Origin of the sequence: Yoonia maricola (assembly GCF_002797915.1) — a bacterium.
GTDB lineage: Bacteria > Pseudomonadota > Alphaproteobacteria > Rhodobacterales > Rhodobacteraceae > Yoonia > Yoonia maricola.
In genome coordinates this window covers 1-459136 of record NZ_PGTY01000001.1, presented here as the reverse complement: position 1 = coordinate 459136, position 459136 = coordinate 1, and the positions used below count along the sequence as shown (strand labels likewise).

General features: G+C 55.9%; 457 protein-coding genes and 9 tRNA genes (1 of these 466 cut by a window edge). 243 read left to right on the top strand and 223 right to left on the bottom strand.

Going from position 1 to position 459136, the window contains the following annotated elements:
* The 7 genes from BC777_RS02315 to BC777_RS02290 form a co-directional block, all read right to left on the bottom strand.
* Positions 1–223, bottom strand: the start of a protein-coding gene (locus BC777_RS02315; protein ID WP_100366550.1) for a squalene/phytoene synthase family protein. Its footprint begins 545 nt before the window's first position; only the first 223 of its 768 coding nucleotides appear in the window; the start codon lies at positions 221–223; the stop codon falls past the left edge of the window.
* The gene (cimA, locus tag BC777_RS02310; RefSeq protein ID WP_100366549.1) at positions 220–1845 is read right to left on the bottom strand and encodes a citramalate synthase; all 1626 of its coding nucleotides are present in this window, start codon (positions 1843–1845) and stop codon (positions 220–222) included. The genes BC777_RS02315 and cimA overlap by 4 nt, the downstream gene beginning before the upstream one ends.
* Positions 1842–2432 (bottom strand): DUF6680 family protein, encoded by a 591-nt coding sequence (locus BC777_RS02305; RefSeq protein WP_100366548.1) that lies wholly within the window; start codon positions 2430–2432, stop codon positions 1842–1844. Before BC777_RS02305 ends, cimA begins: the two co-directional genes overlap by 4 nt.
* Positions 2432–3865 (bottom strand): cysteine--tRNA ligase, encoded by a 1434-nt coding sequence (gene cysS, locus BC777_RS02300; protein ID WP_100366547.1) that lies wholly within the window; start codon positions 3863–3865, stop codon positions 2432–2434. Before cysS ends, BC777_RS02305 begins: the two co-directional genes overlap by 1 nt.
* Positions 3866–4159: 294 nt before the next feature.
* A complete protein-coding gene (locus tag BC777_RS19195; protein ID WP_133122503.1) occupies positions 4160–4366 on the bottom strand; it encodes a hypothetical protein in 207 nt (68 codons plus the stop codon).
* Between the two features lie 13 nt (positions 4367–4379).
* Positions 4380–5618 (bottom strand): OmpP1/FadL family transporter, encoded by a 1239-nt coding sequence (locus BC777_RS02295; protein WP_100366546.1) that lies wholly within the window; start codon positions 5616–5618, stop codon positions 4380–4382.
* 277 nt (positions 5619–5895) lie between these two features.
* A complete protein-coding gene (locus tag BC777_RS02290) occupies positions 5896–7488 on the bottom strand; it encodes a phosphate ABC transporter substrate-binding/OmpA family protein (RefSeq protein ID WP_100366545.1) in 1593 nt (530 codons plus the stop codon).
* A gap of 469 nt (positions 7489–7957) precedes the next feature.
* On the opposite strand from BC777_RS02290, the gene BC777_RS02285 reads away from it, so the two are divergent.
* The 4 genes from BC777_RS02285 (at position 7958) to BC777_RS02270 (ending at position 10990) form a co-directional block, all read left to right on the top strand.
* Positions 7958–8257 carry an ArsR/SmtB family transcription factor gene (locus BC777_RS02285; protein WP_245834244.1) on the top strand — a complete coding sequence of 100 codons (300 nt, stop codon included), beginning with the start codon at positions 7958–7960 and terminating at the stop codon, positions 8255–8257.
* A gap of 243 nt (positions 8258–8500) precedes the next feature.
* On the top strand, positions 8501–9286 hold the full coding sequence (locus tag BC777_RS02280) for a GGDEF domain-containing protein (RefSeq protein ID WP_100366543.1): 786 nt from the start codon (positions 8501–8503) through the stop codon (positions 9284–9286).
* 675 nt (positions 9287–9961) lie between these two features.
* Positions 9962–10522, top strand: coding sequence for a hypothetical protein (locus tag BC777_RS02275; protein WP_133122502.1), 561 nt, complete (start codon positions 9962–9964; stop codon positions 10520–10522).
* Between the two features lie 129 nt (positions 10523–10651).
* A complete protein-coding gene (locus BC777_RS02270; RefSeq protein WP_100366541.1) occupies positions 10652–10990 on the top strand; it encodes an MmcQ/YjbR family DNA-binding protein in 339 nt (112 codons plus the stop codon).
* On the opposite strand, the gene BC777_RS02265 is transcribed toward BC777_RS02270, so the two are convergent.
* Positions 10981–11367, bottom strand: a complete 387-nt coding sequence (locus tag BC777_RS02265; RefSeq protein WP_100366540.1) for a VOC family protein — start codon at positions 11365–11367, stop codon at positions 10981–10983. The genes BC777_RS02270 and BC777_RS02265 overlap by 10 nt on opposite strands.
* A gap of 2 nt (positions 11368–11369) precedes the next feature.
* Positions 11370–11546 (bottom strand): hypothetical protein, encoded by a 177-nt coding sequence (locus BC777_RS19300; RefSeq protein WP_168769054.1) that lies wholly within the window; start codon positions 11544–11546, stop codon positions 11370–11372.
* A 79-nt stretch (positions 11547–11625) separates the two neighbouring features.
* Here BC777_RS19300 and soxR point away from each other — a divergent pair, with 79 nt between their 5' ends.
* The 4 genes from soxR to BC777_RS02245 are packed head-to-tail and all read left to right on the top strand — an operon-like array spanning position 11626 to position 15196.
* Positions 11626–12069, top strand: coding sequence for a redox-sensitive transcriptional activator SoxR (soxR, locus tag BC777_RS02260; RefSeq protein WP_211095320.1), 444 nt, complete (start codon positions 11626–11628; stop codon positions 12067–12069).
* A gap of 33 nt (positions 12070–12102) precedes the next feature.
* Complete coding sequence (locus BC777_RS02255) at positions 12103–13275, top strand: pyridoxal phosphate-dependent aminotransferase (protein ID WP_100366538.1); 1173 nt, start codon at positions 12103–12105, stop codon at positions 13273–13275.
* Positions 13276–13328: 53 nt separating this feature from the next.
* Positions 13329–14390, top strand: coding sequence for a bifunctional transcriptional activator/DNA repair enzyme AdaA (locus tag BC777_RS02250; RefSeq protein ID WP_100366537.1), 1062 nt, complete (start codon positions 13329–13331; stop codon positions 14388–14390).
* The gene (locus tag BC777_RS02245; RefSeq protein WP_100366536.1) at positions 14387–15196 is read left to right on the top strand and encodes an isocitrate lyase/PEP mutase family protein; all 810 of its coding nucleotides are present in this window, start codon (positions 14387–14389) and stop codon (positions 15194–15196) included. The genes BC777_RS02250 and BC777_RS02245 overlap by 4 nt, the downstream gene beginning before the upstream one ends.
* A 101-nt stretch (positions 15197–15297) precedes the next feature.
* Here BC777_RS02245 and BC777_RS02240 read toward each other — a convergent pair whose 3' ends face one another.
* Together BC777_RS02240 and BC777_RS02235 are read right to left on the bottom strand one after the other, a co-directional pair.
* On the bottom strand, positions 15298–15927 hold the full coding sequence (locus BC777_RS02240; protein ID WP_211095319.1) for an outer membrane protein: 630 nt from the start codon (positions 15925–15927) through the stop codon (positions 15298–15300).
* 214 nt (positions 15928–16141) lie between these two features.
* Positions 16142–17248 carry an anhydro-N-acetylmuramic acid kinase gene (locus BC777_RS02235; protein ID WP_100366534.1) on the bottom strand — a complete coding sequence of 369 codons (1107 nt, stop codon included), beginning with the start codon at positions 17246–17248 and terminating at the stop codon, positions 16142–16144.
* A gap of 63 nt (positions 17249–17311) precedes the next feature.
* Here BC777_RS02235 and tyrS point away from each other — a divergent pair, with 63 nt between their 5' ends.
* Positions 17312–18562 carry a tyrosine--tRNA ligase gene (gene tyrS / locus BC777_RS02230; protein ID WP_100366533.1) on the top strand — a complete coding sequence of 417 codons (1251 nt, stop codon included), beginning with the start codon at positions 17312–17314 and terminating at the stop codon, positions 18560–18562.
* On the opposite strand, the gene BC777_RS19295 is transcribed toward tyrS, so the two are convergent.
* Positions 18559–18699 (bottom strand): hypothetical protein, encoded by a 141-nt coding sequence (locus tag BC777_RS19295; RefSeq protein WP_168769053.1) that lies wholly within the window; start codon positions 18697–18699, stop codon positions 18559–18561. The genes tyrS and BC777_RS19295 overlap by 4 nt on opposite strands.
* 45 nt (positions 18700–18744) lie before the next feature.
* Here BC777_RS19295 and BC777_RS02225 point away from each other — a divergent pair, with 45 nt between their 5' ends.
* The 7 genes from BC777_RS02225 to BC777_RS02195 all read left to right on the top strand — a co-directional run bounded on the left by BC777_RS02225 (position 18745) and on the right by BC777_RS02195 (position 24177).
* Positions 18745–19560 carry a GNAT family N-acetyltransferase gene (locus BC777_RS02225; RefSeq protein ID WP_100366532.1) on the top strand — a complete coding sequence of 272 codons (816 nt, stop codon included), beginning with the start codon at positions 18745–18747 and terminating at the stop codon, positions 19558–19560.
* A 65-nt stretch (positions 19561–19625) separates the two neighbouring features.
* Entirely contained in the window at positions 19626–20480 is an 855-nt protein-coding gene (locus tag BC777_RS02220; protein ID WP_100366531.1) for a PhzF family protein, read from the top strand.
* Positions 20481–20541: 61 nt separating this feature from the next.
* Positions 20542–20970 (top strand): Fur family transcriptional regulator, encoded by a 429-nt coding sequence (locus tag BC777_RS02215; protein WP_100366530.1) that lies wholly within the window; start codon positions 20542–20544, stop codon positions 20968–20970.
* Positions 20963–21853, top strand: coding sequence for a DMT family transporter (locus tag BC777_RS02210; RefSeq protein WP_100366529.1), 891 nt, complete (start codon positions 20963–20965; stop codon positions 21851–21853). The genes BC777_RS02215 and BC777_RS02210 overlap by 8 nt, the downstream gene beginning before the upstream one ends.
* 40 nt (positions 21854–21893) lie before the next feature.
* A complete protein-coding gene (gene eno / locus BC777_RS02205; RefSeq protein WP_100366528.1) occupies positions 21894–23171 on the top strand; it encodes a phosphopyruvate hydratase in 1278 nt (425 codons plus the stop codon).
* Positions 23168–23761 carry a GNAT family N-acetyltransferase gene (locus BC777_RS02200; RefSeq protein ID WP_100366527.1) on the top strand — a complete coding sequence of 198 codons (594 nt, stop codon included), beginning with the start codon at positions 23168–23170 and terminating at the stop codon, positions 23759–23761. The genes eno and BC777_RS02200 overlap by 4 nt, the downstream gene beginning before the upstream one ends.
* Positions 23749–24177, top strand: a complete 429-nt coding sequence (locus BC777_RS02195) for a cupin domain-containing protein (protein ID WP_100366526.1) — start codon at positions 23749–23751, stop codon at positions 24175–24177. Before BC777_RS02200 ends, BC777_RS02195 begins: the two co-directional genes overlap by 13 nt.
* On the opposite strand, the gene BC777_RS02190 is transcribed toward BC777_RS02195, so the two are convergent.
* Both BC777_RS02190 and BC777_RS02185 read right to left on the bottom strand, forming a co-directional pair.
* A complete protein-coding gene (locus tag BC777_RS02190; RefSeq protein WP_100366525.1) occupies positions 24174–26105 on the bottom strand; it encodes a cation:proton antiporter domain-containing protein in 1932 nt (643 codons plus the stop codon). The two genes, BC777_RS02195 and BC777_RS02190, sit on opposite strands and share 4 nt — an antisense overlap.
* Before the next feature lie 266 nt (positions 26106–26371).
* Entirely contained in the window at positions 26372–30019 is a 3648-nt protein-coding gene (locus BC777_RS02185) for a vitamin B12-dependent ribonucleotide reductase (RefSeq protein WP_100366524.1), read from the bottom strand.
* An 833-nt stretch (positions 30020–30852) separates the two neighbouring features.
* On the opposite strand from BC777_RS02185, the gene BC777_RS02180 reads away from it, so the two are divergent.
* Both BC777_RS02180 and BC777_RS02175 read left to right on the top strand, forming a co-directional pair.
* On the top strand, positions 30853–31074 hold the full coding sequence (locus tag BC777_RS02180; RefSeq protein WP_100366523.1) for a hypothetical protein: 222 nt from the start codon (positions 30853–30855) through the stop codon (positions 31072–31074).
* A gap of 56 nt (positions 31075–31130) precedes the next feature.
* Positions 31131–32129 (top strand): glycosyltransferase family 2 protein, encoded by a 999-nt coding sequence (locus tag BC777_RS02175; RefSeq protein ID WP_100366522.1) that lies wholly within the window; start codon positions 31131–31133, stop codon positions 32127–32129.
* A gap of 103 nt (positions 32130–32232) precedes the next feature.
* Here the strand turns inward: BC777_RS02175 and BC777_RS02170 are convergent.
* The 4 genes from BC777_RS02170 to pdxH all read right to left on the bottom strand — a co-directional run bounded on the left by BC777_RS02170 (position 32233) and on the right by pdxH (position 34073).
* Positions 32233–32309, bottom strand: a tRNA-Pro gene (locus BC777_RS02170).
* 44 nt (positions 32310–32353) lie between these two features.
* Positions 32354–32830, bottom strand: a complete 477-nt coding sequence (locus BC777_RS02165) for a DUF192 domain-containing protein (RefSeq protein WP_100366521.1) — start codon at positions 32828–32830, stop codon at positions 32354–32356.
* Positions 32827–33354, bottom strand: coding sequence for a cold-shock protein (locus BC777_RS02160; protein ID WP_100367961.1), 528 nt, complete (start codon positions 33352–33354; stop codon positions 32827–32829). The genes BC777_RS02165 and BC777_RS02160 overlap by 4 nt, the downstream gene beginning before the upstream one ends.
* Positions 33355–33467: 113 nt before the next feature.
* Entirely contained in the window at positions 33468–34073 is a 606-nt protein-coding gene (gene pdxH / locus BC777_RS02155; RefSeq protein ID WP_100366520.1) for a pyridoxamine 5'-phosphate oxidase, read from the bottom strand.
* Between the two features lie 153 nt (positions 34074–34226).
* Between pdxH and fabI the strand changes: the two genes are divergently transcribed.
* The 5 genes from fabI to trpE all read left to right on the top strand — a co-directional run bounded on the left by fabI (position 34227) and on the right by trpE (position 40228).
* Complete coding sequence (fabI, locus tag BC777_RS02150; protein ID WP_100366519.1) at positions 34227–35033, top strand: enoyl-ACP reductase FabI; 807 nt, start codon at positions 34227–34229, stop codon at positions 35031–35033.
* A gap of 9 nt (positions 35034–35042) precedes the next feature.
* Positions 35043–35546 carry a xanthine phosphoribosyltransferase gene (gene gpt, locus BC777_RS02145; RefSeq protein ID WP_100366518.1) on the top strand — a complete coding sequence of 168 codons (504 nt, stop codon included), beginning with the start codon at positions 35043–35045 and terminating at the stop codon, positions 35544–35546.
* Positions 35547–35633: 87 nt separating this feature from the next.
* Positions 35634–36809 (top strand): aminotransferase, encoded by a 1176-nt coding sequence (locus BC777_RS02140; protein WP_100366517.1) that lies wholly within the window; start codon positions 35634–35636, stop codon positions 36807–36809.
* A gap of 63 nt (positions 36810–36872) precedes the next feature.
* On the top strand, positions 36873–38711 hold the full coding sequence (locus tag BC777_RS02135; RefSeq protein WP_100366516.1) for a peptidylprolyl isomerase: 1839 nt from the start codon (positions 36873–36875) through the stop codon (positions 38709–38711).
* Positions 38712–38719: 8 nt separating this feature from the next.
* On the top strand, positions 38720–40228 hold the full coding sequence (trpE, locus tag BC777_RS02130; protein ID WP_100366515.1) for an anthranilate synthase component I: 1509 nt from the start codon (positions 38720–38722) through the stop codon (positions 40226–40228).
* 25 nt (positions 40229–40253) lie between these two features.
* Here trpE and BC777_RS02125 read toward each other — a convergent pair whose 3' ends face one another.
* The gene (locus BC777_RS02125; RefSeq protein ID WP_168769052.1) at positions 40254–41927 is read right to left on the bottom strand and encodes a divergent polysaccharide deacetylase family protein; all 1674 of its coding nucleotides are present in this window, start codon (positions 41925–41927) and stop codon (positions 40254–40256) included.
* A gap of 123 nt (positions 41928–42050) precedes the next feature.
* On the opposite strand from BC777_RS02125, the gene BC777_RS02120 reads away from it, so the two are divergent.
* From BC777_RS02120 to lexA, 7 genes are all read left to right on the top strand, one after another.
* Entirely contained in the window at positions 42051–42632 is a 582-nt protein-coding gene (locus BC777_RS02120; RefSeq protein ID WP_100367960.1) for an anthranilate synthase component II, read from the top strand.
* On the top strand, positions 42629–43645 hold the full coding sequence (gene trpD, locus BC777_RS02115; protein WP_100366513.1) for an anthranilate phosphoribosyltransferase: 1017 nt from the start codon (positions 42629–42631) through the stop codon (positions 43643–43645). The genes BC777_RS02120 and trpD overlap by 4 nt, the downstream gene beginning before the upstream one ends.
* The gene (locus BC777_RS02110) at positions 43645–44286 is read left to right on the top strand and encodes a uracil-DNA glycosylase (RefSeq protein ID WP_100366512.1); all 642 of its coding nucleotides are present in this window, start codon (positions 43645–43647) and stop codon (positions 44284–44286) included. Before trpD ends, BC777_RS02110 begins: the two co-directional genes overlap by 1 nt.
* Positions 44283–45089, top strand: a complete 807-nt coding sequence (trpC, locus tag BC777_RS02105; RefSeq protein WP_100366511.1) for an indole-3-glycerol phosphate synthase TrpC — start codon at positions 44283–44285, stop codon at positions 45087–45089. The genes BC777_RS02110 and trpC overlap by 4 nt, the downstream gene beginning before the upstream one ends.
* Complete coding sequence (gene moaC, locus BC777_RS02100) at positions 45089–45565, top strand: cyclic pyranopterin monophosphate synthase MoaC (RefSeq protein WP_100366510.1); 477 nt, start codon at positions 45089–45091, stop codon at positions 45563–45565. Before trpC ends, moaC begins: the two co-directional genes overlap by 1 nt.
* On the top strand, positions 45562–46734 hold the full coding sequence (locus BC777_RS02095) for a molybdopterin molybdotransferase MoeA (protein WP_100366509.1): 1173 nt from the start codon (positions 45562–45564) through the stop codon (positions 46732–46734). The genes moaC and BC777_RS02095 overlap by 4 nt, the downstream gene beginning before the upstream one ends.
* A gap of 124 nt (positions 46735–46858) precedes the next feature.
* A complete protein-coding gene (lexA, locus tag BC777_RS02090) occupies positions 46859–47545 on the top strand; it encodes a transcriptional repressor LexA (protein WP_100366508.1) in 687 nt (228 codons plus the stop codon).
* Here the strand turns inward: lexA and BC777_RS02085 are convergent.
* Entirely contained in the window at positions 47539–49704 is a 2166-nt protein-coding gene (locus tag BC777_RS02085; protein WP_100366507.1) for a ComEC/Rec2 family competence protein, read from the bottom strand. The genes lexA and BC777_RS02085 overlap by 7 nt on opposite strands.
* A 46-nt stretch (positions 49705–49750) precedes the next feature.
* Between BC777_RS02085 and gltX the strand changes: the two genes are divergently transcribed.
* From gltX to BC777_RS02065, 4 genes are all read left to right on the top strand, one after another.
* Complete coding sequence (gene gltX / locus BC777_RS02080; RefSeq protein WP_211095318.1) at positions 49751–51145, top strand: glutamate--tRNA ligase; 1395 nt, start codon at positions 49751–49753, stop codon at positions 51143–51145.
* A gap of 92 nt (positions 51146–51237) precedes the next feature.
* Positions 51238–52533: a citrate synthase gene (locus BC777_RS02075; RefSeq protein ID WP_100366505.1), complete on the top strand. Its 1296-nt coding sequence runs from the start codon at positions 51238–51240 to the stop codon at positions 52531–52533.
* Between the two features lie 36 nt (positions 52534–52569).
* On the top strand, positions 52570–53076 hold the full coding sequence (locus tag BC777_RS02070; RefSeq protein ID WP_100366504.1) for a GNAT family N-acetyltransferase: 507 nt from the start codon (positions 52570–52572) through the stop codon (positions 53074–53076).
* Between the two features lie 165 nt (positions 53077–53241).
* Complete coding sequence (locus tag BC777_RS02065; RefSeq protein WP_100366503.1) at positions 53242–53754, top strand: DUF2087 domain-containing protein; 513 nt, start codon at positions 53242–53244, stop codon at positions 53752–53754.
* On the opposite strand, the gene BC777_RS02060 is transcribed toward BC777_RS02065, so the two are convergent.
* The 11 genes from BC777_RS02060 to BC777_RS02010 all read right to left on the bottom strand — a co-directional run bounded on the left by BC777_RS02060 (position 53739) and on the right by BC777_RS02010 (position 65135).
* Positions 53739–54515: an enoyl-CoA hydratase-related protein gene (locus BC777_RS02060; RefSeq protein WP_100366502.1), complete on the bottom strand. Its 777-nt coding sequence runs from the start codon at positions 54513–54515 to the stop codon at positions 53739–53741. The genes BC777_RS02065 and BC777_RS02060 overlap by 16 nt on opposite strands.
* A gap of 70 nt (positions 54516–54585) precedes the next feature.
* Positions 54586–55026: a cytochrome c-type biogenesis protein gene (locus BC777_RS02055; protein ID WP_100366501.1), complete on the bottom strand. Its 441-nt coding sequence runs from the start codon at positions 55024–55026 to the stop codon at positions 54586–54588.
* Positions 55023–56999, bottom strand: coding sequence for a heme lyase CcmF/NrfE family subunit (locus BC777_RS02050; RefSeq protein ID WP_100366500.1), 1977 nt, complete (start codon positions 56997–56999; stop codon positions 55023–55025). The genes BC777_RS02055 and BC777_RS02050 overlap by 4 nt, the downstream gene beginning before the upstream one ends.
* 76 nt (positions 57000–57075) lie before the next feature.
* On the bottom strand, positions 57076–57282 hold the full coding sequence (locus BC777_RS02045; protein WP_311135464.1) for a hemolysin XhlA family protein: 207 nt from the start codon (positions 57280–57282) through the stop codon (positions 57076–57078).
* On the bottom strand, positions 57269–57769 hold the full coding sequence (locus BC777_RS02040; protein WP_100366499.1) for a holin family protein: 501 nt from the start codon (positions 57767–57769) through the stop codon (positions 57269–57271). Before BC777_RS02040 ends, BC777_RS02045 begins: the two co-directional genes overlap by 14 nt.
* Positions 57760–58371, bottom strand: coding sequence for a holin-associated N-acetylmuramidase (locus BC777_RS02035; RefSeq protein ID WP_100367958.1), 612 nt, complete (start codon positions 58369–58371; stop codon positions 57760–57762). The genes BC777_RS02040 and BC777_RS02035 overlap by 10 nt, the downstream gene beginning before the upstream one ends.
* A gap of 45 nt (positions 58372–58416) precedes the next feature.
* Positions 58417–58887: a cytochrome c maturation protein CcmE gene (gene ccmE, locus BC777_RS02030; protein ID WP_100366498.1), complete on the bottom strand. Its 471-nt coding sequence runs from the start codon at positions 58885–58887 to the stop codon at positions 58417–58419.
* Positions 58884–59912: an N-acetyl-gamma-glutamyl-phosphate reductase gene (gene argC, locus BC777_RS02025; protein WP_100366497.1), complete on the bottom strand. Its 1029-nt coding sequence runs from the start codon at positions 59910–59912 to the stop codon at positions 58884–58886. The genes ccmE and argC overlap by 4 nt, the downstream gene beginning before the upstream one ends.
* A 36-nt stretch (positions 59913–59948) precedes the next feature.
* A complete protein-coding gene (locus BC777_RS02020) occupies positions 59949–60761 on the bottom strand; it encodes a glutamate racemase (protein WP_100366496.1) in 813 nt (270 codons plus the stop codon).
* Positions 60739–61647, bottom strand: a complete 909-nt coding sequence (locus tag BC777_RS02015) for a lysophospholipid acyltransferase family protein (protein WP_100366495.1) — start codon at positions 61645–61647, stop codon at positions 60739–60741. Before BC777_RS02015 ends, BC777_RS02020 begins: the two co-directional genes overlap by 23 nt.
* A gap of 71 nt (positions 61648–61718) precedes the next feature.
* Positions 61719–65135 carry an indolepyruvate ferredoxin oxidoreductase family protein gene (locus BC777_RS02010; protein ID WP_100366494.1) on the bottom strand — a complete coding sequence of 1139 codons (3417 nt, stop codon included), beginning with the start codon at positions 65133–65135 and terminating at the stop codon, positions 61719–61721.
* 159 nt (positions 65136–65294) lie between these two features.
* Here BC777_RS02010 and BC777_RS02005 point away from each other — a divergent pair, with 159 nt between their 5' ends.
* From BC777_RS02005 to grxD, 4 genes are all read left to right on the top strand, one after another.
* Entirely contained in the window at positions 65295–66200 is a 906-nt protein-coding gene (locus BC777_RS02005; RefSeq protein ID WP_100366493.1) for a LysR family transcriptional regulator, read from the top strand.
* A gap of 335 nt (positions 66201–66535) precedes the next feature.
* Positions 66536–68695: a phosphoribosylformylglycinamidine synthase subunit PurL gene (gene purL, locus BC777_RS02000; RefSeq protein ID WP_100366492.1), complete on the top strand. Its 2160-nt coding sequence runs from the start codon at positions 66536–66538 to the stop codon at positions 68693–68695.
* Between the two features lie 117 nt (positions 68696–68812).
* Positions 68813–69049 (top strand): BolA/IbaG family iron-sulfur metabolism protein, encoded by a 237-nt coding sequence (locus tag BC777_RS01995; RefSeq protein WP_100366491.1) that lies wholly within the window; start codon positions 68813–68815, stop codon positions 69047–69049.
* A gap of 117 nt (positions 69050–69166) precedes the next feature.
* Entirely contained in the window at positions 69167–69526 is a 360-nt protein-coding gene (gene grxD / locus BC777_RS01990) for a Grx4 family monothiol glutaredoxin (protein WP_100366490.1), read from the top strand.
* A gap of 37 nt (positions 69527–69563) precedes the next feature.
* Here the strand turns inward: grxD and BC777_RS01985 are convergent, their stop codons facing one another.
* Together BC777_RS01985 and BC777_RS01980 are read right to left on the bottom strand one after the other, a co-directional pair.
* The gene (locus BC777_RS01985; protein ID WP_100366489.1) at positions 69564–69953 is read right to left on the bottom strand and encodes a cell division protein ZapA; all 390 of its coding nucleotides are present in this window, start codon (positions 69951–69953) and stop codon (positions 69564–69566) included.
* Positions 69940–70410, bottom strand: coding sequence for a hypothetical protein (locus BC777_RS01980; protein ID WP_100366488.1), 471 nt, complete (start codon positions 70408–70410; stop codon positions 69940–69942). The genes BC777_RS01985 and BC777_RS01980 overlap by 14 nt, the downstream gene beginning before the upstream one ends.
* A gap of 260 nt (positions 70411–70670) precedes the next feature.
* Here BC777_RS01980 and tkt point away from each other — a divergent pair, with 260 nt between their 5' ends.
* Both tkt and BC777_RS01970 read left to right on the top strand, forming a co-directional pair.
* Positions 70671–72689 carry a transketolase gene (gene tkt / locus BC777_RS01975; protein WP_100366487.1) on the top strand — a complete coding sequence of 673 codons (2019 nt, stop codon included), beginning with the start codon at positions 70671–70673 and terminating at the stop codon, positions 72687–72689.
* An 18-nt stretch (positions 72690–72707) separates the two neighbouring features.
* Positions 72708–73253 (top strand): DUF4329 domain-containing protein, encoded by a 546-nt coding sequence (locus BC777_RS01970; RefSeq protein WP_100366486.1) that lies wholly within the window; start codon positions 72708–72710, stop codon positions 73251–73253.
* A gap of 3 nt (positions 73254–73256) precedes the next feature.
* On the opposite strand, the gene BC777_RS01965 is transcribed toward BC777_RS01970, so the two are convergent.
* A complete protein-coding gene (locus BC777_RS01965) occupies positions 73257–74051 on the bottom strand; it encodes a phytanoyl-CoA dioxygenase family protein (RefSeq protein WP_100366485.1) in 795 nt (264 codons plus the stop codon).
* Between the two features lie 218 nt (positions 74052–74269).
* On the opposite strand from BC777_RS01965, the gene gap (BC777_RS01960) reads away from it, so the two are divergent.
* From gap (BC777_RS01960) to BC777_RS19285, 4 genes are all read left to right on the top strand, one after another.
* Positions 74270–75271 (top strand): type I glyceraldehyde-3-phosphate dehydrogenase, encoded by a 1002-nt coding sequence (gap, locus tag BC777_RS01960; protein WP_100366484.1) that lies wholly within the window; start codon positions 74270–74272, stop codon positions 75269–75271.
* 69 nt (positions 75272–75340) lie between these two features.
* Positions 75341–75484, top strand: a complete 144-nt coding sequence (locus BC777_RS19290) for a hypothetical protein (RefSeq protein ID WP_168769051.1) — start codon at positions 75341–75343, stop codon at positions 75482–75484.
* Between the two features lie 71 nt (positions 75485–75555).
* Positions 75556–76557 (top strand): type I glyceraldehyde-3-phosphate dehydrogenase, encoded by a 1002-nt coding sequence (gap, locus tag BC777_RS01955; protein WP_100366483.1) that lies wholly within the window; start codon positions 75556–75558, stop codon positions 76555–76557.
* A gap of 179 nt (positions 76558–76736) precedes the next feature.
* Positions 76737–76895 carry a hypothetical protein gene (locus BC777_RS19285; RefSeq protein ID WP_168769050.1) on the top strand — a complete coding sequence of 53 codons (159 nt, stop codon included), beginning with the start codon at positions 76737–76739 and terminating at the stop codon, positions 76893–76895.
* Positions 76896–76949: 54 nt separating this feature from the next.
* On the opposite strand, the gene BC777_RS01950 is transcribed toward BC777_RS19285, so the two are convergent.
* The 4 genes from BC777_RS01950 to BC777_RS01935 all read right to left on the bottom strand — a co-directional run bounded on the left by BC777_RS01950 (position 76950) and on the right by BC777_RS01935 (position 79652).
* Complete coding sequence (locus BC777_RS01950) at positions 76950–77717, bottom strand: alpha/beta hydrolase (RefSeq protein ID WP_168769049.1); 768 nt, start codon at positions 77715–77717, stop codon at positions 76950–76952.
* Positions 77714–78208, bottom strand: a complete 495-nt coding sequence (gene coaD / locus BC777_RS01945) for a pantetheine-phosphate adenylyltransferase (RefSeq protein WP_100366481.1) — start codon at positions 78206–78208, stop codon at positions 77714–77716. Before coaD ends, BC777_RS01950 begins: the two co-directional genes overlap by 4 nt.
* A 68-nt stretch (positions 78209–78276) precedes the next feature.
* On the bottom strand, positions 78277–78711 hold the full coding sequence (locus tag BC777_RS01940; protein ID WP_100366480.1) for a CBS domain-containing protein: 435 nt from the start codon (positions 78709–78711) through the stop codon (positions 78277–78279).
* A gap of 38 nt (positions 78712–78749) precedes the next feature.
* Positions 78750–79652 (bottom strand): LysR family transcriptional regulator, encoded by a 903-nt coding sequence (locus BC777_RS01935; RefSeq protein WP_100366479.1) that lies wholly within the window; start codon positions 79650–79652, stop codon positions 78750–78752.
* A gap of 98 nt (positions 79653–79750) precedes the next feature.
* Between BC777_RS01935 and BC777_RS01930 the strand changes: the two genes are divergently transcribed.
* Positions 79751–81250: a CoA-acylating methylmalonate-semialdehyde dehydrogenase gene (locus tag BC777_RS01930; RefSeq protein WP_100366478.1), complete on the top strand. Its 1500-nt coding sequence runs from the start codon at positions 79751–79753 to the stop codon at positions 81248–81250.
* 27 nt (positions 81251–81277) lie between these two features.
* Here the strand turns inward: BC777_RS01930 and BC777_RS01925 are convergent, their stop codons facing one another.
* Positions 81278–82240 carry a glycosyltransferase family A protein gene (locus BC777_RS01925; RefSeq protein ID WP_100366477.1) on the bottom strand — a complete coding sequence of 321 codons (963 nt, stop codon included), beginning with the start codon at positions 82238–82240 and terminating at the stop codon, positions 81278–81280.
* A gap of 105 nt (positions 82241–82345) precedes the next feature.
* Here BC777_RS01925 and BC777_RS01920 point away from each other — a divergent pair, with 105 nt between their 5' ends.
* The 3 genes from BC777_RS01920 to mmsB are packed head-to-tail and all read left to right on the top strand — an operon-like array spanning position 82346 to position 85440.
* Positions 82346–83482, top strand: a complete 1137-nt coding sequence (locus tag BC777_RS01920; protein WP_100366476.1) for an acyl-CoA dehydrogenase family protein — start codon at positions 82346–82348, stop codon at positions 83480–83482.
* Between the two features lie 51 nt (positions 83483–83533).
* On the top strand, positions 83534–84577 hold the full coding sequence (locus tag BC777_RS01915) for an enoyl-CoA hydratase/isomerase family protein (RefSeq protein WP_100366475.1): 1044 nt from the start codon (positions 83534–83536) through the stop codon (positions 84575–84577).
* Complete coding sequence (gene mmsB / locus BC777_RS01910) at positions 84574–85440, top strand: 3-hydroxyisobutyrate dehydrogenase (RefSeq protein ID WP_100366474.1); 867 nt, start codon at positions 84574–84576, stop codon at positions 85438–85440. Before BC777_RS01915 ends, mmsB begins: the two co-directional genes overlap by 4 nt.
* Before the next feature lie 61 nt (positions 85441–85501).
* Here mmsB and uvrA read toward each other — a convergent pair whose 3' ends face one another.
* A complete protein-coding gene (gene uvrA, locus BC777_RS01905) occupies positions 85502–88360 on the bottom strand; it encodes an excinuclease ABC subunit UvrA (protein WP_100366473.1) in 2859 nt (952 codons plus the stop codon).
* Positions 88361–88607: 247 nt separating this feature from the next.
* On the opposite strand from uvrA, the gene BC777_RS01900 reads away from it, so the two are divergent.
* Positions 88608–90836, top strand: coding sequence for a vWA domain-containing protein (locus tag BC777_RS01900; RefSeq protein ID WP_100366472.1), 2229 nt, complete (start codon positions 88608–88610; stop codon positions 90834–90836).
* A 65-nt stretch (positions 90837–90901) separates the two neighbouring features.
* Here the strand turns inward: BC777_RS01900 and lpdA are convergent, their stop codons facing one another.
* The 5 genes from lpdA to BC777_RS01875 all read right to left on the bottom strand — a co-directional run bounded on the left by lpdA (position 90902) and on the right by BC777_RS01875 (position 98809).
* Complete coding sequence (lpdA, locus tag BC777_RS01895) at positions 90902–92296, bottom strand: dihydrolipoyl dehydrogenase (RefSeq protein ID WP_100366471.1); 1395 nt, start codon at positions 92294–92296, stop codon at positions 90902–90904.
* Positions 92297–92399: 103 nt separating this feature from the next.
* Positions 92400–92981 carry a DUF924 family protein gene (locus BC777_RS01890; protein WP_100366470.1) on the bottom strand — a complete coding sequence of 194 codons (582 nt, stop codon included), beginning with the start codon at positions 92979–92981 and terminating at the stop codon, positions 92400–92402.
* 124 nt (positions 92982–93105) lie between these two features.
* Positions 93106–94377: an MFS transporter gene (locus BC777_RS01885; RefSeq protein WP_100366469.1), complete on the bottom strand. Its 1272-nt coding sequence runs from the start codon at positions 94375–94377 to the stop codon at positions 93106–93108.
* A gap of 95 nt (positions 94378–94472) precedes the next feature.
* Positions 94473–95525: a tRNA preQ1(34) S-adenosylmethionine ribosyltransferase-isomerase QueA gene (queA, locus tag BC777_RS01880; protein ID WP_100366468.1), complete on the bottom strand. Its 1053-nt coding sequence runs from the start codon at positions 95523–95525 to the stop codon at positions 94473–94475.
* Complete coding sequence (locus BC777_RS01875; RefSeq protein ID WP_100366467.1) at positions 95522–98809, bottom strand: YhdP family protein; 3288 nt, start codon at positions 98807–98809, stop codon at positions 95522–95524. The genes queA and BC777_RS01875 overlap by 4 nt, the downstream gene beginning before the upstream one ends.
* Before the next feature lie 89 nt (positions 98810–98898).
* Between BC777_RS01875 and bcp the strand changes: the two genes are divergently transcribed.
* The 4 genes from bcp (at position 98899) to BC777_RS01855 (ending at position 102145) form a co-directional block, all read left to right on the top strand.
* Positions 98899–99366 carry a thioredoxin-dependent thiol peroxidase gene (bcp, locus tag BC777_RS01870; protein WP_100366466.1) on the top strand — a complete coding sequence of 156 codons (468 nt, stop codon included), beginning with the start codon at positions 98899–98901 and terminating at the stop codon, positions 99364–99366.
* A gap of 11 nt (positions 99367–99377) precedes the next feature.
* The gene (locus BC777_RS01865) at positions 99378–100169 is read left to right on the top strand and encodes a ferritin-like domain-containing protein (RefSeq protein ID WP_100366465.1); all 792 of its coding nucleotides are present in this window, start codon (positions 99378–99380) and stop codon (positions 100167–100169) included.
* A 178-nt stretch (positions 100170–100347) separates the two neighbouring features.
* Entirely contained in the window at positions 100348–101655 is a 1308-nt protein-coding gene (locus BC777_RS01860) for a M23 family metallopeptidase (protein ID WP_100366464.1), read from the top strand.
* Positions 101645–102145 (top strand): bactofilin family protein, encoded by a 501-nt coding sequence (locus BC777_RS01855; protein ID WP_100366463.1) that lies wholly within the window; start codon positions 101645–101647, stop codon positions 102143–102145. The genes BC777_RS01860 and BC777_RS01855 overlap by 11 nt, the downstream gene beginning before the upstream one ends.
* A 53-nt stretch (positions 102146–102198) precedes the next feature.
* On the opposite strand, the gene BC777_RS01850 is transcribed toward BC777_RS01855, so the two are convergent.
* From BC777_RS01850 to BC777_RS01840, 3 genes are all read right to left on the bottom strand, one after another.
* Complete coding sequence (locus BC777_RS01850) at positions 102199–102972, bottom strand: DUF2189 domain-containing protein (protein ID WP_100366462.1); 774 nt, start codon at positions 102970–102972, stop codon at positions 102199–102201.
* Between the two features lie 45 nt (positions 102973–103017).
* The gene (gene prfB, locus BC777_RS01845; protein WP_100366461.1) at positions 103018–104142 is read right to left on the bottom strand and encodes a peptide chain release factor 2; all 1125 of its coding nucleotides are present in this window, start codon (positions 104140–104142) and stop codon (positions 103018–103020) included.
* Positions 104143–104220: 78 nt separating this feature from the next.
* On the bottom strand, positions 104221–106737 hold the full coding sequence (locus BC777_RS01840) for a penicillin-binding protein 1A (protein ID WP_100366460.1): 2517 nt from the start codon (positions 106735–106737) through the stop codon (positions 104221–104223).
* A 101-nt stretch (positions 106738–106838) separates the two neighbouring features.
* Here BC777_RS01840 and BC777_RS01835 point away from each other — a divergent pair, with 101 nt between their 5' ends.
* Positions 106839–107507 carry a class I SAM-dependent methyltransferase gene (locus BC777_RS01835; protein WP_245834119.1) on the top strand — a complete coding sequence of 223 codons (669 nt, stop codon included), beginning with the start codon at positions 106839–106841 and terminating at the stop codon, positions 107505–107507.
* On the opposite strand, the gene BC777_RS01830 is transcribed toward BC777_RS01835, so the two are convergent.
* The 6 genes from BC777_RS01830 to BC777_RS01805 all read right to left on the bottom strand — a co-directional run bounded on the left by BC777_RS01830 (position 107504) and on the right by BC777_RS01805 (position 114552).
* Positions 107504–108658 (bottom strand): N-acetylmuramoyl-L-alanine amidase, encoded by a 1155-nt coding sequence (locus BC777_RS01830; protein WP_100366459.1) that lies wholly within the window; start codon positions 108656–108658, stop codon positions 107504–107506. The genes BC777_RS01835 and BC777_RS01830 overlap by 4 nt on opposite strands.
* Complete coding sequence (locus BC777_RS01825) at positions 108655–109800, bottom strand: pyridoxal phosphate-dependent aminotransferase (RefSeq protein WP_100366458.1); 1146 nt, start codon at positions 109798–109800, stop codon at positions 108655–108657. The genes BC777_RS01830 and BC777_RS01825 overlap by 4 nt, the downstream gene beginning before the upstream one ends.
* Positions 109801–109853: 53 nt before the next feature.
* Positions 109854–110978: a flavodoxin-dependent (E)-4-hydroxy-3-methylbut-2-enyl-diphosphate synthase gene (ispG, locus tag BC777_RS01820; RefSeq protein ID WP_100366457.1), complete on the bottom strand. Its 1125-nt coding sequence runs from the start codon at positions 110976–110978 to the stop codon at positions 109854–109856.
* An 80-nt stretch (positions 110979–111058) separates the two neighbouring features.
* Positions 111059–112252, bottom strand: coding sequence for a helix-turn-helix domain-containing protein (locus BC777_RS01815; protein ID WP_100366456.1), 1194 nt, complete (start codon positions 112250–112252; stop codon positions 111059–111061).
* Positions 112253–112367: 115 nt separating this feature from the next.
* The gene (gene hemA, locus BC777_RS01810) at positions 112368–113591 is read right to left on the bottom strand and encodes a 5-aminolevulinate synthase (protein ID WP_100367956.1); all 1224 of its coding nucleotides are present in this window, start codon (positions 113589–113591) and stop codon (positions 112368–112370) included.
* A gap of 163 nt (positions 113592–113754) precedes the next feature.
* Complete coding sequence (locus BC777_RS01805) at positions 113755–114552, bottom strand: hypothetical protein (RefSeq protein WP_100366455.1); 798 nt, start codon at positions 114550–114552, stop codon at positions 113755–113757.
* Between the two features lie 161 nt (positions 114553–114713).
* Here BC777_RS01805 and BC777_RS01800 point away from each other — a divergent pair, with 161 nt between their 5' ends.
* Together BC777_RS01800 and BC777_RS01795 are read left to right on the top strand one after the other, a co-directional pair.
* Positions 114714–116087, top strand: a complete 1374-nt coding sequence (locus BC777_RS01800) for a M20/M25/M40 family metallo-hydrolase (protein ID WP_100366454.1) — start codon at positions 114714–114716, stop codon at positions 116085–116087.
* A 27-nt stretch (positions 116088–116114) separates the two neighbouring features.
* On the top strand, positions 116115–116948 hold the full coding sequence (locus BC777_RS01795) for a patatin-like phospholipase family protein (protein WP_100366453.1): 834 nt from the start codon (positions 116115–116117) through the stop codon (positions 116946–116948).
* A 113-nt stretch (positions 116949–117061) separates the two neighbouring features.
* Here BC777_RS01795 and BC777_RS01790 read toward each other — a convergent pair.
* The 9 genes from BC777_RS01790 to BC777_RS01750 form a co-directional block, all read right to left on the bottom strand.
* A tRNA-Asp gene (locus BC777_RS01790) sits at positions 117062–117138 on the bottom strand.
* Between the two features lie 297 nt (positions 117139–117435).
* A tRNA-Asp gene (locus BC777_RS01785) sits at positions 117436–117512 on the bottom strand.
* Between the two features lie 71 nt (positions 117513–117583).
* The gene (locus tag BC777_RS01780; RefSeq protein WP_100366452.1) at positions 117584–118522 is read right to left on the bottom strand and encodes a pirin family protein; all 939 of its coding nucleotides are present in this window, start codon (positions 118520–118522) and stop codon (positions 117584–117586) included.
* Between the two features lie 236 nt (positions 118523–118758).
* Positions 118759–119172 (bottom strand): BLUF domain-containing protein, encoded by a 414-nt coding sequence (locus tag BC777_RS01775; RefSeq protein ID WP_100366451.1) that lies wholly within the window; start codon positions 119170–119172, stop codon positions 118759–118761.
* A 49-nt stretch (positions 119173–119221) separates the two neighbouring features.
* The gene (locus BC777_RS01770; protein WP_100366450.1) at positions 119222–119593 is read right to left on the bottom strand and encodes a hypothetical protein; all 372 of its coding nucleotides are present in this window, start codon (positions 119591–119593) and stop codon (positions 119222–119224) included.
* Positions 119594–119608: 15 nt separating this feature from the next.
* Positions 119609–120298: a hypothetical protein gene (locus tag BC777_RS01765; protein ID WP_100366449.1), complete on the bottom strand. Its 690-nt coding sequence runs from the start codon at positions 120296–120298 to the stop codon at positions 119609–119611.
* A complete protein-coding gene (locus tag BC777_RS01760) occupies positions 120298–120510 on the bottom strand; it encodes a hypothetical protein (RefSeq protein WP_100366448.1) in 213 nt (70 codons plus the stop codon). The genes BC777_RS01765 and BC777_RS01760 overlap by 1 nt, the downstream gene beginning before the upstream one ends.
* 234 nt (positions 120511–120744) lie before the next feature.
* On the bottom strand, positions 120745–121728 hold the full coding sequence (locus tag BC777_RS01755; protein ID WP_168769048.1) for a PP2C family protein-serine/threonine phosphatase: 984 nt from the start codon (positions 121726–121728) through the stop codon (positions 120745–120747).
* 5 nt (positions 121729–121733) lie between these two features.
* Positions 121734–123596: a serine/threonine protein kinase gene (locus tag BC777_RS01750; protein WP_100366446.1), complete on the bottom strand. Its 1863-nt coding sequence runs from the start codon at positions 123594–123596 to the stop codon at positions 121734–121736.
* Positions 123597–123837: 241 nt separating this feature from the next.
* Between BC777_RS01750 and BC777_RS01745 the strand changes: the two genes are divergently transcribed.
* The 3 genes from BC777_RS01745 (at position 123838) to BC777_RS01735 (ending at position 126449) form a co-directional block, all read left to right on the top strand.
* Complete coding sequence (locus tag BC777_RS01745) at positions 123838–124254, top strand: helix-turn-helix domain-containing protein (RefSeq protein ID WP_100366445.1); 417 nt, start codon at positions 123838–123840, stop codon at positions 124252–124254.
* A 7-nt stretch (positions 124255–124261) separates the two neighbouring features.
* The gene (locus BC777_RS01740) at positions 124262–124657 is read left to right on the top strand and encodes a PAS domain-containing protein (RefSeq protein WP_168769047.1); all 396 of its coding nucleotides are present in this window, start codon (positions 124262–124264) and stop codon (positions 124655–124657) included.
* 217 nt (positions 124658–124874) lie between these two features.
* Entirely contained in the window at positions 124875–126449 is a 1575-nt protein-coding gene (locus BC777_RS01735) for a phosphate ABC transporter substrate-binding/OmpA family protein (RefSeq protein WP_168769046.1), read from the top strand.
* Between the two features lie 30 nt (positions 126450–126479).
* Here BC777_RS01735 and BC777_RS01730 read toward each other — a convergent pair.
* From BC777_RS01730 to tgt, 6 genes are all read right to left on the bottom strand, one after another.
* A tRNA-Val gene (locus BC777_RS01730) sits at positions 126480–126555 on the bottom strand.
* A gap of 42 nt (positions 126556–126597) precedes the next feature.
* Positions 126598–127158 (bottom strand): histidine phosphatase family protein, encoded by a 561-nt coding sequence (locus BC777_RS01725; protein ID WP_100366442.1) that lies wholly within the window; start codon positions 127156–127158, stop codon positions 126598–126600.
* 27 nt (positions 127159–127185) lie between these two features.
* The gene (locus BC777_RS01720) at positions 127186–127494 is read right to left on the bottom strand and encodes an HU family DNA-binding protein (RefSeq protein ID WP_100366441.1); all 309 of its coding nucleotides are present in this window, start codon (positions 127492–127494) and stop codon (positions 127186–127188) included.
* An 84-nt stretch (positions 127495–127578) separates the two neighbouring features.
* A complete protein-coding gene (locus tag BC777_RS01715) occupies positions 127579–128013 on the bottom strand; it encodes a universal stress protein (RefSeq protein ID WP_168769045.1) in 435 nt (144 codons plus the stop codon).
* 157 nt (positions 128014–128170) lie between these two features.
* Positions 128171–130576, bottom strand: a complete 2406-nt coding sequence (lon, locus tag BC777_RS01710; RefSeq protein ID WP_100366439.1) for an endopeptidase La — start codon at positions 130574–130576, stop codon at positions 128171–128173.
* A 265-nt stretch (positions 130577–130841) separates the two neighbouring features.
* Complete coding sequence (gene tgt, locus BC777_RS01705) at positions 130842–131975, bottom strand: tRNA guanosine(34) transglycosylase Tgt (RefSeq protein WP_100366438.1); 1134 nt, start codon at positions 131973–131975, stop codon at positions 130842–130844.
* 183 nt (positions 131976–132158) lie between these two features.
* Here tgt and BC777_RS01700 point away from each other — a divergent pair, with 183 nt between their 5' ends.
* The 7 genes from BC777_RS01700 to tpiA all read left to right on the top strand — a co-directional run bounded on the left by BC777_RS01700 (position 132159) and on the right by tpiA (position 136746).
* Positions 132159–132521, top strand: a complete 363-nt coding sequence (locus tag BC777_RS01700; RefSeq protein WP_100366437.1) for an SUF system Fe-S cluster assembly protein — start codon at positions 132159–132161, stop codon at positions 132519–132521.
* An 83-nt stretch (positions 132522–132604) separates the two neighbouring features.
* Positions 132605–133807: a glycerophosphodiester phosphodiesterase family protein gene (locus BC777_RS01695; protein ID WP_100366436.1), complete on the top strand. Its 1203-nt coding sequence runs from the start codon at positions 132605–132607 to the stop codon at positions 133805–133807.
* A 137-nt stretch (positions 133808–133944) separates the two neighbouring features.
* Positions 133945–134586, top strand: a complete 642-nt coding sequence (locus BC777_RS01690) for a hypothetical protein (RefSeq protein ID WP_100366435.1) — start codon at positions 133945–133947, stop codon at positions 134584–134586.
* 10 nt (positions 134587–134596) lie between these two features.
* Positions 134597–135298, top strand: coding sequence for a DUF3307 domain-containing protein (locus BC777_RS01685; protein ID WP_100366434.1), 702 nt, complete (start codon positions 134597–134599; stop codon positions 135296–135298).
* 45 nt (positions 135299–135343) lie between these two features.
* Positions 135344–135706 carry a HesB/IscA family protein gene (locus BC777_RS01680; RefSeq protein ID WP_100366433.1) on the top strand — a complete coding sequence of 121 codons (363 nt, stop codon included), beginning with the start codon at positions 135344–135346 and terminating at the stop codon, positions 135704–135706.
* Entirely contained in the window at positions 135706–136005 is a 300-nt protein-coding gene (locus tag BC777_RS01675) for a TfoX/Sxy family protein (RefSeq protein WP_100366432.1), read from the top strand. Before BC777_RS01680 ends, BC777_RS01675 begins: the two co-directional genes overlap by 1 nt.
* Before the next feature lie 9 nt (positions 136006–136014).
* Positions 136015–136746 carry a triose-phosphate isomerase gene (tpiA, locus tag BC777_RS01670; RefSeq protein WP_100366431.1) on the top strand — a complete coding sequence of 244 codons (732 nt, stop codon included), beginning with the start codon at positions 136015–136017 and terminating at the stop codon, positions 136744–136746.
* 9 nt (positions 136747–136755) lie between these two features.
* Here the strand turns inward: tpiA and BC777_RS01665 are convergent, their stop codons facing one another.
* Positions 136756–137580 carry a cobalamin B12-binding domain-containing protein gene (locus BC777_RS01665; protein ID WP_100366430.1) on the bottom strand — a complete coding sequence of 275 codons (825 nt, stop codon included), beginning with the start codon at positions 137578–137580 and terminating at the stop codon, positions 136756–136758.
* A 211-nt stretch (positions 137581–137791) separates the two neighbouring features.
* Between BC777_RS01665 and BC777_RS01660 the strand changes: the two genes are divergently transcribed.
* Entirely contained in the window at positions 137792–138955 is a 1164-nt protein-coding gene (locus tag BC777_RS01660; protein ID WP_100366429.1) for a cytochrome P450, read from the top strand.
* Here BC777_RS01660 and BC777_RS01655 read toward each other — a convergent pair.
* The 3 genes from BC777_RS01655 to BC777_RS01645 form a co-directional block, all read right to left on the bottom strand.
* Entirely contained in the window at positions 138952–139752 is an 801-nt protein-coding gene (locus tag BC777_RS01655; RefSeq protein WP_100366428.1) for a DUF2145 domain-containing protein, read from the bottom strand. The two genes, BC777_RS01660 and BC777_RS01655, sit on opposite strands and share 4 nt — an antisense overlap.
* A gap of 12 nt (positions 139753–139764) precedes the next feature.
* Positions 139765–140112 (bottom strand): hypothetical protein, encoded by a 348-nt coding sequence (locus BC777_RS19190; RefSeq protein WP_133122501.1) that lies wholly within the window; start codon positions 140110–140112, stop codon positions 139765–139767.
* 114 nt (positions 140113–140226) lie between these two features.
* Positions 140227–140688 (bottom strand): Lrp/AsnC family transcriptional regulator, encoded by a 462-nt coding sequence (locus BC777_RS01645; protein ID WP_100366426.1) that lies wholly within the window; start codon positions 140686–140688, stop codon positions 140227–140229.
* 137 nt (positions 140689–140825) lie between these two features.
* Here BC777_RS01645 and cysG point away from each other — a divergent pair, with 137 nt between their 5' ends.
* From cysG to BC777_RS01615, 6 genes are read left to right on the top strand one after another with little or no spacing between them, the layout of a single operon-like run.
* On the top strand, positions 140826–142217 hold the full coding sequence (cysG, locus tag BC777_RS01640; RefSeq protein WP_100367955.1) for a siroheme synthase CysG: 1392 nt from the start codon (positions 140826–140828) through the stop codon (positions 142215–142217).
* Positions 142217–142519, top strand: coding sequence for a DUF2849 domain-containing protein (locus BC777_RS01635; RefSeq protein WP_100366425.1), 303 nt, complete (start codon positions 142217–142219; stop codon positions 142517–142519). Before cysG ends, BC777_RS01635 begins: the two co-directional genes overlap by 1 nt.
* A complete protein-coding gene (locus BC777_RS01630) occupies positions 142519–144189 on the top strand; it encodes a nitrite/sulfite reductase (RefSeq protein WP_100366424.1) in 1671 nt (556 codons plus the stop codon). The genes BC777_RS01635 and BC777_RS01630 overlap by 1 nt, the downstream gene beginning before the upstream one ends.
* A complete protein-coding gene (locus BC777_RS01625; RefSeq protein WP_100366423.1) occupies positions 144179–144898 on the top strand; it encodes a phosphoadenylyl-sulfate reductase in 720 nt (239 codons plus the stop codon). Before BC777_RS01630 ends, BC777_RS01625 begins: the two co-directional genes overlap by 11 nt.
* On the top strand, positions 144895–145305 hold the full coding sequence (locus BC777_RS01620; protein ID WP_100366422.1) for a DUF934 domain-containing protein: 411 nt from the start codon (positions 144895–144897) through the stop codon (positions 145303–145305). Before BC777_RS01625 ends, BC777_RS01620 begins: the two co-directional genes overlap by 4 nt.
* Positions 145306–145364: 59 nt before the next feature.
* Complete coding sequence (locus tag BC777_RS01615; protein ID WP_100366421.1) at positions 145365–146222, top strand: ferredoxin--NADP reductase; 858 nt, start codon at positions 145365–145367, stop codon at positions 146220–146222.
* Positions 146223–146294: 72 nt separating this feature from the next.
* Here BC777_RS01615 and BC777_RS01610 read toward each other — a convergent pair whose 3' ends face one another.
* Entirely contained in the window at positions 146295–146915 is a 621-nt protein-coding gene (locus BC777_RS01610) for a hypothetical protein (protein WP_100366420.1), read from the bottom strand.
* 190 nt (positions 146916–147105) lie between these two features.
* Here BC777_RS01610 and infC point away from each other — a divergent pair, with 190 nt between their 5' ends.
* Entirely contained in the window at positions 147106–147660 is a 555-nt protein-coding gene (gene infC / locus BC777_RS01605; protein WP_311135471.1) for a translation initiation factor IF-3, read from the top strand.
* A 76-nt stretch (positions 147661–147736) separates the two neighbouring features.
* Here the strand turns inward: infC and BC777_RS01600 are convergent, their stop codons facing one another.
* The gene (locus tag BC777_RS01600; RefSeq protein WP_100366418.1) at positions 147737–148711 is read right to left on the bottom strand and encodes an XdhC family protein; all 975 of its coding nucleotides are present in this window, start codon (positions 148709–148711) and stop codon (positions 147737–147739) included.
* 148 nt (positions 148712–148859) lie between these two features.
* Between BC777_RS01600 and BC777_RS01595 the strand changes: the two genes are divergently transcribed.
* The gene (locus BC777_RS01595; RefSeq protein ID WP_245834117.1) at positions 148860–150083 is read left to right on the top strand and encodes an acyl-CoA dehydrogenase; all 1224 of its coding nucleotides are present in this window, start codon (positions 148860–148862) and stop codon (positions 150081–150083) included.
* Between the two features lie 106 nt (positions 150084–150189).
* Complete coding sequence (locus BC777_RS01590) at positions 150190–151128, top strand: phosphoadenosine phosphosulfate reductase (protein ID WP_100366416.1); 939 nt, start codon at positions 150190–150192, stop codon at positions 151126–151128.
* Here BC777_RS01590 and BC777_RS01585 read toward each other — a convergent pair.
* Both BC777_RS01585 and BC777_RS01580 read right to left on the bottom strand, forming a co-directional pair.
* Entirely contained in the window at positions 151119–151328 is a 210-nt protein-coding gene (locus tag BC777_RS01585) for a DUF1127 domain-containing protein (protein WP_100366415.1), read from the bottom strand. The genes BC777_RS01590 and BC777_RS01585 overlap by 10 nt on opposite strands.
* Positions 151329–151438: 110 nt before the next feature.
* Entirely contained in the window at positions 151439–151726 is a 288-nt protein-coding gene (locus BC777_RS01580; protein WP_100366414.1) for a hypothetical protein, read from the bottom strand.
* A gap of 120 nt (positions 151727–151846) precedes the next feature.
* On the opposite strand from BC777_RS01580, the gene pyrC reads away from it, so the two are divergent.
* From pyrC to BC777_RS01500, 16 genes are all read left to right on the top strand, one after another.
* A complete protein-coding gene (gene pyrC, locus BC777_RS01575; RefSeq protein ID WP_100366413.1) occupies positions 151847–152899 on the top strand; it encodes a dihydroorotase in 1053 nt (350 codons plus the stop codon).
* A gap of 49 nt (positions 152900–152948) precedes the next feature.
* Complete coding sequence (locus BC777_RS01570) at positions 152949–153617, top strand: orotate phosphoribosyltransferase (protein WP_100366412.1); 669 nt, start codon at positions 152949–152951, stop codon at positions 153615–153617.
* A 213-nt stretch (positions 153618–153830) separates the two neighbouring features.
* Positions 153831–155318 carry a replicative DNA helicase gene (locus BC777_RS01565; protein WP_100366411.1) on the top strand — a complete coding sequence of 496 codons (1488 nt, stop codon included), beginning with the start codon at positions 153831–153833 and terminating at the stop codon, positions 155316–155318.
* A gap of 63 nt (positions 155319–155381) precedes the next feature.
* Positions 155382–155759 carry a MerR family transcriptional regulator gene (locus BC777_RS01560; RefSeq protein ID WP_100366410.1) on the top strand — a complete coding sequence of 126 codons (378 nt, stop codon included), beginning with the start codon at positions 155382–155384 and terminating at the stop codon, positions 155757–155759.
* Positions 155752–156744, top strand: a complete 993-nt coding sequence (locus BC777_RS01555; RefSeq protein ID WP_100366409.1) for an aldo/keto reductase — start codon at positions 155752–155754, stop codon at positions 156742–156744. The genes BC777_RS01560 and BC777_RS01555 overlap by 8 nt, the downstream gene beginning before the upstream one ends.
* Before the next feature lie 118 nt (positions 156745–156862).
* Positions 156863–157900, top strand: coding sequence for an alanine racemase (alr, locus tag BC777_RS01550; protein ID WP_100366408.1), 1038 nt, complete (start codon positions 156863–156865; stop codon positions 157898–157900).
* A gap of 57 nt (positions 157901–157957) precedes the next feature.
* Positions 157958–158404 (top strand): paraquat-inducible protein A, encoded by a 447-nt coding sequence (locus BC777_RS01545; protein ID WP_100366407.1) that lies wholly within the window; start codon positions 157958–157960, stop codon positions 158402–158404.
* A gap of 42 nt (positions 158405–158446) precedes the next feature.
* Complete coding sequence (gene radA / locus BC777_RS01540; RefSeq protein ID WP_100366406.1) at positions 158447–159811, top strand: DNA repair protein RadA; 1365 nt, start codon at positions 158447–158449, stop codon at positions 159809–159811.
* A 22-nt stretch (positions 159812–159833) separates the two neighbouring features.
* Positions 159834–160397 (top strand): CvpA family protein, encoded by a 564-nt coding sequence (locus BC777_RS01535; RefSeq protein WP_100366405.1) that lies wholly within the window; start codon positions 159834–159836, stop codon positions 160395–160397.
* Positions 160398–160592: 195 nt separating this feature from the next.
* Complete coding sequence (purF, locus tag BC777_RS01530; RefSeq protein WP_100366404.1) at positions 160593–162050, top strand: amidophosphoribosyltransferase; 1458 nt, start codon at positions 160593–160595, stop codon at positions 162048–162050.
* Between the two features lie 5 nt (positions 162051–162055).
* Positions 162056–162460: an arsenate reductase (glutaredoxin) gene (gene arsC / locus BC777_RS01525; RefSeq protein ID WP_100366403.1), complete on the top strand. Its 405-nt coding sequence runs from the start codon at positions 162056–162058 to the stop codon at positions 162458–162460.
* 129 nt (positions 162461–162589) lie between these two features.
* A complete protein-coding gene (locus BC777_RS01520) occupies positions 162590–162856 on the top strand; it encodes a hypothetical protein (RefSeq protein WP_100366402.1) in 267 nt (88 codons plus the stop codon).
* A 39-nt stretch (positions 162857–162895) separates the two neighbouring features.
* Entirely contained in the window at positions 162896–163537 is a 642-nt protein-coding gene (locus tag BC777_RS01515) for an SDR family NAD(P)-dependent oxidoreductase (RefSeq protein WP_100366401.1), read from the top strand.
* An 86-nt stretch (positions 163538–163623) separates the two neighbouring features.
* A complete protein-coding gene (surE, locus tag BC777_RS01510) occupies positions 163624–164409 on the top strand; it encodes a 5'/3'-nucleotidase SurE (RefSeq protein WP_100366400.1) in 786 nt (261 codons plus the stop codon).
* The gene (locus BC777_RS01505; protein WP_100366399.1) at positions 164406–165047 is read left to right on the top strand and encodes a protein-L-isoaspartate(D-aspartate) O-methyltransferase; all 642 of its coding nucleotides are present in this window, start codon (positions 164406–164408) and stop codon (positions 165045–165047) included. Before surE ends, BC777_RS01505 begins: the two co-directional genes overlap by 4 nt.
* Positions 165048–165108: 61 nt before the next feature.
* Positions 165109–166314, top strand: coding sequence for a LysM peptidoglycan-binding domain-containing M23 family metallopeptidase (locus BC777_RS01500; protein ID WP_100366398.1), 1206 nt, complete (start codon positions 165109–165111; stop codon positions 166312–166314).
* Positions 166315–166348: 34 nt separating this feature from the next.
* Here BC777_RS01500 and BC777_RS01495 read toward each other — a convergent pair whose 3' ends face one another.
* From BC777_RS01495 to BC777_RS01480, 4 genes are read right to left on the bottom strand one after another with little or no spacing between them, the layout of a single operon-like run.
* Positions 166349–167191 (bottom strand): ATP-binding protein, encoded by an 843-nt coding sequence (locus BC777_RS01495; RefSeq protein WP_100366397.1) that lies wholly within the window; start codon positions 167189–167191, stop codon positions 166349–166351.
* Positions 167188–168180, bottom strand: coding sequence for a twin-arginine translocase subunit TatC (gene tatC / locus BC777_RS01490; RefSeq protein ID WP_100366396.1), 993 nt, complete (start codon positions 168178–168180; stop codon positions 167188–167190). The genes BC777_RS01495 and tatC overlap by 4 nt, the downstream gene beginning before the upstream one ends.
* A complete protein-coding gene (tatB, locus tag BC777_RS01485; RefSeq protein ID WP_100366395.1) occupies positions 168177–168593 on the bottom strand; it encodes a Sec-independent protein translocase protein TatB in 417 nt (138 codons plus the stop codon). The genes tatC and tatB overlap by 4 nt, the downstream gene beginning before the upstream one ends.
* 31 nt (positions 168594–168624) lie before the next feature.
* Entirely contained in the window at positions 168625–168837 is a 213-nt protein-coding gene (locus BC777_RS01480) for a twin-arginine translocase TatA/TatE family subunit (protein WP_100366394.1), read from the bottom strand.
* Positions 168838–169043: 206 nt separating this feature from the next.
* Between BC777_RS01480 and BC777_RS01475 the strand changes: the two genes are divergently transcribed.
* Positions 169044–169739: a helix-turn-helix transcriptional regulator gene (locus tag BC777_RS01475; RefSeq protein WP_100366393.1), complete on the top strand. Its 696-nt coding sequence runs from the start codon at positions 169044–169046 to the stop codon at positions 169737–169739.
* Here the strand turns inward: BC777_RS01475 and BC777_RS01470 are convergent.
* From BC777_RS01470 to BC777_RS01435, 8 genes are all read right to left on the bottom strand, one after another.
* Entirely contained in the window at positions 169700–170428 is a 729-nt protein-coding gene (locus tag BC777_RS01470; protein WP_100366392.1) for a hypothetical protein, read from the bottom strand. The genes BC777_RS01475 and BC777_RS01470 overlap by 40 nt on opposite strands.
* On the bottom strand, positions 170429–171415 hold the full coding sequence (gene dusA, locus BC777_RS01465; protein WP_100366391.1) for a tRNA dihydrouridine(20/20a) synthase DusA: 987 nt from the start codon (positions 171413–171415) through the stop codon (positions 170429–170431). It lies immediately after the preceding gene.
* A 150-nt stretch (positions 171416–171565) separates the two neighbouring features.
* The gene (locus tag BC777_RS01460; protein WP_100366390.1) at positions 171566–173080 is read right to left on the bottom strand and encodes an OpgD/OpgG family glucan biosynthesis protein; all 1515 of its coding nucleotides are present in this window, start codon (positions 173078–173080) and stop codon (positions 171566–171568) included.
* Positions 173081–173560: 480 nt separating this feature from the next.
* On the bottom strand, positions 173561–175171 hold the full coding sequence (locus tag BC777_RS01455) for a hypothetical protein (protein ID WP_100366389.1): 1611 nt from the start codon (positions 175169–175171) through the stop codon (positions 173561–173563).
* 10 nt (positions 175172–175181) lie between these two features.
* Positions 175182–175952 (bottom strand): SDR family oxidoreductase, encoded by a 771-nt coding sequence (locus BC777_RS01450; protein WP_245834113.1) that lies wholly within the window; start codon positions 175950–175952, stop codon positions 175182–175184.
* A complete protein-coding gene (locus BC777_RS01445) occupies positions 175949–177274 on the bottom strand; it encodes an FAD-binding oxidoreductase (RefSeq protein WP_168769044.1) in 1326 nt (441 codons plus the stop codon). The genes BC777_RS01450 and BC777_RS01445 overlap by 4 nt, the downstream gene beginning before the upstream one ends.
* Positions 177271–177690, bottom strand: coding sequence for a GtrA family protein (locus tag BC777_RS01440; protein ID WP_168769043.1), 420 nt, complete (start codon positions 177688–177690; stop codon positions 177271–177273). The genes BC777_RS01445 and BC777_RS01440 overlap by 4 nt, the downstream gene beginning before the upstream one ends.
* Positions 177691–177704: 14 nt before the next feature.
* On the bottom strand, positions 177705–179126 hold the full coding sequence (locus tag BC777_RS01435; protein WP_100367952.1) for a UbiA family prenyltransferase: 1422 nt from the start codon (positions 179124–179126) through the stop codon (positions 177705–177707).
* A gap of 560 nt (positions 179127–179686) precedes the next feature.
* Here BC777_RS01435 and BC777_RS01430 point away from each other — a divergent pair.
* From BC777_RS01430 to BC777_RS01395, 7 genes are all read left to right on the top strand, one after another.
* Complete coding sequence (locus BC777_RS01430) at positions 179687–181543, top strand: AsmA family protein (protein ID WP_100366387.1); 1857 nt, start codon at positions 179687–179689, stop codon at positions 181541–181543.
* Entirely contained in the window at positions 181527–183146 is a 1620-nt protein-coding gene (locus tag BC777_RS01425; protein ID WP_168769042.1) for a protein O-mannosyl-transferase family, read from the top strand. Before BC777_RS01430 ends, BC777_RS01425 begins: the two co-directional genes overlap by 17 nt.
* Positions 183147–183360: 214 nt before the next feature.
* Entirely contained in the window at positions 183361–184467 is a 1107-nt protein-coding gene (locus tag BC777_RS01420; protein ID WP_168769041.1) for a glycoside hydrolase family 183 protein, read from the top strand.
* Positions 184468–184980: 513 nt separating this feature from the next.
* Positions 184981–185220, top strand: coding sequence for a hypothetical protein (locus BC777_RS01410; protein ID WP_245834110.1), 240 nt, complete (start codon positions 184981–184983; stop codon positions 185218–185220).
* Positions 185217–186707 carry a sulfotransferase family protein gene (locus BC777_RS01405; protein WP_100366383.1) on the top strand — a complete coding sequence of 497 codons (1491 nt, stop codon included), beginning with the start codon at positions 185217–185219 and terminating at the stop codon, positions 186705–186707. Before BC777_RS01410 ends, BC777_RS01405 begins: the two co-directional genes overlap by 4 nt.
* Entirely contained in the window at positions 186704–187996 is a 1293-nt protein-coding gene (locus BC777_RS01400; protein WP_100366382.1) for an arylsulfotransferase family protein, read from the top strand. The genes BC777_RS01405 and BC777_RS01400 overlap by 4 nt, the downstream gene beginning before the upstream one ends.
* A 90-nt stretch (positions 187997–188086) precedes the next feature.
* Positions 188087–189220, top strand: coding sequence for a glycosyltransferase (locus BC777_RS01395; RefSeq protein ID WP_100366381.1), 1134 nt, complete (start codon positions 188087–188089; stop codon positions 189218–189220).
* Here the strand turns inward: BC777_RS01395 and BC777_RS01390 are convergent.
* Positions 189217–190068: a Stf0 family sulfotransferase gene (locus BC777_RS01390; RefSeq protein WP_100366380.1), complete on the bottom strand. Its 852-nt coding sequence runs from the start codon at positions 190066–190068 to the stop codon at positions 189217–189219. The genes BC777_RS01395 and BC777_RS01390 overlap by 4 nt on opposite strands.
* A 420-nt stretch (positions 190069–190488) precedes the next feature.
* On the opposite strand from BC777_RS01390, the gene BC777_RS01385 reads away from it, so the two are divergent.
* The 4 genes from BC777_RS01385 to BC777_RS01370 are packed head-to-tail and all read left to right on the top strand — an operon-like array spanning position 190489 to position 194855.
* Positions 190489–191196, top strand: coding sequence for a sugar transferase (locus BC777_RS01385; RefSeq protein ID WP_100366379.1), 708 nt, complete (start codon positions 190489–190491; stop codon positions 191194–191196).
* Positions 191197–191228: 32 nt separating this feature from the next.
* Positions 191229–192446 (top strand): polysaccharide biosynthesis/export family protein, encoded by a 1218-nt coding sequence (locus tag BC777_RS01380; protein ID WP_168769040.1) that lies wholly within the window; start codon positions 191229–191231, stop codon positions 192444–192446.
* A gap of 10 nt (positions 192447–192456) precedes the next feature.
* On the top strand, positions 192457–193956 hold the full coding sequence (locus tag BC777_RS01375) for a lipopolysaccharide biosynthesis protein (protein WP_100366377.1): 1500 nt from the start codon (positions 192457–192459) through the stop codon (positions 193954–193956).
* A complete protein-coding gene (locus BC777_RS01370) occupies positions 193953–194855 on the top strand; it encodes a polysaccharide pyruvyl transferase family protein (protein WP_100366376.1) in 903 nt (300 codons plus the stop codon). Before BC777_RS01375 ends, BC777_RS01370 begins: the two co-directional genes overlap by 4 nt.
* Here the strand turns inward: BC777_RS01370 and BC777_RS01365 are convergent.
* Both BC777_RS01365 and exoK read right to left on the bottom strand, forming a co-directional pair.
* Positions 194852–196072, bottom strand: a complete 1221-nt coding sequence (locus BC777_RS01365; RefSeq protein WP_100366375.1) for an O-antigen ligase family protein — start codon at positions 196070–196072, stop codon at positions 194852–194854. The genes BC777_RS01370 and BC777_RS01365 overlap by 4 nt on opposite strands.
* Complete coding sequence (gene exoK, locus BC777_RS01360; protein WP_100366374.1) at positions 196065–196874, bottom strand: endo-1,3-1,4-beta-glycanase ExoK; 810 nt, start codon at positions 196872–196874, stop codon at positions 196065–196067. Before exoK ends, BC777_RS01365 begins: the two co-directional genes overlap by 8 nt.
* 140 nt (positions 196875–197014) lie before the next feature.
* On the opposite strand from exoK, the gene BC777_RS01355 reads away from it, so the two are divergent.
* Together BC777_RS01355 and BC777_RS01350 are read left to right on the top strand one after the other, a co-directional pair.
* Positions 197015–198067, top strand: a complete 1053-nt coding sequence (locus BC777_RS01355; protein WP_168769039.1) for a glycosyltransferase family 2 protein — start codon at positions 197015–197017, stop codon at positions 198065–198067.
* Complete coding sequence (locus tag BC777_RS01350; RefSeq protein WP_245834108.1) at positions 198064–199047, top strand: glycosyltransferase family 2 protein; 984 nt, start codon at positions 198064–198066, stop codon at positions 199045–199047. The genes BC777_RS01355 and BC777_RS01350 overlap by 4 nt, the downstream gene beginning before the upstream one ends.
* On the opposite strand, the gene BC777_RS01345 is transcribed toward BC777_RS01350, so the two are convergent.
* The 6 genes from BC777_RS01345 to BC777_RS01320 all read right to left on the bottom strand — a co-directional run bounded on the left by BC777_RS01345 (position 199048) and on the right by BC777_RS01320 (position 205321).
* Positions 199048–199293, bottom strand: a complete 246-nt coding sequence (locus BC777_RS01345; protein ID WP_168769038.1) for a hypothetical protein — start codon at positions 199291–199293, stop codon at positions 199048–199050.
* A gap of 74 nt (positions 199294–199367) precedes the next feature.
* Positions 199368–201326, bottom strand: coding sequence for an AAA family ATPase (locus BC777_RS01340; RefSeq protein ID WP_100366370.1), 1959 nt, complete (start codon positions 201324–201326; stop codon positions 199368–199370).
* 18 nt (positions 201327–201344) lie between these two features.
* Complete coding sequence (locus BC777_RS01335; protein WP_100366369.1) at positions 201345–202262, bottom strand: glycosyltransferase; 918 nt, start codon at positions 202260–202262, stop codon at positions 201345–201347.
* A complete protein-coding gene (locus BC777_RS01330) occupies positions 202259–203275 on the bottom strand; it encodes a glycosyltransferase family 2 protein (protein ID WP_100366368.1) in 1017 nt (338 codons plus the stop codon). Before BC777_RS01330 ends, BC777_RS01335 begins: the two co-directional genes overlap by 4 nt.
* Before the next feature lie 631 nt (positions 203276–203906).
* On the bottom strand, positions 203907–204770 hold the full coding sequence (locus BC777_RS19485; RefSeq protein WP_245834106.1) for a hypothetical protein: 864 nt from the start codon (positions 204768–204770) through the stop codon (positions 203907–203909).
* An 86-nt stretch (positions 204771–204856) separates the two neighbouring features.
* A complete protein-coding gene (locus BC777_RS01320; RefSeq protein ID WP_100366367.1) occupies positions 204857–205321 on the bottom strand; it encodes a hypothetical protein in 465 nt (154 codons plus the stop codon).
* 224 nt (positions 205322–205545) lie between these two features.
* On the opposite strand from BC777_RS01320, the gene BC777_RS01315 reads away from it, so the two are divergent.
* The 19 genes from BC777_RS01315 to gvpA all read left to right on the top strand — a co-directional run bounded on the left by BC777_RS01315 (position 205546) and on the right by gvpA (position 217821).
* Positions 205546–205983: a hypothetical protein gene (locus BC777_RS01315; RefSeq protein WP_100366366.1), complete on the top strand. Its 438-nt coding sequence runs from the start codon at positions 205546–205548 to the stop codon at positions 205981–205983.
* Between the two features lie 15 nt (positions 205984–205998).
* On the top strand, positions 205999–206373 hold the full coding sequence (gene pyp / locus BC777_RS01310) for a photoactive yellow protein (RefSeq protein ID WP_100366365.1): 375 nt from the start codon (positions 205999–206001) through the stop codon (positions 206371–206373).
* 23 nt (positions 206374–206396) lie between these two features.
* A complete protein-coding gene (locus BC777_RS01305; RefSeq protein WP_100366364.1) occupies positions 206397–206960 on the top strand; it encodes a hypothetical protein in 564 nt (187 codons plus the stop codon).
* On the top strand, positions 206957–207442 hold the full coding sequence (locus BC777_RS01300; protein WP_100366363.1) for a hypothetical protein: 486 nt from the start codon (positions 206957–206959) through the stop codon (positions 207440–207442). The genes BC777_RS01305 and BC777_RS01300 overlap by 4 nt, the downstream gene beginning before the upstream one ends.
* Positions 207420–208748, top strand: a complete 1329-nt coding sequence (gene pcl, locus BC777_RS01295) for a 4-coumarate--CoA ligase (protein WP_100366362.1) — start codon at positions 207420–207422, stop codon at positions 208746–208748. The genes BC777_RS01300 and pcl overlap by 23 nt, the downstream gene beginning before the upstream one ends.
* A gap of 133 nt (positions 208749–208881) precedes the next feature.
* On the top strand, positions 208882–209835 hold the full coding sequence (locus BC777_RS01290) for an AAA family ATPase (RefSeq protein ID WP_100366361.1): 954 nt from the start codon (positions 208882–208884) through the stop codon (positions 209833–209835).
* Entirely contained in the window at positions 209832–210056 is a 225-nt protein-coding gene (locus BC777_RS01285) for a hypothetical protein (RefSeq protein WP_100366360.1), read from the top strand. Before BC777_RS01290 ends, BC777_RS01285 begins: the two co-directional genes overlap by 4 nt.
* Before the next feature lie 20 nt (positions 210057–210076).
* Entirely contained in the window at positions 210077–210385 is a 309-nt protein-coding gene (gvpO, locus tag BC777_RS01280) for a gas vesicle protein GvpO (protein ID WP_100366359.1), read from the top strand.
* Positions 210385–210705: a gas vesicle protein gene (locus BC777_RS19730; protein ID WP_100366358.1), complete on the top strand. Its 321-nt coding sequence runs from the start codon at positions 210385–210387 to the stop codon at positions 210703–210705. The genes gvpO and BC777_RS19730 overlap by 1 nt, the downstream gene beginning before the upstream one ends.
* Positions 210702–211241 carry an Hsp20/alpha crystallin family protein gene (locus BC777_RS01270; protein WP_100366357.1) on the top strand — a complete coding sequence of 180 codons (540 nt, stop codon included), beginning with the start codon at positions 210702–210704 and terminating at the stop codon, positions 211239–211241. The genes BC777_RS19730 and BC777_RS01270 overlap by 4 nt, the downstream gene beginning before the upstream one ends.
* Entirely contained in the window at positions 211238–212008 is a 771-nt protein-coding gene (locus BC777_RS01265) for a GvpL/GvpF family gas vesicle protein (protein ID WP_100366356.1), read from the top strand. Before BC777_RS01270 ends, BC777_RS01265 begins: the two co-directional genes overlap by 4 nt.
* Complete coding sequence (locus BC777_RS01260; RefSeq protein ID WP_100366355.1) at positions 212008–212238, top strand: gas vesicle protein GvpG; 231 nt, start codon at positions 212008–212010, stop codon at positions 212236–212238. The genes BC777_RS01265 and BC777_RS01260 overlap by 1 nt, the downstream gene beginning before the upstream one ends.
* A gap of 97 nt (positions 212239–212335) precedes the next feature.
* Positions 212336–213274: a GvpL/GvpF family gas vesicle protein gene (locus tag BC777_RS01255; protein ID WP_133122500.1), complete on the top strand. Its 939-nt coding sequence runs from the start codon at positions 212336–212338 to the stop codon at positions 213272–213274.
* Positions 213275–214000: a GvpL/GvpF family gas vesicle protein gene (locus BC777_RS01250; protein ID WP_100366353.1), complete on the top strand. Its 726-nt coding sequence runs from the start codon at positions 213275–213277 to the stop codon at positions 213998–214000.
* The gene (gvpJ, locus tag BC777_RS01245) at positions 213984–214196 is read left to right on the top strand and encodes a gas vesicle protein GvpJ (protein WP_100366352.1); all 213 of its coding nucleotides are present in this window, start codon (positions 213984–213986) and stop codon (positions 214194–214196) included. The genes BC777_RS01250 and gvpJ overlap by 17 nt, the downstream gene beginning before the upstream one ends.
* The gene (locus BC777_RS01240) at positions 214193–214810 is read left to right on the top strand and encodes a GvpL/GvpF family gas vesicle protein (protein WP_100366351.1); all 618 of its coding nucleotides are present in this window, start codon (positions 214193–214195) and stop codon (positions 214808–214810) included. The genes gvpJ and BC777_RS01240 overlap by 4 nt, the downstream gene beginning before the upstream one ends.
* Positions 214807–215136 carry a gas vesicle protein K gene (locus tag BC777_RS01235; RefSeq protein ID WP_100366350.1) on the top strand — a complete coding sequence of 110 codons (330 nt, stop codon included), beginning with the start codon at positions 214807–214809 and terminating at the stop codon, positions 215134–215136. Before BC777_RS01240 ends, BC777_RS01235 begins: the two co-directional genes overlap by 4 nt.
* A gap of 61 nt (positions 215137–215197) precedes the next feature.
* A complete protein-coding gene (locus BC777_RS01230; protein ID WP_100366349.1) occupies positions 215198–217486 on the top strand; it encodes a coiled-coil domain-containing protein in 2289 nt (762 codons plus the stop codon).
* Positions 217487–217608: 122 nt separating this feature from the next.
* On the top strand, positions 217609–217821 hold the full coding sequence (gene gvpA, locus BC777_RS01225; RefSeq protein WP_100366348.1) for a gas vesicle structural protein GvpA: 213 nt from the start codon (positions 217609–217611) through the stop codon (positions 217819–217821).
* An 11-nt stretch (positions 217822–217832) separates the two neighbouring features.
* Here gvpA and BC777_RS01220 read toward each other — a convergent pair whose 3' ends face one another.
* A complete protein-coding gene (locus tag BC777_RS01220; protein WP_100366347.1) occupies positions 217833–219419 on the bottom strand; it encodes an HAL/PAL/TAL family ammonia-lyase in 1587 nt (528 codons plus the stop codon).
* Between the two features lie 171 nt (positions 219420–219590).
* Between BC777_RS01220 and BC777_RS01215 the strand changes: the two genes are divergently transcribed.
* Positions 219591–222407 carry a PAS domain-containing methyl-accepting chemotaxis protein gene (locus tag BC777_RS01215; RefSeq protein WP_133122499.1) on the top strand — a complete coding sequence of 939 codons (2817 nt, stop codon included), beginning with the start codon at positions 219591–219593 and terminating at the stop codon, positions 222405–222407.
* A gap of 8 nt (positions 222408–222415) precedes the next feature.
* Entirely contained in the window at positions 222416–223840 is a 1425-nt protein-coding gene (locus tag BC777_RS01210; RefSeq protein WP_100366345.1) for a chemotaxis protein CheW, read from the top strand.
* On the opposite strand, the gene BC777_RS01205 is transcribed toward BC777_RS01210, so the two are convergent.
* Positions 223837–224934 carry a Gfo/Idh/MocA family protein gene (locus BC777_RS01205; RefSeq protein ID WP_100366344.1) on the bottom strand — a complete coding sequence of 366 codons (1098 nt, stop codon included), beginning with the start codon at positions 224932–224934 and terminating at the stop codon, positions 223837–223839. The genes BC777_RS01210 and BC777_RS01205 overlap by 4 nt on opposite strands.
* 6 nt (positions 224935–224940) lie before the next feature.
* Positions 224941–225660 (bottom strand): GntR family transcriptional regulator, encoded by a 720-nt coding sequence (locus BC777_RS01200; RefSeq protein WP_100367949.1) that lies wholly within the window; start codon positions 225658–225660, stop codon positions 224941–224943.
* A gap of 104 nt (positions 225661–225764) precedes the next feature.
* Here BC777_RS01200 and BC777_RS01195 point away from each other — a divergent pair, with 104 nt between their 5' ends.
* From BC777_RS01195 to BC777_RS01165, 7 genes are all read left to right on the top strand, one after another.
* Entirely contained in the window at positions 225765–226922 is a 1158-nt protein-coding gene (locus tag BC777_RS01195) for an LLM class flavin-dependent oxidoreductase (protein WP_100366343.1), read from the top strand.
* The gene (locus tag BC777_RS01190) at positions 226922–227812 is read left to right on the top strand and encodes an aldo/keto reductase (protein WP_100366342.1); all 891 of its coding nucleotides are present in this window, start codon (positions 226922–226924) and stop codon (positions 227810–227812) included. Before BC777_RS01195 ends, BC777_RS01190 begins: the two co-directional genes overlap by 1 nt.
* Positions 227812–228315: a flavin reductase family protein gene (locus BC777_RS01185; RefSeq protein WP_211095317.1), complete on the top strand. Its 504-nt coding sequence runs from the start codon at positions 227812–227814 to the stop codon at positions 228313–228315. Before BC777_RS01190 ends, BC777_RS01185 begins: the two co-directional genes overlap by 1 nt.
* Positions 228316–228425: 110 nt before the next feature.
* A complete protein-coding gene (locus BC777_RS01180) occupies positions 228426–229022 on the top strand; it encodes a TRAP transporter small permease (protein WP_100366341.1) in 597 nt (198 codons plus the stop codon).
* Positions 229022–230593, top strand: coding sequence for a TRAP transporter large permease (locus tag BC777_RS01175; protein ID WP_100366340.1), 1572 nt, complete (start codon positions 229022–229024; stop codon positions 230591–230593). The genes BC777_RS01180 and BC777_RS01175 overlap by 1 nt, the downstream gene beginning before the upstream one ends.
* Positions 230594–230616: 23 nt before the next feature.
* Positions 230617–231672, top strand: coding sequence for a TRAP transporter substrate-binding protein (locus BC777_RS01170; protein ID WP_100366339.1), 1056 nt, complete (start codon positions 230617–230619; stop codon positions 231670–231672).
* Between the two features lie 133 nt (positions 231673–231805).
* Positions 231806–232516, top strand: a complete 711-nt coding sequence (locus tag BC777_RS01165) for a hypothetical protein (protein ID WP_100366338.1) — start codon at positions 231806–231808, stop codon at positions 232514–232516.
* 86 nt (positions 232517–232602) lie between these two features.
* Here BC777_RS01165 and BC777_RS01160 read toward each other — a convergent pair whose 3' ends face one another.
* The gene (locus BC777_RS01160; protein WP_100366337.1) at positions 232603–233103 is read right to left on the bottom strand and encodes a tetratricopeptide repeat protein; all 501 of its coding nucleotides are present in this window, start codon (positions 233101–233103) and stop codon (positions 232603–232605) included.
* Between BC777_RS01160 and BC777_RS01155 the strand changes: the two genes are divergently transcribed.
* Positions 233098–234390: a cytochrome-c peroxidase gene (locus BC777_RS01155; protein WP_100366336.1), complete on the top strand. Its 1293-nt coding sequence runs from the start codon at positions 233098–233100 to the stop codon at positions 234388–234390. The two genes, BC777_RS01160 and BC777_RS01155, sit on opposite strands and share 6 nt — an antisense overlap.
* A 55-nt stretch (positions 234391–234445) precedes the next feature.
* On the opposite strand, the gene BC777_RS01150 is transcribed toward BC777_RS01155, so the two are convergent.
* The 7 genes from BC777_RS01150 to xylF all read right to left on the bottom strand — a co-directional run bounded on the left by BC777_RS01150 (position 234446) and on the right by xylF (position 242579).
* Entirely contained in the window at positions 234446–235633 is a 1188-nt protein-coding gene (locus BC777_RS01150) for a glycerate kinase type-2 family protein (protein ID WP_100366335.1), read from the bottom strand.
* Positions 235614–236834, bottom strand: coding sequence for a hypothetical protein (locus BC777_RS01145; protein WP_168769036.1), 1221 nt, complete (start codon positions 236832–236834; stop codon positions 235614–235616). The genes BC777_RS01150 and BC777_RS01145 overlap by 20 nt, the downstream gene beginning before the upstream one ends.
* The gene (locus BC777_RS01140; RefSeq protein WP_245834103.1) at positions 236831–237745 is read right to left on the bottom strand and encodes a hypothetical protein; all 915 of its coding nucleotides are present in this window, start codon (positions 237743–237745) and stop codon (positions 236831–236833) included. The genes BC777_RS01145 and BC777_RS01140 overlap by 4 nt, the downstream gene beginning before the upstream one ends.
* Positions 237746–238004: 259 nt before the next feature.
* Positions 238005–239444, bottom strand: a complete 1440-nt coding sequence (xylB, locus tag BC777_RS01135) for a xylulokinase (protein ID WP_100366333.1) — start codon at positions 239442–239444, stop codon at positions 238005–238007.
* The gene (locus BC777_RS01130; RefSeq protein WP_008234292.1) at positions 239444–240193 is read right to left on the bottom strand and encodes an ATP-binding cassette domain-containing protein; all 750 of its coding nucleotides are present in this window, start codon (positions 240191–240193) and stop codon (positions 239444–239446) included. The genes xylB and BC777_RS01130 overlap by 1 nt, the downstream gene beginning before the upstream one ends.
* The gene (locus tag BC777_RS01125) at positions 240193–241458 is read right to left on the bottom strand and encodes a sugar ABC transporter permease (protein WP_100366332.1); all 1266 of its coding nucleotides are present in this window, start codon (positions 241456–241458) and stop codon (positions 240193–240195) included. Before BC777_RS01125 ends, BC777_RS01130 begins: the two co-directional genes overlap by 1 nt.
* A 92-nt stretch (positions 241459–241550) precedes the next feature.
* Complete coding sequence (gene xylF / locus BC777_RS01120) at positions 241551–242579, bottom strand: D-xylose ABC transporter substrate-binding protein (RefSeq protein WP_211095316.1); 1029 nt, start codon at positions 242577–242579, stop codon at positions 241551–241553.
* A gap of 208 nt (positions 242580–242787) precedes the next feature.
* Here xylF and BC777_RS01115 point away from each other — a divergent pair, with 208 nt between their 5' ends.
* Both BC777_RS01115 and BC777_RS01110 read left to right on the top strand, forming a co-directional pair.
* Positions 242788–244053 carry an ROK family protein gene (locus BC777_RS01115; protein WP_100366331.1) on the top strand — a complete coding sequence of 422 codons (1266 nt, stop codon included), beginning with the start codon at positions 242788–242790 and terminating at the stop codon, positions 244051–244053.
* Complete coding sequence (locus BC777_RS01110; RefSeq protein ID WP_100366330.1) at positions 244050–245516, top strand: CRTAC1 family protein; 1467 nt, start codon at positions 244050–244052, stop codon at positions 245514–245516. The genes BC777_RS01115 and BC777_RS01110 overlap by 4 nt, the downstream gene beginning before the upstream one ends.
* Here BC777_RS01110 and BC777_RS01105 read toward each other — a convergent pair.
* Together BC777_RS01105 and BC777_RS01100 are read right to left on the bottom strand one after the other, a co-directional pair.
* Complete coding sequence (locus BC777_RS01105; RefSeq protein WP_245834101.1) at positions 245513–246814, bottom strand: cytochrome-c peroxidase; 1302 nt, start codon at positions 246812–246814, stop codon at positions 245513–245515. The two genes, BC777_RS01110 and BC777_RS01105, sit on opposite strands and share 4 nt — an antisense overlap.
* Positions 246815–246890: 76 nt before the next feature.
* A complete protein-coding gene (locus BC777_RS01100) occupies positions 246891–248171 on the bottom strand; it encodes a DUF3422 family protein (RefSeq protein ID WP_100366328.1) in 1281 nt (426 codons plus the stop codon).
* Positions 248172–248344: 173 nt separating this feature from the next.
* Here BC777_RS01100 and BC777_RS01095 point away from each other — a divergent pair, with 173 nt between their 5' ends.
* The 3 genes from BC777_RS01095 to BC777_RS01085 all read left to right on the top strand — a co-directional run bounded on the left by BC777_RS01095 (position 248345) and on the right by BC777_RS01085 (position 251789).
* Positions 248345–248887, top strand: a complete 543-nt coding sequence (locus BC777_RS01095; RefSeq protein ID WP_100367945.1) for a pseudouridine synthase — start codon at positions 248345–248347, stop codon at positions 248885–248887.
* Between the two features lie 292 nt (positions 248888–249179).
* Positions 249180–250055 carry a transferrin-binding protein-like solute binding protein gene (locus tag BC777_RS01090; RefSeq protein WP_133122498.1) on the top strand — a complete coding sequence of 292 codons (876 nt, stop codon included), beginning with the start codon at positions 249180–249182 and terminating at the stop codon, positions 250053–250055.
* 108 nt (positions 250056–250163) lie between these two features.
* Positions 250164–251789 (top strand): M10 family metallopeptidase C-terminal domain-containing protein, encoded by a 1626-nt coding sequence (locus tag BC777_RS01085; RefSeq protein ID WP_100366326.1) that lies wholly within the window; start codon positions 250164–250166, stop codon positions 251787–251789.
* Positions 251790–251888: 99 nt separating this feature from the next.
* On the opposite strand, the gene BC777_RS01080 is transcribed toward BC777_RS01085, so the two are convergent.
* Positions 251889–251975: transfer RNA gene (locus BC777_RS01080), tRNA-Leu, on the bottom strand.
* Positions 251976–252082: 107 nt separating this feature from the next.
* Between BC777_RS01080 and lipB the strand changes: the two genes are divergently transcribed.
* Positions 252083–252733 (top strand): lipoyl(octanoyl) transferase LipB, encoded by a 651-nt coding sequence (lipB, locus tag BC777_RS01075; RefSeq protein WP_100366325.1) that lies wholly within the window; start codon positions 252083–252085, stop codon positions 252731–252733.
* Positions 252734–252735: 2 nt separating this feature from the next.
* Here lipB and BC777_RS01070 read toward each other — a convergent pair whose 3' ends face one another.
* Positions 252736–253869 carry a carboxylate-amine ligase gene (locus BC777_RS01070; protein ID WP_100366324.1) on the bottom strand — a complete coding sequence of 378 codons (1134 nt, stop codon included), beginning with the start codon at positions 253867–253869 and terminating at the stop codon, positions 252736–252738.
* A 207-nt stretch (positions 253870–254076) separates the two neighbouring features.
* Between BC777_RS01070 and ctaD the strand changes: the two genes are divergently transcribed.
* Both ctaD and BC777_RS01060 read left to right on the top strand, forming a co-directional pair.
* Positions 254077–255750, top strand: a complete 1674-nt coding sequence (gene ctaD, locus BC777_RS01065; RefSeq protein ID WP_100366323.1) for a cytochrome c oxidase subunit I — start codon at positions 254077–254079, stop codon at positions 255748–255750.
* Between the two features lie 24 nt (positions 255751–255774).
* Positions 255775–256680 (top strand): glycosyltransferase family 25 protein, encoded by a 906-nt coding sequence (locus BC777_RS01060; protein WP_100366322.1) that lies wholly within the window; start codon positions 255775–255777, stop codon positions 256678–256680.
* 44 nt (positions 256681–256724) lie between these two features.
* Here the strand turns inward: BC777_RS01060 and BC777_RS01055 are convergent, their stop codons facing one another.
* Both BC777_RS01055 and BC777_RS01045 read right to left on the bottom strand, forming a co-directional pair.
* Complete coding sequence (locus tag BC777_RS01055) at positions 256725–257513, bottom strand: phosphodiesterase (RefSeq protein WP_100366321.1); 789 nt, start codon at positions 257511–257513, stop codon at positions 256725–256727.
* Between the two features lie 187 nt (positions 257514–257700).
* Complete coding sequence (locus BC777_RS01045) at positions 257701–259326, bottom strand: phosphate ABC transporter substrate-binding/OmpA family protein (RefSeq protein ID WP_100366319.1); 1626 nt, start codon at positions 259324–259326, stop codon at positions 257701–257703.
* Between the two features lie 334 nt (positions 259327–259660).
* Here BC777_RS01045 and BC777_RS01040 point away from each other — a divergent pair, with 334 nt between their 5' ends.
* Entirely contained in the window at positions 259661–260149 is a 489-nt protein-coding gene (locus BC777_RS01040; protein ID WP_100366318.1) for a DUF2244 domain-containing protein, read from the top strand.
* Between the two features lie 20 nt (positions 260150–260169).
* Here BC777_RS01040 and BC777_RS01035 read toward each other — a convergent pair whose 3' ends face one another.
* On the bottom strand, positions 260170–260631 hold the full coding sequence (locus tag BC777_RS01035) for a GatB/YqeY domain-containing protein (RefSeq protein WP_100367944.1): 462 nt from the start codon (positions 260629–260631) through the stop codon (positions 260170–260172).
* Positions 260632–260806: 175 nt separating this feature from the next.
* Here BC777_RS01035 and carA point away from each other — a divergent pair, with 175 nt between their 5' ends.
* Positions 260807–261943 carry a glutamine-hydrolyzing carbamoyl-phosphate synthase small subunit gene (carA, locus tag BC777_RS01030; protein WP_100366317.1) on the top strand — a complete coding sequence of 379 codons (1137 nt, stop codon included), beginning with the start codon at positions 260807–260809 and terminating at the stop codon, positions 261941–261943.
* Positions 261944–262049: 106 nt separating this feature from the next.
* Here the strand turns inward: carA and BC777_RS01025 are convergent, their stop codons facing one another.
* On the bottom strand, positions 262050–262703 hold the full coding sequence (locus BC777_RS01025; protein ID WP_100366316.1) for a GntR family transcriptional regulator: 654 nt from the start codon (positions 262701–262703) through the stop codon (positions 262050–262052).
* A gap of 101 nt (positions 262704–262804) precedes the next feature.
* On the opposite strand from BC777_RS01025, the gene BC777_RS01020 reads away from it, so the two are divergent.
* Positions 262805–263452 (top strand): pyrimidine 5'-nucleotidase, encoded by a 648-nt coding sequence (locus BC777_RS01020; RefSeq protein ID WP_100366315.1) that lies wholly within the window; start codon positions 262805–262807, stop codon positions 263450–263452.
* A 38-nt stretch (positions 263453–263490) separates the two neighbouring features.
* Positions 263491–264681: a UbiH/UbiF family hydroxylase gene (locus BC777_RS01015; protein WP_100366314.1), complete on the top strand. Its 1191-nt coding sequence runs from the start codon at positions 263491–263493 to the stop codon at positions 264679–264681.
* On the opposite strand, the gene BC777_RS01010 is transcribed toward BC777_RS01015, so the two are convergent.
* From BC777_RS01010 to BC777_RS01000, 3 genes are all read right to left on the bottom strand, one after another.
* Positions 264678–265805 (bottom strand): aminotransferase class V-fold PLP-dependent enzyme, encoded by a 1128-nt coding sequence (locus BC777_RS01010; protein WP_100366313.1) that lies wholly within the window; start codon positions 265803–265805, stop codon positions 264678–264680. The two genes, BC777_RS01015 and BC777_RS01010, sit on opposite strands and share 4 nt — an antisense overlap.
* A 135-nt stretch (positions 265806–265940) precedes the next feature.
* Positions 265941–266393 carry an Lrp/AsnC family transcriptional regulator gene (locus tag BC777_RS01005; RefSeq protein WP_100366312.1) on the bottom strand — a complete coding sequence of 151 codons (453 nt, stop codon included), beginning with the start codon at positions 266391–266393 and terminating at the stop codon, positions 265941–265943.
* A complete protein-coding gene (locus tag BC777_RS01000) occupies positions 266390–266845 on the bottom strand; it encodes an Lrp/AsnC family transcriptional regulator (protein WP_100366311.1) in 456 nt (151 codons plus the stop codon). The genes BC777_RS01005 and BC777_RS01000 overlap by 4 nt, the downstream gene beginning before the upstream one ends.
* A gap of 131 nt (positions 266846–266976) precedes the next feature.
* Between BC777_RS01000 and ilvC the strand changes: the two genes are divergently transcribed.
* Positions 266977–267999, top strand: coding sequence for a ketol-acid reductoisomerase (gene ilvC / locus BC777_RS00995; RefSeq protein ID WP_100366310.1), 1023 nt, complete (start codon positions 266977–266979; stop codon positions 267997–267999).
* 54 nt (positions 268000–268053) lie between these two features.
* Here ilvC and BC777_RS00990 read toward each other — a convergent pair whose 3' ends face one another.
* Complete coding sequence (locus tag BC777_RS00990; protein WP_100366309.1) at positions 268054–269463, bottom strand: aldehyde dehydrogenase family protein; 1410 nt, start codon at positions 269461–269463, stop codon at positions 268054–268056.
* A 115-nt stretch (positions 269464–269578) separates the two neighbouring features.
* On the opposite strand from BC777_RS00990, the gene BC777_RS00985 reads away from it, so the two are divergent.
* Positions 269579–270481 (top strand): DMT family transporter, encoded by a 903-nt coding sequence (locus BC777_RS00985; RefSeq protein ID WP_100366308.1) that lies wholly within the window; start codon positions 269579–269581, stop codon positions 270479–270481.
* On the opposite strand, the gene glmM is transcribed toward BC777_RS00985, so the two are convergent.
* From glmM to BC777_RS00945, 8 genes are all read right to left on the bottom strand, one after another.
* Positions 270478–271821, bottom strand: coding sequence for a phosphoglucosamine mutase (gene glmM, locus BC777_RS00980; RefSeq protein ID WP_100366307.1), 1344 nt, complete (start codon positions 271819–271821; stop codon positions 270478–270480). The two genes, BC777_RS00985 and glmM, sit on opposite strands and share 4 nt — an antisense overlap.
* A complete protein-coding gene (gene folP / locus BC777_RS00975; protein WP_100366306.1) occupies positions 271818–272831 on the bottom strand; it encodes a dihydropteroate synthase in 1014 nt (337 codons plus the stop codon). Before folP ends, glmM begins: the two co-directional genes overlap by 4 nt.
* The gene (locus tag BC777_RS00970) at positions 272828–273748 is read right to left on the bottom strand and encodes a dihydroneopterin aldolase (protein ID WP_100366305.1); all 921 of its coding nucleotides are present in this window, start codon (positions 273746–273748) and stop codon (positions 272828–272830) included. Before BC777_RS00970 ends, folP begins: the two co-directional genes overlap by 4 nt.
* A 96-nt stretch (positions 273749–273844) precedes the next feature.
* Positions 273845–274513: a cell wall hydrolase gene (locus tag BC777_RS00965; RefSeq protein ID WP_375342410.1), complete on the bottom strand. Its 669-nt coding sequence runs from the start codon at positions 274511–274513 to the stop codon at positions 273845–273847.
* 189 nt (positions 274514–274702) lie between these two features.
* Positions 274703–277273, bottom strand: coding sequence for a putative PEP-binding protein (locus tag BC777_RS00960; protein ID WP_168769035.1), 2571 nt, complete (start codon positions 277271–277273; stop codon positions 274703–274705).
* A 63-nt stretch (positions 277274–277336) separates the two neighbouring features.
* Positions 277337–279565, bottom strand: a complete 2229-nt coding sequence (gene glyS / locus BC777_RS00955) for a glycine--tRNA ligase subunit beta (RefSeq protein ID WP_100366303.1) — start codon at positions 279563–279565, stop codon at positions 277337–277339.
* Entirely contained in the window at positions 279565–280086 is a 522-nt protein-coding gene (locus tag BC777_RS00950; protein ID WP_100366302.1) for a DUF6446 family protein, read from the bottom strand. Before BC777_RS00950 ends, glyS begins: the two co-directional genes overlap by 1 nt.
* Positions 280086–281006 carry a glycine--tRNA ligase subunit alpha gene (locus BC777_RS00945; protein ID WP_100367942.1) on the bottom strand — a complete coding sequence of 307 codons (921 nt, stop codon included), beginning with the start codon at positions 281004–281006 and terminating at the stop codon, positions 280086–280088. Before BC777_RS00945 ends, BC777_RS00950 begins: the two co-directional genes overlap by 1 nt.
* Positions 281007–281157: 151 nt before the next feature.
* Between BC777_RS00945 and BC777_RS00940 the strand changes: the two genes are divergently transcribed.
* Positions 281158–282915: a serine protease gene (locus BC777_RS00940; RefSeq protein WP_245834097.1), complete on the top strand. Its 1758-nt coding sequence runs from the start codon at positions 281158–281160 to the stop codon at positions 282913–282915.
* Here the strand turns inward: BC777_RS00940 and BC777_RS00935 are convergent.
* Both BC777_RS00935 and BC777_RS00930 read right to left on the bottom strand, forming a co-directional pair.
* The gene (locus BC777_RS00935; protein WP_100366301.1) at positions 282902–284497 is read right to left on the bottom strand and encodes a 5-guanidino-2-oxopentanoate decarboxylase; all 1596 of its coding nucleotides are present in this window, start codon (positions 284495–284497) and stop codon (positions 282902–282904) included. The two genes, BC777_RS00940 and BC777_RS00935, sit on opposite strands and share 14 nt — an antisense overlap.
* A gap of 2 nt (positions 284498–284499) precedes the next feature.
* Entirely contained in the window at positions 284500–285948 is a 1449-nt protein-coding gene (locus BC777_RS00930) for a TrkH family potassium uptake protein (protein WP_100367940.1), read from the bottom strand.
* Between the two features lie 101 nt (positions 285949–286049).
* Between BC777_RS00930 and BC777_RS00925 the strand changes: the two genes are divergently transcribed.
* Together BC777_RS00925 and BC777_RS00920 are read left to right on the top strand one after the other, a co-directional pair.
* A complete protein-coding gene (locus BC777_RS00925) occupies positions 286050–286862 on the top strand; it encodes an alpha/beta hydrolase (protein ID WP_100366300.1) in 813 nt (270 codons plus the stop codon).
* A 36-nt stretch (positions 286863–286898) separates the two neighbouring features.
* Positions 286899–288059, top strand: coding sequence for an FAD-binding domain-containing protein (locus tag BC777_RS00920; RefSeq protein ID WP_100366299.1), 1161 nt, complete (start codon positions 286899–286901; stop codon positions 288057–288059).
* A gap of 18 nt (positions 288060–288077) precedes the next feature.
* Here the strand turns inward: BC777_RS00920 and BC777_RS00915 are convergent, their stop codons facing one another.
* From BC777_RS00915 to BC777_RS00895, 5 genes are all read right to left on the bottom strand, one after another.
* Positions 288078–288608, bottom strand: a complete 531-nt coding sequence (locus tag BC777_RS00915; RefSeq protein WP_100366298.1) for a flavodoxin domain-containing protein — start codon at positions 288606–288608, stop codon at positions 288078–288080.
* A gap of 79 nt (positions 288609–288687) precedes the next feature.
* Positions 288688–289455 carry a gamma-glutamyl-gamma-aminobutyrate hydrolase family protein gene (locus BC777_RS00910; protein ID WP_100366297.1) on the bottom strand — a complete coding sequence of 256 codons (768 nt, stop codon included), beginning with the start codon at positions 289453–289455 and terminating at the stop codon, positions 288688–288690.
* Positions 289456–289578: 123 nt separating this feature from the next.
* The gene (locus tag BC777_RS00905; RefSeq protein ID WP_100366296.1) at positions 289579–290007 is read right to left on the bottom strand and encodes a GlcG/HbpS family heme-binding protein; all 429 of its coding nucleotides are present in this window, start codon (positions 290005–290007) and stop codon (positions 289579–289581) included.
* Positions 290008–290028: 21 nt separating this feature from the next.
* On the bottom strand, positions 290029–292176 hold the full coding sequence (locus tag BC777_RS00900) for a malate synthase G (RefSeq protein WP_100366295.1): 2148 nt from the start codon (positions 292174–292176) through the stop codon (positions 290029–290031).
* Between the two features lie 99 nt (positions 292177–292275).
* On the bottom strand, positions 292276–292440 hold the full coding sequence (locus BC777_RS00895; RefSeq protein WP_311135463.1) for a DUF2256 domain-containing protein: 165 nt from the start codon (positions 292438–292440) through the stop codon (positions 292276–292278).
* A 150-nt stretch (positions 292441–292590) separates the two neighbouring features.
* Between BC777_RS00895 and pepN the strand changes: the two genes are divergently transcribed.
* From pepN to BC777_RS19480, 4 genes are all read left to right on the top strand, one after another.
* Positions 292591–295191, top strand: a complete 2601-nt coding sequence (gene pepN / locus BC777_RS00890) for an aminopeptidase N (protein ID WP_100366293.1) — start codon at positions 292591–292593, stop codon at positions 295189–295191.
* Positions 295192–295293: 102 nt separating this feature from the next.
* Positions 295294–296163, top strand: coding sequence for a lysophospholipid acyltransferase family protein (locus BC777_RS00885; protein ID WP_100366292.1), 870 nt, complete (start codon positions 295294–295296; stop codon positions 296161–296163).
* A 74-nt stretch (positions 296164–296237) separates the two neighbouring features.
* Complete coding sequence (gene gatB, locus BC777_RS00880; RefSeq protein ID WP_100366291.1) at positions 296238–297749, top strand: Asp-tRNA(Asn)/Glu-tRNA(Gln) amidotransferase subunit GatB; 1512 nt, start codon at positions 296238–296240, stop codon at positions 297747–297749.
* A gap of 74 nt (positions 297750–297823) precedes the next feature.
* Positions 297824–298237 (top strand): DUF4177 domain-containing protein, encoded by a 414-nt coding sequence (locus BC777_RS19480; protein ID WP_245834095.1) that lies wholly within the window; start codon positions 297824–297826, stop codon positions 298235–298237.
* On the opposite strand, the gene BC777_RS00870 is transcribed toward BC777_RS19480, so the two are convergent.
* The gene (locus BC777_RS00870; protein ID WP_100366290.1) at positions 298238–298489 is read right to left on the bottom strand and encodes a BolA family protein; all 252 of its coding nucleotides are present in this window, start codon (positions 298487–298489) and stop codon (positions 298238–298240) included. It abuts the gene before it with no gap.
* Positions 298490–298567: 78 nt separating this feature from the next.
* On the opposite strand from BC777_RS00870, the gene BC777_RS00865 reads away from it, so the two are divergent.
* Complete coding sequence (locus tag BC777_RS00865; RefSeq protein ID WP_100366289.1) at positions 298568–299203, top strand: DnaJ domain-containing protein; 636 nt, start codon at positions 298568–298570, stop codon at positions 299201–299203.
* Between the two features lie 47 nt (positions 299204–299250).
* Here the strand turns inward: BC777_RS00865 and BC777_RS00860 are convergent, their stop codons facing one another.
* The gene (locus BC777_RS00860) at positions 299251–299778 is read right to left on the bottom strand and encodes a hypothetical protein (protein ID WP_168769034.1); all 528 of its coding nucleotides are present in this window, start codon (positions 299776–299778) and stop codon (positions 299251–299253) included.
* Positions 299779–300248: 470 nt separating this feature from the next.
* Here BC777_RS00860 and cobS point away from each other — a divergent pair, with 470 nt between their 5' ends.
* From cobS to BC777_RS00825, 7 genes are all read left to right on the top strand, one after another.
* Positions 300249–301235 carry a cobaltochelatase subunit CobS gene (gene cobS, locus BC777_RS00855; protein ID WP_100366287.1) on the top strand — a complete coding sequence of 329 codons (987 nt, stop codon included), beginning with the start codon at positions 300249–300251 and terminating at the stop codon, positions 301233–301235.
* A gap of 98 nt (positions 301236–301333) precedes the next feature.
* On the top strand, positions 301334–301723 hold the full coding sequence (locus BC777_RS00850; RefSeq protein ID WP_100366286.1) for a hypothetical protein: 390 nt from the start codon (positions 301334–301336) through the stop codon (positions 301721–301723).
* Positions 301724–301814: 91 nt separating this feature from the next.
* Positions 301815–302180 carry a hypothetical protein gene (locus BC777_RS00845; protein WP_100366285.1) on the top strand — a complete coding sequence of 122 codons (366 nt, stop codon included), beginning with the start codon at positions 301815–301817 and terminating at the stop codon, positions 302178–302180.
* 67 nt (positions 302181–302247) lie between these two features.
* The gene (locus tag BC777_RS00840; protein WP_100366284.1) at positions 302248–302664 is read left to right on the top strand and encodes a hypothetical protein; all 417 of its coding nucleotides are present in this window, start codon (positions 302248–302250) and stop codon (positions 302662–302664) included.
* Positions 302661–304541: a cobaltochelatase subunit CobT gene (cobT, locus tag BC777_RS00835; RefSeq protein WP_100366283.1), complete on the top strand. Its 1881-nt coding sequence runs from the start codon at positions 302661–302663 to the stop codon at positions 304539–304541. The genes BC777_RS00840 and cobT (BC777_RS00835) overlap by 4 nt, the downstream gene beginning before the upstream one ends.
* A 75-nt stretch (positions 304542–304616) precedes the next feature.
* Positions 304617–306401: an aminopeptidase P family protein gene (locus tag BC777_RS00830; RefSeq protein ID WP_100366282.1), complete on the top strand. Its 1785-nt coding sequence runs from the start codon at positions 304617–304619 to the stop codon at positions 306399–306401.
* Between the two features lie 77 nt (positions 306402–306478).
* Complete coding sequence (locus BC777_RS00825) at positions 306479–306820, top strand: DUF427 domain-containing protein (RefSeq protein WP_100366281.1); 342 nt, start codon at positions 306479–306481, stop codon at positions 306818–306820.
* Here the strand turns inward: BC777_RS00825 and BC777_RS00820 are convergent.
* The 15 genes from BC777_RS00820 to ftsW all read right to left on the bottom strand — a co-directional run bounded on the left by BC777_RS00820 (position 306817) and on the right by ftsW (position 323951).
* A complete protein-coding gene (locus BC777_RS00820; protein ID WP_100366280.1) occupies positions 306817–308505 on the bottom strand; it encodes a chloride channel protein in 1689 nt (562 codons plus the stop codon). The two genes, BC777_RS00825 and BC777_RS00820, sit on opposite strands and share 4 nt — an antisense overlap.
* A gap of 640 nt (positions 308506–309145) precedes the next feature.
* Positions 309146–310798 (bottom strand): DNA repair protein RecN, encoded by a 1653-nt coding sequence (recN, locus tag BC777_RS00815; protein WP_100367939.1) that lies wholly within the window; start codon positions 310796–310798, stop codon positions 309146–309148.
* Positions 310799–310822: 24 nt separating this feature from the next.
* Complete coding sequence (locus tag BC777_RS00810; protein WP_100366279.1) at positions 310823–311674, bottom strand: outer membrane protein assembly factor BamD; 852 nt, start codon at positions 311672–311674, stop codon at positions 310823–310825.
* A gap of 135 nt (positions 311675–311809) precedes the next feature.
* Complete coding sequence (gene lpxC / locus BC777_RS00805) at positions 311810–312727, bottom strand: UDP-3-O-acyl-N-acetylglucosamine deacetylase (protein ID WP_100366278.1); 918 nt, start codon at positions 312725–312727, stop codon at positions 311810–311812.
* Positions 312728–312947: 220 nt separating this feature from the next.
* Complete coding sequence (gene ftsZ / locus BC777_RS00800; protein WP_100366277.1) at positions 312948–314558, bottom strand: cell division protein FtsZ; 1611 nt, start codon at positions 314556–314558, stop codon at positions 312948–312950.
* A 176-nt stretch (positions 314559–314734) separates the two neighbouring features.
* Positions 314735–316066 (bottom strand): cell division protein FtsA, encoded by a 1332-nt coding sequence (gene ftsA, locus BC777_RS00795; protein ID WP_100366276.1) that lies wholly within the window; start codon positions 316064–316066, stop codon positions 314735–314737.
* The gene (locus BC777_RS00790; RefSeq protein ID WP_100366275.1) at positions 316067–316963 is read right to left on the bottom strand and encodes a cell division protein FtsQ/DivIB; all 897 of its coding nucleotides are present in this window, start codon (positions 316961–316963) and stop codon (positions 316067–316069) included.
* Positions 316951–317829 (bottom strand): D-alanine--D-alanine ligase, encoded by an 879-nt coding sequence (locus BC777_RS00785; RefSeq protein WP_245834240.1) that lies wholly within the window; start codon positions 317827–317829, stop codon positions 316951–316953. Before BC777_RS00785 ends, BC777_RS00790 begins: the two co-directional genes overlap by 13 nt.
* Positions 317830–317947: 118 nt before the next feature.
* The gene (murB, locus tag BC777_RS00780; protein WP_100366273.1) at positions 317948–318883 is read right to left on the bottom strand and encodes a UDP-N-acetylmuramate dehydrogenase; all 936 of its coding nucleotides are present in this window, start codon (positions 318881–318883) and stop codon (positions 317948–317950) included.
* Positions 318876–319199, bottom strand: coding sequence for a hypothetical protein (locus BC777_RS00775; protein ID WP_100366272.1), 324 nt, complete (start codon positions 319197–319199; stop codon positions 318876–318878). Before BC777_RS00775 ends, murB begins: the two co-directional genes overlap by 8 nt.
* Positions 319200–319735: 536 nt before the next feature.
* Positions 319736–320023 (bottom strand): UDP-N-acetylmuramate--alanine ligase, encoded by a 288-nt coding sequence (locus tag BC777_RS00765; protein ID WP_100366270.1) that lies wholly within the window; start codon positions 320021–320023, stop codon positions 319736–319738.
* Position 320024: 1 nt separating this feature from the next.
* Complete coding sequence (locus tag BC777_RS00760; protein WP_168769033.1) at positions 320025–320309, bottom strand: DUF2484 family protein; 285 nt, start codon at positions 320307–320309, stop codon at positions 320025–320027.
* Positions 320273–321670 (bottom strand): UDP-N-acetylmuramate--L-alanine ligase, encoded by a 1398-nt coding sequence (gene murC, locus BC777_RS00755; protein WP_211095315.1) that lies wholly within the window; start codon positions 321668–321670, stop codon positions 320273–320275. Before murC ends, BC777_RS00760 begins: the two co-directional genes overlap by 37 nt.
* Before the next feature lie 17 nt (positions 321671–321687).
* Complete coding sequence (locus tag BC777_RS00750) at positions 321688–322785, bottom strand: UDP-N-acetylglucosamine--N-acetylmuramyl-(pentapeptide) pyrophosphoryl-undecaprenol N-acetylglucosamine transferase (RefSeq protein WP_100366267.1); 1098 nt, start codon at positions 322783–322785, stop codon at positions 321688–321690.
* Positions 322782–323951, bottom strand: coding sequence for a putative lipid II flippase FtsW (gene ftsW, locus BC777_RS00745; protein WP_100366266.1), 1170 nt, complete (start codon positions 323949–323951; stop codon positions 322782–322784). The genes BC777_RS00750 and ftsW overlap by 4 nt, the downstream gene beginning before the upstream one ends.
* Before the next feature lie 186 nt (positions 323952–324137).
* Here ftsW and BC777_RS00740 point away from each other — a divergent pair, with 186 nt between their 5' ends.
* Positions 324138–325316 (top strand): BaiN/RdsA family NAD(P)/FAD-dependent oxidoreductase, encoded by a 1179-nt coding sequence (locus BC777_RS00740; protein ID WP_100366265.1) that lies wholly within the window; start codon positions 324138–324140, stop codon positions 325314–325316.
* Positions 325317–325334: 18 nt separating this feature from the next.
* Here BC777_RS00740 and murD read toward each other — a convergent pair whose 3' ends face one another.
* From murD to BC777_RS00685, 11 genes are all read right to left on the bottom strand, one after another.
* Entirely contained in the window at positions 325335–326735 is a 1401-nt protein-coding gene (gene murD / locus BC777_RS00735; protein WP_100366264.1) for a UDP-N-acetylmuramoyl-L-alanine--D-glutamate ligase, read from the bottom strand.
* A gap of 39 nt (positions 326736–326774) precedes the next feature.
* Positions 326775–327515: an SDR family NAD(P)-dependent oxidoreductase gene (locus BC777_RS00730; RefSeq protein ID WP_211095314.1), complete on the bottom strand. Its 741-nt coding sequence runs from the start codon at positions 327513–327515 to the stop codon at positions 326775–326777.
* Positions 327428–328510 (bottom strand): phospho-N-acetylmuramoyl-pentapeptide-transferase, encoded by a 1083-nt coding sequence (mraY, locus tag BC777_RS00725; protein WP_100366262.1) that lies wholly within the window; start codon positions 328508–328510, stop codon positions 327428–327430. Before mraY ends, BC777_RS00730 begins: the two co-directional genes overlap by 88 nt.
* A gap of 10 nt (positions 328511–328520) precedes the next feature.
* A complete protein-coding gene (locus BC777_RS00720; RefSeq protein ID WP_100366261.1) occupies positions 328521–329954 on the bottom strand; it encodes a UDP-N-acetylmuramoyl-tripeptide--D-alanyl-D-alanine ligase in 1434 nt (477 codons plus the stop codon).
* On the bottom strand, positions 329951–331438 hold the full coding sequence (locus BC777_RS00715) for a UDP-N-acetylmuramoyl-L-alanyl-D-glutamate--2,6-diaminopimelate ligase (RefSeq protein ID WP_100366260.1): 1488 nt from the start codon (positions 331436–331438) through the stop codon (positions 329951–329953). The genes BC777_RS00720 and BC777_RS00715 overlap by 4 nt, the downstream gene beginning before the upstream one ends.
* A 13-nt stretch (positions 331439–331451) precedes the next feature.
* On the bottom strand, positions 331452–333236 hold the full coding sequence (locus BC777_RS00710) for a peptidoglycan D,D-transpeptidase FtsI family protein (protein ID WP_100366259.1): 1785 nt from the start codon (positions 333234–333236) through the stop codon (positions 331452–331454).
* Positions 333233–333592: a cell division protein FtsL gene (ftsL, locus tag BC777_RS00705; protein WP_168769032.1), complete on the bottom strand. Its 360-nt coding sequence runs from the start codon at positions 333590–333592 to the stop codon at positions 333233–333235. Before ftsL ends, BC777_RS00710 begins: the two co-directional genes overlap by 4 nt.
* A gap of 1 nt (position 333593) precedes the next feature.
* Positions 333594–334574 (bottom strand): 16S rRNA (cytosine(1402)-N(4))-methyltransferase RsmH, encoded by a 981-nt coding sequence (gene rsmH / locus BC777_RS00700; protein WP_100366258.1) that lies wholly within the window; start codon positions 334572–334574, stop codon positions 333594–333596.
* A gap of 3 nt (positions 334575–334577) precedes the next feature.
* Positions 334578–335072 (bottom strand): division/cell wall cluster transcriptional repressor MraZ, encoded by a 495-nt coding sequence (locus BC777_RS00695; RefSeq protein ID WP_100366257.1) that lies wholly within the window; start codon positions 335070–335072, stop codon positions 334578–334580.
* 580 nt (positions 335073–335652) lie between these two features.
* Entirely contained in the window at positions 335653–336138 is a 486-nt protein-coding gene (locus BC777_RS00690) for a GNAT family N-acetyltransferase (protein ID WP_100366256.1), read from the bottom strand.
* Entirely contained in the window at positions 336135–337208 is a 1074-nt protein-coding gene (locus tag BC777_RS00685; protein WP_100366255.1) for an Mrp/NBP35 family ATP-binding protein, read from the bottom strand. Before BC777_RS00685 ends, BC777_RS00690 begins: the two co-directional genes overlap by 4 nt.
* Positions 337209–337458: 250 nt before the next feature.
* Between BC777_RS00685 and BC777_RS00680 the strand changes: the two genes are divergently transcribed.
* Positions 337459–337674 (top strand): DUF1127 domain-containing protein, encoded by a 216-nt coding sequence (locus BC777_RS00680; protein ID WP_100366254.1) that lies wholly within the window; start codon positions 337459–337461, stop codon positions 337672–337674.
* A gap of 399 nt (positions 337675–338073) precedes the next feature.
* On the opposite strand, the gene BC777_RS19580 is transcribed toward BC777_RS00680, so the two are convergent.
* On the bottom strand, positions 338074–338208 hold the full coding sequence (locus tag BC777_RS19580) for a hypothetical protein (RefSeq protein ID WP_281251748.1): 135 nt from the start codon (positions 338206–338208) through the stop codon (positions 338074–338076).
* Between the two features lie 196 nt (positions 338209–338404).
* Here BC777_RS19580 and BC777_RS00675 point away from each other — a divergent pair, with 196 nt between their 5' ends.
* Positions 338405–338893 (top strand): GNAT family N-acetyltransferase, encoded by a 489-nt coding sequence (locus tag BC777_RS00675; protein WP_100366253.1) that lies wholly within the window; start codon positions 338405–338407, stop codon positions 338891–338893.
* Positions 338894–339109: 216 nt separating this feature from the next.
* Positions 339110–339481: an immunity 22 family protein gene (locus BC777_RS00670; protein ID WP_168769031.1), complete on the top strand. Its 372-nt coding sequence runs from the start codon at positions 339110–339112 to the stop codon at positions 339479–339481.
* Positions 339482–339867: 386 nt separating this feature from the next.
* Here the strand turns inward: BC777_RS00670 and BC777_RS00660 are convergent, their stop codons facing one another.
* The gene (locus BC777_RS00660; protein WP_100367937.1) at positions 339868–340320 is read right to left on the bottom strand and encodes an Lrp/AsnC family transcriptional regulator; all 453 of its coding nucleotides are present in this window, start codon (positions 340318–340320) and stop codon (positions 339868–339870) included.
* Positions 340321–340392: 72 nt separating this feature from the next.
* Between BC777_RS00660 and BC777_RS00655 the strand changes: the two genes are divergently transcribed.
* On the top strand, positions 340393–340992 hold the full coding sequence (locus BC777_RS00655) for a LysE family translocator (protein WP_100366250.1): 600 nt from the start codon (positions 340393–340395) through the stop codon (positions 340990–340992).
* Here BC777_RS00655 and BC777_RS00650 read toward each other — a convergent pair.
* Positions 340989–343382, bottom strand: a complete 2394-nt coding sequence (locus BC777_RS00650) for an ATP-dependent helicase (RefSeq protein WP_100366249.1) — start codon at positions 343380–343382, stop codon at positions 340989–340991. The genes BC777_RS00655 and BC777_RS00650 overlap by 4 nt on opposite strands.
* A 138-nt stretch (positions 343383–343520) precedes the next feature.
* Between BC777_RS00650 and BC777_RS00645 the strand changes: the two genes are divergently transcribed.
* The 6 genes from BC777_RS00645 (at position 343521) to BC777_RS00620 (ending at position 350045) form a co-directional block, all read left to right on the top strand.
* Positions 343521–344660: an alpha-hydroxy acid oxidase gene (locus BC777_RS00645; RefSeq protein WP_211095313.1), complete on the top strand. Its 1140-nt coding sequence runs from the start codon at positions 343521–343523 to the stop codon at positions 344658–344660.
* Positions 344661–344720: 60 nt separating this feature from the next.
* Positions 344721–348164: a pyruvate carboxylase gene (locus BC777_RS00640; protein ID WP_100366247.1), complete on the top strand. Its 3444-nt coding sequence runs from the start codon at positions 344721–344723 to the stop codon at positions 348162–348164.
* A gap of 32 nt (positions 348165–348196) precedes the next feature.
* Positions 348197–348676 carry a DUF2314 domain-containing protein gene (locus BC777_RS00635; RefSeq protein WP_168769030.1) on the top strand — a complete coding sequence of 160 codons (480 nt, stop codon included), beginning with the start codon at positions 348197–348199 and terminating at the stop codon, positions 348674–348676.
* Positions 348673–349056, top strand: a complete 384-nt coding sequence (locus BC777_RS00630; RefSeq protein ID WP_375342409.1) for a VOC family protein — start codon at positions 348673–348675, stop codon at positions 349054–349056. Before BC777_RS00635 ends, BC777_RS00630 begins: the two co-directional genes overlap by 4 nt.
* A gap of 4 nt (positions 349057–349060) precedes the next feature.
* On the top strand, positions 349061–349873 hold the full coding sequence (locus tag BC777_RS00625; protein WP_100366244.1) for a phosphodiesterase: 813 nt from the start codon (positions 349061–349063) through the stop codon (positions 349871–349873).
* A 97-nt stretch (positions 349874–349970) separates the two neighbouring features.
* Positions 349971–350045 (top strand) — tRNA-Gly (locus tag BC777_RS00620).
* Positions 350046–350133: 88 nt separating this feature from the next.
* Here the strand turns inward: BC777_RS00620 and BC777_RS00615 are convergent.
* On the bottom strand, positions 350134–350865 hold the full coding sequence (locus tag BC777_RS00615; RefSeq protein ID WP_133122495.1) for an imidazoleglycerol-phosphate dehydratase: 732 nt from the start codon (positions 350863–350865) through the stop codon (positions 350134–350136).
* Positions 350866–351013: 148 nt separating this feature from the next.
* Between BC777_RS00615 and hisB the strand changes: the two genes are divergently transcribed.
* The 3 genes from hisB (at position 351014) to BC777_RS00600 (ending at position 352890) form a co-directional block, all read left to right on the top strand.
* Entirely contained in the window at positions 351014–351601 is a 588-nt protein-coding gene (hisB, locus tag BC777_RS00610; RefSeq protein ID WP_100366242.1) for an imidazoleglycerol-phosphate dehydratase HisB, read from the top strand.
* Positions 351598–352236, top strand: a complete 639-nt coding sequence (hisH, locus tag BC777_RS00605) for an imidazole glycerol phosphate synthase subunit HisH (RefSeq protein ID WP_100366241.1) — start codon at positions 351598–351600, stop codon at positions 352234–352236. The genes hisB and hisH overlap by 4 nt, the downstream gene beginning before the upstream one ends.
* A gap of 180 nt (positions 352237–352416) precedes the next feature.
* Positions 352417–352890, top strand: a complete 474-nt coding sequence (locus BC777_RS00600) for a lytic transglycosylase domain-containing protein (protein ID WP_100366240.1) — start codon at positions 352417–352419, stop codon at positions 352888–352890.
* A 30-nt stretch (positions 352891–352920) separates the two neighbouring features.
* Here the strand turns inward: BC777_RS00600 and BC777_RS00595 are convergent, their stop codons facing one another.
* Together BC777_RS00595 and BC777_RS00590 are read right to left on the bottom strand one after the other, a co-directional pair.
* A complete protein-coding gene (locus tag BC777_RS00595) occupies positions 352921–353703 on the bottom strand; it encodes a hypothetical protein (RefSeq protein ID WP_100366239.1) in 783 nt (260 codons plus the stop codon).
* A 347-nt stretch (positions 353704–354050) separates the two neighbouring features.
* Positions 354051–354437: a DUF2147 domain-containing protein gene (locus BC777_RS00590; protein ID WP_100366238.1), complete on the bottom strand. Its 387-nt coding sequence runs from the start codon at positions 354435–354437 to the stop codon at positions 354051–354053.
* 142 nt (positions 354438–354579) lie between these two features.
* On the opposite strand from BC777_RS00590, the gene hisA reads away from it, so the two are divergent.
* Together hisA and BC777_RS00580 are read left to right on the top strand one after the other, a co-directional pair.
* Positions 354580–355299 carry a 1-(5-phosphoribosyl)-5-[(5-phosphoribosylamino)methylideneamino]imidazole-4-carboxamide isomerase gene (gene hisA, locus BC777_RS00585; RefSeq protein ID WP_100366237.1) on the top strand — a complete coding sequence of 240 codons (720 nt, stop codon included), beginning with the start codon at positions 354580–354582 and terminating at the stop codon, positions 355297–355299.
* A gap of 4 nt (positions 355300–355303) precedes the next feature.
* Complete coding sequence (locus tag BC777_RS00580) at positions 355304–355762, top strand: DUF2867 domain-containing protein (RefSeq protein WP_100366236.1); 459 nt, start codon at positions 355304–355306, stop codon at positions 355760–355762.
* On the opposite strand, the gene BC777_RS00575 is transcribed toward BC777_RS00580, so the two are convergent.
* Entirely contained in the window at positions 355759–356205 is a 447-nt protein-coding gene (locus BC777_RS00575) for a DUF302 domain-containing protein (RefSeq protein WP_100366235.1), read from the bottom strand. The two genes, BC777_RS00580 and BC777_RS00575, sit on opposite strands and share 4 nt — an antisense overlap.
* A gap of 104 nt (positions 356206–356309) precedes the next feature.
* Between BC777_RS00575 and hisF the strand changes: the two genes are divergently transcribed.
* Entirely contained in the window at positions 356310–357071 is a 762-nt protein-coding gene (hisF, locus tag BC777_RS00570) for an imidazole glycerol phosphate synthase subunit HisF (RefSeq protein ID WP_100366234.1), read from the top strand.
* The gene (locus BC777_RS00565) at positions 357068–357376 is read left to right on the top strand and encodes a phosphoribosyl-ATP diphosphatase (protein WP_100366233.1); all 309 of its coding nucleotides are present in this window, start codon (positions 357068–357070) and stop codon (positions 357374–357376) included. The genes hisF and BC777_RS00565 overlap by 4 nt, the downstream gene beginning before the upstream one ends.
* On the opposite strand, the gene BC777_RS00560 is transcribed toward BC777_RS00565, so the two are convergent.
* The 5 genes from BC777_RS00560 to rlmB all read right to left on the bottom strand — a co-directional run bounded on the left by BC777_RS00560 (position 357373) and on the right by rlmB (position 361245).
* On the bottom strand, positions 357373–358701 hold the full coding sequence (locus BC777_RS00560) for a serine/threonine protein kinase (protein WP_100366232.1): 1329 nt from the start codon (positions 358699–358701) through the stop codon (positions 357373–357375). The two genes, BC777_RS00565 and BC777_RS00560, sit on opposite strands and share 4 nt — an antisense overlap.
* A 206-nt stretch (positions 358702–358907) precedes the next feature.
* Positions 358908–359381: a CoA-binding protein gene (locus BC777_RS00555; RefSeq protein ID WP_211095312.1), complete on the bottom strand. Its 474-nt coding sequence runs from the start codon at positions 359379–359381 to the stop codon at positions 358908–358910.
* A 196-nt stretch (positions 359382–359577) separates the two neighbouring features.
* Positions 359578–360030 (bottom strand): YHS domain-containing (seleno)protein, encoded by a 453-nt coding sequence (locus tag BC777_RS00550; protein WP_100366231.1) that lies wholly within the window; start codon positions 360028–360030, stop codon positions 359578–359580.
* A gap of 99 nt (positions 360031–360129) precedes the next feature.
* Positions 360130–360453: a hypothetical protein gene (locus BC777_RS00545; protein WP_100366230.1), complete on the bottom strand. Its 324-nt coding sequence runs from the start codon at positions 360451–360453 to the stop codon at positions 360130–360132.
* 15 nt (positions 360454–360468) lie between these two features.
* Positions 360469–361245: a 23S rRNA (guanosine(2251)-2'-O)-methyltransferase RlmB gene (rlmB, locus tag BC777_RS00540; protein WP_100366229.1), complete on the bottom strand. Its 777-nt coding sequence runs from the start codon at positions 361243–361245 to the stop codon at positions 360469–360471.
* A gap of 125 nt (positions 361246–361370) precedes the next feature.
* On the opposite strand from rlmB, the gene BC777_RS19280 reads away from it, so the two are divergent.
* Positions 361371–361454: transfer RNA gene (locus BC777_RS19280), tRNA-Tyr, on the top strand.
* A gap of 91 nt (positions 361455–361545) precedes the next feature.
* A complete protein-coding gene (locus tag BC777_RS00535; RefSeq protein ID WP_100366228.1) occupies positions 361546–363000 on the top strand; it encodes a tyrosine-type recombinase/integrase in 1455 nt (484 codons plus the stop codon).
* Between the two features lie 848 nt (positions 363001–363848).
* Here BC777_RS00535 and BC777_RS00525 read toward each other — a convergent pair.
* Both BC777_RS00525 and BC777_RS00520 read right to left on the bottom strand, forming a co-directional pair.
* Positions 363849–364388: an ImmA/IrrE family metallo-endopeptidase gene (locus tag BC777_RS00525; RefSeq protein WP_100366226.1), complete on the bottom strand. Its 540-nt coding sequence runs from the start codon at positions 364386–364388 to the stop codon at positions 363849–363851.
* Positions 364385–364741, bottom strand: coding sequence for a helix-turn-helix domain-containing protein (locus BC777_RS00520; protein WP_100366225.1), 357 nt, complete (start codon positions 364739–364741; stop codon positions 364385–364387). Before BC777_RS00520 ends, BC777_RS00525 begins: the two co-directional genes overlap by 4 nt.
* Before the next feature lie 434 nt (positions 364742–365175).
* Between BC777_RS00520 and BC777_RS00515 the strand changes: the two genes are divergently transcribed.
* Positions 365176–365925 carry a hypothetical protein gene (locus BC777_RS00515; protein WP_100366224.1) on the top strand — a complete coding sequence of 250 codons (750 nt, stop codon included), beginning with the start codon at positions 365176–365178 and terminating at the stop codon, positions 365923–365925.
* Between the two features lie 526 nt (positions 365926–366451).
* Entirely contained in the window at positions 366452–367642 is a 1191-nt protein-coding gene (locus BC777_RS00510) for a DUF3644 domain-containing protein (protein WP_168769029.1), read from the top strand.
* Here BC777_RS00510 and BC777_RS00505 read toward each other — a convergent pair.
* From BC777_RS00505 to BC777_RS00495, 3 genes are all read right to left on the bottom strand, one after another.
* Positions 367622–368218, bottom strand: coding sequence for a recombinase family protein (locus tag BC777_RS00505; RefSeq protein WP_100366223.1), 597 nt, complete (start codon positions 368216–368218; stop codon positions 367622–367624). The genes BC777_RS00510 and BC777_RS00505 overlap by 21 nt on opposite strands.
* A gap of 287 nt (positions 368219–368505) precedes the next feature.
* Entirely contained in the window at positions 368506–368895 is a 390-nt protein-coding gene (locus tag BC777_RS00500) for a hypothetical protein (RefSeq protein ID WP_100366222.1), read from the bottom strand.
* 627 nt (positions 368896–369522) lie between these two features.
* A complete protein-coding gene (locus BC777_RS00495) occupies positions 369523–372165 on the bottom strand; it encodes a hypothetical protein (RefSeq protein ID WP_100366221.1) in 2643 nt (880 codons plus the stop codon).
* 190 nt (positions 372166–372355) lie between these two features.
* Between BC777_RS00495 and BC777_RS19275 the strand changes: the two genes are divergently transcribed.
* Positions 372356–372520: a hypothetical protein gene (locus BC777_RS19275; protein WP_168769028.1), complete on the top strand. Its 165-nt coding sequence runs from the start codon at positions 372356–372358 to the stop codon at positions 372518–372520.
* 643 nt (positions 372521–373163) lie between these two features.
* On the opposite strand, the gene BC777_RS00490 is transcribed toward BC777_RS19275, so the two are convergent.
* From BC777_RS00490 to BC777_RS00470, 5 genes are read right to left on the bottom strand one after another with little or no spacing between them, the layout of a single operon-like run.
* Positions 373164–373529 (bottom strand): hypothetical protein, encoded by a 366-nt coding sequence (locus BC777_RS00490; RefSeq protein WP_168769027.1) that lies wholly within the window; start codon positions 373527–373529, stop codon positions 373164–373166.
* Between the two features lie 48 nt (positions 373530–373577).
* Positions 373578–373781, bottom strand: coding sequence for a hypothetical protein (locus tag BC777_RS00485; protein ID WP_100366219.1), 204 nt, complete (start codon positions 373779–373781; stop codon positions 373578–373580).
* A 31-nt stretch (positions 373782–373812) separates the two neighbouring features.
* Positions 373813–374691: a heparin lyase I family protein gene (locus BC777_RS00480; RefSeq protein ID WP_100366218.1), complete on the bottom strand. Its 879-nt coding sequence runs from the start codon at positions 374689–374691 to the stop codon at positions 373813–373815.
* Positions 374691–375008: a hypothetical protein gene (locus tag BC777_RS00475; protein WP_100366217.1), complete on the bottom strand. Its 318-nt coding sequence runs from the start codon at positions 375006–375008 to the stop codon at positions 374691–374693. Before BC777_RS00475 ends, BC777_RS00480 begins: the two co-directional genes overlap by 1 nt.
* Positions 375005–375217, bottom strand: coding sequence for a helix-turn-helix domain-containing protein (locus tag BC777_RS00470; RefSeq protein WP_133122494.1), 213 nt, complete (start codon positions 375215–375217; stop codon positions 375005–375007). The genes BC777_RS00475 and BC777_RS00470 overlap by 4 nt, the downstream gene beginning before the upstream one ends.
* A 130-nt stretch (positions 375218–375347) precedes the next feature.
* Here BC777_RS00470 and BC777_RS00465 point away from each other — a divergent pair, with 130 nt between their 5' ends.
* Positions 375348–375773 carry a helix-turn-helix domain-containing protein gene (locus tag BC777_RS00465; RefSeq protein ID WP_100366215.1) on the top strand — a complete coding sequence of 142 codons (426 nt, stop codon included), beginning with the start codon at positions 375348–375350 and terminating at the stop codon, positions 375771–375773.
* A gap of 114 nt (positions 375774–375887) precedes the next feature.
* Here the strand turns inward: BC777_RS00465 and BC777_RS00460 are convergent, their stop codons facing one another.
* Positions 375888–377135, bottom strand: coding sequence for a hypothetical protein (locus BC777_RS00460; RefSeq protein WP_211095311.1), 1248 nt, complete (start codon positions 377133–377135; stop codon positions 375888–375890).
* Positions 377136–377471: 336 nt separating this feature from the next.
* On the opposite strand from BC777_RS00460, the gene BC777_RS00455 reads away from it, so the two are divergent.
* The 4 genes from BC777_RS00455 to BC777_RS00445 all read left to right on the top strand — a co-directional run bounded on the left by BC777_RS00455 (position 377472) and on the right by BC777_RS00445 (position 381112).
* Positions 377472–378284 (top strand): RNA ligase family protein, encoded by an 813-nt coding sequence (locus BC777_RS00455; protein WP_100366213.1) that lies wholly within the window; start codon positions 377472–377474, stop codon positions 378282–378284.
* Positions 378274–379422 carry an AAA family ATPase gene (locus BC777_RS00450; RefSeq protein ID WP_245834090.1) on the top strand — a complete coding sequence of 383 codons (1149 nt, stop codon included), beginning with the start codon at positions 378274–378276 and terminating at the stop codon, positions 379420–379422. The genes BC777_RS00455 and BC777_RS00450 overlap by 11 nt, the downstream gene beginning before the upstream one ends.
* A gap of 416 nt (positions 379423–379838) precedes the next feature.
* Positions 379839–380006, top strand: a complete 168-nt coding sequence (locus BC777_RS19270; protein ID WP_168769026.1) for a hypothetical protein — start codon at positions 379839–379841, stop codon at positions 380004–380006.
* A gap of 113 nt (positions 380007–380119) precedes the next feature.
* Positions 380120–381112, top strand: coding sequence for a GT-B fold glycosyltransferase domain-containing protein (locus BC777_RS00445; protein WP_100366211.1), 993 nt, complete (start codon positions 380120–380122; stop codon positions 381110–381112).
* Here the strand turns inward: BC777_RS00445 and BC777_RS00440 are convergent.
* On the bottom strand, positions 381109–381522 hold the full coding sequence (locus BC777_RS00440) for a VOC family protein (protein WP_100366210.1): 414 nt from the start codon (positions 381520–381522) through the stop codon (positions 381109–381111). The two genes, BC777_RS00445 and BC777_RS00440, sit on opposite strands and share 4 nt — an antisense overlap.
* 296 nt (positions 381523–381818) lie before the next feature.
* Between BC777_RS00440 and BC777_RS19265 the strand changes: the two genes are divergently transcribed.
* Positions 381819–381974, top strand: a complete 156-nt coding sequence (locus BC777_RS19265; protein ID WP_168769025.1) for a hypothetical protein — start codon at positions 381819–381821, stop codon at positions 381972–381974.
* Between the two features lie 197 nt (positions 381975–382171).
* Here the strand turns inward: BC777_RS19265 and BC777_RS00435 are convergent, their stop codons facing one another.
* Complete coding sequence (locus tag BC777_RS00435; protein ID WP_100366209.1) at positions 382172–383821, bottom strand: hypothetical protein; 1650 nt, start codon at positions 383819–383821, stop codon at positions 382172–382174.
* A 440-nt stretch (positions 383822–384261) separates the two neighbouring features.
* On the opposite strand from BC777_RS00435, the gene ggt reads away from it, so the two are divergent.
* From ggt to BC777_RS00395, 6 genes are all read left to right on the top strand, one after another.
* The gene (ggt, locus tag BC777_RS00430; protein WP_211095310.1) at positions 384262–386055 is read left to right on the top strand and encodes a gamma-glutamyltransferase; all 1794 of its coding nucleotides are present in this window, start codon (positions 384262–384264) and stop codon (positions 386053–386055) included.
* A gap of 296 nt (positions 386056–386351) precedes the next feature.
* Positions 386352–386807 (top strand): GNAT family N-acetyltransferase, encoded by a 456-nt coding sequence (locus BC777_RS19665; RefSeq protein ID WP_100366207.1) that lies wholly within the window; start codon positions 386352–386354, stop codon positions 386805–386807.
* 232 nt (positions 386808–387039) lie between these two features.
* Positions 387040–387594 carry an AAA family ATPase gene (locus BC777_RS19660; RefSeq protein ID WP_100366205.1) on the top strand — a complete coding sequence of 185 codons (555 nt, stop codon included), beginning with the start codon at positions 387040–387042 and terminating at the stop codon, positions 387592–387594.
* 400 nt (positions 387595–387994) lie between these two features.
* Entirely contained in the window at positions 387995–389287 is a 1293-nt protein-coding gene (locus BC777_RS00405) for an O-acetylhomoserine aminocarboxypropyltransferase/cysteine synthase family protein (RefSeq protein WP_100366203.1), read from the top strand.
* A gap of 113 nt (positions 389288–389400) precedes the next feature.
* Positions 389401–392178, top strand: coding sequence for a hypothetical protein (locus tag BC777_RS00400; protein WP_100366202.1), 2778 nt, complete (start codon positions 389401–389403; stop codon positions 392176–392178).
* 136 nt (positions 392179–392314) lie between these two features.
* The gene (locus BC777_RS00395; protein WP_100366201.1) at positions 392315–394195 is read left to right on the top strand and encodes a cation:proton antiporter domain-containing protein; all 1881 of its coding nucleotides are present in this window, start codon (positions 392315–392317) and stop codon (positions 394193–394195) included.
* Here the strand turns inward: BC777_RS00395 and cobT (BC777_RS00390) are convergent.
* Entirely contained in the window at positions 394192–395202 is a 1011-nt protein-coding gene (cobT, locus tag BC777_RS00390) for a nicotinate-nucleotide--dimethylbenzimidazole phosphoribosyltransferase (RefSeq protein ID WP_100366200.1), read from the bottom strand. The two genes, BC777_RS00395 and cobT (BC777_RS00390), sit on opposite strands and share 4 nt — an antisense overlap.
* Before the next feature lie 77 nt (positions 395203–395279).
* Here cobT (BC777_RS00390) and BC777_RS00385 point away from each other — a divergent pair, with 77 nt between their 5' ends.
* Positions 395280–396041 (top strand): adenosylcobinamide-GDP ribazoletransferase, encoded by a 762-nt coding sequence (locus BC777_RS00385; protein WP_245834088.1) that lies wholly within the window; start codon positions 395280–395282, stop codon positions 396039–396041.
* Here BC777_RS00385 and BC777_RS00380 read toward each other — a convergent pair.
* Positions 396038–396706, bottom strand: a complete 669-nt coding sequence (locus BC777_RS00380) for an FG-GAP repeat domain-containing protein (protein ID WP_100366199.1) — start codon at positions 396704–396706, stop codon at positions 396038–396040. The two genes, BC777_RS00385 and BC777_RS00380, sit on opposite strands and share 4 nt — an antisense overlap.
* 26 nt (positions 396707–396732) lie before the next feature.
* Entirely contained in the window at positions 396733–397056 is a 324-nt protein-coding gene (locus BC777_RS00375) for a 2Fe-2S iron-sulfur cluster-binding protein (protein WP_100366198.1), read from the bottom strand.
* A 183-nt stretch (positions 397057–397239) separates the two neighbouring features.
* Between BC777_RS00375 and BC777_RS00370 the strand changes: the two genes are divergently transcribed.
* Genes BC777_RS00370 through BC777_RS00360 form a run of 3 tightly spaced genes read left to right on the top strand, consistent with a single transcriptional unit; the run spans position 397240 to position 400791 of the window.
* Positions 397240–398247, top strand: coding sequence for a TAXI family TRAP transporter solute-binding subunit (locus BC777_RS00370; RefSeq protein WP_100366197.1), 1008 nt, complete (start codon positions 397240–397242; stop codon positions 398245–398247).
* A gap of 57 nt (positions 398248–398304) precedes the next feature.
* On the top strand, positions 398305–400398 hold the full coding sequence (locus BC777_RS00365) for a TRAP transporter permease (protein ID WP_100366196.1): 2094 nt from the start codon (positions 398305–398307) through the stop codon (positions 400396–400398).
* Positions 400399–400407: 9 nt separating this feature from the next.
* Positions 400408–400791: a GFA family protein gene (locus tag BC777_RS00360; RefSeq protein WP_211095309.1), complete on the top strand. Its 384-nt coding sequence runs from the start codon at positions 400408–400410 to the stop codon at positions 400789–400791.
* Positions 400792–400938: 147 nt separating this feature from the next.
* Here the strand turns inward: BC777_RS00360 and BC777_RS00355 are convergent, their stop codons facing one another.
* From BC777_RS00355 to rpiA, 6 genes are all read right to left on the bottom strand, one after another.
* Positions 400939–402324, bottom strand: a complete 1386-nt coding sequence (locus BC777_RS00355) for a Do family serine endopeptidase (RefSeq protein WP_245834239.1) — start codon at positions 402322–402324, stop codon at positions 400939–400941.
* A gap of 338 nt (positions 402325–402662) precedes the next feature.
* Positions 402663–403541, bottom strand: a complete 879-nt coding sequence (gene hflC / locus BC777_RS00350) for a protease modulator HflC (protein WP_100366194.1) — start codon at positions 403539–403541, stop codon at positions 402663–402665.
* Positions 403541–404683 (bottom strand): FtsH protease activity modulator HflK, encoded by a 1143-nt coding sequence (hflK, locus tag BC777_RS00345; protein ID WP_100366193.1) that lies wholly within the window; start codon positions 404681–404683, stop codon positions 403541–403543. The genes hflC and hflK overlap by 1 nt, the downstream gene beginning before the upstream one ends.
* 78 nt (positions 404684–404761) lie before the next feature.
* Positions 404762–406198, bottom strand: coding sequence for an FAD-dependent oxidoreductase (locus tag BC777_RS00340; RefSeq protein ID WP_100366192.1), 1437 nt, complete (start codon positions 406196–406198; stop codon positions 404762–404764).
* Positions 406195–406647: a PH domain-containing protein gene (locus tag BC777_RS00335; RefSeq protein ID WP_100366191.1), complete on the bottom strand. Its 453-nt coding sequence runs from the start codon at positions 406645–406647 to the stop codon at positions 406195–406197. The genes BC777_RS00340 and BC777_RS00335 overlap by 4 nt, the downstream gene beginning before the upstream one ends.
* 10 nt (positions 406648–406657) lie before the next feature.
* Positions 406658–407446, bottom strand: coding sequence for a ribose-5-phosphate isomerase RpiA (rpiA, locus tag BC777_RS00330; protein WP_100366190.1), 789 nt, complete (start codon positions 407444–407446; stop codon positions 406658–406660).
* Between the two features lie 280 nt (positions 407447–407726).
* Here rpiA and BC777_RS00325 point away from each other — a divergent pair, with 280 nt between their 5' ends.
* Positions 407727–409100 (top strand): L-serine ammonia-lyase, encoded by a 1374-nt coding sequence (locus BC777_RS00325; RefSeq protein ID WP_100366189.1) that lies wholly within the window; start codon positions 407727–407729, stop codon positions 409098–409100.
* Positions 409101–409214: 114 nt separating this feature from the next.
* On the top strand, positions 409215–410126 hold the full coding sequence (locus BC777_RS00320; protein ID WP_100366188.1) for a DMT family transporter: 912 nt from the start codon (positions 409215–409217) through the stop codon (positions 410124–410126).
* Here BC777_RS00320 and BC777_RS00315 read toward each other — a convergent pair.
* Positions 410068–410658 (bottom strand): thiamine diphosphokinase, encoded by a 591-nt coding sequence (locus tag BC777_RS00315; RefSeq protein ID WP_245834085.1) that lies wholly within the window; start codon positions 410656–410658, stop codon positions 410068–410070. The two genes, BC777_RS00320 and BC777_RS00315, sit on opposite strands and share 59 nt — an antisense overlap.
* A 213-nt stretch (positions 410659–410871) precedes the next feature.
* Between BC777_RS00315 and BC777_RS00310 the strand changes: the two genes are divergently transcribed.
* Positions 410872–412860: a hypothetical protein gene (locus BC777_RS00310; protein ID WP_100366186.1), complete on the top strand. Its 1989-nt coding sequence runs from the start codon at positions 410872–410874 to the stop codon at positions 412858–412860.
* 157 nt (positions 412861–413017) lie between these two features.
* On the opposite strand, the gene BC777_RS00305 is transcribed toward BC777_RS00310, so the two are convergent.
* A complete protein-coding gene (locus tag BC777_RS00305) occupies positions 413018–413254 on the bottom strand; it encodes a DUF2842 domain-containing protein (protein WP_100366185.1) in 237 nt (78 codons plus the stop codon).
* A 7-nt stretch (positions 413255–413261) separates the two neighbouring features.
* Positions 413262–414557 (bottom strand): adenylosuccinate synthase, encoded by a 1296-nt coding sequence (locus BC777_RS00300; RefSeq protein ID WP_100366184.1) that lies wholly within the window; start codon positions 414555–414557, stop codon positions 413262–413264.
* Positions 414558–414839: 282 nt separating this feature from the next.
* Here BC777_RS00300 and BC777_RS00295 point away from each other — a divergent pair, with 282 nt between their 5' ends.
* The 5 genes from BC777_RS00295 to pyrG all read left to right on the top strand — a co-directional run bounded on the left by BC777_RS00295 (position 414840) and on the right by pyrG (position 418048).
* On the top strand, positions 414840–415076 hold the full coding sequence (locus BC777_RS00295) for a hypothetical protein (protein ID WP_100366183.1): 237 nt from the start codon (positions 414840–414842) through the stop codon (positions 415074–415076).
* 69 nt (positions 415077–415145) lie between these two features.
* Positions 415146–415409, top strand: a complete 264-nt coding sequence (locus BC777_RS00290; protein WP_168769022.1) for a hypothetical protein — start codon at positions 415146–415148, stop codon at positions 415407–415409.
* Between the two features lie 8 nt (positions 415410–415417).
* A complete protein-coding gene (locus BC777_RS00285) occupies positions 415418–415813 on the top strand; it encodes a DUF6524 family protein (RefSeq protein WP_100366181.1) in 396 nt (131 codons plus the stop codon).
* 79 nt (positions 415814–415892) lie between these two features.
* Positions 415893–416246, top strand: coding sequence for a preprotein translocase subunit SecG (gene secG, locus BC777_RS00280; protein WP_100366180.1), 354 nt, complete (start codon positions 415893–415895; stop codon positions 416244–416246).
* A 158-nt stretch (positions 416247–416404) separates the two neighbouring features.
* Positions 416405–418048 carry a CTP synthase gene (pyrG, locus tag BC777_RS00275; RefSeq protein ID WP_100366179.1) on the top strand — a complete coding sequence of 548 codons (1644 nt, stop codon included), beginning with the start codon at positions 416405–416407 and terminating at the stop codon, positions 418046–418048.
* Between the two features lie 2 nt (positions 418049–418050).
* Here the strand turns inward: pyrG and BC777_RS00270 are convergent, their stop codons facing one another.
* Entirely contained in the window at positions 418051–418803 is a 753-nt protein-coding gene (locus tag BC777_RS00270; RefSeq protein ID WP_168769021.1) for a MipA/OmpV family protein, read from the bottom strand.
* Between the two features lie 121 nt (positions 418804–418924).
* On the opposite strand from BC777_RS00270, the gene rlmJ reads away from it, so the two are divergent.
* From rlmJ to BC777_RS00245, 5 genes are all read left to right on the top strand, one after another.
* On the top strand, positions 418925–419716 hold the full coding sequence (rlmJ, locus tag BC777_RS00265) for a 23S rRNA (adenine(2030)-N(6))-methyltransferase RlmJ (protein ID WP_100366177.1): 792 nt from the start codon (positions 418925–418927) through the stop codon (positions 419714–419716).
* A 5-nt stretch (positions 419717–419721) separates the two neighbouring features.
* A complete protein-coding gene (locus BC777_RS00260) occupies positions 419722–420159 on the top strand; it encodes a tellurite resistance TerB family protein (RefSeq protein WP_100366176.1) in 438 nt (145 codons plus the stop codon).
* Positions 420156–420914 (top strand): phosphate/phosphite/phosphonate ABC transporter substrate-binding protein, encoded by a 759-nt coding sequence (locus BC777_RS00255; RefSeq protein ID WP_100366175.1) that lies wholly within the window; start codon positions 420156–420158, stop codon positions 420912–420914. The genes BC777_RS00260 and BC777_RS00255 overlap by 4 nt, the downstream gene beginning before the upstream one ends.
* 85 nt (positions 420915–420999) lie before the next feature.
* Entirely contained in the window at positions 421000–421773 is a 774-nt protein-coding gene (locus BC777_RS00250) for an ABC transporter ATP-binding protein (protein WP_100366174.1), read from the top strand.
* A gap of 22 nt (positions 421774–421795) precedes the next feature.
* A complete protein-coding gene (locus tag BC777_RS00245; protein WP_100366173.1) occupies positions 421796–422518 on the top strand; it encodes a transporter substrate-binding domain-containing protein in 723 nt (240 codons plus the stop codon).
* Positions 422519–422569: 51 nt separating this feature from the next.
* On the opposite strand, the gene BC777_RS00240 is transcribed toward BC777_RS00245, so the two are convergent.
* Positions 422570–423652: an NAD(P)/FAD-dependent oxidoreductase gene (locus BC777_RS00240; RefSeq protein WP_211095308.1), complete on the bottom strand. Its 1083-nt coding sequence runs from the start codon at positions 423650–423652 to the stop codon at positions 422570–422572.
* A 116-nt stretch (positions 423653–423768) separates the two neighbouring features.
* On the opposite strand from BC777_RS00240, the gene BC777_RS00235 reads away from it, so the two are divergent.
* The 4 genes from BC777_RS00235 to BC777_RS00220 are packed head-to-tail and all read left to right on the top strand — an operon-like array spanning position 423769 to position 427498.
* Positions 423769–424653, top strand: coding sequence for an ABC transporter permease (locus BC777_RS00235; RefSeq protein ID WP_100366171.1), 885 nt, complete (start codon positions 423769–423771; stop codon positions 424651–424653).
* Positions 424650–425456, top strand: coding sequence for an ABC transporter permease (locus BC777_RS00230; protein ID WP_100366170.1), 807 nt, complete (start codon positions 424650–424652; stop codon positions 425454–425456). Before BC777_RS00235 ends, BC777_RS00230 begins: the two co-directional genes overlap by 4 nt.
* On the top strand, positions 425453–426784 hold the full coding sequence (locus BC777_RS00225) for a glutamine synthetase family protein (protein WP_100366169.1): 1332 nt from the start codon (positions 425453–425455) through the stop codon (positions 426782–426784). Before BC777_RS00230 ends, BC777_RS00225 begins: the two co-directional genes overlap by 4 nt.
* A gap of 30 nt (positions 426785–426814) precedes the next feature.
* Positions 426815–427498 (top strand): type 1 glutamine amidotransferase, encoded by a 684-nt coding sequence (locus BC777_RS00220; RefSeq protein WP_100366168.1) that lies wholly within the window; start codon positions 426815–426817, stop codon positions 427496–427498.
* Between the two features lie 18 nt (positions 427499–427516).
* On the opposite strand, the gene phaR is transcribed toward BC777_RS00220, so the two are convergent.
* The 4 genes from phaR to BC777_RS00200 form a co-directional block, all read right to left on the bottom strand.
* Positions 427517–428065 carry a polyhydroxyalkanoate synthesis repressor PhaR gene (gene phaR, locus BC777_RS00215; RefSeq protein WP_100366167.1) on the bottom strand — a complete coding sequence of 183 codons (549 nt, stop codon included), beginning with the start codon at positions 428063–428065 and terminating at the stop codon, positions 427517–427519.
* A 69-nt stretch (positions 428066–428134) separates the two neighbouring features.
* A complete protein-coding gene (locus tag BC777_RS00210) occupies positions 428135–428866 on the bottom strand; it encodes a class I SAM-dependent methyltransferase (RefSeq protein ID WP_100366166.1) in 732 nt (243 codons plus the stop codon).
* 106 nt (positions 428867–428972) lie between these two features.
* Positions 428973–429422 (bottom strand): phasin family protein, encoded by a 450-nt coding sequence (locus BC777_RS00205; RefSeq protein WP_100366165.1) that lies wholly within the window; start codon positions 429420–429422, stop codon positions 428973–428975.
* Between the two features lie 144 nt (positions 429423–429566).
* The gene (locus BC777_RS00200; protein WP_100366164.1) at positions 429567–431363 is read right to left on the bottom strand and encodes a PHA/PHB synthase family protein; all 1797 of its coding nucleotides are present in this window, start codon (positions 431361–431363) and stop codon (positions 429567–429569) included.
* A gap of 68 nt (positions 431364–431431) precedes the next feature.
* Here BC777_RS00200 and phaZ point away from each other — a divergent pair, with 68 nt between their 5' ends.
* Positions 431432–432703 carry a polyhydroxyalkanoate depolymerase gene (gene phaZ / locus BC777_RS00195; RefSeq protein WP_100366163.1) on the top strand — a complete coding sequence of 424 codons (1272 nt, stop codon included), beginning with the start codon at positions 431432–431434 and terminating at the stop codon, positions 432701–432703.
* A 23-nt stretch (positions 432704–432726) separates the two neighbouring features.
* Here the strand turns inward: phaZ and BC777_RS00190 are convergent, their stop codons facing one another.
* From BC777_RS00190 to BC777_RS00175, 4 genes are all read right to left on the bottom strand, one after another.
* Positions 432727–433443 carry an alpha/beta fold hydrolase gene (locus BC777_RS00190; RefSeq protein ID WP_100366162.1) on the bottom strand — a complete coding sequence of 239 codons (717 nt, stop codon included), beginning with the start codon at positions 433441–433443 and terminating at the stop codon, positions 432727–432729.
* Between the two features lie 82 nt (positions 433444–433525).
* Positions 433526–434392, bottom strand: a complete 867-nt coding sequence (locus BC777_RS00185) for an alpha/beta hydrolase (RefSeq protein WP_168769020.1) — start codon at positions 434390–434392, stop codon at positions 433526–433528.
* Positions 434385–435722 carry an MFS transporter gene (locus tag BC777_RS00180; protein ID WP_100367932.1) on the bottom strand — a complete coding sequence of 446 codons (1338 nt, stop codon included), beginning with the start codon at positions 435720–435722 and terminating at the stop codon, positions 434385–434387. The genes BC777_RS00185 and BC777_RS00180 overlap by 8 nt, the downstream gene beginning before the upstream one ends.
* 89 nt (positions 435723–435811) lie before the next feature.
* Positions 435812–436567 carry an alpha/beta hydrolase gene (locus tag BC777_RS00175; protein ID WP_100366160.1) on the bottom strand — a complete coding sequence of 252 codons (756 nt, stop codon included), beginning with the start codon at positions 436565–436567 and terminating at the stop codon, positions 435812–435814.
* Positions 436568–436658: 91 nt separating this feature from the next.
* Here BC777_RS00175 and BC777_RS00170 point away from each other — a divergent pair, with 91 nt between their 5' ends.
* Both BC777_RS00170 and BC777_RS00165 read left to right on the top strand, forming a co-directional pair.
* Positions 436659–437402 carry an ArsR/SmtB family transcription factor gene (locus BC777_RS00170; RefSeq protein WP_100366159.1) on the top strand — a complete coding sequence of 248 codons (744 nt, stop codon included), beginning with the start codon at positions 436659–436661 and terminating at the stop codon, positions 437400–437402.
* Positions 437403–437413: 11 nt separating this feature from the next.
* Positions 437414–437845, top strand: a complete 432-nt coding sequence (locus tag BC777_RS00165) for an MAPEG family protein (RefSeq protein WP_100366158.1) — start codon at positions 437414–437416, stop codon at positions 437843–437845.
* 60 nt (positions 437846–437905) lie between these two features.
* Here the strand turns inward: BC777_RS00165 and BC777_RS00160 are convergent, their stop codons facing one another.
* The gene (locus BC777_RS00160; RefSeq protein ID WP_100366157.1) at positions 437906–438151 is read right to left on the bottom strand and encodes a hypothetical protein; all 246 of its coding nucleotides are present in this window, start codon (positions 438149–438151) and stop codon (positions 437906–437908) included.
* Positions 438152–438360: 209 nt separating this feature from the next.
* On the opposite strand from BC777_RS00160, the gene thrS reads away from it, so the two are divergent.
* From thrS to BC777_RS00135, 5 genes are all read left to right on the top strand, one after another.
* Entirely contained in the window at positions 438361–440307 is a 1947-nt protein-coding gene (thrS, locus tag BC777_RS00155; protein ID WP_100366156.1) for a threonine--tRNA ligase, read from the top strand.
* 237 nt (positions 440308–440544) lie between these two features.
* Positions 440545–440850, top strand: a complete 306-nt coding sequence (locus BC777_RS00150; RefSeq protein ID WP_100366155.1) for a BufA1 family periplasmic bufferin-type metallophore — start codon at positions 440545–440547, stop codon at positions 440848–440850.
* 63 nt (positions 440851–440913) lie between these two features.
* On the top strand, positions 440914–441768 hold the full coding sequence (gene bufB, locus BC777_RS00145) for an MNIO family bufferin maturase (protein ID WP_100366154.1): 855 nt from the start codon (positions 440914–440916) through the stop codon (positions 441766–441768).
* The gene (locus BC777_RS00140; protein ID WP_100366153.1) at positions 441765–442502 is read left to right on the top strand and encodes an HvfC/BufC N-terminal domain-containing protein; all 738 of its coding nucleotides are present in this window, start codon (positions 441765–441767) and stop codon (positions 442500–442502) included. The genes bufB and BC777_RS00140 overlap by 4 nt, the downstream gene beginning before the upstream one ends.
* A gap of 12 nt (positions 442503–442514) precedes the next feature.
* Complete coding sequence (locus tag BC777_RS00135) at positions 442515–443063, top strand: DoxX family protein (RefSeq protein ID WP_100366152.1); 549 nt, start codon at positions 442515–442517, stop codon at positions 443061–443063.
* Here the strand turns inward: BC777_RS00135 and BC777_RS00130 are convergent.
* A complete protein-coding gene (locus tag BC777_RS00130) occupies positions 443047–443415 on the bottom strand; it encodes a hypothetical protein (RefSeq protein WP_100366151.1) in 369 nt (122 codons plus the stop codon). The two genes, BC777_RS00135 and BC777_RS00130, sit on opposite strands and share 17 nt — an antisense overlap.
* A gap of 45 nt (positions 443416–443460) precedes the next feature.
* A complete protein-coding gene (locus BC777_RS00125) occupies positions 443461–443790 on the bottom strand; it encodes an arsenate reductase family protein (protein ID WP_100366150.1) in 330 nt (109 codons plus the stop codon).
* A gap of 177 nt (positions 443791–443967) precedes the next feature.
* Here BC777_RS00125 and BC777_RS00120 point away from each other — a divergent pair, with 177 nt between their 5' ends.
* Positions 443968–444177 carry a cold-shock protein gene (locus tag BC777_RS00120; protein WP_100366149.1) on the top strand — a complete coding sequence of 70 codons (210 nt, stop codon included), beginning with the start codon at positions 443968–443970 and terminating at the stop codon, positions 444175–444177.
* A gap of 30 nt (positions 444178–444207) precedes the next feature.
* On the opposite strand, the gene BC777_RS00115 is transcribed toward BC777_RS00120, so the two are convergent.
* Together BC777_RS00115 and BC777_RS19185 are read right to left on the bottom strand one after the other, a co-directional pair.
* A complete protein-coding gene (locus BC777_RS00115) occupies positions 444208–445200 on the bottom strand; it encodes a hypothetical protein (protein WP_100366148.1) in 993 nt (330 codons plus the stop codon).
* 216 nt (positions 445201–445416) lie between these two features.
* A complete protein-coding gene (locus BC777_RS19185) occupies positions 445417–445620 on the bottom strand; it encodes a hypothetical protein (RefSeq protein WP_133122493.1) in 204 nt (67 codons plus the stop codon).
* Positions 445621–445720: 100 nt separating this feature from the next.
* On the opposite strand from BC777_RS19185, the gene BC777_RS19725 reads away from it, so the two are divergent.
* The gene (locus BC777_RS19725) at positions 445721–446365 is read left to right on the top strand and encodes an REP-associated tyrosine transposase (protein WP_446001709.1); all 645 of its coding nucleotides are present in this window, start codon (positions 445721–445723) and stop codon (positions 446363–446365) included.
* Here BC777_RS19725 and BC777_RS00100 read toward each other — a convergent pair.
* The 4 genes from BC777_RS00100 to thyX all read right to left on the bottom strand — a co-directional run bounded on the left by BC777_RS00100 (position 446323) and on the right by thyX (position 448498).
* Positions 446323–446757, bottom strand: coding sequence for a DUF6941 family protein (locus BC777_RS00100; RefSeq protein WP_100366146.1), 435 nt, complete (start codon positions 446755–446757; stop codon positions 446323–446325). The genes BC777_RS19725 and BC777_RS00100 overlap by 43 nt on opposite strands.
* Before the next feature lies 1 nt (position 446758).
* Positions 446759–447277 carry a type II toxin-antitoxin system HicB family antitoxin gene (locus tag BC777_RS00095; protein WP_100366145.1) on the bottom strand — a complete coding sequence of 173 codons (519 nt, stop codon included), beginning with the start codon at positions 447275–447277 and terminating at the stop codon, positions 446759–446761.
* A complete protein-coding gene (locus BC777_RS00090) occupies positions 447274–447525 on the bottom strand; it encodes a type II toxin-antitoxin system HicA family toxin (RefSeq protein WP_100366144.1) in 252 nt (83 codons plus the stop codon). Before BC777_RS00090 ends, BC777_RS00095 begins: the two co-directional genes overlap by 4 nt.
* 67 nt (positions 447526–447592) lie before the next feature.
* Complete coding sequence (thyX, locus tag BC777_RS00085) at positions 447593–448498, bottom strand: FAD-dependent thymidylate synthase (RefSeq protein WP_100366143.1); 906 nt, start codon at positions 448496–448498, stop codon at positions 447593–447595.
* Positions 448499–448676: 178 nt separating this feature from the next.
* Here thyX and BC777_RS00080 point away from each other — a divergent pair, with 178 nt between their 5' ends.
* On the top strand, positions 448677–450044 hold the full coding sequence (locus BC777_RS00080) for a surface lipoprotein assembly modifier (RefSeq protein ID WP_100366142.1): 1368 nt from the start codon (positions 448677–448679) through the stop codon (positions 450042–450044).
* A gap of 214 nt (positions 450045–450258) precedes the next feature.
* Here the strand turns inward: BC777_RS00080 and BC777_RS00075 are convergent.
* Positions 450259–450333, bottom strand: a tRNA-Thr gene (locus tag BC777_RS00075).
* Between the two features lie 88 nt (positions 450334–450421).
* Between BC777_RS00075 and BC777_RS19260 the strand changes: the two genes are divergently transcribed.
* The 12 genes from BC777_RS19260 to BC777_RS00020 all read left to right on the top strand — a co-directional run bounded on the left by BC777_RS19260 (position 450422) and on the right by BC777_RS00020 (position 457804).
* A complete protein-coding gene (locus tag BC777_RS19260; protein WP_168769019.1) occupies positions 450422–450571 on the top strand; it encodes a hypothetical protein in 150 nt (49 codons plus the stop codon).
* A 6-nt stretch (positions 450572–450577) separates the two neighbouring features.
* Positions 450578–451843: a UDP-N-acetylglucosamine 1-carboxyvinyltransferase gene (gene murA / locus BC777_RS00070; protein ID WP_100366141.1), complete on the top strand. Its 1266-nt coding sequence runs from the start codon at positions 450578–450580 to the stop codon at positions 451841–451843.
* Positions 451840–452319, top strand: coding sequence for a DUF2948 family protein (locus BC777_RS00065; protein ID WP_100366140.1), 480 nt, complete (start codon positions 451840–451842; stop codon positions 452317–452319). Before murA ends, BC777_RS00065 begins: the two co-directional genes overlap by 4 nt.
* A gap of 87 nt (positions 452320–452406) precedes the next feature.
* Positions 452407–452823 (top strand): VOC family protein, encoded by a 417-nt coding sequence (locus BC777_RS00060; RefSeq protein WP_100366139.1) that lies wholly within the window; start codon positions 452407–452409, stop codon positions 452821–452823.
* A gap of 98 nt (positions 452824–452921) precedes the next feature.
* Positions 452922–454232: a histidinol dehydrogenase gene (gene hisD, locus BC777_RS00055; protein WP_100366138.1), complete on the top strand. Its 1311-nt coding sequence runs from the start codon at positions 452922–452924 to the stop codon at positions 454230–454232.
* Positions 454229–454708 (top strand): UPF0262 family protein, encoded by a 480-nt coding sequence (locus tag BC777_RS00050; protein WP_100366137.1) that lies wholly within the window; start codon positions 454229–454231, stop codon positions 454706–454708. Before hisD ends, BC777_RS00050 begins: the two co-directional genes overlap by 4 nt.
* 4 nt (positions 454709–454712) lie before the next feature.
* Positions 454713–455195 carry an arsenate-mycothiol transferase ArsC gene (locus BC777_RS00045; RefSeq protein ID WP_100366136.1) on the top strand — a complete coding sequence of 161 codons (483 nt, stop codon included), beginning with the start codon at positions 454713–454715 and terminating at the stop codon, positions 455193–455195.
* Between the two features lie 381 nt (positions 455196–455576).
* Positions 455577–455795, top strand: a complete 219-nt coding sequence (gene infA / locus BC777_RS00040; protein ID WP_007205486.1) for a translation initiation factor IF-1 — start codon at positions 455577–455579, stop codon at positions 455793–455795.
* 18 nt (positions 455796–455813) lie between these two features.
* The gene (locus BC777_RS00035; protein WP_100366135.1) at positions 455814–456419 is read left to right on the top strand and encodes a Maf family protein; all 606 of its coding nucleotides are present in this window, start codon (positions 455814–455816) and stop codon (positions 456417–456419) included.
* Positions 456416–457450 (top strand): ribonuclease E/G, encoded by a 1035-nt coding sequence (locus tag BC777_RS00030; protein WP_100366134.1) that lies wholly within the window; start codon positions 456416–456418, stop codon positions 457448–457450. The genes BC777_RS00035 and BC777_RS00030 overlap by 4 nt, the downstream gene beginning before the upstream one ends.
* The gene (locus BC777_RS00025; RefSeq protein ID WP_100366133.1) at positions 457450–457635 is read left to right on the top strand and encodes a DNA gyrase inhibitor YacG; all 186 of its coding nucleotides are present in this window, start codon (positions 457450–457452) and stop codon (positions 457633–457635) included. The genes BC777_RS00030 and BC777_RS00025 overlap by 1 nt, the downstream gene beginning before the upstream one ends.
* Before the next feature lie 94 nt (positions 457636–457729).
* Positions 457730–457804: transfer RNA gene (locus BC777_RS00020), tRNA-Phe, on the top strand.
* A 332-nt stretch (positions 457805–458136) separates the two neighbouring features.
* Here the strand turns inward: BC777_RS00020 and BC777_RS19655 are convergent.
* Both BC777_RS19655 and BC777_RS00010 read right to left on the bottom strand, forming a co-directional pair.
* Positions 458137–458391: a PAAR domain-containing protein gene (locus BC777_RS19655; protein ID WP_100366132.1), complete on the bottom strand. Its 255-nt coding sequence runs from the start codon at positions 458389–458391 to the stop codon at positions 458137–458139.
* On the bottom strand, positions 458388–458867 hold the full coding sequence (locus tag BC777_RS00010; RefSeq protein ID WP_100366131.1) for a hypothetical protein: 480 nt from the start codon (positions 458865–458867) through the stop codon (positions 458388–458390). The genes BC777_RS19655 and BC777_RS00010 overlap by 4 nt, the downstream gene beginning before the upstream one ends.
* Between the last annotated feature and the right edge of the window lie 269 nt (positions 458868–459136).

The following is a 459136-nucleotide window of genomic DNA, read 5'->3' as shown; positions in this document are numbered from 1 at the left end:
CCGTCTTGCCGAGGGCAATCTCTTCCAATGCATCACGCCACCATTGCAAACGCATCTCGGCAATCATCGCCTCTTGCGTCACCCAGGGCGCGCGGGCGACTTCGACATTAAACGCATAGAGCGGAAACAAGATTTGGCGCGCCGCGACAGGCGCTGCCATTGCGACGCGAAAGCGCAAGGGGTCGGCCTTTTCAACCAGCGCAGCACAGGCCTCAAAGCTCATGCGTCTGCCTTCGCCCCGTCGCGGATCAATTTCCAATTGATCGCATCAATCAGCGCGTCAAAAGAGGCGTCGACGATGTTCGCACTCACTCCAACGGTGGACCAGCGGCGCCCCTTGCCGTCTTCGCTGTCGATGATGACGCGGGTCACAGCCTCGGTCCCGCCGTTGGTGATGCGGACTTTGAAGTCGACCAGCTGCATATCGTCAATGATATCCTGATATGGGCCAAGGTCCTTGGACAGCGCGCGGCTGAGCGCGTTCACCGGGCCTTGGTCCGACCCATCCGGGCCTTGGCTTTCGCTGACATTCAGCATCTTCTTGCCGTGCACCTTGGTGACAACAACCGCCTCAGAGATCGAGACCATCCGATTGCGCTTGTCCTTGCGGCGCTCGACCGTGACGCGATACCGCTTGACCTCAAAAAACCGAGGCAGCGTGCCAAGCTCTTCGCGCGCCAACAGTTCAAAACTGGCCTGTGCTGTATCATAGGAAAACCCCTGCGCCTCACGCTCCTTGATCCGCGCAACAATGCGCGGCAAGGCGGGGTCATCGGCGGCGACCTCAAGCCCTGCCTCCAGCAACCGGGCGCGCAGGTTTGATTGCCCGGCTTGGTTCGACATCGGCACGATGCGGCTGTTGCCGACCGCCGCCGGATCAACATGCTCATAGGTGGTCGGGTCTTTGGCAATCGCGCTTGCGTGCAGCCCGGATTTATGGGCAAAGGCAGAGGCGCCCACATATGGTGCTTGCTTTGCAGGCACCCGGTTGAGGATATCATCCAGCAACCGCGAGGCACGGCGCAAGCCTTTCAGACCATCATGCGTTACACCCGTTTCAAACATGCTCGCATAGGGTTCTTTCAGGAGCAAAGTGGGGATCAGCGTCGTCAGGTTGGCATTGCCACACCGCTCACCCAAGCCGTTCAACGTGCCTTGCACCTGCCGGGCACCCGCCAGCACTGCTGCCAGCGTATTGGCGACCGCGTTCTCGGTATCATTATGGGTATGGATCGCCAGATGATCGCCGGGAATGCCGCTGGCAATCACCGCTGTCACAATGTCCGTAACCTCATGCGGCAGCGTGCCGCCGTTGGTGTCACACAACACAATCCAGCGCGCCCCCACATCATAGGCCGCATGGATTGCCTGCAAGGCATAGTCCGGGTTGGCTTTATAACCATCAAAGAAATGTTCGGCATCAAACAGCCCCTCACGGCCCTGCGCTTTGATATGGGCAAAGCTGGCGGAAAGGTTTTCGATGTTGTCCTCAAGGCTGATCCCCAGCGCAGTCGTCACATGGAAATCATGCGCCTTCCCGACCAGACAGACGGCAGGCGTGCCCGCGTTCATCACAGCTGCAAGAACATCGTCATTCTCGGCCGATCGGCCGCTGCGCTTGGTCATGCCAAAGGCCGTAAAGGTGGCACGGGTCTTGGGTGGGCTTGCAAAAAACTCGGTATCGGTCGGGTTTGCGCCCGGCCAGCCCCCTTCGATATAATCAAGACCCAACGCATCAAGAACGGCAGCAATCTGTTGCTTTTCACCAGCCGAAAACTGGACACCTTGGGTCTGCGCGCCGTCACGCAGGGTCGTATCGAAAAGGTAAAGGCGCTCTTTGGTCATGACGCGTCCTGTTCTTTCTGAGCCGCTTCGAGGAGGACCTGAGCGTCGCGGGCCTGCTCCAGCAACTTTTCTGAGTGACGATAGTCAACAACGGCCACTGGAAGCAGACGATCCCCGCGGTTAAGCCCCGCCAGAAACTCTCTGATTTCTGCTTGTTGCTGCTCCAACAATCCGAAGGCTTCTGGAGCGTAACCACCGCGCAATAAGTCTAAGTCATTGAGCTTATATCCAAGGGTCTTTCCGATTTGTCCAAGCAACTCAGCGGTCTTGTCGTCTACGTCCTCCAGCACTTTCTTTCGAACGCTCTCGTCATCTGATTTCCAGCGAGCAACATCGTTATAAACTGCAAGTAATTCTCGGAACTTCCCCATGACTTTTGGGTAACTTGAGAATTCAACCTCGATCAGGTTCAAAGCTTGGACTCGATCAGGACTTAGAACCATCCTTCTCGTCGTCATAAGAGTTCTAAAAACGAAAAGGCGTTTCTGTTTCTCTTGCTCTGATTTTTGCAATTGCTGCGCCAAGAACACAGCGATTATGGGGCCAAGTACAATGGCTGCGATTGTAATCCAAAACTCGGGTGTCATCACAGACCCTCCAGCTTGGCCGCATCAAAGTCAGGCCCCGGTGCCCAGGTGGCTTGCCCGCCCACATCCGTCACCTGCACACCCGCAGCACTCAGGATATCGCGCACCTGATCCGCCCGCGCCCAATCCTTGGCCGCGCGTGCCGCCGCCCGATCTGCCAAGAGCGCATCAACACGCCCCGCAATGGCCGGGGCCACACCTGCACCCGCCTCACCCCCATCAAACTGCGGGATCGCGGACCAATCGTTCACCAAGCCCAGCATTTGCATGCCATAGGCAAATCCAGCCAGCGCGACCGGCGTTTTGCCTTTGGCCAACACATGCAGCCGGGCCAGCGCACCGGATGTATTCAGATCATTGGCCAGCACGCCAATGAACTCCGCATCCGGCACCCATTTGCCTTCGGCCTCTAGCGCCGTAATTAGTTCTGGCCCAAAGCCATGGCCATGCAGGATACCGTACCATTTTCGCAGCGTGCCTTCTGCTTCGGCCCGACGTGCCTCGGTCCAATCCATGGTCTTGCTGTAGTGCGTCCCCAGCATGACCAGACGGATCACTTCGCCCGGCACGCCCTGATCCAGCAGGTCGCGGATGGTAAAGAAATTGCCCAAGGACTTGGACATCTTCTTGCCCTCGACTTGCAACATCTCGTTATGCAGCCAATAGCGTGCGAATTCCCCTGTCGGATGGGCACATGCAGATTGTGCGATCTCATTTTCATGGTGCGGGAACTGCAAATCATTGCCACCGCCGTGAATATCAAACGTCTCGCCCAAAAGTTCATGCGCCATTGCTGAGCATTCGATGTGCCAACCGGGGCGGCCGTAGCCCCATGGGCTGGCCCAGCCCGGCACACCGTCATCTGAAGGCTTCCATAGCACGAAATCCATCGGATTGCGCTTGTAAGGGGCGACCTCAACCCGTGCACCAGCGATCATATCGTCAATAGATCGGCCTGACAGTGCACCGTAGTCAGCGTAGCTATCGACCGCAAAAAGCACATGGCCCTCTGCCGCATAAGCATGGCCTTTCTCAATCAGAACTTCGATCATCGCGATCATCTGACCGATATGATCAGTTGCACGCGGCTCATGCGTGGGACGCTGCAAGCCGACCTCATCCAGATCTTCATGATACCACCGGATCGTCTCTGCCGTGATATCCCCAATGGCGCGGCCCGTCTCAGCGGCGCGGGCGTTGATCTTATCATCCACATCCGTGAAGTTGCGCACGTAAGTCACGTGATCCGCACCATAGACCTCTTTGAGCAAGCGAAAAAGCACATCAAACACAAGTGAAGGGCGCAGATTGCCCATATGCGCGCGGTCATAAACCGTTGGCCCGCAGAGATACAAACGCACGTTTTGCGGATCAATCGGGACAAAGTCCTCGCGTTTGCGGGTCTTTGTGTTGTTCAGGCGGATGGTCGTCATGGATGCCTCGCGCAGGGTTGCGCCACGGGCTTATCAAGTTCAGTTTTGATTGGAAACGTGAAAGAGCAACCCGCGACAGATGTCAGCAGCTAATAATGCAGCAGGTGATGATGCAGATGCTTTTCATAAGAAGCGAATAACAGGTCATGAGAACTGCGTCCAGATTAACTTGGACCGAATGTCTCCTTTGAGTCCAAAGGAGAGATCGAGTTTCTCGTTGCGTGTGCTCGCAGCAAATAGAATGCCGCTGGAGCAAGATAAGACGCTTCGAGACATAGTTCTAGAACCAGTCATTCATGCTCTCTCTAGCAAAGCAAGCTCTTTCAACTGATCCAGCTTCAACAGCGTCAGTTCGATATGACAGCCAATTCTCTCGCGCAGCACCGGCGTATGATCTTCACATACATTTGCAATAGGACCGGAAACAAAGTCGCAGCACTTCAGAGCACCACCAGTCTGCTCAGGACGCTCGGAAGAAAACGTGAGTGCCTGCGCGCTCACCGATTAGCCTAGCCTACCAGTTATAAACAACACCAACCGTGAAGTCGTGCTGATCCATCCTCAGTTCGACCGGGGCATCAAAGCCAGGCGTCAGGTTGGCGCCCGATACGGTGCCTTCAAAAGCTCGTGTGTAAGAGCTTGTCACAGACCATCGATCATTGAACATGTAGTCGGCACCGACTGAGGCGTGCCACTGTGGCGTTGCAGGTGCCAGCGTGTTGAAGAGCACCTCATCGTCGTCAATGAAGCTCGTGGAATAACTCACGCCACTCCGCCACGTCCATTTTTCGTCCGCCTCGACTACAGCGCCCAAACGCACAACATCCATGTCCTTCCAACCAAAACCGGGGCCATCATCCGCGCCCAGAGCGGTTGCAAACAACGCTCCGCTATTGGCGATCGCCGGGATGTCGCCGTAGAAAATGCGTTGGTATTCGGCCGTAAGCGTTACGCTTGGGGCGTTAGGCAGTGTGACTGCGGCACCAATTGTCGCGACAGGTGGAATGTCAAAATCACCTTGTTCCGCAAAGAGCCCTGCGTACTCGTCGAACGCGCTCATGTTGATGCGGGATCTGTATGATGCACCAATTTTCCAGTTGGCATCTGGCTTCCAAAGCGCACCAACATTGATGCCAAACCCATTGGAGAAATCATCGCCGTTGTTGGTAAGCTTGGTCGGATCTGTTGAAAGGCCTGCAAATGGTTCCAGCCCGGTTGCGCTGAAACGTTGAAACGCCAAGACGGGGGCGATCCCCAGCGCCCATTCGCTGTTCATCTGATAGGCGAGGCTAGGTGAAATAAACAACTGCTCCAGATTCACGCCATAAGGTGAAGACCCGCCAAAGGGGTTTGCTTCATACTCGGTGTTCAATCCGCCATTGCCGTAAATCAGCACACCAAAGGTGGTATCCGGACTGATCTGAAAGTTTGCGCCAAGGCAGGGGATCAGAAACAGATCATTTTCGCTTTCAAATTCCGTGCCGCCAAATGTAAAACCGCGGTCCGGAGAAAAGAACGACAAGCAAGCAGTCGCTTCATTGCCGACCTCGTTGCCGAAAGCCGGGTTCTGCGCGAGCCCCATGACACCCGTCTCAACTGCAACACCTGCGCCTGACATCCCTTTGGATTGGCTGTCGTATCCATTTGAGTTGTAGCCATTGGTAGCAGCTAAGTCGGTGGGCAAAATTGCCGCTGAAAGCAGCGCGCCGATACCACTGGTTAGCGCCGGAACTCTCCACGTTAACGTCTTCATATGCTATACTCCTGAATACTCAGTTTGATGCTGGTTCGCCAAATCCGAAATTGCGGCCTGCCAAGCAATGCATGTATATATGTATATTCATATACATATGTATATTAATTCTGTTTGACGTTTGGTGCGTTACAATCTGTGATGAAATATCAACAGTTTGCATGCGTTTACTTACCCCGTAACAACTTGATCCAACGAATAGACAGTGGCAGGACTACTCGTTGGATCAGCCGTCCCGCCCTGAATAGGACCGGCGGGATTTTGACAGATATGCATGCTAGTTTTCGATCCACACCTCGACACGGCGGTTCAGACGGCGTCCGTTATCCGAGATATTGCAGCCCACAGGTGCGGCTTCACCATACCCGGTTGCGGTCAGTTCGATGCCCGACAACCGGTCCTCTGCAAAATCCTGCAGCGTTTCCAAAACCCGTTCGGCGCGTCCGCGTGACAGCACAGTGTTATTGGCAATGTTCCCAACGGAGTCGGCAAACCCCACAAGTTTCACTTTCGTACCCTCGGGTTGGTCTTCGAGATACTCCGTCAAAACTTCGATGTTCAGTAGGCCGCGCGGCGTTAACTGACGTGATCCGGTCTCAAATCGAAATGTGGCTGAAAGGCGATCGTAGTTTTCCAACTCGGACAGCATCGCCAGAGAATTCTCCGCGTCGTATTCTTCAATATCCCGATCGACTAGAATCTTCGCACGTTCGCTGTCCAAAGACTGCTGGCGCCGATCAATCCCAAGGTCAATGAAACCCGCCTTTGAAATCACCGCGCCCGCCTCGTCAGAAACAGCATAATCGATCAAGTCTGCTAGTGGTTGGGCGGTAACATCAGCACGCGTATAAAGATAAAGGAAGCGGTGTAGTGCATACTCCTCCGTTCTCACCGAGAATGCATCCGGTGTCTGACGCCGACCGCATTCATTAATGAGCGCAAGACCTTTATTTCCGCGAACAAAGAAGTTGCCGACGTAGCCAATTGCATTTGGATCATTGCTGACGATCTGCGAAATGGTGCCGTTGTTCGCACCGACGACCGCGCCGGGTTGAATAGGTGGAACTTGGTCAAGGATACGACCTGCCAAGGTGCTGGCTAGTTCAGTTCTGGTGCCGGCACCGGCATCACGTTCGACCAAGGTAATCGGCGCATCATTACCACCGACCTCAGCCCAGTTCTTGATAAAGCCACCATAGATGCCGCCAAGTTGCTGATAGCTGAGTTCAGACACCGGGTTATCCGGGTGAACGATCATGACCAGACTATCGAGTGCGACGATGTGTTCTTGCGCGGGGTCAAACATGTCGCCAGCGCCAGTCTGCCCAAGCTCCTCCGCTTCGGAAGGTGAGATGCGGCGTGTCGACATGCCAATGTCTATCGATTTACTGGCAAGCGACTGGAATGCTCCGCCTGACGACGTGGGGCTGACCAGATAGTTGGCCAACTCGGCCCCAAATCCGTCTTCGTCGACAACGGCAAAGACGGATTCGCCTGATCCGCTGACAACTGTGGCAGTTGCTTTTGCTTCACGCGCCCCTGCAAAACCCTCCAAGAGCAAAGGTGCAAGACCCTGCGCCAAAACGTCAGCGCCTGCCAGCCTTATGTCAACATCGGTCAGCGTGAACTCGGGACAACTCGCTCCCTCGCAGTTCACCTGTCTGCCTGTAACGCGCACCGGACCCGAGGGTGTTTCAATAATGTAGTTGTTGTCGGTAAACTCAATGAATTCGCCCGTAATGTTCACGGTGCCATCTGAGGACTTGAGCGTCACTTCACCTGCGGTCGCAAGTGCAGGAACGAAGGTAATGCCCAATAGGGCGATCATGGAGGTCGTGTTACTTTTGATTCTTCCAATTCGTAGTGTCATCGTTATTCTCTTTCACTCGTTTTTGGCGTTTGGCCATCTACTATATTTGATCGCCTCAGCGGTTGTTCTTGAAACAGATTGCTCCTCGTAATTTAAAGTATGAATATATAAGTATGCCGATATACATATATCTATATATTAATTTGGCAATAATGTGTCGAAATCTAGCTTACCGTTTCTTGACTTGCGGAAGGCCTTATGAAGGTTTTTTTATCTTCTACTTTGGGGCCGCAAAGCTGTGGTCAATGTCGACAATAGCCATAAAAAATGGGGGTTCTGACGTTCCTTAGTGCTGCAGCACACAGACGCGGGCGTTTAGCTGAATGCGCATCATCAAAGACTTAGCTGGTCAATCTTCCAGAGAACATGGTACTATTTTATGATTAGTTCTGGCATCTCCACAAAGGCTGTAGGCTCCGTGAATACCTCTGAATTCAATGATCAGATCCATAGCGAAGATCGACGCCAAATGGCTGCAAATGCGACCATTGCAGCCAACTATCTTAAGGCGATTGGCCACGGCGGAAGGCTGATGATTTTGTGTCATTTGACCGAGGGCGAAAGATCAGTCAGCGAGTTAGAAAGCATTCTTGATCTACCTCAGGCGACAGTTTCTCAACAGCTCGGACGGCTACGCATTGAGGGCATCGTTACCCCGCGCAGGGAAGGTCAAACAATCTACTACAGTTTGACTGACACCAAGTCTCGCCGCGTCATTGGCCTGCTTTATGAGTTGTTCTGTGCAGAAGATGACTCAAGCAGAGTTTAGATACGGTCGTCTGGACAGATAGCTGCCCGAGCCTGGGGTAGAATTAGCCTCGGCAAAACAAACTGACCATAACAAGCCAGCGCGCCATGACTTCGTCAGGCTGTTTCCGGAAATCAGCAACTTATTAACGAATTATAAAAGTTCCCGCGTGATAATTTCGGCTCTCGGACCACCCGTTGCCGGTGGGATGAGGTGCGTGCGCTGCGTCGATACAGTTTTCCTTGGCGCACAAAGGGGGGCCGAATGGAGAAAATTGTTGATGCCGTATCTCCATCGGGACGATGGGATTTCGTCATCAAGTCATTTCTTCTGGTTGCAACATTCACGCTGTTTGACGGCTGGATCAGTGAGGTAACCGTTGGGTTTACCTCCGAGAATTCAGTACACGAAAGCCTGATCACGTTTTTGGTCGGTGCGCCGTTTGGTCTCTTTGTGATGGGCATCATGGCATCACAACGCCGACTCCAGCAGCAACTCTCGTATCTTGCCAGCACTGATGCGCTGACTGGACTACCCAATCGTCAATCATTCCTGCAGGACGCAGGTGCTCTGATTGAAATGAAGGCAGGCGGTGCCATGTTCATGATCGACGTAGATCACTTCAAGGTCATCAACGACACTTATGGCCATTTGGTAGGTGACACCTGTCTCGTGCGGATTGGCCAGCATCTGCAACATCAGATACGTTCGTGCGATCTTGTTGGACGGATCGGTGGAGAAGAATTTGCAGTTTATCTGCCAGATGCAAGTATTGATGAAGCAAACAGCGTCGCTTCACGCATCTGCACAACTGTTTCTATCAAAACGGCTTCCCATTCGGGAGGCACGTCTGAAAAACTGACCCTCACGCTGTCCATCGGATGCGCAGCTGCACATCCAAGCCGCTCACTTAACGACCTCATCGCGAGCGCGGATATTGCGATGTATAACGCGAAATCTAAAGGGCGGGCACGCGTGGAATGGTCGAACAGTTGGGACGTTAAATTGGCTTGTGGGTCTCGTAAGGTAAGTCCAGACCAGTTTTTCTGAACGATGTCGTTTGAGACTTCGCCGCTTAATCAATCAAGCCCAATGAGCCAAAGTCTCCCCCAGCCCGGGCCAGCTTTGGTTCAAAAAACGACGACGGACACTGCGGTCGCGTTAATCTTCTGCATAACCATAACAGCGTTCGTGTAGGTGCGGTTCCCTCCATTTCAGGCATCAAGATGTGGATTTCCAAAACAGATTTGCGCTCTGTCGCCTGGTCCAATGGCCGCTTCGACGGCATCGGGGGCATCGCGGCGATGAGCTTGCCGCAATTGCGAATGAATGCTGCGTCAGTAACGTAACCGAACAGCAACGGCAACTTCGTGCGTGTCCGGTCGGATCACTGTGCGGCGAATGTTTGGTTTTGGTCAGGGCCAAATAGGCGCTCTTGAACGACTGCTTCGGTGAAAATCGCTGCGTCGCAACAGCGTACGTACTACGCGTGCAAGCGAATGCTGCATCAGCGAAGTTCAAAAATCGGACGACGGCTTTGTCCCGCACCTTACCAATTCGCGCAAGGCGCAACGAACGACGATTTTACCCGAACCGGCCCTTCGTGCCCGTCGCGGCGAAACAGGACAATCAGCCCAAAGTGTCGAATGCTGCGTTCCGCATAAACGTCTGCTAACAGAGTCTGGACGTTTATCTGGAAACACGAGTCGCGAGCGGAAGAACAGCATGGATAGTGAAATGAAGGATGCTTTGTTGTCGTCGTTGCACAATACCGACGCGGGAGTGGGTTTCGATCCATGGAGATTAACAGTCCAAGCAGCTGTAGGTGGCGCATGTGCGGTTGGCTTTGATAGGAAATCAGAAGAATTACTAGTGGTCTCCTCCAATGGTCAGAGCGTGTTTGAATGCACTTCCGGTGAACGCATCTATCGTAACCGCGAAGGTGATGGATATGATCCAATGCTGTTGGAGGGGCACAGATTGGATGAGCCTACAGCCTCACCTTTCGCAATGTCAGGGTCCGATGGTGGCGGACTATTGAAGGTTACGTCTGACGGGTGGACCGTTGATACCATTCAACTCAAATGGCCGCACACATTTTGTATTCTTCAACCACCAGGTACTTCGATCTACTTTCTTCATGACAAGCCAAACGCACCGAAGAAAGATGGGACCTACCATCTGGTACAGTCTCAATTGGGGGAGCCTGTAGCATTCGGTTTTTCTTGGTCGGGCAAAAGCTTGGTTTGGTGTGATAAGTCTGATCTGTATGTTTGGACAAGATAGGAAATTGAATGGGTCCCGACTCTAGCGGTTACTTTCTTCAAAGCAGTCGTTGATGCACTTTGAGCGAAAGCTGACAATGTCCCGCAAAGCACTCTTCCCAATCGTCCTCATCTCAGTGAGACTTGTTCTATGTCACGCAACCTCGTCAATCAAATCTGTGCAGCCTGCCCCGGTGCCTCCGCCACAGATCCCACGACCGAGCTGGACAGCTGGAAAGTCGGCGGCAAGATGTTTGCCTGTTTCGGCAACCGGACTGATGGCGTCTGCCTGAAAACCGATAGCGTGGAAACCGCCGCCATGCTGATTGATGCAGGGGCCGCCACCAAAGCCCCCTACTTCCACAAAAGCTGGGTTTTAGCCAGCTTTGACAGTGACGCAGATGAGATCCGCCACCGCATCGCTACTTCATACAATATCATCTTCAAAACGCTGCCAAAGAAGGTCAGGGATAGCATCGCTCAAGCGTAGCTGATCACCTCATATTCCACGCCATCCATGTCGTTGAAATAAAACCGCGTGCCTGGTTCATAATCGGCATGGCTATGTGTCTCAAACCCCAACGCTTTGACCTTGGCCTCCATAGCCTCCAGATCGTCCACCACGACGCCGACGTGATTAAAACCGCCACGCTGAAGATAGCTGTTATCTGCGGGTTTTTGATGCTGCGCGCCACCGGGGCCGGTATAAAGTGCGATATAGCTGTCATCGCTGCCGACATGCACTGTGAAGCCACCATTGATCGCCGCCCCTTGCCAACGGGTATGCCAGCCAAAAAGGTCGGACAGCATGGCCGCGGTCTTCTGTGGTTCCGCGACCGTGATATTGACGTGTTCCAGATGGGCCATGCTTAGGTTCTCCTTTTCAATGACGTCATGATGCGGGCCAGTGGACCGGGTTTTGCCGGGCGTGCTGTATCGCGAAAACAACCGCACTCCAAATCATGCCCCCACCCCAGACCGTCGCGTTTCATCGCCATCAATGCCTCTGGGTCGGCACAGTAGCGTGCTGAGCTGTGTTTTGACATGATCTCTTCTCCTTCTATGAAAGTTCGCTCGAATCTGTTTTCATTCCTCAAGTTAACTTGAGATCAAGGATTAATTTACATGTCCCAAGGATTGACCATCGGAGAGCTGGCCGCGCGGACCGGTCTGACCGTATCTGCCATCCGCTTTTATGAGACCCATGACATCGTCAAACCCTTGCGTAACAAGGGCGGGCATCGCCGCTATGGGCGGCCCGATATCCGGCGGCTGTCTTTTGTGATGGCCGCGCAAAAGCTGGGGTTCAGCCTGTCCGAGATCGCCCCGCATCTGCGCCGCTTGCCCGATCACAAGGCACCGTCCAAGGCCGACTGGACCCGCATCAGCAAGGATTTTCGTCAGACGATCGACGCCCGCATCGCCGCAATGGAGGATCTGCGCGACAAGCTGGACGGCTGCATTGGCTGCGGATGTCTGAGCCTGAAATCATGCGCGCTCTACAACCCGGCAGATGTAAAGGCAGCCGAAGGCACAGGCCCACGCAATCTGCGCATCACAACCACTTGACTTCCCCCTGCCGACACCGTTCCTCTGAGCCACATGAAACTCTCGCATCGCATTACACATATCACCGGCGGCGGCTCTGACGGGTGGGACGTCTTTTACAAAGCACGGCGCATGGTTGCTGATGGCGTTCCCGTCACGGAACTGACGATTGGTGAGCATGATATCCGTACCAGCCCCGCGATACTGGAGGCCATGCACACGGCGGCCACTGGCGGGCACACCGGCTATGCCATGGTCCCCGGCACGCATGATTTACGCAAAACCGTCGCCGCACGCATTGCCGCACGCACTGGCGTGCCCACGACGGCGGACAATATCCTGATCACCCCCGGCGGACAGGCCGCCCTTTTTGCCGCACATATGGCGGTTTGTGATCCGGGGGACATGGCTGTTTATATTGATCCGTATTACGCCACCTACCCCGGCACAATCCGCGGTGCAGGTGCAGTGCCCAAGGCGATTATCACCTCACCTGATACGGCGTTCCAGCCAACAAGCCCGGCGCTGGCAGAGGCCACGAAGGGTGCCACATCGCTATTGGTCAATACCCCCAACAATCCAACTGGCGTGGTTTATTCCCAAGACACGTTGCAAGCGATTGCAGACACATGTGACGCGCATGACCTCTGGCTGATCTCGGACGAGGTTTATGACACCCAAGTCTGGGAAGGTCGCCACATCAGCCCGCGCAGTTTGCCGGGGATGGCAGAGCGGACATTGGTCGTGGGCTCTATGTCGAAAAGCCATGCCATGACCGGCAGCCGTGTGGGTTGGATTTGCGGGCCAGCAGACACCATTGCGCAGATCATCAACCTTGCCACACATACGACTTATGGCGTGCCAGGTTTCATTCAGGACGCCGCCAATTTTGCGCTGCATCAAGGCGATGCGGTTGAAGAAGACGTCGCTGCCCCTTTCCGCCGCAGGCGGGCACTGACCATGCAGGCACTGGCCGGACAGAACGTGGTGCGTGCTGTCCCTGCCCAAGGGGCCATGTATGTTATGCTTGATCTGCGCGCGACCTGGATGAGCGGTGAGGCTTTCGCCAACGCCTTGCTGGACGCCGAACATATCGCCGTGATGCCGGGTGAGAGCTTTGGAAAAGCTGCGGCGGGCCATGTGCGCGTTGCGATGACCATTGCAGACAATCAATACGTTGATGCGATTGGCCGCCTGATCGCTTTTGCCAGCGCGCGGGCCGCATAATAAACGCCCGATTTTCGGCGGCGGATGGCATCAGAATCGGTTAGCACAGGGTCATGATGTTTGACCTGCCTAATGATGATACGCTCTATGACGCGCTATTGGCGCGTGATGCCACCTATGATGGGCGCGCCTATGTTGGCGTATCATCGACCGGTATCTTTTGCCGGTTGACCTGCCCAGCCCGCAAACCAAAACGCGAGAATTGCCGCTTTTATGCCGATGTTGCCAGCTGCATCAGTGCTGGGTTTCGCCCGTGCAAGCGCTGTCACCCGCTGGACCCTGCAGCGCAAAGTGACCCCACAATTGGCAAACTGCTCGCAGCCCTTGACGCGCGTCCGGCCTATCGTTGGTCAGAACCGGACGTGATGCGCATGGGGCTGGACTCCTCAACCGTGCGCCGCGCTTTCAAACGCCATTTTGGCAGGACCTTTCTTGAAATGGCGCGCAGCAGACGGCTGGCATCAGGGTTTACCGCGCTCAGTGCAGGGTCTGTGATTGATGCACAGTTGGATGCCGGTTTTGACAGCCCTTCGGCCTTTCGCGCCGCTTTTGCCAAACTGATGGGTGCCGCCCCCGGCACCCTAAGCCGGGATGCATTGCTCCGCGCAGATCACCTGAAGACACCCTTGGGCGATATGATCGCTGTATGTGACAAGCGTGCATTGCACTTGCTTGAATTTGCGGATCGCAAAGCACTGCCCACGGAAATGCAGAAGCTGCGCAAAGCCGCCAAAGGCTCTGTCGGGATCGGACGATTTGAGACGCATGATCAGATCGCCAGCGAGCTTGATGCTTTCTTTGCAAAGCGCTGCGACAGTTTCACAACCTCGCTGGCCTTGCACGGCACCGCCTTCACACGCGAGGTCTGGAAAACACTGCAAACCATTCCCGCTGGCGAAACCCGCAGCTATAGCGCGATTGCAGCAAGCATGGGTGCCCCACAGTCAATCCGCGCTGTCGCGCGTGCCAATGGCGCAAACCAGATCGCCATCGTTATTCCATGCCACCGTGTGATCGGTGCGGATGGATCGCTGACAGGGTATGGTGGTGGCTTGTGGCGCAAACAACAGATCATCGACCTTGAAAGACATCACGCCAAAAGGAGACTTCCATGACCCATATCGCAGACACCTTTCGCGCACTGCATGTCAAAGGTGACCCATGCTTAATGGTGAACGTCTGGGACAAAGGATCAGCCAAGATGATGGCTGCGATGGGGGCCAAGGCTTTGGCAACATCCTCGGCCGCCCACGCATTCACCCTTGGTCGCCCCGACGGCGGGACAGTGACGCGGGATGAGGCGCTGGCACATGCCGCAGACATTATCTCGGTCACAAATCTGCCCGTGCAGGGTGACTTTGAAAACGGGTTCGGCGATGACCCAGAAACCTGCGCCGAAACCGTGCGTTTGGCGGCGGAGGTTGGGCTGGCGGGGATCTGCATCGAAGACATCGCCCTGCCCGCCTCATCGGCCTATGACTATGACCACGCTGTCGCCCGCATTGCTGCCGCAGCTGCGGCAGCGCACGCCTTGCCGCATGATTTTGTTCTCACAGCACGTGCGGACGGGATCATGACAGGCGCCTATGATACGCAAGAAGGCATTCGGCGCTTGCGGGCGTTTGAGGCGGTCGGGGCAGACTGTCTTTATGCACCGCTGCCGCCTGACATGGACGCACTGGCGAAAATATGCGCGAGCGTCCAAGCCCCCGTCAACGCGTTGGTCGCCGGGCGCTTCACTGCGCAAACGCAAGCCGCATTTGCCAAAACCGGCGTTGCCCGGCTCTCGTTCGGGGCCGCTTTGGCGCGGGTCACACACCGCGCACTTTATGACGCGGCGGGTGCAATGTTGAATGCGGGCGATTTTTCCGCACTCAAAACCAGTATTGGCAGCGACGTCATTGACGCATTGCTGCAATAAAAATGGGGCCTGTCAGTGCGATGACAGGCCCCGGATAAGCATCCCCGAGCATTGGTTTGGGGAAGGGACAGTGCGGTAGGATGCTTATGTCTTGGACTGATTTAGAACTTGAAAGAAGCCCGCAATGACAGTGTTGTTGCGTCAACATCGGCGCCATCGTTGTCTGCGACATCTTCGAACTCGTGTTGCAGCACCTCACCGCCAAGGATGATGGCATCGCTCATCATGTATGACACACCCAGACCGGCAAAGGCGCCGTCTGTGTCGCCATCAAGATCATCAGTGGTTTCGACACGTGCCGCACCGGCCGTGATGTAAGGCATAAACGCGCCTGCATCATAACCCAGCTTCAATTTGGCACGCGCAACTGATTCAACATCAGCTTCAGGGGTATCGATTTCGATGTTGGTCAGATCATAATCGATCTCACCACCCAGCACGATGCTGCCGAAATCATAGTTGTACCCGGCGTGCACACCATAGAGCGCACCCTCTGGATCATCGTCATCCTCGATAGCGCCGGAATCAAGACGCCCAAACCCAAGCTGACCACCCGCATAAAAGCCGGTCCAGTCAGTGCCCAGATCGATAGGCGGGGGGGCCACAGGGACTGGCGCCGGTGCAGGGGCTGCGATGGGCTCTGAGATACCGCCAGCTGATGCCATGCCCGTGGCCAATGCCAAAGGTGCGGCCAACATGCTCGTGCGGGCAAATAGGGATATCGTTTTCATTTTATTCTCCGTTAATCCGGTTTGTCGTGTTCGCTACATCTGACAGTAAAGGGAGGGGGTGCAACGGGCCTCACGCTGCCGTGAATCCCATCGGCAACTTCGAGCGGATGAGCACAGAAAAAATCGGCCAATCGTTGCTCATGATTGACATAATTACATCAAATCGGCGTGATTGTGCACATGTTGGCAGGTTTTAGCCCGCAATTTCACGAATTTAGTCGGCGCTCTTGAACGCTGACGCGATACGCCCACCGGTCATCGGATGGGCGACTCCTGTGGTTTGAGGGCTGGATATGGGAAGGCCCCGCGCGGTGCGGACGGCAAGATAGGCAAAAGCCTGTGCCTCAATCATATCGCCATCCAGACCGACCGCTTCCACGGCGGCGACATCACACGGTAGCGCATCTGCCAAACCTGACATCAGCGTTTTGTTGCGCCGCCCCCCGCCAGTGACAAAAAGCTTTTGCGGCAACCTTGGACATTGCGCGCAGGCCGCCATGACGCTGCGCACGACAGCCTGCACCAATGTCGCAAGCGCGTCAGCATCGGACAACGCGGAAACGGCCTGCGTCAGCGTCTTGAACGCGTCGCGGTCTAACGACTTTGGCGCAGGCATGCTGAAGTAAGGGTGCGCCATGAAGGCCGCAATAATAGCGTCGTCGCATCGCCCCTGCGCCGCGATCGCCCCATCAGCGTCATAATCCTTGCCCAAGCGATTCCGCATCAGATCATTCATGGGGGCATTTGCCGGCCCGGTATCAAAGGCCAGCAGCGCCCCCGGATCTGTCGGATCGTCGCAAGCGGGATCAATCCATGTGATATTTCCAACGCCGCCCAGATTAAGGAACGCGACAGCTGCGTCAGCCTTGATCCATTTCGCCAGCGCAAAATGATAGAAGGGTGCCAATGGCGCGCCCTGCCCGCCTGCGGCCACATCCGCCGTACGGAAATTCCAAACCACCGGGTAGCCAAGCGTCTGCGCCAACCGTGTGCCATCACCGCATTGATGCGTCCCGCGACCACCAGGGTCATGCGCCAAAGTCTGACCGTGAAACCCCGCAATATCGACAACATCAAACAGTTGCATGACCGCGATATGCGTCTCCTCCACAATCTTGGACGCCTGCACACAATCATCCGTCTGCCAGCACCCCAAATGGGCCTTGAGTACGGCCTGTTCTTGCGCGGTATACGCACGATAGTCCGACGGCCCGAACCCAAAAATCTGCTGGCCGTCCGTGTCCAAGACGGCCGCATCAACCCCATCCAAGGAGGTGCCAGACATTGTGCCCAACGCCCGCACCACACCTGCCTGCAACATCCGCTTTCCCTATGCGTATCCTCTCATTATAGAGTGCACCGAGATAACGCCGGGAACAAGCCAATGACCTACCACCCCAAATCAGATTTCATGAACGTCATGATGACGCGCGGCTTTCTGGCGGACTGCACAGACTATCAAGGGCTGGATGAGGCGCTCAGCAAAGGGGTGACCCCGGCCTACATTGGCTTTGATGCGACGGCCAAATCGTTGCACGTCGGCTCGCTGATCCAGATCATGATGCTGCGCTGGCTGCAAAAAACCGGGCACAAGCCGATTACATTGATGGGCGGCGGCACAACCAAAGTGGGTGATCCGTCGTTTCGTGCCGATGAACGCCCGCTACTGGGGCCAGAGCAGATTGACGACAATATCGCGGGCATCCGCCGGGTGTTTTCAGCCTACCTGACCTATGGTGATGCACCAACCGATGCGATGATGATCAATAACGCGGAATGGCTGGACGGTCTGAACTACCTCGATTTTCTGCGCGACATCGGGCGGCATTTTTCAATCAACCGGATGCTGTCGTTTGAAAGCGTGAAATCGCGGCTCGACCGCGAACAGTCACTGTCGTTTCTCGAATTCAACTACATGATCCTGCAAGCTTATGACTTTCTTGAGCTGAACCGCCGTTACGGCTGTTTGTTGCAAATGGGTGGCTCGGATCAGTGGGGCAATATCGTCAATGGTATCGACCTGACGCGCCGGGTACTGGATCAGGAAATCTACGGTCTGACCTCGCCTTTGCTGACGACGAGCGATGGCAAAAAGATGGGCAAATCGCAGTCCGGTGCAGTGTGGCTGAACCCTGACATGTGCAGCCCCTACGCATTCTGGCAGTTCTGGCGCAATACGACCGATGCCGATACGGGCCGCTTCCTTAAGCTCTATACCGAGCTGCCGATCGAGGAATGCGACCGCCTTGGCGCGCTGGACGGGGCTGAGATCAATGCCGCCAAGATCATCCTTGCCAATGAGGTCACAATGCTCTTGCACGGGGCCGAAGCGGCGCAGGCGGCAGAGACAACAGCCCGCGAGGTTTTTGAAAAAGGTGGTGTCGGTGATGACCTGCCCACTTTGACGCTCACTGCTGACGACGTCGGGAGCGGTATTTCCATCGTGCAGTTGATCGTAAAATCAGGCCTTGCCAAAAGCGGGAAAGAGGCAAAACGCCTGATCGCAGAAAATGGTGCAAAGCTGAATGATGCCCCCCTGACCGAGGCCGGGATGATGATTGACGCCGCAGCCCTGTCAGCCCCGATCAAGCTGAGTGCCGGAAAAAAGCGACATGCCTTGGTCCAGCTGGGCTAAAGCAACAACAGATCCACAAACAGGATCGTCACCGCGACCGGAAAGGTGATGATAGCGGCGATCAACGCGGCCCCAAGAGGCGTGGGTTTGGGGGCTGGCGCGTTGACACCTGATACGGGCTTGCTGCGTTTTTTCATAGGCCCATTAACCCGCGTTTAGGTTTCAAATGGCTTAACGGGGCGATGAAATCTGATCTGCCATTACCGCTCCAGCAACACCCCATTTTCGCAGCAGCGCTGAAGCGTATGGGCCGTCAGGTCAGCTTTGTTGATGTGCCCGGTGCTGCACCTGTTCTGACGGTGCAACAGTTTGGGCAACGCATGACGTCACGCGGGCCGGTGTGGCATGAAGATAAGCAGCAAGGCGCGCTGCAACATGCAGGTTTGCGCATGATCAATGCTGATACGCCACAAGACGCAGCCCTGCAGGCTGCGGGGTTCCGCCGTTTGATGACGAACGCCTATGTGGCGGAACTTGATTTGACCACGACTGCCACGCAACGGTGTCAGGCCATGAAACCCAAATGGCGCAATGCATGGCGCGCGGCGCAATCAGCACCTTTATTTCTGGCCGAGCAGCGCTTTAACCTCAACACACATGCGTGGCTATTGCATGCTGACATCGCCCAACAACGCAGCAAGCAGTTTCGCGGGCTGCCGCATGATCTGATCATGGCCTATGCCGCCGAAAACCCGCGGGCGGTGCGTGTTCTGGTTGCTTATGATGGCGATACACCCGTCGCCGGTATGCTGTTCTTGTTACATGCACCGGTCGCCACCTATCACATCGGCTGGACCAATACGCAGGGACGCGCGCTATCCGCACATCACAAGATGATCATACAAGCGGCAGAGCAGTTTGCCGCGCGCGGATATCAAAGGCTTGATCTTGGTTTGGTTGATACAGATACAACGCCCGGTCTGGCACGGTTCAAGATCGGCACCGGGGCGCGGGTGCGCCCATTGGGGGGAACCTGGCTGAGATTTCCGGGATGTTAGGGTTGCGCCGCATTGATCCATGCCGCAACTGTATGCGGGCGCGCAACACTTGAAAGGGCTGCACTATGTCCAGCTACTCTGTCTATGACGTCTTTACCGATGCAGCCTTTGGCGGCAACCAATTGGCAGTCTTCCCCGACGCCACAAACATTGCAGAAGACAAATTGCAAAGCATCGCGCGCGAGTTCAACTTTTCCGAAGTGACCTTTGTTTATCCGCCAAAAGATTCTGCACATACAGCAAGGGTACGGATCTTTACGCCGACCATGGAAATACCCTTTGCGGGTCACCCCACCATTGGCACCGCAATTGCCTTGCGCGACGCAGGGCATGATGATGACGCCATGATCCTCGAGCTGGAGATCGGGCCCATTCCCTGCTTTTTTGAAAATGACAAAGCGGCCTTTAAGGTCGCAACACCGCTTACGCGCGTCGCGACACCCGCGATTGATGTGGTCGCCGCAGCTCTGGGTCTGACCGCTGACGCCATCAAGCGCGAGACACATGCCCCGGTGCAGGCCGGTGTCGGGCTTCCTTTCGTCGTGGTGGAATTGCGAGACAAAGGTGCGCTGAACGCCTGCGCCCCGTCGCTGGATCACATCCGTAAGGGGGCGGCGCAATACCCGGCCGGTCTGGATTTTGCGATCTTCGCCTATGTGCGCGACGGCATGCGTATTGATGCCCGTATGTTTGCCCCACTTGATAACATCCCCGAAGACCCCGCGACCGGCAGCGCCGCTGCCGCCTTGGCCGCTTTGCTGACCGAAGAGTTGGGCCAAAACCTGACCCTAAACATCCTACAAGGGGAGGCGATGGGACGACCATCCTATATCACCGCCGCCACCCAGCACGCAGACCCGGTCCCTGTGACCATCAGCGGGCAAGCCGTGCGGGTGATGCAGGGCACTCTTCTGATCTGACCCACTGGAAACCGGCGGCCTGCCCGGCTATCACGGGGCAACACGACACCATGAGGCCGGTATGACCACGACCATTCTACAACGCTGCGAGGCAAACGGGCTGCGGATGACCGACCAAAGGCGCGTGATTGCGGGTGTTTTGCAGGACGCATCCGATCACCCGGACGTGGAAGAGCTGTATAATCGGGCAGCTGCCGTGGACCCGAAGATTTCGCTGGCGACTGTCTATCGGACCGTCAAGCTGTTTGAAGAAACCGGCATTCTGGAAAAACACGAATTCGGCGATGGTCGCGCGCGGTATGAAGCCGCCGACCGGGATCATCATGATCATCTGATTGACCTCCATTCAGGCGCGGTCATTGAATTCGTTGACCCAGAGATTGAAGCACTGCAGGAACGCATCGCGGCCAAGCTGGGCTACCGGCTGATGGGACACAGGTTAGAGCTTTATGCCGTTCCCCTGTCTGACAAGGACGACACAGTTGGATAACATCCGCGGCGCGGCCTTTATGGTTCTTGCGATGCTTTGTTTCGCGGTCGAGGACGCACTGATCAAACAATTAGCAAGCGCTATCCCCACAGGACAATCATTAGGTATCATCTGCTTCGGCGCCTTTCTGGCGTTTCTGACATGGTCAGCGCTTAAAGGCGAAGCACTGTGGCAACCGGGCTATGCCGACCCAAGAGTGATCTTGCGCAGCCTGTGCGAGATGATTGGATCATGCCTGTTCGTCGCTGCCCTTGCGTTGATCCCTCTGACAACGGCGTCGGCTGTGATCCAAGCCACCCCTTTGGTCGTTGCAATGGGTGCCGCGCTTTTTCTGGGCCAAAGCATCGGCTGGCGCAGATGGCTGGCGATTGTCGTGGGTTTCATTGGGGTTTTGATCATCATCCGGCCCGGAATGGACGGGTTTGTGCCTGCAACCTTGCTGGCTGTCGGTGGTATGTTCGGACTGGCGACCCGCGATCTGATCACCCGCTCTCTGACCGTACACCTGACAGGGCCACAACTGGGCATTCACGCCTTCGGCATGGTCACACCGGCGGCTTTCATATTGGTACTGTTCCAAGGACAAAGCTTTGTAGTGCCGTCCATCGCAAACTGGATACTGCTTGCCATTGCCATTGCGGTTGTCCTGCTGGCCTACCTTGCCCTTATTGCGGCAACACGCAGCGGCCACGCAGGCATCATTTCATCATTCCGTTACAGCCGCATGATCTTTGCATTGATTGTGGCCTATATTGCATTTCGGGAAGTGCCTGATGCGCCAACGGTCATCGGAGCCACGATCATCATTGCCTCGGGCATCTTCACCCTATGGCGCGAAGCCGTTCTGCGCCGCGCTTCCCTAAACGAAAAACCCGCGCTATAGAGGCGCTGATACCGCTAACATATTGCTTAAGGAGCATCCCATGAGCACGATCATCGACATCCACGCCCGCGAAATTCTGGACAGCCGGGGCAACCCGACCGTCGAAGTCGACGTGATCTTGGAAGACGGTACCATGGGCCGCGCGGCGGTCCCATCGGGTGCATCTACCGGCGCGCATGAGGCCGTGGAAAAGCGCGACGGCGACAAGGACCGCTACATGGGCAAAGGCGTGTTGGAGGCTGTCGCCGCTGTAAACGGCGAGATTGCAGAAGCGATCCTTGGCTTTGACGCAACTGAACAGGTCGCCATCGACATGGCGATGATCGAACTGGACGGCACGCCCAACAAAGGCCGCCTTGGAGCCAATGCGATCTTAGGTGTCTCCATGGCCGTCGCCAAAGCAGCGGCTGATTTCACAGCACAGCCCCTGTTCCGCTATATCGGTGGCACCTCCGCCCGCACCCTGCCCGTCCCGATGATGAACATCATCAACGGCGGCGAACACGCCGATAATCCCATCGACATTCAGGAATTCATGATCATGCCAGTCAGCGCGGAAAACATCCGTGAGGCCGTACGCATGGGATCGGAAGTGTTCCACACGCTAAAGAAAGAACTCTCTGCGGCAGGCCATAACACCGGGATCGGCGACGAAGGCGGCTTTGCCCCCAACCTTGCTAGCACCCGCGTGGCACTTGATTTCATCATGACGTCGATTGAAAAAGCAGGGTACAAGCCGGGTGAAGATATTTACCTTGCACTCGATTGTGCCGCGACCGAATACTACAAAGACGGCAAGTACGAGATGGTTGGGGAAGGTGTTTCCCTGACCTCGGAAGAAAACGCAGCCTATCTTGCAAAACTGGCCGAAGACTACCCCATCATCAGCATCGAAGACGGCATGTCAGAGGATGACTGGGACGGCTGGAAGGCCCTGACAGATATGATTGGCGACAAAGTGCAATTGGTTGGCGATGACCTGTTTGTGACCAACCCAACGCGCCTCGCTGATGGGATCGCCAAAGGCTCTGCCAACTCCATGCTGGTGAAGGTCAACCAGATCGGGTCGCTGACCGAAACACTACAAGCGGTCGATATGGCGCATCGCGCGCAGTTCACCAACGTCATGTCCCATAGGTCAGGCGAGACTGAGGATGCGACCATTGCAGACCTTGCCGTGGCGACAAATTGTGGACAAATCAAAACAGGTTCCCTGTCACGCTCGGACCGTCTGGCCAAATATAACCAATTGATCCGTATTGAGGAATTGCTGGGTGAGACTGCTGTTTATGCAGGCCGGAGCATCTTGAAAGGATGACCCTTTCAACAGGCAAATATGATGTACCTGCGGACCATATCGCGACGGTTATCACCACGCTTGAAATGACGGCACCGACAATGGCAAATCGCCTGCTATTTCCTGACGGAGTAAGTGCACGCAAAGAGAGCCTTAGTCTTGATGCTTTTCGCACGATCTTTCGCAAGATCGGTGCACCTTGGCTCTGGACATCAGGCCTCTCCAACCCGGATGAGGAAATCATTGCTACCCTGACGGACCCGAATGTCGATTATTGGATAATCTATGAAGATCAAAACGCTATCGGTCTTGTCGAGCTCGATTTCCGCAAGACCGGCACCTGCGAGCTTGTGCTTTTCGGCATGGTGACAGAAGCGACAGGACAAGGACTTGGCGGCCCGATGATGGCGCTGGCGCAAAGCGAAGCTTTTGCGCGCGACATCACCCGCTTTCACGTTTGCACCTGTCATCTGGATTCACCACAGGCCTTGCCGTTCTACCTCAAGGCTGGCTTTACCCCCGTCAAACGCACAGTCGAGGTCTTTCCCGACCCGCGTCTCAGCGGCCACCACCCTCCCGATACAGCACCGCACGTTCCATGCCTGACTTGACCGCCAAAGACATTATCGCACAACTGGATCTGACGCCGCATCCTGAGGGCGGATACTACCGCCAGACATGGATCGCCGAGAATGAAGGACGACCTACCGGAACTTGCATCTATTTCTTGCTAAAAGCCGGTCAGGAAAGCCATTGGCATGCGGTCGATGCGGTTGAGATATGGCACTACTACGCTGGTGCGCCGCTGATGCTGTCACTGGCACCAACGCTCGAAGGGCCCGCGATTGACCATGTACTGGGGCCGGATCTGGCAGGCGGCGCATTGCCCCAAGCCATCGTGCCCGAAGGCCATTGGCAGAAAGCGACAACGACGGGCGATTGGACGCTTGTAGGCTGCACGGTCTCGCCCGGATTTCATTTCGCAGGCTTCACACTTGCCGATCCAGGCGTTGACATTCCGCGTTAGCCGGTCGGACCGTCGCCTACTTCGCTGTTCTCGGGCATCTCACCCGTCTCAAGGATTTGCATCATTTCTGCGTTCATCTCTGCCTCGCGCGGGCCCAATATTTCCTGCACACGCGCGATATAGGTCTCATTTTCCATTACCGGGATCTTGGGGTCATAAGCATCCGCCAAAGAAATCATCGAGGCACGATCCGTGCGATTGAAGACATCGACCATCATCTGCGCACGGTCCCTGGGAATATCCAGCGCCTCAAGCGATGACCGCCCCATGCGCAGCGCGCTATCATAGTTTTCGCGAATAATATCGCGGCAACCGACAGCCCAAAGCTCGTAAACATGATGCCGATCCACGGCCCGCGCAATGACATGCACGTCAGGCGCAGTGGCGACCACATAGCGTACCAGTTCGGTCAGCTTGTCACGATCATCGATGGCAGCCACAAAGACCTTGGCTCGCTGCAAACCCGCAGCCTGCAACAGATCAGGGCGCGTGGCATCACCGTAATAGATGCGCGCGCCAAAACGGCGCATGTTTTCAAGGTGTTGGGCGTTATAGTCGATGACAGTCAGGTTATAACCCGCCGCACTCAAGATACGCCGCACGATCCCACCGATCCGCCCGCCCCCTGCGATAATCACCTCACCTTGCTCTTCAATAGTATCGGCCTCGGGATCATCCGCCACCGTGTATCGCGGCACGATCACGCGGTCGTAGAAAATAAATAACAGCGGGGTCAGCATCATCGAGATGGCGACCACAAGCAAAAGCTGATCCGCAAGCACCTCAGGCAGAATGGCGTTGCTGACCGAAAACGACAGCAGCACAAACCCAAACTCGCCCGCCTGCGCAAGGCTCAGTGCCAAAAGCCAGCGATCTGCACCGCGCAGTTTGAAAGCAATCGCCAGAACGACAAGCAACCCCGCTTTGACAGCAATCAATATGGCGGTCAGACCAAGGGTCAGCAGCAGATTATCAGCCAGTAAGGCAAAGTTGATCCCCGCACCCACTGTCATAAAGAACAGCCCCAAGAGCAGCCCCTTGAACGGGTCAATGTCTGATTCCAATTCGTGCCGGTATTCGCTATTGGCCAGCACAACACCGGCAAGGAAAGTTCCCAACGCCGGTGACAGCCCAACCAGCGACATCAAAAGCGCAATGCCGATCACCATCATCAGGGCGGTGGCTGTAAACAACTCGCGCAGATTGGCACCCGCGATAAAACGAAACACCGGGCGGGTCAGGAAACTGCCCGCACCAACAACTGCGGCGATGGCCACGACGTTGACGAGAGCGGTTTGCCAGCTGTTCAGACCAGCTACAAGGCTCATTCCCGCCCCGTGATCGGCGTCCCCGTGATCATCACCGTGCGCAGCTTCGGAACCATGCGCCACGTCGCCTGCGACATCCAATAGTTCCGGCATTGCCAGCAGCGGCATTAAGGCCAGCATGGGGATGACTGCAATGTCCTGTGCCAGCAGAACTGAAAAGCTCGATTGCCCGCCATCGCTCTTCATTAAACCTTTTTCGTTTAGTGTTTGCAGAACGATAGCTGTCGAACTTAACGCTGCAATCAATCCCACGGCCAAGGCAACCGTCCAACCCAAACCAAAGAACATCCCAAGCGCCATGATAACCAAAGCCGTGAGGCCCACCTGCCCGCCACCCAGCCCGATAAGCTGTCCCCGCATCGCCCAAAGCCGCTTTGGTTCCAGCTCCAGTCCGACAAGAAACAGCATCATGACTACGCCAAATTCAGCGAAATGCTGAATCGAGATCACATCGACGTTCAACACTGCCAGCACAGGGCTGATCACGATACCTGCAATCAGATACCCCAGCACGGACCCAAGGCCCAGTCGTGTCGCGATTGGGACGGCCACAACACCAGCGATCAAAAAAATGAAGGCCAGCAACAGAAAATCGGTCATGAATTTGTCCCCTCGTTTGCAAAATCATGCACGGCGCGGGTCAGCTTTGAAAGGGCAAAGGCGCACCCTTTCCTTCACGCCATAAAAAAGGGAGGGCCTAAGCCCTCCCTGAGTTTCGCTGATTAGGCTCACTCATTATGTACCGCTCGGTTTATTTGCCTGCGGCCCAATCCGCGTCGGAGCGAGCGCACCCGCTCCGAAGCTCTGTTAAGGCCAAAGAATTTCTGGAAATTCTTTCTGACCATAAGATTTTTCATCGAAAAATCTTAGCTACACCCCGATGTCCCGCCGCAGGTGTTGCATTTCATACAGGTACCGTTGCGCACCAGCGTGTAGTTGCCGCATTCGCCGCAAGGATCACCTTCATACCCTTGCATCTTGGCCTTGTCGCGGGCCGAGATTGTCGTCGCTGTGCCAGTCGCCACAACGCTTTCGCTGACCTCAGGCACCAGCGTTTGCAACGCTGCCGCCGCATCAGTGCCTGTGGCCAAGGCTGTCGCACCTGCGCCGCCCTGCAACACAACCAGATCCTGTGGCATCCGCTTGCGCAGATAGCCAGTGGACGAGATTTGCTTGAGCACTTCCAAAGACCGGGTCGCTGCGTTTTCGGTTGGGGCCTGCACGTTCGACACGCCCTCTTCTTCGCCACGACCCACATCATCAAAGGATGCGCCTTCTGGCTTTACATGTGCCAGATCGGTGCGGTCGAGGTAGGACACGGCCAGTTCGCGGAAGATGTAGTCTAGGATCGACGTTGCATTCTTGATGCTATCGTTGCCCTGCACCATGCCTGCCGGTTCGAACTTGGTGAATGTGAAGGCATCCACGAATTCTTCCAGCGGCACACCGTATTGCAGGCCTACCGACACGGCGATGGCAAAGTTGTTCATCATGGCGCGGAAGCCAGCACCTTCCTTGTGCATGTCGATAAAGATTTCACCCAACTGGCCGTCTTCATATTCGCCAGTCCGCAGGTAGACCTTGTGGCCGCCAACGATGGCCTTCTGGGTGTACCCCTTCCGGCGCTGAGGCATCTTTTCGCGCTCACGGTTGCGGACTTCCTGCACGATGATCTTTTCGACGATCTTTTCGGCCAGAACCTGTGCTTTCTCGTGGTGGTTACCGCTTTCCAGCGTCTCCTGCGCGCCCTCATCATCCTCAACCAAGGCAGCAGCCAATGGCTGGGACAGTTTGGACCCATCACGGTACAGTGCGTTCGCTTTCACACCGAGGGACCATGACAATTCGTAAGCCTTCTGGCAGTCCTCGATGGTCGCATCGTTGGGCATGTTGATCGTCTTGGAGATCGCACCGGAGATGAAGGATTGCGCCGCAGCCATCATGTAAATGTGGCTGTCAACGCTCAGATACCGCTTGCCTTTCTTGCCGCATGGGTTGGCGCAATCGAACACAGTCAGATGCTCTTCCTTCAGGAAAGGCGCGCCTTCCAGTGTCATGGTCCCGCAGACGTGATCGTTGGCCGCGTCAATATCCTGCTTGGAATAGCCAAGGTGGCGCAGCAGATCGAAGGTTGGATCGTTCAGCTTTTCAGCAGGAATACCCAGCGTTTTGGTGCAGAACTCCTCGCCCAGTGTCCACTGGTTGAACACGAAACGGATGTCAAAGGCCGAGGCGAGTGCCGCTTCGATCTTGTCCAATTCCGCCTGACCAAAGCCGTGGCCAATTAGCGAAGTGTGATTGATCGCAGGCGCCTGCCCGATAGAACCGTGACCGACGGCATAGGCGATGATCTCTTCGATCTGCGCAGAGCCATAGCCCAGCTTCTCCAATGCCGCTGGCACCGACTGGTTAATGATCTTGAAGTAACCACCACCAGCAAGTTTCTTGAACTTCACCAGCGCAAAGTCAGGCTCGATCCCTGTGGTGTCGCAATCCATGACCAGACCAATGGTGCCGGTTGGCGCGATGACAGAAACCTGCGCGTTGCGATAGCCGTGCTTTTTGCCCAGTTTCAGCGCTTCATCCCAGCTGCCAACGGCCAGTTCGATCAGGCGTTGGTCAGGGCAGTTGGTGTGGTCCAGCGGCACGGGCTTCACGTCCAGCTTGTCATAGCCATCCGCCTTGCCCAAAGCCGCTTGTCGATGGTTCTTGATCACACGCAGCATGTGCTTGCTGTTTTTCTTATAGCCCGGGAATGGACCCAACCCGCCCGCCATTTCGGCAGAGGTCGCGTAGGATACACCTGACATGATGGCGGTCAAAGCGGCGCCCATCGCGCGACCTTCGTCGCTGTCATAGCCGAACCCCATGTTCATCAGCAGACCGCCGATGTTGGCATAGCCCAGACCCAGCGTGCGGAAGTCATAGGACCGCTGCGCGATTTCCTTGGACGGGAACTGCGCCATCATGACCGAGATTTCCAAGGTCACTGTCCACAGGCGTGTCGCGTGCATATAGTCCTCGGCCTGAAACTTGCCGTCCTTGTAGAAGGTCAGCAGGTTCATCGACGCGAGGTTACAGGCAGTGTCGTCCAGGAACATGTATTCAGAACAAGGGTTTGAACCACGAATCTCACCGTCTTCGGGGCATGTGTGCCAAGCGTTGACGGTATCGTGGTACTGGATGCCCGGATCAGCACAAGCCCATGCAGCGTGGCCGACTTGTTCCCAAAGCTCGCGTGCTTTGATGATTTTGGCGACTTCACCATTGCGACGGTTGATCAGTTTCCAGTCAGCGTCGTCTTCGACGGCTTTCAGGAACGCATCAGTGACACGGATCGAGTTGTTAGAGTTCTGACCAGAGACAGAGGAATACGCTTCAGAATCCCAGTCTGTGTCGTAGGTCGGGAATTCAATGCTGGAATAGCCCTGCTTTGCATAATCCAACACGCGTTTGATGTAAGTCTCTGGAATTGCCGATTTCTTCGCGTCTTTAACGGCAGCTGCCAGTGTCTCATTGGTCTTTGGATCATAGGCAGACACCTCTTCTCCGTCCCAAGATTTGATCGCCGCGAAGATCGCGTTCAGGTAACGCGCATGCATCTTGGAACCCGCAACGATAGATGCGACCTTCTGCTCTTCGATCACCTTCCAATTGATGAATTCTTCGATATCAGGGTGATCTGCATCCACGATCACCATCTTGGCTGCACGGCGCGTTGTGCCGCCTGATTTGATTGCTCCTGCCGCACGGTCACCGATTTTCAGGAACCCCATCAAACCGGACGACTTACCGCCACCAGACAGTGGTTCACCGTCGCCGCGTAAGGACGAAAAGTTCGTGCCGGTACCAGAGCCATATTTGAAAAGGCGGGCCTCACGCACCCACAGATCCATGATACCGCCTTCATTGACCAAATCGTCACCAACAGACTGGATGAAGCAAGCATGTGGCTGCGGATGCTCGTAGGACGAGGCAGATTTTGTCAGCTCTTTTGTCTTGTAGTCCACATAATAGTGACCCTGCGCAGGCCCATCGATACCGTAGGCCCAATGTAGGCCCGTGTTGAACCATTGTGGGCTGTTTGGCGCAGCGCGCTGCGTCGCCAGCATATAGCGCATCTCGTCAAAATAAGCGCGCGCATCATCTTCGGAAGAGAAGTATCCCCCCTTCCAGCCCCAATATGTCCATGCGCCTGCCAGACGGTCAAAAACCTGCTTGGCAGACGTCTCACCACCGAACGTTGCACCTTTCGCGGGCTCAGAGCGCCACAGGAATTCCGGCACGCCCTTTTCCTTCACGCGCTTCAGTTCAGACGGCACGCCGGCCTTGCGGAAATATTTTTGCGCAATGACGTCAGAGGCCACCTGGCTCCAGCCAGCCGGAATTTCGCAATCGTCGAGTTTGAAAACGATCGTACCATCAGGATTACGAATTTCCGATGTCGTTTTTTTGAATTCAAGTTCACCGTAAGCGCCTGTTTTGGCTTTTGTGAAATTGCGGTCAATCTTCATTGGTCTGCCCCATTTTTCTGCGCCGACGTTGCGGCTTAATTCTCAACTCTGCCGCGTTGGCGGCCAAAATTACGCAAAGACATTCATTGGCCTCAAAGTCACCACGAGCGCCCTGATCAACGATCAGAGAGCCGTAACTGAGCGCCACATTTTCGCACTCGCCTGCTGCACTGTCCCCGCACCGATACCACATCTTGTGTCGTGGCGCCCGGTTCGCACAACCTGACGCATCTAGCCCTCGTGGGTCAACGGATTTTTAACACAAAATGTGGATTAATTTAGTTGACGCGACGATGCTGTCATGGGCCGCAATCGGACGGAGTGATTCACGCACATAGTTGTCCACAATGGGCACGCAGACAGCTCACAAAAAGAAACCGTGCAACTTCGCAAGCTTAGCGTGAATGCTTCAGCCGACACCTCAAGAACGCTGGTGCGCTGCCAAGCATATCCATTTTTTCTGGCACTATTGAACAGATCTTCAAGCACCACGTTGCGGTGTTACTACAACCCGCAACGATGATGCCGCCGAAACAAATGATACAGAAATTCTTATTGGGCAATGACAGCGAGCCTCAGAAAGCAGCGCAAGGCCAGTCGTCCTATGTTCCGCCCTGTACTACTTAATATCGTGTATACGCTCACATGATACGCAATATTTGCTTCGTTTTTCCGCAATTTCGTTGTCCGATTGGCACAAAATTACCTTAGGTCACAATTTTTAGTGCAGTTCTTATTGACTGGGTGAGCAGAGTGTTGTTTTGAGACACTACAAAAGAGGCGGTTTTTTGCCGTCTTAATGAATACACCATCAATTGATTGGGAGAATATCAATGAAAAAGTTTTGGGTCATTCTTGGCGCACTTGTCGTCGCAGGCGTATCCGCATACGCGGGCGGCTTAGCAGACGCGATTACAGAGACTGTGCCAGTTATTGCAGAGCCAGTCGAAGCAGACTCAAGTGTGCCGGGGTGGGTTATCCCGGCAGCGATCATCGCTGTGCTGATCGGTGTGGCGGTTCTTGCTGACGATGATGACGATGAAGATGACTCTTAATTAACTGATCGAAGTTATTTTCTCAGCGCGAAGCATAGCATTGTGTCGGGGTAGATTTGTTATCGACGTCTATCAGACAACGCCTCGCGATTGGAATATGTACGCGGCAGCGCCATGCGCTGCTGCGTCGTCTTTTAGAAAGTATCTGGGAACAGCCTGCCCCAGAACATTATGATGTTGAAATCATAGTCGTAGACAATAACGACGCACCTTTGGTGGCCCCAGAGGATTTTGATCATCCTGCGAAATTCAAGTTAACAGTTTTGCACGAAGCCAAACCAGGCTTGGTGAATGCGCGCAATCGCGTGCTAGATGCCGCTATCGCAATGAATGCAGATTGGTTGATTGGCGTGGATGATGACGAATGGGTCTCAGCAGATTGGTTAGACCAGTTCATCATAGGCATCGAGACACTCGACACATCAATAATCGTCGCTGCAAAGCAAATCGTTTATCCGAAAACAACAAACCGGTTCATAAAGCGCCTGCGTCAAGAACAATTGCCTGCTGGCGCCGATACGACAATATTTTCCACTGCAAATTTTGCGATGCACAAACGTGTATTTGCGCCCGACCATGGCCCGGCGCTACGGTTTCATTTTGCCTTTAACGAAAGTGGAGGCGAAGATTTTGAATTTATGCTGCGGGCCAAACATCAGTATGGCTTCCGGGCTGCGAAATGGCCTTACGCAATCGTGACCGAGGAGTTTGATGGCAAACGTGAAACGTTTCGATACCACGTCAAACGTCAGTTACTTAATCAGGTCACACGATACCACGTTTTAGCACTACATCGGACGATGGGCGTGCGCGGTTCACATCTCGGCAATGCCAAGAAGATTTTTCTGATCACAAATAAATTCGCCATCTTTGGAACCGCTGAGTGCATGCGCGGTGCCGCTCTACTTATAATGGGTCAACCTACAGCATATGAAATTGTCGGCAGCGGGCTTTTCAAATGGGCGCGTGCGTTGGCCGTGTTTCCGTACCTGTTTGGTAAGACCGTCGTTGCTTACGGATCAACGGTAAATGCTGATCGGTCTGATTTGCGTTAAGCCAGAAGCTGATTTTGACATTTTCATGCTGGCTTAAAACAACATCAAGGACCCTGCCGCTACTTGTCGCGGGCCAATAAACCACCAGTGTGTGATGTTTATATGGTCGGGGCGGAGAGATTCGAACTCCCGACCCTCTGTTCCCAAAACAGATGCGCTACCAGGCTGCGCTACGCCCCGGACCATGCGCAGTCTTTAGCTCCGCCAAACTGATTTGAAAACCCCTAACTGTCAGTCTTTTCGCCACAAGGCAAAATAGCATCGGCGCCAAAGCTGGGATGCTGCATCACAGCCCCTTCAGATAGGCCCAAACGGGCAGATAGCCCACCATTAATCTCTAGCACCATCTGCACGCCTTCACCCCCAGGGATCGGGGTTAGATCGCCCGGCACAGCGTTCTCGTGGATATGCAGGATTTTTCCGTCTGGTGCTGCAAAGATCATATCAAGCGGGATCAGCGTGTTTTTCATCCAAAAGCTCACGCTTTGTGGACGCTCATAAACGAACAGCATTCCAGACAGCATCGGCATCTCTTCGACAAACATCAAGCCGCGCGCGCGTTCCTGCGCATCATCGGCCACGTCGATTGAAAAGGTTGCCTGACCAAAATCGCCTTGAATGGTCAGCCTGTCGTCAGCACAGACAGCCCAAAGTGGCTGTCCAAGACAAAGTAGAGCGCCCGCAAGTGGAACAAGCTTCACTTGGCCGCAACCTCCCAGCCGATCACCTCAATGGCCATGCGGCCGCGTTCACCATCCACCATTCGAATGCCAATCGCTTCGCCTGATTGCAGGTCGGACAGACCGGACCGGCGCAACACTTCAACGTGGACAAAAACATCGTCATTATTTCCAAAGACATTCGCAAAACCGAACCCCTTGGCCTTGTCGAACCATTTCACCCGTGCGGGTTCAATCGGCTTGCTGGCGATATCCTCTGGCGAAAACTCGACCATATCGCGCAGCGGCAGTGTGTCTTCGGTTTCAGGTGGCGTGATGGATAGCACTTCGGTGGCCTGCAGCCCGCGCTGGGTATCCTGTACCATGATTGAAATAACCGAGCCGTCCACAACAGACCCCTGCCCAAAATTGCGCAAAACATTCGCGTGCAGCAAAATATCAGGGCCACCCTCGTCAGAGATAACGAACCCAAATCCCTTCGTGGGATCAAACCATTTTACCTGTCCCAGTACCTTACGTTGCGTACCGGCGTCGTGCGTTTCCATCTTGTATTCCTTTTGAACAGCGGCGCCTGTCGCGTCGTCATTCATTGTTGTCCCATCGCAAGATCTTGATTGTTGGTCCATCTCTGTTTCTCCGTTGTCCTCGAAATGAGGTGCTAAGGTGAGAGACGGGTGACCTCCCAATCTTGATCAACTTCCTTACGCGACCACCGAAACCGGTCGTGCAATCGAAATGCGCCGTCAGACCAAAACTCAATTTCCAGAGGCACAATCCGGAAACCGCCCCAAAAAGGTGGCCGTTCCGGGTCCGCACCTTTTTGTACTGTTACTTTAGCTACATCAGCCATCAGGGTCGCGCGCGACTCCAAAGGCTGTGATTGCTTCGATGCCCACGCTCCAATCCGGCTCTTGAGAGACCGCGACTTGTAATAAGCGTCGGCGATTGGACCATCCTCTTTCGTGGCCAGTCCTCTTACACGTATCTGTCTGGTGAGTGATTTCCAATGCAGAACAAACGCAGCTTTTCCCGACTGAGCGATTTCTTGCCCCTTCCGACTGTCGTAATTTGTGTAAAACACGAATGCGTCCATTTCGATATCTTTAAGAAGGACCATTCGTACATTTGGCATGCCATCGGCATCAACAGATGAAAGCGCAATAGCATTGGGGTCATTGGGTTCGGTTTCACTCGCCTCATCAAGCCATTGCTGAGCAATAGTGAACGGGTCATGGCCCGCAAAAATGCCGCTCCGGTCAGACATGTCTGATCCCTACACAAAACCCCCATGCCCACGCTAAGTGGAAACGTAGACAGTGGCAAGCATTTTGCGCGATTGTTCAGATACTTGCCGCCTTGCAAGCAATCGCCTAAACGGACAGGATGCCAACGGCCAAAAGACAAAGGAAAATAAGCAATGACATCAGATCTGATGAAGGGCAAACGCGGCTTGATCATGGGCCTGGCAAACGACAAATCGATCGCATGGGGCATTGCAAAAGCCTGTGCTGATGCTGGTGCAGAACTTGCATTTTCCTATCAGGGCGAGGCCTTGAAAAAACGCGTTGATCCGCTGGCAGCTTCGGTTGGCTCAGATATCATCCTTCCCTGTGATGTGGGCGATGAGGCATCGATTGACGCCCTCTTTACTTCCCTTGAAGAGCGCTGGGGCAAGCTTGATTTCGTTGTCCATGCCATTGGTTTTTCTGACAAAGGCGAACTGCGTGGTCGTTACGTTGACACCTCCCGCGGCAATTTCCTGACCTCGATGGACATCTCGGTTTATTCCTTCACTGCTGTGGTTCAGCGGGCAGAGAAAATGATGACGGATGGGGGGTCTTGCCTGACGCTCACATATTACGGGGCAGAAAAGGTCATGCCGCACTATAACGTCATGGGGGTCGCAAAGGCCGCACTCGAAGCCTCGGTACGGTATCTGGCCGAAGACCTTGGCAAGGATAAGATTCGCGTCAATGCCATCAGCGCAGGTACGATCAAAACGCTTGCCGCCTCAGGCATTGGTGATTTCCGTCTGATCATGAAGTGGAATGAATATAACGCGCCCCTGCGCCGGACGGTCACACAAGAAGAGGTCGGCAACTCTGCCCTCTATCTTCTGTCGGATCTGGGAAGCGCTGTCACCGGCGAAGTATTGCACGTCGACGCTGGCTATCATGTCATTGGCATGAAAGCAGTTGACGCACCCGACATCACGAAAGAATAGGACGCCACCATGACAGATCGTCTTCCGCATGAAAAAGGATTCCATATCAGCTGGGACCAAATTCACCGTGACAGCCGTGCTTTGGCATGGCGTCTGGATGGACAAGGCCCCGACAACGGCGCATGGAAAGCCGTCGTCGCGATCACCCGCGGCGGCATGGCCCCTGCGATGATTGCGTCGCGTGAACTGGACATCCGCACCGTCGATACGATCAGCGTCAAAAGCTATGATCACCAAGACCAGTCAGAGGCCAAGGTGCTCAAGGCGCCCGACGCGGACCTGATGGGCGATGGCACCGGCATTCTGATCATTGATGATCTGGTCGATAGTGGCAAAACGCTGGAACTGGTCCGCGCACGCTACCCCAAAGCGCATTTCGCAACCGTTTATGCCAAGCCAAAAGGGCGCCCACAGGTCGATACCTTCATCACTGAAGTCAGTCAGGACACATGGATTTTCTTCCCATGGGACATGGCGCTACAATACGTCGAACCTTATCGCGGCAAGGACTGACCCATAGCACTTCATCTTGGCCGGGAAACTCCCGCCGGAGGCACCTGAAAATAGAATGCGGCGCAGCCGCTCCTTTTGGATAATGTCATGAACCAGTCACGCACCAGCGCCACCTTCGCCCCACCCGTAATGGAGGCACGTCGCTGGCTGGACGGTGTGACGCATCCCGAAAATCGGCCCTTGTTGAACGTAAGCCAAGCGGCCCCGGTCGATCCGCCCCCTGCCCCTTTGCGCGCAGCGATGGCGCAGATTGTTATGGATGACGCGGGCGCGCATCTTTACGGCCCGGTTCTTGGACTGCCCGAATTGCGTGCCGAAGTGGCCGCGCAGTGGTCTGCAAGCTATGGCGGCGATGTCAGGGCGGATCAGGTCGCTATCACGTCGGGATGTAACCAGGCCTTTGCTGCAGCCATTGCCACGCTCTGCACCGAAGGCGACGAGGTAATCCTTCCCGTACCCTATTATTTCAATCACCGCATGTGGCTGGACATGTCGGGTGTGAAAACCGTACCCCTATTGGTAGGCGAAGGCATGATCCCAAAGGCCGCCGATTGCGCCAAACTGATCACTTCCAAAACCCGCGCCATCGCCTTGGTCAGCCCCAACAACCCGTGCGGCGTCGAATACCCCGCTGCAACACTCAGCGCTTTCCGCGATCTGGCACGCACGCACGGTATCGCGCTGATCGTCGATGAAACCTACCGCGACTTTGACAGCCGGACAGGCGCGCCCCATCACCTCTTTGCCGACCCCTATTGGGATGATACGCTGATCCAGCTTTATTCCTTCTCAAAAGCCTACCGGCTGACAGGCCACCGCGTTGGCGCGATCATCGCTTCTACCGCCCGCTTGGCCGAGATCGAAAAATTCCTCGACACTGTTACGATCTGCCCCAACCAGCTGGGCCAACGCGCGGCCCTCTGGGGGATGCAGAATCTGGGCGACTGGCTTTCAGGTGAACGGCTTGAAATCCTGGATCGACGTTCCGCGATTGAAGACAGCTTTCATCTGCTGACGGACAAAGGCTGGGATCTCTTGGGGTGTGGCGCCTATTTTGCCTATGTCAAACATCCTTTCGCGATGTCTTCGGCCGATCTGGCCCCACTTTTGGTCAAAGAGGCAGGCGTGTTGCTGTTACCCGGCACCATGTTCATGCCTGCCGATTTGCCCGGCGGTGCCAGCCAATTGCGCATCGCTTTTGCGAACATTGACCGGGCGGGTGTCCAGACCCTTTTCAATAGGCTGTCACCCTTGGAACTCTAACCCTTGCACCCCCGCCTCTGCGCCCGTATTCAGGCGCAAACCAGCGGGTGGAGCAGGCATCAAATGGCAGAGAAAAAGAAACCTCGTTACGGCGCATGGGTGATCGTTGGCGTGATCCTTTTAGGTCTTGCCGGATTTGGCACTGGCGGGCTGAGTGGGAACATCCGCTCTATTGGCACCGTGGGCGATAAAGACGTCACCGTGACGGACTATCAGCGCGCACTGAACGAGCAAATCCGCGCGCTGTCGGCACAGTTCGGCACGCAGATTTCCTTTCAACAGGCGCAGGCGTTCGGGCTTGATCAAGTTGCCCTGAATCAGGTGGTCTTACTGCGGACGTTGGATAACGAAGCCGATAATCTGGGCATTTCCGTGGGCGACGCGCGTGTTTTCGAACGCTTGCAAGCCATTCCCTCTTTCCAGGGGGCCGGCGGCTTCAACCGTGAAACCTATCGGCTGTCGCTCCAGCAGTCGGGCCTTTCAGCCGCTGAATTTGAAGCTGGCATTCGCGAAGAGACAGCACGTACTTTGTTGCAAGGGTCAGTTGTCAGCGGCGTGCCCACCCCTGACGCCTATGCTGATGCGCTGGTGCAATATATCAGCGAAACCCGCAGCATCACCTGGGCCGTAGTTGACGAAGAGGCCCTGACAGCCCCAGTGCCTGGTGCGACACCGGCAGCACAGCAGGAATACTATGACGCTCACCCCGAAGAATTCACACTGCCTGAAAGCCGCGACATCACCTATGTCTGGCTGACACCCAATATGATCATTGACGATATGGTCGTCGCGGACGCCGCCGTCGAACAGCTTTACAATCAACGTATCGCTGAATTTGTACAACCCGAACGGCGGCTGGTCGAACGGTTGGTCTATCTTGACCAAGACCGCGCCGCAGACGCCGTCGCACGCGTCAACGCCGGTGAGACGACGTTTGAAGACCTTGTTGCCGAACGCGGGCTGAGCCTGACCGACATTGACCTTGGCGATGTGAGTGAAGAGGATCTGGGCAGCGCAGGTGAGGCCGTCTTTGAGGCTGAAGCCGGCCAAGTCGTTGGTCCTTTCAACTCTCCCTTGGGCCCTGCACTGTTTCGGATGAACGCCGTGCTGGCAGCACAGGAAACCCCGCTTGAAGAGGCCGCACCAAGTTTACGTGATGAACTGGCCGCGGATGCCGCGCGTGAGTATATCAATGACGCCGCTGATCCTATTACTGACCTGCTGGCGGGCGGTGCCACAATGGCCGATCTTGCAGAGCGTACCGATATGCAGCTGGGCACCATCAACTGGACGCCCGACACCACGGACGGAATCGCCGCCTATGACGCCTTCCGCAGGGAGGCAGCCGCCGTGCAGGAAGGCCAGTTTGCCGAAATCTTTGATCTTGCAGATGGCGGCATCTTTGCCCTGACACTTGAAGGTATCGTGCCACCAACCTTGCAGCCACTTGACGATGTCCGCGATGCTGTCTCTGCCGCGTGGCAGGCCAACGCCCGACAAGAAGCCATTATTGCCAAGGCAGAAGAGATTGCGGCAGATATCCAGCCCTTGACCGGCTTTGATACCTTGGGGCTGGAGCCACTGGTTGAAGAGAACCTGACCCGCCGTTCGTTTGTCGAAGGCACGCCACCCACATTCAACGATCAGCTGTTTGAGATGGCCGTTGGCGATGTCCGCGTGATTGATGCTGAAAATCGCGCGCTGATCGTGCGTCTTGATAGCATCACACCAGCCGATCTGTCAGACGAAGCCGTCATCGCACAACGTGATGCATTGGCTGAAAATGCGCGTGCAGGGATTGCCCAAGACATCTTTGATGCCTATGCGACATCAGTGCAGCAGCGCACAGAGCAACGCCTGAACCAGCAAACCATCAACGCGGTCAACGCACAGTTCCAATAGGCGGACCCATGGCCCTTTTGCCCGACTACGACGACTTTGCCCAAGGGTACGACGCGGGCGCCAATCAGGTTGTCTATACACGTATCGCAGCTGATCTGGACACGCCTGTGTCACTGATGCTCAAGCTATCGGGCGCGGGCAAGAATGCATTCATGCTTGAAAGCGTGACAGGCGGTGAAGTGCGCGGGCGCTATTCTATCGTGGGTATGAACCCTGATCTGATCTGGGAATGTCGCGGCACCTCGTCGCGCGTCAACCGCACAGCGCGTTTCGATGACGCTGCGTTTGAGGCGATGGCTGACGACCCGCTCACCGCCTTACGTGCCCTCTTGACCGAATCGCGGATTGATCTGCCCGTTGATCTACCTGCTGCCGCTGCCGGGCTTTTTGGTTATCTGGGCTATGACATGATCCGGCTTGTCGAACACCTGCCCGACATCAACCCCGACCCGCTGGGCTTGCCTGACGCAATGATGCTGCGCCCATCCGTCGTCGCCGTGCTTGACGGGGTGAAAGGTGATGTCATCCTTGTGGCACCCGCCTATGTCAATTCCGGCCTTTCGGCCCGTGCCGCCTATGCCCAAGCTGCTGAACGGGTGATGGACGCCCAACGCGCGTTGGAACGTCCCATGCCCAGCGAAGCCCGTGATCTGGCAGACCCTGCGCCGGTCGCCCCGCCTGTTTCAAACTTTGCTCATGACGCTTATTTAGACGCGGTTGAGAAGGCCAAGGATTACATCAAAGCCGGCGATATTTTTCAGGTCGTTCCCTCGCAGCGCTGGACACAGGATTTTCGGGAACCACCCTTCGCGCTTTATCGGTCATTGCGGCGGACCAACCCTTCACCCTTCATGTTTTTCTTCAACTTCGGCGGCTTTCAGGTGATCGGGGCAAGCCCCGAAATCCTCGTGCGGGTCTTCGGCAAAGAAGTAACAATCAGGCCGATTGCAGGCACCCGGCCCCGTGGGACCACGCCCGCCGAAGATAAGGCGAATGAGGCGGACCTGATGGCGGATCAAAAGGAACTGGCCGAACACCTCATGCTGCTTGATCTGGGCCGTAACGATACTGGCAAAGTCAGCAAGATCGGCACTGTGCGCCCGACGGAACAGTTCATCGTCGAGCGATATAGCCATGTCATGCACATCGTCTCGAACGTCGTGGGTGAACTGGCCGATGATCAGGACGCGCTAAGCGCGTTTTTTGCGGGCATGCCTGCGGGTACGGTATCCGGCGCGCCCAAGGTCCGCGCGATGGAGATCATCGATGAGCTGGAACCGGAAAAGCGCGGGGTTTATGGCGGCGGCTGCGGGTATTTCAGTGCAAATGGTGACATGGACATGTGTATTGCCCTGCGCACCGCCGTGTTACAGGATGAAAAGCTTTATATTCAGGCCGGTGGCGGTGTCGTTTACGACAGCGATCCAGAGGCCGAATATCAGGAAACGGTCCATAAATCGAACGCCATCCGCAAGGCAGCCGCGGATGCCACGATGTTCCGGGGCAACGGCAACTAGGCGCGTTGGGCAAAGACCGCGCTGACTACTCTGCGCGCAAAAGAACCGCTGATACGGGCGCAATCGCCAGTGTTTCGCGATCCACGTCCGCAGCCCAAGCTTGCAACGCTGCCAGCGTTTCAGGCATCACGCGGCCCAGCAAAACAGCCTCGCCGGTTTGGCGCGCGCGAAATGCGGCTTGATCCAACGCCCGCACAATCGCCGCTGTGTCTTCGCCCGCACCGTCAATGTCACGCAGCACGGTGGTTGAAACGACACCAGCCTGATCAGCGGCACGCGCAGCATTGCTTAGCCCACGCTGCACCGTCACAAACCCATATCCATCCGTTTCAAGGATCTGCATCACCTGTTCGGTGACGGCCCTGTTCTGCATCGCGCCGGTGCCATCTGAGAAAAGCATCGTCACCTCAGGCACCATTCCCAGCGCAGCCTCAAAAGCGACCTCGACATCGCTGGGCTGTGCACCATCCGGCAAATCTGCTTGCATCGCAACCTCAACCCCCGCAGCGCGGTATGCGGCAGCCAGATCGCCCGATGCAGAAGATAGCCCATTGATGGCAACGGTAGATACAAACCCAAGTGCTCCAACGGCCGCTGGCGCATCAGGCATCTGACCCTCATCAATCAAAATGATTGATATCAGCGCATCAGCCTCTCCTTGCGCGAACGGTACGGCATAGCGGCGCAGCGCGGGCGCATCATCAGGGATCGCATCTGCAACAGGAGGTTCAACAGCCGGAGTATCCGGTTCTTCCACCGCCTCAGTTGGTCGATTGATACGAACCGCCGCATTGGTTTGCGGCAAAGCTTCTGCCACCGCTGCTGGTTCATCCTGCGCTGCATCGCCCACGACTGTTGGCTCTGGTTCCACAATGACAGCCACGTCCGGCTCTGCTGGTGGTGTTTCAGGGATCTGCGCAGTGACGGGTGGCGTTGCGTCCTCTTGCTGGGTTGGTAATACATCAACAGGTGTACCCTGTGTTGGCTCTTCAACGGGATCAGCGATAGGCGTGGACGCCTCTGCAACTGTTTCTTCCTCGGTGACAACAGGCTCAGAAGTGGCCTGATCAACCGGCGCGTCCGGAATAACTGCCGCAACCGGTTCATCTGCCGTCACAACGGGATCAGTTGCATTATCCTCGACAGGCGCCTCCTGCTCGGTCACAAGCGCCGTCTCCTCCTCTGCCACCACGCTATCAGCCTCAGTAATGGTGGGCACATTTGACACGTCTTCTGTGGGCGCGATGGGCGCAATGACTGCCGGGGTGTTATCCACTATCGGGGGCACCGCCTCTTCGATCGCAGGCGCCACAAGCGCGGTATCGGTCCGCGGCACGGCAGGTGCTTCAATGTCGCTGGCAAGCCCGGACTCTGCAATGGCGTTTGGCACGACAATTGTCGCGTCCACTTCTGCGGTCTGCGGCAAGGCAGCCGGCTCTGTCGATACCTCTGGCGCGTTTTCTGCAACATCGGCCAATGCATCCAAAGGCGCAGTCGGCGTAAACTGCGGTGTCGCGTCGCTGCTGCTCTCAAACGCGACAGCCGGTCCCGGCGTTACATTCTCCAAAACAGGCACCGTCAGTTGGGGTGCCGCAGGCCCTTCGGCAAAACGAGGCTGCTCGCCCACAAGCGATGCAATGCCTAGGCCACTACCACCCAACACCAACGCCCAAAGACCGCCTGAAAAGTAGCCCTTCATCTGCCCACACCCTTTTGTTCCACCTTGACGCCACCTTGCGTCCCGGCCCATGTATAGCGGGCTTATACCGCTCTGACGATAGGATGCGGTAGCCCCTTTTTGCCATCTTCGTGGGATTTCGCCATGCTGCTACTGATCGATAACTATGACAGCTTTACGTATAACCTTGTCCATTATCTGGGGGAATTGGGTGCTGATGTCGTCGTCAAGCGCAACGACGCCTTGAATGTACAAGAGGCGATGGCGATGCGCCCCGAAGCGATCATGCTATCGCCGGGTCCTTGCGATCCATCTCAGGCAGGGATTTGTCTGGCGCTTGTTCATGCCGCAGCCGAGACAAAGATGCCTCTGATGGGTGTCTGCCTCGGCCATCAGGCCATTGGCGAAGCTTTTGGCGGCAAAGTGACACGCTGTCATGAGATCGTGCACGGCAAAACGGGTGTCATGAAACACAGCGGCAAAGGCCTGTTTGAAGGTCTGCCCAGCCCGTTTGACGCCACCCGCTATCATTCGCTGATTGTGGAGCGTGAAAGCCTGCCCGACAGCCTTGAGATTACCGCTGAGCTGGACGACGGCACCATCATGGGCCTGCAGCATCGCGAACTACCCATTCATGGTGTCCAGTTCCACCCTGAAAGCATCCGGTCAGAGCATGGCCATCAACTGCTGCAGAATTTCCTTAAAATGACAAGGGTGCCCGCATGAGCGATGCAATGAAGCCGCTGATCTTTGCGGCATCCGAGGGCCCGCTGTCGCGTGCGCAAGCGGAAGAGGCATTCGGCTACCTGTTCGAAGGGGCGGCAACACCTGCACAAATTGGTGGTTTCCTGATGGCTTTGCGCGCCCGTGGCGAATCCGTGGCCGAATATGCCGCCGCCGCTGCCGTCATGCGCGCCCACTGCGTGCCTGTGAAAGCACCGCCCGGCGCGATGGATATCGTCGGCACTGGCGGAGATGGTAAACATACGCTGAATATCTCAACCGCGACAGCTTTTGTTGTGGCAGGCGCCGGTGTGCCTGTGGCCAAACACGGCAACCGCAACCTGTCGTCCAAATCCGGGACCGCAGATGTGCAATCTGCACTTGGCATCAATGTGATGGTCGGGCCAGATGTGGTGGAACAGGCCATCGCAGAGGCCGGGATCGGGTTTATGATGGCCCCGATGCATCACCCAGCGATGAAACACGTTGGCCCCGTGCGGGTTGAACTGGGATCAAAAACGATCTTTAATATATTGGGACCATTGACCAATCCCGCTGGCGTAAAGCGACAACTGACCGGCGCCTTTGCCCCAGATCTGATTTTCCCGATGGCCGAAACCTTGCAACAACTCGGCACCGAAAAAGCATGGCTCGTCCACGGCAGCGATGGCACCGATGAAATCACCATCTGTGGGCCAACAGCCGTGGCCGCCCTCGAAGATGGCAAGATCACATCGCGTGAAATCCACCCCGAAGATGCTGGCCTACCGGTACATGATTTCCGCGATATCCTTGGTGGCACGCCAGTGGAAAACGCTGCGGCCTTGATGGCTCTGCTAGAGGGGGGCACAGGGGCTTACCGCGATGCCGTCCTGCTCAACGCAGCCGCCGCTCTGGTCGTCGCCGACAAGGCCGCCGATCTGAAAGCAGGGGTCGCATTGGCCCGCGACAGCATCGATAGCGGCAAGGCAAAACGGGCGGTCGAGACGCTGGCGCGCGTTACAGCGGCCGCCTGATGTTTGATCTGACGGGTCTGGGCGATTGGGGCACATTGCCGTTTTTTACCAATGATCTGCCGCAGATTACGTCCAAGATTGACGGTGATGTGCTCCCGCCACCGGCGCTGACCTTCGCCGCCCTCGCACGGACGCAGCCAGATGCCGTTCGCGTTGTGATCCTTGGCCAAGACCCTTACCACACGCCGGGCAAAGCTGATGGTCTGGCGTTCTCGATCCCGGCACAGTTTGGTGGCAGGCTCGACAGCCTTGGCAATATCTTTAAGGAAATTCAAAGTGATACCGGCAGATCCCGCAGCCAAACCGCGCTTCAGGATTGGGCCGACCAAGGTGTCCTTTTGCTGAATACCGCCCTTACGGTGCCACCCGGCCAACCGAAAGCCCACGCCAAACTGGGTTGGTCCACGCTGGTCCGGCAAGTTTTTGAACGTCTGGGCGACCGTCCCCGCGCGATCATCCTCTGGGGTGGTCCCGCGCAGGCTTACGCCAAATACCTCGCCCCTGATCATCTGATTTTGCAATCAGCGCATCCTTCGCCCCTTTCGGCCCATCGCGGGTTTTTCGGGTCGCGCCCATTTTCAAAGGTGAACCAGTGGCTTATTGATCAAGGCCAAGAGCCAATCAGCTGGGCGGACCCATGAGCGACATTCTCGAAAAGATCAAAACCTACAAGCTCGAAGAGGTGGCAAACCGGAAAGCCGCTGTCCCGCTGGATGAGGTAGAAGCGCGCGCCAAAGCAGCACCGCCAACGCGCGGGTTTGCCGCGAGGCTGTCCGATGCCGCGCGCGAAGGCTACGGCCTTATCGCAGAAATCAAGAAGGCCAGCCCTTCCAAGGGCCTCATCCGCGCCGATTTCGACCCACCGGTACTGGCTGAAGCCTACGCAGACGGCGGCGCAACCTGCCTATCCGTCCTGACCGATGGCCCCTCCTTCCAAGGCGACGACAGCTACCTGACCGCCGCCCGGTCTGCCGTAGATCTGCCCGCCCTGCGCAAGGATTTCATGTATGATACCTATCAGGTTGCCGAGGCGCGCGCGCTGCACGCCGATTGCATCTTGATCATCATGGCCAGCGTCAGCGATGCACAGGCGCAAGAGCTTGAGGATGCAGCGTTTTCCTGGGGCATGGATGCGCTGATCGAAGTCCATGACGCGGCAGAACTTGAGCGCGCAACCGCGCTAAAATCCCCGCTTATGGGGATCAACAACCGTAACCTCAAAACCTTCGAAACCACGCTGGACACAACCCGCACGCTTTCCAAGCTCGTGCCAACGGACCGCATGATCGTCTGCGAAAGCGGGCTGAACACCCCCGAAGAACTGGCTGATATGGCGCGCTACGGCGCGCGCACTTTCCTGATCGGCGAAAGCCTGATGCGGCAGGATGATGTGGCTGCCGCAACGCGCACCCTTCTGGCCAATCCTGCTACGGGGATGATGTGATGGCCGGCCTTTCGCACTTCGACAGGAACGGCAAGGCACATATGGTCGATGTTTCGGACAAGCCCGTGACCGCACGTACCGCGATTGCAGAAGGCCAGATCAAAATGACCACGGAAACACTCGCGCTCATCAACGACGGCCGCGCCAACAAAGGTGACGTCCTTGGGATTGCACGTATCGCAGGCATCATGGCGGCAAAAAAAACCGCTGAACTGATCCCTCTTTGCCACCCTTTACCGATCACCAAAGTGGCGCTTGATCTCTCGCCAGACACCACACTGCCCGGAATCCGCATCACCGCCACGGTCAAAACCGGCGGACAAACCGGGGTCGAAATGGAAGCGTTAACCGCGGTCAGCACCGCCGCCCTCACCATCTATGACATGGTGAAAGCCGTCCAAAAGGACATGGAAATCGGCGGGGTCCGCCTGACCTTCAAAGATGGCGGCAAATCAGGCCGGTTCGAGAATTCATGATCAGCGTCGCTGAGGCACTCGACCAGCTTTTCGCCCTTGTCACGCCGCTTCCGGCAGAAGACGTCCCTCTTACACAAGCAAACGGTCGCGTTCTTGCCAGTGACGTGACAGCGATGCGCAACCAGCCCCCCTTTGCGGCCTCTGCGATGGATGGCTATGCCGTCAGCCGCACATTGATCAAACCCGGCCAAACCTACGAGGTGATTGGCGAAGCCGCAGCAGGCCATCGTTGGGACGGCACTGTGGGGCCAGCCCAAGCGGTCCGCATTTTTACCGGCGCACCGCTTCCTGATGGCGCCGACCATGTCATCATTCAGGAGAATATCACGCGTGATGGCAATGCCATTACACTGGACGCTAGCGCCAATGACAAACCGCATGTCCGCCCCGCAGGGGCCGATTTTCACGCCGGGGACGTTATCAAAGCACCGCGCCTGCTGGCCCCTTCCGATATCGCCCTGCTGGCAGCAATGAACATCGCAACAGTGCCTGTGACACACCGTCCTATCGTTGCGATCATCGCGACAGGTGATGAATTGGTACAACCGGGCGAAACCCCAAATGACGACCAGATCATCGCATCAAACAGCTATGGTCTGGCAGCACTTCTTGCAAACCTTGGTGCGCATCCCCGGCTTTTGCCCATCGCGCGCGATACGACTGCCTCTTTGGAGCTGGCCTTTGACCTGGCCGCCGATGCTGACCTGATCGTCACGATCGGCGGTGCATCTGTAGGGGATCACGATCTGGTGGGCCAAGTTGCACAGGCTAAAGGGATGGACCGAAGCTTTTACAAAGTCGCCATGCGCCCCGGAAAACCGCTCATGGCAGGCCGGATGGGCAATGCCGCAATGGTCGGACTACCCGGTAACCCCGTTTCGGCGATGGTCTGCGGGCATATCTTTATCGCACCATTGATCCGCAAAATGCTGGGGCTTGGGCAAACCTCTGCCCCGCGCGAAACCCACCCGCTGGCGAAGGACGCGCCCAGAAACGGCCCGCGCGAACACTACATGCGTGCGCATATCAGCACCAATGGCGTCACAATCTTCGACCGCCAAGACAGCGCCCTGCTCTCTGTTCTCGCCGAGGCCAATTGCCTCGCCGTGCGCCCCATCAATGATCCGGCACGTAAAACAGGCGACGCAATCGATATCATCCGCCTTTAACTTGCGTCGTCCAATCAAACTACCGCCGGTGCTATCCTGCACTCACCATCAAAACCAGGTCCCAGTTGACACAAAACAAGAACATGCATAGAACATATGCAAAACGTGACAATGGAGCAGCGCAATGTTGACCAAAAAGCAACTCGACCTGTTGGAGTTTATCCACAAGCGCGTCCAGCGCGACGGGGTGCCACCCAGTTTCGATGAAATGAAAGAGGCGCTTGATCTGCGTTCCAAGTCCGGAATCCACCGGTTGATCACGGCACTGGAAGAACGCGGTTTTATCCGTCGCCTCGCCCACCGTGCGCGCGCATTGGAGATTGTGAAACTACCAGAGGCGATGCAAACCAAGACAGGGTTTACCCCTCGCGTCATTGATGGGGACAAGCCCGACAGCACCCCTGTCACCGCCTTGCCCGTCGATACGGGCGCGGTTGATCTGCCAATGATGGGCCGGATCGCCGCCGGTGTCCCGATTGAGGCGATCAGCGAAGCATCCCGAAATGTTTCCGTTCCGCAGTCCATGGTTGGGGCCGGTGATCACTATGCCCTTGAGGTAAAAGGGGATTCCATGATTGACGCCGGGATCAACGACGGTGATGTGGTTGTGATCCGCGAAACAACGGTGGCCGACAACGGCGATATTGTTGTGGCCTTGGTCGAAGGGCATGAGGCCACGCTGAAACGTTTTCGCCGCAATGGCAGCGCCATAGCGCTTGAGGCGGCAAACCCGGCTTATGAAACACGGGTTTTCCGCGATGATCAGGTCAAGGTGCAGGGCCGTTTGGTCGGGTTGATCCGTACCTACTGATCCGTTTGATTTTGGGTTAAAAGGGTGGCATCAGCGGCCCTTTTTCTTTGCGCCAATGATAGGCGGATGGGCGCAGGCAGATCGCCTTGACGCATGTTCCACGGGCGTTGCCCCGCCACCGCATGCGCCGTATCAATCAAAAGATCACCATTTGGCGCAACATTCAGCGACAGCGCGCCAGTGTTACGCAACCGCGCCAAATCATAGACCACGCAAGGCCGAATACCCGCATCAACCTGATTGCTGATCAATACATCCGCCCCCGCACATCCCGCCAGTTCGGCCAAAGCTGTTTTGCCTGCCACCTGCAGCACGCGCCAGCCGCCAAGCGTTGCCTCAGTCACGCGGCCTTCAATATGCAATCCGGTGCGGCCGGCCGCCTGCGCTTGTGGAACAGGGCCACCGTCGTTCTCCAACCAGATGCCTGCGACAAACCCATTGCCGCTCGCCTTGGACAGGATACGCCCATCAGCGCCCTGCAACCCAATCAAAGATCCGCTGTCGGCAACCAGTAAGTCGGCGCGCTCTGTCTGGTGCCAAAACACCCCGGCGGCGGCGACCAGAATAACGCCCCCCAACCTGCCTCGCCCCGTGACCAGAACGATCCACAGCAACCCCAACGACAAGAGGGGCAAAACATACCAATCAGGTGCCCAGACATGCCCAAGCGCACCGTCACGGGACGACACCGCCGCAGCCACAAACAGGATCCACCGCAGCCCGACTTCCATTAACCACAATCCAACACCCCAAAGCCCAAAAGGTGCCAAACACACGGCGAGGACGGCCGCCGGCATGACAAGCGCCCCCATCAACGGCACGCTCAACACATTGGCAATTAACCCATAGTGCGCAATCTGGTTGAAATGGGCGGCGGCAAAAGGTGCGGTCGCAAGCCCCGCCACGAAAGATGACAATACAACCGACAAGATAGGCCGGGTCCAACGCGGCAGTCCCGATAAATCAAAACGTCGCAACGCGCCAAAGACAACAACCAGCGCCGTGGTCGCCGCAAAAGACATCTGAAAACCCGGGCCGACCAAAGCCTCAGGTTGCCAAAGCAACACGATGATTGCCGCCATCGCCACCGCGCGCAACGTCAATGCGCGCCGCCCCAACAAGATGGCCACGAACATGACCGCCACCATGATATAAGCGCGTTCGGTCGAAACACTCCCACCGGACAACGCCAAATAGAACGCACCTACGCATAAAGCGCAAATGGCAGCGATTTTTTTCGTAGGCCACCGCAAGGCGACACCAGGGATCAGCGCAAGCCCATAGCGCACAACGGCAAAGATAAACCCGGTCAGCAACCCCATATGCAGCCCCGAAATCGCCAACAAATGCGCAAGGTTGGCCGTCCGCAAATCGGTCAGCGTCCCTTGCCCGATGCCAGAACGGTCCCCCGTCATGATCGCCGCCGCAAAGGCCCCCGGCTCACCCGGCATGGCTTCTTGCACGGCGCTGGAAATGGCCATCCGCATAGCAAATAGACGCATCCCCAAATCCAGCGCATCCGGAACATCTAGGCGCAAAACAGGAGTTCTGGTGTATCCTACAGCGCCCAATTGCAAGAACCAGGCATGGCGTTGAAAATCAAATCCGCCCGGCTCAGCAGGCCCTGCAGGTGGCGACAAATGCCCCGTTAAGATCAGCACATCACCCGGCGTAAAACCCGCCAAAGGTTGCGTGCCATGCAATGAAACACGCACCCGAGCCGGCGTACGCTCTGGTGCCATCCTTGCCAGCACCACACGATCAAGCGTCAGCCGCACTGCATCACTGGCTGATCGATCAATATTGATCACCCTGCCCTCAATCGGGCCGTAATAGCGGAAATTCAGGATCGGTGCCTCAACCGATGTGACCCGGTATTTTGCAGCGCAAACTCCCGCCAAAGCCAAGGCGACCGCAATCAGCAAAGGCGCAAAGGCAGTCGGCACCAGACGCGCAGAAACCATGGCAGCAAGACCCGCACAGCACAGGCTGACCATGACAAAGGTGTCAGGCTCTGATCCAAGCCCAAAATAAGTGCCGACGCCAACGCCCAGACATACCGGCACCCAGCCGATCAATGATCCGCGTTGCGCCAGTAGTGCTGCTTCAATCTGCGCGCGCACTTGTCCTTCACCCCGTAGTCTTTTATCCCCACCCAAGCCGGAACCCTACCGGAAAGCTGGTTAGCGAAAGGTTAATATCCCCATGTCCGTCGTCACACGTTTCGCCCCGTCGCCCACTGGTGCTTTGCACATTGGTAGCGCGCGCACCGCCTTGTTCAACTGGCTTTATGCTCGTGGGCGTGGCGGCAAGTTTCTGCTGCGGATCGAGGATACCGATAAGGCGCGGTCTACCGATGAAAACCGCCAAGCGATCTTGGATGGTATGACATGGCTGGGCCTTGATTGGGACGGGGAACCGTCCAGCCAGGCAGCCAACGCCACCCGTCACGCAGCTGTCGCGCATGAGCTGCTGGCCAAAGGTGCGGCTTATAAATGCTTCAGCACCCAGGATGAAATTGAGGCCTTTCGCGAAATGGCACGGGCCGCGAAAACATCGACCCTGTTCCGCTCACCATGGCGGGATGTGGCAGAAGCTGATCACCCTGATGCCCCTTACGTGATCCGCATCAAAGCACCCCGCGAAGGCCAGAAGACGCTGCAAGATCAGGTACAAGGCGATGTAACCTGGTCCAATGACCAGCTGGACGATATGATCCTGCTGCGCTCTGATGGCACACCGGTCTACATGCTGGCCGTTGTTGTGGACGACCATGATATGGGCGTTACCCATGTGATCCGTGGCGATGACCATCTGGCCAATGCTTTTCGTCAAAACCTGATTTACGAGGCGATGGGATGGGATAAACCGACACTTGCGCATATCCCGCTGATCTTTGGCCCCGATGGGAAAAAGCTGTCAAAGCGCCATGGCGCAACAGGTGCCGCTGAGTATCAGGCCTTGGGCTATCCGGCGGCGGGCATGCGCAACTATCTTACCCGGTTGGGATGGAGCCATGGGGATGATGAATTCTTCTCGGACGCACAGGCGCGAGAGTGGTTTGATTTAAACGGAATCGGTAAGTCACCTGCCCGTTTTGACTTCAAGAAGCTCGAAAATATCTGTGGTCAGCACATGGCCGTCGCTGCCGATGCTGCACTGCTGCAAGAATTGCAGGGTTTCCTTGCGGCAACCGGTGCTGATCCGCTGACTGAGGCGCAAAAGAGCGGATTATCGAAGGCGATGTATTGCCTCAAAGAAAGGGCAAAGACTTTTCCGGAACTTATTGATAAAGCACATTTTATCCTGACAGACCGCCCGATTGAACCGGAAGAGAAAGCCGCCAACCACCTGACCGATGTATCCCGTGGTATACTAGCGGAATTGACGCCGCAGTTGCAAAATGCTAGCTGGTCCCGAGACATCCTGGAGGGGATCGTCGCGTCCACTGCCGAAGCTCATGACATGAAACTAGGCAAGCTGGCCGGGCCTTTGCGCGCGGCACTCGCGGGACGCGCGGTTTCACCCAGTATGTTCGATATGATGTTGGTCCTGGGGCAAGATGAAACCATCGCCCGGCTACAGGATGCCGCCGACTGAAACCTATTCGTTACGAATAGCAGTTAACTGGATGCCAACGAGAATGATGCCGCTGCGCTGTCACTCAGCGCGGGACCGAGAGGGGAAAAAACATGGCCGAGAATACCGATACAGCAAAGCTTACGCTCAAGGGCAAAACATATGATTTGCCCGTTCACTCCCCCACGAGCGGACCTGACGTCATCGACATTCGCAAGCTTTACGGGCAAGCGGATGTTTTTACATATGACCCTGGGTTTACCTCCACTGCGGCCTGCGACAGCACGATTACATTTATCGACGGTGATAAGGGTGTTCTGCTACACCGTGGGTATCCGATTGATCAGCTTGCAGCCAATTCTCACTATCTGGAAGTGTGCTACCTGCTGCTTTATGGTGAACTTCCGTCTGCGGAAAAGCTCGAAAAATTCGAATCCCTCGTGACCAATCACACGATGATCCACGAACAGATGCACAACTTTTTCCGCGGGTTCCGCCGCGATGCGCACCCCATGGCTACGATGGTCGGTGTCGTCGGCGCGATGTCAGCGTTCTATCATGACAGCACCGATATCAACGACCCGCACCAGCGTGAGGTCGCAACGATCCGTCTGATCGCCAAGATGCCAACGGTTGCCGCCATGGCCTATAAATACTCTATCGGGCAACCGTTCGTGTATCCGCGCAATGACCTCGACTATGCAGCGAACTTCCTGCACATGTGCTTTGCTGTCCCTGCCGAAGAATACAACGTGAACCCGATCCTGAGCCGCGCGATGGACCGGATTTTCACGCTGCACGCAGATCACGAACAAAACGCTTCGACCTCGACCGTCCGTTTGGCGTCCTCTTCCGGGGCCAACCCATTTGCCTGTATCGCTGCGGGTATCGCGTGCCTTTGGGGCCCCGCCCACGGCGGTGCGAACCAGGCCTGTCTTGAGATGCTCAAGGAAATTGGCACTGTTGACCGCATCCCAGAGTTTATTGCTCGCGCCAAGGACAAGAACGACAGCTACCGCCTGATGGGCTTTGGCCACCGCGTTTACAAAAACTTCGACCCGCGCGCGACCGTGATGAAAGAAAGCGCGGATGAGGTGCTTGACTTGCTGGGTGTTGAAAACAACCCCATTTTGCAGGTCGCCAAAGAGCTTGAAAAACAAGCGCTGGCCGATCCGTATTTTGCCGAGAAGAAACTGTTCCCGAACGTGGACTTCTATTCCGGCATCATCCTAGAGGCGATGGGTTTCCCCACCTCAATGTTCACGCCGATCTTTGCGCTGGCCCGCACCGTAGGCTGGATTTCGCAATGGAAAGAACAGCTTGCTGATCCACAGCTCCGCATCGGTCGTCCGCGCCAGCTTTATCTGGGTGAATTGCAGCGCGACTATGTCGATATCGAAAAACGGTAAGATGACAGGGCTGCCTTCGGGCGGCCTTTTTCTTTCATGACCCTGACAACTGAACGCCTGATCCTGCGGGCTGCCACGCAGGATGACCTGATGGACCTGCACGCGATCTTCAGCGACCGGCGCGCCATGCGGTATTGGTCAACCGCACCGCATGAAACCCCTGAAAGGACACAGGAAAACCTTGACCGGCTGATAGCATCAGCCGCGCGACAACTGACCTATTTTGTGATTGAGAAGGACGGTCGCACGATCGGCACCGCGGGCATGCATAAAACCGATGAGGTCGGATTTCTGTTGCATCCGGCCTACTGGCGGCAAGGCATCGTGACCGAGGCCATGCATGCGATCATCCCCTACCTTTTTAAGGTGACAGATCACGCGCAACTCACGGCTGATGCAGACCCACGAAATGCCGCATCGGTCGGGTTGCTGAAATCACTTGGGTTTGAGGAAACACATCGCGCGAAAAATACATTCTGCATCAATGGAGAGTGGTCAGATAGCGTTTACTTTGCCTTGCCACGACCCGCTCAGGTGCGTTAGGACAAAGGTGGTCATCAGTTCACCAAGGCGTCGCCGACCCATTTGGGTCACGCTAGACCTGATATTGGCAAGACATTTCGCGCTGACCTTTTCACAAGGCTGGACGACAAGGGCGACCATCACCCCGCAATATCGGGGCCAGTTGATACGTTGAAAGGCCACCGTATGACACGCGAGATAATCTCGATCACCATTGACGATCTGTCGATGTTCACCAAATCCCTGCGGAACACATTGAAACAACACGATCAACTGCCGGGCCATGCGGCCATGCTGGGGCTTGTGGCCAAAGCCGCCGGGTACGAGAACTATCAACACCTCAAAGCAGCAAAGCCAACTGCGGCCATCCCCACCCCGATGCAGAACAAACGCTTGGCCCGCGCCATGCATATTTGGCAAGACGGCCTTATGACCCGGTGGCCCAAACAAACCTCTGTGCAAGGATTGTGTTTATGGGTGTTCTGGGCGGCCATACCAGCCAAACAGGACATCACCGAAAGCCAGGTGAACGATGTGCTGAACGCGCGGCACAGCTTCAACGATCACGCCATCCTGCGCCGCTCTATGGTCGAACATCGGTTGCTGCAACGCACCGTCGATGGCAGCGTCTATCGTCGGATCGAACAGTCGCCGCCTGAAGATGCGGCTTACTTGATTGCAGCTCAACGACCTTCGTAAACCGCCGTACGCTTCTCTAGGAATGCAACCACGCCCTCTTGGAAATCGCGCGTCTTTCCGCAGCGCCCTTGCAGTTTCGCCTCCAAGGCCAATTGGTCATCCAAGGAGTTCTCAAACGACCCGCGGATTGCTTTCTTCAACTGGCGATAGGCGACTGTTGGTCCCTGAGCCAAATGCGCGGCACGGCCCTGCACATGCTCAAGAAACGTCGCCGCAGGCGCGGTTTCGTAGATCATACCCCAATCGCAGGCCTGCTGCGCGCTGATCTTATCGGCAAAAAGTGCCGCCCCCATCGCTTTGGCTGCGCCCATCTGACGTGGCAGCCAATAGGTGCCGCCTGCGTCCGGGATCAGGCCGATGCGGGTGAAGGCTTGGATGAAATAGGCCGCGTCAGAGGCGATGACCACATCCGCAGCCAGCGCAAGGTTCGCCCCTGCCCCAGCCGCTGGCCCATTTACAGCAGAAATGGTCGGCACCCGGCAATCAAAGATCGCCTTCAGCATCGGCACATATTCGTCGCGCAACGTCCGCTCCAGATCAAGGGTTGCGGCACTGCCCCCATCGCCAAGATCCTGGCCGGAACAAAACGCCTTACCAGCCCCCGTCAGCACCACAACACGCGCATCCTTTTCCGCCACCTTCATCGCATGCGTAATTTCGGCCCGCATCTGCGTGTTAAGGGCGTTCATCATGTCGGGGCGGTTCAGTGTGATCACTGCAACCGAGTTGCGAATGACAAGTGTGATGGCCTGATAATCCATGCGCGAGCTTCCTTATACAAACTGACCTTAACCTAGTGAACTGATCAGTTTAGGAAAGCCCTACCGGGCGTCACGACCCCAATATTTTCTCTAATTCGGCTTTTTCAGCCTCTGACAGGTCCTTATCTACAGGACGTTTGGCGCGGATTGTCGACCAGCCAATGCCAAGAGCGATCAAAAGCAATGCCGGTGCAGCCAACCACAAAATCAGATTTGCCCCCCGCGCGTCGGGGCGCAGCAATACAAACTCTCCATAACGCGACACCATAAAGTCCAGCGCTTCCTGATCCGTATCCCCTGCTACCATCCGTTCCCGCAGCACGATACGCAGCTCTTGCGCTAGGGCCGCATTGCTTTCATCGATGCTTTCATTACGGCAAACCGGGCAACGCAGTTCTTGCGACAAGGCGCGCGCACGGTCTTCCAGCACCGGATCATCCAGCATCTCATTTGGGTCGACCGCCCAAAGCGGCGATGCCAAAAGCATCACGATGATGGCGAGCCGCTTCATTCCGCAGGCACCGCTTTGGCGGTAGTTCTTTTGGCCGAGGCTGCCCCAACGCGCAGACGCCGATCAGAGAGCGAGAAACAGCCCCCCAAGGCCATCAAGATTGCCCCACCCCAAATCCAATTTGCAAAGGGTTTGAGGTAGATCCGTACGGCCCACCCGCCATTATCCTGTGGATCGCCAACAACGACATAGATATCGCGGATCACCCCGTTGATGATTGCAGCCTCGGTTGTGGGCATATTCGCCACCGGATAGAAACGTTTTTCCGGATGCAGATCACCCACTTGGCTGTCGCCCCGCCAGACGGAAATATCAGCCATTGTCGTGATGTAATTCGGCCCATCCAGCTGATTCACCCCATCAAGGCGGAATTCAAACTGACCAACGTTCCAACTGTCACCAATTTGGGCAACGCGGATGTCTTCCTGTTCCCACGCGAGCATCGCTGCGATCCCAAAGATCGTCACACCCATCCCGATATGCGCTGTGGCCTTCCCCCAATCCGCGCGCGGCAGGCGTGTCATACGCCGCAAACGCTCCATCACGGTGTCTCGCCCGCTACGCATCCACAGATCGGCAATCGCGCCACCGACAACCCAAACACCCAAGGCCACACCAATCGGACCAAGTGCTGAGTTGCCGCTCTGGATCGCATAAGCGAGCCCGGCCAAAGCGACAGCCAACACCAGCCAGCCTACCAACGCATTGGAGGCACGGTTCAAAGTGCCGCGTTTCCACGCAAGGATTGACCCAAAGGGCAACGCAATCGCCAGTGCGACCATGAAGGGCGTAAAGGCCGCGTCAAAGAAAGGTGGTCCAACCGATAAGACCCGGCCAAAAAATAACTCTGCCGCCAAAGGCCACATCGTGCCGATGAACACAACAAAGCAGCTAACAGACAGCAGAATGTTGTTGAGGATCAGCGCGCTCTCACGGCTGACAGTCGAAAAGACGCCTTTTGATTCCATCTCTGCGGCGCGGGCCGCAAATAAAACCAACGCCCCGCCAACATAGAAGCACATAATGTAGAACAGCAGCATGCCCCGCTCGGGGTCATTGGCAAAGGCATGCACCGACGTCAGCACGCCAGAACGTACAATAAATGCGCCTAGCAGTGAAAACCCAAAGGCCATGATGGCCAAAAGGATTGTCCAGGCCTTCAGGGCCTCGCGCTTTTCCACGACGATGGCGGAATGCAGCAAGGCCGCCGAAATCAGCCAAGGCATAAAGGACGCGTTTTCAACCGGATCCCAGAACCAAAAACCGCCCCAACCCAGCTCATAATAGGCCCACCACGACCCAAGCGCGATGCCCACGGTCAGGAACATCCAGGCCGCCAAAGTCCAAGGGCGCACCCAACGGCCCCATGCGGCATCGACCCTGCCTTCGATCAAGGCGGCAATGGCGAAAGAGAATGACATGCTAAGACCGACATAGCCGAGGTACAGAAACGGCGGGTGGAAGGCCAAACCGGGGTCCTGCAAAAGCGGATTGAGATCGCGGCCATTCAGCGGCGGCACCTCCAGACGCAGAAACGGATTGGACGTGAACAGGACAAAAGCAAAGAAAGCCACTGCAATCGAGGCCTGCACCGACAACACCCGCGCTCGCAAACGTGCTGGCAACCCATCGCCAAACCATGCCGCGCAGGCGCCAAACAGCGTCAGGATGACCATCCAAAGCAGCATGGACCCCTCATGGTTCCCCCAGACGCCAGTGATCTTATAGATCATCGGTTTATCCGTGTGGGAATTCAGGTACACCAGTTGCACCGAAAAATCAGAGGTCACAAAGGCCCAGGTCAGCACCGCAAAGGCAAACGCGGTCAACAGGAATTGCACGGTCGCCGCAGGTTCCGCCACTGCCATCCAGCCGGCGTTGCCTTTGTGTGCGCCAACCATTGGCACGATCGTCTGGATGATGGCGATGCCAAAAGCCAGAATCAAAGCAAAGTGTCCAAGTTCTATCAACATGAGACAGATGATAGCGCATTGACAGCACAGGCAACATCCCCGACCGCTCACATCTGCGGTACATTTTGGCGCACCCTCAGATCGCCAAACCACCTTGGACGGCATAGGTGACACCTGCCATCAAAAGAGCGCCAATCACCAGGCGGACAAGCCACTTCAGCGTGTCTTCAATTGCGCTGAGCCGTCTTGCAACATTGGTGCGGTGCACGTCATCAACAGCGTTGCGCATCTCCAGTGCAACAATTCGACGTTCCAGATAACCTGTCGCCTCAGTCTGCATCATCAGCCTGCCAATCTTGAAGCGCGGGATTTGTGCTGGGTTTCCCAGTTTCTTCCGGTTGTAGTTGCGCGGCAGCAAAGCTCATCGCGACAGAGCGTTGAAATTCCTGCGTTTTCGCCTGATGGCGTGCGCCGAAATAAAAGCTGACAATCGCCCCCATCAGCCACCAAAGCGGTTCCGGCACAAAGGCTAGGCCTTCCATGCCCTGAACAAACCTTTCGGGCTGTATCATCGCCATCACAAAGAGCCAGATCGTGCCCAAGGCCAGCGCGGGGCGTGGCAGACGGTTCAGCCCATCCACCACCCGGTCAAATGCACCCCGGTTTGGGTGCACGAACTCTGCTGCAAACTGCGCGAGGCTCTCTGACCGGGACGAGGCCGCGCGGACCGCCCCGTTCTCGGCATTCTCGCGAAACACCTGTGCGGTTTCCACCACGACATTGCGCCCGTCCCCAAAAAGGAAGCTCATGATCCCTGACATCACACCCATTTTGAAACCCTTGCCTTATGCTGCGCATCGGTCAGACGATACTTGTCCGACACAAACTCCTCCGCCCGTTTGATCCACCCGCCCTTGCCGCCATCGCGCCTGCGCGCATATTTGCGGCTGGCCGGGCGGCGATCGGCGAGGTCGTAGTAATAATTGCGCCGCGCAATACCGTAAGCATCAGCCAGATGATCGGGGGCCGCCGCTATCGCCTGTTTTGCCGCAGCAATGGTTTGCGGGCCAATCACGCCATCGACGTTTACGGAAATTCGCATATCCCCCAGCAACCGCTGCAATATCTTCACCGCATTGGCCCCGGCATTCACATACATGTCGAAAACACTCGCCTGTAGCGGCGCAGGCAGCCGGTCAATCCGCGGCCGGCGAAAATAATGTTCGACAAAGATAGATACTGCATGGGCGCGTGTCAGGACGCGCACGTCATCTTCATCAATCTGCCCGTCCTTGGTCAGGTCAAGGCCCAACCGGCGCATTGTGTGGATTGTCACACCATAATTTGTCGCCCCGCCCGGATCGTCGGGATCATTCACATAGCCCCCTTCACGGGACACGATTTCTTGCGCGATTTCGGTAACAGTCTGCATCTTGATCCCTTCCACAAGGTCGGGGCAAAGACTGTTCCTTAAAGGTTAATTGGTGGCGACAGCACCGTCCGGCTCGACATAGGTGCCTTGCTCTTTCAAAGCATCAATCACTTCGGAAGGCATGTATGTTTCATCATGTTTGGCAAGAATTTCAACGGCTTCAAAGCGGCCATTGACGTAATTTCCTTGTGCAACCATCCCTTCACCTTCGGCGAAAAGATCAGGCAGGATGCCAGTATAGACAACAGGCACAACAGCACCCCCATCGGTGACAGAAAAGCTCACCTGCTCACCCTGACCACGCACGATGGACCCTTCTGCAACAAGTCCCCCAATACGGAAACGCTCGTTAGGCGGCGGCGGTGCTTCAGCAACTTCCGAAGGAGAACGGAAGAATTGAAAGCTGTCATCCGGCAAAAACCACAGCAGCACGAGGACCAGCGCAATGCTGACCCCCGCCATGGAAATCACCTGAATGCGGCGACGCTTTTTGAGGCTTTTGAGACCACCTGTCATGGAAACACCGGGGCCAGCATCAGGCCCTCTGTCTCTGGCAGGCCCAGCATCAGGTTGGCGTTTTGCAACGCTTGCCCCGAAGACCCTTTGGTCAGGTTATCCAAGGCCGCAATCAGTATCGCCCGCCCCGGCACACGGTCAGCGACCACGCCAATATGGCAAAAGTTCGATGCCCGGATATGTTTGATCGACGGATGTTGTCCCATCGGCAGTACCTCAATAAACGGCTCGTCCGCATAAGCGGCGTTCAGCGTGTCATATATAGTCGCTGGATCACCCTGCACATAGCAGGTTGCCAAAATGCCGCGGTTGGCGGGAATAAGGTGTGGCGTGAATTGCACATGAACAGGGCGGCCTGCGATGGCACTGAACTCCTGATCAAACTCACCCAAGTGCCGGTGCGTGCCGCCAGCGGCGTAAGCATGGGCCCCTTCTGACAGTTCCGCGTGCAACAGGTTCTCCTTCAGGCTGCGTCCTGCGCCTGATACTGCACATTTCAGGTCGATGATGATCTGATCTAAATCAATTGCTCCTGCTTCGATCAATGGCCGCAGCGCATATTGGCCCGTGGCCGCGTTGCAGCCGGTGCCAGCAACCAGCCGGGCATCCTTGATCTGATCACGGTAAAATTCGGTCAAACCGTAAACAGCCTCGCCCTGCATTTCGGTCGCAGCATGGCCTTTACCATACCATTTTTCATAATCAGCAGGATCACGCAGCCTAAAATCAGCCGAAAGATCAATGATCTTGAGGTTCTTTGGCAATTTGGAGATCACGGCCTGTGACGTGGCATGCGGCAGCGCGCAGAACACCAGATGGACGGCGCTGAGGTCCATTTCCTCAATCGTCGTCAGAACAGGCAGATCCAAGTGGCGCAAATGTGGGAACACATCCGCCATGGCCATGCCTGCTTTGGAGTTCCCGGACAGCCCTGTGATCTTGAGGCTGGGGTGTGTTGCGATCAGGCGCACGAGTTCGGCACCGGTGTAACCAGAAGCGCCAAGAATGGCGACGTTATAGGTCATAAGAGTATCCCTTGGGATGAATGTTCGAAAATTGGTTTACGCGGCGTCAAAGGTTATTTGTCGTCGCAAAAACTGCGTCGCGCGGTTGGACACCTGCACAGGGTCACCGGTTGTCAGGAAAGCTGGCGCAGTGCCGGGGCCAACCATCTCAGGCCGCCGTTCCAGATAATCGGCAAGGCTTTCGGCGACCAACTCAGCTTGACTAAAGACCTTCACATCCGGTCCAAGCGCCTTCTGAAATTCCTGCGCCATCAGCGGGTAGTGCGTACAGCCCAAAACAGCCGCATCCGGCTCTGGCATCTTCCGCTTGAGCGCATCCACATGGCTGTTGACCAAGGCCTCAGCCAAAATCATATCGCCATCCTCAATGGCATCCACGACACCGCCACATGCCTGCGCCTCGACATCCACACCGATTGCGCGGAACGCCAACTCACGCTGGAACGCGCGGCTCGACACGGTCGCAGGCGTCGCAAAAAGTGCGACATGTTTGGTATTCACCTCGCGTGGGGGTGAGTTATCGCCCCATTGCCGTTCGGTCAGCGCTTCGATCAGCGGAACAAATACACCCAACACGCGCTTGCCCTCAGGCACCCAGCCTTCCTGCATCCGGCGCAAAGCTGCGGCAGAAGCAGTATTGCAGGCCAGGATCACCAGATCGCAGCCCGCATCAAACAAGCGCTGCGTCGCCGCTGTAGTCAAATCATAGATATCATCTGGCGTGCGCACGCCGTAAGGCGCATGCGCGCTATCGCCCATGTAAACCAGCGGCACATCAGGCAAACGTTTCGCCACGGCGTCCAGCACCGTGAGCCCCCCTAGCCCGCTATCGAATATGCCCACTGCCATTGCGTGCCTTGTACTTCTGTTCAAACTCATGCCCCAGCGAACTGGGGTCCACCGGACTTGTGCTCAACTCATACGTGGCTTTGCGCAGGAAATCCATGCACCCTTTGGGGTCTTTTTTGTATTGGGCCAACGTGTCGGCAGGAATGGGTTCCCCGACCACAACGCGAACCGGTTTATTGATCTTGGCCTTGAATTCTCGAATGAACATGCCGGTGCGCAGCGTGCTGTGCAGGTGGCTAGCCAACTGAAATAGACGACTGTTGTGACCCTCAAAGAAGACGGGCACAACGGTCGCGCCGGATTTAGAAATCATCTTGGCTGTGAAGGTCCGCCAACTTGGGTCCATTGGCCTGGAAAATGGGGTTGCAGAGGTGGACACGGTGCCGCCCGGAAAAATCCCAATGGCACCGCCTGATTTAAGGTAATCTACCGCCTTGCTCCGCGTCTCAAGGTTCAGCTTGGCGGCCTCTTTCGTTTCATCAAAGGAAATCGGCAGGATGATCCGCTCAAGATCCGGCGCGCGGCGAAAAATGCGGTGCGCCAACACTCGAAAATCACCCTGACGGCGTTCGGACAGAATGCGGCCCATCATCAGCCCATCAAGAATGCCATAGGGATGGTTCGAAACCACGATCAATGGCCCGGTGGCCGGAATATTTTCAAGCGCACCACCCACCACGTTCAGGTTCACGCCATAGCGTTCTGACATCACCTGCCAGAAATCAGCGCCCGCTGCGACCTCGGCATCATAGCCCCGCGCCTTGCGGATCATGCGCAAACGGCCGGTGGTGTTTTCCATCACTCGGATCATCACGCGGCCGCTGCGTCCCTTGGCAGAGGAGGCGTAAGTAATATCACGGGCGACTTGGCGTTCGGTGTTGGGCATCAACAGCTCTTACATCGTATTCAGTTGACGTTGCATATCATGCGCGCCCAACAATCCCATGACAAAGATTGTTACTCTGCCGCCTGTTGCATCGGCGCTGCACGCAAAACCGCAAGCAATTCTTCGCGGCGCTTGGCCGCTTTGCGCGCGTTTGCCTCTTTCACCGGGCCAAAACCGCGAATATCGCGCGGCAACCCTGCCAAGGCAATCGCGGCCTCGCGTGTATCCGCGCGCGCAACGCCCAGCACCTCGGCCATATCTACCTCATACTGTTTGATCAGCGCCCGCTCCATTCGACGTTCCGCCGCGCGCCCAAAAGGATCAAACGGCGTACCGCGCAGCCATTTCAGTTTAGCCAGCTTCGGGAAAGCCCATGCCATGCGCGCACCAAATGCTTTCTTGGCAGGTCGCCCATCTGGGCCAGTCCGGGTCAGCATCGGGGGGGCAAGATGATAGGTCAGTTTCAGATCGCCTTCGAATTCCGCCTGCGCTTTGTCCTTAGTCTGCGCCAGCAACCGCGCAACCTCGTATTCATCCTTATAGGACAACAGCTTATGATAGCCCAACGCCACCGCCTCGCGCAGCGCCTCGTCGGTGAATTGATCAACCAAGCGGCGATAGCGTTTCGCCAAACGCTTGCCCTGATAAGCCGTCAAATGTGCCTCACGAAAGGCGATTTTGTCAGCCAGAGACTGCGGCAGCGTCACAACAGTGGGCGCAAGCAAATCCTTGGCATCATCTGGATGCAAATACGCCCACCGCCCCAGTTCAAACGCCCGCTTGTTACGCTCCACCGCCGCGCCGTTCAACTCCACAGCGCGCAAGATCGCATCGTAACTTACTGGGATTGCTCCCATTTGCCAAACCGCACCAAAGATCATCATATTCGAATAAATGCTGTCGCCCAGTAACGCCTTGGCCAAATCAGAGGCATCAAACATCGCCAAACGGTCTGCCAGGCGCGCCTCAAGCGACAGTTTCAGGTCGTCGGTCGGCAAACGGAATTCAGTGTTCCGGGTAAAGTCCCCGGTGATAATCTCATGGCTATTAACAATGCCCTTCGTGCGTCCGTTCTTCATCAATCCCAATGTCTTGGCCCCGGCAGAGACCACCAGATCGCCACCAATCAACGCATCGCATTCACCGGTCGCAACCCGGATCGCGCTGATATCGCTAGGCTTTTCACCTATACGGCAATGAATGTGAACAGCGCCGCCCTTCTGGGCGAGCCCTGCCATCTCCATCATGCCAGCCCCTTTGCCATCGATATGGGCCGCCATGGCAAGGACCGCACCGATCGTCACAACGCCCGTGCCGCCAACGCCGGTGATCACGATGTTATGGGTGCCGGAAATCTCTGGCAGCTTTGGTGCTGGCATATCAGGCAGGTCAACTTGGGCTGTCGCCTCTTTGCGGATCTTCGCGCCCTCAACGGTCACGAAGGACGGACAAAACCCGTTAACGCAAGAGAAATCTTTGTTGCACGACGACTGATCAATCGCACGTTTGCGCCCCAGCTCCGTCTCGACCGGAACGATGGACACGCAGTTTGATTGCACACCGCAATCGCCGCAACCTTCACAGATATCAGTGTTGATAAACACACGCTTGTCAGGGTCGAGAAACTGTCCGCGCTTGCGGCGCCGTCGCTTTTCCGCCGCACAGGTTTGCACATAGACAATGACAGACACGCCTTTGTATTTGCTGAATTTCTCTTGTACCGCGGGCAGCTCGGCCCGTTCATGCACGTCCAGCCCATCTGGGAATTCATCCAGCGCGATATTTTCCTTTTCATCATAGACTAAAGCAATGTTGCGCACGCCCATGGCCTGCACTTCACGGCAAATCTGGTCAGCGGTCAGCCCGCCGTCATTACCCTGCCCGCCGGTCATCGCAACCGCATCGTTATACAGGATTTTATAGGTGATGTTGGTGCCGGCCATCAGCGCAAAGCGAATGGCCTGCACGCCAGAGTGGTTGTAGGTGCCATCGCCAAGGTTTTGGAATACATGGTCACGGGTCGAAAACGGGGCCTCACCCACCCAATTGGCGCCCTCGCCGCCCATCTGGGTGAAACCAACGGTGTCACGATCCATCCACTGCACCATATAATGACAGCCGATACCTGCGTAGGCGCGCGACCCTTCGGGCACTTTGGTCGATGAATTATGCGGACAGCCTGAACAGAAATATGGCAAACGCTGCGCAATCTCGGGCGCATTGTCAGCGCGACGCGCCTCTGACAAGGCCATAACCCCGGCTGCAACACGGGCCGAGCATCTGTCTTCTTCGATCAAAATCTGACCCAGCTTTTCGGCGACAACAATCGGATTGATATCCGCTTTGGTCTGGAACACCTCTTCGCGGCGGCCTTCGGTGTGTTCGTCACCTTTGTGCCACCCGTACACGCGGCGCCCACGCCGGTCATCAAAGATCGCTTCTTTGACCTGCACTTCGATCAGCTTGCGCTTTTCCTCGACCACCACGATCAGATCAAGGCCTTCCGCCCATTCATGAAACGACGCCATATCCAGCGGCCAGACCTGCCCAACCTTATAGGTGGTGATCCCCAGCCGTTGTGCCTCAGACTCATCAATATTCAGCAGCGACAGGGCGTGCTGCAAGTCCAGCCAGTTCTTACCGGCGGCAACAAAACCAATCTTCGCCCCCGGCTTGCCCCATTTGCGCTGGTCCATCTTGTTGGCGCGCGAAAACGCCTCGGCCGCAAAGCGTTTGTGGTCGATCATCCGCGCTTCTTGCAACTGCGGGGTATCGACAAGGCGAATGTTCAAACCGCCGTCCGGCATCTTGATCTCAGGGCGGACAAAGGACACTCGATCAGGGTTCGCATCCACAACAGATGTGACCTCAATCGTGTCCTTCATCGTCTTCAGGCCAACCCAGACACCGGCAAAGCGCGACAATTCCCACGCATAAAGACCATAATCCAGAATCTCCTGCACACCGGCAGGCGACACGATGGGCATATAAGCATCGATCATCGCCCAATCGGACTGGTGCAATGTGGTCGAACTTTCACCGGTATGATCATCGCCCATCGCCATGATCACCCCGCCATGGGGCGACGTGCCCGCCATATTGGCATGGCGCATCACATCACCCGAGCGGTCCACACCGGGGCCTTTGCCGTACCACAGGCCAAAGACGCCATCATGCTTGCCTTCACCGCGCAGCTCGGCCTGCTGGCTGCCCCAAAGGGCGGTTGCTGCAAGATCTTCGTTCAATCCCGGCTGAAAGGTGATCTGCGCAGGCTCAAGCACATCTTTGGCGCGGGTCATCTGCATATCGACCGCGCCCAAGGGCGATCCACGATACCCAGTGACATAGCCAGCGGTATCCAACCCGGCCGCCGCGTCAAGCGCGCGCTGCATCAACATCAGGCGCACCAGAGCTTGCGTGCCATTGAGCAAAACCTGGTGTTTGGTCAGGTCGTACCGATCATTAAGTGACACATCCTGATGGCTCATCTCGCACCTCCTCGTGCGTCAAAAGCGTTGGAACAACTATAGGTCAAAAATACTGACCTACAAAGCAGAAAATAATTCCGCATCATGTTTGCATCAAAACCACATATCCGCGTAATGTTCGTGAAATGATAACGATAACAATCGCGCGAACAGGGACCTATGGACTGGGATAAGCTAAGAATATTTCACGCGGTTGCGGACGCGGGGTCGCTGACTCACGCAGGTGACACACTGCATTTGTCGCAATCGGCGGTCAGCAGGCAAATTCGCGCGCTCGAAGAATCACTTAACACCACCCTGTTTCACCGCCACGCACGCGGACTGATCCTGACCGAACAGGGTGAGTTGCTGTTTGACGCCACCAAATCCATGAACAAAAGGCTCGAGGCCGCCTCCGCCCGTATCCGCGACAGCGAGGAGGAAGTGTTTGGTGAACTCCGGGTCACAACAACAACCGGGTTCGGCACGCTTTGGCTCGCTCCACGCCTGCCCAAGCTGTATGAACTCTACCCTGATCTCAAAATCGACCTCATGCTTGAAGAGCGGGTACTTGACCTGCCGATGCGCGAGGCGGATGTGGCGATCCGCATGAAGGAGCCATCACAGGCCGATCTCATCCGCAAACGGCTGATGTCCGTCCGCATGCGGCTTTATGCGACCCAATCCTATCTGGAACAGAACGGCACTCCGACCGAATTATCAGATATGTCCGACCACCGTCTGATCGGGCAAAGCCTGAATTCCATTCAGGTGGCCGCAGGTGCCACATTGCTTCAACATCTGATGACTGCCGATATTCCAAACACATTCACGGTGAACAACTATTTCGGCGTGCTGCAAGGGGTACTCAACAATATCGGCATCGGTGTGCTGCCCGACTATGTTACCGAAGACTTCCCTGATCTGGTACGTGTCCTGCCCGATCTGGAAAGTGGCGAAGTCCCTGTGTTCCTCGCTTACCCCGAAGAATTGCGACAATCCAAACGGATCAGCGCCTTTCGCGACTTCGTGCAGGACGAAATTTTCGCCCATCGGCGCAAGATGCGGGAAAGTGCTGCAAGCTAAACACCTCATTCCATTACAGGAAATGAGACAATACTTCAGCCATGCGCCAGACACATAGCGGCCTTGCAAGATCGTCTCACTATTTTTCTTGAATGGTCAAAATACGCGCACTATCTCAAACCGTGAAGGTGGTGATGCCTAACAGCTTATCATCTTCACCTCCCTGTTGGACTACGCCGGGCTTCGCGCCCGGCTTTTTTTTGGGGTCGCAACTATCACCGTCCTGCATCTCACCAAACGTCCCCTATAGGCATCAGGTCAGACGATTGCGGACGTCCCTTTCCCTTATGCACGCAACCCCGTAAAACACGCGCGACTCGCAGCGGGGGATAAAGATGCAAGAGCCAACCATCACCGAAGAGCTGATCGCAGCCCACGGGCTATCGCCTGATGAATATCAGCGCATTCTTGAGATCATCGGACGTGACCCCAGCTTTACCGAGCTTGGCATTTTTTCAGCCATGTGGAACGAGCACTGTTCCTACAAGTCATCCAAAAAATGGCTGCGCACCCTGCCCACGACAGGCCCGCAGGTGATCTGCGGCCCCGGTGAAAATGCGGGCGTTGTCGATATCGGCGACGGGCAAGCGGTTGTCTTTAAAATGGAGAGCCACAACCACCCCAGCTATATTGAGCCCTATCAGGGTGCGGCCACTGGCGTCGGTGGTATCCTGCGCGATGTCTTTACCATGGGCGCACGCCCCATCGCTGCGATGAACTCGCTGAGTTTTGGCGCACCGGATCACCCAAAAACGCGGCAATTGGTCAATGGCGTCGTCGCAGGCGTCGGCGGCTACGGCAACTGCTTTGGTGTCCCCACCGTCGGCGGTGAAGTCCGTTTTGATCCGGCCTACAACGGCAACTGCCTTGTGAACGCTTTCGCGGCAGGCCTCGCCGATGCGGACAAGATCTTCTATTCCGCCGCCTCCGGCATCGGCATGCCAGTCGTCTACCTAGGGGCCAAAACGGGCCGCGACGGCGTGGGCGGCGCCACGATGGCCTCCGCCGAATTCGACGACACGATCGAAGAAAAACGCCCCACCGTCCAAGTCGGTGACCCATTCACCGAAAAACGCCTGATGGAAGCAACACTCGAACTTATGGCAACAGGTGCGGTCATTTCGATTCAGGATATGGGAGCCGCTGGGCTGACCTGCTCCGCGGTCGAAATGGGTGATAAAGGGGGCCTCGGCGTCAAACTCAACCTCAACGCTGTTCCCCAACGCGAAGACAATATGACCGCCTATGAGATGATGCTGTCGGAAAGCCAGGAACGCATGCTCATGGTGCTCAAACCCGAACTTGAAGCAGAAGCCCGCGCCGTATTCGAAAAGTGGGACCTCGATTTTGCCATCGTCGGCGAAACCATCGCCGAAGACCGCTTCATCGTCGAACATAACGGTAAAGTCATGGCCGACCTGCCGCTGGCCACACTCTCAGGCTCTGCCCCCGAATATGACAGACCATGGGAACCAATACCTGCCGCCGCACCTTTGGGCGACGTCACCGGCGTTCACCCTATCGACGGTTTGCGTGCCCTGATCGACAGCCCCAACTATGCAGGTAAACAATGGGTCTATGAACAATACGACCAACAGGTGATGGGCGATACAGCCCGCACCCCCGGCGCAGGCTCAGGCATTGTACGCGTGCACGGTACGGACAAGGCACTCGCCTTCACCAGCGACGTCACCCCGCGCTATGTCAAAGCCAACCCTGTTGAGGGCGGCAAGCAAGCGGTAGCCGAAGCCTACCGCAACCTCACAGCTGTCGGTGCCACCCCACTTGCCACAACAGACAACATGAACTTCGGCAACCCGGAAAAGCCGCGCATCATGGGGCAATTCGTCGGTGCCATCCAAGGGATCGGTGAAGCGGTCGCGGCACTCGACATGCCGATCGTCTCCGGCAACGTCTCGCTCTATAATGAAACCGACGGCAAAGGCATCTTGCCAACCCCGACAATCGGCGCCGTCGGCATCATCAACCACCCCGATCACATGATCACAGGCGACCTGCGCGAAGGTCACCTCCTGCTGCTTTTGGGCGAAACAACGGGCCACCTTGGCCAATCCGCCTTGCTCGCCGAAGTCTATGACCGGGCAGAAGGCGACGCACCGCCCGTTGACCTTGCCGCAGAGAAAGCGCACGGCGACTTCATCCGCGCCAACCACGCCCATATCAAAGCCTGCACTGACCTTGCCGATGGCGGCCTCGCCTTGGCTGCGTTTGAATTGGCCGAGACTGCTGGCGTTGGTGTCACCCTTGATATCGAAGACACGCCCACGCTCTTTGGCGAAGATCAGGCACGCTACCTCATCGCCTGCAATTTCGATCAGGCAGAGGCATTAATGATCGCTGCCAATCAGGCAGGCGTCACGCTGACAACGGTGGGCAAAGCAGGCGGCGGCGACGTCACCTTCGGCAGCCAAAGCGCACCGCTGTCCGACCTCAGCCACAGCTTCCGGACAGCCTTTGAACGTGCTGTTGCCTAGGGCAAATGGATAGACCCTCACTTCATCTTGGCCCAAAAACTCCCGCCGGAGGCATCCACACTTGTCCACCGGCACCACCGCCCCTAGGTTAAGAGCAACTGATCAAAAGGACCACCAATGCCGATCACCGCCCACGAAATCGAGACGCTGCTGCGCGAAGCCTTTCCAGATGCGACAATCAACGTCCAGGGCGACGATGGGGCGCATTTTGCCGCAGAGGTCATCGACGAAAGCTTTCGGGGCAAGAACCGCCTCCAACAACAACGTGCCGTCTATGCGGCTTTGAAAGGCAAGATGGACGGGAACAATGGCGAACTGCACGCGCTCGGTTTGACGACCAAGGCACCTGAATGAACAAACTTGGCGCGTATGTATACGCGCCATCCTCTTTGGTGCATTCCTCATCATCGGAGCGCCCGGACTATTAATCTACTATTGGCGAAAATGCACCGCCAGCGACGGAGACAAAAAATGACCGCTCAAGACCAAATCAAAGAAACCGTCACCAGCAACGACGTTGTCCTGTTCATGAAAGGCACCAAAAGCATGCCACAATGTGGCTTTTCCTCCCGCGTGGCAGGTGTGCTGAATTTCATGGGCGTCGATTTCAACGACGTAAACGTGCTGGCAGATGATGAGATCCGCCAAGGCATCAAGGACTACTCGGATTGGCCCACCATCCCGCAGCTTTATGTGAAAGGCGAATTTGTCGGCGGCTGCGATATCATCACCGAGATGACACTCTCAGGCGAGTTGGACACCCTCTTTGCAGAGAACGGGGTGACCTTCGACCAAGACGCCGCAGACAAAATCCGCGAAGCCAACGCCTAAATACAGTTATTGGCGGCGGGGCCCCCCACCCGCCATTTTACTGGCGCGCTTCGACCTGATCGGCCAGCGCTTCGGCCCGCGCGGCAATCTCGGCCAAAGCATCCGTGACTGCCGTTGGAACCACTGGCACCTCCACGCGCATTGGTTCTGGCGCAGGCTGGCTTTCCATAGTTTCCATATCCGCGCGTATTTTGGCCGCTTCTGTCTCCAGTTCGCGCACACGGTCTTCCAGTCCGGCTGTCTTATCAGCCAGCATCAAACCCGCCATCAAAAGCATTCGCGCCTCTGGCACCCGCCCGATCTGGTCGGCCAGATGCGCGGCTTCGGTATCCAGCATGGCCGCTGCGGAATGCAAAAAATGTTCTTCGCCTTCCTGACAAGCCACTTCAAAGGTGCGTCCACCAATTGCGATCTCAACCTGCGGCATGGGATGTCTCCTCGATCAGGGGTTTGAGCACGTCCAAAATGGCATCAATCTCAGCTGCATCTGACGACCGCTGCGCATGCAGCGCTTCCATTTCGGCAATCAGGGCGGTTTCATGCAATTCAGGGGCTAAACCCGTTGTCACCGTCTCGCGCAGTTGCGCATTCATATCGCGCAGTTGCGCATTGGATGCGCGTAACCGTTGCAATTCCTCATCCAGCGCCATCAGTTGCTTGTTCTGCGCCTCAGTACGCTGGGTCAGCTTGGCCACCTGCGTATCCTGCCGCTCCTTAAGCAGCCGCACACGCTCCACCAGTTCAGCGTTCTGGGCACGCTCTTGCTCAAGTGATGCCTTGAGTTCCGGATCGGCAACAGTTTGCCACTCCAGCGTATCTACCCCCTGCCTGATCCGGTCCAGCGCCGCTGTGATGCGGCCTTCCAATGTACTAATGTCACTCATCCGCTCTTCCTTTCGGGGCATGATGGCCCCCCGTCTGTGCCTTAACCTGTGCGGTACACCGCATTTTTTGTCCCAACGGCGGGCTGCAGTGCGCCGAATCGTGCCTCTTTGATTCCAGCGTAAGCCATCCCCCGCCTCCTCGCAAACCGGCGGCTCCCAAGAATATGAGTAACTTAGCCCTCGCGCTTGATCTTGGGGGCGTGCCTGTTATGACGCTCCCGAGCCCGTTATTCACCTTTCGTAGATAGGACCTGATTACCTTGGATATTGCAGCCCTGCGCACCGCCCACCCTGACCATTGGATGAAAGCGACAGCCATCCGCACTTTGACACTGGATGCGGTTGCAGCAGCCAACTCTGGCCACTCCGGCATGCCCATGGGCATGGCCGATGTGGCGACGGTTCTGTTCGAAAAACACCTGCGTTTTGATCCCAAGGCCCCCTATTGGCCTGACCGCGACCGGTTCATCCTGTCTGCCGGTCACGGCTCCATGCTACTTTACGCGCTGATGTACCTCACCGGCTACGAAGACATGCCGCTGGAACAGATCAAGGATTTCCGCCAATGGGGCGCGCGCACCGCGGGCCACCCAGAGTTCGGCCACGCGCGCGGAATTGAGACGACGACAGGCCCGCTAGGTCAGGGCATCACCAATTCCGTCGGCTTCGCCATCGCCGAGGAAATTCAACGCGCCACTTGGGGCAAAAAGATCATCGACCACTATACATACGTGATGGCCGGTGACGGTTGCCTGATGGAGGGCGTCAGCCAAGAGGCCATCGCCCTGGCAGGTATGCAAAAACTGTCCAACCTCATCGTGTTCTGGGACAACAACAACATCACCATTGATGGCACGGTTGATATCGCCGATATCACCGATCAGCCGATGCGTTTCAAGGCATCAGGCTGGCATGTGCAGGAGATCGATGGCCACGATCCAGAGGCGATTGACGCCGCCATCACAGCCGCCAAGAAGGCCGGCAAACCATCCATGATCGCCTGCAAGACCCATATCGCCTTAGGTCACGCCGCACAGGATACATCCAAAGGTCATGGCGCACTGACCGACGCCGACCAATTGCGCGCCGCGAAAGAGGCTTACGGCGCACCTTTGGGCGATTTTGAGGTGTCAGCTGAGGTCCGCGAACAATGGGCCGCGATTGGCGCCCGTGGTGCGACCGCCCATAAGGAATGGCATGACCGCTTCAATACGCTATCGGCCAGCAAACAGGCTGAATTCAACCGCACCTACGCTGGCGAAGCACCCAAACGCCTTTCTGCCACGATCCGTGCGCTGAAAAAGCAGATCAGCGAAGGCGCCCCCAAGGTTGCCACGCGCAAATCGTCCGAGATGACGCTCGAAGTGATCAACCCGATTATGCAGGAAACCATCGGTGGGTCCGCTGATCTGACAGGATCAAACAACACGCTGACCAAAGATATGGGCGTCTTCCACCCCGACACACGCAAGGGGCGCTACATCTACTACGGTGTGCGCGAACATGGGATGGCCGCTGCAATGAACGGCATGGCGCTGCACGGCGGTGCACGGCCCTATGGCGGCACATTCATGTGCTTTACCGATTACGCACGCGGTGCCATGCGCCTGTCTGCGCTGATGGGCATTCCCACAACATACGTCATGACCCATGACAGCATCGGCCTTGGCGAAGACGGGCCAACACACCAGCCGATTGAACACCTTGCCATGCTGCGGGCCACGCCAAACATGAACGTCTTCCGCCCTGCTGATACGGTCGAGACCGCCGAAGCCTGGGAATTGGCGCTGACCTCACAGAAAACACCCAGTGTTTTGGCACTGACCCGTCAGGGCCTGCCCACCGTGCGGACCGAGCATAAGAACAAAAATATGGTTGCCCAAGGTGCCTATGTTCTGGCCGATGCCGAAGGCAAGCGTCAGGCGATCCTCATGGCTACCGGATCCGAAGTCAGCATCGCGATGGAAGCACGCGATTTGCTGCAGGCCGAGGGCATCGGCACACGTGTCGTGTCCATGCCATGTTGGGAAATCTTCGAGGAACAGGACGAAGCCTACCGCAAGCGCGTGCTACCCGGCGGCCCTGTACGCGTCGCGATCGAAGCAGGCATCCGCTTCGGCTGGGACCGCTGGTTGTTTGGCGAACGCGGCAAGCGCGAAAAGTCAGGTTTCATCGGGATGCATGGCTTTGGCGCCTCTGCCCCGGCAGACCGGCTTTATCAAGAGTTCGGGATCACCGCGCAGGATACGGCCGATAAGGTCAAATCTCTGATTAAGTAAGCGATAAAGGCCACGACAATGACATATCTGAAAATTGGCGCTGTCGTGGCCGCCATCGGCCTTGTTGATCTTGTCAGCTGCACTGACCAAGGCCGGCCCATCATCGCGCAAACCGATGATGTTGATGTTTTCGCGACGCAAGTTCTGAATGACCTGCAACCAAGCTCTATTGCAGAAGGGCGCGAATACTGCGGTTATATCTATGCAGCCCCCTCTGGCCAGTTATTCGCCACCGAACCGCGGCCCGGTCGCGCGGCGTACTGCGACCTGCCGCAACCCTTTCCCAGCGTCATTGCGTCTTACCACACGCACGGCAGCTTCTCTGACGAGTATGACAACGAAGTGCCTTCGGTTGACGACGTCGCAGGCGATTTTGATGCAGGCATTGATGGCTACATCAGCACGCCGGGCGGGCGGGTGTGGCTGGTTGACCACGACGCGCAAATCGCGCGGCAGCTTTGTGCGGCCCTCTGTGTGACCTCCGACCCCAACAACGACCCGGATGATGCAGGGTTCATTCCGCAAACCTTTACGCTAGAAGAGCTGGAAGCGCGGTTTGAATAGCGCCTAGCGCGTAAAAAGCATTGGAAACCAATCGTCCCGCAGCTTCTGCCCCGGCACCATGCCATGCCCCGGAAACGGTGGTGATGTCGGTCCCGGACGCTCCGCGTAGCGTGCGTCATCCCCCAAAAGCCGCAGCGAAAACGCGCGCCTACGGGCCGTCGCCTCATTGCCCCTTGCGCCATGCAGGATGCGATAGTGAAAGGCGACCGCATCGCCCGGCTCCATCTCATATTCAACAATCTCCATCCCTTCTACATCTGGATCAGGGACTGGCATGAAATCGTGGCTATCAGGATAAAAATCCGTCTCGGACAACCACCGCGTTGGCAGCACAGCACGGGGCCACATATGCGAACCTTTCACACAGCGCAGCGATGCTTCACGCACTGGATCAAGCGGTGACCAAAAGCTGACCGTCTGATCGCCTTCGACAAAGTAGTAGGGACTGTCCTGATGCCATGGCGTGGGCTTTGAGGTGCCCGGCTCTTTGACCAGCACGTGATCATGAAACAGCTGACAGGTCTGCGACCCCATCAAATCCGCAGCGACCTCTGCTGCGGGTGATCGGCTCGCCGCATCTTCGAACTGGGCAATCCGGTTCCAGTTGCAATAGTCGTCGAAAAAGCGACCCGCTTCGTCGTCGTGCAGATTCTCAGCGGCGTAAGGCCCCGGTTCCGCCATGTTGGTGGCCACCCCATCGCGCAGCGCATCCACCCAATCGGCAAACAGGCCTTTGACCAAAACGACGCCGTCGCGCTGATAGGTGTCGATATGGTCTTGGGTGATCAGTGGATGCATGGTGGCCCCTTTCCTCAGGCAAACCCTACAAAGAGCAGCATCGATTCGACAGAGCGGAAAACTGTTTGCGGTAACGGGTCTTCCGGTTGCAATAACGTTATCGCTAACACGGGATGTTATCGTTAACATATTGACCCAAAACACTTTTTCCATTGGATCGCCCAGCATACACCGGTATACGACCGACAATCAGCAACCCGCACCAAAGGACTGCCGCCATGACTGTCACCATCGGGATCAACGGGTTTGGACGTATCGGGCGCTGCACCTTGGCGCATATCACGGAAGCGGCACGCAACGACGTGCAGGTGGTCAAAATCAATGCGACCGGCCCGATTGAAACCAACGCGCATTTGCTGAAATACGACAGTGTGCATGGGCGTTTTGGCAATCCGGTTATAGTCAACGGCAACACGCTTGATCTGGGGCGTGGTCCAATTGATGTGATGTCCACCTATGAGCCTGACGAACTGGATTGGGACGGTGTTGATGTTGTGCTGGAATGCACCGGCAAATTCAACGACGGTCTGACGTCTGACGTGCACCTCAACCGCGGCGCTAAAAAGGTTCTCATCTCGGCCCCGGCCAAGAACGTTGATCGCACCGTCGTCTACGGTGTGAACCATCGCGACCTCATCGCGACAGAACGGATGGTCTCAAACGGGTCCTGCACAACGAACTGCCTCGCCCCTCTTGCCAAGGTCCTCAACGACGCGATGGGGATTGAGCGTGGTATCATGACAACGATCCACAGCTACACGGGCGATCAACCCACGCTGGACCGCAGGCATAGCGACCTTTACCGCGCGCGTGCCGCCGCTATGGCCATGATCCCCACATCAACGGGCGCCGCCAAAGCGTTGGGCGAAGTTCTGCCTGAATTGGCAGGCAAACTCGACGGTACTGCCATGCGGGTCCCTACCCCTAATGTCAGCGCGGTGGATCTGACGTTCGAGGCAGGAAAATCCGTCACGGTCGCAGACGTCAACGCCGTCGTGGCCGAAGCCGCGGCAGGTTATATGGGCATGGTCATGTCTTATGATGATGAAGCAAAGGTCAGCATCGACTTCAACCACACCACCGAAAGTTCCATCTTCGCACCCGACCAGACCAAAGTCGTGGGCGGCAAGACAGTGCGCGTACTCGCTTGGTACGACAATGAGTGGGGCTTTTCGGCGCGTATGGCTGATGTGGCGGCAACGATGGGACGCTTGCACTAGAGTTTGGCGACATGCAGCACCGCGCATGCAGGCTTTGCCATTTCGGTCAGCGCCCGCTAGACCCGTGGCATGACCAATACGCTTGCTGTAATCATCGGGGTTATCATCGCGGCCCTTTTTGCCGTCGATTATGTCCAATATGATTGGGCGAATACCGTCTTTTTGATGCGCAAGCTGACAGCGTTAATTGAATGGATAGCCTTCTGGCGCTAAACACGATCAACGGTTGACCTTTCTGTATAAATTGCAATGTTAGCGCCAACATTGACCCTGAGGAGATTACCATGGCCGTCAAAGTAGCTATTAACGGATTTGGCCGCATCGGCCGCAATGTGCTTCGCGCGATCATCGAAAGTGGTCGGACTGATATCGAGGTTCTGGCCATCAACGATCTTGGGCCGGTTGAGACCAACGCACACCTGCTGCGTTTCGACAGTGTGCATGGGCGTTTCCCCGGTCCGGTCAGCACCACCGAAGATACAATCGACGTTGGTCGCGGACCGATCAAGGTTACGGCAATCCGCAATCCCGCAGATCTGCCATGGGCCGATGTTGACATCGTTCTGGAATGCACTGGCATCTTCACCAGCAAAGAGGCCTGCCAGGCACATCTTGATAACGGCTCCAGCCGCGTGTTGATCTCTGCCCCCGGCAAAGACGCGGATAAGACAATCGTTTACGGCGTAAACGATCATGTTTTAACCAGCGACGACATCATCGTGTCCAACGCATCCTGCACGACCAACTGCCTGTCCCCTGTGGCGAAGGTTCTGAATGATGCGGTTGGCATCACAAAGGGCTTTATGACCACGATCCACAGCTATACAGGCGATCAACCGACGCTGGATACAATGCACAAGGATCTCTACCGCGCACGCGCTGCGGCCCTGTCCATGATCCCGACCTCAACAGGTGCGGCCAAAGCAGTGGGCCTTGTGCTGCCTGAACTGAATGGCAAACTCGACGGTGTTGCGATCCGGGTGCCCACGCCCAATGTCTCGGTTGTGGATCTGACGTTTGAGGCGTCGCGCGATACCAGCGTGGAAGAAATCAACGCGGCGATCATGGACGCCGCCAACGGTGACATGGCCGAGGTTCTGGCCTACACCGACCTGCCCATGGTCAGCACTGACTTTAACCATGATGCGCATTCGTCAATTTTCCATATGGACCAAACCAAAGTACTGGACGGCAATATGGTGCGCATCCTGACGTGGTACGACAATGAATGGGGTTTCTCAAACCGGATGGCTGATACGGCGGTCGCGATGGGCAAGCTGATCTAGGCCCCTCGTTATCAAGAATTGAAAGCCGGTCCTTTGGGCCGGCTTTTTTTTGTGCAAATTGCATACCTCGCCATGCATTTTCGTCATACCTGCTAGCGCTAACTGTCAGTTGTTCTGCGCTGCAGCATTGCTATTTGTAAGTTACGAAACGAAAAGCGATGACTTAAAGGAGTACGCAAATGACCGTATTGAACACAGTTCGCACCGCCGTCCAGAAACGCGTGGCCTATAGCCGCCTCAAGCACGAACTTGAAGCAATGCCTTTGCAAACAGCCATCGACCTTGGCATGTTCCGCGAAGACGCAGGCAAGATCGCATCGAAAGTGATCTACGGCTAAACAACCGGCCCGTTTGGAAAACCAGCCGCACCTTCGGGGGCGGCTTTGTCTATTTTAGAGCCCCGCCAGAAAGGCGTTGATGCGATCGGCGTAGCCCGGCTGACCCGGCAGGTTATTATGCGTCGCCTCGTCAATCGCGTGAAATGTCACCGTTAAACCGGCCTCTTCCATTATCGACGCCAATCGTTCTCCATAGTTGATCGGAATCAGCTGATCCGCAGCCCCATGCTGGATCAAAACAGGTGCAGAAAGGGCCGGGATATCATCCACAGACCGCCATTTTTGCACGCCCGGCATATAGCATGCAGGCAGATATGATCCTTTGGTCATCAGTTCACAAAGCGTGGTATAGGGCGCATCCAGCATAATCGCTTCAACCTCGCGCGACGCGGCAACATGGATCGCCAACCCGGTGCCCAGCGAAAATCCATGTACCGCAATCGGCCCATCATGCTGGGCGGCCAGCCAATCATAGGCGGCCAGCGCGTCCGCCTTCAATCTCATCTCTGACGGCTTGCCGGGAATACCCCCACCACCGGGATATTCCATCCCGACCACAGTGCGGCTTGCGTCCTGATGCACTGTCAACGAATAGGTGAAATAAGCCAGCGCGCCCCCGTTTCCCATAAAAAACAGAATCGCCAGATCATCATTCCCCTCAGCCACAGCCAGCGCCACATCGCGATCAGACACGACCTCTTGGCGAAATGCAGGATTGTCAAAAGCATCCGGGCCAAAGGGATAGATGATGCGCGGATGCAGCGCGACCATCGCTGTCGCATAGAGCAGATAAGTGCCAACCAGCATCCAGAGCCAATTCAACCGGAAAACCGCTCTTTTAAAGCGGTGTTCACGGCTGGGGTCACGAAGTTCGACACATCGCCCCCAAGGCGCGCGATCTCTTTCACCAGTTTAGATGCAATTGCCTGATGCTGGGCCTCGGCCATCAGAAAGACAGTTTCAATCGAGTTATCTAAAACACGGTTCATACCAACCATCTGATATTCATACTCAAAATCAGCAACCGCACGCAGACCGCGAATGATGACAGACGCCCCAACATCACGCGCGCAATCAATCAACAGGTTCTCAAACGGATGCACGACAATAACGCACCCGGTCTGAACACCCAGATGCGCGGTTTCAGTCTCGATCATCGCAACACGCTCTTCCAGCGTAAATAGCGGTCCCTTGTCGCGGTTGATCGCAACACCAATCACCAGACGGTCAACCAGCGAACAGGCGCGCTTGATGATATCAAGATGCCCATGCGTGACCGGATCAAATGTGCCGGGGTAAAGTCCTACGCGCATGGCAAACCTCATGGTGTATTAAGTCGCCGGCAAGCAACAATATTCTGAACAGAAATGCAAGAAAGGGCTTAATGGCCCATAATCATTCCTTCGAGGGATTCCTTTTCCATCGCAAGCTGCGCAAGCCGCCCTTTGACCGCATCGCCGATTGATATCAGCCCCACCATTTTACCATCATCCATGACAGGCAAGTGGCGGAAACGACCATTGGTCATGATTTCCAGCACCTCAAGCGCGTTATTAGACGGGCTGCAAGTGGTCAGCTTTGCTGTCATCAGGGCGCTCACGGGATCATCGAAACATGCCGTGCCGCGCTTGCCCAATTCGCGCACGATATCGCGCTCTGATAGAATACCATCAAGGGTTTCGCCGTCTTTAGACACAACCACGGTCCCGATGCGATGCTCTGACAGCAGCTTCGCCGCCTCTGTGACAGTCGCATTTGGCTGAACCGAAATCACACCCATCTCGGGCTTTGATTTCAACATTTGGGATACGAGCATTGATGGCCTCCTTCATCATCCTCCGGGCCTCCAGCGTCTCAAATGGGGGGGCTTGCTGTCAAGCATGCTGCATATTCCAACCGCGCGACCTCCTCTTGCATGCCCTGCCGCAACGCTTGCGCAAACCGCGCAAGCCGGTCCGAGCGCCGGTCAGAAGTATGCCGCACCAGATAGAATGACCGCGCCAGCGCAACCGCATCCGTCAATACCATCCGCAGTTCCGGCGCAAAGGGCAGCGCAAAGTCATGCACGATCCCAACGCCCGATTGCCGGATCATTTGCAGTTGTACGGCAACCGAATTTGACGCCATTTGCACGCGGTCTGCATCAATCACATCAAGATAATCTAGTTCCTTGTCAAAAATCATGTCAGGGATGTAGCCGACAATCTGCCGCTCTTTCAGATCTGCGACGCAGCGCAACGGCGGCGCATCCGCCCGCATCGCCAAATGCAGCTGATAATCCGTGATCTTTTGCACAGTCAGCCGCCCGGCTGCCGGTGGGCTGACCGTGACCGCCATATCCGCCTCGCGCCGTGACAGGTTCACGACACGGGGCAAGGCCAGGATTTGCACCTCCAACGCCGGGTTTTGGGCCTGAATGGCGGCGCAAACCTGCGGCAGCAGAAAATTGGCCGCACCGTCGGGCGCACCAATCCGTATTTGCCCGGTCAATGCGGTCGCATCGCACTGCCCTTCATCGCGCGCATGCGTCAAATGGATTTCCGCCTCAGCAGCACGCGCTTTCATGCGTTCACCCAGATCAGTCAACGCATAGCCTTGCGGCGACTTTACAAAAAGCGCGGCACCAACCGCCCGCTCCAAACGCGCGATCCGCCGTCCAAGTGTTGACGGATCCATCTTGAGAGAGGGCGCCGCCCCCGACAGCCCCTCGGCACGTGCTACCGCCAAAAACACCCGCATATCGTCCCAATTGTCCATAACATCCTTGCATTTTTGCAAAATGATTTTGGTATATTGGTTCTTCTGCACCGAAAAATGCAAGGTATACTTAACCAAACAATGCAGCGGAGGATCTCATGCAAGAACTGACCCATTATATCGGCGGCGCACATGTCAAAGGCATCTCTGGCCGTTTTGCGGATGTCTTCAACCCCGCGACAGGCGAGGTGCAGGCGAAAGTCCCCTTGGCCAATGCCGACGAAATGGCCAAAGCCGTTGCGATTGCCGCCAAAGCCCAACCTGCATGGGCTGCCGTCAACCCGCAGCGCCGCGCACGTATCATGATGGCTTTCGTCGGCTTGCTGAACCGCGATATGGATAAGCTGGCCGAAGCGCTGAGCCGCGAACACGGCAAGACCTTGCCCGACGCCAAAGGCGACGTGATCCGCGGCCTTGAAGTTGTTGAATACTGCATCGGTGCTCCGCAGATGCTCAAAGGCGAGTTTACAGATAGCGCGGGCCCCGGCATTGACATGTATTCAATGAAACAGCCTTTGGGCGTCACAGCAGGCATCACACCATTCAATTTTCCTGCCATGATCCCGATGTGGATGTTCGCGCCCGCCATCGTCTGCGGCAATGCGTTTATCCTCAAACCATCCGAACGTGACCCCTCTGTGCCGCTGATGTTGGCAGAACTGATGGAAGAAGCAGGCCTGCCCAAAGGTATCCTGCAAGTCGTCAACGGCGACAAGGAAGCCGTGGATGCAATCCTTTACGACGACACAATCCAATCGGTCGGCTTCGTCGGCTCAACCCCCATCGCCGAATACATCTATGGCACCGGTTGTGCGCAAGGTAAGCGCGTCCAGTGCTTTGGCGGGGCCAAAAACCACATGATCATCATGCCTGATGCAGACATGGACCAAGCCGCTGATGCATTGGTCGGTGCGGGCTATGGGGCGGCTGGCGAACGCTGCATGGCAATCTCTGTCGCCGTACCTGTCGGCGATGACACAGCTGACCGCCTGCTGGAAAAACTGGTGCCCAAGGTCGAAGCACTCAAAGTGGGGCCATATACCTCTGGCGATGATGTGGATTACGGCCCCGTGGTGACCGCAGCCGCGAAGGAAAACATCGGGCGACTGGTACAATCGGGCATCGACCAAGGCGCGAAACTGGTCGTTGATGGGCGCAACTTCAATCTGCAAGGCTATGAAGATGGGTTCTTTGTGGGCGCGCATCTGTTCGACAATGTGACCAAGGATATGGATATCTACAAAACCGAAATCTTCGGCCCCGTCCTGTCTACGATCCGCGCGCAATCCTATGAAGAGGCGATCGGCCTTGCCATGGACCACGAATACGGCAACGGTACCGCGATCTTCACCCGCGACGGCGATACCGCGCGCGACTTTGCAGCGCGCATCAATATCGGCATGGTCGGCATCAACGTACCCATTCCGGTACCACTGGCCTACCACACCTTCGGGGGCTGGAAAAAATCCATGTTCGGCGATCTGAACCAACACGGGCCGGACGCGTTCAAGTTCTACACGCGGACGAAAACGATCACCTCGCGCTGGCCGTCAGGTATCAAAGAGGGCGGTGAGTTTTCTATTCCAGTGATGGAGTGACGCAGCCATTGAGTAGCGCTGCCTGATTTATTTCGACGGGCGGTACAGTTGGCTCCTTATGCCACGCGCCGCCCTGATCCTCCCAACCGCGCCCCCCACACGACTAATTGCTGAGGTTAAGCTTCTGAAATCATTAAAAGGTGACCTAAGAAGCAAACCCAATGCAGAGAAGCTGCTGCTCAAGAATGATAGCAAGGCCCACGGCAGTGTTGGTGCGTCTTGCGCACGCAGCAGATTGGTTGCACGCTGGTCACGTGACCGTCTAAAAAGATACCGAAACTTGAGGCGACTCTCGGGCCACACCTCAAAAGTTCGCGCATCTGCTGCCCAGCCAGTCACAGCACCTGCCGTCGAAAAGTCCAAATAAAACTTTGTGTCTGACCCACCCGAAATTCGATAAGTCTCGTCAAATCTTGTCTTCAATTCCCGTTGCTTTGAAATCCGCAACATCCAATTGTTGGTATAAATAGGTATCTCAGCCTCACTATCGATCTGGATTCTTGATGCTCGCCTGCTGCTAAGTTGCCTCATGGCGCGCTCGTAGTGCTCAAAAACAAGATTGCTTTGCCATGACAACGCCGCTTCTGGATCTCTTTGAAAATAATTCGGGCCACCAACAAGATCAAGTTCACGTAGTTGCATGGTGGCCAAGAGCATGACCAGCCAGTAGTGATCTACAACCTGATCGTCATCGGCAAAGGTCAGAAAGTCAACATCTGCCTCCAATGCCATATCCAGAACACGGTTGCGCGCAAACGGAATGCCACGCCGCTCTTCAACTGAAAAATGCACCTCGAAAGGAATGGCAGCGCGAAGCTTATCAAGATGCGTTTCCATTACTGGCGCATCATCGTTCTCGGCAAGCAATACAGTGCATTCCACATTTTCAGGCACCTTCATTTGCCCAAAGCTGTCTAAAAGACGCAAAAGACCATCCGGCCGTCTGTGAGTGATCACGCCAAGACCAATACGTAGTTTCTTGTCAGTCATTCAGGCACATCCACATTGATCATCTTTCCATAGGCTGGTCTTGCAAATGCGTCAAAATAGAACCAACGTCAAAGGGTATGTCCACATTGAAAACAGGCCCTATCGATGGATTTTGCGCTCAACACCGAACAATCCGCAATCTTTGATCTCGCAAGCGACTTTGGCCAGGTCCATATCGCACCTTATGCGCGTCAATGGGAGGTTGAAGGCACAATCCCGAAAGAGCTTTGGTCGCAGTTGGCAGAACTGGGCTTTGGCGCGCTCTACGTCTCTGAGGACCAAGGCGGTGCGGGTCTTTCACGACTGGATGCAACGCTGGTGTTTGAGGCGCTGTCGCATTCATGTGCTTCGGTTTCTGCATTCCTATCAATCCACAACATGTGCGCACGGATGATTGATGCATATGGATCGGACGCGCTGAAGGACCGTGTTCTGCCAAAGGTGTTGCGCATGGAGACAATACTGTCCTACTGCCTGACAGAGCCGGGGTCCGGCTCCGATGCCGCCGGTTTGAAAACCAAGGCGATCCGGGACAACGCAGGTTACCAGCTGACCGGCACTAAGGCGTTTATCTCGGGTGGTGGATATTCAGACGCCTATATTGTGATGGCCCGCACCGGCGGTGACGGGCCCAAGGGCATCAGCGCAATTGTGCTTGAAGACGGCACACCGGGCCTGTCATTCGGCGGGCTAGAGGACAAGATGGGCTGGCAGTCGCAACCCACCCGACAAGTACAGATGGACAACTGCCCTGCCCCAGCTGAAAACCTGCTGGGCGACGAAGGGATGGGGTTCACATACGCGATGGCCGGTCTGGATGGCGGGCGGCTGAACATCGCCGCCTGCTCTGTTGGTGCAGCACAAGCGGCATTGGATAAGACACTCGCCTATATGGCCGAACGTAAGGCCTTCGGCCAATCTATTGATCAGTTTCAGGGCCTCCAGTTTCGACTGGCTGATATGGAGATCGCCCTACAATCCGCGCGCATTCTCTTACGGCAAGCGGCCTGGAAGCTGGACCAAGGCGCGCCTGACGCCACCAAATTCTGCGCTATGGCCAAAAAACTGTGCACCGAGACAGGAAGTGAGGTCGCCGATCAATGTCTGCAATTGCATGGCGGTTACGGCTATCTTGCCGACTATGGGATCGAAAAGATTGTGCGCGATCTACGGGTCCATCAAATCCTTGAAGGCACCAACGAAATCATGCGGCTGATCGTTGCACGCCAGATGATCCAATAGCCCAACGCCGTCCCGGACGTGATCCGGGACCTCAACCAAAGGTCTGCCACATTGACCGACATTATCATTCGCAAGACCGGATGCGCGGGGCATATCACCCTCAGCCGTCCCGATGCGCTGAACGCGCTGACATGGGACATGTGCCTGGCCATTGAGGGCGCATTGGACAGCTGGTGCAACGACCCTGATGTTGCACTGGTCCTGATCGATGCGGCAGGCACACGGGCCTTTTGCGCGGGCGGTGATATTGCGCAGATGTATGCCGCAGGCCAGCGCGGCGAGCTTGAGTATGGGCGGCGGTTCTGGCGGGATGAATACCGGCTCAATGCCAAACTCTACAGTTACCCGAAACCAACCGTCAGCTTCCTGCATGGGTTCACCATGGGTGGCGGCGTTGGCGTTGGGTGCCATGCGGCCCACCGGATCGTGTGCGACAGTAGCCGGATCGCGATGCCCGAATGCACCATTGGTCTGGTGCCCGATGTTGGCGGCTCTCTGATCCTTGCCAAGGCACCGGGATATTGCGGCACCTATCTGGGGCTGAGCGGCGACCGGATGGATGCAGGCGATGCAATCTATGCCGGCTTTGCCGATCACTTTATTCCACAAGAGCACTGGGACGATCTTAAAGCGGCACTCATCACAACCGCGGACGTAGGCGCAATCAACGCCGCGCGGCACCCCGCCCCGACCGCGCGCCTTGCAGAATGGCAGGCTGATATCGATCATTGCTTTGCAGGTGGCAGCCTCGCCGATATCTGCCGTGCTCTGCCCGACCGGCCCTGCCCCGCCATCACCCATGTGCGCAAGCTGATGGCATACAACGCCCCATTGGCGATGGCCGTTACCGTCAAAATCATTCAGGCCGCCCGCGACACCCCAGGGATCAAAAAGGCGCTCGACCGCGAATTTCGCTATACGTACCGCTGCATCACGCAGGGCGATTTTATCGAAGGGATCCGTGCGGCAATCATCGACCGCGACCGAACGCCCCGATGGCAACACAGCAGTTGGGACCACGTACCCAATGAAGATGTCGCACAGATGACGCGCGACCTGGGGCAAGACGCGCTGCAATGGGAGGAAAGCACATGAAAATCGGATTTATCGGATTAGGCAACATGGGTGCGCCAATGGCGGTTAATCTGGCTCAATCGCACGAGGTCATGGGGTTCGACACTGTCGCAAACCCACAGGGATTGACCTTGGCAGAGAGCAACACCGCCGCAGCCAAAGACGCCGATGTGGTCATCACCATGCTGCCCAACGGCGACATTCTGCGTGCTGTTGCGACCGACATTCACCCTGTCATGAAACCCGGTGCCATTCATCTTGATTGTTCAACCGTTGATGTCGAAAGCGCGCGCGCTGTCGCGGCACAAGCGCAAGCAGCGGGCCTGAAGGCCATAGATGCCCCCGTATCAGGCGGGATCGGCGGGGCGACCAATGGCACGCTGACCTTCATGGCCGGTGGCCCGCCTGACGCCTTTGCCACGGTCCAACCGCTGTTCAACATCATGGGGCAAAAGGCCGTGCATTGCGGGGCTGCAGGTAATGGCCAAGCGGCAAAGATCTGCAACAACATGATCCTTGGCGTCACCATGATTGCCACCAGCGAAGCCTTTGTTCTGGCTGATAAATTGGGGCTTGACCGGCAAGCGATGTTCGATGTTGTCAGCACATCATCGGGCTACTCATGGTCAATGAACGCTTATTGCCCAGCACCCGGCATCGGCCCACAAAGCCCAGCCGACAACGGCTACCAGCCGGGTTTCGCAGCCGAGTTGATGCTCAAAGACCTAAACCTGTCACAAATGGCCGCCGAAGCAGCCAACGCCGACACACCAATGGGGCAAGCCGCGCGCGATCTATATGCGCAATTCGTCGAGAACGAAGACGGCAACGGCAAGGACTTCTCAGCAATGCTGCCCCGTTTCGAGAAACGGACCCGCCCCTGACTTTCTATGTCCACTCAAACTTCCGCCGGAGGCATCCGCAAAATTCTTTCATTTTGCGGACCTACTCCGCCGCCACCTTGCGCGCGCCCAGCATCTCCTTGAGGTAGCGCCCGGTATGACTGTCTGCGACCTCCGCCACCTTTTCAGGTGTGCCAGTTGCCACAATGCGACCGCCGCCATCACCACCTTCAGGCCCAATATCAATGATATGATCGGCTGTCTTTACCACGTCCAGATTATGCTCAATCACAATGACAGAGTTTCCCTGATCAACCAGTTCATGCAGCACTTCCAAAAGCTTACGCACATCCTCAAAGTGCAAACCGGTCGTGGGTTCATCGAGAATATAAAGCGTCCGGCCAGTGGACCGCCGCGCCAATTCCTTGGACAGTTTGACCCGCTGCGCTTCTCCGCCTGACAACGTGGTCGCCTGCTGGCCCACTTTGATATAACCCAGACCAACACGCATCAGCGCATCCATCTTCTCACGGATTGACGGGACCGCAGTAAAGAATTGCTGCGCATCCTCTACCGTCATATCCAGTACATCAGCGATGGATTTACCTTTGAATTTAATCTCCAGTGTCTCACGATTATAGCGCGCACCCTTGCAGGTCTCACAAGTCACATAGACATCTGGCAAAAAGTGCATCTCGATCTTGATAACACCATCGCCCTGGCAGGCCTCACACCGCCCGCCTTTGACGTTGAAACTAAAACGCCCCGGCTTGTACCCACGCGCCTTGGCCTCTGGCATGCCTGCGAACCATTCGCGGATCGGTGTGAACGCGCCGGTATAGGTCGCGGGGTTAGACCGTGGTGTGCGCCCGATGGGCCGCTGGTCAATGTCGATCACTTTGTCAAGATGTTCGAACCCTTTGATCGTTTCGCAAGGCCCCGGTGTTTGCCGCGCGCCATTCAGTTTCATCGACGCGTTTTTGAACAAAGTCTCAATCGTAAGGGTCGACTTGCCGCCGCCTGAAACGCCCGTCACGCAGACAAATTTCTGCAAAGGGAAATCCGCCGTGACATTCTGCAAATTGTTGCCCGTGGCCTTAACCACAGTCAGCTTTTTGCCTTTGCCCTTGCGGCGTTTGGCTGGCACTTCAATCTCTTTGGCGCCAATCAGATATTGCCCAGTGACCGACCCTTCATTGGCCATAATCTCTTGCGGCGTGCCTTTGGCGACCACCTGCCCGCCATGAACCCCCGCACCCGGCCCGATATCAAAGACATAATCCGCTTCGCGAATGGCCTCTTCATCATGCTCCACCACAATCACGGTGTTCCCCTGATCGCGTAGATTCTTCAAGGTTGTCAGCAAGCGGTCATTGTCGCGTTGGTGCAGGCCAATGGACGGTTCATCCAGCACATAAAGCACACCTTGCAAACCTGATCCAATCTGGCTGGCCAACCTGATCCGTTGGCTTTCACCGCCCGACAAAGTGCCGGAATTGCGCGACAAGGTCAGATATTCAAGACCCACATTATTGAGAAAACCCAAACGCTCACGAATTTCCTTCAAAATCGCCGCGGCAATCTCATTCTTTTGTTTGCTCAAACTATTCGGCACCGCCGTGCACCAGTCATAGGCTTCCTTGATCGACATTTGCACGACCTGCCCCACATGCAAGCCGCCGATCTTCACCGCGAGCGCTTCCTCACGCAGACGGTAGCCACCGCAAGTGCCGCAATTGCGGTTGTTTTGATAGTTCTCGAATTCTTCACGAATCCAGTTGCTATCCGTCTCGCGATAACGGCGTTCCATATTGGGGATCACGCCCTCAAACGCGCGTTCCACCTGATAAACGCGGCCGCCTTCGTCATAGCGGAACTTGATCTCTTCATTGCCAGAGCCCCGAAGAAAGACCTGCTGTACCTTCGGATCTAGATCTTTCCAGCGCGCATTCTTGTTGAAACCATAGTGCTTGGCGATTGCCTCTATTGTTTGCAAGAAGTACGGGCTCTTGCCCTTGCGCCACGGGGCCAAGGCACCATCAGCGATCTTCAACGTCACATCGGGGACGACAAGTTGTTCGTCAAAGAACAATTCAACCCCCAGACCATCACAGGATGGACAGGCCCCGAAGGGCGCGTTGAAGGAAAACAGGCGCGGCTCAATCTCAGGAATGGTGAAACCGGACACAGGGCAAGCAAAGTTTTCTGAAAACGTCAGGCGTTCAGGATCACCCTCCTTCGGGGCGGTTTCCAGAATCGCAATTCCATCTGCCAAATCTAACGCAGTACGGAAACTATCCGCCAGCCGTGTCTCCAACCCCTCCCGCACGACAATCCTGTCCACGACCACATCAATGTCATGGCGGAACTTCTTGTCCAGCGTCGGCGGCTCATCCAATTCATAGAACTCACCGTCAACCTTCACCCGTTGAAAACCCTGCTTGCGCAGCTCCAGAAACTCTTTGCGGTACTCACCTTTGCGGTCGCGGATGATCGGGGCCAACAGATAGCCGCGTGTCCCCTCCTCCAGCGTCATGACACGATCAACCATGTCCTGCACCTGCTGGGCCTCAATCGGCAAACCCGTCGTCGGGCTGAACGGTGTCCCCGCACGGGCAAAGAGCAGGCGCAGATAGTCATAAATCTCGGTGATTGTACCAACCGTCGAACGGGGGTTCTTCGACGTCGTCTTCTGCTCAATCGAAATCGCGGGCGACAGGCCAGATATGTGATCGACATCTGGCTTTTCCATCATATCAAGGAACTGACGGGCATAGGCCGACAGCGACTCCACATAGCGGCGCTGCCCTTCGGCATAGATCGTGTCAAACGCCAACGACGACTTGCCAGAGCCGGAAAGCCCCGTAATCACCACAAGCTGATCTCGCGGAATATCCACGTCGATATCCTTGAGGTTATGTTCGCGCGCACCGCGCACTTCGATGTTTTTCAGCTCAGCCATACAGACCCCCGGGGCAACTGCCCTACCAGATAGCAGGCGTACCGCAACCTGCCACCCCAGATTTAGAACATTACAGGAACATATGCAAAATTATTCCTTCCATGCAGCACCTTTGCTGATGACATAAACTGACAATCGGGCATCGCACCGCAGGGTCAGGTTTTCCCCACCCTTCAGAAAATTTTTCTTTGCCAGCCGCAATCCCTGTGGTCTGTTGCCATAAGGTTATTTTAAAAAGGATTTTCATATGCATTTTTTGACAACCTGTCTTTTGCTTGGAACGGTTTCAACAACGGCAATAGCGCAAGACCAACCCAATACAATTCTGGTGATAGATGGGTCCGGGTCCATGTGGGGCCAAATCGATGGCGCCGCCAAAATCACCATCGCACAAGAGGTCGTTGGTGACCTGCTTGCCGATTTTCCTGCCGATCAGGGCCTTGGTCTGACGGTCTATGGCCACCGCGAGCGTGGCAATTGCACCGATATCGAAACCATCGTCGCCCCTGCCTCCGGAACGGTCGATGATGTTATTGCGGCAGTGAACGAGATCACGCCGCTTGGCAAAACACCCATGACCGATGCGGTCATCGCCGCCGCCGAGGCGCTGCGCTATACCGAAGAGGAGGCGACCGTCATTTTGGTGTCCGACGGGGTGGAAACCTGTAACCCCGACCCATGCACCGCCGCCCGCCTGCTGGAAGAGGCCGGGATCGGTTTTACCGCTCATGTCGTTGGCTTTGATGTCTCTGATCCAGAGGCACTGGCGCAGATGCAATGTTTGGCCGAAGAAACCGGCGGGCAGTTCCTGACAGCATCCAATGCGGATGAGTTGGACCTTGCGATGACCGCAATGGTGATGGAACCCGCACCTGAACCTGCCCTTGTCAGCATGACCTTCACCGCCGTCATCGGCGAAAATAAGGCGCTGATCGATACGCCAATCCTATGGGACATCAACGATGGCTCTGGCCTGATCGTTGAAGACGCCCAAGCCAATCCCTTGACCTATGACCTGCCCGAAGGCGCCTATACGGCGACTGCCTATTCCATCGCGGGCGAGGAAACCGGCGAGGCACAGTTCGTGGCCATCACGGGTGGCGCGACCGCGGTTGAAGTCTTGTTTGAACAAAAGCAACCCACCGCGCGTGTCATTGCGCCCACATCGGCCCCAGCAGGCGGCACAATCCAGGTCGGCTGGGCCGGACCGGCACTGGAAGGCGACTATGTTGGCATCGGTAAGCCCGATGCGACGGGCAGCGCGCAGTGGGACAATTTCTTTTACGTCGCAGATGGCAATCCAAATGATCTTTTGATGCCGACAGAGCCGGGCGACTACCTGATCCGGTATTTCATCGGGGGTGATCGCGCCATAATCGCTGAAACACCCATCAGCCTCACCCCCGTTATAGCAACGATTGATGCCCCTGCCGAAGCCATTGCGGGGAACGATATTACCGTATCATGGACCGGGCCGGCCTATGACGGCGACTACATCGGGATCGGCGCCGTTGATGCAACGGGCAGTGCACAATGGGACAATTTCTTCTACCTTGATGAAGGCTCGCCACAAACGCTGACCGTCCCGACACAGGTTGGCCAATATACGATCAGCTATTTCGTGGGCCAGGACCGTTCGGTTTTGGCCACTGTACCGCTAACCGCGACTGAAGCCTCAGCCACGCTTAACATACCCGCCGAGGCCATCGCGGGTTCCACCATCAGCGTGGACTGGACCGGGCCTGCTTATGATGGCGACTACATTGGCATCGGCGCGGTCGACGCAACAGGCAGCGCGCAATGGGATAACTTCTTTTATGTGCAAGACGGCACTCCCAATGACTTGCTGGTGCCCACGCAACCCGGTGAATACCTTGTGCAATACTTCCTTGGTCAGGACCGCGCCATTTTAGTGAGCGATACACTGACCGCCACGCCAGTGAAAGTAGACATCACAGCGCCGGACACGGCTGTTGCCGGGTCCACAATTACGGTCGGCTTCGATGGGCCGGGCTATGATGGCGACTATATCGGGATCGGCATGGTCAATGCGACAGGCAGTGCCCAATGGGAAGGGTTTAGCTATACCGATGAAGGCACGCCGGTCGATATTCTGGTGCCTGTCACACCCGGTGACTATCTGATCCAGTATTTCGCCGGCCAAGATCGTTCTGTGCTGCAGACCCTGCCGATCACTGTCACCGCGATCGAGGCGCGGCTGATTGCGCCAGATAGCGCTGCGGCTGGCAGTGATCTGATCGTTGGTTGGGACGGGCCGGATTACGAAGGTGATTACATCGGTATTGGCCTTGCCGATGCTGAAAACAGCGCGCGTTGGGACAGTTTCGCCTATACCCGCGATGGCAACCCACTTTCCATCAACCTACCAGACGCCGCTGGCGACTATATCATCCGGTACTTCGTCGGTCAGGACCGGACAGTCATCGCCAGCCGCCCGCTGACGATTGACGAATAGGATCAAAACAAAGCCCGCGCCAGTTGCACTGGGCGGGCTTTGTCGTTTGCAATGTTGCAAGCCACTTACATATGGATCACGCGGTCATAGGCATCTAGCACGCTTTCATGCATCATCTCTGACAAGGTCGGATGCGGGAAGACGGTGTTCATCAGGTCTTCTTCTGTCGTCTCAAGCTGACGGCCCACCACATAGCCTTGAATCAATTCGGTCACCTCGGCGCCCACCATATGGGCCCCCAGTAACTCCCCGGTTTTGGCATCAAAGATCGTCTTGATCATGCCCTCAGGCTCACCCAGGGCGATGGCCTTGCCATTCCCGATAAAGGGGAAGCGGCCCACCTTGACGTCAAATCCCAATTCTTTCGCCTTCGCCTCTGAATAGCCGACCGAGGCAACCTGCGGATGACAATAGGTACAACCCGCAATGCTTTCGGGTTTGACAGGATGCGCGTGCTTACCAGCAATCAGGTCGGCCACCATCACGCCTTCGTGGCTGGCTTTATGCGCCAACCATGGCGCGCCTGCGATATCACCAATAGCGTAAAGACCCTCGACACCCGTGCGGCAGAATTCATCCGTGACAACGTGCGTACGGTCAACTTTTACGCCCAGTTCTTCCAAACCAAGCCCTTCGACATTACCCACAATACCCACGGCAGAGATGACGGTGTCAAACTCCATCTTCTGGGTCTTGCCACCGGTCTCAATATGGACGGTGACCTTGCCCTTGCCGCGATCAAGCTGCTTGACCATGGATTTTTCCATGATCTTCATACCTTGCTTGACGAATTGCTTCTTGGCGAAAGCAGAGATTTCGGCATCTTCAACGGGCAACACACGGTCCATCACCTCGACCACGGTCGTGTCAGACCCCAGCGTGTTATAGAAACTGGCAAATTCAATCCCGATGGCACCGGATCCGATGACCAACAGCTTCTTGGGCATCTTCTTGGGCTCAAGCGCATGCTTATAGGTCCATACCAAATCGCCATCCGCTTCGAGCCCCGGCAGTTCGCGCGCGCGCGCGCCGGTGGCAAGGACGATATACTTGGCCGTCAGGTCATCCGTGCCCTTTTCACCTTTGACCGAAACCTTGCCCTTGGCCGGGATCGTCGCCTCGCCCATGAACACGGTCACTTTGTTCTTTTTCATCAAATGACCGATGCCACCTGACAATTGCCCCGCAACAGCGCGGCTGCGTTTCACTACCGCATCCAGATCATAGTCAACGCCCGTCGCCTTGAGGCCAAATTCCTTGGCACGGTGCATCAGGTGAAATACCTCAGAGGAACGCAGCATCGCCTTGGTCGGAATACAACCCCAGTTCAGGCAGATGCCGCCCAAATGCTCGCGCTCCACGATGGCAACTTTCATACCAAGCTGCGCCCCGCGGATCGCCGCCACATAGCCGCCCGGCCCGGCACCGATTACGATAAGATCAAAGTTTTGCGCAGCCATACGCCCGCCCTCCAATTGCCAATTTAGTTGAAGGCTAAACTACTTTTGGCGCAACCTCTAGTGACCTTAGGTCATAACTGCTACCCGATGGGTGCAAATGCCCTTATTCTGCGGCGTTTTGCTGCGCGCGAATAGCCGCACCATAACCGCCTGCATCCAAAAAGGCCTGCTCGGCAGGGGTTGTTTTGCGGCCCAAAACATCATTGCGATAAGGGAAACGGCCAAAGTCGCGGATCACCGCGCGATGCGCACAGGCATGATCACGGTTGTTCGCACCATGTTCAGGCATCCGCGCATGGATCAGGCGTACGGCCCGGTCCTGATCGCACAGGTTTTCAGCATGCATCAGGGGCAGATAGAAAAACTGGCGCGCGGGTTCGTCGATTTTCATGTCCCATTTGCGCTCAATCGCCATCTTGGCGGCAGCGCGTGCGATACCGTCGGTGGCAAACGCCTTGTCACTGTCGCGGAACATATTGCGCGGAAACTGGTCGGTCAGGATGATATAGGCCAATGTCCCCGAAGGGTACGTCAACCAAAGGCTCAGTGCGCCTTCAGACGCCTCTTGCCATGTTGCGGCAAATCTATCGCGGATCTTTGCGTCAAGCGCAGGATCAGATTTATACCAATCAGCCGGAGAACACTCATCCAGCCAGAAAGCCAATACCGTTTCAGGGGCTACCACCACACCGCTCCTCGGTCGTTTACTTGTCTGTTACAATTGCAAGCAGACAAATACCGATCTGACAAGTGTTTAGATGACACCACCAATCACTTGATCTTTCGAAGTGACATTTACGGTGGCATGATCAAGCCGGTGTGGTCTCTTCCTCCATCGCGGCCTCTTCGTCGATATAGACCTCTTGGGCCCATTCGGCGGCGACCGGTGTTGATGCCGCAGACACAGGCGCATAGGGAACGGCGTCACCTTCCAGTACATCATCCCGGCTTCGCTGTGTGGACCGGTACATGCCGTAGGCACCCACGGCGGCCATCAAAACACCCGTGAATAACCAGAACCCGTTGTTACCAATCAAATCCATCATCAGACCGACGGTCAAAGGACCCAAGATGGCCCCCACCCCGTTGATGAACAGCAACCCACCAGATGCAGCGGCCATATCCTCTTTTTCGAGGTAGTCGTTCAGATAGGCGATCAACAGCGCGTAAAGCGGGTTGGATGTCCCCCCCACAATAGCCCCGCTGATGACGATCAGAAGGAAGGACCCGGGTACCAAAAACGCGATCATCGACCCCGCAGCGCCCAGCAATGACACCCAGACAATCAGAACGCGGCGGTCCATCCGGTCAGACAACCAACCGATGGGATATTGCAACACGAGGGCCGCAACATAAATCGCCGAGACAAAGAACGAAATCTCGCCAACCGTCAGCCCCACCCGGCTGCCATAGACCGCCGACATGCCGAACTGCGCGGAAAAGACCCCGCCCAGCATGAACATACCAAGGCAAGCCAATGGCGACGCTGCGACCAGATCGCGTAGCCGCATCGGTTTGGTCGTCTCAAACGCAGGCATCGGTTTGACGGACAACAGCACTGGCGCAAAGGCGAGTGACACCATGATGGATGGGATGATGAACAGGATATACCCCGACACATCCCCTTGGCTGACGATCCATTGTGCAAAAACGATCCCTGCCATCTGTACGATCATATAAACTGACAGCGACTTGCCCCGGTTTTCATTGCTGGAGGCATCATTCAGCCAGCTTTCTGCGGTGATATAGACGCCGCAAAAGCAAAACCCGATAATCACGCGGCCCACGGCCCAGGCCCACGGATCAACCAGCACCGGATAGGCAATCAAGACAGCGGATACCATCGATCCTAGGGCTGCAAAGACCCGCACATGCCCCACCCGTCGGATCAATTCCGGCGTAAAGCGCGAGCTGAACAAGAAGCCAAGGAAATACGCCGACATCACAATCGACAGTGACAGCGTGCTAAAGCCTTCCGCCTCGCCCCGCAGGCCAAGGAGCGTGCCTTGCAGGCCGTTGCCAACCATCAACATAAACATGCCAACGAACAAGGCCCAAGAGCCGGTAAATACCTGGAACATCGCGCGCCCTTTCAGCCCGGAACAGAACTACCGCTTCTCACGATTCTATTTCGAAATCATCACACAATAGCGACCTCGTCGCGCCTGTTCGCGCCTCAATCGGCCGGCAAAAGGAGCGAGCTGTCGCCATATGAAAAAAAACGATAGTTTTGCGCGACGGCATGGTCGTAAATTGCGCGGATTGTGTCGGTGCCCATCAGGGCCGAGACCAACATCATCAGTGTTGATTTGGGCAGGTGGAAATTGGTCATCAGACCATCGGCCATTTGGAATGTGAAACCCGGTGTGATGAAAATATCCGTGGGGCCTTTCCATGCCTGCATGACGCCACCCTGCACCGCGCTTTCAATCAACCGCAGCGCAGTCGTCCCCACAGGTATCACCCGGTTGCCGGCCGCCTTGGTCGCATTCATTTCTGCCGCCGCCTGTGGCGTCACCTCGCCCCATTCGGCGTGCATCTTGTGCTCGCGTACATCGTCAACCTTGACGGGCAGGAACGTCCCTGCGCCCACATGAAGGGTCACATGGGTGAACGCGACGCCACGCGCTGCCAACGCATCCAGCAGCGGCCCATCGAAATGAAGCGACGCAGTGGGGGCTGCGACCGCACCGGTATTGCGCGCCCAGTAGGTTTGATAATCCTGCTTATCCGCCTCATCCGCTGGGCGTTTGCCCGCGATATAAGGCGGCAAAGGCATCGCACCCACCGCGTTCAATGCCGCATCAAAGTCATCACCCTTGAGGTTAAACGCCAGATACCCCTGACCGTCAGCACGCCCGATAACTTCGGCCTCCAGATCATCGGAGAAAACAATCACTTCGCCATCGCGCACTTTCTTCAGTGGCTTGATCAGCGCCGCCCAGCTGCCATCCGCACGCGGCTCCAACAAGGTCACGTCCATTTTGGCGGCAGTCTTGCCCGCATCGCCTGACCTCTGGCGCAAACCGAACAGCCGCGCTGGGATCACCTTGGTATCATTCAGGATCAAACGGTCGCCAGATTGCAGGATATCCGGCAATTGATTGACGACCCTGTCCGCAATCTCATCCCCCTGTGCCAGCAACAACCGGGCCGAGGATCGGGGCCGCGCAGGCCGCGTCGCGATCAGTGCCTCTGGCAAATCAAAGTCAAATTCACTTAATTTCATTGGGAGATGTCCGGTGCAGGTCTGCGAAAAATCTCGCGAAACATCCCCGGTGTCAGCGCCGACAAAGGGTTCACGGCCACTTGTGGCGCATCGGAAGTGCCGCGAATGGTGTAATTGAACCCGATCAGCCCCTCCCCCCGGCGGGTCAGGAACGATCCGATACTGTTGACCAAGAAAAATGGAGACACGACACCCTGCAAATCAATCTGCTTCGTGGCCAGCATGTAGATGCCATCCACAGAAATGCCAAGACCGGGACCAACTGCGCTGGCCTCTGATATGATCACCTGATCAGGGGTCAAACGGAACTGTGCATCGACCTCATCAAAGGCCAACCCCTGCCCGTCCAATTGCTGTAGCAGACCAACCACGCTGATCGCATCCAAAAGGGCCGCAATCGCAGGCGCATCGCGCACCCGAATATCGCGCACACGCAAAGTGCCATCAAAGGTGCCTGCCCCACCTGTGGGCAAAAGTGTCAGATCAGCGGCGCCACCCACCGCATTGCGCATCAACCCCGTGGCCCGCAAGATACCGCCCGCATCATCGCTACGCAGTTGCACGGCAGAGCGCCCATCGCGCGGCGCAACGGTCCCTGCGACAGCAGCGGCACCGTTCATCTGGCCTGTGAACTCGCCCCGAAACCCTTGTTGACTGCGAAAATCGCCTCGGAAGTTAGTCAATGCGATGCCTTCGGTGATTTGCAGCCGGTCCAAAGCAATATTCACCGGGCCGCCATTGCCCTGCCCTGCCCCAAACTGCGCGTTTCGCAGATCGAGCGATCCACCGTTGATTTCAACCGCCAACGGTTGCCCAATCCCCTGACCCCGCAGGGTAATGGGCGCATTGAACCAATCACCAACGCGCAGTTGTGAAAACTGCGCCGCCTCCAGCTGGCCACCTGCGCCCAGATCAATCTGGCCTGTGGCCTGCAAACCGCCGCCCCCGATCTCTAACGCGTCAATAGATGGCACATCCCCCAAAGTGCCAGTCACCAGCAAATTGCCTTCCGTGCCGGCCCCTTTGGACCAGCCAACTGCCGGGATGCCAACGCTGAGCCCCAGAAGGTCAGAGCTTAACCGAAAGGCAGGTGGGACATCCCGTTGAAGATCGACTGACAATTGCCCCGTCCCATTGCCGCCAATTGTGCCGGGCGGCAGGTCAATCGCGAACTCATCCAAAAAGGCCTGCGAGAGAGCGACATCTGCCGTCACCCGGCTGCCCGGCTGGTCAGGATCACCAAATCTTTGCGTCCATTCCCCGACGGCGGCCACCTGCCCCACACGCACCGGACCCCCAATCGTCAAACCTTCCCGCGTGGCGCTGACTTGCAACCGCGGTGCGGAAAAACGGCGCCCCGCCAACAGCGTGTCACTGCGTATATTGCGCAACTCAGAAGTCATATTGAACGCAAAGCTATCGGGTGCGGGGCGCGGTTCCATTGGCCATGTGATCTGGCCTCGGGTAAGCGCACGCCCATCTCCAATCGTCACCGGTAGACTGGCCTTATCCATATATTCGAACGGTCGTTGGTTCAGCACAGACAAACCCGCCGTTAAAGAGCTGTCGATGTTCAGGTTGAGCACCGCAGGCGATGGTTTCAGCCGCAAATCGACGATGGTGAAATCAGACCCTGCCAATTGCATCGGGCCGCCTTGTGGGGCATTCACAACACCCGCGTTCAGGCTGACAACAAGAGCACTGTTTTCAATGCTGGCCACCCCCTTGGCCTCGGTAATCGGCGGGAGATATCGCATGAATTTGATTGTGGCGCCTTCAAACTCAAACCCCAGCGCAAATTGCGGGCCGCGTTCAGGCGCGATGCGTAAACCTGCGTTCACGTCCATCAGCCGACCCTCGGATAGATTGTTCGCCAACCATTGCCGCGTGCGCGGTTTCATCGACAAAGGCCAGAAAGCGACAACCCGCTCTGGCGCGACACTATCGACATGGGCGTCAAAGACGATGTCCCAGCCTGCATCTGTGGCCGACACAGCACCTTGCGCCGTCAGATGTGTATCGCCGTCAATCATCACCGCCTGCCCAATCTCGACAGAGAAGGGATCAAAGCGCAGGCGCAGATCAACCGCGGCCTGTGGGATTTGCGGCGGTGTTTCAAAGAACCCCGGCGGGTTCAGTGCCACATTGCTAAACTGGAATTGCGCCAGCAAGGCATGTGGCAGGCCATCGCGGAATTCACGCAGATAGGCGTCACCTTCAGCACGCAAGCTGCCCCATTCTGTTTGAAGGCTCAGTTCACTAAAGCGGATGCTGTCGCGTACGGGATCGTAGGTGAAATAGGCCTTGGCATCATCAAAGGCGATGGCTTGGGTCGCGGGGTTGGGCTGCAACACACCCTGCCCGATTTCCAGGGTCGCATTCAGCGGACCCAACGCGCCGCTGTCGTCCAACCGGGTGCGCAATGCGGCTGTAATTGGGGCATCAATCCCTTGCAACCAACGCAGTGCTGGCGATTGTGCCGCAAGATCTGTTGCCTGCACATTATTCAGGTTGACGGCAACACTCGCCGTACGGCTGCCCCGTGGGCTGGCATAATTCAGGCTGACGTTCGTGACATCTGCACCGCCGGACAACAGCGCAAAATTACCGCGAATATCCGTTTGCCCACCGCGCAGATCAAGGGCAAGTGCGCCGCCATCGATGATCCAACTGCGTCCCGCGCGCGCATCATCGAAATTCACGATCAACCCATCAGCACGTACTGTTTGTAACGCCTCCAGTGCAGGGCGTTCAAACACCTGATCAAACTGCTCAAGCAACTCCGGCAAGGACCCGGCCCGCCACAGATCAGTCCCATTGGTGCTGAACGCGAAGGACACAGTGCCATCACGCGCACGCCGCAAATTGATTTGCGCCCCGATCAGGCGCACATCCTGCATCAGCACCTCTTGTTGCAGGATCAGCCCGCGGGGCGACATCAACCCTTCAACAATCGGCACACGGGTCAGCGTCAGACCGCCCGCATCCACCAACCGCGTATCGACAAGACGCACGGTCGGATGCAAATCACGACCGATGCGCACCGTGATCTCCCCGAACTCCAGCGTGGCGCCGTCCAGCAAGGTTTCGGCGCGCTGCTCGATCCGTTCCGTGATCCAGCTGGGTGCGGTGATATCGCGGTCGATGATCATGACCGCGGCTGCGGCAAGAAACACCAAGGGCAAAAGGCAAACCACAAAACCGGCCCGCAGCCAGAAAACCCAAGGGCGCATGCCTTTGGGGCGCTTGGCTGGTTTTTCCTTATCTTCACTCTCTTTGGTCATGACGGTCCATTTGCACGCTTGGGCTTTATCTTTGCCTGTCACGGACTAAAACAAAACCAAGAAATGATCCCAGATAAAGGATAGACACTATGACACAAACCGCCATCGGTGACACAGCCCCCGCCATCAGCCTCCCCCGCGACGGTGGTGAGATCGTGAACCTATCCGATTTTGCGGGCAAGAAGGTCGTTTTGTATTTCTACCCCAAGGACGACACCCCCGGCTGCACGAAAGAGGCGATTGGCTTTACTGAAAACGTTGATGCTTTTGCTGCACTGGACACGGTCATCCTTGGCGTGTCCAAAGACAGCGTGAAGAAACACGACAAATTCGTCGCCAAACATGAGTTGAAGATCGCCCTTCTGTCCGACGAACACGGCGATGTCTGCGAACGATATGGCACATGGGTCGAGAAAAGCATGTATGGCAAAACCTATATGGGTATCGAACGCGCGACCTATCTGATCGGTGCGGATGGCAAGATTGCCCAAATCTGGCGCAAGGTCCGTGTCCCAGGTCATGTCGATGCGGTCCTTGAAGCGGTGCGCGCCCTGTGACCCTCACAGAGATGGCCGTCGCGGTGCTGACCACTGCAGATGGGCGCGAAAAGACGGCACTATCGCGCCGGTATGCGGCGCAGTGGCAAGCAGCGCGTCAGGCTGGTGAGGTGATCGCGATCGGGACCGCTGCGCCACCTTTGCGCCCCGCGCGTCCTGAGAAACCGGAACTGTTGAACCCGCGCGACGTGCCTCATCGCAAACCGGGGTCGGAAGCAGGACGCATCGCGCTTTTGCATGCGGTGGCGCATATTGAACTGAATGCCGTGGACCTGCATTGGGACATCATCGCGCGGTTCTCGGACACTAGATTGCCGCTGGGCTACTATGATGACTGGGTAAAAGCCGCGGATGAAGAATCCAAACATTTCAACCTGATGTGCGACTGCCTTGAAGAGTTGGGCAGCCATTATGGCGCATTACCTGCCCACGCAGGCATGTGGCGCGCTGCCGAAGATACGGTGGATGATCTGATGGGACGCCTGGCCGTGGTGCCCATGGTGCTGGAGGCACGCGGGCTGGATGTGACCCCCGGAATGATCAAGATTTTCAAACAGGCGAAACTGACCCAAGCGGTCGAGGCGCTGGAAGTGATCTATGCCGAAGAGGTGCACCACGTCGCCTATGGTTCAAAATGGTTCCATTTCCTGTGCGGTCGCCACGATCTGGACCCCACCGGCGTCTTTCATGATCTGGTGCGCAAGTATTTTCACGGCCCCCTTAAACCACCCTTCAACGAAGAGAAACGGGCCGAGGCCGGGATACCGCCCGATTTTTACTGGCCACTTGCAGGCACCACATAAGCTGACCTTGGGGCAGTGAAGAAATAGGCAATTCCCCGCCCAGCACCATAATATAGGCGGGATATCTGCGTAAAAATCATGCAAGTTTCTTGCAGGCAGACGCCGAGAGACTTAAAGACTAGCAGGATGAAACCGGGTGGGCTCCGGGAATAGGTAACGGGACAGGACGAGCAGCACCGTGAGATCACGACTGACAACACGCATTCATGCCATATTGGAACGCTTTCTGCCCGAAAAACGGCTGTTCCTGCGATCAGACACCGAAACACGCTTTATCCGCCTGAAACCGGAAACGCAGCTTGTGGCGTGGACAGGCAGCATCATCGTTGTTGCCTGGACAATTATTGCCACCGCCATCCTTTTGATGGACAGCATCGGCGCTGGCAACTTTCGCGCGCAGGCCCAGCGTGATCAGCTGACTTACGAACAACGGCTAAACGCCTTGTCGAGTGAACGCGATGCCCGCGCCATGGAAGCATTGGCCGCACAAGAACGCTTTAATTCTGCACTGCAACAAATCTCGATCATGCAGTCGGAACTGCTTGCTACCGAGGAAAAACGACGCGAACTGGAAACCGGGATGGAAGTGGTTCAGGCCACATTGCGCGAAACCATGCGCGCCCGTGAAGAGGCCCGTCGCGAGGTTGCGGCGCTCTCAGCCGATAATGTCGATGAAGGCTCTACATCCATCAGCGATGACGCGGCAGGCACAGTCGATCTGCTGGCAACGGCATTGGCCGATACCGCATCAGAGCGTGATCAAATCGCAGCTGACGCAGAGTTTGCCATCGATCAGGCCCAAGAAATGCAATTGGAGCTACGCCTGCTGCAAGAACGCAACGACCAGATTTTCCGTCAGTTGGAAGAGGCGATGCTGGTATCCGTGGAACCACTGGATGATATGTTCCGCGCCGCGGGCATGAACCCCGATAGTCTGATTGATCAAGTGCGCCGTGGTTATTCCGGCACCGGCGGGCCGCTGACGCCGATCCAGTTCTCGACACGTGGTGGCGACCCTGACCCGGATGCATTGCGCGCCAATGCGATCCTGACTGCGATGGACAGGATCAACCTTTACCGGATTGCGGCAGAAAAGGCGCCCTTTTCGATCCCGGTGAAATCAAGCTTTCGCTATACCTCTGGTTTTGGACCACGCTGGGGGCGCCTGCATGCCGGTACAGATTTTGCGGCTCCGATCGGCACACCGATTTATGCGACCGCCGATGGCGTCGTCAGCCATGCGGGCTGGTCCTCAGGTTACGGACGTTTGATCAAGATTAGCCATGACTTTGGCATCGAGACGCGTTATGCCCATCTTAATTCGATGGATGTACGCGTGGGGCAAAGGGTCTCGCGTGGCGAGCGAATTGGTGCTATGGGGAATTCCGGTCGCTCCACCGGCCCCCACCTTCACTACGAGGTCCGTGTGAACGGCAACCCCGTCAACCCCATGACTTATATAAGAGCTGGACAAGATGTTTTCTAAATCCAAAATCAACGAACCCGGACCAAACGCATCCGACGCCGACAAGCCCAAAGGCGCAGATACCACTGGTAAAGGCGCAAAGGGCGCTGACTTCAAGGCATCTGCGACGCCCAAAGCCAAGCCTGCCGCTTCTGTGCTGTCTTCTGATCTGCTGATCACCGGTAACCTCAAGACATCTGGTGATATTCAGGTCGAAGGCCAGGTGGAGGGCGATATCCGCGCGCACCTGCTGACCGTCGGCGAAGGCGCCACTGTCAAAGGCGAAGTTGTCGCCGATGATGTTGTCGTCAATGGCCGCATCGTGGGTCGTGTGCGCGGTCTAAAGGTGCGCCTGACATCGACTGCGCGTGTTGAGGGTGACATCATCCACAAGACAATCGCGATCGAAAGCGGTGCCCACTTTGAAGGCTCCGTACAGCGCCAGGACGATCCGCTGGCCAACGGGTCAAAGAAGATGCCAACAGCGGCAGCCACTGACGCGAATTCGTAAAAACCTATAGACGGTTAGTAAAATGGGCGTCCGCTGGGGCGCCCTTTTTGCATTCATGCCAAGACCCGCCGATACAAATGCCATGTCGCATGTCCCAAGATCGGCAGCACCACCATCAGCCCCAGGAACCACGGCAACAATGCCAATAGTGACATCACCGCGATAAAGCTGGCCCAGATCAGCATGACAAAGAGGTTCTGACGCACGGCTTTCATACTGGTCAGCATCGCAGTGACAAAATCTACTTCGCGGTGCAGGACCAAGGGCAGGCTGATAACCGTCATGGAAAACAGCACAAAGGCCAGCACGGCCCCTATGCCCAGCTCCACCACAATCATCGCAATGCCGTTGGGCGTCAGAAAGACCTCAAAGCTGTCGGTGATGTTCGTCATTGTGGACAGGCCCATGAACAATGCAAAAATCATGTGGGCCAAGAATGTCCAGAACAGGAAGTAAATCACGATAATCGCACCCAGCCACGGCAATTGCCGGGTGCGTTCGTTCCAAACAATGCCAAGCACGGCACCCCAGTCAAGTGGCTCGTCCTGCTCCATACGGCGGCTGACCTCGTAAAGCCCCGCAGCCGCAAAGGGCGCAATCAGCGGAAACCCCAGTGACGTTGCCAACGTCCAGGTCACATGCCCCGCCCCGACCCGCAGCATCACAAAACCACCGATCACATAGACCGCACTAAAGAACAGGCCAAACTGTGGTACACGGCGAAAATCGGCGATACCGGCGCGCAGGCTTGCGGTGATATCCGCAAGTGTGATCGTCTGGACAACCAGCTTGTCAGGACTGCCGCTATAGATATCCGTTGATGACATATCGCTATCATCGCTCTAAGCCGCCGTGTTTGGCAAGGGGATCGACTATTCCGCGTTTGCCGCGTCCCGCCCTTTACCCGACATATCCATCGCCAAGGTCGCAGCCATCAGCCCATCCAGATCACCGTCCAGTACACCCTTGGTGTCTGAGGTTTCAAAGCTTGTCCGCAGGTCTTTGACCATCTGATACGGCTGCAACACATAGGACCTGATCTGGTTGCCCCACCCCGCATCACCAGCATTCTCGTGTGCCTCATTGACCAAGGCAGAGCGTTTATCAAGCTCGATCTGATACAACCGCGATTTCAACGCCTTCATCGCAATATCGCGGTTCTGGTGCTGCGACTTTTCTGAACTGGTCACGACGATGCCAGTAGGTGCGTGGGTAATCCGCACCGCCGAGTCGGTCGTGTTGACGTGCTGACCACCGGCCCCGGATGACCGGTAGGTATCAATGCGAATGTCGGCAGGGTTCACTTCAATCTCAATGTTGTCATCGACGACCGGATAGACTTTCACGGATGTAAAAGAAGTGTGTCGCTTGGCTGCACTATCGAACGGCGAAATCCGGACCAAACGGTGCACGCCGCTTTCCGACTTCAACCAACCATAGGCATTATGCCCGCTGATCTTGTATGACGCCGATTTGATCCCGGCTTCATCGCCCGCCTGTTCGGACTGCAATTCAACATTATAGCCCTTCTTTTCGGCCCAACGTACATACATGCGCGCCAGCATATTGGCCCAGTCACAGCTTTCGGTCCCGCCGGCCCCTGCGTTAATCTCAAGAAAGGTATCATTGCCATCAGCCTCACCATCCAAGAGCGCCTCCAGCTCTTTCTTGGCAGCCTTATCAGCCAGCTGAACCAGCGCAGCCTCGGCCTCAGACACCACCTCTGCGTCCTCTTCCATCTCGCCCAATTCAATCAACTCGATGTTGTCGGATAATTCTGTGCTGATGCTGTCGTAGCTACCCATCGCATCCACAAGCAACTGGCGTTCACGCATCAGCTTTTGTGCCGCCGCCGGATCATCCCACAGCGTCGGGTCCTCAACGCGTGCGTTGAATTCCTCCAGCCGATGCGGGGCCGTTTCCCGGTCCATCCGCTGCGCAAGAAGGCTCAGCGATTTTTCAATCGCCTCCACAATATTTTGCATTTCCGCGCGCATGGGGGCACCTGTCTTTGGTCGTCATTTCTGGTGGAGTGGTCTTAGCGCGCCCATGGGCGCGCCACAAGCGCCGCTGCGTCAGTAAAGACCGCCAGAGGACAAAGTGCCAAAGGTCGCGCGCTCGCCCACGGTTGCCGTTTCACCGGTGGATGTCGTGACCTGACGCTGCGCGCTTTGCGCTTCTTCAAACAGCGGCAGTTCTGCCGCCATCGCAAAGCCACCATCAAACATGATGCCGAACAGTGGTTCTTCGCCGGGGCGGAAGCATTCCCGCACCACATTGTCACCTGCCGCATCCTGCGGCAAACGCGCGCCGCTGAAACGGTCGATTTTGATGAACTGACAGTCCTCAGGTACATGGAATGGTCCAGAGCCATATTTTTCAATCGCCTCTTCCATAAAACGGTTGAACACAGGCCCACAAAACCCACCACCCGACGCGCCGCGGCCCAGACTGCGCGGCGTATCATAGCCGATATAGCAGCCCGCCACGATGTTGGATGAAAACCCAACGAACCAAACATCCTTGGCGTCATTGGTCGTACCGGTCTTCCCTGCAATCGGCACTGGCAGGTTCACCGTTCGGCTGGCGGTGCCACGATCAACAACGCCCTGCATCATCGATGTCAGCTGATAAGCCGTAATTTCATTCATCACCCTGTCGCGGTTGGTCATGATCCGCGGTGCATCGCCCTCTGGCAGGTTCGTATGGTCGCAATCCAGACAGGTGCGCTGATCATGGCGATAGACGGTGTGCCCATACCGGTCCTGCACCCGGTCTACCAAGGTTGGTTCCACACGTTCGCCGCCGTTCGCAAACATCGCATAGGCCGCAACCATCTTGAACAAGGTTGTCTCGTCCGACCCAAGTGAGGCCGCAAGCACACGGTTCATATCTTCATAAACGCCAAAGCGTTCCGCATAGCGTCCAACAGTATCAATGCTGATCTCTTGTGCCAGACGAATGGTCATCAGGTTCCGCGACCGCTCAATCCCGGTGCGCAGCGGCGTAGGCCCGTAGAACTGGTTCGAGGCATTGCGCGGACGCCATGTGCCCTGCGGTGTGTTGATCGTGATCGGCGCGTCCACAATAATGGTGGCCGGCGAATATCCACTGTCGAGTGCGGCAGCATAAACGAACGGTTTGAAAGAAGAACCCGGCTGTCGCTGCGCCTGTGTGGCGCGGTTAAAGACTGAGTGCTGATAGCTAAAGCCGCCCTGCATCGCGATGACACGACCGGTATTGACGTCCATCGCCATAAAGCCGCCCTGCACTTCCGGCACCTGCCGCAACGACCAGCGCACAAAATTACCATCACCATCCAGCAAGCGGCGTACGTGAACCACATCACCGGGGGTGTAGTTTTCAAAAAAGTCACCCACCAGCCAGCGGATATCCTCGCGCGGTACGACAAAAGGTTCCGCATCACTTTCGACAAGTCCCTCGATACCAATCGTCAGGGTATTTTCGGCAACATCACGGATAACCGCCGGGTACCATTTGCCGTCAAGATCCACGTCGCGCGGCACATTTGTGGCGGCCAATGCAACACGCCATGTTCCCTCATCGGCCAAGGCATCCTCAGGGATGGTCTCGCCCGTGCCGCGCCAGATACCTGTGCTGCGGTCATAGTCTTCAAGGGCACGTTGCAATGAATGGCGTGCAGTCACCTGCAACTCAGGATCAATCGTCGCCCTGATCGACAGCCCGCCCGAGAAAAACTCTTCCTCGCCAAAGTTCTGGCTTAGCTGACGGCGGATTTCATCGGTGAAGTAATCGCGATCAGGCAGGGTTTCGCGAAAATCGGCATAGTCGCCACCTTGTACGGACAAAAGGGGTGCATTGCGTTCCGCATCATAAGTGGCCTCGTCAATATAGCCGTTCTCGAACATCTCGCGCAGAGTATTATTGCGCCAGAAAATAGCAGCTGCACTGTCCCGGACCGGGTGGCGATTGCTGGGCGATTTCGGCAAGGACGCCAGATAGGCGGCCTCGCCCGGTGTCAGTTCGGTCAGCGGTTTGTTGAAATAGGTGAGTGCCGCGGCAGTCACACCAAAGCTGTTCTGACCCAGGAAAATCTCATTCAGGTAAAGCTCCAGGATACGCTCTTTCGGCATCGCACCTTCGATACGCACCGCGAGGATAATCTCTTTGATTTTACGCTCGACCGACCGGGAGCCATCCAAGAGAAAGTTTTTCATCACCTGTTGGGTGATTGTCGACGCACCACGCACGTTCTCTCCGCGCGATTCGACAGCATCGACAAAGGCCGACACCATACCCATCGCGTCATAACCGGAATGTTCATAGAAATTCTTGTCTTCCGCAGAGATAAACGCCTGTTTGACGATATCGGGAATTTCCTCGGCCGGTGTGAACAACCGCCGTTCGACGGCGAATTCGTCGATGATCTGGCCCTCGCCCGAATAAATCCGGCTAATGGTCTTGGGCGTATATTGCGACAGCGTCTCATAACTCGGCAGATCGCGACCATAAAGATAGAGCACCCCACCAATGGCGAGCGCGCCCATGATGGCACCAAGGGTCAACAGCGTAAAAAGACCGCCAAGGAATGAAAGAAAAAAGCGTATCACGGGGTTTGGACCCAATCCTGTCTATTTTCCCTGCTTATACGCGCAGAAGCCCGCGTGGTCAAAAGGCCAAATGCCACGTTCGGCCAGAAGGTGCCTGCAAATTGATCAGTTTTTCAGCAGCCATTGCCATTGCGTTGCCCGCCGTGCATTGCAGCCCCATGCAAGCAAAAGATGTCATCCCCACCTATGAACGCGTTGGTCAGATCTGGGCGAAAGAGCGCAACCGCAGCCTGATGGAAAAGCAATGGCTGGACAGGTTTCTGACGGCCGCACCGCGTGGGTCCGGGGCTGTGCGGGTGCTTGATTTGGGATGTGGATCAGGTCAGCCCATGGCCGCGTATATGGCAGAAAGAGGTGCCACCCTGACTGGCGTAGATGCGACTGAGACGATGACGCGGCTTTATACACAAACCCTGCCGCAGGCAGAGGTCATAAAAGCAGACATGCGTACCCTTGACCTCGCGCGCGACTTTGATGCCATTCTTGCATGGGCCAGCTTCTTTCACCTCAGTGCCGATGACCAAAGGGCAATGTTTGCACGGTTTGCCGCCCATAGCACAGCCCGCACCACCTTGATGTTCACATCAGGCCATATAGCGGGCGAGGCGATTGGACAGGTCGCGAATGCACCGATTTATCATGCCTCGCTTGATCCCGCAGAATACCAACAATTGCTTGAAGACAACGGATTTAAAGTCTTGCGATACACGCCAGAGGACCCTAGCTGCGGCGGGCATACTGTTTGGCTGGCACAATATACCGGCACCTAGCGCGCCAATAAAACAACGGTGTCGCGAATAGCCCGCGCAATCCGTGCACGCCCTTCTGGCGTGGCAAGCACCGCACGATCGGATGCGTTGGACAAAAACCCTGCCTCGATCAGAATGCTGGGAAAATCAGCTGCCGTCAGAACCGCAAACTGACCTTCACGGCGTGGGTTCGTGTTCATCAAAACCCCTTGCGCCTGCATGGATGCAACCAACGCGTCGGCAATGCGGCGGGCCTCTGGTCCGGTTTCGGCGCGTGCAAGGTCCATCAAGGCCGTCGCGACCCTGTCTTCTGCGACATCCAGATCAACGCCGGCCAAAAGATCACCGCGTTCGTGACGCTCTACACTGCGTTGTGCGGCTGCAGATCCGCCATTTGCCGATAGCGTATAAACCGATGCACCGCGTGCGGCATCTTCTTCCAGCGCATCGGCATGCAGGGAAATCAGCAAATCCGCCCCCACCTGCCGCGCCAGTGTCATGCGGGCCGAGAGCGGCACAAATATGTCCTGTTCACGGGTCAGCACAGCCTGTACGCCTTCTTGCGCATTCAGCATCACCGCCAGCTCCATGCCCATCAACAGCATGAGGTCCGCTTCCCTGATACCACCCCGTGCAGCACCCGGATCAATTCCGCCATGGCCGGGGTCGATCACCACGACGAAATCCGCGCTATCTGCAAGGTCCTGCGCGACCTTAGGGTCAAAGCCTGTCACCACATCCCAGCCCGGATCAGGCGGCGCACCAGCGTTTGCAGCAAAATCTTCCGGCGTGGCCCGATCAAGAACAATGCTGAGATCTGCGCCATTATCCACGGCGGCCATACCCGCCTCTGCGATGACCAAAGGCTCGGCCAGATCAATCACCATACGTGACCAACCAGGGCGCAACGGACCAAATCGCACTGCCTCTGCGCGGTCGCCTGACCGTATTGCGTCTGCATCCAGACCAGCGAAAGAGACCCCTTCGATATCAATCACCAGGCGGCGCGGTTCATCCAAGGTGAAGACCCGATAGGGGGTGATATGATCCAGACCAAGGGTCACCTCAAGCGTCCACCAGCCATCGCTGACGCTTGAACGCGCGGGATCAACGCCACCATCCGCGACCGCGACGTTTGCCGCGAACAAAAGCGCCATAAGCCAGCGGATCATACCTGACGTCCTTGCATGAATTGCGCCAGACGCGCCAAACCTTCGGTGATATCCACCGTCGCGCGTGCATAGGAAAAACGCAGCCAATGATGCCCGCGAGCTGCATCAAAATCGAGGCCGGGGGTCACGGCAACACCTGCCTGTTCAAGGATCATGGCAGCAAACCCCAAGGCATCATCAGTGTATTCCGAGATATCGACATAAACATAAAACGCGCCGTCAGGCGGTGCAAAGCGGGTAAAGCCCGCCGCCTGCAACCCTGCGATCATCAGATCGCGATTGGCTTTGTAGACCGCTTTATTCGCCTCCAGCTCATCACTGCAATCCATCGCATGCAGGGCAAGTCGCTGGGCGGCGTGGGGGGCGCAGATAAACATGTTCTGGGCCAGTCGTTCAACCTGCCGCACGTGATCCTGCGGCACAATCATCCACCCCACACGCCAGCCGGTCATCGAGAAATACTTGGAGAAGGAATTCACCACATAAACGTCGTCAGTGACCTGCAAGGCGCTGACGGGCGCAGTGTCATAATCAATGCCGTGATAAATCTCATCTGAAATCAGGGCCGCACCCTGCACCTGACAGGCACCCGCCAAAGCAGCCAATCCATCTTGGTCCAGCATGGTGCCGGTCGGGTTCGCAGGCGACGCTATGATCAGCCCATCCAGAGTGTGATCTGCCACATCCGATGGCCGCGGTTGAAAACGCTGCTGAAAGGTCGTCGGAATATCGATGGGTGACAAGCCAACCGCCTTAAGGATTTGGCGATAAGATGGATAGCATGGCGTCCCCAGCCCCACCCGCGCGTCATTGTCAAACAGCGCCGAAAACGCAAGCAAGAAGGCACCAGACGCACCGCTGGTGATCACAACACGGGCCGGATCAAGCGTTACACCGTACCAATCGGCGTAATGCTGCGCGATCCGGTCTTTCAACTCTGGCAGACCAAGCGCAACCGTATAACCCAACGGATCCGCCATATCGGCAATCAATTTGGCTTTTGCAGCCTCCGGCGCACCCGTGCCGGGCTGGCCCACTTCCATATGGATGATATGACGGCCCGCGGCCTCGGCCTTGCGCGCAGCTTCCATCACATCCATCACGATAAACGGATCAACATCACCTCTGTTCGAGAGTTTCATGGGCTGCCTTCTACCACTGACTGTGCATCAGGTAAGGTGGATCACGATCCACCTTACTCAGCCGCAACCTCCGCTTGGGCGTCCAATTCAGCCGCCTTCTTTTCAACCTGCTCAACAATATGATCCACCATGTCGGCGTTCGATTGTTTATGGCTCTGCTTGCCTGCCAGATACACCATGCCAGACCCGGCACCACCACCGGTAAAGCCCACATCCGTCATCAATGCCTCACCGGGGCCATTCACAACACAGCCGATAATCGACAGCGACATGGGCGTCTTGATATGCTCCAACCGCTTTTCCAGCTCTTCGACGGTCTTGATCACATCAAACCCCTGACGCGCGCAGGACGGACAGGAAATGATATTCACACCACGGTGGCGCAATCCCAGCGACTTAAGGATTTCATAACCGACCTTTACCTCTTCCACCGGATCGGCAGACAGGCTGACGCGGATCGTATCCCCAATACCCATCCACAGAAGGTTGCCCAACCCAATCGCCGATTTGATCGTGCCCGACGTCAGACCACCCGCCTCTGTAATGCCAAGATGGATTGGTGCATCAGTGGCTTCGGCCAACTGCTGATAGGCCGCAGCAGCCATGAACACGTCCGAGGCCTTACAGGAAATCTTGAATTCGTGGAAATCATTATCTTGTAGGATCTTGATGTGATCGAGACCGCTTTCAACCATCGCATCGGGACAAGGCTCACCGTATTTATCCAAAAGATGCTTCTCAAGAGAGCCCGCATTCACGCCAATGCGAATTGAGCAGTTATGATCACGGGCCGCCTTGATCACCTCTTTGACGCGTTTTTCATCGCCAATGTTGCCCGGATTGATCCGCAGACAAGCCGCACCCGCCTCTGCCGCCTCGATACCGCGTTTGTAGTGAAAATGGATATCAGCGACGATCGGCACCGATACCTCTGGCACAATCTGTTTCAGCGCAGCGCTGGAGGCTTCATCCGGGACCGAAATCCTGACGATATCAGCACCTGCATCCGCCGCGGCCTGCACCTGCGCAATCGTGGCCCTCACATCGGTCGTCAACGTGTTGGTCATCGTTTGCACAGTAATCGGTGCATCGCCACCAACAGGCACATTGCCCACCATGATCTGACGCGATTTGCGGCGGTAAATATTACGCCACGGACGGATATGGTTCAAAGACATGCGTTCAGGCTTTCGGCTGTGATCTGCTTGGCAGCAATCTATGCCGCAATCCGCCCCGCAGCAAGGCTGCGCCGCTGCGGTTATTCGCCCGCAGTCACCTCGGCCACATTGACGATCTCTGCCAAATCTGTGTCGGCATCCAGATCAGCGACTTCATAGGTTTCGGTCAGGCTTTGCGCAGTCAGGGCCACATTGGATGTGACGACGCCAGATGGGCCGACAGGGCCATAATGTACGCCATTGACCGCAAAATACATTGCGCCGCTTTCGCCCACGCGCAGCGTCGCTGGTTCTTCGGTGGATGGTACGACAAAGTTTTGCCCCGGCTCCATCACCCCTTCAAAAATAACCGTTCCGTCCGCCGAACGCACACGCACCCATGCCGGGCGCACCGCGACAAGTTGCAGTTCAGGCACGTCAGGCTCGACCACCTGAATAGGTGGGGGTGACGGCAAATCGGTGTCAGCCAAGGTCAGCTCTGGGACGTCCGGCGCGCCTATATCAGGCGCTAAAGCACCAATCGTACCGGGGCTCAGTGTCGAAATCGGCGCATCGCGCGCCACCAGCACAGGCACGTCCAAGGCTTGCGGACGGTAAAGCCGGTCCAAAGACTGCTGCGATGGCGCATTAAAATCCGCCAAAGCATCGCTTGGCTGGATCGCATTCGTAGCCCCCGCCAAAGGATCAAGGTCCGAAAGGACAACAGGTGTTTGCTCAACCGGCGCAAACTGCACTTTCTGCACTTCCTGCAAAACCGTCCAGCCGCCGTAGCCCAAGCCGCCAATCAAAGCGACCAATACCAAGACTGAGCCGATAGCACGCGGTTCCACGCTTGAGAGAACCGCCTCTCCTGCCGGAATAAACGGCGTCGCTGATGACGAAAAAATGTCCTTGCCCAAAGGCGTGGATGCCGGATCGAACGACTTGGCCTTTAGCGAAGATGCCTCAGCCGACATCCCATGCGCCGTGGCAAAGCCGCTTTCATCGCAAAATGCCTCGAAGGCATCATCGGGGTCCATACCAAGATAGCGCGCATAAGAACGCACGTAGCCTGCAATAAATCCCGGCGTATCAAAGGCAGAAGGATCAGCGTTTTCAATAGCTGCGATGTAGGCGGCTTTGATCTTCAATTCGCGCTGCACATCCAATAGACTTTTGCCCATTGTCGCACGCTCGCCACGCATCAAATCGCCCAGACGTAAATCATAGGCGTCAAAGCCTGCGGCCTGTACGTCCTCCGATGCGTCCCCGCGCTTGAAGGTCTTCCCGATCATCGACTGTCCCGTCGCTCAATGCCCCTAGCGCGCGTTATGCAACGAATCGAAACAATACGAGCGCTTAACGATTAAATAACACGACCAGCAAAGTTATGCACAGGTGTATCTGAGATTAACCTGCAAGTTCAGCGCGATTTAGCGCACAATGTGACCAAAGTCCGTCCAAAGCGCCCACTAAAGCATCCATTTCCTGCGGCCCATGCACCGGTGACGGCGTAAAGCGCAAGCGCTCGGTCCCGCGCGGAACGGTGGGAAAGTTGATCGGCTGGACGTAAATTCCGAATTCCGACAGCAACATATCCGACAATTTCTGGGTATGCACCGGATCACCCACGATCAATGGAACAATGTGACTGCCATGATCAATGATCGGCAGGCCCATCCCCTTAAGGCGCAGTTTCAAAATCTTCGCTTGTGTCTGATGCTGCACGCGCAACGCCTGATCGGTCTTGAGATGCGCAACAGAGGCGGCAGCACCTGCCGCAACCGCAGGCGGCAGCGACGTTGTAAAGATAAAGCCCGGCGCGTAAGACCGTATCGCATCACACATTTTCGCACTTGCTGCGATGTAGCCGCCCATCACGCCATACGCCTTGGCCAAAGTGCCGTTGATGATGTCGATACGACCCATCAAACCGTCACGTTCTGCCACACCGGCACCACGGGGGCCATACATACCCACGGCATGCACTTCGTCGATATAGGTCAGCGCGCCAAACTCTTCCGCCAGATCGCAGATCGCTTGAATTGGCGCGAAATCGCCGTCCATGGAATAGATCGATTCAAATGCAATAACCTTTGGCGCATCGCTGTCATCAGCCTCAAGCAGCTCGCGCAAATGTGCTAGGTCGTTGTGACGGAAGATACGCTTTGCCCCGCCGTTGCGGCGCACGCCTTCGATCATGGATGCGTGGTTCAACGCATCCGAATAAATAATCAGGCCCGGAAACAGCTTTGGCAACGTGCTGAGGGTCGCATCATTCGCAATATAGGCAGAGGTAAACAGAAGCGCCGCTTCTTTCCGGTGGAGGTCCGACAATTCGGCCTCAAGGCGTTTATGATAAACGGTCGTGCCGGAAATATTGCGTGTCCCGCCAGAACCGGCACCCGTCGCCTCAATCGCCTCATGCATGGCAGTCAGAACAACGGGATGCTGTCCCATGCCCAAATAATCATTGCCGCACCAAACCGTGACAGGCGCTTCGGACCCATCGGGCTTGCGCCATGTGGCATGAGGAAACTGGCCGCGTTTACGCTCAATATCAATGAAAGTGCGATAGCGGCCTTCTTCGTGCAGCCGTTCAATCGCAGTGTCCAAGCGAGCGTTATAGTCCACGTTGTTCGTCCTCATATTTTCCGTTCAAAAGCCATCTGATTTTGTGGTCTTTGAATCGTTCTAAGCCTCATATAGGGCGCGGCAGCTTCGGACAAGACGTTACAAAGTGTCGCTCCTCAGGACATAGACTACCGTGGACGGATGGGGCGCTATTTGACCCTGATCAAGCAAATGCAGGTTTTTCGATTTTTTCCTGCCACGGATAAGCCGCCTGATAATAACGGTCGGCCAAATGCACCAACCGCGCCTGTCCGCCCAATAGCAGCAAGGATTCATTGATTGGCATATAAGAGGGCAATTTATACGATGCTTTCGCCTGCTCCAGCGGCATGCCAGAGGCTACAAAATCCTGTATCATCTGGTGGCGATCAAGGTGCACCGCAATCGCCTTTTCAAATGGCGCGACAAATTCGTTCAAACCGATTTGTTGAAACACCCGTGAAAGGTCCAGCGACCTGACCGGGGCCACCCCATCATAGTCATCCAGCCGCGCCAGACCGGCAGGACCAAGCGTTTCATAGGCCACGCAAAGGACGCTCAACGCGTCTTTTTCATAATGGTTCAGCATCAGGCCATCCGCCTGTTTCGCAGCAGCGAAGGCGCATAGGGTTACAAAGTAACTGCCGTCGTCTGGACGGGTGGCAAGTGCGACCGGCACCGGGGGAATATAGCGCGCGGCAGCACGGCGCGCCTCGCGTTCTGCATGCGCCATCTGCGCGATTTCGGCGCGGGTCGCACCGGGCCTCGCCTTGGCGGCCATTTCATCCATCAAGCGGCTTTGCGCCGACGCATGATGCTTGCGCCCCGACACCCTCATGATGATCCGAAAGATGAAACCAACAACGCCAAAGACCCCAATCATGATGAACATCAGCTGTGCAAAGGCAAACTTGCGCTCGCCACGGCTGAAGTCTTCGAAATTGAATGCGGTGTCCCAAAGCTGGGCAATAAATTCGATCATTTGAATGCCTTTCGTCTGCCGTCCGGCATCGCCCCGATTTATGGCAATTTTAGGAAAACTCTTGGCTCTTTATGCAACCAACCGATCGGGCATCAGCATCGCTTGACCTTACCCGGCTTACAGACAACTCTGTGGCAAATCCCAAACCATAGGCCACCCTCATGACCCTCGACCCTGTCCTCGCCCGCATTGACGCTGACCTGCCGCAAGCCACCGACCGCCTGTTGGACCTACTGCGCATCCCCTCAATTTCGACCGATCCGGCCTATCAGGGCGATTGCGGCACCGCCGCCGATTGGCTGGTGGCTGATCTGCAATCCATCGGGTTTGAGGCGTCGAAACGGGCCACACCCGGACATCCAATGGTGGTGGCACATACGGGCGGTGACGGGCCACATATCCTGTTCTATGGCCACTATGACGTGCAACCTGTTGATCCGCTTGAACTATGGGATCGCGATCCTTTTGATCCACAGATCGAAGACACCGCAAAAGGCAAGGTCATCCGCGGGCGCGGATCATCAGACGACAAAGGGCAGTTGATGACCTTTGTAGAGGCCTGCCGGGCATGGAAAGCAGAACATGGGCAATTACCCGCCAACATCACCATTTTCTTTGAGGGCGAAGAGGAATCCGGCTCACCTTCACTCACCCCTTTCATGGAAGAAAACCGCGAAGAGCTGACTGCCGACATCGCGCTGATCTGCGATACCGGGCTGTATGGTGACAGCACACCCGCAATCATCACCCAGCTACGCGGCCTCTTGGGCGAAGAGCTCACCATCACAGGCCCAAACAAAGATTTGCATTCGGGCATGTACGGCGGGCTGGCGATGAACCCTGCGCGGGTACTGGCACGTGTCATCGCAGCGCTTCACGATGAAAACGGCCGCATCACCGTGCCTGACTTTTATGATGGGGTTCCCGAACTCTCTAACGAACTGGCCGCAGCGTGGGATGACCTTAAATTCGACCACAAGGATTTCCTTGGCGAAGTCGGCCTGTCTGTGCCCGCAGGCGAAGTGGGACGTCGGCCACTCGAAATGATCTGGTCGCGCCCCACCTGCGAAGTGAACGGCATGTGGTCCGGCTATACTGGCGACGGTTTTAAAACCGTACTGCCGTCTGAAGCGTCCGCCAAAATCAGCTTCCGTTTGGTCGGCACCCAAGATCCGCTCAAGATCCGCGAAAACTTCCGCAAAATGGTACAAGACATGCTGCCAGCCGATTGCACCGTCAGCTTCAGCGACCACGGGGCAAGCGCGGCAGGTCAGATGACAACAACCCACCCCGCTTTCGACCAAGCGCGCAAGGCGCTGTCCGATGAATGGCCGAACACAGCGGCCTACGTGGGCAGCGGCGGGTCCATCCCGATTGCTGGGCATTTCAAAGACATCCTTGATATGGACGCCATGCTGATCGGTTTCGGCAAAGACGATGACCAGATCCATTCGCCCAACGAAAAGTACGACCTGTCATCGTTCCACAAAGGGATCAGAAGCTGGGCGCGGATTTTGGATGCGATGACGTCGTAGAACACTGACAAAGGACGCGGCAAGACAATGCAGACGATAGCATTGGCCCTCGGGGCTGGAGGCGCCCGAGGGCTCGCACATATCCATGTGATCAGCGCCATGGAGGAGCTGGGCGTGCGCCCGGTCGCTGTGTCAGGCGCGTCAATCGGCGGGATCATTGGCGCAGCCTATTGCGCAGGATTAACCGCAAAGGACCTTCAGGATCATATCAAGAGCGTCCTGAAAGACCCGCTCAGTCTGATGTGGGATCTGTTCAGCGCCGGACCCGATAGTATCAAGGCATTCTTCAAAGATGGAGGACCCCGCATTGGCCAGTTCAATCTGGAACGGATGCTGGAAGGTATCTTGCCAGAGGATTTCCCGCGCACTTTCGAAGAGCTCGAAATTCCTCTGAAAATCTCTGCAACGGACTATTACGGGGCCTGTGCGACAGTTCTGGAAACGGGCGATCTGCGGTTCGCCATGGCCGCATCTTCCGCCATTCCGGCCGTGTTCCTGCCGGTTGAACGCGATGGCCGGTTCTACATTGACGGAAATGCGACGGACCCATGCCCTATCGACATCGTGCAAGGCCTTGCTGACCACGTGATCGCTGTGGACGTGTCTGGTGGTGTAACCGGGGACAAAACCAAGCGCCCCAGCATGTTCGACGTTAGCTATGCCGCAGGGCAGATGATGCAGCAAGCCATTGTCAGATCAAATGCGTCGAAGTTTCCCAATACTATCCTTCTGCGCCCACCGGTTGATGCTTTCTTTGCGCTGGACTTCCACAAGGCAGAAGAGGTTTTGGCACAAACACTACGACTTAAGGAAGAAGCGAAGTCGGCGATTGATGCCATCATGACAGATGCGTCCAAATGATGAACGGCAAAGGGTTCCTGCTTCGGCAATATTAGTGCCAAAGCATCCTGATCATGCAAAGCCGCACGGGACATTCGTCGCATGTGCGTTGATCCAAAAATTTTGCAGAAAAGTGGCGCGGTTGACGGGGCTCGAACCCGCGACCCCCGGCGTGACAGGCCGGTACTCTAACCAGCTGAGCTACAACCGCGCGTATCGGGCGGGATAATCGCGCAATCGCGGGGCGTCAACGTCAAATCTGCGTAGCGGGACTGTTTTTCCACGTCGGCCATCAAGGAATTCACAGATCGTTAAGATTCTGCACCGTGCGCTGCGTTAACGCGGCAATACCTGTACATTCTTATGTACAGGTTATGTACGCGATCTGTACGGGTTCTGCACTGATCAAAAGCCGCAAAATAGCGCTTTTAACCTGCCAACAGGCAAAACCCCGCGTTAAGCCGGATACCCCGTTGCATGACCTATTCATTCTCAAGGGAAAAGGCAGTGGCGCGGTTGACGGGGCTCGAACCCGCGACCCCCGGCGTGACAGGCCGGTACTCTAACCAGCTGAGCTACAACCGCGCATCTGCTTGTTCAACTTGCGCTGAACGTGGGCCGCTTCTAAGTGCGCGCGCGGCCCCCGTCAAGCGCCCTTAGCGGTCTGGTAGCGGAATAAATTCCGCGTCATCGCCGGGCGGCAATTGAAAGCGGCCATTTTGCCAGTCACCCGCGCGCCAGGCCTCTTTCGCCTCTTCGATCCGTTCCTTGCTGGAGGCCACGAAATTCCACCAGATGTACCTTTCGCCTTCCATGGTCGCACCACCCAAAAGCATCACGCGCCCCCCCTGTGGGCCTGCTTTCATGCTGACCCGGTCACCGGGGCGGAACACCATCATGCGGCCTTGATCATAGGTCTGACCTGCGATTTCTACAGCGCCTTCAAGAACATAGGCACCGCGGTCTTCATGATTGTCGGGCAAGGGCAGCCCTGCCCCCGGTTCCAGCACGGCATCAAGGTAAAACATCTCTGACGGGGTTTCGACAGGCGCGCGCTCACCATAGGCGTCGCCCATAATCAGGCGCACCTGTTTGCCTTCGCCTTCCATCATAGGCAGATCACCCTTGGGCGCATGAATGAACGCCGCCTCGCGATCCTCGGCCCCTTTGGGCAAAGCAATCCATGATTGAATGCCAAACAGGCTTTGCGGTTTCTTCAACGCCTCGCCATCCATCCGCTCGGAATGCGTAATGCCATGCCCGGAAATCATCAGGTTCATTGCCCCTGGTTCGATCCATTGATCAGTCCCCAGACTATCGCGGTGGTGGATCGCCCCACGGTGCAGGTAAGTCACTGTCGCCAAGCCAATGTGGGGGTGCGGGCGCACGTCAATGCCCTGACCAGTGATAAACTCCGCCGGTCCCATCTGATCAAAAAAAATAAACGGCCCAACCATCTGACGGCGGGGCGCAGGCAGGGCGCGGCGAACCTCAAACCCGCCCAGATCGCGCGCGCGGGGGACGATAACAGTTTCGATTGCATCAACGGCATCACCAGTGGGGCAATCAGGATCAAGTGCAGGATTCCAGCTCATCTCGACTCTCCAAAGTGGTTGTAGAGCTTTAGATAGACCTTAAGAGCATGAAAGATAGATTTCCCCGCAAAGAGGTAACGTGCAAGAACGCACATAGGATCGCGTTCGCGGTGACCCGCGACGCGGCAGCATGGTGTAAAAACTAGCCCGCTGAACTCATACGCCGTTGATTTAAATGCGTATGAGTTCAGCAGTGAATGGGCGCGAGATGACCTTGGCCATCAAGCGCGCGATACTCAGGAAAGCTCTGTCGATACGTCCTGCAGAAAGTCCAGCAGGCTATCAACGCTGACAGCCTCGGGGTTGACGTTGTTGCTGGGGAAGTAACGCAGGAAGATCTGCTTGGTTTCTTCGCCCATGCCTTCATGCAAACCCATCGACCATGTTGGGAAGATACGTTCACGCACGTCTGACGCGGACATCAGGATGATATTGACGTGGCGTGGGTCGGCCGCAATGCGGTGATAGATCGCACTGACCTCGGCGCGACCGCCTTCAAGCACCTGCAAAAAGTAGTTGCCGTTGTAATGCAGGATGCCGGTCACATTCATGGCCGCATTGTTCCGCTTACAAACCTCAAGCAATTCTTCCATATTCAGGCTGAGGGAAGGGTTGCGCTGGCTGTAGTACACAAGACGTGTCAGGTTCATTTTCTTAGCTCCAGTTCATTCGTTAAATCAGGGTGATGCCAGACAAGCGCTAGACTTGCTGGAAGTTTTGGGCGGCCTCAACAAGGCGGGGCCCGTGGACACGGCGGGTTGAGTCGTTGCGCACAGCTTCACGGCGGCGTTTCTGACGCTCTCGCTCGATCTCCATCTGCGCTTTACGTAAATCGCCTTTGGCTTGCTGGGTGCGGCGGTTCGCCAGCAAAAGCTCGGCCTGGTAGATTTCTTCGATATCTGCACGCACATCTTCTTTGATCGCGCGCGTATTCAGGCGCAGCGCATAGGCCATCAGTACGAACGCCAAAACCAGTGCGGCATCCGGTATTGGCAATTCAATGCTCAGGATGCGTGCCGTCCAATCAGTAAGTGCGGTCAGGATCGTGTCGAAGTCGGGCAAGTTTTCCATTGAAACGGCCTCCGGTTAGTTGACAATAAATGCGATAGGTTGGCCATCATCAGTATAGGCCACGTCTTGCGCGGCAGGCGCGACACTATCAACGACTGTGAGTTTCAGGTTTGCGGCGGACCGGTCCCAGTTGATCTGAAGATCTGCTAGATCAGAGGCCGCGAGTTCAAAATCGCCTGTCAAATCAAAGCTTGCCACATCGCAATCAAGCACGGACTGTACGGCATCGCGGATATGCTGCCGTTTGACATCCCAGACTGCCCCTTGGTCATTGGCATTGTGCAGACTGAACAGTTGCTGTTCAACAGATTGCACACACGGCGCAAGCGCGGGACGTGGCGCCAATGGTGCCGTTGGATCTACATTTGCGACCACTGCTTCTGGTTTCTCTGGGACAGCGGCTACAGTACGCTCGACAGTCTCTTCAAGCGGCGATGCATTTAGGACGGCTGACTGATCAGCGGTATCAGCCGAACTGACAACAGATACCTTAGCAGCATCCACCGCGGGTGACACACCGGAACCGCTATAGAAATAGCCAGCGGTACCAAGCACAGCCAAGCCAAGAATCGCGCTGATAAGTGGAAGGAAAGACTTATCAGAACGGCTTTTGGCATCGGCTTTCTCGGCCAACCGCTGCGCCCGCGCGAGCGGTACACCAGCGCGCGCACGCGCCGTACCATCTATATGTGGCTTTGCTGTCATTACTGCCGCCGTTGGAACTTGAACAACACGCTGCCATTTGCGGCGGCGACTTTTTTCAGGTCTACACCCATGCCATTGGCAACATCTGTCAGCATTGCCTCGTTGTCCGTCAATGAGACTGGCGAGTTTTCATCGGACAGGATCATATCAAGTCCCAACTCGACAACCATCTGCTGAAGGACGCCAGTAAAACGGTGTGAATAAACAATCATTTGGTCCAGTACTCGCTTTCATATTTGTATTACGACAGGTTGATCTCAACAGGTGGGCGACATTAAGTCTTGGAAAGGAAAAACTACGGGAATTCAGTGACTTTTCTCGTGTTTTTTATCCAATTTCTTTAACGTGCTAACCTTCAACCTCTTTTGTTTCGTTTCAGTAACTGTCTATGGAATCTACTATACGTTGTGCAGTCAGTTTACATCGTGATCGGCAGCAATATTACATTACAATAACAATGCCTTGTTCAATAAATCAGACGCATCCTCGATATCAGGATCACCCATTTTGGCGGCGGCTTGTCCCGATGTGCTGGTCAACAGAGGCGCGTCACGGCGTTCGGGCACCTCTGCAGCAGGATCGTCGGCATTTATTTTCACAACCATGATCGACACATTGTCCTGCTCTTCCACATTGGCGCCTAGAACCGCCTTCATCAGAGAGCCTGCAATGTCCGCGCTATCGCTGCGGCGCTTGCGATGGGCGATGGCACCAATTTCCAGATCGGAAATCGTTTGCAGCCCGTCGCTGGACAAAATCAGGATATCCCCGGCTTGCAGCTGTGTTGATGTCTTGGGACAATCGCGATGTGCAATCGCCCGACCACAAACAGCCGAGGTCAGTTCATTGCGCTGGGGGTGTGACTTGCCATCAGCTTCGTCCATCATGCCCGACGCGACCATCGCATCAATTTGCGGCGCCATCGAGTGATCTTGGTTCAAACGCTGGACCTTGCCGCCACGGCAAAGATAAAGCGGTGAGTCACCTACTGACGCCCAATAAAGATTGGGCCCAATGGTGAGCATCACGACAAGGGTCGTTCCCATGCCACGTAGCTGCGCATCGTTTTCCACATAGGTCCCGATTACATCATTGGCGCGGTCGATCGCGTTGTTCAACGCGTTCGCGATACCCTCATCATCCAGCTTGCATGAGATCAATTGCGTCTTGATTTCAGCAAATGCGGCACTGGCTGCGATATTACTGGCAACTTCGCCCCCAAGGTGGCCACCCATCCCATCAGCCAACACGCCAATGCCCACATCATCACCACTGGTGAAGTTCGCGACCATCGCATCCTGCTGATAGGGTCTGCGACCGATATCAATGATCGTGGATGTATCAAACCGATCCTTGATCGCGACCTTGGGTCGGGAATTTGCGTCCTCGTCTTTCGATTGACGTAGTTGAAATGCGAAAGCTTTACTCATCATCTTTATCCAGTTTCACCAGCAAGGCTGACATCAGCAATCCAAAGCGTATTGTTACGGCGTACTGCGAACTGCAAATCTGTCCGATCCTGCGACCAGGCCTGTGCAGTGACTTCGGCCAGCGAACTGACGCCGTCGATCCGCTCATTTTCAGGAACAAGCGCCACTATCTCATCACCGACATGCAGGGCGAAATTAGGCACTTGGGGTGTTTCGGTCACCTGCGTGACCCAGTTACCTGCGACATAACGTGTCTCGAACACAACGCCGCTTTCAAAGGTGGTCTGATATAGCACGTCAGCACGTAGCTCTGACGTAAACACATCAGCACCATCGGGGCTGGCCCATACAAAGGAAAACTGCGCAGATTGACCATCAGACACCGCGGCGGCGTTTTCAATCGCGGCCATGACCATATTCACGTCATCAACCGCCTGACCATTGACAGACATCAGACGTGACCCGACGGGAACAGACGTAACACCTTCGTCAACAGACCGCACCGAACCAACACTATCGAAGACAAATGGCAGATCGGCGCGCCAGCCAAGTGTGATCTGCCCGTCCGCCCAATCAGTTTGCAGGTTCGCCGGTTGAGCCCTCAATGTGGTGGTGGATGCAGCAGTAACGGTGGGAATAGTTGCCGCTGCTTGAGTGGTCTCAACCGGCTCAGATACGGCAGGTGCTATGTCTTGGGTCATATCGGCTGCCGTCTCAAGCACGGCTGGCGGTGCCGTGACTGAGGTTTGATCGTCTGAAACGGATGGCGCAAGAACCGTGCCTGCAACCAAGACACCGCCTGCCACAAGGCCGATGGCCAAAGCAGGCAAGCTGGCCTTCCTTTTTGTTTTTGCAGCCTTGACCTTAGCAGGCGCTGCAATCTGACGTGTTTGACGGCTCAGACGGCGCGAAGGAACTTTGGAAAGCACCTTTTTCGACTTTGGGGCTGGTTTTGCCTCCAACATGTCTTTCCACTCCGCAGCATTCTGTATGCGGTCGCGGGGCAGAATCGCCAATGCTTTGTCAATTGCTGCGCAGAATTCTGCGTCGTAAGCATCTGTTTTCTGGCCAAGCGGAACGTAAGGATCGCCCTGCTCTGAGACATGAGCGGTCAAGCGCAACTGGCTGTCTGGCGGAATTTCACCCGAGATCAGATGATAAAACGATGCAGCAAGCGAATAGAGGTCGCTCGCCGGGGCCTGTGTGCTGCCGGCAAGATAGAATTCCTGCGGCGAATAGCCATCCTTCACCACACGCAAAGCTGACAATGCCTGTGTCGTCTTTGTTGCTTTCTGCCGTGCCGCGCCAAAGTCGATAAGAATAGGCTCAAGAGACTTTGTAAGGATAATATTGTCGGGAGAAATGTCGCGGTGCAACACACCTGCATCGTGAACAAATGCGATTGCGTCCAGAACTTTCATCAAGATTGTGCGGATCTGTGCCGGCGTAAGCTGCTTACCTGCGTTCTCGATGTAGGTCAGAAGATCGGCGCCATCAACATAGTCCAGCACCATGTAAGCGGTACCGTGATCCTCGAACACCTGATGCACGCCGACAATATTGGGGTGCGCAAGCTTTGATAGCGCTTGGGCTTCTTTCATAAAAAGCCGCACGACACCTTCAAGATCTTTCACATGCGCCCGTGAGCGCGCCTGAACCGCGAGTCGGCTACGGCGACAAAGTGAACCAGGGAAGCACTCTTTCACAACCACTTGGCGGTTCAGGCTATCGTTCGCCAAATAGGTGATGCCAAAACCGCCATGATTCAGGTAACCGGTAATCTCGTACTGCCCAGACATAAGCTGGGTCCCGGTAGGCAACTCGTCCGCAACATCTAGGGTCGGAACTTTTTCGCTTATATTTGCCATTCTAAACACCACTTACATACCATCTACGCTTCTTATTATTTAAGAAAATGTGCAAATTATGGCGAATTAAGGTGGGATTTATGTTCAATTATTGAGAAATACCCGCCTAGATTGCGTCGTATCCTTGTTATCCTGACAATCTTGCTGCAATAATGGTGCTTTATAACTTATAATAAGAGAATATTTTGCCCGACGTAATTTTATCGGCTAGGGTATCTGTTAAGTGAAAGGCCACCAAAATATGGACGCAGATACGAAACTTGATGACCGCGAATCGGCGAACGACGCTTATGCACATGTGGGTCAAAGACTACGGAAACTAAGGCTTGAGCGGGGCATGACCCAGGCGCAAGTCGCTCGGATCGTCTCCGTAAGCCCGCAGCAATACCAGAAATATGAAGAAGCGCAGTCCAAGTGTAGTTTGAACTATCTGATCATATTGGCAGAGTTCTTTGAAACACCTGTCAGTACATTCCTGCCGGACACGTCAACCAATGAAGTCAAGACACAAGAACCGCCACGTGTGGAGAATGAAGCGGATCTTCTTGCAAGACTGGTGACAGCTTTTGTAAGATTGGACGATAGCGGAGAGAAACTACGGTTGGTTCAGCTCGTCGAAGCGATCGGATCCGCAAAAGATAAGAGTAACAAGGTATAGTATCGAGTTGACGATCGAATCGGATAGTTATGACGTATTCATCCGCGACCATGCAGATGAGGACACACGAAATGCAGCAATTGATAGCTCTGCTGTTGTATGCCTAGCGGCGCCGGGCGTACCGGTTCTTTACGTATCCGATGTATTTGAAGCCCATACCGGCTATACGCCGACCGAGATCGTCGGTCGTTCACTGTCTATTCTACAAGGCCCCGACACGGAACCAGAAGCTGTAGCCCTGTTTCGCAAGCTTATTGAAGAAGCCAAGCCAGGACTAATCAAAATCACCAACTATCGGAAAGACGGTACACCCTTTACCCATGAATGTGCCTTGCGACCGATCAGCGACAGCAACGGCACCGTGACGCATTTCGTCGCGATCCAAAAGCCGGTTGTCTCTTAAGGCGACACCCTAACTTAGCTCCATAACGTCTTATACCGATGCTTTGGCACTTTGTGGTTTTGGGTCACTTTGACGCCGCATTTCCCACACAATCCCTAATTAATGGAACGCTATCAATTTTTATGAGAATTGTGAGCGATTCTAGCGCCCCAGTTGGCCAAGGCTTGCACGCAATGTCTTATCTACATGAGGGACTGTGCTCGGAATGACTGTATATATGAAGACACGCCAGGTGGTTTCGATGATTGCGATGACCGCCGCGATTTCAACAACCTCGACGGCTTGGGCGAGTGAAATCACATTGCTATCGGCAGATGGCGCAATTGATCTTGTAGGGGAACTGCTGGATTTTTCAGATAATACCTATGCGATCCGTACAGTCCTTGGCGATTTAAGTATCTCTGCTTCGCGGGTCAGTTGTGATGGGGCCGCCTGCCCCGTTATCGCCGCACCAGATGCAGATGTCGTCATCGCCGGCTCAGACACTTTGGGGCAAAGCCTCATGCCTCTGCTGTTGTCTGGATATGCCGCAACACGCGACGCCGAAGACCGCCAGACAATGGTTGGCGGGTCGCAACAGGTATTTGCCGAAATGATCGGCGACCAAGGTTTTGGCGACCCAATCGGGTCATACCTGATCTCGTCATCAAGCTCAGGTGATGCATTTACGTCGCTTGCAGACCAGAGCGCCCAGATTGGCATGGCATCGCGCCGCATTCTACCTGATGAGGCGCGCATGCTGCGTGACACCGGAGCGGGCAACATGATTGATCCTGCGCAGGAACACATCATCGCAATTGACAGTCTCATTGTCATTACACACCCCAATAACCCCGTTGATACGCTGACGACGAACCAACTACGTCAGATTTATGCAGGCACTATCACGAACTGGGCCGATGTCGGTGGCTTGAATGCACCGATACAGCTGATCGATCGGGCCGAGGGTGCCGGCGCGCGTGTTGTTTTTGAAAACCGGCTATTCGGCCCCAATATTCCGGCCGTTCCTGCAAGTGCAGTGATCGCAACCGACAACGACGAGATGGCAGCAATCGTAAACAGCAATGAAAACGCCATCGGTTTCACCGGTTTCGCGTTTCAACGTGGGGCAAAACCTATAACGCTCATTAATGATTGTGGTTTGATCATGACACCTGATGCGTTCTCAGTGCGGACTGATGAATATGCGCTGCAACAGTTCCTGTACCTTTATAACCGTGGTGATCTGAGTGATGATACTGCGGTGGATTTTGTTAACTACGCTGTTTCTGCTGAGGCAGATGACGTTATTGCGAAGGCCGGCTTGATTGATCTTGGCGTGGATCGTCGCGCGCAAGCTGCGGACGGCGATCGGGCTCAGATGCTTCTGAAAGCAGACGTCGATGATTACGTCAGCGGCATCATGCAAGACATGCTGGGTGAAATGAACGCTTATGATCGGCTGTCGACAACGTTCCGCTTTCGCACCGGGTCTTCTACGCTTGACCCACGCGGTCGCCTGAACCTTGAACGTCTGACCGACTATCTTGAGGCACAACCTACGGGGACTAGATTACTGTTTGTTGGCTTTACCGATGATGTCGGCGCTTTCGACAGCAACCTGCGTCTATCAAACAATCGCGCACAGCAGGTCATGGAAGAGCTGCGCACCTTTGCAGGGGATCGGCTGGCCGCGGTGGAGATGAACGCAACCGGCTATGGTGAAATTGCCCCATCCGCCTGCAATACCGACGAGAATGGCCGCGGCATCAACAGACGCGTGGAAGTCTGGATACAATTGGCAACAGGATAACCCTTAACTGTATCCTGCACTGCTTGGAAGTGGTGGGTGATGAGAGGCTCGAACTCCCGACATCTTCCGTGTAAAGGAAGCGCTCTACCAACTGAGCTAATCACCCACTGGGGGATCATTTAGACCAGCGGCACGGGTAGTGCAAGCCTCATTCCAACAGGAATTGTGCACCATCTTTAAGGTGGAAAACACGGCCCTGCCCGCCGTGGTTGGTCCGCTGCGCATGAGCCTTTTCGCCCGCCACTAGACCGCGGATCATGGTGCTGGTGATCCCATGGGTAACCAATACCGCTGGCCCCTTCAAATCAGCCAAAAAGGCACGGCAACGGACCTTGAGCCGGGCAAAGCCTTCGCCATTCGGCGCGATCTCATATTGCGCCATGAACGGGTCTTTGCCCTTGGGCATTGGCAACGCGTCACGCAAACGGCCCGACCAGTCACCAACGCCGATTTCGCGCAAACGATCATCCGTGCGGATGTGATCCGCAATCCCTGCCAAAGCAATGCCAGCTGTCTGAAAGGCCCGCCCCTGCGGGCTGCACAGAAAGGAAAAACCGTTCAGGTCCAGCCTTGCAAGAATCGTCCGCTGACGCGCTGCATCCCGCATACCCTTTTCTGTCAGGGGCGAGTTCAACTCACCCTGCATACGGTTTTCTGCATTCCACGTCGTCTCGCCGTGCCGCAGGATATACAATTCTGGATGGGACATATCTGGCTTTGGAGGATTATGATGCGCCTAGGCGTTATCCGCATCCAAAGTGGCATTTTTGGGTGTACGCAGTTTGAGTGTCATCACACTGGCGCCCCCATCCAACGCCTTGGTCTTGACCACCCGCAACTTGCCCAAGGGTGGCACATTCAGCACGGCCCCATCGCGCAAAGCCTCGGCAACCACAGCAAAGGCCGCCTCGACCGTTGGTTTCACATCCCGCTTTTTGAGGTTGGTGCGGGCCACGACCTCATCCAACAGCTCTGGTTTCTTGATCATCGTCACCGGATCAGCAGGCTTAGGGGTTGGTGAGGGCGTTGCAGGTTTGCGTGCCATGTCGGCTCCTTGATTGGGTGGCCCTATTACCGCGCCTTTCCAACCACAAGGTCAAGTCGATATCAGCAAACCGGCCCCTGGTGGCTATTTTACCGTCAAAAACGCGCAAGGCGCATCATGGGCTATCTTTTGGGACGTGCTGCCCATCAGCAAGCTTTGGAGACTGCCTACCCCGCGTCTACCGGTCACGATCAGATCAGAGCCTGTTTCTTTGGCCACACTCACAGCCTCGGCCGAGGGCGTGCCGTTACGGACCAATTGGCTGGCAGGCTCAACACCCGCATCGCGTGCCATGGTCGCGGCCTCGGCCATCACAACGGCGCCTGCTTTCGCAATCTCTTCGTCAGTCGGTGGTATTTCAACCGCACCAGACCCAACGGCAAGGCCGGTTGAGGCGAGTTCCGGTGTATGGATCAGGTGGATCTGCCCGTCATAGTGCTTGGCCAGATCGCAAGCGACACCAAGCGCTTTCCACGCGTGATCCGATCCATCGACGGCAACAGTAATATTTTTGAACACAGTCACGTCCTCCATTTTATGTATGGAAGGAGTCTATCGGGTCGCGGGCAATCCTGCGTTGATATGCGTCAATTGCGTCCATTCACCCCAAGGTTCCAAAGAAAAAAGGCGCCTCTTACAATAAGAGGCGCCTTTCACTCCTGAGGTCGGCAAACGGTTAGTGCGCGCGCGCACCCTCACCCCCGCTTTGTGCTTTAAGGGCCGCCGCTGCCGCTTCTTCCGCGGCCTCGTCCCACTCGATTGCCTCCGGCTTGCTGACAAGTGCATGCTCCAGAACCTCGGACACATGCGTGACGGGGATGATTGTCAGCCCCTCTTTCACGTTATCAGGGATCTCTGGCAAGTCCTTGGCGTTATCCTGCGGGATTAACACGGTTGTGATCCCACCGCGAAGGGCAGCTAACAGTTTTTCCTTCAAACCACCGATGGGCATTGCGTTCCCACGCAAAGACACTTCGCCGGTCATGGCGATATCTTTGCGCACAGGGATCCCCGTCAGAACCGACACGATTGATGTCACCATTGCAAGACCTGCACTTGGTCCGTCCTTTGGCGTCGCCCCATCGGGCACGTGCACGTGGATATCAATACTGTCGAACTTTGGTGGCTTAACCCCGATCTCGGGCGCGATAGAGCGGACGTAGGATGAGGCCGCATCAATCGACTCCTTCATCACATCACCCAGCTTACCGGTGGTCTTCATCCGGCCTTTGCCCGGCAGGCGCAGCGCTTCGATGTTCAACAGCTCACCACCAACGGATGTCCAAGCCAGACCAGTGACAACACCGACCTGGTCCTTCTCCTCGGCCAGACCAAAGCGATGCTTTTCGACACCAAGGAAATCATCCAGATTGCCAGCGGTCACATGAATAACATCCGCCTCTTTCTTGACGATCATCGTCACGGCTTTGCGTGCCACCTTCGCCAGTTCGCGCTCCATATTCCGCACGCCAGCCTCACGAGTATAAACCCGCACCATCGCCAGCAGCGCATCATCCGCGACCGAGAACTCTTTATCCTTCAGCCCGTGGTTTTTCATGACCTTGGGCAGCAGGTGTTGCTTTGCAATCTCGACCTTTTCATCCTCGGTGTAACCAGAGAGCGAAATGATCTCCATCCGGTCCAGCAAAGGCCCCGGCATGTTGTAAGAGTTCGCAGTGGTCAGGAACATCACGTTCGAGAGGTCATATTCCACCTCCAGATAGTGATCGACGAAGGTCGAATTCTGCTCCGGATCAAGCACTTCCAACATCGCAGAGGCCGGATCACCCCGGAAGTCCTGCCCCATCTTGTCGATTTCATCGAGCAGGATCAGCGGGTTTGTGGTTTTCGCCTTTTTCAGCGCCTGAATGATCTTGCCTGGCATGGAGCCGATGTAGGTACGGCGGTGACCGCGGATTTCACTCTCGTCACGTACACCACCCAGTGAGATGCGAATAAATTCGCGCCCCGTGGCTTTGGCAACGGACTTACCCAGCGAGGTTTTACCCACGCCCGGAGGACCTACCAGACACATGATCGGGCCTTTGAGCTTCTTTGATCGCTGTTGCACCGCCAGATACTCAACAATCCGTTCCTTGACTTTCTCAAGGCCGTAATGATCGTTATCCAGCACCTCCTGCGCTTTGTGCAGGTCCTTCTTGGTGCGCGATTTTACGCCCCATGGCACACCCAAAATCCAGTCCATATAGTTGCGCACGACAGTGGCTTCGGCAGACATAGGTGACATGTTTTTGAGCTTCTTCAGCTCGGCATCTACCTTTTCGCGGGCCTCTTTAGAGAGCTTGGTTTCGGCAATCTTCGCCTCAAGCTCGTCCACCTCGTTCTGGCCTTCCTCGCCATCGCCGAGTTCCTTCTGAATGGCCTTCATCTGCTCATTCAGATAATACTCGCGCTGGGTGCGCTCCATCTGGGATTTGACGCGTGTCTTGATCTTCTTTTCGACCTGCAGCACGGACATTTCGCCCTGCATCATGCCGAACACCTTCTCAAGACGCTCAGACACAGACAGGGTTTCCAAAAGCCCCTGCTTTTGATCCACTTCAATCCCCAGATGCCCGGCAACCAGATCAGCCAGCTTCGCAGGCTCGGTCGCATCGCCAACAGCGGCCATCGCCTCTTCTGGGATGTTCTTCTTCACCTTGGCATAGCGCTCAAACTCGGCTGACACATTGCGTACCAGCGCTTCAATCTCAGCGGGGTCGCCTTCGGTTTCAGCCAGATAAGTGCAAGACGCCTCGAAAAAGATGTCGTTGGCGACAAAATCAGTGATCTTTACACGCGCACGGCCTTCGACCAGCACCTTTACGGTACCATCAGGCAGTTTCAGCAGTTGCAGCACATTGGCCAGCACACCGGCGCGGTAAATGCCGTCTTCTTTCGGGTCATCCTCACCGGGATCAACCTGGCTGGACAGCAGAATTTGTTTGTCGTCCTGCATCACCTCTTCAAGGGCGCGGACGGATTTATCACGGCCCACGAACAGCGGCACGATCATATGCGGAAACACCACAATGTCGCGCAGCGGCAGGACGGGATAGGATGAACTCAACGGTTCTTGCATGCTCTTTTTTCCTTTTTTGGCAAGACGCCCCGGTCCCGCTTGGCGGCAACATGGAACGTCTCCTCTTGGGATCAATATGTGGGGCCCAACAAAACGGGTTTCAACCGACCATTTCGATCCATTTCGCGCAGACTGCCTGTGCGCGGTCAAAGTCGCAAGGCTGGATTACACAAAAAGCAACTCAAATAAACGCAAACACGGGCGTATCGCCCTGACTTTCTGCGTCCAATCAAACTTTCGCCGAAGGCAATCCTGCCGCCACCAATCAGCACGTCGGATCGATATCGCCCAGCGCCCGCGTTTCATGAAATTCTGTTTCCCAAGCGGCAAAACGCGCCGCAGCGATTGCATCGCGCATGCCCTGCATGATCTCCTGAAAGTAATGCAGGTTATGCCATGTCAGGAGCATACCCGAGATCATCTCATGCGCACGAAACACATGGTGCAGATAGGCGCGTGTATAATTGGCGCAAGTGGGGCATGTGCATTGCGCATCCAGGGGGCGCGGATCATCGGCGTGGCGTGCATTCTTGATGTTCACCACCCCGCGCCGGGTGAATAGCTGGCCGGTTCGCCCAGAACGGCTGGGCAGCACGCAATCCATCATATCAATCCCGCGTTTGACGGCGCCAACAATATCATCGGGCTTACCCACACCCATCAGGTACCTTGGCTTATCGACAGGCAACTGATCTGGTGCGAAATCAAGCACGCCGAACATAGCCTCCTGCCCTTCACCTACGGCAAGACCGCCAACCGCATATCCGTCAAACTCAACAGCCTTCAGCGCCTCTGCGCTCTGCGCGCGTAAATCCTCTTCCAGACCACCTTGCTGAATACCAAAAAGCGCATGCCCCGGCCTGTCTCCAAATGCGTCACGCGACCGTTGCGCCCAGCGCATGGACAATTCCATGCTTTGCGCGATCCGTTTGCGATCGGCAGGCAGTGCCGGGCACTCATCGAAACACATCACAATGTCAGAACCCAAGAGCTTTTGAATGTCCATCGACCGTTCCGGCGTCAGCTCATGCCGGGACCCGTCAATATGGCTTTTGAAGGTCACACCCTTCTCAGTCATTTTACGCAGATCAGCGAGGCTCATCACCTGAAACCCGCCACTGTCTGTCAGGATCGGCTTGTCCCAGTTCATGAATTTGTGCAGCCCGCCCAAACGATCAATCCGCTCGGCCGTAGGGCGGAGCATCAAATGATAGGTATTGCCTAGCAGGATATCGGCACCGGTCGCAGCCACACTTTCAGGCATCATCGCCTTCACGGTGGCCGCTGTACCGACGGGCATAAAGGCAGGTGTGCGTATATCCCCCCGCGGGGTCGAAATCACACCCGTACGGGCTTTGCCGTCAGTGGCGTTCAGGCTGAATGAAAAGCGTTTGGTCATCGCGCTCTCATGGGGGAATTGGGACGAATTGTGAAGGGGGTATGACGGCTGCAGACCCACAGTATCGACCGAACTGCTCGCGCCGCAGGGTATCGCTCTTTTACATCGTCCAAAGCTGCCCCCCCTTTACGCCTTCGCCCCCAAACCCTATATGTTTGCTCAGGAATTGCAGGGACCGATGCCATGACCGACAGCAACGTTCAGCTTGAAGGCGCGCCGATGATTGCGCCATCAACGACAGATCACCCTTTGTACGATGATGTCGTCAAGGCATGTCAGTCGGTCTATGACCCTGAAATCCCGGTGAATATCTATGATCTTGGCCTGATCTATACCATTGATATCAAAGACGATAACGCAGTAAGCGTGATTATGACCCTAACCGCGCCTGGCTGCCCTGTCGCCGGCGAAATGCCCGGCTGGGTCGCGGACGCGATCGAACCGCTACCTGGTGTCAAACAGGTCGATGTGGAAATGACGTTTGAGCCGCAGTGGGGCATGGATATGATGTCTGACGAAGCACGCCTTGAACTAGGCTTCATGTAACTTCGGCAAAACGTCACTAAAACGTAAACTTCCCGTTACAAAGGGACCGTATCCGGCTCTCGTATTCACCCACGGAGCCTGCCATGACGCGCCTTTCCCTGACTATGATTGCGACCCTTGCAGCTACTTCGGCTGCTGCTGAGACCCAACTGACCTATGGCCCGCGGCCTGCGTTCCTGATTGCGCAGATGGAAGACAGCCCACTGAAATCGCAACTGCAATCTTGCGCGGCACAAACACCTGCCCGTTCTGACTTTTCCATCGGGCATCGTGGCGCACCGCTGATGTTTCCGGAACATACGGTCGAATCCAATGTCGCCGCCGCCCAGATGGGCGCGGGTATTCTGGAATGTGACGTGACCTTTACCTCTGATCACGAATTGGTTTGCCGCCATGCCCAGAACGATCTGCACACCACGACCGATATTCTGACCAGCGATTTGGCCGATCAATGCACCACGCCTTTCAGCCCTGCCTCTGGTGATGCAGAAGCCAGCGCCGAATGCAAAACCAGCGACATCACGCTGGCCGAATTTCAAACTCTTTCGCCCAAGATGGATGCCGCGGATACCACCGCGACAACGGCCGAGGCCTATCTGGGCGGCACTGCTGACTGGCGCACCGACCTTTACGTGAATAACACCTCATTGATGACTCACGCCCAGTCGATTGAACTTTTCCGTGATCTGGGTGCCAAATTCACACCCGAGCTGAAATCCCCTGCGGTCGATATGCCGTTCAACGGCTTTAGCCAAGAAGACTATGCCCAAAAGCTGGTTGATGAATATAAGGCCGCAGGTGTGCCCGCCTCTGATGTCTGGCTACAGTCGTTCAACATGGATGACGTACTCTATTGGATCGAGAATGAACCAGAGTTCGGCGCGCAGGCCGTCTATCTGATGGATGAATATGACATCGAGGGATATTCCCCTCAGGACCCCGCGACCTGGCCCAACACCATGGAAGAACTCAAAGCGATGGGGATCAACATCATTGCGCCCCCCACATGGATGCTGCTGACGCTGGAAGATGGGCAAATCGTGCCATCCGCACTGGCCAATGCGGCCAAAGCCGCTGATTTGCAGATGATCACATGGACGCTTGAACGCTCGGGCCCGTTGGCCAGTGGTGGCGGCTGGTATTTCCAATCGATCACCGATGCGACCGACAATGACGGCGACTATTTTGAAGTACTTGATGTGCTGGCGCAACAAGTTGGTGTGAAGGGGGTCTTTTCGGATTGGCCTGCGACCACGACCTATTATGCCAACTGCATGGGGCTATAAGTCCTCAGGTCCCCCAAGGGCACCTTTGCCTTCGGGGGGCTATTTATCACAAACCGCTAGCATCATAATTTCTTTGCTTTTAAATACAGCAAATATATTTCATTGCTTTATAAGAAAGCAATTGATATTCATTGCTAATGACCCAACACACACCTTGCGCTGTCCTGACCGGTGATCTGATCAAATCGCGCCAGTCAGGCACCGCCGCAGTTGATAAGACATTTGATATACTGCACCAGGCAGCCAAGGCCTTTGGTGCGGCGCATGATCTTGACCTGCGTTTTACCCGGCATCGCGGTGATGGCTGGCAAATCGTGCTGATGCAGCCGGGGTTGTTGCTGGATGCGGCCTTGTATTTCGTAGCCCGGCTCAAGGCGGGCGAAGCGCAGATCGCAACACGGCTATCGATCGGGGTTGGGCCTGTTGACAGTTTGGGCAGTCGTGATCTTTCTGATGCGACAGGGCCTGCCTTCTTTGTATCGGGCAATAATCTGGGGCAAATGGGACGCAATCGTATGCTTACGCTTGCCGGTCAAGGGATCGGCGTCGCGCAAGTCGCGATCCTTGATCTGGCCGAATGGATTGCATCAGGCTGGACCGCCACACAGGCAGAGGCCGTGGCGATACATCTTGAGGGGCATCTGATACGACACGAGGATATCGCCAAAACCCTTGGTGTGACCCGGCAAGCAATACAAAACCGGCTTTCCGGGGCGGGTCTGTCCTATTTCGACAATGCGCTCTACGCTATGCGTCATCATAACTACGTATCAGAATAGGCTATTGTGAATGCTGACGACCGCACTTGCCCTGCTTTTGGCACATCTGCTGGCAGATTATCCGCTGCAAAACGGCTGGATCATCGCCAACAAGAAGAAACCTGCTGCGATGGCGGCGCATATCGGCGTTGTGTTCCTACTCACGCTTATCGCACTCAAAGGACAAGTCCTCCCCGCACTGACAATTGCGGTTTTGCATCTTGGGATTGACCTGATCAAAACCCACCTCGCACCGGAAACGCTCTGGGCCTATCTTGCCGATCAGTTGGCCCATGTGGCGACCATTGCTGCTGTTCTCTGGTTCTGGCCGGATCTGGCTTTGCTTTGGCCAAACGCTGGCAATTGGATGCAATATATGCTGGCCATCGGCGCTGGGCTGATCCTTTGCGTCCATGCGGGCGGACCCGCAGTTGGCCTGCTCATGCAAGACTTCGATATGATGCCGCAGCAAGGGCTGCCAGAGGCGGGGCGCATGATCGGCCTGCTGGAACGTGCCTTGATCTTTCTCATGGTTATGGCCGGGCAGCCTGGTGGGATCGGCTTTCTGATCGCCGCCAAGTCAGTGCTGCGCTTTGACACTGCCTCAAAGGATCAAAAAGCCGGTGAGTATGTGATTATCGGCACGCTGGCCTCTTTCGGTTGGGCGCTTTTGGTCAGCTTTGCCACACTATCACTGGTCACATTCTACGGCATCGCCCCGACCCCACCTTGAGCGGGACCGCCAACTGCCCTACATATGAATAAAAGGAGCCTTCACATGTTCGGTATTCCAGGCAAACAAGCGGTCAGCATCACTGACAAAGCGGCAGCACAAATCGCCAAGCTGATGGACAAGGATGGCCATCAGGGCTTGCGCATTGGCGTCAAGAAAGGCGGCTGCGCAGGTATGGAATACACAATGGATTACGTCACCGAGGTTGATCCGCTGGATGAGGTCGTCGAACAGGGTGGTGCGCGGGTGATGATTGCTCCGATGGCACAGATGTTCCTGTTCGGTACCGAAATTGACTATGAGGTCTCATTGCTCGAATCCGGTTTCAAGTTCCGCAACCCCAATGTTGTCGATGCCTGCGGTTGCGGCGAGTCGATCAAATTTGACGAGAATATTCAGGCCAGCTAATGGCACTGGCGGACGCAGATATCGCCTTCGCCACCGATCTTTTCTCTGACCTTGGCCATGTGACAACCCGCAAGATGTTTGGCGGCATGTGCCTTTATCTTGATGGCGCGGTTTTTGCGTTGATGAGCAGTGACGGCCAACTGTACCTTAAGGCGAAAGGTGACGCAGTTACCCAACTCGCAGATGATGGCGCCATCCAATTTCACAACATGCCCTACTGGTCCATTCCGGATGCAGCCCTTGACGATCCCCAAGAGGCCTGCACATTAGCAAGACAAACAATTGCTTCATTGACCTAAGGACCTGCCATGCCCCGTAAGATCGCTGCCGGAAACTGGAAAATGAACGGGCTGCAAAGCACATTGGCGGAACTGCAAACACTCGAAGCTAAACATGGCGACGCTGATATCGCCATTCTGATTTGCCCGCCTTTCACCCTGATCAGCGCATGCGAAGACACCCCCTTTGATATCGGCGGTCAGGATTGTCACACGAACGAGGCTGGCGCGCATACCGGCGATATCAGTGCTGAAATGCTGGCAGACGTTGGTGCAAGTTATGTCCTGGTTGGACATTCGGAACGGCGCACAGACCATGGCGAAACCGATGCGCAGGTCGCCGCGAAATCGCAAGCGGCCTATGATGCTGGCCTGATTGCTGTGATCTGCATAGGCGAAACCCTGAACGAACGTGAAGATGGGACAACACTTGATGTAATTGATGCGCAACTGGCCGGATCAGTTCCCGATACCGCAGACGCCTTGAATACGGTTATCGCTTACGAACCCGTTTGGGCCATCGGCACAGGCAAAGTGCCCACAACAGATCAAATAGCTGAGGTCCATGCGCATATGCGCGCGCGTCTGCAAGATCGTTTCGCGGACGGCGACGAGTTTTCATTGCTCTATGGCGGGTCGGTCAAGGGCAGCAATGCGGCCAACATATTTGCCGTGCCACATGTTGATGGGGCGCTTGTCGGTGGGGCCAGCCTAACGGCGGCAGATTTTTCACCGATTATCGCAGCACTGGAACGTGCATAGCTGAACAGATCAAGAGCCGTCGATCACATCACGCAGGGTGCTGACGGCGGTTTCAATATCTTTCATCATCGCATCCGCACCGACCAGTTCCAGTATGTCTGGATGGTGATCAAGGATATTTCCTGCAACCACCAAATGCGCTAGCGGATGCGAAATACGGATGGCAAGTACAAGCCGTGTCAGCCGTTCGATCATATTGTCCGAATTGGCCACCAGAACGACCGCCCGGTAGTTGCGTCGGTCGGATTGGTCGACCAGCATGTCGTGGTCCAGACCTACCATCATATCCACATCCCAGCCTTCGCGGCGAAATACATCCGTGGCAATTTCAATACCAAGCGTGTGAGTCTCACCGGGGACAAGCGCAAACATCGCGGGCCATTCGTCACGCTCTGCCAGAATACCGGGTGCAATCACATGACGCAGGCCCCGGATAATGCGGTACAGCTTGCCGCAGCCCAAGGTCACATCGACAAATGATATCTCATCGGCGTCCCACATTTCGCCCAAGCGACGGGCAGCACCAGCCACATAGCCCAGATAAATCGCATCCATCGGCACACCATCGCGGCGTGCGGCCATAATGAATTGATCTGCCGCATTATCTTTCGTCGACAACAAGGAAGCACATAGCAGATCAATCTCTGTCGCATCCGGCAGATCGTCTGTTTTGACAGTACGTGGTATTTTGAAAGCAAGACGCCTGACAACTTCACGCGCGAGCGCAGAGACCGCGTCTTGCGGCAACTTCTGTTCAGCCAACCGGAATTGCCGGTCGGCTTTGTGATACTCAGAGCGATCAAACGCATCTTCGTTCAGTGGCACTTTGGCCATGAACGCCCTCCCTTCGTTGGCTAGTGAACCAGTCACCTCGTCTACATCAGAAACGATTTTTGTATCCAACTGTATACTTGATACCATAAAATATAGGCACTTGATGCGTGTCAGAATGTCGCGCGATCTGACACAAAACAATCTGTGATTGTATTGCCTTGTTAACATACGTGCGCTTGCAAATTCAAGGCACCTCAGACACACCGATGGCATGAAAAAGCTCTGCCAATCACCCACTGATCCGACCTTTGTTCAGGATCCCTACCCGTTCTATGACACTGCACGACACACCGGGGACTTTATCTGGTGGGATGATTACGGCATGGCCTGCGCAGTATCGCATAAAATGGTGCATGCCGTGTTGCGTGACCGGCGGATGGGGCGCGAGTGCCCGGCCGAATTGGCCCCGGATATTCCTGCGCATCTGGCCCCGTTCTATCAAGTTGAAGCGCATTCAATGCTAGAGTTGGAACCACCCCGCCATACGCGTTTGCGCGCGCTTGTCTTGCGCGCCTTTACCAGCCGCACCATTGCAGCCCTTGCCCCGGAAATCCGCGCACTTTGCCATAATCTGATTGATCAGTTCCCAAGCGCGCCCTTTGATTTGCTGACCTCTTACGCCCAACCCATTCCGGTCATCATCATTGCGCGTCTGCTGGGTGTCCCAGAGGATCGCGCCGATGATCTGGTCCGCTGGTCCAACGCGATGGTGGCGATGTATCAGGCGCGGCGGACGCCGCAGATCGAGGCAGACGCGATTGCCGCCACTACTGATTTTGTGGCTTTCATGCGCAGCTACATCGCGCAGCGGCGCAAAACGCCGACCGATGATCTGATCTCAACCCTGATTGCAGCAGAAGCAGACGGCGAAAAGCTCAGCGAAGATGAGTTGATCACGACCTGTATCCTGCTGCTCAACGCCGGACATGAAGCAACAGTGCACACGTTGGGCAATGGGACCAAGACGTTGTTGGAGCATCAGATCACAGACATTACCGAAGCGGCCGTCGAAGAGATCATCCGCTATGACCCCCCTTTACACATGTTCACCAGGTGGGTCTATGAAGACGTGACATTAGGACATCATCACTTCAAACGCGGTGATCAGATTGCTTGTTTGCTGGGGGCCGCCAACCGCGATCCGCTGGCCTATGACAAGCCGCATGTTTTCGATCCAGCCCGCAAAGGACCACAAAACTCCAGCTTTGGCGGCGGCATCCACTTTTGCGTCGGCGCACCGCTGGCCCGGCTGGAGTTGCAAATCGCGCTTGAGGTTCTGTTTGCAATGTGCCCCGGCCTGAAACTGGCCGGGGCACCGCACTATGGCGACGTTTATCATTTTCACGGGTTAGAACGGCTGATGGTCTCACTCTAGAAGCGGACAACCTGTGTTGGCGTAATGCGATATATTTCATCGTCCAGATCGTTTGCCTCCATGAAACGGGCGATAGACCCAAATGTTGCCGTGCCGACGTTTGATCCGTGATCAGCCGTCGTCAGTGCCGCAGATGCCGCAGGCGCCAGCAGGCGTTGCATGCCATTCAAACGGATGGGCTGTGGGGTGAAATGCGCCGCGATATTCGCTTTGATCTGCGCCGGATCGCTGGTGTCATAGAGTGCCGCCATCACCACGTCCAACGTATGCTCGGTACAGTTCTGAAACTGGCCTGAACGCGGATTGGCAAGGACCGAGTAGCGCGCGTTGTGCAGGGCGGCATAGGTCGGGCTGGCAATGACATCCAAAATCTTACGCTGCAACCGCGGATCAGGAATGATGATCCCTGCATCCAGACTATGCGCACCGGCAAAAAAGTCACCCGGCGTGTCCTGCACCAGATCGCTTTGGGTCAGATCTCCGTCGCGCTGATAAAGGTTGTAGACGCGGTAGCCCATCCCCGTGCTGCCATCGGCCTTGGTAATCCGTGCATAGACCCAGAATGCGACATGGGTGTAATTGATCCCATCCGGCAGAACCGAAGGGTCACGCCCCACCCGCGACACAATCGCAACATTTGCGCCACGGGCCGCCAGATCGCGTTGGACTTTGTTGGCAAAGCTGGCGACCTCATTTGCGGGCAAGATCGGGTTACTTGCGGCACTGCTGCCTGCAAAGGACGCGATGGGAAAGAGTGTAACCACCAAAAAAAGGGCGACTGTCAGGATACGTGTCATGATCGTTCCCCTCTAATCCAGCTGCGGTGGGCCATTGGGCACCACACAAGTTGATGTAAGAGTGGCAGCGCAACGTGGTTCTGCGGCACCAAGCCCCGTTTCCAAGACTTGGGTGCCAGCATCGACAGATACGTCCCCCACGCTTTCAATCGCAGCGCCCGTTATGGACAGCACCGCGCCTGTTGCAACAACTGGCACCGCCGAAACGGTGGCAGCACCGGATGCGACAGCGCTTGCACCATGGCTGGCCGCCTGCGCGCTGTGATCGGCGGACTGGGCAGTGTGTTGTACACTCGGTGCCGCACAGGCGGCAGCGAGTGAGAGTGTGGCGATTGTAAGTATGCATTTAGTCTTAGGCATAACTGAACTCCATATTTTGAACACTGTTCATTTATTTAACGAGACCAGAGTTACCCGTCAACAAGATTTGTGAACTTCGTTCAATTAGGTATGGAAAACCAGTATGAATTCCGCCTATAGCGGCAATGCCACCGTCGATTTGATCTCTTCCATCGACAAAAGTGCCGTTACATTGTGCACCTTAACTTCCGAAATCAGCGCCTGATAAAACGTGTCATAGGCCCGCGCGTTCTGCACCCTGACCTTCAGGATATAGTCGATATCCCCTGCCAGACGGTGCGCCTCTTGCACCTCAGGCCGCACCTTGAGTGCCTTGAGGAACCGCCGCTGCCAGTCCGCATCATGTTCCGACGTGCGGATCAGAACAAAGAAGCAGGCCTCAAACCCCAGCGCCTCTGCATCTAGCAAAACCGTCTGCTGCCCAATGATCCCTGCCTCACGCATCTTGCGAATGCGATTCCAAACGGGTGTCTTCGAAGACCCCACGGATTTGGCGATTTCGTCCAATGATTGCGCTGCATCCGCTTGCATCGCCGCCAAAATTTTCCGGTCTGTGGCGTCTATACGTACCGACATTCTCATTTCTCCGATTTTGCAGGACAGGTGGTCCTAACTCAGCGCGCGGAAGAACATCCGTCCTTATCAGTGCCGCTGGGGAGGCAAATATCAGAACATTGTTCTATATTGAACCTAAGAAATCTGAAGGCGAACCCATGAAGCACTTTCCCATCTTTCTTGCCGTCGAAGGCCGCCGCATCGTTTTGTCGGGCGGCGGCGATGCCGCCATGGCCAAGCTACGCCTGCTGATGAAGACCGAAGCGCATATCACCGTGATCGCAGATGAGATCGCAGAAGACATCCGCAAATGGGCCGATCAAGGTAAGCTGCGGATCATCGCACGCGCGATGGAACCGGGCGATGCACTCTGTGCAGCCCTCTTTTACGCCGCCAACGAAGATGACGCCGAAGATGCCCGCGTTGCCGCCATCGCCCACGCCGAAGGTGCGCTCGTCAACATCGTCGACAACCTCGCCGACAGCCAATTCATCACCCCCGCCATCGTAGACCGTGATCCTGTGACGGTGGCCATCGGCACCGAAGGCGCCGCCCCTGTTCTTGCCCGTGCGATCAAGGCTGACCTGGAAGCACGCTTGCCAACCTCGCTTGGCATCCTCGCACGCATTGGCAAAACCTTCCGGCATGCCGTCGAGGTTCTGCCGATGGGCCGCAAGCGCCGCGATTTCTGGTCTTCCTTCTACTTTGGTACCGGTCCAAAAGCTTTGGCCGATAATGGCGAGGCCGGTGTTATCCCTGCCCTAGAACAGCACCTCGACGCCCACATCATGCAAACGGCCAAGGCTGGTTCGGTTGATCTGGTTGGCGCAGGCCCCGGCGACCCGGAACTGCTGACACTCAAGGCGCGCAACGCGCTTGATAAGGCCGATGTCGTGATCCACGATCGTTTGGTCACGGGTGAAATCCTCGAACTGGCCCGCCGCGAAGCGATCATCATTGATGCGGGGAAAGAGGGTTTTGGTAAATCCACGGCCCAATCAGATATCGACGCGTTGATCGTGCAACATGCGCTGGACGGGCACCATGTGGTCCGCTTGAAAGCGGGCGATCCAACCGTCTTTGGCCGTCTGGATGAAGAGATCGAAGCGATCGAGGCCCATAACATCCCTTACACCATCATCCCCGGCATCACGGCTGCCTCTGCCGCAGTGGCGGGCATCGGGCAAAGCCTGACAAAGCGGCATCGCAATTCTTCGGTGCGTCTGATCACCGGGCACGACACCAAAGGCTATGCTGACCACGATTGGAAGGCGCTGGCCCAACCCGGTGAGGTTGCGGCGATCTACATGGGTAAAAAATCAGCCCGCTTTATCCAAGGCCGCCTGCTGATGCATGGCGCAGATCCCGCGACCCCTGTGACGATTATTGAGAACGTCAGCCGCGCCGATCAGCAGATCATCGCAACGACGCTGGCCGAACTTGAGCCTACCCTCACCCAAGCCGACCTCAAAGGTCCGGCGATCACCTTTTACGGTCTCGCCCCCCGCGATGCGGCCGCCAATGCCCGCCAACTCAAGGAGTTTGCATAATGCCCCGGACCTTCACCCCAAAAGTCGTCACCGCAAATGCGCTGCTGGAAGGCGACGCTGTTTGGCTGACTGAAAACAACGCGTGGACCCGCGACATACGCGAGGCCGAGTTGCTGACAGATGAGGCGCACGCGGACCTGCGACTGCTGGAAGCACAGGCGCGCGTTGATGAGATCGCAGGCGCCTATCTGGCCGATGCCAAATCTGGCGAGAATGGCCCGGAACCCACACATTTCCGCGAAGAATTCCGCACACGCGGTCCATCCAACTATGCCCATGGCAAGCAAGTGGAGCTTTCATAATGTACACTTACAACGACTTCGACGAAGCTTTCGTCCGTTCCCGTGTTGCCCAATTCCGTGGGCAAGTGGAGCGCCGCATTGATGGCTCTTTGACCGAGGATGAATTCAAGCCGCTGCGCCTGATGAATGGCCTCTATCTGCAACTGCACGCCTATATGCTGCGGGTGGCAGTGCCTTACGGCACGTTGAACCCAGCGCAGATGCGGCAGCTGGCCTATATCGCGGATCGTTGGGACAAGGGCTATGGCCACTTCACCACGCGGCAGAACATCCAGTACAACTGGCCTAAGTTGCAGGATGTGCCTGATATGCTAGAGGCACTGGCCGATGTCGGTATGCACGCGATCCAGACGTCAGGTAACACGATCCGCAACGTGACGGCTGACCATTTCGCCGGTGCTGCTGCTGACGAAATCGAAGACCCCCGCCCTGTCGCTGAACTCTTGCGCCAGTGGTCCACAGACCACCCTGAATTCCAATTCCTGCCACGCAAGTTCAAGATCGCCGTGACAGGTGCGGAACACGACCGCGCTGTGACGAAGGCGCATGACATTGGCCTGCGTATGGTACGGAATGACACGGACGAGCCCGGTTTCGAAGTCATCGTTGGCGGTGGCCTTGGCCGCACCCCGATGGTGGGCAAAGTGCTGCGGGCCTTCCTGCCCAAGGCGGATCTGTTACCCTATTGCGAGGCGATTGTGAGCGTCTACAACCTACTGGGTCGTCGCGATAATAAGTACAAAGCACGCATCAAAATCACCGTTCATGAGAACGGATTGGAGAAAATTCAGGACCTGGTCGAGGATCGCTTTGCCGCGATCCGTGCCGGGTTTTCTGGACACGATCAAGCGCTGTTGGAAGAGATCGAAGCAGCCTTCGCCCCACCAGCATTTGAGAGCAAGTCAACAGGCGGATATGAGGCAGCACGTCTTGCCAACCCCGCGTTTCGGTCTTGGACTGATACGAACCTTTCCGACCATAAAGCGGATGGTTATGCCATCGTGTCCATCAGCATCAAAAAACACGGCGCAACGCCCGGTGATGCGACCTCTGACCAGATGCGCGTCATGGCCGATCTGGCCGAACAATATGGGCATGGTGAATTGCGCATCAGCCATGAACAGAACGTGATCCTGCCGCATGTGCACAAAGCGGACCTCGCAAAGGTTTATGCCGCGTTGCGTGAGGCTGATCTGGCGACCGCAAACATCGGTTTGGCCTCTGATATTATCGCTTGCCCCGGTATGGATTACTGCGCGCTGGCGACAGCACGCTCAATCCCGATCGCGCAAGAAATCGCGACGCGGTTTGACGAGCTGAAGATCGAACATGAGATTGGTCAGCTGAAGATCAAAATATCGGGCTGCATCAACGCCTGTGGGCATCACCATGTTGGGCACATCGGTATCCTCGGGCTGGACCGGGCTGGCGTGGAAAACTACCAGATCACGCTGGGCGGTGACGGCACCGAGACGACAACCATCGGCGAACGCGCAGGCCCCGGCTTTAGCGCGGATGAGATTGTCCCGGCAATTGAGCGTCTGGTGACGGGTTACTTGGGTCTGCGCAGCGATGCGGATGAAACCTTCTTGCAAGCCTATCGCCGTCTGGGGATGGAACCGTTCAAGGCGATTCTTTATCCAAGCGAGGACAAAGCCAATGCCGCTTAAGGAACTGGCCGAACGCCGCAATATCCTGCACCGCAAATCTGACGCACAAACTGTGCTGCGTCACGCGTTGAATGATGTGGAGGTGGGACAAATCGCCTTGGTATCCTCTTTTGGTGCCGAAAGCGTTGTGCTGTTGCACATGATAGCACAGATTGACACAGCAACGCCGGTGATCTTTCTCGACACTGAAATGTTGTTTCCCGAAACGCTGACCTATCAACGCGAGGTCGCAAAGGCGCTGGGGCTGACCGATGTGCGTGTTATGTCGCCCGACCGGAACGCAGTGCTGACCGAAGACGTGGATGGGCTGTTGCATCAGGCCGACACTGACGCCTGCTGCGATCTGCGCAAGACACGGCCTTTGGCGCAAGCATTGGCAGATTTTGACGGCTGGATCACCGGGCGCAAGCAGTTCCAGGGTGGCAAGCGTACTGATCTACCGCTCTTTGAAAAAGATGGTCGCAAGATCAAGATCAATCCGTTGGTAAAGTGGTCCGCGCAGGATCTGCGGGATTACATGACAGAACATGATCTGCCGCGGCATCCGTTAGTGGCGCAAGGGTATCCATCTGTTGGCTGCATGCCCTGCACAACACGCGTCAGCGATCATGAAGATCAGCGCGCAGGACGTTGGCGTGGAACAGAAAAAACCGAGTGCGGCATTCACTTCGACAAGAATGGCGCGACACGAAAAGGACAAGCAGCATGAGCGTGATTGTAACGGATAAGGGCTTTGCCGCAGATGACTTTGCCTGCGGGTTTGTGGCTTTGGATGAAGTTGCGGCAAATGACTGCGACTATGGCGTCGATCTGCCATCGGATACGGCGCCAGAGGCGTTGGTTGGACTTGATAACGCAGCGATGATCCGTATTGATTTTCCGTCATCTGCGGATGGGCGCGGGTTCACGCTGGCGGCGATGCTACGCCGTGCGGGCTTCAAGGGCCGGTTGCGCGCCAAAGGCCATGTGCTGGCAGATCAATATGCAATGGCGCGCCGGTCTGGCTTTGACGAGGTGGAAATCAATGATGCCTTGGCGGCACGCCAGCCAGAAGAACAATGGCGGTTCCGCGCAGATTGGCAAAACCACAATTATCAAGCGCATTTGCGCGGCTAACACCCCTTTCCCTGACAGAGATCAATGATTAGACGGAGGGCGCAGCCTATGGATGCGCCATGAATGATATGACAGAGCAAAAACCCGTGACCACAGATACCGCCAAAGCTGTCCCGACCCTGCCTGACGCGCAGACAGTGACGGATGTGAAACATTATACCGACCGCTTGTTTTCCTTTCGGGTGACACGGCCTGCGTCCTTGCGCTTCCGCTCTGGTGAGTTCGTGATGATTGGATTGATGGGTGATCCTGATCCGAAGACCAGCAAGCAAAAGCCACTGTTGCGCGCCTATTCGATCGCATCCCCGTCTTGGGATGAGGAGTTGGAGTTTTACTCGATCAAGGTGCAGGACGGTCCACTGACATCCAAACTGCAACATATCAAACCGGGTGATGAACTGATCCTGCGCCCCAAACCCGTTGGCACGCTGGTGCATGACGCTTTGTTACCTGGCAAACGCATCTGGTTTTTTGCCACCGGCACGGGCTTTGCCCCCTTTGCCTCGCTTCTGCGCGAACCGCAGACTTATGAAGACTATGATGAGGTGATCATCACCCATACCTGCCGCGAAGTGGGCGAATTGACCTATGGGCGCGACCTGATTGAGGGGCTCAAAGAAGATGAGTTACTGAACGAGGTGATTGGCGAAGGGTTTTGGAAAAAGATCAAATACTATCCTACGACCACACGCGAAGAGAGCCCCAAGATGGGGCGTATCACGGATCTGATGCGGTCGGGTGAAGCATTTGCCGATCTTGATGTGCCGCCGCTGTCGCCGGAAACTGACCGGGCGATGATTTGTGGGAATTTGGCTTTCAATCTTGAACTGAAAGAGATGTTTGAGGAATACGGGCTGGTCGAAGGCGCGAACTCTAAGCCACAACACTATGTGGTTGAAAAGGCGTTTCTGGACTAACGCTAGTCACAGATCAAAAAAGGGCCACATTGCGCTTGCGATGTGGCCCTTTTGCTTTTGTTTTATAATCGCCTAGAGGCCGAGCGCTTCTCGGATGTTGGCGAGCACTGGCTCAAGCAACAGCGGATTGTCTTTCGCTGTATCAACTGCCGTCGTCATCAACGATTTCATGTCATCGGACAGATCAGAACCTTCCACCAACTGGGTGACCTTGTCGGCGTCAAAACCCTCCACAGTCAGCAATTCCCCTGCCATCGACATCAGGTCTTCGCCGGCCTCTGCGACCTCGGCGGTCGCATCTTCAACTGCCTCTTCGGCTGCGGCTGCGGCTTCCTCAGCGGCAGCGGCGGCAGCAGCTTCTGCTTCAGCAGCGGCTTGCGCTGCAGCCTCTTCAGCAGCTTGTGCTGCAGCTTCAGCCTCGGCGGCGGCAGCAGCAGCAGTGGCTTCCTCGGCAGCAGCTTCAGCGGCGGCGGCTTCTTCTGCAGCCTGTGCTTCGGCGGCGGCGGCGGCTTCGGCGGCAGCTTCTTCAGCCGCGGCAGCTTCTGCAGCCGCTTCAGCAGCAGCACGCTCTGCCTCTTGGGTTGCGCCGGTCAGAACGCCGACAGCTTCACTAGGACCACGTCCTTCGGCCGCATATTGATAGCCAAAAAACCCAACAATCGCCACGATGGCAAGAATGAGTATTGCACGCATGGGTCATCTCCTTTTCCAAATCTTCGTATTTGGGCCCCCATCGGACCTTGCCAGCGGATATGTCAGAAGCCCCATCAAAGGGAAAGCGCAATCGCTGAAGCAAAATCAACGATAAACCGCATCTTTTGCGGGTTGAAGCCGCCCTTGGGGGTGTTTAGTTTGACGGTCACGAAGATGGAACAACCAAAGGATAAAGACCATAGGACGCAGACCTCATAACGCGCCACCACAACGTGACACAGGCCCACGGATCAACGATCGTATCCGGGCTTCGGAAATCCGCCTGATTGGCGCAGAAGGCGAAAACGTCGGTGTTGTGACACCTGAACGCGCGATGGTGATGGCAGATGATGCCGGGCTTGATCTGGTGGAAATCTCACCAAATGCCAACCCGCCGGTCTGCAAGATCATGGACTATGGCAAGTTCAAATACGAGACGCAGAAGAAAGAAGCCGAAGCGCGCAAGAAGCAAAAGATCATTGAAATCAAAGAGGTGAAGTTCCGCCCCAACACGGACAACCATGATTACGATGTGAAAATGCGCAACGTGTTCAAGTTTCTGGAAAATGGCGACAAGGTAAAGATCACACTGCGCTTCCGTGGGCGTGAGATGGCGCACCAGCAATTGGGCCGTGAGCTGCTTGAACGTGTCGCGGAAGACACCAAAGAGGCCGGCAAGGTGGAAAACTTCCCCAAGATGGAAGGTCGCCAGATGGTGATGCTGATTGGGCCACTGCCGAAGTAGGCACTACCCTTTTTTCGAAAATGCAAAGGCCTTCACACGTGTGAAGGCCTTTTAATTTCACTCTCTGCGAGACCTCTTAGATGGTCTTGCGGAGTGTCTGTGTGACTTCAGCCATGATGCTCACCGCAATCTCGGCGGGCTGCCGCCCCCCAATATCCAGCCCCACCGGCGCGTGGATGCGCCCAATTTCGTCATCGGTGAACCCAACTTCTTTCAGCCGTATCACCCTTTTTGCATGGGTGCGCGTGGACCCCAGACAGCCCAGATAGAAAGCTTCCGATTCCAAGGCTGTAACTATCGCGGGATCGTCCAACTTGGGATCATGCGTCAGAGTGACAACCGCTGTGCGCGCATCAATCTTCAGCGCGCGCAAGGCGGCGTCCGGCCAATCATCCTGTATCGCTTCGCCGGGAAAGCGTGCTTGTGACCCAAAGGCGGGGCGCGGATCGACCAGAATAGGCTTGTATCCGCAGGCTCGCGCCATCCCCACCAAGTGCTGCGCGATATGCACGGCACCCACGATGATCATGCGCAAAGGTGGATTATGAACGGCCACGAAGGTGCGCCCATCCGCCTCGATCCCGGATGTATCGGACCGCTGTCGGTCCGGGTAGGCCGCCGCCGGGTGCAAACGCGGCTGGCTCTTCTCGATATCCGTCACATAGACGACAGGTTCCGACTGGCTGCGCGCGTCCGTCAGCCGTTCCAGAATTTCGACCGGCATGACCGAGCCTACGGGTTCGATCAGCACTTTGATCTCACCCCCACAAGCAAGACCCACGGCGAAAGCTTCATCATCACTCACGCCGAAGCTCAACAAGCGTTGTTCCCCTGCGGTAATGGCATCAATCGCGTCGGTCACGACCGCACCTTCAACGCATCCCCCCGAAACAGAGCCTTCCATCGCACCGTCAGCATCAATCACGAGCTGACTGCCAACAGGGCGCGGGGCGGACCCCCAGGTTGCGACCACGGTTGCAATTGCAACACCGCGCCCCGCGCGATGCCAATCAAGGGCCAGTTGCGGAAGGTCAGTGATGTTATCTGTCATGGTAAGGCATCTTGCTGTGAATAAATTAAATCTAGCATATCTTTTTGCGGCTTGCACCGTAGTCGTAAGTCACGCATTTCATGTGCCATCCATTGCCCCTATGCGGCAGAAGGCCTAGTTTCGAATACAAAGCATGGGAGTAAGCACCGTGAACGCACCGACACCGATCACAGCAACTGGTTTTGGCCCGGATTTAGGGCCGTTCGATTGGGCCGATCCTTTGCGGTTAGAGGACCAGCTTTCCGAGGATGAACGGATGCTGCGTGATGCCGCCAATACCTTTGCACAAGAGGTCTTGCAGCCCCGCGTCACTGATGCCTACCGCGAAGAAACCGTTGATCCGGGCATTTTTGCGCAGATGGGTGCTGCGGGCCTGTTAGGCCTGACCATTCCCGAAGAATACGGCGGGCTGGGCGCAGGCTATGTCACCTACGGCCTTGTCGCCCGCGAAATTGAGCGGGTGGACAGTGGTTATCGCTCAATGATGTCTGTGCAATCGTCCTTGGTGATGTATCCCATCCATGCCTATGGCAGTGAGGCCCAGCGCGCAAAGTACCTGCCCGGACTAGCGGCTGGTACGCTGATCGGCTGCTTTGGCCTGACAGAACCTGATGCCGGTAGTGACCCTGCGGGAATGAAAACGACGGCCAAGAAGACCGCCGATGGCTATGTGATCAACGGATCAAAGATGTGGATCAGCAATGCGCCCATTGCGGATGTATTTATCATCTGGGCCAAGTCAGACGCGCATGATGGCAAGATTCGTGGCTTTATCCTCGACAAGGGCGCGCAGGGGCTTTCCGCGCCCAAGGTTGGCGGCAAGCTGAGCCTGCGCGCATCCGTGACGGGTGAAATTGTGATGGACAATGTCACCGTGTCTGAGGATGCCCTTTTGCCGGATGTGCAGGGGTTGAAAGGCCCATTTGGGTGCTTGAACCGCGCACGCTATGGCATTTGTTGGGGGGTGATGGGTGCGGCAGAGGCCTGTTGGCACGCCGCCCGGCAATATGGATTGGATCGCAAGCAATTCGGCAAGCCTTTGGCCCAAACCCAGCTTTTCCAAAAGAAACTGGCGGATATGCAAACTGAAATTGCGCTTGGCACACAATCAGCCCTGCAACTGGGTCGCCTGATGGAGCAGGGCAAAGCAGCGCCTGAAATGATCAGTCTTATGAAGCGGAATAACTGTGGCAAAGCGCTTGAGATCGCACGCAGCTCACGCGACATGCATGGTGGCAATGGAATCAGCGAAGATTTCCAGATCATGCGCCATATGATCAACCTTGAGACGGTGAATACCTATGAAGGCACGCATGACGTGCATGCATTGATCCTTGGGCGTGCACAAACAGGGCTTCAAGCCTTCTTTTAGAGTATATCGGCAACATTGAACACGGCATTCGTGCCTCGTTACTGCCTCAAAAGTTATGTATTCCCTCGGACATGGCCAAGATATCTTTGGCCTTGGAGTACAGAGTATGGAAGACCGGCAACTCGCCATTGATGCGAACTTCAGGGATCTTGGCGCTAATGCCTGGCTGGCCAAGGTTGATGACGTTTGCGAAGACTACGGTTTTTTTGAACAGCTTGGGCGGGAACACTGTGCGGGGTTTCTTGAGGCAGGCAACGCGCTTTTGGTGACCTTCGAGAACGTCCAATCGGTGCGTGAGAACAACATCGACGCCGAGCCGCGCGGTTTTCCCTATGCGCGCCACGATGGTTGGTCTCATTTGGCATTGTTTTCGTTCAAGCAAAGCTGGTTTCGCGATCAGTATGTCTATGACTTCTTTGACCGCATGGTTGATGAAGGTTTTTTTGACAACTTTGAACGGATTATCTTTCATGGCGGCGGTGATGGCGCGTCTTATGCTGCTGCCGCTTACTCTGTCGTGGCACCTGGAGCGACCGTCATCGCTTTGCGTCCGCAAGCCACGCTTGATGCGCAAATGGCCGGTTGGGATGGACGGTTCAAACCGATGCGCAAGACGAACTTCAATGACCGCTATGGCTATGCGCCAGAGATGATTGATGGAGCAAACCGGGTCTTTATCGCCTTTGATCCGATTGAGCGGCTTGATGCCTGCCATGCAGCTTTGTTCCGCAAGTCGCATGTAACAGCCTTACCCTGCCCGCTTTTGGGGGATGATCTGGATCAGGCCTTTGACCGGATGGGTATCCATGACGTCTTGATCAAGCTGGCGATGGACGGCACGCTGGATCGGCGTCGGTTCCTACAGCTTTTGCGCGCGCGGCGCTATGATCCGACCTATGTGCGGGCACTGGTGCGACGGCTTATTATCACCGGCCACCCGCGTTTGGCGCGCATTATCTGCGCATATATGATCAAGCGGGGCCATAAGGCGTTCTTCGTCGACAAGTATGAAGAACTGAGCCCCACCCAGGACATTCACACGTAATAGATGTCGCGGTATACGTGGCGCACGATCCCATCGCGTGTCAGGCCCATCTGCGCGAGTTCAGCGTCGCTGAGGTCTTGCATCCGCTCCACATCAATGGATCGGTTTTGTGCTGCGATGATGCGGGTAAAAAAGCCCCGGATAGCGTTGCTAAACGCAGGCCTGGCGGTAAAATCAATAGTATCAGTGTAAAAGGCCATTTTGGCGGTCCTGTCAGTTTTCGGTTTACTGACCCAAGATTTAACCACCCGACCCGTAACGAAAACCACCAATGCTGCATTGCCGCGATGCAGCAAATGCATGGCCTAGGTCAGCTTGCGTCGCGCTTGCCGTCGATCGCCTTTTTTAGCACATCAAAGATGCGCTTACCAAAATACCCCAGGATTGCGCCGATAATGATCCCAAAGACCGACCCGCTGTCAAAAGCGGCTGCCAGAATGGCTGCGGCAAGTAAGGCCACCATGAAAGCGATCACGCGGCGTTCATGCGCGGCAATGGGGAAATACCCCTCAAGCGCTTTCGCAATCGGCCCTGCCACTGGCCCTTCAAGCTGTGGTGTCAAAAAACCAGCGGCAGCAGCGATTAAAAATCCCAGCATGTGATGTTACTCCTTAAGTCCATCGGCTTGGTCCAAAATATCAAGAAATGCGCCTTTATCCACAAGGAGAATTATCAAAGCCCTATGGCGTCTATCTGCGCAACGGTGTAATCCGGCGTCATGCCTGATAAACATTTGACCAGCCTGACCATACGCCGCCCTGATGATTGGCATTTACATCTGCGTGATGGCGAAATGTTAAAGGCTGTGCTGCCAGAAACAACACGCCATTTCGCCCGCGCCATCATCATGCCCAATCTGGTGCCGCCGGTTGTGACGGCTGAACAGGCCGTAGCCTATCGCACGCGGATCATGGCGGCGGTGCCTGAGGGTGCCCGTTTCACCCCCTTGATGACGCTCTACCTGACCGAGGCGACCGACCCCGAAGACGTGCGCGCCGCCCATGCGGACGCGATTGCGACTGCGGTTAAGCTTTACCCTGCCGGGGCTACGACGAATTCGGCCTCAGGTGTGCGCGACTTCGAAAAGGTGCGTCCGGTCCTTGAAGTCATGGCCGAGATCGGGATGCCGCTTTGTGTGCACGGTGAGGTCACGGATAGTCAGATTGATATCTTCGATCGCGAAGCCGTCTTTATTGAGAAGGTCCTCAAGCCGCTGCGCAAGAAAGTCCCTGATCTGAAAATCGTGATGGAACATGTCACAACCCAGAATGCGGTTGATTACGTTCGCGACAGCCATAAAAATATGGCCGCAACGATCACGACCCATCACCTGATCATCAACCGCAATCATATACTGGCTGGTGGGATCAAGCCGCATTTCTATTGCCTGCCTGTCGCAAAACGCGAAGCGCACCGGGTGGCCTTGGTACAAGCCGCTGTCTCTGGCGATAAGCGGTTCTTTCTTGGGACAGACAGTGCGCCACATACGGACCCTTTGAAACTGCAGGCCTGCGGCTGTGCGGGGATCTTTACGGCGCCCAATACCATGTCCTGCCTCGCTGAGGTGTTTGACGCCGCAGGCCGAATAACCAAACTGGAAGATTTCACATCTCTCAATGGGCCACGCTTCTATGGTCTACCTCCGAACGAAGAGACGATCACGCTGACCAAAGGCGCCCCTGTCACATATCCTGAGCAAATAGAAACCGGGGATGGCCCAGTCACTGTGTTTGATCCGGGGTTTGATCTGCATTGGCGTGTCGAGGAGTGATGCACCCGGCGGAGATATTTTGGAACATAAGAAGATAAAGGCCCCTGCTATGATCCCTACCTCATTCCCAACCAAAGAAGAGATATCCCGCCTGACCGCTGGTATGCTGATTGAAATCGGCGCGATTGACTTTAATGCGACCGAGCCCTTCACCCATGCCTCTGGCAAGCAGGCACCTACCTATGTGGATTGCCGCAAGCTGATTTCCTTCCCACGTATCCGCGCCACCCTGATGGACTTCATGGCCGTGTCCATCATGCGCGAGGCAGGGTTTGAGGCATTTGACAATGTCGCAGGTGGTGAGACGGCAGGCATACCCTTTGGCGCAATGATCGCAGAGCGGCTTGCACTGCCAATGACCTATGTGCGCAAAAAACCCAAAGGTTATGGCCGCAATGCCCGCATCGAAGGGGTGATGACCGAAGGCCAACGCGTGATTTTGGTGGAAGACCTGACCACCGACGGCGGCTCTAAACTATCCTTCGTCGACGCGATCCGCGAAACCGGGGCGACCTGTTCAGCAACGGCGGTGATTTTCTACTACGGCATTTTTGATGGCGTGGAAAAGACGCTGAGCGATCATGGTGTGCAATTGATCAGCCTGTGCACATGGTGGGACGTTCTGGCCGAGGCCAAGGCGCGTGGCGCATATGATACGGCGACGCTCAGCGCGGTTGAAGCTTACCTGCATGATCCCGCCGGATGGGCGCCAGCATAAAACTTATCCACGGTCTTTCAGAGAACACTTGCTGAGAATCGCCAAACAATCGCGCATATTGTGTTCTTTTTGCGTTACGGCACTATTTACGGTATGTTTAAAATCTATCGCATGTTGTCCACAGGTTTATCCCGCAGGGTATCCCCGATCATTTCCAGATGGCCACAGCCGCAGGGCGACTGATAGGACGACACGGGGAACAGGTGAGCAAAAATGAACGAACTAACAACTTTTAACGCGACCGGCGTCGAAGAGGCCGACGCCGATCTGATGCCGCATTCTATTGAAGCTGAGCAGCAGCTTTTGGGTGCCATTCTGACGAATAACGATGTGTTTGATCGGGTGGCCTCGATCATTGGCCCAAAGCATTTCTACGACCCCGTACATGCGCGCATCTTTGAGACAGCGGCCAGCCGGATCGGGCGCAACATGCTGGCTAGCCCGGTCACGCTGAAGACCTTTATGGAAGACGATGAAGGTCTGAAAGAACTGGGCGGTCCACCCTACCTCGCCCGCCTTGCCGGTGCGGCGATTTCAGCTTTTGCCGCCCGTGATTATGCCCAGATGATCTATGATCTGGCGACGCGGCGCGAACTAATCAAACTGGGCCGCGACATCACCGACAAGGCGGGCAAGGTCGATGTCGAACATGAACCGAAGGAACAGATCGTAGAGGCCGAACAGGCGCTTTACACGCTAGCTGAACAGGGTGTGTCCGAGAAAGGGTTCCAATCCTTCCTCGCTGCCGTGACCGAGGCCGTTAACGTCGCCAACACCGCCTATCAGCGCGATGGTGGGCTGGCCGGGATTTCCACTGGCCTGACGGATATGGATAAGAAACTGGGTGGTTTGCATAAGTCCGACCTTCTGATCCTTGCGGGGCGTCCGTCGATGGGAAAAACCTCGCTTGCGACGAACATTGCGTTCAATATCGCCAAGGCCTACCGCAAAGGGCAGTTGCAGGACGGCAGCGAAGGCGCCGTTGATGGCGGCGTGGTTGGTTTCTTCTCGCTTGAGATGAGTGCGGAGCAGTTGGCGGGCCGTATCCTCGCAGAAGCTTCCGAGATTTCGTCCCACAAAATCCGCCAAGGCGACATGACCGAAAGCGAATTCCGCCGCTTTGTCGATGCCGCGAAGCAGCTTGAGTCCTGCCCGCTCTACATTGACGACACTGCCGCAATTCCGATCTCGCAACTGGCCGCCCGCGCCCGCCGCCTGAAACGGACGCATGGGTTGGATGTGCTGATCGTGGACTATTTGCAGCTTGTGCGCGGCACCTCAGAGAACCGGGTGCAGGAGATCGGTGAAATTTCGATGGGGCTCAAGGCTATTGCGAAAGAGTTGAACATACCGGTCATCGCACTGTCGCAGCTTTCGCGTCAGGTCGAAAACCGTGAAGATAAGCGTCCGCAGCTATCAGACCTGCGCGAATCCGGGTCGATCGAGCAAGACGCTGATGTGGTCATGTTCGTTTATCGTGGCGAATACTACGTGGAGCGCGAAAAGCCTGAAGATCACAACATGGAAGCCATCGCTGCATGGCAGGAAAAGATGTCGAGCCTGCATGGCAAGGCCGAAGTCATTGTGGGCAAACAGCGTCACGGCCCAATCGGGACGGTGGAGTTGTCCTTCGTGGCCGAATTCACCCGCTTCGGCAATCTGGTAAAGCCGTGGCAGCAAGGCGACGAGCAGCAATTCTAAAACCATTGCTTGACTTGGAGTGACTCCAATAGGCTAACTCGTTGGCCATCGGAGGAATGCGCGATGCGAATCAAAGAAGCTGCCGCCCGGTCAGGGCTGACTCAGGACACCATTCGGTTCTACGAGAAGTCGGGCATGTTGGCCCCCATCCAGCGGGACGCGCGCGGATGGCGCGTGTTCAGCGGCGATGACATCAACTGGCTCACCACCCTTGAAAGGCTACGCGCCACGGGGATGCCGCTAGACGAAGTCAAACGCTTTGCAGTGTCGGCCCATGCGCCCGACTGCAATGAACCTGACCAACGTGCCTTGCGTTTGGGTGTACTTGAACGGCATGCCGTTACCCTTGCCCATCGCGAAGCAGAACTGAAAGCCTGCAAGCATTTCCTCGACCACAAAATCAGTATGTATCGCACATCATTGGAGGTCTCAGATGGCTGATTTCAAACATATCCCAACAAAACCAACCCTCGGCCTTGGCTGCTGGGCTATTGGCGGGCCTTTCTTCATGGAAGACCGCGCCGTTGGCTGGGGCGAGGTTGACGACAATGTTTCCAAAGCGGCTGTTGCCGCAGCACTTGAGCATGGCATCAAGCATTTCGACACGGCGCAAGCCTACGGCTGTGGACATTCAGAGGTCGTGTTGGGTGCGGCACTGAAAGCCCATCCGAACATCGCCATCGCGACAAAGATCGGGTGGGACATCGACACTGAAACAAAACAGCTTATCGCCCAAATCAACGATCCCGAAATCATTCGAAAATCCATTGATGCATCGCGCAAGCGGCTGGGCCGCGACCGGATTGATATGGTGCTGCACCATAACAACGAATTGGCTGTCGAGGACGCGCGGCCGACCTTTGATATGCTGGCCGGGCTTTATGACGATGGGATCATTGGCGCTTATGGATGGTCCACCGATTTCTCGGACAGCCTGCGTGCCTTTGCTGATCACCCCGGCTTTACAACCGTTGAACATGCGATGAACGTCTTTCTGCCCGCCACACAAATGGTCAGGACTGTGGAAGAGACCAATCAACTCTCCCTCATCCGCTCCCCCCTTGCGATGGGTGTTTTGGGCGGCAGATACGATGCCAATACCACGTTCAGCAAAGATGAAATTCGCGGCAGCAACCCCGGATGGCAGGACTATTTCAAGGACGGTAAAATTACGGACGCATACATCGCGCAGCTTAACGCTGTGCGCGAAACACTCATGTCCGACGGGCGGAGCCTCGCGCAAGGGGCGATTGCGTGGCTTTGGGCACGTACACCAAATGCAATGCCTATTCCGGGCTTTCGAACGCCAGAACAAGTGCATGATTTATGTGGTGCATTAGATCATGGGGCACTCACACCGGCACAGATGACCGAGATTGAAACGATCCTTGAGCGGTCGGAAGAAGGAAACTCAAAACCGCACTAGAGATCAGCGTCGCGGATCACATCTGGAACACAATCCCTACTCGCTGGAATAACCGTCTTGATGGCAATGCATGCGCAAAACTCTTGCCCCGCCTCATCGCCCCTGCCAAAAGGTCGGCATGAGTACCGGACGCCTGATTATTGACCTTGATGCTGTCGTCGCCAACTGGCGCGCATTGGATGCCATGACCGATTGCAAGACTGCCGCGGTTGTAAAGGCCAATGGCTATGGCTTGGGGGCCGCGAATGTGGCCAAGGCCCTGTTCAAAGCCGGTGTGCGGCAGTTCTTTGTCGCGATGGCCGAAGAGGCCGCCGCGATCCGCGAAGAACTGGGACCAAAGCCTGAAATCAGTGTGTTTTCGGGGCATATGCAAGGCGATACCGATCTGATCCGCGAATTGGGTCTGACGCCGATGCTCAACTCGGTTGAACAGTTGACCCATCATCTTGAGACGTTGCCGGGCCATCCCTTTGGCATCCAGCTTGATACCGGCATGAACCGTCTCGGCATGGAAATTGACGAATGGGCTGCGGTGGCCGAACTGGCACTGGCGCAAAAACCGCGTTTGGTCATGTCGCATCTGGCTTGTGCGGATGAACCGGATCACCCGATGAACCCTTATCAACTCGCGCAGTTTAAAAAGATGACCGATGGTATTCAGGTACCACGTTCACTGGCCGCGACCGGTGGTGTGCTTTTGGGTCCTGAGTATCACTTTGACCTGACCCGCCCCGGCATTGGTCTTTATGGCGGTCTTCCTTTTGATCAGGCCAGCCCGGTGATCGAACTGGACTTGCCTGTCGTGCAGGTGCGTGACGTGGCGGAGGGCGAAGTCGTAGGCTATGGCAACGTATGGCAGGCAAACCGCGCATCCCGTATTGCAACGGTATCGGCAGGCTATGCCGATGGGATCACGCGCATTCTATCGGACAAGGCGACGCTCTATCACGGTGACACACCGTGCCCGTTGGTGGGGCGTGTGTCTATGGACCTGCTGACGATTGATGTCACCGAGCTGACTGAGACGCCAAAGAAGCTGACCCTGATCGGCCCACAGCAAAACGTGGATGATCTGGCAAGGGTGGCGAACACAATCGGATACGAGGTGCTCACCCAGCTTGGCGCGCGCTATAATCGCAAGACATTTGGCAAGTAATCTTGTCATCTGATCTGAACTTCCCTATCTAAACATCAGAATTTAAACGGGTTTCTTATGTTAAACGTTCTGCGCATCGCCAATCTTGCTCTTCTGATCCTTTTCCCAATCGCTTGGTTTGCGCCGCTCATGCGGGCGGGCTTGCTCCCGATTTTTGGGCTGAGCGAGATCAGTGTGATCTCCGGCATGCAGGCGCTGTGGGACAGCGATGTGGCGCTGGCGCTACTTGTTACCGCCTTTGCATTGTTTGCGCCTTATCTTAAGACGATTGGCCTCGCGCTGGTGCACTTCAACCTGCTCAAAGACAAAACGCTTCCCGTTCTGTCATGGATTGGCAAGCTGGCAATGGCCGATGTGTTCCTGATCGCCCTCTACATCGTTGTTTTCAAAGGCGTTGGCATCGGCAAGGTCGAAACGGGTTGGGGGCTTTATATGTTCACAGCCTGCATCCTCGCATCTATCGTGATCTCTGCCCTGACCCCACAGTCCAAGGCAAAAGCCTAACCGATCATTGCCAACGTTCACCTTTTGGTCCAAAAGGTGAACATGGCAAAAGATTTGAATTTCTCCTGCTCTGAATGTGGTGCTGCCTTTCGCAAGTGGTCGGGGCAATGTGATGCCTGTCAGTCGTGGAACACGATCAGTGAATCCAAGGCATTGTCCAGCGGCCCCAAGGGTAAATCGCTCGGTGCAATCCGGGGCAATGCAATCCCCCTGACCGATCTGGATACGCAAGAACAAGAGCCGCCGCGTACTGAAGCAGGCGTCGGCGAGTTGGACCGCGTTTTAGGCGGAGGACTGGTCAAGGCATCTGCTCTCTTGGTCGGCGGTGATCCGGGGATCGGTAAGTCCACTCTATTGCTTCAAGCTGCTGCAAGATTTGCCCGTAACGGTTTGAAAGTCATCTATATCTCTGGCGAAGAATCGAACGCACAAGTGCAAATGCGCGCCCGCCGTTTGGGGCTAGAGAAAAGCCCGGTCATGCTCGCCTCTGAAACGAACCTGCGTGATATTCTGACCACGCTTGAGGAAGAGAAGCCCGATCTGGCAATCATCGATTCAATCCAGACAATGTGGGCCGACAACGTCGATAGCGCGCCGGGCAGTGTATCTCAGGTCCGGTCATCCGCGCATGAGCTAACGACATTTGCCAAACGTAACGGTATGGCCGTGATCATGGTGGGGCATGTCACCAAAGAAGGCGCCATCGCTGGCCCCCGCGTCGTTGAACATATGGTCGATACGGTTCTTTATTTCGAAGGCGAGCGTGGTCACCAGTTCCGCATCTTAAGGTCGGTCAAGAACCGTTTTGGCCCTGCCGATGAAATCGGCGTCTTTGAAATGACCGGCAAAGGACTGGCGGAAGTGAAGAATCCTTCGGCCCTTTTCCTCTCTGAACGCGGCCCCCCTGCCCCCGGATCAGTTGTATTTGCGGGCATCGAAGGGTCGCGGCCGATGCTGTGCGAGATACAGGCACTTGTGGCACCTTCGCCACACAGCCAACCACGCCGATCTGTCGTCGGATGGGACGGCGGCAGGCTCGCGATGATCATGGCCGTGCTGGAATCGCGCTGCGGTGTGCCCTTCACCGGATTGGACGTATACCTCAACGTAGCAGGGGGTTTGCGCATCTCTGAACCAGGCGCAGACCTTGCTGTGGCGGCGGCTTTGGTGTCAGCGCGCGAAGACGCAGCCTTGCCCGCCGAGGCCGTTGTTTTCGGCGAAATCAGTTTGTCCGGCGCGCTGCGTCCTGTGGTGCAATCGGAAAATAGATTGAAAGAGGCGCAAAAACTTGGTTTTACAACTGCGATACTCCCGCAACAGGCCAAACAGCCCAGCGTGGAGGGTTTGGGTCTGCGGCATGCCACCGACCTGGCCGGTTTTGTAGAAGAGGTATTCGGCGCAAGATAGCGTCGATCGCAGGAGACGGACCATGGAAGGTTTCACACTCGTCGACGCAGGCGTCGCGATCATTATCTTGCTGTCAGGCGTACTCGCCTACAGCCGCGGTTTCGTGCGCGAGGCTATGGCGATTGCCGGCTGGATCGGCGCAACAATCATTGCTTTCATCTTTGCCGATCAGGTTGAACCGCTGGTGCGCCAGATTCCTGTCATCGGTGATTTTATCGGCGATAGCTGCGAATTGGCGATTATTGCAGCCTTTGCTGCGGTTTTCGCAGTGGCTCTTGTGGTCGTGTCCATCTTCACCCCGCTCTTTTCGAGCGTCATCCAGCGCTCCGCTCTGGGCGGCCTTGATCAGGGTCTTGGCTTCTTCTTCGGCGTTCTGCGCGGCATCCTTCTGGTTGCAGTGGCGTTCTTTGTCTACGACACGATCTTTGCTGGACAGCAATTCGCCATGGTCGAAGACAGCCGCGCGGCCGAGGTCTTTGCCCAGCTGACAGGCCAGATCGAAGAACAAAACCCAGAGCAGGCTTTGGGCTGGATCACAGAACAATATCAGCAATTGGTTGGCACCTGCGGCGCGCCTGCAGAGTAATCATCAAAATGGACTACAAAAAGGCCGCTATGCCAAAGCATAGCGGCCTTTTTCATCTTATATTGCCAGAACCTAACAGAAAACAGTCTTTCCCCATACGGAACCATGATCGTTTCGTGACAGATGGTCCCTGACCCTCTAAGAGGGGGATACGACAAATCTAACGGATTCGGAGCTGTCCCCTTGTCCACCGCGATGCCCGCCGCCCATCCCTTTGACGATGATAAACTGCGGGAGGAATGTGGCGTTTTTGGCGTTGTCGGTGTGACTGACGCATCAAATTTCGTAGCCCTTGGCCTGCACGCCCTGCAACACCGCGGACAAGAGGCGGGCGGGATTGTCACCCATGATCCCGATACCGGCTTTAACCAGCAACGCCGCATGGGGCTGGTGCGCGATAACTTTACCTCTGCTGCGATGATGGAGCGCCTGCCCGGCACAATCGGCATCGGTCATGTCCGTTACTCCACCGCCGGGTCCAAAGGCCAGACGGCGATGCGCGACGTGCAGCCCTTCTTTGGTGAGTTTTCGATGGGTGGGGCCGCCATCGCCCATAACGGCAATATCACAAACGCAATGTCCTTGCGCCGCGAACTGATCGAACGCGGTTCAATCTTTCAAAGCTCATCCGACAGCGAATGCATCATTCACCTGATGGCACGCTCCATGGGCCGCAACATTCCTGACCGCATGGAAGAGGCGCTGCGCAAGGTTGAAGGCGCGTTCTCGATTGTCGCGATGACACGGACCAAACTGATCGGTTGTCGCGACCCGCTTGGCGTACGCCCGCTCGTGCTCGGCAAAGTTGGCGACGGCTGGGCGCTGGCATCTGAAACCTGCGCGCTTGATATTATCGGGGCCGAGTTTGTCCGCGAGATTGAACCGGGCGAACTGGTTGTCGTGACCGAAAAAGGTGTCGCAAGCCATTTCCCCTTCCGTCCGAACCGCGCCCGGTTCTGTATTTTTGAACATGTCTATTTCAGCCGCCCTGACAGTATTCTTGGTGGTCGTTCCGTCTATGAGACCCGTGAAAACATTGGGCGTGAGCTGGCGAAAGAGAACCCGGTCGATGCGGATCTGGTTTGTCCCGTTCCTGACAGTGGCACGCCAGCAGCGATTGGGTATTCACTTGAGTCCGGCATTCCCTATGCGATGGGGATCATCCGCAACCAATATATGGGCCGCACATTCATTGAGCCGACAGAAAGCATCCGCAACATGGGTGTCCGCCTGAAACTGAATGTGAACCGTGCTCTGATCAAAGGCAAACGCGTGATCTTGGTGGATGACAGCGTTGTACGCGGGACAACCAGCCGCAAAATCAAGGAAATGATCCTTGATGCCGGTGCCGCCGAGGTTCATTTCCGCATCGCATCACCACCAACGCAATGGCCCTGCTTTTATGGCGTCGATACACCGCAGCGTGAAAAACTGCTGGCGGCGACGATGACAGAGGACGAGATGCGCGACCATCTGGGTGTCGATAGCCTTAAGTTTATCTCGCTCAATGGTCTCTACCGCGCTGTGGGCGAGACCAAGGGTCGCGATCCGAATGCGCCCGCTTATTGCGATGCCTGTTTTTCGGGTGAATATCCGGTGGCACCATCCGATATGATCGAGCAAGGGTTTCAGGCGAAAACAGCGGCGGAGTAGCGCTGATGACCACCGTCATCCACCATAACCCCGATTGCGGGACCTCGCGCAATGTATTGGCTGTGATCCGCGCCTCAGGCACAGAACCGACCGTCATTGCCTACCTGCAAACCGGTTGGACGCGTCCGCAATTGTTGGCCCTTTTTGCCGCTGCCGATTTGACCCCGCGCGCGGCGTTGCGCACATCCAAATCACCGGCAGAGGAATTGGGCCTGTTAGATCAGGCCGTCAGCGACGACGCATTGATCGATGCGATGCTGGCCCATCCCGTCCTTGTCAATCGTCCCATCGTTTGCACCCCCAAGGGTGTCGCACTCTGCCGCCCGTCTGAGGCAGTGCTGCCAATCCTGGAAAATCCGCTGACAGAGCCTGTCTACAAAGAAGACGGTACATTGATCGCAGCCCCCTAACGCGTTTGTGATCAGTTTGTGCGCCCCAAGGCGTGCAAACGCAACGTCAGCTAGGTCCTTGCACCCTTTTCGCGGACCAACTTCCATGGCACGAGCGTGGCAAAGATAAAAATCGGCGCAGTCCTTACAATGTCTAATGATACAAACACCTCGGCGGTTGCCGGGACGGCAGCAACGATGCCTGATGCACTGGCGCTTAATCAGCTGGCGGTGATTGGTGTCATGGATGCATACGACGGCACAGCCGCGCTACTGCGCTCTGCACGAGGGCAGATTGCGCGTGTCACCGTGGGTGATCGGGCATTTGGTGTCCGCGTGACAGCGATTGGCGACACCCAGGTTCTGCTGACTGACCGTTGGGGACAGACCAAATCACTGCAGCTGCCTCGCAGCTAATGCTTGACCTTGCGCGCTGTTCAGCACATCACGCGGCCCATGACAAAAACAGCACTCATCACCGGCGCATCGCGCGGCCTTGGGGCCGCCTTGGCCGCAGCCCTCGCACCCACACATCATATTATCGCTGTCGGCAAAACCGTCGGCGCATTGGAAGAACTGGACGACACCATTCAGGCCGCAGGCGGTCAAGCCACGCTGGCCCCGATGGATATCGCGGTGGATGAGGCGATGCAGCAACTGTGCCGTGGGATATACGACCGCTGGGGCAGCCTTGATCTGTGGCTGCACACGGCCATCCATGCAGCCCCTCTTGCTCCCGCCGGACACATCGGCCCCAAAGACCTTGCCAAATCGATGACCATTAATATCGAGGCCACGTCACGCCTCATCGCCTATGTCAGCCCGCTATTGTGCCAAACAGGGCAAGCGGTGTTCTTTGATGATCCACGCGGCGGTGATCAATTCTTTGGTGCCTATGGTGCAACGAAAGCCGCACAAATCGCGCTGGCCCGCAGTTGGGCCGCTGAAACTGCCAAGACCGGTCCAAAGGTGCAAATCCTGACGCCTGCACCGATGCCAACCGCCACCCGCGCCCGGTTCTACCCTGGTGAAGACCGCACAGCACTGGCTGATCCGGCGACAGAGGCCGCACGACTGTTGCCAATGGTCCTCGCCTAGTCTCCTGTGCTGGCGCACCGCACCGTCCGACTTGCCGCCCAACGCATCTGCGCATAGGAACAACCTATCAGCAAAAGGGTCACTTCATGCGCATTCTGATCACCAATGACGATGGCATCAACGCACCCGGTTTGCGCGTCCTGACCGATATCGCAAAAGATGTGGCTGGACCTGATGGCGAGGTATGGACCGTCGCGCCTGCGTTCGAGCAATCGGGCGTCGGGCACTGCATCAGCTACACCCACCCCACGATGATCGCCGCGTTAGGACCACGCCGTTTTGCCGCCGAAGGGTCACCTGCCGATTGTGTGATTGCGGGGCTTTACGATGTGCTCAAGGACAATCCGCCTGATCTGATCCTCTCTGGCGTGAACCGGGGCAATAACGCGGCTGAGAATACGCTCTATTCCGGCACGATTGGCGCTTGTATTGAAGGCGCATTGCAGGGCGTCCGGTCGATTGCGATGTCACAGTTTTACGGCCCCGATAACAAAGACCTTGAGAACCCGTTTGAGGCGGCAGCCGCACACGGTGCCGCAACGGTCCGCGCCTTGCTAAATGAAAAGCTCTGGGATGATGCAGATTATAAGGTTTTCTACAACGTGAATTTCCCCCCCGTCCCGGCATCTGCCGTCAAGGGCATGGCGGCCACGACCCAAGGCTTCCGCCTGAACACACGGTTCCGGGCCGAGGCACAAACATCACCCACCGGGCGCAAGTTTCTTTGGGTGCGTGGCGGTCCACAACATGAACCCACAGCCCCCGGTACAGATGCTGCCGCAAACCTTGATGGCTATATCTCAATCACGCCGATGCGGGCAGACCTGACAGATTATGCCTTGGTCGATACGCTGAAGGATGCGCTCAAGTGACATTCGATGCGGCCACCAAGATGCAGTTTCTTTATGCATTGCGCAGCAAAGGCGTGACCGACGCGCGCGTGCTGACCGCGATGGAGCAGGTTGACCGTGCCGAATACGTCAAAGGCACCTTCGCGGACCGCGCTTATGAAGACATGCCTCTGCCAATTGCCTGCGGGCAAACGATCAGCCAGCCTTCGGTTGTGGGGTTAATGACGCAGGCACTGCAAATCAACCCGCGCGACAAGGTGCTTGAGATCGGCACGGGCTCTGGCTATCAGGCCGCGATCCTGAGCAAACTGGCGCGCCGGGTCTATACCGTTGATCGGTATCGGAGGCTGGTCCATGCCGCACGGGCGGCGTTCGAGGCGAATGATATCACCAACATCACCACGTTTACGGCTGATGGCAGTCGCGGTTTCGAAGAACAGGCCCCATTTGACCGCATCTTGGTCACAGCCGCAGCAGAAGACCCGCCGGGGCCGTTACTTGCCCAACTGCGCGTGGGCGGGATCATGGTTTTGCCGGTCGGCCAGTCGGACGCGGTGCAAAGCTTGATCCGCGTGACACGTAGCGAAAGCGGGTTTGAATACGATGAATTGCGCGCTGTACGCTTTGTCCCCTTGCTAGAAGGGCTCGGACAAGAGTAAGCTACCGCAAAATATAGTACGACCCCATAGATAAGGGGCGACTTTTTAGAGGAGCGGTAGGATGGCGAACGGGCATATGCCAGTGAAGCGGGTTTTGATCACGGGTGCGGCGATGGCAACACTTGTGGCATGCGAAGGTTTTGATCCCGATTTTCGGGATGTGGGCAACGGATTTGACACCACCTCTGCGGTGCAATCTTTGCCGGGACGCCCAAGCCCCGATGATCGTGGGGTCATCTCTTATCCGAACTATCAGGTCGTTGTCGCGCAGCGCGATGACACTATTCGGGGGATTGCAATCCGCCTTGGACTGAATGCGAATGAACTGGCCGAGTACAACGGGATCGAACCCGATGTGATCCTGCGCCGGGATGAGATTATCGCCCTGCCCTCGCGCGTGACAGAACCGTCGCCTGCTACGGGCGCTGTGGCGACGGGCCCGATTCAACCATTTGACGTGACAACCGTTGCCACCACGGCGCTGGACCGGGTTGATGCCGCAGGAACACCGGTAACTGCGACGCCGATTGAACCCACAGCGGCCCCTGTTGCAACACCTGCGACCCCGGTAGTCCGTGGCGATGAACCGATCCGCCACCAAGTCAAACGCGGCGAGACAGCCTTCTCAATCTCGCGTCTGTATAACGTGCCGGTGGCAGATATCGCGGAATGGAACGGTCTGGATGCCGCATTTACAATCCGTGAAGGTCAATTCCTGCTGATCCCGCAAGGCGGCACGGCACCTGCACCCGCAGAGACCACAGATGTGACAGCACCTGGTGCTGGCACGGCGACGCCGGTCCCACCAAGTGCAGCGCTCCCCTTGCCTGCTGAAACCCCAGCCGCGCCCGTCGCGGCGGCAGCGGTACCAGCGGCACCTGATCTTGGCACGAATGCAGCACAACCCGCCAGCAGCGGCGCGCGTTTCCTGATGCCGATCCAAGGCGCGATCATCCGCGCCTATGCACCGGGAACCAACGAAGGCATCGATATCGCTGCGCCTTCGGGTAGCGACGTACAGGCCGCAGGCTCTGGCTCAGTAGCTGCCGTGACCACAGACACCAGCGGCGGTTCGATTGTTGTGATCAAGCACAGCGACGGTTTGCTGACGGTATATACCCAGATGGACGCACTGACGGTGGACAAGAACGAAAACGTCACGCGTGGGCAGGTGATTGGTAAGGTGCGCAACGCTGACCCAAGCTTCCTGCACTTTGAGGTGCGGCGCGGTCTGCAAAGCCTCGATCCGGCTGATTTCCTGCCTTAAGTGGGGTTGCGCGTAAGGTGGATCATGATCCACCTTACGTCGGGCGCACACCGCGCCTGCCAGCAAGATCCGTAAAGTATTGCCACGCCACCCGGCCAGACCGGCTGCCACGTGTGGCCTGCCATTCAATGGCTTCCGCGCGCAGGGTCGCATCATCAATTGCGACACCATAAGCGTCACAATAGCCACGGATCATCGCCAGATATTCATCTTGATCGCAGGGATGAAAGCCCAGCCACAGGCCAAAACGATCCGACAGCGACACTTTCTCTTCCACCGCTTCTGACGGTGAAATCGCCGAAGAGCGTTCGTTTTCGATCATATCGCGGGGCATCAGATGGCGACGATTAGACGTGGCATAAAGCACGACATTCTCGGGTCGCCCTTCGATCCCGCCATCCAGCACGGCCTTGAGCGATTTGTAATGCGCATCATCGTGGCCAAAGGACAGATCATCGCAAAACAGGATGAACCGCTCTGACGCGCCGCGCAACAGGTTGAGGCAGCGCCCAATGGTCGGCAGGTCCTCGCGCTGTACTTCAACGATCTTGAGGCACGTATGATCTGCATTGACTGCGCCATGTATGGCCTTGACAAGGCTTGATTTCCCCATCCCCCGCGCACCCCACAAAAGGGCGTTATTGGCAGGGAGACCAGCTGCAAATTGCACAGTATTGGCCATCAGCGTATCTCGCGACCGGTCAACGCCAACCAGCAGCGCCACATCTACACGGTTCACCTTTACGACGGGTTCCAATCGATCAGGATCGGCATGCCAAACGAATGCTGAAGCCGCCGCAAAATCCGGCGCATCACCCGGCGCAGGGCTCAGACGCTCCAAAGCTGCTGCGATGCGCTGCAAGTTCTTCTTGCTCACGCCTTTGGTTCCTCCGCATCGGCGTCAGCTGCGGCTTCACCTGCGCTAATATCATCCTCGTCGATATCAAACAGGCTTTCGCCTTCGCCGATGATCCCTTCGGCACGCGCAGCGCGATCTTTCTTACGCTCAACCGCAGCAACAAGGTGGATCGAAATTTCATAAAGACCATAAACCACCACGAACAAGATCAACTGGGTTGTGACATCCGGTGGCGTCACAAGGGCCGCAACAATCAAAATACCCACAACAGCGTATTTCCGTGTCCCGCGCAAACCACGCGAACTGGCCAGCCCGGCCGACCCCATCAGCGTCAGCAGTACGGGCAGTTGAAAACACACACCAAAGGCCACGATCATCTTGAGCGTGATATCAAGCGTCTCATTCACCTTGCCATTAAAGACAATGTCAACACCCTCAGAGGTGGCAGGTGCTACGCTTGGCAAGCTCAGACCACCTGTGGCACCCGGCAACAGATCAGTCCCCGGTGGCGGCGGCATAGCCCCCGCCATGATGGCCGAGACAAAGGATGGCAAATCCGCAAAGCCAAGGAAAAATGCCATAGCCAGCGGCACAACGATATAATGTGCAAAAGCGGCCCCGATCACGAACAATACGGGCGACGCCACGATAAAGGGCAAAAACGCGTTCTTTTCATTGCGGTAAAGACCCGGCGCGACAAAGCGCCAAAGCTGATAGGCAATGACAGGGAAAGAGATTGTGAGGCCACCCACAACAGAGATACGAATAAGTGTGAAGAAGTATTCCTGCGGCGCGGTATACTGCATGACCGGATTGGGGTTGCCCAGATCACGCATGGTTTTCTCAATCGGGCCCAATAGAAAATCCAGCAACATCCCACCGAATGAAAAACAGATGATCATGCCCACCAAAAACGCCATGACAGAATAGATCAGGCGCGACCGCAGTTCTGCCAGATGCTCCAGCAGCGGGGCAGCGCTGTCTTCAATCTCGTCTTGCGTGCTCATGATTTTGCCTCTGGCGCGGGGGGCTCGGCCTCTGCCGCCTCTGCTGCCGCTTCACGCGCTTTGCGTTCAATTGCGGCATCACCCATCGCCTTGCTCATCTTTTCTTTGGCCGCTTGCCGTTCGGCGGATAATTCAGCCGTCGCAGGGCCTTTGGTCATGCCGGTTGCTTCTTTCAGCTTATCGGCCCCGAATTTCTTGGGATTAGCGGCGGCATTGAGGGTCTTTTGCACGTCTTTCATGCCAGACTCGTCTGCGGCCTGATTCATCGCATTGGTAAATTCGCGCGCCATCATGCGGGCCTTGCCGGTGAATTGCCCCACCGTCCGGAACAGACCCGGCAAATCCTTTGGGCCGATCACAATCAGCGCCACAATGCCGACGACCAGCATTTCGCTCCAACCAAGGCCAAACATCAGGCGCGGTCCTTTCCGTCAGGCAAAGCGATCAGACTTTGTCTTTTTCTTCTTCGGGGGTCACGTCTTTGGCCTCGGCCATGCTGTCCTCGATCTCTTGCTTGCCGTCATCGACGCCCTTCTTGAAGGCCGTGATGCCTTTGCCGACTTCACCCATCAGGCTGGAAATCTTGCCCCGGCCAAACAGGACCAGAACCACAACAGCGATCAGCAGAAGGCCGGGAAGGCCAATATTATTCAGCATGTCTTTTCTCCTCTGGCGGGCGCGCGGCCTCGCGTCGTTTTATCTCTTGCCTTGACCAATAGGCCCGGATGCGCGCCAAGGAAAGCACGAACTGCGCAATTACACCGCTGCAACCCCCTTTTTTGCAAGGGTTTTTATGATTTAGTGACAAATACTTGTCAGTTGTCAGAAAAATGACAAAACTAGCCCGAATCGAAGGGGAAACCATGCGCCGCGCTGACCGTCTGATGCAGCTTGTCCAAATCCTGCGCGATGGCTCGCTCCACCGTGCCTCTGATCTGGCCGCAGCGACTGATGTATCGCTTCGCACTATCTATCGCGACATGGAAACGCTTGCCGCCTCTGGCGTCCCGATTGAGGGCGAACGCGGTATTGGATACCGCGTCACCGCCGCAATCACCCTGCCCCCGCTCAACCTGACCATGACCGAGATGGAGGCACTGCATCTGGGGCTCAGTGCCGTCCGCCATAGCGACGACGCTGAACTGTCCGCTGCCGCCCGCACGCTTTCGGAGAAGCTGGATGCCGTCATGCCAGAGGATCGCAGCCGCGCACCCAGTCGTTCAGGCTTTGCGATTTATCCTTTCGCCGATGCGGCACGCGGATTTCAGCATCTGCCCATGCTGCGGCAGGCCGTCCGCACCCGGCAAAAGCTGGAACTCGTGATACAAGACACCAAACGCACGGTGCGCCCCTTGCAACTGGATTACTGGGGCAGGCTGTGGACCTGCGTTGTCTGGTGCGAAACGACACATCAGTTTGATAACATCCGTGTTGATCAAATCACGGACCAACGGATTTTGCCCAGCCTGTTTGTCGAAGAAGAGGGCAAGGGATTGGCAGACTATAACCGGCTAAAAGGTCAAAGCCACGCCGCCGGGGCAACCAAGGGCCGGAAATAGGCCATCATGCGCATGTCGCCCGGCGCATTTTGCGCCCAAGGGGCCACACCATGCAATAGATGCCGATCCAGTAAGATCGCCTGCCCCGGTGCAGCTGAAACCGCGATCCTTTCACAGGTTTCAAGAACCGCCCGCCGGGTCGTTTGGTACACATCCGTGACATCTACATCGCCCCAATGCTCTGGTTTCAACCCCGCATAGGCATCGCGAAACGCGGCGCGCATGATCTTGTGACTGCCCCGCCAGACAACCAGCGGGCTGGCGGAGCTATCATCCAGTGGCAAGCCCAGAATGAACCCGTGCGGTTCGCGCAAATGCCTGCGTTTGTCAGGTCCTTCAGGCAACAACCCATCGACATGGGCCGCATCCCGATTGCGGCGAAACCGATGTGCTGCATCGCTTTCATCCGGGTCCTGCTGCGGGTAGCCAGGAAAGACGACAGACAGTTGCGCAGGATGCCATTGCAAGGGCGCATCCACATATCTACGCCAAGCGCCTGCCAAAGGCACGTCTTCCACACTGCCGTCAGGCGCATTTGGTAAGGCATCCACACCGACAAACCATGTGTTACCATGACGACGCGCGCCGCCATTGGCCAAGACCTTCAGGCCGATGCGACGCGCAGCCTTTACCCAAGCCAATACTTTAGGATCATGAGGAAAGACCACATACCCATCATGCGCCAGCACCTAGGCCGCCAGCCGCGTGACATGATCCAGCGCCGCGAGCACAACTTGCGGCCCGGCCCCATCAGCATGGGCATTTTCAGACAGATGCCTGCGCCAGCCACGGGCACCCGGCCGCCCTTGAAACAGCCCCAACATATGGCGCGTGACCTGACCCAAACGCCCACCTGCCGCAATGTGATCGGCAATATAGGGTAACATCAGATGTACCACCTCTTCTGCGGTGCGGCCGGTTGGATCATCATAAATGCGAGCATCTGCATCAAGCAGAACATCAGCCGGTGTATGATAGGCAGCGCGTCCGATCATTACGCCATCAAAACCGCTGGCCAGAAAACCCTCGGCCTGATCCAATGACCCGATCCCACCGTTTATGGATACATGAAGATGCGGGAACAACCCTTTCATTTCCATGCCTAAATCATAGTCTAATGGGGGTACATCACGGTTCTCTTTTGGGGACAGCCCCTGTAACCATGCTTTGCGCGCATGTACTGAAAATCGGTCAACACCAGCCGCTGATACCTGTGCCAGAAAATCAGGCAGCACCGTTTGCGGGTCCTGATCATCGACGCCGATACGGCATTTCACAGTCACTGGCACAGCCACAGCTGCTATCATCGCAGCCACACAATCAGCAACCAAAGCGGGGCTCTCCATCAAGATGGCGCCAAAGCTGCCCGACTGCACGCGGTCCGACGGACAGCCGCAATTCAGGTTAATCTCGGCATACCCATAGTCTTCTGCAACGCGCGCTGCCGCGGCCAACTGCGCCGGATCGGACCCGCCCAATTGTAGAGCGACAGGCTGTTCATCCGCATGAAACCCAAGCAGGCGATCCCTGTCACCATGAATGATAGCAGGTGCCGTGACCATTTCCGTATACAGCAGCGTATGACGCGACATCAGGCGATGCAGATAGCGGCAATGCTGGTCTGTCCAATCCATCATGGGCGCAACGGAAAGTCTAGCATGCTGGTTTATATGCATTTTATCAGATCTTCACACTATTGGACGGCAGGCAATTAACGCCAGATTAGACTGGAATATCCCTTAAGACACACTTCGGCAATGCAAGCGCCGCGTATCATAACCCTCGTATGGTGATAAAAAGCCCTGCGTCAAATGCGGCTATGTTACTTACGCCGTCCAGCGATAAAGCCAAACCTCACTCATTGGGATGTCGCCTTTCACCAGTTGCGCGCGCAATTCAATGCTGGTCGCACCCTGGGGTAACAGATGGAACGCCAACCGCACGCCGCCCGTGCCTGGATTGTGCTGCAAAATACCGTCTGTCACAGTGCCAGTATCGGCAGTGATGACTGTCTGGATTTCAGACAGGTCATCACCAAAAAGGGCATGAGGCGCAAAATCGATGGCCACGGTCGTATCAACTTGATTGAAGGCCCCGCCAATGCGTGTTTCCAACACCCACGGCAGATCAAGCAGGCCAGTTGCCCGATTGCCCCATGCCATCGCATAACCAAAGCTGTATTCGGACCCGGCCAGCATTGGTACCGACGGACGCCAGTAAGCAACCGTATTGTCATAGATTTCCTGATCGGATGGGATTTCGACCAGTTCCACGCCGCCTGCCCCCCAGTCCCCGTCCGGGGTGATCCAAAGAGAGGGGCGCCTTTCATAGAACGCCTGCAAATCCGCAAATTTTTCCGGATCACGGCTGCGTTGCATCAGGCCGAAACCACGTGGGTTTTCGTCAATGAATGAACTGATTTCAAGCTCTTTGGGGTTTGCCAATGGTCGCCATATCTGCTCGCCCTCGCCGTTCAACATCAGCAGGCCGTCGCTGTCATGCACCCCGGGGCGGAAATCATCGAAACGATGCCGATTGGTTTCGTCGAAAAGGAACATCGACGTCATCGCGCCCAGCCCCACGTGGGTCAGATCGACCCTTGGAAATAGCGTCGCGGTCACATCAACGCGGGTCGGATCACCGGCCGTAATCTTGAAGGTGTACGCCCCGGTGGTTGATGGGGAATTGAGAAGCGCGTGAACGGTGAATACCGTGTCGCCCGGTGCTGCGGCCTCAACCCAGAAATCGGTGAAATCAGGAAATTCTTCGCCATCGGGATCCCCGGTCCGCAATGCCAGCCCGCGCGCAGACAGCCCGTAACCCTGCCCCTTGGCGACAGCCCGGAAGTAGCTGGCACCTTGAAACACGATGAACTCGTCAAAATAGTCCGGCCTGTTCACCGTGGTCCGCAATCGGAACCCGGAATAGCCCATCGTCTCATCCACGGGCAAGTCGGGCAATTCACCCCTGATTTCGAACAGTGACAGATCATAGCCCAGCGTTTTGGCGATGCCGTCTTCAACGATATTGATTGTGGCAGGTCGTGTCGCATAAAGCCCGGCTGTAAACAGATCCATTTGGAGCGGACTGTCTTCATCGACCCAGATGCCATGTTCAGGGTCAAACTGTATTTTGTTGAAGTCTTCAAACGACAGTTCTTGCCATGGGGCCGGAATCAACGGCTTTGGTTCATAGTCCTGCCGCGCCAGTTCGCGCGCGTGTTCCCAAAGCCAGTCCGTGCTGAACGGTGCCTGGGCTGCGATCATTTCTACCGCGGGCCATGCCGTGGTCGCTGTTGATGCTGCCATGCCAGCTAAGAGGGCGCGTCGTGAAATCATCATAACGAGGTCAACTTTCTTTTCGGTTGGTATCTGAGGGCTCCGACGGCGTCAGCTATGTAAATAAACAGCCCAGAGCCGGTGAGGTTTAGATGTTGTGTTAGAAGGTAGGCGCGTTGACGTGAGCATAAGTAACACCTGCAGATGTAACAAAGCGGTCGGCTCTAAAACGGCGAGGAATTGCTGACCTATATTGGCTATCACCCCTTATGTCGGGCGCCAAATCGCATATGCTATCTTGCTATCGCGATGCCCCATCAGAGGGGCAAACCAACATGGTTACAATCTGAAACATCAAGTAAATGAAGGTGTCGGGGCTCATGAGACCCGGTTTTGGTGCAGCCGCAGGCGTCATGTTTTAAACGTCATCCAAGCCATTTTTTGCGCCGGTTTTTGTCCAGAAGACAGGCAGCGAGATCTTGCTAACCGACCACCCGATCTGCCTAACGATTAACCACAAGGCCGCGCCAAGGACCGTTCCTTTCAGTAAAATTGGCCAATCAGGCTCTCTTGCGCCTCACCGGCATCAGCCACTGGCGCAGGGGTGACATTGTCCCGTCGGTAAACCCGCCACAACCCCGTGTGCCGGACTGCCTTGAAGTGTTTGTCGATGTAAGGGCCGTAAAGCTCTTCCATCAGCTCGGTCGTTGATCCCGCAATCGGCCTTTTGGGGATCATGATCACATCAACACCCTGCAAAAGCTCATCCGGCGTAAAATGGAAGTCCGCATCAAAGTTGCGCCCATCATGCATCCAGGCCGTTCCGCCTTGTGGTGGCTCCAGCCCGGCAAGCGATGTAAGTGGGCTGACAAAGTCCATGACCAGCACCTTGGCGGGTGGCGGGTTGAGTGATGCAAGCAGGTCTGCGCCCTTTTCCAATGACTCGGCGTAATTGGCGTAGAACTTGAACTGCCCCTGATCGAGGGTATTGACCACCCGTATGTCCTGCCCGTTTGGTGTGTTCAAGCTAATGCCAGCGCCCGAGGTAACCATGGCAACATGCAATCCCAAGGCCAAAGTCGATGACACCCCGATTGGGATCATAAGGACAATCACCACCAACGCAGCACCACGTGTTATCATATCAACGCCGTAGTGCAGATTGGGTCGCCATTGCCGCGACAGGTGTTCGGCAGCGACGACACCACCCGCAAGCAAGGTGATGATGCCACGGATTTGAAAATTCTGGATCAGCAACGCATATCCTGCGCAGGCGCAAAACCCGTAGAACAGGAAATCCGTAAACCGACCCTTTTGCCAAAGGGCCAGCGCTGCAAGACAACCAAACATGATGTACTCACCCGATGTCTCCATCAGTGACACGACATAGTCGCGTAATGGCAGCACACCGCTCACATTTGATGCGACCATCAAATCCGCAATGTGCATACGTGTGCCACCCCAGAACACTTCAATGATAGCACCTGATAAGCCGACGATCAGGAGCGTGGCAGCGGCCCAGCGTCTTTGCACAGGTTGCAATAATGTGAGGCAAAGAAAGCCAAGAGCAACGACGCCATAGGTTGCCTTTGTATACAGCATCATAAGCGTCAGGGCAGTCGCGACCAAAGTGTCAAGCGCGAACTGATTGCGCACGGGCCGTTCCGGTCGCAAATGCATGATCAATAACAGGCCGATCAGTGCCCAACCAATGCGGTTGTAAAACATCGCGAATGAGATGTTCATGACGATTTCCCCGGTATTCATCGGCGTGATCATCAGCAAGAGCAGGAAAACGGCCCATGGCACAGCTATCAACGGCCGCACCCGTGTGTACAGCACATGGATCATGAGTGGTGCTGTCACGATCATTAACGCAACCAATCCGACAGGCATCGCCGTGCCCAGATTGCCGGTAACCCAATATCCAAAACCCGGAATATAGAACGACAACGGCCCCAAAGCGGTGTGAAAATCGCGGTTCGGAACTTGGCCTTCAACCACCCGGTAACCGCCATCAAGGAATATCAGCAGATCGTTGAAGTAGCGTGATGTCGCCGTTGCCCCCGGTAGAATAAGCAGCGCGCTACAGACCACAATTGTCAAAACGACAGTCAAAACGATAGGTGAGCGCATGTTTAGGTTGCTTGGCATAGCCGAACCCTTAGAGTTTCAAACGTTTAAAGATTGGCTCAGGCAGGCTACGAATGATGCCCATGATCAACCGCCAGGCACGCAGGACATAAACCACATTCGTTTGCCCCGCTTCGAGCGCGAGAATGCGTTGTGCAACCGCCTCGGGGGTTGCTGTCAATACTCCGGGCAGGTCCATGCCTTCGGTCATTGAGGTGCGCACAAAGCCCGGTTTGACGGTCACGATCCGTATGTTTGTTTGCCCAAATCGGTTGCGCAAACCCGACAAATAGGCCGAAAACCCCGCCTTGCTTGCGCCGTAGACATAGTTTGAGGCGCGCCCGCGGTCGCCTGCGACCGAACTGATGCCCACGATCAGGCCACGCCCACGTGCGGCAAAGCGACCTGCCAGCGCCTCAAGCAGCAGCGCAGGCCCTTCAAAGTTGGTTCTCATGATGGCTGTGGCATGGTCAGGATCGGTTTGCGCACGTGGCTGATCGCCCAACATGCCTACGACGCAGACCACGGTGTCGGGCAGATCACCCAGACCATCGATAAAGGCCTCAAAACTGCCAGTGTCAAGAATATCGATAGGGTGGACAGCAACGTGATCTATGCCGTGGCGGGTCTGAATGTCGCCCGCATTTCGCGCAGCGCCTCGCACATCGCGGGCGGCAAGGTCGATGCCCCATCCCTTAGCCGCATAAGCATCTGCGACAGCCCGCCCAATGTCAGAGGTACCACCGACAACCAAGAGCCTCTTGCCTGCAACACGTGGTGCCGGTTTGTGCATATTACTCATAAATCAAGCCTTTCGGACAGTTTGGATGCCATCAGGTCAGCGCATCCCATCTCGCGCCGGATCTGACGAAACACCGCGGCGTTCGGATAGCCCGCATTCAGCGTGGCGCGTGATTGGCAGGCGTCTTTTGCCAAATAGATCCGCCCCCCCGCCTTAGCGACAAGCACATCAATTTCGGCCAGCAGAGCCAACCGCTTTTCGCTCACTGGCAGATCAAGCGCTAGCGTCAGGCCGTCGCGTGGAAATGACATCAGCCCGGCACCGGGGCCTAGGCATTTCAACACCGCAAGAAATGAACCTTCGCCACGTGATGACAGGATATCCAGAATTGCGGTCATCACCTCTTCCGCATTTTCGTTGGGGACGACGCATTGATGCTGCACAAATCCACGGACACCATAGATGCGGTTCCAGTTCGAAATGCCGTCGAGCGGGAAAAAGTAGCTATCAAAGGGTACCAGCGTCGTCTGACCGGATTTTTGGGCGCCCCGCCGATAATAAAGCGCGTTGAAGGCCGAAACCGACGCAGTATTCAGAACCCAGCCCGGCAATTCGATCGGCACACCCAGCCGTCCCGCGCTTACTGGTGGGAATTGCCGGTACCCCCCCGGCAAATCATCCTGTTTGGCGTGTTCGCCAGCAAGGATCAGCGACCGCCCCAACGATGCCCCCCGCGCAAGAACGTCGATCCATGCGACAGTGTAGGTTGCCCTTTCGGTCTGGCGTAGCAAAGCAATCGCCTCTGCCAGATTTTTTGCAGCGTGGGTGGTTTGACGGATCCATCCGCTTTCCACGGGCTTAAGTCTAAAGGCGGCGGTAAGGATAGTGCCGGTCAACCCCATGCCACCGATGGTGGCGTGAAAGAGTTCCGCGTTCTCTTCAGGCGCGCAGCGCAGGATCTGACCATTCGGCAACGCCAGCGTCAACCACGCAACATGATGCCCGAACGTACCATCATTATGTTGATTTTTGCCGTGCACATCAGATGCGATCATGCCGCCGACAGTGACAAATTTCGTACCCGGCACGACGGTCGGAAAATAACCACGTGGCAAAAAGCAGGCAATGATCTCTGCCAGTGACACACCAGCTTCGGTGGTCAGCAAACAGGTTTCGGGATCGAAAGACTGCATTCGGTTCAGCCCGGTCATGGATAGCGTCGTTTCACGCCCGATAGCCGCGTCTCCGTAAGACCGGCCCAGACCACGCGCAATCAAACCCGCGCCGCGCGTCGTGGCGGTCTGCGCTGTATCAGGGCTCGTCGCTGTTGTCAGCGCACCGATTTGACGGGGATATCGGCCCCAACCGCTCAGATCTTTCACACCGTCGCCTCTCGAAAGACGTGGCGCCGATCCAGCCAGAATTTTATGATATAGCCGATGCTTAATCCTACAACCGCGCCAGTATATTTTGCGAAATCGGTTTGCCAGACCGCATAAAAGCCCAGTTCGAAAGCCCAGAATATGAGTGTCGTCAGCACGCTGAAAAGGCCTGACAGCGTAATGCGGCGCGCTTCTCCCTTGTGGGTGGTATAGGCCTCGCGGAAGGTCCAGGTCTTGTCGATCACGTATTTGACAATGAAGCCCACGATGGTCCCCACAATGATCGAGGCCATCAATGGTGCGGCGGGCATCCCTACAACGGTGAACTGCTGCGCCACCAAGTTGGCCACAACCGACACGACTGCCGAGATTGCATAGCGCACAAAAGGATGGCCGTCAGAGATACCCGCCTTCATGGATCGCGGCACCGCTACCATGAAGCGGCCACAAAGACGGCCAGCATGGCAAGACCACTTAACCGGCTCATGGGATCTTTGATTGCAAAGACCACCGGGTCGTCCTGCATCTGGCGGCGTTGGGCAAGGATGAGCGCGCGACCAATCCAATATGTCAGGATCGGGCAAGCCAGAAGCAACAAGTCAGGAGATGTGTAAAGAGAGCTGACAGCATACCCAGATACGTAGAGCGCCAATACCGTGACAGCGTTGAAACCAGCCGCTGCTGACAATGCCGCCAACATCGTCAAATCGGCGTTCTCATAATCGCGATTTGCTGGGGAAGGCAGTCTGGAATCGACGCGTGCTGCCAATTCCACAAAACGTTTCATCAGTGCCAACGAGACAAAGATCGACAAGGAAAACACAACCAACCATGACGACAAACCAATCCCAAGCGCGACCGCACCACCAATCATGCGAATAGTGTAGAGGCCAGACAAGGTCAGCACATCGACAAGCAGGATGCGCTTAAGATGCAACGTGTAAAAGGTCGTCAATATGAAGTAGATCGCAAGCACCCCGGCAAACGCCCATGAGATGGAGAGCGATACAATCGTCGCCAATGCCAGCAATATCGGCACTGCGATAACCGCATGGATCAACGGGATATCACCCTTTGCAAGTGGGCGGTTTTTCTTGCTGCGGTGCGCCCGGTCATCAACCAGATCCACCAGATCATTCAGTATGTAACAGGCAGAAGCTGCGAAGCAGAACGACACCGCCGCGAGCGTGGCCGTAAGCAGGCTGACAAAATCAAACATATGCGCCGCAAGCATCGGCAAGAACACCAATGCATTCTTCGCGTATTGATGCACACGCAATTGCTTGCGCCAGCTTTTCGACGATGTGCGCTCATGATCCAGAAACAACGCGCCAGGGGCGATATCACGCAGTTTGGCTGTCACAGACCGTGACGTGCGGATCGCAATGGGCTGGCGCGCCACCTTCCAAACGGGTAAATCGGCAGCATCATTACCGATATAATCGAACTCACCCAGGCCAAAGTTGTCGATCAGGCACTGGGCCTTCTTCTGCCCTGATAGATTGACCCCAGCCGTTGTTGCGAAAAACCCGTCAAACACGCCCAAATGTTCGGCAATCGCGCTGACAAAACTTTCATGTGACGCGGACGCCAGATAAACCGGACGCCCCGCATCGCGGGCCTTGCGCACGATGCCAAGAACGGTTTCGTCATATGGCAAGGTCGCAGGTACACAATCTGCGTTACTGCAAAGAAAATGCTTCAAAGCGGCTTTGCCAGCTTTGAGCGCGCGCATCATACCAAAGACTGCAGCGGGATCACCTCCTACCCGGCGAAATGCGGTCTCGATCAAAAGGTCGGACCTTATAAGTGTCCCGTCCAGATCAACGACCAGCGGGACGCTGATATCCATATCCAGATCATCCGCGGTGACATAATCTATGTGAGAGACAGACTTGCCTTGCAATCTGCCTGCACCGAGACCTGCCCCCATGACACCAGCAGATGCCCCCGGTACGGAACTGATATTTGCTTTGAAAGTGATATCATGTTCCTTTCTTGGTTAGCGGTTTTACCAGCACTGCAAGCCGGTCTTTTGAAGGGCGCATCGCGTATGTTTCAGACACCCTTTTGCGACAGCATTCAGACCATCAGTCGTGACGCTCAACCCAAATTGGCGACACAATCGATGGGTTACGAGGGTGTTTCTCGTGCAGCATCCGCTCTGGCAGAAAAACGCCAAATTCGGCGATCCACCGGCGGAAAATGGTAAATTTTCGGGGTCTGGTGCACCATTTGTGGATGTTGGCGTCAAATCGGGGTCGCATGGGTGTTGCGGGGTGATTGCCCCCTTACGTTCAATAAAGGATTGCAAGCAGGCCCATTACTATAGGGCGATTTTAACGGTCTGTTCCGGTCAGCTACGGCGGCACCACATCCGCCGCCGTGCATCATGAAAGATAAGGAAACAAAATGCAGTCGCGCATGGGAGTAAACGGCTTGGTATCAGGATCAAGGCGGTGGATTGTCTGGATCATTGCCGTCTGTGCCATCAGCGCTGGCGCATATTTTGTCGTACCCGCTTTGGTTCCAGACAGGCTGGTGCAGGCACAAATCAACAAACAGATAGAGCGCTGGAGCGGTGGCGCATTCACATTGCGCGATGATGCCGACATCACCGTCGAACCGGGCTTTCGCGTGGTTGTATCCAATCCGGCGTTTGTATCGCGCACTAATGTTGATGCTGCGCCTGTCCTTACCACCGACACTATCATCGCACCGCTCAAGATAGTTCCACTGCTGATGGGACGGGTCGAAATTGCGGAGCTTGTGTTGTTGCGCCCCGAAATTGACCTGCGCATGTCCGGGCGGCCTTTTGCAGCACCCGCACAGCAGCAGGTTGAGGGCGAAACCTCAAAAGACCAGATGCCACAGCTTGGCGAGGTGATATTTGTCGACGGCGCGTTGCGCCTCACAGATGCGGTAGGAGACCAAAACATCTCTGGCCTCAATATGCGTTTGGGCGCGGATGCGCTGACAGAGGCCGTTGTGATGCGTGGTGACGCCTTCATTGGGCCACAGCACCTGCGTTTTGATCTGCAACTGGATAATTTACGCGCGTTGGTTTCAGACCTGGGAACGCAAGCCAGGATGAACGTCCGCGTCGGTCCGCGCCATCAGAGCGAACCGGGCGAGGACATAACACCCAATCCGGCACCTCCTTACGAGATCGCCGATAAGCTTTGGCAGGCAGCCGGCAGATTGGGCCTATCCCGCGGGGGTTTCGGCGCGGTGACTATTGAAGGCACGTTCTCCGTGACCCCACACACGGTCGCTATTTCCGACGCGACCTTTTCGGTGGGTGGCGTGGACATTGATGGCCATCTGCGCGCTGAAACTGAAGACCAAACCGTGATTGCAAAGCTGCTGTCTCTGCCTGTCACGGTGAATGCTTTCGTCGCGCATGCAACACAAATGGATGATCGCCGCTGGACCGATATACCGGTGAAGATGGCATGGCTTGATGACCTTGATTTGGACATCGCATTAGCAGGTGAGGATTTGGCGGTTGGCGGGCTAACAGTTGATACAGCCGCATTATCAGTCGCAGTTGGCGATAGGGCCATGTCGCTTGATCTTTCTGGAGCCGCAGAAGGAATTGGCCAGATAGAAGCACAAGTCGCGCTTGAACAGGTGCCCAGCGACGGGGTCAGATTAATGGCCACCGGAGGGGTCGAAAATATGTCGGCTGGCGAGGTCACGCAGTTTCTGGCAGCGATGGGGCCACCACCACTGATCGGCACGGCACAATTGCCCGAAGGCACGATGAACGGTCTTTTCAACGTGGGCGCTGATGGCGAAACACTTGGCCAATTACTCAACAGTTTGAAGGGATCGGTCACAGCGCAGCTGACAGATGGCAGTTTGGTCGGCACCGATCTGGTCACAACGCTGGAGACGCTGCACGCGGGTCGCAAGTTTATGACACAAGAGTACGGACCGCTGATCCCCGCGGCGGGGCGAACGCAGTTTGATCAGCTGGACGCACGCATCGATTTCGCATCGGGTGTGGCCAGCCTGTCTGAGGTGGAGATCACTGGTGAACATTTCGGTATCAATATGTTGGGCGAGGTTCTGATGTCAGAAGGCACAATGAACATTGGGGGAAATGCGGTACTGCTGTCAGCACCCGAAACAGTTGCGAGCCCCAGCGATGCGATTGTCGATTTGCCATTTGGCGTCGGCGGCACGCTCTTTGCACCTGTGGTCGCGCCGGGCGTCCCGGTGGTCACTGCCGAACGGATTGATGCGTATGCTGACGATCGATAATGGCGCCTCACGCGCAGTTTTGACACAACTGGGGACCGCACAGGGCGGCTCATCACATGTGCCGGGCGCCGCAGCCGGTCATGCAGTCTGGCCCAACCGACTGATGGCAACGGGTGTTCTGTTTTTCTGGTTGGTGCTTTACGGCTACTGTCTTTTTCCGGGGCTGGGCGGGATGCTGAATGCGGGAGATTCAGCCAAGTTTCAGACCCTGGGCCATACGTCAATTCTGGTGCATGGGCCGGGTTACCCGCTGATCCTGATGTTAGGGACGTTTGTGCGCTGGTTGGCGCTACCGTTAGAGCCGTGGTGGATCATGACCTTCCTGATGGCCTCTGTGCCGGGCGCAATCGCCAATACAATGGCGTTCCTGATCGTCCGCAGGCTGACGCAAACCGTGATCTTTGGTTTGGCGGCTGCGTTGCTTTTGGGCAGTGCGGGGCTGATGGCCGTGCAATCGACCGAGGCAGAGGTCTATCCGCTTGCCTTGGCCTTCATACTTTCAACGGGCTTTTTGTTGCTGCGGTTCATTGAAACGAAATGGCCGGGGTATTTCATCGCCGCTTGCGGGGTCTATGCGCTGTCGTTTGGTAATCACCTTATGATGATTATGCTTGTGCCAGTGTTTTTTTGGATCACGGCCGCACATTACCGCATCCTGTTACGCCCAAAAATCATCATCAGCGTTCTGCTGCTCGTTATGGCGGGTGCCAGTCAGTATCTTTATCTGGCCTGGGTGACCCATGCACCAACCACGGCCTATTCCGAATATATGCCGCTGCCGCCGACAACGACGGAGCTGATACAGTATATCGCAGGGACCTACTTCGGCGATCTTTACGGTGCTGGTCTGGCCTCGACCCAGACCGCAGAAATCCTGTTGAATACCCTGGAGTTTGCGCATCCTCGTCTTTCGGCACCGATGATTGTCGCTGGCTTGGCTGTTTTTGCGTTGGGATGGCGGCAGCGCGATACGGCGTGGCGAGGGCTGGCATTGATACTGGGGATTGGGTTGGCCTTTATGCCCTTTACCCTTTGGTACGGCGCCTATGACATCCGCGCATTTCATCTGCCGGTTCTTGGACCGATGCTGGTCGGATCCATTGCTGCGATTGGCTGGTGGGTCGCACGCTGGCCGCGTGTGCGTCTTTGGGCTGGCGTGATCCTTATCATGTTCGGCGTGGTGCGCACGGTCGAGATGGCAGGCTATCTTTCTGCCCGTACCCCGCTTTTCGAGGGTCTCGTCGAAACGCTTGAAGTGATCGTCCCGCAATCGCCCGTACCCGATCCCGTCGTCTCAATGACCTATGATGTGCGTATGGCTACACTCTATCATGAACTGCTGGATGAGGTCCCAAAACCGGCCAGTTACCGCGTGACATGGCGTACACAGGACGAAATTGCAAAGCGCGACCCGGTGGGCGGCCTTGTCGTACCCACCGATGGGGAACAGTTCCTGCAATGGATCGAACATCGGCATCCTGAGCTGATTTGCCGAACCATGCCAGTTGAACAATTGGCCGGAACTCCTTGGCCCGCCTACGCCTTTTTGTGTGAAGACCGTGTTGCTTCGACGCCGCCCAGTGCGCCTGGTGAAAGCGACTGATTCGGCAGGCCATCGGCTGATCCACTAAAAATTCCAAAACTATCACAAATAGGCGGTAAATCGCCTTATTGTTGCCCGAATATCGGTCAATTACTGCTCATGTCGGCGCCGTGGTTTGCGCATAAAACCACGGATCCGCGCACCCGTTGGAACCCCGTTATGGGAGGGCAGTCCCCCGATGTTCAAGAAATTTGCAATATCTTTGACACTGTTGATGTCACTCGCCACATGCGACAATGAGATGAACGCGATTTCCAGCCGCGATGCTGGCCAGATTGCGATCAGTAGCATGATGGTGTTGCCACCTATGGATGAAAGTAGCCCAGCCACATCCGATTTGCGGGTCAGCCCTGCCGAGGTTGTCGCCCAGTTAACCGGTGCGGCATCGATGAATGCAACCGCTGACAGATGGAATGTGCATGGCACCGATCTGGGCCACATGTTTGTTCACAATGACGACCTTTACATGATGTTTGGCGATACATATGGGCCAGATGGCGGCGATTGGCGTAGCAATGTACTGGCGCGGATTGCCGACCCTGATCCACGCAATGGGTTTTCCTTTGCCGCGATGACCGAAGCGGCCGATGGTACAGCGGCAGAGTTGGTGGCGGCGTCCCGTGTGCCCGGCTTTGAATGGACAGTGATCCCCACAAACGCCATTTCTGCGGCAGGACAAATGGTCATGCACTATATGTCCGTGCGGATGTGGGGTGAGGATGATCGCTGGTATGTCCGGCGATCGGGGCTCGCTTCGTCCGATGACAACGGACAGACCTGGACCCGATCAAAGACAGCCATCTGGCCCGCAGGCACCGGATTTGAACAGGTCGCATATGTCGCGGACGGGGATATGATCTATGTCTTCGGTATTCCGCAGGGGCGTTTTGGGGCGGCAAAGCTGGGCCGGGTTGCGCCAGATGCGATGTTGAATCCGGCCTCTTATGAGTACTGGAACGGCACGCGATGGGTGTCGAACATACGCGCTGCCGCCGATATTGTGCCCCCCTCAATTGGTGAATTGTCCGTGGCATGGAGTGCTGCGCATCAGCGCTGGTTGATGATGTATTATGAGCCAAATCTGCGGGCAATTGTTCTGCGTCAGTCCCCTGCCCCGACCGGCCCCTGGAGCGACATGCAGATCGTTGCCGACAGTCGCGACTATCCCGGCCTCTATGCGCCCTACATTGTACCGGGGACCGACATTGATAGTGAAGTCTACTTTACGATGTCGCGGTGGAAACCTCTTTACAACGTGTTCCTTATGAAGGCCCGGATTGAGCCGGAAACGCCTGCTATATCGGTGCGCGCGACAGAGTAGCTCTACCACTGAATCCGTCGCAATAACCACGCGCGCATCCTGCCAAACCAGTGATGCGCGCCAATTGGACGGTCAGTCGGCAGTGTTTTGCGCATCATTTCGATCTTGATGATAGGCGCGGTCTTATCCCGACCGCTGGCGATCTGTCGCTCTTGCGCGCACCAAGATCCGCGGTGGTCAGCATCGTGACACAAGACGCCTAACACCCTTAGTTTATTGCATTTCAAAGCGTTGCCGCGCGGAGGGCACCACTGGGTGCGATACATTCCGATGACTTTGGTTTTCGGAAACGCACACTAAGCCTTTTTTGGCCGATGGAACACCACGACAGAAATCGGAACAGGCAACCCCGGTTTGGCGGGTTTTGCTGCTGGCAGGCTTTCGCCGCTTTCTGCTGGGTCGCTTGGCCCCATGCCACGAAATTCATAAATTTGAAAGGCCAGAGGGGGTGTCTCGCAATTGCTTTTTCCCATGATCGAAGTCCCCCCGCTCATCAAACGTAAGGAGCAGGACATGAGACTATCACTAACACATGCCACCGGTATGGCACTTTGCATCTGGGCAGGTATTCTACCGATGGCCGCACAAGCCTACGTCGGTCCCGGCGCTGGCCTGACCGCCATTGGGACAATGATTGCCCTTCTCGCGGCACTGGTTTTGGCCGTTGTCGGATTTGTCTGGTATCCGATCAAGCGCATGATGCGCAGCAAGGCACCAGCCGATATCCCCGACAATTCTGAGCAGCCCAAATGAGCGTTGCGGCCCTGCTACTGGGCCTGTTTGCATTCATATTGGTGCTGCGCGTTTTCAACGCCGCCCAAGTCGCGAGTGATGTTATTGAGACCACGCAGGGTGCCATCGGTATGATGGCCAATACGGACATCACCGACGCAGACAAAGAAAAGCACATGCGTCGTGCCTCTATCAAACTACTTGGCCGCTTCTTCTGGATTGCGTCCATTGGTGTGATGGCTTTGGCAGCCTCCGGAGTGCTGGTCTGGGGTGGGTCGCTATTGGGTCTCTATTCGCTTGAACGCGCTATTGAGGTTGCCTTGGGCTGGCCCTTTATTCTGGGCTCTTGCATTGTTGCGATTGCGGTTTGGGTCGGGCTTGATCGTATGAAACGCACACCAGCGTCCGAGGTCGTTGAACGCGATGACGTGCCCTATAACAAGCTTGATATCGCATTGCATGATTTCGCCTTCGCTTCGCCACGCCGTCAACGGACGCTTGGAAAGCTTGAAAGTAGAATTTTCAAGCGTCGCATAGACATTGAACAGGCTAAGCGACCGATCTTCGTCACGTCACTGCCCCGCGCCGGAACCACGATTATGCTGGAGGTGCTTGCAAGCTTGCCGCAGTTCGCCTCGGCCACTTACAGACATATGCCCTTCACCCTATCGCCGCTGCTCTGGGGCGGTTTTTCCGGTGCGTTCCGCAAACCCGGCGAAAAGGCAGAGCGCGCGCATGGTGATGGCATTGAGGTCGGGTTTGACAGCCCCGAAGCCTTTGAAGAAATGCTGTGGATGGCATTTTGGCCCGAACACTATGGCAAGGACCGGATCACGCCTTGGACAGCCGACGCCGAAAAACCTGAGTTTGAAACATTCTTTCGCACCCACATGGCCAAGATTGTGGCGACCAAATCGGGTGCCGCACGCTATTTGTCCAAGAACAACGCCAATATCGCCCGACTTGGGCTGATCCAGCGGATGTTTCCCGATGCATGTGTGATCGTGCCCGTCCGCAATCCACGCGCGCAGGTACAATCGCTAATGCGCCAGCATCAACGTTTCAGTGATCTTCATGCAAGAGAACCATTTGCCCGACGCTATATGGAAGGTATTGGCCATCTTGAGTTTGGCGAAGCGCTGCGCCCCATCGCATTTGATGGCACCCCGCATGATCCGGACATGGCAAACAGCCCGGCATTTTGGCTGGATTACTGGATTGCCGCTTATGAACATATCCTCGCCACCGCTGGTCCGTCTGTTGTCATTGTCGATCATGATGCATTATGCGCTGAACCAGCACGCTTTCTGCCGCAACTGGCCAAGGCCATGCAGCTTGACCACCAGGCAGCACTCACCGCGATGGGCGCGACATTTCGTGCGCCTGGTCCGGTGCCGGATTTGACCGGGGTGACATCTACACAACTACAGCGCGCCGATAACCTGCACGCAGAACTGTGCCGCCTTTCCATCGGTGCCGCTTTATCGAAACAAGGATATATCTCGTGAAAAAATCATCTGCTGACCGCCTGTTTTTTGGCGGGTTTTTGATTTCGCTCGTCTTCATCTCAATGATTTATGGCATCGTATCTTCTTGGTGGGGATGGTTTCCTGCCCCGCAGATAGGGCTTGCGCATCGCACCTATCTTGATGTCTCGACCAATTGGAAAAACGATCTGGGGCTTGAGCCAACCCGCCATCTTGTCCCGCCCAACGACACAGGCGATGCATCGCCCGACCGGGGTTATGCGCTCGCGCCGGGTGCCGTTCAGCAACCCGGCTACATCTTGGTTGCGGGTTTGAGCGATGATCAGGAAACCTCTGAACATGTCGTGCGCATGTTTGATGCCGCAGGTGATGAAGTACATCGCTGGCCAATCAAATACGACCAATTCGATACAGATATTCCCCCGCAGAATGTGATGTTGCACGGGATGGAAGTGTTCGAAGACGGATCTGTGGTGACCACCTTTGATACCGGGCAGGCAATCGCACGGGTTGATGCCTGCGGTGAAACAATGTGGAGCGTGATCGGTGGCTTTCACCATTCGATCACACGCAGCGGCGATGGTGGGCTGTGGACCTGGGAAGGCGATAATATGGTGCGGCTTGACGAAGATACCGGCGAACACACCGATACCGTCAGTATTGTCCGGGATGTTGTTCCGGCAAACGATGGCGAACAGCGCGCGATCTTTGACATACGCACAGTAGAGCCCGGAGATGCGCAGGGCGGGCTCACCTATGCTTACGACCCCTTCCACCCCAACGATGTCGAAATGCTACGCCCCGAAATGGCCGATGCCTTTCCCATGTTTGAAGCGGGGGATCTGTTGTTCAGCCTGCGCGAACCCAATCTTGTTGCTGTTGTTGACCCTGAAACCGGTATCCTGCGATGGTGGCAACATGGGCCTTGGCTGAAACAGCACGACCCCGACTTTCACGCTGACGGAACGATTACGGTCTTTGACAATGCAACTGGCACGGATCGGTCACTCATCAGGCGGATTGATCCGGAAACCGGAGAGATGTCCATCGACTTTGCCGGAAGCGACGCTGTCCCATTCTACACCTGGCGTCGGGGCAAGCACCAGTATCTGCCAAATGGCAACATCCTGTTGACCAATGCCGAACATGGCCGTGTGCTTGAAGTTGACCCGGCAGGCAATGTTGTGTGGACACGTGACATGGTCTGGGACGCTACGAACAATCTGATCATCACCGAAGCACGTCACATTCCAGAAGACTTTTTTGACGATGGCGTGCCAACCTGTTCTGTCCTCGCGGACGCGCAGTGATCGTAACTGATTGGCATCATCACCCCCGCACCTTATCACTTAGGCAAAGCGTTACCAAACGCCACCCCGCCCGACACGAAGGATACCCCATTGGCGCGCGTCTTTGTTTTTGCGTTTGATCTGACCGAAGCCTCGCAGATCAGGCGGATCAAAAGTCTTCAGATGTTGGAGCATGACGTGCAGTCGGCGGCGTTTCAACGTGGCAATATGAATGCGGATTTCACCCCCGATTGGCCGAACGCGGACTTGGGTTTTGTGGCAAACGAAAGCTATGGCAAGCGCGTGATCGGCATTTTGCGCGGGATATGGCGTATGATGCGGCAGCGCCATCTGCTGAAAGATGCGGATGTGATCATCGCGCGCAACTTTGATCTGCTGATCATCGCCTGGGTCACACGCATGTTGTCGGGCAAGCGCCGGACGCCTTTGGTTTACGAATGCCTCGATATTCATGGGCTGTTCACCAGAACCGATATTGCAGGTGCTATCATGCGGTGGTGCGAACGGCGCCTTTTGGCGCGGGTGCAGCTTTTGATCGTGTCATCACCAGGGTTTATCAGCCAGTATTTCAAAGCCATTCAAGGATACAGCGGCCCCTATGTGGTTATAGAAAACAAGCTCTGGTTTGATGGGGCACCCATCCCGCGCCCTGACACCCGAACGCCGAACGTTCCCCTGACCATTGGGTGGGTCGGGTCAATCCGCTGTGCCCCAAGTCTTGATCTGTTGCTGGGGGTCGCACACCATTTTGGTGATGATATCGCCATCCGCATTCATGGCAATGTCCACCGACATGTCCTGCCGGATTTTGATGCCCAGATCGCGCAGTATGCTAATACTACCTATTATGGGTCCTATGATTACCCCGACGGTCTGGCCGCCGTCTATGCCGCCTGCGATGTCGTCTGGGCGCAGGATCTTTGGCAACGTGGTGCCAATTCCGATTGGCTGCTGCCCAACCGCATCTATGAGGCAAGCTGGTTTGGCTGCCCGTCGATTGCTGTTGGCGACACGGAAACCGGGCGCAAAGTCGCGGCGGACGGGCTGGGTTTTACCATCGATACACCATCAGTGTCTGCGCTCAACGCGCTGATCGCGGGCCTGAATAGTGAAACGATCATGACCGTTGGCAACCGCCTGTTGGCTACAGATGATACTACCTTTATGCTGCGTCCAACAGATATCGAAGAAGCACTTGATCAGGTGCTCCCGCAGACGCGCTAGAACCCCGCCTTTGCCCGCAGCCGCTTTGCCACCTTCACAGTACGGCGGCGCAAAACCGCAACATTATCGGGGTATGACACGCCCGGAATGGCGTCCCCCTTGCTCAACATGGCGCGGCTGTCTGCCTGAAACCGGGTCAACCAATCATCCTGCGCCTTCTTTTTTTGTCGTTTGGGTGCAAAGGCAGGCTCTTCCGGCGTGACCTCGGCCAGATCAATATCCAGATAGTCGGCAATCTGCGCAATGGCCTGCGGCGTGTCGGCGACGATATCTTCGTAATACATCTCCAAGGGTTGCACCCCGACGCTGCGCAAAAAACTTTGCCAATCAGCATTCCCGCGCGAAATGGCATCCATCTTTTCCGCGATCAGCGCCCAGTCGTAACAGGCAGGTGCAGTTTCAGGCATGTCAGATATCCACGCCCCTGTTTGTTGCGCACGGGCAAATGAAATCGCTTGTTTGGTCAGGTCACGGCGCCGCAAGTGAATGAATTTATAATCCAGCGGTTCCGCTTCATGCTTAAGAAACGCTGTCAGATGCTCATGATGCAATTTCACAGCGAACAAACCATTGGGCCCAGTGCGAATCGACTTGATAAAATCCAGCGTTGGCCTCTCGCCCGCACGTTTGTTCCACACCTGCCAGTTTCCGGGGTTCAGATATTCAAGCGGATAGCCAAAAGCGCCAAGATCATGAAGCTTGTGACCCAAAAAATGGCTGCCGCATCGTGGGGTGGTGCAAAGGGCAAATTTTTTGGTGACCGGCACAGTGGGATAGTCGTTTTCCGAGTCAAACTGCCGGTGCCAGAGCCCGTCGTTTATCCTTACTTTCGAAACAGTGTCAGACATGGTGAGGTCCTTCTGATTTCAGTTTTGTCATCGGTGGCTGCGGAATCAATGCCATCAATAAAGACAGGTTACACCAGTTCGCATGGCGCTGTGGTTGCTTTACGCCGCAGCGCAGAATCGAGCATATATTGGCCGATTGGTACAGAACATTGCTGTATCGCCTCGGCGTATTTTTGACATTTGGCGCGCGGAAAACCGGCACTTCCTACAAAATACTGAAATTAAACGATAAATTCACTACTTTACCCAAAAATTTATTCAATCTTGCGCAAAATCTAAGCATCACCTGTCTGTCAAATCAAAATTCCATGGCGAGTTTTCGCCAATTCAACGCGAGGTTTGGATGAATTGCTGCAATCGCAAAATAGGCTGTCAGTTTGGCGGCAAGTAAGTTCTGTCTCAAAAATTGGGAGTACGACAATGCCGACGATGGAAAGTGTGGGCTTTGCAGCCTTTGACGAAAAACGAGTGAATGTTTCTTTAAACGATACAAACCCGCTAACGTCAGATCACGCCGTTGGGGGCATTTTGAAACGCGCTGTTGATATCATCATCGCAAGCACTGCCCTTTTGATGCTTGCACCTCTGTTTGTGATGGTTGCAATCGCGGTCAAACTCGCCGCCCCCGGTCCGGCGCTTTATGGGCACAGCCGTGTTGGGTATCAGGGGCGTACGTTTCGCTGTTGGAAGTTTCGCTCAATGGTCACCGATGGTGATCGCGTATTGCAAGAGTACTTGACCCAAAACCCGCAAGAACGGGACACATGGGAACGTGATCGCAAGCTGCGTAATGACCCAAGGGTCACCCGGATTGGTGCCGTGTTGCGCGCTTACAGCGTTGATGAGTTGCCGCAACTTATCAATGTTCTCTTCGGTGATATGAGCATCGTCGGCCCCCGCCCCGTCGTTGATGATGAGCTGGCGATGTACGGCACGGCAGCACCGATTTATCTAAGCGCACGTCCGGGCATCACAGGTCTGTGGCAGGTCAGCGGTCGCAGCGACACAAGCTATGAACAGCGCGTGTCCTTCGATACGACATATGTGCAGGGTTGGTCGCTTGTCTCGGACATATCGATTATTCTGCGCACCATTCCTGCCGTGGTGTCCTCACGGGGATCATATTAAGGCCCCTGCCCGCGCCTCTGATCTGGATGATAATGATGATCACACGTTTTCGTACCTGCGTTCTGTTGTTCTTGCTACCCACAGCGATGTGGGCAGAAAGCTACCGTGTCGGCGTCAATGACCGTTTGCACGTCCAAATTGCTGTTTGGGATGAACTGCATTCTGTTGTGACTGAGATGCCCGGCGTATCTGGCAGCTATCCCATCGGCACAGGCGGCAATATTGCTGTGCCGCTTGCGGGATCCTTCCCCGCAGTGGATCGGACCTTGGACGAGATTGCGGCCGACATTGAGGCCGCTCTGTCAGCTTACGTCGGCATTGGCCAAACGGCCGGTGCCGCCGTGAGTGTGGACAGCTACGCACCAATATATATCAGCGGGCAGGTCAAAACACCGGGTGTCTACGCATACACACCGGGTTTGACCGTACAACAAGCCTTGTCGATTGCTGGCGGCACAGAGGCGCTTGATACGCTGGAAGGAGAAGAGCGTAATTTTCTGACAGCCCGCGGCACCATCAGCGTATTACAACATGAATTGATCTTTTTGACTGCGAAACGCGACCGCTTGATCGCTGAGATTGATCAAAATACGGAATTCACCCCTGACGGAACAGATATCGCGCCCGCCGCCTGGGCCGCAGAAGAGGCGATCTTGCAAGCGCGTAACGCGCGCTACGACTATGAATTGCAGTCAATTGCCCGCGCACGCGCAACGCTGGAAGAAGCAACAGCGGTTTTGCAAGACAAGCTCGAAACGAACCGCACCCAGCTTGAGGCGGGACAAACCGAGCTTGAGCGCGAAGAAGATCTGGTCGAACGCGGTTTGGCCGCACCAATCCGGGTTTTTGAGCGCGCCACATATGTCAATGAACTCGAAAGCCGCTTGTTGGATATCGAACGAACCATCGTTCTGGCCCAGCAAGACACGCAAGAGCTTGAGCGGTCCGAGGGCGTGCTTATTGCCGTACGGAACGAAGAGAATGCAACGTCGCTGCAAGAGGTTGAAGCGCAAATCGCCGAGATCGATGCGCAGTTGATGGGACAGTATGATCTGTTGTCGGCTGCGGCTGGCCGACAGATTACGCAGTTGCAAGCGACTGATCCTTCGGCGCCTGCCGTCAGTTACAGCATCACCCGTATGAGAGGGGAACCCACAACGCTGGATGCCGACAAGCAGACCTTGCTGATGCCCGGCGACGCGCTTGAGGTAACACCTCTTGACCTAACTGCCGCGACCCCGTCAAATTGATGGTCATGCGATGAGTAGCCCCGCGATAGCCAAGCCGGATATTGACGAATATCACCCGCATTTGACGGCTGGACGCTCTGTTCTGGCCGTGACCGGCGTGTTGTGGTCGTCTCTCCAAACGCTGATCCCCACCATTAGTTCAGCCGTCGTCTTCTTTGTCAGCGCTATGTTTCTGTCACCCTCTGACTTTGGCCTTGTCGGGTTGGCAACCAGTCTGGTGATGACAGTTTTTGCCTTTACACCATTGGCATTTGGCGAGGCATTGATCCAACATAAACTACTGACCAAGGCACATGCCGATAGCGTGTTTTGGTTAACCGTACTCTTTGGCGTGTTCTATTTCCTACCATTCCTGATCTGGGCCACCCCGATTGCCACATTGATGGGCGATGCGGCCATCGCGGCGATCCTGCCGATATTGGCCCTGCGCATCCCGCTTGAACTTGCCGCAGCTGTCCCGAATGGGATGATTGCGCGGTCTATGCAATTCAAGTTGATCGCTCTGCGCACCGCCGTGGCGACCATGGTCAGTGTCACAATCTGCCTTGCGATGCTCTTTGCTGGCTTTGGCTATTGGGCCTTAGTGGGCAGTCAGGTTTCGGCCAGTCTGGTGGCCTGCGCGATGGCCTTTTGGGTGGCGAAATGGCGGCCCGGTGCCACGTTCAAATGGTCTGCTCTGCGCGATCTTGCCAACTATGGTGTCTTTGCTTCCGGCAACCGGATGCTTGGGACGATCAAACTTGATCACATGATCCTCGGCGTTCTTGCAGGCACGGCGACCCTTGGTCTGTTCTTCTTTGCCCAGCGATTTTACCACATGCTGACACAGCTTGTGAGCGGGGCCTTATCCGCAGTTACACTTTCGCTGCTATCGACATTGCAGGGTGACCGCGAAAAAACAGCGCGCGCATTTGGCATGGCGTCTTTCGTATCAGTCGCCGTCAGCATGCCGATGTTTTGCGCGTTGGCCATCACCGCCCCCACCCTGTTGGCGCTCTTGTTAGATGACAAATGGGCAGGCGCGGTCTTTCCGGTACAGGCGTTTTGCGTCGCGGGTGTTCTGGCCAGCATCGGGGTGGTGCAGTCATCCCTGATCAAGGCGCAAGGCAAGGCCCAATGGTGGTTCTGGTATCAGCTTATGCAGCAAACGGCCGCTGTCCTTGTGATCGCAGTGACTTACCGTTTTGGCCTGTCGGTTTTGATGATCGCGCTGATGGCAAAAACAGTCTTGCTCTGGCCGATCTCGGTCATGATGACGGCCAAGTTGCTTGACAGCAGCGCGTGGCACTATCTCAAAGGATTTGGTCATCCTGTTGCAGCCACCATTGCGATGTCGCTTGGCATGCTGGCGGTGCCATTCGCCATGCCCGACACAGCACCGGTTGTTCAGTTCATTTTGCAACTGGGGATCGGTGGTGCTGTCTATATGCTTTTCATCCTTGTCCTGTCACGCAGCCAGATCGCAGAACTGCGCCGTTACATCCCTAAAAAAGGAAAACCAGCCCAATGAAACTGACCTATTTTCAAGGGGACCCGCCTAACTTTGGCGATGAATTGAACGCGACAATGTGGGCCGAGCTTTTGCCCGAAGGTTTCTTTGATGATGATCCGGCAGAGCTGTTTGTCGGTATCGGCTCAGTGATCCAGCACAACTACCCCAAGGACGCCAAGAAAGTCGTCGTCGGCTCTGGTTACGGCGGCTACACTAAAAAGCCAGACGTGCATGACGGTACATGGGAATTTCATTTTGTGCGCGGGCCACAAACCACCCATGCGCTTGGGTTGAACCCTGATCTTGCCATCGCTGATGCCGCGATTCTGTTGCGTGAAACAACCCTGCCAGAGCCTGCAAAGGACATCAAAGTTGGCTTCATGCCGCATTACGAAAGTATTGAGCGGGGGAATTGGAAAGAGGCCTGCGCGCTGGCGGGGGTTACCTTTATCGATCCCAGCCACCCGACGGATCAGGTAATGGCGCAGATCCTTGGTGCGGAGCTTGTTATCACCGAAGCAATGCACGGCGCCATCGTGTCAGATGCGCTACGCACCCCGTGGATCGGGGTTAAATCCATGCATCACGTGCACCGTTTCAAATGGCATGATTGGGCCGAAGCGCTAAACATCGATTACAACCCGGTATTCCTGTTCCCGTCGAACCTGCGAGAGGCCTGGGCGCTGTCAACGGGTCGCGGCGGATCTGGGCGGGGCGCCATGGCCGTCTGCACCAGCCGCCCCGCAGTCCCATTCAACAAAGCATGCACACATATGGCTGCGCGCAGCTTGCAAAAGCTGGCGCATCAAACGCCCAGCCTGTCGTCAGATGCGGAAACGGAACGGGCCACGGAACGGGCCATGATAGCCGTAGACGGGCTGATCAAGCGTTATGCACAAAACCGCGCTTTCGCTTAACGCGCCGCCGCAAGCCCACGCATCGCATAGACGAACGCGCAAATCACGATGACGCTGCGCAGGGAAAACTGAAAGAATATCGGCACTTCGACAAAGCTGACCATGACAACCATCATGACCAGAACGAACAAAAGCGATGCCTCCGCCCGGTGTGATCGTAGCGACCAAAGCCCGGTGGCGATCGCCCCGCCGTAAAGGATCACGACTTGTAAGGAAACGCCCACGATACCGATCTCGACCGCGTTGGACAGATAGAAGTTATGAAAATTGAAACCGCTCCGCGCCTCAATGCCGAACATAAACCAAAGCGCTTCGGCGGCACCGTGCCCTTTCACCCAAAACGCCTGATACCCTGCCCCAAGTAGGGGTCGTTCGGCAATCAGTTCAAGCGCGATCCGCCAAAGCTCGGTTCGGCCAGTAAGTGTGACATCCTTGCCCGTGGTATCCAAAAGCAAAGCCAAAAGCGCATCCGAAAAGATAATCGCGAGGATAATCAGCAATCCGCTGATCAAGCCCACAAAGGTCAGGAAGGCCACACGCTGAACCACCGACAGACGGTAAAGGACCAGCAGCAGCAACAATATCATGATCGAAGGAGGCAGCAGAATAAGCGCACTGGCCGATTGCGCCAGCAAAAGCAGCATCATACCAACCATGCCCCCCAAGACAGCAAGCAACCGATAACGATAGGACGCGTGGCTATCCATCACTTGCGACACGCAGATGATCACATAGGTGACCGCCGCACCGGCCAGCGCATTCTTACTGCCATAAATGCCCAGCCATGCGCCGGTGTCATTGCGCACATTGCCAAAAAGAATACTCGCCACCATGGCCAAAGAGTACAGCACGAACAAACTGCGGCAAAACACCCGTGCCGATGTTGTCGCAGCAATGGTCACCGCGATCACGACGGTCGCCGCCAACTGCAGGCCGAAGCGGAATGTGACCGCCGGGTAATCCGACCAGACAGAGGACAAAAGGCAAAAGGTGGGCAAGGCGATAATATACCAATATTTTCGGCAAAGACCGATCTGCATATGAAACCGCCGCACCAGCAAGGCGCATCCAGCAACCAAAAACAGCAACGCACCCAGACCGCCAAGCAAGGGCACAAAAATCAAACCAAACAAAGCCATCACAGCAAGAATGGCATCCGGTTCAACCGTGATGACATCAATGCCACGACGCGGAATATTGATCCGCGCTTCAGCCATCCTGACACACAAGCGATCCGGGGAATTGGCATCCCTCGTCCAATGCCGTGAAAGCAATCCAGTCGATATCCATCAAAACCTCTGCGTCAGGTTCCACAAAGTTACCCATCCAGTTTGGAAAACTTTCACTGCCCCACAAACTTGCGTAAATCTTTTGGTCGTTGGCCGGCAACGGAGAGCTTTCGGCGGTTTCATGCATCAACACCCCATCGACATACCAACGGATGCCGTCCGGGTCCCACACAAATGAATAGGTGATAAAACCATCCTCGGCAGGTTGCGGCAGTGGAACGCGTTTGCCGTTATTTGGCTCACCGCCAACATAGGTGTTCAAGCTAACAGCGGTGGTATCGCGGGTCAGCACCTCAAAATCGATTTCATCATGCGGCTTGCCGTGATGCGGGCCGATATACGTAAAAAAAGCAGCGTTCAGGCCAGACCCCGTACTGGTGCGAAACCGCGCCTCATAAGTGCCATAGCCATAGACATGACGTGATTGTATTTCGCCGCAGGTATAGTCACGTTTGTCATTGGCTTCCTTCGCAAAACGCAAAGCCAGAAGACCATCATCAACGGCAACGTTGTCCTTTGACCACATGCAATTTTGCCAATCGCCATTGACCCACCCATCGGACAGGCCCCACAGGCTTTCGTCAAACGTCTCAAAATCGTCGAAAAAACTGGCACCCTTCGGCAATTCCTGTGCGAAAAGTGGCGCAGGCACCAAAAGCATGGCACAGATGGCAATCTGGCCGATGCAGCGGGTGGTTTGCTTGCTATGATTGCAACGTTGCTGAGTCATACATCACCTATGTGCTCTGATTTGTTTCATTTTATCATATATTTAGAGATCAGAACACGGAAACCTGCGGTTGTCGGCGCAAGGTCGCCGAAGCCCGTTACGACACGACAAACAAAATGCGCTTTCGCGCGGATACACCTATGCTGCGGCTGAAAACTGAGGTGAAAGTGACTGCTTTGGACAAACCTACAATCTCTGTCATCATGGCGAATTACAACGCGGCCGAGCATATCGCAGCGGCATTGAAATCAGTGCTGGCCCAATCGCTTTCACAGATCGAAGTTCTGCTGTCAGACGATGCCTCAACGGATGCAAGCATCGCCATTGCTCATCAAATCGCGGCACAAGATCCCCGTTTGAAAGTGATTGAGGGCGACAGCAACGCCGGACCAGCCACAGCGCGCAATCGTGCACTTGATCTGGCCACAGGGGACTGGGTGGCGGTGGTTGATAGCGATGATATTATTCACCCGCAAAGACTGGAACGTATGCTGGAGGCCGCACGCGCATGCGGCACCGATGCTATTGCCGACGACCTGACATATCTGGTCGATAATACGGTTGAAAACGGATCGACCTTGCTAGGTGCCGCCTGCCCCACAACCCCGCAAGAGGTGACTGCAAAAACCTTTGTCGCAGACACCGATTACGCGCCCAAAATGGGCTATCTGAAACCTATCATCAAACGCGACGCCTTGCATGGGCTGCGCTACCGCGAAGATATCCGCATCGGTGAAGATCATGATTTTTATGTCCGTTTTCTATTGAACGGCGGGCGCATGCATCTGCTGCCGCAATCTTATTACCTTTACCGCAGGAACGTTCATTCGCTGTCACACCGTCTGCACCCCAACGACATCAAAGCGATGATCAGGGTACAGGATGATTTATTGATCAGCTACTCTGACCTGCCAAAGGACATACGCGCCGCATTCTTAGCGCGCAGGGTCGCATTGCACAGGCCTTTGGCCTTCGAAACCCTTGTCCAACAAATCAAAAGCAGGCGTTTGGGCAGTGCAATCACGAATATCTTGCACCACCCGGCCCTGCTGGGCCAGCTAGCCGGAGTTGCCAAGGATCGGCTGGTCCGCCGGATCAAACCTGCGACCACGCAACCGCCTAAAACATCGACCGACCCCAGCCAATGGACGCTTCAGGACTGGGCAGAATTATCTGCTTCAAGGGTATCATGATGGAAACAAACCTACCTCTTGTTCATATACGCACACCGACCTACAAACGCCCCGTTGCCTTGCGCCGCTGTTTAGAAAGCTTGCAGGCACAAACGGCGACACATTGGGTTTGCGATGTCTTTGATGATTGCCCAGACGGATCAGGCGCGGCCGTTGTCGCAGCGCTTGATGACCCGCGGGTCAGGTATCACCAGAACAGGCCACAAAGGTTTGCCTCCAAAAATATCGATCAATGTTTCAGCAAAGACAACCCGCACGATGCGGCATATTTCTTTGTGCTGGAGGATGACAACTTTGTGCTGCCGACCTTTATCAGCGACAACATTGCGATTTGCGAAAAGAATGGTGTGAACCTCGTTTTTCGCAATCAATTGGTTGAACTTGATAGTGGTACGGAGCGCGCGCGCCTTTCGCCAATCGGCATTCTGGAAGATAAGCTTGCCGGCGGTCTTTATACAGCAGATGTCTTTCGGCTGTGCCTGATGGCCGATATCGGCGTGTCAAATGGCGGGCTGTTCTGGTCGCGCGACGCGGCAACCGACCTTGAAATCCACCTTGAGTGTAGTGCGACCTTGCAAGAATACCTGCGCACCTTTGCCATTTGCGAACCTATCTATGTCGCGATGGAACCATTGGCTGTCTGGGCCGAGAATGGAACGGGCACATTGCGCGACTTCGGTGCAAATGTCGGCTATTACAAACGCGAACTGTCACTCAAGCGATCCATCGGTATTCTGCAACGCAAAGCTTGGTCTTTGGCCAAGCCAGAGGATCGCCAAAAATATCTCACCCATCCCGTATTTTGCTACCCGCCACAAACGCGGGCCAGCGGGTTGGTCAAATCACATACGCAATTTCGTGTTGGCAAAGCACTGCCGCTGGCGGAAGTGGTGCGGCTGATGCTGCGGGGTACCTTGATCCGGCTATTGGGCAAAGCGGAACCGGCGGTATCACCGTTCATTCATACACGATTGGGATAGTTACTGCTTTTGAGTCTTGGCCAGCGCATCAACCGGTGCATTTTGATCACTTTCGACAGGTTTGGGTTTTGCAGGTGACAGCATACTCATTGCAACAAGAAGCAGAAAATAAGCAACTTGCAGCACGAGTAAAACAACAACGACCCGCAGGATAATCGTACCCGCGTCAGCGCCCGCCAGATACGAAAACACAGCCATCGCAGCGGCGACGACACCCATAAAACAGGCAAATATCTGTAGGCGCAACGGCTCCTCCCAAACCACATTGGTAAAAGCATACGCGAATTCAGCGTCCCGCGCTACTGGGCAAAACCGGCATTTCAGACTTCGGTTTCCAGATAGCTTTCAGGCCAACCGGGCCGCGCATATCTGTCCAGCTTGCGCAGGTTGACCTTGTTCAGGGCGATACCAAGAACCTTTTGTGCAATTTCAGGCTCATGGGTCAGATACCGGGCCACCAAGGATCGTGGCGTTTTCCCCCACGCACAGACCAGAACGATCTTATCCAGAAGATCAATCATTGCCTTCACTTCCGCCCCCTTGCCCAAGGCTGGCATGTCCAGAACCACATAATCATAGTGCTTGCGCAACTCCGCCATCAGCGCGTGCAGGTTGCGTTGATAGACGACATCTGCGGTTACGGGTTGCTGCTGCCTTGGCCCAGATGGCAAAACGCCAAGGCCTGTATAATCCAGATGATGCATCGCGTCAGACAGCGGGGAAAGCCCGCGCAGAACCTCAAAAATACCGGGCCCCTGCGGTAGATTGAGCGCCTTGCTTAAGCTGAAGTCATTGAGGTCCATGTCGATCAACAAGGTCTGGGCCCCCGATGCGGCCAGCATGTTTGCGTAATTGACTGCAAGTGTCGTCTTGCCTTCGTCAGGCAACATGGATGTCACGGCAACAACCTTGCCCATCCCATCTGCCGCACCCAGGTTCACACTGGTATGGATGTTGCGCAATGTGTCGCTGTACATCGATTGGGGCATAAGAACGGACCAATACAACTGCGGTGACAAATCCCCAGAAATCGCCCGCTCCCATGCGATACGGACAGGGTCATTTTTGGCGGCGTCAGCCTCTGTTGCATTTTCTGCCGAAGCCATTTGCGCATCCAGCATAATTTCTTTCGTCTTGGGTGGTGGGGGCTGTGCGTTGCGCAGGTCCTTAAAATCAATGCGCGGCAGATGACCCAAAAATGTCTGGCCTGTATGTTCATACACATCCGTGCTGACACGAAACGACATTTCACGTGCTTCGCGCAGCACGGCAACGCAAAACCCCATCATCAGGCCCAACAGCAGCGTGACCGCCATAGTCTGCCATAGCTTGGGGAGTGCCGCCGTTTTGGGCACAATCGACTGGCTCAGGATACGCCCGTTTGACACCGGAAAAGACCCTTGGATCGATATCTGCTCATACCGCGCCGATATCGTCTGATAAAGCGCATCCAAGGTTGCGGCACGCTGCGCCAATTCGCGCAGTTCAGCCACCCTGCCCGGTTGGCTCTGACGCAATGCTGCAGCCTGAGCCAACACGTCAGCCGAGCTTTGTTCAAGCTCTTCCAGCCGGTTGCGCATCCACTCTGCGGTGCGTTCTGTGGATTCAACATTGGCGTTCAAACCGTCTTCAAGATAGGCGTCAGCATAGGTGTTCACAATCTGCGCTGCCAAGGTGGGATCATGGCCTATATAGCTGATCTCAATGGAAAAACTCAGCCCGATACGGGTCACGCTGATATCGCGCTGCAACTTGGATGCTGTTGCCACAAGCTGTGCTGCGCGTTGCTGTTCAGGGTCAGTTTCAACCGGGTCTTCCGATGCACTGCCAATGCCGATCAAACCTGTAATGCTGTCCTTCACACCAAAGACGATATCGCGTGCCAGCGACGATGGCGGGTTCAAGAAAATGTCCCTATCCTGCAGCTCAAGGCGGCGCGTCACCTCCGTGGCCAGTTGCAGGGATTTCAGGACCTGCAATTCGTTCAGCAGTGACGTATCGTTGCGTGCAAACGGAATGCTTGCCGTGATTTCCTCATCCAACGCGCTTGGACGTTCATCCACCAATACAGTTGCAGAGGTGTAATATTGCTCGGGCGTGGTCACATGATGAACGGCACCCGCAATTACGCCAAGCAAAGCGCATAAAAGAAGCGGCACATACTGCCTGCGCAATGCGGCGATGACGTCGGCAAGCGTGGTGGCGTCCGTTGCAGCGCTCTGCTGCAAACGGTCTGCCTGAAGCTCGGCATCGCGGATACGTAATCCGATATCTTTCATACTGCGCACCTGCCTGCGTTATTCACTTTGCCGCCGCGTGAATTCCGGCCCGTATTGCTGCAACTCACGACCGCCCGCCAAACCTGACAAGGCACCAACATGCAGTGCGCCGCGCAGGATTGCCTTGTTGCGGCGCGCGGGCGACAAAACCTGCAACACCGCCATACCTGCACAGTAAACCACCTTGCCCGCGGTAATCACCCAAAGCCGGGGCGAAGCACCGTTTTCGGCAACCAGCCGCCCGTGCGTCTGGCCCATGCGAAAGCGGCGACGTAACAACCACTTGAAGCTAACCCGATCCGCCGGGATCGCTTCATGAAGCACGGCATCAGGCGAAAACGCGATCTTGCCCCCATTGGCGACCACTTTGGCGAAAAATGCTGTATCTTCGCCGCCTGACTGCCCCAATGACAGATCAAAAAGGCAATCACGCAAAGCGGGGCTGTGGCGATCAAACAAGACATTGCAGGTATACCCCGTAATAATCTTATCATCGACCCAGACCGGCATGGTCGCGTGTATCCGGCTGCGCTGCATCCATGCGGGGGCACCATCGGTATAATCAGCCTCAACCGGGCCAAGCACGACATCCGCGCCATCCTTGCCCATATCTTTCGTCAGATGCACCAGCCAATCCGGCGGTGCGACCTCATCATCATCAATAAACGCAAGATAGCGGGCCTTGCTGTGGGTCAGCGCCCCATTGCGCGCGACCGAGATATTGCCCTGCGGACAATGCACGTAACGTAACGGCTTGCCAGCATCGGCCGCAATTTCAGCGACGATAGGTTCAGCACTGGGCTTGTCATCATTGTCGATCACCAGAATAGACAGATCATAACCCTCTGGCGTCACCAATTCCAAAAGCGAGGTCAACGTCTTGGCCAATTGCGGGCGACGATAGGTGCAAACGCACACTTCAAGCGTCTGGTTCATTGTGCAACCCTCCGACCGAAGGGTAATGCGTTGCGCAATAGCTTTTGCCAAAAACCCAGCGACCATGACAAATGCATGATCATCGCAGCAATACCACAAAGTGCCAGCGCCGGGTCACGTTGTGTGACCGCCATACGCAAACCGGTGAAGATACAATATGCTGCCCACAAACACGCCGGTAAGGCAAAAAGCCAATGCATCGGTGCCAACAACGCCAGTAAAAGCGCGGGTGCCACCATCATGACTTTGGTCTGCCGCAGCCGCGGTGTGACCCGATGTTTCAGCAGATTGCGCGCCCTACCCGCCCCATAGTTGAAATACTGCCGGGCGACCAACCCCAGTGAAGCACGCGGAAAGTAAGTGATCACCGTCGCGTCGGTCAGCCAGATCCGGTAACCTGCCGCCCGCAGGCGGTAGTCAAATTCGGCATCTTCGTTATGGGCAAAGCTCGGATCATAGCCGCCAATCGCGCGAAAAGCGGCGATCTTGATCAGTGCATGATGCCCGTGATCAACATAGGCCGCGGCGGGCAGATTCCGATGAGCAGATCCGCCGTTACCGATTGAAGAATTCTGGGTCATGGCGTTGATACGCTGAACCGGTGCGCTGCCCTCTGCCGTCATGCTGACAACGATGCTATCGGCGTGTACAGACTGGACCTGCTGCATCAGCACATCACAAAAATCATCAGGATAAGCACAATGAGCATCTATCCGGATCAAATGAGCCGCCCGCCCTTCGTCCTGTGCCACGGCCAGATTGATGGCAGCGCTTTGTATCTTGTCAGGGTTGTGGAGCAGCGAAATGCGTGCGTCAGCTGCCGCGAACTTGGCAACAATATCTACCGTGCCATCAGTGCTGCCGCCATCAACGACAACCACACGCCCGCCCAAACGATCCATCGCCGGGCGCAATTGGGTTAATATGTCAGCAATATGCGCCGCTTCATTCAGGCAAGGGACCACGACAAGCGGATCAGCGGCGGGTTCAGGTGATGGGATGTTTGCATGCATGTTTGGCTTCCGGTCAATGTGGATGAGTGGTTGAAAAGGCGAAAGCGAATACTGGGGAAACAACGTCAACAGATGATCCCAGTATAGGTCTGCTATGTAGCGGGCGCACGTCCGCGAACGTGGCGTCGGCTGTCGATTGCCATCGCACGCGCGGTTTTTAGTCGCTCAAGCAGCATACGCCCAATAAACCAGCGCGGATCCGCAACCGAGCCGCGAAATAGCGGGCGTCACATCGGGAAACTGGCGTGAAGTTGCTACAATAGAGCCAACACACCAGCATCGCTTTGCCTATGCGCCAACTTTTTTGTTTCAATACTGTAAGCTGGACCGTGGTGCTGACAGAAGCAAACACGACATCAGCGCGCCCAGCGGCCAACATCCTGCGCGATCGCGATCTTGCGTAGACACACCACTCACTTGAAAAACCAGCATTTCAATGTGGCAATGGCGGATGCGGGGCCACAGATCTCACCTATGCATCTTGCATAATTGAACCCATTGGCAACAACGGCCTTTTATCCAAATACCAGCTATCGCCGGATGGTATACATCATGGGGCACCCCGCCGAAGATATGCGCAGCTTACACCGCCAAGGCCATTTCGAACATTGCCTGATGTCGCGCAAAAAACCTAAGCGACGGTGTTTTCCTGTGCGAAACTGACCCATTGGGACACGTCTAATATCTGTCCCACCACCCCCAGTTGATTTGACAGCACAGATGCATCCCTTTCAGCGAGTTGTGTTAGCGTTGTAACACCACATTGCCCCAACATCCAAACCAGGCCAGGCCCCGCACCGGGAAGCTGCGCCAATTCACTTTCAGACCACGCATCATCCGCAACCGGGCCCACAGCTGCCTTGACAGTCATGTCAGGGCCGAAGTCAGGCGCAGGCTCTTCCACCTCAGAACTGGCATTGACCGTCCCCAACGCAGGTGCATCCGTTTCAGGGACTGCTGAAACGACCGTGTCCTCATTTTGACAGTGGAACTGTGTGGTGCTGATATCATCAATGGCGCGGGACTCGGTGGCGCTTAGCTGATCGGCAATGTCGGGTGGCACCGTGAAACTTCCATCAGCGACAGCCTGTTGCCCAACACCTGCCCCGTCGGTCACATCAAACGATGCGGCATTTAAGTCTTGAGGCGCATTAGACATCATGTCGCGTGCCTCATCGGAAGTGTCAGTCGGCATAGCGCCCTCTTCAACAGCCACATCGCACGGCGCAGCACTGACATTGTCCATAAGGCCGGATTGTACAGGTTCGGAAATCTCGGCAAGTGCCGCGTTTTTGACCGCCAACTCATCAAGCGCGTCCATCTCGCTGACGGGTTCAACCTCTGCAACGATGTGATCATGCTGAACTTTTACAGATGGGTTATCTGAACGCAGCGCCGCATCGGCAATCTGCTCGTCTATTGGCAAGTTTTCTTCAGGTTTTGTTGCGTCCTGCGTCGTTTCAGCGGCCTGTAATATTGCCGTCTTACGCGCCATGCGCGCGCGCCTGATCTCTTGCAAATTGGCCCGTGCGGAGCGTCTGACCTCGCCTGCTCTTTTACGATAGTTTTCTCGCTCCATTGCTAAGCCTCCGTTGTGAGTCGAACGCGTGGTGTACGCGCATCAAAAGCATCAAGGGCTGCCAGAAAATCGCCCACCAAAATCGCAAATTCTTGTTGTAGACGCAGCGTTTGCAGCGCTTCCGTCAAGGCGACTGGCAGGTCGTTATGCGCTGTCAGAACGGTTGTTGCTGCGCATAAAGCCTCCAAATGATCCATGGCTTGTGATTGTCCGTCAACGACCACAGCCTGTATTTTAGTCGGGCTCACAGTTGCGTCACTATAAGCAAGAACAAAGTCGCCCTTGCGGCGCGCCCAAAGTTCAATATTCAAGGTATCCTGTGCCGAAACCCTACGTTGCATACGCGCGTGCCGCTGCCCTTTGAAACGCAATGGCGGCCGGCCGTGGCGCCCGATAACAGCCATTTCCCAAAGGTCGGGCGCATCAATCATCGTGTGCGTATCATCCTGATGGTGAGCCTGTGGCACAGTGAAATTCCTATCGCAAAATCCGGTTGGATAGGATTGCCTAGCAGAGGCGCGGTTACTTTGAAGTTAATTTCATCGTCCCGTTTTTGACGGATCAACACGATCACGAAAATACGCAATTTTTTGGGGGAGTTTGCGAATTATTCATGATTCGGCCTGATCAAGCGTCATCCGCAATGCATCCCGGCAGCCACTGCCGCGAGGCGCCGAAAGGAGCATAGTCAATGAATGAAATTGGACGCCTGAGTGAGTCTGATGGGCAATACGAATTCCGCGAACCTGCGCGTAGCCTGATTATCCGGGGCGAACATCCCGAATGGGTCTTGCTTGCCGCGGCAGAAGTGATCGGAAACACCGCGAAGCTTGAAGCTGAAAGCGTGATTGAAGAACTCAATGCCATGGTTGAATTCGAAGCCGTTGAAGAGATCGAAGTCGATTCGGCAAAATACGCAATGAAGGAACGGTTTGACCTTATTCCACAGTGCATCGTGACTGTTGGAAAGATGGATTACAAATGGGCCGCCCCCGAAGGCCGTGCCAAAAAACAAGAGGAGTTTGGAAACCAAGCCCTCAAACGCGTTCATGACATGTCACTGACCCGCACAGATTCGTTTCTGAAAAACGAAAACGGTGATGACATGACCCCAAAAACACAAGCCTAGAGCAAGGACAGTAACATGGAAATCATTCCCTTCGGCAGCCAAGACTTGGATAACATCCTAAATCGTGAGCCGCAGCGCGCAGAATACCTGCCCTTCGGCGCCGTCATGTTAGATCGCAACGGCCGCATTGTGAAATACAACAAGGCGGAAGGCCTGATTGCGAGCCGGACACCAGAAGACATGATCGGCAAAGATTTTTTTAACGACGTCGCACCTTGCGCGAAAGGCAAACGCTTTCACGGCGAATTCCTGAAATTCCACCGCAGCGGGCAAATCAACGTCATGTTTGACTACAAATTTGCCTACAAAGGGGCTGATGTGGGGGTCAAAATCCACCTGAAGGCGCAACCTGACGGGCAGAATTGCTGGATGTTTGTAAAGCGCACTTAAGATTACACTGGGCGTCTAAGTACATGGGACAGCACATAAATCCGCAGATTGACGTGACAATCACGCCTGCATTGCGCGCACTCCTTGCCGGTCAATCCGTTACGGCTGCTGGCGAAAGTGCGCGCGAAGTACCGGCGCGCATGATCCACGACACTGTTCCGACAGCGACGTCCGTGCCACGCTCGGCAACGCAGATGCAAAGTCTGCGGCGGGATGGCAAACGCCCCCTTCGTTTTGAAGGTCTACTTGTTGTGGCGAACATTGTTCCAGTACGCGTTGATGACATGGTTCTCCAACAGCACATGGCGATTTATGTCGATAATGCGGGGGATATTTATATGTCCTTGGCTTTGCTTATACCGCCAGACGCGCCGGCGCGCTCGCTGTTCAATGCCAATAAGATTTCTGTTCAGGCCCCCGAACAGCATTTGTCCAATTGGTATGACCGCGCCAGCAAAATCATCGAACAACTTACACCGCCCTCACCTTGCCCGGATGCCCGCGCACCACTTTACAGCGCCCTTCGGTCTCTCACATCGCTTTGTCTCCAGTCAGAGCGTTTGCCAATTGAAAGGATACGAACATGACAACAATGATGGAAGTGACGCAACCGGAACAGGCCGTTCCGGCCGGTGTTTCACAATTTGCGCATACCGCCATGCCCTATCACATCAAACGCGCCGGCGGTCGGCCGTTGCGCTTTGACGGTTCTGAACTTGCAATGGCCATGAGTTACACTTCGGCTATCCCTTATTGGTATGAGATCAACCTCTACCGCACCGCAGAGCAAGGTTTTGTCGCAGCCGTCCGTCTCTTTCACCAGTCCGAGGATAAGCAAGACACGATCCGCGCATGGGAAGCCGCTACGCTTGACGACGCCATAGACAAACTGATCGGCTATGATGCAGCAAATGATGTGCCGTTAGGCACTGACTTTGATGTACATACAGCGGCCGCCAGCGAAATGGGCGCTTGGGCATTACAATTGATGGCCCATATTTCGGATGCCCGACATCACTATGGCAGTCTCATAGGCGAATTTCTTTATGATCTTGAGCACGGGCAATGATGCTACTTGGCTCAGGGATAGCCACCAACGGCCTATGAAGGACACGTCGGGTCATATGATGGAGGCATGTCTTGCAAGGGATTCTGTTCGGCGCGTGCTGCTCAGCCTCATTGCCGTCGAACAAGAAAGGCTGATCAAAGCTGGCGTCGTCGCGCAAGAAAAGGCCCTGACTGCGCAATCAATTGGCGCGACGGATGCGCAGATTGATCGCTTGAGTATCGATGAGACGTCTTTGGGCTTTGACAGCCTGTCTAGGCTAGATCTGGTCTTGCGGGTGAACCAGTTCTTCCAGTTGCACACCACTGGGGTCGAGGACTATCTGCTCGTCAAAAGACGGGTATGTGATTGGGTTGAACTCATTATGCAACATTTTTTGTTGTTGCAGACACCAACCCAGATCGCATTTCTGACGTCGGGGTCAACCGGCGCACCCAAAACAATCATTCATGAAATGCGGGCGCTGCAAGCAGAGGTAACAACGCTGCTTGCGGGCCCCGTGCCAATGTTGCAACCTTCTGCGCGTGTTTTATCGCTGGTCCCGCCGCATCACATCTATGGCTTCTTGTTTTCCTGTATTTTGCCAACGATGGCGGGATGCGACACGATCGATCTTCATCAGCAAACACCAACACGCGGTTTTACCGTTGCGCAGGCCGGTGATCTTGTGATTGCGACACCGTATATATGGGAACGGTTAATAAAGAGCGGCCTTCAATTCCAGCCTGGCGTAAGAGGTATCAGCGCGGGTGCGCCCACGACAACAACGACTTGGTCCGTGTTGGAAATGGCGGGTTTGTCTTCATTGACCGAAGTATATGGCGCGACCGAAACCGGAGGCATAGGTTTTCGGCAGGCATCGGATGATGCATTCCATCTGCTCGCCCATCTTGAAAGAGCAGATGCGCATATCAGGCATGCAGACACAGTCGATAAAATCCTTGATATTCAAGATAAAATAAACTGGACCGGACCGCGCAGATTTACTATTTCAGGTCGCCGGGATGATGTTGTGCAGGTTGCTGGCGTGAATGTTGCGCCTCAACACGTGGCAGAGCAGATCGGCAAGGTTTTTGGGGTGAACTCTGTCGATATACGCGTCAGCGCGGGTCGATTACACGCTTTAATCATCCCGTCGAAACCAGATGATCCTACAAACGCGCTAGAGCAGCGCATCCGCGCGCATCTTTTGCAGCACCTTGCACCACCGGCACGTCCGGCGACCTTAACGTTTCGTGCCACACGCCCATGCAACGACATGGGCAAGCTGCAGGATTGGACCGGTGATCAACCGCAATGGTGTGACTGATAGGCACGCACAGCCAAGTCACGTCGCAACAAAGTGAAACCACTAATTCTACGCTGATTCACCAATAATTTACCTCAATAGCAGACCTTGGCTCCATCGCATGTCGCGACACATCCTAGAACTGGATTGAGGTTTGACAAAACACCTACCATCCCTGAATGACATAGAACCGGTGTCGCCGCTCAACAGCGATGCGCCGCCCTACAACCCGTGGGCGGGATTGCGTCAGAAGAACCAATTCTTCGAAAATGAGGAAATTTCAGCACTTGTACAACGCGGCTTGTTCTACGCACGCGCAGGTGTGCCCATCCACTTTCAAGGCACGGCGGGTCGCGGCAAAACGGCTGTCGCGCTGGAAATTGCAAGCCGGCTCGGGCGCCCTGTCAGTGTCATGACCGGCAACGACTGGCTTAACATCGAAGATATGGTGGGAAAGCAGGTCGGGCAATCAACCCGTTCAGTTGTCGATAAATACATTCAACGGGTCCGGCGAAGCGAGGCAACCACCCGTTACGATTGGGAAAATGCCATGCTGGCAGAGGCAATGTTACAAGGCCATACGCTAGTTTACGATGAATTTACGCGCTCAAGCCCCAAGGCGAATGGCATACTGCTCAGCGTGCTGGAAGAGGGCATTCTGGTTGCTGCAGATCCATTGGCCACCGCCGAATACATTCATGCCCATCCCGATTTCCGCATCATCCTGACGTCCAATCCACATGATTATGCGGGGGTAAATGCATCCCCCGACGCCTTGCTTGACCGGATGGTGACATTTCAAATGTCACGCTATGCCACCGAAACCGAAAGCGGCATCGTTGCGGCAAGGACCGGCACGCCGCCTGCGCTGGCAAAACGGATCGTTCATTTGGTCAATACCCTCGCGCGCGACGACACGTCCTGTTCCATGCGCGCCTGCATATTGATCGCACAAATTGCTGCGATGCGGTTGCGCACATCCGTATTATCTGACGCGCTTTTGGCGCAAATTGCGGCTGATGTCTTGGTTGGCCGGGGCATCGTGGTGACCACCGGACAAATCGCAAAATATCTTGAACAGAACCCACAAGAGGAGCCGGCCTTATGAAGCGCCCCAAAACCCAAATGCCCAAGCGCCCGCGCATGGCCGGCAGTGCTGTTGCGCGCACGCCAAAGGATGCAGCGATTAAACTGGTGCGGTTGGAATTTGACGCGGCACGCCTGCAAATGGGCATTGATCAAGCCGAGGGACGCGCTGATTGCTATCGCGCGGAACTGGATCACAATCAAAAGCAACGCAAGACGGTGATGGATATCCTAAATGGTTAGTCCCAGCGAAAGAACAACTGATGACACATAACACAGCGGTCCAATTCAAGTCAGGCCAAAAGGACAAAGAGGCACTGACAATGCTGGGCGCGATCAATGCCGCCAAAGCGGCCATCGGCTCAATGACCGGCCAGCAGGTTGACGCAATTGTGCAGTGTACACGCGCGGATGACGGGGATTGGACAGTCGCCATTGATGTGATCGAAAGCTTTGCGCGTATGGGCGACAATGATCTTCTGACCACATATGCGGTGCAAATCAATGCGCACGCCGATCTGGTCAATTTCAACCGATTGCGGCGTTATCACCGCGAGGATCAGGAAAACTAATGGCCTATGACATTCAGGGTCCCGCGCAAGGCGATGGGCTTGCCGATGTGCTGGAACGTATCCTTGACAAAGGGGTGGTGATCGCCGGCGATGTTTCGATCTCACTGGTCGGGATTGAACTGCTGACCATCCGACTGCGCCTTTTGATCGCGACCGTCGATAAAGCCAAGGAAATGGGCATTAACTGGTGGGAAAATGACCCGCGTCTTTCGGCGCAGGCCGATACCTTGGCCACCCAGAACGCCGCCTTGCTGGAGCGTATCGATAAGCTGGAAGCCGCATTGACCGCTCAAACAACCAAAGAGGCCACGCTTTCATGACGGACCGTAAGAAATCCAAACGCGCAGACGATGCCAAACGCATCGATGATGGGCTCAGCAACTTAGCCACAGCGCTAGGTGACGCGATCGGCGACATCATAGACGCGCTGAAAGATCGCCCCGAAGGAGAAGTTGCGCGTGACCATGTCATTGAAACAACACGTGGGCCTGTGCGGGCCTATGCAGGCGTACAATTTCGCGTGGGTGGCATGGACGTGACGGTACCACAGGCGCCCGCGGCGACAAAGCAGGAGGAGGATACCACCGCAGAGCCAGACGCATTGTCATCCCACCCCCTCACCTATACGCTGACAGAGAGTGATGCCGTCTGGACCATCATGGCAGATATCCCTGGCGTGTCGCATCAGGACCTGAACCTTGAACGGGATGAAACTGTCCTCTGCATCACAACCGGCGGCGCGCGAAACTACAACGCACGCATCAATATCGGCGCCTCATTTCAACTGGATGATATTGCCATGACCCTAGCGCATGGTGTCCTGACCGTTGAGATTGCGAAAGGCTCTCAGACATGATTTATCTTTATGGTCTCGCCGCCGCCGAAGAGACCGTGCTTTCGGGGATGCTGACGCATGCGCAAGGCCTGCAAGGCCCGCTCAAGTTGGCGCACATCGGACCGTGGTGCCTTATCTATTCGGATCATGATGATCAGGAAATACTGCCCAAACGGCGTTTGCTTTTGGCACATACCAGGGTTCTGGAAACGGTCCTGCCAATCTGCACGATACTACCGGCACGGTTTGGTCTGGTCGCACAGGATCTGGCGCAAGTCTCAGCCCTAGTAGAAGAAAACGCTACTGAAATCACCGCACAATTCGCGAAGGTGACGGGCGCTATCGAACTCGGCGTTCGTATCTCTTTTCCCCGACAGGTCGCACTGGATGCCGCACTGCAAAGTGACACCCAACTCTATGCCCAGCAGGTCGCCTTGCGCAAACGCGGGCCAGAGGCACATTTTGCCATCGCAGAGTTCGGGGGGCGATTGGCCGACCTTCTTGACCAGCGCCGCGGTGTGGCCCAACGCGCCACCTTGGCAGCGCTTCGTCCATTGACGCGAGACCATGTGCTGCGCAAACCCGAAGAAGACACCGAAGTACTGCGCGCCGAATTTCTAGTGGACGCCAATGCACAAGATAGCTTTCAGGATGCTGTCGCCGCGACCGCAGCCAAGCTCGATTTTGCGCCCGGTGCAGAACCTTTGATCCAGATGATCGGCCCGGTACCGATGTACCATTTCGTGCGCCTGAACCTTGGGCTCGACCTTGATCAGGCAGCAGCCTAATGGGTGTGCTGCGATCCTTGCTGACCTTGCCGGTCAAAGGCCCCGTCAACGGTACATTGTGGGTGGCGCGCAAAGTCGAAGAGGCCGCAACCAAAGAGCAAAACGCCCCTGGCACGCTGCGCAAAGCACTTGCAAATCTCGAACGTCAGCTGCTGTCGGGCGAGATCAGTGAAGAGGCCTATGACGAGGCAGAAACCAAGATTTTATTGCGGATCAGAGGCCTGGAATGAGAAAAATAGACATGACTTTGATGAATATCGGAAACCTTAAGGCGTCGTTGCTGTGTCTGCAGCGCCTGATCCAACTATCATTGCGGGCGGACGCCCTATGACATCTTATGAAATCATCGCTGTCGTACCGGAACCGGTCACGCCGCCCAAAGATTTGCCGCTGCGCTTTGTCCAGGCGCATGGGTACACAGCCGTCTTATCCTCGCATCCCAAACCGCTGATCAGCTTACCGATGTCGCGCAAAGACGCGCTTCAATCCGCAGCGCAAAGACAGGCTTGGCTGGAAGGGTGTATGCCCTTGGGCACTGTCTTGCCTTTATGTCCAAATGTCTTTCTGAGCGATGAGGACATCCCTTCGCTGATCACCGCCAATCAACCTTTGTTTGACAATTTGGCAGTGCGACTGGCGGGCAAGGTACAGTTCCAGATCATGATCGGCTGGGACGCACAGGGCGTTCTGACCAAATTTCGCGATGCGCCTGAACTGGCTGGTCTCTTCTCAGCCGACACCCTGACGCAAGAGGCATTAACAACCAGCCTTGCCTCACTTTCAGCCAGATTGTGTCGTACCATGACAGATACGCTGGAAGATGTTGCCGACGATATTCTTCCATTGCCCGTCGTTCCTGACATTCTGTTCAACGCGGCGGTCTTGCAAAACGCCAGTCAAGTCGTAGCCCTTGATGCGGCGCTTGAAAGAATTGATGCAATCTGGACGGAAGGTTTGCAGATCAAACAAGTCGGTCCCGCACCTGCAACTTCTTTCGCAAGCATCATCCCGCAGCAGATCACGACCGGCGCGCTAAAAAGGGCCGCGCGGATGCTGGGCTGCGACTTGCATAACGCACCACAAGCGATAGCAACCGCGCGCCGCGCAGCGCTGTTGCAATCACCAGCACAGGCAAATGAGATAAGAAGAAGCGCAGCCATTCTCGAGGCGGCGGCGCGTGTCGGCCCCGATCCGCAATCTTTTATCCTCTGTACCACAACATCCAATGATCAAGCGGCCTTCCTCGCGCAACGAAAGGTGGCTTGAATGCAGCGCTTTCAATTACACGGGCTTGTCCCGGCACATACGCAACCGCAGCCATCAGCGGCGGACCACGAAATCCTACCCTGTGGTCCGGTCAGCGCCTTGATCAGCACTATCGCACATCTTGACATGGATGAGGAACTTTCACCCGATGTACTGGCAACCTGGGCCGTAAAACACAACGCCATCCTGACCGCCTATTGCGCTGACACAACGGTTGTCCCAATGGCGATTGGGGCGGTTTTTTCTGACAGGTCTGCCATTGCGGCAGAACTCAACGCTGATATGGATGCGCATATCGCTGCCTTACGTGTGTTACGAGACGTGCAAGAATTCACGGTTCAACTGACTGGCACTGACATGCCAAAGCCAGAGGCTGCTCCTGCCGCATCTGGGCGCGATTTCTTGCACCGACAACGCGGCAGGCGCGACAGGCGACATAATCTGCAAAGGGATCGTCAGGCATTTGCGCAAGATATCCTGCATCAGCTTCAAACCCCAACCTTGCAGATTACACCGTCCACCTGTTCCAAGCCGAATAAACTGCTCAATTGTATTGTTCTGATCGCCAAGTCCGATATCACACAGTTGCGGCATATGGCGCGCAACATGCATGATATGGCATTGGACCTGGGCCTCGATCTGGTAATCACAGGACCATGGCCGCCCTACTCCAGCGCGGTGCTGCGCCCCACTTTGCCAGAGGATCAAAATGTCGCTCGCGCTTGAAATGGCGACCCCGCAGGATGCGATCAGGTCCAGTGACACCGCATTGGTTGATGTTGTCGATGGCCTTTTGCGTCACGGCGTTGTCATCAGGGGCGAGCTTTGGTTGACAGTGGCAGATGTTGATCTTGTTTTTCTGGGGTTGGATTTGCTGTTGGCCTCACCGGACAAGATGCGACCTGAAGGCATCACAAGATGACGGTGCTGGGATGGACACGTCACCGCACCAATCTGCCCTCTGGCGTGCGGTCATTACATTGTGGGGACTGGACCATATTGGTGTCTGACGATCCTTCAATACAAACCGCACGCCATCGGCTTGCAGCACAGGTCAGTTGCTTTGACGCAGGTCTTGATTTTCTACCCACCGCGCCCGCACAAAACATCGCAATATATGATGCAACAAGCTTCACCCGTACGACTGATCTTGATGCGCTATGGCGCAAATTGTCAGATCGTGGTCAATTCTCTGTCGCGGTCAGGATGGCGGCGGATCAAGAACATCGCACGCAAGATGGGCGCAGTTGGCTCAAAACGCGTCAGGCTCAACGACAACGGCAGCGGCACTGCGGAACAATGCTGGCCGATATCGTTGCGCATTTGAAGTTACCGACAACGCAACCGCGCCATACCGAAAACAGCGCAAGCTGCGATGTGTTGGTACAACGCGACGACACAAACCGTGTCCACAATGCGATGCAGCATCTTGCGCGTCTGATGCAGGGGCCGCCGGATATGCGGCTTTGTGTCACCGGGCTATGGCCGCCTTTTGGGTTTGTAGATCTGACCAGCAAAACTGAGGCTGCAGAATGACCCGGATTGGTACAAATGACACCGCACAGGTACAGGACAGGATCGCGCGCATTGCCGCTGTGACGGACCGCATCACGATTGATCCCGAAACGGTAGAACAGGATTTGGCACGCGTCGTTCTGGGCCTCATGGAATTTCTGCGTCAATTGATGGAGTTGCAGGCGATCCGCCGCATGGACGCAGGTGCGCTATCGGCAACACAAGAAGAAAAGCTAGGCACAACCCTGATGAAGGCAGAGGCGGCAATCCACGATCTAGCCGCAAAGTTCGGGCTCGCTCCGGAGGACCTTGCCTTGGACCTAGGGCCCTTGGGTAAGACAATCTGAGAATACGGTAACGTCCTATCAACCATTTTCAAATAGTGTCATCGCGAAAGAGATGCGGCATATGCAACAGGATCAAACGAAAATGGGGCAGTCCTTTCAGCCGCACATTCAACAGCTTTTGCAGGCAGGGATTGCCACCCATTTTGTGCAAAACGATACCGCCGTTGACCCGGTTTTTGCCGTATCAAAGACTCAGGACTTCCCGGAGGTTACCTTTGCCGCAGCTTTCGAAGATGGGACAGTTGTGTTGGGATGCAAAGGTGCATTGCCCAAACCCCTGATCGGCCTTGCGCAACCCATCGTGCCGGTCGACACCCAAACGGTCGATCAGACCGATGCCAAGCTTGACGCTATTCTTGCGCGGCTCGAACAGGTTGACGCGGCGGACGCACGTCAGCCTACCCCGCGCGATGATGAAAAATTACTGGCTGTTCTTGACGCACAGATGACACTTGGCAAAACCCTACAAGACCAGCTAACCAGTGTCGCCACAGCCGTTGGAAACCTACCGCAGGACAGTAACAACGCCGCGACAGACAGCGCGCTTAACGCGCTCCATACGCAGCTTGAAACGTTGACTGAAACCATGCAATCGCCCCCCCATGCGGATCGCATATCGCAAGATCTTGCGCAACTGCGCGGCGATATCGCGCAGCTTTTACCTCTGATCGCGGCACAGCAAGCCTTGCCCACAGCCGACGCCATTGAAACTTTGATAGCCGACTTGGAAACCCGCTTGACGGCGCAAACAGCCGCCACTCCTGCGCCCGATCTCACACCTCAGACCGAAGCGATCAACGCGATGGAACAGGCCCTAACGCAGGGGCTGAGTACAGTGTCCAACGATGTCAAAACACTGATTACCATGCACGATACGACCGAAGACTCATCAACGACAGAGGCGCAGTTGTCGGAACTCAAGACCGCGCTCGAAAATCTGCCCGGTCTCGCAGCTATAGGCGACAAATTGGCAACCATATCAGAGCAATTGGGTGGCCTTACGGACAAAAAATCACATGATCCTGCGCAAGATCAACTGAGCGCGCAAATTAATACGCTGGTGACCGATGTCGCCGCGATGTCGCAACGCCCGGATCCGACACTTGATCTGACCGAACAGCGACAAGGATTGGCACGGTTCCAAACGGCCATGAATACCGTTCTTGGACGTTTGGAACAGGCCATTGCGGACCTTGCTGACGTTGGCCAAACCAACCAAAAGCCCGAAACGCAAGACCTGCACAACAAGCTAGACACACTGGCAGATACGCTATCGCCTGTCGAAAGCCTGCCTGCCCAGTTTGCTGATCTGACAGAACAACGGCAAGGGTTGCTCCAGTCCCAAACGGCAATGGCAACGATTTTGAGGCGGGTTGAGCTGGCGATTACAAACCTTTCCAAGGTCGAAGACACCAACAAAAAGCCCGAAACGCAGCACCTGCACGATAAACTAGACACGCTGGCAGATACGCTCGCGCCTGTCGAAAGCCTACCAGCGCAGTTGGCTGATCTGACTGAACAGCAGCAAGGTTTGCTCCAGTTCCAAACGGCAATAGCGCCCGTTTTGGAACGGATGGAATTGGCGATGGCAAATCTTTCCGAGGTTCATGAAACCAGCCAGAAAACGGATACACAGGATTTGCATGCCAAGCTTGATATGCTGTCTGACACCTTTGCATCGGTCAGTGGCTTGCCTGCGCAATTTGCCGATCTGACAGCCTCGCTTGCCCCGCTACCGCAACAAAGTGATACTATCCTTGGTCAATTATCTGAACTCAGCCTCCGTGCTGACCCAGCCACATATGAGACAGCACAGCGACGCAGCATGGCATATTTTGCCAATGCCATCAGTTCAATTATAGCGCGCATTGAAACCACGGCGGATGCCATGGGTAACGATAACGCGCAACCAGACCTGACCCCGCTGCTGACCCGGATTGAAGCATCCCTTTCTGCGGTGGCCGCACAGCCACAAGCGGATGTTGGTGAAATTCTTCAGGCACAGCGCGATGACCTGAACGTATTACGCGCCGATATCGCGACCCTTTGCGAACGGCCATTACCGACGATCGATCTGACCGCACAAAGGGCTAGCTTTGCGCAGTTTGCAACAGCACTGCGCAGTATTTTAGAACGGTTTGAAGGGATCGCCGCGCAAATTGAAGCACCCCAAGAAGTGCAACTGCCGCCAAACCCTGCCGAGCCTCATCAGGACGAAACAGCGCCAAGCTTTTCCGACAATCGCATTTCATTGGACGCATTGCGCCTGGATTTTGCCGAACTGATCGCAAAACAAATCATGGACCATACGCACCAATCCCCCCCCTTGGTCGATCACAACCCCGGTTAAAACGATTAAAACTTTTGCCAACTAACCGCAGCAATCAACACAATATTATCGACTGCCATTTAATCAGGATTGAGCCTTGAACGTCAAAAGGCTGAGAGCGCTATCAATCATGGAGAAAATAAATGGCAATCGAGAAGAACATTGCATCCGCATCCATTGCGGAAGTCGTCGACCGTATCTTGGACAAGGGCATCGTCATTGACGCCTTCGTCAGGATTTCATTGGTTGGGATCGAACTGATCGCAATCGAGGTACGTGCCGTCGTGTCATCAGTGGAAACCTGGCTAAAATACGCAGAGGCTGTTGGTCTCACGGTTGACCCTGCCACCGCATAAAGCGTGCGCTGTCATGAAGGCGGGGCATCCTGAGCAAACGCTTTGGCGATTGCTTCAATGTCCCGCCCCAATGGCCGGTCCTGCGTCAATGGCGCGCTGATCCCCCTGACATAGGCCTGTAATTTCAGCGCCACGGGCGAGAAAGACAGGCCGGTCTGATCTTGTGACCGGATATCTATCGCTTGCGCCATACTCAGTGCGAGTATGGCCTGCACACGCATCAGCATATCCAGCTTGTGTTGCACATGACGCGCTGCAATCGTCCCCATCGACACCACATCCTGATTGGCACCGTTCGTTGAAATCGACTGGGCCGATGCCGCACCCTGCGTGCGCATCTCAGCGACCAAGGCCGTTGCGGTTACTTGTGCGCCCATCAACCCGGAATTCAGCCCGCCCACACCTTGATGCAAAAATGCGGGCAATCCACGGTTCAACGTTTCATCCGTCAACCGGGCCATTTGCCGTTCGGCGAAACCAGCCAGCACGCAAACCCCTGTGGCCAAAGCGTCGGATGCCAAACCGACATGCTGCCCCATAAAATTGCCACCATGCAGCACCAGCGGCCCGTCATCATGCGGTAGCGGAAAAATTGGATTGTCTGTTACGGCGTTCAGCTCAGTCGTGACCACCTGATTATGCCAGTCAAGCATATCCCACACAGCGCCAATGACCTGAGGCGCGCAGCGCAGCGTATAAGCGTCCTGCCCGGCGCGTTCCTCGGTCTGGCGGGGCACATCGGTCAAAATGCGATCTGCCAGGCACCTGCGTTCAACCCGCTCGCTCCCAACCAAAGCTGCACGCAGTAGCCCCGCCGTTTCAATCTGCCGGGCGTGGGGGCGCAAGGTACCAAAGGCCGGATGCCAGGCTTCGGTCCTCGCGTTTTGAACCTCTGCCATGGCGGCGGTCAGCGCGATGGACCAACCCACCGCACGTCCCGCCAAATCTGCATTCAACACCGCAATCCCGGTCATGGCTGAGGTCCCATTGACCAGCGCCAGCCCGTCACGTTGTGCAAGATCCAGCGGCGCGATACCCAGCTGATCCAGCCCATTTTGGCTGTGATAAAACCGCCCCGCCTTGTCAAAGAACGCCCCACGGCCCTGAAAACAAAGCACCATATGCGCCAGCGGTGTCAGGTCACCTGATGCGCCAACTGTACCCTGGCTGGGCACCTCAGGTGCGAGTTCCGAATTTATCAATTTAATCAGTGCATTGATTGCCAATTCTGAAGCGCCAGAGGCGCCTTGCAAAATGGACATCAGCCGCGCAAATACCATCGCCCTTGCTGCCCGCCAGCCCAGCGCGGGCCCGACACCGGATGCCAAATGATGCACCAAATTTTGCTGTAACAACGCGCCCGATGACGTGTCGACCAGCCTGTTGGCCAGCGGCCCAAACCCTGTCGTCAGCCCATAAACATGTCGATCCTCAGCGATCACCTGCTGCAACCGCTGGTGCGCGGCGACACAGCGCGCGACAGCATCCGGATGCAATTCAATACTGATCCCATGATCAATGATTGCAACGGCATCGGTGATGCTCACTTGCCGGTCCAGAACAATATGGCTCTTTTGCGCGCAGTCTCGCAGATGCATAGAAAGTCCCCCTTGGTGCTGTCAGTGACACTAAGGGTGACTTGGTTAATGCAGTCCTAAGGCCAGCATGTGCCGGGACGCTTTATTGTCATCGGCGTGATTGCCAATGCGATGAAAAGAAATCCTTAAAGGTATGGGTGTAGGGCTGTGATCGAAAACGAAGGATCGGTCATGACAGAAGAACCCTTGAGTATTGAACCCGATACGCCTGCATTGCTGTTAGAGCATGTCATCGGCCCGGTTGCTGAAAGGCTGTTGGCCGCTAAAATTTTGCTGCTATTTGATTTCGAAACCGGCAGCTTATGTACGACCAATCAAACGGCACAAATGCAGCTTGGCCTCGATATCAGCAACCCGATCCAGCCGACATTTGCTGAAATGACTGGGGGCGGGGAAACGGATAGCTATTGGGACAGCTTGCAATCCGGCATGGATTGCAATTGGTCTGGCATGATTGAAGGTGCATTGGGCCTTTCGGTTTCGGGTGACATTCTCGCAACGCCTTGCGGCACGGATGATCAGGTCACACACGCGCTGATCCAGTTGACCGAAGCTGCACCGATCGCGACATCAGCGGATACGGACGAACAAACGCCCCTTCTTCGCAGTATGGATGCCGCCGTTGGCACGATCACCTTTGATCTGGATGGCAATATCCTGAGCTTGAACGACCGCGCCATGACCGCGATGGAAGACTATGGCGAAGAACTGGTCGGCCAGAATCATGATAAAATCTGGCCCAAGGCGGTCTGCGAGTCTGAGATATATTTCGACTTCTGGGAAAAGTTGCGTCAAGGGCGCACGGTGGAAGGACGTTATAAGCATCTGACAGCGGTCGGCACAGAGGTTTGGTTTCACTGCATCTACACCCCCATCCAAGATAGCAGCGGGCAGGCAAGCCAGGTCTTGCAATGCCTGATGGATGTGTCGGAAAGCACCTATGCCGCTGAAAAAGCGATCGAGCAAAGCAATGCGCTCTGGGATGGCCTGGCAATGTGCACCTTTGACAAGGATCGCCATATCTCGGCCATCAATAAGAAAATGGCCGACATTCTGGGACAGGACCCGGATGATGCAATTGGCAAACATGACGATGATTTCTGTGACAAAGGGTTTGCGCGAGGCACCCTTTACAAGAAGACATGGGAAGATCTTGCGGATGGGCGCACACAGCACCTGCGCATCAGGCACCGGGCCAAGGACCAAAGCCTGGTTTGGCTTGCAACGACCCTGATCCCGGTCATGAACGAAGCAGGCCAGCTAGAAAAAGTGATCAAAGTTGGTGACGACATTACTGAAGAACACGAAGACTATATCGACAGCCGCGCGATGCTGGCTGCCTCTGAGGATATGATCGGGCGGGCCGAATTTGACGGTGCGGGCGCACTGCTTAAGGGCAACAAAACATTCCGCAAGCTCTTTAAGATTGAACCAGAAGAGATGAACGGCAAGAGCCTGAAAGACCTGTTTTCGGGTCGCATGGCAGGAGACGCCATCTATCGCAACTTCTGGGACCGCATGCACGAAGGCACGCGGGTCGAAAAAACCGACGAAATGCAAACCACAGACGGTGAGACCGTCTATATCAAAGCGATCTATGTGCCACTTTTCACGCCAAACGGCAATTTTTGGAAGCTCGCGCTATTTTTCGTTGATGTCACCGCCAGCAATATCCGCGAGATGAAACTGGATGAACGCATGCGCGCCATCAATCTGACCCAGATGATGATTGAATATAAACCGGACGGTACAGTCATTGATGTGAATGAAAAATTCATGTCCGCTTTCGGTGTGACCGAGCAGGAAGTGAAAGGGCAGAAAGTCAGTACACTTTATGCCAATGACACCAAGGAAAGCGACAATCACCGTAAAATGTGGGATCGTGTGACCAGCGGCGAAAGCGAAACGGGCGAGTTCAGACATCGCAATCAAAACGATGAAGACATCTGGTTGCTGGGCGCTTACAGCCCCATCCTTGACCCCAAGCAGAATGTGTCCAGTGTCATTCTGTTTGCCAGCGATATCACGACGGAAAAACTGTCCCGTCTGGAAACACGCTCCAAGCTTGACGCCTTGAATGCGCTGCAATCTGTCGTGGAATATGACACCGCTGGAAATGTTCTGCGGGCCAATGACACCTTCCTAAAGACCTTTGGCTATTCGCTGCGAGAGATTGTCGGGCAGCATCATTCGATGTTCTGCTCGCCCGACTACGTCCAGACTGAAGAATACCGGACCCTTTGGTTCAACTTGGGCAAAGGCGAAAGCTACACCGGGCGTGTGCGGCGCATTGCGCGATTTAACCGCGATGTCCATATGGCGGCCAATTATCACCCGGTCCGTAACATTGATGGTGAAGTCACCAAAGTCATCAAATCCGGTGTTGAAATCTCTGCACTCATCGCCCTTGAAAACAAAGCGCGCGACAGCAGCGATGAAATCGCGGCGATGATCCAGGGCGGCACAGGATCAGCGGCACAGATCAAACGGGAAGCCGATGATCTGTCCGTCACAACAAAATCGTCACAAGACCTGACCGCGCAAAACAAAGCCAAAGTGGAAAAGACGCTCCAGAACCTCAACAATGCCTCGGGCGAGATATCAGAACTTGCCGAAATTGTTGAAGTCGTGGGCGAAATCGCCGTGCAGACGAACCTCTTGGCTTTCAACGCAGCAATTGAAGCTGCACGCGCAGGCGAGCATGGGATCGGGTTTTCAATCGTCGCTGACGAAGTGCGCAAACTTGCAGAGCGCAATGGCGAAGCCGCGCGCGGGATCAGCCGCCATGTCGAACAAGCCAGCGGTTTGTTGACCGCAGGAACTACAAACGCCAATGCCGTGCTTGACGACCTTGGCACACAGGCCGCGACACTGGCCCAAAACGCCGACGCAATCTCAGCCATCATCACCGAAAGTGACATGCAAACACAGAAAATGTCGCAAGTTGTTCAAATCACCGACAAACTCAGTGCCGCAATTGAAGAATAGCGGGCGCAATGACTGAAACATCGCATCGGCAATTTGGCATCATGCAAATTGGGGACACTTTGCTTGGCGTTCCGATAGAACATCTGTCAGAGGTACTTCATGTCCATAAGGAACTGCAACTGCCACAGAAATCTGCCCTTTTATGCGGCGGTATCGAACTGCGCGGGCAACTGGTTCCCGTGCTTGATCTGCAGCAGCTCGGTCATTTACCCTCCACTGATCCTCAATCGCGCTTTGGCGTGATCCTCGAAAATGACAGACATATCTTGGCGATTTTCGTGGATCAGATCGTTGGAATTGCAACAATTGCACCAGCCGATATCCAACGCATCGCTGGCCAAAACGCGACAGCCCCGCCGCTTTTTCAAGATGTCTTCACCTATGAAGGGCAATTTGTATCGCTGCTTGATGTGGCCGCCATCTTTGCACTGCCCGATATCTATGCGGTCGCACGCCAGCACAGCACATCCGATCAGACACGGCGCATCCTTGACCCCATGCTGACATTTGCGGCTGGCGGCGCCCTCTACACTGTCCCCGCGGTCGAAGTTTATGCCGCCATCCACAAACAAACAATTCAACGAACCGCCATTACGGTTGGCCCCTGTCTGGGGGAAATCAGCTATCATGGACGGCGCATTCCCGTGCTTTGCCCTGTTCGCATTCTCGGCCTTGGCACGCCGGTGACCGCACAAATGACCGAAGTGGTCGCTTTACGGTTTCCCGGCGACCTCATCCTTGGCTTCGCGGTTGAGGCCATTCACGAAATAGACACTCTGGCCACGGCCAAGGAAACAACCTTGCCTATCTGGCAGGCCGACCGGAATTTCATTGCAAAAATCATCATCCGTGACGATGGCTCACAGGTCTATGCAGTTGATCTTGCCACAATTCACGGCGCAAAAGACCTGCAAGAAATCGCAACCCTGTCAAAACCAGACACGCCCCCTGCCGAAGACAGCCCCGCCCAAGACAGCCAGACGGAAAACCAGAACGTCACGATCACCAAGGAACGCTACCTTGTTGTTGCGGCACCTGAAAAACTCGCGATCCCACTCTCGCAGGTCAATTGCATTGTGAAACAACCTGATCGGCTGACCGCCACGGACGTCAGCAAACCGGGGTTTCGCGGTTATTTCTCGCGGTCCGACGAAAGTATTGCGCTTTTTGATCTATCCGAATGCATGGGCCAATCTGCCATCGATAATCCGCAAGCCAAAATTTTGCTGACAGGCGGGCCAGGACACCAAGTGGGTTATTTGGTTGACCGCGTGGTTAGCATTGAAATGTCGGAATGGTGCGAAAACCCATCAAAAGACCCCGCCAAGCAAAGCAAACCACTGGTCCAACTGGGCACCGGGGCAAAGGCGACTGTACTGCCCATGTGCCGCTTGCCGGATATGACTGAAGGTGGCACTGAACGCCTCTTCTAGGCCAGCGAAAGCCCCACGGCCTGCCCGGTTCGCGCACTTTCCTGCGCAGCCAACCCGATTGCAATCGCTCGCGCCCCATCGGTCAACGTCACTTCAACCTCACCCTGCCCGCGGACCACAGCATTGAACCGCTGATGCTGATAGAAGGTCGACCCATTATGATCACCCGCATCCAAAAGCGCAGGATCAACCGGGATCTCTGATACATAAGGCCCCTTCGGCGCACGCGGACTGATGATCATCTGCGGCACCGGCGGATCACCCAGCAATTTCGGCCAGAACCGGCCCGGTCCCGGCACCAAGGCCTCAATCTTGCCCTTTGGGCCGACGGCGCTGATTTCTTCCTGGTATTTTGAGCCTTCCGCGAACATGCACAGTTCCAGCATCGCGCGCGCACCTTTCGCAAAATCCAGAATGACATAGCCATTGTCCCAGATATCAGGCACCTGCCCGTCATAGCGCTCATCGATGTGGTTCAGCGACTGGCCTGCACTGGCCATGACGCGCACCGGTTCATCGCCAAGGATCAGCCGCATCAGATCAAAGAAATGGCAGCATTTTTCAACCAATGTGCCACCCGTCTTGGCGTTAAAGCGGTTCCAATCGCCAATCTTGGGCAGAAACGGAAAGCGATGTTCGCGGATCGTCAGCATCTTGATGCCTCCGGTCGCCTGCTCGGCCTGCGCAATCAACGCGGCAACAGGCGGCATATAGCGATACTCCATCGCGACCCACACCGGATGCGCGTATCCGTCAAATAGCTTATCCAGCACCGCCGCATCAGCCGGATCGGTGTAGAGTGGTTTTTCACACAGGATCGGCAGCGGGCGGGTCGCCACGATCTGCTGCAACTGGGCGACATGCAGGTAATTGGGGCTGACAATGACCACCGCGTCCAACTGGTCAAACGCCAACAACGCCTCCAACGATCCGGCCACATGCGCATCTTCAGCCAAAGTCGCCGCCGCTTCTGCCAGTTCGGCCACTGGATCATAGACAACGGACACCCGCCCCTGCGGCAAAAGGTTGATATTCTGAATATGTTCGCGGCCCATCATGCCGCAGCCAATCAGGCCGTAGTTTACAGTATCCACGTCGTTCTAACCTTTGCCCATACGAGAGATGTAGTTGGCGCGTTTGGCGTCATACCAAGTGCGCGAAAATTCGGCCGGTTCCTTGGCGGCGGTCCAGCTGACCCGCGCGATGTAGCCTGCGGTTTGGCCCGCTGTGAGGTGAAATGCATCCGGTGTCCAGTCGGGCATTACGTCAACCCCGATCTGATCCTCGACCGAGGCGATCACGATACCCAATTCATGCCGGTAAAAGTGGTAAAGCGAATCCGACAAATCCTGAGGTGCAACAATGTCGCGGGACGCGCCGTCCAACCAGATTTCCTCTAGCGCGATCACAATGCCGTCCAAAGATCGTACCCGCCTGATCCGATGCCCTTCTGCGTCACCACCCAAGCGCGCAAAGCCGTCAGGCTTGGCCAAGCGATCCACCGATAAGACCTCTGCGGTCGGCAAACCGCCCCCTTTCAGCAACTCCAAGCGAAAAAAAGCATAGACCGAATCCACTGCAGGCCTGTGCCGTACATAGTTGCCCGATCCCTGCACGCGGTCCAGCAAGCCCTTTGCTTCCACATCCGCCAAAGCCTTGCGCAAAGTGCCAACCGCGACCCCCAAATCATCCGCCATATCCCGTTCTGGCGGCAGCCGTGCGCCATCTGCCAGATGGCCTGCAGCAATCTCGCGGATCAACATTTCGCTAAGCTGAATGAATTTTGGCAACGCCGATGACTGAGCAGAGGTTTTCGCCATGGTGGCACCTCCCAACGCCAGCACATGAAAATTGATACACTATTGTTACATATAAATTTGCATGCTAGGCAAGTGGAAAGGCTGACTTCTGGGGAGGAGAATCAATGACCATCGTTCCGGTCACCAGCGCCGATCTTGAGCGGGCTGAGGTATCCTGGTTTTCCGCGCTCTGCTCTGATGACTATCAATTTCTGGGCGTACCCGATGGCGATCTGCGGTCGTCATGGGAACACTGCCGCGACATCGCTTTAACTGCTGAAAAACAGGGGTTTCGCAACATCCTTGCCCCCTCGTCCTATCAGGTCGGCCAAGACACACTGTCATTTGTCGCAGGCATGGCGCCTCTAACCGAAAAAATCAATTTCCTCGCCGCCATCCGCTGTGGCGAAGTGCAACCCATCATGCTGGCTCGCACCATCGCGACACTTGATCACATGCTCAAGGGCCGTCTGACGCTGAACGTGATCAGCTCTGATTTCCCCGGTGAAGTCGCTGAAAGCGCCTTCCGCTATAAGCGCTCTCACGAAGTTGTCGAAATTCTGCGCAAATGCTGGACGCAGGATGAGGTCAGCTATGATGGTGACATCTACCAGATATCAAAACTGACCACAGATCCCGCACGCCCGTACCAGCAAAACGGCGGTCCCCTTCTCTACTTTGGTGGCTATTCGCCGGCGGCGCTCGAACTCTGCGGTGCACAATGTGACGTCTATCTGATGTGGCCAGAGCCGATGGCACAGCTCGCACAGCGCATGAAGGATGTGAACGAACGGGCCGCAGCACATAATCGCACCCTCGATTACGGTTTGCGTGTGCATATGATCGTGCGCGACAGCGAACAGGAGGCAAAGGAATACGCCGACTACATCGCCTCAAAACTCGACGATGAATACGGCAAGCTGATCCGCGACCGCGCCCATGACAGCATCTCGCTTGGTGTCGCCCACCAAGCCAAGGCGCGCGAGTTGGCGGACAAATTCGGTTATGTCGAACCCGGCCTCTGGACCGGCGTCGGGCGCGCGCGTTCCGGCTGTGGTGCTGCATTGGTCGGCTCTACCGATCAGGTGATGAGCAAAATCGAGGCCTATCAAAAGATGGGCATCCGTGCTTTCATCTTCTCAGGCTACCCGCATATCGACGAGGCCGAACATTTTGGCGCACGCGTCATGCCGCATCTGAAAACCTGCTCGCTGCCGCATGACTATGGCCGCGTTCCAGCGGAAACACCCGCAACACCCCTTGGCACAGGACCCCGCCGTTAATGAACCGGATCAATATCACCAACGACCTTTCCTTCAGCCGCATCGTCTATGGGATGTGGCGGCTGGGCGATGACGAGGATACCTCTGTCGGCCATGTGCAAGCCAAGATCGAAGCCTGCCTCACGCAAGGCATCACAACCATGGATCAGGCCGATATCTATGGCGGCTACGAAGCAGAAGAAGTGTTGGGCAACGCATTGAAGGCCGCGCCTGCCCTCAAAGATCAGATCGAGATCGTGACCAAATGCGATATCGTGGCCCCCATGGGGCGCTATGCCGATGCCCGCGTCAAATATTACGACACCAGCCGCGCGCATATCCTTGCATCCGTTGATCATTCCTTGCGCCTGATGGATATCGACAAGATCGACACGCTACTGATCCACCGCCCCGATCCGATGATGGATCACCACGAAACCGGCGCGACCCTCGACGAAGTCGTGGCCTCTGGCAAGGTTCGCTCTGTTGGCGTGTCTAACTTCAAGCTGCATGACTGGACACTGCTGCAATCTGCAATGAAGACACCGCTGATCACCAATCAGATCGAACTGTCGCTGACAGCGCATCAAGGGTTCACCAACGGTGACGTCGCCTATCTGCAAGAACGGGGCGTGCCCATCATGGCATGGTCGCCTTTGGGCGGCGGCAGCTTGATGACGAGCGCCGGTGCTGCGCAAGATGCGCTGGCTAAGGTGGCCGCAGACCATGGCGTTGACAATGCCGCCGTTGCGGTTGCTTGGTTGTTGGCCCATCCGGCAAATATCATGCCGGTTATGGGAACAAATAATTTAAACCGTATCAATACCCTATCGGATGCTTTTAAGGTAAGTATGGACCGCCAGACCTGGTTCGAACTGTATACAGCCGCACTTGGCACGGAGGTCCCATAATGGACGCAGGCACCATCGCAACATTCGATCCCGGCACGGATTCCGACAGCTTTCGCGGTGCATTGGGCAGCTTCGTCACTGGCGTCACCGTCATCACGACCGATAGCCCCGAAGGCCCGGTCGCCATAGTGGCCAACAGTTTTGCCAGCGTGTCGCTTGACCCGCCTTTGGTGCTCTGGTCACCTGCAAAGTCGTCCAAAAGGTTTGAACATTTCGCAGGCTCACGACGCTTTGCCATCCATGTGCTGGGTGCCGATCAGCGCGATATCTGTGCCGCCATCATCAAATCCAAAACCGCTATCAGTGATGTGCCAACACATCTGTCTCATTGTGGCATGCCGATCATCGAAGGGGCACTGGCCACATTTGAATGCAATCTCGAAGCCACCCATGATGCAGGCGACCACGTCATCATCGTGGGCCGCGTGACCAAAGCACACCACCAGGGCGGTGATCCACTGGTGTTCCAAGGCGGCAGATACGGGGAATTCAACGCCACCTGATCTTCATCTTGGCCGGAAAACTCTGGGGAAGCCGCACAGCGGCGGGGGCAAAAACCCCCAAAATAACAAACAGTGGGCAATGTCCCGCAACATAAACAGGGGAGGAGCCGATGTCGGTCCTGTTTGGCCTTTTATGGCCGCTTGAACGGTTCAACACCGTGGTGCTTGCCATCGGCAAGATCATCGCGGTCATCGCGCTCGCCATCATGGTGACGCTGATCCTGGGCCAGGTTTTCTTCCGATATATTCTGAGCGACGCGCCGAACTGGACCGAAGAAGGTGCACGGTTCGGGATGCTCTGGATGACTGGTCTCATGGCGCCGCTGGCGTTCCGCATGGGCGGTTTCGTGTCCATTGATATGCTCGAACGCGCCCTGCCCCGTATGATCTCTGGCATCCTGACGCTGATCCTGCTGGGCATCGCCCTTTGGGTTTTGGTCGTGGCCTGGGATCGCGGGCTCAATAACCACGTTGATACACTTTCGGGCCGCGGCTGCTCATCCTCGTTGAAATGGCCCTTCGGGTTTGAGTACGGCAAATGCGGCAACAAGTTTCAGAACAATTTCCAATATGCCTCGCTTTGGGTCGGGGTGAACCTGCTGATCCTTGTGAATATTGAGCTGATCATCCGCCAAATCATCAAACTGATGGGCCGCGGGGATGAGCTGAACCCCCTCAGCGCCGATGATTTTCAGGGGGCCGACTGATGCTTTTATGGTTCCTGCCTCTCTTCCTGATCCTCATCATGATCGGCCTGCCGGTGGTCTTTGCACTGCTGGCCTCGCCCTTTGCGCTGATCATGCTCGAAGGCGACAACCGCAATGTCGTCGCAGGCCTCTACCGCAACCTTTACAACGGCATGGACAGCTTCCCGCTGATGGCGCTGCCCTTCTTCATGCTGGCAGGCGAGATTATGAACCGCGGTGGTATCACCCTGCGCCTCGTTGAATTTTCCCAAGCCTTCATGGGCCACCTGCGCGGTGGTCTGGCACATGTAAATATCCTGTCCTCAATGCTCTTTGCGGGGCTGTCCGGCTCCGCTGTCGCGGATACCTCCGCGCTGGGGTCCACCCTGATCCCCGCGATGGAAAAGAACGGCTACACCCGCAAATTCGCAGCCGCCATCACCGCCGCCTCCTCTGTCATCGGCCCGATCATCCCGCCCTCGGGCATCATGATCATCTACGCCTATGTGATGGGCGAAAGCGTAGCGTCCTTGTTTCTGGCCGGCATCGTGCCCGGCATCATGGTGGGTGCTGGTCTGATGGTCATGGTGCGCCTGATGGCTGACCGCTATGACCTGCCCAAGGCCGAACGGATCGTCACCAAGAATCAGGACATCACGCAAGTGGAATACTGGGTCAGCTTCGTGTTGCTGCGCATCAATGTCGGCGGCCTACTGCTGGCGATCTACAGTGGCCTATCCGCCCGCGTCGGCCTCGCCACCATCAATGAGGCCGGTGACAAGGTTCACAACCTCAATATCTGGATCGTGTTCCTCGCTTTGCTAGTCGCGGCACATTTCCTGCTGATGGGCTACCGTGGGCGTGTCAGTCATGACTTCCGCATGATCTGTAAGAAAGCCATCGCACCCCTGCAAACGCCGATCATCATCCTGGGCGGTATCCTCGTCGGCGTCTTCACCCCGACCGAGGCCTCGGCCATTGCCGTCGCTTACGCCCTGCTTGTCAGCTTCTTCGTGCTGCGCTCCATGAAACTGCGCGACCTTGGCGAGGTGCTGACCAAATCCGCGCTTGCTACCTCCGCGGTGTTGCTACTGGTCGGTGCAGCCGTGGCGTTCAAGACCGTGGTCAGCCTCAGCTACGCACCTCAAATCCTTAGCGACTATATCCTGTCGCTGTCAGAAAACCCGCTGATCCTGCTATTCCTCATCAACATCCTGCTGTTCATCGTGGGCATGTTCCTTGATGCAGGCCCTGCGATCATCATCCTAGGGCCAATCCTTGGCCCAATCTTCGTCGACCTTGGCGTGCACCCTGTGCATTTCGCGATCATCATGAGCGTAAATCTGACAGTGGGGTTGGCAACGCCCCCCATGGGGCTTGTGTTATTCGTGGCCAGTACGGTTTCGGGCGAAAAGGTCGAAACCATCGCCAAAGCCATCCTGCCATTCCTCGCGGTGGAAATCCTCGTGATCTTCCTGATCACCTATATCCCCGCCATTTCCATGACAGTGCCTTACCTCGCTGGCTTCCTGGGCTGCGGTCCAGAGGTCGGCTTTAGCGCTTGCATCAGCCCGGCACCGGGCATCAACTAACAGCATCAATAAGGGAGAAGATAATGCTGAAACAGTTCACCAAAATCGCGGCGACCGCTGCACTGCTGGCGACACCGCTGGCCGCCTGGGCACAGGATTTCACAATCCGCGCCACAGCCAACTCAAACGAGAACGACGAAGACTATGACGGTCTGGTCGTGTTCAAAAACTACGTAGAGGCAGCCTCCAACGGACGCATCGCGGTTGAGCTGTTCATCGGCACACAGCTTTGCGCAACGGGTGCAGAATGCCTCGAAGGTGTCTCCGAGGGCTCCATCGACGTCTACATCTCCACATCCGGCGGTGCCGCAGGCATCTTCCCATATGTGCAGGTGCTTGACCTGCCCTACCTGATGTCATCTGACCGTGTGGCCGAAGAAGTGCTATCGGGTGATTTCGTCCGCACCATGCGTGACAAGGCGCTTGAAGACAGCGGCAACACAATCCGCCTGATGACCATCGGCAACACCGGCGGCTGGCGCAACTTTGCCAACACCCAACGCCGCGTGACAGGCCCAGACGATATGGCTGGCCTGAAACTGCGCACTGTTGTGGCTGATCTGCCCGTGCAACTGGTTGAAGCCATGGGCGCATCCGCGACACCGATCCCGTGGCCAGAGCTGTTTACATCACTGCAAACCGGCGTTGTTGAGGGCACAGCAAACGGCATCACCGACATCATGGGCATGAAATTCCCAGATGCGGGCCTGCAGTACCTGACCCTTGATGGTCACTCCTACATGGGTGCGATGTGGTGGATGAACAATGACAACTTCCTCGCCATGCCAGAAGACCTGCGCCGCGTTGTTGTTGACGGTTTCTCTGCCTTGCAACAGGCGACATTCGCGTCACCCAAGCGCAAGTCAATCGAAGCCTATGAGGCCTTCGTTGCAGGCGGCGGCGACATCTATGTGCCAAGCCCAGAAGAGAAAGCCGCTTTCGCAGCAGCAGCAGCACCGGTGAACGACTGGTTCCGCGAAAACGTGGACGGCGGCGGCGACATGCTGGATGCATTGCAAGCAGCCGTGGCCGACGTTGAAGCCGAAATGGCCGAGGCTTATGCGAGCGACTTGAACTAGGGTTCAGAACACATGACAGGAAGGGCCGCCCGCGAGGGCGGCCCTTTTGCTGACAGGTTGGAAGTCTACTTCGAGCCCTCATTGACGGATGCTGCATTCTGCGCGAACGTCCGCTCTACCAATTGGAGCCCTTATGAAACTGCCTCTAAATGTTGATGTGTGGACACGACTGTACGGACCTTACGGCAATCGGTCCGTAAACGACTTGATTGCAAAGCTGGTAACCCGCTGGGACCCAGACGTTGCCGCAGAACTCTTTTGGGAGGAGCTTCATCATCAAGATGACATATATCCGTCGACCTTCGCTGCTTTACCTTGGTTATTGGGAGCCGCGCCTAAAAGTGGTGAATCTTTCGAAGACGCTTATTTGTTCTTTTCGCATGTGATTTACTGCGCATGTGCAAAGTTTGGAGCCAGCCCACGAGGTAAGTACCGAGGCCTCTCCACAAACATCAGTGATCATCATCACGCCTGGTTATCTGAAGGTGAGCGGCTTCGAGAGGACGACCTTCCGACGCTTCTGAAACTGGAAGAATGGTTCTCTGACAATGTCGCGAAAATGGCAGTGGATTGCCTGAACATTGTTGATGAAGATTTGACAAAAGCAGCGTACGCGCTGGAAGGTTTCGCTGCCTTCGAAGGTAGTGTGAGTGTTGCACGAGCGGCTCAAATGTTCGCGGACGGCGAAGAGAAAAAAATCATCGAACAGGAGATGGGCTTCTTTGGTGATACGGACGTACGAGTTGTCACCGCGTTGCAACCGCATATTTGCCATAGAAATGAAGAAATCATGGCTTTCTTGAATGATTTTCCACGACACAGTGACACTCCGCGCAATCCTTGAAATTGGAAATGTAAACGCGTCTTAAAACGGAAAGCCGCCATTGGCGCAACCGCAGCGAATTCACAATTCGTCCGCAATCCGCCCCCTCATCGAAACGGATACATCCACCCCCTATAATCATCGACCAACACCTCGGCCCGCGCCCGTTCTTCTGCCGTCAACCTTGGCGTAATCAACTCAAGCGAATCCAGCGCATCCGGGTCGCCACCTATTGCCGATAAAGCATACCAAAGGTAGGCTCTGACCATATCAGGGGCCGGTATCCCGCGTCCCACTTCATAGTACCACCCTAGCCCCGATTGCGCCCCTGCATGCCCTTTCAACGACGCCCGCAAATACCAGTCGAAGGCCCGCTCATCGTCGCGGTCAACCCCAAGGCCAAGCGCGTACATCACGCCAATCAGCTCTTCCGCTTCGGCATTGCCGGAACGCGCGTAAACCTCAAAAAGCGCGCGCGCCTCGGCGTAGTCGCCCGCCTCCATCAGATCACGTGCGACCTCCATATCGGCACGGGCTGGCGTCGCCAGAAGCAGCAGAACCGCACAGATGTATGTACAGGTTCTGTACGCTGTATGTACGCGATGCATACGGCACTCCTTGCGGTTCTTTTCAGCGCGGGTCTTGCAACAGCGCAGGGGATCAGCCCGGATGATTACATCCCCACAGACCCGGATCAAGCCCGCATCGGGCAGCTGTTGTTCTACGATAAGATCCTGTCAGGAAACAAGAATATCTCCTGCGGCACATGCCATCATCACGATCATGCAGGCGGCGATGGGCTATCACTGGGCATCGGCGAAGGTGGCGTTGGCGTCGGCCCTGAACGCACGGCAGGAACCGGTGCAGATGCGATCCGCAAACGCATCCCGCGCAATGCGCCAAGCCTTTGGAATTTAGGGCATAATGAGATTGAGACCCTGTTTCATGACGGGCGGCTGACGCGCTCTGATATCTACGGGAACGGCTTCGATTCACCCGCCGAAGAATGGCTGCCCCAAGGCCTTGATAACCTTGTTGCGGCGCAAGCCCTTTTCCCGATGATCGCTCAATTTGAGATGGCCGGAAACCCGCGCGAAAACGAAATCGCAGGGGCCACCCATGACCGGATTGATGTGGCATGGCCGATCATTGCTAAACGGGTGCGCACGATCCCCGCCTATGGGTCGATGTTCGTCCAAGCTTTTGACCATATTGAAGAACCCAGCGACGTCACCATCGTTGAAATCGGTAATGCGCTGGGTGCATTTATCATAAGCGAATGGCAATCATATGACAGCCCTTACGACAAATGGCTGACTGGCACACCCTTGCCGGTGGACGCCGAACGGGGCCGAGACCTTTTCTTCAATAGTCGCTGTGCATCCTGCCACGCAGGTGATCTGTTCACGGACCAAAGCTTTCACGCCCTTGGCTTGCCCGCATTCGGCCCCGGACGCACACGCCAATGGGACCAAATCTCGCGCGATGTCGGGCGTATGGCCGAAACAAATCTGGCAGAGGACGCCTATAAGTTTCGCACACCCTCACTGCGCAATGTGGCGCTGACCGCGCCATACGGCCACAATGGGGCCTACCCCACCCTAGCCGCCATGATCCGCCATCATGCGGACCCAATGGCGCAGCGCAGCGCATGGACCGTTGAACAAGCAGATCTGCCACATGTGCCATGGCTTGCTGCGGTGGATTTTGCGATCCGACAGGATGCCACTGAAATGGCCCGCCAAACCGCCGCGATCGACCTGCGGCCCATCGCGCTGACGGACGCTGAAATCGATGATCTGGTCGCGTTCCTCAACGCGTTGACCGGTGAGACCGCACACACCCGTCCCATGGGTCGCCCCGACACGGTCCCCAGCGGGCTACCTGTCGACTAGGGCTTTTTTTGGTCCCTTAATATTCCCGCCAGAGGCTCCGACAACAGCAACTCAATCAACCTGTACGGATCATCACGCCAAGATCAGCCACATTCGTTCCTGTGGCTTCTGTCATCAGCAAATCCCCCGCTTTTTCAAGCGCGGCATAACTGTCATTATTCGCCAATAACCCTTCAAGGTCATCAATCTTGTCGAGCGTATCCTGATCCACCAAACCGCCAGCCGCATCAGTTGGCCCATCGCGCCCATCGCTGCCCCCTTGCAGGCAGGTCCATTGCGTCCAGCCGCGTAGCGCTGCTTCCTGCGCAATCCTTAGCGCCAGTTCCTGATTGCGTCCGCCACGCCCGGTCCCGCGCAGCTTCACCGTGGTCTCCCCGCCCCAGATGGTCGTGCCCACTACCGCCTGATTGCAGATCAGGCGCGCAGCATCCGCCACATCGCCAACAATCGGCCGTGCAATCACATGCGCCTGACCCGCTGCCGTTTTCATCGCCGCAACGCTTTTACCGTTTGAGCCGACAAGAATGTTCGTCGCATCAGGGGGCGGCATCGGCGCATCCGCCGTTTCCAGATGCCCGCGAACAATCTGTGGCAAATCCCCCCAAAGCCCCGCATTGCGCAGCACGCTCACTGCATCCTGCGCTGTCCCAATTGGCCGGACCGTCGGCCCGCTGGCAATCGCCGACAGGTCATCGCCAATCACATCAGACAGGATCAAGGCCGTCACATGTTGCGGCGCAGCATGACGCAAAAACCCGCCACCCTTAATGTCAGACAGTTGCTGGCGGATCATGTTCATCGCGACGATATCAAGCCCTGAACCCAAAAGCAGTTCATTCACCCGCGCCTTATCCGCAAGGGTGATCCGCCCAGCCGGTGCAGGCAAAAGCGCGGATCCCCCGCCAGAGATCAGCGCAAGCACTGGTCCGTTGACGGCCCGCAATGCTGCAATCACAGCCCTGGCCGCATCTGCGCCGTTTTGATCTGGCACAGGATGTCCCGCCGCCATCACCTCAGCGCCGTCGAGTGGCTTCGCGTTTTCATAGTTGGTCACGACCAAACATCGCACCCCAACGCACCGTTCCAGAGCGGCCTTGGCCATCAGACGCGCGGCCTTGCCCACGGCGACAATCAAAGCCGGGTCTGGCACTTGATCCAACGCCCCCAGCACCGCCGCATAAGGATCAGCCGCCGCTACACCCGCATTGAAAATCCGCAATACTTCAGCGCGTTGGTCTTGCATGCCTGTCCCCTTTCCCGCCCGCCATCAAAACCGCCATTCGCTGCACAACCTGCAACTCCAACTCTGCCGATGGTGAGGCGTTGAGCGATGGCATCGAAAGCGCCACCAGCACCCGCGGCTGCGCCATTGCCAGCATCACATGTGTCGCGGAGTAGCGCGAAAACAAATAAGCGATATGATCGTCGGCAACAGCCCCCAATTGCGGCGGATCAACCCGGCGCAACACGGGCGCTGCCGCGAATATCTGCGCCAGCACTTCGTCTTGCAGATCCTTCAGGCTGTCTTCGCTCACAACCACTGCCCCTTCGACCAGCGGATGGTTTTGCAGATCACGCAGGAATGTCATCGGGTCATCGGTCTTTGCCGTAGCGAGATGGCGCAGCAACCCAAGGCTTTGCTCTTCGAGCTGCAACACACGTACATCCGTCAGGATAGCCACAACAAACAAGGCCGCCATGATCACGGCGATCGTCAGCAGGTATCCATCACGCCCTGCCCCGGCAAAGAGACCGATCATCGCGCCGACCAGCAGCGCGGCCCCAACCATCACACCCAGGTTAAGCAACGTTGCCCGGTGGCCCAGATGCGGACGCCCCAGCCCAATGGCTAACCAGCATAAAATGAGCACACCAAGTGCCGAAAACTGAACCGGCAGGCCGATGTAAAGCAGCAAAAAATCACCAGCAGCCAAGGGGATAAACAAGATCAATGACAAGCCCAAGCGCACAACCATCGCGTTTTCATTGGATGATAATGACGTCCTGTCGCGTGCCACAATCAACCAGCCCGACAGCACAAATCCAAGCAGCTGAAACCCAAGAAGCGCAAGCAAACGTGCAGGATCAATCGTGTCTGTATACCACAGTGATGATACCGCAAAAATCACAGCCCCGCCCCCGATCACCGCTTTGATCAGGGGCGGTGCATGGCGGCGCAGCAACCCTTCGGTCAGGATCAAAACGGCCAGCGGAATGATCGCCGCTGCAAGCAAGATCAGGATACGGAAAGCGTCAATCCCGGTCATGATCATCAAAACCCGACCTACAAAAAGCATCATCGTGATGCGTAGCCCAAAGAGGAAACGCCGGTTGATCGGGTCCCACGGATCACGACGCAGCAATACCCGTTGCAAGACGAAAAGCCCGACGAGCGCTGCGCAAGACAAAAAAAGCTCTGTGATAATCGTCGCGGCTGCAATCATCTTTTGCCTGTCCGATGAGGCCTCAGAATAGACCACGTTTGGGTGCTATCCGCCCAATGCACCGCGGGCAGCACAATCCGCTGCAACGCGATCAATCCAGCGGTCAACATCAGGCCAATAACGGCGGATTTGGGCACGTCCCGCGTCAGATACCTGCGCATCGCAGCCAGATCCATCTGGCCCAACTGCAGCACATCATCACCACGACCGTAATTAAGCGCCTCTTGGCAAAAGCTGTTGTAGCTTTCGATACGGTGCTTGGGCGCGGCCTCCCATGTCTTTTTCAGATCGTCTGATCCACCCGTATAGGCATCCGTGATCACAAAGCGTTCTTCATCAAAGCCAGCCTCAACACCTACCCCAAAAACATGCCGCTGCATGGCCATGATTTCACGTGCCAACAGCAGGTGGTTCAAGGTGCGCCGCCCGTTATGTGGGCTGGGCCAGACGTCGGAAAACATCTCGGTCACCATGCCCACGACTGCAGGCACTTGGGTAACATTGGAGACCCAGACCGGGCGAAACTGGCGGCGAAAGAAGATCAGAAAGCAGGTCAGACCATAAAGCACCCAAGACAGATTTTTGGACCGTTCATCGGCGTCGACCATAACAAGCCCAAGGTGCAGCATGTCCGTCGGATGCGGAGCTGTATCAAGTTTCATGACCGCCAATGCATTGAACGCCACCGGCGTACCATCGCGGCGCGATACCAGCGTGATGATCACCGCCTCCATCGCCTCTTTCTTGCCGGAAAATACCCCATAGGTCAGGCTGCCCGCCTCTAGCGTGCGCGCTGCAATACGCCGCAGATCAGCACTCAGAGCCGCAAGCGCAGCCTCATCCATCCACAGCCCAGGACGCTCGACGATACGCACGGTATAGTCTGCCCCGGTACGCAGGGTCACATCCATATATGTGCGTCCGAATGTCCTGAAAACTGTGCCGATCACCGTGCTACGCCTATCCCTGCCACCGACAGGTTAGGGATGCTGGGACGCAGGTACAAGGCTGCTTGATCACAGGGAACGGTTCACCAAATTCTCCAACCGGTCCTGACGGCCAAAGCGCGGTTCCGGGTTCGTGCCATCCGCCAAAACCTTGGCGGTAATGTGATCAAGGTCGTTGTATGAACCCTTTTATGTGACGGCAGGACCACCTTCAAAAAACCGGTCATGTCAGTCCTTGCAACGCAGCATAGCTGGCGCGGTATCTTGCGTGCGCCTCGCTAAAGGCGCTGGTAAGCGATGTGTCTGGGTCAATCGTGCGAGCAATCTGGGGCGGCGTTGCAATCTCGACCCCTGCGCCGGTTGCGGCCATCATGCCAAGGCGCGCGGCACCGAATGCGCCACCAAAATCACCTGCCACAGGCAATGCAATGGGCATATCAAGCGAAGTCGCCATGGCCTGTATCCAGTAGTCGGACTTCGATCCACCACCGACGGCGATCAAACGGTTGATCTGGGTGCCAGTGGCCGAAAGGGCGTCAAAGCAGTCGCGCATGGCGTGGGTCACGCCTTCCAGTACCGCACGGGTCATTGCCGCTTGGTTTATGCTGTGGTCGAGATGTAGGAACGATCCGCGAATGCTGGCATCATTATGCGGTGTCCGCTCGCCCCCCAGATAAGGCAAAAACAAGGTGCGTTCAGGGGCTTGGAGCGGACCGAGAACACGCGTCAGGGTGGCCGCGGGTTTGTCGGCGATCTGCGCAAACCAATTCAGCGCATCAGCCGCGGCAAGAATCACCCCCATCTGGTGCCATGTATCGGGGAGCGCGTGGCAGAACGTATGCACAGCTGTCGCCGCGTCGGGCTGATAGACATCGCAGGCAGCAAAGAGTACGCCGGACGTGCCAAGCGACACAAACGCATCGCCCGCTTTCACGACGCCCACGCCAACAGCGCTCGCCGCATTATCCCCACCGCCGCCAGCAACGACAGCGCCTTTGGGCAGCCCCCAGCGTTCGGCCAAAGCGTCACGGACCTGCCCTGAAACCTCGGATCCTTCAACCAAGCGCGGCATCTGCACGCGGCTCATACCCGTCGCGGCCAGCAGATCGTCGGACCAATCACGCTTGCCAACATCCAGCCAGCTGGTGCCTGCAGCGTCCGACATTTCAGCCGCAGCCTCACCCGTAAGCCAAAGGCGCAGGTAGTCTTTGGGCAGCAAGACACGGGCAACCTTGGCAAACACCTGCGGTTCATGCTTTGCAACCCACATCAATTTCGGCGCGGTGAAGCCGGGGAAAACGATGTTGCCTGTCAGCGTGCGAAATCGTGGATCGTCATCCAATGCGGCTGCTTCAGCTGCTGACCGCGTGTCGTTCCACAAAATGCAAGGCCGCAACACCTGATCGTCCGCATTCAGCAAAGTGGCCCCGTGCATCTGCCCCGATAGGCCAATGCCGCGCACCGACGAAAGCGACCTCTGCGCGCCAAGCGCTTTCATCACAGCGTCTGCGGCTTCCAGCCAATCTGCGGGGGCTTGTTCTGACCAACCGGGTGCAGGACGTGTGGCGTTCAAAGGCGCTGTCGCCTCGGCCACAATCGCCTGTGCATCATTGACTAAAACAGCCTTAAGACCGGAGGTTCCCAGATCAAGACCGATATACATCACGCAGCCTTTTTAGGATTCTTACCCATGATGATCATCGACAGAATGTCGTCTTCAGTGACGTCCTCAACCCGCTCTGTCCCGATCAACTGACCGTTTTTCATCACAGACACACGGTCACAAAGGTCCATCATCTCGCGCGTGTCGTGGCTGATCAGAAAGATGCCGAGGCCTTGCGCCTTCAGCTCTTTAATCAGGTCCGCAACCATCGCGGTTTCATGCACACCGAGCGCCGCTGTCGGCTCATCCATGATCAGAATGCGGGCGTTGAAATAGACCGCACGCGCAATCGCCACCGACTGCCGCTGACCGCCGGACAAGGATCGCACAGGTTCCGAGAAACGCTGGAAGTTCGGGTTCAGCCGCGCCATGATCTTACGCGACTCTGCTTCCATCGCCGTATCATCGACCAGACCGAATTTTGTGGTGATCTCACGACCCAAGAACAGGTTCGACGCAGCATCAAGATTATCGGACAGCGCAAGCGTCTGATAAATCGTTTCGATGTTATGCTCTCGCGCATCAATCGGGCTGTTGATCTCAACCTTTTTACCGTCCACGAAAATCTCGCCTGCGTCTTTCTTATAGGCACCGGACAGAATTTTGATCAGTGTCGATTTACCCGCCCCGTTGTGGCCCAGAAGGCCCACGACTTCGCCAGGCATCACGTCGATCGACACATCATCAACCGCCTTGATCCCGCCAAAATGGATCGAGATGTTGCGCATTTCCAAAAGTGGGGTGCTCATCATGCGTCTCCTGTTTTGCGGCGGTAGACAATGTCGATCCAGACAGCAAGGATCAGCACGCCACCGACGATCATGTTTTGCAGCGGCGAGTCGACGCCCACCATGCCCATGCCGGATACGAGCGCCTGCATGATCAGCGCCCCAAGGATGGCCCCGTAGATCGTACCGACGCCACCGGCCAATGCGGTGCCACCAATCACGGCCGCTGCAATGACGCGCAGTTCGTCCAGCTCACCCAACGAAGACCCAGCGGACCCAAGACGGGCCGAGGCGATGACCGCAGCGATGGCTGTCAGCGCACCCATCAAGGCAAAGACCTTGACCGTCAGCCAGCGGGTGTTGATGCCAGAGAGTTCGGCTGCATCAGGGTTGCCGCCCATGGCAAAAACGTATCGGCCAAAGCGGGTTTTCTTGGCAATGATGCTCATCGCAATTGCAACGGCAAGAACGATAAGAACCGAAATTGGGAAACCGTATGCTTCTGTATAACCTTCGGGCATCTCCAAGCCGTCTGCAGCAAAGCGGCGTTCCAGAATGCGCGTTGGTACCAGATAGGCATTCATAATCGCCGTTACGCCACAAATAGCACCCACAAGAATCGCGCCCAGCGCGTATTCAGCCCAGAGCGGTTTGACCGCGAAGTCGTGGCTGATGTGCTTGCGCCGCGTGTTGATCAGGAAAAGGATCGTCAGGATCGAGCCGACAATCGCCAATGCCCAGCTTGCCGTGACACCAATCGTCCCGGATGCGCCACCCAGCTTGATAAAGGTCGGATCAAGCGGCGAAATCGTGGTCCCCTTGGACACCCACCAAGCGCCACCACGCCAGATCAAGAGACCGCCCAAAGTAACAATAAAGGATGGGATCGTCAGATAGCCGATCAGCCAGCCTTGAAACCCTCCGATTGCGGCCCCCAGCAGCAGGCCGATAATCACAGTAATGATCCAGATCGATGGGTTCCCGAAACCAACGATATCGGGCAGGATTTGCACCTGAATGACACCCATCAACATTCCGATGATACCAAGCAACGACCCAATGGACAGATCAATGTTGCGGGTCACAATGACAAAAACCATCCCCGTCGCCATCACCGCAACCGATGCAGTCTGCAACGTGAGCGTAAACAGGTTGCGCGGCGTCAGGAATGTACCCCCGGTTGCCACGTGAAACACCAAAGAGATGACGATAAAGGCACCTATCATGCCCAGCAATCGCGTATCAATCTGCAGTGTTTTGATTAAATTCCCAAGTCCGCCCGACATTGGCTCCCTCCCCTTCAGCCCTTTGGCAGGACCGTCTTGTTAGCAAGCCCCACCCGCCTTGGCGGATAGGGCTTATATCGTATGGCGCCCGCTTATTCGCAGACTGCGAGGCCCGAGACACCCTGACAAAGAACGTCTTTTTCGATCCAGCCTGCATCCAGAACAAGGTTCAGGTTGTCTTGTGTGATCGGCTGTGGGGCCAACAGCATGGAGGTAACGGTCACACCGCCTGGCGATGTGAATTCAGCAGCGCCTGCGACGTCAGCCATAGACGTACCACCAGCCAGCGCGACAGCGATCTCACCTGCATTGCGGCCCAGCTCACGGCTGTCTTTCCACACGGATACAGTTTGCGTGCCAAGCGCTACACGGTTCAGCGCGGCATGGTCACCATCCTGACCGGACACCGGCAGACCGTCCATACCCTGCGAGGCAAGAGCCGCCACAACACCACCAGCGGTACCGTCGTTAGATGCTACAACCGCATCAACTTCGTTGTTGGTCTGCGTCAGGATCTGCTCCATGTTGCGCTGCGCATTCGATGGCTGCCAGCCATCAGTATAGGCTTCACCCACAACAGTGATTGCACCGCTGTCGATGGCGGCTTGCAGCACCTCTTGCTGGCCGCCACGCAGGAAGTCAGAGTTCGGGTCAGTTGGTGAGCCCTTGATGAAGACATAGTTGCCTTCCGGCTGTGCTTCAAACACCGCTGCGGCCTGCATCCGGCCCACTTCAACGTTGTCGAATGTCAGATAGAATGCGCGTGGGTCCTCGATCAGACGGTCATAGCCGATAACGGGGATGCCAGCGGCCTCTGCGGCATCAAGTGCCGGACCAATAGACGCACCGTCTTGCGCAAGAATGATCAGCGCATCAACGCCTTGTGTGATCAGGCTTTCAACATCTGCCAACTGCTTGGTTGCAGAAGATTGCGCATCGGCAGACAGATACTCAGCACCTGCAGCTTCGAGCGCGCCCAGCATGGCAGCTTCGTCGGTTTTCCAACGCTCTTCCTGAAAGTCCGACCAGCTGACGCCTACGGTGACGCTGTGACCATCGGCAAATGCAGCGGTGGTGACACCAGCAGCGACGATGGCCGCGGCAATAACGGATTTATGCATATTTTCCTCCCTAAGTGTGCCCCATGCATTGGGGCGCGGGCCTTTTGACCCCATGTCAATCAGCATGACTTATTAAATTCAGTTGTCAAAATAAAATTTGCCGCAAAATACAAAAATAAGGCTTTGAACTCGCCGAATTATTGGGCAAGTTAGAAAAATAGGTGTGTTTTATGAGTTTCTTTGACAAAATTAATTCAAGGTCTGAACTATGTATGATGTCATAGCAGAAGAAGACAACGAATCGGAGGCGACGGCTGGCTGTGGCCCATTGTTGTCAACAGACACCCCCGACGCCAAGCCCCTGCGGCAACAAGTTTTTGAACATGTCCGCGCCGCCGGCCGCGCCGCGCGCACGGATATGACGCGAGCCATAGGGATCAGTGCAGGCTCTGCCACCACCCTGACCGCTGATTTGATCAGCGCAGGTTTGTTGCGCGAGGTCGAAGGATTGCCCCGCGAAGCAGGGCGTGGCAGACCCCCGGTCGCGCTCGAAGTGGTGCCAGAGGCCCGCTATGTCATCGGGATCAAACTCTCTGACGAAACACACTCTGCGGTGTTGACAGACTTTGCTGGTCGTATCGTGGCCCATGCAACCCTGCCATCGGCACCGGGGCGCAAATCGCTGAATGCACTGTTGGAAGAGATCGATGTGCTGATGGACCTGGCATTGAAAGAGGCTGGCAAACCACTGTCAGATATCTCTGCCGTGGGCATCGGGATGCCCGGCATCGTTGATCATGACACTGGCACCGTGTCCTGGTCGCCCTTTCTGACCGTACCGGATATTGATCTGCGTTCCGCCTTTCTGTCGCGCTTTGGTGTCCCGGTGCATGTGGACAACGACACCAACGTCCTAAGCCTTGCAGAGCTTTGGTTTGGCGCGGGGCGGTCGATTTCCGATTTTGCCGTGGTCACAATCGAAAACGGCGTCGGCATGGGGCTGGTGCTGGACAACCGCCTGTTCCGTGGCGCACGCGGGATGGGGTTGGAGTTGGGCCATACCAAAGTGCAACTGGATGGCGCGCTTTGCCGTTGCGGCCAGCGCGGCTGCCTTGAGGCTTATCTGGCTGACTACGCCCTCGCCCGCGAGGCAGCAACTGCCCTGCACCGCGATCCACGCATGTTGCAGAGCCCCAGTGAAATGCTTGAGGCGCTGTTCGCTCAGGCGAAATCCGGGAATGAGGCAGCGCGCACGATTTTCCGCCGCGCGGGCCGCTACCTTTCTGCCGGGCTTTCGAACGTGGTCCAACTGTTTGACCCCGGCCTGATCATCCTGTCAGGTGAACGAATGCAATATGACTTCCTCTATTCAGAAGAGGTGCTTGCCGAGATGCAGAAACTGACCCTTAGTGATGGGCGCACGCCCTGTAAGGTCGAAATTCACGCATGGGGCGGGATGATCTGGGCACGCGGTGCAACTGCGCTTGCTCTTGAGGCCGTGACAGACGCCGCCTTGGGCGAGGCGCGCGCATGATCCGCATTCTGGCAGCCCTTCTTGCAGCCAGCCCCGCTATCGCTGACCCGCTATTCAAGGATCGTTCGGATGGGCTGCCAGAGCATATCTATGATGGCGGCTGGGAACATTTTGTAGGTGGTGGTATCGCCGTCTTTGACTGCAACGGCGATGATCTGCCCGATCTTTTTGCCGCAGGGGGTGCGAACCCTGCCAAGCTGATGGTCAATGAGGGTGACTTTCGGTTCAATGCCGCCCCTCTTGATGACATTACCGGCGTCACTGGCGCTTACCCGCTGGACATCAATGGCGATGGGGCGATGGATCTGTTTGTAATGCGCGTGGGCCAGAACCAGTTGATGATGGGGGATGGCACCTGTGGCTTTGCCGAAGGTAGCTTTTTGCCGCCTTCGGATGATTGGACAACAGCCTTTTCAGCATGGTGGGACGCCGACGACATCCTGACCATGGCCGTTGGCAACTATGTTGATCGCGCGGATCCCGAAGGTCCGTTTGGGGCGTGTGATGACAACTATATCCTGCGACAAGGCCAAGGCGATTATTTCGCGACCCCTCTGACACCCGGTTTTTGCCCGCTTTCGATACTCGCGGCCAATGATGCCCGTGGGCGACCCACCTTACGTATCTCTAACGACCGCCACTATTATGTCCGCGGGGGCTATGAACAGATGTGGGACATCACAGATCAGAGGTTTCTAGGGGAAGAGGATGGCTGGCAAAACATCTCTCTCTGGGGCATGGGCATTGCCAGCCGTGATCTGACCGGCGATGGCCGGGACGAGGTCATGCTGACCTCAATGGGCGATCAGCTGATGCAAATCGCAGGTGCCGATGGCACCTATGCCCCCGCCCCCTTCACAATCGGGACCTATGCCCAGCGTCCCCATACGGGCGATGACGGGCGGCCTTCGACCGGGTGGCACGCTGAATTCGCCGATATCGATAACGATGGCCGCGCTGATTTGTTTATTGCAAAGGGCAATGTCGATCAGATGCCGGGTTTGGCGATCAATGACCCCAACAACCTGCTGATGCAGAACTCTGATGGCACCTTTCGTGAAACCGCCGCGACTGCTGGTGTCGCAACAAAGGAACGGTCACGCGGCGCCGCTTTGGCCGATTTCGATAGTGACGGGCGATTGGATCTGGTGGTGATGAACCGGCGCGCGCGCATGGAGCTTTACCGCAATGTAACGCCGGATACAGGTGATTGGCTGGCCGTCGCACTGGGGCAACCGGGCCATAATGTGAACGCAATAGGCGCAACCGTTGTGGTCGAGAACGGCGATCAAAGCCAAAGCCAGCAAGTGACCGTGGGTGGCGGGCATGCGGGTGGAAAGGCGCTGCCTTTGCATTTTGGGTTGGGTGCCGCGTCAGAAGTACTGGTCAATGTGACATGGCCTGACGGCATAATAACGACGCACCAAGGCCCTGCAAACGAAACGCTGCGCATCGACCGCTAGCCGGGGGTGTCCACAGACAAGCCACTGGGAACAGTTGTGGGAACACCCAACCGGTCCTGTGTCGCCGCCGGGTCCGTCAGCGTATCAAGGAAGGCCAGTAAAGCGGTTAAATCTGCCTCACTGATATCACGCACCTCATAGGTCACCGCTGCCGCAATCGCTTCTGCGTCTGCCAAACCCCGCGCATCATCCACGGGCAGGTCTGGCAAGACAGCAGCGCTCAGATCGTAGTTTTGCAATCCGTTTATCGGATCAAGATGCGCTGCAACAAAGCTACGTAAATCCGCATGCGCACCGGCGTGCCCATAAGGCGCGGTCAATGCGATATTGCGCAACGACGGCGTCCGAAAAGCGTAGAGGTCGGCGGGATCACCTGTAACCCGGAACCGCCCTTCATCAAGGGCATGGCTTTCAAAGCGTGCCGCCTTACCGGGGCCGATCTGAGGCGCAGCCATCGCATGAAATGCATGGTCCGTCAGAAACGGACCGCTGTGGCAACTAGCGCATCCTGCATCGCCATAAAACAGGGTCATCCCTGTTGCGGCGGGTTCCGGCAAGGTCGCCTCACCCCGCAGCACTGCATCGAAGGGTGCAGTGTCAGAGCGCCATTCGAAAGCCATGAATGCCGCAATGGCGTTTGAGATATCTGCGAATGTGATCTGATCGGGCGCATCAATATGATCGTAGACCGCTGTAAATGACCCCGCATAGGCAGGAACATCACCCACCCGCCGTGCAATGATATCCCAAGCCCCGCCCTGCCCCGTAATCACGCCCCGGCGCACAGCTTGCGCGACATCGTTTTCGCTGTAATGCCCTGCCATTTCATCGGGGCTAAGCACCGGGAACATGGTTTGCGCTGACAAAAGCGAGGCAAAGCCAGTGACCATATCGGCATCCAGCGGCGTGCGCAGACCGCCGGGGCGGTCCGGGTCCACCTCAATCCGGCCGTCATGGAAAAGAACAGTGAACTCGTGCGCGCCAAGGTTAAACAGAGCGGGCGAATTTCGCGGAATGCGCTGTTCGGGCATATTGGCCGGATCGGCGACACGTTGCGGCCCAAGGCCGATACCGCCGTCGCCCATACCCAACGATAACCCATCACCCGTCCCAAAGGCCGGATGATGACAGGTCCCACAAGATACATTGCGGTTCCCGGACAAGATTGGATCATAAAACAAAAGCTGGCCTAAACGGGCCTCTGCGGCATCCACGGGCGCGAAATCAGCGTCGGTTAGTGGAGCGGGCAATTCACCGGCAGATGCAGCAGCTGCGATCATCACCATTGCCATACTCATCACTATCCGCATCACCTACCTGCCCTTGCCTTGGGCTATGGTTAGCATGGATGGGCCAACGTACAAGTGCGACGGATTAATCCATGCTCTTTCTGATCCGGTTCACCATAGCCCAAACCAACATTACCACGATAGGCGTGGTCACGGCAGCCATCACTGCCTTGCTCAGCCCAAAGCTTTCTTCCAGCGGGCCGGTTAAGTTCAGCACCAGATTGACGGCGTAATAGCTGATTGCGACAACTGAGAGCCCCTCGACCGTGCGCTGCAAACGCAGCTGTAGATCGGCACGCTTGTCCATGCTGGTGAGCAGTTCCTGATTTTGCGCGGAACGTTCAACATCCACCCTTGTCCGCAAAAGATCACCAGCGCGCAACGCACGATCAGACATGGCCTGCAAACGCTCTTGAGTTGATTTCACGGTGCGCATCGCAGGATCAAAGCGGCGCATCATAAATTCGCCAAAGGTCTGACGTCCGGTAAAGCGTTCTTCGCGCAAAACAGCGATACGTTGATTTACGATCGTCTCGTAAGCCCCTGTCGCACCAAAACGAAATGACGATTGGGCAATCGTGTTCTCAATCTCGGCGGACACCGCGAGCAGAGATTGCAAAACCTCTGCCGGGTCCGCATCAGCACCGCGCATATCCTCAAGCAAGCTCGTTAAACGGGTGTCGAACTCTCCCATCTTCGGACCCAGTTCACGGACGCGGTAGAGGCCCAGCATCGACATCGCTTTATAGGTCTCTATCTCGCACAGCCGCTGCACAACCCGCCCGACGCGGCGGTTACCAACATGCGGACGTGCAAAGACGGCAAAACGCATGTGCCCCGCAGGATCGATGCGGAAATCTGCGGCAACAACTAGATCGTCTTCAATCACACGGCTGATGGCAAGGCTTTCAGGCACAAACCACGCGCGCGCCTTTTCGATGACGCCCTCATCACCGTCAGCGGTTTCGATACGGATCAAAGCGGATGTGACGCGCGTCCCCGGTGCCGCCGCCAGCCAGTCTTCGGGGAAGACCCCGAAAGTGGCGTCATCAAAAGGCCTATCGGCCAACCCTTCGCCAAAGATGGTGTAGGTCACAAACTCTGTATGGCTTTCCCATTTAAGGCGATGTTTGCCGATCTCGCCAAAATAGTGGGTCGCATCAGGTTGCGGATGCTGTGCGCCGAAACGGTCAAGCAAATCAATCAGATGCGCGCGATCAGCTGCCCGGTCACGGCCTGCTGCGTTGCTGGAGGGTTTGATCGCCAGATAGGCCGCACGGCTGGGGGCATCAACCACAGGAAACGGGCGGGCGTGCAATTCATTCGCCATCGCATAGCGCAGGGGATGATCATCGATTGGCGGCATCGCCTGTACCTTTTGTCGCAATTCTCAAAGCAAACTAACGTCATTTCGTGGGGAGTAAATAAAAAATACGTTAATTATTAAATACTTAATGGAATACAACAGTATACCGATGCTTATGTCATCACGTAGGCAAGCGGCCTAGACGTCACCCAATGCGCGCGCTAGGCAAGATCATGTCCAAGCTCATCCTATTCAACAAACCCTTCGGCGTTTTGTCACAGTTCACAGATGCAAAAAGCCCCACACCGCGTCCTACGCTGTCGGGCTTTGTCGATGTACCCGGCGTCTATCCAGCAGGCAGGTTGGATCGAGATAGCGAGGGTTTGTTGGTGCTGACGAATGATGGAAAACTGCAAGCCCGCATCGCAGATCCCAAAAACAAGATGAGCAAGACCTATCTGGTGCAGGTCGAAGGTGCACCAACCGACCGCGACCTTGCCCCACTGCGCGATGGCGTCGCGCTCAAAGACGGGCCAACCCGGCCTGCAAAGCTGCGGTTGATCGATCCACCGCCACTTTGGGATCGCGACCCGCCTGTGCGCTTTCGGAAATCTATACCAGATACATGGATCGAGATCACAATCAGCGAAGGGCGCAACCGGCAGGTGCGTCGCATGACAGCACATATCGGGTTCCCGACACTAAGGCTGATACGCTGGCGTGTGGGAAGCTGGACGTTGGATGGGATTGAAACGGGGACATGGATCAATGGTTAGCGTAGGTGCGGTCAGAGTAACTGAAAGCCCCCCCAAACTGGCCAGGCGTTAACAATCGTCTGTTTTCCAAATCAACATTGATATTGCGGGACGTCGTGTGATCGGTGAACTCAAACAGGGTCAACCGCACAAGACGATAAGGCGACGGGGCCTGTCTGACGTCAGACACTTATAAGGATATGTCAGCCCTTCGAACGTCGGCATCTTATTTTGTTGCTGCTCCTTGACATGATTTGGACATAAAGGCCAAGCATATCAAATTAAACGGTACTTTGCTTGATGGGGGACAAAGATGACAATGCGTCTTGCGACAACGCTGCCTTTGCTCATGGTGATGACGCTGACCGCCTGCGGTGGCGGTGGCGGTGACGGCGGAAGCAACACCGATAGCGGTGGGGGCGGCGGCACGCCTGGTCCAAATGGCCTGCCCTTTGGTGCAGAAGGCCAATCCCTTGATGATGCGGAAGGTGTGGCTGCGACATCGCTTGCAGCAACTGTCGAACAAGGCAACGCGCCAGACATCGAAAACGTCACGATAACGGTAAACCGCGACTTCTTTGACGGTGGACTGAATGATCTTGATGGCACCATCGAGATTTTTGGTGAAACTGTGATAATCAGCAATGGCAGTGGCAACCTTAATGGTGATGAGGTGCTTCTGACCTTTGAACCCAATCGCGTCGGTACGTATACGGCTGTTTTCGATATTGATGTCGTGGACAGCAGCGGCACAACCGGTGCGGGCGCCTATGTGTTCGGCTTTGAAACAGACCCGACTGTCATTGCGGCGCGCACAACTGGCAGCCTGATTTACAACGGTGATTTTCAAGCAACCGGGTCGTTGGACGGCGGGCCTGTCGATACGGAATATGAAGGCGACATTACGATCACAGTTGATTTTGTCGGCGACAGCGCTGGTGTCGATATTGATGGTACACTTAACGGTTCAACCACAGTTAACCTGGATGCAGACAGTATCGCTTTGTCCGGGAATGGCTTTAGCGGTGGTCTGGAATGTACGAGCGGATGCAATGGCGTTGGAAGTTCATCAATTGACGCCACATTCTTCGGACCTGATGCTGACGAGGTTGGTGGTGTGCTGGGTGTCGATGTATCGGTCGGCGGCAACAGTTTCGAAGGTGCCGGCTCCTTCATTGTGACCCCATAATGCTATGAAGCAATAAATCCCCAAATTATCGCCATAATTCCATGGTCAAATAAATGTTGAAAATCGTATTTCAGGAGTAGAGTTCCCGTGTGTCAAGTATGTCAAGCTATGGCCAATACCTCGGCCAGCGTTTCTGGTATCGCAGCGGATTGCCCGACAAATGCGCTCGACAGTGGTGGCTATCGTACTGACAACGCCATTTCGATCTATTTTGTGTCCAACGGGCAGGATGCAAATGTTGCCGACCAAATCAATGATCCTTCTGGCGCTGATGAGATTGAGTCGGATGGGTGGAGTGACTATGAAATACAACGCTTCATGGCGGCAGTTGCATCTATCTCGAACTACATTGACGTAACATTCACCGAGACATCTGACGCTAACGCTGATTTCCAAGTTGTACTTGATGATGATGAATTCCCAAGTGCTGGTTTCTTGGGGTATTTTTATCTACCAGCCTTCGCTGGTGACAACCGCGACGTTATGGGTGCGTTTAACGCGAATGGTTTTGGCTGGAACACATCAGGCGGACTTGAAGCTGGGGGCTTGGGTTTTTCAACCATCATCCACGAAATCTTGCACGGTCTGGGGCTAAGCCATCCGCATGACGGCGATAATGTACTGAATGGTCTAGACGCAGACAGCACAAATTCAAATTACCCTTTTGGGTTCTATGGTGATTTTGACCTGAACCAAGAGGTTTATACCATTATGTCGTATAATGACGGCTGGCTGGGCGCACCGTCATCGAACAATAGCGGCCATGCCGCAACGCCAATGGCACTGGATATCGCGATCCTGCAAGATCTCTACGGCGCTAACACGACCTACAACTCTGGCAACAACATCTATGATATCGGTGATGATGCCTGGGTTTCAATCTGGGATACCGGTGGTACAGATACCATACGCTACACCGGATCAGCAGATGTGATGATCGACCTGCGCGCCGCAACGCTGCAATATGCCGACGGCGGCGGCGGCTTTATCTCTACCGCTGATGGTCTGGCAGGCGGTTTTACCATCGCAAATGGTGTGGTGATCGAAAACGCCACTGGTGGGTCAGGCGATGACCTGCTGATCGGGAACGACGCTGACAACACACTGACCGGCAATGGCGGCTCCGATGATATCTACGGCGGCCAAGGTGATGACGAAATCAATACGGGCTCTGGGAACGACTATGCTGACGGGAACTCTGGTTCTGATGAGATCAACGCCACTAGCGGGACAAACACGATCTTTGGCAGTTCCGGTTTTGACGCGATTACCGGCGGTAGCGGCGTTGACACGATCTTTGGCGGTAGCGGCGATGATGTTATTTCCGGTGGGGATAGCGGCGACACCCTTTATGGCGGGCGCGGCGATGATACGATCAGTGGTGACGGTGGCGCCGATATCATCATCGGTGGTCTTGGTAGTGATACATTAACCGGCGGCTCCGGTGCCGATGATTTCGTTTTCCAGTTTGTCAGTGACAGTCTGGCCGGTAGCGGAAACCGCGATACAATCAATGATTTTCAGACCGGCATCGACGATATTGATTTGTCAAATATCGACGGTCTTTCTTTTGTCGGTACTGCTGGTTTCAGCGGTACATCGGGAGAAGTCCGCCTGAACGAAAACGGTGGCGACACCATTATCCAGATGGATAGCAACGGCGACGGAAACGCCGATCTGGAAATCTTCGTCGACGGTGTAACCGGGCTAAGTGAAAGCGATTTTATTCTTTAATCGCAATGCCAGACATCAGTTGAGGGGAACAAACGAGGGCATTTGGTTAATTGGCGTAGTCGCATCATCTGCCGCCATAACCATAACCTGTTTTGGTTCTGGTGCGGTCGGGGGGACTCGAACCCCCACGAGTGTTACCTCACAGCGACCTCAACGCTGCGCGTCTACCAATTCCGCCACGACCGCAAGACCACTAGCTTGGTAAGTGCGGCACTCATAGACGAGCGGATTTGCGATGCCAAGAGGGAAATCACCCCCTTTTCATCGCGTCGCGCGGGGGTTACGCCAACACAATGGTGAAATGGATCACAACCGACGCGCTCACTGACTATGAGGATGCGCTGGCCTTTATGGAAACCCGTGTCGCCGGGATCATCGATGGCACCGCAGAAGAATGCATATGGTTGCTTGAACACCCTCCCCTTTACACCGCAGGGACATCGGCCAAGCCCGATGATCTGGTCGATCCCGATCGCTTTCCAGTCTACGAAGCGCGCCGAGGTGGCGAATACACTTATCACGGCCCTGGACAGCGGGTGGCCTATGTCATGTTGGATGTGGGCAAACGTGGCCATGACGTGCGCCAGTTTGTCAAAGACCTTGAGACTTGGGTGATCGCGACGCTGGACAGCTTCAACGTCAAAGGTGAAATCCGCGACGGGCGCGTCGGTGTCTGGGTGCAACAGCCCCAGAAACCACGTCACGCTGATGGCTCTGTCGCGGAAGACAAGATCGCGGCTCTTGGTATTCGCCTGCGCAAATGGGTGTCGTTTCACGGGTTATCGATCAACGTCGAACCAGACCTGAGTCACTTCGACGGCATCGTGCCCTGCGGCATCCGCGACCATGGGGTGACATCACTGGTTGATCTGGGGCTGCCGGTCACAATGGACGATCTGGATGTGGCGTTAAAAGCTAATTTTGCAAAGGTTTTTGCAGATTGATCTTACAAATCCGCCCCGAAATCTGCGACCAGTGATGCAACGACGGCGTTCAGCGCCTCTTTCTCACTCGCACCTGCACCAATAGATGCAGCATAGACCTTGCGTTGCTGGTCAGCACTGGTGCCTTGCGCCAAGATATCGCGCGCAGCGTTGACCTCTTGCACACAGTCCAGCGCTAGGGCGTCTTCAGCGATCAATTCTAGTATCTCGTCCACCGCCTGCGAGAACGGGATCAGTTTTTTGCGTCCAAAGTCGATCAGCCCTTCAGATATCCCATAGCGCTGCGCCCGCCAGCGGTTTTCACCAACCATAAAGTTATGCACCACCTGCCAACCGTCGCCACCCATAGACTTGCGCCAGAGCATGCGGGTCAAACATTGGGTCAGGGCCGCCAGTGTTAGGGTCACTTCCATACGTGGGGCGACATCACAGATGCGAGATTCGATTGTGGGGAATTTGGAGGAAGGGCGCAGGTCCCACCAGATTTTAGAGGCATCCTCGATCAGGCCGAGATCAATCAGCGTTTCAACGGTCGAGGAAAACTGCGCCCAGTCTTTCATATAGGGCGGCAGGCCAGTGCGCGGCAGGTTGTCAAAGACTGTCAGGCGGTACGAACTCATGCCTGTATCAACCCCTTGCCAATAGGGTGATGATGCCGAAAGCGCATGCAGATGTGGCAGGAAGTATTTGAGTTGGTTTACTAAATTAATCCGCATCTCTTGGTCAGGGATGCCCACATGCACATGCATCCCGCAGATCAACATGCGCCGGGCAACGCCCGCCAGATCACGGCGCAATTTGTTGTATCGCGCCTTGTCAGTGTGATGCTGATCCTTCCAGTCCGCAATCGGGTGACAAGACGCGGCAATCGGGGCCAAACCATAGTCTGCCGCGTGACCCGCGACAGTGCGGCGCAAATGCGCAATGTCGTTGCGTGCTTCACCGATTGTATCGCAGATCCCTGTACCAATCTCGATCTGACATTGCAGAAATTCGGGGCTAACTTTACCCGCAAGATCGGCTTTGCAGGCGTCAATCAGACTGTCAGGGGCCTGTGCTAATGCGTAGGTCTCCAGATCAACCAGCAGATACTCTTCTTCGATCCCAATAGTGAATGGCGGCGTGTCTTGACCCATGCTGAACCCTTTCTCCCTTAGGCTAGCCTATCGGCAATGGGAAAGCCCGTCAGTGCCTCAGATCAAACAAGCCCCTGCGCCAAATTAACCCATGCAAACAGGTGCATCCTTTGTTGCTCCTTAAGCATCTACGCATTAGAACCGTGCCAAACGCTCGCCCTGCAACGACTCGGCGGCGCTCAAAGTAGCCAATACGAGGAGAGCCAAATGGCAGACGCAGCCATCCACGGCGACGCACACGAAGACGAGCGCGGTTTCTTTACCCGCTGGTTTATGTCCACAAACCACAAAGATATCGGCATCTTGTATCTGTTTACTGCAGGTATCCTTGGCTTTATCTCGGTCGCCTTCACCGTCTACATGCGCATGGAGCTGATGGAACCTGGCGTGCAATACATGTGCCTTGAGGGCGCACGCCTGACAGCCGCTGCCGCAGGCGATTGCACGCCAAACGGCCACCTCTGGAACGTATTGATCACCTACCACGGCGTCTTGATGATGTTCTTCGTGGTTATTCCAGCGCTATTTGGCGGCTTTGGTAACTACTTTATGCCACTGCAAATTGGTGCACCGGACATGGCGTTCCCACGCCTGAACAACCTGTCTTACTGGATGTTCGTGGCGGGTGCGTCTCTTGGTGTGGCTTCGATGCTGGCACCGGGCGGCAATGGGCAGGCGGGCTCCGGCGTTGGCTGGGTAATGTACGCGCCGCTTTCCACATCGGAAACCGGCATGTCGATGGATTTGGCGATCTTTGCGGTGCACTTGTCAGGTGCGTCTTCGATCCTTGGTGCAATCAATATGATCACCACTTTCCTGAATATGCGTGCACCCGGTATGACTTTGCATAAGGTTCCACTTTTTGCCTGGTCAATCTTTGTGACAGCATGGTTGATCCTTCTGGCCCTGCCCGTTCTGGCTGGCGCGATCACAATGCTGCTGACCGACCGTAACTTTGGCACGACCTTCTTCCAACCTGAAGGGGGCGGTGACCCGATCCTCTATCAGCACATTTTGTGGTTCTTTGGTCACCCAGAGGTCTACATCATTATCATCCCCGGCTTTGGTATCATCAGCCACATCATCGCAACATTCTCGCGTAAGCCGATCTTTGGCTATCTGCCAATGGTCTATGCGATGGTCGCGATCGGTGTGTTAGGCTTCGTCGTTTGGGCGCACCACATGTACACCGTGGGCATGTCGCTGACGCAGCAGTCCTACTTCATGCTGGCGACTATGGTTATTGCCGTACCAACAGGTGTGAAAATCTTTAGCTGGATTGCCACCATGTGGGGCGGTTCGGTTGAGTTTAAGACGCCAATGCTTTGGGCCTTTGGCTTCCTGTTCCTGTTCACCTTGGGCGGCGTGACAGGCATCGTTCTGTCACAGGCCGGTGTGGACCGTGTGTATCACGATACCTACTATGTCGTGGCGCACTTCCACTATGTGATGAGCCTTGGCGCGGTCTTCTCGATCTTCGCGGGTATCTACTTTTATCTGCCGAAAATGTCGGGCCGTATGTATCCTGAATGGGCCGGCAAGCTACACTTCTGGGCGATGTTCATCGGCGCGAACCTGACATTCTTCCCACAGCACTTCCTGGGCCGTCAGGGTATGCCACGTCGTTACATCGACTACCCAGAGGCGTTTGCGTACTGGAACTATATCTCAAGCTGGGGTGCGTTCCTGTCATTCGCATCGTTCCTGTTCTTCATCGGTGTAATGGTCTGGACCCTGACAAAGGGCAAGCGCGTCACCGAGAACAACCCTTGGAACGAATATGCAGATACGCTGGAGTGGACATTGCCAAGCCCACCACCAGAGCACACGTTCGAGACGCTGCCAAAGCAGTCTGACTGGGACAAGCAGCACGCGCATTAGCGCAAAACATCTTTGAATTATGGCATGGCCCCGCCGATCCCGGCGGGGCTATTACTTTTTGAAACACAAGTTATACGAATAACGAGGTCTCATTTGGGAAACCGCTCTACGCCACTGCCCTGCTATTACATCAACCTCGACCGCTCTCACGCGCGACGAGAGCATATGCAAGAAATGCTGAAGACAATCGGTGTATCGGCAAAGCGGCTTGCCGCAGTAGACGGGCGTTTGCTGGATAAAGAAAACAGACCTAACCTGTCAGAGAGAGCGCGCAGTTTCTGGAACCTTAATGGAGGCCAAATTGGCTGTTTTCTGAGCCATCGCGCATTCTGGAAGATAGTGGCAGAGGGACCAGAGCCATATGCGGTTGTTCTGGAAGATGACGTAAACATGTCAAAAGGGTTTGCTACACTACTTTGCGAAATAGACTGGATTCCCGAAGATTGCGAATGCATTAAGATTGATACATCGGTTGTGGACGCATGGTACGCGAATGAAAAATCCCTACCAGATACAGACTTTACGATCGCACGGCCAATGACTGACCTGAAGGGGACGGCGGGGTACATCATTTCAAAATCCGCCGCACGATCGCTGCTTGCGCAAACAGACGTCATCAAAGCGCCTGTGGATGTTCAGATGTTCTGTTGCTCAGACCCTGATTTTCTTGGTTTGGAATTTCTACAACTTAATCCAGCAGTCTGCATTCAGCATTATCTGCACAAGGGTGATGCGCCGGCACCAGCCGATGTCATAAATTCAACAATTGGATACCCTAAGCGCGCGCGTAGGCCAAAGCTCCCTTTCGGGTGGCGCAAGATCTGGCGTGAATTCAAGCGTCCGTTTCTGAAGCTCCCACCTGCTTTATTGCATTCTTATCGAAAGCTACATCCAAACTACGTTTGGCGTGAAATCGACTTCAATGACTGACCTCTCAAAACAGAGGCCCCTTTTCGTTCATCGTGCTCGCGCGATTATACTTCGACACCAACCGCATATTCACAGAACTGCGTATACTGCAGAACGACTGTTTCGTCCTCTATCAGCAAAACGCCCAGTTGTGGTGCCTCTTTCGCAGGTTTGAAGCTGTCCCAATCCCATGCGGGGCGTGGCCCCGGCGCCTGAAACGATACAGCACCCAAAGTTGCAAAGGGGATACCCCGTACTGTGCCAGCTGTCGGTCGGTGAACATGCCCCATAAAGAGGTGTTTGACGTTGTTATGCGCCGTCATCAAATCAAGAAAGGCTGCGGCGTCTTCCAACATGATTTCGTCTTGTTTGGGCAGCCCAAGTGCCAGCGGCGGATGATGCATGAAGATATAGGCTGGCTTACCCGGCGACTTGCCCAAGGCGTCATCCAGCCATGCTTGCCGTGCCGCGCAGAACTGTCCCGCATGTGATCCCACCTTATGTGTATCAAGGAAGAGGTAGGTCGCGTTCGCCATATCAAGCCTGTACTGAACAAAACCTGGCATAGCGGTTTCCGGCAGCGCAAGAGAAGCACGAAACCCCGCGCGGTCGTCATTGTTGCCCATCAATGGATGGATCGGGATATGAGAGACCGCCAAATGCTGCGCAATCGCAGCATAATCTCCAGCGATGTCGTCACCGACAAGATCACCTGTGAGAACAGCAAAATCTGCATCGGCATGATGTGCGTTTATGAAGGCGATCGCAGCGTCCAAGCGCTTGCGCGGGTCGAGGCCATCAATCGTTCCTTCCGCTTGCAAATGCGGATCTGACATCCAGATGATCTTTGTCATATTCCGCACTTTCCTGACCAAACGATCTGTTGCAGTACCAGTTTGCGGGATTGGCAGGTCAACTACAATCGTGAAAATACCGGCCGGTCAGCACAGGCAACCTGAAATAGAAAAACCCGGCCATAAGGCCGGGTTTGCTATCATTTTGATGGGCGGTCAGACTGCTTGCAAAACCGCCTGTCTGTGATCAGCTTTCGTTAGCGATCCAGACTTCCACCCGGCGGTTGATCGCACGCCCTTCTTCGGTGGTGTTACAAGATGCCGGTGCAAGCTCGCTAAAGCCCAGCGACGTTGTTTGAATGCCATCCAGACTTGCGCCAGCGCGATCACGGAAGGCACGTAGCACCTGTGCTGCACGTGCTTCTGACAGCGGCAGGTTATTTGCGAACGGCCCGACAGAGTCAGCAAAACCCACAAACACGAGGCGTGACCCGGCAGGCAAATCTTCTGCATAGTCAGCCAGACGGTCGAGGTTCAGCTCACCGCGGTCGGTCAATTGCGCGCTCCCGGTTTGAAAGCGGAAGGTCGCGGACAAGCGATCATGCCGCCGCATGGCCGACAGCATATCGCCGGTAACCTGTGCCTCTAGGCCGGTTGCAGAGTTATTACGCAACTGGGTCGCGCGAAAACCCGTCATATCCTGCGCCTGACGGGCAACACCAAGGTCAATATAGCCAGCCTTCAGGATAACACTGTCGGCATCGTTTGACTTTGCAAAGTCAAGAAAATCGGCAGCTTCAGGCGAAAGGATATCGCCACGCGTATAAAGGTAGAGGAAGCGGCCGAGGTTGTATTCCTCAGTGCGGGCCGAGAACGCGTCGGGCGTCATGACGATTCCGCATTCGTTGATAATGTTCATCGGCTTTGTACCACGTATGAACGGAAGCGGCACATAGGCGATTGACGTCTCATCGGCAAAGACCTCATCAGCGACGTCTTCAAAGTCACCTGCGCCCACCTGATTGACAGGTAAACCAGGTGCAACATCACGGAATACCCTGTCTTCGAAAACCGTGCGGGTTGACGTGTTTGCCATCCGGTTCACCACCCTGATAGGTGCGTTCGGGCCGCCGATTTCAGACCAATTGCTGATCCGGCCAGCATAAATGTCACCCAGCTGGGTCATGGAAACAGTGTCTAGCGGGTTATCAGGGTGGGCAATCACCACGATGTTATCCAACGCCAGCAGATGTTCGTTGGCTGCACTGCGCATATCACCTGCACCGTTGCGTGCAAGAATGTCAGCAGACGCCTGTGGGATTCGCTCTGACGACATCCCAATTTCGGTCGAACGCCCAATCAGATTTGCAAAGGCATCAGATGAGAGCGATGACATAATACGGAACCCCGTGCGCTCTTCACCAAAACCACCGTCTTCGATAGCCAACAGGATCTTTTCTACATCATTGTTCCGCTCAACCTGAACCGCACCGTCAAAGCTGTCTGCGTAACCTTCAACCAACAATGGCATCAACGTACTGCCAATCGCATCCGACCCCGAAATGTTGACAAGGTCATCGCGTCGCGGTGCGGGTCGCCGTTCGGGCCGCGCATCAGCGGACGCAACTTCGGTCGGGCAGCCTTCACCAGAACATGTCACCAGATCTGCAGAGACCCGCAAGTTACCCAAGCTTGTATTTACACTGTAAAATCCATCTTCGAATGAAACAAGTTCGCCGTCGATCGAGATGACACCATCACCGGACTCCAAAAGAACTGGCGCGGCAATCAACGGTTGAGACGCAAGAATGGCGGCGACAACAGTTCCAATCAATCCGCTCGGACTGCTTAAACTTTGCTTTTGTTTTGTCATGAAATTCACTCCTCCTAGATTAATGCAAGGGGGCGTTAATGAATAATTGTACCCCTTAAATTAGCTTAGATAGGCGTATTTTGGTGGTCAAAACATCATCGCTGGTTTTCAAAACGCGATATGAGGCGTCACATTTTTACACGAGTAAACTTTTATTTGTGGTCAAGTATTAATATTTTTGCATAATTTTTGATCAGCTTTGTGGGCAACAGTGCCCTCAGGCGGCCGCCACCTCGCTTAATCGCGGATCGAAATACGCGAGGTGCTGACAGCATATGGGCACCTTGCACGGGTACCAATTGACCGTTGCGGTACCGCGCACTATTTCCAGCCCATGCCTTATGAATGGTCACCTGAACCGCCCCATGATACACCCCGATGGCAACTTAGCCTTTGGCCCTACAGGTCTTTGCTGCGCAAAGATTTTGTCTTGTTTATCGGTGGCACCGCGGCCTTGGTGTCATTGCCGCTTTTAACGCTTCTGGGTCAGGCGGCCCTTTGGGGTATCCTGCCGTTCTGCGGCCTTATGATTGCAGGTGTCTGGTACGCACTGCATGTCAGTTATCGGGGCGGCGAAGTGTTAGAAGAATTGACCGTAGACGAAGCACGGGCTCATCTGACACGCCACAACCCAAAGGGCGACGTACAAGAGTGGGAAGCCAACCGTTATTGGGTGACTGTACATCTGCACCCCAAAGGCGGACCGGTAGAGAACTACATCACGCTGCGCGGCGGAGACCGGGAGGTCGAGATCGGAGCGTTCCTGGATGTTGAGGAACGGTTAGCACTTTATGATGACCTTAAGCGGGCTTTGCGTTCTTAAGACGGGTGATGTCACCCATCCTACCCAAGGCGGTCTTTTACCATCGGACCGGCTTTGCCGAAATCCATGCGACCGGTGTATTTGCTTTTCAGCACACCCATCACCTTGCCCATGTCACGAATACTGGTCGCACCCACTTCGGTGATGGCCGCATCAATCGCATTGGCGGCCTCATCCGCGTTCAATTGCTTGGGCAGGAACTCTTCGATGATTTTGATCTCTGACAGTTCTTTCTCGGCCAGCTCCAGCCGCCCGCCTTCCTCGTAGGCCCGCGCGCTTTCCTGCCGTTGTTTCACCATGCGGCCCATAATCGCGAGGATATCATCGTTGCTGACCCCGGCATCTTCATCGCCGGACCCGCGTGCGGCGATATCCTTGTCTTTGATCGCGGCATTGATCAACCGCAGCGTTGAAAGGCGATCCGCCTCTTTCGAACGCATTGCATCCTTGAGGGCCGCATTGACCCGGTCGCGCATGTCCATGAATGTATCCCGTACATTTGCTGTCAAACGAATGGGCAACATAGTGCGCCCACGCCCAAGTAACAAGCGCCCGCGTCGCAACGTCAACCCTTGTTTGCAAGGGCGCAATCCGCCCTTGACCATGCCCCCCACCCTGCGTACACCCAGCACAATTTGGCATCCGGGGAGATTGATTATGGCACAGAAACCGACGGCTTGTCTGGCCCTTGCGGATGGAACGATCTTTTACGGTATGGGCTTTGGTGCCACCGGTGAAACGGTGGCCGAGCTTTGCTTTAACACCGCGATGACCGGCTATCAGGAGATTATGACCGACCCGTCCTATGCAGGTCAGGTCGTGACCTTCACCTTCCCCCATATCGGCAACACCGGCGTGAACCCCGAAGACGATGAAACCGCTGACCCGGTGGCCGAAGGTATGGTTGTGAAATGGGACCCTACCCAATCATCAAACTGGCGCGCGACCCAAGAGCTGACGGCCTGGCTGGCCAAGCGCAACCGCATCGGCATGGGCGGTGTGGATACCCGGCGTCTGACCCGTGCCATTCGGCAGCAAGGTGCCCCGCATGTGGCGCTGGCACATGATCCTGACGGCAACTTTGACATTGAGGCGCTGGTCAAGAAAGCGCGCGCTTTCCAAGGGCTTGAGGGTCTTGATCTGGCAAAGGACGTGACCTGCGCGCAATCCTACACTTGGAACGAAATGCGTTGGGCATGGCCAGAAGGGTATACACCCCAAAACGATCCAAAGCATAAAGTCGTTGCAATTGATTTTGGCGCAAAACGCAACATTCTGCGCTGTCTTGCCAGCGCTGGCTGTGACGTGACTGTGCTGCCAGCAACAGCGACTGCGGAAGACGTGCTCGCGCTTAATCCCGACGGTGTATTCCTGTCCAATGGTCCCGGAGATCCGGCGGCCACTGGCGCATATGCAGTGCCCATGATCAAGGGTGTACTTGATGCTGATCTACCCGTCTTTGGTATTTGTCTGGGTCACCAGATGCTGGCCCTCGCCGTCGGTGCGAAAACGATCAAGATGAACCACGGCCACCACGGCGCTAACCATCCGGTCAAGGATATGGAAACCGGCAAGGTTGAGATCACGTCGATGAATCACGGCTTTACCGTAGACAGTCAGACACTGCCGGACGGTGTGGAAGAGACGCATGTGTCACTCTTCGATGGTAGCAATTGCGGGATTCGTATCGCCAACCGGCCCGTGTTCAGCGTGCAATACCACCCCGAGGCCAGCCCTGGCCCGCAAGATAGCTATTATTTGTTTGAAAGATTTGCCGAAGCGATGAGCGCTTAACCATCGCTTAACTCTTTTAGGTCAAATTGTACCTACGAAGCGTTTTGTTCTGGGTTAACGTGTTTTGGTTTGCTTCGTGCACTTTTCTAAGTGGGCTGCAGTAGGGCTATTCTGCAGCTTCCACAGCTTCAGCGTCCAGTTTCAAACGGGTCACAAACGCCTCTGAAATATGGTCACGCAGTGCTTTGTCCGCCGCATCGCCATCGCCGGCCTCAATCGCGGAAACAATCGCTGCATGCTCTTGCAAGGTTTCATCTCCCCGCCCCTCTACCGCGATGGATGTCGTCGCCAAAAGCGCCATGGAACGATGCACCAAGTCCAATTGCTGCACCAGAAAGCGATTGTGCGATGCAAGATGAATTTGCTTATGAAAACGGCGGTTCGCGCGGCTTAGCGCCTTGGGGTCGCCAACCAGTTTCTGATCTGCGTCCAACATGTCACGCAGCACCTTAACCTCTTCTGGCGCAGCATGGCGGGCGGCAAGCCGGGCCGCCAGCCCCTCCAACTCACCGCGCACGACATAAAGCTCTGACAACTGTGAATGATCCAGAGAGGCCACGATCAGCGACCGCCCGTCGCGGGTAAGCAAGGACTGTGTTTCCAGCCGTTGCAATGCCTCGCGGATCGGTGTGCGCGACACACCAAACCTTTCGGCCAGCTCACTTTCAACCAGCCTGTCACCAGGTTTGTAAACATGTCTGTCAATCGCTTCGAGGATCAGGGCGTAGGCGTCTTTCTGGGACGCGCGTTGGTCTTGCATCGCATGGTACCTTTCGTGCTGGAACAATCATACGCCCCTGCCCGCCCTGCAATCAAGCCAAAGCAATTGCGCACCTCCGACACCGCGCTTAGATTACGCCTATGGTAGCCCAACATTTTGCCCATGTGGACACATGGGTCTTTGATCTCGACAATACGCTTTATCCGCCGTCAGCGGATCTGTTCGGTCAGATGGACGGACGGTTTTCGGCATATGTGGTGCGGCTGACAGGGTTGGATCATGCGGGCGCACTCAAGCTGTGTGCTGATTATTGGGATGCATATGGCTCCACTCTGACAGGGCTGATGGAACACCACGACGTCGATCCACACCATTTTCTGGCCGATGTGCACGACATCGACATCTCGCATCTGGAAGAGGATGAGATGTTGTCAAACGCCATTAAAGCGCTGCCGGGGCGCAAGATTGTCTACACCAACGGATCACACAATCACGCCAAGCGCGTGTTGGCAGCCCGCGGCCTGACCAGCCAGTTTGATGCTGTTTATGGGGTCGAACAGGCTGACTTCAAACCGAAACCAACCCAAGATGCGTTCTCGACCGTCTTTACCAAGGATGGAATGACACCGACGAAAGCCGCCATGTTCGAAGATGAGAAGCGCAATCTTGTCGTCCCACATGCGTTGGGGATGCGGACGGTGCATGTGCACGAAGCCCCTGACGACGCAGAACATATTCATCATCACACAGACCATCTGGCGGATTTCTTGTCGCAGCTTGCGCGCTAACCCTTTCCGCCCCCTGCCCGGAAGCATATGTCACCTGTATGGAACGCATTTCGACTGATATCGTGATTGCAGGCGGCGGTGTCGCTGGGCTGACCGCTGCTGCGGCCTTTGGGACCGCCGGCTTCAAGGTTACTATCATCGATCCAACGCCGCCCGTGACAGCCCGCGACGCCGACGGGGCGGATCTGCGCACCACAGCATTTCTGCAACCCGCCCAGAAGTTCCTTGAAGCCGCGGGGCTATGGCCTCGCCTTGCCGCACATGCAACGCCTCTTCAGGTGATGCGGATTGTCGATATCGGGACCGATGCGCATGTCACCCGCGATTTCAATGCCGCTGATATCTCGGAATTGCCCTTTGGATGGAACTTGCCTAATTGGCTCTTGCGCCGTGAGATGGTGGCCAGACTAGACGAGCTGCCGAACGTTGATTTTCGTCCCGGTATCGGCTTCGCCCGGATGCTTGCCCGCAGCGATACGGCGATTGTCACGCTGTCTGACGGCAGCCAACTCTCTACGAAACTGGTTATTGGTGCTGATGGGCGTAACTCTGCTGTGCGTCAACATGCGCGGATCGATGTGCGCACAATGCGCTACGGGCAAAAGGCGGTGACCTTTGCGGTGACCCATGACGCGCCGCATCAGAATGTCTCGACCGAGATCCACCGCGCAGGGGGGCCGTTCACACTCGTGCCCTTGCCCGATCACGACGGCAAACCCTGCTCCGCCGTTGTTTGGATGGAGCACGGGGCAGAGGCAAACAGGCTCGCTACACTTGACGAAAACGCGTTCGAGGCGGCGGCCAATGATCGGTCTGCCTATCTGTATGGGCCACTCAAGCTCGCCAGTCGCCGCAGCCTTTGGCCTATCATCAGCCAAGTTGCCAATGCACTCACAGCCCCGCGCACCGCGTTGGTGGCGGAGGCCGCCCATGTGATGCCACCCATCGGCGCGCAGGGTTTGAACATGTCACTGCGCGATCTGTCGTGCCTCTTGGACCTTGCGACTGCACAGCCTGATCAACTTGGCGCACCCGCAATGCTGGATACCTATGCCCGCAAACGTCACCCCGATATCAAGCTTCGGGTGACTGGTATTGACGCGCTGAACCGCGCATCCATCGCAGGAAGCCCAACGATGCAAGCGCTACGCAGCAAAGGTATTGAAGCCCTTTATGGCGTCACACCTGTGCGCAAGACCCTTATGCAGATGGGTCTGGGTGCAGGCTAAAGCACTTTGTCCAAAACCGGGACCAAACGTGCGAGTGTCGCATCCACATCATAAAGCTTGTCTAACCCAAAGAGACCCAATCGGAATGTGCGGAAATCGTCAGGCTCATCACATTGCAGCGGTACACCTGCGGCAATCTGCATGCCCTCGGCAACAAACTTTGATCCATTCTGGATGGCAGGATCATCAGTATAGCTGACGACAACACCGGGCGCACCAAAACCGTCCGCAGCGACTGAACGTATGCCCTTGTCTGCCAGCAGCTTGCGCACACCATTGCCCAAGTTCCACTGCGCCGCTTTGAGTTTTTCAAATCCAAAGGCGCGTGTTTCCAGCATGGTATCACGGAAGGCTCGCAGGCCGTCAGTTGGCATGGTGGCGTGGTAGGCATGGCCACCATTCAGGTAAGCCTGCATGATACTATGCCATTTCTTCAGATCGACGCTGAAAGAGTCCGATGTTGTCTGATCCAGCCGTACCAATGCACGCTCTGACATCATCACAAGACCCGCGCAGGGTGTCGATGACCACCCCTTTTGCGGTGCCGAAATCAGGACATCCACGCCCGTGGCCTTCATATCAACCCAAGCACAACCCGATGCAATGCAGTCAAGGACCATCAGCGCCCCTATTTCATGTGCCGCGTCCGCCAGTGCCTTGATATAATCATCAGGTAGGATGATTCCGGCAGATGTTTCAACATGAGGAGCAAAAACAACGTCGGGCTTGGCCTCCGCGATTGCTGCGACGACATCTTCGATGGGCGCAGGGGCAAAGGGTGCGCGCGTGTCATTCCCTGCTTGCCGTGCCTTTATGACAGTCGTTTGAGTGGTAAAGTCACCAGCCTCAAAAATCTGGCTCCAGCGATAGGAAAACCACCCGTTCCGCACAATGAAAGCATGCGCACCCGCACCAAACTGTCGCGCCACGGCTTCCATCCCATAGGTACCACCACCGGGGACCAACGCAACGTGATCGGCATGATAGACCTCGCACAACATGGTTGAGATATCTGTCATAACCTCTTGAAAGGCCTTTGACATATGATTGAGAGAGCGGTCGGTAAAGACGACCGAAAATTCCATCAGCCCATCAGGGTCTACAAGCGTTGGCGCACCATCCATATCAAAAGTCCTCTATGCCATTTGCTTGGTTGGCTAACGCTCTGACAGCATGAAAGCAAAGCCTATCTCGGTATACAATGCCCACTTCGCCGGTGATCTGAGGTGCAATATTTCCGATAGCTAACACCGTGTTCTTTATAATGGACCCGGCCTGCGCTCTTCTGACAAAAGAACATTTGCTTCAACATCACCGACCCCCGGCATCGTCATGATACGGCGACGCAAGACACGTTCGAAATCTGCAAGATCACGGGCCACGACCCTTAGCCGGTAATCGTAAAGCCCAAGCACATGATCGACCGTCTGCACCTCGGGGATCGCGCCAATCGCACGCTCAAAATCCTCAAGGCTGACGCGGCCCTTGGTGGCCAGCTTGACCCCCAGAAACACAGTCACACCGTACCCCAGCTTTTCAGCATCCAACACCAAACGGCGGCCTGCGATCACACCTGCATCCTGTAATCGCTTGATCCGGCGCCATGTGGCAGGTTGGCTCAGATCCAGCTTCCGGGCCAACTGCGTTGTCGATTGATCCGCATTTGCTGAAAGGGCGCGCAAGATTGCATAATCTAGGTCATCCAGTGTCATAGCGGCAGGTTTTCATCGGATTTCACTGTCGCAATTGTCATCAACGCCTCGATATCGGCGATATGCGGCAAGGTCAGCACCTGTTCACGGTATATGCCCTGATAATCGGCCAAGTCCTTTGCGATCAGCGACAGGCGCACATCCACCCGGCCCAGAAACGTCTGGATTTCGATCACCTCAGGCACCTGACGCGCCGCCGCAAGAAAATCATCAAAGGCGCGCGATACGGTCTTATCCAAGGTAATCCGCAGACTTACCGACACAGCATAGCCCAGAGCCGCCCAATCGATGATCACATGACTGCCCTGTACGATCCGATCCTCGCGAAGCCGATCCAACCGGCGCGTCACCTTTGCAACAGTCAGCCCCATGGCACCCGCCACATCAGGCACACCCCGTGCAGGGTCAGCCTGTAGCAGGCGCAAAATCCGGCGATCAATGTCATCAAGCATAAAAATACTGCTATAGTACAACAATACGCATAACAACCTTCATCTTGGTAAAAAAACTCATATTACAAACCGCACATTTGGATCAGACGTCGCTATAACGCAGATCAGAAACCAACTAAAGGAATGCCAACATGCGCGTTTATTACGATCGCGATTGCGATGTGAACCTGATCAAAGATAAAAAAGTCGCCATCTTGGGCTACGGCTCTCAAGGCCACGCCCACGCGCTGAACCTGCGCGACAGCGGTGCGAAAAACCTTGTTGTGGCGCTGCGTGAAGGCTCCCCTTCTGCCGCCAAAGCGGAAGGCGAAGGCCTAAAGGTGATGGGTATCGCCGAAGCGGCTGCTTGGTGCGATGTGATCATGTTCACCATGCCCGATGAATTGCAGGCCGAGACATATAAGAAATATGTCCATGACAACATCAAAGAGGGTTCCGCGATTGCCTTCGCCCACGGGTTGAACGTGCACTTTGGCCTGATCGAACCCAAGCCCGGTGTCGACGTCATCATGATGGCGCCAAAGGGTCCCGGCCACACCGTGCGCGGCGAATACACCAAAGGCGGCGGCGTGCCGTGCCTGGTGGCTGTGGACCGTGACGCAAGCGGCAAGGCGATGGAAATCGGCCTGTCCTATTGTTCTGCCATCGGTGGCGGGCGTTCCGGCATCATCGAGACAAACTTCCGTCAGGAATGCGAAACCGACCTCTTTGGTGAGCAAGCGGTTCTCTGCGGTGGGATCGTTGAGCTGATCCGCATGGGCTTTGAAACACTGGTTGAGGCGGGCTACGAGCCTGAAATGGCGTACTTCGAATGCCTGCACGAAACCAAGTTGATCGTCGACCTGATCTATGAAGGCGGCATCGCGAACATGAACTACTCTATCTCAAACACAGCGGAGTATGGTGAGTATGTGTCCGGCCCGCGTATCCTGCCATATGATGAGACCAAGAAGCGGATGAAGGACGTACTGACCGACATCCAAACCGGTAAGTTTGTGCGTGACTTCATGCAGGAAAACGCTGTTGGCCAGCCTTACTTCAAGGCCACACGCCGCATCAACGACGAACACGAGATCGAGCAAGTCGGTGAAAAACTGCGCGCCATGATGCCGTGGATTTCTGCTGGCAAAATGGTTGATAAAGCCAAGAACTAAATGTGCTAAAAAAGACGTAAGAAGGCCGCGCAGCATTGCGCGGCCTTCTTACGTTTAACGCCGGACGTACCAGTGAAAGACAGCAATCAAGCGGCGGGTCAATCCGGTGTAGGGCGGAAAGACGATGTGGAACGGAAAGAACCTTGCCCGCAGCACCTGACGCATATGGCTGAAGGCGGCAAATCCGGCATAACCATGCGCACCACCATTTCCCGAACGGCCAACACCACCAAAGGGCGCGGTCGGATGCGACGCACCCATCACGCTCATGTTCACACCAACGGTACCAGAGGTTGTTTTTATAATAACTTCATCCGCGAAGGCATTGCTTTCAAAAACATAAAGTGCAAGCGGATGTGACCCATCATTAATCTTGTCGATCACCTGATCAAGGTCACGATAGGTCATAACCGGAAGGACCGGGCCAAAAATTTCTTCCTGCTGCACGCCCATATCATCATGGACATCCAGCAAAATAGTGGGGGCGATCTTGCGCGCAGCCTGATCCATATCGCCGCCCGTCAGAACCGTCGCCCCTTTCGCCTTTGAATCATCGATCAACCCGGCCACCCGCGCCCATTGTCGCGGATAGGCCATCTGGGCCAGATCGGGTGACTGCATCGGGTCCGCGCCATACATCTTGGTGATCTGCGCGCTCAGCGCATCGGCAAACGCGGCCTTCACACTTTCATGCACATAAACATGGTCCGGCGCCACACAGGTCTGCCCGCCATTTATACAGCGCCCCCAAGCAATCCAGCGGGCCGCGTTTGCGATATCTGCATCCGGTCCCACGATGACAGGCGATTTGCCCCCCAGTTCCAGCGTGACAGAGGCAAAGGTTTTGGCCGCCGCCGTCATAACGATTTGCCCAACCTCTGGACTGCCGGTGAAAAAGATATGACCAAAAGGCAGGGTCAAAAGTTCCGTCGCCGCATCAACCCCGCCCTCAACAACGGTAAAAAGCTCTGGTGCGAAGGTTTCTGACACGATCCTTTTCAGCAAAGCACTGGTCGCGGGTGTCAGCTCTGAGGGCTTCAGGATCACCGAACACCCTGCCGCCAAAGCAGACACCGCAGGGCCCAAGGCCAGAAAAAATGGGAAATTCCATGGCGCAATGACCAATGCGGTGCCCTTGGGCGTGAGATGGACCTGTGTGGTTGTTCCCAAAAACACTAACCCCGATGGCGCGCGGCTGGGGCGCATCCATTTGCGCAAATGCCGCCGTGTGTGCCCGATTTCCAACAAGAGCGGCAAGATTTCGGTCAGCCGCACCTCATCAGGGTGTTTGCCGAAATCAGCACCAATCGCTTCACACACCGCCTGCTCATGGGCCAGCACCATGGTGCGCAGCTGATCGAGTGCGGCCCGGCGCGCGGTATAGTCGAAGGTCGTCCGCCTTGCCGCCACAGTATCATGCTGTGCGGCGAAAACCTGTGCGATGGAGGGTTGCGAATGGGTCATGTCATCTTATCCGGCGCGGCTGATACAAGATGCAATATTAACTTTACGTCAAAACGCTTGCCGTGGTCTGCCAAAGCGATCAGACAGCATAGGCTGAGACGATGAGAGACCTGACATGAGCGTGCAGTCCCCCACAATCTGGAACTGGCTATCCATTGCCGCCCTCGGGGTGATCTGGGGGGCGACCTTTATGGTCGTGGCAATCGCGTTGGAGGGGTATGGCCCGCTGACGGTCGCCTGCGCACGCACGACGCTGGGGGCTATAGCCCTTCTGACATTGATGATCGCGCTCAAGCGCCCGTTGCCTGCCTTCACCCCGACAATGTCGCGCTATCTGATTGCAATCGGCTTGCTGAACACCGCCCTACCCTTTGCCTTGCTCAGCTGGGGCCAGCAATATGTGCCGTCAGCCTTTGCGGGGATTTCGATGGCGGCACTGCCGCTGTTTGTTCTCCCACTCGCGCATATTTTCACCGATGAAAAGATGAATACGCGCAACACCTTGGGCGTCATCATGGGGTTCATTGGTGCCGCCGTCCTGATCGGCCCTGGTGTCTTGCGCCTTGGCACAGGTTGGGAGCCATTGGGCCAGCTTGCCTGTATCGGTGCGTCCATATCCTATGCCGTCTCCAGCATTATGACCCGGCGCTGTCCGCCAATTGACCCCATCACGATGGCAGCGTTGCTGTTGGCCATCGGCACCGCCGCATTGATCCCGGCAATGCTGATTTTCGAAGGCATCCCAAGCATGGGCGCTGCCCGCCCCACAATCGCAATTATTGTCTTGGGCGTCATCCCAACAGCGCTCGCCGCGCTTATCCGGGTGGCAACCATACGGTCAGCAGGCGCGATATTTATGACATTGGTCAATTACCAAGTGCCGCTTTGGTCAATGATCTTTGGCGCGTGGATCCTGAGTGAAGTGCTACCGCTGCGCTTTTTCATTGCAATCGCGCTAATCCTATCTGGATTGGCTTTCAGCCAATGGGGTAATCTCAAACGGCTATTGCTGCGCTAAACGGCCGCCTCAACCTCGGCCACGATCCCATCCACAACCTGGCTCAACAGCGCGTCATCCTCGCATTCCGCCATTACACGGATCAGCGGCTCTGTGCCTGATTTGCGGATCAGAAGACGCCCTTTGCCGACCAGCTTTGTCTCAGCATCTGCGATGGATTTCTTGACGGGCTCAGCACCCAACGGGTCCTGTCCAGCCGCATAGCGCACGTTCTTGAGCATCTGCGGCACGGTCTCAAAGCTTTTGGTCAAGGCGCTGGCAGGTTGCCCGGTTTCGATCATCGCGGCCAGAAATTGCAGCCCCGCCAATAGCCCATCACCCGTCGTCGCAAAATCTGTCATCACAATATGGCCAGACTGCTCACCCCCAAGGTTCCAACCATTCGCCCGCATCGCCTCGACCACATAGCGGTCGCCCACGGCTGTCCGCTCAAGACGCAAACCGCGCCCGTCCATATATCGCTCCAACCCAAGGTTTGACATGACCGTCGCGACCAACGTGCCGCCTTGCAGACGGTCCTGATCTGCCCACCGCCCGGCCATCAAGGCCATGAGTTGATCGCCATCAGCAACCTGTCCGTTTTCATCAAGTATCATCACGCGGTCCGCATCGCCGTCCAGACAAATGCCGATATGCGCACCCTCGGCGATAATGGCCTTGGACGCCGCTGATGTATCGGTCGATCCGCAGCCATCATTGATATTGAAGCCATCGGGGCTGACACCAACGGGGATCACGGTTGCGCCCAATTCCCATAGCACTTCGGGGGCAACACGGTGCGCAGCCCCATTGGCGCAATCGATCACGACTTTCAGCCCATCAAGGCGCATCCCGGCCGGAAAGGTTGATTTCACCCGTTCGGCATAACGGAACCGACCGTCATCAATCCGCTTGGCACGGCCAATGTTCTGCGACTGAGCGGGTTCGAGATCACTGGCAATCAAAGCTTCAATCTCGGCCTCGGCATCATCTGACAGTTTAAAACCATCGGGTCCAAAGAATTTGATCCCATTATCATAGTGCGGGTTGTGACTGGCCGAGATCATGATCCCGACATCGGCCCGCATCGAAGTGGTCAACAACCCAACTGCGGGCGTAGGCACCGGCCCCAGCAAAAGGACATTCATCCCCGTGCTTGTGAGCCCCGCCGTTAACGCGCTTTCAAACATATAGCCGGATAGCCGCGTATCCTTGCCAATCACGACGCGGTGCACATTGGACCCATCGTTGCGAAAGTACCGCCCCGCCGCCGCCCCGATCTTGAGCGCCATGTCAGCCGTCATCGGATAGGTGTTCGCTTTGCCGCGCACACCGTCAGTACCAAAGAATTTGCGTGTCATAGTGTTTCTGCCCCGCCGATTGCCCATTCCAAGTCTAATGCTTGTTTCGTAGCTAATATATCGTGAACGCGCAGGATTTGCACGCCCTGCCGTGCAGCGTTGAGTGCAACCGCCACAGAACCGCTTACCCGGTCGCTGGCTGCGGCCCCACCGCCAATCGTGCCGATAAAGCGTTTGCGCGATGCACCGAGAAGAATAGGACAGCCAAGTGCATGAAAAATAGCGATCCCGCGCAGAAGGGTCAGATTGTGTGCGAGCGTTTTGCCAAAACCGATACCGGGATCAACGACGATCTGCTCACGGGGGATGCCAGCTGCAACCGCGGCTTCAATCCGCTCACTCAGGAAATCGTAAACATCTAGCAGAACATCATCATAGCAGGGATCATCCTGCATCGTCTCGGGCGCGCCCTGCGCATGCATCACACAGACGGGCGCGCCGACCTTGGCAGCAACCTTGGCCAGTTCCGGATCAAAGGTGAACGCAGCCACATCATTCACCAGCGTCGCACCTGCGTCTAGTGCCGCGGCCCCAACCTGTGATTTGCGCGTATCAATCGAGATAGGCACGTCACTATGGGCGCGGATCGCTTTGATCACTGGAACCGTCCTCTCGATTTCCTCTGCAATCTCCACTTGCTTGGCACCCGGACGCGTACTTTCACCGCCCACATCAATGATGTCAGCACCAGCGGTTTGCATGGCTTGTGCATGGGCAAGTGCACGGTCCGGCGCATTGAACTGACCGCCATCCGAAAAACTATCGGGTGTGACATTCAATATGCCCATTATGCGCGGCCCGCTCATTGTCATACCCGCAATTGATGCGCGGGGGCGGGTCAATGTGTCTTGGATATCAGCGGTTATGTCACCGGCAGGAACAGTCTGCACCTCGCAACCCCGTTCGTGCACCGCGACAGTGTCAAACCAGCACGCACCCCCGGCCAGCGAAAGAGCATGCGACGTAGGCACATCGCCAAAACGGACGATGGGGCGATAGTATCGGGTCATGTCAAATCTGTGACGTCAGACGAGATTGCGCGTACGGGCACAGCTGCTTGAGGTGTGCCAGCGCCGATCACCAGCAGTTCCTTTGCCGACATATCACCTGCAAACCAGGCGACCAAAGCCACTGCATCGCGCGGGCTAGCGGATGGGCCATCCACCGCGTCTAAGACAATTTTGGAAGGCGCCCAAATACAAATCTGGCCATTCTTCATCGCCCAATCCAATTCCGTGCGCGTCCCAACAACCATGCAGCGCCGATCACGCGCAGCCAAGGTCCACGCATTTTGTTCGATCGCCAGCAAGTCAATGCGCCGTTGTGCCATGGCGTTGGCCGCTTGCGGTGCGACGATATCAGACGGGCCAACACAAATGATCAAGGGCGCTTCCATTGCGGCCAGTTGATCAATCCAACCGGTCAAATGCGCAGAGCCAATCGCATCATTGGACAAATACACCATGCGCGGATGCGGTGCCTCGATATGTTCTTGCCCTGCCAGATCGACACCGTCGCGTGACCGCACAATCTCAACCCCGAGTGAAAACGGGCCACGATCCAGCTTTTCGATACGGACAAAAACGCGCTCTGCCTGCGGCTCTAGCAAGATCCGCTCGGCCACGCGAGCGGCAAGGGTTTCAAGCAGGTTGATCCGCTCGGCCTCCAGCTCAATGCTGATCGCTTCGGTCACTTTGTCATAGGACAAGATGCGGTCGACGTCGTCGTCAATTGGGCCGGTCAGCGGCAAGACCTCAACCACGACATTGAAACGGACACGTTGCAAAGTGCCACGCTCTTGTTGGAAGGCCCCGATCTCGACCTCCACGATATAATCGCGCAGGGAAATGCGGTCGCAGGGGGTTTGGCTGCTGGCCTCGGCCCGCTCACTGGGGTGGGCAAAGGCAAGGCGAATGTCATCGGTCATGGGCGCGTCCATCGCATGAGAATACCCGTGGTGAGATACAAGGGGTACGACAAAGCGGCAAGCGTCGGTACGACGCCTGCCCGCATTCATGCGACTTTAGTTTGACGCGGTGCGCACCGGCTGACGATAAAAATAGTGATACCCAATCTCGGCTGTGCGCGGATAACGCTGCGCCCAAGACGGGTTCACAGACTTGGTGTGATAATGCGTTGCACCGCCAGTCAGCACACGGGGTGCGCCATCAATCAGAATACGGGCAACTTTGCCAACACGCTCCCAAGAACGGGGCTCACCAATAGTTTCAGGCTTCCCATCACACGTGTACGTGAATTGGCAGGCATAACGACGCCCGGTCCCTTGGTTGATAACAGCGCAAAGCGTGTCAGGGTAGGCGTTGCTATCGACCCGGTTCAGGATCACTTCGCCAACAGCAAACATGCCCCGCACGGTTTCACCGCGCGCCTCAAAATACAGAGCCTCGGACAAGCACTGCCAGTTGGCGCCACCGTCAGCGGCTGGCTGTGCTGCCAGGAAATCACGATCATAAACAATACCGCTGCGGGCAACGATATCGCGATCCTGCACTGGCGGCAGGCTTGTCAAAGTATTCATGCGGCTGTCTGGGACCACGGACAAAGCTTCACGCTCTTGTCCTAATATCGCACCCAACCGGCTTGCCAATAGTTCGTCAGCTGTAGCAGAGCTTGACACAACACAAATGGTGGCCGCAGAAAGTGCGGCGTAAATCGCCTTCATAACAGTCATTTTTCCCACCCAGGAAACGACGCGGGGTTGCTCCGCGCTAGCGCGGCTGTCCTTAAGGGAAAGCGGCGTAAAGGTCTAGTCCTTGCGCAGGACTGTTCCTAAAGAGGCAACATCGGTTGATTTGACACCATGACTATTTCCCGAAAGACGGATTTTCGCGACAAAAATGCCACGACAGCGGGTGTCACACTACGATGACACCCGATCCGCCAAAGCAAGCTGCGCTGCGGTGAGTCGCGCAACAGGCACACGGAAAGGAGAGCAAGAGATGTAATCGAACTGCTGGGCACGACAAAATGCGATAGCAGACCGATCACCACCATGTTCCCCGCAAAGGGACAAAACAACGTCCTTGCGGCCCATACGTCCGCGCTCTGCACCCAATGAGATCAGCTCGCCTACACCTTCAAGATCAAGGGTATGAAATGGGTCTTCGGCATATACGCCTTGCTGGACGTAAGATGACATGAACCGCCCTGCATCATCGCGCGACAACCCATAGGTCATCTGGGTCAGGTCATTTGTGCCAAAGGACAAAAACGCGGCGTGCTCGGCAATATCCTGCGCGCGCAGGGCCGCGCGTGGTGTTTCAACCATGACACCAAGGTGGTATTCAAAAGCCGTCTTACTTTTGGCCCGCACGGCATTCGCAACGCCACCAATCCGGGTCTTTTGCAATTCGACCTCGCGCATCGCGCTGACCAGCGGGATCATGATCTCGACATTAATCGTGATGCCTTTGTCACGGACAGCGACCATCGCCTCAAAGATCGCGCGGGCTTGCATATCATAGATCTCTGGGATCGCGATCCCAAGCCGTACGCCGCGCATCCCAAGCATCGGGTTATATTCCGCCATAGCATCAACGCGTTCCATGACATCGGGCAGTGGCAAAGCCACTTGCTCGGCCAGATCACGCATGCCTGCTTTGTCAGAAGGCAGGAATTCATGCAGCGGCGGGTCAAACAGACGTACGCAAACGGTCTTGCCCGCCATAATCTCGAACAAGGCCTGAAAATCGGCGCGCTGCATCGGCAGGAGGCGATCAAGAACAGCCCGGCGATCATCGCTTTCTTCGGCAAAAATCATCTGCCGCATCACACCCAGACGGTCACCATCAAAGAACATGTGCTCGGTCCGGCACAGGCCAATCCCTTCGGCGGCAAAGTTCCGCGCGGTTTGGGCATCAGCAGGCGTATCGGCATTCGCGCGCACGCCGATGTCGCGGAAATCATCAGCCCATTCCAGCAAGGTCTGAAACGCGCCATCAAGGGCGGCTTCAAGCATGGGCGGTTCGCCCACCAGAACCTGCCCGGTGCTCCCATCAACGGTAATTACATCACCTGCTTTGAATATGCGGCCATCGGGGGCGATGATCACCCCATTCTTGCGATCAATCGACAGATCAGAGGCACCCACGACGCAAGGCAAACCAATGCCACGGCCAATTACAGCGGCATGGCTGGTGACGCCACCGCGCATCGTCAAAACGGCACTGGCAGCGTGCATGCCGCGAATATCCTCTGGCGTTGTTTCGCGGCGGACCAGAACACAAGGCTCACCGCGCGCGGCACTCGCCTGTGCTTCATGGGCAGTCAGGACGATCCGGCCAGCGGCCGCACCGGGGCTGGCTGCAATACCCCCTACGATCATATCGCGTGCTGCAGTGGGATCAATTTGCCGGTGCAATAGCTCTGACAAGGCAGAGGGTTTGACGCGCATCACGGCCTCTTCGCGCGGAATGATCTTATCCTCGGCCAAGGCCACGGCAATCTTGACAGAGGCGCGCGACGTGCGCTGCACGCGCACGGCGTCCAAAATCTGCACCATGCCATCCTGAAGCGTGAATTTCACTTCCATTTCTTCGCGCAAACGGCGGCGGCATATGTCACCGTACGACACCAGCTGCGCATATTGATCGGGACATATATCTTCCAGCGCGGGACCACGCGGATCGCGTGTCAGATACATCGCGCCTTCTGTATCGGGCCCCACATCTTTGCCCTGCCCCTTGCTGCAGCTCAGATAGCGGCCCACGATTTTTGGCTGGCCGGTCGTCATATCGACAAATTGCATGACCCCCTGACCACATTCGCCTTGCCCTGTGCCCAAAGCCATTGCCTGCACCACAAGGCCCAGACCCGCATTTGCGGGCGCACCCTTGGCTTGCCGCAGCAACCGCGCGGTGGTGCCATCCCAAGCGCGCGCCATAGAGCGCAGGACTTCGGCCAGTTGCACCGCTGGATCCTGCGGAAATGGCTCATCCGTTTCAAGCTCGAACGTGTCCAGCATCGTCCGCAGGCTGTCGGCATTGGCCACGTCAGGCAGGTAGAATTCATCAGGATCAAGACGCGCCACATGGATGGCATAGGATTGGACAAACTGCAGATAAAGCTTTGTTGCCGCTGCCGCACCTATGCGCTGCGTCAATGTCGCCAATCGGGCGTCGTTCATACCGACATTCAAAATCGCACCCGGCCCACCCCAATCAGGGTCCTGACTGGATGGGCGCACGGATAACAGCGGCGCATCGCCAAAGGGTGCCAAAAGGGCAGCCATGTCAGGCAAATTGCCCAAGGCCGCTTCATGAACCGCATCGAATGACAAGGCAACCGTGACAGGCACCGGCATATCCAGACGGATCAGGCGTTGCAGGCACTTCGCACGCCCACCGTGCACCGAAGCCTTCATGGCGGCGGTGGGCGTAATCAGCGTCAAAGGTCCATATGTCGTCTGTTGCTGCACTGCGGCACCGATCATTGTTCAGGTGCAGCATAAAGGAGGAAAAGGCCTTCTGTATACCGAAGTTTACAGTTTTTCGGCTCAGCCGTCGATTTTCGTCAGGTCAGCAACACTCAGACATATATTTCTAATACGTGACAATAGGTTAAGGCGATTCCTGCGCAAGAGTGCGCTATCGGCGTTTACCTGCACATCGGTAAAAAATGCATCAATCGGTGCGCGAAGTGCCGCCATAGCGTGCATCGCAGTGCTGAAATCTTGTGCTTCCATCGCCGGTGTGATCTTTGCATTCGCAGCATCAAGGGCCGCAAAAAGTGCCTTTTCGGCGGCGTCTTCGGCGAATTTGATGTCAGCACCATAAGAGTATTCCACCCCGTCCTTCTCCTCGGCTTGGGTCAGGATATTGTTGGCGCGTTTGAACCCTTGGATAAGGTTTTCGCCGTCATCGGTGGCAAGGGTTGCAGCCAAAGCCTCGGCCCGTTTGACCAGCAGCGTCAGGTCGTCATTGCCAGGCATGGCGATGCAGGCGTCGATGATGTCGTGACGAATGCCCTTGTCGCGGAGGAAGACCTTGAGGCGGTCGTGGAAGAAGGAGAGGAGGTTGACCGATTTAGCTCCAGTCGTCAGGGAATTGACGTCGATTGCGTCACGCTCTTTACCCAGTCGTCGCAAAATGAAGTCTTTGACAACCTTATCGGGATCAAGCCCTACGTCCGCTGTTTGCAAGGCATCACGAAGTTCTTTCGCAGTTAACTGAAGACGGCCGACAGTTTCGGACAATTCAATGATTGTAATCTGCTTGATCAGGTTGCCCGTTAGCTCAAGCCTGAAGTCATTCTCCAAAACCAACCGAATAACCCCCAGCGCCGCTCTGCGCAGCGCAAACGGGTCTTTGCTTCCGGTTGGTTTCTCATCAATCGCCCAGAACCCGGTCAGCGTGTCGATCTTGTCGGCCAGTGCTACGGCCACGGATACCGGCGCAGTCGGCACATCATCCGATGGGCCCAGCGGGGAATAGTGTTCTTCGCAGACCGCAGCGATCTGTGCGTCCAAGCCGGCCTCAGCCGCATAATACCGCCCCATCAACCCCTGCAATTCAGGGAATTCATAGACCATTTCTGACGACAGATCGGCCTTGGCTATGCGCGCCGCCTGCTCTGCCAGATCAGGATCAGCGCCGACGCTTGGCGCAATCTCGCGCGCCAATGCCGCGATACGTTCAATACGCTCTTTCTGGCTGCCCAGTTTGTTGTGGAAGGTCACATTGGCAAGGCTGTCCAACCAAGGCTGCATGCCCGCTTTCGCGACGCGCAGATCATTTTCCCAAAAGAATTTCGCATCGGCCAAGCGTGCTGACAGCACCTTCTGGTTGCCTGCCAGAATGGTCGCGCCAGTGTCGGCGGTTTCCATATTGGCGACGGTCACGAAGCGTTCAATCCGGCCCGTCACGTTATTGCGTACGGAAAAGAATTTCTGATGCTCTTTCATCGAGGTTTGCAGCACCTCGGGCGGCAACCCAAGGAACGCGTCATCAATCTGGCCCAACAGGACGACAGGCCATTCGACCAGCCCTGCAACCTCGGTCAGCAACCCACGATCTTCGACGACTTCCAGTCCCATTGCAAAGGCCTGATGCGTGGCATCATGCCAGATCGCCTCGGCCCGTTCATCAGCGCGCAGTACGACATTAGCACGCTTGAGCTTTGCCTCGTAATCATCGAAATTCACAACAGTAAACGTATCCGGCGCAAGGAACCGATGTCCTTGCGTTGTATTCCCCGATACAATCCCATCAACGTCCAGCGGCACAACCTCAGTCCCCGCCTCATCACTCAGAATGCACAGGATGGAATGCAATGGGCGCACCCATTTCAATGGGCCATCACCCCAGCGCATCGACTTTGGCCACGGGAAGTTTCGGATCACTTTTTCCAGAACTTCGGCGATGATATCCGCCGCCATACGCCCCGGCTTTTCGATGATCGCGAAATAAACCTGCCCCTTCTTGTCATCGCGCACCTCAAGATCCTCGCGCGCCACACCAGCACCACGCAAGAACCCTTCAATCGCCTTGTCGGGCGCGCCAACCTTCGGTCCCTTACGCTCTTCGCGCACCGCTTGGCTTTCTGCCGTCAGCCCATCAATTGACAATGTTAGGCGACGCGGCGTGGAAAACGCAGCCGCCCCCGCATAGGTCAAACCCGCCTCGACCAGACCATCAGTCACCAGCTTGCGCAGGTCATCGGCCGCGCGGGCCTGCATACGAGCGGGGATTTCCTCGGAAAAAAGTTCAATCAGAAGGTCAGGCATTACTCGGTGCTTTCAGGAAGGGGTGGGCAGTCTTCGGGGACCGGATTGCCGTCAAAGACGACCTCGCCGCATTCATTGATCTGGTGCCATGCGTAGCCGCGCCCATCGGGATAGACAGCGACGATCCGGTCGATGCCGTATTGCACGTTCTCGATCCCCATAAAGGCGATGGCGTCAGTACGCAGATCAGCGCCAATCTGCACCGCGTCAAAGCAATCAAACCAACCGGGGGCGACACGCGGTTCGGCATTGTCGACGATCACAAAGGTTTCGGTCAGCGTCGCGAGGCTGAGGGTACTTTCAAAGCAGGCGCGATAACGCAAAGGGCTGCTGATCGCGTCGATCCCTTCAAAGCTTTGCACGACAATTGGTTCTGCCTCACCCGTGCTGACAGAGGTCAGCATCACCGCATCCGCGTTCGCCTGCACTTCATCGTAGTAGGCATAGACCTGTTGGTAGTAGAGCACACCGCCAAGAACCGCCGCTGAAAGAAGCATCGCCACAATAATCACCCGTGCCATCAGGCCGCTGCCCCGCCTGCCTCGGTCTGCACAAACGCATCAGCGCAGGCCTTGGCCAGTGCACGTACCCGTCCGATATAAGCCTGCCGTTCGGTGACCGAGATTACGCCGCGCGCGTCAAGCAGGTTAAAGACATGAGATGCTTTGATGCATTGGTCATAAGCCGGGTGTGCCATGATGATCTTGCTCCCCGTTTTGGGGTCCTCTGCGGGCGCATCCAGTATCCGTTGGCATTCAGCCTCGGCGTCCACAAAGTGCTGGAGCAGCACCTCCGTATCGGCCACATCGAAGTTCCAGCGCGAGTATTCTTGCTCGGTCTGTTTAAAGATGTCGCCGTAGGTCAGTGGGATCGGCGTTTGCGGGTCGTTGAACGGCATCTCCATCACATGATCGACACCCAAAACATACATCGCCAGACGCTCCAACCCGTAGGTCAGTTCGCCCGAAACCGGCTTGCAATCATGCCCACCGACTTGCTGGAAATAGGTGAATTGGCTGACTTCCATACCGTCGCACCAGACCTCCCAGCCCAGCCCCCAAGCACCAAGTGTCGGGCTTTCCCAGTCGTCCTCGACAAAGCGGATGTCATGCATCGACGCGTCGATACCAATTGCGTCCAGCGACCCAAGATAAAGGTCCTGCAAATCAGGCGGCGATGGTTTGATCAGCACCTGATACTGATAGTAGTGCTGCAAACGGTTCGGGTTCTCACCGTAACGCCCGTCCGTGGGGCGGCGCGACGGCTGTACATAGGCCGCAGCCCAAGGCTTGCTGCCCAGCGCGCGTAATGTTGTGGCCGGGTGAAACGTGCCCGCCCCGACTTCCATGTCATAAGGTTGCAGGATCGCACAGCCTTTGGCAGCCCAGTAGGTCTGAAGCCGCAGGATGATCTCCTGAAAACTGCGTGGTTTATCTGCCATTGTGGACCCTCGACTGTTTGCCCCTGCAATAGGGTGCCGGGCGGACAGGGTCAATTGGGCAACGGGTGCAGATTTTTTCGCATTTACCCACAAGTTTAACCAGAGTTTGACTTGCGCCGCGCGGCAGAGGCCGCCAACACAAGCCGAACGCATGATCATTTTTCCGAGGTTTACGATGTTCAGGGCTTTTGCTGCCACTCTTTTTCTTTATCTGTCCGCCGTGCAGGCCCACGCCCAAGATCGTTTCTGGGTCCAGATCGAAGCGCATCCAACGCTGAATGAGGCGACAGAGCGCGCGCAAGTCTATGCCCGGCGGTTTGACGATGTTGAAGGGTATTATCTGGGTCGCGGATTTTATGGTATCGTGCTGGGGCCTTACAGTGAAAACCTTGCGCGTCAGGAATTGGCCCGCCTTTTGCGTGACAGGCAGATCCCATCCGACAGTTACCTACAGAATGGCCGCCGATTTGAGCAGCAGTTTTGGCCCATCGGCGGTAGCGCGCCGGGGCTGCGTGACGGATCAGCAGCGGACGACGCACCCGCGCTAGAGCTGAGCGCCTTGCCGCAAGTCCCTTTGACCGCCCCGCCCGAGACACTACGCGAAGCCCGCGCATCCGAGGCTGCATTGTTACGGACCGAGCGCGAAGAGCTACAAAAGGCACTGCAATGGGCAGGGTTTTATGACGCAGCGATTGACGGCGCTTTCGGGCGCGGCACACGGCGCGCGATGGAGGCGTGGCAACTGGCCTATGCGCAAGAGCCGACCGGCGTTTTAACGGCGCGGCAACGCGAACAGTTGCTGTTGCAGTATAATGCCGTGCTCACGGATGTTGATATGCAGCTGGTGCGCGACACCGAGGCCGGCGTGCAAATGCAGGTGCCCACCGCTGTGGTCGCTTTTTCGGGATACCAGCCACCATTTGCCCGGTTTGACGGGCAAAGCTCGCTGCCCACAGCACAGGTTCTTTTTATCTCTCAACCCGGTGACGCAGGGCGGCTGTCAGGGCTTTTCGAAGTCTTGCAGGTCCTTGATCTGATGCCGACAGAGGGCCCACGTCAATTACGCGGCGACAGTTTTTTCATTGAAGGCATTGATAATGAACGTCATTCTTTTGCAACGGCAAGCCTGCAGGATGGTGAAATCAAAGGATTCGTTCTGGTCTGGCCCGCAGAAGACAACCGCCGCCGCGCCCGTATTCTGGATGTGATGCAATCAAGCTTTGAACCGATTGACGGTATCCTTGATCCCAATCTTGTCCCGCCCAGCGAAGATCAGGCGATCGATATGGTCTCTGGCCTTGCGGTACGGCAGCCAAAGCTGTCGCGCTCTGGGTTTTATGTCAGCGATGATGGTGTTGTGGTGACCACGCCAGAGGCGATTGCCGGGTGTAGCCGGATTACATTGGACCGCCAGACAGATGCCGAAGTGATTGGCACCGACCTTGATCTGGGCGTCGCCATCTTGCGCCCCCTATCGCCGCTTTCCCCACTGGGCGTGGCCACGTTTCAATCAGATATCCCGCGCCTGCAAGATCAGGTGGCGGTTGCAGGTTATCCGTTCAACGGTGTGCTTACGGCACCGACCCTGACCTTCGGTACGCTTGAGGATATCCGCGATCTCCAAGGCGACAATCGCCGCAAACGGCTGTCAGTCCCGACACAGGACAGCAACGCAGGTGGGCCGGTTCTGGATAACAGCGGGGCGGTTCTGGGCATGTTGCTGCCGAAAAAGGCGGCAGCGCAAACCCTGCCGGGCGACGTGCAATTCTCGCTTGATGCGCCACTGATCGCGAACCTGCTGCAAGAACTTGGGATCACCCCCACACAAACAGCCGCCGCACCTGCAATTTCATCGGTCGCCTTGTCACGCAAAGCGGCGGATGTCGCTGTTTTGGTCAGCTGCTGGTAAGCGCGATATCTGATTTGACGCGGATAACCGTGGGGCCCTTGGCCTTAAGGGCCGTCTGTATGGTGGATTTGAACTCGGCCAGATCATTAGGTTCTGCCGCCGCAGCCCCATAAGCCTCGGCCAGCTTTAGAAAATCAGGGTTGCGCTGAACAACGGCATTGGGCGCGATCTGGGCACGCACCATACTGTCCTCAATCTCACCCAGCTTACCATTGTCCCAGATGATGATGGGAAGTGTGAGTTCCAACTCAACAGCCACGGCCAGTTCCTGCACGGTGTATTGAAAGCCGTAGTCACCAAGTATCGCGATCACTGGCTGATCACCCACGCCAATCTTGCCCCCAATCGCGGCGGGCAGCGCATAGCCAAGGGTGCCGAAGCCGTAAGGGTGGTGCCAATGGCCGGGGCGGTCCATCGGGTAGACCTCTTTGGCGGCATAGGCGAATTGGGTCATGTCAGAGTAGAACATGGTATTTGCGGGCACGGCGGCTTTGAGGGCGTCGGCGACGGGCAAGATACCGGGGCGCTCGGCGTCAATTTCGGCACGCCAGCTTGCGCGTTGTTTGGCCACTTCCGTCGCTTTCCAGGTTGTTTGCTTCTCACCGGTGATCTGCGCAAAACTTTCAGTCAAATGCGCCGAAGCATCTGCCAAGATTCGCGTTTCAGCGCGATGTCTGTCGGTCAGGACTTCATGATCCAGATCAACGCGAACCATTGGGGCCTTATGGCCAAGGTGGTCTCGCCATAAATCTACCTCACTTAGTCTTGTGCCAACAGCAACCACAAGATCGGCGGATGCAATCACCTCCACACTGCCCGGTCGCGCCAGTGTTGCACCAAAGTACAATGGGCTGTCATCAGGAACAACACCACGTCCAGCGTAGGTTGTGAATGAGGCTGCATTCAACCGTTGGAAATGCGGCAACCAATGCGCGACACCGCGTGCAGCACCGCCACCAAAAATGAACAAAGGACGTTTTGCCCCCTTTAGCTGTTCTGTCAGTGTCGCACATTGCAGCGGGACGGGTTCTGGGCACATCGGCCAATCCGCCGGACGCGCAGGAGCCGCTTGTGCCCGCCCCTCCAGACCTGCGATGGGCACTTGAATGTGTTTGGGTGATGGCACACCGGTCTGCATTTGCATTAAGGCCCGGTCAATCAACTGATAAGCCGCCTCTGCCGTCCGCGCCGTCACAGACCAATCACAAACCGTGGCCGCTGCCCCTTCCTGATCTTTCATCTGGTGCAACTGCCCGCGTTTCGCTTCGGTCTCATCCAGCACAGATGATATCACCAACATCGGCACGCTATCTGAATAGGCCTGCGCCATCGGTGTCATGATGTTGCAGAGCCCCGGCCCTGAAATCACATAGGCGACCCCCGGCTTCCCCGTCGCGCGGGCATAGCCATCCGCCATGAACCCTGCCCCTTGTTCGTGGCGGGCCAGCACATGGGTGATCCCGGCCTCTTCGATCCCGCGGTACATTTCCTGATTATGCACGCCTGGAATGCCAAAAATAACGTCCACCCCGCGATCTTTGAGCATATGCGAGATTTGTGCACCAAGCGGGCGGGTCGTCATCGTCAGTTTCTCCAGAATTTGAGGGATAGGATGGTCAGGACCACCATAACTTCAAGGCGTCCGACAAACATCGCAATAGCAAGAATCCATTTCGCGGTATCGTTGATGTTGGCGTAGTTGCCCGCCGGCCCAATTTCGAGGCCGAGACCAGGGCCAATATTCGCGATAGCCGCCGCGGCTCCGGACACGGAGGTGATGAAATCAAGGCCAGTGAGGCCAAGCAACACGGCCGTGCCACCAAGCGACAGAATAAACGCCACAAGAAATGCAATGACGGAGTTCAATACGTCGTCGCTGATAGGTCGCCCATCATAGCGGGGCGTGAAGACCCCGTGCGGCGAATGAATCTGCCTGATCTGGCTTTTGATCGCGGCAAAAACCAACTGATAGCGGAACACCTTGATAGAACAGGATGTCGATCCCGCACAGCCACCAATCAGACCGATCAGAAAGAACATCACAACCGGGAAGGTCCCCCATGCCATGTAATCGGCACTGGCATAGCCTGTGCCCGTCATGATTGAGGTCACATTGAACAACGCATCGCGAAACCCGTCCTCGGTCATGACACCACCACGCCCCCAAAGCCAGGATGTCATCAATAAGACGCAGAAGACGACGATCATCAGGAACACCTGGACCTGGCGGTCTTTGAACAGCGGTTGCGCGGTTCCCGCCATCAGCTGGACAAAGCGCACGAAAGGCAGGGCGGCAAGGATCATAAAGACGACAGCGACGTAATGCACCCCCGCCCCCCATGTCGCAAAAGAGGCGTCATAGTTGGCCATGCCCCCTGTTGATACCGTCGTCATGGCGTGCACGATCGCGTCAAATCCTGCCATCCCCGTGGCTGAGTAGCCCACGATACAGGCTATCGTCAGACCGACGTAGATGAAAGAAATACTGGTTGCGATCTCACCCGCACGCGGCAGAATTTTCCCAATTGTATCAAACCCTTCCGACCGGAATATCTGCATGCCACCGACCCGCAGTTCCGGCAAAAAAACCATCGCTACAACGATGATGCCAACGCCACCCAACCATTGCAGCATCCCGCGCCACAGCTTGAGCCCATCAGGCAAGGCTTCGAGGTTGCCAAAGGCTGTGGCGCCTGTGGTTGTCAGCCCCGACATCGCCTCAAAGAAGGCATCGGTGAACCCCGCCTCTGTCGCCCCCAAGACGAAGGGAATGGCACCAAAAACAGGAAGCGTGAGCCAAACCAATGAGGTCAAAAGAAAGGTCTGGCGCAGCGACAGCCCTTGGGTGACACCATTGGCGCAGGCCAACGCGATCAGCCCACCGGTCACCACCGTGATAACCGCGCTTTCAAAGAAAACAAACCAATGTCCATTGCCCGCAAGCACATCAGCCGCCAACGGGCCGAGCATGGTGAACCCAAGCGACGCCACAAGCAGACCGATCACATATCCCACTGGGCGTAAATCTATCATGCAGGCAGCGTTGTCCTGCACGCTCGCCAGTGTCAAGAACAGGCGGCGGAAAAGCATGGGCGTGCCGTATAAGGGTAACGGCTGATCGAACGGATAATACTGTGAAACCCCTTGTCACCGCCCTTACCCTGCTGCTTGCAATTTGCAGTGCCGCACATGCCCAATCGCGGCAAGAGATCAGCTATGGCCCTGATCCAATGCAAAACCTGGATGTTTATTTGCCACCTAATCCGGAAGCCGCGCCAATCCTTGTGATGCTGCATGGTGGGGCTTGGCGCATCGGTGACAAACGCAATCGCGACGTCTGGCAATCAAAAGTCACGCATTGGCTGCCGCAGGGTTATGTTTTCATTTCTGTCAACACGCGCCTGTTACCTGACGCCGACCCTGTCATGCAGGCCCAGGATCTGGCGATGGCCCTTGGTTTCATCCAACAGAACGCGGACCGCATCAATGCTGACGCGGATCGTATTGTTTTAATGGGGCATTCCGCAGGTGCGCATGTTGCAGCACTTCTGGCCACGCGTGATGATATCAAAGCGGCTGCTGGTCTGGCACCTTGGCGCGGCACGGTGTTGCTCGATACCGCAGCACTTGACGTCGCCGATATGATGCAAGACGAACCGGCCCCCCTTTACCGCCGCGCTTTTGGATCTGATGACGCCTTCTGGCGCACGGCATCCCCTGCGGCACATCTTGATCGGGGTGACGGGCCATTCTTGATTGTCTGCTCCTCCCAACGGTACACACCTTGCGCGGCAGCCCAAACATTCCAGCGTGACGCAAGACAAGACGCCGTGGCGGTGGTGGTGTTGCCGCAAAACCTGTCGCACGGGCAGGTTAATGCGCAGTTGGGGCAGCCAAGTGCCTATACGCAAGCGGTCAGCGGATGGATGAACACGGTGCTTGACTGACTTGAAACAAGCAGGCTCCGGTCTAGTTCGCCCGCTATGTTTGAACCAACTTATACCGCTGCATTATCACGCCTGAACACCTTCACGCCGCAGGCTGGACGCGACTACGCCAACAAGCGCAATTATGATGATGTGGCGCATGTATCGGCTCTGTCACCCTATATCCGTCATCGGATCATCACCGAGAAAGACGTGCTGCAAGCCACACTTGCCCGTCATAGCCCGCAGGCGGCCGAAAAATTTATACAGGAAGTCTATTGGCGGACATATTGGAAAGGCTGGCTGGAAATGCGGCCCGGCGTTTGGGCCATGTATCGCGCCGATCTTCAAGCGGCACTGAACCGGGTGCAAACCGAAAGCGGGTTGCGGCACGAATGGGAAGCCGCCTGTAAAGGTGAGACGGGCATTGATTGCTTCGATCATTGGGCCAAGCAACTGACCGAGACAGGCTATCTGCACAATCATGCGCGGATGTGGTTTGCCTCGATCTGGATTTTTACACTGCGGCTGCCTTGGACGCTGGGCGCTGATTTCTTTATGCGGCATCTGCTCGATGGCGATCCGGCGTCGAACACGCTGTCTTGGCGCTGGGTCGGTGGATTGCAGACGATTGGCAAGACCTACCTGGCACGGCCCGACAACATCATAAAATATACCGAAGGGCGGTTTCGGCCGAAAGGACTGGCAACATTTGCAGCCGCTTTGGAAGGCACACCGCACCCGGATCGCGGGCCATTGCCAGTCTCGGGTGAAATTGATTCAAATGTGCGTACAGGCTTGTTGATCACGGAAGAAGACTTATCGCCGGGCTGGCTGTTACAGCAGTTTCGATCTAGGGCAACTGCAACCTTGCTGGCGACACCGCACCGCAGCCCGCTCGCTATGAATGACAAGGTGAATAAGTTTACTCATGGTGCGTTGACAGACTGTGTCAACCGTTACGCCGAGCAGCTTGGAACGGTGACTGATGTCACCCCGGAAACACTTGATGCATGGGCCAAAACGCATGATCTTGATCAGATCGTTACGTCATACTTGCCGATAGGCCCAACACGCGATGCGCTCAAAAACGTCAAGCTTGTCGAGGTCATCCGTCCTTATGATGCCGCCGCCTGGCCGCATGCGACCCATGGGTTCTTTCGGTTCAAAGAGAAGATTCCCGGCCTTTTAGGCAAGATGCAGAATAAAGCGGCTTGAACCGCGCCATGGCTGCACTCAAGCGCCTAAGAGCCAGGTATCCAGCGTTTTCTTCAGTGTAGCCCAGTCTGTGAATTCCTTATCTTCATGAGGATCGACCTGTTCATTCTTTTGCGATGCGATCCAGCGCATCGCCCATGACTTGAAAAAATCATACTCCGAGAACCGGAACGCGCCGGCCACATGCATCACCGTTGGTGGCGTCCAGCCGGTCTTTTTAGCAAAGCGGTCTACGCATGCGGTCAGCCCGGCCCATTCGTCCGCATCCGTCCCCGCAGCGGTCAAAGACACAGACAGAAAGGCGGACCTGACTTGCGCAAGCGCGGCAGCCTTGCTTTTAGCAAGGGCGATCAGTGGTTTTTGATATTTGCCACCGTGCACAGACCCGGCCAGCAAAACCGCATCAAAGCGTGCAAGTTCGGCGTCGTGGGCATCTTTTGCCCCCACCAACTCTACCGAGTGCCCCTGCCCGTTCAGATAGTCGGCAGCGTAGCGGGCAATCTTGCGCGTCTGCCCTTCGGTGGAGGTATAGGCGATCAGGATATTCATCGTGATACTCCTTATTGCTGAACAGAGCATAGCAATAAGGATGGACCTCAGAATTGATGCAAATCAGTTGACACCGGTCTTAGCCCGCCTTGCGCAGACCGCCTGCCGCCCAACTGCGGCAGGCCTCTCCAAAGGCTTCGAAAAGCGGGCGCGACACCGGATCATCGGCGGCGTTCCACTCTGGGTGCCACTGCACCGCCATCGTAAAACCGGGGGCATCGGCGACATATATCGCCTCTGGCGTCCCATCTGGTGCGTGTCCGTCGATCACGATACGCGGCCCCGGTTCTTTGATCCCCTGCCCGTGCAGCGTGTTGGTCATCACCTTGTGGCTGCCGAAAACGCGGTGGAATGGTCCACCTTCGGTCAAAGTCACTTCGTGGCGCAATTCAAACTTCTCTTCCAACGTCCCATCGGGGGGCATGCGGTGATTATCACGCCCCGGCAGGTCACGGATTTCAGGGAAGAGTGAGCCACCCATCGCAACATTCATTTCCTGAAAGCCAAGGCAGACACCCATCACAGGCTGGCCCGCCGCCACACATGCCCGGATCAAGGGCAACGTAATACGGTCGCGCTTGCGTTCAAACGTCCCATGTGCGGGGGTTTCTTCTTCGCCGTATTCTTCTGGGTGCACGTTCGGGCGCCCGCCGGGAAAGAAAAACCCATCGCAGGTTGTCATCAGTTCGGCCACCGTCATCAAGTCCGGCTCTGCGGGAATGATTATCGGTAAGACGCCAGACACTTTCGACAAAGCGCTGACATTCATCGCCCCTGCGCCTTGCACAAGGTATTCTTCGTTGATCAGATGCGAGTTTGAAATGATGCCAACAACAGGCCGCGACATGGGTGGTCCTTTCAGATTCCACCTTATCTAGCGTCCATTCAGCGACATGAAAAGATCGGCGGGCGCACAACGCTGCCCACAAATGCGCACATGCTGCTTTCTTGGGCAGCATGTGCGCGGCTTTTACGCTTCGCCTGCAAAACCGGCGGCTTCGATCCCCGCCATGGCAGCAACCACATCGTTGTCCGAAGTGTCACCCGTCACACCGATAGCACCGATGACATTGCCCCGCTTGTCACGGACAAGCACACCACCCGGCACAGGCACAACCTGCCCACCATAGACACCATTGACCGCTGCCATGAAGTAAGCCTGCTGTTCGGCGCGCGCCATCTGTGCGGTGCCTGCCATGCCCAGCATGATCGATCCATAGGCCTTGCCATGCGCAATGCCAAACCGCCCTGGCGCGGCCCCATCGGACCGCTCAAACGCTTTGACGTGCCCGCCTGCGTCAAGGATCACGACCGAGAGCGGCTTGAACCCCATCTCATCACCCTTGGCCAGGGCTTTGCGGATAATGGCACGGGCCTTGTTCGCTGAAATTTCAGCCATCTTTGTTTCTCCCTCTGAAATTCAATGGTTACGCTGCGCTTTTAATTCAAGACGGCGCTGATGCAGGACGGGTTCGGTATAACCAGACGGCTGGATGCGGCCTTTGAATACCAGATCGCAGGCGGCCTGAAAGGCGATCCCGGTGAACTCCGGCGCCATCGGGCGATAGGCCGGATCTCCAGCGTTTTGACCATCTACAACAGCGGCCATCTTACGCATCGCTTCCATCACCTGCTCCTCACTGACGACCTCATGGTGCAGCCAATTGGCCAGTGCTTGGCTGGAAATCCGGCAGGTCGCGCGGTCTTCCATCAGGCCGACATCATTGATGTCAGGCACTTTGGAGCAGCCAACACCTTGGTCGATCCAACGGACCACATAGCCAAGGATACCTTGGGCGTTATTCTCAACCTCTTTGATCTTCTGCGCGTCCGTCCAGCGCTGATACTGCGCCAGCGGGATATCGAGAATAGAGGACACATAGGCCCGCCGCCCGCCTTTCAACAGCTTGGCCTGCACGGCCATCACATCCACCTTGTGGTAATGCAATGCATGCAGCGTTGCCGCCGTGGGGCTTGGGACCCAAGCACAGTTGGCCCCCGATTGCGGGTGGCCGATCTTTTGTTCCAGCATTGCTGCCATCATATCCGGCATCGCCCACATGCCTTTGCCAATCTGCGCTTTACCGGAAAAACCACACTCCAACCCGATATCAACGTTTTGATCCTCATAAGCGCCAATCCACTGCTTGCGCTTGATAAAGTCCTTGCGGCTAAATGGCCCGGCCTCCATCGATGTATGGATTTCATCGCCCGTACGATCAAGGAAACCAGTGTTGATAAACGCGACCCGCGACTTGGCGGCGCGGATACACTCCTTAAGGTTTACGGTCGTGCGACGTTCCTCATCCATGATGCCGATCTTGACGGTGTTTTCGGGCAAGCCCAGCGCGTCCTCGACCATGCCAAAGATATCGTTGGCCAAGGCGACCTCATCGGGTCCATGCATCTTGGGCTTGACCACATAGACCGAACCATGGGCCGAATTGCCGCCATCACGTTTTAGGTCATGCATCGCGATAAGAACTGTGATCATCGCATCCATCAGCCCTTCGAACACCTCATCACCATTGGCATCAAGGATCGCAGGGTTCGTCATCAAGTGCCCGACATTACGGATCCACAGTAGCGCGCGGCCCTTTAGGGTCAGATCTGTCCCATCAGGAGCAGTATAAGTGATGTCGTCAGCCAAACGGCGGGTCATGGTCTGACCGCCCTTTTGGAACTCTGACGTCAGATCACCCTGCATCAGGCCCAGCCAGTTTTGGTAGGCTTCCACTTTGTCTTCGGCATCCACGCACGCGACGCTGTCCTCGCAATCCATGATCGCAGAAACGGCACTTTCAAGGCGTACATCGGCCAGCAACGCCTGATCCCGGCTGCCGATGGGGTGCGCGCGGTCAAAGACCAATTCCACATGCAGCCCGTTGTTCCGCAGCAAAACTGCATCAGGTGCCTTAGGGTTGCCACGGTAGCCCACGAATTTTTCAGGTTGGCGCAAAGGATTATCATCGACCAACAAAGCACCATCATGGATATGATAGCGCGACACATCGGCATGGCTTGTTCCTTCAATCGGGAACGCCTCGTCCAGAAAGACGCGTGCGCGGGCCACAACGCGTGATCCGTGGCCACGGTCATACCCGCCCCTGGGCGGCAGCTCGCCCATCGCATCGGTGCCATAGAAAGCATCATACAGGCTGCCCCAACGGGCGTTGGCGGCGTTCAACGCGAAACGCGCATTGGTGATTGGCACAACTAGCTGCGGGCCGGGCACCGTTGCAATCTCGGGGTCGACATTGGTTGTATCGATGGCAAAGTCATCGCCCTCTTGCACCAGATAGCCAATCTCGCGCAAGAACGCCTCATAGGCGGTACGATCCAGACCTTGCCCGCGGCGTTCGACATGCCATGCGTCAATCTGGGCTTGCAGCTCTTCCCGCTTGGCAAGGGCCGCGCGATTGCGCGGTGTCATTTCAGCGACCAGCCCGGCAAAGCCCGCCCAAAATGTGTCGCTGTCAATGCCGGTGCCATCCAACGCCTGCTTGTCGATGAATTCTGCCAGTTCCGTGGCGACCTTCAGACCCTGCTTTTCGATGCGATCCGTCATGATATGCCCTTTGCGTCAAATGTCAGTATACCGCAGCACACGAAAGCTGCGTCGCACAGGAGTTAGTGTGAATGTTTCCGATAGGCAACAAACTGTGGTTCATTTTGTCTGTGATGGGTCAGTCGCAGCTGTCTTGCGCCGAGATTTGCAGCGCTCTGAACAATAGCGCACCTCATCCCAGACCTTCGCCCACTTCTTACGCCATGCAAAAGGACGGCCACAGGTAGAGCAGGTTTTCTGGGGCAGATCGGCTTTACGGCGCATCCTTGGCATGAAACGCAAAATATGGCGATGACGACGTTTTTCAAAAACTTTGACCCAAAATCGTTGTAAGAGTCTGGCACGCCCCGCATTGGCAGTGGCGCATGACGCTCCCCCGACTTACCCTATGGTCAGCCATAAAAGGATCATCCCATGCCAGATGCAGCGCCGGACACCATCTATCTTGCCGACTATCAGCCACCGGCGTATTTGGTTGATGACGTGCATCTGACGTTTCACCTGCATCCAACAAAAACGCATGTCATCTCGCGCATCGCATTTCGCAAGAACCCTGATGTGCAGGACGGACGCTTTGAACTGCATGGCGAAGAACTGACCCTGCTCTGGGCCCGGATCGACGGGCAGGACTGGAAACCATTTGTAACAGACGGGATACTGACGGCAAGCGCGCCGACCGAAGCGTTTATCTGGGAGGCCGAAGTTGAAATAAATCCATCGGCAAATACAGCGCTGGAGGGACTTTATATGTCGGGTGGTATGTACTGCACCCAATGTGAAGCCGAAGGGTTTCGCAGGATCACATACTATCCGGATCGCCCTGATGTTATGGCCAAATTCACAGTTCGTATCGAAAGTGGTCAGCCTGCTACTTTGTCGAATGGCCAAAAAATATCCGGCGATGGTCCACATCCTGTCCTGCTGTCGAATGGCAATGCGACAGGCGCGGGTGAAGGTTGGGCCGAATGGCATGATCCATGGCCCAAGCCTGCCTATCTTTTCGCATTGGTCGCGGGCGATCTTGTCGCTCACTCTGATACTTTCACAACCCGCTCTGGCCGCGACGTTGACCTGAATATTTGGGTTCGCCCCGGCGCCGATGAGGCAAAATGCGCCTTCGGGATGCAAGCGCTCAAGAAATCCATGACATGGGATGAACAGGTCTATGGCCGGGAATATGATCTGGACCTGTTCAATATCGTTGCGGTCGATGATTTCAACGCAGGTGCAATGGAAAACAAAGGCCTGAATATTTTTAACGCCTCCGCCGTCCTCGCTTCGTCCGAAACCGCCACTGATACGGATTTTGAACGGATTGAGGGGATTATCGCCCATGAGTACTTCCACAACTGGACCGGCAACCGGATCACTTGCCGTGATTGGTTTCAGCTGTGTCTCAAAGAAGGCCTGACCGTGTTCCGCGATCAGCAATTCACCAGCGATATACGCAGCCAAGCGGTTAAACGTATCGACGATGCCATAGTTCTACGCGCTTATCAGTTCCGCGAAGACAACGGCCCACTAGCGCACCCGGTACGGCCGGAAAGCTTTGTCGAGATCAACAATTTCTACACCGCAACAGTCTATGAAAAAGGGGCTGAGGTCATTGGCATGCTCAAGCTGTTGGTCGGCGATGATGCCTATACCAAAGCGCTTGATCTCTATTTCACACGGCATGACGGGGATGCAGCCACGATCGAGAACTGGTTACAAGTGTTCACTGACACCACAGGGCGCGATCTGTCACAGTTCAAAAAGTGGTATGCGCAAGCAGGCACACCACGTCTGACGGTTCGTGATGAATACGTGGATGGCATCTACCATCTGCATCTGCAGCAAGCGACACCGGCCACACCGGAACAGAACGTGAAGGAACCTTTGTTGATCCCTGTCGCGATTGGTCTGCTGGATGAAAACGGTGCCGAAGTTCTGCCAACGACCGTGTTAGAACTGACGGAGGCAGAGCAGACATTTACCTTCGACGGCCTTGCCAGCAAACCCATCCCCTCAATCCTGCGCAACTTTTCTGCCCCTGTGATCGTCACCCACGACAAAACCAACACAGAGCGGGCCTTTCTTCTGGCCCATGATACTGATCCATTCAACCGATGGGACGCAGGCCGCATGCTGGCCCAAGACGTGCTGATGCTGATGGTGCGTTACGATGCAACGCCCGATGCGGCATTCCTTGATGGGCTGGCGGCGGTGCTACGCGATGACACGCTCGACCCGGCCTTCCGCGCACTTGTATTGCGCCTACCCAGCGAAGAAGACACCGCACAAGCGCTGTTTGATGACGGCGATACGCCAGACCCCACAATGATCAACCGGGCACATGAAACACTAAAGCTGCATATCGCGCAGCACCTGCAAGATACGCTACCACGGATTTATGCAGATATGGCGGTGACCGGTCCCTATACCCCCGATGCAGAACCTGCGGGCAAACGCGCGTTGGGGAATGCCGCGTTGGCCCTGATCAGCAAACTGGATGGCGGCAAGCAAGCCACCCTACAATTCGCCAATGCTGACAACATGACCCAGCAATTGGCGGCGTTACGGGCTTTGTTGCAGATCAGCAAAGGACAGGATGCGTTGGCTGCTTTCGAGGCCCAATGGCAGCATGACAGGCTGGTCATGGACAAGTGGTTTGCATTGCAGGTCAGCCTCGCCGCCCCAGAAGCCGCAGCGGACACGGCCCAGCGCCTGACGGAACACCCGGCTTTCGATATCAAGAACCCCAATCGCTTTCGCTCAGTCTTTGGTGCTTTGAAGGGCAACACGGCCGGTTTCCACCAAAGCTCTGGCACGGCATATGCGCTGTTGGCGGACTGGCTGATCAAGCTTGATAAGCTGAACCCGCAGACAACGGCCCGTATGACGGCCTCTTTTGAGACATGGCAACGCTATGATACTGATCGTCAAGGCAAAATGCGTGCGGCTCTCACCCGAATCGCACAAACCCCAGGACTGTCCCGTGATACCAAAGAGATGGTGACCCGCATCTTGGGCTGATCTTTGCCGAAAGATCGCACCCATTGCCGCAAGCTTTTGCCGTTATCAAGCTGTCATCATTCTGTCGTGGAACCGTTACGCATCGCTGCGCATTGATGCGCTATGGAATATCGCATTGACCCGCTGATCGCTGAACGCGCCCCGTGGCTTTACAGTGATCGCCCCGGCACCCGTATCGCCAAAAGGTGCCTGCACCGCCTTTTGGGATATGATACCACCGTTCATATTGCCAAATCATTGGAACACGCCCCCTCTGATCAGATCATGGGCACGATGGCAAAAAAGTTGTCACATATGGTCGAGGCCACTGGTTTGGGGCATATCCCCGCACACGGTCCGGCGCTGATTGTCGCCAACCACCCGACCGGCATTGCCGATGGGATTATCCTGAACGGTTTGATCGCAGCCGCCCGCCCTGATGCCTATTTCTTTGCCAATCGCGATATCCTGCGGGTGTTTCCTCAAATGGATACGATGATCGCCCCTGTCGAGTGGCGCAAAGAACAGCGCAGCCATGCCAAGACCCGCGAAACCATGGCCTATGTGCGCAAAGCGACCGACGCAGGACGCCTTGGTGTGATTTTCCCGTCGGGGCGCTTGGCCAAACGGCGTGGTCTGCATCTGCATGAGCGGCCCTGGATGGCATCCGCCGCGATGCTGGCACGCAAATTCGATCTACCTGTGATCCCGGTGAACATTCAGGCGCGGAACTCGGCCCTGTTCTATCTTTTTGATCTGATCCACCCGACGCTGCGGGACATCACCCTGTTTCATGAGACGCTGAACAAAGCACGCCAACCCTTCCGCGTGACCGTAGGTGAACCGATTTCGGCAGCATCAATCCCACGCAATTCCGAAGAAGGCATCGCAATGCTGCGCCGCGCGACGCTTGCCTTGGGTGGTAAGCACGCCCCGACCGTCAACCTCGTCTCAACATCCCGCGCCTTGGCCCGCACCGCACCTGCGAAATAGGGCGTGCATGTTCCCTTGAAGCTGGCAGCGCCTTCTTTTAAACGAAGGCCAAGCCAGACAAAAGGATGCACCTGATGCTCGACCTCGCCTATACAGCCCCTGCCCCCAAAGTGATCAGTGGTGCGACCAGTGATTGGGAACTGGTGATCGGTCTTGAGGTGCACGCGCAGGTGGCGACGAACGCCAAGCTGTTTTCTGGCGCATCCACGCTCTTTGGCGCAGAGCCAAACAGCAACGTGGCATTCGTGGATGCGGGAATGCCCGGCATGCTACCCGTGATCAACGAAGGCTGTGTGGCGCAGGCTGTCAAGACTGGGCTGGGTCTGAATGCCGAGATCAACTTGGTCTCTGCCTTTGATCGTAAGAACTATTTCTACCCTGACCTGCCACAGGGTTATCAGATTTCTCAGCTATATCATCCCATTGTCGGCGAAGGCGAAGTGCTGGTCGAGATGGGCAATGGCGAGGCGCGCAATGTACGCATTGAACGTATCCATCTTGAACAAGATGCGGGTAAGTCCATCCACGACATGGACCCAGCAATGTCTTTTGTCGACCTGAACCGCACGGGCGTGGCACTGATGGAAATCGTCAGCCGTCCCGACATTCGCGGACCAGAGGAAGCAGCAGCATATGTGCTGAAACTGCGCCAAATCCTGCGTTACTTAGGCACGTGCGACGGCAACATGCAAAATGGCAACCTGCGGGCGGATGTGAACGTATCTGTCTGCCGTCCCGGCGATTATGAGAAATACTGGGAAACGCAAGATTTCAGCCACCTCGGCACCCGCTGCGAGATCAAGAACATGAACTCGATGCGCTTTATCCAAATGGCGATCGATCATGAGGCGCGCCGGCAGATCGCCCTGATTGAGGACGGGCAAGAGGTTGTACAGGAAACACGTCTCTATGATCCGGACAAGAACGAAACCCGCTCGATGCGGTCCAAGGAAGAGGCGCATGATTACCGCTACTTCCCTGATCCTGACCTGCTGCCGTTGGAGATTGAGCAGGCTTGGGTCGATGACATCAAAGCGTCCCTGCCCGAACTGCCCGACCAAAAGAAAGCGCGCTTTATCGCTGACTTCGGCCTTTCCGACTATGATGCCTCTGTTCTGACCGCAGAGGTGGTCAATGCCGCATATTTCGAAAAGGTTGCCGAAGGCCGCGACGGCAAACTGGCTGCAAACTGGGTCATCAACGAACTCTTTGGGCGGCTCAAAAAAGAAGATCACAGCATTGAGGAAAGCCCTGTAGCGGCCAGCCAACTAGGCGAATTGATCGGGCTGATCAAGGCAGGCGACATCAACGGCAAGATCGCCAAAGATGTCTTCGAGATATGCTACACAACAGGCCGCGACCCAGCAGAGATTGTCGAAACCGAAGGCATGAAGCAGGTCACAGACACCGGCGCTATTGAGACGGCGGTAGACGAAATCATCGCCGCCAACCCCGCACAAGTGGAAAAAGCGCAGGCCAATCCGAAGCTGGTTGGCTGGTTCGTGGGTCAGGTGATGAAAGCAACCGGCGGCAAGGCAAACCCTGCGGCAGTCAACCAGATTGTGTCAGCCAAACTGGGGCTTTAACCCACGCGTATAGAATAGATTGGCACAATGGCGCCAATTTGATACACCACATCCGGTGGAATGAGGGTCAAGTCATGAGCTATGAGTATAAAGTCGTACCTGCGCCAGCGCGTGGGCTGAAAGCGAAAGGTATCAAGACCTCCGAGGATCGCTTTGCGCATGCATTGGAAACTGCCATGAACGAACTGTCGTCCGATGGGTGGGAATACCTACGCGCAGACACGCTCCCCTGCGAGCAACGCGAAGGCTTGATGGGCAAAACGACTGTGTTCCAAAACATGCTGGTCTTCCGCCGCACCAAAGTGGCTGCGAAGGCCACGCAGCAACCGCCGCGCCCCCCTGTAGCTGCCCCTCGCCCGGTGGCCGCGCAAGAACCGATGGTCCAGAAGAAAATCGTGGCAACGGCAGCGCCTGCGGCACCTGTCAGCCAAGCCCAGCCAGCGCCTGAGAAAAAGCAGGGGCCTTCGCCCGACTTTGCTGCCGAATAACTACTGAATATCAATAGCAAGGGCGTGGATGCGCCCAATAATATCTGTGCCCAAGGCTGTGTGGATCGCACGGTGACGCGCGATGCGCGACATATCGTCCAAAGACGCGGCCTTGATCACGATCCGCCAGTGGCTTTCGCCTGAGCCGTCATCGCCAGAATGGCCTGCGTGCAACGCACTTTCATTGATCACATCGAGGTGCTGTGGCGAAAGGCTGCCCAAAGCGTCACGAATTTCCGTTTCAAGTGTCATTATTTTCCATCTGCCCTCTTCAATCTCTGGTTCCAGAGTTTATTGTATCGTCTCCGACTCTGAAAGGTAACGCGCTCCATGAAGAAAGATGATCCCTTTGGTTTCGACATGTCCGTGTCGAGTTCGAAGAAAAAGAACCCACGCGGGCGGCGTGGGATGTCCGGCGCGTCCGAAACGTCAACGCGGGTTTGCGACCATGAAGGTTGTCAGGAGGCAGGCAAGTACCGCGCACCGAAATCACCTGACGTGCTGGATGATTTCTTTTGGTTCTGCCAGCAGCACGTGCGCGAGTACAATCTGAAATGGAACTTCTTTGACAGCACATCAGAGGCAGAGCTTGCCGCGCAGATGGACAGTGACCGCGTGTGGGAACGCCCCACAAAGCCGTTCAAACGCACTGTGGAAGAGGCCGCATGGGCGCGCCTTGGGGTCGATGATGCGCATCAGGTATTGGGCGAGAACGCGACCCGCAATCCGGGCCGTGGTGCGGCGACAGGCCGTAAGCTGCCGCCGACCGAGCGCCGCGCTGTCGAAATTCTGGAAGCCAAGGACAACATGTCCAAGCAAGAGATTCGCAAAGCTTACAAGGCGCTGATCAAAGTGCTGCACCCCGATATGAACGGCGGCGACCGCAGCCAGGAAGAACAGTTATCAGAGGTTGTTTGGGCCTGGGATCAAATCAAGGTCAGCCGTAACTTCCGCGACAAAGACTAAAGGCGCCCGAAGGCGCCTTTTACAATTCTCTGACGTTCACTATCGGCTTAGTCGCGATGGTAAAGCTGCGCACGTGACAATCTGCTCAGTTGTGATGTGGCACTGCGATGCGCTTCTCTGCCAATCCCAAATGCCCGCTCTTCTTCCAGAAATGACATCAGGTAATGTGCGCCGAAAGTCGCAGCGAACCAGATCGCTGCCAACCATGGCTTCGCGATGAAAGCAGACGTCACGATCAGCGGGGCCTGTAACGTACCGTCAAACGGCACTGTCAATGTGCCACCAATGACTGCGGCAATCAGCGTCACGGCAGCGCTGCCGACAATCGCACGGGCAGCACCCAAAGGCCCAGCATTTCCCATCCACCCGCGGGCAAGGTACAGGCCAACCCCCGCACTGATCGCGCCGGAGATTGCAACCCAATACAGATAGTTCGTTGGTTCAATGACCAATGTGTAAGGTGCCGCCAAGCCAGCCATTACCAATATGGCAACAATTGGCGCCGTCAGCACAACCACGACATAACCAAGCAGATAGGCTTTTTCGCCCTTCGTTAAATATAACTTTTGTGTCAACCGCTCAAACATCGCGTTAACCCCCACTAATACTCTTTATACGGTAAACATTTATACGGCAGCAGTACCGGTTGCCCCCACAAAAATGCTGTCATCGATAACATTTCGACCAAGATGAATTTGCCATAAATTAGACCATATCTCAAGAACAAATCGGCATTTTATCGCCTATTGGCGAACAAACCGCAGAAATACTTGCCTTTCTTTCACTTCTGGAAACCTACGTGAACGCAGCATGACTCATCTGTTAACCTTCCGTTTAGGAAGTGCTCGACATTTTACCGCATTGGCATCCTACGGATCGAATCAACGCATCAGCGCCTTTTATTGCGTCACGCATAACGCTGATCAGGCGCCCTCAATCCAATAGATCCAGAACGACCATACCAAACGGCCCTTTCCCTTGCAGCGCCGCGCTTTATGTTGCATCCCCACTCTGTAGGCGATTTCACGACAAAAAGGCACCAAAGATGGCGGACGGTATGACGGACATGCAAGCAAAACCAACCGAAGAGATTTCGGTCCGTGAAGTCTTTGGTATCGACAGCGACATGAAGATCAAGGGCTTCGCTGACCGGTCCGATCGCGTGCCTGAGATTGACAGCACCTACAAGTTTGATCCTGATACGACTTTGGCAATTCTTGCGGGCTTCGGCTATAACCGTCGCGTCATGATCCAAGGGTATCACGGCACGGGTAAATCCACCCATATTGAACAGGTCGCTGCCCGTTTGAACTGGCCTGCGGTGCGTGTGAACCTTGACAGCCACATCAGCCGGATTGATCTGATCGGCAAGGATGCGATCAAGCTGCGTGATGGCGTGCAGGTGACTGAATTTCACGAAGGCATCCTGCCTTGGGCACTGCGCAATCCCGTGGCCATCGTCTTTGACGAATATGATGCAGGCCGCGCCGACGTAATGTTCGTGATCCAACGGGTGCTGGAAGCCGACGGTAAGCTGACGTTGATGGACCAGAACGAGATTATTACGCCAAACCCCTACTTCCGCTTGTTTGCGACCGCGAATACCGTTGGCTTGGGCGATACAACCGGCCTTTACCACGGCACGCAGCAGATTAACCAAGCGCAGATGGACCGTTGGTCGCTTGTCGCGACGCTGAACTACCTCAGCCATGATGCAGAGGCTGCGATCATTCTGTCCAAGTCGCCGCATTTCAACACCGAAAGCGGACGCAAGCAGATCAGCCAAATGGTGACAGTCGCCGACCTGACCCGCACCGCATTCATGAATGGCGATCTGTCAACTGTCATGTCCCCCAGAACAGTGCTGGCTTGGGCCGAGAACACACGCATTTTCCAAGACGTAGGCTATGCCTTCCGCCTGTCCTTTCTGAACAAATGTGATGAACTGGAACGCCAGACAGTCGCAGAATTCTACCAGCGGTGCTTTGACGAAGAGCTGCCAGAGAGTGCGGCGAGCCTCAGCTTGGGGTGACACAAGGTGGGTCGTGACCCACCTTACAAAATAAAAAGTTTTCAAAATGCCTGATTGATAGGCGAAAAATTTACCGCCATGCTTGATATATGAGCGGTATGAAGACAATTGTGCGGTCCATTACTTTTACGTTGGCAGTGCTCAGCGGCCAAACGACCTCCGCGCAAACCTTTGATCCTGAACAGCAATTACGGACTTTTGCGGATTGCGCAGGACGTCTTTCGGCTGTGATGGAATATCAGTGGATGTTTGATGGCGCAGCTTCCGAACAGACCAAACGCCACCGTGCAGCCGTGATTGATCTGGTTGAGGCGACGATGCCACCCGATCGTGGGCGCGAAGTGTTGCATTGGCGCATCTCTGCGAAACTGGCGCAATCTGCCTTGCTGACCCGCGCGACGTTCAACGCAGACGCCGATGATGCCGCATGGGCGCTTGCGCAGGCGCAACGTTTCGAAAGGGCCTGTACCGGACTGCTTTTAAGCTAGTTACAACAAGTTTAAAGAAAACATGGGGTTGTCTTAATGTTGTCTGTTTTCTACCCATGATGCAGAAAAACGATTGGACCGGAGCAGACCCATGAAAATGAAGATTGGTACCCCCCTGCCTGATGATTACGTGGTCAACCATCAAGATCTGGCAGAAACAGCCGCGACTTTGATGGCCCACGCCCTGTTGCCGATTTTTGCAGAAAACATGACCGAAGAGGTCGCCAAGGCCAATGTCGAAGGCATTGTGACCGAGCTGGCCTATCTCTTTGATGAAGGTGAGATTGAACTGGGCGGCAAGATTTTCCGTCCACGCCTTGCGTTTGTTGACGAAACGGGTGCAATCCTGCCCGGTGCGGCCCAGTTGAACACACTCCACCAGCTTGCCGAAAACCCGTTCGAGATCGCACCGGAGGCGGGCATCTCCTTTGAAGAGCCAGAATTCGCAGAAGAGTAAGCCGGTGCCTCTGGCCAATGGGGTGTATCAGTTCTAGTTTGACATGCAGATCGCAGAAGGATTGTGCATGCAACTCAAGATCACATTTGCCTTGCTCGTGGCACTCAACGGCACATCCGCATTTGCTGATGCAGATAGCGAGGTTCTGTCTTGCTCTGCCCATTTTGAAGCACGGGCAACCTGGGGCAAAGCGGTCGGGGCTGATACCGGATACATTGACGGCATGGAACGGCGTGCAAACGTGTTGCTCGATGCGTATGAGACAGCCAATCCGACGCGCCAGCGATCCTCAGGGTTGTTACAGGCCGAGCCATATTACCTGGAAGGATCACGTCAAAGCCGAGACGCCGCGCGCGACCAGATGATCGAAGATACCATGATCTATTTTGCAGGGCTCGCACCGATGACCGGCCAAGCCCCTCTTTGCGCCGAAGACGCCATTTGTCAGGTCTGCTCTGATCTGTTGCGGAGCGTGATGGAATGAACAAACCAACCGACAACCCAGCCGATCCTTTCAAAAAGGCATTGGCAGAAGCCACCAAGGTTATGGCGGATGACCCCGAATTGGCGGTTACCTATTCGGTCGATCCTGCAGGCCAGACCTCTGACACGATCCGCCTGCCCCAAGTATCGCGCCGCATGACGAAGGACGAAGTGCTCTTAGCCCGCGGTACGGCTGATGCATTCGCACTGCGCCACAAATTTCACGATCCCAAAGTATCCGCTCGCTATATGCCGCAAGGCCAGATGGCGCAGGACCTGTACGAGGCGATGGAGACCGCCCGGATTGAGGCCGTTGGCGCCCAATACATGCCCGGCACCGCAGGTAATATCGATGCCAAAATCGGCACCGAGGCTATGCGCAAAGGCTATGACCAGATCAGCCAAGCGTCCGACGCGCCTTTGGCCGTGGCTGCCGGTTATCTCATTCGCCATATGGCCACGGGTCGCGACCTGCCCAAAGGCGCTGAAAACGTCATGGAGCTGTGGCGCGGATTTATCGAGGATCATTGCGGCGGGACTTTGGAAAACCTCACCGATACGTTGAACGACCAGCAGGCTTTCGCGAAATTTGCGCGCCAGTTGATCAGCGACATGGGTTATGGTGATCAATTGGGGGATGACCCTGACAACCTTGACGATGATCAAGAGGATGAAGCCGAAGAAGGCTCAGACGATGATCAGGAAGAGCCTGATAGCACCGGCGAAGACGACAGCGAAGGCGATGAGGCCGAAGGCACGCCAGAGCAGTCTCAGGAAGAACAACAGGACGCGAGCCAGGCCCAAGTCAGCATGGATGATCAGGCTGATGCGGAAATGGGCGAAGAGGCCGAGATGCCCGAAGGTGAAGCGCCTTTGGAGCCGCCTGCCCCGCAGCCGATTTCGGATGCTGATCCGGATTATAAAGTGTCCACCACAGAGTTTGACGAAGAGATTTCGGCCGAGGATTTGGCCGAACCCGTCGAGTTGGAGCGCTTGCGTGCTTACCTCGACCAACAGTTAGAACCGCTAAAGGGCGCTGTCTCTCGGCTGGCCAACAAACTGCAGCGCCGTTTGCAGGCTCAGCAGAACCGGTCTTGGGAGTTTGACCGCGAAGAAGGCATCCTTGATGCAGGCCGTCTGGCCCGTATCGTGGCTTCGCCCACCACGCCGCTGTCTTTCAAGGTCGAAAAAGATACTGATTTCCGGGATACGGTCGTCACCCTGCTTTTGGACAACTCTGGTTCCATGCGGGGCCGTCCGATTTCCATTGCGGCGATCTGTGCCGATGTCATGGCCCGCACGTTGGAACGCTGCGACGTGAAGGTCGAGATTTTGGGCTTTACCACCAAAGCGTGGAAAGGTGGCCAAGCGCGTGAAAAATGGCTGGCAGCGGGGCGCGAGGCAACGCCGGGACGTTTGAACGACCTGCGGCATATTATTTATAAATCAGCGGATGCGCCTTGGCGACGGACCCGGCCCAATCTGGGGCTGATGATGAAAGAGGGTCTGTTGAAGGAAAACATCGACGGTGAAGCGCTGGAATGGGCGCACCGCCGGATCGTGGGCCGACAGGAGCAGCGCAAAATCCTGATGGTGATTTCGGACGGCGCGCCAGTGGACGATTCAACTTTATCGGTGAACCCGGCCAATTATCTGGAAAAACACCTGCGCGATGTGATTGCCATGGTCGAAAGACGCAAGGCCGTTGAACTGGTCGCCATTGGGATTGGCCATGACGTGACCCGATATTATGAGCGTGCGGTAACGATTACGGATGTTGAACAACTGGCCGGTGCGATGACAGAACAATTAGCCAGTCTTTTTGACAGCGATCCGCGTAAACGCGCCCGTGTCATGGGAATGCGCAAAGCGGGTTAACCCCGTGCTTGCAGCTGACAACTGATGCCTCCGGCGGAAGTTTGATTGGACGAAGAAAGAGGTTTGGTTTCGCCAATGTTTCAAACGTTTGAAGTGCAATCTTCGCCTGATCAGGGCCCGCCACGGCTGGCGGCTTTGCGTACACTCATGGCGCAAAAGGGGTTTGATGTATTCTTGGTTCCACGGGCGGATGCGCATCAGGGCGAATATGTCGCCCCGCGTGATGCGCGGCTTGCGTGGCTGACGGGGTTTTCAGGGTCAGCGGGTTTTTGTGCCGTGTTGGCGGATGCTGCGGGTGTTTTCATTGACGGTCGCTACCGCGTTCAAGTGCGCGCGCAAGTGGCTGATGTGTTCACGCCCGTGCATTGGCCAGAGGTGCAGCTGGCCGATTGGCTGGCAGAGCAATTGCCACAAGGCGGGACCATTGCCTATGACCCTTGGTTACACACGGCCTCAGAAATTGCGGGGCTACGGGAAAAGCTGACTGCGTTGACCTTCACCACCACCGATAATCTGGTTGATGCAATCTGGGATGATCAACCTACCGCGCCGGACGCCCCTTTTACGGCCCATGCGCTTGAACATGCAGGTGAGACACATGCTGACAAACGCGCACGGCTTGCTGCGGATATGGATGAGACGGCCGCCGTACTAACCTTGCCCGACAGTATCGCGTGGTTGCTCAACATCCGCGGCACGGACATTGACCGCAATCCTGTGCCGCAGGCCTTTGCGATTTTATACAAGGATGGCCGGGTCGATCTTTTTGCTGGTGCAGGCAAGGCAGACGATATTCTGGAACATCTGGGGCCAGATGTGACCGTCCACGATGTTGATGCTTTTCTGGGTGCTCTTGGCGCATTGAAAGGGCAGGTCCTGATCGACAAACGCAGTTGCCCTGACAAAGTGGCGACCGTACTGAAAGAGGCTGGTTGCGATGTGATCGCAGGTCAGGACCCCTGCATCCTGCCGAAAGCTTGCAAGAACGATGCAGAGGTAGCGGGGGCCAAAGCCGCGCATGAACGCGACGCCGTAGCGATGGTGCGTTTTCTGGCCTGGCTGGATGCAATGGCACCGCAGGGCGGCCTGACAGAAATTGATGTGGTCAAAGCCCTCGAAGGGTTTCGCATGCAAACAAATGCCTTGCGCGACATCAGCTTTGACACCATCTGTGGTGCTGGCCCAAATGGTGCAATTGTCCATTACCGCGTCAGCGAAGAGACCAACCGACCCATTACAGAGGGTAATCTATTGCTGGTCGATAGCGGCGGGCAATACATCGACGGTACAACCGATATCACCCGGACAATGGCCATCGGTACGCCAACAAACGAACACAAGACCTGCTACACCCGCGTTCTGCAAGGCATGCTCGCTATCAGCCGCATCCGCTTTCCCAAAGGTGTGGGCGGTCAGCATTTGGATGCGCTGGCGCGCGCACCTTTATGGATGGCGGGACAGGATTATGACCATGGCACCGGGCATGGGGTGGGCAGTTATCTGAGCGTGCACGAGGGACCACAAGGCATTTACCGTCAGTCTGACGTGACCTTGAAAAAAGGGATGATCCTGTCGAACGAGCCGGGGTATTATCGTGAAGGCGCTTTTGGGATCCGCATTGAAAACCTGATCGTCGTGATCGACGCCCTTGCCCTTGCCGGAGCGGATGACCGCAAGATGCTGTCCTTTGAAACGCTGACTTATGTGCCTTTCGACAGGCGGTTGATCGATACTGCCCTCCTGACACATGCAGAACGGGACTGGATTGATCGCTATCATAGCGATACATTGTCACTTCTTGCTCCGCGACTGGATGCGCAGACGCGCGATTGGCTAACCGCAGCCTGTGCCCCGCTCTGACATCACACCGTCATTTAGCTGTTTTACGTTTGTCGGCGCGCCGGGTGCCGACAACCATTAAAGAAAAGGATATCGCCATGGCCGATCATATCAAAATCCGACCCGCAACGGGTACTTGGGTGGTCCGGGCAGCAGGCGCTGTGATTGGCGAAAGCACCAATGCGTTAGAGCTGGTTGAAGGCGACTATCCCGCGGTGATCTATTTCCCCCGCACCGACCTTGCCATGGCGTTTCTGGAGCCGACGGATATGACGTCGAAATGCCCGTTTAAAGGCGAGGCCAACTATTTCACGATCGAAGCCAAAAGCGGGCCGATCGCCAATGCGGCGTGGTCCTACGAAAACCCAATCGCAACGGTAGCCGCAATTAAGGACCATATCGCGTTCTATTCCGAAAAAGTCGCGGTCGAGCAGGTTTAAGAGTGTTCTTCGGCGGCAGTTTCTGACAGCGCGCGGTTCATCGCGCGCAACGCATCGACCTGAAACAGCGCGCCCCACAGTTCTGGCGGGGCGTCTTCACCTCCCAGTGTAACGACAGGGATGAACCTATGCCCTGCCCCATCAAAGATGGGCATCGCCTGCTCCAAGGTGGCATTACCGTCAACATAGATACCATCGCGGATCAGATCCCAGCACGCATCCTCGGCAGCCGCATTCTTGGCGTCCATTTTGCGCATGATGGAGGATACTTTGAACGTCGCCAACAAATACGCCTGTGGCCCCGCTGCCAGATGCACGTTGCGCCGTTCAAGCTGGGTTAGGAAGAAAGACCGGTCCACAAGGCGCGATGACAGCGCCGTTGACAACGACACGGCGACCATAACTGCAAGGCCCGTTTGCCAGTCACCCGTCAATTCAAACACAATCAGCGTTGTCGATATGGGCGCCCCCAGCACGGCAGCCGCCACAGCCCCCATGCCCGCCAAAGCGTAGAGCGTTCCACTGCCTGACACCGTGGGGAAAACGGCGGTCGAGATAATACCGAAGGCCAGCCCCGTCAGCGCGCCAACCATGAGCGAAGGTGAAAAGACGCCGCCCCCCATACGCCCGCCCATGGTGATCGCCACTGCTATGACCTTGAGGACGACAAAGACGATGGCTTCATGCAAAAGCAACTCTCCGGTCAGCGCCGCCGAAGTCGTCTCATATCCGACGCCAATAATATGCGGCCACCAGATCGCCAATCCACCCAGCAAGGCGCCCGCAATCGCTGGGCGCAAATAGCGGGGGATGCCGGTTTCGCGCTGAATGTAGTTGCCAAAATCCTCGGCCCAGAAGATCGACTTCATCAAGGCAACCGCGACAAGCCCGCACACAAGACCCAAGATCAGGAAGGCAGGCAACTCAACATAAAAGCCCAAGGCGTTTTGCACAGGTAAGGCAAACTCTGTCACATCGCCAAACACCAGCCGGTTGATGACGGTGCCGACAGCAGAGGCAATGACGATGGGGGCAAAGGCGTGTACGGCGAAATGACGTAACACGACTTCCAAAGCGAAAAGCGCGCCAGCGATAGGCGCGTTGAAGCTGGCAGATACCGCCGCCGCGACGGCGCATCCCAGCAAATCACGACCCGTAATCCCATTGGCGTTGATCCACCTGCAAATCCCGGTCGATATGACGGCAGCAAGGTGCACCACCGGTCCTTCACGCCCGGATGATCCACCGGTCGACAGCGTGATCATTGATGCCGCAGCCGATGCCAAACCGCGCCGCACCTCAACCCGGCCTTCAGACAGGGCCGCACCTTCGATCACATCGGCGACAGAACGCACGCGCCCGTCATCGGTAAAGCGATCCAGAATCAAACCAACAATCAGCCCGCCACAGATCGGGATCAGCAAAATCTGATACCAGTCCAGACCAGCGGCAAAGGAATGCAGGGTTAGCACATCATCCGTACCGTAGGCCGTTGTCTGGATAGCATAAATGCCAAGCCGAAAAAGCACGGCGGCACATCCGGCAGCAATCCCGATGGCCAAAGCAATAAACCAGAATTGAATTTGGTTAGGCCCATGGGTCTTCATCACGCGGGCGGCATCGCGGCACGCCAGTGAAGCATCAGCCATACCTTGCTGCAGCAACACTTTGACTGGCTTACCCATACAGTTGGCTTTCTTGTGCGCGGTTTGGCACGGTCGAAAATTTACAAAGGGTGCAAACCCTGACGTGGCTTCAAGCTACTTCATGGCCTGGTGGCTTCCAAGAAAAAGTTATCGTGGGCAGAGATGTCAGGACACATGAACAAAAGCATGATTCGTTCAGCAAGGCCGCAGATCAAACACATCTTTTGCGTGCATCTCGGAATGAAGCGACGCTAGGTTAACAAAATGAGCAATTCCATGGTGGATCAAAGACTGCGAAAGACGATATCACTGTTTTTTAGAGCATTTTGCCAAGATTTTAAACAATTCCTAGGAATTTTTTCGGTTTTTGCTTCGTCACTCAATCAACTCACGATAGTTAGGTCAGCATTATTGATATACTTTGGTATATGTTGCTGACGGCGATGTGACCCTGTATTTTCAGCAATTGAGGCGCGTATTGCCTCTCAGGTTAGTGAGTAATGAAGTGCTGACCTACATTATCGTAACAGGTACTTCACGTTATCAGAGGCCATATTCGGTCTCTTGCAAATGAACTGCGCGTATCCCGGAGGTGAGTGGCCGTGGTACGCTGGTATGAGTGGGATAGGTAACCGGTGAAAGTTCAGGGCGTCGCTGTCTGGCGGCGCCCACTTCCTTTCTAGGCATTCATCAACGCGCGTGCGGCATCTCTTGCCGCCTCGGTCACTGTGTCGCCGGACAGCATCCGTGCAATCTCATCCACACGCGCGCCCTGGTCCAACGCAACAACGGTCGAACGGGTTTCGTTATGGGTTTGCTGCTTTTCAACGCGCCAGTGATGATCCGACAGTGCCGCGACCTGTGGTGAATGGGTGACCACAAGAACCTGACCCTCTGCGGCCAGCTCAGCCAAGCGCCGCCCAACAGCATCCGCAGTGGCCCCACCAACACCGCGATCTATCTCATCAAAAATCATGGTCAGCCCATTGGCATCTTTCGTCAAACAGACCTTGAGCGCCAAAAGAAACCGGCTCAACTCTCCACCCGATGCGATCTTGTTAAGCGGACCAGCAGGCGCACCGGGGTTTGTCGCAACCGTAAAGGCCACGATATCAGCGCCATCGGGGCCGGGTTGTTCTGCTGGGGTGATCTGGGTTTCAAAGACAGCACGTTCCATTTTCAAGGGTGCCAGTTCCTTTGCCATCGCAGCGTCCAACGCCTTGGCCGCCTTCTGGCGTTTTTGGTGCAAACCGGCAGCGGCGGAATCATAGCGCACCTGTGCAGCATTCACTGCTGCCGTAAGCTCTGCCAAATCGCGCGCGCCATCATCCAGCACGGTCAGACGGCGGCGCAGGCCATCCGCAAAGTCGCGCAAGTCATCGGGCAACACATTATGTTTGCGCGCCAAACCACGAATTGCGAACAGCCGTTCTTCGACATCTTCAAGTTCGGATGTATTGAACGACAACGCATCCAGACAATCCGCAATGCCCCGCTGCGCATCATCAAGCCCGGTCAAAACCTGTTCCAGTGCGGCAAGCGGGGCATCGATACGGCCTTCGGCATCAGCCGCCACACCTTGTAACCAGCGTGAGGCATCACCGATCATACCCTCAGCACCTTGTAACCCCAAAGCATCCGCCGCCTTCATGATATCCGCACGAATCTTTTCGGCGGCCTGCATCAAACGGCGCTGAGTATCCAGCGTTGCTTCTTCACCCGCTTCGGGTGCCAAAGCATCCAGTTCCGCGACCGCATGGCGCAGATAATCTTCTTCCGCACGTGCCTCGGCAATCTGTGCTTCGGCGGCCTGCAAATCACGTTGTGACGTGTTTAGCGCGCGCCAAGCAGCCCGTGTCTTGTCCAATACCGCCTCAAGCTGCGCATAGCTGTCCAGCATCTGCCGATGGCCACGCGGGTTCAGCAGGCCCCGATCATCATGTTGCCCGTGCAATTCCACCAATGTCTCTGACAAGCTGCGCAAGACCTCACCGCTGACGCGGCGGTCATTGACCCATGCAGTCTTGCGGCCGTCACGGGTATTGATACGGCGCAGGATCAGTTCATCCTCGACAGCGATCCCCGCGTCTTCAAGAACCGCAAAGGCCGGATGCCCCGCAGAAAGATCAAAACAGGCCGTGACCTCGCCCTGATTTGCCCCCTGCCGCACCAATTCGGCGCGGCCACGCCAGCCCAGCACAAACCCCAATGCATCAAGCAAGATGGATTTACCTGCGCCGGTTTCGCCGGTCAGCGCATTCAAGCCGGGCTGAAAATCAAGTTCCAGCCGGTCGATAATCAGCATGTCCCTGATGTCTAATCCACGGAGCATGTCAAAGCCCAAACCCCGCGATGATTATAGCCATTCACCAAGCAGCACTTGCCGGTAAATCGATGACAACCAATTGTCACCGGCGGCATCTGCCGACAAGCCTTGGCCGGTCAGCAAGGCAAAGCTCGACTCATACCATTCGCTGGATTGATAGTTATAGCCCAGAATAGCACCGGCAGTCTGCGCTTCTTCAACCAGCCCAAGCGACAAATAGCTTTCGACCAAACGGTGCAGCGCTTCTGGTGTATGAGATGTGGTCTGGAAATCCTCAACCACGGTACGGAACCGGTTGACGGCCGCGACGTAATTACCCCGCTTGAGGTAAAAGCGCCCAATTTCCATTTCCTTGGCCGCCAGATGATCAAAGGCCAGATCAAACTTAAGGACCGATGTATCCGCATATTCGCTATCGGGGTACTGTTCGATCACGCGGCGCAGGGATTGCAGCGCCTGAAATGTCAGCCCCTGATCACGACCAACTTCATCAATCTGGTCATAATAGGACAGGGCCAAAAGATACGCCGCATAGGCCGCGTCATCTTCGGCGGGATAAAAATCAAGATAACGCTGCGCAGAGGCCCGACTATTAGGGTAATCCTCATCACGGTGATAAGCAAAGGCCTGCATGATCAGCGCACGCTGTGCGAACTCCGAATAGGGGTACAGCCGTTCAATCTCACCAAAGGTGAAAGCGGCATCATCGGGGTTGCCACTTGCGATTTGTCGCTCACCACGCTCGAAAATCGCTTGCGCGCTTAAATCATCAAGCGGCTCTCCGCCGCGGTCGCTGTTGCCGCATGCCGCAAGAATGGCAAGGCTGACAGCTGCGCCAAAACGGAACATCCATCGGCTGGCGTGGCCCTTTTTGACTGACATCCTCGCGTCCTCATTCAAACGTGCTTGCTGTGCCATGACGTTCAATCGCCATCGCTTTGGGTCGGTCTAACATAGAAAAATGGGGGGCAAAATGCCCTTTTGAACGCAAGGTGATCAACTGTCAGTGGGTTGCGATTAGGCGACAGCATCCAAGTCAGCCATGCTGACGCCAACACCGGGCAAACGGGCCGCGATTTTTGCGTCACAGCGCACGAAACGCCATGCATCTGGCTGCGCAAAAAGGGCGCGCAACAGCTTGTTTGTCATCGCATGACCCGCGCGCGATCCGGTGTAGCGGCCAATAATTGGCGCACCAGCCGTGTAAAGATCGCCCAAGGCATCCAGCATCTTGTGGCGCACGGCCTCATCCGCGTGGCGCAGACCGCCGGGTGTCAAAACATCGGCACCGTCCACCACAACGGCATTTTCAACCGTACCACCCAGCGCAAGCCCCTTGGCACGCATGGCATCAACATCAGCAGAACGGCAGAACGTGCGGCTGTCGCAAAGTTCGCGCACAAATGCACCATTGGCCATGTTCAATGTCTTCTTCTGACGGCCAATAGCCGCGTCAGAAAATTCAATCTCGAAATCAATTTGTAGCGTCGTTGCAGGCGAAAGGGTTGCCGTCGCACCACCATCAGACACCGACACTTCGCCCAAAATCTCAATCGCTTGCAGCGGGGCAGACAGGCGCGTCAGTCCCGCCTCTACGATCCCACGGACAAAGCTGGCTGCGCTGCCATCCAGGATCGGCACTTCGGGCCCATCAATATCGACCAAGACGTTATGCACACCACAGCCAGCGAATGCGGCCATCAGATGTTCAATCGTTGAAACAGTCACACCGTCTGCATTGCTCAGACGGGTATTCAAAGGCGATACAATCACATCGCGGAAATCAGCCCGCAGTGTGGGGCGGCCCGCCACGTCGGTGCGCCGAAAGACGACGCCGGTGTTGGCAGGCGCCGGATGCAAAACAACACGCACAGCTTCACCCGAGTGCAGACCGGTGCCCTCAAATGTAACGTCTGTTTTCAATGTTGTTTGCACGGTTTTTTGCCTTCGCAGCAATTTCGTTGTTACCCTGAACTAGGGTGCAATAGTTCATGTCTCAACTCACTCTTTGCGACGGTCTGAAACACTTGTGGCACGAACTGTGGCAAGACTAAGGCACACCCTGCAACCCATTCAAAAGAAAAGAAAAAAGGCCGCTCAATTGCGGCCTTCTCATTTATCTCGACGTTACGTCAATGCAACAGTTTATGTCAGCTTAATTTGCCTGACGGCGCAGGAAGGCGGGAATTTCGATCTTTTCGGGATCGTCACCCTGCTCTGGCTCTTGATGCAATGCAGTAACCTGCGGCTGCGTACGTGCAGGCTGCTGCGGCGCGTCTTCTGATTGCGCACCGGTCATGCGGTTGATCAGAGAATTGATCCCGAAACGTGGCTTATCCGCTTCTGTCGGCGCCGCTGCAGCAGGTGCCGCGGCGGGCTGTTGCGGTGCCTCTGCATTGGGTACGCGGCTGACGGCGGCTTGCAAACGGGCCAGCGCCTCTGGCGATGGGGTGCCGGGGGACGCTGCAGCGCGCGGCGCCACAAAATTATCAGCCTCTGTCAACGCAGGTTCTGGGCGTGGCGTGTAAGCAGGCGGCGGCAGATCATCTGCGGCAACTTGCTGCGGTGCAGGTGCTGGCTGCTGCTGCTCCACGGTTGGCTGCGGCGCTGGCGCATCCAGATTTTCAAACAATGTGCGTTCTTCAACTGCAGGCTGCGGTGCGGGTTGCGCCGCTGCGGCAACAGCTGCGGGTGCTTGCACTTGTGGTTCTTCAACAGCGGCAGGCGCCGCAACTTCGGCTACAGGAGCCAAAGGCGCTGCCATAGAGCGGCGTGGCACGGGAGCGTCCATTTCCTTGGCAATTGCATCAATGCCCGTTGCAACAACAGACACACGCATCTTGCCTTCCATGCCAGTGTCGAGCGTAGAGCCAACGATGATGTTCGCATCACCATCAACTTTTTCACGGATCTTGTTGGCGGCTTCATCCAGTTCAAAGAGTGTCAGATCATAACCACCAGTGATGTTGATCAAGACACCTTTAGCGCCTTCCAGCGAAATCTCGTCCAACAGCGGATTGGCGATAGCCTTTTCAGCCGCTTGGATCGCACGGTTTTCACCGTCGGCTTCACCTGTCCCCATCATCGCCTTACCCATCTCATCCATCACGGCGCGGACATCGGCGAAATCAAGGTTGATCAGACCAGGACGGACCATCAGATCAGTCACACCTTTCACACCTTGGTAGAGTACATCATCAGCCAGAGCGAAAGCTTCGGTGAACGTCGTGTTCTCATTGGCCAGACGGAAAAGATTCTGGTTAGGTATGATGATCAGCGTATCGACAACTTTCTGAAGGGCTTCAACGCCGTCCTCAGCTTGTTTCATGCGCTTGGCACCTTCGAACTGGAAGGGCTTGGTTACAACACCAACGGTCAGAACACCCAACTCACGCGCTGCTTGCGCGATGATCGGCGCGGCGCCTGTACCAGTACCCCCGCCCATACCAGCCGTGATAAAGCACATGTGCGCGCCCGCAAGATGATCAACGATCTGTTCGATGCTTTCTTCGGCAGCCGCAGCGCCGACCGTTGCACGCGCACCCGCACCCAAACCTTCGGTCACTTTCAGACCCATCTGGATCTTCGCACCAGCACGCGATTGTTGCAGTGCCTGCGCGTCGGTGTTCGCCACGACGAACTCGGTCCCATCAAGCTCTTGCTCAATCATATTGTTTACAGCGTTGCCGCCTGCGCCACCCACACCAAATACGGTGATCCGTGGTTTCAGTTCTTCGTGCCCCGGAAGGGAAAGATTCAATGTCATAACTCGATCCGCCTGTTTTTTATTTGCCCGTGCCCGCGGGCGATTACTGCTTATTAAGACTCACATTAACGAAGTGATGCCGAAAGGTCACGACAAAAACACAAAATTGCCACCAAATCTGGACAAAAACTGCGCTCTGCCCCCGGCATTTCGGCCAATGAGCAAGATATTGCGCATTACCAGTTGTCCTTAAACCATTTTACAGCCCGTTTGAGCGATCGCGCGGGATAGTTTTCGGCAGGGATCTCAAAATCCCACCACTCGTCTTGTGGGTTTGCTGCGAACAATGTCAGGCCGACAGCGCTCGAAAACGCCGGTCCAATCGCGGCCTGTGGCAGACCTTGCACACGCAAAGGACGCCCCAAGCGCACCTGCTGGCCGAGGATTTTGCTCGCCAAACCATCAAGTCCGGGGATCTGGCTACCGCCACCCGTCAGCACGATCTGCTGACCCGGCAGATGTTCAAACCCAGCCGCATCAAGACGCTCGCGCACCTCTTCCAAAATCTCTTCAACACGCGGGCGCATGATGCCAATCAATTCGGCCCGGCTGACGGTGCGCCGATCATGCTCCCAGTCGCCAGTATCGCCACCAATCTCGATCATTTCGCGATCATCCATGCCGGTCGCCATGACACCACCGTAAAATGTCTTGATCCGTTCCGCGGTCGACGCAGGGATTTGCAAACCCATCGAGATGTCAGAGGTGACATGCTCACCCCCCATGCGCACGCTATCTGCATAGATCATGTGCTTCTTCATAAAGACCGACAGGCCGGTCGTGCCGCCCCCAAGGTCAATACAGGCCGCACCCAGTTCTTGCTCATCCTCAACCAGTGAAGACATGCCGGACACGTAAGCCGATGACGCGATCCCAGCCAGTTCCAGATCGCACCGCTTGATGCAATAAAAGATGTTGTGCACTGCGGTCGCATCGACCGTCAGCATATGCATATCGGTCTTCAGTTGATTACCGATCTGCCCGCGTGGATCCGCAAGACCAGAGCGATGATCCAGTGCAAAGTTCACCGGCTGCGCATGCAACACCTCACGGTCGGCACCGTAGTCAGGCACGTTGCAAGACGCCATCACCTGACTGATATCCTGCTCGGTGATCATCGCACCAGACACGTTCAACGTGCCATCTAACCCGTAAGAGCGAGGGCGCGCACCGGACAGGCAGGCAATCACGTGATCAACACGTACGTTCGCCATCTTCTGCGCGGCCTGCACCGCCGTCCGGATGGCACGCTCCGTTTCCTGCATCGCATCAACTTCGCCGAAACGCACACCACGTGACCGGGTTGTCGCCGCACCGATCACGCGAAACTGCGATTGCCCCGCAAGCGACCCAACACCATCCGTGCGAAACTGCTCAGGCCCGTCAAAGCGCAGCACAAGGCAGGCGATCTTGGATGTGCCAATGTCCAAAATGGCGACAACACCCCGCTGCATCGCCGCTTTGCGCATTTGCCGCATGGCCCGTTGGCTGTCGTAGAGATCGCCCATCTAGTTGTCCGCCCCATCATCAATTGTTGTATTTACCCGGCGCAGCGCATCTGCCGCCTCTTCGTTCATTCGCAGTGTTGGTCTGTCGGTGTTGCGCATATCAACAGCAGCGACATCACGGTTCAGCATGTCCTGCGCGCCGTTCAACGCGATGACCCGGTCCAAAGCGGCAACCGGGTTGTCACCAGGCAGCAGAATGCGTTGGTCACGATCAAGCACCATATCCCAGCGCCGCTCACCCATCCGCACCAGACCGCGCACGCGGTCGATCAAGGGGCCAGCTGCCGCAAAAAGGCTGAGTGCTTCTTCAATGTTATCTTCTGCGCCATCGCCCGCGATCAAAGGCAGATCAAGCCGATCTGCGCGCGCGATGATCTGGCCCGACTGCACGCCACCCGCATCAATCAAACGCAACGTCGCGCCATCGCGCCAAAGGGCCACGGGCACGCGCGGGTTCAACCGAACCTCCAAAGCGCCCGCTTGCCCGACACGCACACTGGCAGATTTAATAGGATCAAGCGCTTCGATCTCAGCGCGTATTTTCTCAAGATCAAGGTCGAAAGAAGACACCGGGAATTCGGTTGGCAACAAAGAGGCCACGTCCGTCATGGCCGACAGGTCAGCACCAGTGACATTCATTGTGCGGATCATGAACTGCGGACGGTGCTGAAAGTCCTGCTTGGCGTCCGCGATGGTCATTGCAAGCGCTGCGCGGTTTTCCGGCTTGGAGTACCACGAACCGAAAATCGCCACGATCAACAAGATGGGCACGCCGATCCGTACGGTGCCGCGAAACCCAGGTGTCAGCATCAACCGCTGATAGCGATAGCCCATCCGCGATGGCGCCGGATCACGCGGTGCTGCGTCAGATACGGTGCGGCGGATCAACGATCGCATGATGCGTCCTCCACCATCCAACGGCATAGCTGCGGGAAAGAAATACCGACATGTGCAGCCTGTTCGGGCGTCAGCGATGTTGGCGTCATGCCGGGCTGGGTGTTGGTTTCAAGCAGGATCAAACCATCCAGCCCCCGCGTCTCATCCCAGCGAAAATCAGTGCGGCTGACACCACGGCACCCAAGCGCCTGATGCGCGCGCAAGGCGTATTCCATACAAGCGGCGAAAATGTCGGCCGGTACATCGGCAGGCAGCTCATGGCGCGACCCACCTGGTGCATATTTTGCGTGATAGTCGTACCAGCCATCCGTGATGATATCCGTCACGGTCAGCGCGCGATCACCCATCACCGTCGTCGTTAACTCACGGCCCGGCGCAAAGGCTTCGACCATCACCTCGTCGGGCATGTCATCGGACAGTTGCGGCGGGCCATTGGCATCAGCGTTAACGATGTAGATGCCAACGCTAGAGCCTTCATTATAAGGTTTCACCACATAGGGCGGCGGCATCACATGGGCCGCGCTCACAGCATCAGCAGGGGCCAGAATACTATCAACGACGGGCAACCCCACCTTGCGATAAACATCCTTGGTGCGCTGCTTATCAAGGGTCAGGGCCGAAGCCAAAATGCCGGAATGCGTATAGGGAATTTTCAGCCATTCCAGCAGACCTTGAATGGCGCCATCCTCACCCCAGCGACCATGAAGCGCGTTGAATACAACATCAGGTGCAATTTCGATCAGTCGCGCAGCAACGTCGGGGCCTGCATCGACCTCGATCACGTTACACTCTGCATCCCGTAAAGCCGCCGCACACTCGCGACCCGTACTCAGCGAAACGTCACGTTCCGCAGATGGACCGCCCATGAGGACAACAACTTTCGGGTTTGCCCTGCTCGACATACCCTACCGCCTTATTCGCGGGCCTTTAGCGACCCGTCATTCGTTTTGACCCTTGCCTTGGATCAGTGGCCTTTTGACCGTTTTAGGCGGGTTTTTCACCTTTCCGGTGACCGACCCGCTTGATTTCCCATTGTAGCTCAATCCCTTGGGAATCGTAAACCTTTTTCCGCACCAACTCTCCTAAATCCTCAAGGTCGGCGGCGGTCGCATCGCCTGCGTTGGTCAGAAAATTGGAATGCATGGTATTCATGACTGCACCGCCAATCCGCGCACCACGCATCCCAGCGTTATCAATCACCCTCCAGGCCTTCAGATCATGCACATCATCCACCTGCCCGGTCGAAGAAAAACCCGCCGGATTCCGGAAGGTTGAGCCAGCCGTCCGGTCCTTGGTCGGCTGGGTTTCGTCACGCTTGGCCAGTTGGTCAGCCATGCGCTGATGCAGAATATCGGGGTTTTCTTTGGGTGCAGAAAGCGTCGCCGAAATGATGATGGCCTCATCCGGCAAGAAGCTTTGGCGATAGGCGAGTTGCAGCGCATCAACGGGCATTTCAGTGATCGTGCCATCGCGCAAAACGACAGTGACGGATTGCAAGACATCCGCAATATAGGTGCCATAGCATCCCGCATTCATGCGCACGGCCCCGCCGATAGTGCCCGGAATGGTGCGCAGAAAGGTCAGGTCGAACCCCGCATCCGCAGCTTTGCGGGCCACATGCGCATCCAAGGCCGCCGCCCCTGCCGTCACTGTGTTGTCGCCGATGTCGATGCTGTTAAACCCACGCCCCATGCGGATCACAACACCGCTGATCCCGCCATCACGGACAATCAGGTTGCTGCCTACCCCAATTGGGAACACGGGCACCGCAGGATCAAGCGCCGCAAGAAACGCAGACAGGTCCTGCACATCGGCAGGTTGAAACAGCACCTCTGCCGGACCCCCAACGCGCATCCAAGTGAGATCTGCAAGAGGCCGATGCGCGGTCAACGTGCCGCGCACGATAGGTAAATCAAGCATTCTTTGCTTCTTCATACTGAAACCAGCCAAGGCCCCCACCCAGCAAGCCACCCACGATTGCCGGCACACCAAAGCCAATCAAGGCCAAGACATATCCAAGGCCATCCAGAGCCCTTTCTTGCTGCATTCTACCATTATTGGGAAGACTTTGTTCGTACTGAATTCCGACAATCATCAAGACTGCAAAGATCACTAACAAAACTGCAACGCCAGTCAGCCAACCACTCATACGCCGTTTACCAAACGCAAAGCACATCGCAAAGAAAACGGCGCCCACAAGCCCGAAAGGGACAACGATAAAAAGAACTTCGGCCATTATGTTTGGTCTCCGTATTGAGCATGATTTATGCTTACTGCAAAAGCTGAACTCAGGTCGACGACTATCTTTATTGAGGGTTTTATCAGCCTCGATGATCGTCCTTTAAGCGGCGTCGCACGCTGGTAAATTTGCCGCCGCGCCAGGCATCGCAGAAAGACTAGGCCGGCGTTGGTTTTTCGCTTTTACCCCAACCGACCATACCTCCAATCAGTCCAGCAACACCCGCAGGAGCGCTAATCCCAATTAAAGCCGCCGCATAGCCTAATTCATCCCAACCGTTTGAGGTTACAAGCCCAATGAACATGGCCCCGGTAAATGCGGACCAAACAGTGCCAAGGCTGATAAGCCCCACATGGTTCCTATTTTTACCAATCCAAAACATTAGAAACAACGACGCCAAAAAGGGCAATTACGGGGATAGCGAACAAAGTATATTCTCCAGAGTCCATGCGTATTCTCCATTTGTGAACTTTGTTCATTTATATGACGCAAAATTGAACGTCGTTCAAGTATTTTCTTTTGAAGATGCTGAATTAAATCCGCCGGTCATCCTGCCGACGCAGCAACCAGCCTAAGAATGCCCCTGCTGTGCTACCCAAAAGTGCGGGTACACAGGCCAGCATCGCGACTGTCATCGCGAAAACAGGATCAATCCCAAAGGGACGCCCACTGGCATAAATCAAGATGACAAAGACCGCGCCGATGACCGCAACGATGGTCAGCGCAATCCCCGAGTGCCCCGCGCGCATTAACTTGGTCAGTAAAGCAAAAGGCGCAGCGGCCCCAATCAACATCACGCCCAGTACTAGCAGTTGGGTCATCTTACTTGCCGCTAAAGCGTCGCTTGACGTGTTGCCAGAGGTGGTAAACCGGCCAGCGTAGCACCAGACCACCGACAATCAGCGCCAATGCACCCATCAACAGGCCATCGCGCCAAGTGATCCAGATCAAAAGCGGCACACCAACCGCAATCAGCACATAGGCCAGCCGCCAATGTTTGTCACTGGATGGAAAGGCCGCCATGACAAATGCCAAGACGACCCAAAGCCCAATTAAAATAAACGGATCAATCACGCCTTCAAACGAGTCGGCAACCCATTGGCCCATGCACTGATCGTACCGGCCCCAAGGCAAACGACCATATCACCCGGTTTCGCTTGCTCACGGACAAGACGTTCCAGATCATCTTCGGATTCCACCGTGCGTGCATGACGATGTCCATGACGGATCAGACCAGCCACTAAATCCCGGTGGCTCGCGCCTTCTATCGGGTCTTCTCCGGCAGAGAAGACCTCCGAAATGCCGACGACGTCGGCGTCATTGAAACAAGCGCAGAATTCATCAAAGTGATGCGATAACCGGGTAAACCGGTGCGGTTGATGCACCGCAATAACACGGCCTTCGGTCGCTTGCCGGGCGGCTTTCAGCACGGCTGCAATCTCAACCGGGTGGTGGCCGTAATCATCGATAATCGCCACACCACCCACTTCGCCCACTTTGGTAAAGCGGCGGTTAACGCCCTTAAAGCCCGCAAGTGCAGTCCGGATTTCATCCTTCTTCATGCCTAAATGGCGCGCCACAGCCACAGCCGACAAGGCGTTAGAGACGTTGTGATCCCCCGGCATCGGCAACGCGCAGCCTTCGATCATGGCATCCTCGGCCTGCAATGCGATATCGAAATGGGCGACCCCAGCCTGATAAGTCAGGTTCACAGCACGAATGTCTGCCTGTGCATTGAAACCATAGGTCACAACCCGGCGGTCCGTGATCTTTCCCACAAGCGACTGCACATCAGGATCATCAGTGCAGCAAACAGCCAAACCGTAGAATGGGATGTTGGACACAAAATCATAGAAGCCCTGATGCAACGCCTCTTCCGTACCCCAATGCTCCATATGTTCGGGGTCGATATTCGTGACAATCGCAATAGTCGCAGGCAGGCGGTTAAAAGTCCCATCACTCTCGTCCGCCTCAACGACCATCCACTCGCCCTGCCCCATCCGCGCGTTGGAGCCATAGGCGTGAATAATGCCACCGTTGATGACGGTCGGATCAATGCCACCTTCATCCAGCAAGGCCGCGACCATCGTTGTCGTCGTCGTCTTGCCGTGCGTGCCCGCAACGGCAACATTCGACTTCAGGCGCATCAGTTCAGCCAACATCTCGGCCCGGCGCACAACAGGCAGGCCCTTTGCGCGGGCTTCATCAAGCTCTGGATTGCCCGGCTTAATGGCAGAGGAAATCACGATGACCTCCGCGCCTTCAAGGTTCTCTGCCCGCTGCCCTTCATAGATGATCGCGCCCAAGGATTTCAGGCGGTCGGTGATTTTAGAGGCTTTCAGATCAGACCCCTGCACAGTGTAGCCGTGGTTCAGCAGGACTTCGGCGATGCCGGACATCCCAATGCCGCCAATACCCACAAAATGGATCGGGCCCACATCAAGGGGCAGTTTCGTTGCTGCATTCATTCTAGGGTCCCCATCCATCATCTTTTGCCCGCCTCTGCCAGATTATCAACCAATTGCACCAGTCGCTCCGTCGCGTCCGGTACACCACAGGCCGTCGCCGCCTGCGCCATTTTCAACATGCCCTGCCCGTCCGACAGCAGTTCAGCCAGCTTATCCGTCAGGGGTGCGACTTCAAATTCCGGCTCAGTCATCAAATGCGCGCCCCCCGCCTCAACCAACTGGCGGGCATTCGCCGTCTGCTCATCCCGGATAGCACTTGCCAAGGGCACCCAAATTGCAGGGCGGCCAATGACGCTGACATCTGCCACAGTCGACGCACCCGATCGCGAAATGACCAATTGCGCATCCACCATCCGGCGCGGCACGTCATCAAAGAAGGTCTGCACGTCCGCCGTGATGACTTCGTTTGCGTAGTATTCCTTGACACGCTCGAGGTCCTCAGGCCGCGCCTGATGGCTCACGCGAATGTTGCGCCGGATTTCTTGCGGCAAGGCCGAAATCGCCGGCGGCACCACATCAGACATCACCCGCGCACCCTGCGAGCCCCCCATGACAAGGATCGACATCGGGTAATCGCCGGGGGGAATATAAGGCGCGCCCGCGTGCTCAAGGATCGCTGCGCGCACCGGATTTCCGGTATGAACACCTTCAATCTTGCCTGGCAGCTCAGTAGGCCACGTTCCACAAGCAATCTGATCAACACGCTTGGCAAAAAGCTGATTGACCCGCCCCAAAACACCGTTTTGTTCATGGATCATCCGCGGAATACGCAAGGCCCATGCAGCGGACATGGCAGGAATGGCGGGATAACCACCAAAGCCCACAACGACCGTCGGTCGATCACGAAACATGCGCCACTTCGCGGCGCCAATGCCGCCCAAAATACGGAACGGGACCATCAGTTTCTGCGCAATGCCACCACGGGCAAAGGTCGCACTGCCAACCACATTGACCTCAACCGCGTCCGGAAAACCGCCCGCGTAACGTGCGCCACGCGTATCGGTGGACAGTTTGACGCGCCAACCTTTCGCCAGCATAGCCTCAGCCAAGGCCTGCGCAGGAAACATATGCCCGCCCGTACCGCCTGCGGCAATAATCAAGAGTGGCGCACTCATCGGTTCGCCCGGCGCAACAAGATATCCTCCATCGCACCCTGCGGTCTGCTGCGGGTAAATGCCAACAACATGCCAACAGCAATACCGCCGGCAATCAGCGACGACCCACCATAGGACACGAACGGCAACGTCATCCCCTTGGCAGGCAGCAACCGCACTGCCACCCCCATATTAATCATGGCCTGTACACCAAAGATGCAAACCAAACCGGTGCCTGCAAGGCGAATAAACACATCGCGTTCCTTCATAAGACGCAGTAACGAGCGCACAACAATCACGGCATAAAGCGCAATAATCACAAGCACACAAATCAAACCATACTCCTCAGCCGCAACCGCGATAATGAAGTCGGTATGGGCATCGGGCAGCGACCATTTCACCTGCCCCTCACCGACACCAACGCCAAAGAACCCGCCTTCACGGATCGCGTTCGTCGCATAGCCCAACTGTGTATTGGGATCGACATCGGGCGACAGAAACCCATCAATCCGGCGGGCAAAGTGCTCTGAATTAGCATAGGCGATTGTGCCACCAAAGACGACCAACCCGGCAAGTATAATCAACAAAATCATCGGCGCACCGGCCACAAAATACATCACACCCCATGCAAAGAGAATAAGTGCGGCCTGCCCGAAATCCGGCTGCATCGCAAGCATCAGCACGATCATCATCGTCAGCACAAAGGAATAGACCTTCCCGGGCGGCCCACCCAATTGCTGCGAGGCGGCCAAAAGCCAAGCCGCCATGACGACGAACCCAGGTTTCAAGAACTCAGAAGGCTGCACTGATGCAAAGCCCAGCGAATACCAGCGTGTCGCACCTTTTCCGAAATCGGTGCCCAAAACAGGCAATAACGCCAGCGCCACAAAAGCACACAAGAACCCAAGAACCGCCAAACGGCGCACCAGTGTCGGCGACATCATGGATACGACAAACATGACCATCATGGCCATCCCGCCAAAGATCGCCTGACGGGTCACATAATAAAACGGCTCCAGCCCGTTTTTAGCAGCCAGAGGCGGCGAGGATGCCAAACCCAACAGCAAGCCAATTCCGAACAACAACAGGATGCACGACATCGTCCACTTATCAATTGTCCGCCACCACCGGGGCAGAACCGGGTCGCCGGATTGCACCGGGACCGTCCCATAGACCATTTCCGTCATGGATCACCGCTCATTTGCCTACATCGCCCGTTTGCCGGGTCTATGGTCACCTTAACCGCCAATTCACCACGATTCCACTGAAAAACCGCGGCGCGCCTCTTTCTTCGTCCCATCAAACTTCCGCCGGAGGCATCCAGAGGCTGGCAATAATTGATATCGCCTGCGGGTTACGCCATATGGGCCTCCATGGAATTTGAAACCCTTATCATCGGTGCAGGTGCCGCAGGTATGATGTGCGCCGCCCACGCAGGGCCCGGCGTGTTGATTATCGACCACGCCAAAGCACCGGGTGAAAAGATCAGGATATCAGGGGGTGGACGCTGCAATTTCACGAACCTGCACGCCAGTCCGCAGAATTTCATCAGCCAGAACAAGCATTTCTGCAAATCCGCACTGGGGCGCTACACGCAGTGGGATTTCATCGATCTGGTCGATCAACACGGCATTGCTTGGCATGAAAAGACACTCGGACAGCTCTTTTGTGATCATAGCGCCAAAGAGATCATCGCGATGCTGCGGGCCGAGATGGACAAGGCAGGTGCCCAGCTTTGGCTGCAAACCGAGGTGGGTGAGATCAGCCATAATGGCAGCCGTTTCAGCATTGCCTTACAGCGCGAAGGGCAGACAAGGCAAATCACAGCGGGCAATCTGGTCGTTGCCTGTGGCGGCAAGTCCATCCCCAAAATGGGGGCGACAGGGCTGGGCTATCAGATTGCCACCCAATTCGGACTGCCCGTCATAACCCCGCGGCCCGGTTTGGTACCCCTCATGTTTTCGGATGAAAAATTCAAACCGCTAGCAGGCGTCGCCACACCTGCGCGGGTGCATGCGGGTGATACCAGCTTTGATGAGGCTATCCTGTTTACCCATCGCGGCCTTTCGGGTCCGGCAGTCCTGCAGGCCTCATCCTATTGGCGCGAAGGCGAGACGATCAAGATCAACTTGATCGCAGGGGGCGATTTGATGCCCGCATTACAAGGCCAGCGCCAAACCGACGGACGCAAGGCACTGACAACAGTTCTATCGCAACATTTACCAGCGCGTCTGGTTGATCATCTTAGCCAAGAGATCGCTCTGACCGGCAACATTGCTGACCAAAGCGATGCCACGCTTGCGGCACTTTGTGATCACCTCTCAGATTGGACGCTGACCCCTGCAGGTTCAGAAGGCTACCGCACAGCCGAAGTAACGTTGGGCGGGGTGGACACAGATGCGCTGTCATCCAAAACTATGCAGTCAAAGACAGTTCCGGGTCTTTATTTCATTGGCGAATGTGTGGATGTGACCGGTTGGCTGGGTGGTTATAACTTCCAGTGGGCTTGGTCCTCAGGCTGGGCGGCAGGACAGGCCATTGCCGCATCGTAAGGTGGATCATGATCCACCTTACCCCAAAGCCACCTTCGCCTGTCTGATAAAATCGTCCCCGCGCGCCTCAAAGCTGTCATACTGATCAAAAGACGCCGCGGCAGGCGCCAAGAGCACCACCTCACCCGGTTGCGCATCGGCCGCAGCCCGCGCGACAGCAACGTCCATCGTCCCGCAAACCTCCGCCTCTGCCCCGCTCAGCTGCCGGGCAAAATCCGCAGCCTCGCGGCCAATCACATAAGCTTTCACGACGGACCCCAGATGCGGCAACAGCCCCCCCAGCCCGCCTTCCTTTTGCAAGCCGCCACAAATCCAGCGTATCGTTGGAAAGGCCTGCAGGGCCTGCGCCGCGCTTTCTACATTTGTGGCCTTACTGTCATTCACAAAGGTCACACCATCCTTTTTACCCACAAGCTGACTACGGTGCGGCAACCCGGGATAGCTCTGCATTGCCGCCTCAATCCCCTTGGGCCCAAGGCCCAAGGTCCGACAAGCGGCATAGGCCGCACAGGCATTCTGATGGTTATGCGCGCCGGGCAAACCACCAATACTGCGCAGATCAATCGACCCGACCTGCCGCCCCTTGCGATGCTCAGACAAGAACCCTTTGCGCGCAAAGACGCTCCACCCCTGCCCGGCCAGTTTCTGACCAGATGAGACACGGATCACCCGATCATCCCCCGCCCCCTCGATCAGCTGATTGGCGATATAGCGACCCTCCGCTTCATCCACGCCAATAACGGCACGGTCAGGCCCACCTTCGGCAAACAGGCGGCGCTTGGCCGCAAAATACCCACCCAAGCCCGCATGGCGATCCAGATGATCAGGGCTGAGATTGGTGAACACGGCCACATCCGGTGTCATGCTGCGCGCAAGGTCAGTCTGGTAAGAGGACAGTTCCAAAACCACGACCTCACCATCATGGGCCGGTTCAATGTCCAACACCCCTCGCCCGATGTTGCCGGCAAGTTGGGCAGGGCGTCCGTTCTCAACCAAGATATGATGGATCAAGGCGGCGGTGGTTGATTTGCCGTTGGACCCGGTCACAGCGATCACACGCGGCTGAATATCAAAACTGTCCCAATCTGCCGTCGCAAAGGACCGAAAGAACAGGCCAATGTCATTATCGACAGGCACGTCCGCATCCCAGGCGGCGGCGATCACAGGATTAGGGGCGGGATAAAGATGGGGAATGCCAGGGCTGACGATAAGACAGGCAACACCCGCAAACGCACCCGGCTTGGTCAGATCACGCAGATCAAGACCTGCGTCATGTGCCGCATCCCGCGCGACAGCACTATCATCCCAGACAACAGGCTGCGCACCGCCAGCAGCCAATGCCACCGCCGCCGCACGCCCGGACCGTCCGAGACCTAAAACCGCAACTATCTTGCCTTGAAACCCTTGAACTGGAATCATTTCGCTACCTTCTTACACATCCCGTGATCTTACGCCGCCCTACCACGACAGCGGTTCACGGTCGCGGAAAAAGCCGCCTGAAGGACCATCACCGGGTAAAGTCGCAAGCCAGACGGCAGTGTCCGCAGCCTCTTCCGGCGAGCGGGTCGCGTCGGCGCCGCCCATGCGGGTCTGCACCCAACCGGGGCACATGGAATTGATCTTGATAAAATCAGGGGTATCGCGATCCGCAATGACGGTAAGTGCATTCATGGCCGCCTTGCCAATCGCATAGGCCCCACCGCCACCGAGTCCTTGTGTGAAGCTACCCCAATCGGACGAGACATTCACGACCCGGCCATAGCCCGCGGCCGTCATAGCGGGCAATGCTGCTCGGATCAGCGCATAGGGACCATTCACACTAACCTGTAGCGTCTCTTCAAATCGTCCCGGATCATCAAAAACACCACCATCCCACAACACGCCTGCGTTGTTCACAAGCACAGTGACGTCTGTAATCGCGTCATGAAAAGTCTGCGGGTCGGTCAGATCAAGTGCCATTGCCTGCGCACCAATCTCTGCCGCAACTGCTTCGCCCTCGGCCAGATCGCGGGCGCCAACACGGACCTCCAGTCCAGCGTGCAACAATGCAGAAGCAATAGCCTTGCCAATGCCACGGTTCGCGCCTGTGACCAAAGCCGTCTGCATCCGTTCTACCTCACCTTCAAAGTCGCCAGCCCGATCATCGCCAGGATCAGTGAAATGATCCAGAACCGGATCACGATCTGCGGCTCGGCCCACCCCTTTTTCTCATAATGGTGGTGGATCGGCGCCATCAGGAAAACCCGTTTGCCGGTCCGCTTGAAGTAAAGCACCTGAATAATCACCGAAAGCGCCTCGAGCACGAAGAGGCCACCAACGATTGCCAGCACGATCTCGTGTTTGGTCGCGACCGCAATTGCCCCCAATGCGCCGCCCAAGGCCAACGATCCGGTGTCGCCCATAAAGACCGCAGCAGGTGGTGCGTTGTACCAAAGAAAGCCCAAGCCGCCACCGATCAGACCGGCCGTAAAGATCAGGATTTCACCGGTTTGCGGTACATAATGCACATCCAGATATTCGGTAAAATCGGTCCGTCCCACCGCATAGGCGATAATCCCAAAGGTGCCTGCCGCAATCATCACCGGCATGATCGCCAAACCATCAAGGCCATCCGTGAGGTTCACCGCATTGGCGGCCCCCACAATGACGATAATCGCAAAAGGCACAAACAAGATGCCCAGATTGATCAGCGTATCCTTGAAAATCGGCAAGGCGAGTTGATTGCTCAGATCATCCGGGTGATAGGCCGCAGCCCAATATCCCGCGACGCCTGCTATCAATATCCCCAGCAAAATCCGCACCTTGCCGGAAACCCCGGCAGTGGTCTGCTTGGACACTTTAGAATAATCATCGGCAAAGCCAATGGCCGCGAAAGACAAGGTCACAAACAACACCATCCAAATGAATGGATTGTCCAATCTGGCCCACAAAAGCGTTGAAAACGTCAGCGCCCCTACGATCAGCAGGCCACCCATGGTCGGCGTGCCTGCCTTCACGAAGTGCCCCTCTGGTCCATCATCACGGATCGGCTGGCCCTTGCCCTGCCTGCGCCGCAACACGTTGATCAGCGGCGGCCCAAAGATGAACCCGAACAAAAGTGCCGTCATAAAGGCCCCACCGGCCCGGAAGGTGATGTAACGAAAGAGGTTAAAAAAGTCGCCACCGTCCGAAAGCGCTGTGAGCCAGTATAACATTTATAATACCTTATTGTTGTTGCGAGCGGCGATGCCCGAGTTTTCGGATGGCGTCAACGACAAGGCTGACTTTGCTGCCCTTGGAGCCCTTCACCAGCACCACATCGCCTGCATCGACAAGGCGCGGTGCCTGCGGCACCAGTTCCGCCGCCGTTTGTACCCAGTATCCACGCTGTTCTTCCGGCAGCGCTTCCCACAAGTGGCGCATCAAGGGGCCCGCGCAATGGATCAGGTCAAGCTTTTGAAGATCAGCGTTCACTGCCATGCCCCTGTGCATCGCCTCTTCTGCGTCACCAAGCTCCAGCATGTCGCCAAGGATCGCGATGCGGCGGCCTTTGATAATGCGGCCGACATTGTCTGTCGGGGACGAGGCGGCAAGCACTTCAAGCGATGCTATGAGCGATGTTGGATTGGCGTTGAACGCATCATCCAGCAACTCAAGGCTTTCGCCATCTTTGGCTGCGTCGGTCACGATCACTTCGCGCGCGCCACGCCCTGCAGGCGGCGCCCATCCCGCAATGTCGAGCGATGCCGCAACCGGATCAGCCCCCAAAGCCTCTGCTACGGCCAATACGCCAACGGCATTCATCGCAAAATGGCGGCCGGGGACAGAGAGTTTGAACAGATAGTCCTCAGAACCGCGAGAGGCATTGATCACAGTTACATCGCCCGTAATCCGCACATCCTTGACGGCCCAATCGGCGGCGGTTTCACCAAACAATATCTGCTTGACACGGCATTTAACCGCGTGATCCTGCAAAATCTGGCTGGTCTCGATATCGCTGTTCAACACCGCAATGCCGCCCGGCTCTAACCCATCCATAATGCAGGCCTTCTCAACCGCGATTCCGGCAAGGCTATCAAAAGAGGCCAAATGGGCGGCTGCGACAGTGGTGACCATTGCAACATGAGGGCGCGTCATCTGCGACAGTGGCGTAATCTCACCCGGATTGCTCATCCCAATCTCGATCACGGCATAATCCGTATCCGAAGGCATCCGCGCCAATGTCAGCGGCACGCCCCAGTGGTTGTTGTAGGACGCTTCAGCCGCATGGCATTTGCCTTGTTTTTCCAGCACGGCACGCAGCATTTCCTTGGTCGAGGTTTTACCGACGGACCCGGTAATCGCCGCGATCTTGGCACCGGTCCGCGCCCGGGCGGCACGCCCCAAGGCCCACAATGCGTCCAACACATCCGGCACAATTAGAAGCGGCGCATCTTCGTCCACATCATCGGGACGATGGGTCACCAACGCCGCAGCAGCCCCCTTCTCCAGCGCCTGTGCCACAAACTCATGCCCATCGCGTACATCTTTCAACGCAACAAACAGATCACCCTGCGCAATCGTGCGCGTATCAATCGAAACACCCTGCGCGTCCCAGTCTTGCGTGGCTTGGCCACCAGTCGCATCAGCTGCCTCTGCGGACGTCCAAAGTGCGGTCATATCCAACCCTCAAGGGCGGCCACAGCGACACTCGCCTGTTCCACATCATCAAAGGGCAGCACGGTATCACCCACCACTTGCCCTGTCTCGTGGCCCTTGCCCGCGATCAGCAAAGCATCCCCTGCGCCCAGCATATCAATGCCGCGCAAGATGGCCTCGGCCCGGTCACCGACCTCGGTGATACTATCCGATCCACCCGCATCAACGGCACCAGCCATCACAGCCGCACGGATCATCGCTGGATCCTCGGAGCGGGGGTTATCATCCGTCACAATCACGATATCGGCATGCTGCGCCGCCGCAGCCCCCATCAAAGGGCGCTTGCCTGCATCGCGATCGCCACCCGCGCCCACGATCACGATGATCCGGCCCATCACATGCGGGCGCATTGCTTTGAGCGCAGTTTCAACGGCATCTGGTGTATGCGCATAGTCAACGAACACGGCCGCACCGCTTTGGCGGGTGGCAGCCAACTCCATGCGACCACGCACAGTTGTCAGATATTGCAGTGTATCGAATACCTCGTCAGCGTCAGCACCCGCTGCGATCACCAAACCCGCGGCTAATAGGACGTTCTCTGCCTGAAACCCGCCAATCAATTCCAAACGCGCTTGCCGTGCCCGGCCCTGCCATTCAAAAAGCAAATCCTGCCCGGTTGCATCAAACCGCTGGCCGGTCAGGCGCAAGCGGGCATCCGGGTGACGGCCCACGCCAATCACCTCTTGCCCGCGTGCGGTACAGATCGCGGCCACTTCTGTGCCTTTTGGGTCGTCAAAGTTGATCACGGCAACGCCGTCTTCGGACAAGACACGCTGGAAAAGTCCCATCTTGGCATCGAAATAAGCCTCAAACGTCTGGTGATAATCAAGGTGGTCTTGGCTGAAATTCGCAAACCCCGCAGCCGTCAATAGAACACCATCCAAACGCCGCTGATCCAGCCCATGCGAGGAGGCTTCCATAGCAACGTGGGAAATCCCGTTCTTGGCAGCCTCAGCCATGACGCGGTGCAGTGTAATCGGCTCTGGCGTCGTGTGTTTGAGAGGGTGGTTCCATGCGCCCTCAACCCCGGTTGTGCCAAGGTTGACACCGGGCAAATCCAGCTCTTCCCAGATCTGGCGGCAGAAGGTGGAAACAGACGTCTTACCGTTGGTCCCGGTGACCGCAACCACCGTCTTGGGATGGGCACCGAACCAAAGCGAAGCTGTCTGCGCAAGCGCCTGTCGCGGGTCTTGCGCCACGATGACAGCCGCATCAGAAGCCGCCAATACATCAGCTGCAATCGCCGCCCCCTTTGCGTCCGTCAGGATCGCACCGGCCTGCATACGCAACGCATATTGGATGAATTCACCCCCGTGCACCTGCACGCCCGGCAATGCGGCAAATAAGAAACCCGGCTTCACATCACGGCTATCCACAGCCAACCCGGTGATCTGCGCTTCGCGCGCGCCGCGTGCCGTCAGACCCAGTTCCGCCAGTGATTTCATTGCCCGCCCTCGCCTAGTTTGCGGTCAGTGTTACACCGACCTGTTGAGGCGTGTCCACTTGCGGACGCAAGCCCAAAAGCGGTGCCGTGCGGCGGATCATTTCAGCCGCCACAGGGACAGCCGTCCAACCCGCTGTGCGACGTGGTTCGTCACCTGAATTCTCGGAAGGTTCATCCAAGGTGACGATCAAAACATACTGCGGATCATTGGCCGGAAACACCGTTGCAAAGGTCGAAATCACCTTGTCATCATAGTAACCACCCCCTGCCGCGCGCGGCTTATCCGCCGTACCGGTTTTTCCGCCAACCGCGTATCCGGGCACTTCACCGAATGACGCAGTGCCGCGGACAACCACCTGCCGCAGCATTTCACGCGCACGTGCGCTCACCGCTTCGCTCACGATACGCGGGCCCTGTTCGACATGATCCCGGCGCAGCAAAGTTGGCTCAACCCGTGTGCCGCCATTCAGCAACGATGCATAGCCAGCGGCCAGATGCACCGGAGATGACGAAAGCCCATGCCCATAAGAAATCGTCATCGTTGAAATCTCCGACCAATTGGGTGGCAACAACGGCTTACCAGTCGGCGCTTCGACCATCTCAAGCGGTGTCGGCTCTAAAAACCCCAGTGAATCCAAAAACGCCCGCTGCCGCTCGCCCCCGATCTGCATGGCGATACGTGCCGTGCCGATGTTAGAGGATTTGACGATCACGTCCGTTGTGCTGAGTTCCGGACCATAATTACGGAAATCCCGAATACGGAACCGACCCCATGTCAAAGGGCCTTGCGTGTCAATCATGGTGTTGGCGTTGACAAGGCCCAGTTCCATCGCCTGCGCAGTGGTGAAAATCTTGAAGACGGACCCCAACTCGTAAACACCCTGCACCGCGCGGTTGAACAGTGGGCTGTCAGATTGATCACCCGTCGCTTGCACGCGCGGGCGATTATTGGGATCGAAATCCGGTAGCGACACCATCGAAATGATCTCGCCAGTATGCACGTCCATCAAAACGGACGTCGCACCTTTTGCGTTCATAATCGACATACCACCCGCCAATACTTGCTCGGCAGCGGCCTGCACGGTCAGATCAAGTGAAAGTTGAAGCGGCGCACCTTCATTGGCGGGGTCACGCAGGTAGCTATCAAATTGACGCTCCACACCTGCCACGCCAATCACCTCAGCACTGGCTACACCTTCGCGGCCGTAACTGGCACCACCCAAAACATGCGCGGCAATCGGGCCGTTAGGATAAAGGCGCATCTCGCGCGGACCAAAAAGAAGGCCGGGTGAGCCAATATCGTGGACAGCCTGCATTTGCTCTGGGCTGATCTGACGACGGACCCACAGGAACCGACGATCACCTTCAAAGTCTTTCAGCAGCTCGGCTTCATCCAATTCGGGGAAAATCTCGGCCAGCTCTTTGGCGGCATAGGCCGGATCAATCATGTCACGCGGGTGGGCATACAGCGAATGGGTGGCAAGGTTTGTTGCCAAAATACGCCCATTTCTATCAATTATATCAGAGCGTTGCCCGATAATCGGGTTACCTACAGCAGAGGCGCTTGGCTCCTCAGGGACGGAAGACGCCAAAGCGCCCATGCGCATCCCGATCAGACCAAAGGCGCAAAAGAATGCCAAGCCAAGAACCAGCAAACGCCCCTCGGCGCGTTGGCGCTGCTTGTCGGCCATCGCCTCATGTCGGCGGGCACGGTTTTCAGCCTCAATCGCGTCAGGGTTTTCACCGCGAGCACGTGCCTTGAGGATACGGGCCAGTGGACGAAGTGGTGCACGACTCATAGGTCACCTTCCATCGCGGCGCGTTCGTCAAAGGACAGTTCAATCGGGTTCGTAATCGGCAAAATCGGGGGCAATGGGTAGATGATCTGATCAACCGCGCCAAAGGCGTCGGGCATCAGCGGAAGTAAGCCAAGACGGTCAAAGTTCAGATCAGCCAAATCAGCCAACCGATCCGGGCGGTTCAGATAAGCCCACTCAGCGCGCAGCATACCTAAACGCTCGTGCGCCGCACCGATTTCACCGTGCAATCCGCGCACCTCGGCAATCGCCGACTGCGTTTTATAGTTTTCCTGATAGGCCCAAAACGCGAGCCCCATAACAGCCAAAGCTGTCAGTACATAAAACAGACCACGCACCTTACCGGCCCCCCTTTTGTTTCTTCATCGGCATGCCCAGCTTTGCCGGATCAATCGCTTCAGCCGGCGCATCCGTGCGGATCGCGACACGCAGCTTGGCGGAACGAGAACGCGGGTTTTCCGCCAGTTCCTGCTCATCCGGCCCAATCGCTTTACGCTTCTCGATACGCCACGCCGGTGTTATCTGCGCCACTTCCGGCGCATAGCGGTTCGCATTCGCGGTATTGCCAGACCGCGCCTGCAAGAACCGTTTGACCATCCGGTCTTCGACCGAATGGAACGTCACGACAGCCAACTGCCCGCCGGGTTTCAACGCGCGTTCGGCCGCCATCAGCCCGTCGGCCAACTCGCCATACTCATTGTTCACAGCAATACGCAGCGCCTGAAACGTCCGCGTTGCCGGATGTGATTGACCGGGCTTTGCACGCGGCAAGCACCCCTCCACGATCTTTGCCAATTGCAATGTCGTAGTGAGCGGGCGCGCTGCGACAATCGCCTTGGCGATGCGGCGCGATGCACGTTCTTCGCCGTAAAGGTAAACGATATCAGCAAGCTCTGCCTCATCCGCGTCATTGCACAGATCAGCGGCAGAGGGGCCATCTTGGCTCATCCGCATATCCAGCGGGCCGTCACGCATAAACGAAAAGCCGCGCTCGGCCAGATCAAGCTGCATGGAACTAACACCAAGATCCAGCACCACACCATCCAGATCAGACCCGTATTCATCCAGCTTGGAAAACACACCATCGACCGTTTGAATCCGGTCGCCATAGCCACCAATCCAATCCGCCGCCATTTCAAACGCCAGCGGATCACGGTCTACGCCAATCACCTTATCCGCACCAGCGGCCAGTAACTCTCGCGTATATCCACCGTTCCCAAACGTCCCATCCAGCCAGACCCCAGAAACGGGCGAGACCGCTGCGATGAGCGGTCTAATCAGGACAGGAATATGGGGTGAGGTTTCAGCGGCAGCAGACATCGTTTAACCATCCAAAAGGATGAGAGGATCATACCCATCCTCCTGCTCTCCAAGCCAGCCAGAGAGGTCATCGGCAACCTCTTTGCTGAATGTCTCAGCCTTCCAAATCTCGAAATGGTCACCCAACCCGCTGAACGTCAGCTCACCATCCGTCAGCCCCAGTTTCTGGCGTTGCTTGATGGGCATGACGGTACGGCCATCCTTATCAACGTCCAGCTTGATGGATTGACCAATGATCAAACGCGACAGTTTCTTCTTATCCGAAGACCCACGCGGCAACGCATTGATCTGCGCCACAACCGCGTTGAATTCGTCAACCGTATAGCCGTGCAGCTGGTTTTTCAGATGATCGCCATAAAGAAGGTACATGCGGGGCGACAGGCCCGGGGTCCACTCTGGATCACCCGCTTCGAGCACACGACGAAAATCGGCAGGGATCGACATGCGCCCCTTACCGTCCACCTTTTGGGTGTGTTCGCCTGTAAAACTCAGAACCACTGTCCCTCGGTCCTCAACTTGCCCCCGGAAATTTGCCTTAGATGTGAGAACGGCGGATTGATCTGCTGCCACTGATCAATCCGCCGCCTCGTCCCTTACGGGAAGTCCGACTGCGCGTGCCACCTGGGGGGATGTCTGCTCGCTCACGCGCCGGATCTAGTTTCGGTAATGGCGAAGCCTGTATGAAACCTGCTTTTGTGCCGGTTGGGGTTCTTAAGTTGCCCCGTTTGAAGTCGTGTCCGTCATTACCGTGAAACAGTTGTGACACCAGATCGCTCACCGATCAACACCTTTTTGGGAATTCATGGTACTAGATGGTGTTTTCGGGGGCGCCAACAAACAAGATATTGCAAACAAACAGCCAAAACTGCAATAATTGTAGGGCACTTGATGCCACAGACCACTACATATAGTCAAATACGGGTATCGCGACAGCTAACAGATATTCTCAATTTTTCTGCTGCCTGAAGCACACAGAGGCCCCTATTGAGCCTTAGATAGCCAGAATTTACGCGAATTGTGATTCGAAATCCGCATTGATTCCATAAATTCCCAAGACTGTGATGTAAAAACCAAACCGCTACAGGCGGCGGTACATCACAAAGGCATCGACCAGACCCAGTACAGGATGATCAAATGCATCGGGGATCGTGCCAACCGTCTCGAACCCGAGACGATGCCACAGGCGGACAGCACCTTCATTGCTGGCCAACACAAAATTGAACTGCATGGCGCGATAACCCAAGCGGCGTGCTTGGTCCTGACTATGTTCGCAAAGCCGGGCAGCAATCCCCTGCCCCCGCGCCGCCGGGCTGACAATATAGCCGCAGTTGCAGATATGCGCGCCGCCACCCGGTTTATTGGTCCTGATGTAGTAAGTGCCGACAATCATGCCGTCGCTTTCGGCAACATAAGTCACACGGGCCTGCGTCACCCAAAGTGCGCGCGCTTCTTCTTTGCTGATCTCAGGATCAACGGCGTAGGTATCACCCGCGCGAAAGACATCACGCAACAGTGGCCAGATCAGATCAAAATCTGCTGACGTTGCTGCACGGATATCAATCAAGCAATACCGCCCTCGATAAAGCGGCGGGCCATCGCGCGATAGGCATCGGCCATCGGGCCATCGCCTGCGGCAATGGGTGTGCCCGCGTCCCCTGCAAGACGTGTGTCCAGATCAATTGGCAAAGCCCCCAAGAACGGCACGCCGATCTTTTCGGCCTCGGCAGCAACCCCGCCCTGCCCGAAGATATGGCTTTCGGTGCCGCAAGAGGGGCAAACAAAGGTCGACATATTCTCGATCATGCCCAGTACGGGCGTGCGCAGCGAGCTAAACATATCCAGCGCCTTACGGGAATCAAGCAAGGCAACATCTTGCGGGGTGCTGACAATCACAGCCCCCGTCAACTCTGTCTTCTGGCACAAGGTCAGTTGCACATCACCCGTGCCGGGCGGCAAATCAACAATCAAGACATCCAGCTCGCCCCACTGCACCTGCCCCAGCATCTGCTGCAACGCACCCATCAACATCGGGCCACGCCAGACGACGGCCTTGCCCTCTTCCATCATCAGACCAATCGACATCATCGTGACACCATGCGCCTGCAAGGGGATAATCGTCTTACCATCAGGACTGCCAGGGCGTTTATTCACCCCCATCATGCGCGGCTGGGAAGGTCCGTAGATATCTGCATCCAACAGGCCAACACGGCGGCCTTCGCGGGCCAAGGCCACAGCAAGGTTCGACGAAACAGTCGATTTGCCTACACCACCCTTGCCCGAACCGATGGCAAGAATACGATCCACACCAGAAACCTTGGCAGGGCCCGCCTGCGGTGTCGGGTGGCGACCGATTTTCAATGAAGGGGGTTCTGCCGGTTTTGGCGCAGGGCCATGCGCTGTCAGCACAACTGTCACAGTTTCCACACTGGGCAAGCGACGCACGATATCTTCTGCGGCACGGCGCACACCATCCATCTTGGCGGCTTCGCCCGGATCAGCGGCCTCGATCACGAAACGGACTGTGCCATCCTCAATATTCAGGGCGCGGATCATGTCGCGCGACACCAGATCATCGCCGCCGGGCAAGGTGAGTCGGGACAGCGCACCTAGAATGTCATCACGGGTCACAGTCATAAGAAGCCCTCAAGTTTTTAAACTGTCTAAATTCCAACCACCATCTGGCATGTTTCAGGCAAATCGCAAGGGCCTGGAAACAGATGCACAAAATTACGACAGATTGATAACGATAGGTCAGGAATGTTTATGCATTTTCTGCATAGCAGCATTGCGCAATCGGGCATTGTGCAACTGCAGCATAATCATACATCCTTATCACAACAGCGCGGCAAAAGTCGCTGCATTCTGAATAACACTGAGTAGTAAGATGACCGTACAAACAGAAACATTCCTCGCTGGCAACTCCTTGTCCACACGCTTTGCCGCTTTCCGCGCGCAGCTTGCTGACAATGCCGCAAAACGCAAAACCTACCGGAAAACACTGTCCGAACTGGAAACGCTTTCCAACCGCGATCTTGCCGATCTGGGCATTTCGCGCAGCATGATCAAAGGCATCGCTTACGAAGCGGCCTACGGCAAGTAATTCAAGAATTCGGATCTGTCGCCTCCTCCCTTTAGGCAGATCTGGACAAGGCCCAACACCTCACCTCCTCCCGAGGTTTGGGTCACATATAAGGTGGCGGCATCCACCTCCTCCCGGATGCCGCCACTTTATGACACAAGTTTCGGAACCGCCCATCCTCCTCCCGGGTTGGAACCGATCATACCGCTGGCGGCGCTCACCTCCTCCCGAGCAATGCCAGCGAGGATGCGCCCCGCTTCTTCTCCTCCCGAGACGCGAGGGGGCGCTGATAAATAAGAACGGTCATGTCCACCTCCTCCCGGACATGGCCGTTTTTGTTTTTAGGGGTGGATGTGTTGTGGGTAAATTCGATTTGGGGCCAGCGTACTGGATGATGCACCGTATACCAACGTCCGCTCCTCAGGATGCAGCCAAGAATGTGACAAAATCAATCCGCGTTTCGCCAAGGGATTGTGGCACAAGATTTTTCAATGCTTTCGGGCGCGTCGCCGCCAGTGACAAAAACGACCGTTTTTGGCAGAGAAGCTCTGTCATGGGGTTTTTGTCCGCAAGCAGTCGTTCGGACAAAATGCAGCTAACAACTGGTCTGAGCCCTCTTTAACGGATGCTGCGCGGCGCATTAACGGACACGAGTTGCGCAAACCTGCCGTCCGTCGAGTTGTCCCAGATGTCGGCTTACCAGTGATGAAGTCATGTGGCACGATGTTTTCGTCAGGAGACTGGAACAAACATGCGACGACGACTTGTACCAATTGTCACCTCTAGGCTGACAATACGCGAACTCTCAAAGGGTGATCTGGAGCCGGTGTTCCTTACCCTCGGATCAGAAACTTCAGGAGGCCGGATTTTCGAAACAAAAACTGTTTCAGAGGCGGAGCGCTGGCTAAACAATCGAATTGCTGAACACTCAGAGCTTGGCTACAGCATCTGGGCAGTTGAAACGAAGGACGCAGTTTTTGTAGGTGTTTGTGGGCTGATACCGTGGGAACCGTTCCCGATGATTTGCTACGCTATACGCAAACAATATCAAGGTAGAGGTTATGGCACCGAGGCAGCTAAAGCCGTCATCGAGCGTGCCTCAGAAGAGTTTAGTTCGATCATTTCGACAATTCGAATTTCGAACACGGAATCAATCCGTGTCGCAGAAAAGATAGGGATGCAGGTCAGCGACACATCATTTTCTGAAGACCCGATGTTGAGGTCATATCTATATCCCTGAGAGCACCCAACCGTTGCACTGGACATTCGCTGCAAAGCAGAACTCTTGTAGTCTGGGCTCAATGTGGTCATCGGACCATCACGATGTGCGGCCACCTGTGCTGACGATAACAAATCGCGGGTTGGAGACTATTTTTTCAGCCGAACTATGACGTTGCAAGATTGGTTCGTCTCGCCATATTCCCTGAAACCAGTCTCTTAAGAGGAGCAGTGGATTTTGAATGAACACCTTCATCTCTGGTTAGGTCGCTTTCAGAGCGACACTGCTTTGGCGGAACTTTTCGAAGAGCAATATGAAGACAGAGCTAGGCCGCTAAACGGCTTTGCCGCGTCTCAGGGCCAAAGGCGCTACGATCATGACTTCATTGAATATCGAGTGGGCAACGGAGAAGCTCTCGAAGATTTGATAAGGCTCAACAGCTATTCCCAATTTTACCTAGAACAGGTGCTCGAAGCAGCAAGGGCCTCTCAGCTGCAGGACGCAAATCTGTTTATCCTGGCTGACGCGAAAGAGTTTAGAACCCCGATGAACATCGAGAAAACAGGGGTTTCCATGACGTACCTTGGGCAATTTTCCTATCGAAAATGAAAGTCGGCTTCGTCCGCGACCGGGTCATCTAGGCGTCAGTTTTCGCCGCACCGCACATGAACGGCTGCTTTTTCCGCCGCATTGCGGCAAGTTCATCCCAAATGATGACGAAGGCTTCAGAATGGCTTGATGCCGCTCATGTCGCGAAGTAGCCAGTACCAACCATTGGTGTCAAAGCAGCGAATGTCTCAAAAGTCCGCTCAGCGGTTGTCCAACAAATGCAAATTCAACGTCAGCTTCAACAAGAAAATCGGTCAAAACCCAACGTTTGTGTCACCAGTGCAAATGACCGTTTGTGACCCATGCCATTCACCTAAAGCCGCCATTGGCGCAACCGCAGCGAAATCATCCCTTGCCCCGCATAACTGACATGTCGCACCGCATCCCTACCCTCTGACATCTTTCGGCGTCCCCATCACCATGTAACTCGTGATCGACCGCACATGCGGCACCGTCCCCAATATCTCGGTATGAAATGCCTTATAGGCCGGCAAATCAGCGACCTCGACGCGCAGCATATATTCGAACGCCCCGGCCACGTTGTGACACTCCGCCACCTCATCGGCGCGTGCCATTGCTTGCTCAAACCCGGTCTGGGCCGCCTTGGTGTGTTCTGCCAGCCCAACCGCCACATACACCACATAAGCCCGCCCGGTCTGTTCAGGATCAAGCCGGGCGCGGTAGCCTTTGATCACGCCACTGCGTTCCAATTCCTGCACACGCCGCAAACAGGCCGAGGGCGACAGCCCAACCTTGTCAGCCAGTTGCAGATTGCTCATGCGGCCATCGCGAGACAGGGTGCGCAATATATTGTCGTTTATTAGATCAATCTTCATCATAAGTTGCAGATATACCTGATAACATCGCACCAAAGCAATTTCATTGTGCCAATACCTGCGTAATATTGCGCAATGACCTATGAAATTCTCATCGCCCTCGTCGGTTTTGCCTTTGCCAGCTCCATCACACCAGGACCCAATAACCTGATGTTGATGGCATCGGGCGCCAACTATGGCCTGCGCCGGACTGTGCCGCATATGCTGGGCATCTCAATGGGCCATGCCTTTATGGTGGTGATGGTGGGGATTGTTCTGTTGCAGGTGTTTGAAACTTATCCGATCCTCAACATACTCCTCAAAGTGCTGAGTGCGACCTATATGCTCTGGCTCGCGTGGAAGATCGCCAACGCCGTCGCGCCAGAGGCGAGCGAGGTGACCGGCAAACCCTTTACCTTTATTCAGGCGGCTGCCTTTCAATGGGTGAACCCCAAAGCATGGTTCATGGCCATCACCGCCATCAGCGCCTATGCCCCGCAGGACAACGGCGTGCTCATTGGCGCTGTGATGGTTGCGCTTGTCTTCTCTGCCGTAAACCTACCGTCCGTCACTGTCTGGGCATGGATCGGCGTGCAAGTACGCCGCTGGCTGGGCACCGCCAAACGGTTGCGGGTATTCAACGTGTCGATGGCTGTGCTGTTGGTGGTGTCGCTTTATCCGATGCTGATGACCTAAAACGGCACATCATCCGCATTGTCCGCGCTCACGATAAACCGCGCCACGACATGCTTTGATCCGGCCTTGTCAAACTCGATCACCAGTTTATCGCCTTCAATCCCCATCACCTCGCCATAGCCGAACTTTTGGTGAAACACCCGCTCGCCTTCGGTAAAGGCACTGACCGCATCCATATCAATCGTCATATTGCGCGCCTCAGAAGGCATCGACATCCCCCGCTGCTGGCTGCGCGATTGCAAGCGCTTCCAGCCGGGCGAGTTGTAGACATCCGCCTTATGCGCCTTTTCATGCAGGTCCGAGCCCACCATGCCCGCCATCGCAGGGGAGGCTGAGGCAGACATGCCAGCCGCACCATAGCCGCCGCCATAAAGACCGGGTGGCGTGAGCACTTCGACGTGCTCTTGCGGCAACTCATCAATAAACCGCGACGGCATCGCCGATTGCCATTGGCCATAGACGCGGCGGTTCGCGGCAAAGGACACGGTACAAATCTCTTCCGCGCGGGTGATACCGACGTATGCCAGGCGGCGTTCCTCTTCGAGGCCTTTCATGCCACTTTCATCCATCGATCGCTGCGAAGGAAACAAGCCATCCTCCCACCCCGGCAGGAACACAGCCGGAAACTCCAGCCCCTTAGCGGCGTGCAGCGTCATAATGCTGACTTTCTCGCCCTGCTCTTCCTGCTCGTTATCCATGATCAGACTGACGTGCTCGAGGAAGCCTTGCAGATTCTCGAAATTCTCCAGCGCCTTCACCAGTTCTTTGAGGTTCTCCAACCGCCCCGGCGCCTCTGGCGTCTTATCGTTCTGCCAAAATCCGGTATAGCCGCTTTCATCAAGGATCATCTCGGCCAGTTCAACATGGGTATCCGCCTCGGCCCGCACCTGCGCATGCCAGCGGTCCAGACTGGCAACCAGAATGGTCAGTTCTTTCAGCCCCTTGCCGCCCAGCAGTTTGCCCTGACACACCAACCGCGCACCCTCAACAAGCGATACACCGTTGGTCCGCGCGGTCCGTTGGATGGTCTGTACGGCCTTATCCCCCAAACCACGTTTGGGTGTATTCACAATCCGTTCAAACGCCAGATCATCCTCAGGGCTGACGGCCAGCCGGAAATAGGCCATCGCATCGCGGATCTCCATGCGCTCATAAAACCGCGGGCCGCCAATCACGCGATACGGCAAACCAATCGTCAAGAACCGATCTTCAAAGGCGCGCATCTGATGCGACGCCCGCACAAGGATCGCCATATCATCCAGACCCATCGGAGCCATGCCCCGTGTCCCACGCTGCATCGCCTCAACCTCTTCGCCGATCCAGCGGGCCTCTTCTTCACCATCCCAATGGCCGATCAGGCGCACCTTTTCGCCATCTTCGCGCGAGGTGAACAGCGTCTTACCTAACCGTCCCTTATTGGCCGCGATCACGCCTGAAGCAGCAGCCAGAATATGCGGGGTCGAGCGATAATTCTCCTCCAACCGCACCACATGGGCGCCGGGAAAATCCTTTTCAAACCGCAGGATGTTACCCACCTCAGCGCCACGCCAGGCATAGATGGACTGGTCGTCATCACCCACGCAACAGATGTTCTTATGCGACGCGGCCAGTAGGCGCAGCCACATATACTGGGCGACGTTGGTATCCTGATACTCGTCCACCAGAATGTAGCGGAACCAGCGCTGGTACTGCGCCAACACGTCCGGGTGGTTCTGAAAGATCGTCACCATATGCAAAAGGATGTCGCCAAAATCGACGGCGTTTAGGTCCAGCAAGCGGCGCTGATAGGCGGCGTAGAGTTCTGGGCCTTTGTGATCAAACGCCCCGCTTTCAGCCACTGGGATCTTATCGGGGGTCAGCGCCTTGTTCTTCCAGCCATCAATAATGCCCGACAGCATCCGCGCGGGCCAACGTTTGTGATCGATGCCAGCGGCCTCAATCAACTGTTTCATCAGCCTGATTTGATCGTCAGTATCCAAAATGGTGAAATTCGATTTCAATCCAACCAGTTCTGCATGCCGGCGTAACTGCTTGGCACAGACCGAGTGGAAAGTGCCCAACCACGGCATCCCTTCAACCGCTTCGCCCATCAGCCCGCCAATCCGCGATTTCATCTCGCGGGCGGCCTTATTGGTAAAGGTCACCGCCAAAATCTCATGTGGTCTGGCAGTGCCCGTCGCCAGCAAATGGGCAATCCGCGTCGTCAGCGCCTTCGTCTTGCCTGTCCCAGCACCTGCTAACATCAATACCGGCCCACTGAGCGTCTCAACCGCCTCGCGTTGCGCCGGGTTCAGCCCATCCAGATAAGCCGCACTCGGCCGCGCCATCGCCTGCTGGCTCAGCGGTACAGCGGCGGCCTCAAAGGCGTCATCTTCGGAAAAACTGCTCATCCCCTACTCATAGCGCCATCCGCACCGCGTGAAAAGGCTTGTTCTACTTCCGTTCCACCCCTCTCATTTTCCAAAATACCTCAGCCGGAGGCACCCGCCCATTGCCAAACGCACCACGCGCACAATAGCGTGCGCCCTATGACCCTGCACAGCCGTTATCCCGCCATCGCTGATCTGAAAGCCCGCGCGCGTCGCCGTATCCCGCATTTCGTCTGGGAATACCTCGACAGTGCGACCGGGGTAGAGGCCACGCAAAGGCGCAACCGCGACCAGTTGGATCAAGTGCTTTTGAACCCCTCGATCCTGCACGGCGAATTCACGCCCGATCTGTCCGCAACCCTTCTGCGGCAAACCCATCCGCTGCCTATCGGCATCGCCCCTGTCGGCATGTCCGGCCTGATCTGGCCCGGCGCAGAACAGATGCTGGCGCGGACAGCCGCGCGCGAAAACATCCCCTTCACGCTGTCAACCGTGGCCAGCCAACTGCCTGAAGACGTCGGCCCGTATGCAGACGAACATGCCTGGTTCCAACTCTATCCACCCCGCGATCCGGGCATCCGCGATGACATTCTGAAACGTGCCAAAGACAGCGGATTTCACACCATCGTTTTGACCGTTGATGTCCCTGTCGCATCACGCCGTGAACGGCAGACACGCGGGGGGCTGACCCAGCCACCCAAACTCACCCCGCGTCTGGCGATGCAGGCCGCCCAATGCCCCGCATGGCTGAACGGCATCCGCAAAACCGGCATGCCACGCCTGCGCCTGATGGAAAGCTATTCCAACGTCAAAAGCACCCTGCCCTCGAACGAACATATAGGTTACCTGCTGCGCACATCGCCTGATTGGGATTACTTCAAATCCCTGCGTGATGTCTGGGACGGCCCGCTGATCGTCAAAGGCGTCGGCAACGCAGATGACGCCGCCCGCTTGACTGATGAGGGGGCTGACGCGATCTGGGTCAGCAACCATGCAGGCCGCCAGTTTGACGGCGGGCCCGCGACCATCGAAACGCTGCCTCAGGTCCGCGCTGCCACCCACCTGCCCGTCATCTTCGACAGCGGCATCGAAGGGGGGCTCGACGTCCTGCGCGCCCTCGCACGCGGCGCCGACTTCGTGATGCTTGGCCGTGCTTTCCACTATGGATTGGCCGCGCTAGGGGAACCGGGTGCGGCCCATGTGCTGGATATCCTGCGGCAGGACATGATCAGCAATATGGGCCAATTGGGTACGAAAACGCTCAAAAACCTGCCAGATCGGCTGCGATCTACCCATTAATCGTTATGGACGATCCCAGTTTTCCCCCTTACCAATGCTGCGACTGCAAAGGGACGCACTATGACTGACTTCACGAAAATCCTCATCGCCAACCGGGGCGAGATCGCCATCCGCATCATGCGCGCCGCCAATGAGATGGGGAAGAAGACGGTCGCCGTCTTTGCCGAAGAGGACAAACTGGGCCTGCACCGCTTCAAAGCGGATGAGGCGTATCGCATCGGTGAAGACCTCGGCCCTGTTGCAGCGTATTTGTCCATCGACGAAATCATCCGCGTCGCCAAGATGTCTGGCGCCGACGCGATCCACCCGGGCTATGGTCTTTTGTCCGAAAACCCTGATTTCGTGGATGCCTGTGCCGCAAATGGCATTACCTTTATCGGCCCCAAGGCTGACACCATGCGCGCCTTGGGCGACAAAGCCAGCGCGCGCCGCGTCGCGATTGAGGCTGGTGTGCCGGTCATCCCAGCGACAGAGGTGCTGGGCGATGACATGAAAGCCATCAAGAAAGAGGCGGCGGCGGTCGGATATCCATTGATGCTCAAGGCGTCATGGGGCGGCGGCGGTCGCGGGATGCGCCCGATCATGTCCGAAGATGAGTTGGAAGAAAAAGTCCTCGAAGGCCGCCGCGAGGCCGAAGCGGCCTTTGGCAACGGCGAAGGTTATCTGGAAAAGATGATCATGCGCGCCCGCCATGTCGAGGTGCAAATCCTGGGCGACAGCCACGGCCAGATTTACCACCTGTGGGAACGCGACTGTTCGGTCCAGCGCCGCAACCAAAAGGTCGTGGAACGCGCCCCTGCCCCCTATCTGAGCGGGACACAACGCGAGCAGCTCTGCAATCTCGGCAAGAAAATCTGCCAACACGTAAACTACGAATGCGCAGGCACCGTTGAATTCCTGATGGATATGGACAGCGGCGAATTCTACTTCATCGAGGTGAACCCGCGCGTGCAGGTCGAACATACCGTGACCGAAGAGGTTACAGGCATCGACATCGTGCGCGCCCAAATCCTGATTGCCGAAGGCAAATCACTGGTCGAGGCGACCGGCTGTGCCAGCCAATATGACGTGAAACTTGATGGGCACGCCCTGCAATGCCGGGTCACAACGGAAGACCCGCAAAACAACTTTATCCCCGACTATGGGCGCATCCAGATGTACCGCTCTGCCACTGGCCCCGGCATCCGGTTGGACGGCGGCACCGCCTATTCTGGCGCGGTCATCACGCGTTATTACGACAGCCTGCTGACCAAAGTGACCGCCCGCGCACCCACACCGGAAATGGCGATTGCGCGGATGGACCGCGCCTTGCGCGAATTCCGTATTCGTGGCGTATCCACCAATATTGCCTTTGTCGAAAACCTGCTCAAACACCCGGTGTTCCTGAACAACGAGTACCACACCAAATTCATTGATGAGACACCGGACCTCTTCAACTTCACCAAACGGCGTGACCGGGCCACAAAAATCCTGACTTATATCGCGGACATCACCGTGAACGGGCATCCTGAAACAGCAGGCCGCCCACGCCCTGCTGCCGACGTGAAACCACCACGCCCACCCGTCAAACCGACCACTGATGTGACCCCCGGCACCCGCAACATCCTTGACCAATTCGGACCAGAGGCCGTGGCCGATTGGATGCGCGATCAAAAGCAGTTGCTGATCACCGACACCACTATGCGCGACGGGCATCAATCCCTGCTCGCCACACGCATGCGGTCGATTGATATGATCAACGCGGCCCCTGCCTATGCCGCCAAAATGCATCAGCTGTTCAGCGTCGAATGCTGGGGCGGTGCGACATTTGACGTGGCCTATCGCTTCTTGCAGGAATGCCCATGGCAGCGCCTGCGCGACATCCGCGCGGTCATGCCCAACATCATGACCCAAATGCTGCTGCGCGCCTCCAACGGGGTCGGCTACACCAACTATCCAGACAATGTGGTGCAAAGCTTTGTGGCACAGGCCGCCAGTTCTGGCGTTGACGTTTTCCGCGTGTTCGACAGCCTCAACTGGGTCGAAAATATGCGTGTCGCGATGGACGCGGTCATCAAGGCGGAAAAGGTCTGCGAAGGCACGATCTGCTACACCGGCGACCTGATGGACCCGAACCGGGCCAAGTATGACCTGAAATACTATGTCGGCATGGCGAAAGAACTGGAAGCAGCAGGCGCGCATGTGCTTGGCCTGAAAGACATGGCTGGGCTGATGAAACCCGCGGCTGCAACTGCGCTCGTCAAGGCCTTGAAAGAAGAAACAAATCTGCCAATCCACTTCCATACGCACGACACATCAGGGGCGGCAATTGCAACGGTCCTCGCGGCCTCTGCCGCCGGTGTCGATTGTGTCGACAGTGCGATTGACGCACTCTCGGGCAACACGTCGCAGCCAACACTGGGGTCCATTGTCGAAGCGCTGCGGGGCGACGACCGCGACACCGGGCTCGACATTGCAGCCATCCGCGAGATCAGCAACTACTTCGAACAGGTGCGCGCGCATTACGCTGCATTCGAATCCGGGCTGCAAGCCCCTGCCTCCGAAGTCTATTTGCACGAAATGCCCGGCGGGCAGTTTACGAACCTCAAAGCCCAAGCGCGGTCCTTGGGCCTCGAAGAACGCTGGCATGAGGTCGCCCAGACCTATGCGGACGTGAACGCAATGTTCGGCGATATCGTAAAAGTCACGCCATCCTCCAAGGTCGTCGGCGACATGGCCTTGATGATGGTCAGCCAAAACCTGACCCGCGCAGAGGTCGAAGACCCAAAGGTCGATGTGGTCTTCCCCGACAGTGTCGTGGACATGATGCGTGGCGATCTGGGCCAGCCGCCCGGTGGCTGGCCCAAAGCCATCCAGAAGAAAATCCTCAAAGGCGACAAGCCGATCACGGAACGTCCCGGTAAGCATCTGCCCCCGGTCGATTTAGAGGCAACACGCGCTGATCTGTCCAGCCAATTGGACGGGAAGACGGTCGATGACGAAGACCTTAACGGTTACCTGATGTATCCGAAAGTCTTCCTTGACTACATGGGCCGCCACCGCACCTACGGCCCGGTCCGGACGCTGCCCACGCGCACATTCTTCTACGGCATGGAACCAGGGGAAGAAATCGTTGCTGAAATCGACCCCGGTAAAACACTCGAAATTCGTCTGCAGGCTGTGGCAGACATGAACGAAGATGGTGAGGTCAAAGTTTTCTTTGAACTCAACGGTCAACCGCGCACAATTCGTGTCATGAACCGGCTTGCAGCGTCCGAGAAAATCTCGCGCCCCAAGGCCGAGGATGGCAATGATAACCATATCGGTGCCCCGATGCCGGGGGTTGTCGCGACGGTTGCTGCTGTTGCAGGCAAAGAGGTGAAAGAAGGCGATCTGCTGCTGACCATCGAAGCGATGAAGATGGAAACGGGCATCCATGCCGAACGTGATGCGGTGGTAAAGGCCGTACATGTGCAGGCGGGCGGGCAGATCGATGCCAAGGACCTGCTGGTCGAGTTCGAGTGATGCTGCGTATTTTCATTATATGTATGTTAATTATGGCCCCCCTTGCTGCGCCGCTCACAGCACAAGAGGGGGATCCAACTGTCGGTGTCGAAGCGACCGACCAAACGATGAATAATGCAATCGCCGCCGCTCAGCAAAGCCTGCCCCTGTTTCTTTGCACCGCCACGAACGCGGAAGGCTATGGACCTGAGGGCGGTTTTCTCAAAGTGCAAGTCCCGGTCAAAAGCCGCGAAATAGAGCATGAGATCATCTGGGTTGGTCCTTTTGCCGCTTGGGATGGCGAAAATTTTGCAGGGATTCTTGCTAATCAACCGAATAACATGCCCGGATTTAACCGTGGTGATCAGTTCGATTTTACCTACGACATGATCGTCGATTGGAGCTGGCGCTATCCGACAGGTGCCAACTACGGCGATTACACCACGCGTGTGCTTTTGTCGTGGGCCGGTGATGAGGCTGCTTTGGCCAAATACACCACGCCGCCCTTCGCGCAGGAGTGGTCTTGCGAGTGAAGCTCGCCCTACTTTCCATCCTTGTGCCAGATTATGATGCGGGCATTGCCTTCTTTGTGGATCAACTTGGGTTTGATCTTCTGGAAGATACCGACCTTGGCGGAAGTAAACGCTGGGTCCGGGTGGCACCTGCAGGGGCCGAAACCGGGTTTCTGTTGGCCAAGGCAGTCGGGGCGGAACAAACCGCCACGATTGGCAATCAGGGCGGTGGCCGCGTCTGGCTGTTCCTGCAAACAGATGACTTTGCGCGCGATCACGCAGCGATGCGCGCCAAGGGTGTGACATTTGAGGAAGCGCCGCGCCATGAACCGTATGGTCAAGTGGCAGTGTTTCGCGATCCGTTCGGAAACAGATGGGACCTGATCGAATTCAAGGGCTGAAGGCATGCAAAAAATTCTTCTAATCAGCGACCTGCATATCACTGCGCCGGGTGACCAGATCATCGGACTTGACCCGTCGCAACGTCTGGCGGAGGCTCTTGAGGCGTCCACCGCAGCCCATCCCGATGCGGCGGCCCTGGTCCTTCTGGGTGATCTGACCCACAATGGCGAGCCGGAAGAGTACCGCGAGCTTGCCCGCATACTGGCCAACGTTGCTATGCCAACTATCCCGATGCTCGGCAACCACGACCGGCGTGATGCGTTTCTTGCCCAATTTCCAGATGCAGCACAAACCGCATCAGGTCATATTCAGCAGTGGTGCGACATAGGTCGGCACCGGATCATCACGCTGGATTCGCTCGACGGCCCACCCTACCCCAACGGGCATCATGAAGGTTGGCTTTGTGATGACAGGCTCGCATTTCTTGAAGATGCGCTGATGCGCCGCGACGGGCGCCATGCCATCGTTTGCATCCACCACCCACCCTTTGAAACCGGCATTCCGGGCATGGACATGATCAAGCTGCGCAACGGGTCCGCGTTGCTGGATCGTCTTGCCTGCCACGGCAACCTCCACCTGATCTGCGGCCATGTGCATTTGGCGATCTCTGGAAACGCGGGCGGCGTGCCTTGGACTGTTTTAAAGAGCACCTGTCATCAGGGTATCGTCGATCTGGTCGATCCCAACCCGCATTTGTCGTCAAATAACGCAGGGGCTTACGGACTCGCTCTTCTAACGGATAACGGATTGATCCTGCACAGCGTCGATGTGGGAACAGAGGCGCAGGTATTCGGCGGGTATACGCCAGACGCATAAGCGCTGCGCGCGCTAAATCGAAAAACTGGGATTTCTTTCGATTTTAGTCTTGCAGAACGGCCAGACTCTTTATAGATCAGCCCTCACGAATTGGCGCGCGGGCGTAGCTCAGGGGTAGAGCATAACCTTGCCAAGGTTAGGGTCGTGAGTTCGAATCTCATCGCCCGCTCCAATTCGAAAAACCAAAAGGCCGCAGCATGTGCTGCGGCCTTTTGGTTTTTTTAGGTTCGTCCATCGGCATCATTCCGATCGCACCAATTCTAGCCTGCCTTCGCGGCAAAGGATTGTGGTGATTGCACCCGATGCAGAAGCGGGTGCTTATGGAACAATGCCGCAACCTCGGCACTTATGGCGTCTTCGACATCCTCCAACACGGCGCGCTTGTCCACTTCTTGGCTTTGTTCTGCAACAACATCTTCCATTCTATGGAAGGTAAATGCGGGATCAGTTGCCGCGACTTCGGCCATCGCGGGGGCGGCAATCGCAACATCCGCATAACAGGGTGCCCCGCTTTCGCTATCATCGCGCGGTGGCATCATACCTGCCCGCGCCAGCACCATGGGATCAAGCTGCGGTGTTTCATCGGCCTGATCGGCACTGGCATTCTGCGCCACCCGTGCCACCGCCGTTTCAACATTGCTGACAGCAGATAAAGCCAGCTTTCCCAACAACTGTGGCGCAGTGTCAGAGCCCACCATCCCATAAAGACTGGGGATCAGATCATAAAGGTCATCGGTTTCATCAGCCGTGCGATCGGTTAGCAAAATCGCACTCAGGTAAGGGTTTCTCCGCTCACCTGACAGCGCGATGGCATGGGTCAGCTGCCCCTCTATCCGCTCATCCATCACAAGCAGATCAATCGTATCAACGCGGATCAGCGCGTGTGCGACCGCCTGCGTGTCGACCGACAGGATCTGAAATCCTTTGTCAATCAACGCTTGCGCGGTTTCAACGGATGCTTTTGCATCGGCACGTAGAATGAGGGCCTTCATCGGATTCTCCTGATCAGTGGCAGCTGAGGCCACCATAAGAATCAACTCCTTAAATTTTGTTGAAAATGTCACAGGGTTTTTGCGACGGGCTTGGCCCCTGCCCCGGTTCCGCCTATAGAGCGGGGGCACCAACCAAGGACGCGGAACCATGCGGACAGCGACAATTACACGGGCGACGGCAGAAACAGACATCACCGTCAACATCAACCTTGATGGGACCGGCACATATGACAACCAAACCGGCGTGGGCTTCTTTGATCACATGCTGGATCAACTGTCGCGTCACGCGCTGATTGACATGACGATCTGCGCCAAAGGTGACCTACACATCGATGATCACCACACGGTCGAGGATGTGGGCATTGCCCTTGGGCAGGCGCTGACCGAAGCACTTGACGACAAACGCGGCATCCGCCGTTACGGAAGCTGCCACCTTGCGATGGACGACGCACAAGTGCGTTGCGCGCTGGATCTGTCTGCGCGGCCCTATCTCATCTGCAACCTTGATCTGCCTTTCGGCAAGATCGGCACTTTCGACACCGAATTGGTGCGCGAGTTTTTCCAAGCGCTCAGCACCCATGGCGGCATCACGTTGCACATCGACAAGCTGCACGGCTTTAACGCCCACCATATCACCGAAGCAGCGTTTAAATCGGTCGCGCGTGCGCTACGCGAAGCGATTGAAACCGATCCGCGCAAGGCGGACGCGATACCATCGACCAAGGGCAGCCTATGACCACAGCACTTGTCGATTACGACAGCGGCAACCTGCATTCAGCCCAAAAAGCGTTTGAACGGATGGCAGCAGAGGTTGGATCGGGGTCCATCATTGTGACCTCTGACCCTGATGTCGTGTCCAAGGCAGACCGTATTGTGCTGCCCGGCGATGGGGCCTTCCCACATTGCCGGGCCGAGCTTTTCGCGCGCACAGGGCTGGCCGAAGCAATTGTCGAAGCGGTGACCACCCATGCGCGCCCCTTCTTTGGGATTTGCGTCGGTATGCAGATGATGGCCACGACGGGCCACGAATACGAAGAGACGCCGGGCTTTGACTGGGTCGCTGGCGATATTCGCAAAATCGTCCCGGCAGACCCCGCGCTGAAGGTGCCCCATATGGGCTGGAACGACCTGGTCATCGACAACCCGCATCCGGTGTTGGACGGGCTTGCGACGGGCGATCACGCTTATTTCGTGCATTCCTACGCGATGGATGTGACCAACCCCGCCGAACGGTTGGCCCACGTGGATTACGGGGGCGATGTGACGGCAATCATTGGGCGTGACACGATGATCGGCACGCAATTTCACCCTGAAAAAAGCCAGGACGCCGGTTTACGCATGATCGGCAATTTCTTGCGTTGGACACCTTGACGGCCCAAACCATTGATATTGAATAGCAAAGCATAGGCAGGCGACACTGATATACGGTGTATGCCTACCCTTGCCCTCCTGACACTCTGGTCAGAGCACATCATCAGTGATTCAATGCAGGAATACATTCATCACCTCGTCATCGCGCCACCCAAGAGCGCCACAAGAAAGAGCAGAACAATGTTGCACCGTCGCCACTTCTTTGTCATCGCCGCCGGGGGGCTGGCTGCCTGTGGACGCCGCAGTGATACGTCCAGCAGCAGCCGGGCCGCGGACATCCCGCTTTACCCCAATGAAACGCCAGAGTTACGGCGTCTGATCAACAAATACGCCGATGTGCATGACATCCCGGTCACTTTGCTGCACCGGGTTATCATCCGCGAAAGCACACATAACCCGGCAGCACGCAACGGGCCCTATTACGGCCTGATGCAAATTTTGCCCGAAACAGCGGGGACCATGGGCTATCGCGGATCACCAGAGGGGCTCTTGGATGCAGAAACCAACCTGATCTATGCAGGGCGCTACCTGCGCGGAGCATGGCTGTTATCAGACGGGGATGAGCAGACAGCAGTGAACTGGTACGCGCGCGGATACTACTATGAGGCAAAGCGGCGTGGGATGCTGGTCGAGACTGGGTTGCGGTCGGGGTGACGCGCTTTGACGATGGCAAAGCAAAGCCACCTAAAGCAAATGCTTGATGTGCGGTCTAAGTTCGGGGAAACGCGTCCGCGCTTCTTCGAAAAAGGCGGCATATTCGGGCATGGCATCCACAATAAGGCATTCTGCTTGTTGTTGATAGCCAACCAAACGCGCGAAATCCTCATCTGTCATACCTTCCATGGTCCATTGGCGCGACGGTCGAAACAACGGCGCCTTATGTTCATCGATAAATCGCAAGGCTGATCTGTACATAAAGGTGTTTGACTCTGGGGCGGGCTCATCATCCGCAATCAGGATGGACAATGGTGGCACTGTGGGAGTTTCAACTTGTGGGTCGGTACGCTTGGGCCAATGAACGAAGGGCTCAAATCTTGTGTTCACAATAAGACCGCTGACCGGGGCATGAATATCAACACTGCGATGTTCGCTTCCCATTACATGGCGCCAATAGTCCGCATTAGATTTTGCGATGTCCATATGATAACGACCGATGACATCGCCACGTGAGATCCAGCTGTATTGCTTGCCTCGCAAGACATCCTCTTCGATCCGACCCGAATGCGTGAACAGGCGCATTTGCAGACCTGGGACCAAAACAACCTTGTCACCTAGAACGATACCGTCGGGAACAGTGCGTTTATTGTCCGTTTGCTGGCTTGCATCGACGTTGTCAGACGTGTGTGCAGAAGCCGGTGACCGCGCGTGAGAACTGCCTAATGACGTCGATTTTTTCTGATGTTGTAGCGTGAGATAAGCTATATAAACGCCTGCTACGGCAACAAGAACACTTACAACTTCAAACATCGGGTGGCTTTCCAAGGGATCTCTCAAATGAGACTAGTGCTTTTGAGATGTATTTTGAAAGCCTTATGCTGGGGACGATCAACAATTATACCAAACCGCGTGGCGTCTATGTTTTATCATTGCGTTGGGAAACGACCCATTAAACAAGCGCGATTTTATCGCCTATTTGAAGATCATATTCGGGGTTGATCCCGCTCACCCGTGGAGTCGTCCAATATCTAGACGCCGCTGATATAGGCCGGACATAACGAGGACATTTAGATAACTTATCTTGTGGATAGCTTCGATGCTTAACTCGCAAAGGCCCCTGCAATGCAGAGGCCTTCCTAAACAAACATATGCTGGTCCTACCCCACACGTTGCCAGTTCTGGCTCGAACACAACAATCCACCAGCGACGCAGCCGCGCAAACGCAGGCTGTTGCCGCTGACATCCATCTTGCCGATATAGATTTTGTCGTTGGATGGGCGCCAGACCGATCCTTCATAGGCACCGCCCCCTTGAGGCACCATATCAATCACCAGCGTCTTGCCGATGTTCTCGGACTGGTATTCACCATCTGCATTAAATGTCCGGCTGATCACGCCGCAGACCGCCGCGCCACATGGGGCGATTGTGATATGGGCATAGGAGCCGTCATCCACTTCTGTCTGCCAGACACCGACAGCATCCTGTGCAGACGCGGCTGTTGCAAAGGCGAACAGCGACGCCGCTACCATCAAAAGTCTCTTCATACTCATTTCCTCCCTGAGTTCTGGGACAAATCATGCGCGCAGCGCGGCTTTGCGATCAAGCAGGACGTTGGGTCAAACCCGCGCGTTGCAATCCCGCCCGCCCCATGCATAAACGCGGATAAACACGAAAGGTGCCTGCACGATGATCCTCTACCCTGCCATTGACCTCAAAGACGGAAACGCCGTGCGGCTGGTGCATGGCGACATGGATCAAACGACAGTGTTCAACGATGATCCCGCAGCGCAGGCGAAAGAGTTCGTGGCCGCAGGTTGCGAATGGCTCCATCTGGTTGACCTTAACGGTGCCTTCGCGGGTGAGCCGGTGAACGCAGCCCCCGTCGAAGCTATCCTTCAGGCTTGCCCAGTGCCCGCCCAACTGGGCGGCGGCATCCGCGACATGGGCACGATCGAGCGATGGCTCGACAAAGGCCTCGCCCGCGTGATCCTTGGCACCGTGGCTGTGGAAAACCCCGATCTGGTACGCGATGCAGCAAAAGCGTTCCCCGGTCAGGTGGCCGTGGGTCTTGATGCGCGCAACGGGCGGGTAGCGACACGCGGTTGGGCGGAAGAAACGGATGTTATGGTCACCGACCTTGCCAAATCATTCGAGGACGCAGGCATCGCTGCCATTATCTACACCGACATCATGCGCGACGGTGCGATGAAAGGCCCGAACATCGGGGCGACGGCAGATCTAGCGCGCGCCGTGAGCATCCCGGTGATCGCCTCTGGCGGTGTATCGTCCGTGGCTGATCTGGCAGCGCTACAAGACACAGGCGTGATCGCAGGCGCGATCTCTGGCCGCGCACTCTATGATGGGGCGATTGATCTGACAGCCGCATTGGACCTGTTGAAAGGATAGCACAGTGACATCACCCAGGGTCAGCGCAATTCCCCTGCCTGCAAACAGCGGGCTGCATACACGACGCACCAAAGGTGACTTCCTTGATTGCTACACCGTAACCTCTGACATGGACGTGCGCCGCGCGGCCAAGATCATCACGGATTTTCCGGCGTGGGGCAAAATGCTACTACAGGTCCGCAGGGTGATCACGGCACCTTTCGGTTTGGACAATGACGGACCAAACGTGGCTGATAAGGTTGGAATTTTCCCGGTCGAAAGCGAAACGGACGATGAACTCATCGCCGGTTTCGACGATAAACACCTGAATTTCCGGGTAGCGGTCATGTCGCATGCAGGGCAAGTCAGTCTGGCGACATGGGTTGCCCCGCACAATATCGGCGGGCGGATTTATCTGGCAGCGATCATGCCGTTTCACATTGCTATCGTGCGCAATGCGCTTGCCCGTGTGGCGCGCGCTTAATTCGCGCTCATTGCCTTATCGGTCAGCATATTCAGCGCACCGTTGATACGGCCAATCACCTCGGCATCAGGGGCGATATCCAGACCCGCAAGCAAATCCTCTGCCGGTGTCCATGTCATCTGCGTGTTCCCATCAGCATCCTCATATGCCAGCACACGCAAAGGCAGCATCAATCCGGCGCGCACGTCATCTTCCATCGCCAATGTACCAAGCGCGGGATTACCAAAGATCAACAGCGTCGCATCCGGGATCGACTTACCGACGCTTTCAGCACCTGCCGCGTGATCAACCCGTGCGAAAACCGTGGCCCCCGCCCCGTTTACCGCAGCTTCAAGGCCGTCAATCGTTTCAGAGACGGACAGTGGCGAAGGTTTCATCATGTTTTCAGCCCATAATGGTGCCGCACAAAGCCCAATCACGGCAGCGGTCATTGCAAATCTCATCTCATAACTCCCATTTTATCCAGTCCATCCACCTAACGCCGATCTATGCTGCAAAACCACCCCGCCCCTTCCCATCTTACAAGATTACGCCTAAAGATCACGCCATGTTGAAGACACGGATCATCCCTTGCCTTGATGTCGCCGAAGGGCGCGTTGTCAAAGGCGTCAATTTCGTTGACCTGATTGATGCAGGCGACCCGGTGGATGCAGCCATTGCCTATAACGCGGCAGGCGCGGATGAGCTGTGCTTCCTTGATATTATGGCGACCCAGGAAAACCGCGGCACGATGTTTGATCTGGCGACCCGCACAGCCGAGCAGTGCTTCATGCCACTGACCATCGGTGGCGGCGTGCGCACGCACCACGATGTGCGTGATCTGCTATTGGCAGGGGCTGACAAGGTCAGCTTCAACTCTGCCGCCGTCGCAAACCCCGACGTGGTGGCCGAGGCCGCAATGCGGTTCGGCTCACAATGCATCGTCGTGGCGATTGACGCCAAAACCGTTGCCCCAGGCAAATGGGAGATTTTCACCCACGGCGGACGCCGCGCAACCGGGATTGACGCTGTGGAATTCGCCAAGACAGTCGCTGCAAAAGGCGCCGGGGAAATCCTGCTGACCTCAATGGACCGCGACGGCACAAAGGCCGGTTTCAACCTGCCACTGACCCGCGCAATTTCGAATGCGGTCAACGTGCCTGTCATTGCCTCTGGCGGGGTTGGCACCTTGGATCACTTGGTTGAAGGGGTGACCGAAGGCCGGGCATCTGCCGTCCTCGCTGCATCCATTTTCCACTTCGGCACCTACACGATTGGTGAGGCCAAAGCGCATATGGCCACCGCTGGCATCCCGGTGAGGCTGACATGACCCTGAACGAATTGGCCGATATCATCGCCGCTCGCAAAGACGCTGACCCAGACAGCAGTTGGACCGCAAAACTCTTGTCCCAAGGGCCGGAAAAATGTGCTGAAAAATTCGGGGAAGAGGCGATAGAGGCGATCATCGAAGCCGTTAAAGGGGATAAAGAGCGGCTGACAAGCGAAGCCGCAGATGTCGTTTATCACCTGCTGGTCATGCTGGCGGCACGGGATGTGTCACTTGATGATGTGCTCGACACGCTTGCCGCGCGCCAGGGCACCTCAGGGATTGCGGAAAAAGCGGCGCGCCGCTAGTCGGACTTGTTGCCCTTGACCCAGCTTAAAATACGGGTCGGTCGCGTCTCTTCCGCCCTTTTTCTCTGACGCTCCGCCACGATCGCGGCCTCTTTCGCCAGACGGGCCTGCTTGGCCAAACGCGCTTCTTCCGCGCGACGGGCTGCCTCTTGGGCGGCAGCCCGCTCTGCTTCGCGTCGCTTGCGCTCTGCGACCTCAACGGTTTCGCGGTTGAACTCTTCCACCCACTCAGGGCGATAGCGCTCACTGCGCTGCTGGGTGGTGGCCTTGGGGACCGCAACGGAATCCTGCGGTATTGCAGGTGTCACATGCAGATTAGTTTCCTCGATCAGTTCACTGATCGTTTTCGTAAGGTTCTTATTCTCGGCAAAAGCGACCTTTTTGGGTTTTTTGCTTTCCTGCGCAATCAGGGCGAGCCATTCCTTGGCCGACTGAATACGGTCCTTGGGCGGTACGCTCATCGCCTTATCGATGGCCTCTAGGAAGGCAGGCTCATACTGTGGGAAGTTCCCGGTGAGCGGCTCATACGGGTCATCATTCAAATCCGCCATGGCCGCAACACGGGTCTGGCTGACCGGCGGTGCCTTGCCGGAAATCAAATGATACATCGTTGCAGCCAGCGCATAAAGATCACTGCACGGACCTTGAATACCGCCAGCGACATAAAACTCATGCGGGGAATAGCCGTCCTTGACGACCAGCATGGTCGAAACCGCACCGTTCTTCTGACTGGCATCCTCACGCGCGGCACCAAAATCAATCAGCGCGGGCGTGCCCCACTTATCAAGCAGGATATTGTCTGGTGAAATATCACGGTGCAGCAGGTCATTGCTATGCACCAAATCAATCGCATCCAGCACCTTAAGCAGAATATCACGAACCTGATCAGGGGTTAGCGTATCTTTATCGTCTTCGATTGCATCCAGCAGGTCACGACCTTCAAACAGATCCAGAACCATATAGGCGGTGCCATTTTCCTCAAACGCCTGATGGACACTGACGATATTGGGATGGCGCAAACGGGCAAGGCTGCGGGCCTCGCGCATGAACATATCGACGATTTTACGAAATTGGGCTTCGTGGTTGGGGGAATTGACCGTGACGCGGTTACCAAAACGCATGCAAATCGATTCAGGAAAGCATTCCTTTATGACAACAGCACGCTCCAGGAACGTATCCTGTGCAAGATAGGTGATACCGAATCCACCAGCCCCAATCTGGCTTTCAATCTTGAACTTGCCACCAAGCAATTCCAAACCAGTCGGCAACCCCTGACCAGCTTGGTCATAGGTTTGTGATGCATCAATAATACGTGTCTCTTGCATTGATTGTCCACGATTGAGATTAGCTTCGGAAAAATGAACACTGATACAGTAACTTACAAAGATATTTGCAACTGATCATGCAAAATCAAACACCAAAACATCTGCAATTTAATGTACTTGGAATCGTTTCGCGCGGCAGCTCCTTCTTATTGTGCGACAATTGTGCCTTTGTTATGGCAGTCGGCCATCTTTTTATGAACGACCGATCAAAGCTCAAGCTTTGATGAAATAATACCCGTCGCAAAGCCGCCCATCCGCAGTTCCGAAAACAGGCGCTGATATTCTATCTTAGGGCAGCGATCCTGAACAACATCGACACAGCGCGCACCCGCATCGGCCGCCGCCCCAGCATGCATAACACCGATTTGCATCCAGATCGTTTGCAAATCAGGCCAGCGCGCCAGCGCTGTTGTCACAATGGGCGGCACAGCCTCAGAGTGGCGAAAGATGTCGACCATATCCACATCCACGGGAACCTCGCTGACATCGGCATAGACTGTTTCACCCAACAAGGTTTGCCCCGCCAAGCCCGGATTGACCGGGATCACACGATACCCCTTCAAACCCAGATAGCGCGCCACGTAGTAACTGGGCCGGATCTGATTGGCCGATACACCCACAACCGCCACCGTCTTGGTGCGTTTTAGGATCGTGCGAAGGAAATCATCTGAATACATCATAACCGTCACCTTAGCCCGCCGCGCGCCAACAAAAAAGCGCCCGGCCAAACCGGGCGCAAGTTGCGGAACGGAGGGACAGTGTAAAAAAGCGCGCAGGTTCCGAAAGGCACGCTTTCTACAATACACTTAAGCAAACATCGCAGCGGCAAAAGGACAGATCAGGAAAACGTGAAAGCGCGTGTAGCCTGGGGTTATGTCACTGGCCACATTTAGCCTGCGCCCAATTCGTATCAGCGCTGGCGATATAGCGCATAGGATCACTTTGCCACGCTGCGATGACCTGCGCTGATTGGGCAAGATACAAACGACCGTCACGCACGGCCCAAGCCTCTGGCACCGTTTCCGAAAGCATGCCCCGCGCCATGGCGACCGCACAAAAACCACCATAACGCGGCGCGTATCGATGGGGCGTACGCTCAAATGCGGCCATTGTTTCGGAGGACACAAATCGCCATATCGCATTGCGCCACCGCAGACGATGATCGTCCGTACCGGGAACGGGCCGTCCATCGGCAAAATAACTGACCGGATCAATCCCATGAATGGCAACACCCTGCGTATCAAAGATGCAAGGCGACCGTGCCACCGCGGGGGATGCAACGAAAGGCAAGGCAAGCGCAGCCCCAACAAAGTGGCGCCGGTTCAGCATGACGAAGACAAAGGTTTGGTATCCATGCAATGCAAAATGCGCAGCACAGCAGGGCTTGCCTACCCCCCTCGCAAAGCCGTGAAGCGCAGTGATGGTGCGCTAGTCGAAAATATCGTCCATAACGTCCTCGACCACATCCCAGATCTCAGACATGACACGCCGTCCGAACCCTTTGGATTTCTTACGCTTTTTGGGGCGCTCCTGGCGGTGCTCAGAGTATTTTTCCACACGCTTGCGCTTGGCCGGGCGGGCGGGTGTCGCCGCAGGCGCAGTCGCCTGACCGGATTGTTTCGGTAACATTTTCAACGCGCGCAACGGGGCGCCGCAGTTGCTGCAAGACAACTCGTGCTTGTCCTTGCCCCGCAAGATCAAAGCCGCCTTGGTGCCGCAATAGCAGCAAGTTGCAATTTTCGTGGCCGCCATAAGCGCTCCTGTCGTTCAGACCTTTACAGCATATAGGGCAACTGCGGCCGCATTTGAGACGTTGAGCGATCCAAATCCCGCCGCCGCGTCAATGCGCACCAGTTCATCGCAGGTTTCACGCGTCTTTTCGCGTAGCCCCGGCCCCTCGGCCCCCATGACCAGCGCGACAGGTCGGTCACGTTTGCCATCTACGGCGGCCTCAACCGTGCGCGCAGCCTCACCATCAAGACCTAACACCAAATACCCCATGCCCTTCAGCGCTTCCATCGCATCCGCCAGATTACGCACGCGCAAGTAGGGCTGACGCTCCAACGCGCCACTGGCGGTCTTGGCCAGCGCCCCTGTCTCAGGCGCGGAATGGCGCTGGACCGCGACGACAGCACGCGCCCCGAAGACCTCAGCCGAGCGCAGAATGGCGCCCACATTATGCGGATCAGTCACACGATCAAGCAGGACAATCCGCGGTGGCATCGGCCCATCGCCCAAAGCCACATCCTCCAGCTTGCCCCAATCCAGCGCCTTCACCTCTAACGCAGCCCCCTGATGCACCGATTGCGGATCAAGAGGTGCTGCAAATTTGCGCGGATCAGAAATCTCAGGCTCCATCCCACTCTTCGCAACAGCCTCACCGAGGCGCTCCAACGCATTGCGCGTCACCACCAACCGCAGCTTTGTGCGTGCAGGGTTTTCCAGCGCATCGCGCACCGCATGCAACCCGAAAAGCCAGACAGTTTCCTGTGCCGCCTGCCGCTTGGCCTGTTCTTTCGCGACAACCCACTTTGGCTTTTTCATGGTGTTTCCGATCCTTGGTTCACCGCAGGCGATACCCGACAATTTACACAGAGTGAAGGGCAGCACAAAATTGGCCAATTTTGCAGTTGACGCACCCTTGGGCCGCAGGTAGTCACCCCGTCAGTGGGCGACAGGCCGCAAGGTGTGGCAGGGGACTGTAACTCCCTCGAGGCGACTCACGCCTGGTTCGATTCCAGGGTCGCCCACCATAACGCTATTGCGTTGATTTTCCTTATTTTGTTAGAGTCCACCTGACTGAACAGGCTCTATTTAGACACAAAATCCGGAAATTTAGACACAATGCGTGTGAAGAAGGTCAAGCACCTCACAGATAATAACGGCAGTTGGACCTATCGTCGTCGAGTGCCGGTGAAACACCAAAAGACACTCGGCTACAAAATGTGGTCTGAACCTTGTGGTGACGTGTCGTATGCCGAAGCTGTGGTTATAGCTACTCAATGGGCCGCACGACATGACGCCCTCATCAAACAACTTGATGATCCCGAGGCTGCCAAGAAGGTGAGATTATCTACCGAGGCACAATCCATGATGCCGAAAGTGGACTTTCTAGTAGCTGCACACAGCGCTGGTGAACTCCCGGATAACTTCGATCCTCTTGAAGCCGCAAAGGCTGGGATCAAGGCTGCGGAAGGTAATCCGTTGTTTGATGATCAAGACCGTCTGACACGTTACTTAGCTATTCTCGCAACATCATTTGGGAACCATATCTCTCCGCCCACCAGTTTAGACGAGCGTGATGAGTTCGATATGGTGAAGAGAAAGCTGGAACGCCGAGTAGCTGATCTGGCCGGTGATCCGAATACTATTACCGCTGTTGCCGAACGCTATTACAAGCACAACCAGATCAAGGTAGGCGTACTCACAAAGTACCGCGGCAATATTCGCAAATTGACCAAGAGCTTGGGCGACATCCCGATCTCCCACGTGACACCTGCAATGCTAAGACGGTTCCGGGATGAGCAAGCCGAGACGTTGAAGCCCTCCTCACTTTCATCTGTCTTCACGCCGATAAGGGGTTTGTTCAGTTATGCCCTTGAAGAAGAACTGATCACGGCGAACCCGGCTCTTTCCGTACAATTGCAGAAGGATAAAAGGTCTGTACATGAAAGGAAATGGACCCCATTCCCACCCAAAGAGATGAAGCGACTACTTGAAGCCATGGACCAGTTCTGGGGACACCCAATGAGGGGGCTTTCTAATGAACGCAGGGTTGCGGTTCACATGGTGTGTCGAGTGATGGCGCATTCGGCGATGCGCCCGGTGGAGGTCGTCAGACTGGAACCTGAAGATGTCACAGATGATTGGATCAAAGTTCGCGAAGCCAAGACCCCCTCTTCATACCGTACCATCCCTCTCCACCCGCACATCGCTGACTTTCCAGCGTTTGTGGTCAGCGGCGGTCTTCAAACTTTTCGAAACATAAAGACCGACCAAGTGGAGCCGGTTCGTTACCAATTCCGCCGGTTAACTCGCGACTTAATGGACCCATCAATCAAAGATAAGAAAAAAGTCCTGTATTCCCTGCGTTCAACATTTAGCAATGCTATGCGTCGTGCTGGTGCACAGCCAGATGTACGCCGCGCGATTCTAGGTCATTCGGAAGGCGGGCACCTTAGCCACTATGATGATGGCCCTGAGTTTTTCCTAAAGCGCCGATGGGTTAATGCCACCGATCCCACCGTGATTTACCCGGATACAGATGATTACTATGATGATGGACTGGCTGACGACTAACGCTTTGTTGATGGGTCATCAATGTTTCCCACCTTGAATAGCAAGTGAGCTACGATGCTCTGCATCTCCGATGAGTGAAAACGGAAGCCGCTGACATCCGCATTCGTTATTCTGCCCGCCAGTACCTCGTCGTAGTCTTGCAACATTGCAGCCAGCCTGTCGGCATTAAGCACAAGCCCAGCTTTATAGCCGACTGTCTCGGTTAGAAATGATAGCGTAGATTCTCGTGATAAATGGACGTGACCCATATTATTTACCTCGACTAGCTTTCCCGCGATTTCCTTGGAGACCTTCTGACGCAATCTGCCCCAACCTATCAGGCTGAGGCAGGTCACTTGTCGCCGACAATCACTTACTGGTCTTGATGGTCTCGACTACATGGGTTGATTTCAAACGTTTTGCCTTTTTCACCGTGGTGAAGCGACCTGTCTTGGCACTGCGGCCAACTTTATAGCTTTTCGTTTTCATATCCGTACTTTCGTTAGTTACATTATGGGAAGAAGGCGCAGTCATCCGCGCCTTCCGTCAGTTTATGGGGTGGTTATTCTGGTACCAGAATTGGCCACGCCCGGTGCCCAAACGCTTTCGCGTAAAGGCGGTTGCCAGTCTTAGGGCAGGTCTTCCAAGGGCGGAAAACGTACCGGTAACCGGACGGAGGGGGTGTGTGACGCTTGGTCATTGCACTCTCCACTTCAGGGCGTATCTTGCCTTTTGTCCCAAAATGCGCTAACGCAGTCCTTGCTACGGAGACTGATTTGCGCTTCTTGGGGGCTCTGCACCGTCAAGCCCCTGATGCACGATGAAGAAATTCGTTTGGAGGCTCGGGCACCAACCTGAGCCTTCTTTCGTTATAACCTTCCATTCTTTCTGAGGTATCGCAGCCGGTTACGCGCTGCTTCCTTAGAAACCCCGAAACGATCTGCCAGACTGTCTTCATCGTCAAAGTTATTGATGAAGCACTCTGGCATGAGGAACTCGGCGGCGAACTGATTGGCCTGTGGTTCGGCCAAACGAAATGAAGGTGTTCCATCTCCTTGAACTGCGCGGGCCAAAGGAATGTTCGTATGCATTGCCCAATGCCCAAGCTCATGCGCGGAGGTGAAACGATCTCGGCCTCCGCCCATACACGCACCTTCGTAAACGTCTTCGCGCAACATGATGAATACACCGTTGGGGCATGTATAGCCCTCAGCACTCCCCATTTCGCCACGACTGCCCACATCGAAACGAACTAGGTTTAGACGTTGGTCAAGAACTTGTTCGATGATTTCAATAACGGGCGCACGTGGCTGATCCGATAGCCCCAAGTTTTGACGTAGATTGTTGGCAATGCCACCAATCTCCGCCCACCGTCGGGGTGGAACTACAAAGTCTGTCGCTTCAGTCATTCTGTATCCTTCTTCTTGAGGATGCCGATGATGTTGTTGAGTTCAGCTTCAGATAGTGAGTTCATCCTGCGGGCCATCAAACCAGCAGTGTCACGTGCCAAAAGACTGTCAGCCTCTAACGTAAAATTGCTTCTCGACCTGTCAGCCGCCCGGTGAAGCGACGCAGCAGCGTCTCCGGCCAATCTGTATGCTTTGATCACCAGATCAACGAAGCCCTGCGGTGGTGCTTTGGTTCCCCGCTCAACGGCTGATATAAAAGCTGAAGACTTTTCCAATCTCGCGGCCATATCCAGTAGGCGTTCTTCTTCATCAATTCGTAACTTCCTCAGTTCCTTCCCGATTTCCGTGGTCATTGTTGGTCTCCTAGTGGTTCAAGTGTAGTCGTAACTGATGTGGGTGAGAGAATCAACCTATATGGTTAATTTTTTATCCCCACTCGGTTAAATTGGATTTGGTGCGTCAAGGTAGTGAAGGTCGAGGAACTCAGGTGAGCCAGTGATAGTTTTCCTTTAGTCACAAGCCGGTGATCATAAGTCAGAGCTTTCGCAGAGGTGCCGATAGACTGACGCCCGACCGATACGCATCCTCTTCGCAATCACCGTGGCCGCCAAGCCCTCTGCCTTCAACACGTTGATCTGTTAGGTGTCTATGCTGACCGGGCGACCTTGGTAACTCTCTGGCCTGCCCAAGCTAAAATGCCAATGTTCCCTGATAGGTTGTGGACAGAAAACTGAATCAGTCGCATAAACAGGTATTGTGTTCAGTTTTTTGTCCTAGCAGGTAATAGATGAAGCGGTTCTTTAGCCCCGACCTACTCGCCGTGTATTTGGCTGGAACAGCGATCATACTTTCGCAATTGCCGCCAATTTATCAATTATTCCAGAAGCCCGAAGCTGAGATAACCGCCGATGGTTGGCTTTCTATAACACACGCGCTGGGACGACCTCAGGTTTACTTGCCGGTTACGGTTTCGAACGATGGGTCAGCCACGCTCACTGTGGAGGAGATTTCGTGTTCTTTGATGAATTTGGACAATGGAAACATCTGGCCCATGAAGGTCACCAGTTTCGTAGATCAGTCAACTGTTCAGCAGTTCCAACCAGCAAGAGAGATACCGATAGGGAGGTTACGGGTCCTTCCGAATAGCCGATGGAGCGAAACAGTTCACTGCGCGGTCAATCCAACAGCGGACCAACTTAGCAGGTTGCAGCTTATTGGGCTTCAGATGACCGACTATCTCAACTCTCAGCCAAGGGTCATTCCGGCCACATCAGAGCCGGTGGAGTTTCCACAGGACATCTGGATGCCAGCACAGGATATGTTCGAAGAAGCTTTCATACTGGAAGTTGGATCATACGCAATCGAGATATCGATCTTGACTGATGAGGCGATCTCGTCGAGCCACGTTTCTTCAAGCTTCATATTGGACGCTTCAGACATCTCAATTTTACGGCGGCACTTAGATCAATACAAATATGGCGGTGGTGTCATATTCCCTATCCCAAATTCGTTGAGTGTTACAAAGGTCGAGGAGTAATTGAATATGTGTAAGTATCTTGCCGTGATCGTTTGTATATTGTTTTGCCCAGTTGCTGGCTTCAGTCAAAGCCCGGAAGTTCCTGATGAAACCTTTCCAGATATCGCAGCCGTGTTCGCCGATCCTCAATCTCCGACCGGTGCAACAATAATCTATAACCCAATAATCTGCGCAAGTATTGGCGAAGCTTGTGTGTTCTTCAGATATCACGAACACGGACATGTTTATCTTGGGCACCATCGGAACCCATCGACCCCTCCGGTCATCCGGGAACGCGATGCCGATAACTATGCAGCAGCAAATGCGCCACCGTCTGCGGTCTTGACTGCTTGGCACCTATTCATGAATGGAGGCAGTAGTTCTAACTGGCATACCTACGGAACACCCATCGATCGTGCTCGGAGGCTATGCAGTTTTGCTTGGCAAGCCGGGAACTGGATCGGCCCTTTGCCTTGCTAACATGCAGCTATTTTCATCACCTAGACGCTCATTCCGTCGTCTGTCAGTTATTCTTGAGGTCCCCTAGATGGCACGTCGTCCACAAGGTGCGCTCACCGATGAAGAAAAACACATAGTTAAGGGCCTATTGCAGGCAGGTGAACGCAACCAAGACATCCAAGCATTGGTGAATATCGGCAGACCGGCCACGATCAACAGTGGACGCGTCACGGAGGTCAAGCAAGATGGCACCATAGCACCTGCATCTGCCGAAGATTTGGACTTCTACCGGGCACGAAAGAAGAGCTTCGATCCTCAGACGGGCCTAAACCTGTACGATGATGAACGCTTGATCAGAGCGAGGGAAGCGATGCTCTTAGCGGTACAGGTCTTCAATAGCCCGACCCTAAAGTTCAAGGCCGAAGTGTTCGCCGTACACGCCAACATAGCATGGACCTATCTGCTACATGAGCATTATGAACGTCAGGGCATCGAGATCATGCAGGCAGATGGTCGGTCGTTGCTACTAAGTCAAATGATCGCCCGCGAAGACTGTCCGCTGTCACAAGGCATGAGAGACAATCTGTCCAGCTTGAAGCAAATCCGAGATGCTGTCGAACACACCCTATTCAGACGTGCTGACACCAGGTTCCTCTCTATTTTCCAAGCCTGCTGCCTTAACTTTGACAAGTCGATATGTGATCTGTTTGGTCCAGACTTAGCCCTCAGCAACGAACTATCGTTCTCATTACAATTCGCCAAGATGGACTTCGAGCAACTGGCACAGATTCATTCATACGAGGTCCCGGAACACATCAAGACCTTAGAAAAGACTATTGAGGATCAACTGGATGAAACGCGATCCACCGACATCGAGTACCGTTTCCGCGTCGTCTACACTTTCGAAAACTCCACGAAATCTAAGTCACACATCAAATTTGTTCATCCGACTGACGACGACGCTGAAGAGGTCAGGAATGTTCTGATCCGCAAAGAAATCTCAGACAAACTTTACCCGCACAAGCCGGGCGTCGTAGTCGATCTGGTGAGAGGCAAATCTGGCAAAGTGTTTTCAAGCCGAAACCATACCCAAGCATGGCGAAAGTTCGATGCACGCCCACGAACTGGCGTTGCCCAACCGGAGAATACAAACAAGGACTGGTGTATCTATCATCAGGCCCACGGCGACTACACGTACTCGGATAAGTGGGTGGACTTCATTGTCAGCTTCATTGGAGCCGACGATAATTATGAAGAACTACGTCGGTTCAGATTGTGACACCATTCGCGATGACCGAGTGTCTGCCACCGCCTTCAGGTGTCGGTAGACTGACGCCCTACCGATACGCATCCTCTTCGCAATGGCCGTAGCCCCCAAGCCCTGTGCCTTCAACGCGTTGATCTGTTCGGTGTCTATACTGACCGGGCGACCTTGGTACTTATCCGGACTGACCGCCTTTGCTCGGGCGATGCCTTCAGCCTGTCTCTGTTTGGCGATGTTCCGCTCCCACTGCGCGAACGCAGCCAGCATGTGAAGCTGCAACCGTGCCAAGGGATCATCGTCATTGTCGGAGAACTTCAGCCGCTCTGATACGAATTCGACCGCAACGCCCTTGGCGTTCAGTTCCTCGACGATGTTCAGTAGGTCACGTATATCACGTCCCAATCGGTCGAGGGAATGGACAACCACGCAGTCCCCCTCCCGACAGAACGCCATCATCTCATTCAGCCCCGGACGTTCACGTGATGCTCCTGTCAGCTTGTCCTCGAAGACCTTTTCGATGTCGATCTGATCAACAAGCTGGCGGTCAAGATTCTGGTCGGTTGTACTAACTCGACGATAAGCAACGCGCATTCATCCTCCTGTGTCTCATATGGCTCTAGACCAGTACAGGGATTCGTCTCATAAGTCAAAAATATACCCAAAAGATACAATATTCTGGTATAACACATGTCTCAAAGGGGTGTCTCATGTCGGCTTACCCAAACGATACTGTCCCATAGGCTGATGTCCGTGGATGTGACTTCCACTAGATCATCACCTGCCAAGATGGACCTAGAGAAGGTCGCACCTCCACAGTCTTGTGTTGCACCCCATAAGATGCCCTGACAATCGTGACTTACGACTACGACTTCGCCGCGTCACCACACGTTAGCCCACCGATGTCCAGATATCTGTTTGGTCCAACCAGTCAGGTTCTGCGCGACAGATGTCATTAGGTGCACCAACCCCATTTCACGCCAACGCCCGAAGGTACGTGCCTCTCTGAGTGCCAAGTGGTCGGCGGTCAAAAGGAAGATCGTTGATGCGACCCAATCTGAATTACTTTCGGCCCACACATCCAAAAGCAAGGCACCATCGTCGGTGTATTGCAGCACCGGAACCGTAAGTTGGTCGAAGTGCATAAACTGGTCTTCTGCTCCGACTGTCACGTGATGTCTTACCGACATGGTAAGTGGTTCAGGTGCCGCACATGCCAAATCGATGTGATACAGAGGGGCGGGATATTCGTTAGGCGCATAGATGATCATGGTGGTTCCTCATTCAGTTGTACTGATATTTAGGGAACGGGTTGCTGCCATGGCTGACATATCTGCGGAGATCAAATAAATGCGGTGCGGGCCACTCCCCTTCCGATAGGGGGGCGGGGGGCGATCTCTAATAGTATTCTTAGTGCATGTATTTGGTTTCCCTAAATTCGCGAAGCGAATGACGTTGATAACGGGATCGCAGCGAACGCAGTGAGCAAGGTTCCGTTTTATGGGATCGGACTTGGTTCTGGAGCGCCGCAGGCGTGACAGAACCGAGTTTGGTCCCTATCGTGATGAAGGTGATCATGATGTCAGGTGGAATTGGTATCGTTCAGTATGACTGGACGAGCCGGATTGGCCCGATAGCTGGCCTAGATCACGGAACAAGCTGCTCTTGATGTAGACGGTATGTGCATCAGGTGCTTGTCCCTGCGTGTACCTGAACCCCAGATTGCGTCCCAAGTCTTGGTACACAATGTCCCTGTACGCAACGCTGATCGGGTTATCGATGGCAAACGCCGAACCTAAAATGCAGTACCGTTCGTACTCTGACACAGCCGGGTAAGTTAACAGGGTCGCGATCTTCTTACCAATCAGATCGTTCCTGCCACGCGCACCGTCGTGGGATCATACTTGGTGAGCAAGATGGCATGGAATGTCTTGTAGGCCATTAGAGATGATGAAGTCTGTCCCCGTCGCCATAAGCTCTTGGGCCAAGTCAAGAACAGACTCAACGGGCTTGTCATCCTCGGATGGTTTGCGCGGAATTCTGGTTCGCTCATCAAACATTAACGGCACCATGTCTTTGAACAAATGTGGTGTATCCGTCATGTTGACCACTGATATGTTGGATGAAGGCTTCGAGGCGCTGATCGACTTCATGATCAACCGGGGCAAATCTTCCGTGGTCAATATGACGACCGGGCATCCCAATGAAGTGAACCAACGTTTGGGCTTACAGTAGTATGAATTGCCATGGGCTTGAGCATAGATATTCTTGTCATCGCGTCCCTTACCAAATGGATATGCAGTCGTGTTCACCTGATACTTGTGATCATCACTGACCTTCGCCCGTATGATATGATCGCAGTCCTCAAACTTGAGATCGTCGGGTTTTCGGTTCTGACTTTTCGTCGCCGATTGGTAGGCCGTTGTCCGGTCACCGAGCGTCGCTTCGTCCCAAGGTTTACCAGCATTCGCCTTGCAGCGGGCATCAGCATCGCGGGCGAGACCAACAGCCCAATCAGGATAGATGCCAACAATGTCTTCCCAACTGACTTCATCGTAGATCACCCGATATGCCTGCATCTGATTGGCATACTCTTCAACCTTGACTGGATCGAAGTCGTCGGGGAAGTCTGGGTGCAGGAACGCCTTTGTGTGCTGTGCGTGAGGCCAAACTTTTAGCAAGCCATGGACCATAAAGACGAATGCATCCGGCTGAAACATGACCTTTCCATTGGGAAGACGCCACATGTCGTCACGTAAACGCTTCATTTCGCGATACACTTTAGGTTGTAGCGACTTGATGGCTTGGATCAGATTTCCGAATCCCCCACGACCAGCGTCGATCCTGCTGAGTTCTGGGGTGCCGGGAAACGCCTCCAACGATTCCGCGTACAACCGACTTACGGACTTGATCACAACGGCGTGGTTCGGTCCATCTTCAAGCTTCACAAGCTCTTGACGCTTGTCGTCCAATTGTTCGTGGCTCTGGCATGAGATGATGTGGAAGCCCCGTTGCAACACTGCATCGACACCTCTGTTTTGCGCCGACTGAACTCGTGAAGCGTCTTCATCCCAACGTTGTTCCCGTGCCTTGCTGAACAATGAAAAGGTCTTACCGAGACCCTCGGGACCTTGAAGCATTGTTACCCCATCAGCCCCGCCAATCTGGGTCATGATGCGCCCCCCGTATTCACGTGCTGTTCTCACATCAACAGTGTTGTTCTTGTAATGATGGATTGGCACCATCGACCGTGCCGACCTAGAGTGTGGGTTCATCGGTAACGCATTTGAGAGGCTTGCGCTGAGCAGGTCTATGGTCTCATCAAGTGTCAGGTCATTTGGAAGAAACACCGGTATAGGTGACGATGCCTTCCCTGCGCACAGTAACTGCCGATAGTCGCCACGCACCAATGTAGAGGGGTGAACATCCGCAGCATCATTCTTGAAGAACAGAATGTTATGGGTCCCATCGAACTGCAACTCGACCGGCATTGGGTAGGTATCCCAGCCATTTGATGTCAGATAAGATTGCAGGATTGGTATCAGCGACTGCGACGCGCTTGATGTCACCTGTCTCGCACTGGGCAGGTTGTGAGATTGACGTGAGTGCGAGATTAGGGGCTTTGCTTTAGCGTAGGTAAACATCGCCGGTGAACCTTTGGGGGCCAGGGTTCGTTGGGAGAGGCGTTCCTGTACGACGATCTGCTCGACTTGATCACTGGCATTGAACCCGTGCAGCGGGGATGGCTTCGTCAAGGTCCGTATTCCCCAAGGGCTGCGGCGCTTCTGAACGTAGCTTTGCAACCGGTTGTCGAACTTGAACGATGTACCAAGGGTGGTGTTGATGATGGCGGCACCCTCAGCCCAGACCCTTCGGTGCAGCGCGGCTAATGCCTTGTCCGGCACATCGGCGGTCCAGAGTTGGGTCTGTGTGCGGTCATTGCTGTCGAATAAGTCTTTGGACAGATGTCGAATATCAAAAGCGAGATTGATATGGACGCTCTTATGACCGCTGAAGATGGCAGCGTATCCACGATAGTCGGCATAGGTTGAGAAAGCCTTATGTACGGCGGCGAAGCGGCAGGCGTCAGGTTTTCCACTGAACAAATCGAGTTGCATCTCTAAGTCCTGCCGTGCGGTGCCATCGTACTCATACGTCAGTACCAGCCAACCAGCGTTCGCGACGCGATCACTTGGGGGCGTCCCGCCGGAATGCTTACCCGCGACACGCTTATTGGGGTCGTAGTCGCCGAGCGTCATAGGGTTGGAGAACAATGTTGATTCTTGATGAATCGATTGCCAATCGAAGCCTTTCTCGGGATCACCATTGTCGCCGAGAAGGTTCTCAAGGTCGAAGTGTAGAAAACCACCGTCTTCGCGGGTGAAAAGATGCGGGATGCTGCTGTTATCACCGGTGATGTAGCCGACAATAGGCTCTGCCAAATACTGGGTCGCGAAGCCGTTTGCGTGCCGGTCACGGGCCTTACGTAGTTGGCTCTTGTGTTTTTGCGATATGTTTAGTTCGTCAATGGTACGGATCATTTGGTGGTCTCTGTATGGGGGCCGCCAACATTTTGGATGCTGGGATCGACCGTTGGTTCAGGTCACGGTGTATGACCTGTTTGACATGTATTTATCTTCGATCTCTTGGAAGGCGGCATCTTGGCCAGACATGTGATCCTTGGTTGCCTCGAATGCCTAAATACTTGGGCAACCATTGAGGAATAATCACATGTCAGAAAACCGTCACACCATCCGGAATCTGGACCCTGAACTCATCACGCAGGCACGGATACACGTCCTACAAACCGGTCGTGCCACCTTGGGTGAACTTGTCAGCGAAGCTGTCGCGATGCTCATCGACTATGAAACGCAGGATGACGACGACGCCAACTAACTTGGTTTCATGGGGGTGATGTGCGTCGTGCAGCAACACATTGTATTATTGGGGGCACAATGCCCCCAGCTTTTCGTATGAACATCACATAACTCCTCTTTGGATGCTATCAGGGGTCGGACCTGAAGGATGGCGACGATGAGTTTGCACCGTGCACAATTTGTATAGCGGCAACGGGAGTCCCCTGAAAGTGATTTCGGCGGGCGATCACGAAAAGAAATGAGGCGTAAGTATTTGATAAGAAGCGTTTAATTTATTCTTCATGAATGAATCCGGGTCCATTTGTGAAGAATGAAAATAGTGACCTAAAAGATATAGAAAATTGGGCTTCTGGAGCGTGTATCATGAATTGGAATTGCACAAATATAGGGTTGGATTCTGGTCATTCTTGAAGAACGAGTAGTCGGCGCATTGAAACGATCTGTAACATTCTTAGTCGATGTCTATGATCGAGGGGCCACGGCAACTTCATGATGGCGGCATATCCAGTATCGTGCGGGAATTTGACTCGAAAAAATTGCATTCTTGAGCTTGAAAACAAAAAATCGTCACGTAACTTCTACCTAGCAAGTCGGACTAGTCACCCGATTATGAAGCTCTGGCTCCCCCAAAGCGTTATCCCCATTTGCTTCTGGGGACGTGTCTAGTCAGTTGGAGTTGAGCCAGAGCTTCGCTTCTTACCATTTATGAAGATGATGGTATCAACCGGCCTTAGCCGTTCGATGACCTTCACTATGTCCGGCCTGCGCATAACTGATGCTGCAACGCCCGTATCGCGATGCAATGCCGCCTCTGCGTCAGAATGCAGCTTTGATGCCAAAGCCCGCCGCAGCGTTACATTATCCGGCCAACGTGCTGAACCGAATGCTGTCATCAAGTAAGGCTCCAGCAGTTCGTTGTAACGTGTCGTGGCAACAACCTGTATCTGGCGTCTATATACATCTGGGATATCCAACGGGCGGATGCCCAATTCACGCCGGATCAAGCAACGACGAAAGAGCCGTTCCAAGATAGCCTGCTTCTGTTCAGAGGTGATCAGTGACGCCAATACTGGGTATCAATTGCAATGTTGACGCAGTTGGTCAATCGCACGGGATGATCCAGTTAATGCGACGCCATCAACGCCGATCTGATCCGCAGAACAAGACCACGACGCCCCCGAGGGTTGGTAAAGACCGTCGATGCTTTGAGCATTGCCCGCAGTAGCGCAACACAGGGCAGCAGATATGGCCAGTGCCCCGAGATTGGTTTCGTTCTTCATGAATGAATTCCTTCGCGGCGGCTCAGTGACTTCAGTCTACAGGTGGCAAGCCTGCCTGCTCGATCAGTCTGATGTCTACGTCTTGGCGTGATCGTCCGACACGAAACTCATCGTAATAGGCAATCATCGTGGGCTTTGGTGTGGTCGGCTGGAGCCGATCCCATCGGCTTGTGAAGCTACCATAGATGCCCCTGCGGAAGTTGGGACCCGGGTACAGCGACGTATCAGTTATGACTGTGATCGGACCGGAGTAATTGCAGCGTTGTATGCCGTTGATCCAGACACGAAGGTACCCATCATTACCCATGCTAAAGTTGGTGTTGATAACGATATCTGTCCAGCGTCCACGTGCTTGGTCAATGCTGAACAGGCGACACACGATACCCCAGTTACGACGCTCACCCCAGTTCAGCCCTTCATTCGCGTCATCCATTTGAATAACTACGTCGTGGCTGCGGTTGCCACCACGGTAGGCTTCGCCACGACCAATCTGGACCAGCTTGATGCTGGGCGGGTTGTCACCGCCCATTTTCCATTGGCCAAAGACATTCATCAGGCTGATATTAGATGGGTAGGACTGAATGTTGTCGTTATAGAAGCTCCATCCGTACCAGATGTTTTCGCCAATTCTCGCCTGAGTACGTTCGCGATTGACACCTACCTCACTGCGGTATCTTGGGTTCGTGCAGTCGCTACCGCCACAGTCCCCATCACGCAGTTCAAATCGTTCACTAACTTGTCCTGCTCGGACGGGTTCACCATCAGCGGAATACCGAAATCCATGTTCATGATGGGTAAGTGCGCGGTAGTGGCCCAATGGGACATCAGCATTGCGAGACACGGTGCCGGTGTCCGTCATACAGGCCGAAAGGGCGATGGGCAGGATCATCGCGAATAGAGTTGTCTTCATTATTGACCACACATAACACGGCTTGTTCGTCCATCGACACGATACTCCAGCGTGACCAAAGTGCTACCGCCGAAGTTCCGGTGGGTTTTGTTGGTGACTTCGATCACGTTAGCCGCATCAACTGCCTGTAGTTGGTCTCGCAACTCCCCGTATCCAACTTGGCCTCGGGCTGCCTCAAGCATCGTCGTGATACAAGATCGCACCTCTTTGCGGTCAGAAGGGAACGCAGTGGCGTAGCCGAAGTATCCTCCGACGATGATGGCAACGAATGAGATGACAATGGTCGTTGGACTTGTTCCGTTTGATGCAGTCGTCAATTTTGGTCTCCAGTTTCATCATTCACATAGATCAGATCATTGGCAGACACTTGGCCGCCGGTGGCAATGATGATCGCCTGCATCGTCCGGCGATGCGGGAACACACGCCCGGTGCGGATGCGAAAAACAGTCGCCGCATCGACACCTATCGTCTTGGCGAAATCTGCGCCGGAGATGCTGTTGGCTTTGAGATAATCGTCCAGCTTCATGTTGATACCCATTATGCGCATAATGCATGATTCGCAATATGGAGACGCCCAAACATGCTAATCAGTGACTTTCACGCCTCATGCATTTCGTGCATGATGAATACTGGGACCTGTATTCACGAGGAGCAGAATGCTGCACGACGAACTGAAGAAAGCCAGACTAGACGCTGGCCTAACTATGGAAGACGCAGGGCGTCTTCTAGGGTTGTCGCAAAGCACACTGAGCCGGATCGAAGCCGGAGATACGGGCGTGTCGTCACAACGGTTAGCGGACCTTGCATCGGCATATGGCGTCTCGCCCAGTTCACTGCTCGACGGATCGGCGGTGCGGAGCATGTCTGATTCCGACATCGCCCGGATGGGCATGGTGGTTGAGTTCATCGAGGAAGCCTTGTCTGACATCACGCCAAGGCCCGCCCCACACGAGGTCAGGGATGCGGTTGTCACTATCTTCAGGCAGGAGACCAAATTGGCTTGGGAGACCGGTGCATCTTTTGACCCGACCCGTTACCAAGACTTCATCGCATTGTTATTCAAAGGAGGTTCGGGCGCGTGACCGGCGCACACAACCACTGCGCCTGCTAAGTCATACTATGATTTGCATAAACCTCTGGTCGTGGCTGATCTGGCCAACACCATACATTCTGAAGCTCAATAGACTGTTCCGTAACTACAACGCGTCAATCTCTGCTATCGCGGAGTCAACTTCCGATTTGTGGGCCGCAATGGTGACGCTATCCTTAAGGGCAGCAAGGATTTTGAGTGCACGAGCCTTAGGCTTCGACTGAAAAAGTTCAGATCGCACACGTTCGTTAGTGCAGAACAACCCAACCAGTCGCCGAACTTGTTCAGTATTCAAGGTCGTAATGAAGGGAGAGAGAATATCGCCCGCACCGGAGTGCCCCCAGTAGTTTCCGCAGCAAGCTGATACTATCTCCTGATACACCTCTTCAAATGCGATATTCGGCACATGTGGACCAAACTGCACCAAGGTTTCTGCCGCAGTTTCTTCAGCTTTCCATCCATAGCTACTGTCTTTAGCGTCCCCCAAAAGCTTCGCAGCACGGCGGTACAACTGCGCACGTGTAGCGTCGGGGATGTATTTCACCCCACCAACTTGCGTCAAGAAATCTAAAATCCTCACATCCATACCGTTGTCAGTGCTACTGTCACTTGTCGGGTCAAGCCTGACGGTATGATATCTAAGGCCCGCAGTCTTTTTCAGGTCATCATTTGCTTTCTCCCATACCACAGGCAACAACACTGAAGCATTCGCTGAGGCGGGAAGTTGTCCTTCACCAAGTAGATCAAGCAAAAAACCAAATGCATTTCTTATGTCAGCAGGGTTGAGTGCTCTTATCTGATCACACAACAAGTCAATTTGAGCTTGGTCGAGTGAAACATTTCTTACCGGATCGAAGAGTCCCGCAATCGAGTGGCCAGGGTCGGGCATTGGCAGATCGAACAAGTTGCTTTGAAGCAATAACGCCAGCGCCAAAACGTCCTCGGGGCCTACCGGACTGTCACTATCGTGTGCAGGAGACGCGTGGTTACGGGTCCAGTTGATCATTTCTAAGGCTTTTCCGCCTTTCCGGTTCACCAACCCCAACCTTTGAGCACCGGTAATTAGTACAAGTTCATCTACACCTCCCCAACGATCAGCTAATGTCTCGCCATCCCGGTCAATCTTTTTTCGACCCGGCTCCTCCTTAACAACCGATAGCCAAAGATCGACCCCATAAGCTTCCACACGTCGCCTCAGGTTGCATACAGCAGCATTCCATAAGTTAAGCAGCGAATGTGCATGATAACCCGCATCATGGAGGCCTCGAGCTTCGTGAAGCAACGCAAGCTCATGATCAGATGGGATAATTGCTAGAGACTGAGGCCCCGACATCAATACTGGTAGTTGATCCACTAATTTTCTTCCTCACAGTTAGTTCTGCTTACATTGACAGTCGGAGTTCATTCACCGCACCACACAACATGGTTGCATCAATAAGCAAAAAACAACCCTAAAGGAGAGTTTGGTGGAGTATTTTGGAAATTCGACCGTTGCATGGTTGCGTCATCGCTAACACCGACAATTGCAGCCACTTGATCCGTCATGAGCTACTATTTACGACGTACTCTTAGTCTCACCCCAGAACCCAACGGAAGACCGATGTAATTCTTGCACACATATCTCAACCAACGCCCTGGCAATCCATGTCGGGTGTTTTTGTGCGACCAATCGATACATCGTGAGACAGTTATGAATATCTATAAATACCCGCGGACGCGGCACATTGAAGGTTCACGCCTTCAAGTCGGCGACATGGCGGATGATAAACCAATCAAAGACCTCGCAGGCCAGCGCCTGATCGTGGAGGAGAAACTCGACGGAGCCAATTCCGCCGTTTCCTTTGACAAGGACGGGGGCTTATTGCTGCAAAGCCGTGGGCATTACCTGACGGGCGGTGGCCGTGAGCGCCACTTCGCACTGCTCAAGACGTGGGCGGCGGCTCAGGCCCATGTCCTGCACCCCGTGCTGGGCCATCGTTTCGTCATGTATGGCGAGTGGATGTATGCCAAGCATACCGTATTCTATGACAGGCTACCCCATTTCTTCATGGAGTTTGATGTGCTGGATAGAGACACGGGGACCTTCCTAAGCACCGCTGCCCGTAGGTCTTTGCTGACAGGTTTGCCGATCATGCCTGTTCCTGTTGTGTATGAGGGTGAGGTCACGTCTGTTGATCACCTGAACAGCATGACCCGTCCGACGCCATACAAGTCGTTTGATTGGCGTGATGCTTTGGCTGTTGCAGCAGAGCGGTCTGGTAGTCGCCCTGATATGGTGGACCAGCAGACAGAAGACAGTGATCTGGCGGAGGGTCTATATCTGAAACAAGAGGATGCGGACCACGTGCAGGAGCGGTTCAAGTTCGTCCGTGCTGATTTCCTGCAAGCTATCGAAGCCGCTGATGGCCACTGGCATGACCGCCCAATCTTACCAAACACCTTGGCGGATGGTATCGACATCTTCGCCCCTGTGCTGGGTGTGGAAGGGGCGTATGATGCGTAGCCCCATGAAATCGAACATCACCCATGACCACCTTTTGTCGCTCGTTCCGACCGACCCACTCTGGCGGGTGGATTGGGCCGCGATCTGGCCGCTATGGCCTGAACTAGCGACATTGGACACCTGCCCACAAGACCCTATTCACCATGTCGAAGGCGATGTGGGCACCCATACTCGGATGGTGGTGGAGGCATTGGTCGCTGATCCAGAATGGCAAGCTCTAGAACCTGACGAACAGAGTTGCCTGTTTTGGGCTGCGGTCCTGCATGATATTGGCAAGCCAGCGGTCACAAAACATGAAGAAAATGGCCGTATCTCCTCTCGTGGCCATTCACGGGTCGGCACGTCTATCGCACGGCAACTGCTGTGGCAGGCGAGGTCGCCCTTCGTGTGGCGAGAGGCGCTGTGCGGGATCATCACACATCATCAACTGCCGTTCTGGCTGATAGAACGACCTGATCCGGCCCGAATGGCGATCCAAACATCTTGGCGGTGTCGGCCAGATCAACTGTGTCTACATGCCAAGGCAGATGCGTTAGGACGAACATGCGACGACCAACAAGCCATCTTGGAAAGCGTCAGCCTTGCTGCGGTGACGTTCCAAGAGGCCGATTGTTGGCACGGGCCATTTGCCTTTGCCAATGATGAAAGCCGTGTTGCCTTCTTCGATATAGAAGACCGCGATCCGCACTATGCGGCACATGAGGACTTCAAATGCACTGTGACTGTCATGTCGGGGCTGCCGGGTGCCGGAAAAGACACATGGTTGGCCAAACATCGTCCGGAGCATCCGGTTGTCAGCCTTGATCTGATCCGTGATGAAATGGGTATCTCGGCCACCGACAACCAAGGCCAAGTTATCCAAGCGGCCCACGAGCGGGCCAGAGAAAATCTACGTACTGGCACCGATTTCGTTTGGAACGCCACGAACGTGACACGCCAGAACCGGTCGAAGGTGTTGCGGCTGCTCCGGGATTACTCTGCACGGATCGAAATCGTCTACGTGGAGGTCAGCCCTGACCAGCTACGACGCCAGAACCGAGATCGGCCAGATGCAGTACCTGATGCCGTGATTGATCATCTGGCACACAAACTGGAACCACCGGAGATGTGGGAGGCGCATCAAGTCGATATTGCTTAAGCGCTGACGGTGCGAGATCATCTGTATCTCGCACCTGATCGTGCAACTTTCCATCGTTCTTAGACACAAATTCAGAAAACTTAGACACAAAACTCACCCGGTAACATCCCGATGCAACTGTAAGTCATTGCAAATAAATGAATAATATGACCGTCAGTTCTACCCCTACAGCGATTCCAGGGTCGCCCACCATTTTCATACATCGTAGTGTCATTGGGCTCCCCTTATGTGGGGCGTCGCGGATAGCAGAAATATAGACGTACTGCGAAAGCAAACACCCCTCAGTTCAGCGGGATTGCCATGTATCTGCGTATTGCCGATCTTTGGGCATGGCCTGCACCGTTTGTTAACGCATAACCGCCCTCTAAGCTTTGCGGGGTCATTGTGCCAACCAACATGGATTTTGCGTTATTTTTATGGACCGAATTGACATCAATCCTGACATGATCCCTGACTGGAGTTATGCGCCCGGGTTTGGTGCCCCACGCTACGGCACCTTCAGGGCGCGTGCGCTCTTCGCACACACAGCAGAAGCCTTGGTTGATTACGGCTACACGACCGACCTGATACCGCTAGATTGGTAATAAGCCTCAAACCAATGGCAATTTGTATCGACCGCTACCAAGATCACTACGTATTGCACCACTTGGCCGGGGTGGTGTAGGCGTAACCGTGGCTTAAGGCGAAGGGATGCAAGATGGGCCAACAGCCTGCCCCTTTTAACATCATGATTGTCGGTCAGGGCGGACGCCTGGAATATGAGGCTTTGCTCTTCACAGCATCTCTGCGCGCCTATTCCCCCCAATTCAGCGGTCAGCTCTACATCGCCGAACCCCAACCGGGGCCCCTTTGGGACCGTGATCCGCGCATGTCCTCTCCGGTCAAAGATCACCTCGCGGCCATGGGCGCACAGGTGGTCCCATTTGAAACCCGGCATTTCGGCAGCAGCTACCCCCAAGGCAATAAGATTGAAGGCTTGCAAGTCTTGCCTGCAAATCAGCCATTCATCTTTTTTGACACCGACACGATGATCACGGGTGAGCTGACCGATATCCCCTTCAACTTTGATCGCCCCGCGGCCTCCATGCGGCGCGGCCCGACATGGCCGGTGGAAGAGCTTTATTGGCCGGGCTACACCGCGATCTGGAAATCGCTCTATGACCGGTTCGGGCTGGCGTTCGAAAGCTCACTCGATCTGTCTCAGCCTGATGAGTACTGGGAACGCTACCTCTATTTCAACGCAGGCTGGTTTTATGGGGCAGACCCTGCGGCCTTCGGCGCCCGCTATACAGAATATGCAACCACCATCCGCGACAACCCGCCGGATGAGTTGGTGATCCAACCGCTTGATCCTTGGCTTGATCAAGTGGCCCTGCCGCTGGTCATCCATGGGCTTGGTGGCGGGCGGCCCGGTCCGGCGGTCCGCGGTCTTGATGGGCACATCAGCTACCACTACCGGATGTTGCCGCTGTTTTATGCCACGGCAAGCGATGCGCAAGTGGCGATGTTGGAAGACGTCACAGCACCCAACAAGCTGAAAAAACTGCTCAAGCTGCATGAGCCGTTCAAGCGGATGGTCTATCAAAAACGCGGGCACAAGGTACGCGCACTCTTCGACCGCAACAACCTTCCCCGTCATGAAAGAGCAATCCGGAACCAGATCAAATCAGCCGGGTTCTGGATGCGTTAAGTCGCAAAGACCCCCGCCATATCAGCATAGCCTTTGACTTCGATCGGATTACCGGACGGGTCGCGGAAAAACATGGTCCATTGCTCGCCCGGTTCGCCTTTAAAGCGTACGGATGGTGCGATGATGAAATCCGTCTGGCGCTCTTCCAGCCGCCCTGCCAGAGCCGTCCAATCCTCAAGCGGCAGCACGATCCCGAAATGCGGCATGGGCACCATGTGATCGCCCACCCTGCCTGTGGGTTCGTTGGCAAAGGGCTTGCCTAAGTGCAGGCTCAATTGGTGGCCAAAGAAATCAAAGTCCACCCAAGTCTCCGTTGACCGCCCCTCAGATGCGCCCAGCGCACCGGCATAGAAATCGCGGGCCTCATCAAGGTCAGTGACGTGAAAGGCCAGATGGAACGGGACAGGCATAGCGTTTCCTTCATTGATGGCTATCGGATGTAGCGCGTTTTACCAAGCAAGAACCTATGTTCAACGGGCGGCCGGCAACGGGGAGACCGTTGACAGGGCAGGAACATCTGCGGTTCACTCGGTCCCATTCATTTCAAAACACATTCAACATTCAAGCCTTTTACGTTGCGTGATTGATTTTAAGGACAGCCATCAATGCAAATACTGATCAATAAGCTTGTTCTCGCGCTCAGGGCAATACCGGCTGTTCTGGTCGCCCACAAAACGGAATTGCGTTTCTGACGATGCTCCCCTTCATGCTGTCGAGCATTACATTGGCGCAACGCGACGTTTTCTCGATCTTTTATCTGACGGCCGTTGACCCGCAAAGCTTTTCCCCTTGGCCTGCATTCATATTGGTCGTCATGGCCTACGTCTGTGGAACGGCGCGTATCTCTGACGCGATGCATTGAAACTCGTCAAACAGATCAATAGGCCACGTCACGCAATACTGGTTCAAACGTCAAGCACATCCAACCCAAACCGGCCATTCTACGCGGCAGTTAGTATGTCTCACCTGCGGACTTTGCTGTCATTCGCCCGTAAGGCATCAAAGGCAACTGCCAGCCCGAAGCGGACCTTGGTTTGTGCCACCACAGCGGCAAGTGAATCAACCTGGCTTGTGGTCAAAGAAAAGGCCCATCGGAGACTTTCTTAACTCCGTATGAGCGTCTTTTAGGTTTCTGAACCTTTCCGGAATTTCGCGCAACTTTGGAACGTCGACAAGTTGATTAACAGCAAGACTTGCAGCACCAAATGTGCCAACACCCGTTGCAATTGAAGCGATGTCGATCGCTCCAGCAGCAATCATGGTTCCAATGTCGTGTCCAGCAAAATGGACCTTCTTTCTTCTAAGCTCCTTTAATTCAGCAGTGTGTGCGTCGAACGCTTCACGGATGTTTTCTACAATTTTGTCAGTAGATCTGAAGAAATTCTCTGGATTTGCATGAGATAGCTCAATCACACCGTCTGCCAGAACATGCCTTATTTCTTCGAACGCCCCTTCCCTTCTCATTTCGATTAAGGCTTGCGGTGGGATGTTTCCGAGCCATTCTTCGTCGGTGTCCGCTGCACGCTGCAGTCCCTGTATCATGTGAAGGTGTGCATTGTCCTCATTTGACAGAGCTGAGTTGTACTCGAGCTTCCAATTAAAATAGTTCCAGCTTGTAGGTGCATCCATGAAGGGTACTCCTGACAGGTACCTACTCTTCATTAAGAGATCGGTCGCTTGACCCATTCTGCCGATACATTGTCCAGCTATCATCCTTCCGGGATGGGCGTCCCCGGTAAGACCGCTCCATTCAGTTTCTACCACTCGTTTGATTTGTTCCTCGAACGGTTCGGTCCATTCCGTATCGAATAGCAGGCGGCTCTGATCAACTACAGCGCCCATCACATCACTTGGGGTGTTCAAAGTCGAACAGAAGCCCAACAAATCATCGCGGTCAGCGAATTCTCTTCCAAACAGGCGACTTGCGTGAATGACCCCATCATTAATGCCTGTCGACCGCAGAAAATCCGCCTCGTGTTCATCAATTGATGACCTGAAAGGAGCAAACGTTACAATCGGTATCGGCAAATCGCTGGTCGCAAAATTCTGATACTGAAGGACGTTTAAAGCATGTTTAACCAAGAACCGAACTCTCTGCTCGTCTGGCGCGTGATCAAATACGTGGGTGGTGTTCATAAAGGGATCGGTCAAGACAATCGTGTCGATGTATAGACCAGCGGTACTCGCTATATTCTGAGTATAACTAGGAAATAGATCACCACCGAAAATAGCCTTTGTTCCCGCCATGTCTTGAATGTGGTAGTGCGCCGCGTCGGCTGTGCTTTCCCAAAACTCAGTGAGTATATTTACGAACTCTGTAATCTGGGGTTTGAAATCAGCAACAAAGGTCGGAGTTCTCGATGCTATTTGTGAGAATTCACCGATATTTACTCCTAATCGCTCGGGCTCCCCGACGAGGAACCCAAGGTTCTTTTCCACGAATTCAAAATATGCCTGTGTGATATCCTGTAGCGAAGCCGCTTCTTTTGCTTGTGTTCGCTGCGCAATGGCCGCTGCAGAAAGTGCCAAAGACCGGACCCTTGCATCTACCGTCGATAGGTCGATTTTCCCGTCTTTACCGTAACTTACCTTTGACAAGCTGGCCTCTGTATCTTTCCAAAGATGCTCGGCGAATTTGATCTTACCTTCGTCGAGTTGAACTTTGAGAACCTCTAGTCGCCACCGGAGTTCATCGTCTTCTTCACTCAATTGTTTTCCTTTCAACAGACACGCCTGTGAATTGACCATGCAAATTGGGCTTGGTCTAGTAAGACGTGATTGCGCCCTGCCGATCAACACCGGATGAGATAAAGTTGAAGGGAAACACCTGACCGAATGTCAGAGTTTTGCAAAGTCCGCTTGCTGCGCTCTGTCGCCATTGGCGCTTCGTGCAGCATTTGAGACTCTGGGCTCTTTCGAGACATTCGCCGCACCTCGTGCCAAGGTCCGCTGATGCGACCAGAAAAGCAAACGCGCGTGACCACCTTGTGCTCTACGATACAAGCCAAACCCGGCGCGTCGGCACCGGTGGCGGGATCATCCGCATGACACGGGCGTTTCTATTGCCATTTTGATGGTCAGTCGCATTGCCATTGATTTTGGTCAGTTAAAAGTCATGCTGAAACAACAAACCGGAGAGGATTATCAAAATGACAAGACTTTCGTTCGTTTCTTTCATGCTATCTGCGGGCCTCGCAACCCCGTTAGCGGCCCAACAAGCCACCGACGACATTGCACCTGAAGCCGACAGCAGCCTTTCTGTATTTGCGACAGTATCTGAGGCCGCGCAGGCGGCCTTGGCGGCCAAACAAGCGGGCACGCCAACCACCGCAGAAAACTGGATGGTGGCCGCCGCAAACCCACTCGCCGTCGAAGCGGGGGCGGCGGTTTTGGCCGACGGGGGAACAGCCGCAGATGCCATGGTCGCCGTTCAGGCAGTTTTGGGTCTGGTCGAGCCGCAATCATCGGGTCTGGGCGGCGGCGCCTTTCTGGTCTGGTACGATGCAACCTCGGGCGAAGTGACCACGCTGGATGGCCGCGAAACAGCGCCGTTGGCCGTCACCCCTACACTCTTCCAGACCGATGACGGCGAACCGATGCAATTTTGGGACGCCGTTGTTGGTGGCCGCTCTGTCGGGACACCCGGAACGCCGATGCTGATGGAAGAAGCGCACGCACGCTGGGGCCGTGCGGAATGGGGCGGCTTGTTCACACCGGCAATCTCTTTGGCCGAAGACGGATTTACGGTGTCCGAACGGCTTGCCAGTTCAATCGCGGACGGCGCCGAGCGATTGCAGACATTTTCACGTACCGCCGATTATTTCTTCCCCGGCGGGGAGGCGCTGCAAGCAGGCGACACTTTGGTGAATGCAGATTACGCCAATACGCTGCGGTTGATTGCAGCCCACGGCAGCGAGGCTTTCTACGAAGGCCCCATTGCAGATGATATCGTCGCCACCGTGCGTACCGCGGCAGGCAACCCCGGCGTGCTGACCGCGACAGATCTGGAAATCTACGAGGTTATCGAACGGGACCCTGTTTGTGTCCCCTACCGGACAACCGAGGTCTGTGGGATGGGACCGCCTTCATCAGGGGCACTGACAGTCGGGCAGATTCTTGGCATGCTGGACCGCTACGATCTGGCGGCATTGGGGCCAGACAATGCCGAAAGCTGGCGGTTGATCGGCGATGCCTCGCGTTTGGCCTTCGCGGATCGCGGACGCTACATGGCGGACAGCGACTTTGTCCCGATGCCAACCGAAGGTCTGACCGCCAGCGCCTATCTTGACACGCGCGCCGCACTTCTAAACGGCGACGCGGCCCTGACAGAGGTGGCCCCCGGCGCGCCCGAATGGGACCACGCCATGCTGTTGGCGGATGACATCTCGGTTGAGCTGCCATCGACCTCTCATATCTCAATTGTAGACCAGTATGGAAATGCGCTGTCTATGACCACAACCATCGAAAACGGCTTCGGCTCTCGTCTTATGGTGCGTGGCTTTCTCCTCAATAATGAGCTGACCGATTTTTCATTCAGCACTCACAGCGACGGTATTCCGATTGCAAACCGGATCGAACCCGGCAAACGCCCGCGGTCATCCATGTCGCCCACAATCGTGCTGCAAGACGGCGAACCCAGCCTTGTCATCGGCTCGCCCGGTGGTAGCCGGATCATCGGCTATGTGGCGCAGGCTATCGTTGCGCATATCGACTGGGGGATGGATGTGCAGCAAGCGGTCGCCATGCAGCATCTTGTGAACCGGTTCGGGACCTATGACCTTGAAGAAGGCACCGATGCCGCTAGCTTTGAAGGCGCGTTGACCGCGCTTGGATTTGAAGTAAACGTGCGTAGCCTGAATTCCGGCCTCCATGCCATCGCGATTGGCGAAACACTCACCGGCGGAGCCGACCCACGACGCGAAGGAATTGCCTTGGGCGAATAGATCAAGGCGCCACCGCATCACGTGAGCGCTGGTGTCGCCGGGGTAGGCGTCCGATCACACTGACTTCTTTGCCATCGAACGGACGGGATCAGAAACCAGACCTTTGCGCGGATCGCAGCGAAGGTTTAAAAGAGCCCACTGCGGAAGTCTTCAAATTATGCTGCGCGCGCTCGCAGCACAAAAATCGCCGCGACCGCTCGGGCCATGCAGCAGCACAGCGGATCCAGAGAGCAACTTTCGGGTCGCGGACTTAGCGATCCTTCCCGTTGCATGGATTTTGAGTTATTCATTCTTAGATGCCTACTTGTAAAGATGCTTCCGGTCTATTGCTGCGGCCCCTTCAGAGGGCGGACTGGGGCTGGGTCTTGGATTGGTTCAGCGATCCATGGCTTAACAAAGAGCTTGGACCGCTAGACGACGCGTGGCTAGAGCACGTTCTGAATCAACCTAATGGTATTGAACTCGTTGCGACGGAGAGTGAGCAACCAATTGGATTGACAGGAATAACATGGTCCGACGCCACGTCTGGCTATCACACAATCACTAGCTTGTCTGTCAACCCTGCTCAACGAGGACGCGGCATTGGTCGCAAGGTTTTGGATGCAACAACCCGATGGTCTGGGCACCCCAAAGGCAGCGGATGGATTGCATTCGTCACCAAAGATAACCTCCCGCCGGCCAAATTACTCTTGTCTGCTGGGTGGTTAGAAGACAGCGAGACAAAGGGTATGAGAAAGTTTCGGTGGACTTGATAGGTCTGGGCTCAGAGCCACCGAATGCTCATGCGGCAAGGCCAAAGCAGAACGCGGATCAAGACCGGTCGTTGGCAAATCAGGAGTTGTGGTTTGCGCATCGGGCGGCGAAGATGTCAGCAGAGCCCATACTACCAATTCTCTGCAGAGCAGCGAAGGTCAGTTTCAAAATTGTGCATATTGTCTCGCCTAAATCTGTGGTGTCTGCCACGGTTGGACTTAGTTTAATGGGATGAGGGAGATGCTTGTACTACTCAACGGTGCACCCGGCGTTGGAAAGCTCACTGTCGGTCGAGAGCTGTCTTCACTTTTGGAAGCCCGTCTGTTGGACGTCCATACGGTCTACAATCTGTCGTTTGCATTGACTGAGTTCAAATCAGAGGCGTTCTTCAAAACCATTAGGTCCGTCTGGGCTCTCGCAGACGAATTAATCTCAGAACTACCTGTAGACGAAACTATTGTTTTTACAGAAACGCTCGCTGCAGGATCACCTTGGGCCGAAGAAACGTGGGCTCGATATGAGCGTCTGGCCAAAGAACGTGGTCCTTTGTGTTCCATCCACCTTAGCTGCAGCCTTGATGAGAACTCTCGCCGCATTTCTTCTATTGGAAGAAGCGACAAGCGTAAGCCTCAAGACCCCGAGTATGCTCGAAGCTGGCATGAACGAGACCGCCCTCTCATGGGGTATGCTACGGAGCGTCTACTCACGCTTGAGACCACAAATCTCTCAGCTGGAGAGGCAGCCCAATCCATCAGAAAGTGGATACATTCTGAAATCCTAAGTTGATAGCGAAAGCAGTCGTTCATCTTCAACATCGAAATGTTCACTTCGTCCGCGTCTCATTGGTCCGATCGGCTTGCGGTGAAAGTCCAATCTCGGTGCACGCAACATCATCGCCCGCGAATGACCGGATTGGCGACTCGCGCCGCAATGCAACAACCGGAGTGCCGCAACCGCGAAGAAATGCTGCGTTAGCAACATGCCCAAACACCAATGTCGGGAAAATCCGGCACAACGCCCAGCGACCTTCAGACATACCGATGTGCACTGTGGTTCAGAATTGCGTCACACCAGCGTACTACCCTCTCCAAAGCCCCCCTCCAAACCACGCATTGGTAACGTCAGTTGAGTACCCGCCCGTTTCCGCCTAAACCATGCTGCAACGCATTCCAAAGGGAGAGACCAGATGACCGACGGCCCAAGTTACGGCTTTGACACCTTGCAAATTCACGCAGGCGCACGCCCTGATCCTGCAACAGGCGCACGGCAGGTCCCGATTTACCAAACTACCGCTTATGTGTTCCGCGATGCCGATCACGCCGCCGCTTTGTTCAACCTGCAAGAGGTCGGCTATATCTATTCGCGCCTGACCAACCCCACAGTGGCCGCATTGCAGGAACGCATCGCGACACTTGAAGGCGGCGTTGGCGGTGTCTGCTGTTCCTCTGGGCACGCAGCCCAGATCATGGCGCTGTTCCCGCTGATGCAGCCGGGGCGCAACATCGTGGCCTCTAGCCGTTTGTACGGCGGCACGGTGACGCAATTCAGCCAGACGATCAAACGTTTCGGCTGGTCCGCCAAATTCGTCGACTTCGACGACCACGCAGCAGTGAAAGCCGCCATCGACGATGATACCCGCGCCGTCTTCTGCGAGGCCATCGCCAACCCCGGCGGGCATATCACCGACCTTGATGCGATCTCTGCGATCTCGGATGCTGCTGGCATTCCGCTGATCGTCGATAACACATCGGCCACACCGTACCTCTGCCGCCCGATTGAGCATGGGGCGACGCTTGTGGTGCACTCCACCACCAAATACCTGACCGGCAATGGCACCGTGACGGGCGGTTGTGTTGTCGATAGCGGCAAGTTCGACTGGACGGCAAACGACAAATTCCCAAGCCTCAGCGAACCCGAGCAGGCCTATCACGGCCTCAAGTTCGCCGAGACATTCGGCCCCCTCGCCTTCACCTTCCACGGCATCGCAATCGGCCTGCGCGATCTGGGCATGACGATGAACCCGCAAGCGGCCCACTATACGCTGATGGGGATCGAAACCCTGTCATTGCGCATGGAACGCCATGTTGAGAACGCGATGAAAATCGCCAAATGGCTCGAGGATGATCCGCGTACGGATTACGTGACCTATGCCGGGCTGACCAGTTCACCCTATTCAAAACTGGTGCCGAAAATCTGCCCCAAAGGTGCGGGTGCCCTGTTCACCGTCGCGGTCAAAGGTGGCTATGACGCCTGTATCAAGCTGGTCGATAATCTTGAGATTTTCAGCCATGTAGCCAACCTTGGCGATGCGCGCAGCTTGATTATTCACTCCGCTTCCACCACGCACCGCCAGCTAACGGCAGAGCAACAAGAGGCCGCAGGCGCAGGCCCCGGCATCGTGCGGCTGTCCATCGGGATCGAAGATGCCGACGACCTGATCGCTGATCTTGATCAGGCTCTCACAAAGGCAACGGCGTAAGACAGTGAGACCCGCCCTTCCGGCCCTTGGCGTGGGCGGGTTTCTGCTATAGGCTTTCGATCCAAGGGTAAAACGCGTTTTGCCCTGTGGGACCAACATGCTAGAGCGTGCGTATGATCACCAACTTTGCGTTAAAACTGTCGTTTGACGGCATAGAGTTGCTGCACCGTGTGCCGCGCGGATGGCGGCGCGTTGGCACGGCAGATGTAGACAGTGAAACGCTGGCAGATGATCTGAAGGCATTGCGCGAAAAAGCGCTGGCGATTGTCCCCGATGGGCTGCGCACAAAACTGATCATTCCCATGGATCAGATCAAATACATGGCGCTTGATGGTACCATGAAAAGCACGCAGGATATCCATGACGCGCTAGAAGGGGCCACCCCTTACGCCCTTGATGAACTGGTGATCGACAGCGAAAAATTCGGCGGGCGCACGCATATCGCAGCCGTCGCCCGTGAAACCCTGCGCGAGGCAGAGGCCTTTGCCGCAGGCTATGGGTTTCAGCCGGTCGCTTTCGTTGCAGTCCCCGAACCGTTCACGTTTCAAAAAGAGGTCTTCTTTGGCCCCACGGACATGGCCCGCAGCATTGTGGGCCCTGACGCGCTGATCGAGCGGGATGATCTGCCCGTGATGGTTGTCGGTACGCGGATCAAGTCGCGGCTCTTGGTTTTTGATCTACCCGAAGAAGTGCAAGAAGACGTCTATAAGGATGATCTTGCCGCGCTCTTATCAGGAGAACGCGTACCTCAGGCCGCGGTTGAAAAGGAAGCCGGCGTAGCACCTGAGACTGAGACTGAGACTGAGACTGAGACTGAGACTGAGACTGAGACTGAGACTGAGACTGAGACTGAGACTGAGACTGAGACTGAGACTGCCATCATAGCGGAGGCACCCCCGCGTCAAGCCATTTGGGTGGACCTTATCCCGGCAGAACATCATGTTCCGGAAATTTCCGAACCAGAGCAAGTCTCAGCCCCAACACCCACTGAGGCTGAGGTCGCACCACGTCAAACCATTTGGATAGACCGCGTCCCGGCGGCGTATCACGTCCCGACACCTGCCGCACCACTGGCAGAGCCAAAAGAACTGCTGATCCCCGCAAACCCGGTCTTTGCCACGCTGGCACTTCTCGATCCGGTTATCACAGAATATCACTCCGGCCAGCCAAAGATGGCCAAGCCTGCTTTGGTGGCCGTTGCAGGCAGCACACCTGCTGCCACGCCCAAACTGGGGGCCGCAACCGACCGCAAACCTGCACCGCAAAAGCCCGTCAACCGCCACAAACCCGCGCTGATCGCAGCCTCTGTCGCTGCGGGTGCCTTGCTGATTGGTGGCGTGATCTGGTCACAGCAGACCACACCAGAGGTCATCACCGTCACCCCGGTTGAAACTGTCGCGGCCCTGCCGGAAACGCCTGCGCCAGTTGCCGCCGTCCCTGCGCCAGAACCTGCACCAGAACCCGCATTGGAACCCGGCCTCGCCATTCCGATCATCGACATTACGGGGTTCAGCGTTGCTGACGCAGCGCCAACGACACTGCCAGACTTTACGACGACAGAGGCCACAACACCGGCGGTTACACCGCCACGCACGCTTACCGTGCAGGCGGCAGATGCGCCGATGTCCCCCGTGCAGGCCCCACCTGCCCCACCGCAACCGCCCGAAACTGCACAAGCCAGCATTGGCGCGCCAGTGCTGCGTGGTCAGGTCGTCAGCCCCGACGAGGCCGCGCGCATCTACAACACCACCGGCGTCTGGCTGCGCGCACCCCGCTTTGTTGATACACCCTCCGGGACGATACCGCTGGCCTTCCAACCGCCCGCCGTTGTCACCCCACCAGAGCGGATTGCACAACCTGAGGTGCCGCCACTGACTGGTCTGGACACGGACCTGAGCTTTATCGCGCCATCAAACCCGCCGGCACCAGAAGTGGTCTTCCCGCGAGATGAGGACGGTTTTATTCTGGCCACCGAAGAAGGCACAGTGACACCGGAAGGGGCAGTGGTTTTCGCCGGTCTGCCTGATCTGGCGATCACGCCAAGACCCACGCTGGATCAGGCTGATCTGGACCGTATGGCGCTCTTGGCCCCTGCCCCAGAAGGCGTGATCATCATCGCCGGACGCCCCGATTATGCCACGCCACTGCGTCCGGCAAATGCACAATTGCCCGCACCCGCAGAAGACACGGCTGAAACGATAGCGGCCGCTATCGCAGAGGCCACCCCCGAAGGCGAAAATGCCAACACTCCGACACCCGGCGGTGTCGGTCTGAATACGTTGGAGCTGCAAGAGAATGGTGCCATAGCACTTGACCCCGCGATCGTCGAAGACGGCGCTATCGTTGATCTGCGCCCCCGTTTGCGCCCGCAAGGTCTGTCGCCCAATGTGGACCCCGGCACGCCTGATATCACCGACATCATCGCGGGGATCGAAACCGATGACGCAACCCTGCGCTTTGACAACAGCACCGCACTTGCCGTGGTCTTGTCGCCAAGGCCAAATGGACGACCCGCGAATTTTGGCACTGTCGTCGCCGCCGCACAGGCACGCGCGCAAGTCCCTGCCATCGCATCTGCAGCGCCTGTTACCACAACAGCCCCTGTCGCTGCGGCAGCACCCGTGCCACCGCAGAACTTTGAACCCGTGCCCGGTGGCGTCGCCCGTGCCGCGACTCAAGAAGACGCGATCCGCCTGCGCGAAATCAACCTGATCGGCGTCTATGGACGCGCCAACGCCCGCCGCGCCCTCGTCCGGCTGAGTAATGGACGCTATGTCAGGGTCGAAGTTGGTAGCGCACTGGATGGCGGGCAGGTTACCGCCATTGGGGAAGACGCGCTGAACTACGTCAAACGCGGGCGCACATATGCGTTGGAAGTGCCTGAAGGCTAGTAATGCAATTCATCCAGCAATGGGATTGCCATGTCTTGCCATTTATTTCTTTCGCACCCACCAAGACCCGTTAGATTAATCGTCATGAAATTGCGTTAGAAGCAGCGCAACCACCGGGTAGGTTCGCAAGGGCGGCATGGACAGTTTTCTTTTGCAGGCAACGATTTATCTGGGTGCTGCGGTCATCGCAGTGCCGCTGGCCGCGCGGCTGGGGCTTGGGTCTGTTCTGGGTTATCTGCTGGCGGGCATCGTGATTGGGCCAGTCACCGGGCTGGTCGGGTCGGAAACACAGGACCTGCAGCATTTTGCTGAATTTGGCGTTGTCATGATGCTGTTTCTGATCGGGCTTGAGCTTGAACCGCGCGCACTTTGGAACATGCGCCAACGGTTGCTGGGGCTGGGCGGTATGCAGATCCTGCTCACGATGGCGGCGATCACCGCAGGCAGCCTTGCGATGGGTTATCCCCTGTCGACTGCAATCGCCATTGGGATGATCTTTGCCCTGTCTTCGACCGCCATTGTTTTGCAGACACTGACCGAGAAAGGGTTGATGCAGACTGGCGGCGGGCGGTCCACTTTTTCGGTCCTTCTGGCACAAGACATCGCGGTGATCCCGATGCTCGCACTTTTGCCCTTGCTGGCCGTTCCCGCAGTGGCCACCCTTGCCAATGACGGATCAGTCGTGCGTGCTGTGGCACATGAGGATGATCATCACGCAGCCCTAAGCCTTGTTGAAGGCTTGCCCGGATGGGGCGTTACACTGGTCACGCTTGGGGCGGTTGCTGTTGTTATTCTCGCTGGCGTTTTTCTCACGCGCCCGGTGTTCCGCTATATTCATCACGCGCGGCTGCGCGAAATGTATACCGCACTGGCGCTCTTGATGGTTGTGGCGACTGCTGTGCTGATGACGATGGTGGGCCTCTCCCCCGCCTTGGGCACCTTCCTGGCCGGGGTTGTCCTGGCCAACTCGGAATTTCGGCATGAGTTGGAAAGTGACCTTGCCCCGTTCAAAGGGCTGCTTCTGGGACTGTTCTTTATCACCGTAGGCGCTGGCATTGATTTTGCACTGCTGTTTGGTGAACCTGCCCGGATTATTGGGCTTGCGATTGCAGTGATGGGGATCAAGGGTGTGATCCTCTTTGGTCTTGCCTTGCTGTTCAAGCTGCATAAGAAGGATCGCTGGCTCTTTACGCTTGGTCTGGCGCAGGCGGGTGAATTTGGCTTTGTCCTGATCTCCTTTTCGCTGCAACAAGGGGTGCTGGATGGCAGCCTGGCCAGTCAACTTTTGCTGGTCACGGCCCTGTCGATGCTGATCACACCGCTTATGTTCATCATCTATGAGATGATCATCAAGCGCATGGGCGACACCGATGAGACCGAACATGATGAGGTCGATGAGCAAGGCACTGTCATCATCGCAGGCATCGGGCGGTTTGGTCAGATCGTCAATCGGCTGGTACGGAGTGCAGGTTTTGAGACCGTCGTGGTCGACAACGATCTAAGCACAGTTCAGATGATGCGTAAGTTCGGCTTTCGCGGGTTCTTTGGTGACCCCACGCGCCCCGATCTGCTAAGCGCCGCCGGGCTGGAAGACGCGCGCGTGTTGGTGGTTGCGGTGGATGATCGCGAAGCGGGCAACAAACTGGTCCGCTATGCCCGCAAGGCCCGGCCTGATTTACATATCATCGCCCGCGCCCGCGACCGTATTCATGTGCACGAACTTTATGACGCAGGCGCAGATGACATCGTGCGCGAGATGTTTGACAGCTCACTGCGCGCGGGACGCTATGCGCTGGAAAACCTTGGTCTAAGCGAATTTGAGGCGGCGGAGCTGGAACAGGCCTTCTATCAGCATGACCGCACCGCATTGCTTGAGTTGGCGGCGTTATGGCGACCCGGTGTGCCAATTACGGACGTCCCGGAATATGTGGCGCGGGCGCGTAAACTCAACAGTGAGCTTGAGATGGAACTGACCGCGCGCCAACAGGCGAACGAGACGAGAAAAGACGCGTCCTAGCCGTCGCTCACCCCTGCTTCGGCAAAAGTAGCCATGCCAGAGTGACATGCAACAGCGCCTTTCAGCACCCCAATCGCAAGCGCCGCACCAGAGCCTTCACCCAGACGCAAACCAAGGCGCAAGAGCGGCTCTTTGCCAAGTGCGTCCAGCATGCGCTGATGTGCGCCTTCGGCGCTCAGGTGCCCTGCAACCGCGTGATCCAAAGCACCATCAACGGCCTTATGTAGCGCCGCAGCAGCGGCACAGCAGATAAACCCATCAAGGATCACAGGAATGCGGTGGTGGCGTGCAGCAGCAATCGCACCAGCCATCGCGGCCAGTTCGCGACCGCCCAGACAGCGTAATGCCTCAAGCGGATCAGAGGTTGCGTGCAAGGCAAGCCCGCGCCCCACCACATCCGTTTTGCGTGCCAGACCGGCATCATCCACCCCTGTACCGCGCCCCGTCCAATCGGCTGCATCACCGCCAAGGACGGCGGCGGCAACAGCGGCGGCTGAGGTCGTGTTACCGATCCCCATTTCGCCTGTGACCAGCAGGTCAGTTTCAGGATCGACAGCGTTCCAGCCGGTTTGCAGGGCGCGGGTGAATTCCTCTTCGGTCATCGCGGGGGCTGTCGTGAAGTCGGCGGTCGGGGTATCAAGCGATAGCGGGTAGACATCCATCTTGGCCCCGAAGGTTTTGGACAATTGGTTGATCGCTGCCCCGCCATGTTCAAAATTCGCGACCATTTGCATCGTTACCTCCGACGGGAAGGCCGACACCCCTTGCGCACAAACGCCATGGTTGCCTGCAAAGACGATCACCTGAGGCGCCGTGATCTGCGGCTGCGCATCACCGCGCCAACCTGCGTACCAGATTGCCAGATCCTCTAACCGGCCCAGCGCGCCGGGTGGTTTGGTCAGCTGTCCGTTGCGGTCTTGCGCGCCTTGCGTTGCGGCGGCATCTGGTCCGGGGGCGGCTGCCAAGGCATCGCGGAAGGTGGACAGGCTGGTAAATGGCGCTTGCATCGCGTCCTCTCTGCGGTCAATTCTTTGTCTTGTTTAAAGCACGCAGCGGCGATGGAAAGACCCCGGAAGGACGCATTTTGTACAAACACGACAATGCTTTGATTGACCGGGTTGATCTACCCGCTGCACTGGGTTTGCTGACACGCTTGCCCATCGTGGTCGATAGTGGCCGCGCGATGGATCGGGGTGCTGCGTCCGCTTGGGCCTATCCGTTGGTCGGCGTTGCCTTGGGCGTTATCATGGCATCGGCGGCAGCGCTGATGGCTTGGATTGGTATCCCGTCGGGGATCGCCGCCGGGTTGGTGCTGGCAGGATCGGTCGTCATAACCGGAGCGATGCATGAAGATGGGTTGGCCGATAGTGCCGACGGTCTTTGGGGCGGTTGGGACAAGGCGCACCGCTTGGCGATTATGAAAGACAGCCATATCGGGGTGTATGGCGTTTGCGCGATTGCCCTGTCCTTGCTGATCCGTTGGCTGGCTTTGGTAGTGATTGTGTCGGCTGGGGCCTATTGGGCCGCCTTCATCACCGCAGGGGCGGTCAGCCGGGCAAGTATGGTGATGGTCATGGCCATTTTGCCCAATGCCCGTGACGGCGGGTTAAGCCGGAACGTGGGCCGCCCTGCTGGTGCAACGGTGTGGCTGGCGTTGGCTATCGCCGCTGGTTTTACCCTGCTTGCAGGTTACCCATGGGTAATCATCGTTACAATTTTAACTACTTTAGGTTGTGTTTTGGTGGCCCGTGCAAAGATTGGCGGGCAGACGGGCGATATTTTGGGGGCTACCCAACAAATCACGGAAATTGCTGTGTTGATCGCAATTGTGGCAATGATCACCTAGGGCAGCGTGTCGCAAGCCAATGCGATGTCGAATGAGCTGCGGTCAACATGTGTTCCGATTGCGCGGGTCTGCAACTGGCCGTTCTCCAGAGTTGTTACCATCACCTTGGTCCAATCGGCATTGGCGGTCACCAACTCGGGTCCTTGCCCACAATCACGGATGCCGCCACCGATATCGCGTTCGCCGATACGGTGATTGGTCAGACCGGGTAGGTCCGCGACGGGTGTCAGGGCGCCATCGGCAAAGCGCCAGACGCGTAAGGTTTTCGCCAGATGCGGGCGGTCGATATAGGCGATTTCAATCACGCCATCGCCATCAAGGTCGGCGACCCCAATGGGCGCAAGCCAGCGGTTTGTCTGGCCAATATGCGGGGTCGCCGCGATTTTGCCCGTCTCATCATAAATCGCTATCTGGGCGCCTGCGCTGGCAAGGGTTTCAACAACAACCACCTCTGGCGTACCATCCCTGTCCACGTCGGCAAGGCGCGGGGCTATATCTTCAAACACGCGGTCTTGGGGCAGCACGAAACGGTGCAGGTCCGCATCTGTCGTGATCTGCAATTCACCCCATTCAATCGCATCGCCCAAAACACCGTGCGCATAGCGATCTGTGGGGGATGTATATTCCGCCGAGACAATGGTTTCGGCGCAGGCAGAGGTGGCCATGACGGCCACCCATGCAATAGTGCATATCAAATCTGCTTTTCCGGCATCTGCACACGCAGCCCGTCCAGATCATCCGTTACTTTCAACTGGCAGGTCAGGCGCGATTTTGCGGGATCAGGTTCATATGCAAAATCCAGCATATCTTCTTCCATGGCATCCTTGGCCGGCAGCTTTCCAACCCACGCGTCATCCACATAAACGTGGCATGTCGAACACGCGCAGGCGCCGCCGCAATCAGCCTCGATCCCCGGAATGCCATTGTCGCGTGCGCCTTCCATCACGGTCAGCCCGTTGGCGACATCAACAACATGTTCTTTGCCGCCATGTTCGACATAAGTGATCTTGGCCATCAGTGTTTGTCCTCTTTCAAGATATACTGGTTGGGAAACTAAGTAGTGCAGGTTTTTCGTCCTCGCCACCCCAAATGTTGTGATGTCAGGCGCTAACAGCTTGGTACACTGTGGACTCTTGCGCCGGAAGGCCTAACCTTCGCATACGTTGGGTCGGGGAGGCCCGAAAATTGGGAGAGTTCTATGCATTATCTATCAAAGGCCGTTCTGGCGGCCAGTCTTGTCGCCGCCGCACCAGTTGCACAGGCACAAGAGGCCGAAGAAGCCAGCTATATCCTTGCCACCGCATCAACCGGCGGTACCTATTATCCGGTTGGCGTGGCTCTTTCGACATTGGTGAAAGTCAAGCTTGAGCCGAGCCAAAGCATCGGCATGTCTGCCATCAGCTCTGCCGGGTCAGGCGAAAATGTCCGGCTGATCCGTGAAGGGGAAGCGCAGTTTGGTATTCTGCAAGGTCTGTTCGGCTACTATGCGGCGACCGGCACCGGCCCAGTGGATGAACCGCAAGAGCATCTACGCTCGGTCACCATGCTGTGGCAGAACGTCGAGCAGTTTGTCGTATCCTCTGATGTTGCGACCACCGGCACCATCGAGGACATGGTCGCATTGACAGGGGAAGGCATGGCCTTGGGTCGTCAGAATTCTGGTACGATCGGGTCGAACAGGACCATCATGGCGGGCTTTGGTGTGGATATCGAAACCGACTATGAGCTTGTGTTCGCAGGCTACGGCCCGTCGGCTGAGGCGCTTCAAAACGGTCAGGTCAAGGGGATCAGCACACCTGCCGGTGTTCCAACAGGCGCAATCAGCCAGCTCATGGCAGCGGCCGGTGATGGTGTCACCATGCTTGATTTTACAGATGAACAACTGGCCATGGCCGACGGCGACCGTGGATTGTGGACGCGTTATGTGATCGAGGCCGGCACTTATCCGGGCCAGACTGAAGACATCAACACAATCGCGCAGCCAAATTTCCTTGCGACACATGCGGATCTGCCAGAAGAAAACGTCTATCAGATTACCAAGACGATCTATGAAAACCTGCCCTTCTTGCAGGCGATTCACCCGGCCACAAAGGCCATGGCGCTGGAAGCTGCAATTGCTGGCTTGCCCGTACCCCTGCACCCCGGTGCGGCACGGTTTTATCAAGAGCAAGGGATCGAGATCCCTGAGCGTCTGATCGCAAACTAAAATACTGCGGCCCGCATCCGATACGGTGCGGGTCGTTTTGCAATTGAGGGGACGCATATGTCTGATGAAACCCCTGTCGAGGCAGCAGCGCAACGCGACTTCACCGGACTGACCAATACTGCCCTTGCCATACTGTGTTTTCTGATTGCGGTTGGGCACATCTACGTGGCCTTTGACCCGATCATTTCCGAATTCCATCGCAATGCCTATCACTTTGCGGGCTTCGCTTTTCTTGCCGCCATCCTCCATCCGCTTATCAAGGGCAAGACACGCAGCAAACCGATGCTGGCATTTGATTTAACCCTTGGCATCCTTGTCGCCGCGGCAGCGATCTATCTGCCCTTTGCCGAACAAGGCATCTACGACCGTGACGTCAAATTCTCGCCCCTTGACTGGGCAGCCTCTGTGATTTGTATCGTTGGCGCTATTGAGTTGACGCGGCGGTTGACGGGATGGGTGATCCCCTGCCTGATCGTGATTGCGATTTCCTATGTCGGCTGGTGGGGTCAGTTGATTGGCGGGGTGTTTTCCTTTCCGGGGCTGAGTTGGGAATCCATCGCGTTCCGGTCGATCTTTGGGGACGATGCAATGTTCGGCACGATTGCGCGGATATCATCAACCTTCGTGTTCCTGTTCATCATCTTTGGTGCGTTCCTGCTGCGCTCGGGCGCTGGCGATTTTGTTATCAATATCGCCCGCGCCATAGCGGGGCGTTTGGTGGGTGGACCGGGGATTGTGGCTGTCATCGCCTCTGGTCTGACGGGCACGATTTCAGGATCGGCTGTGGCAAATACTGCATCCACGGGTGTGATTACGATCCCTTTGATGAAGAAGGCAGGCTTTCCCCCCAAATTCGCTGGCGGGGTCGAGGCGGCGTCTTCGACGGGGGGGCAGTTGATGCCTCCAATTATGGGCGCGGGTGCCTTTGTGATGGCGAGCTTTACGCAAATTCCCTACGAAACCATCGTTGCAGTGGCGGCACTCCCTGCACTGCTCTACTTTCTGTCTGTGGTTTTTTTCGTGCGGATCGAAGCGCGCCGTTTAGGCCTGCCACCGATGGAAAGCGATGGCGAGACTGTTGGATCGGCTTTTAAGAAAGGTGGCGCGAGTTTTGTGATCCCTATCGGGGGGTTGATCGCGATGCTTGTATCGGGCTTTACGCCGGCCTATGCCGCCGTATTTGGTATCTTGGCGGTGATCGCGTCCAGCTGGCTGACCCAAAACCCGATGGGCCCGCGCGCTGTGTTTGAGGCACTGGTGATGGGCACCAAGGGCATGATTATGACGGCTGTTCTGCTGTGCGCGGTGGGTCTTGTTGTTAACGTGATCGCCACGGCAGGGATCGGGAACACCTTCAGCCTGATGATCGCGGATTGGGCCGGGGGCAACCTGCTGATCGCTATCGTGATGGTCGCGATTGCCAGCCTTGTGTTGGGCATGGGGTTGCCTGTCACGGCGGCCTATATCGTCCTCGCCACGCTTTCGGCCCCTGCCCTTGCAGGGATGATCGCGGACCGTTTTGTGATTGAGGCATTAGCGGCAGGCACATTGGGCGACGCGGGCAATGCGGTGCTGATGTTTGGCGTGCCGGACCCATCGGTGCTGACCGGACCACTGACAACTGAAAGCGCGACAGCCATCATACGCGCACTTCCATTGGAAGTGGCAGCACCCTTGCGCGATCTGGTTGTGCCGCAAGACGTGACAGTCGCGGCAATCCTGTCGGCGCATATGATTATCTTCTGGCTGAGCCAAGACAGCAACGTGACACCGCCTGTTGCATTGGCTGCATTTACGGCAGCCGCGATTGCCAAGGCCCCTGCGATGGCGACCGGCTTTGCCAGCTGGAAGTTGGCGAAAGGTCTTTATATCGTGCCCTTGATGATGGCCTATACCCCGTTCCTGTCGGGCGATTGGGGCGCGATGATCGTGATCTTTGCGTTTGGGGTGGTTGGCATCTATGGGCTTGCAGGCGCGCTACAGGGCTGTATGGAAGCGCCGCTAAACCCGGTCATGCGGATCATCGCAGGGTTTGCCGGGGCAGCCTGCATTTGGCCTGCGCCTATGGTCGTGCATATCGGCGGGGCGGCCGTGGTGCTTGTGCTTTTGGCCCTGAATGCGCGACAGTTGCACCAGACTGCACCAGCCTAGGGACACAACATGATACATCGCGGAAGCTGCCTTTGCAGTGCGGTTACATTCACAATCACGGGTGAGCTGCCAGAGATAAGCGCCTGCCATTGCACCGAGTGCCGCAAACATTCCGGCCATTACGAAGCATCGGTTGATGTTCCCCGCACGGCGTTACAAGTCAGCGGCGAGGCGCATGTTGGCTGGTATCAGTCATCGCAAAAAGTCCGGCGTGGATTTTGCAAAACCTGCGGATCAACGTTGTTCTGGGACCCCGTATTTCAGGATTGGACGGGCGTGGCCATGGGAGCCTTTGATACGCCGACAGGCACGAAACTGGCGCGGCATATCTATGTCAGCGAAAAAGGTGACTACTACGATATCACCGATGGCTTACCGCAGAACGAGCGCTGAAAACTCGTCTTTTCTATGTCCAATCAAACTTCCGCCGGAGGCATCACAACGGTGCCGCGTAGAAGACCGTTCCATGAACACACAAGGCCAAGAAAAAAGGCGGCCCCGCTGGGACCGCCTTTGTAAAAAAACATCAATGACGCTGTTCTACTCTTCCAGAACAAGTGCCACAAAGCGCGGATCACCGCCGCGACGTACCAGCAGCAGAAGGGATCTGCGTCCGGCCTCTGTGGCCGCTTCGATCCGCTCTTCTAGATCAGAAACCGAAGTAACGGCCTCCTGCCCTGCTTCGGTGATCACGTCACCTTCGATCAGACCCTTGGATGCGGCCTCGGAATCGGGGTTGATACCTGTGATCACCAAACCGGTCTCTACCGTCAGCGAGAACTGATCGGTCAGTTCCGGCGTGATCGAGGACAATGTAAGGCCCAGAATTTCCGACTGCTCCGGCGCTTCTTCTTCGGTTGAGGCAGGGAAAGCCACCGCTTCAGATGTCTCGCGGCGCCCCAAAACGACGATCAGGTCTTCCATTTCACCATCGCGCAGAACGGCCACGGGGACCTCTTTGCCAACGGGTGAGTTCCCGACGATCCGCACCAATTCACGGGTATCTTCAATCTCTGTACTATCGAAGTTGAGGATCACATCACCGGCCAGCATGCCGGCGTTTTCGGCGGGACCAGCAGGCACGTCAGTGACCAGTGCACCACGGGCCAGATCAAGCCCTTCGATCGCGTCCACCATATCAGGCGTTACATCCTGAATGCGCACGCCCAGCCAGCCGCGGCGGGTTTCGCCGAACTCGATCAGTTGATCAACCACGTTGGTTACAACAGCCGAAGACATTGCGAAGCCGATGCCGATAGAGCCGCCGTTGGGCGACAGGATCGCCGTGTTCACGCCGATCACTTTACCATCCATGTTAAAAAGTGGTCCGCCCGAGTTGCCGCGGTTAATCGCGGCATCTGTCTGGATATAGTCGTCATAGGTGCCAGAAAGCGCACGATCACGCGCCGATACAATACCGGCCGAGACTGAGAACCCCTGACCCAATGGGTTACCCATTGCCATCACCCAATCACCCACGCGGGAGCCGACAGCAGTGCTGTCGCCGAATTCCACAAAGGGCAGGTCTTCAAGATCAACTTTCAGAACGGCGATATCTGTGTTGGGGTCCGTGCCGATCAGTTCGGCAGGCACAGCGGGTTCACCGCCGGGGTAGAATTCGATCAGGATCTCATCCGCGCCGTCGATGACGTGATTATTTGTGACGATGTAGCCATCCGCAGAAATCACAAAACCAGATCCGAGCGCCGAAGAGCGCTGTGTACCTTGACCGGGGCCGCGTTCCAGATCGTTGAAGAAATCCTCGAACGGGGACCCTTCAGGTACCAACCCCTGTGGCCCTGTACGTCCGGCGACTGTTGTACTTGTGGTAATATTCACAACCGAAGGGCTGACCTGTTCGGCCAGGTCGGCGAAGGTTGTGGGGCGCGACTGTGCGTTGACCGGTGTCACCTGTGCCAGCACCATGGCGAAGGCTATAACCAGTGTTGTCACGAGTGCTGCGACCAAACGGCGAAGGCGCTGTTGGTCTTGTTGAATTGCGATTGCCTTGGCTTTCACGGGCAAATCTCCTTTGTCTTGGACATGGGCGGGCAGCGCTGCTGACCCGTTCTCTTTTTCCTGATGATCTATGTAGTACGCCGACAGCGCAACGCAAACTTCGCTCTTTTATGCTCAACAGGACGTGAATGGCGGTGTATGGGTTGTGCGGCGCCCACCGGTCAACAAGTAATCTTTGCTTCGGGACCGCAACGCAAAAGGGCCAACCGGATGGCTGGCCCTTTGCATGACAGATTTTTGGTCGCTTAGTCTGCGTTGCGGCCCTGATCGGACTTCAAGAAGTTGAAGAAGTCATTGTCAGGTGACAGGACCATGGTCGAGTTACCCGGCCGCAGAGAACGCTGATAGGCCGTCATTGAACGGTAGAATTCAAAGAACTCCGGGTCGCGACCGAATGCAGATGCAAAGATTTCGTTGCGCTGCGCATCAGCCTCACCCTGAATGATCTGGCTTTCGCGCTGTGCTTCTGACACTAGTTCGATCACGGTACGATCTGCACCCGCACGAATACGCTGGGCGGCTTCGTTACCACGCGCGCGTTCATCTGCGGCTTCCCGGTCACGTTCCGCCTTCATCCGTTCGTATGTGGCGTTGAGGTTTTCAGGTGGCAGATCGGTCCGCTTCAGGCGCACGTCGATCACCTGCAAGCCAAGTGCACGCGCCTGGGTAATCGCCTCGTTACGGATACGCAGCATCAAACCCGCACGATCCACCGACAAAATATCGTTCGAGGAAACCGAACCCAGAACCTCGCGCGTTTCAGCGCGCAGAATACTGTCAAGACGGCGCGCCGCCGCCTCTTCCCCGCCGACACCGACGGCGCGGCGGAACTGTTCGACATCTGCGATGCGGTAGCGGGCGAATGCATCGACAACCAAACGGCGGTCATCTGATGGTGTCACCTCGAGAGGTTCCAGATCACGGCTAAGGATACGGTCGTCATAGCGTACGACCTCTTGGATCAGCGGGATTTTGAACCCCAGACCGGGTTCTTCCTGCACTTTCACGATCTGACCGAACTGGAGCACCAGCGCCTTTTCACGTTCATCCACAATGAAAAGTGAGGACATGATGCCGATGATAACGACCGCAACTGCGGGTAGAAGGAATGCTGACTTACGCATTAGTTTGTCCCCTCAGTTGTATTGCGACGTAGCTCATTGAGCGGCAGATATGGCACAACGCCCTGCCCGCCCCCTTGGCCTTCGTCCAGCAAGATGATGTCAACGCCGCCAAGGACGCTTTCCATTGTTTCCAGATAGAGGCGCTTGCGTGTGACCTCTGGCGCTTGTTCGTACTCTCCCAAGACGGCAAGGAAACGGCTTGCTTCACCTGTCGCTTCGTTCACCACGCGGGCCCGATACCCTTCGGCTTGTTCAAGGATTTGGGCGGCTTCACCACGCGCTTCGGCAACCACCTGGTTGGCGTAGGCGTCAGCCACGTTTTGCACCCGGTCACGTTCCTGTTCGGCATCCTGAACGGCGCGGAACGAGGCGATAACGGGTTCGGGCGGGTCGGCCTTGTCAAAGTTGACACGGATGATGTTCACCCCTGAATCGTAGCTGTCCAATGTGCTTTGGATCAGATCGGCCAGTCGGTCAGCAATCGCACCACGGTCCCGGTTGAGGATTGGGGCCAGTTCGGACTGTGAAATAATCTCGCGCATTGCGGACTCGGCGGTTGCTTCGATTGTTTGAGGCGGATCGGCGAGGTTGAAGAGATAGGTTTGCGGATCGGTGATGTTCCAGACAACCTGAAAATCAATGTCCACGATGTTTTCGTCACCGGTCAGCATAAGACCTGCATCCATCCCGGACCGGCTGGTGCCGATGTCGATGTTGCGTTCCGTTGTTACTGCGATGACTTCGCGCGTGACCAATGGCCAAGGTGCAAAGTTCAAACCCGGCTCACCCACGGCAAGAAATTCGCCCAAGAAAAGCTCGACCGAGTTTTCTTCGGGACGCACTGTGTAGAAAGACGCCGCAAGCCACCCGATGAAAGCCGCGGCAAAACCAAGCCCCACCATACCGCGCGTCACCTGCGGGCCGCCGCCGCCACTGCCAGAGGATCCACCACTGCCATTGCCGCCGCCGCCCATCAGCACACGTAGCTGTTCACGGCCTTTATTAACCAGTTCATCAATCTCGGGAATGTTCGGACCGTCATTGCCTGGTCTGCGACCACCACTATCGCGGTCATCGTCATTTTTGCCGCCAGAGCCGTTGTTTCCACCGCCGCCCCAAGGGCCACCGTTATTTCCTGCCATTGTTTCCTATGCTTCCTTTCAGCGATACCCCACCATCGCGGGCTCTCCCAATGCCATGTGTGGCTTGATCTGTCGAAATCAAGCGGTGCGCATCGGTTCCTTCATTGTCACCAGTTCTTCGGCCATCGTGGGGTGAACTGCAACCGTACGGTCAAAATCTTCCTTTGTGGCCCCCATCTTAACTGCAATCCCTGCCAATTGAATCATTTCGCCAGCATGATCTGCGACGATATGACAACCTAGCACCTTTCGGGTTGCGATGCTGACCACAAGTTTCATTAACACCCTGTCATCACGTCCGGCGAAAGCATGGTTCATTGGTTTGAAGCTGGTGCAGTAAATTTCGACCGGTTCGATGTCGCGTGCTTCCTCTTCGGTCAGGCCCACAGTACCCAGTTCAGGCTGCGTGAAGACAGCCGATGGGATCAGCGCGTGATCAACCGGAGTTGGATTGCCCTTAAAGACGGTTTCAACAAAGGCCATCCCTTCGCGGATCGCAACCGGCGTCAACTGCACCCGATTGGTCACATCGCCGATGGCATAGATCGAAGGTACCGCCGTCTGGCTGTATTCATCGACCATGATCTCACCCCGCCGCCCCACTTCGACACCGGTGGCTTGCAGCCCCATGTCGTCGGTGTTTGGTGCGCGGCCTGTTGCGAACATGACCTGATCAAAGACCTGCTCTGTCCCGTTGGTCGCCTTGACCCAGATACCTTTGCCGGTCCCGGCCCCGGACATGGCAACGGGGCGTCCGCCCTCCATCGGGACACCATGTGATGCACCTTCAAGATCAGCATCTGTGGCTTCGCGCATCTCGACGATGTTGGTGCCCAAATGAAGATCGACGCCTTTGGCTCGCATGCCTTCTGCGACGAGGCCGCGCGCCTCATCATCAAACCCCCGCAGGATTTGTGCGCCACGGTAGAATTGGGTCACTTTGACGCCAAGCCCATTGAGGATACCTGCAAATTCCGACGCGATATAACCGCCGCCGATAATCAAGATAGATTTTGGCATTTCCTTGAGCTGGAAAATCTCGTTCGAGGTGATGCCCAATTCTGCCCCCGGCATGTCGGGGATGACCGGGCGGCCGCCCGTGGCCACAAGGATATGTTTGGCCGTCACGTCTTTGCCGGTGGAAAGTGTGACTGTATGCGGGTCTTTCACCGTGGCGCGGGCATCCACGATTTCGACATTGGATCCGTCCAGCAGCTTGCGGTAAATCCCCTCTAACCGGTCGAGTTCGGTATTCAGCTTGGTGCTGAACTTTGGCCAATCAAATGGGCCATCCTGCACATCCCATCCGTAAGCACGGGCATCGTCGAACATCTCGGAATAGCCCGACGCAAAGACCATCAGCTTTTTGGGCACGCAGCCCCTGATCACACATGTGCCGCCCATGCGGTATTCTTCGGCGAGCGCCACTTTAGCCCCTGTGGCCGACGCAACGCGCGCAGCGCGCACACCGCCAGAGCCGCCACCAATGACGAAAAGATCGTAGTCAAAAGTCATGTGGTCACTCCGTTCGTGGCAGCCTCAGGCGGGCCGGATGGTAGATCAGGTCGCGCGGCATTGACCGCTGCGACAATCGCGTCAATAGCATCTGGGGTCAGAATCTTGCGGCCACAACCGACGTAACGATCTTTCACGTCACTTTGATGCCGGTAGGCAAAAACCAAGGCGCGCCGTTCGTCCCCCATGCTGGCCCATTGCAACGCGTTCCATTTAAAAGACACCGTGCGAAACGGACGCTCTAGCGTAAGACCGTCATCATCCAGCCGCCCCAGATTTTTGGCACGCAAATAGTTAAAGGCAATCACAGCAGCCCAGACCCCGCACAACACGCCGATCACCTTTTCAAGCAAGCTTTCGGAGGTGAAGAAGCTGTACCACAGCCAAGACAGCAACACGAAGTTCAGGACGATAAAGAAGTGCTGGCGCTGGGTGCGTTTGAATTCCATTGCCTAGAGATCAATCCGCAACATCGGCAAAGATATTATCATCGTCAAGCACATCAAAACGCACAACATTTGCCGTATTGTCAGTGATATCACGCGTTGTAACCCGCCCGTCGCCGTGGCCCACGATGACCGCATCGCAAATGTCGATGAACAAACCGTTTTCAACCACGCCGGGGATTTGGTTGATCACAAGGCTTAGCTGGCGCGGATTGGCGATCCGTTTGAGGTGCAGATCAAGGATAAAATTGCCCTCATCTGTCACAAAGGGGACATCCCCTTTCATGCGCAAAGTGACCTCGCGCCCCAATACATCCATACCAATCAGTGTTTCCTCGATCAGTCCTTGGGTCACAGGCAGACCAAATGGGATCACCTCAACCGGTAAAGGAAAGGCGCCCAGCGCTTCGACCTTTTTGCTGGCGTCTGCGATCACGATCATACGTTCGCTGGCCGTGGCCACCACTTTTTCACGCAGATGCGCGCCGCCGCCGCCTTTGATCAGGGTCAGGTCGCTGTCGTATTCATCCGTGCCATCGATTGTCACATCGAGCCACTTGGCCTCTTCCAGCGTGATCACCTCAATACCCACTTTTTGCGCAAGCAGCCCGGTGCGCTTGGAGGTGGGTACCCCTTTGATCTTGAGCCCCTCTTCGCGCGCCATTTCGCCCAGACATTGCACGAACCATTCGGCTGTGGAGCCTGTGCCCAGCCCCACTTTCATGCCGCTTTCAACATGCTCGGTCGCTTGTTTGGCCGCAACAAATTTGGCCTTTTCGATAGGGGACATTTCACGCGACATCAAACCACTCCTAAAAATACTACAGGGTGGTTATAGGCAAGAACACAGCGGGGTGCGAGGCCCCAATTGACGTTAGCGCAACCAACCATGTGGCGCGTGGTTTTTCCATGCTGAAACGTCGTATTTGACAAGCAGAACAGTGCATCCTTCGGATACCCATAGCGCATGACCCAAACCCTGCGCCCTGATCATACATCATTTTGCACCAGACTGGCGTTGGCACGCGCGCAACGCGCGGCCCCCTTAAGCTGTCATCCCTTAAAAGGAGCGGTGCTTTAATATGTTTCTATCCGTCTTTGATACGTTCAAGGTAGGTGTCGGACCGTCATCGTCCCATACAATTGGTCCGATGGTGGCCGCCGCCCGGTTTCTGGATCATTTGCGCGCGCAGCCTTTTGAGGTGGCCGGCGTGCAGGCATCTTTACATGGTAGTCTGGCCTTTACCGGTGTGGGTCATGCCACGGATCGTGCCGTGATCCTTGGTCTTGCAGGCATGCGGGCCGATGACTACGACGCGGCGAAGGCCGAAGCGGAATTGGCCCGGATTGAAACGGAACATACGGTGCAGCCCGACGGGCTGGGCGCGTTGATGTTTCATCCAAAGGATGATCTGATCTTTGACTATGGCCCCGCCTTGCCCGGCCATGCCAACGGGATGATCCTGCGCGGGACCGACCGCCAAGGCGATGTCATCACGCAGGTGACCTATTATTCGATTGGCGGCGGGTTCGTGTTGACCGAAGCAGAACTGGCCGCAGGCAAGGACAGTGACACCGGCGCGCCAGTCCCTTTCCCGTTCCATACCGCTCAAGAGATGCTGGATATGGCCGATATGTCTGGCAAGAGCATCGCCGAGATGAAGCGCACCAATGAGCTATCGCGCATGCCCGGCGCCGACCTTGACCGCGGCTTGGCCCGGATTTGGGAGGTGATGAACAATTGCATTACCCGTGGTCTGGAAACCGAAGGTATTTTGCCGGGTGGCCTGCATGTGCGCAGGCGCGCGAAGGGGATTTATGACGCGTTGCAGGCCGAGCGGGGCATGAACCTAACCGCCCCACATACAATTAATGACTTTATGTCCACCTATGCGATGGCCGTGAATGAAGAGAATGCGGCAGGCGGCCAAGTGGTCACAGCACCGACAAATGGAGCCGCAGGCGTTATCCCGGCCACAATCCGCTATTGGCTGGATCATGTGCCGGGGGCGACAATGGCCCGTGTGCCGGAGTTTTTGCTGACCGCCGCCGCCATTGGCGGGTTGATCAAGTATAACGCATCAATTTCCGGGGCGGAATGCGGCTGTCAGGCCGAGGTGGGCAGTGCCGCTGCGATGGCCGCAGCCGGCCTTGCGGCCGTTCTTGGCGGAACCCCGGAGCAGATTGAAAACGCGGCCGAAATTGCGCTGGAGCATCATTTAGGCATGACCTGCGATCCGGTGAAAGGGTTGGTGCAGGTGCCGTGCATTGAGCGCAATGGGCTGGGCGCGATCAAGGCTGTTTCTGCGGCGTCTTTGGCTTTGCGGGGAGATGGCGTGCATCTGGTATCGCTGGATGTCGCGATTGAGACGATGCGCCAAACCGGTGTGGATATGAGCGAGAAATACAAAGAAACCGCCTTGGGTGGTTTGGCCGTGAATGTGCCCAATTGCTGACGTGCGGTGCACGGCAGATAATTCCGATGCCTCCGGCGGGAGTTTTCGGGCCAAGATGAAGATTGGGGGTTGGGCATGATTGCTGCTTGGGTGATCGCCGCTTAGGGTGATCGTATGACGACCGACAGACCTTTTCTTGGTGTGATGTTGATGCTGGCCTTTTGTGTGCTGGCCCCTTTGGGTGACAGTATTGCAAAGCTGTTGGGCGGCGTTGTCGCACTGAATGTGTTGATCCTAGTCCGTTTTGGAGTGCAGGCCGTTATTTTGCTGCCTTTGGTCGCCCTTGGGGGGATGGGGTTTCGCTTACCGCCCGGTATTCTGGCATGGACGCTTATGCGCACCGTGCTGCATATTCTGGGGATTGGATTGATGTTCAGCGCCTTGCGTTATCTGCCCTTGGCCGATGCGCTTGCGATTGCCTTTGTGATGCCTTTTATCATGCTGCTGCTGGGCCATTTCGTGATGGGAGAGCATGTTGGGCTGCATCGTATGGTCGCCTGCAGCGTGGGGTTTATTGGCACCCTTTTGGTCATTCAACCGAATTTCGTAGCGGTTGGTTATCCTGCTTTGCTGCCATTGGGGGTGGCTGTGGTCTTTGCCCTGTTTATGATGGTGACCCGCAAGGTGGCCCGCGCGCTTGATCCGATTAAGCTGCAAGCGATCAGCGGTGTACAGGCGACGCTGATATTGGTTTTGGTGGTCGCCCTATGGCCTGCCCAATTTGGTGCGGTGTCATTTCAGTATGATGGCCAGACGTGGGGGTTCCTGGCGGCGCTTGGGCTGATTGGCACCTTTGCGCATTTGTTTATGACATGGAGCCTGCGGTTTGCCCCAGCTTCGACCCTTGCCCCGATGCAATATCTTGAGATCCCCTTTGGGACCGCCATTGGCTGGCTGATCTTTCACGATTTGCCCAATGGGATAGCCGCTATCGGCATTTGCATCACAGTGGGTGCTGGTCTTTATATCATCCTGCGCGAACGGCGGCTTGCGCAGCAATCGACAAAAGCGCCCGCGGCAGTGTGATCAGGACGGGCCCGTCTGTTTCAATCGTAACTTTACCGCCCAGCGCAACATTGGACGGACTGGTAAACCCGTTTGGCGTCATTACCGTCCGTGTGAATGGCCATTGCAGACCCGCGGCTGTGACCGTGGCCGTGCCCAAGGGCATAATCGACACCCGCGTGCCCTGCGCCGCTTGAAAGGTGGTCTGTCCCATCCTGGCCAGAAAACTTGCATCATCTGCATCAATCAGGATCACGGCTTTCTGCGGATACTGCGCGATGACGTTGAGCACCGAAAGCGTATGGTCCAACCGTGCGCCGGTGAACCCCAGTCCGAAGATCAAAGGCGCCGCAACACGCACCAGCGCTTTTTCAAAATCCGTCGTCGATTGTTCGGGCACCTCGTGCAGAATGTCGGCAAATGTGGTGCGGGCGTGATCCGAGAGGCTGTCCAGATCGCCAATGACCGCCGCAGGCGTGACGCTGGCCGCCAAAAGGTGATCCGCCCCGCTATCAACACCGACAAAAGCCTCTACTTGAGACCAGATTGCCACAATTGCCTCATTTTCAATCGGTCCGCCGCCCACAAGACAGAGCGATTTATGACTTGAAACAATGGTATTATTTCGCAATGATTGCACCTCAGATCACAAACATTCCTCAAAAGGGTCACATTATGATCCTCAATGGAACGTGTTGTTGTTTTCAATTAAGAACCAATGTGTGTCCAGCGCTTGCCGCTGATCAATGAGAGAAAGCGCTTATTTATGGATGAGAATAATCAAGTTCTTGATGTAACCTATGGCAACTTTTCCTGTCGGCTGGAAGGGTTCGACGATTCTGTCGAAACCATGAAAGTTGTTGTGTCTTTCTTTCACGATCTGGCCGGGCATGACCGGTTTATGGACACCGCGCCATTGGCCCCTGACATGGAGACCTTGGCCCGCTTGACCGAAGAGCAAACCGGTCAGCCCGTGGATGTCGAAGGCTATGACAACAAAGTCAGCCTGCGTGCGCGCACTGAGGCAGCCGCAGATGACGTGATCAGCGAAGATGATGCCGAAGAGATTGTCGATGACCCGGTGGTTGATGCCGTTGAAGACATTGAGGCGCTTGATGATGAGGCTGGTGACGTTGCCGAGGATATGTCCAGTGTCGCAGATAAATTGCAGCGCATGCGCGCCGCTGCCGCGCGCAAGGTGCCCTCTGTCAGCGATGAGTATGCCGAAGACCTGACCGAGGCCGCCCCGGCCGCTGCCGTGAACCCGCTGTCGCAGCGGTTGAACGAGTTGGTGCAGCGCACAACGCAGGCCGATGAGGTCGATGAGACGGAAGACGATCTGGCCGCGACTGACTTTGCCGAAGGCGACGTTGTGACCGATGATGCCGAGGATGATACAGACCAAGCTGAGATGGCCGCGGACGCGGCCGAAGAGGTAGAGGCCGCTGACGCCGATGATGAAGATATCACGGTTGCAACGGACGAGATGGACGACGCAGCCGAGGCTGAAGTCACGCCCACCGAGGACGCAGTAGAAGAAGAAGCGGAGGCGACCGAAGAACAAGAGGTAGCCGAGGCCGATTTAACCGAAGACGCAGCCGACGGCGATGCATTCGATGCTGATGATATGAACGTCTTTACCGAAATTGCGCAAGAACAAGAGGTTGCCGAAGACGCAGCACCTGTCGATGCTTTCATCTTGGATGATCCTATTGTGCCAGCCGCCGGTGCCGACGATGAAGAGCCTGTTTCTGCGGACATGTCAGAAGAAGAGACAACCGATGAGGATGCCGAGTTGGACGCATTCCTTGCCGAAGAAGACACCGCAGAGGACGACACCGTATCAGAGGCTGATAACGATGAGATCGCAGATACCGCCCCAGTCAGCACACCGTTGGTTCTGACACCTGCCGATGAAGCCGTTGATGCGCCTGAACCAGAGCATGATGACTACAATGACGACGATGAATTCGATCTTGAGGCAGAGGTCGCCAAGGTAGAGGCCGAGATTGCCGCACGCAGAGGGAATACCTTTGCAGAGCGTGGTCTGCCCCGCCACGTTGAAGATGCCATGAGCCGGATCATGTCGCAGACGGATCAGCATCTCAATCAGCCGGAAAACCGCCGTCATCGCGATGCGTTTGCGCAGTTAAAGGCTGCCGTTGCCGCAACAGAGGCCGCCCGCCAGCTAGGCGATCAGGGTGCCGATAAGCGTGATCCAGATGAGGTCTACAAAGACGATCTTGGTGCGCATGGCGACCACGAAAAAGGAGAGCGCGCCCTGTCGACACCGCTGAAGCTGGTGAAATCGCAGGAAGTGCAACCAGAAGAGCCAACTGTGGATGAGGACACGCCACAGGCCGAGGCCCCTGCTACGCCTGAGCCAACAGAGGTAGAAACTGGCACATCAGCGCGTTTGCGCAAGATTGCAACGCTGAAAGAGACTGAGGTCTCTGACAGTGGTGATGACTTTGCGGCGTTTTTGGCGTCTCACGGCGTGGACGACCTGACCGACCAATTGGAAGCCGCCGCTGCCTATATCTGTTTTGTCGAAGGCGATGCGGATTTTTCCCGGCCACAGGTCATGAAAATGGTGCAATCCGCATCGGATGCCGAGATTTCGCGCGAAGATGGATTGCGTAGCTTTGGCCGCTTGTTGCGGCAGGCCCGTTTGGTCAAGCTTGCCAGTGGCCGTTTTCAGGTATCGGAAAACACGCAGTTCCGGCCCGATGACAGTCAGGCCGCGCAAGGCTGATCTGCTTAGGCAGAAAAATGCAAAAGGGCGGGGTTTTCCCCGCCTTTTTTGATGCCGTTATGTTGGTTCACCGGGTTGATTTGATGCGCCCGCCATTGCAGCTGCGACGGGCAACGGCAGCTTACCGCCGTGCGCAGCGGTCAGGCGATACACCTTATCAGGGCTGTTGTGGTGGTTCATCCGGGTCGGGCTGCCCGATCCCTTTGAACACCCATTTCAACGGGAAGGCCCAGCCGATGCCCAAGGCAACATAGATGAAAAATTCCACCACCAGAGGAAAGCGCACCTCTTGTGTCATCATATAGCTCATCACGGTTGCCGCCACGATGATGTAGATTGGCAGGCCAACCACTAGCACAAAGAGGGCCAGTTTTTTCCGTGCTTTATAGGTCATCTATCCCTCAGTCCGCGAATGGGTCTGTCACCAGAATGGTGTCGTCTCTTTCAGGTGAGGTGGAAACTAGGGCGACGGGGCATTGGATCAACTCTTCGATACGGCGCACATATTTGATTGCCTGTGCGGGCAGATCAGCCCAAGACCGTGCGCCTTCCGTCGACTGTGACCAACCTTCGATCTCTTCGTAGATCGGCTTGCAGCGCGCCTGTTGATCGGCAGCGGTTGGCAAATAGTCGCGTGTTTCCCCGTCGAGTTCGTAGCCGACGCAAATCTTGAGCACCTCAAAGCCGTCCAAAACATCCAGCTTAGTCAATGAGATACCGGTCACGCCTGATGTTGCGCAAGTCTGACGCACCAAGGCTGCGTCGAACCAGCCGCAGCGCCGCTTGCGCCCGGTCACTGTGCCGAATTCGTGACCGCGCGTGCCAAGCCGGTGTCCGTCTTCATCGTCCAACTCGGTTGGGAAAGGACCTTCGCCAACGCGCGTGGTGTAGGCTTTGACGATGCCAAGCACGTAATCAATTGCGTTTGGCCCGACGCCGACGCCCGTGGCGGCCTGCCCGGCGATGACGTTTGAGGATGTCACAAACGGGTATGTGCCAAAATCGATATCAAGGAGCGCACCCTGCGCCCCCTCGAAAAGGATACGCTTGCCTGCTTTGCGCTTTTCGTTGAGCACTTTCCAAACCGGCGCGGCGTAGGGCAGAATTTCGGTAGCAATCTCTTTGAGTTGCGCCACAAGCGCATCACGATCCACCGGTTCAATGCCGAGGCCCTTGCGCAGCGGGTCGTGGTGTTGGAGCGCGCGGTCAACGCGGGCTTCCAATGTCGCCTGATCCGCGAGGTCAGCGACGCGCACAGAACGGCGCCCTACTTTGTCCTCGTATGCCGGACCGATGCCACGTCCTGTCGTGCCGATCTTGGTGCCTTTGCTGGCGGCCTCTTCGCGCGCGCGATCCAACTCGCCGTGGATTGGCAGGATAAGGGGGGTATTTTCGGCAATCATCAAGGTCTCTGGGTTGATCGCTACGCCCTGTTCTTGAATAGAGGCGATCTCTTTGACCAAGTGCCATGGGTCCAGCACCACGCCATTGCCGATCACCGACAGCTTGCCGCCACGCACAACGCCAGATGGCAGTGCATTCAGCTTGAAAACCTCGCCATCAATCACAAGCGTGTGGCCCGCATTATGCCCGCCTTGAAAGCGCGCGATCACATCGGCCCGTTCCGAAAGCCAGTCAACGATCTTGCCTTTGCCTTCATCGCCCCACTGGGCACCGACGACCACAACATTTGCCATAAGATTCTTTTCCCTCGAAGATTGCGTTCCCCCTATATCGGCGCACCGGGTCTGGGGAAACCGCAAACTTGCGTTAGGTAGTTTGGCCAAGGTCTTTGCACGGATCGCCGTACAAGCGTGTGGGGCTCACAGCGGTCAATGATAGCTGGGAGCCCATTTACTGGATGCTGCACAATTCACGAATGTCTGCTATCGGTGCTTGAGCAGATCGGCCAAGTGGTCAATTTGATCACTAGACTCGAAGTGGCCTTCCGCTAACCACAAAACAGCCTCGCATACCTCTTGTTCACCGACGCGCTCGGCGCCTTCGCCGAAAGCAATCTGTTCAAAATCAGCAGGGGAACACACAAATATGCTTCGTCGGTTGATCTCATCTATGAAGCAGGTAAATCCGGACTGAACAAGAACTCTGGCAGCCCTCTCAAGGCCACCTGCACACTTGTTGTCGAAGGTTTCGATCAGCCCATCAACGGCATGACGTTCGGTGTGGTAATGAAGGTCAAAGATACAATTCGCTAGCGCCAAGAGCCGCCCTGAGTGCGAATTTTCCGGTCTGGGTTTCCAAGAAGGTAGATCATGCATGCTACTATGATGTCGAGCGATGGCGATGACCGCAACTTCGATTTTACCTTAACAGAGCCGCCATTGAACAAGCCCCGTGGAAGAACGGCAATGTCCAGCATACCAGCCAAACAACATTTTGTTGACGGTTCGATCCTCGTGGCGCTTAAAGACAAACCCGACGATTTTCGTAGCGAAAGCGCGAGTGCTCTGCACGCCACCGATAGACGCCCCAAAACTCTGGACACCGCCATGCCTCCCCTGCATTGTCGCCTCACCAAAAAGAAGTGAGGTATATCATGGGTTTCGTCATCCGTTGGATTTTTGCGTTTTTGCTGTTGTCCGCGACTTATAATCCGACCGATTGGAACTATGTCCGTTGGTCGATGAACAACGCAGACACCAATCTATCGATGACGGTTCTGTTGGGACTCGTCCTTTTTGTGGGCTACATCATATACCTGCGCGCCACCCTGCGTTCGATCGGCATTTTCGGGATGGTTCTCATTTTGGCAGTGGTGGGCACGCTGTTATGGGTGTTGTTTGATCAAGGGGTGATCAACCTTGATAATCCGTCGATCAATGCGTGGATTGGCATCTTTGCCCTTTCCATTGTTTTGGCGGTCGGTCTGTCATGGTCCATTGTGCGTCGCAAGCTGACCGGACAAGCTGACATGGACGATGTTGACGAATGACCACGTTTTCGGGGGTTGCGGGGAAGCCTTACAGCTTTTAGATACCGCTTGTTCGCGAACGCCCCGAAAGGCCCCCTGAATGGAAAACGTCGTCCTTATCATCCATCTGATCCTTGCGCTTAGCCTCATCGGTACTGTGCTTTTGCAGCGCTCTGAGGGTGGTGGTCTTGGCATGGGCGGCGGTGGCGGCGCGACAGGATCGCGCCCTGCAGCCACAGCAATGAGCAAGTTTACCTGGGCTTTGGCCGTCGCATTTATCTGCACATCCATTGCGCTGACACTGATTGCAGCAAGCAATACAGCCGGGTCATCGGTCGTTGATCAATTGGGGATTGACCCTGGCAGCGATGCGCCATTGTTGCCTGACTTGGGTGATAGTCTGCTGCCGCCATCGCTCGGCGACGACGATCCTTTGGTGCCTTCAAGCGAATAATTACTATCAGTTGTCCTGCCGCGACGTTGGGCAACATGATGTTGGGTCAGTGGTTGCCAATCGCGCCCGAATCCGCTACACGTCAAATCCCGTGATGATGCGTATTTTCGGGTGCGCTTTCCCACAGATTTGGAATTTTTCACGGGGGTCCCCTGCCAATGGCGCGTTTCATTTTTATTACCGGCGGCGTTGTCTCCTCTCTTGGGAAGGGTCTTGCCTCGGCGGCTTTGGGTGCGTTGTTGCAAGCCCGTGGTTATTCGGTGCGCCTGCGCAAACTGGACCCCTATCTTAACGTTGACCCCGGCACGATGTCACCGTTTGAGCATGGCGAAGTCTTCGTCACTGACGACGGGGCCGAGACCGATCTGGACCTTGGCCACTATGAGCGTTTTACCGGCGTGCCTGCCCGCAACACGGATTCGGTCAGTTCAGGGCGCATCTATTCCACCGTATTGGAAAAGGAACGCCGGGGCGATTATCTGGGCAAGACCATTCAGGTGGTGCCGCATGTCACCAATCAGATCAAAGAGTTTCTGGCCATCGGCGAAGATGAAGTTGACTTCATGCTTTGCGAAATTGGCGGCACAGTCGGTGACATCGAAGGCCTGCCATTCTTTGAAGCGATCCGTCAGTTCGCCCATGACAAACCCCGCGGTCAGTGCATTTTCATGCATCTGACGCTGTTGCCCTATCTGGCCGCCAGTGGTGAGTTGAAGACGAAGCCAACCCAGCACTCGGTCAAGGAATTGCAGTCGATTGGCATTGCACCGGATATTCTGGTCTGCCGCTCCGAACAGCCGATCCCTGAAAAAGAGCGCGAAAAGATTGCCCTGTTTTGTAACGTGCGTAAGCAGTGTGTTGTGGCCGCCTATGACCTTAAGTCAATTTATGAGGCGCCGCTCGCTTACCATGAGCAGGGCCTTGATCAGGCGGTGCTGGATGCCTTTGGCATCTCCCCCGCCCCGCAGCCGAAACTGGATATCTGGCATGATGTCTATCACCGCGTTCATAATCCTGAAGGTAAGGTGAAAGTTGCCATTGTTGGCAAATATACCCAGCTTGAGGATGCCTATAAATCCATTGCAGAGGCGCTGACCCATGGCGGGATGGCCAATAGAGTGAAGGTCAAGATCGAGTGGGTCGACGCAGAGCTTTTTGATAATGAGGACGCGACGCCATATCTGCAGGGGTTCCATGCCATCCTCGTGCCCGGCGGTTTTGGCGAACGCGGCACTGAGGGCAAGATCAAGGCGGCACAATTCGCCCGCGAAAAGAAGATCCCCTATCTGGGCATCTGTCTAGGGATGCAAATGGCCGTGATCGAAGCGGCCCGCAACGTGGCTGGTATGGCCAAGGCGGGCTCCGAAGAATTTGACCATGAGGCTGGAAAAAAGCGTTTTGAACCGGTTGTTTATCACCTCAAAGAGTGGGTACAGGGCAATCACAAGGTCGCCCGAAAGGCCGATGATGATAAAGGTGGCACCATGCGTCTGGGCGCCTATGATGCCACTCTGACCGATGGCTCCAAGGTCGCTGAGGTCTATGGTGGGACGGCGATCGAAGAACGCCACCGCCACCGTTATGAGGTCGATATCAAATATCGTGAAACGCTTGAAAAAGTAGGGCTGAAGTTTTCCGGCATGTCACCCGATGGCAAACTGCCCGAAATCGTGGAATGGTTGGATCATCCGTGGTTCATTGGTGTGCAGTTTCACCCAGAACTAAAGTCCAAACCCTTTGCCCCGCATCCGCTGTTTGCCGATTTCGTGCGGGCGGCGGTGGAAACATCGCGTTTGGTTTAGGATCAGAACCCCAGCGTGATCCGCCGCGTCAGGACAATGCTGCCACTGAAAAGATCATCTGACTGGGTGATGGGGCTATCGGCGGCATCGTCCAGCAGTTGGTCGTATTGCAAGGTGCCAACAACCTGCCAGTCATCATTGATCGCATAGGTTGCTTCGGCCTTGGCGCCTGCGCTCATCAAACCGCCTGCTGCGTCGAAGGCGTCAAAGCTGCTTGCGGCGCTTTCGTCGGCGGTCACACCAAAGTAGGTTTGTGCATAATCCGCGTCCCCGAACAAGATACGCGGCCCTGCCTTGAAAGTCAGCTGATCGCTGGGTTGGTAGAAGATGTCGGATCCCAGTTCGGCGACGAAGGCTTCGTGCCCGATGGCACCGTATCGTAGCTTGGCAAACACTTCGTAATCGGCTGTGCGAAAGGCCAGCCCTCCACCGATCTCAAGCGTGGGATCAATGTCATCCAGCCCGGTCAGTTCATCAAAATCATCCGCACTGCGTGCGCCGATAAAGCGGATGGATGGGGAAAACCGCAGCCCCGTTGCCCGGTCACGGCGATCGCGGGAAATGTCGCCAAACTGAAATCGTTCTAGCTGGAATTTCGGACGCACCCCGATATCATAGTCTTCATCACCGAAGTAGCCCGGCCCTATTGATGGACCCAGCCCAAAGCGAAACTCAATGCCATTTGCCTGCTCTTGTGCTGCTGCGGCCAGCGGTACTGTAAGCAGCACGGTCGACAGGATGAGGCGGTTCAACATGTTCTGGCCCTTCATTGTTGGACAACAGGGTAGCCCACCACATCAGCCAAGCAACCCTTTGCAATGATAGACAGCGCAGTCTTGCTGCTCTAAGCCCGTGTTGCAGATCAAAGGACCGCTGATGCTTTCGTATCAACATATTTATCATGCCGGAAATCTGGCTGACGTGCATAAGCACAGCATGCTGGCATGGGCCTTGTCCTATATGATCCGCAAAGACAAACCCCTGTCCTATTTGGAAACGCATGCAGGCCGTGGTCTTTATGATTTGCAAGATGATGCGGCCCTGAAAACGGGCGAAGCCGCCAAGGGCATTGCGTTGGCGCAAAGCTGGTTCCCGTCTGATCACCCCTATGTGCAGGTCTTGGACCGCATTCATGCCAAACACGGGGCCAGTGCTTATCCCGGCTCTCCCTTGATTGCTGCCGAAAGCCTGCGCCCTGTCGACACGATACACCTGTCTGAGTTGCATCCGCAGGAATTTGCAGCCCTTGAGAATAACATGGGCCCCTATGGCGGCATCTTTCGCCAAAAAGACGGGTGGGAGATGGCGATGTCGCTGTGCCCGCCTGAGCCCCGCCGGGGACTGCTGCTGATTGATCCCTCGTTTGAGGTGAAATCAGATTATGACACCATCCCCGGCACGATTGCCAAGTTGCACCGCAAATGGGGGGTCGGCGTGATCATGCTGTGGTATCCAATCCTGACTGACGCGCCGCACGCCCCGATGATCAACGCCCTGCAAGCGGCTGTGCCGGGTGCTGTGACACATGAGGTTCGTTTTCCCCCGGCCCGGCCCGGTCACCATATGGTCGGCTCTGGTCTGTTTGCAGTGAATGCACCTTATGGATTTACTGAAGAAGCTGCGCGACTGACTGCCCTCTTTCAAGACCGGCTTTCCCGCCTTATGTAGGACATATGTTTCAAGATTTGCTCCGGCGTCTGACCGCCCCCGAACCCGAACAACTGCCCGACGTTGATAGCCGTCTGGCTCTTGGTGCCTTGCTGGTACGTATTGCCCGCACCGATGGCGACTATGCCGATGTTGAGATTGCCCAGATCGACAAAGCGCTGATAGCCCGTTACGGCCTTTCACCGTTTGAGGCCGCCGCCTTGCGCGCCGAATGCGAAGCATTGGAGGCCGAGGCCCCTGATACCGTACGCTTCACCCGTGCGATCAAAGATACCGTATCCTACGACAACCGCGTTGGCGTGATCGAGGCGCTGTGGTCTGTTGTGATGGCCGATGGCGTGCGCGACGATGAAGAAGACAGCATGATGCGCATGACCGCATCTTTGCTGGGTGTATCCGATCAGGATAGCCATCGTGCGAGGCTGAGGGTCAGCGCTGGATGATTGCCAGCCTGCCGATGTATGCGCGGCTCTCTAACAGGGCGGCGCATGATGCATTGTGGGGCTTGATCCGGAATGGATTGCGGGACCGTGGGATTGCGGCCCCTGATACCTTGGATCATGACACCGATCATATGGATGGATGGGCCCGCCCCGATCTGGTTTTGGGCCATATGTGCAACCTGCCCTATCGCGGTTTGTTTCACGACAATGTTACCCTGATTGGCGCCTCGGACTATGGCTTGGAAGGGTGCGCGCCCGGATACTACCGCAGTGTGTTTGTTGTGCACGCGGATAGCCACGCCGATACCCCGCAAGACATGGCACAAGGGCGGTTTGTCTGTAACGATCAGTGGTCCCATTCGGGCTATGGCGCCCCGCAGCTTTGGGCGCAGGCGCGCGACTTTACCTTCAACCTGCATGCTGAAACCGGCAGTCACACCACCAGCATTGCCGCAGTTGCCGAGGGCCGCGCCGATATCGCGGCTATCGACGTGCAGACGTGGCGGATTGAAACACGCGAGAACCCTTTGGTCACGCGTTTGAAGACCATCGGATACACGGACCCATCCCCCGGTCAGTCGTTTGTGACAAGCAAGGGACAAGACCCGCAGCCTTATTTTGAAGCGATCGGTGAAGCTATCACTGCTTTGTCCCCAGATGATGCGTCAATTCTGGGCCTACACGGCATCATCGCCCTCCCGCCATCTGCCTATGATTTGCCATTTCCGCCAAAGCAGGCAGCAATTCCTGCATAACGTAGGGTTAAAGCGCCACTAACCGTTGCAAAAGCCCATAAAATCGGCACTAATCTGCGGCGGACCAAAGAAAAGCTGCACCAACGTGACCAACGCTGCCCCCGTTATTGAAATTAAAAACCTTCACAAAGCCTATGGCGATCTTGAAGTGCTCAAGGGTGTCGATGTTACGGCCCCCGCAGGCCATGTGGTCTCACTCATCGGTTCCTCTGGGTCCGGGAAATCCACGCTCTTGCGCTGCGCAAATCTGCTGGAAGATAGCCAGCAAGGCGAGGTGTTGTTCTGCGGTGAGCCTGTCACATGGAAAGGTGCGGGGCCAAGTCGGCATCCCGGTGATCATGCCCAGATGATCCGCATTCGCACGAACCTGTCGATGGTGTTTCAGCAGTTCAACCTTTGGGCCCATATGACGATTTTGCAAAACGTGATGGAGGCACCGGTCACGGTGCTGAAACGCGACAAGACCGAGGTAGAGGCCGCAGCCCGCAAATACCTCGCCAAGGTCGGCATTGGCGACAAATGCGATGTCTACCCCGCCCAACTGTCGGGCGGACAACAACAACGGGCCGCCATTGCGCGCGCGCTGTGTATGGAACCCAAGGCACTGCTTTTTGATGAACCCACCAGCGCCTTGGACCCTGAACTTGAGCAGGAAGTGGTTAAGGTGATCAAGGATCTCGCCGCAGAAGGGCGCACCATGATCATCGTCACCCATGATATGCGGCTGGCCGCCGATGTCAGCGACCATGTCGTCTTTCTGCACCAAGGCAAAATCGAAGAGGAAGGCCCCCCGGCTGACCTGTTCGGCAACCCCAAAACCGCGCGGCTGAAAGGATTTTTATCCGCGACAGTTTCATAATCATCAACTCGGGAGAAAACTGATGAAAAACCTCTATCTTACGACGCTGGCACTGGCTGTCGCTGGTTCCATGACATTTGCAGACAGTCACTCTGTTGTGCGTCTGGGCACGGAAGGTGCCTACCCTCCGTATAACTTCCTCAACGACGACGGCGAAGTCGATGGATTTGAGCGTGAAGTGGGCGACGAGGTTTGCGCGCGCGCTGAACTAACCTGCGAGTGGGTCACAAACGAGTGGGACAGCATTATCCCGAACCTCGTTTCCGGCAACTACGACGTGATCATCGCGGGCATGTCCATCACTGATGAGCGTGACGAAGTCATCGATTTCTCACAAGGCTACACCCAGCCTGACCCATCCGCCTATCTTGCAATGTCCGCTGATGTTGACCTGGCGGGCGGCGTTGTCGCGGCGCAAACTGGTACAATTCAGGCGGCTTTCATTGCGTCGACAGGTGCCACATTGCTGGAATTTGCAACGCCTGACGAAACTGTTGCGGCTGTAAAGGCGGGCGAGGCGGATGCGGTTTTGGCCGACAAGTCTTTCTTGCAGCCTATTGCGGACGCTGACGGCGAAGTCATGCTGCTGGAGCAGGAAGAATTGATCGGTGGTGGTGTTGGTCTTGGCGTGCGTGAAAGCGACGGCGAATTGCTCGCGACGCTGGATGCTGCGATTACGTCGATGAAAGAGGACGGCACGCTGAATGCGCTGATCGAAAAATGGGGTGTTGGCGAGCAATTCTAAGCCGCCAGTACTGTTGAGATTGAGAGGGCTGCCAGAAATGGTGGCCCTTTTTTATGGGGTCAGGAAACGGTCCGGTCGGTAGGGTGCGAGCATTGCCGCATCTGCATTGTCCAGCCGGCCGGTGATGTCTTTACTGACCAACTCCGCAATGATAGGCCCAAGCGTGATCCCTGAATGCAACACGGCGACGTAGGCCCCCTTTGCGATAGGCCCGATGATGGGAAAACCGTCCCGCGGTACGGGCCGTTCTGCCCGGATCACTTCTGACCAGTCCGCGTCGTCCAGTCCACCGCAGATGTCCTGCAGTCTTGTGATCGTCGCGTCCGCTGCCTCTGTCGGCGTTTGGGTCAGGCGTTCGGCACTATCGCCTTGGTGGCTGGCGGCGACGGGCATCAGAATTTGCCCCGAAGGTTCCTGCCTAATTTCACCGCTTGGCGTAGCGAGGATATGGTGCAGGGTTTTCTTCTGCGGGGACGTGCGCAGGATATAGACGGGCCGAGGGACCAATGGAATGTCGCAGCCGATGCTGCAAGCGATGGTTGCGGTGCCAGTGCCAGCGGCGATGATCACCTGATCGGCGAGCATGTCACCGTGGGGCGTTTCGATGCCGATGACTTGGTCGTTTTGGGTCTTGAGACCGGAGACGTAGACGTTGCTGATCAGCTTGGCCCCCAAGCTTTGCGCAGCAATCAGGAAATGCCGCGCAAGGTCGGCGGATGATGCTGCCCCTTCGGCAGGGAAAAAGAGCGCCTGTTCAGGTGCATCTGTGAGGGCGGGTTCCAGCGTCTTGATCTGAGGTTTCGTCAGCATCTCGACGGGATAATCGAATTCCTTTAGCTGCGTGAAAGTCGCCGCCATCTCGTCCGGGGGCATGTCCCAGCATAGGCACCCTTGCCAGTCTACGGGGGCAGGCACGTCCTTCAAAGCGCGATGCCATGCGGCGATCCCTGCGGCCCGCAGGTTGTGGTGATCGTCGCTGAGAAAGAAACTCGCGTTGATCCAACCGAAGGCCAAACTGGTCGCGTCCGTCCCGCCTGCATGCACGATTTGGACCTTGTGACCCGCCTTCGCCAACTGCAACGCTGTCGCCGCGCCAATGATCCCAGCGCCTATGACAATAACCGACTGTACCATTTTTGACATTCCCACCTGAAAACGGCCTACGTTGACGCCCCGAATGTGACCACAACGCGTTGACTCAGCAATGCAATTGTTGGACGGATGAGAGGACTAGCGCAACAAGGCGATTGATGTTCAGTTTCTGTTCCGACCCAGCCGCATTAGAAGGCGTCCAATGGCTCAGTTGTTATCTGACCACTGGCAAGCATATGTCGATGTATTGGGCGGTGGGAACGGTGCTGTTGTTGCTGTCGATTACGGCCCCAGCGGCACTGGCATTTGGTTTTGCGGGCGCATCAGCGGCGCGCAGCAATGTGGCACCGTTACGCTGGATCGGGAAAACCTATATTGCTGTCGTGCGCGGCATTCCCGACATTGCGTTCTTCCTCTTCTTCGTGATCGCCTTGGATCAGGCATTTGAGTATATCCGACACCGGATCAAATGCCCCGATTGGGATGCTGCCGTACGCCAAGGCAATGATTTTATCGTCTGCGCCGCGGCGAAACTCCCCTTGGGCAATGCCCCGCAATGGGTGCATGAAGTCTATGGCTTTATGCTGGCGGTGCTGACCTTTGCGATTGTGTTCGGTGCCTTTGCCGCCAATGTCCTGTTCGGCGCGATGCGCGCTGTGCCCAAAGGCCAGTTGGAAACGGCCGAAGCTTACGGCATGAACCATCGTCAGACATTTTGGCGCATACTGGTACCGCAGATGTGGGTTTATGCCCTGCCCGGCCTGTCGAACCTTTGGATGGTTTTGATCAAGGCGACCCCTTTATTGTTCCTTCTGGGTGTCGAAGATATCGTCTATTGGGCGCGTGAATTGGGCGGAGCCAAGCAACCGCGGTTCACCGACTATCCCCACCCCGATTGGCGCATGTGGTATTTTGCGGCGCTCTTGGTGTTCTACCTGTGCTTTACCAAAGTGTCCGAGGTCGTGTTGGATCGGATCATGGCCAGACTAACCCATGGCCAAGCCACTGCGGCTGGCGAAGCCCAACGGAAAGCGGCGGCATGAGTTGTTGGGAAACGATCGCGGACTACGCGCTGCGCAGCCAAGGCATTGGTGAGCGGTTGTTGCCGCGCACTGACTTTACGCTGTGTCAGCAGTTCACGTTGATTGGCTCGGGCATGATCTGGAATATCTACTTTGGGGTTCTGGCGCTTTGTTCTGGCTTCTTCCTTGCCACCGCAGTCGCCATGGGCAAAGCCGCGCGCAATCCGCTATACCGCAAACCGGCAGAATGGTTCATCTTTATCTTCCGCGGCTCGCCGCTCTTCATACAATTCTTCTTTGCCTACTTTGTCTTTCTCAGCCTTAAAGACGTCAGCAGCTTCTTCAACCCACTGACCTCTGCATGGGCCGGGGCGCTGGTTGTGCTTTTTTTGAACACCGCCGCCTATTCGGGCGAGATTTTCTATGGTGCGCTGCAATCCATCCCAAAGGGAGACACGGAAGCGGCAGACGCCTACGGCTTATCCGGCTGGTCCAGGTTCCGCCGGGTCATATGGCCCACGATGCTGCGGCTGGCATGGCCCGCATATACGAACGAGGCGATCTTTCTGTTTCACGCCACGACATTGGTGTTCTTTTCGGGCTTTCCAGCGACACAACAGCGCGGCGATGCGCTTTATTATGCCAATTATTTTGCCGACAAGACCTTCAATCCCTTCATTCCATATCCAATTTTAGCGGGTTATTTCATTGTCTTGACCCTGATCGTCATTGGTCTGTTTGGATTGGTGAATAGCCGGCTCAACCGTCATCTACCGCCCGAACGGCGCAAGCCACTGAAAGTGAGACCGCAAATCATCCGATGACCTGGCTTGACGATCATCCCGACATTCGCAACCTGCGCTGCGGGGCCGCTGACCTGAACGGGCAAGCGCGCGGCAAACGTGTACCGCGCCGCTTTGCCGACAAGCTGGAAAAGGACGGCACGCGCTTTCCGCTGTCGGTCCTGAACCTTGATATCTGGGGCGAGGACATCGATGACAGCCCGCTGGTGTTTGAGACAGGGGACGCTGATGGCCTGCTCCTGCCGACCGAGCGGGGCTATGTGCCGATGCCGTGGCTGCAGGCCCCGACGGCCTTACTGCCGCTTTGGGCTTTTCTTGATGATGGCACGCCCTTTTCCGGCGATCCGCGTCATGCCTTGGCGCGGGTTTTGGAGCGATATAAAGCGCGCGGGTTGACCCCAGTTGCTGCGACGGAGATGGAGTTTTACCTTGTCGACGACAGCGGCAAAGAGATCCGCCAGCCCAAATCCCCCCGATCTGGCAAGCGTCGTGCGGGTGCCGAGATTTTGTCGCTGCGCGCACTCGATGCCTTTGATGCATTCTTTAATGACCTCTACGATGCCTGTGATGCGATGAACATCCCCGCAGAGGCCGCGATTTCCGAAGGTGGCGAAGGCCAGTTTGAGGTGAACCTTGAACATGTCCCAGATGCGTTAAAAGCTGCCGATGATGCGTGGCTATTCAAGATGCTGGTGCGTGGTCTGGCGCGCAATCATGGGATGGCTGCCAGCTTTATGGCAAAACCCTATGAGGATTATGCAGGTAACGGGTTACACACTCATTTCTCGATACTGGATGAGGATGGCAACAACGCCTTTGCCAATGATACGTTTGAGGGCACATCACTGCTGCAAAACGCAATTGCCGGGTGTTTGGCGGGCATTCCTGAACTTGCGCTGATCTTTGCGCCGCATGGCAACAGCTATGAACGGTTGGTTCCTGGGGCACATGCGCCGACCAGCATTTGCTGGGCGCATGATAACCGCACCGCCACTATACGTGTCCCCGGTGGCAGCTTTGCAGCGAGGCGCATTGAACACAGGCTAGCGGGCGGTGATGTGAACCCCTATCTGTTTCTTGCAGCGGTTCTAGGTTCAGCGTTGATCGGCATCGAAGACGGCATGACGCCCCCCGCCCCGATCACGGGCAACGCCTATGATCAAAATCTGCCACAGGTGCCGAAAGCTTGGGATGAGGCGATTGATGCTTTTGCACAAAGCACGTTTGCGCGCCGTATCTTTGATCCGCAGCTGGTTGACAATCTGATCCGCACCAAACGACAAGAGATGGCGCATTTCGCGGAAATGACGCCGGAAGAACAGATCGACCACTATCTTGATCTTGTGTAATTGATAGACAAACCAAAGAGCGAGACAGCGATGAAGATCGGTATTTTGCAGACTGGCCATGCCCCAGATGAAATACTGGAGACGACAGGCGATTACGATGTCCTGTTCCAAAACATGCTGGCAGGCAATGGCTTTGACTTTGCCACCTATGATGTGGTCGATATGGATTTTCCTGATGCGATTACCGACTGTCATGGCTGGCTGATCACCGGGTCCAAACATGGTGCTTACGAGGATCATCCGTTCATTCCGCCGCTTGAGGCGTTCATTCGTGATGTCTATGCAGCTGACATTCCGATGGTCGGGATTTGTTTTGGTCATCAGATTATCGCGCAGGCTTTGGGTGGCACAGTCGAGAAATTTGCGGATGGCTGGGCCGTAGGTCACACAACATATAACTGGAATGGCGCGCCTATATCGTTGAATGCCTGGCATCAGGATCAGGTGACTGCGCTGCCCGATGGGGCGCAGGTCATTGCTGGCAACGCGTTTTGTCAGAATGCTGCTTTGATCTATGGGCAGAAAGTGTTCACGACACAGCCTCACCCGGAATTTGGGTCGGCCTATGTTGATACTCTTGCCCGTTCACGCGGCAAGGGCGTGGTACCAGATAACCAGTTGGCCGAGGTAAAAGCCAATTTGGACAAACCTATCGATAACGCGTTTGTCGCGAGCCAAATTGCGCGGTTCTTCAAGGAACGTGAGGTCGCCTAGGTCGCGTTACAGGCTGGTTTACTTACTTAACTTCGACAGTTTTTCCTGAAGCGCTGCCAACTCATTCTTAATCTCACTCAGATCGCCTTCTTCCTTATCGTCATCCGAGTCCGAGGCCTTTCCACCAGCCATCATTCCGCCGGTCATAGCCTTGAAGAAAGCTTCCTGCTGAGCGCGCATTGCCTCAAACCCCGGCATTGTGGCCATTGGGTTGGCTTTGCCCATATTCTCCATTGCTTTAGACTGGCCTTCGCGCAGCATATCGAAACTGGCTTGCAGGAATTGCGGCACAACCGATGCGGCTTGGCTTGTATAGCTGCGCACCAGATCGGTGAGCACATCAACAGGCAACACACTTTCGCCACGGCTTTCGTGCTCTGCGATAATTTGCAACAGGTATTGGCGGGTTAGGTCATCGCCGGATTTCAGGTCCACTATCTGGACCTCGCGCCCTTCGCGTATAAAAATCGCGATATCTTCCAAAGTCACATAGTCGCTGGTCTCGGTATTATAGAGCCGGCGGCTGGCGTAGCGCTTGATTAGCAGGGGTTTGTTGGTGTCGGCCACGGGCGTCCCTCCACAGGCATATTGCGGTGCAGAGAAGCCTATGCCGCGCCTGCGCAAAAAGAAAGTGTTTTAGGCCTGCCCTAAGGTCATGATGATTTCTGGGCTGGTTGGTTTGAGGGGGCTTTTGTTCCAGTCACCGAAGACTTCGAGAAGAGCAAGTCCTTCTGCTTGCGCGAATGCTGTCACTTCATCCAGCATCGTAAACCGCAACGTACTGTCGGATGTAATGCGCTGATCGGGAAATTGATAGACGGACCGAAAGGATACCACGTCTACATCCACGTTCTGCAACTCATGGTAGGCTGTCACGCTCCTTCCATTGGGCAAAACCTTAGTGGCGGTCGATTGTTCAGGCGTCCAATTTTCCCAAGCTTTGACAGCAGCATTGCGGGTCTCGAAGACGAGTCGACCTTCGGGGCGCAGCAGCCTGCGCGCGGCGCGGAAAAACGCCGTAATCTCATCATCCAGCAACATGCACTGAAACGCATGACCCGTCATAAATATCAGATCAAACGGAGCTGCATCGAAATCCGCAAGCAAGCCGCAAATCCATTTGACTGATTGTCCACCCGGTGCTGAGCGCGCAAATTCAAGCATCTGCGGCGCCGGATCCAGCCCTGTCACATCATGCCCCTGTTCGGCAATCCGGCGCGCGATCAGGCCTGTGCCACAGCCGACTTCCAAAATCCGAAGGGGTGTTGTGCCTACAAGTGAAGCATAGAATGCGCGATCTGCGCCCCAGCAATTGAAAACATCGTAAACTGCGACAAGGTCGGGATGTGTGTAGTGCTGATCAACCATGCCTTAGTATGGCTTTCCCCCAATGAAAACAAAAGACGGCCCGCAGATGCGGACCGCCTTTTTGAAAATCAGACCCTTTGGGAGGAAAGGGCGATTTTTACTTTGCTTACTTTGCAGCCGTTACTTTTTTTGCAGCAGCAGTCATTTCTGTCTGTGCTTTCTTCGCAGCGGCAGTCATCTCTTCGGACATGTCTTTGCCAGCGGCAAGAACCAGTTCCATTGTCTGTGTCTGAACTTTTTTCGCGATTTCAGCGAAAGCGGACATATGCTCGGCAGCGGATTCAGCAGATGCAGAAGCGAAGTCTGTCATTGCTTTTGCATAGTCAGCAGGTTCTGCCTTTGCTTTTGACATTGCCTCGATTTTAGCAAGTGTGTCCTGTGTCCATTTTGCGGACAGCTCGGAAGATTTGCCAGCAGCGTCGAGTGCAACTGCGGACATTTTTTCGGCCAGGGCAGTCTGGTTCTTGAACTGCTCTTCCATTGCTTTGGTGTCTACGGGGAACGCGCCTGTCATGTCTTTGAAGATCGCGGTGAAGTCTTGTGCTTTAGCAGCCATTGTATCAGCCTTTCGGGTTGGGTGCGGGGAACACCCGCTGTTATCTCGTGACACCAATATGCGTGCTGCACTGCAGCATTTCAAGTATTTTTTCTGCACTGCAGCATAATTTTTCTGTGGCCCAAAAAAATGTATATATTTCTTCTACTTATTCACGACATATGTGCCGGGTGCAGGCGCTAAGACGGGGTGTTCGTCGTCTCCGGGCGTGCGTGCTGCGACTTTTTTGCCTGACTTTTTGGACAGCCATGCATCCCAACGCGGCCACCATGACCCGTCATGTTTGTCCGCTGCATCCAACCAGTCATCCGCCGTCAGCCCCAGTTCGGGGTTCACATAGTGCCCGTATTTATTCTTCGTCGGTGGATTGATGATGCCTGCGATATGCCCGCTTTCGGATAGGATAAAGGTTTTATCCTTCGATCCCATTTTTGAGATACCGGCATAACTGCTTTTCCATGCCGCGATGTGATCTGTCTCGCAAGCAATCGCGCAAAGCGGCACGGTGACGTCTTTCAGTTTCACCGTCTCACCCGCGATTTCAAATCCGTCGGTTGCGAATTTGTCGTGCTGGCAAAGCCCGCGCAGATATTCCACCGACATCTTGGCAGGCAGGTTTGTCCCGTCCCCGTTCCAATACAGTAGATCAAAGGCAGGCGGTGCCTTTCCCATCATATAGCTTTTGATCGCTGGACCATAGATCAGGTCATTGGAGCGCAGATAGGAAAAGGTGCGTGACATAAAAAAGGAATCCAGTACGCCGCTTTCCTCTACCTCCGCCTCAATTCCGTCGACAAAGTCATCGTCAAGAAACACCCCAACCTCGCCCCGGTCCGAGAAATCGGTGAGCGTTGTAAAGAAGGTGGCGCTGTTTACCGACGTATCCTTGCGCTTTTTCATCAAGGCCAAGGTCAACGACAGGGTGGTCCCCGCGATACAATAGCCCACCGCGTTCACCTTTTTCACACCGCAGATGTCTTTGACCTCTTTGATTGCCGCCAGATAGCCGTCTTCGACATAGTCCGTCATTGATGTGTCGCGGTAGCCAGCGTCGGGGTTGACCCAAGAGACGACGAATACGGTATAGCCTTGCTCTACCGCCCATTTGATCAGGCTGTTTTGCGGCTTAAGGTCCAGAATATAGAATTTGTTGATCCACGGCGGAAAGATGATGAGTGGTATTTCATGCACCTTGTCGGTGCTTGGCGCATATTGGATCAGCTCAAACATATGGTTGCGGTAAACGACTGAACCGGGCGTCGTTGCCAGATTTTCTCCCAGCTTGAACGCCTTTTTGTCTGCCAGTGTCACAACCAGATCGCCGTCGTTTGCTTCCAGATCGGCAATCATGTTTTCCAAACCAGCCACAAGGCTTTCGCCTTCCGTTTCGGCGGCCAGCGCCAAAGCTTCGGGGTTTGTGGGCAGGAAATTTGTCGGGCTGATCATATCAACCATTTGTTGGCTAAAGTAGCGCAGCCGCTTCTTTTCCTCAGAATCAAGCGTGTCGATATCCTCGACCGCCTGCTGCACCGCAGAAGCATTCATCAGATATTGTTGTTTAATGAAGTTAAAATACGGGTTGGTGTCCCACAACTCATGGCTGAAACGGCGGTCTTTGGGGGTTTCATCCGTGGGCGGCGCCAGTTTGCCTTGGGCCAGAAGGTGCTGTGCCTCAACGTAGTGTTTGACGGATTTACCCCAGAATTCCAGCTGATGCTCGATCAATTTGGCTGGATTATGCATCATTTCAGTCATGTAGGCGGTCGCCGCTTTGACGTAGAGGTCCTGACTTGGCCCTTGCAAAGAAGGGGCAACGTGCCGTCCCTGCCCCATCACGCGCAACAAACGCTGGGTCAGCTCTTCCACCCGTGCAAGATTGGCTTCCAGCTTTGCAACACTCTGGCCAGAAGTGTCCTGCGCGTCCAAATCGTTTGTTGTCATTTTAACACTCCTATGCGTATGCTGCATGTGCAGCATAAGTTCTGCGCCGACCATCGGAGACCCAGTAGATGAAGTATATGATGACCTACGACCTGATGGAAAGCATGCGCAACACCAATCAGTGGTTGGGGGCAACAGCGCATGCGTTTGCATCCTACCCCGCGATGTCATGGGGGGCGAACCCTGCGATGGATTGGCTCAAGGCATGGGGCGAAGTCACTGAGCGTACTTTTTCGCGAATGGTCATGAAGCCAGATTGGAATATTCCCCCTGTTGCAGGCGAAAAGGGCAAGGATTTTCCGGTTGTCGTGGAAACCGTGGTCGAGAAACCATTTGGTGATCTGATCCATTTCACAATGCCCGGTCGCAAGCCCAGCAAACGCCGGGTGATGCTGGTGGCCCCGATGTCAGGCCACTACGCCACACTGCTGCGCAAGACCGTGATCAGCCTGCTGCCGGATGCCGATGTCTACATTACCGATTGGCACAACGCCCGCGATATTCCCGTCAGCGAAGGCAAATTCGATATTGAGGATTACACCCTCTATCTGATGGAATTCATGCGCGTGCTTGGGCCCGATATTCATGTGATTGCCGTGTGCCAGCCTGTGCCGCTGGCACTGGCCGCGACTGCCTATCTGGCCGAGCTTGATCCTGACGCGCAGCCGCGATCCCTGACATTGATCGGCGGCCCTGTTGATCCAGAGGCGAACCACACAGAAGTGACAGATTTTGGCCGTTCCGTGACGATGGGCCAATTGGAAGAGACCATGATCCAGCGGGTTGGGTTCAAATATTCTGGTGTTGGTCGCATGGTTTATCCGGGCTTGCTGCAGCTCGCGTCTTTCATCTCGATGAACGCTGAAACGCACACAACCGCCTTCCGTGATGAGATTATCCGCGTCGCCAAGGGCGAGGCATCCGAGCATGATCGCCACAACGACTTTTACGACGAATATCTTGCCGTAATGGACATGACGGCGGAATTTTATCTGTCAACGGTTGAACGGATTTTCAAAGGGCGCGAGATCGCCCGGAACGCATTTGAGGTGGCTGGCCATAAGGTGGATATGAGCAAGGTCACAACTGTCGCCGTCAAGATCGTTGAGGGCGAGGAAGATGACATTTCTGCGCCGGGCCAATGCCTAGCGGCATTGGATCTTTTGACCGGTCTGCCCGACGACAAGAAAGCATCACATCTTGAGCCGGGTGCTGGCCATTATGGTATTTTCGCTGGCAGTAGCTGGCGCAACAACATCCGGCCATTGGTTTTGGATTTCATCGACGCCAACGCGGACGCGCCCAAGTCCAAATCGGCGAAAGTGGTTTCTATCAAGTGAAGGTGATCCGGCTCTGACAGGCCCTAAGATCGCAGCATCATTGGCTGCTTCATCCAGCGCTGTATCGCATCTGTTGTCGCTTCTGGCGCTTCCATCGTGGGCAGATAGCCTGCAGCGTCGATAATCTCGAATTGCGCATAGGGGATCAGTTCGGCCATGAATTCATGCCGTTTAAGCTGGTATTGCCCGTCGTGCCGCCCGCAAATCACCACTGTTGGTAGATGGATCTGGCGCAGGGTCGCCTGTTGGTCTTTGCGCCGCTGCATTGCGCGGGCCTGTTTGACATAGACGTCCGGCCCGATCTCGCGCCCCATTTCGGTCAGGGTGCGTACGAGTTCAACCTTATCGGTCGTGGGTGCCATCCATGTCGAATTAATTTCATGTTGCAAAACATCATCCCAGCGTCCGGCGCGCGCAGCGATGATATGCGGCTCGCGTGCGGCTGCGGCTTCGGGTGTATCCGCCTGTGGACTGGTGCTGACAAATGCAATGCGCGTCATCCGTTCAGGCGCACGGCGCATGATTTCCATCGCGACCATACCGCCAAGACCCATCCCGCAGAGCGCAAACTTGGATGGTGCCCATGACAGAATCTGGCTTGCGATTTCCTCGATCCGTTCACCGCATGTTGCTGGGGCCACCATCACGGCATGCGTTTGCGACATCACTTGCAGCTGATGCGCAAACACGCGCGCATCAGACAGGATCGGTGGGATCATCACCAGCGTTTCACGCGGCATTTTTGTATAGCCCTAACAAACTGCGCAACCTCTTTCGGGTTTTTTGCCAGTCTGACGTGGAAAGCGCGTTGCCGCAAGTGTTTCAGCGCGCAGGCAGAGCCTGCATCCAAGCGATAATCTGCTGGGCCAGTGGCGCGGTTTGGCCGGGCGAGAAGATATCACCAGCCATCACATGCCCCATATCATCGTCCGCTGCGGTCTGTTTGATAGCAATCGTTTTTGTTTGCCCACCCCAGCGCGCCACCACTTTGCGTATTTCGCCGGGGTGCACAACTTGGTCTGCATCATTGAAACAAAATACCGCCGGGGTCTCGATTACGGAGAGGTCCGCATGGCGTGCTGCACGCACAGCATCCGCCATCACATGAACCGCTGCTGTCGGGTATTTGATCGTCCAATAGGCGGCGTGAGCGTCGCTGATCGGCTCAAACGACCGCGTTGATCCGGCGACGTAGCATGACCAATGCCGCGATCCCGGCAAATCAAGCAGGGTTTGCAAGCCCCAGTGCCGCATACCAAAGTTGGGCGACATATGGATCATCGCCTTTGCCTGTGCACCTTCAGCCAAGGCCAACGTTGCGAGCGTACAGCCTGTTGAGCAGCCCATGATGATCACCTCATCGCCCAGCGACTCTGCGATCACTATCGCCTCGGCCACATCACGTCGCCAATCGGCAAGCGTGGCCCGTCCCATCGCGTCACCGTCCTGCCCGTGGCCGGTCAACCGTGTGAAATGGATGTTCGCGCCAAAGGCTTCTGCCACCAGATCGGGCAAGGGCCGCAACTCTTCGCCCGTTGCTGAAAACCCGTGGATATAAAGCAAGCATAGCGGCGTTTTGGTCGCGGGTGTATTGGCCCAAACGATCCGCTTTTGACAGCCGTCGCGCAAGTGCGGCACCTGTGCCTCGGATACAGCGAGCCCTGCCTCTATGTGCGCCAGATCATGCAAGGGCGCGCCGTGCCATAGGGCGATAGATCAGGGTCAGTCCCAAAATAGCGACTAATAGAATACCCGCAGGAATGAGCGTGATTGAGAGCTGCAAGGCGCCCAGCGCCGTGTCAGATTGCGCAACGACCCCGCCTGTTGTTTCCTGCCATCCCGCCGCAGCCAGTGTCAGCCCCAACACCGCCGGTGCAACCGCATTGGCCAGCTTCTGACCAAACAGCCAGATCGCCGAGAATGCGCCCTCAATCGCGGCCCCTGTATCGCACCGGGTGACATCCATCAGATCAGGATAGATCGCCCAAGGGATTTGCTGATAGGCCCCGTTGGTCATGCCTGCCAGTACGAACATACCGGCGATGGCGGTCACGTTGACTGACGGTAGCATCATATAGAGCGCATAGAGCAGAACAATATAAAGGCACAGGCCAAGGACCAGCGCACCCACTTTGCCCAAACGGTTTGACAGCAACACCCACACCGCTTGGCTTAGGATTGATCCGACAACGAAAGCGGCAAACATCAAACTCAGCGTAGTCAGCGCCGCTGCGGCGCCGGACAGGGCGGTATCCCCGCTATCAACGATCAAATAAAGCGCTGCAAAGGGCAAACCTGCCGTGATCATCGCAATGGCCAATGTCATGACCCCATAAAGCAAAACCAAGACCACAAAGGCCTTGTTCGCAAAAACCAGCCCGAACATGCCCGATAGGCTGACGGTGGCGGGTTGTTCAATCCGTGGAGCGTTGCGTGTTGCCCAAAGTGACAGCCAGACCGCCCCCACCATCAACGGTGTGACAGCCAATGCCGCCATGGAGTAGCCGATCGACTTTGCCAGCCCGGGAATCAAAGCGCCCCCGATCAAGATACCGACACTGGCAAAACCCATACGAAACCCCGTCATGGCGGACCGTTCCTTGGGGTCTTGCGTGATCTCGCCTGATTGCGCGCCATATGGGATTGCCACCATGGTGAAACCAATCGTTGCCAGCACAAAAAACGCCACGACCCAGACCAGATTGGCATTCATCTCCATACCAGCCGGGGCAGAGAACAGCCCAACCATGCCCGCCGCCATAATCAAGACGCCGATGAACATCCACGGGGCACGTCGGCCATAGCGGCCTTGCGTCCGGTCACTGAAGTAGCCGATCAGCGGGTCGGTGATCATGTCAAAGATCAATACCGCTGTTGTCACAAACCCGGCAATGCCCACAGGCACGCCCAGAAACGCCGTCATATACGTCAGGATCAGCAGTTGTTTGACAATGACAAAGACAACAATACCCATGTCCGCCAGCCCCCAGCCCGCCTTTTGTCCCAATGATAGTGCCATCAACATCCCCTCCCAAGGACTTCGGGCACCCTAAGCAGGCGTGTGGCTGATCCTAAAGGGAAACGTGGCGTCAGACCGTAAGGTGGGTTTCAACCCACCTTCCCCAGAACATCCTCGACCGATGTCACGATCAGATCCAGACAGTCATCATCCGAGAAGCGATGGTCAGCCCCATCCACCAGGGTCAGGCGCATATCCGGGCTGTCGGCATGCTCTAGCAAGCGTAGCGCTACCGACATTTTTACATCGACATCAGCCGTACCTTGCAAAGTTCTGACCGGAAACGGCAATAACAGCGGGTCACGTAGAACCAATCGGTCGCGCCCTTCTTCGATAAGGCGGCGGGTGATGATGTAGGGTTCGCCGTATTCTGACGGCAAGGCCACCTGCCCCGCCATCAGTTCCTCTTTCTGTGCGTCAGAGAAACCGGCCCACACGCTGTCTTCGGTGAAATCGGGGGCCGCGGCGATTGTGACTATGCCCGCCACGCGTTCCGGCATGGCACGCGCCACCAGAAGCGATATCCACCCGCCCATGCTGGAGCCGACCACGATGACTTTGCCTGCGAGCAGTCCAATCGCAGCACAGGCATCCTCAAACCAATCGCCAATGCAACCGTCCGTGAAAGCCTTACTGCTTTCGCCATGGCCGGAATAGTCGAACCGCAAGAAGGCACGCCCCGAATCGCGCGCCCATTTTTCCAGATGGATGGCCTTTGTGCCGCCCATGTCGGACTTGAAACCGCCCAGGAATACGACCGCTGGACCGGTTCCGTCGGTCAAATGATAGGCAATTCGACGCCCCTGAGGCGTGACAAAAGACGGGGTTTCACTATTGTTTTCCATACACTTACAGCATCACACCCAGTGACCCGCTGCAAGTATTTTTAAGTTACCCTATTGTCACGTGACTATTTAGTAACCTATAAGGTTTCCCATGGATGCGATTTTCAAAGCCCTCAACGACCCCGCCCGGCGCGACCTGCTTGACAGTTTGCGCCAGCGCGATGGCCAATCCCTGAGCGACCTTGAAGAGGTGCTGGAGATGTCCCGTTTTGGTGTGATGAAGCATCTCAAGGTCCTCGAAGAGGCCAATCTCATCGTCACCCGCAAGGTTGGCCGGTTCAAATACCACTACCTGAATGCCCTGCCCTTGCAGGACGTGATGGACAGATGGGCCGCCCCCTTTTTGCAACGCCAAGCGCGCGCGGTGACTGAATTGAAAGTGAAGCTAGAAAGAGACACCGCTATGGGAAAACCCGATTTCATGATGCAAACATTTATCCGCTGCAGTCAGGATGCGCTGTGGGCGGCCCTGACCGAGGCCGATCAGATGGCCGCCTACCACTTTGCCTGCAATGTGGTTGAAGGGAATGCGGCGGTTGGTCAAGACACAGCGTTTATCTTGCCAAACGGTGACGCGATGTTGAAACAAACCACGACAGAGCTGGACCCGAAGTCGCGCATCGCAATGACTTTTGAACCGCTGTTCATGGGCCCCGACGCCCCCGCCAGCCACATGGTCTATCTGATCGAACCGCAAGGCGAGAACTGCAAGCTGACGATTGAGCATTACGACATGGCCTCGGGTCAGGAAGGTTTCGCCGAAGGCTGGGCGCGTCTGGCGTCATCGCTGAAAAGCTATCTGGAAACCGGCACCGCCCTCAAAGCAGCGATATAAGGAGAAAACCGATGGAAAGCTTTCCAACAGAACTCGGCATTCTGACGTGCCTCGCCATCCTCGCGGCCTCACTGTGGATCCCCTATATCGTGGGCGTGAACACAGCACCCGAAGGGTCCCTGCCCGCCGATGCGCCAGATGGATTCACCCGAATCCCCAATCCACGCTTGCACCGCCCATGGGTGCAGCGCGCCTACCGTGCGCATCTGAACCTTCTGGAACAGCTGGTGCCCTTCGCGTTACTGGTATTCCTCGTTGACCGCGTTGATGGGTTTACTGCGCTGACCTATTGGACCGCTATCGCCTTCTTCTGGCTGCGGGTTGCGCATGCCGTGGGGTACATCACCGGTAAGGCGGCGTTCCCGCTACGCTCGCTCATCTTTACCGCAGGTTGGGTGTGTTGCCTGATCATGGCCTATGCGGTCTTTGCTGCCCGGTTCTGACAAAAAAGCACACAGCGGTCAGTCGCTGTGTGCATATTTTAGATCATCAGGTTGTCGGGTTTATCCGCCAACGTAGACCGCCTGTTTCGGGCGGTAGAATATCTTTTGATCATGCAAGCGCCCCAGCAGCTCTTCATTCTGGCGCTGATCCTGCTCAACCACGCGGATCGATTCCAGATGTGCGGGGTTGTCGTCCTTCAAGGCCAGTCGCATTCCCGACAATTCACGACCACGCGCACGAAGTGCTTCCTCGATCAGGTCAACATCGGAAATGCTCAGATCGAATTGGCGGTTGTAGCGTGGCATGAGAGGACCCCTATATTTAGATTTCGTATCGGAAACTTGTGTCGTTTTTAACTGGTCAGGTGTCGCAGTCAACGTATATTTGGGTATACCGCCGCGGTCAGCGTGATCCCCGCTTGACCATTTTTACCCAGAGGTTCATTTAGCCCCCCACACATAACCCGCAACCGGGCGTTTTGTAGGCGCCAAACAGACGAGGAGCTTGCACGCAGATGGCACAGATTTCCCTGACATTCCCCGATGGTAACAGCCGTTCATACCAAGCAGGCGTCACGGCCGCTGATGTGGCCACAGATATTTCATCGTCTCTGCGCAAGAAGGCAATCAGCGCGACGGTCAACGGTGAGCACTGGGATTTGCAGTGGCCCATTGAAGCCGATAGCAGCATCGCCATCAACACCATGAAAGACCAAGAACCTGCGTTGGAACTGGTCCGTCACGATCTGGCGCACATCATGGCGCGTGCGGTGCAAGAGATTTGGCCCGACACCCAAGTTACCATCGGCCCAGTTATCAAAGACGGCTGGTACTATGACTTTGACCGCAAGGAGCCGTTTACCCCTGAAGACCTCGGCCTCATCGAGAAAAAGATGAAGGAGATCATCAACAAGCGCGATGAGGTCCGCACCGAGATTTGGGAACGTGACGTTGCGATCCAGTATTACAAGGATCGGGGCGAGCCTTATAAGGTCGAACTGATCGAGAGCATCCCCGGCGATGAACCGCTGCGCATGTATTGGCACGGCGACTGGCAGGACCTCTGCCGTGGTCCGCATTTGCAGCATACCGGTCAGGTTCCTGCCGATGGTTTCAAACTGATGTCCATCGCGGGCGCCTATTGGCGCGGCGACAGCGACCGCGCGATGTTGCAGCGGATTTACGGCACAGCCTTTACCAACAAGGAAGGTTTGAAGGCCCACCTGCATATGCTGGAAGAAGCCGCCAAACGCGACCACCGCAAGCTGGGCCGCGAGATGGACCTATTCCATATGCAGGAAGAAGCCCCCGGTCAGGTGTTCTGGCATCCGAACGGCTGGACCATTTTTACTGAGTTGCAAGACTACATGCGCCGCCAGCAGCGCAAAGGCGGCTATGTGGAGGTGAACACCCCGCAGGTCGTGGATCGTAAGTTGTGGGAAGCATCAGGGCACTGGGAAAAGTATCAAGAGCATATGTTCATCGTCGAGGTGGACGAGGAACATGCGCGCGAAAAGGCTGTGAACGCGCTCAAGCCCATGAACTGCCCCTGCCACGTGGAAATCTTCAAACAGGGCCTGAAGTCCTATCGCGATCTGCCATTGCGCATGGCCGAGTTTGGGTCATGTAACCGCTACGAACCCTCAGGCGCATTGCATGGCATCATGCGTGTGCGTGGCTTTACCCAGGATGACGCACATATTTTCTGCCGTGAGAACCAGATTGAGGAAGAAACAGCCGTGTTCATCCGGTTCCTGAGCGAAGTCTACAAAGACCTCGGGTTTGAAAACTTCAAAGTGAAATTCTCTGATCGTCCAGAAAAACGGGCAGGCAGTGATGAGACGTGGGATCGGGCTGAAAACGCGCTACTCTCGGCAACCCGTGCTGCAGGGATCGAGCCGGAACTGAACCCCGGTGAAGGCGCCTTTTACGGCCCCAAGCTAGAGTTTGTCCTGACCGATGCGATTGGACGTGATTGGCAGTGCGGCACACATCAGGTGGACTTTGTTCTGCCAGAACGGCTGGATGCCACATATATTGGCGAAGATGGGGCCAAACACCGCCCGGTCATGCTGCACCGTGCGCTGCTGGGTTCATTCGAGCGTTTCATTGGTATCCTGATCGAAGAACACGCAGGCAAGCTGCCGTTCTGGCTCGCCCCACGTCAGGTGGTCGTTGCGACCATTGTGTCGGATGCAGATGATTATGCGATGGAGGTTGTTGCAGCCCTCAAGGCAGCCGGTGTCCGTGCCGAGGCTGATCTGCGCAACGAGAAGATCAACTTCAAAGTCCGCGAGCATTCGGTCGGCAAGGTGCCCGTGATATTGGCACTTGGCGCACGCGAGGTTGAAGAGAAGACAGTTACCGCACGGCGGCTTGGTGAAAACAAGACTTCTGTAATATCTCTTGCAGAAATTGTTTCAGAACTGGGTCATGCGGCCACTCCGCCAGACCTTCTGTAACATTCCAGCGCAGGAACTTGTAACAAACCCGCCAATGTCAAAGTTGGCGGGTTCTTTGTTTTTTAAAGCAAAAACCCTACCGTGTCGGCCCCGACAACCCAAACGGCCCTGCAAAACCTCACGCGGCTGCGATGCACGGCCCTGTGAATAGAATGTAAAGCTATGTCATGGCTAATATTTGGGCATCGCCGGAATAACGGTGCAGATCAAACCTGACCTAACTTAAAGGAAATTTCGATGTCCAATGCTACAAAAACGCTCGTCCTTGCATCCGCTGTTGCCTCTGCGGTTGCAGGCCTGTCCACAACTGCTGCCGCACAATCCGGCGATGTGAAGTGCTTTGGCGTATCACTTGCTGGCGCAAACGACTGTGCTGCTGGCCCCGGTACAACATGCGCAGGCACCTCAACTGTTGACTACCAAGGCAACGCTTGGACATTGGTTCCTGCCGGCACATGCGAAACAATGGAATTGCCAGCAATGGCCGACGGCACCGAGCGCATGGGTTCATTGGAAGAGCTGGACCGCGACCTGCCAGCGTAAGCGAGATCGTCGTAAGGTGGATCATGATCCACCTTACCTCACAATTCCTCAAAGGCCTCTGACATGCTTGACGCGACACAAAACTCCTCCCTGCCTGCGCGTCCCGGCGTTGGATACAAAGCCCAGCACTACAGTGACATCATGGAAAACCCCGGTCCCTTGGGCTGGCTGGAAATCCATGCTGAAAACTACATGGGCGACGGTGGCCGTCCCATTGCACAACTGCGCCACCTTTCAGAGCGCTTTCCCATCTCTGTGCATGGCGTTGGTCTCTCGATCGGGGGTGAGGGCGACCTTGATGCTGACCATCTGGACCGCCTCAAGCACCTTGTTTCATGGCTCAACCCCGCCAGCTTTTCTGAGCATCTGGCCTGGTCAACGCATGACAGTCACTTCTTCAATGACCTGCTTCCGCTGCCCTATACCCCCCAGACGCTTGCCCGTGTCGCAGCGCATATCAATCAAGTGCAAGATACGGTTGGGCGGCAAATGCTGCTGGAAAACCCTTCAAGCTATCTGGCCTTCGCTGAGAGCACGATGTCAGAGACTGATTTCCTGCGCGAACTGACACAGCAGACCGGCTGTGGCTTGCTGCTTGACGTGAACAACGTCTTTGTCAGCGCCACAAACCTGAAAACCTCCCCCCAAGCCTATATCGACGATTTCCCGCTGGAGGCTGTTGGTGAAGTCCACCTAGGTGGCCATGATGAGGACGCGGACGAAACCGGCGCACCCCTGCTGATCGACAGCCATGGTAAGGCTGTGGTTGATCCGGTTTGGGCGCTGCTGGATTACACCCTCGCCCGGTCCGGCCCCAAACCCTTGTTGATCGAGTGGGATACAGACGTGCCCGCATGGTCTATCCTGGCAGAAGAGATTGCGCGCGCTGACCGTGCGCTTGCATTGGTCACGTCATGACCGTCACCCAAGCCGCCTTTAAAGCCGCCATGCTGGACCCGGCTGCCGCCGTGCCACCCGGCATAGTGAACCCTGATGGGGCTGCGGCCAGCAAACGCTTTGATGTTTACCGCAATAACGTCGCCGTCAGCCTGTCGGACGCACTTGAGACTGCCTTCCCGGTCATACGCAAATTGGTTGGTGATGCGTTCTTTCGCGCGATGGCCGGTGTCTATATCCGCAAACACCCCCCGAAAACACCGCTGATGATGTTCTATGGTGATGCGATGCCGGATTTCATTGGCCGTTTTGAACCGACGAAATCAATCGGTTACATGCCGGATATTGCCAGAATTGAGCTTGCGATGCGTCATGCTTATCATGCCGCAGACGCCAGCCCTATTAAGCCCGAGGCGCTGAGCACGTTGGCGCCAGATGCGTTGATGGGTGCGAAGATGCGGATCGCACCTGCGACCCAGACCGTGATATCCAACTATCCTATCCATGCGATATATCTTGCCAACACCCAAACAGACGCGCCCAAACCGGTGATGCAGCCAGAGGCCGCATTGATCACCCGTGCCGGGTTTGACCCACAAATCCATCTTATCAACGCCGCGGCGACGACCTGTATTGAGGCCCTGAAATCAGGGCAATCATTGGGCCAAGCGATGGCAACCGCTGACGACACCGTAGATCTGGGTGCGGTGCTGGGCCTGTTACTGGCCCAAGGCGCCGTGACTGAAATTTACTGAAAGGCCATTCCCATGACAACCTCACCTCTTTCCCAGATGGCCGATCCCATCAACCGCGCTGGCGATGAAGTCTTGCCTATTTTGGCAAGGCTCACCTTTGCGGGTGTTTTATTCATGTATTACTGGAATTCCGGGCTAACCAAGCTGGGCGATGGGATCTTTGGCATCTTGCAACCATCCTCGGGTGCATACGTCCAGATATTCCCCAAAGCAATGGAAGCCGCCGGATACGACACCTCGCAACTGACGGTATTTCACTGGGCTGTCGTCACTGGCGGTACGATTGCAGAGTTCGTGCTGCCCGTGCTGATCGTCATTGGCCTTTTCACCCGAATGGCTGCCGTTGGCATGATTGGGTTTATCATCGTGCAATCACTGACAGACCTTTATGGCCATGGTGGTATCGCGCATGAAGGCACGCTCGGCGCGTGGTTTGACCGTATGTCAGATGCGCTGATCCTGGATCAAAGGGCATTTTGGGTACTATGCCTGCTAATCCTTGTTTTCAAAGGGGCGGGCACACTATCAATTGATCGCGGTTTGTTTAGAAGTGCGCCTTAGGCTCGTCTGGTTTGCCGGCGGCGATACCTAAAAAACCGCCCAGCGCTACGAACCCAATTGGGAACATGGTGCCTACGTTGAAGCCGAATGCAGCATAGAAACATGCCGCACTGATCAGCATCAAAATGCCACCCCAAAGCGCGCGGGCCTTCGCCATGGCCCCGCCTGCAATCGCCAAAACCGGTGCCATAAAGCTGGCAAAGCGTATAAAAGCAGGGTTCTCGAAGGCACCAAAGAGTTCGCCCACCTCTGCATGACGCTCGGACAGCTCGACATATCCATAGCCAAACAGGCCAACGATAATACCGATCAGGCCACCAATCACTCCTAGCATACTTGCGGCGTTGCGCATGGGTCTTCTCCTTACTGCTCAGACCAGCACATAAGTACGCAAACCTCAGTCGCCAAGGTATTTTGCCTGCACGTCAGCTTTCCAGCCGATCGTCCAGTCGCCATCCACCTCGATCACAGGGCGTTTCATCAATGTTGGATGAGCGGCCAGAAGCGCCGCAGGGTCAGACGCTTTTTCCGTATCAGACAGCCCGCGCCACGTGGTTGATGCGCGATTGAGTGCCGCATCGCCAAATTGCGTGATGATGGTCGCAAGATCACTGTCAGAGACCCCATCGGCGCGTACATCAATCACCGTTGGTTCATGCCCGGCAGCGGAAAGCGCCTTGAGCGCTTTGCGACACGTATCGCATGATTTTAGACCGAAAAAACGCATTCTCGCTTCCTTTTTAGGCGGGTATTGTCCTGATATCGCCAATGCGACGACGTGTCATTTGCCTTTTTCATAAAACATATAAGTCTAGTGGCATGAAGGCGAAGGGAAGTCCGCATGTCGCGGGGCCCAAGACCTGCCCAGCCCTGCGGGGTGCGATAGACTAAAGGAGAGCGGACAATGCCAAACGGCACCGTAAAGTGGTTTAATACGACAAAAGGTTACGGGTTCATTGCGCCCGATGATGGCGGCGCGGATATTTTTGTGCATATTTCGGCGGTCGAACAATCGGGACTGACCGGCCTTGCCGACGATGAGAAAGTGACCTTCGACCTGATTGAAGGGCGCGATGGCCGTCAGATGGCGGGCAATATCGCCAAAGTGGAGTAATCTGCAACCAACGCAATGTGGCAGGGCCGCTTAGCGCTTGTTCTGTTGCATCCTGCTGCGAATTAACTCCATGACATCTTCGGACTGCATTGGCCTCTCGACAGGCTGCGCGTTGGTCATGGTTTCCAGATGCGCATCCATAGACATATCAAAGGCGTTTTGCTGATCCGAGAAATCCTCGGCCTGTTTCATGTAAGCCAAGACGCCACCCGCGCTTTGCAGGGCGATTGCCCAGATGTAGAAGACGACACACAGACCAATGAAGATGCCGGTTTCCGTGCCTAACAGGGAAACCGCAGCCGGACTTGCATTGGCATTGATCTGTGCGATGGCCGTTTCCAGCGCGTCACCAAAGCCAAGCATGTAACAGATTGCAAGCACGATTGGGACCGTAAAGCTTGATAGAATATAGGAAATCGCCACCAAGATCAGGAGCGATATGAATTCGCTACCAAACCCGTAAAACGGCGTATGCGCCCGTCCGCCGGGATCAGACCCGATGGATGCCCCAGCAAAGGGCATCAGCAAAGCCGCCCGCAGCGCCACGATCAGCACACCGCCGACCCAGAAAATCGACAGGGTGATCGCGGGGTTCACCGACAGCAGTTGCGCCATCAGAACCTCTTGATCCATCATCGTAAACTGCGCCAGATCTTCCAGCGACAAAGGTGTGGCGACAAGGTAAACACCGGCCCCCAGCAAGAAGATCAGCAGGACGCAAAATGCCTCAAACAGGCCATAGCCGACCGCCGGCAACATCAGACCGAAGTAGGTGTTGCGCATGCTGGATTGCTTGGCCTGCAAGCCCAGACGGGCGCCAACGATCACCGGTAACACGCTGGTCGCGACCCCAAAGGCAACCCCCATAATTAATGCTGCCAGCGGTGCAATAAAAGCCGCGATGACGACAAAGACCGTTGCGATGATGCCAAATACGATGATCGCGAGGATCATGAAAGGGAACACCAAGGCCAACCGCCACAACACGTTGAACGAAAAGGGAATGGCACGCAAAAGGGTCACTGGGGATGGCTCCGGTTATCTTTGTTTGCCGCAGTATGCCTGTTGACCCCTAGACATGAAATAACTTCTTTTCGCGCCCCTCGCGAGGTGTGGCATTGCTGCGCGCGCAACGTGCGGTGCGGGTCCGGTCCGCATGCAGGCCTGCGCATGTCCGAAATGGTTTATGATCAGCAGAACAAAGGGGGTGGTGCGGTATGTTTCGCATACATAATTCGGTTAACGGACCGCGCGCGCTGAAGTGCGAAGCTGCAGTTCATCCTCGCGCCGGGCCAGAATGACCCGATGGGCCAGCGGGCGTGCGACGGGTGCATCCTGCACACGGCGGTTCGCCTCGCGGGTCAAACGCGCGATCAGGTCAGTTGGGATTTCTGTGAACATGGCAGTGTCACAGGTGGTCTTGCTGGCCTTATTCATTGTCATCATGCCCCCCGGCAGTTGTGATCTGAAGCAGCGATACCGCAGATGCAGGTCGCCTCGCGAGGGGAACCTCACGGCGCTTTTCCCCCAGTAACGTTGGGTCATTTGGCGGCGGACCATTGAGGTTGCATTAACCAAGCTGCGCGATGATGGCCCCACGTCGCGTTACCGCCGCCCGCAGCGCCCCGGTGCCACCGTGTTCTTTACGGTGAATGTGGCGGATCGGACGTCGGCGGTTTTGGTGGACCGGATTGATGTGTTGCGGCAGGCGGTGCGACAGACGCGGGCGAAGCGGCCGTTTGTGATTGATGCATGGGTTGTCTTGCCGGATCATATGCATTGCGTTTGGACCTTGCCCGAGGGAGATGCGGATTATTCGGGCCGTATGGGCGCAATCAAAGGGCGGTTTACGAGGATGATCCGTAGGTCGGGGCCCGCCCCGACTCCGACAGTGCATAACCGGCACGGTGTTGTCGGGGGCAGGACAAGAGTCGGGGCAGGCCCCGACCTACGTGCCGAAGCACCCATTTGGCAGAAACGGTTTTGGGAACACCACATCCGGGACGACCGCGATTATGCGGCGCATGTGCAGTATTGTTGGATCAACCCGGTGAAACATGGGTTGATGGAGGATGTCCGCGATTGGCCGTATTCATCGTGGCATCGGGATTTTGCTTGGGGCGGAGATGAACGTCGGGCGGCTAATTATTTATCTTGCTTAACGTTCTCTTGCGGCAAGAGCATGTAATCTCTAATGCCAACCCAGTCTTCGCCATCAAATGAATACTCTAATGCATACTTACCAGGAGCATCAAACTTCACTTCTTGCACGCTGACGACTAGTTGAAGATGAACTTGCACTTTTGAAGAGTCGACTTCTTCAATTTCCTCTTTGTAAGGGAAATTCAGCTCTTCCAGAAAAACCTCTGTATCAGTTTCAACTGAACGAAAACGCACCGTTATACTCTCGGCATCTACCACTTCTCCTTCGATATAAAATGCCATTCGGTCCACTGTGGTTTCGTCATCAGCACGGAGTAGTGGGCCCCTATTTGACGCACCAACTAGCGTAGCTTGACCGCTCGCTTCGCGTCGGACGTCTTCACAAAGGATGGCCGCATGAACACTCAGCTCAGGCATGTTAATGGGCTTTCGAAGTATTATCAGCCCACTTGCTTTGGTTCCCTTCCATCAATCGGAAAGAATCGCCGGCAGAATTTCGATTGCTAGGTATAGTAGAAAATTCTTGCTTCACCCCATTTTGGGCCATCACTAGCTTTGCCGAAACGAATAGAGCTTCACGTGCAGCTTTATGATGCTGCTCCGCACCCATCAAATTCTTATGACACGACAACACAAGGCTAACATACTCGTTCATGCTCTTGCCGCCTTCCAATGCTGCAACCGCAATCTCACGATGCATATCTGGTGAAATTCGAACATTGAATTGCCCCTTACAGGGTTTCTCAGGGTTACGACCGTACTCTTTGCAATCGGCAAGATACTCAATCACGGCCGCTTCGAATGCAGCCTGTAGTTCGGCAGGGCTATCGGCCTCGTATGTCACCAGATCTCTAATGAATAGGAGCTTTCCATGTAAGGTGTTGCTTTCCAGATCCATTTCGGCAGAACCTAGATAATCCTTGTATTTCAGCATCATTTTATGATTCCACTTTCCAAAAGAACTTCAACTACTTGTTTCAAGTACACACTCTTAACAACTTTATCCGGGTGAGGTTCGTGTAACGAGATCAACGGTAGGTCTTCGCCAACAAATTTTCGCCTAGAGCCACCACTCTTTTTCACCACAACATAACCAAAGCTTTTCAGAAGCGTTTCTAGTTCTGACCATTCAAAGTCCTTTGGATACGTACGCAGCCTTGCCAAGAGCTTTTCGCGCCGACTCATCTACTATCCTTGTGTAACTGGAAATAGTTACTCATTTGTTGTTTGTCAAATCGTTGCTTATCGGTTCTCACCCAATAATCCCTTCAAACTCCCGCCATTCTCCCTTGGACATGCCTGAGGTCTCTTGCGTGACCTCTTCACCTTTAAGCATACGACGCACGCAGTCAATCGCCTTAGACGAGAGTGTGGCGCCGCCCATGCGGTAGTCTTCGAATGCGCCGTAGGCTGCGGGCACCCAGTCGGCGACGACTTTGCAGATCTCATCGGCGTAGACCCGGATTTCATATTGCGCGTGGCTGTCGGCCCGTAGCCGCAGGAAGTGGAAGAGGTTGTGCAGGTCCACCTTCCAGTACCATTGCGTATAGATGTTGGCGGGCAGGTTCATGCGGGCCAGTTCGCGGGCGAGGCCTTGTTGGCCATCGTCCGAGATCATCTCGGCGTAGTGGTCGTAGCAGCGCGCGGCGTCGCCTTTGAGGTATTCCAGCACGCGGGCCGCTTCCTCCCCTGTCAGTGCTTCGCCCCGCCCCTGATTGTTGATCACCGATTGGGCGGCGAGTTTATCAGGTTCGGGGATGTAGAATTCGCGGTCGAGGATGGAGTAGCGCGCGGAGTATTCGTTCACATTCGCCGTCCGGTGCCGGATCCATTGCCGCGCCACAAAGACGGGCAGTTTGACGTGTAGTTTGATCTCGCACATCTCGAACGGGGTCGAGTGCCAGTGGCGCATCAGGTAGCGGATCAGCCCTTCGTCGTTTTGCACCGATTTGGTGCCTTTGCCGTAAGACACGCGCGCCGCCTGACAGATCGCCGCATCATCGCCCATATAGTCAATGACCCGGATGAACCCGTGGTCCAGCACGTCGTAGGCTTTGTAGAGGTGCCCTTCCATCCCTTCGGCCACCGCCCGCAGTGTTGGCTTGGGGTTGGCGCGTAGTTCGTCGATTTCGGCCTGCTGGTCTGGTGTGATGGGCATCTCGCGTCTCCGGGCTGTGCGTTGAGTCGCGCCACTATAGAAAATGGGAGGCCGTGATAAAACAACATATAGTGGTTGCGATGTCGATTATATCAACAGATGTGTGTTGACTTCGCCGGAGCAGGCGATGACTTTGCCCGTTCAAAAGGCCCTCTGGGCTGATCAGTGAAGGGTCCAGATGCGTCGTTTTCAAGTCGTTGCGGTTATATTTGCGCTATGTGCAGCACCTGCTGTGGCACAGGATCAGGTCGAGGTTCCGCTGGCGCAGGCCGGTGACCTCGCGGCACAGGCGCTTATCGCGGGTGAAGTCGCCTTGGCTTTGCAGATTGCCGAGGCTGTTCTGGCCCAGCGCCCTGATGACCGCACGGCCCTTATTGTTGTGGCCGCAGCCGCCCCCCGCCTGGGTGATCCTGCCAAGGGCCGCAGTGCTGGCGCGCGCGCCTGGGCAGTGTCGCAGGGCGATGCGCAGAAATATGAGGCCGCGCGCCTGACTGCGCTGGCCGCTGCTGGTGAAGAACGCTTTACCCTATCTGCCTTTTGGTTGCGCCTTGCCCTGACAGTCGCCCCCGGAGAAGCGGAGCGCGCACAAACCCTGCGCGATGGCCGCACCATCAGCCGGCGCAACCCATGGTCCACGCAGCTTTCGTTTTCACTGGTGCCGTCGAATAATGTGAATGGCGGGGCCGAGAATGACGACTGTGCCTCTGTCGGTAGTTTCGACTGTTCCTTGTCCGAGGACTCGGTGGCGCTATCTGGCTGGCGCGCCTCATTAGGGTTTTCAACGCAATATCGCCTGCAAGAAGCGCAGCGCAGCCGTACCACGGTGGGCCTGCAATATCAGACGTCACGCGTGCGCATTACCGAGGACACGCTTGTTCCCGACGCCTCACTCAAAACAGAGTTTACACAGTTCAACCTGCGTCATGATCGCATTTTGGAGAACGGTACGATCAGTGGCCACTATTCTTTTGGTCGTTATAACTATAACAGCATCGTTGATCTGGAAGACGGCACACTTTCCAGCGAAAGCTATGATATCTGGCGCGTTGGCGTTGATCGGAACCTCCCCTTGACCGAGACGCTCAACCTATCTTTGGGTCTGCAAAGGGAATGGTTCACTTACAGCGTCAGCGGTATCGGAGAAGTCGACCGTCTGGCTTTTTCAACGGGTCTGTCTTATGCATTGGCAAATGACGATCGCGTCACTGCCAGTCTTGTTTTGAAAGACAGTGAAGGCGAAAACGCCAGCTATACATTCACAGAACAAAGCATCAGTCTGGGCTATCGTTGGTCGGACCCGGTCGGGCCGGTGTCACTTTCTGTGGGTGGGGGGATACGTCTGGCTGATTACCCGATTTTTGTCACGAGCAGCGACGGACGTGAGGACCGTGTCGTCTTTGCAAACGCGAACATCGGATTTCCAAACGTGTCCTTTGCAGGTTTCACCCCCGGTCTGCGCATTGATGCGTCAAAGTCTGACAGCAATGTCACCCGCTTCGATCGCAATACGTTTTCAGCCGGGCTGACAATAAGTTCACAGTTTTGATGCCGCCCGCCCCATGTCAGACTTGATGAAAGCATATTACCTCTTGTCAGCACGCGCTCGTGTCAGTTTCGTCGGTGCGATTTTTTGCGAAAGCACCAGATAGTATGTCTGCTCCAATTGAGATTACAGACCCGGAAGAGATTGCAACGGTTTTAGCGGCGCACCTTGTCAGGCAAGCACCTTTGCAATCCATGCATCAACAAAAGCTAAAAAATGGTGCTGTGAGGGAGGATTGAACTCCCGACCTCACCCTTACCAAGGGTGTGCTCTACCACTGAGCTACCACAGCATCCGGTGACGCTGGGGATTAGACCCAATCGTTCTTTGGTGCAAGCCCTCTCTGGACGGTTTTTGCGCCTATTGATAAGACCGCTGCCATGAGCGACAAAGACACCCAGAGCAAAACAGGCAAGACCGCCAAAACCCGCGAAGATCGGTTGAAGGCGGCGTTGAAGGCCAACATGGGCAAACGCAAGGCGCAGGCACGTGCCCGTGCGGCCGAGCCCCAAAAAGAAAAGAAAGAGTAGGCAGGTATGGATTCCATTGTAGTGACGGGCGGTACGCCGCTAAAAGGCAAGATTGCGATTGCGGGTGCCAAAAACGCCGCGCTGACGCTGATGCCCGCGACCTTGTTGTCGGAAGAGCCGTTAACCCTGACCAACGCGCCGCGCCTGTCCGATATCGCGACAATGACGGCGCTGCTACAGTCTTTGGGTGTCGAGGTGACCTCGATGCAGGATGGCAAGGTGCAGGTGCTGTCCAGCCATGCCATGACCTCGACCACTGCAGACTACGAGATTGTGCGCAAGATGCGTGCCTCCAACCTTGTGCTGGGCCCCCTGCTCGCCCGTCATGATCAGGCTGTGGTATCGCTGCCCGGTGGCTGTGCTATCGGTGCCCGTCCGATGGACATTCACGTGGCCGCGCTTGAGGCGATGGGTGCCGAGATTGAGCTGAAAGATGGGTATCTGCACGCCAAGGCACCCGGTGGACTGAAGGGCGCGAAAGTGCCGCTGCGGTTTGCATCAGTGGGGGCCACCGAAAACGTGCTGATGGCGGCGACCTTGGCCAAAGGCACGACCGTGATCACGAACGCCGCGCGGGAGCCAGAGATTGTTGATCTAGCGAAGTGTCTGCGCAGCATGGGCGCGCAGATTGACGGTGAAGGGACCAGTACGATTACGGTCCAGGGTGTTGATCGTCTGGGGGCGGCAACGCACCCTGTTGTCACTGACCGAATTGAACTGGGCACCTATATGCTGGCCCCTGTTTTTGCGGGTGGTGAGGTGGAATGTCTGGGTGGCAGCCTTGATCTGGTGGGATCCTTTGTCGAAAAACTGGATGCCGCTGGTATTGATGTGACCGAAACGCCGGATGGCTTGAAGGTGAAACGCCGCACTGACCGTGCGACTGCTGTGGATGTCACAACCGAAGTCTTTCCCGGCTTCCCCACTGACTTGCAGGCCCAGATGATGGCAATGCTGTGTACTGCCGAAGGCACGTCGGTACTGGAAGAAAAGATTTTCGAGAACCGCTTTATGCACGCCCCTGAGCTGATCCGCATGGGGGCTGATATTGAAGTCCATGGCGGCATCGCCACCGTGCGCGGGGTTGAGCGCCTGAAGGGTGCGCCAGTGATGGCAACCGACTTGCGCGCCTCTGTCTCGCTGATCCTTGCAGGTTTGGCAGCCGAGGGCGAAACGACCGTCAGCCGGATTTATCACCTTGATCGTGGGTACGAGCATATTGAGGAAAAGCTGGGTGGCGTGGGCGCCAAGATTGAGCGGGTATCGGCATGACTCAGGATGCTACATTCGAGGACGGGCGCGAGGCCCCTTTGCGCCTGAAAGCGCTGGATGCTGAGGATCTTGCGGTGATGGCGGCCCTTGTGCAGGATGCGGTATTTCCCGCGGCTGAGATGCAATGGGACAGCAAGGCGCGTCGCTTTGCCATTTTGCTGAACCGGTTTCGTTGGGAAGATGCGCCCAAGGCGAAAGCCCGCAAGCGTGGTTATGAACGGGTACAGGCCGTTCTGGCGGTCGAAGACGTCATGAAGGTGCAAAGCCAGGGTGTCGATAAGTCTGATCCCGATATGGTGTTTTCACTGCTTGCGATGGGCTTTGTCCCCGGCAAAGATGGCGCGGGACGGTTGGAATTGACCCTTGCAGGTGACGGTGTGATCGCCCTGGAGGTCGAAGCATTGGAAGTTATTTTACAGGATGTGACGCGGCCCTATGTGGCACCATCACGGAGTGCGCCATCGCATCCAGACTAGAAGAAAGACAGCTGGGAGTAGCATGCAGAAAACCCGCGCCCGAAAGAACCAATTTATTTGCCGCGCGTCCTGTCAGAAAGGCGCAGCATGATTGCCTATGTCACTGTCGGTGCTGATGACATCGCGCTGGCTAAACAGTTTTATACGGCGTTCCTGCCCGCTCTTGGGTATGGACTTGAGGAAGGGCCCGAAGGCCTGAGCTTCGCCCTGCCTGTTGCGCCCGGACAGCCGCCCGTTCTGCCAGACTTTTATGTGAAACCAACCTTTGATGGAAACCCGGCCACGGCTGGGAATGGTGCGATGGTCGCATTTGAGGCGCGCAGTCAGAGCCAGGTGCGCGATCTTCACGCCGCAGCACTGGCTGCTGGCGGATCTGACGAGGGGCAGCCAGGCTTTCGTGCGTCATATGGGCCGCATTTTTACGTTGGCTACCTGCGCGATCCCCAAGGCAACAAAATCGCCCTCTTTTCGAGCGATCCGAACGAACCCGGGCGGGACGCATAAGCCATGTGACATAAGCTGGCACCCTTTATTTGCTCTGAACTCACCATTGAAGCCGCCTGCCCGCCCCGCTATGTCGTGGCCTCGCAAGGAGAATGCGCATGCCACAGTTTCTATCCACAATCGACGCCGATTTTGAGGCCCGCTTTACCACCCTTTTGGGCGCAAAGCGCGAGGACAGCCCGGATGTGGATCATGTGGTGGCCGAGATTATCGCCGATGTGCGTGCACGCGGTGATGCGGCGGTACTGGAACTGACGGCAAAGTTTGACCGGTTGGAACTGACACCTGCAACGATGCGCTTTAGCGCAGCAGAGATTGCAGCGGAATGCGCGAAAGTCTCGGATGCGGATCGTGCGGCGCTGGAATTGGCGGCGGAACGTATCCGCGCGTATCACGCCCGCCAGATGCCAGATGATGCGTCTTGGACAGATGAGGCCGGGGCGACGCTGGGATGGCGCTGGACGCCTGTATCAGCGGCGGGCCTTTATGTGCCGGGCGGTTTGGCGTCTTACCCTTCTTCTGTGTTGATGAACGCGATCCCGGCGAAGGTGGCGGGTGTGGCGCGTTTGGCAATCGTTGTGCCAACGCCGGATGGTGTCACTAATCCCCTGGTTCTGATGGCAGCGCAAATTGCCGGAGTAGATGAGATTTACCGGATAGGCGGCGCGCAGGCGGTTGCGGCCCTTGCCTATGGGACCCAGACGATTGCACCCGTCGACAAGATCACCGGCCCCGGCAATGCATTTGTTGCAGCCGCAAAGCGCCGTGTTTTTGGCAAAGTCGGCATTGATATGATCGCAGGCCCATCCGAAATTCTGGTGATTGCGGATAAAGACAATGACCCCGATTGGATCGCACTTGATCTGCTGAGCCAAGCCGAACATGACGAGAGCGCGCAGTCGATCCTGATCACGGATGATGCGGGCTTTGGGCGCGCGGTCGCTGACGCGGTAGAGCAACGGCTTAAGACGCTGGAGCGCCGCGCCATTGCTGGGGCGAGTTGGCGGGACTTTGGGGCCGTCATCACGGTGAAGGGCTTTGATGAAGCGGTGGCGCTTTCGGATCGGATAGCGCCTGAACATTTGGAACTTTGCACCGCTGACGCGGACGCATTATCCGACAAGATCGCCCATGCAGGTGCCATCTTTATTGGGGGTTGGACACCCGAGGCGATTGGTGACTACATTGGCGGTCCAAACCATGTTCTGCCGACGGCCCGGTCGGCAAGATTTTCGAGCGGGCTGTCAGTTATGGATTTCATCAAGCGCACCACACTGTCACGCATGACACCCGAGGCCTTGGCGGCCATTGGTCCTGCCGCTGAACGTTTTGCGATATCCGAAAGCCTTGAAGCACACGGCTTGTCCGTCCGCGCCCGCCTGGACCGGTTAAACCGAGGTGAACCATGACAAAGATCACCCATATCACGATTGATGACCGCAATCTGCCACCACCCACCCCTGAGATTGATCAGGAACGCAAAGTGGCGATGTTTGATTTGTTGGAAGATAACAGTTTTGTCCTGCCTGCCAGAGATGGGCGTGAGGTGCCAGCAGGCCCCTATAAGCTGAACCTGTCGATCAAGCAGCGGCGGCTGGTCTTTGACTTGAAACTGGAGGACGACGCCCCGGCTGGCGAGTTCCATCTTTCACTTGGCCCCTTTCGGCAGGTCGTGAAAGACTACTTTCAGATCTGCGAAAGCTATTTTGATGCTGTCAAAAACCTGCCCCCCAGCCAGATCGAAACCATCGACATGGCCCGCCGCGGCATCCACAACGAAGGCGCGCGGGTCTTGCAGGAGCGGCTTGAGGGCAAGGCGGATGTCGATATTGATACCGCGCGCCGCCTCTTCACTCTGATCTGCGTTCTGCACTTTGGGGGCTGAACATATGGCGGAGGGGGGTAAATACGAGGACCTTCCGCAGTCAGTGCTGTTTTGCTGTGACCACAACTCTGTCCGCTCGCCGATGGCCGAAGGGATCATGAAGCAGCTATTTGGGACGCAGTGTTATATTCAGTCTGTCGGGGTAAAGAATGACCTAGAGATCGACGGGTTTGCCATCGCCGTTTGCGCTGAAATTGGGGTGGAATTATCGCGCCATCGGTCGCGATCTTTCGATGAGATGGAAGACTGGGGGGATGATCTGTCGTCCTTTGATCTGGTATTGGCGTTGTCACCGGCCAGCCAGCGGCGTGCGTTGGATTTGACCCAGTTCTATCATCTGGATGTTGAATACTGGCCAATCCTTGACCCAACGGGTTTGGGCGATGATCGCAAAGCGCGGCTGGACCTCTACCGCCAGACACGCGACCAGATCAAAGACCGTTTGCTGGCCCGTTGGGGACCGGGCATTGAGGCGAAAGCGAAGTGACGAGGCACAGCGATTTTGCTTGAGCCATCAAAGTAAAAATACACCCTGCGCTGGAGTAATTTCAGACAGCTTTTGTATTAGGGCCCGAGCTTCTTTGTCGAATCAGATTGCCTTAATAGACGAGCATCATTCATTCTCAATTCAGCGAACCTAGGCTATGTTGACGATCGTCATCGCGCACTGCCAACCAAGGCACAGGCGTACCGTCGTTCACGTCACGTTCGCACCTGTTCGTTATCTGCAGCACGCGCAGCGCGACACCCCAGCGCTATGTCGCGCGCGCCAAATTGCTCCATCCACCGATTAACCCTTGAAAAGCCGCCCATTCAGGCGCATGTAAGCGCCGTCTGCACCAAGTAGATAACAGATATAGGAGATCACATGGCCAAGGAAGAACTGCTCGAATTCCCAGGTGTCGTGAAAGAACTTCTGCCAAACGCGACGTTTCGGGTCGAGCTGGAAAACGGCCATGAGATCATCGCGCATACGGCAGGCAAGATGCGCAAGAACCGCATCCGTGTTCTGGCAGGCGACAAGGTACAGGTGGAAATGACACCTTACGATCTGACCAAAGGTCGGATTAACTATCGTTTCAAATAAGGGTGGCGCAGGTCTCGTATGACGACCCTCGCCCCAAATCCTGACCTGAAACTCGTTCTCGGCTCTGGCTCACCCCGGAGGCTGGAACTATTGGCGCAGCTTGGGCTGACCCCCTCGGATGTCCGCCCGCCCGATATTGACGAAGATGCGCACAAAGGCGAATTGCCCCGTGACTACGTGAAACGGATTGCTGCTGAGAAGGTGGCCGCAGTGGATGCCGCTGAAGATGAGGTTGTGCTGTGCGCTGACACCACGGTGGCCCTTGGTCGCCGGATCATGGGCAAACCGGTGGATGCGGCTGAGGCGGCACAGTTTCTCTTTGCGCTGTCCGGTCGCCGGCACAAGGTGATCACGGCCGTGGCGGTGAAGCGTGGGACTCTGGTCTGGACCAAAGACGTACAAAGCACGGTTGCTTTCAAACAACTCTCTGATCGGGACGTGAACAGCTACCTTGCCTCAAACGATTGGCGCGGCAAAGCGGGTGGTTATGCCATTCAAGGGCCTGCGGGGGCATTTATCCCTTGGATCAACGGCTCTTATACCGGCATTGTCGGTCTGCCGTTGACGGAAACCTCTGGGCTGCTGACAGCGGCAGGTGTTTTGCCGTACGGAGACGCCGCATGAAAGGCCGCACCATTATTCTTGATCATATCGGAAAGGTTGAGGCTGCCGCCTTTCTGGTGGACGGCAAGTTGGATGACATCCTGATTGATCACGATGATGCGCCCCGGCCCGGCGCGATTTTCCGCGCGATTTGTGACCGCCCGATCAAAGGTCAGGGCGGAATGATGCTGCGCTTGCCCGATGGTGAAACCGCGTTCCTGCGGCACGGCAAAGGCCTGCGCCCCGGCCAGGCGATGTTGGTGCAGGTGACAGGGATTTCGGAGGATGGCAAAGCGGTACCAGTCACCGATCGCGTGCTGTTTAAAAGCCGCTATGCCATTGTAACGCCAGGAAAACCCGGCCTGAACATCTCTCGCCAGATCACGGATGAGGATGTGCGGGACAATTTGCTCGCTATTGCGCATGCTGTCTTTGATAGCCCGCATGGGTTGATCCTGCGGTCGTCTTGCGAAGGGGCGGATGAGCAAGAGATCGCGGATGATATCGTGGCGATGTTATCCTTGGCAGACGCTGTATTGGACGACGTCGAAGGGGCTATGCCAGAAGCGCTGACCGAAGGGGACGGGCCACATACAGTTGCTTGGCGGGAATGGACAGGGGCGGCTGAGGTTGTGACGGAGGCCGGGTCTTTCAACACGATGGGCGTGCTGGACCAGATCGGCAACCTCGCGCAGCCACAGGTCGCATTGGGCGAAGGCCATATGTACCTTGAACCGACCCGCGCTTTGGTCGCTGTGGACGTGAACACCGGCAATGATACGTCACCCGCCGCCGCGTTGAAAACCAATATCGCGGCTGCACGCGCCCTGCCCCGCGCACTGCGCCTGCGTGGGCTGGCAGGGCAAATCACAGTCGACTTCGTGTCTATGTCCAAGGCGCACCGTAAACAGGTGGAACAATCCCTGCGCGCGTCCTTCAAGGCCGATCCGATTGAAACCTCATTGGTCGGCTGGACCCCGATGGGTCTGTTCGAGATGCAGCGCAAGCGCGAGCGCCCGCCCTTTCCAAAGCACCTTTTGAAAGACATCTGATGGCCTGCCCAATCTGTGAAAAACCGACTGCAAAGGCATTCCGTCCCTTCTGTTCAAAGCGCTGCGCCGACATTGATCTGGCCAAGTGGTTCACCGGTGGATACGCTATTCCAGCGGATACACCTGAGGACGCCGAAGACCTTGAAAACCAGTTGCATCAGGCCGATCAGAAGAAACCGCACTAGCCTTCGGTTTTTCAACCAATTCCCTCTGGACACCCCCACCCCTCGCGTCTAGAACGCCTCTACCCAAGAGAGGCGGAAAGCCACTCATCCCGATGCCCGGGTAGCTCAGGGGTAGAGCAGTGGATTGAAAATCCTCGTGTCGGTGGTTCGATTCCGCCCCCGGGCACCATTTAACTCTCTGATATGCAAGGCATTTCTCATGATGTTCCCACTTTATTACTGGTGGGTTTGACACTATTTGGAAAGGTTTTGACAACTTTCGCCAAGGCCTTCTCCCTTTTTCGGATCGACTTAAGCGTCTTCTTGTTCTTTTTGGCTATCCGAAACGTCGAACCAGCCGCCTCCATCATTCAGACGAAGATATGGCGCCACGCCACTCGGCGCGGATGTCGATGACGCAAACCATCGAACAATTCTGTTCAGCCTTGACCGAGTATCCTTAATTCTAGACCTCCGGCAAACAAGGGGCGGTTCAGGGGTCATTTTAGAATAGCTGCTAGCTTACCCTTTCAGGCTTGGTGCGCCACTTGCGATCGTACCACCATGGTTGGTCAACGACCCGATATGCGCTGCAGGTTTACCGTTAATCTTAAACAAAGGTGTTCCAGTTGTGATTACAGCACCGCATGCGGTCTTGTCGCCTACAACTGCGATCGCCCGCCCTGTACACGTTGACGACGACGTCGTGGATACAATGGGATTTGGTCCGTGGGCCGGGCAGATATGGGTGTCTCCTATGCGGGCGATTGGCTTCATTGTGTTGCCTCTTCTGCAAGAGCCCGGGCGTCGCTTAGGCAGTCGCCGAGTTGCTGTAACGGGTAAATCTCGGTCATGAACGACCCGCGTGACCCAAATTGCGCCGCGAATGCCAGGCCAATACCAACATGATCAACGACCAGATCCCCATCAGGGTGATCGACGCGCAACCGATCCGGTTCCATGATCGAAGTTTGAACCTGCACTACCTCGGTCTCAGTGGGCAGAGCGTTGCCAAAAAGGTCTTCGCCGCCACCCCTGCTGACAGAGAGTTCGAAGCGACTTAGAACGAACTCAGATTTTCGTGTGCGCGTGCCCACGTAATCCCCAAGAAACCGGCTAGCCTCTGTGATCGGGCCGAGGCAATCTGACCTAAGGCCTTGTACGGGCGTCAGCTTGCTGCCTTCCGCAAGAAAGAAACCCTCTGCCGGTTTGTCGACAAAAAGCGCGCCGTCCGAGCCCCGGGCCAGCGTCATTGAAGCTCTCACCGAAGCGCGGCCCTCCGAGCTCAAAATAGACCAAGCCATTAGGCGTCATGGCAACGCCGGTCGGCTAGTTGTCCAACGTGTAAAGTCCGCGGATCTCCGCAGCCACCGGTGCACTTGAGAGTGCCACACATAGCGCCGCGATCTGGGTGGTCGCTTTAAATCTCATCTGATTAGTCCAATCTGTGGTGCAAGGCCTGGGGCAATAGTCTGCGTTTTGTTCAAAACCTCCGCCCACCATGGCGCGCCGGGCCAGCTGC

What these genes read in the sequence shown, in the direction of transcription:
- cimA (WP_100366549.1), bottom strand. Translation starts at nt 1,845, where the DNA reads ATGACCAAAGAGCGCCTTTACCTTTTCGATACGACCCTGCGTGACGGC.
- BC777_RS02305 (WP_100366548.1), bottom strand. Translation starts at nt 2,432, where the DNA reads ATGACACCCGAGTTTTGGATTACAATCGCAGCCATTGTACTTGGCCCC.
- cysS (WP_100366547.1), bottom strand. Translation starts at nt 3,865, where the DNA reads ATGACGACCATCCGCCTGAACAACACAAAGACCCGCAAACGCGAGGAC.
- BC777_RS02295 (WP_100366546.1), bottom strand. Translation starts at nt 5,618, where the DNA reads ATGAAGACGTTAACGTGGAGAGTTCCGGCGCTAACCAGTGGTATCGGC.
- BC777_RS02290 (WP_100366545.1), bottom strand. Translation starts at nt 7,488, where the DNA reads ATGACACTACGAATTGGAAGAATCAAAAGTAACACGACCTCCATGATC.
- BC777_RS02285 (WP_245834244.1), top strand. Translation starts at nt 7,958, where the DNA reads ATGGCTGCAAATGCGACCATTGCAGCCAACTATCTTAAGGCGATTGGC.
- BC777_RS02280 (WP_100366543.1), top strand. Translation starts at nt 8,501, where the DNA reads ATGGAGAAAATTGTTGATGCCGTATCTCCATCGGGACGATGGGATTTC.
- BC777_RS02275 (WP_133122502.1), top strand. Translation starts at nt 9,962, where the DNA reads ATGGATAGTGAAATGAAGGATGCTTTGTTGTCGTCGTTGCACAATACC.
- BC777_RS02270 (WP_100366541.1), top strand. Translation starts at nt 10,652, where the DNA reads ATGTCACGCAACCTCGTCAATCAAATCTGTGCAGCCTGCCCCGGTGCC.
- BC777_RS02265 (WP_100366540.1), bottom strand. Translation starts at nt 11,367, where the DNA reads ATGGCCCATCTGGAACACGTCAATATCACGGTCGCGGAACCACAGAAG.
- BC777_RS19300 (WP_168769054.1), bottom strand. Translation starts at nt 11,546, where the DNA reads ATGTCAAAACACAGCTCAGCACGCTACTGTGCCGACCCAGAGGCATTG.
- soxR (WP_211095320.1), top strand. Translation starts at nt 11,626, where the DNA reads ATGTCCCAAGGATTGACCATCGGAGAGCTGGCCGCGCGGACCGGTCTG.
- BC777_RS02255 (WP_100366538.1), top strand. Translation starts at nt 12,103, where the DNA reads ATGAAACTCTCGCATCGCATTACACATATCACCGGCGGCGGCTCTGAC.
- BC777_RS02250 (WP_100366537.1), top strand. Translation starts at nt 13,329, where the DNA reads ATGATGTTTGACCTGCCTAATGATGATACGCTCTATGACGCGCTATTG.
- BC777_RS02245 (WP_100366536.1), top strand. Translation starts at nt 14,387, where the DNA reads ATGACCCATATCGCAGACACCTTTCGCGCACTGCATGTCAAAGGTGAC.
- BC777_RS02240 (WP_211095319.1), bottom strand. Translation starts at nt 15,927, where the DNA reads ATGAAAACGATATCCCTATTTGCCCGCACGAGCATGTTGGCCGCACCT.
- BC777_RS02235 (WP_100366534.1), bottom strand. Translation starts at nt 17,248, where the DNA reads ATGTTGCAGGCAGGTGTGGTGCGGGCGTTGGGCACAATGTCTGGCACC.
- tyrS (WP_100366533.1), top strand. Translation starts at nt 17,312, where the DNA reads ATGACCTACCACCCCAAATCAGATTTCATGAACGTCATGATGACGCGC.
- BC777_RS19295 (WP_168769053.1), bottom strand. Translation starts at nt 18,699, where the DNA reads ATGAAAAAACGCAGCAAGCCCGTATCAGGTGTCAACGCGCCAGCCCCC.
- BC777_RS02225 (WP_100366532.1), top strand. Translation starts at nt 18,745, where the DNA reads ATGAAATCTGATCTGCCATTACCGCTCCAGCAACACCCCATTTTCGCA.
- BC777_RS02220 (WP_100366531.1), top strand. Translation starts at nt 19,626, where the DNA reads ATGTCCAGCTACTCTGTCTATGACGTCTTTACCGATGCAGCCTTTGGC.
- BC777_RS02215 (WP_100366530.1), top strand. Translation starts at nt 20,542, where the DNA reads ATGACCACGACCATTCTACAACGCTGCGAGGCAAACGGGCTGCGGATG.
- eno (WP_100366528.1), top strand. Translation starts at nt 21,894, where the DNA reads ATGAGCACGATCATCGACATCCACGCCCGCGAAATTCTGGACAGCCGG.
- BC777_RS02200 (WP_100366527.1), top strand. Translation starts at nt 23,168, where the DNA reads ATGACCCTTTCAACAGGCAAATATGATGTACCTGCGGACCATATCGCG.
- BC777_RS02195 (WP_100366526.1), top strand. Translation starts at nt 23,749, where the DNA reads ATGCCTGACTTGACCGCCAAAGACATTATCGCACAACTGGATCTGACG.
- BC777_RS02190 (WP_100366525.1), bottom strand. Translation starts at nt 26,105, where the DNA reads ATGACCGATTTTCTGTTGCTGGCCTTCATTTTTTTGATCGCTGGTGTT.
- BC777_RS02185 (WP_100366524.1), bottom strand. Translation starts at nt 30,019, where the DNA reads ATGAAGATTGACCGCAATTTCACAAAAGCCAAAACAGGCGCTTACGGT.
- BC777_RS02180 (WP_100366523.1), top strand. Translation starts at nt 30,853, where the DNA reads ATGAAAAAGTTTTGGGTCATTCTTGGCGCACTTGTCGTCGCAGGCGTA.
- BC777_RS02160 (WP_100367961.1), bottom strand. Translation starts at nt 33,354, where the DNA reads ATGGAAACGCACGACGCCGGTACGCAACGTAAGGTACTGGGACAGGTA.
- pdxH (WP_100366520.1), bottom strand. Translation starts at nt 34,073, where the DNA reads ATGTCTGACCGGAGCGGCATTTTTGCGGGCCATGACCCGTTCACTATT.
- fabI (WP_100366519.1), top strand. Translation starts at nt 34,227, where the DNA reads ATGACATCAGATCTGATGAAGGGCAAACGCGGCTTGATCATGGGCCTG.
- gpt (WP_100366518.1), top strand. Translation starts at nt 35,043, where the DNA reads ATGACAGATCGTCTTCCGCATGAAAAAGGATTCCATATCAGCTGGGAC.
- BC777_RS02140 (WP_100366517.1), top strand. Translation starts at nt 35,634, where the DNA reads ATGAACCAGTCACGCACCAGCGCCACCTTCGCCCCACCCGTAATGGAG.
- BC777_RS02135 (WP_100366516.1), top strand. Translation starts at nt 36,873, where the DNA reads ATGGCAGAGAAAAAGAAACCTCGTTACGGCGCATGGGTGATCGTTGGC.
- trpE (WP_100366515.1), top strand. Translation starts at nt 38,720, where the DNA reads ATGGCCCTTTTGCCCGACTACGACGACTTTGCCCAAGGGTACGACGCG.
- BC777_RS02125 (WP_168769052.1), bottom strand. Translation starts at nt 41,927, where the DNA reads ATGAAGGGCTACTTTTCAGGCGGTCTTTGGGCGTTGGTGTTGGGTGGT.
- BC777_RS02120 (WP_100367960.1), top strand. Translation starts at nt 42,051, where the DNA reads ATGCTGCTACTGATCGATAACTATGACAGCTTTACGTATAACCTTGTC.
- trpD (WP_100366513.1), top strand. Translation starts at nt 42,629, where the DNA reads ATGAGCGATGCAATGAAGCCGCTGATCTTTGCGGCATCCGAGGGCCCG.
- BC777_RS02110 (WP_100366512.1), top strand. Translation starts at nt 43,645, where the DNA reads ATGTTTGATCTGACGGGTCTGGGCGATTGGGGCACATTGCCGTTTTTT.
- trpC (WP_100366511.1), top strand. Translation starts at nt 44,283, where the DNA reads ATGAGCGACATTCTCGAAAAGATCAAAACCTACAAGCTCGAAGAGGTG.
- moaC (WP_100366510.1), top strand. Translation starts at nt 45,089, where the DNA reads ATGGCCGGCCTTTCGCACTTCGACAGGAACGGCAAGGCACATATGGTC.
- BC777_RS02095 (WP_100366509.1), top strand. Translation starts at nt 45,562, where the DNA reads ATGATCAGCGTCGCTGAGGCACTCGACCAGCTTTTCGCCCTTGTCACG.
- lexA (WP_100366508.1), top strand. Translation starts at nt 46,859, where the DNA reads ATGTTGACCAAAAAGCAACTCGACCTGTTGGAGTTTATCCACAAGCGC.
- gltX (WP_211095318.1), top strand. Translation starts at nt 49,751, where the DNA reads ATGTCCGTCGTCACACGTTTCGCCCCGTCGCCCACTGGTGCTTTGCAC.
- BC777_RS02075 (WP_100366505.1), top strand. Translation starts at nt 51,238, where the DNA reads ATGGCCGAGAATACCGATACAGCAAAGCTTACGCTCAAGGGCAAAACA.
- BC777_RS02070 (WP_100366504.1), top strand. Translation starts at nt 52,570, where the DNA reads ATGACCCTGACAACTGAACGCCTGATCCTGCGGGCTGCCACGCAGGAT.
- BC777_RS02065 (WP_100366503.1), top strand. Translation starts at nt 53,242, where the DNA reads ATGACACGCGAGATAATCTCGATCACCATTGACGATCTGTCGATGTTC.
- BC777_RS02060 (WP_100366502.1), bottom strand. Translation starts at nt 54,515, where the DNA reads ATGGATTATCAGGCCATCACACTTGTCATTCGCAACTCGGTTGCAGTG.
- BC777_RS02055 (WP_100366501.1), bottom strand. Translation starts at nt 55,026, where the DNA reads ATGAAGCGGCTCGCCATCATCGTGATGCTTTTGGCATCGCCGCTTTGG.
- BC777_RS02050 (WP_100366500.1), bottom strand. Translation starts at nt 56,999, where the DNA reads ATGTTGATAGAACTTGGACACTTTGCTTTGATTCTGGCTTTTGGCATC.
- BC777_RS02045 (WP_311135464.1), bottom strand. Translation starts at nt 57,282, where the DNA reads ATGATGCAGACTGAGGCGACAGGTTATCTGGAACGTCGAATTGTTGCA.
- BC777_RS02040 (WP_100366499.1), bottom strand. Translation starts at nt 57,769, where the DNA reads ATGGGTGTGATGTCAGGGATCATGAGCTTCCTTTTTGGGGACGGGCGC.
- BC777_RS02035 (WP_100367958.1), bottom strand. Translation starts at nt 58,371, where the DNA reads ATGCAGACTGTTACCGAAATCGCGCAAGAAATCGTGTCCCGTGAAGGG.
- ccmE (WP_100366498.1), bottom strand. Translation starts at nt 58,887, where the DNA reads ATGACAGGTGGTCTCAAAAGCCTCAAAAAGCGTCGCCGCATTCAGGTG.
- argC (WP_100366497.1), bottom strand. Translation starts at nt 59,912, where the DNA reads ATGACCTATAACGTCGCCATTCTTGGCGCTTCTGGTTACACCGGTGCC.
- BC777_RS02020 (WP_100366496.1), bottom strand. Translation starts at nt 60,761, where the DNA reads ATGGCAGTGGGCATATTCGATAGCGGGCTAGGGGGGCTCACGGTGCTG.
- BC777_RS02015 (WP_100366495.1), bottom strand. Translation starts at nt 61,647, where the DNA reads ATGCCCAACACCGAACGCCAAGTCGCCCGTGATATTACTTACGCCTCC.
- BC777_RS02010 (WP_100366494.1), bottom strand. Translation starts at nt 65,135, where the DNA reads ATGAGCCATCAGGATGTGTCACTTAATGATCGGTACGACCTGACCAAA.
- BC777_RS02005 (WP_100366493.1), top strand. Translation starts at nt 65,295, where the DNA reads ATGGACTGGGATAAGCTAAGAATATTTCACGCGGTTGCGGACGCGGGG.
- purL (WP_100366492.1), top strand. Translation starts at nt 66,536, where the DNA reads ATGCAAGAGCCAACCATCACCGAAGAGCTGATCGCAGCCCACGGGCTA.
- BC777_RS01995 (WP_100366491.1), top strand. Translation starts at nt 68,813, where the DNA reads ATGCCGATCACCGCCCACGAAATCGAGACGCTGCTGCGCGAAGCCTTT.
- grxD (WP_100366490.1), top strand. Translation starts at nt 69,167, where the DNA reads ATGACCGCTCAAGACCAAATCAAAGAAACCGTCACCAGCAACGACGTT.
- BC777_RS01985 (WP_100366489.1), bottom strand. Translation starts at nt 69,953, where the DNA reads ATGCCGCAGGTTGAGATCGCAATTGGTGGACGCACCTTTGAAGTGGCT.
- BC777_RS01980 (WP_100366488.1), bottom strand. Translation starts at nt 70,410, where the DNA reads ATGAGTGACATTAGTACATTGGAAGGCCGCATCACAGCGGCGCTGGAC.
- BC777_RS01970 (WP_100366486.1), top strand. Translation starts at nt 72,708, where the DNA reads ATGACATATCTGAAAATTGGCGCTGTCGTGGCCGCCATCGGCCTTGTT.
- BC777_RS01965 (WP_100366485.1), bottom strand. Translation starts at nt 74,051, where the DNA reads ATGCATCCACTGATCACCCAAGACCATATCGACACCTATCAGCGCGAC.
- gap (WP_100366484.1), top strand. Translation starts at nt 74,270, where the DNA reads ATGACTGTCACCATCGGGATCAACGGGTTTGGACGTATCGGGCGCTGC.
- BC777_RS19290 (WP_168769051.1), top strand. Translation starts at nt 75,341, where the DNA reads ATGACCAATACGCTTGCTGTAATCATCGGGGTTATCATCGCGGCCCTT.
- gap (WP_100366483.1), top strand. Translation starts at nt 75,556, where the DNA reads ATGGCCGTCAAAGTAGCTATTAACGGATTTGGCCGCATCGGCCGCAAT.
- BC777_RS19285 (WP_168769050.1), top strand. Translation starts at nt 76,737, where the DNA reads ATGACCGTATTGAACACAGTTCGCACCGCCGTCCAGAAACGCGTGGCC.
- coaD (WP_100366481.1), bottom strand. Translation starts at nt 78,208, where the DNA reads ATGCGCGTAGGACTTTACCCCGGCACATTTGATCCGGTCACGCATGGG.
- BC777_RS01940 (WP_100366480.1), bottom strand. Translation starts at nt 78,711, where the DNA reads ATGCTCGTATCCCAAATGTTGAAATCAAAGCCCGAGATGGGTGTGATT.
- BC777_RS01935 (WP_100366479.1), bottom strand. Translation starts at nt 79,652, where the DNA reads ATGGACAATTGGGACGATATGCGGGTGTTTTTGGCGGTAGCACGTGCC.
- BC777_RS01930 (WP_100366478.1), top strand. Translation starts at nt 79,751, where the DNA reads ATGCAAGAACTGACCCATTATATCGGCGGCGCACATGTCAAAGGCATC.
- BC777_RS01925 (WP_100366477.1), bottom strand. Translation starts at nt 82,240, where the DNA reads ATGACTGACAAGAAACTACGTATTGGTCTTGGCGTGATCACTCACAGA.
- BC777_RS01920 (WP_100366476.1), top strand. Translation starts at nt 82,346, where the DNA reads ATGGATTTTGCGCTCAACACCGAACAATCCGCAATCTTTGATCTCGCA.
- mmsB (WP_100366474.1), top strand. Translation starts at nt 84,574, where the DNA reads ATGAAAATCGGATTTATCGGATTAGGCAACATGGGTGCGCCAATGGCG.
- uvrA (WP_100366473.1), bottom strand. Translation starts at nt 88,360, where the DNA reads ATGGCTGAGCTGAAAAACATCGAAGTGCGCGGTGCGCGCGAACATAAC.
- BC777_RS01900 (WP_100366472.1), top strand. Translation starts at nt 88,608, where the DNA reads ATGCATTTTTTGACAACCTGTCTTTTGCTTGGAACGGTTTCAACAACG.
- lpdA (WP_100366471.1), bottom strand. Translation starts at nt 92,296, where the DNA reads ATGGCTGCGCAAAACTTTGATCTTATCGTAATCGGTGCCGGGCCGGGC.
- BC777_RS01885 (WP_100366469.1), bottom strand. Translation starts at nt 94,377, where the DNA reads ATGTTCCAGGTATTTACCGGCTCTTGGGCCTTGTTCGTTGGCATGTTT.
- queA (WP_100366468.1), bottom strand. Translation starts at nt 95,525, where the DNA reads ATGAAATTAAGTGAATTTGACTTTGATTTGCCAGAGGCACTGATCGCG.
- BC777_RS01875 (WP_100366467.1), bottom strand. Translation starts at nt 98,809, where the DNA reads ATGACCAAAGAGAGTGAAGATAAGGAAAAACCAGCCAAGCGCCCCAAA.
- bcp (WP_100366466.1), top strand. Translation starts at nt 98,899, where the DNA reads ATGACACAAACCGCCATCGGTGACACAGCCCCCGCCATCAGCCTCCCC.
- BC777_RS01865 (WP_100366465.1), top strand. Translation starts at nt 99,378, where the DNA reads ATGGCCGTCGCGGTGCTGACCACTGCAGATGGGCGCGAAAAGACGGCA.
- BC777_RS01855 (WP_100366463.1), top strand. Translation starts at nt 101,645, where the DNA reads ATGTTTTCTAAATCCAAAATCAACGAACCCGGACCAAACGCATCCGAC.
- BC777_RS01850 (WP_100366462.1), bottom strand. Translation starts at nt 102,972, where the DNA reads ATGTCATCAACGGATATCTATAGCGGCAGTCCTGACAAGCTGGTTGTC.
- prfB (WP_100366461.1), bottom strand. Translation starts at nt 104,142, where the DNA reads ATGCGCGCGGAAATGCAAAATATTGTGGAGGCGATTGAAAAATCGCTG.
- BC777_RS01830 (WP_100366459.1), bottom strand. Translation starts at nt 108,658, where the DNA reads ATGATCCGCTGGCTTATGGCGCTTTTGTTCGCGGCAAACGTCGCGGTC.
- BC777_RS01825 (WP_100366458.1), bottom strand. Translation starts at nt 109,800, where the DNA reads ATGAAACTCTCGAACAGAGGTGATGTTGATCCGTTTATCGTGATGGAT.
- ispG (WP_100366457.1), bottom strand. Translation starts at nt 110,978, where the DNA reads ATGTCTTTGAACCATATCCGTCCGTGGCGTAATATTTACCGCCGCAAA.
- BC777_RS01815 (WP_100366456.1), bottom strand. Translation starts at nt 112,252, where the DNA reads ATGATCGGGAAGACCTTCAAGCGCGGGGACGCATCGGAGGACGTACAG.
- BC777_RS01805 (WP_100366455.1), bottom strand. Translation starts at nt 114,552, where the DNA reads ATGATCGAATTTATTGCCCAGCTTTGGGACACCGCATTCAATTTCGAA.
- BC777_RS01800 (WP_100366454.1), top strand. Translation starts at nt 114,714, where the DNA reads ATGACCCTCGACCCTGTCCTCGCCCGCATTGACGCTGACCTGCCGCAA.
- BC777_RS01795 (WP_100366453.1), top strand. Translation starts at nt 116,115, where the DNA reads ATGCAGACGATAGCATTGGCCCTCGGGGCTGGAGGCGCCCGAGGGCTC.
- BC777_RS01780 (WP_100366452.1), bottom strand. Translation starts at nt 118,522, where the DNA reads ATGAGCTGGAATCCTGCACTTGATCCTGATTGCCCCACTGGTGATGCC.
- BC777_RS01775 (WP_100366451.1), bottom strand. Translation starts at nt 119,172, where the DNA reads ATGAACCTGACACGTCTTGTGTACTACAGCCAGCGCAACCCTTCCCTC.
- BC777_RS01770 (WP_100366450.1), bottom strand. Translation starts at nt 119,593, where the DNA reads ATGGAAAACTTGCCCGACTTCGACACGATCCTGACCGCACTTACTGAT.
- BC777_RS01765 (WP_100366449.1), bottom strand. Translation starts at nt 120,298, where the DNA reads ATGACAGCAAAGCCACATATAGATGGTACGGCGCGTGCGCGCGCTGGT.
- BC777_RS01760 (WP_100366448.1), bottom strand. Translation starts at nt 120,510, where the DNA reads ATGATTGTTTATTCACACCGTTTTACTGGCGTCCTTCAGCAGATGGTT.
- BC777_RS01755 (WP_168769048.1), bottom strand. Translation starts at nt 121,728, where the DNA reads ATGAGTAAAGCTTTCGCATTTCAACTACGTCAATCGAAAGACGAGGAC.
- BC777_RS01750 (WP_100366446.1), bottom strand. Translation starts at nt 123,596, where the DNA reads ATGGCAAATATAAGCGAAAAAGTTCCGACCCTAGATGTTGCGGACGAG.
- BC777_RS01745 (WP_100366445.1), top strand. Translation starts at nt 123,838, where the DNA reads ATGGACGCAGATACGAAACTTGATGACCGCGAATCGGCGAACGACGCT.
- BC777_RS01735 (WP_168769046.1), top strand. Translation starts at nt 124,875, where the DNA reads ATGAAGACACGCCAGGTGGTTTCGATGATTGCGATGACCGCCGCGATT.
- BC777_RS01725 (WP_100366442.1), bottom strand. Translation starts at nt 127,158, where the DNA reads ATGTCCCATCCAGAATTGTATATCCTGCGGCACGGCGAGACGACGTGG.
- BC777_RS01720 (WP_100366441.1), bottom strand. Translation starts at nt 127,494, where the DNA reads ATGGCACGCAAACCTGCAACGCCCTCACCAACCCCTAAGCCTGCTGAT.
- lon (WP_100366439.1), bottom strand. Translation starts at nt 130,576, where the DNA reads ATGCAAGAACCGTTGAGTTCATCCTATCCCGTCCTGCCGCTGCGCGAC.
- tgt (WP_100366438.1), bottom strand. Translation starts at nt 131,975, where the DNA reads ATGACCAAACGCTTTTCATTCAGCCTGAACGCCACTGACGGCAAAGCC.
- BC777_RS01700 (WP_100366437.1), top strand. Translation starts at nt 132,159, where the DNA reads ATGACCGACAGCAACGTTCAGCTTGAAGGCGCGCCGATGATTGCGCCA.
- BC777_RS01695 (WP_100366436.1), top strand. Translation starts at nt 132,605, where the DNA reads ATGACGCGCCTTTCCCTGACTATGATTGCGACCCTTGCAGCTACTTCG.
- BC777_RS01690 (WP_100366435.1), top strand. Translation starts at nt 133,945, where the DNA reads ATGACCCAACACACACCTTGCGCTGTCCTGACCGGTGATCTGATCAAA.
- BC777_RS01685 (WP_100366434.1), top strand. Translation starts at nt 134,597, where the DNA reads ATGCTGACGACCGCACTTGCCCTGCTTTTGGCACATCTGCTGGCAGAT.
- BC777_RS01680 (WP_100366433.1), top strand. Translation starts at nt 135,344, where the DNA reads ATGTTCGGTATTCCAGGCAAACAAGCGGTCAGCATCACTGACAAAGCG.
- BC777_RS01675 (WP_100366432.1), top strand. Translation starts at nt 135,706, where the DNA reads ATGGCACTGGCGGACGCAGATATCGCCTTCGCCACCGATCTTTTCTCT.
- tpiA (WP_100366431.1), top strand. Translation starts at nt 136,015, where the DNA reads ATGCCCCGTAAGATCGCTGCCGGAAACTGGAAAATGAACGGGCTGCAA.
- BC777_RS01665 (WP_100366430.1), bottom strand. Translation starts at nt 137,580, where the DNA reads ATGGCCAAAGTGCCACTGAACGAAGATGCGTTTGATCGCTCTGAGTAT.
- BC777_RS01660 (WP_100366429.1), top strand. Translation starts at nt 137,792, where the DNA reads ATGAAAAAGCTCTGCCAATCACCCACTGATCCGACCTTTGTTCAGGAT.
- BC777_RS01655 (WP_100366428.1), bottom strand. Translation starts at nt 139,752, where the DNA reads ATGACACGTATCCTGACAGTCGCCCTTTTTTTGGTGGTTACACTCTTT.
- BC777_RS19190 (WP_133122501.1), bottom strand. Translation starts at nt 140,112, where the DNA reads ATGCCTAAGACTAAATGCATACTTACAATCGCCACACTCTCACTCGCT.
- BC777_RS01645 (WP_100366426.1), bottom strand. Translation starts at nt 140,688, where the DNA reads ATGTCGGTACGTATAGACGCCACAGACCGGAAAATTTTGGCGGCGATG.
- cysG (WP_100367955.1), top strand. Translation starts at nt 140,826, where the DNA reads ATGAAGCACTTTCCCATCTTTCTTGCCGTCGAAGGCCGCCGCATCGTT.
- BC777_RS01635 (WP_100366425.1), top strand. Translation starts at nt 142,217, where the DNA reads ATGCCCCGGACCTTCACCCCAAAAGTCGTCACCGCAAATGCGCTGCTG.
- BC777_RS01630 (WP_100366424.1), top strand. Translation starts at nt 142,519, where the DNA reads ATGTACACTTACAACGACTTCGACGAAGCTTTCGTCCGTTCCCGTGTT.
- BC777_RS01625 (WP_100366423.1), top strand. Translation starts at nt 144,179, where the DNA reads ATGCCGCTTAAGGAACTGGCCGAACGCCGCAATATCCTGCACCGCAAA.
- BC777_RS01620 (WP_100366422.1), top strand. Translation starts at nt 144,895, where the DNA reads ATGAGCGTGATTGTAACGGATAAGGGCTTTGCCGCAGATGACTTTGCC.
- BC777_RS01615 (WP_100366421.1), top strand. Translation starts at nt 145,365, where the DNA reads ATGAATGATATGACAGAGCAAAAACCCGTGACCACAGATACCGCCAAA.
- BC777_RS01610 (WP_100366420.1), bottom strand. Translation starts at nt 146,915, where the DNA reads ATGCGTGCAATACTCATTCTTGCCATCGTGGCGATTGTTGGGTTTTTT.
- BC777_RS01600 (WP_100366418.1), bottom strand. Translation starts at nt 148,711, where the DNA reads ATGACAGATAACATCACTGACCTTCCGCAACTGGCCCTTGATTGGCAT.
- BC777_RS01590 (WP_100366416.1), top strand. Translation starts at nt 150,190, where the DNA reads ATGGAAGACCGGCAACTCGCCATTGATGCGAACTTCAGGGATCTTGGC.
- BC777_RS01585 (WP_100366415.1), bottom strand. Translation starts at nt 151,328, where the DNA reads ATGGCCTTTTACACTGATACTATTGATTTTACCGCCAGGCCTGCGTTT.
- BC777_RS01580 (WP_100366414.1), bottom strand. Translation starts at nt 151,726, where the DNA reads ATGCTGGGATTTTTAATCGCTGCTGCCGCTGGTTTTTTGACACCACAG.
- pyrC (WP_100366413.1), top strand. Translation starts at nt 151,847, where the DNA reads ATGCCTGATAAACATTTGACCAGCCTGACCATACGCCGCCCTGATGAT.
- BC777_RS01570 (WP_100366412.1), top strand. Translation starts at nt 152,949, where the DNA reads ATGATCCCTACCTCATTCCCAACCAAAGAAGAGATATCCCGCCTGACC.
- BC777_RS01565 (WP_100366411.1), top strand. Translation starts at nt 153,831, where the DNA reads ATGAACGAACTAACAACTTTTAACGCGACCGGCGTCGAAGAGGCCGAC.
- BC777_RS01560 (WP_100366410.1), top strand. Translation starts at nt 155,382, where the DNA reads ATGCGAATCAAAGAAGCTGCCGCCCGGTCAGGGCTGACTCAGGACACC.
- BC777_RS01555 (WP_100366409.1), top strand. Translation starts at nt 155,752, where the DNA reads ATGGCTGATTTCAAACATATCCCAACAAAACCAACCCTCGGCCTTGGC.
- alr (WP_100366408.1), top strand. Translation starts at nt 156,863, where the DNA reads ATGAGTACCGGACGCCTGATTATTGACCTTGATGCTGTCGTCGCCAAC.
- BC777_RS01545 (WP_100366407.1), top strand. Translation starts at nt 157,958, where the DNA reads ATGTTAAACGTTCTGCGCATCGCCAATCTTGCTCTTCTGATCCTTTTC.
- radA (WP_100366406.1), top strand. Translation starts at nt 158,447, where the DNA reads ATGGCAAAAGATTTGAATTTCTCCTGCTCTGAATGTGGTGCTGCCTTT.
- BC777_RS01535 (WP_100366405.1), top strand. Translation starts at nt 159,834, where the DNA reads ATGGAAGGTTTCACACTCGTCGACGCAGGCGTCGCGATCATTATCTTG.
- purF (WP_100366404.1), top strand. Translation starts at nt 160,593, where the DNA reads ATGCCCGCCGCCCATCCCTTTGACGATGATAAACTGCGGGAGGAATGT.
- arsC (WP_100366403.1), top strand. Translation starts at nt 162,056, where the DNA reads ATGACCACCGTCATCCACCATAACCCCGATTGCGGGACCTCGCGCAAT.
- BC777_RS01520 (WP_100366402.1), top strand. Translation starts at nt 162,590, where the DNA reads ATGTCTAATGATACAAACACCTCGGCGGTTGCCGGGACGGCAGCAACG.
- BC777_RS01515 (WP_100366401.1), top strand. Translation starts at nt 162,896, where the DNA reads ATGACAAAAACAGCACTCATCACCGGCGCATCGCGCGGCCTTGGGGCC.
- surE (WP_100366400.1), top strand. Translation starts at nt 163,624, where the DNA reads ATGCGCATTCTGATCACCAATGACGATGGCATCAACGCACCCGGTTTG.
- BC777_RS01500 (WP_100366398.1), top strand. Translation starts at nt 165,109, where the DNA reads ATGGCGAACGGGCATATGCCAGTGAAGCGGGTTTTGATCACGGGTGCG.
- tatC (WP_100366396.1), bottom strand. Translation starts at nt 168,180, where the DNA reads ATGAGCACGCAAGACGAGATTGAAGACAGCGCTGCCCCGCTGCTGGAG.
- tatB (WP_100366395.1), bottom strand. Translation starts at nt 168,593, where the DNA reads ATGTTTGGCCTTGGTTGGAGCGAAATGCTGGTCGTCGGCATTGTGGCG.
- BC777_RS01480 (WP_100366394.1), bottom strand. Translation starts at nt 168,837, where the DNA reads ATGCTGAATAATATTGGCCTTCCCGGCCTTCTGCTGATCGCTGTTGTG.
- BC777_RS01475 (WP_100366393.1), top strand. Translation starts at nt 169,044, where the DNA reads ATGCGCCGCGCTGACCGTCTGATGCAGCTTGTCCAAATCCTGCGCGAT.
- dusA (WP_100366391.1), bottom strand. Translation starts at nt 171,415, where the DNA reads ATGCATATAAACCAGCATGCTAGACTTTCCGTTGCGCCCATGATGGAT.
- BC777_RS01460 (WP_100366390.1), bottom strand. Translation starts at nt 173,080, where the DNA reads ATGATGATTTCACGACGCGCCCTCTTAGCTGGCATGGCAGCATCAACA.
- BC777_RS01455 (WP_100366389.1), bottom strand. Translation starts at nt 175,171, where the DNA reads ATGCCAAGCAACCTAAACATGCGCTCACCTATCGTTTTGACTGTCGTT.
- BC777_RS01450 (WP_245834113.1), bottom strand. Translation starts at nt 175,952, where the DNA reads ATGAGTAATATGCACAAACCGGCACCACGTGTTGCAGGCAAGAGGCTC.
- BC777_RS01440 (WP_168769043.1), bottom strand. Translation starts at nt 177,690, where the DNA reads ATGAAGGCGGGTATCTCTGACGGCCATCCTTTTGTGCGCTATGCAATC.
- BC777_RS01435 (WP_100367952.1), bottom strand. Translation starts at nt 179,126, where the DNA reads ATGGATATCAGCGTCCCGCTGGTCGTTGATCTGGACGGGACACTTATA.
- BC777_RS01430 (WP_100366387.1), top strand. Translation starts at nt 179,687, where the DNA reads ATGCAGTCGCGCATGGGAGTAAACGGCTTGGTATCAGGATCAAGGCGG.
- BC777_RS01425 (WP_168769042.1), top strand. Translation starts at nt 181,527, where the DNA reads ATGCTGACGATCGATAATGGCGCCTCACGCGCAGTTTTGACACAACTG.
- BC777_RS01420 (WP_168769041.1), top strand. Translation starts at nt 183,361, where the DNA reads ATGTCACTCGCCACATGCGACAATGAGATGAACGCGATTTCCAGCCGC.
- BC777_RS01410 (WP_245834110.1), top strand. Translation starts at nt 184,981, where the DNA reads ATGAGACTATCACTAACACATGCCACCGGTATGGCACTTTGCATCTGG.
- BC777_RS01405 (WP_100366383.1), top strand. Translation starts at nt 185,217, where the DNA reads ATGAGCGTTGCGGCCCTGCTACTGGGCCTGTTTGCATTCATATTGGTG.
- BC777_RS01390 (WP_100366380.1), bottom strand. Translation starts at nt 190,068, where the DNA reads ATGTCTGACACTGTTTCGAAAGTAAGGATAAACGACGGGCTCTGGCAC.
- BC777_RS01385 (WP_100366379.1), top strand. Translation starts at nt 190,489, where the DNA reads ATGCCGACGATGGAAAGTGTGGGCTTTGCAGCCTTTGACGAAAAACGA.
- BC777_RS01380 (WP_168769040.1), top strand. Translation starts at nt 191,229, where the DNA reads ATGATGATCACACGTTTTCGTACCTGCGTTCTGTTGTTCTTGCTACCC.
- BC777_RS01375 (WP_100366377.1), top strand. Translation starts at nt 192,457, where the DNA reads ATGAGTAGCCCCGCGATAGCCAAGCCGGATATTGACGAATATCACCCG.
- BC777_RS01370 (WP_100366376.1), top strand. Translation starts at nt 193,953, where the DNA reads ATGAAACTGACCTATTTTCAAGGGGACCCGCCTAACTTTGGCGATGAA.
- BC777_RS01365 (WP_100366375.1), bottom strand. Translation starts at nt 196,072, where the DNA reads ATGGCTGAAGCGCGGATCAATATTCCGCGTCGTGGCATTGATGTCATC.
- exoK (WP_100366374.1), bottom strand. Translation starts at nt 196,874, where the DNA reads ATGACTCAGCAACGTTGCAATCATAGCAAGCAAACCACCCGCTGCATC.
- BC777_RS01355 (WP_168769039.1), top strand. Translation starts at nt 197,015, where the DNA reads ATGCTGCGGCTGAAAACTGAGGTGAAAGTGACTGCTTTGGACAAACCT.
- BC777_RS01350 (WP_245834108.1), top strand. Translation starts at nt 198,064, where the DNA reads ATGATGGAAACAAACCTACCTCTTGTTCATATACGCACACCGACCTAC.
- BC777_RS01340 (WP_100366370.1), bottom strand. Translation starts at nt 201,326, where the DNA reads ATGAAAGATATCGGATTACGTATCCGCGATGCCGAGCTTCAGGCAGAC.
- BC777_RS01335 (WP_100366369.1), bottom strand. Translation starts at nt 202,262, where the DNA reads ATGAACCAGACGCTTGAAGTGTGCGTTTGCACCTATCGTCGCCCGCAA.
- BC777_RS01330 (WP_100366368.1), bottom strand. Translation starts at nt 203,275, where the DNA reads ATGCATGCAAACATCCCATCACCTGAACCCGCCGCTGATCCGCTTGTC.
- BC777_RS19485 (WP_245834106.1), bottom strand. Translation starts at nt 204,770, where the DNA reads ATGGCGCGTAAGACGGCAATATTACAGGCCGCTGAAACGACGCAGGAC.
- BC777_RS01315 (WP_100366366.1), top strand. Translation starts at nt 205,546, where the DNA reads ATGAATGAAATTGGACGCCTGAGTGAGTCTGATGGGCAATACGAATTC.
- pyp (WP_100366365.1), top strand. Translation starts at nt 205,999, where the DNA reads ATGGAAATCATTCCCTTCGGCAGCCAAGACTTGGATAACATCCTAAAT.
- BC777_RS01305 (WP_100366364.1), top strand. Translation starts at nt 206,397, where the DNA reads ATGGGACAGCACATAAATCCGCAGATTGACGTGACAATCACGCCTGCA.
- BC777_RS01300 (WP_100366363.1), top strand. Translation starts at nt 206,957, where the DNA reads ATGACAACAATGATGGAAGTGACGCAACCGGAACAGGCCGTTCCGGCC.
- pcl (WP_100366362.1), top strand. Translation starts at nt 207,420, where the DNA reads ATGATCTTGAGCACGGGCAATGATGCTACTTGGCTCAGGGATAGCCAC.
- BC777_RS01285 (WP_100366360.1), top strand. Translation starts at nt 209,832, where the DNA reads ATGAAGCGCCCCAAAACCCAAATGCCCAAGCGCCCGCGCATGGCCGGC.
- gvpO (WP_100366359.1), top strand. Translation starts at nt 210,077, where the DNA reads ATGACACATAACACAGCGGTCCAATTCAAGTCAGGCCAAAAGGACAAA.
- BC777_RS19730 (WP_100366358.1), top strand. Translation starts at nt 210,385, where the DNA reads ATGGCCTATGACATTCAGGGTCCCGCGCAAGGCGATGGGCTTGCCGAT.
- BC777_RS01270 (WP_100366357.1), top strand. Translation starts at nt 210,702, where the DNA reads ATGACGGACCGTAAGAAATCCAAACGCGCAGACGATGCCAAACGCATC.
- BC777_RS01265 (WP_100366356.1), top strand. Translation starts at nt 211,238, where the DNA reads ATGATTTATCTTTATGGTCTCGCCGCCGCCGAAGAGACCGTGCTTTCG.
- BC777_RS01260 (WP_100366355.1), top strand. Translation starts at nt 212,008, where the DNA reads ATGGGTGTGCTGCGATCCTTGCTGACCTTGCCGGTCAAAGGCCCCGTC.
- BC777_RS01255 (WP_133122500.1), top strand. Translation starts at nt 212,336, where the DNA reads ATGACATCTTATGAAATCATCGCTGTCGTACCGGAACCGGTCACGCCG.
- BC777_RS01250 (WP_100366353.1), top strand. Translation starts at nt 213,275, where the DNA reads ATGCAGCGCTTTCAATTACACGGGCTTGTCCCGGCACATACGCAACCG.
- gvpJ (WP_100366352.1), top strand. Translation starts at nt 213,984, where the DNA reads ATGTCGCTCGCGCTTGAAATGGCGACCCCGCAGGATGCGATCAGGTCC.
- BC777_RS01240 (WP_100366351.1), top strand. Translation starts at nt 214,193, where the DNA reads ATGACGGTGCTGGGATGGACACGTCACCGCACCAATCTGCCCTCTGGC.
- BC777_RS01235 (WP_100366350.1), top strand. Translation starts at nt 214,807, where the DNA reads ATGACCCGGATTGGTACAAATGACACCGCACAGGTACAGGACAGGATC.
- BC777_RS01230 (WP_100366349.1), top strand. Translation starts at nt 215,198, where the DNA reads ATGCAACAGGATCAAACGAAAATGGGGCAGTCCTTTCAGCCGCACATT.
- gvpA (WP_100366348.1), top strand. Translation starts at nt 217,609, where the DNA reads ATGGCAATCGAGAAGAACATTGCATCCGCATCCATTGCGGAAGTCGTC.
- BC777_RS01220 (WP_100366347.1), bottom strand. Translation starts at nt 219,419, where the DNA reads ATGCATCTGCGAGACTGCGCGCAAAAGAGCCATATTGTTCTGGACCGG.
- BC777_RS01215 (WP_133122499.1), top strand. Translation starts at nt 219,591, where the DNA reads ATGACAGAAGAACCCTTGAGTATTGAACCCGATACGCCTGCATTGCTG.
- BC777_RS01210 (WP_100366345.1), top strand. Translation starts at nt 222,416, where the DNA reads ATGACTGAAACATCGCATCGGCAATTTGGCATCATGCAAATTGGGGAC.
- BC777_RS01200 (WP_100367949.1), bottom strand. Translation starts at nt 225,660, where the DNA reads ATGGCGAAAACCTCTGCTCAGTCATCGGCGTTGCCAAAATTCATTCAG.
- BC777_RS01195 (WP_100366343.1), top strand. Translation starts at nt 225,765, where the DNA reads ATGACCATCGTTCCGGTCACCAGCGCCGATCTTGAGCGGGCTGAGGTA.
- BC777_RS01190 (WP_100366342.1), top strand. Translation starts at nt 226,922, where the DNA reads ATGAACCGGATCAATATCACCAACGACCTTTCCTTCAGCCGCATCGTC.
- BC777_RS01185 (WP_211095317.1), top strand. Translation starts at nt 227,812, where the DNA reads ATGGACGCAGGCACCATCGCAACATTCGATCCCGGCACGGATTCCGAC.
- BC777_RS01180 (WP_100366341.1), top strand. Translation starts at nt 228,426, where the DNA reads ATGTCGGTCCTGTTTGGCCTTTTATGGCCGCTTGAACGGTTCAACACC.
- BC777_RS01175 (WP_100366340.1), top strand. Translation starts at nt 229,022, where the DNA reads ATGCTTTTATGGTTCCTGCCTCTCTTCCTGATCCTCATCATGATCGGC.
- BC777_RS01170 (WP_100366339.1), top strand. Translation starts at nt 230,617, where the DNA reads ATGCTGAAACAGTTCACCAAAATCGCGGCGACCGCTGCACTGCTGGCG.
- BC777_RS01165 (WP_100366338.1), top strand. Translation starts at nt 231,806, where the DNA reads ATGAAACTGCCTCTAAATGTTGATGTGTGGACACGACTGTACGGACCT.
- BC777_RS01155 (WP_100366336.1), top strand. Translation starts at nt 233,098, where the DNA reads ATGCATACGGCACTCCTTGCGGTTCTTTTCAGCGCGGGTCTTGCAACA.
- BC777_RS01160 (WP_100366337.1), bottom strand. Translation starts at nt 233,103, where the DNA reads ATGCATCGCGTACATACAGCGTACAGAACCTGTACATACATCTGTGCG.
- BC777_RS01150 (WP_100366335.1), bottom strand. Translation starts at nt 235,633, where the DNA reads ATGCAAGACCAACGCGCTGAAGTATTGCGGATTTTCAATGCGGGTGTA.
- BC777_RS01145 (WP_168769036.1), bottom strand. Translation starts at nt 236,834, where the DNA reads ATGATTGCAGCCGCGACGATTATCACAGAGCTTTTTTTGTCTTGCGCA.
- BC777_RS01140 (WP_245834103.1), bottom strand. Translation starts at nt 237,745, where the DNA reads ATGGATGTGACCCTGCGTACCGGGGCAGACTATACCGTGCGTATCGTC.
- xylB (WP_100366333.1), bottom strand. Translation starts at nt 239,444, where the DNA reads ATGTATATCGGTCTTGATCTGGGAACCTCCGGTCTTAAGGCTGTTTTA.
- BC777_RS01130 (WP_008234292.1), bottom strand. Translation starts at nt 240,193, where the DNA reads ATGAGCACCCCACTTTTGGAAATGCGCAACATCTCGATCCATTTTGGC.
- BC777_RS01125 (WP_100366332.1), bottom strand. Translation starts at nt 241,458, where the DNA reads ATGTCGGGCGGACTTGGGAATTTAATCAAAACACTGCAGATTGATACG.
- xylF (WP_211095316.1), bottom strand. Translation starts at nt 242,579, where the DNA reads ATGCATAAATCCGTTATTGCCGCGGCCATCGTCGCTGCTGGTGTCACC.
- BC777_RS01115 (WP_100366331.1), top strand. Translation starts at nt 242,788, where the DNA reads ATGTATGATGTCATAGCAGAAGAAGACAACGAATCGGAGGCGACGGCT.
- BC777_RS01110 (WP_100366330.1), top strand. Translation starts at nt 244,050, where the DNA reads ATGATCCGCATTCTGGCAGCCCTTCTTGCAGCCAGCCCCGCTATCGCT.
- BC777_RS01105 (WP_245834101.1), bottom strand. Translation starts at nt 246,814, where the DNA reads ATGAGTATGGCAATGGTGATGATCGCAGCTGCTGCATCTGCCGGTGAA.
- BC777_RS01100 (WP_100366328.1), bottom strand. Translation starts at nt 248,171, where the DNA reads ATGCCGCCAATCGATGATCATCCCCTGCGCTATGCGATGGCGAATGAA.
- BC777_RS01095 (WP_100367945.1), top strand. Translation starts at nt 248,345, where the DNA reads ATGTCCAAGCTCATCCTATTCAACAAACCCTTCGGCGTTTTGTCACAG.
- BC777_RS01090 (WP_133122498.1), top strand. Translation starts at nt 249,180, where the DNA reads ATGACAATGCGTCTTGCGACAACGCTGCCTTTGCTCATGGTGATGACG.
- BC777_RS01085 (WP_100366326.1), top strand. Translation starts at nt 250,164, where the DNA reads ATGGCCAATACCTCGGCCAGCGTTTCTGGTATCGCAGCGGATTGCCCG.
- lipB (WP_100366325.1), top strand. Translation starts at nt 252,083, where the DNA reads ATGGTGAAATGGATCACAACCGACGCGCTCACTGACTATGAGGATGCG.
- BC777_RS01070 (WP_100366324.1), bottom strand. Translation starts at nt 253,869, where the DNA reads ATGGGTCAAGACACGCCGCCATTCACTATTGGGATCGAAGAAGAGTAT.
- ctaD (WP_100366323.1), top strand. Translation starts at nt 254,077, where the DNA reads ATGGCAGACGCAGCCATCCACGGCGACGCACACGAAGACGAGCGCGGT.
- BC777_RS01060 (WP_100366322.1), top strand. Translation starts at nt 255,775, where the DNA reads ATGGCCCCGCCGATCCCGGCGGGGCTATTACTTTTTGAAACACAAGTT.
- BC777_RS01055 (WP_100366321.1), bottom strand. Translation starts at nt 257,513, where the DNA reads ATGACAAAGATCATCTGGATGTCAGATCCGCATTTGCAAGCGGAAGGA.
- BC777_RS01045 (WP_100366319.1), bottom strand. Translation starts at nt 259,326, where the DNA reads ATGACAAAACAAAAGCAAAGTTTAAGCAGTCCGAGCGGATTGATTGGA.
- BC777_RS01040 (WP_100366318.1), top strand. Translation starts at nt 259,661, where the DNA reads ATGCCTTATGAATGGTCACCTGAACCGCCCCATGATACACCCCGATGG.
- BC777_RS01035 (WP_100367944.1), bottom strand. Translation starts at nt 260,631, where the DNA reads ATGGACATGCGCGACCGGGTCAATGCGGCCCTCAAGGATGCAATGCGT.
- carA (WP_100366317.1), top strand. Translation starts at nt 260,807, where the DNA reads ATGGCACAGAAACCGACGGCTTGTCTGGCCCTTGCGGATGGAACGATC.
- BC777_RS01025 (WP_100366316.1), bottom strand. Translation starts at nt 262,703, where the DNA reads ATGCAAGACCAACGCGCGTCCCAGAAAGACGCCTACGCCCTGATCCTC.
- BC777_RS01020 (WP_100366315.1), top strand. Translation starts at nt 262,805, where the DNA reads ATGGTAGCCCAACATTTTGCCCATGTGGACACATGGGTCTTTGATCTC.
- BC777_RS01015 (WP_100366314.1), top strand. Translation starts at nt 263,491, where the DNA reads ATGGAACGCATTTCGACTGATATCGTGATTGCAGGCGGCGGTGTCGCT.
- BC777_RS01010 (WP_100366313.1), bottom strand. Translation starts at nt 265,805, where the DNA reads ATGGATGGTGCGCCAACGCTTGTAGACCCTGATGGGCTGATGGAATTT.
- BC777_RS01005 (WP_100366312.1), bottom strand. Translation starts at nt 266,393, where the DNA reads ATGACACTGGATGACCTAGATTATGCAATCTTGCGCGCCCTTTCAGCA.
- BC777_RS01000 (WP_100366311.1), bottom strand. Translation starts at nt 266,845, where the DNA reads ATGCTTGATGACATTGATCGCCGGATTTTGCGCCTGCTACAGGCTGAC.
- ilvC (WP_100366310.1), top strand. Translation starts at nt 266,977, where the DNA reads ATGCGCGTTTATTACGATCGCGATTGCGATGTGAACCTGATCAAAGAT.
- BC777_RS00990 (WP_100366309.1), bottom strand. Translation starts at nt 269,463, where the DNA reads ATGACCCATTCGCAACCCTCCATCGCACAGGTTTTCGCCGCACAGCAT.
- BC777_RS00985 (WP_100366308.1), top strand. Translation starts at nt 269,579, where the DNA reads ATGAGCGTGCAGTCCCCCACAATCTGGAACTGGCTATCCATTGCCGCC.
- glmM (WP_100366307.1), bottom strand. Translation starts at nt 271,821, where the DNA reads ATGACACGCAAATTCTTTGGTACTGACGGTGTGCGCGGCAAAGCGAAC.
- folP (WP_100366306.1), bottom strand. Translation starts at nt 272,831, where the DNA reads ATGACCCGATACTATCGCCCCATCGTCCGTTTTGGCGATGTGCCTACG.
- BC777_RS00970 (WP_100366305.1), bottom strand. Translation starts at nt 273,748, where the DNA reads ATGACCGATGACATTCGCCTTGCCTTTGCCCACCCCAGTGAGCGGGCC.
- BC777_RS00965 (WP_375342410.1), bottom strand. Translation starts at nt 274,513, where the DNA reads ATGACTGTTATGAAGGCGATTTACGCCGCACTTTCTGCGGCCACCATT.
- BC777_RS00960 (WP_168769035.1), bottom strand. Translation starts at nt 277,273, where the DNA reads ATGATCGGTGCCGCAGTGCAGCAACAGACGACATATGGACCTTTGACG.
- glyS (WP_100366303.1), bottom strand. Translation starts at nt 279,565, where the DNA reads ATGCCTGACCTTCTGATTGAACTTTTTTCCGAGGAAATCCCCGCTCGT.
- BC777_RS00950 (WP_100366302.1), bottom strand. Translation starts at nt 280,086, where the DNA reads ATGGCACGGGTGATTATTGTGGCGATGCTTCTTTCAGCGGCGGTTCTT.
- BC777_RS00945 (WP_100367942.1), bottom strand. Translation starts at nt 281,006, where the DNA reads ATGGCAGATAAACCACGCAGTTTTCAGGAGATCATCCTGCGGCTTCAG.
- BC777_RS00940 (WP_245834097.1), top strand. Translation starts at nt 281,158, where the DNA reads ATGATCATTTTTCCGAGGTTTACGATGTTCAGGGCTTTTGCTGCCACT.
- BC777_RS00935 (WP_100366301.1), bottom strand. Translation starts at nt 284,497, where the DNA reads ATGACGACCCGCCCGCTTGGTGCACAAATCTCGCATATGCTCAAAGAT.
- BC777_RS00930 (WP_100367940.1), bottom strand. Translation starts at nt 285,948, where the DNA reads ATGATAGATTTACGCCCAGTGGGATATGTGATCGGTCTGCTTGTGGCG.
- BC777_RS00920 (WP_100366299.1), top strand. Translation starts at nt 286,899, where the DNA reads ATGTTTGAACCAACTTATACCGCTGCATTATCACGCCTGAACACCTTC.
- BC777_RS00915 (WP_100366298.1), bottom strand. Translation starts at nt 288,608, where the DNA reads ATGAATATCCTGATCGCCTATACCTCCACCGAAGGGCAGACGCGCAAG.
- BC777_RS00910 (WP_100366297.1), bottom strand. Translation starts at nt 289,455, where the DNA reads ATGTCGCGGCCTGTTGTTGGCATCATTTCAAACTCGCATCTGATCAAC.
- BC777_RS00905 (WP_100366296.1), bottom strand. Translation starts at nt 290,007, where the DNA reads ATGGCTGAAATTTCAGCGAACAAGGCCCGTGCCATTATCCGCAAAGCC.
- BC777_RS00900 (WP_100366295.1), bottom strand. Translation starts at nt 292,176, where the DNA reads ATGACGGATCGCATCGAAAAGCAGGGTCTGAAGGTCGCCACGGAACTG.
- BC777_RS00895 (WP_311135463.1), bottom strand. Translation starts at nt 292,440, where the DNA reads ATGCGCCGTAAAGCCGATCTGCCCCAGAAAACCTGCTCTACCTGTGGC.
- pepN (WP_100366293.1), top strand. Translation starts at nt 292,591, where the DNA reads ATGCCAGATGCAGCGCCGGACACCATCTATCTTGCCGACTATCAGCCA.
- BC777_RS00885 (WP_100366292.1), top strand. Translation starts at nt 295,294, where the DNA reads ATGGAATATCGCATTGACCCGCTGATCGCTGAACGCGCCCCGTGGCTT.
- gatB (WP_100366291.1), top strand. Translation starts at nt 296,238, where the DNA reads ATGCTCGACCTCGCCTATACAGCCCCTGCCCCCAAAGTGATCAGTGGT.
- BC777_RS19480 (WP_245834095.1), top strand. Translation starts at nt 297,824, where the DNA reads ATGAGCTATGAGTATAAAGTCGTACCTGCGCCAGCGCGTGGGCTGAAA.
- BC777_RS00870 (WP_100366290.1), bottom strand. Translation starts at nt 298,489, where the DNA reads ATGACACTTGAAACGGAAATTCGTGACGCTTTGGGCAGCCTTTCGCCA.
- BC777_RS00865 (WP_100366289.1), top strand. Translation starts at nt 298,568, where the DNA reads ATGAAGAAAGATGATCCCTTTGGTTTCGACATGTCCGTGTCGAGTTCG.
- cobS (WP_100366287.1), top strand. Translation starts at nt 300,249, where the DNA reads ATGGCGGACGGTATGACGGACATGCAAGCAAAACCAACCGAAGAGATT.
- BC777_RS00850 (WP_100366286.1), top strand. Translation starts at nt 301,334, where the DNA reads ATGAAGACAATTGTGCGGTCCATTACTTTTACGTTGGCAGTGCTCAGC.
- BC777_RS00845 (WP_100366285.1), top strand. Translation starts at nt 301,815, where the DNA reads ATGAAAATGAAGATTGGTACCCCCCTGCCTGATGATTACGTGGTCAAC.
- BC777_RS00840 (WP_100366284.1), top strand. Translation starts at nt 302,248, where the DNA reads ATGCAACTCAAGATCACATTTGCCTTGCTCGTGGCACTCAACGGCACA.
- cobT (WP_100366283.1), top strand. Translation starts at nt 302,661, where the DNA reads ATGAACAAACCAACCGACAACCCAGCCGATCCTTTCAAAAAGGCATTG.
- BC777_RS00830 (WP_100366282.1), top strand. Translation starts at nt 304,617, where the DNA reads ATGTTTCAAACGTTTGAAGTGCAATCTTCGCCTGATCAGGGCCCGCCA.
- BC777_RS00825 (WP_100366281.1), top strand. Translation starts at nt 306,479, where the DNA reads ATGGCCGATCATATCAAAATCCGACCCGCAACGGGTACTTGGGTGGTC.
- BC777_RS00820 (WP_100366280.1), bottom strand. Translation starts at nt 308,505, where the DNA reads ATGGGTAAGCCAGTCAAAGTGTTGCTGCAGCAAGGTATGGCTGATGCT.
- recN (WP_100367939.1), bottom strand. Translation starts at nt 310,798, where the DNA reads ATGCTCCGTGGATTAGACATCAGGGACATGCTGATTATCGACCGGCTG.
- BC777_RS00810 (WP_100366279.1), bottom strand. Translation starts at nt 311,674, where the DNA reads ATGTCAGTCAAAAAGGGCCACGCCAGCCGATGGATGTTCCGTTTTGGC.
- ftsZ (WP_100366277.1), bottom strand. Translation starts at nt 314,558, where the DNA reads ATGACATTGAATCTTTCCCTTCCGGGGCACGAAGAACTGAAACCACGG.
- ftsA (WP_100366276.1), bottom strand. Translation starts at nt 316,066, where the DNA reads ATGGGCGATCTCTACGACAGCCAACGGGCCATGCGGCAAATGCGCAAA.
- BC777_RS00790 (WP_100366275.1), bottom strand. Translation starts at nt 316,963, where the DNA reads ATGCGATCGTTGATCCGCCGCACCGTATCTGACGCAGCACCGCGTGAT.
- BC777_RS00785 (WP_245834240.1), bottom strand. Translation starts at nt 317,829, where the DNA reads ATGGGCGGTCCATCTGCGGAACGTGACGTTTCGCTGAGTACGGGTCGC.
- murB (WP_100366273.1), bottom strand. Translation starts at nt 318,883, where the DNA reads ATGCTTGATTTACCTATCGTGCGCGGCACGTTGACCGCGCATCGGCCT.
- BC777_RS00775 (WP_100366272.1), bottom strand. Translation starts at nt 319,199, where the DNA reads ATGGCCGAAGTTCTTTTTATCGTTGTCCCTTTCGGGCTTGTGGGCGCC.
- BC777_RS00765 (WP_100366270.1), bottom strand. Translation starts at nt 320,023, where the DNA reads ATGACCCAACTGCTAGTACTGGGCGTGATGTTGATTGGGGCCGCTGCG.
- BC777_RS00760 (WP_168769033.1), bottom strand. Translation starts at nt 320,309, where the DNA reads ATGGGCCAATGGGTTGCCGACTCGTTTGAAGGCGTGATTGATCCGTTT.
- murC (WP_211095315.1), bottom strand. Translation starts at nt 321,670, where the DNA reads ATGAATGCAGCAACGAAACTGCCCCTTGATGTGGGCCCGATCCATTTT.
- BC777_RS00750 (WP_100366267.1), bottom strand. Translation starts at nt 322,785, where the DNA reads ATGAGTGCGCCACTCTTGATTATTGCCGCAGGCGGTACGGGCGGGCAT.
- ftsW (WP_100366266.1), bottom strand. Translation starts at nt 323,951, where the DNA reads ATGACGGAAATGGTCTATGGGACGGTCCCGGTGCAATCCGGCGACCCG.
- BC777_RS00740 (WP_100366265.1), top strand. Translation starts at nt 324,138, where the DNA reads ATGGAATTTGAAACCCTTATCATCGGTGCAGGTGCCGCAGGTATGATG.
- murD (WP_100366264.1), bottom strand. Translation starts at nt 326,735, where the DNA reads ATGATTCCAGTTCAAGGGTTTCAAGGCAAGATAGTTGCGGTTTTAGGT.
- mraY (WP_100366262.1), bottom strand. Translation starts at nt 328,510, where the DNA reads ATGTTATACTGGCTCACAGCGCTTTCGGACGGTGGCGACTTTTTTAAC.
- BC777_RS00720 (WP_100366261.1), bottom strand. Translation starts at nt 329,954, where the DNA reads ATGACCGCACTTTGGACGTCCGCAGAGGCAGCTGATGCGACTGGTGGC.
- BC777_RS00715 (WP_100366260.1), bottom strand. Translation starts at nt 331,438, where the DNA reads ATGAAATCACTGGCGGAACTGGGTCTGACGGCACGCGGCGCGCGCGAA.
- BC777_RS00710 (WP_100366259.1), bottom strand. Translation starts at nt 333,236, where the DNA reads ATGAGTCGTGCACCACTTCGTCCACTGGCCCGTATCCTCAAGGCACGT.
- rsmH (WP_100366258.1), bottom strand. Translation starts at nt 334,574, where the DNA reads ATGTCTGCTGCCGCTGAAACCTCACCCCATATTCCTGTCCTGATTAGA.
- BC777_RS00685 (WP_100366255.1), bottom strand. Translation starts at nt 337,208, where the DNA reads ATGACTGTGACCCGTGATGACATTCTAGGTGCGCTGTCCCGACTCACC.
- BC777_RS00680 (WP_100366254.1), top strand. Translation starts at nt 337,459, where the DNA reads ATGACCGTACAAACAGAAACATTCCTCGCTGGCAACTCCTTGTCCACA.
- BC777_RS19580 (WP_281251748.1), bottom strand. Translation starts at nt 338,208, where the DNA reads ATGACAGAGCTTCTCTGCCAAAAACGGTCGTTTTTGTCACTGGCGGCG.
- BC777_RS00675 (WP_100366253.1), top strand. Translation starts at nt 338,405, where the DNA reads ATGCGACGACGACTTGTACCAATTGTCACCTCTAGGCTGACAATACGC.
- BC777_RS00660 (WP_100367937.1), bottom strand. Translation starts at nt 340,320, where the DNA reads ATGATGAAGATTGATCTAATAAACGACAATATATTGCGCACCCTGTCT.
- BC777_RS00655 (WP_100366250.1), top strand. Translation starts at nt 340,393, where the DNA reads ATGACCTATGAAATTCTCATCGCCCTCGTCGGTTTTGCCTTTGCCAGC.
- BC777_RS00650 (WP_100366249.1), bottom strand. Translation starts at nt 343,382, where the DNA reads ATGAGCAGTTTTTCCGAAGATGACGCCTTTGAGGCCGCCGCTGTACCG.
- BC777_RS00645 (WP_211095313.1), top strand. Translation starts at nt 343,521, where the DNA reads ATGACCCTGCACAGCCGTTATCCCGCCATCGCTGATCTGAAAGCCCGC.
- BC777_RS00640 (WP_100366247.1), top strand. Translation starts at nt 344,721, where the DNA reads ATGACTGACTTCACGAAAATCCTCATCGCCAACCGGGGCGAGATCGCC.
- BC777_RS00635 (WP_168769030.1), top strand. Translation starts at nt 348,197, where the DNA reads ATGGCCCCCCTTGCTGCGCCGCTCACAGCACAAGAGGGGGATCCAACT.
- BC777_RS00625 (WP_100366244.1), top strand. Translation starts at nt 349,061, where the DNA reads ATGCAAAAAATTCTTCTAATCAGCGACCTGCATATCACTGCGCCGGGT.
- BC777_RS00615 (WP_133122495.1), bottom strand. Translation starts at nt 350,865, where the DNA reads ATGAAGGCCCTCATTCTACGTGCCGATGCAAAAGCATCCGTTGAAACC.
- hisB (WP_100366242.1), top strand. Translation starts at nt 351,014, where the DNA reads ATGCGGACAGCGACAATTACACGGGCGACGGCAGAAACAGACATCACC.
- hisH (WP_100366241.1), top strand. Translation starts at nt 351,598, where the DNA reads ATGACCACAGCACTTGTCGATTACGACAGCGGCAACCTGCATTCAGCC.
- BC777_RS00600 (WP_100366240.1), top strand. Translation starts at nt 352,417, where the DNA reads ATGTTGCACCGTCGCCACTTCTTTGTCATCGCCGCCGGGGGGCTGGCT.
- BC777_RS00595 (WP_100366239.1), bottom strand. Translation starts at nt 353,703, where the DNA reads ATGTTTGAAGTTGTAAGTGTTCTTGTTGCCGTAGCAGGCGTTTATATA.
- BC777_RS00590 (WP_100366238.1), bottom strand. Translation starts at nt 354,437, where the DNA reads ATGAAGAGACTTTTGATGGTAGCGGCGTCGCTGTTCGCCTTTGCAACA.
- hisA (WP_100366237.1), top strand. Translation starts at nt 354,580, where the DNA reads ATGATCCTCTACCCTGCCATTGACCTCAAAGACGGAAACGCCGTGCGG.
- BC777_RS00575 (WP_100366235.1), bottom strand. Translation starts at nt 356,205, where the DNA reads ATGAGATTTGCAATGACCGCTGCCGTGATTGGGCTTTGTGCGGCACCA.
- hisF (WP_100366234.1), top strand. Translation starts at nt 356,310, where the DNA reads ATGTTGAAGACACGGATCATCCCTTGCCTTGATGTCGCCGAAGGGCGC.
- BC777_RS00565 (WP_100366233.1), top strand. Translation starts at nt 357,068, where the DNA reads ATGACCCTGAACGAATTGGCCGATATCATCGCCGCTCGCAAAGACGCT.
- BC777_RS00560 (WP_100366232.1), bottom strand. Translation starts at nt 358,701, where the DNA reads ATGCAAGAGACACGTATTATTGATGCATCACAAACCTATGACCAAGCT.
- BC777_RS00555 (WP_211095312.1), bottom strand. Translation starts at nt 359,381, where the DNA reads ATGATGTATTCAGATGATTTCCTTCGCACGATCCTAAAACGCACCAAG.
- BC777_RS00550 (WP_100366231.1), bottom strand. Translation starts at nt 360,030, where the DNA reads ATGCTGAACCGGCGCCACTTTGTTGGGGCTGCGCTTGCCTTGCCTTTC.
- BC777_RS00545 (WP_100366230.1), bottom strand. Translation starts at nt 360,453, where the DNA reads ATGGCGGCCACGAAAATTGCAACTTGCTGCTATTGCGGCACCAAGGCG.
- rlmB (WP_100366229.1), bottom strand. Translation starts at nt 361,245, where the DNA reads ATGAAAAAGCCAAAGTGGGTTGTCGCGAAAGAACAGGCCAAGCGGCAG.
- BC777_RS00535 (WP_100366228.1), top strand. Translation starts at nt 361,546, where the DNA reads ATGCGTGTGAAGAAGGTCAAGCACCTCACAGATAATAACGGCAGTTGG.
- BC777_RS00525 (WP_100366226.1), bottom strand. Translation starts at nt 364,388, where the DNA reads ATGACTGAAGCGACAGACTTTGTAGTTCCACCCCGACGGTGGGCGGAG.
- BC777_RS00520 (WP_100366225.1), bottom strand. Translation starts at nt 364,741, where the DNA reads ATGACCACGGAAATCGGGAAGGAACTGAGGAAGTTACGAATTGATGAA.
- BC777_RS00515 (WP_100366224.1), top strand. Translation starts at nt 365,176, where the DNA reads ATGAAGCGGTTCTTTAGCCCCGACCTACTCGCCGTGTATTTGGCTGGA.
- BC777_RS00510 (WP_168769029.1), top strand. Translation starts at nt 366,452, where the DNA reads ATGGCACGTCGTCCACAAGGTGCGCTCACCGATGAAGAAAAACACATA.
- BC777_RS00505 (WP_100366223.1), bottom strand. Translation starts at nt 368,218, where the DNA reads ATGCGCGTTGCTTATCGTCGAGTTAGTACAACCGACCAGAATCTTGAC.
- BC777_RS00500 (WP_100366222.1), bottom strand. Translation starts at nt 368,895, where the DNA reads ATGATCATCTATGCGCCTAACGAATATCCCGCCCCTCTGTATCACATC.
- BC777_RS00495 (WP_100366221.1), bottom strand. Translation starts at nt 372,165, where the DNA reads ATGATCCGTACCATTGACGAACTAAACATATCGCAAAAACACAAGAGC.
- BC777_RS19275 (WP_168769028.1), top strand. Translation starts at nt 372,356, where the DNA reads ATGTCAGAAAACCGTCACACCATCCGGAATCTGGACCCTGAACTCATC.
- BC777_RS00485 (WP_100366219.1), bottom strand. Translation starts at nt 373,781, where the DNA reads ATGAAGAACGAAACCAATCTCGGGGCACTGGCCATATCTGCTGCCCTG.
- BC777_RS00480 (WP_100366218.1), bottom strand. Translation starts at nt 374,691, where the DNA reads ATGAAGACAACTCTATTCGCGATGATCCTGCCCATCGCCCTTTCGGCC.
- BC777_RS00470 (WP_133122494.1), bottom strand. Translation starts at nt 375,217, where the DNA reads ATGAAGCTGGACGATTATCTCAAAGCCAACAGCATCTCCGGCGCAGAT.
- BC777_RS00465 (WP_100366215.1), top strand. Translation starts at nt 375,348, where the DNA reads ATGCTGCACGACGAACTGAAGAAAGCCAGACTAGACGCTGGCCTAACT.
- BC777_RS00455 (WP_100366213.1), top strand. Translation starts at nt 377,472, where the DNA reads ATGAATATCTATAAATACCCGCGGACGCGGCACATTGAAGGTTCACGC.
- BC777_RS00450 (WP_245834090.1), top strand. Translation starts at nt 378,274, where the DNA reads ATGATGCGTAGCCCCATGAAATCGAACATCACCCATGACCACCTTTTG.
- BC777_RS19270 (WP_168769026.1), top strand. Translation starts at nt 379,839, where the DNA reads ATGGACCGAATTGACATCAATCCTGACATGATCCCTGACTGGAGTTAT.
- BC777_RS00445 (WP_100366211.1), top strand. Translation starts at nt 380,120, where the DNA reads ATGGGCCAACAGCCTGCCCCTTTTAACATCATGATTGTCGGTCAGGGC.
- BC777_RS00440 (WP_100366210.1), bottom strand. Translation starts at nt 381,522, where the DNA reads ATGCCTGTCCCGTTCCATCTGGCCTTTCACGTCACTGACCTTGATGAG.
- BC777_RS19265 (WP_168769025.1), top strand. Translation starts at nt 381,819, where the DNA reads ATGCTGTCGAGCATTACATTGGCGCAACGCGACGTTTTCTCGATCTTT.
- ggt (WP_211095310.1), top strand. Translation starts at nt 384,262, where the DNA reads ATGACAAGACTTTCGTTCGTTTCTTTCATGCTATCTGCGGGCCTCGCA.
- BC777_RS19665 (WP_100366207.1), top strand. Translation starts at nt 386,352, where the DNA reads ATGCCTACTTGTAAAGATGCTTCCGGTCTATTGCTGCGGCCCCTTCAG.
- BC777_RS19660 (WP_100366205.1), top strand. Translation starts at nt 387,040, where the DNA reads ATGAGGGAGATGCTTGTACTACTCAACGGTGCACCCGGCGTTGGAAAG.
- BC777_RS00405 (WP_100366203.1), top strand. Translation starts at nt 387,995, where the DNA reads ATGACCGACGGCCCAAGTTACGGCTTTGACACCTTGCAAATTCACGCA.
- BC777_RS00400 (WP_100366202.1), top strand. Translation starts at nt 389,401, where the DNA reads ATGATCACCAACTTTGCGTTAAAACTGTCGTTTGACGGCATAGAGTTG.
- BC777_RS00395 (WP_100366201.1), top strand. Translation starts at nt 392,315, where the DNA reads ATGGACAGTTTTCTTTTGCAGGCAACGATTTATCTGGGTGCTGCGGTC.
- cobT (WP_100366200.1), bottom strand. Translation starts at nt 395,202, where the DNA reads ATGCAAGCGCCATTTACCAGCCTGTCCACCTTCCGCGATGCCTTGGCA.
- BC777_RS00380 (WP_100366199.1), bottom strand. Translation starts at nt 396,706, where the DNA reads ATGGCCACCTCTGCCTGCGCCGAAACCATTGTCTCGGCGGAATATACA.
- BC777_RS00375 (WP_100366198.1), bottom strand. Translation starts at nt 397,056, where the DNA reads ATGGCCAAGATCACTTATGTCGAACATGGCGGCAAAGAACATGTTGTT.
- BC777_RS00370 (WP_100366197.1), top strand. Translation starts at nt 397,240, where the DNA reads ATGCATTATCTATCAAAGGCCGTTCTGGCGGCCAGTCTTGTCGCCGCC.
- BC777_RS00365 (WP_100366196.1), top strand. Translation starts at nt 398,305, where the DNA reads ATGTCTGATGAAACCCCTGTCGAGGCAGCAGCGCAACGCGACTTCACC.
- BC777_RS00360 (WP_211095309.1), top strand. Translation starts at nt 400,408, where the DNA reads ATGATACATCGCGGAAGCTGCCTTTGCAGTGCGGTTACATTCACAATC.
- BC777_RS00355 (WP_245834239.1), bottom strand. Translation starts at nt 402,324, where the DNA reads ATGGTGCTGGCACAGGTGACACCGGTCAACGCACAGTCGCGCCCCACA.
- hflC (WP_100366194.1), bottom strand. Translation starts at nt 403,541, where the DNA reads ATGCGTAAGTCAGCATTCCTTCTACCCGCAGTTGCGGTCGTTATCATC.
- hflK (WP_100366193.1), bottom strand. Translation starts at nt 404,683, where the DNA reads ATGGCAGGAAATAACGGTGGCCCTTGGGGCGGCGGTGGAAACAACGGC.
- BC777_RS00340 (WP_100366192.1), bottom strand. Translation starts at nt 406,198, where the DNA reads ATGACTTTTGACTACGATCTTTTCGTCATTGGTGGCGGCTCTGGCGGT.
- BC777_RS00335 (WP_100366191.1), bottom strand. Translation starts at nt 406,647, where the DNA reads ATGGAATTCAAACGCACCCAGCGCCAGCACTTCTTTATCGTCCTGAAC.
- rpiA (WP_100366190.1), bottom strand. Translation starts at nt 407,446, where the DNA reads ATGTCGCGTGAAATGTCCCCTATCGAAAAGGCCAAATTTGTTGCGGCC.
- BC777_RS00325 (WP_100366189.1), top strand. Translation starts at nt 407,727, where the DNA reads ATGTTTCTATCCGTCTTTGATACGTTCAAGGTAGGTGTCGGACCGTCA.
- BC777_RS00320 (WP_100366188.1), top strand. Translation starts at nt 409,215, where the DNA reads ATGACGACCGACAGACCTTTTCTTGGTGTGATGTTGATGCTGGCCTTT.
- BC777_RS00310 (WP_100366186.1), top strand. Translation starts at nt 410,872, where the DNA reads ATGGATGAGAATAATCAAGTTCTTGATGTAACCTATGGCAACTTTTCC.
- BC777_RS00305 (WP_100366185.1), bottom strand. Translation starts at nt 413,254, where the DNA reads ATGACCTATAAAGCACGGAAAAAACTGGCCCTCTTTGTGCTAGTGGTT.
- BC777_RS00300 (WP_100366184.1), bottom strand. Translation starts at nt 414,557, where the DNA reads ATGGCAAATGTTGTGGTCGTCGGTGCCCAGTGGGGCGATGAAGGCAAA.
- BC777_RS00290 (WP_168769022.1), top strand. Translation starts at nt 415,146, where the DNA reads ATGATGTCGAGCGATGGCGATGACCGCAACTTCGATTTTACCTTAACA.
- BC777_RS00285 (WP_100366181.1), top strand. Translation starts at nt 415,418, where the DNA reads ATGGGTTTCGTCATCCGTTGGATTTTTGCGTTTTTGCTGTTGTCCGCG.
- secG (WP_100366180.1), top strand. Translation starts at nt 415,893, where the DNA reads ATGGAAAACGTCGTCCTTATCATCCATCTGATCCTTGCGCTTAGCCTC.
- pyrG (WP_100366179.1), top strand. Translation starts at nt 416,405, where the DNA reads ATGGCGCGTTTCATTTTTATTACCGGCGGCGTTGTCTCCTCTCTTGGG.
- BC777_RS00270 (WP_168769021.1), bottom strand. Translation starts at nt 418,803, where the DNA reads ATGTTGAACCGCCTCATCCTGTCGACCGTGCTGCTTACAGTACCGCTG.
- rlmJ (WP_100366177.1), top strand. Translation starts at nt 418,925, where the DNA reads ATGCTTTCGTATCAACATATTTATCATGCCGGAAATCTGGCTGACGTG.
- BC777_RS00260 (WP_100366176.1), top strand. Translation starts at nt 419,722, where the DNA reads ATGTTTCAAGATTTGCTCCGGCGTCTGACCGCCCCCGAACCCGAACAA.
- BC777_RS00255 (WP_100366175.1), top strand. Translation starts at nt 420,156, where the DNA reads ATGATTGCCAGCCTGCCGATGTATGCGCGGCTCTCTAACAGGGCGGCG.
- BC777_RS00245 (WP_100366173.1), top strand. Translation starts at nt 421,796, where the DNA reads ATGAAAAACCTCTATCTTACGACGCTGGCACTGGCTGTCGCTGGTTCC.
- BC777_RS00240 (WP_211095308.1), bottom strand. Translation starts at nt 423,652, where the DNA reads ATGGTACAGTCGGTTATTGTCATAGGCGCTGGGATCATTGGCGCGGCG.
- BC777_RS00235 (WP_100366171.1), top strand. Translation starts at nt 423,769, where the DNA reads ATGTTCAGTTTCTGTTCCGACCCAGCCGCATTAGAAGGCGTCCAATGG.
- BC777_RS00230 (WP_100366170.1), top strand. Translation starts at nt 424,650, where the DNA reads ATGAGTTGTTGGGAAACGATCGCGGACTACGCGCTGCGCAGCCAAGGC.
- BC777_RS00225 (WP_100366169.1), top strand. Translation starts at nt 425,453, where the DNA reads ATGACCTGGCTTGACGATCATCCCGACATTCGCAACCTGCGCTGCGGG.
- BC777_RS00220 (WP_100366168.1), top strand. Translation starts at nt 426,815, where the DNA reads ATGAAGATCGGTATTTTGCAGACTGGCCATGCCCCAGATGAAATACTG.
- BC777_RS00210 (WP_100366166.1), bottom strand. Translation starts at nt 428,866, where the DNA reads ATGGTTGATCAGCACTACACACATCCCGACCTTGTCGCAGTTTACGAT.
- BC777_RS00205 (WP_100366165.1), bottom strand. Translation starts at nt 429,422, where the DNA reads ATGGCTGCTAAAGCACAAGACTTCACCGCGATCTTCAAAGACATGACA.
- BC777_RS00200 (WP_100366164.1), bottom strand. Translation starts at nt 431,363, where the DNA reads ATGACAACAAACGATTTGGACGCGCAGGACACTTCTGGCCAGAGTGTT.
- phaZ (WP_100366163.1), top strand. Translation starts at nt 431,432, where the DNA reads ATGAAGTATATGATGACCTACGACCTGATGGAAAGCATGCGCAACACC.
- BC777_RS00190 (WP_100366162.1), bottom strand. Translation starts at nt 433,443, where the DNA reads ATGCCGCGTGAAACGCTGGTGATGATCCCACCGATCCTGTCTGATGCG.
- BC777_RS00180 (WP_100367932.1), bottom strand. Translation starts at nt 435,722, where the DNA reads ATGGCACTATCATTGGGACAAAAGGCGGGCTGGGGGCTGGCGGACATG.
- BC777_RS00175 (WP_100366160.1), bottom strand. Translation starts at nt 436,567, where the DNA reads ATGGAAAACAATAGTGAAACCCCGTCTTTTGTCACGCCTCAGGGGCGT.
- BC777_RS00170 (WP_100366159.1), top strand. Translation starts at nt 436,659, where the DNA reads ATGGATGCGATTTTCAAAGCCCTCAACGACCCCGCCCGGCGCGACCTG.
- BC777_RS00165 (WP_100366158.1), top strand. Translation starts at nt 437,414, where the DNA reads ATGGAAAGCTTTCCAACAGAACTCGGCATTCTGACGTGCCTCGCCATC.
- BC777_RS00160 (WP_100366157.1), bottom strand. Translation starts at nt 438,151, where the DNA reads ATGCCACGCTACAACCGCCAATTCGATCTGAGCATTTCCGATGTTGAC.
- thrS (WP_100366156.1), top strand. Translation starts at nt 438,361, where the DNA reads ATGGCACAGATTTCCCTGACATTCCCCGATGGTAACAGCCGTTCATAC.
- BC777_RS00150 (WP_100366155.1), top strand. Translation starts at nt 440,545, where the DNA reads ATGTCCAATGCTACAAAAACGCTCGTCCTTGCATCCGCTGTTGCCTCT.
- bufB (WP_100366154.1), top strand. Translation starts at nt 440,914, where the DNA reads ATGCTTGACGCGACACAAAACTCCTCCCTGCCTGCGCGTCCCGGCGTT.
- BC777_RS00140 (WP_100366153.1), top strand. Translation starts at nt 441,765, where the DNA reads ATGACCGTCACCCAAGCCGCCTTTAAAGCCGCCATGCTGGACCCGGCT.
- BC777_RS00135 (WP_100366152.1), top strand. Translation starts at nt 442,515, where the DNA reads ATGACAACCTCACCTCTTTCCCAGATGGCCGATCCCATCAACCGCGCT.
- BC777_RS00130 (WP_100366151.1), bottom strand. Translation starts at nt 443,415, where the DNA reads ATGCGCAACGCCGCAAGTATGCTAGGAGTGATTGGTGGCCTGATCGGT.
- BC777_RS00125 (WP_100366150.1), bottom strand. Translation starts at nt 443,790, where the DNA reads ATGCGTTTTTTCGGTCTAAAATCATGCGATACGTGTCGCAAAGCGCTC.
- BC777_RS00120 (WP_100366149.1), top strand. Translation starts at nt 443,968, where the DNA reads ATGCCAAACGGCACCGTAAAGTGGTTTAATACGACAAAAGGTTACGGG.
- BC777_RS19185 (WP_133122493.1), bottom strand. Translation starts at nt 445,620, where the DNA reads ATGACAATGAATAAGGCCAGCAAGACCACCTGTGACACTGCCATGTTC.
- BC777_RS00100 (WP_100366146.1), bottom strand. Translation starts at nt 446,757, where the DNA reads ATGCCTGAGCTGAGTGTTCATGCGGCCATCCTTTGTGAAGACGTCCGA.
- BC777_RS00095 (WP_100366145.1), bottom strand. Translation starts at nt 447,277, where the DNA reads ATGATGCTGAAATACAAGGATTATCTAGGTTCTGCCGAAATGGATCTG.
- BC777_RS00090 (WP_100366144.1), bottom strand. Translation starts at nt 447,525, where the DNA reads ATGAGTCGGCGCGAAAAGCTCTTGGCAAGGCTGCGTACGTATCCAAAG.
- thyX (WP_100366143.1), bottom strand. Translation starts at nt 448,498, where the DNA reads ATGCCCATCACACCAGACCAGCAGGCCGAAATCGACGAACTACGCGCC.
- BC777_RS00080 (WP_100366142.1), top strand. Translation starts at nt 448,677, where the DNA reads ATGCGTCGTTTTCAAGTCGTTGCGGTTATATTTGCGCTATGTGCAGCA.
- BC777_RS19260 (WP_168769019.1), top strand. Translation starts at nt 450,422, where the DNA reads ATGAGCGACAAAGACACCCAGAGCAAAACAGGCAAGACCGCCAAAACC.
- murA (WP_100366141.1), top strand. Translation starts at nt 450,578, where the DNA reads ATGGATTCCATTGTAGTGACGGGCGGTACGCCGCTAAAAGGCAAGATT.
- BC777_RS00065 (WP_100366140.1), top strand. Translation starts at nt 451,840, where the DNA reads ATGACTCAGGATGCTACATTCGAGGACGGGCGCGAGGCCCCTTTGCGC.
- BC777_RS00060 (WP_100366139.1), top strand. Translation starts at nt 452,407, where the DNA reads ATGATTGCCTATGTCACTGTCGGTGCTGATGACATCGCGCTGGCTAAA.
- hisD (WP_100366138.1), top strand. Translation starts at nt 452,922, where the DNA reads ATGCCACAGTTTCTATCCACAATCGACGCCGATTTTGAGGCCCGCTTT.
- BC777_RS00050 (WP_100366137.1), top strand. Translation starts at nt 454,229, where the DNA reads ATGACAAAGATCACCCATATCACGATTGATGACCGCAATCTGCCACCA.
- BC777_RS00045 (WP_100366136.1), top strand. Translation starts at nt 454,713, where the DNA reads ATGGCGGAGGGGGGTAAATACGAGGACCTTCCGCAGTCAGTGCTGTTT.
- infA (WP_007205486.1), top strand. Translation starts at nt 455,577, where the DNA reads ATGGCCAAGGAAGAACTGCTCGAATTCCCAGGTGTCGTGAAAGAACTT.
- BC777_RS00035 (WP_100366135.1), top strand. Translation starts at nt 455,814, where the DNA reads ATGACGACCCTCGCCCCAAATCCTGACCTGAAACTCGTTCTCGGCTCT.
- BC777_RS00030 (WP_100366134.1), top strand. Translation starts at nt 456,416, where the DNA reads ATGAAAGGCCGCACCATTATTCTTGATCATATCGGAAAGGTTGAGGCT.
- BC777_RS00025 (WP_100366133.1), top strand. Translation starts at nt 457,450, where the DNA reads ATGGCCTGCCCAATCTGTGAAAAACCGACTGCAAAGGCATTCCGTCCC.
- BC777_RS19655 (WP_100366132.1), bottom strand. Translation starts at nt 458,391, where the DNA reads ATGAAGCCAATCGCCCGCATAGGAGACACCCATATCTGCCCGGCCCAC.
- BC777_RS00010 (WP_100366131.1), bottom strand. Translation starts at nt 458,867, where the DNA reads ATGACGCTGGCCCGGGGCTCGGACGGCGCGCTTTTTGTCGACAAACCG.